General features: G+C 73.9%; 433 protein-coding genes, 9 tRNA genes and 6 pseudogenes (2 of these 448 running past the window's edge). 240 read left to right on the top strand and 208 right to left on the bottom strand.

Annotated elements, in window-relative coordinates:
• Both ACWIX6_RS18290 and ACWIX6_RS18285 read right to left on the bottom strand, forming a co-directional pair.
• Positions 1 to 265: the 5' portion of a formimidoylglutamate deiminase gene (locus tag ACWIX6_RS18290; protein WP_448613859.1), read on the bottom strand. Its footprint begins 1,073 nt before the window's first position; only the first 265 of its 1,338 coding nucleotides appear in the window; the start codon lies at positions 263 to 265; its stop codon lies beyond the left edge, outside the window.
• Positions 256 to 1,497 carry an allantoate amidohydrolase gene (locus tag ACWIX6_RS18285; protein ID WP_448613858.1) on the bottom strand — a complete coding sequence of 414 codons (1,242 nt, stop codon included), beginning with the start codon at positions 1,495 to 1,497 and terminating at the stop codon, positions 256 to 258. Before ACWIX6_RS18285 ends, ACWIX6_RS18290 begins: the two co-directional genes overlap by 10 nt.
• A gap of 109 nt (positions 1,498 to 1,606) precedes the next feature.
• Here ACWIX6_RS18285 and ACWIX6_RS18280 point away from each other — a divergent pair, with 109 nt between their 5' ends.
• Complete coding sequence (locus tag ACWIX6_RS18280) at positions 1,607 to 2,608, top strand: aldo/keto reductase family protein (protein ID WP_448613857.1); 1,002 nt, start codon at positions 1,607 to 1,609, stop codon at positions 2,606 to 2,608.
• Between the two features lie 72 nt (positions 2,609 to 2,680).
• Here ACWIX6_RS18280 and ACWIX6_RS18275 read toward each other — a convergent pair whose 3' ends face one another.
• Both ACWIX6_RS18275 and ACWIX6_RS18270 read right to left on the bottom strand, forming a co-directional pair.
• Positions 2,681 to 3,685 carry a potassium channel family protein gene (locus ACWIX6_RS18275; RefSeq protein WP_448613856.1) on the bottom strand — a complete coding sequence of 335 codons (1,005 nt, stop codon included), beginning with the start codon at positions 3,683 to 3,685 and terminating at the stop codon, positions 2,681 to 2,683.
• A 144-nt stretch (positions 3,686 to 3,829) separates the two neighbouring features.
• Positions 3,830 to 4,363 carry a MarR family winged helix-turn-helix transcriptional regulator gene (locus tag ACWIX6_RS18270; RefSeq protein ID WP_448613855.1) on the bottom strand — a complete coding sequence of 178 codons (534 nt, stop codon included), beginning with the start codon at positions 4,361 to 4,363 and terminating at the stop codon, positions 3,830 to 3,832.
• 86 nt (positions 4,364 to 4,449) lie between these two features.
• On the opposite strand from ACWIX6_RS18270, the gene ACWIX6_RS18265 reads away from it, so the two are divergent.
• The 5 genes from ACWIX6_RS18265 (at position 4,450) to ACWIX6_RS18245 (ending at position 9,667) form a co-directional block, all read left to right on the top strand.
• A complete protein-coding gene (locus tag ACWIX6_RS18265) occupies positions 4,450 to 5,013 on the top strand; it encodes a YceI family protein (RefSeq protein ID WP_448613854.1) in 564 nt (187 codons plus the stop codon).
• A gap of 165 nt (positions 5,014 to 5,178) precedes the next feature.
• Positions 5,179 to 5,517 (top strand): hypothetical protein, encoded by a 339-nt coding sequence (locus ACWIX6_RS18260; RefSeq protein WP_448613853.1) that lies wholly within the window; start codon positions 5,179 to 5,181, stop codon positions 5,515 to 5,517.
• A 202-nt stretch (positions 5,518 to 5,719) separates the two neighbouring features.
• The gene (gene typA / locus ACWIX6_RS18255; RefSeq protein WP_448613852.1) at positions 5,720 to 7,612 is read left to right on the top strand and encodes a translational GTPase TypA; all 1,893 of its coding nucleotides are present in this window, start codon (positions 5,720 to 5,722) and stop codon (positions 7,610 to 7,612) included.
• A gap of 471 nt (positions 7,613 to 8,083) precedes the next feature.
• On the top strand, positions 8,084 to 8,569 hold the full coding sequence (locus tag ACWIX6_RS18250; protein ID WP_448613851.1) for a DUF5994 family protein: 486 nt from the start codon (positions 8,084 to 8,086) through the stop codon (positions 8,567 to 8,569).
• A 123-nt stretch (positions 8,570 to 8,692) separates the two neighbouring features.
• The gene (locus ACWIX6_RS18245; protein ID WP_448613850.1) at positions 8,693 to 9,667 is read left to right on the top strand and encodes an NAD-dependent epimerase/dehydratase family protein; all 975 of its coding nucleotides are present in this window, start codon (positions 8,693 to 8,695) and stop codon (positions 9,665 to 9,667) included.
• Positions 9,668 to 9,810: 143 nt separating this feature from the next.
• Here ACWIX6_RS18245 and ACWIX6_RS18240 read toward each other — a convergent pair whose 3' ends face one another.
• The 3 genes from ACWIX6_RS18240 to ACWIX6_RS18230 form a co-directional block, all read right to left on the bottom strand.
• A complete protein-coding gene (locus tag ACWIX6_RS18240; protein ID WP_448613849.1) occupies positions 9,811 to 10,830 on the bottom strand; it encodes a sulfite exporter TauE/SafE family protein in 1,020 nt (339 codons plus the stop codon).
• 277 nt (positions 10,831 to 11,107) lie between these two features.
• Positions 11,108 to 12,109 carry an anion permease gene (locus tag ACWIX6_RS18235; protein ID WP_448613848.1) on the bottom strand — a complete coding sequence of 334 codons (1,002 nt, stop codon included), beginning with the start codon at positions 12,107 to 12,109 and terminating at the stop codon, positions 11,108 to 11,110.
• A gap of 7 nt (positions 12,110 to 12,116) precedes the next feature.
• Entirely contained in the window at positions 12,117 to 12,734 is a 618-nt protein-coding gene (locus ACWIX6_RS18230) for a DUF47 domain-containing protein (protein ID WP_448613847.1), read from the bottom strand.
• Positions 12,735 to 12,929: 195 nt separating this feature from the next.
• Between ACWIX6_RS18230 and ACWIX6_RS18225 the strand changes: the two genes are divergently transcribed.
• The 6 genes from ACWIX6_RS18225 to ACWIX6_RS18200 all read left to right on the top strand — a co-directional run bounded on the left by ACWIX6_RS18225 (position 12,930) and on the right by ACWIX6_RS18200 (position 18,157).
• Positions 12,930 to 14,798 (top strand): copper resistance CopC/CopD family protein, encoded by a 1,869-nt coding sequence (locus ACWIX6_RS18225; RefSeq protein WP_448613846.1) that lies wholly within the window; start codon positions 12,930 to 12,932, stop codon positions 14,796 to 14,798.
• Positions 14,799 to 14,826: 28 nt separating this feature from the next.
• Positions 14,827 to 15,576, top strand: a complete 750-nt coding sequence (locus tag ACWIX6_RS18220) for a YcnI family copper-binding membrane protein (protein WP_448613845.1) — start codon at positions 14,827 to 14,829, stop codon at positions 15,574 to 15,576.
• Positions 15,573 to 16,247 (top strand): SCO family protein, encoded by a 675-nt coding sequence (locus ACWIX6_RS18215; protein ID WP_448613844.1) that lies wholly within the window; start codon positions 15,573 to 15,575, stop codon positions 16,245 to 16,247. Before ACWIX6_RS18220 ends, ACWIX6_RS18215 begins: the two co-directional genes overlap by 4 nt.
• Before the next feature lie 239 nt (positions 16,248 to 16,486).
• Positions 16,487 to 17,248, top strand: a complete 762-nt coding sequence (locus ACWIX6_RS18210; RefSeq protein WP_448613843.1) for a M23 family metallopeptidase — start codon at positions 16,487 to 16,489, stop codon at positions 17,246 to 17,248.
• 41 nt (positions 17,249 to 17,289) lie between these two features.
• The gene (locus ACWIX6_RS18205; RefSeq protein WP_448613842.1) at positions 17,290 to 17,724 is read left to right on the top strand and encodes a helix-turn-helix domain-containing protein; all 435 of its coding nucleotides are present in this window, start codon (positions 17,290 to 17,292) and stop codon (positions 17,722 to 17,724) included.
• A gap of 10 nt (positions 17,725 to 17,734) precedes the next feature.
• A complete protein-coding gene (locus ACWIX6_RS18200; RefSeq protein ID WP_448613841.1) occupies positions 17,735 to 18,157 on the top strand; it encodes a VOC family protein in 423 nt (140 codons plus the stop codon).
• An 11-nt stretch (positions 18,158 to 18,168) separates the two neighbouring features.
• Here the strand turns inward: ACWIX6_RS18200 and ACWIX6_RS18195 are convergent, their stop codons facing one another.
• Complete coding sequence (locus tag ACWIX6_RS18195; protein WP_448613840.1) at positions 18,169 to 19,242, bottom strand: glycerophosphodiester phosphodiesterase family protein; 1,074 nt, start codon at positions 19,240 to 19,242, stop codon at positions 18,169 to 18,171.
• Between the two features lie 111 nt (positions 19,243 to 19,353).
• Between ACWIX6_RS18195 and ACWIX6_RS18190 the strand changes: the two genes are divergently transcribed.
• Positions 19,354 to 19,426 (top strand) — tRNA-Ala (locus tag ACWIX6_RS18190).
• Between the two features lie 560 nt (positions 19,427 to 19,986).
• Complete coding sequence (locus tag ACWIX6_RS18185; RefSeq protein ID WP_448613839.1) at positions 19,987 to 20,412, top strand: SRPBCC family protein; 426 nt, start codon at positions 19,987 to 19,989, stop codon at positions 20,410 to 20,412.
• A 212-nt stretch (positions 20,413 to 20,624) separates the two neighbouring features.
• On the opposite strand, the gene ACWIX6_RS18180 is transcribed toward ACWIX6_RS18185, so the two are convergent.
• Entirely contained in the window at positions 20,625 to 21,428 is an 804-nt protein-coding gene (locus ACWIX6_RS18180) for an alpha/beta fold hydrolase (RefSeq protein WP_448613838.1), read from the bottom strand.
• Positions 21,429 to 21,875: 447 nt separating this feature from the next.
• Here ACWIX6_RS18180 and ACWIX6_RS18175 point away from each other — a divergent pair, with 447 nt between their 5' ends.
• The 3 genes from ACWIX6_RS18175 to ACWIX6_RS18165 are packed head-to-tail and all read left to right on the top strand — an operon-like array spanning position 21,876 to position 23,346.
• The gene (locus tag ACWIX6_RS18175) at positions 21,876 to 22,223 is read left to right on the top strand and encodes an ArsR/SmtB family transcription factor (protein WP_448613837.1); all 348 of its coding nucleotides are present in this window, start codon (positions 21,876 to 21,878) and stop codon (positions 22,221 to 22,223) included.
• Positions 22,220 to 22,726 carry an SRPBCC family protein gene (locus tag ACWIX6_RS18170; protein WP_448613836.1) on the top strand — a complete coding sequence of 169 codons (507 nt, stop codon included), beginning with the start codon at positions 22,220 to 22,222 and terminating at the stop codon, positions 22,724 to 22,726. The genes ACWIX6_RS18175 and ACWIX6_RS18170 overlap by 4 nt, the downstream gene beginning before the upstream one ends.
• Positions 22,726 to 23,346: a dihydrofolate reductase family protein gene (locus ACWIX6_RS18165; RefSeq protein WP_448613835.1), complete on the top strand. Its 621-nt coding sequence runs from the start codon at positions 22,726 to 22,728 to the stop codon at positions 23,344 to 23,346. Before ACWIX6_RS18170 ends, ACWIX6_RS18165 begins: the two co-directional genes overlap by 1 nt.
• A gap of 12 nt (positions 23,347 to 23,358) precedes the next feature.
• On the opposite strand, the gene add is transcribed toward ACWIX6_RS18165, so the two are convergent.
• From add to ACWIX6_RS18140, 5 genes are read right to left on the bottom strand one after another with little or no spacing between them, the layout of a single operon-like run.
• Positions 23,359 to 24,339, bottom strand: a complete 981-nt coding sequence (add, locus tag ACWIX6_RS18160) for an adenosine deaminase (RefSeq protein ID WP_448613834.1) — start codon at positions 24,337 to 24,339, stop codon at positions 23,359 to 23,361.
• Positions 24,336 to 25,121 carry a nucleoside phosphorylase gene (locus ACWIX6_RS18155; protein ID WP_448613833.1) on the bottom strand — a complete coding sequence of 262 codons (786 nt, stop codon included), beginning with the start codon at positions 25,119 to 25,121 and terminating at the stop codon, positions 24,336 to 24,338. Before ACWIX6_RS18155 ends, add begins: the two co-directional genes overlap by 4 nt.
• A complete protein-coding gene (locus tag ACWIX6_RS18150) occupies positions 25,118 to 25,777 on the bottom strand; it encodes a phosphorylase family protein (RefSeq protein ID WP_448613832.1) in 660 nt (219 codons plus the stop codon). Before ACWIX6_RS18150 ends, ACWIX6_RS18155 begins: the two co-directional genes overlap by 4 nt.
• Complete coding sequence (locus tag ACWIX6_RS18145; protein ID WP_448613831.1) at positions 25,770 to 26,474, bottom strand: nucleoside phosphorylase; 705 nt, start codon at positions 26,472 to 26,474, stop codon at positions 25,770 to 25,772. The genes ACWIX6_RS18150 and ACWIX6_RS18145 overlap by 8 nt, the downstream gene beginning before the upstream one ends.
• A 3-nt stretch (positions 26,475 to 26,477) precedes the next feature.
• Positions 26,478 to 27,293 (bottom strand): creatininase family protein, encoded by an 816-nt coding sequence (locus tag ACWIX6_RS18140; protein ID WP_448613830.1) that lies wholly within the window; start codon positions 27,291 to 27,293, stop codon positions 26,478 to 26,480.
• Positions 27,294 to 27,460: 167 nt separating this feature from the next.
• On the opposite strand from ACWIX6_RS18140, the gene ACWIX6_RS18135 reads away from it, so the two are divergent.
• The 13 genes and pseudogenes from ACWIX6_RS18135 to ACWIX6_RS18075 all read left to right on the top strand — a co-directional run.
• The gene (locus ACWIX6_RS18135; protein WP_448613829.1) at positions 27,461 to 28,603 is read left to right on the top strand and encodes a BMP family lipoprotein; all 1,143 of its coding nucleotides are present in this window, start codon (positions 27,461 to 27,463) and stop codon (positions 28,601 to 28,603) included.
• An 80-nt stretch (positions 28,604 to 28,683) separates the two neighbouring features.
• Positions 28,684 to 30,243, top strand: coding sequence for an ABC transporter ATP-binding protein (locus ACWIX6_RS18130; RefSeq protein ID WP_448613828.1), 1,560 nt, complete (start codon positions 28,684 to 28,686; stop codon positions 30,241 to 30,243).
• Positions 30,240 to 31,382 (top strand): ABC transporter permease, encoded by a 1,143-nt coding sequence (locus tag ACWIX6_RS18125; RefSeq protein ID WP_448613827.1) that lies wholly within the window; start codon positions 30,240 to 30,242, stop codon positions 31,380 to 31,382. Before ACWIX6_RS18130 ends, ACWIX6_RS18125 begins: the two co-directional genes overlap by 4 nt.
• The gene (locus ACWIX6_RS18120) at positions 31,383 to 32,717 is read left to right on the top strand and encodes an ABC transporter permease (protein WP_448613826.1); all 1,335 of its coding nucleotides are present in this window, start codon (positions 31,383 to 31,385) and stop codon (positions 32,715 to 32,717) included.
• 11 nt (positions 32,718 to 32,728) lie between these two features.
• Entirely contained in the window at positions 32,729 to 32,920 is a 192-nt protein-coding gene (locus ACWIX6_RS18115) for a hypothetical protein (protein WP_448613825.1), read from the top strand.
• Complete coding sequence (locus ACWIX6_RS18110) at positions 32,917 to 34,314, top strand: AtzE family amidohydrolase (protein ID WP_448613824.1); 1,398 nt, start codon at positions 32,917 to 32,919, stop codon at positions 34,312 to 34,314. Before ACWIX6_RS18115 ends, ACWIX6_RS18110 begins: the two co-directional genes overlap by 4 nt.
• Positions 34,311 to 34,715 carry an oxalurate catabolism protein HpxZ gene (hpxZ, locus tag ACWIX6_RS18105; protein WP_448613823.1) on the top strand — a complete coding sequence of 135 codons (405 nt, stop codon included), beginning with the start codon at positions 34,311 to 34,313 and terminating at the stop codon, positions 34,713 to 34,715. The genes ACWIX6_RS18110 and hpxZ overlap by 4 nt, the downstream gene beginning before the upstream one ends.
• 36 nt (positions 34,716 to 34,751) lie before the next feature.
• The gene (locus tag ACWIX6_RS18100; RefSeq protein WP_448613822.1) at positions 34,752 to 35,501 is read left to right on the top strand and encodes a GntR family transcriptional regulator; all 750 of its coding nucleotides are present in this window, start codon (positions 34,752 to 34,754) and stop codon (positions 35,499 to 35,501) included.
• Positions 35,498 to 36,424, top strand: a complete 927-nt coding sequence (locus tag ACWIX6_RS18095; protein WP_448613821.1) for a carbohydrate kinase family protein — start codon at positions 35,498 to 35,500, stop codon at positions 36,422 to 36,424. Before ACWIX6_RS18100 ends, ACWIX6_RS18095 begins: the two co-directional genes overlap by 4 nt.
• On the top strand, positions 36,421 to 37,278 hold the full coding sequence (locus tag ACWIX6_RS18090; protein WP_448613820.1) for a BtpA/SgcQ family protein: 858 nt from the start codon (positions 36,421 to 36,423) through the stop codon (positions 37,276 to 37,278). Before ACWIX6_RS18095 ends, ACWIX6_RS18090 begins: the two co-directional genes overlap by 4 nt.
• A gap of 2 nt (positions 37,279 to 37,280) precedes the next feature.
• Entirely contained in the window at positions 37,281 to 38,246 is a 966-nt protein-coding gene (locus ACWIX6_RS18085; RefSeq protein WP_448613819.1) for a nucleoside hydrolase, read from the top strand.
• Between the two features lie 310 nt (positions 38,247 to 38,556).
• Positions 38,557 to 38,826 carry a hypothetical protein gene (locus ACWIX6_RS18080; protein ID WP_448613818.1) on the top strand — a complete coding sequence of 90 codons (270 nt, stop codon included), beginning with the start codon at positions 38,557 to 38,559 and terminating at the stop codon, positions 38,824 to 38,826.
• Positions 38,826 to 38,903, top strand: a pseudogene (locus ACWIX6_RS18075) (amino acid permease C-terminal domain-containing protein); the annotation flags it as partial. The gene ACWIX6_RS18080 and the pseudogene ACWIX6_RS18075, both read left to right, overlap by 1 nt.
• Before the next feature lie 106 nt (positions 38,904 to 39,009).
• Here ACWIX6_RS18075 and ACWIX6_RS18070 read toward each other — a convergent pair.
• From ACWIX6_RS18070 to ACWIX6_RS18060, 3 genes are all read right to left on the bottom strand, one after another.
• Positions 39,010 to 39,261, bottom strand: coding sequence for a hypothetical protein (locus tag ACWIX6_RS18070; RefSeq protein ID WP_448617026.1), 252 nt, complete (start codon positions 39,259 to 39,261; stop codon positions 39,010 to 39,012).
• A gap of 494 nt (positions 39,262 to 39,755) precedes the next feature.
• Positions 39,756 to 40,361: a hypothetical protein gene (locus ACWIX6_RS18065; protein WP_448613817.1), complete on the bottom strand. Its 606-nt coding sequence runs from the start codon at positions 40,359 to 40,361 to the stop codon at positions 39,756 to 39,758.
• A 135-nt stretch (positions 40,362 to 40,496) separates the two neighbouring features.
• Complete coding sequence (locus tag ACWIX6_RS18060) at positions 40,497 to 41,495, bottom strand: acrylyl-CoA reductase family protein (RefSeq protein WP_448613816.1); 999 nt, start codon at positions 41,493 to 41,495, stop codon at positions 40,497 to 40,499.
• Positions 41,496 to 41,661: 166 nt separating this feature from the next.
• Here ACWIX6_RS18060 and ACWIX6_RS18055 point away from each other — a divergent pair, with 166 nt between their 5' ends.
• From ACWIX6_RS18055 to ACWIX6_RS18045, 3 genes are read left to right on the top strand one after another with little or no spacing between them, the layout of a single operon-like run.
• On the top strand, positions 41,662 to 42,816 hold the full coding sequence (locus tag ACWIX6_RS18055; protein ID WP_448613815.1) for an acetyl-CoA C-acetyltransferase: 1,155 nt from the start codon (positions 41,662 to 41,664) through the stop codon (positions 42,814 to 42,816).
• A 5-nt stretch (positions 42,817 to 42,821) separates the two neighbouring features.
• Positions 42,822 to 43,976 (top strand): acyl-CoA dehydrogenase family protein, encoded by a 1,155-nt coding sequence (locus ACWIX6_RS18050; RefSeq protein ID WP_448613814.1) that lies wholly within the window; start codon positions 42,822 to 42,824, stop codon positions 43,974 to 43,976.
• Positions 43,973 to 45,070, top strand: a complete 1,098-nt coding sequence (locus ACWIX6_RS18045) for an enoyl-CoA hydratase/isomerase family protein (protein ID WP_448613813.1) — start codon at positions 43,973 to 43,975, stop codon at positions 45,068 to 45,070. The genes ACWIX6_RS18050 and ACWIX6_RS18045 overlap by 4 nt, the downstream gene beginning before the upstream one ends.
• Before the next feature lie 36 nt (positions 45,071 to 45,106).
• Here the strand turns inward: ACWIX6_RS18045 and ACWIX6_RS18040 are convergent, their stop codons facing one another.
• Positions 45,107 to 46,312 (bottom strand): PP2C family protein-serine/threonine phosphatase, encoded by a 1,206-nt coding sequence (locus tag ACWIX6_RS18040; protein WP_448613812.1) that lies wholly within the window; start codon positions 46,310 to 46,312, stop codon positions 45,107 to 45,109.
• A 46-nt stretch (positions 46,313 to 46,358) separates the two neighbouring features.
• Positions 46,359 to 48,443: a SpoIIE family protein phosphatase gene (locus ACWIX6_RS18035; RefSeq protein ID WP_448613811.1), complete on the bottom strand. Its 2,085-nt coding sequence runs from the start codon at positions 48,441 to 48,443 to the stop codon at positions 46,359 to 46,361.
• A gap of 231 nt (positions 48,444 to 48,674) precedes the next feature.
• On the opposite strand from ACWIX6_RS18035, the gene ACWIX6_RS18030 reads away from it, so the two are divergent.
• Positions 48,675 to 50,228 carry an APC family permease gene (locus ACWIX6_RS18030; protein WP_448613810.1) on the top strand — a complete coding sequence of 518 codons (1,554 nt, stop codon included), beginning with the start codon at positions 48,675 to 48,677 and terminating at the stop codon, positions 50,226 to 50,228.
• A gap of 144 nt (positions 50,229 to 50,372) precedes the next feature.
• A complete protein-coding gene (locus ACWIX6_RS18025) occupies positions 50,373 to 50,552 on the top strand; it encodes a hypothetical protein (protein ID WP_448613809.1) in 180 nt (59 codons plus the stop codon).
• Between the two features lie 28 nt (positions 50,553 to 50,580).
• Here the strand turns inward: ACWIX6_RS18025 and ACWIX6_RS18020 are convergent, their stop codons facing one another.
• Positions 50,581 to 51,951: a DUF2786 domain-containing protein gene (locus tag ACWIX6_RS18020; protein WP_448613808.1), complete on the bottom strand. Its 1,371-nt coding sequence runs from the start codon at positions 51,949 to 51,951 to the stop codon at positions 50,581 to 50,583.
• Between the two features lie 104 nt (positions 51,952 to 52,055).
• Here ACWIX6_RS18020 and ACWIX6_RS18015 point away from each other — a divergent pair, with 104 nt between their 5' ends.
• From ACWIX6_RS18015 to ACWIX6_RS18000, 4 genes are all read left to right on the top strand, one after another.
• A complete protein-coding gene (locus ACWIX6_RS18015) occupies positions 52,056 to 52,832 on the top strand; it encodes an isocitrate lyase/PEP mutase family protein (RefSeq protein WP_448613807.1) in 777 nt (258 codons plus the stop codon).
• 11 nt (positions 52,833 to 52,843) lie between these two features.
• Positions 52,844 to 53,368 (top strand): SAM-dependent methyltransferase, encoded by a 525-nt coding sequence (locus ACWIX6_RS18010; RefSeq protein WP_448613806.1) that lies wholly within the window; start codon positions 52,844 to 52,846, stop codon positions 53,366 to 53,368.
• Between the two features lie 137 nt (positions 53,369 to 53,505).
• Positions 53,506 to 54,687, top strand: coding sequence for an acyl-CoA dehydrogenase family protein (locus tag ACWIX6_RS18005; protein WP_448613805.1), 1,182 nt, complete (start codon positions 53,506 to 53,508; stop codon positions 54,685 to 54,687).
• 166 nt (positions 54,688 to 54,853) lie between these two features.
• Complete coding sequence (locus tag ACWIX6_RS18000) at positions 54,854 to 55,558, top strand: response regulator transcription factor (protein ID WP_448613804.1); 705 nt, start codon at positions 54,854 to 54,856, stop codon at positions 55,556 to 55,558.
• Between the two features lie 132 nt (positions 55,559 to 55,690).
• Here the strand turns inward: ACWIX6_RS18000 and ACWIX6_RS17995 are convergent, their stop codons facing one another.
• The 11 genes from ACWIX6_RS17995 to ACWIX6_RS17945 all read right to left on the bottom strand — a co-directional run bounded on the left by ACWIX6_RS17995 (position 55,691) and on the right by ACWIX6_RS17945 (position 65,930).
• The gene (locus tag ACWIX6_RS17995) at positions 55,691 to 56,113 is read right to left on the bottom strand and encodes a hypothetical protein (RefSeq protein WP_448613803.1); all 423 of its coding nucleotides are present in this window, start codon (positions 56,111 to 56,113) and stop codon (positions 55,691 to 55,693) included.
• A gap of 250 nt (positions 56,114 to 56,363) precedes the next feature.
• The gene (locus ACWIX6_RS17990) at positions 56,364 to 57,167 is read right to left on the bottom strand and encodes a response regulator (protein WP_448613802.1); all 804 of its coding nucleotides are present in this window, start codon (positions 57,165 to 57,167) and stop codon (positions 56,364 to 56,366) included.
• Positions 57,168 to 57,204: 37 nt separating this feature from the next.
• Complete coding sequence (locus ACWIX6_RS17985) at positions 57,205 to 57,834, bottom strand: signal peptidase I (protein ID WP_448613801.1); 630 nt, start codon at positions 57,832 to 57,834, stop codon at positions 57,205 to 57,207.
• Between the two features lie 44 nt (positions 57,835 to 57,878).
• Positions 57,879 to 58,502, bottom strand: a complete 624-nt coding sequence (locus tag ACWIX6_RS17980) for a TasA family protein (RefSeq protein WP_448613800.1) — start codon at positions 58,500 to 58,502, stop codon at positions 57,879 to 57,881.
• Positions 58,503 to 58,734: 232 nt separating this feature from the next.
• Complete coding sequence (locus tag ACWIX6_RS17975) at positions 58,735 to 60,201, bottom strand: sensor histidine kinase (protein ID WP_448613799.1); 1,467 nt, start codon at positions 60,199 to 60,201, stop codon at positions 58,735 to 58,737.
• Positions 60,198 to 60,584: a response regulator transcription factor gene (locus ACWIX6_RS17970; RefSeq protein ID WP_448613798.1), complete on the bottom strand. Its 387-nt coding sequence runs from the start codon at positions 60,582 to 60,584 to the stop codon at positions 60,198 to 60,200. Before ACWIX6_RS17970 ends, ACWIX6_RS17975 begins: the two co-directional genes overlap by 4 nt.
• Before the next feature lie 230 nt (positions 60,585 to 60,814).
• Positions 60,815 to 61,513 carry a DUF3618 domain-containing protein gene (locus tag ACWIX6_RS17965; RefSeq protein ID WP_448613797.1) on the bottom strand — a complete coding sequence of 233 codons (699 nt, stop codon included), beginning with the start codon at positions 61,511 to 61,513 and terminating at the stop codon, positions 60,815 to 60,817.
• A 17-nt stretch (positions 61,514 to 61,530) separates the two neighbouring features.
• Positions 61,531 to 62,127: a phage holin family protein gene (locus ACWIX6_RS17960; RefSeq protein ID WP_448613796.1), complete on the bottom strand. Its 597-nt coding sequence runs from the start codon at positions 62,125 to 62,127 to the stop codon at positions 61,531 to 61,533.
• Positions 62,124 to 62,933, bottom strand: coding sequence for a hypothetical protein (locus ACWIX6_RS17955; RefSeq protein WP_448613795.1), 810 nt, complete (start codon positions 62,931 to 62,933; stop codon positions 62,124 to 62,126). The genes ACWIX6_RS17960 and ACWIX6_RS17955 overlap by 4 nt, the downstream gene beginning before the upstream one ends.
• Before the next feature lie 402 nt (positions 62,934 to 63,335).
• Positions 63,336 to 64,262, bottom strand: a complete 927-nt coding sequence (gene ypfJ, locus ACWIX6_RS17950; protein ID WP_448613794.1) for a KPN_02809 family neutral zinc metallopeptidase — start codon at positions 64,260 to 64,262, stop codon at positions 63,336 to 63,338.
• Positions 64,263 to 64,289: 27 nt separating this feature from the next.
• Positions 64,290 to 65,930 carry a helicase HerA-like domain-containing protein gene (locus ACWIX6_RS17945; RefSeq protein WP_448613793.1) on the bottom strand — a complete coding sequence of 547 codons (1,641 nt, stop codon included), beginning with the start codon at positions 65,928 to 65,930 and terminating at the stop codon, positions 64,290 to 64,292.
• Between the two features lie 120 nt (positions 65,931 to 66,050).
• On the opposite strand from ACWIX6_RS17945, the gene ACWIX6_RS17940 reads away from it, so the two are divergent.
• Genes ACWIX6_RS17940 through ACWIX6_RS17930 form a run of 3 tightly spaced genes read left to right on the top strand, consistent with a single transcriptional unit; the run spans position 66,051 to position 68,334 of the window.
• The gene (locus tag ACWIX6_RS17940; RefSeq protein WP_448613792.1) at positions 66,051 to 67,016 is read left to right on the top strand and encodes a D-2-hydroxyacid dehydrogenase family protein; all 966 of its coding nucleotides are present in this window, start codon (positions 66,051 to 66,053) and stop codon (positions 67,014 to 67,016) included.
• A 53-nt stretch (positions 67,017 to 67,069) separates the two neighbouring features.
• A complete protein-coding gene (locus ACWIX6_RS17935; RefSeq protein WP_448613791.1) occupies positions 67,070 to 67,513 on the top strand; it encodes a nitroreductase family deazaflavin-dependent oxidoreductase in 444 nt (147 codons plus the stop codon).
• Positions 67,510 to 68,334, top strand: coding sequence for an SDR family NAD(P)-dependent oxidoreductase (locus ACWIX6_RS17930; RefSeq protein WP_448613790.1), 825 nt, complete (start codon positions 67,510 to 67,512; stop codon positions 68,332 to 68,334). Before ACWIX6_RS17935 ends, ACWIX6_RS17930 begins: the two co-directional genes overlap by 4 nt.
• Before the next feature lie 23 nt (positions 68,335 to 68,357).
• Here ACWIX6_RS17930 and ACWIX6_RS17925 read toward each other — a convergent pair whose 3' ends face one another.
• Entirely contained in the window at positions 68,358 to 69,422 is a 1,065-nt protein-coding gene (locus ACWIX6_RS17925; RefSeq protein WP_448613789.1) for a winged helix DNA-binding domain-containing protein, read from the bottom strand.
• A 220-nt stretch (positions 69,423 to 69,642) separates the two neighbouring features.
• Here ACWIX6_RS17925 and ACWIX6_RS17920 point away from each other — a divergent pair, with 220 nt between their 5' ends.
• Entirely contained in the window at positions 69,643 to 70,083 is a 441-nt protein-coding gene (locus ACWIX6_RS17920) for a DUF1801 domain-containing protein (RefSeq protein WP_448613788.1), read from the top strand.
• On the opposite strand, the gene ACWIX6_RS17915 is transcribed toward ACWIX6_RS17920, so the two are convergent.
• Complete coding sequence (locus ACWIX6_RS17915; RefSeq protein ID WP_448613787.1) at positions 70,071 to 70,709, bottom strand: phosphoribosyltransferase; 639 nt, start codon at positions 70,707 to 70,709, stop codon at positions 70,071 to 70,073. The two genes, ACWIX6_RS17920 and ACWIX6_RS17915, sit on opposite strands and share 13 nt — an antisense overlap.
• Positions 70,710 to 70,877: 168 nt before the next feature.
• Here ACWIX6_RS17915 and ACWIX6_RS17910 point away from each other — a divergent pair, with 168 nt between their 5' ends.
• A complete protein-coding gene (locus ACWIX6_RS17910) occupies positions 70,878 to 71,096 on the top strand; it encodes a three-helix bundle dimerization domain-containing protein (RefSeq protein ID WP_448613786.1) in 219 nt (72 codons plus the stop codon).
• A 60-nt stretch (positions 71,097 to 71,156) separates the two neighbouring features.
• Positions 71,157 to 72,776, top strand: coding sequence for an ABC-F family ATP-binding cassette domain-containing protein (locus tag ACWIX6_RS17905; protein ID WP_448613785.1), 1,620 nt, complete (start codon positions 71,157 to 71,159; stop codon positions 72,774 to 72,776).
• A 93-nt stretch (positions 72,777 to 72,869) separates the two neighbouring features.
• On the opposite strand, the gene ACWIX6_RS17900 is transcribed toward ACWIX6_RS17905, so the two are convergent.
• Entirely contained in the window at positions 72,870 to 74,078 is a 1,209-nt protein-coding gene (locus ACWIX6_RS17900; protein ID WP_448613784.1) for an MFS transporter, read from the bottom strand.
• A 204-nt stretch (positions 74,079 to 74,282) separates the two neighbouring features.
• A complete protein-coding gene (locus tag ACWIX6_RS17895; protein WP_448613783.1) occupies positions 74,283 to 75,464 on the bottom strand; it encodes a zinc-dependent alcohol dehydrogenase in 1,182 nt (393 codons plus the stop codon).
• A 305-nt stretch (positions 75,465 to 75,769) separates the two neighbouring features.
• Here ACWIX6_RS17895 and ACWIX6_RS17890 point away from each other — a divergent pair, with 305 nt between their 5' ends.
• Complete coding sequence (locus tag ACWIX6_RS17890) at positions 75,770 to 76,807, top strand: peptidoglycan DD-metalloendopeptidase family protein (protein ID WP_448613782.1); 1,038 nt, start codon at positions 75,770 to 75,772, stop codon at positions 76,805 to 76,807.
• 339 nt (positions 76,808 to 77,146) lie between these two features.
• Complete coding sequence (locus ACWIX6_RS17885) at positions 77,147 to 78,070, top strand: cation diffusion facilitator family transporter (RefSeq protein WP_448613781.1); 924 nt, start codon at positions 77,147 to 77,149, stop codon at positions 78,068 to 78,070.
• Between the two features lie 78 nt (positions 78,071 to 78,148).
• Here ACWIX6_RS17885 and ACWIX6_RS17880 read toward each other — a convergent pair whose 3' ends face one another.
• Positions 78,149 to 79,693, bottom strand: coding sequence for an MFS transporter (locus ACWIX6_RS17880; protein ID WP_448613780.1), 1,545 nt, complete (start codon positions 79,691 to 79,693; stop codon positions 78,149 to 78,151).
• A 156-nt stretch (positions 79,694 to 79,849) separates the two neighbouring features.
• Here ACWIX6_RS17880 and ACWIX6_RS17875 point away from each other — a divergent pair, with 156 nt between their 5' ends.
• Positions 79,850 to 80,422, top strand: coding sequence for a metallophosphoesterase family protein (locus ACWIX6_RS17875; protein WP_448613779.1), 573 nt, complete (start codon positions 79,850 to 79,852; stop codon positions 80,420 to 80,422).
• Positions 80,419 to 81,270, top strand: coding sequence for a putative RNA methyltransferase (locus ACWIX6_RS17870; protein ID WP_448613778.1), 852 nt, complete (start codon positions 80,419 to 80,421; stop codon positions 81,268 to 81,270). The genes ACWIX6_RS17875 and ACWIX6_RS17870 overlap by 4 nt, the downstream gene beginning before the upstream one ends.
• A 129-nt stretch (positions 81,271 to 81,399) precedes the next feature.
• Here the strand turns inward: ACWIX6_RS17870 and ACWIX6_RS17865 are convergent, their stop codons facing one another.
• A complete protein-coding gene (locus ACWIX6_RS17865; RefSeq protein WP_448613777.1) occupies positions 81,400 to 81,675 on the bottom strand; it encodes a GlsB/YeaQ/YmgE family stress response membrane protein in 276 nt (91 codons plus the stop codon).
• A gap of 199 nt (positions 81,676 to 81,874) precedes the next feature.
• Between ACWIX6_RS17865 and ctaD the strand changes: the two genes are divergently transcribed.
• Together ctaD and serB are read left to right on the top strand one after the other, a co-directional pair.
• Entirely contained in the window at positions 81,875 to 83,626 is a 1,752-nt protein-coding gene (gene ctaD, locus ACWIX6_RS17860) for an aa3-type cytochrome oxidase subunit I (RefSeq protein WP_448613776.1), read from the top strand.
• 164 nt (positions 83,627 to 83,790) lie between these two features.
• Positions 83,791 to 85,059 (top strand): phosphoserine phosphatase SerB, encoded by a 1,269-nt coding sequence (serB, locus tag ACWIX6_RS17855; protein WP_448613775.1) that lies wholly within the window; start codon positions 83,791 to 83,793, stop codon positions 85,057 to 85,059.
• Positions 85,060 to 85,174: 115 nt separating this feature from the next.
• On the opposite strand, the gene ACWIX6_RS17850 is transcribed toward serB, so the two are convergent.
• The gene (locus tag ACWIX6_RS17850; RefSeq protein ID WP_448613774.1) at positions 85,175 to 85,744 is read right to left on the bottom strand and encodes an isochorismatase family protein; all 570 of its coding nucleotides are present in this window, start codon (positions 85,742 to 85,744) and stop codon (positions 85,175 to 85,177) included.
• A gap of 62 nt (positions 85,745 to 85,806) precedes the next feature.
• On the bottom strand, positions 85,807 to 87,111 hold the full coding sequence (locus tag ACWIX6_RS17845; protein WP_448613773.1) for a nicotinate phosphoribosyltransferase: 1,305 nt from the start codon (positions 87,109 to 87,111) through the stop codon (positions 85,807 to 85,809).
• A gap of 61 nt (positions 87,112 to 87,172) precedes the next feature.
• On the opposite strand from ACWIX6_RS17845, the gene clpS reads away from it, so the two are divergent.
• Both clpS and ACWIX6_RS17835 read left to right on the top strand, forming a co-directional pair.
• Positions 87,173 to 87,469 (top strand): ATP-dependent Clp protease adapter ClpS, encoded by a 297-nt coding sequence (clpS, locus tag ACWIX6_RS17840; protein WP_448613772.1) that lies wholly within the window; start codon positions 87,173 to 87,175, stop codon positions 87,467 to 87,469.
• A 61-nt stretch (positions 87,470 to 87,530) separates the two neighbouring features.
• Complete coding sequence (locus tag ACWIX6_RS17835) at positions 87,531 to 88,025, top strand: DUF2017 family protein (protein ID WP_448613771.1); 495 nt, start codon at positions 87,531 to 87,533, stop codon at positions 88,023 to 88,025.
• Here ACWIX6_RS17835 and ACWIX6_RS17830 read toward each other — a convergent pair.
• A complete protein-coding gene (locus ACWIX6_RS17830) occupies positions 87,964 to 88,320 on the bottom strand; it encodes a hypothetical protein (RefSeq protein ID WP_448613770.1) in 357 nt (118 codons plus the stop codon). The genes ACWIX6_RS17835 and ACWIX6_RS17830 overlap by 62 nt on opposite strands.
• A 164-nt stretch (positions 88,321 to 88,484) precedes the next feature.
• Here ACWIX6_RS17830 and ACWIX6_RS17825 point away from each other — a divergent pair, with 164 nt between their 5' ends.
• From ACWIX6_RS17825 to ACWIX6_RS17790, 8 genes are all read left to right on the top strand, one after another.
• Positions 88,485 to 89,294: an isocitrate lyase/PEP mutase family protein gene (locus ACWIX6_RS17825; RefSeq protein WP_448613769.1), complete on the top strand. Its 810-nt coding sequence runs from the start codon at positions 88,485 to 88,487 to the stop codon at positions 89,292 to 89,294.
• A gap of 9 nt (positions 89,295 to 89,303) precedes the next feature.
• The gene (locus ACWIX6_RS17820) at positions 89,304 to 89,777 is read left to right on the top strand and encodes a Mov34/MPN/PAD-1 family protein (protein ID WP_448613768.1); all 474 of its coding nucleotides are present in this window, start codon (positions 89,304 to 89,306) and stop codon (positions 89,775 to 89,777) included.
• Positions 89,778 to 89,957: 180 nt separating this feature from the next.
• A complete protein-coding gene (locus tag ACWIX6_RS17815; protein ID WP_448613767.1) occupies positions 89,958 to 90,233 on the top strand; it encodes a MoaD/ThiS family protein in 276 nt (91 codons plus the stop codon).
• Between the two features lie 43 nt (positions 90,234 to 90,276).
• The gene (locus ACWIX6_RS17810; RefSeq protein ID WP_448613766.1) at positions 90,277 to 91,227 is read left to right on the top strand and encodes a PLP-dependent cysteine synthase family protein; all 951 of its coding nucleotides are present in this window, start codon (positions 90,277 to 90,279) and stop codon (positions 91,225 to 91,227) included.
• Positions 91,224 to 91,892, top strand: coding sequence for an HAD-IA family hydrolase (locus ACWIX6_RS17805; RefSeq protein WP_448613765.1), 669 nt, complete (start codon positions 91,224 to 91,226; stop codon positions 91,890 to 91,892). The genes ACWIX6_RS17810 and ACWIX6_RS17805 overlap by 4 nt, the downstream gene beginning before the upstream one ends.
• Before the next feature lie 52 nt (positions 91,893 to 91,944).
• On the top strand, positions 91,945 to 92,781 hold the full coding sequence (murI, locus tag ACWIX6_RS17800) for a glutamate racemase (RefSeq protein ID WP_448613764.1): 837 nt from the start codon (positions 91,945 to 91,947) through the stop codon (positions 92,779 to 92,781).
• The gene (locus tag ACWIX6_RS17795) at positions 92,778 to 93,518 is read left to right on the top strand and encodes an MBL fold metallo-hydrolase (protein ID WP_448613763.1); all 741 of its coding nucleotides are present in this window, start codon (positions 92,778 to 92,780) and stop codon (positions 93,516 to 93,518) included. Before murI ends, ACWIX6_RS17795 begins: the two co-directional genes overlap by 4 nt.
• Positions 93,519 to 93,626: 108 nt before the next feature.
• Complete coding sequence (locus ACWIX6_RS17790; protein WP_448613762.1) at positions 93,627 to 94,580, top strand: DNA polymerase domain-containing protein; 954 nt, start codon at positions 93,627 to 93,629, stop codon at positions 94,578 to 94,580.
• A 6-nt stretch (positions 94,581 to 94,586) separates the two neighbouring features.
• On the opposite strand, the gene ACWIX6_RS17785 is transcribed toward ACWIX6_RS17790, so the two are convergent.
• The 4 genes from ACWIX6_RS17785 to ACWIX6_RS17770 form a co-directional block, all read right to left on the bottom strand.
• Positions 94,587 to 95,600 (bottom strand): signal peptidase I, encoded by a 1,014-nt coding sequence (locus ACWIX6_RS17785; protein ID WP_448613761.1) that lies wholly within the window; start codon positions 95,598 to 95,600, stop codon positions 94,587 to 94,589.
• On the bottom strand, positions 95,597 to 96,220 hold the full coding sequence (locus ACWIX6_RS17780) for a TasA family protein (RefSeq protein ID WP_448613760.1): 624 nt from the start codon (positions 96,218 to 96,220) through the stop codon (positions 95,597 to 95,599). Before ACWIX6_RS17780 ends, ACWIX6_RS17785 begins: the two co-directional genes overlap by 4 nt.
• 142 nt (positions 96,221 to 96,362) lie before the next feature.
• Positions 96,363 to 96,854 (bottom strand): thioredoxin-dependent thiol peroxidase, encoded by a 492-nt coding sequence (gene bcp, locus ACWIX6_RS17775; RefSeq protein WP_448613759.1) that lies wholly within the window; start codon positions 96,852 to 96,854, stop codon positions 96,363 to 96,365.
• A gap of 80 nt (positions 96,855 to 96,934) precedes the next feature.
• A complete protein-coding gene (locus ACWIX6_RS17770; protein WP_448613758.1) occupies positions 96,935 to 97,339 on the bottom strand; it encodes a YjbQ family protein in 405 nt (134 codons plus the stop codon).
• 165 nt (positions 97,340 to 97,504) lie between these two features.
• On the opposite strand from ACWIX6_RS17770, the gene rph reads away from it, so the two are divergent.
• On the top strand, positions 97,505 to 98,227 hold the full coding sequence (rph, locus tag ACWIX6_RS17765; protein ID WP_448613757.1) for a ribonuclease PH: 723 nt from the start codon (positions 97,505 to 97,507) through the stop codon (positions 98,225 to 98,227).
• The gene (gene rdgB, locus ACWIX6_RS17760) at positions 98,224 to 98,832 is read left to right on the top strand and encodes an RdgB/HAM1 family non-canonical purine NTP pyrophosphatase (RefSeq protein WP_448613756.1); all 609 of its coding nucleotides are present in this window, start codon (positions 98,224 to 98,226) and stop codon (positions 98,830 to 98,832) included. Before rph ends, rdgB begins: the two co-directional genes overlap by 4 nt.
• Positions 98,833 to 98,850: 18 nt before the next feature.
• Here rdgB and ACWIX6_RS17755 read toward each other — a convergent pair whose 3' ends face one another.
• The gene (locus tag ACWIX6_RS17755; RefSeq protein ID WP_448613755.1) at positions 98,851 to 99,480 is read right to left on the bottom strand and encodes a hypothetical protein; all 630 of its coding nucleotides are present in this window, start codon (positions 99,478 to 99,480) and stop codon (positions 98,851 to 98,853) included.
• Positions 99,477 to 101,477: a glycosyltransferase gene (locus ACWIX6_RS17750; protein WP_448613754.1), complete on the bottom strand. Its 2,001-nt coding sequence runs from the start codon at positions 101,475 to 101,477 to the stop codon at positions 99,477 to 99,479. The genes ACWIX6_RS17755 and ACWIX6_RS17750 overlap by 4 nt, the downstream gene beginning before the upstream one ends.
• A 254-nt stretch (positions 101,478 to 101,731) precedes the next feature.
• Between ACWIX6_RS17750 and ACWIX6_RS17745 the strand changes: the two genes are divergently transcribed.
• Complete coding sequence (locus ACWIX6_RS17745; RefSeq protein ID WP_448613753.1) at positions 101,732 to 102,274, top strand: hypothetical protein; 543 nt, start codon at positions 101,732 to 101,734, stop codon at positions 102,272 to 102,274.
• A 16-nt stretch (positions 102,275 to 102,290) separates the two neighbouring features.
• On the opposite strand, the gene ACWIX6_RS17740 is transcribed toward ACWIX6_RS17745, so the two are convergent.
• Entirely contained in the window at positions 102,291 to 102,926 is a 636-nt protein-coding gene (locus ACWIX6_RS17740) for a class I SAM-dependent methyltransferase (RefSeq protein ID WP_448613752.1), read from the bottom strand.
• Positions 102,927 to 103,055: 129 nt separating this feature from the next.
• Between ACWIX6_RS17740 and ACWIX6_RS17735 the strand changes: the two genes are divergently transcribed.
• The 5 genes from ACWIX6_RS17735 (at position 103,056) to ACWIX6_RS17715 (ending at position 107,016) form a co-directional block, all read left to right on the top strand.
• Entirely contained in the window at positions 103,056 to 103,565 is a 510-nt protein-coding gene (locus ACWIX6_RS17735; RefSeq protein ID WP_448613751.1) for a cupredoxin domain-containing protein, read from the top strand.
• Complete coding sequence (locus ACWIX6_RS17730; RefSeq protein ID WP_448613750.1) at positions 103,565 to 103,966, top strand: hypothetical protein; 402 nt, start codon at positions 103,565 to 103,567, stop codon at positions 103,964 to 103,966. The genes ACWIX6_RS17735 and ACWIX6_RS17730 overlap by 1 nt, the downstream gene beginning before the upstream one ends.
• A 49-nt stretch (positions 103,967 to 104,015) precedes the next feature.
• A complete protein-coding gene (locus tag ACWIX6_RS17725) occupies positions 104,016 to 104,936 on the top strand; it encodes a DUF6910 family protein (RefSeq protein ID WP_448613749.1) in 921 nt (306 codons plus the stop codon).
• A 26-nt stretch (positions 104,937 to 104,962) separates the two neighbouring features.
• The gene (locus ACWIX6_RS17720; RefSeq protein ID WP_448613748.1) at positions 104,963 to 105,787 is read left to right on the top strand and encodes a TSUP family transporter; all 825 of its coding nucleotides are present in this window, start codon (positions 104,963 to 104,965) and stop codon (positions 105,785 to 105,787) included.
• A gap of 104 nt (positions 105,788 to 105,891) precedes the next feature.
• Positions 105,892 to 107,016 (top strand): diguanylate cyclase domain-containing protein, encoded by a 1,125-nt coding sequence (locus tag ACWIX6_RS17715; protein ID WP_448613747.1) that lies wholly within the window; start codon positions 105,892 to 105,894, stop codon positions 107,014 to 107,016.
• 144 nt (positions 107,017 to 107,160) lie between these two features.
• Here ACWIX6_RS17715 and ACWIX6_RS17710 read toward each other — a convergent pair.
• Positions 107,161 to 107,241 (bottom strand) — tRNA-Leu (locus ACWIX6_RS17710).
• 64 nt (positions 107,242 to 107,305) lie between these two features.
• Here ACWIX6_RS17710 and ACWIX6_RS17705 point away from each other — a divergent pair.
• The 6 genes from ACWIX6_RS17705 to ACWIX6_RS17680 all read left to right on the top strand — a co-directional run bounded on the left by ACWIX6_RS17705 (position 107,306) and on the right by ACWIX6_RS17680 (position 111,656).
• On the top strand, positions 107,306 to 107,530 hold the full coding sequence (locus tag ACWIX6_RS17705; RefSeq protein WP_448613746.1) for a DUF3618 domain-containing protein: 225 nt from the start codon (positions 107,306 to 107,308) through the stop codon (positions 107,528 to 107,530).
• 58 nt (positions 107,531 to 107,588) lie between these two features.
• Complete coding sequence (locus tag ACWIX6_RS17700) at positions 107,589 to 108,086, top strand: DUF427 domain-containing protein (RefSeq protein ID WP_448613745.1); 498 nt, start codon at positions 107,589 to 107,591, stop codon at positions 108,084 to 108,086.
• Between the two features lie 31 nt (positions 108,087 to 108,117).
• Entirely contained in the window at positions 108,118 to 108,411 is a 294-nt protein-coding gene (locus tag ACWIX6_RS17695) for a metal-sensitive transcriptional regulator (RefSeq protein ID WP_448613744.1), read from the top strand.
• Positions 108,412 to 108,435: 24 nt separating this feature from the next.
• Entirely contained in the window at positions 108,436 to 108,642 is a 207-nt protein-coding gene (locus ACWIX6_RS17690; RefSeq protein WP_448613743.1) for a heavy-metal-associated domain-containing protein, read from the top strand.
• Positions 108,639 to 110,930 (top strand): heavy metal translocating P-type ATPase, encoded by a 2,292-nt coding sequence (locus ACWIX6_RS17685; protein ID WP_448613742.1) that lies wholly within the window; start codon positions 108,639 to 108,641, stop codon positions 110,928 to 110,930. The genes ACWIX6_RS17690 and ACWIX6_RS17685 overlap by 4 nt, the downstream gene beginning before the upstream one ends.
• A 129-nt stretch (positions 110,931 to 111,059) precedes the next feature.
• On the top strand, positions 111,060 to 111,656 hold the full coding sequence (locus ACWIX6_RS17680; RefSeq protein WP_448613741.1) for a dihydrofolate reductase family protein: 597 nt from the start codon (positions 111,060 to 111,062) through the stop codon (positions 111,654 to 111,656).
• A 36-nt stretch (positions 111,657 to 111,692) separates the two neighbouring features.
• On the opposite strand, the gene ACWIX6_RS17675 is transcribed toward ACWIX6_RS17680, so the two are convergent.
• Positions 111,693 to 112,364: a TetR/AcrR family transcriptional regulator gene (locus ACWIX6_RS17675; protein WP_448613740.1), complete on the bottom strand. Its 672-nt coding sequence runs from the start codon at positions 112,362 to 112,364 to the stop codon at positions 111,693 to 111,695.
• A 114-nt stretch (positions 112,365 to 112,478) separates the two neighbouring features.
• On the opposite strand from ACWIX6_RS17675, the gene ACWIX6_RS17670 reads away from it, so the two are divergent.
• Together ACWIX6_RS17670 and ACWIX6_RS17665 are read left to right on the top strand one after the other, a co-directional pair.
• A complete protein-coding gene (locus tag ACWIX6_RS17670) occupies positions 112,479 to 113,561 on the top strand; it encodes an EAL domain-containing protein (RefSeq protein ID WP_448613739.1) in 1,083 nt (360 codons plus the stop codon).
• An 84-nt stretch (positions 113,562 to 113,645) separates the two neighbouring features.
• Positions 113,646 to 114,290, top strand: coding sequence for a dihydrofolate reductase family protein (locus ACWIX6_RS17665; protein ID WP_448613738.1), 645 nt, complete (start codon positions 113,646 to 113,648; stop codon positions 114,288 to 114,290).
• A gap of 71 nt (positions 114,291 to 114,361) precedes the next feature.
• On the opposite strand, the gene ACWIX6_RS17660 is transcribed toward ACWIX6_RS17665, so the two are convergent.
• On the bottom strand, positions 114,362 to 114,955 hold the full coding sequence (locus ACWIX6_RS17660) for a histidine phosphatase family protein (RefSeq protein ID WP_448613737.1): 594 nt from the start codon (positions 114,953 to 114,955) through the stop codon (positions 114,362 to 114,364).
• Entirely contained in the window at positions 114,948 to 116,261 is a 1,314-nt protein-coding gene (locus ACWIX6_RS17655; RefSeq protein ID WP_448613736.1) for an MFS transporter, read from the bottom strand. Before ACWIX6_RS17655 ends, ACWIX6_RS17660 begins: the two co-directional genes overlap by 8 nt.
• Positions 116,262 to 116,431: 170 nt before the next feature.
• On the opposite strand from ACWIX6_RS17655, the gene ACWIX6_RS17650 reads away from it, so the two are divergent.
• Both ACWIX6_RS17650 and ACWIX6_RS17645 read left to right on the top strand, forming a co-directional pair.
• Positions 116,432 to 117,286 carry an aldo/keto reductase gene (locus tag ACWIX6_RS17650; RefSeq protein WP_448613735.1) on the top strand — a complete coding sequence of 285 codons (855 nt, stop codon included), beginning with the start codon at positions 116,432 to 116,434 and terminating at the stop codon, positions 117,284 to 117,286.
• A gap of 119 nt (positions 117,287 to 117,405) precedes the next feature.
• Positions 117,406 to 118,560, top strand: coding sequence for an acyl-CoA dehydrogenase family protein (locus ACWIX6_RS17645; protein WP_448613734.1), 1,155 nt, complete (start codon positions 117,406 to 117,408; stop codon positions 118,558 to 118,560).
• Positions 118,561 to 118,639: 79 nt separating this feature from the next.
• On the opposite strand, the gene ACWIX6_RS17640 is transcribed toward ACWIX6_RS17645, so the two are convergent.
• The 8 genes from ACWIX6_RS17640 to ACWIX6_RS17605 form a co-directional block, all read right to left on the bottom strand.
• On the bottom strand, positions 118,640 to 119,719 hold the full coding sequence (locus ACWIX6_RS17640) for an NAD-dependent epimerase/dehydratase family protein (protein ID WP_448613733.1): 1,080 nt from the start codon (positions 119,717 to 119,719) through the stop codon (positions 118,640 to 118,642).
• A gap of 49 nt (positions 119,720 to 119,768) precedes the next feature.
• Positions 119,769 to 121,157, bottom strand: a complete 1,389-nt coding sequence (locus ACWIX6_RS17635) for an MFS transporter (protein ID WP_448613732.1) — start codon at positions 121,155 to 121,157, stop codon at positions 119,769 to 119,771.
• 48 nt (positions 121,158 to 121,205) lie between these two features.
• Positions 121,206 to 122,318: a winged helix DNA-binding domain-containing protein gene (locus ACWIX6_RS17630; protein WP_448613731.1), complete on the bottom strand. Its 1,113-nt coding sequence runs from the start codon at positions 122,316 to 122,318 to the stop codon at positions 121,206 to 121,208.
• Between the two features lie 35 nt (positions 122,319 to 122,353).
• Positions 122,354 to 123,664, bottom strand: a complete 1,311-nt coding sequence (locus tag ACWIX6_RS17625; protein ID WP_448613730.1) for a PP2C family protein-serine/threonine phosphatase — start codon at positions 123,662 to 123,664, stop codon at positions 122,354 to 122,356.
• A 52-nt stretch (positions 123,665 to 123,716) separates the two neighbouring features.
• Positions 123,717 to 124,550 (bottom strand): alpha/beta fold hydrolase, encoded by an 834-nt coding sequence (locus ACWIX6_RS17620; RefSeq protein WP_448613729.1) that lies wholly within the window; start codon positions 124,548 to 124,550, stop codon positions 123,717 to 123,719.
• 29 nt (positions 124,551 to 124,579) lie between these two features.
• A complete protein-coding gene (locus tag ACWIX6_RS17615; protein WP_448613728.1) occupies positions 124,580 to 127,180 on the bottom strand; it encodes an EAL domain-containing protein in 2,601 nt (866 codons plus the stop codon).
• Between the two features lie 149 nt (positions 127,181 to 127,329).
• Positions 127,330 to 129,936 carry a putative bifunctional diguanylate cyclase/phosphodiesterase gene (locus ACWIX6_RS17610; RefSeq protein WP_448613727.1) on the bottom strand — a complete coding sequence of 869 codons (2,607 nt, stop codon included), beginning with the start codon at positions 129,934 to 129,936 and terminating at the stop codon, positions 127,330 to 127,332.
• Positions 129,937 to 129,940: 4 nt separating this feature from the next.
• Positions 129,941 to 131,617, bottom strand: coding sequence for a S8 family serine peptidase (locus ACWIX6_RS17605; RefSeq protein ID WP_448613726.1), 1,677 nt, complete (start codon positions 131,615 to 131,617; stop codon positions 129,941 to 129,943).
• A gap of 282 nt (positions 131,618 to 131,899) precedes the next feature.
• Here ACWIX6_RS17605 and idi point away from each other — a divergent pair, with 282 nt between their 5' ends.
• Positions 131,900 to 132,445, top strand: a complete 546-nt coding sequence (idi, locus tag ACWIX6_RS17600) for an isopentenyl-diphosphate Delta-isomerase (RefSeq protein WP_448613725.1) — start codon at positions 131,900 to 131,902, stop codon at positions 132,443 to 132,445.
• On the opposite strand, the gene ACWIX6_RS17595 is transcribed toward idi, so the two are convergent.
• Entirely contained in the window at positions 132,442 to 133,431 is a 990-nt protein-coding gene (locus ACWIX6_RS17595) for an ATP-binding protein (protein WP_448613724.1), read from the bottom strand. The two genes, idi and ACWIX6_RS17595, sit on opposite strands and share 4 nt — an antisense overlap.
• A 140-nt stretch (positions 133,432 to 133,571) precedes the next feature.
• Here ACWIX6_RS17595 and ACWIX6_RS17590 point away from each other — a divergent pair, with 140 nt between their 5' ends.
• Together ACWIX6_RS17590 and ACWIX6_RS17585 are read left to right on the top strand one after the other, a co-directional pair.
• Positions 133,572 to 134,630 (top strand): NAD(P)-binding domain-containing protein, encoded by a 1,059-nt coding sequence (locus ACWIX6_RS17590; protein ID WP_448613723.1) that lies wholly within the window; start codon positions 133,572 to 133,574, stop codon positions 134,628 to 134,630.
• Positions 134,631 to 134,672: 42 nt separating this feature from the next.
• Positions 134,673 to 134,954 (top strand): hypothetical protein, encoded by a 282-nt coding sequence (locus ACWIX6_RS17585; RefSeq protein ID WP_448613722.1) that lies wholly within the window; start codon positions 134,673 to 134,675, stop codon positions 134,952 to 134,954.
• Between the two features lie 109 nt (positions 134,955 to 135,063).
• On the opposite strand, the gene ACWIX6_RS17580 is transcribed toward ACWIX6_RS17585, so the two are convergent.
• From ACWIX6_RS17580 to ACWIX6_RS17570, 3 genes are read right to left on the bottom strand one after another with little or no spacing between them, the layout of a single operon-like run.
• A complete protein-coding gene (locus ACWIX6_RS17580; protein WP_448613721.1) occupies positions 135,064 to 137,418 on the bottom strand; it encodes a SpoIIE family protein phosphatase in 2,355 nt (784 codons plus the stop codon).
• Complete coding sequence (locus tag ACWIX6_RS17575; protein ID WP_448613720.1) at positions 137,415 to 138,077, bottom strand: biliverdin-producing heme oxygenase; 663 nt, start codon at positions 138,075 to 138,077, stop codon at positions 137,415 to 137,417. Before ACWIX6_RS17575 ends, ACWIX6_RS17580 begins: the two co-directional genes overlap by 4 nt.
• Positions 138,078 to 138,135: 58 nt before the next feature.
• A complete protein-coding gene (locus ACWIX6_RS17570; RefSeq protein ID WP_448613719.1) occupies positions 138,136 to 139,317 on the bottom strand; it encodes a PucR family transcriptional regulator in 1,182 nt (393 codons plus the stop codon).
• Between the two features lie 128 nt (positions 139,318 to 139,445).
• Between ACWIX6_RS17570 and ACWIX6_RS17565 the strand changes: the two genes are divergently transcribed.
• Together ACWIX6_RS17565 and pruA are read left to right on the top strand one after the other, a co-directional pair.
• Positions 139,446 to 140,378: a proline dehydrogenase family protein gene (locus ACWIX6_RS17565; protein ID WP_448613718.1), complete on the top strand. Its 933-nt coding sequence runs from the start codon at positions 139,446 to 139,448 to the stop codon at positions 140,376 to 140,378.
• Positions 140,379 to 140,466: 88 nt separating this feature from the next.
• On the top strand, positions 140,467 to 142,095 hold the full coding sequence (pruA, locus tag ACWIX6_RS17560) for an L-glutamate gamma-semialdehyde dehydrogenase (protein ID WP_448613717.1): 1,629 nt from the start codon (positions 140,467 to 140,469) through the stop codon (positions 142,093 to 142,095).
• 137 nt (positions 142,096 to 142,232) lie between these two features.
• Here the strand turns inward: pruA and ACWIX6_RS17555 are convergent, their stop codons facing one another.
• Positions 142,233 to 142,778, bottom strand: coding sequence for a gluconokinase (locus ACWIX6_RS17555; protein WP_448613716.1), 546 nt, complete (start codon positions 142,776 to 142,778; stop codon positions 142,233 to 142,235).
• Between the two features lie 56 nt (positions 142,779 to 142,834).
• Here ACWIX6_RS17555 and ACWIX6_RS17550 point away from each other — a divergent pair, with 56 nt between their 5' ends.
• Positions 142,835 to 144,019, top strand: coding sequence for an MFS transporter (locus ACWIX6_RS17550; protein ID WP_448613715.1), 1,185 nt, complete (start codon positions 142,835 to 142,837; stop codon positions 144,017 to 144,019).
• A 12-nt stretch (positions 144,020 to 144,031) separates the two neighbouring features.
• On the opposite strand, the gene ACWIX6_RS17545 is transcribed toward ACWIX6_RS17550, so the two are convergent.
• The 7 genes from ACWIX6_RS17545 to ACWIX6_RS17515 form a co-directional block, all read right to left on the bottom strand.
• Positions 144,032 to 144,412, bottom strand: coding sequence for a hypothetical protein (locus tag ACWIX6_RS17545; RefSeq protein ID WP_448613714.1), 381 nt, complete (start codon positions 144,410 to 144,412; stop codon positions 144,032 to 144,034).
• Positions 144,413 to 144,447: 35 nt separating this feature from the next.
• Complete coding sequence (locus tag ACWIX6_RS17540; RefSeq protein WP_448613713.1) at positions 144,448 to 145,239, bottom strand: enoyl-CoA hydratase/isomerase family protein; 792 nt, start codon at positions 145,237 to 145,239, stop codon at positions 144,448 to 144,450.
• An 83-nt stretch (positions 145,240 to 145,322) separates the two neighbouring features.
• Positions 145,323 to 146,060 (bottom strand): GAF and ANTAR domain-containing protein, encoded by a 738-nt coding sequence (locus ACWIX6_RS17535; protein ID WP_448613712.1) that lies wholly within the window; start codon positions 146,058 to 146,060, stop codon positions 145,323 to 145,325.
• 201 nt (positions 146,061 to 146,261) lie between these two features.
• A complete protein-coding gene (locus tag ACWIX6_RS17530; protein WP_448613711.1) occupies positions 146,262 to 146,993 on the bottom strand; it encodes a GAF and ANTAR domain-containing protein in 732 nt (243 codons plus the stop codon).
• Positions 146,994 to 147,119: 126 nt separating this feature from the next.
• The gene (locus ACWIX6_RS17525; protein ID WP_448613710.1) at positions 147,120 to 147,785 is read right to left on the bottom strand and encodes a DUF305 domain-containing protein; all 666 of its coding nucleotides are present in this window, start codon (positions 147,783 to 147,785) and stop codon (positions 147,120 to 147,122) included.
• Between the two features lie 77 nt (positions 147,786 to 147,862).
• Complete coding sequence (locus ACWIX6_RS17520) at positions 147,863 to 148,357, bottom strand: hypothetical protein (RefSeq protein WP_448613709.1); 495 nt, start codon at positions 148,355 to 148,357, stop codon at positions 147,863 to 147,865.
• Between the two features lie 95 nt (positions 148,358 to 148,452).
• A tRNA-Lys gene (locus ACWIX6_RS17515) sits at positions 148,453 to 148,528 on the bottom strand.
• 191 nt (positions 148,529 to 148,719) lie between these two features.
• On the opposite strand from ACWIX6_RS17515, the gene ACWIX6_RS17510 reads away from it, so the two are divergent.
• Positions 148,720 to 149,940 carry a L,D-transpeptidase gene (locus ACWIX6_RS17510; RefSeq protein ID WP_448613708.1) on the top strand — a complete coding sequence of 407 codons (1,221 nt, stop codon included), beginning with the start codon at positions 148,720 to 148,722 and terminating at the stop codon, positions 149,938 to 149,940.
• A 203-nt stretch (positions 149,941 to 150,143) separates the two neighbouring features.
• On the top strand, positions 150,144 to 150,878 hold the full coding sequence (locus ACWIX6_RS17505) for an ANTAR domain-containing protein (RefSeq protein WP_448613707.1): 735 nt from the start codon (positions 150,144 to 150,146) through the stop codon (positions 150,876 to 150,878).
• A gap of 22 nt (positions 150,879 to 150,900) precedes the next feature.
• Here ACWIX6_RS17505 and ACWIX6_RS17500 read toward each other — a convergent pair whose 3' ends face one another.
• From ACWIX6_RS17500 to orn, 3 genes are all read right to left on the bottom strand, one after another.
• Positions 150,901 to 151,287, bottom strand: coding sequence for a VOC family protein (locus tag ACWIX6_RS17500; protein ID WP_448617008.1), 387 nt, complete (start codon positions 151,285 to 151,287; stop codon positions 150,901 to 150,903).
• A 99-nt stretch (positions 151,288 to 151,386) separates the two neighbouring features.
• A tRNA-His gene (locus ACWIX6_RS17495) sits at positions 151,387 to 151,459 on the bottom strand.
• A gap of 107 nt (positions 151,460 to 151,566) precedes the next feature.
• Positions 151,567 to 152,259 (bottom strand): oligoribonuclease, encoded by a 693-nt coding sequence (gene orn, locus ACWIX6_RS17490; protein WP_448613706.1) that lies wholly within the window; start codon positions 152,257 to 152,259, stop codon positions 151,567 to 151,569.
• A gap of 217 nt (positions 152,260 to 152,476) precedes the next feature.
• On the opposite strand from orn, the gene ACWIX6_RS17485 reads away from it, so the two are divergent.
• Positions 152,477 to 154,375 carry a hypothetical protein gene (locus tag ACWIX6_RS17485; protein ID WP_448613705.1) on the top strand — a complete coding sequence of 633 codons (1,899 nt, stop codon included), beginning with the start codon at positions 152,477 to 152,479 and terminating at the stop codon, positions 154,373 to 154,375.
• On the top strand, positions 154,368 to 155,306 hold the full coding sequence (locus tag ACWIX6_RS17480; RefSeq protein ID WP_448613704.1) for a pentapeptide repeat-containing protein: 939 nt from the start codon (positions 154,368 to 154,370) through the stop codon (positions 155,304 to 155,306). The genes ACWIX6_RS17485 and ACWIX6_RS17480 overlap by 8 nt, the downstream gene beginning before the upstream one ends.
• A gap of 10 nt (positions 155,307 to 155,316) precedes the next feature.
• Here the strand turns inward: ACWIX6_RS17480 and ACWIX6_RS17475 are convergent, their stop codons facing one another.
• Entirely contained in the window at positions 155,317 to 156,297 is a 981-nt protein-coding gene (locus tag ACWIX6_RS17475; protein WP_448613703.1) for an NAD(P)H-dependent flavin oxidoreductase, read from the bottom strand.
• Positions 156,298 to 156,400: 103 nt separating this feature from the next.
• Between ACWIX6_RS17475 and ACWIX6_RS17470 the strand changes: the two genes are divergently transcribed.
• A complete protein-coding gene (locus ACWIX6_RS17470) occupies positions 156,401 to 157,267 on the top strand; it encodes a LysR family transcriptional regulator (protein WP_448613702.1) in 867 nt (288 codons plus the stop codon).
• Here the strand turns inward: ACWIX6_RS17470 and ACWIX6_RS17465 are convergent.
• Entirely contained in the window at positions 157,264 to 157,908 is a 645-nt protein-coding gene (locus tag ACWIX6_RS17465; RefSeq protein ID WP_448613701.1) for an SACE_7040 family transcriptional regulator, read from the bottom strand. The genes ACWIX6_RS17470 and ACWIX6_RS17465 overlap by 4 nt on opposite strands.
• A 56-nt stretch (positions 157,909 to 157,964) precedes the next feature.
• On the opposite strand from ACWIX6_RS17465, the gene ACWIX6_RS17460 reads away from it, so the two are divergent.
• Positions 157,965 to 159,578 (top strand): carboxyl transferase domain-containing protein, encoded by a 1,614-nt coding sequence (locus ACWIX6_RS17460; protein ID WP_448613700.1) that lies wholly within the window; start codon positions 157,965 to 157,967, stop codon positions 159,576 to 159,578.
• Positions 159,579 to 159,627: 49 nt separating this feature from the next.
• Here the strand turns inward: ACWIX6_RS17460 and ACWIX6_RS17455 are convergent, their stop codons facing one another.
• A complete protein-coding gene (locus ACWIX6_RS17455; RefSeq protein ID WP_448613699.1) occupies positions 159,628 to 160,152 on the bottom strand; it encodes a ferritin in 525 nt (174 codons plus the stop codon).
• Between the two features lie 113 nt (positions 160,153 to 160,265).
• Between ACWIX6_RS17455 and ACWIX6_RS17450 the strand changes: the two genes are divergently transcribed.
• Genes ACWIX6_RS17450 through ACWIX6_RS17440 form a run of 3 tightly spaced genes read left to right on the top strand, consistent with a single transcriptional unit; the run spans position 160,266 to position 163,637 of the window.
• Positions 160,266 to 160,445, top strand: a complete 180-nt coding sequence (locus ACWIX6_RS17450) for a hypothetical protein (RefSeq protein ID WP_448613698.1) — start codon at positions 160,266 to 160,268, stop codon at positions 160,443 to 160,445.
• Positions 160,446 to 160,484: 39 nt separating this feature from the next.
• Entirely contained in the window at positions 160,485 to 162,479 is a 1,995-nt protein-coding gene (locus ACWIX6_RS17445) for an ATP-binding protein (protein WP_448613697.1), read from the top strand.
• Positions 162,480 to 162,482: 3 nt separating this feature from the next.
• Positions 162,483 to 163,637: an acyl-CoA dehydrogenase family protein gene (locus ACWIX6_RS17440; RefSeq protein ID WP_448613696.1), complete on the top strand. Its 1,155-nt coding sequence runs from the start codon at positions 162,483 to 162,485 to the stop codon at positions 163,635 to 163,637.
• Between the two features lie 67 nt (positions 163,638 to 163,704).
• On the opposite strand, the gene ACWIX6_RS17435 is transcribed toward ACWIX6_RS17440, so the two are convergent.
• The 8 genes from ACWIX6_RS17435 to ACWIX6_RS17400 all read right to left on the bottom strand — a co-directional run bounded on the left by ACWIX6_RS17435 (position 163,705) and on the right by ACWIX6_RS17400 (position 172,196).
• Complete coding sequence (locus tag ACWIX6_RS17435) at positions 163,705 to 164,718, bottom strand: NADPH:quinone reductase (protein WP_448613695.1); 1,014 nt, start codon at positions 164,716 to 164,718, stop codon at positions 163,705 to 163,707.
• A 109-nt stretch (positions 164,719 to 164,827) separates the two neighbouring features.
• A complete protein-coding gene (locus ACWIX6_RS17430) occupies positions 164,828 to 165,106 on the bottom strand; it encodes a WhiB family transcriptional regulator (protein WP_448617007.1) in 279 nt (92 codons plus the stop codon).
• Between the two features lie 351 nt (positions 165,107 to 165,457).
• Positions 165,458 to 167,146: a DUF885 domain-containing protein gene (locus ACWIX6_RS17425; RefSeq protein WP_448613694.1), complete on the bottom strand. Its 1,689-nt coding sequence runs from the start codon at positions 167,144 to 167,146 to the stop codon at positions 165,458 to 165,460.
• Positions 167,147 to 167,200: 54 nt separating this feature from the next.
• A complete protein-coding gene (locus ACWIX6_RS17420) occupies positions 167,201 to 167,575 on the bottom strand; it encodes a hypothetical protein (protein ID WP_448613693.1) in 375 nt (124 codons plus the stop codon).
• Between the two features lie 102 nt (positions 167,576 to 167,677).
• Positions 167,678 to 168,358: a phosphatase PAP2 family protein gene (locus ACWIX6_RS17415; RefSeq protein ID WP_448613692.1), complete on the bottom strand. Its 681-nt coding sequence runs from the start codon at positions 168,356 to 168,358 to the stop codon at positions 167,678 to 167,680.
• Between the two features lie 60 nt (positions 168,359 to 168,418).
• On the bottom strand, positions 168,419 to 168,874 hold the full coding sequence (locus ACWIX6_RS17410) for a cupin domain-containing protein (protein ID WP_448613691.1): 456 nt from the start codon (positions 168,872 to 168,874) through the stop codon (positions 168,419 to 168,421).
• A 15-nt stretch (positions 168,875 to 168,889) separates the two neighbouring features.
• The gene (locus ACWIX6_RS17405) at positions 168,890 to 170,881 is read right to left on the bottom strand and encodes an alpha-amylase family protein (RefSeq protein ID WP_448613690.1); all 1,992 of its coding nucleotides are present in this window, start codon (positions 170,879 to 170,881) and stop codon (positions 168,890 to 168,892) included.
• 76 nt (positions 170,882 to 170,957) lie between these two features.
• The gene (locus ACWIX6_RS17400) at positions 170,958 to 172,196 is read right to left on the bottom strand and encodes a polyhydroxyalkanoate depolymerase (protein WP_448613689.1); all 1,239 of its coding nucleotides are present in this window, start codon (positions 172,194 to 172,196) and stop codon (positions 170,958 to 170,960) included.
• Between the two features lie 193 nt (positions 172,197 to 172,389).
• Here ACWIX6_RS17400 and ACWIX6_RS17395 point away from each other — a divergent pair, with 193 nt between their 5' ends.
• The 3 genes from ACWIX6_RS17395 to ACWIX6_RS17385 all read left to right on the top strand — a co-directional run bounded on the left by ACWIX6_RS17395 (position 172,390) and on the right by ACWIX6_RS17385 (position 174,750).
• Positions 172,390 to 173,241 (top strand): mycofactocin-coupled SDR family oxidoreductase, encoded by an 852-nt coding sequence (locus tag ACWIX6_RS17395; RefSeq protein ID WP_448613688.1) that lies wholly within the window; start codon positions 172,390 to 172,392, stop codon positions 173,239 to 173,241.
• A gap of 91 nt (positions 173,242 to 173,332) precedes the next feature.
• Positions 173,333 to 174,190, top strand: coding sequence for an SRPBCC family protein (locus tag ACWIX6_RS17390; RefSeq protein WP_448613687.1), 858 nt, complete (start codon positions 173,333 to 173,335; stop codon positions 174,188 to 174,190).
• A 146-nt stretch (positions 174,191 to 174,336) separates the two neighbouring features.
• On the top strand, positions 174,337 to 174,750 hold the full coding sequence (locus tag ACWIX6_RS17385; protein WP_448613686.1) for a nuclear transport factor 2 family protein: 414 nt from the start codon (positions 174,337 to 174,339) through the stop codon (positions 174,748 to 174,750).
• Between the two features lie 9 nt (positions 174,751 to 174,759).
• Here the strand turns inward: ACWIX6_RS17385 and ACWIX6_RS17380 are convergent, their stop codons facing one another.
• The 7 genes from ACWIX6_RS17380 to ACWIX6_RS17350 all read right to left on the bottom strand — a co-directional run bounded on the left by ACWIX6_RS17380 (position 174,760) and on the right by ACWIX6_RS17350 (position 182,444).
• The gene (locus ACWIX6_RS17380) at positions 174,760 to 177,372 is read right to left on the bottom strand and encodes a bifunctional FO biosynthesis protein CofGH (protein ID WP_448613685.1); all 2,613 of its coding nucleotides are present in this window, start codon (positions 177,370 to 177,372) and stop codon (positions 174,760 to 174,762) included.
• A 163-nt stretch (positions 177,373 to 177,535) separates the two neighbouring features.
• Positions 177,536 to 178,096 carry a hypothetical protein gene (locus tag ACWIX6_RS17375; protein ID WP_448613684.1) on the bottom strand — a complete coding sequence of 187 codons (561 nt, stop codon included), beginning with the start codon at positions 178,094 to 178,096 and terminating at the stop codon, positions 177,536 to 177,538.
• A 186-nt stretch (positions 178,097 to 178,282) separates the two neighbouring features.
• The gene (locus ACWIX6_RS17370; protein WP_448613683.1) at positions 178,283 to 179,131 is read right to left on the bottom strand and encodes an ABC transporter permease subunit; all 849 of its coding nucleotides are present in this window, start codon (positions 179,129 to 179,131) and stop codon (positions 178,283 to 178,285) included.
• On the bottom strand, positions 179,128 to 180,144 hold the full coding sequence (locus tag ACWIX6_RS17365) for an ABC transporter ATP-binding protein (RefSeq protein WP_448613682.1): 1,017 nt from the start codon (positions 180,142 to 180,144) through the stop codon (positions 179,128 to 179,130). The genes ACWIX6_RS17370 and ACWIX6_RS17365 overlap by 4 nt, the downstream gene beginning before the upstream one ends.
• A complete protein-coding gene (locus ACWIX6_RS17360) occupies positions 180,131 to 181,216 on the bottom strand; it encodes a hypothetical protein (RefSeq protein ID WP_448613681.1) in 1,086 nt (361 codons plus the stop codon). Before ACWIX6_RS17360 ends, ACWIX6_RS17365 begins: the two co-directional genes overlap by 14 nt.
• The gene (locus tag ACWIX6_RS17355; RefSeq protein WP_448613680.1) at positions 181,200 to 181,715 is read right to left on the bottom strand and encodes a sigma-70 family RNA polymerase sigma factor; all 516 of its coding nucleotides are present in this window, start codon (positions 181,713 to 181,715) and stop codon (positions 181,200 to 181,202) included. Before ACWIX6_RS17355 ends, ACWIX6_RS17360 begins: the two co-directional genes overlap by 17 nt.
• Positions 181,716 to 181,925: 210 nt before the next feature.
• A complete protein-coding gene (locus ACWIX6_RS17350) occupies positions 181,926 to 182,444 on the bottom strand; it encodes a flavin reductase family protein (RefSeq protein ID WP_448613679.1) in 519 nt (172 codons plus the stop codon).
• Positions 182,445 to 182,479: 35 nt separating this feature from the next.
• Here ACWIX6_RS17350 and ACWIX6_RS17345 point away from each other — a divergent pair, with 35 nt between their 5' ends.
• The 4 genes from ACWIX6_RS17345 to ACWIX6_RS17330 all read left to right on the top strand — a co-directional run bounded on the left by ACWIX6_RS17345 (position 182,480) and on the right by ACWIX6_RS17330 (position 186,481).
• A complete protein-coding gene (locus ACWIX6_RS17345; RefSeq protein ID WP_448613678.1) occupies positions 182,480 to 183,907 on the top strand; it encodes a dihydrolipoyl dehydrogenase family protein in 1,428 nt (475 codons plus the stop codon).
• A gap of 141 nt (positions 183,908 to 184,048) precedes the next feature.
• A complete protein-coding gene (locus ACWIX6_RS17340) occupies positions 184,049 to 184,846 on the top strand; it encodes an NAD(+)/NADH kinase (RefSeq protein WP_448613677.1) in 798 nt (265 codons plus the stop codon).
• An 82-nt stretch (positions 184,847 to 184,928) separates the two neighbouring features.
• Positions 184,929 to 185,276, top strand: coding sequence for a YciI family protein (locus tag ACWIX6_RS17335; protein WP_448613676.1), 348 nt, complete (start codon positions 184,929 to 184,931; stop codon positions 185,274 to 185,276).
• On the top strand, positions 185,273 to 186,481 hold the full coding sequence (locus ACWIX6_RS17330; RefSeq protein WP_448613675.1) for an RNA polymerase sigma factor: 1,209 nt from the start codon (positions 185,273 to 185,275) through the stop codon (positions 186,479 to 186,481). The genes ACWIX6_RS17335 and ACWIX6_RS17330 overlap by 4 nt, the downstream gene beginning before the upstream one ends.
• Before the next feature lie 7 nt (positions 186,482 to 186,488).
• Here ACWIX6_RS17330 and ACWIX6_RS17325 read toward each other — a convergent pair whose 3' ends face one another.
• On the bottom strand, positions 186,489 to 187,274 hold the full coding sequence (locus ACWIX6_RS17325) for a transglutaminase-like domain-containing protein (protein ID WP_448613674.1): 786 nt from the start codon (positions 187,272 to 187,274) through the stop codon (positions 186,489 to 186,491).
• A gap of 114 nt (positions 187,275 to 187,388) precedes the next feature.
• Between ACWIX6_RS17325 and ACWIX6_RS17320 the strand changes: the two genes are divergently transcribed.
• A complete protein-coding gene (locus ACWIX6_RS17320; protein WP_448613673.1) occupies positions 187,389 to 188,213 on the top strand; it encodes an SGNH/GDSL hydrolase family protein in 825 nt (274 codons plus the stop codon).
• Between the two features lie 86 nt (positions 188,214 to 188,299).
• Here the strand turns inward: ACWIX6_RS17320 and ACWIX6_RS17315 are convergent, their stop codons facing one another.
• Together ACWIX6_RS17315 and ACWIX6_RS17310 are read right to left on the bottom strand one after the other, a co-directional pair.
• Positions 188,300 to 190,294, bottom strand: coding sequence for a putative bifunctional diguanylate cyclase/phosphodiesterase (locus ACWIX6_RS17315; RefSeq protein ID WP_448613672.1), 1,995 nt, complete (start codon positions 190,292 to 190,294; stop codon positions 188,300 to 188,302).
• Between the two features lie 188 nt (positions 190,295 to 190,482).
• Positions 190,483 to 190,785 carry a DUF427 domain-containing protein gene (locus ACWIX6_RS17310; protein WP_448613671.1) on the bottom strand — a complete coding sequence of 101 codons (303 nt, stop codon included), beginning with the start codon at positions 190,783 to 190,785 and terminating at the stop codon, positions 190,483 to 190,485.
• Between the two features lie 111 nt (positions 190,786 to 190,896).
• Between ACWIX6_RS17310 and ACWIX6_RS17305 the strand changes: the two genes are divergently transcribed.
• A complete protein-coding gene (locus tag ACWIX6_RS17305) occupies positions 190,897 to 191,946 on the top strand; it encodes an LLM class flavin-dependent oxidoreductase (RefSeq protein WP_448613670.1) in 1,050 nt (349 codons plus the stop codon).
• 103 nt (positions 191,947 to 192,049) lie between these two features.
• On the top strand, positions 192,050 to 192,886 hold the full coding sequence (locus ACWIX6_RS17300) for an HpcH/HpaI aldolase/citrate lyase family protein (RefSeq protein ID WP_448613669.1): 837 nt from the start codon (positions 192,050 to 192,052) through the stop codon (positions 192,884 to 192,886).
• A 57-nt stretch (positions 192,887 to 192,943) separates the two neighbouring features.
• Here ACWIX6_RS17300 and ACWIX6_RS17295 read toward each other — a convergent pair whose 3' ends face one another.
• Positions 192,944 to 193,150, bottom strand: coding sequence for a hypothetical protein (locus ACWIX6_RS17295; RefSeq protein WP_448613668.1), 207 nt, complete (start codon positions 193,148 to 193,150; stop codon positions 192,944 to 192,946).
• A 180-nt stretch (positions 193,151 to 193,330) separates the two neighbouring features.
• On the opposite strand from ACWIX6_RS17295, the gene ACWIX6_RS17290 reads away from it, so the two are divergent.
• Positions 193,331 to 193,567, top strand: a complete 237-nt coding sequence (locus ACWIX6_RS17290; protein ID WP_448613667.1) for a hypothetical protein — start codon at positions 193,331 to 193,333, stop codon at positions 193,565 to 193,567.
• A 10-nt stretch (positions 193,568 to 193,577) separates the two neighbouring features.
• Here the strand turns inward: ACWIX6_RS17290 and ACWIX6_RS17285 are convergent, their stop codons facing one another.
• From ACWIX6_RS17285 to ACWIX6_RS17270, 4 genes and pseudogenes are all read right to left on the bottom strand, one after another.
• Positions 193,578 to 194,318, bottom strand: coding sequence for a ComF family protein (locus ACWIX6_RS17285; protein ID WP_448613666.1), 741 nt, complete (start codon positions 194,316 to 194,318; stop codon positions 193,578 to 193,580).
• A 76-nt stretch (positions 194,319 to 194,394) separates the two neighbouring features.
• Positions 194,395 to 194,682 carry a YchJ family protein gene (locus ACWIX6_RS17280; RefSeq protein ID WP_448617006.1) on the bottom strand — a complete coding sequence of 96 codons (288 nt, stop codon included), beginning with the start codon at positions 194,680 to 194,682 and terminating at the stop codon, positions 194,395 to 194,397.
• 39 nt (positions 194,683 to 194,721) lie between these two features.
• Positions 194,722 to 194,766 (bottom strand): annotated as a pseudogene (locus tag ACWIX6_RS17275) (SEC-C metal-binding domain-containing protein); the annotation flags it as partial.
• An 18-nt stretch (positions 194,767 to 194,784) separates the two neighbouring features.
• Positions 194,785 to 195,720 carry an LLM class flavin-dependent oxidoreductase gene (locus ACWIX6_RS17270; RefSeq protein ID WP_448613665.1) on the bottom strand — a complete coding sequence of 312 codons (936 nt, stop codon included), beginning with the start codon at positions 195,718 to 195,720 and terminating at the stop codon, positions 194,785 to 194,787.
• A 132-nt stretch (positions 195,721 to 195,852) separates the two neighbouring features.
• On the opposite strand from ACWIX6_RS17270, the gene ACWIX6_RS17265 reads away from it, so the two are divergent.
• The gene (locus tag ACWIX6_RS17265; protein ID WP_448613664.1) at positions 195,853 to 196,722 is read left to right on the top strand and encodes an amidohydrolase family protein; all 870 of its coding nucleotides are present in this window, start codon (positions 195,853 to 195,855) and stop codon (positions 196,720 to 196,722) included.
• Positions 196,723 to 196,741: 19 nt separating this feature from the next.
• On the opposite strand, the gene fdxA is transcribed toward ACWIX6_RS17265, so the two are convergent.
• The 5 genes from fdxA to boxC all read right to left on the bottom strand — a co-directional run bounded on the left by fdxA (position 196,742) and on the right by boxC (position 203,143).
• On the bottom strand, positions 196,742 to 197,074 hold the full coding sequence (gene fdxA, locus ACWIX6_RS17260; protein WP_448613663.1) for a ferredoxin: 333 nt from the start codon (positions 197,072 to 197,074) through the stop codon (positions 196,742 to 196,744).
• Positions 197,075 to 197,099: 25 nt separating this feature from the next.
• A complete protein-coding gene (locus tag ACWIX6_RS17255) occupies positions 197,100 to 198,167 on the bottom strand; it encodes an NAD(P)/FAD-dependent oxidoreductase (RefSeq protein WP_448613662.1) in 1,068 nt (355 codons plus the stop codon).
• A complete protein-coding gene (locus ACWIX6_RS17250) occupies positions 198,164 to 199,861 on the bottom strand; it encodes a benzoate-CoA ligase family protein (protein ID WP_448613661.1) in 1,698 nt (565 codons plus the stop codon). Before ACWIX6_RS17250 ends, ACWIX6_RS17255 begins: the two co-directional genes overlap by 4 nt.
• 70 nt (positions 199,862 to 199,931) lie before the next feature.
• Positions 199,932 to 201,413 (bottom strand): benzoyl-CoA 2,3-epoxidase subunit BoxB, encoded by a 1,482-nt coding sequence (gene boxB / locus ACWIX6_RS17245; protein ID WP_448613660.1) that lies wholly within the window; start codon positions 201,411 to 201,413, stop codon positions 199,932 to 199,934.
• Between the two features lie 2 nt (positions 201,414 to 201,415).
• Positions 201,416 to 203,143 (bottom strand): 2,3-epoxybenzoyl-CoA dihydrolase, encoded by a 1,728-nt coding sequence (gene boxC, locus ACWIX6_RS17240; RefSeq protein WP_448613659.1) that lies wholly within the window; start codon positions 203,141 to 203,143, stop codon positions 201,416 to 201,418.
• A 170-nt stretch (positions 203,144 to 203,313) separates the two neighbouring features.
• On the opposite strand from boxC, the gene ACWIX6_RS17235 reads away from it, so the two are divergent.
• Positions 203,314 to 203,982, top strand: coding sequence for a GNAT family N-acetyltransferase (locus ACWIX6_RS17235; RefSeq protein ID WP_448613658.1), 669 nt, complete (start codon positions 203,314 to 203,316; stop codon positions 203,980 to 203,982).
• Positions 203,983 to 204,096: 114 nt separating this feature from the next.
• Here the strand turns inward: ACWIX6_RS17235 and ACWIX6_RS17230 are convergent, their stop codons facing one another.
• The 5 genes from ACWIX6_RS17230 to ACWIX6_RS17210 form a co-directional block, all read right to left on the bottom strand.
• Complete coding sequence (locus ACWIX6_RS17230; protein ID WP_448613657.1) at positions 204,097 to 204,798, bottom strand: ABC transporter ATP-binding protein; 702 nt, start codon at positions 204,796 to 204,798, stop codon at positions 204,097 to 204,099.
• Positions 204,799 to 205,590, bottom strand: a complete 792-nt coding sequence (locus ACWIX6_RS17225; RefSeq protein ID WP_448613656.1) for an ABC transporter ATP-binding protein — start codon at positions 205,588 to 205,590, stop codon at positions 204,799 to 204,801.
• Positions 205,587 to 206,624, bottom strand: coding sequence for a branched-chain amino acid ABC transporter permease (locus tag ACWIX6_RS17220; RefSeq protein ID WP_448613655.1), 1,038 nt, complete (start codon positions 206,622 to 206,624; stop codon positions 205,587 to 205,589). The genes ACWIX6_RS17225 and ACWIX6_RS17220 overlap by 4 nt, the downstream gene beginning before the upstream one ends.
• Complete coding sequence (locus tag ACWIX6_RS17215) at positions 206,621 to 207,508, bottom strand: branched-chain amino acid ABC transporter permease (protein ID WP_448613654.1); 888 nt, start codon at positions 207,506 to 207,508, stop codon at positions 206,621 to 206,623. Before ACWIX6_RS17215 ends, ACWIX6_RS17220 begins: the two co-directional genes overlap by 4 nt.
• Before the next feature lie 88 nt (positions 207,509 to 207,596).
• On the bottom strand, positions 207,597 to 208,826 hold the full coding sequence (locus tag ACWIX6_RS17210) for an ABC transporter substrate-binding protein (RefSeq protein WP_448613653.1): 1,230 nt from the start codon (positions 208,824 to 208,826) through the stop codon (positions 207,597 to 207,599).
• Positions 208,827 to 209,022: 196 nt separating this feature from the next.
• On the opposite strand from ACWIX6_RS17210, the gene ACWIX6_RS17205 reads away from it, so the two are divergent.
• Complete coding sequence (locus ACWIX6_RS17205; protein WP_448613652.1) at positions 209,023 to 209,868, top strand: PaaX family transcriptional regulator; 846 nt, start codon at positions 209,023 to 209,025, stop codon at positions 209,866 to 209,868.
• An 80-nt stretch (positions 209,869 to 209,948) separates the two neighbouring features.
• Here ACWIX6_RS17205 and ACWIX6_RS17200 read toward each other — a convergent pair whose 3' ends face one another.
• The 4 genes from ACWIX6_RS17200 to ACWIX6_RS17185 all read right to left on the bottom strand — a co-directional run bounded on the left by ACWIX6_RS17200 (position 209,949) and on the right by ACWIX6_RS17185 (position 212,018).
• Positions 209,949 to 210,503, bottom strand: coding sequence for a DUF6158 family protein (locus ACWIX6_RS17200; RefSeq protein WP_448613651.1), 555 nt, complete (start codon positions 210,501 to 210,503; stop codon positions 209,949 to 209,951).
• A 72-nt stretch (positions 210,504 to 210,575) separates the two neighbouring features.
• Positions 210,576 to 211,049, bottom strand: a complete 474-nt coding sequence (locus ACWIX6_RS17195) for a MaoC family dehydratase (RefSeq protein WP_448613650.1) — start codon at positions 211,047 to 211,049, stop codon at positions 210,576 to 210,578.
• A gap of 76 nt (positions 211,050 to 211,125) precedes the next feature.
• Entirely contained in the window at positions 211,126 to 211,860 is a 735-nt protein-coding gene (locus ACWIX6_RS17190) for an alpha/beta fold hydrolase (protein ID WP_448613649.1), read from the bottom strand.
• A gap of 82 nt (positions 211,861 to 211,942) precedes the next feature.
• Positions 211,943 to 212,018, bottom strand: a tRNA-Arg gene (locus tag ACWIX6_RS17185).
• A gap of 231 nt (positions 212,019 to 212,249) precedes the next feature.
• On the opposite strand from ACWIX6_RS17185, the gene ACWIX6_RS17180 reads away from it, so the two are divergent.
• Positions 212,250 to 212,780 (top strand): single-stranded DNA-binding protein, encoded by a 531-nt coding sequence (locus ACWIX6_RS17180; protein WP_448613648.1) that lies wholly within the window; start codon positions 212,250 to 212,252, stop codon positions 212,778 to 212,780.
• 113 nt (positions 212,781 to 212,893) lie between these two features.
• On the top strand, positions 212,894 to 214,564 hold the full coding sequence (ettA, locus tag ACWIX6_RS17175) for an energy-dependent translational throttle protein EttA (protein ID WP_448613647.1): 1,671 nt from the start codon (positions 212,894 to 212,896) through the stop codon (positions 214,562 to 214,564).
• Between the two features lie 163 nt (positions 214,565 to 214,727).
• Here ettA and ACWIX6_RS17170 read toward each other — a convergent pair whose 3' ends face one another.
• On the bottom strand, positions 214,728 to 215,156 hold the full coding sequence (locus tag ACWIX6_RS17170) for a protein-tyrosine phosphatase family protein (protein WP_448613646.1): 429 nt from the start codon (positions 215,154 to 215,156) through the stop codon (positions 214,728 to 214,730).
• Positions 215,157 to 215,221: 65 nt separating this feature from the next.
• Here ACWIX6_RS17170 and ACWIX6_RS17165 point away from each other — a divergent pair, with 65 nt between their 5' ends.
• The gene (locus ACWIX6_RS17165; protein WP_448613645.1) at positions 215,222 to 215,638 is read left to right on the top strand and encodes an acyl-CoA thioesterase; all 417 of its coding nucleotides are present in this window, start codon (positions 215,222 to 215,224) and stop codon (positions 215,636 to 215,638) included.
• A gap of 155 nt (positions 215,639 to 215,793) precedes the next feature.
• On the opposite strand, the gene ACWIX6_RS17160 is transcribed toward ACWIX6_RS17165, so the two are convergent.
• Genes ACWIX6_RS17160 through ACWIX6_RS17145 form a run of 4 tightly spaced genes read right to left on the bottom strand, consistent with a single transcriptional unit; the run spans position 215,794 to position 218,280 of the window.
• Complete coding sequence (locus ACWIX6_RS17160; protein WP_448613644.1) at positions 215,794 to 216,333, bottom strand: MOSC domain-containing protein; 540 nt, start codon at positions 216,331 to 216,333, stop codon at positions 215,794 to 215,796.
• The gene (locus ACWIX6_RS17155) at positions 216,330 to 216,983 is read right to left on the bottom strand and encodes an energy-coupling factor transporter transmembrane component T family protein (RefSeq protein WP_448613643.1); all 654 of its coding nucleotides are present in this window, start codon (positions 216,981 to 216,983) and stop codon (positions 216,330 to 216,332) included. The genes ACWIX6_RS17160 and ACWIX6_RS17155 overlap by 4 nt, the downstream gene beginning before the upstream one ends.
• Complete coding sequence (locus ACWIX6_RS17150; protein ID WP_448613642.1) at positions 216,980 to 217,723, bottom strand: energy-coupling factor ABC transporter ATP-binding protein; 744 nt, start codon at positions 217,721 to 217,723, stop codon at positions 216,980 to 216,982. Before ACWIX6_RS17150 ends, ACWIX6_RS17155 begins: the two co-directional genes overlap by 4 nt.
• Positions 217,720 to 218,280, bottom strand: coding sequence for a biotin transporter BioY (locus ACWIX6_RS17145; protein ID WP_448613641.1), 561 nt, complete (start codon positions 218,278 to 218,280; stop codon positions 217,720 to 217,722). The genes ACWIX6_RS17150 and ACWIX6_RS17145 overlap by 4 nt, the downstream gene beginning before the upstream one ends.
• Positions 218,281 to 218,835: 555 nt before the next feature.
• On the opposite strand from ACWIX6_RS17145, the gene ACWIX6_RS17140 reads away from it, so the two are divergent.
• A complete protein-coding gene (locus ACWIX6_RS17140) occupies positions 218,836 to 219,204 on the top strand; it encodes a hypothetical protein (protein WP_448613640.1) in 369 nt (122 codons plus the stop codon).
• A gap of 105 nt (positions 219,205 to 219,309) precedes the next feature.
• Here ACWIX6_RS17140 and ACWIX6_RS17135 read toward each other — a convergent pair whose 3' ends face one another.
• The 5 genes from ACWIX6_RS17135 to ACWIX6_RS17115 form a co-directional block, all read right to left on the bottom strand.
• A complete protein-coding gene (locus ACWIX6_RS17135; RefSeq protein WP_448613639.1) occupies positions 219,310 to 220,845 on the bottom strand; it encodes an ATP-binding cassette domain-containing protein in 1,536 nt (511 codons plus the stop codon).
• Positions 220,846 to 221,111: 266 nt separating this feature from the next.
• Positions 221,112 to 221,510: a globin gene (locus ACWIX6_RS17130; protein WP_448613638.1), complete on the bottom strand. Its 399-nt coding sequence runs from the start codon at positions 221,508 to 221,510 to the stop codon at positions 221,112 to 221,114.
• Entirely contained in the window at positions 221,507 to 222,844 is a 1,338-nt protein-coding gene (locus ACWIX6_RS17125; RefSeq protein WP_448613637.1) for an MFS transporter, read from the bottom strand. Before ACWIX6_RS17125 ends, ACWIX6_RS17130 begins: the two co-directional genes overlap by 4 nt.
• Before the next feature lie 68 nt (positions 222,845 to 222,912).
• Positions 222,913 to 223,935, bottom strand: coding sequence for a mechanosensitive ion channel family protein (locus ACWIX6_RS17120; protein ID WP_448613636.1), 1,023 nt, complete (start codon positions 223,933 to 223,935; stop codon positions 222,913 to 222,915).
• A 73-nt stretch (positions 223,936 to 224,008) separates the two neighbouring features.
• Positions 224,009 to 226,111, bottom strand: a complete 2,103-nt coding sequence (locus tag ACWIX6_RS17115) for a prolyl oligopeptidase family serine peptidase (RefSeq protein WP_448613635.1) — start codon at positions 226,109 to 226,111, stop codon at positions 224,009 to 224,011.
• A 121-nt stretch (positions 226,112 to 226,232) separates the two neighbouring features.
• Between ACWIX6_RS17115 and ACWIX6_RS17110 the strand changes: the two genes are divergently transcribed.
• From ACWIX6_RS17110 to ACWIX6_RS17100, 3 genes are all read left to right on the top strand, one after another.
• Entirely contained in the window at positions 226,233 to 226,841 is a 609-nt protein-coding gene (locus tag ACWIX6_RS17110) for an HNH endonuclease (RefSeq protein ID WP_448613634.1), read from the top strand.
• A 268-nt stretch (positions 226,842 to 227,109) separates the two neighbouring features.
• Entirely contained in the window at positions 227,110 to 227,757 is a 648-nt protein-coding gene (locus ACWIX6_RS17105) for a sortase domain-containing protein (RefSeq protein WP_448613633.1), read from the top strand.
• A 132-nt stretch (positions 227,758 to 227,889) separates the two neighbouring features.
• Positions 227,890 to 229,512: a hypothetical protein gene (locus ACWIX6_RS17100; RefSeq protein ID WP_448613632.1), complete on the top strand. Its 1,623-nt coding sequence runs from the start codon at positions 227,890 to 227,892 to the stop codon at positions 229,510 to 229,512.
• Here the strand turns inward: ACWIX6_RS17100 and kynU are convergent.
• Entirely contained in the window at positions 229,505 to 230,770 is a 1,266-nt protein-coding gene (kynU, locus tag ACWIX6_RS17095) for a kynureninase (RefSeq protein ID WP_448613631.1), read from the bottom strand. The genes ACWIX6_RS17100 and kynU overlap by 8 nt on opposite strands.
• A gap of 68 nt (positions 230,771 to 230,838) precedes the next feature.
• On the opposite strand from kynU, the gene ACWIX6_RS17090 reads away from it, so the two are divergent.
• The 3 genes from ACWIX6_RS17090 to ACWIX6_RS17080 are packed head-to-tail and all read left to right on the top strand — an operon-like array spanning position 230,839 to position 233,233.
• Positions 230,839 to 232,275: an amidase gene (locus ACWIX6_RS17090; RefSeq protein ID WP_448613630.1), complete on the top strand. Its 1,437-nt coding sequence runs from the start codon at positions 230,839 to 230,841 to the stop codon at positions 232,273 to 232,275.
• Positions 232,276 to 232,320: 45 nt separating this feature from the next.
• A complete protein-coding gene (ctaJ, locus tag ACWIX6_RS17085; protein ID WP_448613629.1) occupies positions 232,321 to 232,647 on the top strand; it encodes an aa3-type cytochrome oxidase subunit CtaJ in 327 nt (108 codons plus the stop codon).
• A gap of 7 nt (positions 232,648 to 232,654) precedes the next feature.
• Positions 232,655 to 233,233 carry a DUF5130 family protein gene (locus ACWIX6_RS17080; protein ID WP_448613628.1) on the top strand — a complete coding sequence of 193 codons (579 nt, stop codon included), beginning with the start codon at positions 232,655 to 232,657 and terminating at the stop codon, positions 233,231 to 233,233.
• Between the two features lie 202 nt (positions 233,234 to 233,435).
• Here ACWIX6_RS17080 and pepN read toward each other — a convergent pair whose 3' ends face one another.
• Positions 233,436 to 235,985, bottom strand: a complete 2,550-nt coding sequence (pepN, locus tag ACWIX6_RS17075) for an aminopeptidase N (protein WP_448613627.1) — start codon at positions 235,983 to 235,985, stop codon at positions 233,436 to 233,438.
• A 155-nt stretch (positions 235,986 to 236,140) separates the two neighbouring features.
• On the opposite strand from pepN, the gene ACWIX6_RS17070 reads away from it, so the two are divergent.
• Both ACWIX6_RS17070 and ACWIX6_RS17065 read left to right on the top strand, forming a co-directional pair.
• Positions 236,141 to 236,806 carry a mycothiol-dependent nitroreductase Rv2466c family protein gene (locus tag ACWIX6_RS17070; protein WP_448613626.1) on the top strand — a complete coding sequence of 222 codons (666 nt, stop codon included), beginning with the start codon at positions 236,141 to 236,143 and terminating at the stop codon, positions 236,804 to 236,806.
• Between the two features lie 80 nt (positions 236,807 to 236,886).
• A complete protein-coding gene (locus ACWIX6_RS17065) occupies positions 236,887 to 237,654 on the top strand; it encodes an SDR family oxidoreductase (protein ID WP_448613625.1) in 768 nt (255 codons plus the stop codon).
• 9 nt (positions 237,655 to 237,663) lie between these two features.
• On the opposite strand, the gene ACWIX6_RS17060 is transcribed toward ACWIX6_RS17065, so the two are convergent.
• Positions 237,664 to 238,341, bottom strand: coding sequence for a DUF429 domain-containing protein (locus ACWIX6_RS17060; protein WP_448613624.1), 678 nt, complete (start codon positions 238,339 to 238,341; stop codon positions 237,664 to 237,666).
• Positions 238,342 to 238,367: 26 nt separating this feature from the next.
• Here ACWIX6_RS17060 and ACWIX6_RS17055 point away from each other — a divergent pair, with 26 nt between their 5' ends.
• Positions 238,368 to 238,865, top strand: coding sequence for a ribose-5-phosphate isomerase (locus ACWIX6_RS17055; protein WP_448613623.1), 498 nt, complete (start codon positions 238,368 to 238,370; stop codon positions 238,863 to 238,865).
• Between the two features lie 41 nt (positions 238,866 to 238,906).
• Here ACWIX6_RS17055 and ACWIX6_RS17050 read toward each other — a convergent pair whose 3' ends face one another.
• Complete coding sequence (locus ACWIX6_RS17050; protein WP_448613622.1) at positions 238,907 to 240,148, bottom strand: GNAT family N-acetyltransferase; 1,242 nt, start codon at positions 240,146 to 240,148, stop codon at positions 238,907 to 238,909.
• 92 nt (positions 240,149 to 240,240) lie between these two features.
• On the opposite strand from ACWIX6_RS17050, the gene ACWIX6_RS17045 reads away from it, so the two are divergent.
• From ACWIX6_RS17045 to ACWIX6_RS17030, 4 genes are all read left to right on the top strand, one after another.
• Positions 240,241 to 240,684, top strand: coding sequence for a MarR family winged helix-turn-helix transcriptional regulator (locus ACWIX6_RS17045; RefSeq protein ID WP_448613621.1), 444 nt, complete (start codon positions 240,241 to 240,243; stop codon positions 240,682 to 240,684).
• A gap of 2 nt (positions 240,685 to 240,686) precedes the next feature.
• Positions 240,687 to 241,139: an MmcQ/YjbR family DNA-binding protein gene (locus ACWIX6_RS17040; RefSeq protein ID WP_448613620.1), complete on the top strand. Its 453-nt coding sequence runs from the start codon at positions 240,687 to 240,689 to the stop codon at positions 241,137 to 241,139.
• Complete coding sequence (locus tag ACWIX6_RS17035; RefSeq protein ID WP_448613619.1) at positions 241,136 to 242,140, top strand: sigma-70 family RNA polymerase sigma factor; 1,005 nt, start codon at positions 241,136 to 241,138, stop codon at positions 242,138 to 242,140. Before ACWIX6_RS17040 ends, ACWIX6_RS17035 begins: the two co-directional genes overlap by 4 nt.
• Positions 242,141 to 242,281: 141 nt before the next feature.
• A complete protein-coding gene (locus ACWIX6_RS17030; protein WP_448613618.1) occupies positions 242,282 to 243,391 on the top strand; it encodes a hypothetical protein in 1,110 nt (369 codons plus the stop codon).
• 9 nt (positions 243,392 to 243,400) lie between these two features.
• Here ACWIX6_RS17030 and ACWIX6_RS17025 read toward each other — a convergent pair whose 3' ends face one another.
• From ACWIX6_RS17025 to ACWIX6_RS17010, 4 genes are all read right to left on the bottom strand, one after another.
• Positions 243,401 to 244,240, bottom strand: coding sequence for a hypothetical protein (locus tag ACWIX6_RS17025; protein WP_448613617.1), 840 nt, complete (start codon positions 244,238 to 244,240; stop codon positions 243,401 to 243,403).
• A complete protein-coding gene (locus ACWIX6_RS17020) occupies positions 244,237 to 244,977 on the bottom strand; it encodes a MerR family transcriptional regulator (protein ID WP_448613616.1) in 741 nt (246 codons plus the stop codon). The genes ACWIX6_RS17025 and ACWIX6_RS17020 overlap by 4 nt, the downstream gene beginning before the upstream one ends.
• 68 nt (positions 244,978 to 245,045) lie before the next feature.
• A complete protein-coding gene (locus ACWIX6_RS17015; protein WP_448613615.1) occupies positions 245,046 to 246,704 on the bottom strand; it encodes a putative bifunctional diguanylate cyclase/phosphodiesterase in 1,659 nt (552 codons plus the stop codon).
• 162 nt (positions 246,705 to 246,866) lie between these two features.
• The gene (locus ACWIX6_RS17010) at positions 246,867 to 247,544 is read right to left on the bottom strand and encodes a response regulator (protein WP_448613614.1); all 678 of its coding nucleotides are present in this window, start codon (positions 247,542 to 247,544) and stop codon (positions 246,867 to 246,869) included.
• 128 nt (positions 247,545 to 247,672) lie between these two features.
• Here ACWIX6_RS17010 and ACWIX6_RS17005 point away from each other — a divergent pair, with 128 nt between their 5' ends.
• Positions 247,673 to 248,113 carry a response regulator gene (locus ACWIX6_RS17005; RefSeq protein WP_448613613.1) on the top strand — a complete coding sequence of 147 codons (441 nt, stop codon included), beginning with the start codon at positions 247,673 to 247,675 and terminating at the stop codon, positions 248,111 to 248,113.
• A 57-nt stretch (positions 248,114 to 248,170) separates the two neighbouring features.
• On the opposite strand, the pseudogene ACWIX6_RS17000 reads toward ACWIX6_RS17005, so the two are convergent.
• A pseudogene (locus tag ACWIX6_RS17000) lies at positions 248,171 to 248,854 on the bottom strand (sensor histidine kinase); the annotation flags it as partial.
• Positions 248,855 to 250,244: 1,390 nt separating this feature from the next.
• Here ACWIX6_RS17000 and ACWIX6_RS16995 point away from each other — a divergent pair.
• Positions 250,245 to 251,015: an alkaline phosphatase family protein gene (locus tag ACWIX6_RS16995; protein WP_448613612.1), complete on the top strand. Its 771-nt coding sequence runs from the start codon at positions 250,245 to 250,247 to the stop codon at positions 251,013 to 251,015.
• A 91-nt stretch (positions 251,016 to 251,106) separates the two neighbouring features.
• On the opposite strand, the gene ACWIX6_RS16990 is transcribed toward ACWIX6_RS16995, so the two are convergent.
• Positions 251,107 to 251,766, bottom strand: coding sequence for a response regulator (locus ACWIX6_RS16990; RefSeq protein WP_448613611.1), 660 nt, complete (start codon positions 251,764 to 251,766; stop codon positions 251,107 to 251,109).
• A complete protein-coding gene (locus tag ACWIX6_RS16985; protein WP_448613610.1) occupies positions 251,763 to 253,160 on the bottom strand; it encodes a sensor histidine kinase in 1,398 nt (465 codons plus the stop codon). Before ACWIX6_RS16985 ends, ACWIX6_RS16990 begins: the two co-directional genes overlap by 4 nt.
• Before the next feature lie 258 nt (positions 253,161 to 253,418).
• Here ACWIX6_RS16985 and ACWIX6_RS16980 point away from each other — a divergent pair, with 258 nt between their 5' ends.
• From ACWIX6_RS16980 to ACWIX6_RS16960, 5 genes are all read left to right on the top strand, one after another.
• Positions 253,419 to 254,474 (top strand): hypothetical protein, encoded by a 1,056-nt coding sequence (locus ACWIX6_RS16980; protein ID WP_448613609.1) that lies wholly within the window; start codon positions 253,419 to 253,421, stop codon positions 254,472 to 254,474.
• 170 nt (positions 254,475 to 254,644) lie between these two features.
• Positions 254,645 to 255,064: a TIGR03668 family PPOX class F420-dependent oxidoreductase gene (locus ACWIX6_RS16975; RefSeq protein WP_448613608.1), complete on the top strand. Its 420-nt coding sequence runs from the start codon at positions 254,645 to 254,647 to the stop codon at positions 255,062 to 255,064.
• Positions 255,065 to 255,073: 9 nt separating this feature from the next.
• Entirely contained in the window at positions 255,074 to 255,934 is an 861-nt protein-coding gene (locus ACWIX6_RS16970; RefSeq protein WP_448613607.1) for an LLM class flavin-dependent oxidoreductase, read from the top strand.
• A gap of 246 nt (positions 255,935 to 256,180) precedes the next feature.
• Positions 256,181 to 257,476, top strand: a complete 1,296-nt coding sequence (locus tag ACWIX6_RS16965; RefSeq protein WP_448613606.1) for a pentapeptide repeat-containing protein — start codon at positions 256,181 to 256,183, stop codon at positions 257,474 to 257,476.
• Between the two features lie 354 nt (positions 257,477 to 257,830).
• Positions 257,831 to 258,283 (top strand): trypsin-like peptidase domain-containing protein, encoded by a 453-nt coding sequence (locus tag ACWIX6_RS16960; RefSeq protein WP_448613605.1) that lies wholly within the window; start codon positions 257,831 to 257,833, stop codon positions 258,281 to 258,283.
• Positions 258,284 to 258,484: 201 nt separating this feature from the next.
• Here ACWIX6_RS16960 and ACWIX6_RS16955 read toward each other — a convergent pair whose 3' ends face one another.
• Positions 258,485 to 260,104: an exonuclease domain-containing protein gene (locus ACWIX6_RS16955; RefSeq protein ID WP_448613604.1), complete on the bottom strand. Its 1,620-nt coding sequence runs from the start codon at positions 260,102 to 260,104 to the stop codon at positions 258,485 to 258,487.
• A gap of 825 nt (positions 260,105 to 260,929) precedes the next feature.
• On the opposite strand from ACWIX6_RS16955, the gene ACWIX6_RS16950 reads away from it, so the two are divergent.
• Positions 260,930 to 261,400 carry a hypothetical protein gene (locus ACWIX6_RS16950; protein WP_448613603.1) on the top strand — a complete coding sequence of 157 codons (471 nt, stop codon included), beginning with the start codon at positions 260,930 to 260,932 and terminating at the stop codon, positions 261,398 to 261,400.
• Positions 261,401 to 261,525: 125 nt separating this feature from the next.
• On the opposite strand, the gene ACWIX6_RS16945 is transcribed toward ACWIX6_RS16950, so the two are convergent.
• On the bottom strand, positions 261,526 to 261,801 hold the full coding sequence (locus tag ACWIX6_RS16945; protein ID WP_448613602.1) for a hypothetical protein: 276 nt from the start codon (positions 261,799 to 261,801) through the stop codon (positions 261,526 to 261,528).
• 813 nt (positions 261,802 to 262,614) lie between these two features.
• On the opposite strand from ACWIX6_RS16945, the gene ACWIX6_RS16940 reads away from it, so the two are divergent.
• The gene (locus ACWIX6_RS16940) at positions 262,615 to 263,508 is read left to right on the top strand and encodes a hypothetical protein (RefSeq protein WP_448613601.1); all 894 of its coding nucleotides are present in this window, start codon (positions 262,615 to 262,617) and stop codon (positions 263,506 to 263,508) included.
• A 629-nt stretch (positions 263,509 to 264,137) separates the two neighbouring features.
• Here the strand turns inward: ACWIX6_RS16940 and ACWIX6_RS16935 are convergent.
• Both ACWIX6_RS16935 and ACWIX6_RS16930 read right to left on the bottom strand, forming a co-directional pair.
• Complete coding sequence (locus ACWIX6_RS16935; protein WP_448613600.1) at positions 264,138 to 264,536, bottom strand: DUF6221 family protein; 399 nt, start codon at positions 264,534 to 264,536, stop codon at positions 264,138 to 264,140.
• Between the two features lie 188 nt (positions 264,537 to 264,724).
• Positions 264,725 to 265,114 carry a hypothetical protein gene (locus tag ACWIX6_RS16930; protein WP_448613599.1) on the bottom strand — a complete coding sequence of 130 codons (390 nt, stop codon included), beginning with the start codon at positions 265,112 to 265,114 and terminating at the stop codon, positions 264,725 to 264,727.
• 1,660 nt (positions 265,115 to 266,774) lie between these two features.
• On the opposite strand from ACWIX6_RS16930, the gene ACWIX6_RS16925 reads away from it, so the two are divergent.
• Positions 266,775 to 267,119 (top strand): hypothetical protein, encoded by a 345-nt coding sequence (locus tag ACWIX6_RS16925; RefSeq protein WP_448613598.1) that lies wholly within the window; start codon positions 266,775 to 266,777, stop codon positions 267,117 to 267,119.
• Positions 267,120 to 267,609: 490 nt separating this feature from the next.
• On the opposite strand, the gene ACWIX6_RS16920 is transcribed toward ACWIX6_RS16925, so the two are convergent.
• The 3 genes from ACWIX6_RS16920 to ACWIX6_RS16910 all read right to left on the bottom strand — a co-directional run bounded on the left by ACWIX6_RS16920 (position 267,610) and on the right by ACWIX6_RS16910 (position 269,461).
• The gene (locus ACWIX6_RS16920) at positions 267,610 to 267,885 is read right to left on the bottom strand and encodes an Ada metal-binding domain-containing protein (RefSeq protein WP_448613597.1); all 276 of its coding nucleotides are present in this window, start codon (positions 267,883 to 267,885) and stop codon (positions 267,610 to 267,612) included.
• 185 nt (positions 267,886 to 268,070) lie between these two features.
• Complete coding sequence (locus ACWIX6_RS16915; RefSeq protein ID WP_448613596.1) at positions 268,071 to 269,201, bottom strand: tyrosine-type recombinase/integrase; 1,131 nt, start codon at positions 269,199 to 269,201, stop codon at positions 268,071 to 268,073.
• Positions 269,202 to 269,242: 41 nt separating this feature from the next.
• Positions 269,243 to 269,461: an excisionase family DNA-binding protein gene (locus ACWIX6_RS16910; protein ID WP_448613595.1), complete on the bottom strand. Its 219-nt coding sequence runs from the start codon at positions 269,459 to 269,461 to the stop codon at positions 269,243 to 269,245.
• 281 nt (positions 269,462 to 269,742) lie between these two features.
• Between ACWIX6_RS16910 and ACWIX6_RS16905 the strand changes: the two genes are divergently transcribed.
• The 18 genes and pseudogenes from ACWIX6_RS16905 to ACWIX6_RS16820 all read left to right on the top strand — a co-directional run bounded on the left by ACWIX6_RS16905 (position 269,743) and on the right by ACWIX6_RS16820 (position 292,259).
• Complete coding sequence (locus ACWIX6_RS16905) at positions 269,743 to 270,264, top strand: hemerythrin domain-containing protein (RefSeq protein ID WP_448613594.1); 522 nt, start codon at positions 269,743 to 269,745, stop codon at positions 270,262 to 270,264.
• 497 nt (positions 270,265 to 270,761) lie between these two features.
• Complete coding sequence (locus ACWIX6_RS16900; RefSeq protein WP_448613593.1) at positions 270,762 to 271,472, top strand: transposase; 711 nt, start codon at positions 270,762 to 270,764, stop codon at positions 271,470 to 271,472.
• A gap of 260 nt (positions 271,473 to 271,732) precedes the next feature.
• A complete protein-coding gene (locus tag ACWIX6_RS16895) occupies positions 271,733 to 272,776 on the top strand; it encodes an IS110 family transposase (protein WP_448613592.1) in 1,044 nt (347 codons plus the stop codon).
• Positions 272,777 to 273,698: 922 nt separating this feature from the next.
• A complete protein-coding gene (locus ACWIX6_RS16890) occupies positions 273,699 to 275,267 on the top strand; it encodes an AAA family ATPase (RefSeq protein WP_448613591.1) in 1,569 nt (522 codons plus the stop codon).
• Positions 275,268 to 275,431: 164 nt separating this feature from the next.
• Complete coding sequence (locus ACWIX6_RS16885) at positions 275,432 to 276,103, top strand: HNH endonuclease (protein ID WP_448613590.1); 672 nt, start codon at positions 275,432 to 275,434, stop codon at positions 276,101 to 276,103.
• A 647-nt stretch (positions 276,104 to 276,750) separates the two neighbouring features.
• Positions 276,751 to 277,911, top strand: a complete 1,161-nt coding sequence (locus ACWIX6_RS16880; protein WP_448613589.1) for a hypothetical protein — start codon at positions 276,751 to 276,753, stop codon at positions 277,909 to 277,911.
• 372 nt (positions 277,912 to 278,283) lie between these two features.
• Positions 278,284 to 278,709 (top strand): hypothetical protein, encoded by a 426-nt coding sequence (locus ACWIX6_RS16875; protein ID WP_448613588.1) that lies wholly within the window; start codon positions 278,284 to 278,286, stop codon positions 278,707 to 278,709.
• Between the two features lie 239 nt (positions 278,710 to 278,948).
• The gene (locus tag ACWIX6_RS16870; protein WP_448613587.1) at positions 278,949 to 279,212 is read left to right on the top strand and encodes a hypothetical protein; all 264 of its coding nucleotides are present in this window, start codon (positions 278,949 to 278,951) and stop codon (positions 279,210 to 279,212) included.
• A 76-nt stretch (positions 279,213 to 279,288) separates the two neighbouring features.
• Positions 279,289 to 279,435 (top strand): annotated as a pseudogene (locus ACWIX6_RS16865) (IS30 family transposase); the annotation flags it as partial.
• Between the two features lie 158 nt (positions 279,436 to 279,593).
• Complete coding sequence (locus tag ACWIX6_RS16860; protein WP_448613586.1) at positions 279,594 to 281,693, top strand: P-loop ATPase, Sll1717 family; 2,100 nt, start codon at positions 279,594 to 279,596, stop codon at positions 281,691 to 281,693.
• 1,624 nt (positions 281,694 to 283,317) lie between these two features.
• Positions 283,318 to 283,947, top strand: coding sequence for a gamma-glutamyl-gamma-aminobutyrate hydrolase family protein (locus ACWIX6_RS16855; RefSeq protein WP_448613585.1), 630 nt, complete (start codon positions 283,318 to 283,320; stop codon positions 283,945 to 283,947).
• The gene (locus ACWIX6_RS16850) at positions 283,872 to 284,723 is read left to right on the top strand and encodes a phosphocholine cytidylyltransferase family protein (protein WP_448613584.1); all 852 of its coding nucleotides are present in this window, start codon (positions 283,872 to 283,874) and stop codon (positions 284,721 to 284,723) included. The genes ACWIX6_RS16855 and ACWIX6_RS16850 overlap by 76 nt, the downstream gene beginning before the upstream one ends.
• Positions 284,720 to 287,044 (top strand): PEP/pyruvate-binding domain-containing protein, encoded by a 2,325-nt coding sequence (locus ACWIX6_RS16845; protein WP_448613583.1) that lies wholly within the window; start codon positions 284,720 to 284,722, stop codon positions 287,042 to 287,044. Before ACWIX6_RS16850 ends, ACWIX6_RS16845 begins: the two co-directional genes overlap by 4 nt.
• Before the next feature lie 78 nt (positions 287,045 to 287,122).
• A complete protein-coding gene (locus ACWIX6_RS16840) occupies positions 287,123 to 287,851 on the top strand; it encodes an MBL fold metallo-hydrolase (RefSeq protein ID WP_448617005.1) in 729 nt (242 codons plus the stop codon).
• Positions 287,838 to 289,154 (top strand): hypothetical protein, encoded by a 1,317-nt coding sequence (locus ACWIX6_RS16835; protein ID WP_448613582.1) that lies wholly within the window; start codon positions 287,838 to 287,840, stop codon positions 289,152 to 289,154. Before ACWIX6_RS16840 ends, ACWIX6_RS16835 begins: the two co-directional genes overlap by 14 nt.
• A gap of 22 nt (positions 289,155 to 289,176) precedes the next feature.
• Positions 289,177 to 289,881 (top strand): hypothetical protein, encoded by a 705-nt coding sequence (locus ACWIX6_RS16830; RefSeq protein WP_448613581.1) that lies wholly within the window; start codon positions 289,177 to 289,179, stop codon positions 289,879 to 289,881.
• Between the two features lie 1,883 nt (positions 289,882 to 291,764).
• Positions 291,765 to 292,064, top strand: coding sequence for a hypothetical protein (locus ACWIX6_RS16825; protein WP_448613580.1), 300 nt, complete (start codon positions 291,765 to 291,767; stop codon positions 292,062 to 292,064).
• Positions 292,065 to 292,076: 12 nt separating this feature from the next.
• Positions 292,077 to 292,259, top strand: a complete 183-nt coding sequence (locus ACWIX6_RS16820) for a hypothetical protein (RefSeq protein WP_448613579.1) — start codon at positions 292,077 to 292,079, stop codon at positions 292,257 to 292,259.
• A gap of 194 nt (positions 292,260 to 292,453) precedes the next feature.
• Here the strand turns inward: ACWIX6_RS16820 and ACWIX6_RS16815 are convergent.
• Positions 292,454 to 292,527 (bottom strand) — tRNA-Gly (locus ACWIX6_RS16815).
• Between the two features lie 86 nt (positions 292,528 to 292,613).
• On the opposite strand from ACWIX6_RS16815, the gene ACWIX6_RS16810 reads away from it, so the two are divergent.
• From ACWIX6_RS16810 to ACWIX6_RS16780, 7 genes are all read left to right on the top strand, one after another.
• Positions 292,614 to 292,687: transfer RNA gene (locus tag ACWIX6_RS16810), tRNA-Pro, on the top strand.
• Positions 292,688 to 292,791: 104 nt separating this feature from the next.
• Positions 292,792 to 294,300: a trigger factor gene (gene tig / locus ACWIX6_RS16805; RefSeq protein WP_448613578.1), complete on the top strand. Its 1,509-nt coding sequence runs from the start codon at positions 292,792 to 292,794 to the stop codon at positions 294,298 to 294,300.
• Between the two features lie 281 nt (positions 294,301 to 294,581).
• A complete protein-coding gene (locus tag ACWIX6_RS16800) occupies positions 294,582 to 295,232 on the top strand; it encodes an ATP-dependent Clp protease proteolytic subunit (RefSeq protein ID WP_448613577.1) in 651 nt (216 codons plus the stop codon).
• Between the two features lie 2 nt (positions 295,233 to 295,234).
• On the top strand, positions 295,235 to 295,867 hold the full coding sequence (locus ACWIX6_RS16795) for an ATP-dependent Clp protease proteolytic subunit (protein ID WP_448613576.1): 633 nt from the start codon (positions 295,235 to 295,237) through the stop codon (positions 295,865 to 295,867).
• 357 nt (positions 295,868 to 296,224) lie between these two features.
• The gene (clpX, locus tag ACWIX6_RS16790) at positions 296,225 to 297,499 is read left to right on the top strand and encodes an ATP-dependent Clp protease ATP-binding subunit ClpX (protein ID WP_448613575.1); all 1,275 of its coding nucleotides are present in this window, start codon (positions 296,225 to 296,227) and stop codon (positions 297,497 to 297,499) included.
• A 188-nt stretch (positions 297,500 to 297,687) separates the two neighbouring features.
• Positions 297,688 to 298,104 (top strand): hypothetical protein, encoded by a 417-nt coding sequence (locus ACWIX6_RS16785; RefSeq protein ID WP_448613574.1) that lies wholly within the window; start codon positions 297,688 to 297,690, stop codon positions 298,102 to 298,104.
• Positions 298,105 to 298,119: 15 nt separating this feature from the next.
• A complete protein-coding gene (locus ACWIX6_RS16780) occupies positions 298,120 to 298,605 on the top strand; it encodes an endonuclease domain-containing protein (RefSeq protein WP_448613573.1) in 486 nt (161 codons plus the stop codon).
• A gap of 57 nt (positions 298,606 to 298,662) precedes the next feature.
• On the opposite strand, the gene valS is transcribed toward ACWIX6_RS16780, so the two are convergent.
• Positions 298,663 to 301,260, bottom strand: coding sequence for a valine--tRNA ligase (gene valS / locus ACWIX6_RS16775; protein WP_448613572.1), 2,598 nt, complete (start codon positions 301,258 to 301,260; stop codon positions 298,663 to 298,665).
• Positions 301,261 to 301,279: 19 nt separating this feature from the next.
• Between valS and ACWIX6_RS16770 the strand changes: the two genes are divergently transcribed.
• Positions 301,280 to 302,698 (top strand): bifunctional folylpolyglutamate synthase/dihydrofolate synthase, encoded by a 1,419-nt coding sequence (locus ACWIX6_RS16770; protein ID WP_448613571.1) that lies wholly within the window; start codon positions 301,280 to 301,282, stop codon positions 302,696 to 302,698.
• Complete coding sequence (locus ACWIX6_RS16765) at positions 302,695 to 303,093, top strand: DUF4233 domain-containing protein (RefSeq protein ID WP_448613570.1); 399 nt, start codon at positions 302,695 to 302,697, stop codon at positions 303,091 to 303,093. The genes ACWIX6_RS16770 and ACWIX6_RS16765 overlap by 4 nt, the downstream gene beginning before the upstream one ends.
• A 2-nt stretch (positions 303,094 to 303,095) precedes the next feature.
• On the opposite strand, the gene ACWIX6_RS16760 is transcribed toward ACWIX6_RS16765, so the two are convergent.
• Together ACWIX6_RS16760 and ACWIX6_RS16755 are read right to left on the bottom strand one after the other, a co-directional pair.
• Positions 303,096 to 303,620: a Clp protease N-terminal domain-containing protein gene (locus tag ACWIX6_RS16760; protein WP_448613569.1), complete on the bottom strand. Its 525-nt coding sequence runs from the start codon at positions 303,618 to 303,620 to the stop codon at positions 303,096 to 303,098.
• Position 303,621: 1 nt separating this feature from the next.
• Positions 303,622 to 303,846 carry a helix-turn-helix domain-containing protein gene (locus ACWIX6_RS16755; protein WP_448613568.1) on the bottom strand — a complete coding sequence of 75 codons (225 nt, stop codon included), beginning with the start codon at positions 303,844 to 303,846 and terminating at the stop codon, positions 303,622 to 303,624.
• Between the two features lie 75 nt (positions 303,847 to 303,921).
• Here ACWIX6_RS16755 and ndk point away from each other — a divergent pair, with 75 nt between their 5' ends.
• The 12 genes from ndk to def all read left to right on the top strand — a co-directional run bounded on the left by ndk (position 303,922) and on the right by def (position 317,606).
• Positions 303,922 to 304,341 (top strand): nucleoside-diphosphate kinase, encoded by a 420-nt coding sequence (ndk, locus tag ACWIX6_RS16750; protein WP_448613567.1) that lies wholly within the window; start codon positions 303,922 to 303,924, stop codon positions 304,339 to 304,341.
• Positions 304,342 to 304,432: 91 nt separating this feature from the next.
• Positions 304,433 to 305,392: an ABC transporter ATP-binding protein gene (locus ACWIX6_RS16745; protein ID WP_448613566.1), complete on the top strand. Its 960-nt coding sequence runs from the start codon at positions 304,433 to 304,435 to the stop codon at positions 305,390 to 305,392.
• A gap of 1 nt (position 305,393) precedes the next feature.
• Positions 305,394 to 306,176: an ABC transporter permease gene (locus ACWIX6_RS16740; protein ID WP_448613565.1), complete on the top strand. Its 783-nt coding sequence runs from the start codon at positions 305,394 to 305,396 to the stop codon at positions 306,174 to 306,176.
• Complete coding sequence (locus tag ACWIX6_RS16735; RefSeq protein ID WP_448613564.1) at positions 306,173 to 307,015, top strand: ABC transporter permease; 843 nt, start codon at positions 306,173 to 306,175, stop codon at positions 307,013 to 307,015. Before ACWIX6_RS16740 ends, ACWIX6_RS16735 begins: the two co-directional genes overlap by 4 nt.
• Positions 307,016 to 307,097: 82 nt before the next feature.
• Positions 307,098 to 309,035, top strand: coding sequence for a TIGR03960 family B12-binding radical SAM protein (locus ACWIX6_RS16730; protein WP_448613563.1), 1,938 nt, complete (start codon positions 307,098 to 307,100; stop codon positions 309,033 to 309,035).
• Positions 309,035 to 309,802 carry a TIGR03936 family radical SAM-associated protein gene (locus ACWIX6_RS16725; RefSeq protein ID WP_448613562.1) on the top strand — a complete coding sequence of 256 codons (768 nt, stop codon included), beginning with the start codon at positions 309,035 to 309,037 and terminating at the stop codon, positions 309,800 to 309,802. Before ACWIX6_RS16730 ends, ACWIX6_RS16725 begins: the two co-directional genes overlap by 1 nt.
• 298 nt (positions 309,803 to 310,100) lie before the next feature.
• Positions 310,101 to 313,562, top strand: a complete 3,462-nt coding sequence (locus ACWIX6_RS16720) for an Rne/Rng family ribonuclease (RefSeq protein ID WP_448613561.1) — start codon at positions 310,101 to 310,103, stop codon at positions 313,560 to 313,562.
• 174 nt (positions 313,563 to 313,736) lie between these two features.
• Entirely contained in the window at positions 313,737 to 314,048 is a 312-nt protein-coding gene (gene rplU, locus ACWIX6_RS16715) for a 50S ribosomal protein L21 (protein ID WP_448613560.1), read from the top strand.
• A 7-nt stretch (positions 314,049 to 314,055) separates the two neighbouring features.
• Positions 314,056 to 314,331, top strand: a complete 276-nt coding sequence (rpmA, locus tag ACWIX6_RS16710) for a 50S ribosomal protein L27 (protein WP_448613559.1) — start codon at positions 314,056 to 314,058, stop codon at positions 314,329 to 314,331.
• Positions 314,332 to 314,514: 183 nt separating this feature from the next.
• Positions 314,515 to 315,996 (top strand): GTPase ObgE, encoded by a 1,482-nt coding sequence (gene obgE / locus ACWIX6_RS16705; RefSeq protein ID WP_448613558.1) that lies wholly within the window; start codon positions 314,515 to 314,517, stop codon positions 315,994 to 315,996.
• A complete protein-coding gene (gene proB, locus ACWIX6_RS16700; protein WP_448613557.1) occupies positions 315,993 to 317,114 on the top strand; it encodes a glutamate 5-kinase in 1,122 nt (373 codons plus the stop codon). Before obgE ends, proB begins: the two co-directional genes overlap by 4 nt.
• 12 nt (positions 317,115 to 317,126) lie before the next feature.
• Positions 317,127 to 317,606, top strand: coding sequence for a peptide deformylase (def, locus tag ACWIX6_RS16695; RefSeq protein WP_448613556.1), 480 nt, complete (start codon positions 317,127 to 317,129; stop codon positions 317,604 to 317,606).
• Positions 317,607 to 317,634: 28 nt separating this feature from the next.
• On the opposite strand, the gene ACWIX6_RS16690 is transcribed toward def, so the two are convergent.
• Genes ACWIX6_RS16690 through ACWIX6_RS16675 form a run of 4 tightly spaced genes read right to left on the bottom strand, consistent with a single transcriptional unit; the run spans position 317,635 to position 320,862 of the window.
• Positions 317,635 to 318,051 carry a Fur family transcriptional regulator gene (locus tag ACWIX6_RS16690; RefSeq protein WP_448613555.1) on the bottom strand — a complete coding sequence of 139 codons (417 nt, stop codon included), beginning with the start codon at positions 318,049 to 318,051 and terminating at the stop codon, positions 317,635 to 317,637.
• Complete coding sequence (locus ACWIX6_RS16685; RefSeq protein WP_448613554.1) at positions 318,048 to 319,085, bottom strand: metal ABC transporter permease; 1,038 nt, start codon at positions 319,083 to 319,085, stop codon at positions 318,048 to 318,050. The genes ACWIX6_RS16690 and ACWIX6_RS16685 overlap by 4 nt, the downstream gene beginning before the upstream one ends.
• A complete protein-coding gene (locus ACWIX6_RS16680; protein WP_448613553.1) occupies positions 319,085 to 319,906 on the bottom strand; it encodes a metal ABC transporter ATP-binding protein in 822 nt (273 codons plus the stop codon). Before ACWIX6_RS16680 ends, ACWIX6_RS16685 begins: the two co-directional genes overlap by 1 nt.
• On the bottom strand, positions 319,903 to 320,862 hold the full coding sequence (locus tag ACWIX6_RS16675) for a metal ABC transporter substrate-binding protein (RefSeq protein WP_448613552.1): 960 nt from the start codon (positions 320,860 to 320,862) through the stop codon (positions 319,903 to 319,905). Before ACWIX6_RS16675 ends, ACWIX6_RS16680 begins: the two co-directional genes overlap by 4 nt.
• A gap of 108 nt (positions 320,863 to 320,970) precedes the next feature.
• On the opposite strand from ACWIX6_RS16675, the gene ACWIX6_RS16670 reads away from it, so the two are divergent.
• From ACWIX6_RS16670 to holA, 10 genes and pseudogenes are all read left to right on the top strand, one after another.
• The gene (locus ACWIX6_RS16670; protein WP_448613551.1) at positions 320,971 to 322,221 is read left to right on the top strand and encodes a glutamate-5-semialdehyde dehydrogenase; all 1,251 of its coding nucleotides are present in this window, start codon (positions 320,971 to 320,973) and stop codon (positions 322,219 to 322,221) included.
• Between the two features lie 56 nt (positions 322,222 to 322,277).
• Entirely contained in the window at positions 322,278 to 323,171 is an 894-nt protein-coding gene (locus ACWIX6_RS16665; RefSeq protein WP_448613550.1) for an AAA family ATPase, read from the top strand.
• Complete coding sequence (locus ACWIX6_RS16660) at positions 323,171 to 324,607, top strand: vWA domain-containing protein (RefSeq protein WP_448613549.1); 1,437 nt, start codon at positions 323,171 to 323,173, stop codon at positions 324,605 to 324,607. Before ACWIX6_RS16665 ends, ACWIX6_RS16660 begins: the two co-directional genes overlap by 1 nt.
• A 110-nt stretch (positions 324,608 to 324,717) precedes the next feature.
• A complete protein-coding gene (nadD, locus tag ACWIX6_RS16655; protein ID WP_448613548.1) occupies positions 324,718 to 325,509 on the top strand; it encodes a nicotinate-nucleotide adenylyltransferase in 792 nt (263 codons plus the stop codon).
• Positions 325,506 to 325,994, top strand: a complete 489-nt coding sequence (gene rsfS, locus ACWIX6_RS16650) for a ribosome silencing factor (RefSeq protein ID WP_448613547.1) — start codon at positions 325,506 to 325,508, stop codon at positions 325,992 to 325,994. The genes nadD and rsfS overlap by 4 nt, the downstream gene beginning before the upstream one ends.
• Complete coding sequence (locus ACWIX6_RS16645) at positions 325,991 to 326,755, top strand: histidine phosphatase family protein (RefSeq protein ID WP_448613546.1); 765 nt, start codon at positions 325,991 to 325,993, stop codon at positions 326,753 to 326,755. The genes rsfS and ACWIX6_RS16645 overlap by 4 nt, the downstream gene beginning before the upstream one ends.
• Positions 326,756 to 326,759: 4 nt before the next feature.
• Positions 326,760 to 327,710 (top strand): DegV family protein, encoded by a 951-nt coding sequence (locus ACWIX6_RS16640; RefSeq protein WP_448613545.1) that lies wholly within the window; start codon positions 326,760 to 326,762, stop codon positions 327,708 to 327,710.
• 134 nt (positions 327,711 to 327,844) lie between these two features.
• Positions 327,845 to 328,753: a ComEA family DNA-binding protein gene (locus ACWIX6_RS16635; protein ID WP_448613544.1), complete on the top strand. Its 909-nt coding sequence runs from the start codon at positions 327,845 to 327,847 to the stop codon at positions 328,751 to 328,753.
• A 115-nt stretch (positions 328,754 to 328,868) separates the two neighbouring features.
• Positions 328,869 to 330,971, top strand: a pseudogene (locus tag ACWIX6_RS16630) (ComEC/Rec2 family competence protein); the annotation flags it as partial.
• A gap of 401 nt (positions 330,972 to 331,372) precedes the next feature.
• Positions 331,373 to 332,383, top strand: coding sequence for a DNA polymerase III subunit delta (gene holA / locus ACWIX6_RS16625; RefSeq protein ID WP_448613543.1), 1,011 nt, complete (start codon positions 331,373 to 331,375; stop codon positions 332,381 to 332,383).
• A 25-nt stretch (positions 332,384 to 332,408) separates the two neighbouring features.
• Here the strand turns inward: holA and ACWIX6_RS16620 are convergent, their stop codons facing one another.
• Both ACWIX6_RS16620 and ACWIX6_RS16615 read right to left on the bottom strand, forming a co-directional pair.
• Entirely contained in the window at positions 332,409 to 333,056 is a 648-nt protein-coding gene (locus ACWIX6_RS16620) for a response regulator transcription factor (protein WP_448613542.1), read from the bottom strand.
• Positions 333,047 to 334,765, bottom strand: a complete 1,719-nt coding sequence (locus ACWIX6_RS16615; RefSeq protein WP_448613541.1) for a sensor histidine kinase — start codon at positions 334,763 to 334,765, stop codon at positions 333,047 to 333,049. Before ACWIX6_RS16615 ends, ACWIX6_RS16620 begins: the two co-directional genes overlap by 10 nt.
• A gap of 236 nt (positions 334,766 to 335,001) precedes the next feature.
• On the opposite strand from ACWIX6_RS16615, the gene ACWIX6_RS16610 reads away from it, so the two are divergent.
• Entirely contained in the window at positions 335,002 to 335,967 is a 966-nt protein-coding gene (locus tag ACWIX6_RS16610; protein WP_448613540.1) for a TolB family protein, read from the top strand.
• 183 nt (positions 335,968 to 336,150) lie between these two features.
• Here the strand turns inward: ACWIX6_RS16610 and rpsT are convergent, their stop codons facing one another.
• Complete coding sequence (gene rpsT, locus ACWIX6_RS16605; RefSeq protein WP_448613539.1) at positions 336,151 to 336,411, bottom strand: 30S ribosomal protein S20; 261 nt, start codon at positions 336,409 to 336,411, stop codon at positions 336,151 to 336,153.
• A gap of 144 nt (positions 336,412 to 336,555) precedes the next feature.
• Positions 336,556 to 337,518 (bottom strand): hypothetical protein, encoded by a 963-nt coding sequence (locus tag ACWIX6_RS16600; protein WP_448613538.1) that lies wholly within the window; start codon positions 337,516 to 337,518, stop codon positions 336,556 to 336,558.
• A gap of 77 nt (positions 337,519 to 337,595) precedes the next feature.
• Here ACWIX6_RS16600 and lepA point away from each other — a divergent pair, with 77 nt between their 5' ends.
• The 5 genes from lepA to ACWIX6_RS16575 all read left to right on the top strand — a co-directional run bounded on the left by lepA (position 337,596) and on the right by ACWIX6_RS16575 (position 346,699).
• The gene (gene lepA, locus ACWIX6_RS16595; RefSeq protein WP_448613537.1) at positions 337,596 to 339,440 is read left to right on the top strand and encodes a translation elongation factor 4; all 1,845 of its coding nucleotides are present in this window, start codon (positions 337,596 to 337,598) and stop codon (positions 339,438 to 339,440) included.
• Positions 339,437 to 340,093, top strand: a complete 657-nt coding sequence (locus ACWIX6_RS16590; RefSeq protein ID WP_448613536.1) for an MOSC domain-containing protein — start codon at positions 339,437 to 339,439, stop codon at positions 340,091 to 340,093. Before lepA ends, ACWIX6_RS16590 begins: the two co-directional genes overlap by 4 nt.
• Positions 340,094 to 340,171: 78 nt before the next feature.
• The gene (locus ACWIX6_RS16585) at positions 340,172 to 343,795 is read left to right on the top strand and encodes a BTAD domain-containing putative transcriptional regulator (protein WP_448613535.1); all 3,624 of its coding nucleotides are present in this window, start codon (positions 340,172 to 340,174) and stop codon (positions 343,793 to 343,795) included.
• Entirely contained in the window at positions 343,792 to 345,195 is a 1,404-nt protein-coding gene (locus tag ACWIX6_RS16580; RefSeq protein WP_448613534.1) for an FAD-binding oxidoreductase, read from the top strand. The genes ACWIX6_RS16585 and ACWIX6_RS16580 overlap by 4 nt, the downstream gene beginning before the upstream one ends.
• Positions 345,196 to 345,292: 97 nt before the next feature.
• On the top strand, positions 345,293 to 346,699 hold the full coding sequence (locus ACWIX6_RS16575; RefSeq protein ID WP_448613533.1) for an FAD-binding oxidoreductase: 1,407 nt from the start codon (positions 345,293 to 345,295) through the stop codon (positions 346,697 to 346,699).
• An 81-nt stretch (positions 346,700 to 346,780) separates the two neighbouring features.
• On the opposite strand, the gene ACWIX6_RS16570 is transcribed toward ACWIX6_RS16575, so the two are convergent.
• The 5 genes from ACWIX6_RS16570 to selD form a co-directional block, all read right to left on the bottom strand.
• The gene (locus ACWIX6_RS16570; RefSeq protein ID WP_448613532.1) at positions 346,781 to 347,890 is read right to left on the bottom strand and encodes an ABC transporter ATP-binding protein; all 1,110 of its coding nucleotides are present in this window, start codon (positions 347,888 to 347,890) and stop codon (positions 346,781 to 346,783) included.
• A gap of 31 nt (positions 347,891 to 347,921) precedes the next feature.
• Positions 347,922 to 349,220, bottom strand: coding sequence for an ABC transporter substrate-binding protein (locus ACWIX6_RS16565; protein WP_448613531.1), 1,299 nt, complete (start codon positions 349,218 to 349,220; stop codon positions 347,922 to 347,924).
• 109 nt (positions 349,221 to 349,329) lie between these two features.
• Entirely contained in the window at positions 349,330 to 350,238 is a 909-nt protein-coding gene (locus ACWIX6_RS16560; RefSeq protein WP_448613530.1) for a carbohydrate ABC transporter permease, read from the bottom strand.
• Complete coding sequence (locus ACWIX6_RS16555; RefSeq protein WP_448613529.1) at positions 350,235 to 351,221, bottom strand: carbohydrate ABC transporter permease; 987 nt, start codon at positions 351,219 to 351,221, stop codon at positions 350,235 to 350,237. Before ACWIX6_RS16555 ends, ACWIX6_RS16560 begins: the two co-directional genes overlap by 4 nt.
• 222 nt (positions 351,222 to 351,443) lie before the next feature.
• Positions 351,444 to 352,457, bottom strand: a complete 1,014-nt coding sequence (gene selD, locus ACWIX6_RS16550) for a selenide, water dikinase SelD (protein WP_448613528.1) — start codon at positions 352,455 to 352,457, stop codon at positions 351,444 to 351,446.
• Between the two features lie 60 nt (positions 352,458 to 352,517).
• On the opposite strand from selD, the gene ACWIX6_RS16545 reads away from it, so the two are divergent.
• From ACWIX6_RS16545 to selB, 3 genes are all read left to right on the top strand, one after another.
• Positions 352,518 to 352,613 (top strand) — tRNA-OTHER (locus ACWIX6_RS16545).
• 189 nt (positions 352,614 to 352,802) lie between these two features.
• Positions 352,803 to 354,110: an L-seryl-tRNA(Sec) selenium transferase gene (selA, locus tag ACWIX6_RS16540; protein WP_448613527.1), complete on the top strand. Its 1,308-nt coding sequence runs from the start codon at positions 352,803 to 352,805 to the stop codon at positions 354,108 to 354,110.
• Positions 354,110 to 355,855, top strand: a complete 1,746-nt coding sequence (gene selB, locus ACWIX6_RS16535; RefSeq protein ID WP_448613526.1) for a selenocysteine-specific translation elongation factor — start codon at positions 354,110 to 354,112, stop codon at positions 355,853 to 355,855. Before selA ends, selB begins: the two co-directional genes overlap by 1 nt.
• Positions 355,856 to 355,995: 140 nt before the next feature.
• Here selB and ACWIX6_RS16530 read toward each other — a convergent pair whose 3' ends face one another.
• A complete protein-coding gene (locus ACWIX6_RS16530; RefSeq protein ID WP_448613525.1) occupies positions 355,996 to 356,769 on the bottom strand; it encodes an enoyl-CoA hydratase-related protein in 774 nt (257 codons plus the stop codon).
• A gap of 45 nt (positions 356,770 to 356,814) precedes the next feature.
• Here ACWIX6_RS16530 and hemW point away from each other — a divergent pair, with 45 nt between their 5' ends.
• The 6 genes from hemW (at position 356,815) to ACWIX6_RS16500 (ending at position 362,337) form a co-directional block, all read left to right on the top strand.
• Positions 356,815 to 358,047, top strand: a complete 1,233-nt coding sequence (gene hemW, locus ACWIX6_RS16525) for a radical SAM family heme chaperone HemW (RefSeq protein ID WP_448613524.1) — start codon at positions 356,815 to 356,817, stop codon at positions 358,045 to 358,047.
• Positions 358,048 to 358,143: 96 nt separating this feature from the next.
• Complete coding sequence (locus ACWIX6_RS16520) at positions 358,144 to 358,866, top strand: alpha/beta fold hydrolase (protein WP_448613523.1); 723 nt, start codon at positions 358,144 to 358,146, stop codon at positions 358,864 to 358,866.
• A gap of 90 nt (positions 358,867 to 358,956) precedes the next feature.
• The gene (locus ACWIX6_RS16515; RefSeq protein ID WP_448613522.1) at positions 358,957 to 359,856 is read left to right on the top strand and encodes an ATP-binding cassette domain-containing protein; all 900 of its coding nucleotides are present in this window, start codon (positions 358,957 to 358,959) and stop codon (positions 359,854 to 359,856) included.
• Positions 359,853 to 360,599, top strand: a complete 747-nt coding sequence (locus ACWIX6_RS16510; RefSeq protein WP_448613521.1) for an ABC transporter permease — start codon at positions 359,853 to 359,855, stop codon at positions 360,597 to 360,599. Before ACWIX6_RS16515 ends, ACWIX6_RS16510 begins: the two co-directional genes overlap by 4 nt.
• Positions 360,600 to 360,616: 17 nt before the next feature.
• Positions 360,617 to 361,732 carry a sensor histidine kinase gene (locus tag ACWIX6_RS16505; protein ID WP_448613520.1) on the top strand — a complete coding sequence of 372 codons (1,116 nt, stop codon included), beginning with the start codon at positions 360,617 to 360,619 and terminating at the stop codon, positions 361,730 to 361,732.
• The gene (locus ACWIX6_RS16500) at positions 361,729 to 362,337 is read left to right on the top strand and encodes a response regulator transcription factor (protein ID WP_448613519.1); all 609 of its coding nucleotides are present in this window, start codon (positions 361,729 to 361,731) and stop codon (positions 362,335 to 362,337) included. Before ACWIX6_RS16505 ends, ACWIX6_RS16500 begins: the two co-directional genes overlap by 4 nt.
• Here the strand turns inward: ACWIX6_RS16500 and ACWIX6_RS16495 are convergent.
• The 3 genes from ACWIX6_RS16495 to ACWIX6_RS16485 form a co-directional block, all read right to left on the bottom strand.
• Positions 362,334 to 362,552 carry a hypothetical protein gene (locus ACWIX6_RS16495; RefSeq protein ID WP_448613518.1) on the bottom strand — a complete coding sequence of 73 codons (219 nt, stop codon included), beginning with the start codon at positions 362,550 to 362,552 and terminating at the stop codon, positions 362,334 to 362,336. The two genes, ACWIX6_RS16500 and ACWIX6_RS16495, sit on opposite strands and share 4 nt — an antisense overlap.
• A 205-nt stretch (positions 362,553 to 362,757) precedes the next feature.
• Positions 362,758 to 363,252, bottom strand: a complete 495-nt coding sequence (locus tag ACWIX6_RS16490) for an AAA family ATPase (RefSeq protein ID WP_448613517.1) — start codon at positions 363,250 to 363,252, stop codon at positions 362,758 to 362,760.
• Between the two features lie 20 nt (positions 363,253 to 363,272).
• A complete protein-coding gene (locus ACWIX6_RS16485) occupies positions 363,273 to 363,860 on the bottom strand; it encodes a type II toxin-antitoxin system VapB family antitoxin (protein WP_448613516.1) in 588 nt (195 codons plus the stop codon).
• Positions 363,861 to 363,944: 84 nt separating this feature from the next.
• Here ACWIX6_RS16485 and hrcA point away from each other — a divergent pair, with 84 nt between their 5' ends.
• From hrcA to ACWIX6_RS16470, 3 genes are read left to right on the top strand one after another with little or no spacing between them, the layout of a single operon-like run.
• The gene (hrcA, locus tag ACWIX6_RS16480) at positions 363,945 to 364,967 is read left to right on the top strand and encodes a heat-inducible transcriptional repressor HrcA (RefSeq protein WP_448613515.1); all 1,023 of its coding nucleotides are present in this window, start codon (positions 363,945 to 363,947) and stop codon (positions 364,965 to 364,967) included.
• Between the two features lie 17 nt (positions 364,968 to 364,984).
• Positions 364,985 to 366,112, top strand: coding sequence for a molecular chaperone DnaJ (dnaJ, locus tag ACWIX6_RS16475; protein ID WP_448613514.1), 1,128 nt, complete (start codon positions 364,985 to 364,987; stop codon positions 366,110 to 366,112).
• Positions 366,109 to 366,876 carry a 16S rRNA (uracil(1498)-N(3))-methyltransferase gene (locus ACWIX6_RS16470; RefSeq protein ID WP_448613513.1) on the top strand — a complete coding sequence of 256 codons (768 nt, stop codon included), beginning with the start codon at positions 366,109 to 366,111 and terminating at the stop codon, positions 366,874 to 366,876. The genes dnaJ and ACWIX6_RS16470 overlap by 4 nt, the downstream gene beginning before the upstream one ends.
• A gap of 145 nt (positions 366,877 to 367,021) precedes the next feature.
• On the opposite strand, the gene ACWIX6_RS16465 is transcribed toward ACWIX6_RS16470, so the two are convergent.
• From ACWIX6_RS16465 to ACWIX6_RS16455, 3 genes are read right to left on the bottom strand one after another with little or no spacing between them, the layout of a single operon-like run.
• Positions 367,022 to 368,644: a PhnE/PtxC family ABC transporter permease gene (locus ACWIX6_RS16465; RefSeq protein WP_448613512.1), complete on the bottom strand. Its 1,623-nt coding sequence runs from the start codon at positions 368,642 to 368,644 to the stop codon at positions 367,022 to 367,024.
• Entirely contained in the window at positions 368,641 to 369,357 is a 717-nt protein-coding gene (locus ACWIX6_RS16460; protein WP_448613511.1) for a phosphonate ABC transporter ATP-binding protein, read from the bottom strand. The genes ACWIX6_RS16465 and ACWIX6_RS16460 overlap by 4 nt, the downstream gene beginning before the upstream one ends.
• Before the next feature lie 23 nt (positions 369,358 to 369,380).
• A complete protein-coding gene (locus tag ACWIX6_RS16455) occupies positions 369,381 to 370,328 on the bottom strand; it encodes a putative selenate ABC transporter substrate-binding protein (protein WP_448613510.1) in 948 nt (315 codons plus the stop codon).
• A 105-nt stretch (positions 370,329 to 370,433) separates the two neighbouring features.
• Between ACWIX6_RS16455 and ACWIX6_RS16450 the strand changes: the two genes are divergently transcribed.
• The 6 genes from ACWIX6_RS16450 (at position 370,434) to ACWIX6_RS16425 (ending at position 375,280) form a co-directional block, all read left to right on the top strand.
• Positions 370,434 to 370,805 carry a histidine triad nucleotide-binding protein gene (locus ACWIX6_RS16450; RefSeq protein ID WP_448613509.1) on the top strand — a complete coding sequence of 124 codons (372 nt, stop codon included), beginning with the start codon at positions 370,434 to 370,436 and terminating at the stop codon, positions 370,803 to 370,805.
• A gap of 36 nt (positions 370,806 to 370,841) precedes the next feature.
• Complete coding sequence (locus tag ACWIX6_RS16445) at positions 370,842 to 371,663, top strand: enoyl-CoA hydratase/isomerase family protein (protein ID WP_448613508.1); 822 nt, start codon at positions 370,842 to 370,844, stop codon at positions 371,661 to 371,663.
• Positions 371,664 to 371,761: 98 nt separating this feature from the next.
• The gene (locus ACWIX6_RS16440; RefSeq protein WP_448613507.1) at positions 371,762 to 372,907 is read left to right on the top strand and encodes a PhoH family protein; all 1,146 of its coding nucleotides are present in this window, start codon (positions 371,762 to 371,764) and stop codon (positions 372,905 to 372,907) included.
• Positions 372,908 to 372,909: 2 nt separating this feature from the next.
• Positions 372,910 to 373,428, top strand: a complete 519-nt coding sequence (ybeY, locus tag ACWIX6_RS16435) for an rRNA maturation RNase YbeY (RefSeq protein WP_448613506.1) — start codon at positions 372,910 to 372,912, stop codon at positions 373,426 to 373,428.
• A complete protein-coding gene (locus ACWIX6_RS16430; RefSeq protein WP_448613505.1) occupies positions 373,425 to 374,855 on the top strand; it encodes a hemolysin family protein in 1,431 nt (476 codons plus the stop codon). The genes ybeY and ACWIX6_RS16430 overlap by 4 nt, the downstream gene beginning before the upstream one ends.
• 86 nt (positions 374,856 to 374,941) lie before the next feature.
• Positions 374,942 to 375,280, top strand: a complete 339-nt coding sequence (locus ACWIX6_RS16425; RefSeq protein ID WP_448613504.1) for a cytidine deaminase — start codon at positions 374,942 to 374,944, stop codon at positions 375,278 to 375,280.
• Between the two features lie 53 nt (positions 375,281 to 375,333).
• On the opposite strand, the gene ACWIX6_RS16420 is transcribed toward ACWIX6_RS16425, so the two are convergent.
• The gene (locus ACWIX6_RS16420; RefSeq protein ID WP_448613503.1) at positions 375,334 to 375,930 is read right to left on the bottom strand and encodes a hypothetical protein; all 597 of its coding nucleotides are present in this window, start codon (positions 375,928 to 375,930) and stop codon (positions 375,334 to 375,336) included.
• Between the two features lie 71 nt (positions 375,931 to 376,001).
• On the opposite strand from ACWIX6_RS16420, the gene era reads away from it, so the two are divergent.
• From era to ACWIX6_RS16405, 3 genes are read left to right on the top strand one after another with little or no spacing between them, the layout of a single operon-like run.
• On the top strand, positions 376,002 to 376,919 hold the full coding sequence (era, locus tag ACWIX6_RS16415) for a GTPase Era (protein ID WP_448613502.1): 918 nt from the start codon (positions 376,002 to 376,004) through the stop codon (positions 376,917 to 376,919).
• Positions 376,920 to 377,666, top strand: coding sequence for a DNA repair protein RecO (recO, locus tag ACWIX6_RS16410; RefSeq protein ID WP_448613501.1), 747 nt, complete (start codon positions 376,920 to 376,922; stop codon positions 377,664 to 377,666).
• Entirely contained in the window at positions 377,663 to 378,439 is a 777-nt protein-coding gene (locus tag ACWIX6_RS16405) for an isoprenyl transferase (protein ID WP_448613500.1), read from the top strand. Before recO ends, ACWIX6_RS16405 begins: the two co-directional genes overlap by 4 nt.
• Here the strand turns inward: ACWIX6_RS16405 and ACWIX6_RS16400 are convergent.
• Positions 378,436 to 378,810 carry an ArsR/SmtB family transcription factor gene (locus tag ACWIX6_RS16400; protein WP_448613499.1) on the bottom strand — a complete coding sequence of 125 codons (375 nt, stop codon included), beginning with the start codon at positions 378,808 to 378,810 and terminating at the stop codon, positions 378,436 to 378,438. The genes ACWIX6_RS16405 and ACWIX6_RS16400 overlap by 4 nt on opposite strands.
• Positions 378,811 to 378,875: 65 nt before the next feature.
• Here ACWIX6_RS16400 and ACWIX6_RS16395 point away from each other — a divergent pair, with 65 nt between their 5' ends.
• Positions 378,876 to 379,151, top strand: coding sequence for an antibiotic biosynthesis monooxygenase family protein (locus tag ACWIX6_RS16395; protein WP_448613498.1), 276 nt, complete (start codon positions 378,876 to 378,878; stop codon positions 379,149 to 379,151).
• 7 nt (positions 379,152 to 379,158) lie between these two features.
• Here the strand turns inward: ACWIX6_RS16395 and ACWIX6_RS16390 are convergent, their stop codons facing one another.
• A complete protein-coding gene (locus ACWIX6_RS16390; protein ID WP_448613497.1) occupies positions 379,159 to 379,992 on the bottom strand; it encodes an alpha/beta fold hydrolase in 834 nt (277 codons plus the stop codon).
• A gap of 133 nt (positions 379,993 to 380,125) precedes the next feature.
• Here ACWIX6_RS16390 and ACWIX6_RS16385 point away from each other — a divergent pair, with 133 nt between their 5' ends.
• Entirely contained in the window at positions 380,126 to 380,947 is an 822-nt protein-coding gene (locus tag ACWIX6_RS16385; protein WP_448613496.1) for an SRPBCC family protein, read from the top strand.
• A 154-nt stretch (positions 380,948 to 381,101) separates the two neighbouring features.
• On the top strand, positions 381,102 to 382,514 hold the full coding sequence (locus ACWIX6_RS16380; protein WP_448613495.1) for a glycine--tRNA ligase: 1,413 nt from the start codon (positions 381,102 to 381,104) through the stop codon (positions 382,512 to 382,514).
• Positions 382,515 to 382,529: 15 nt separating this feature from the next.
• On the opposite strand, the gene ACWIX6_RS16375 is transcribed toward ACWIX6_RS16380, so the two are convergent.
• A complete protein-coding gene (locus ACWIX6_RS16375) occupies positions 382,530 to 383,114 on the bottom strand; it encodes a DinB family protein (protein WP_448613494.1) in 585 nt (194 codons plus the stop codon).
• An 80-nt stretch (positions 383,115 to 383,194) separates the two neighbouring features.
• On the opposite strand from ACWIX6_RS16375, the gene dusB reads away from it, so the two are divergent.
• The 6 genes from dusB (at position 383,195) to ACWIX6_RS16345 (ending at position 388,457) form a co-directional block, all read left to right on the top strand.
• The gene (gene dusB, locus ACWIX6_RS16370) at positions 383,195 to 384,352 is read left to right on the top strand and encodes a tRNA dihydrouridine synthase DusB (RefSeq protein WP_448613493.1); all 1,158 of its coding nucleotides are present in this window, start codon (positions 383,195 to 383,197) and stop codon (positions 384,350 to 384,352) included.
• Positions 384,349 to 384,810, top strand: coding sequence for an Rv0361 family membrane protein (locus ACWIX6_RS16365; RefSeq protein WP_448613492.1), 462 nt, complete (start codon positions 384,349 to 384,351; stop codon positions 384,808 to 384,810). The genes dusB and ACWIX6_RS16365 overlap by 4 nt, the downstream gene beginning before the upstream one ends.
• Positions 384,811 to 384,892: 82 nt before the next feature.
• Positions 384,893 to 385,513: a YdcF family protein gene (locus ACWIX6_RS16360; protein ID WP_448617004.1), complete on the top strand. Its 621-nt coding sequence runs from the start codon at positions 384,893 to 384,895 to the stop codon at positions 385,511 to 385,513.
• 9 nt (positions 385,514 to 385,522) lie between these two features.
• A complete protein-coding gene (locus ACWIX6_RS16355) occupies positions 385,523 to 385,996 on the top strand; it encodes a hypothetical protein (protein ID WP_448613491.1) in 474 nt (157 codons plus the stop codon).
• A complete protein-coding gene (gene dnaG / locus ACWIX6_RS16350) occupies positions 385,996 to 387,882 on the top strand; it encodes a DNA primase (RefSeq protein ID WP_448613490.1) in 1,887 nt (628 codons plus the stop codon). The genes ACWIX6_RS16355 and dnaG overlap by 1 nt, the downstream gene beginning before the upstream one ends.
• Complete coding sequence (locus ACWIX6_RS16345; protein ID WP_448613489.1) at positions 387,879 to 388,457, top strand: hypothetical protein; 579 nt, start codon at positions 387,879 to 387,881, stop codon at positions 388,455 to 388,457. The genes dnaG and ACWIX6_RS16345 overlap by 4 nt, the downstream gene beginning before the upstream one ends.
• Positions 388,458 to 388,479: 22 nt before the next feature.
• Here ACWIX6_RS16345 and ACWIX6_RS16340 read toward each other — a convergent pair whose 3' ends face one another.
• A complete protein-coding gene (locus ACWIX6_RS16340; RefSeq protein WP_448613488.1) occupies positions 388,480 to 388,716 on the bottom strand; it encodes a hypothetical protein in 237 nt (78 codons plus the stop codon).
• 135 nt (positions 388,717 to 388,851) lie between these two features.
• Here ACWIX6_RS16340 and ACWIX6_RS16335 point away from each other — a divergent pair.
• Together ACWIX6_RS16335 and ACWIX6_RS16330 are read left to right on the top strand one after the other, a co-directional pair.
• Positions 388,852 to 388,924, top strand: a tRNA-Asn gene (locus ACWIX6_RS16335).
• A 303-nt stretch (positions 388,925 to 389,227) separates the two neighbouring features.
• Positions 389,228 to 389,989: a dihydrodipicolinate synthase family protein gene (locus ACWIX6_RS16330; RefSeq protein ID WP_448613487.1), complete on the top strand. Its 762-nt coding sequence runs from the start codon at positions 389,228 to 389,230 to the stop codon at positions 389,987 to 389,989.
• Positions 389,990 to 390,056: 67 nt separating this feature from the next.
• Here ACWIX6_RS16330 and ACWIX6_RS16325 read toward each other — a convergent pair whose 3' ends face one another.
• Entirely contained in the window at positions 390,057 to 391,775 is a 1,719-nt protein-coding gene (locus tag ACWIX6_RS16325; protein WP_448613486.1) for an IlvD/Edd family dehydratase, read from the bottom strand.
• A gap of 9 nt (positions 391,776 to 391,784) precedes the next feature.
• Here ACWIX6_RS16325 and ACWIX6_RS16320 point away from each other — a divergent pair, with 9 nt between their 5' ends.
• From ACWIX6_RS16320 to ACWIX6_RS16310, 3 genes are all read left to right on the top strand, one after another.
• Positions 391,785 to 392,825: a zinc-dependent alcohol dehydrogenase gene (locus tag ACWIX6_RS16320; protein ID WP_448613485.1), complete on the top strand. Its 1,041-nt coding sequence runs from the start codon at positions 391,785 to 391,787 to the stop codon at positions 392,823 to 392,825.
• Positions 392,826 to 392,847: 22 nt separating this feature from the next.
• The gene (locus ACWIX6_RS16315) at positions 392,848 to 393,150 is read left to right on the top strand and encodes a hypothetical protein (protein WP_448613484.1); all 303 of its coding nucleotides are present in this window, start codon (positions 392,848 to 392,850) and stop codon (positions 393,148 to 393,150) included.
• 129 nt (positions 393,151 to 393,279) lie between these two features.
• Complete coding sequence (locus ACWIX6_RS16310; protein WP_448613483.1) at positions 393,280 to 394,161, top strand: amidohydrolase family protein; 882 nt, start codon at positions 393,280 to 393,282, stop codon at positions 394,159 to 394,161.
• A gap of 49 nt (positions 394,162 to 394,210) precedes the next feature.
• On the opposite strand, the gene ACWIX6_RS16305 is transcribed toward ACWIX6_RS16310, so the two are convergent.
• The 3 genes from ACWIX6_RS16305 to ACWIX6_RS16295 form a co-directional block, all read right to left on the bottom strand.
• Positions 394,211 to 394,876: an N-acyl homoserine lactonase family protein gene (locus tag ACWIX6_RS16305; protein WP_448613482.1), complete on the bottom strand. Its 666-nt coding sequence runs from the start codon at positions 394,874 to 394,876 to the stop codon at positions 394,211 to 394,213.
• 221 nt (positions 394,877 to 395,097) lie between these two features.
• Positions 395,098 to 395,334: a response regulator transcription factor gene (locus ACWIX6_RS16300; protein WP_448613481.1), complete on the bottom strand. Its 237-nt coding sequence runs from the start codon at positions 395,332 to 395,334 to the stop codon at positions 395,098 to 395,100.
• 340 nt (positions 395,335 to 395,674) lie between these two features.
• Positions 395,675 to 396,748 carry an AAA family ATPase gene (locus tag ACWIX6_RS16295; RefSeq protein ID WP_448613480.1) on the bottom strand — a complete coding sequence of 358 codons (1,074 nt, stop codon included), beginning with the start codon at positions 396,746 to 396,748 and terminating at the stop codon, positions 395,675 to 395,677.
• Positions 396,749 to 396,878: 130 nt separating this feature from the next.
• Here ACWIX6_RS16295 and ACWIX6_RS16290 point away from each other — a divergent pair, with 130 nt between their 5' ends.
• Positions 396,879 to 397,628 carry an IclR family transcriptional regulator gene (locus ACWIX6_RS16290; protein ID WP_448613479.1) on the top strand — a complete coding sequence of 250 codons (750 nt, stop codon included), beginning with the start codon at positions 396,879 to 396,881 and terminating at the stop codon, positions 397,626 to 397,628.
• Between the two features lie 57 nt (positions 397,629 to 397,685).
• Here ACWIX6_RS16290 and ACWIX6_RS16285 read toward each other — a convergent pair whose 3' ends face one another.
• From ACWIX6_RS16285 to ACWIX6_RS16265, 5 genes are all read right to left on the bottom strand, one after another.
• On the bottom strand, positions 397,686 to 398,864 hold the full coding sequence (locus tag ACWIX6_RS16285; protein ID WP_448613478.1) for an FAD-binding oxidoreductase: 1,179 nt from the start codon (positions 398,862 to 398,864) through the stop codon (positions 397,686 to 397,688).
• Positions 398,865 to 398,866: 2 nt separating this feature from the next.
• Positions 398,867 to 399,745: an IclR family transcriptional regulator gene (locus tag ACWIX6_RS16280; RefSeq protein WP_448613477.1), complete on the bottom strand. Its 879-nt coding sequence runs from the start codon at positions 399,743 to 399,745 to the stop codon at positions 398,867 to 398,869.
• 42 nt (positions 399,746 to 399,787) lie between these two features.
• A complete protein-coding gene (locus ACWIX6_RS16275; protein ID WP_448613476.1) occupies positions 399,788 to 401,050 on the bottom strand; it encodes an aromatic ring-hydroxylating oxygenase subunit alpha in 1,263 nt (420 codons plus the stop codon).
• A gap of 427 nt (positions 401,051 to 401,477) precedes the next feature.
• The gene (locus ACWIX6_RS16270; protein WP_448613475.1) at positions 401,478 to 403,334 is read right to left on the bottom strand and encodes a BCCT family transporter; all 1,857 of its coding nucleotides are present in this window, start codon (positions 403,332 to 403,334) and stop codon (positions 401,478 to 401,480) included.
• 66 nt (positions 403,335 to 403,400) lie between these two features.
• Complete coding sequence (locus ACWIX6_RS16265) at positions 403,401 to 404,984, bottom strand: FCD domain-containing protein (protein WP_448613474.1); 1,584 nt, start codon at positions 404,982 to 404,984, stop codon at positions 403,401 to 403,403.
• Between the two features lie 165 nt (positions 404,985 to 405,149).
• On the opposite strand from ACWIX6_RS16265, the gene ACWIX6_RS16260 reads away from it, so the two are divergent.
• Complete coding sequence (locus ACWIX6_RS16260; protein WP_448613473.1) at positions 405,150 to 407,183, top strand: oxidoreductase; 2,034 nt, start codon at positions 405,150 to 405,152, stop codon at positions 407,181 to 407,183.
• 9 nt (positions 407,184 to 407,192) lie between these two features.
• Here the strand turns inward: ACWIX6_RS16260 and ACWIX6_RS16255 are convergent, their stop codons facing one another.
• The 3 genes from ACWIX6_RS16255 to ACWIX6_RS16245 all read right to left on the bottom strand — a co-directional run bounded on the left by ACWIX6_RS16255 (position 407,193) and on the right by ACWIX6_RS16245 (position 409,139).
• Complete coding sequence (locus tag ACWIX6_RS16255; protein WP_448613472.1) at positions 407,193 to 407,798, bottom strand: hypothetical protein; 606 nt, start codon at positions 407,796 to 407,798, stop codon at positions 407,193 to 407,195.
• Positions 407,799 to 408,027: 229 nt separating this feature from the next.
• Positions 408,028 to 408,606 carry an AMIN-like domain-containing (lipo)protein gene (locus tag ACWIX6_RS16250; RefSeq protein ID WP_448613471.1) on the bottom strand — a complete coding sequence of 193 codons (579 nt, stop codon included), beginning with the start codon at positions 408,604 to 408,606 and terminating at the stop codon, positions 408,028 to 408,030.
• Between the two features lie 176 nt (positions 408,607 to 408,782).
• A complete protein-coding gene (locus ACWIX6_RS16245; protein WP_448613470.1) occupies positions 408,783 to 409,139 on the bottom strand; it encodes a MarR family winged helix-turn-helix transcriptional regulator in 357 nt (118 codons plus the stop codon).
• Here ACWIX6_RS16245 and ACWIX6_RS16240 point away from each other — a divergent pair.
• The 4 genes and pseudogenes from ACWIX6_RS16240 (at position 409,114) to ACWIX6_RS16225 (ending at position 412,403) form a co-directional block, all read left to right on the top strand.
• Positions 409,114 to 409,656 carry an NADPH-dependent F420 reductase gene (locus ACWIX6_RS16240; protein WP_448613469.1) on the top strand — a complete coding sequence of 181 codons (543 nt, stop codon included), beginning with the start codon at positions 409,114 to 409,116 and terminating at the stop codon, positions 409,654 to 409,656. The genes ACWIX6_RS16245 and ACWIX6_RS16240 overlap by 26 nt on opposite strands.
• A 90-nt stretch (positions 409,657 to 409,746) precedes the next feature.
• Positions 409,747 to 409,989: pseudogene (locus ACWIX6_RS16235) on the top strand (DUF2218 domain-containing protein); the annotation flags it as partial.
• Between the two features lie 136 nt (positions 409,990 to 410,125).
• Entirely contained in the window at positions 410,126 to 411,031 is a 906-nt protein-coding gene (locus ACWIX6_RS16230; protein ID WP_448613468.1) for a dioxygenase family protein, read from the top strand.
• A 106-nt stretch (positions 411,032 to 411,137) separates the two neighbouring features.
• Positions 411,138 to 412,403: an acyl-CoA dehydrogenase family protein gene (locus tag ACWIX6_RS16225; RefSeq protein WP_448613467.1), complete on the top strand. Its 1,266-nt coding sequence runs from the start codon at positions 411,138 to 411,140 to the stop codon at positions 412,401 to 412,403.
• Between the two features lie 33 nt (positions 412,404 to 412,436).
• On the opposite strand, the gene ACWIX6_RS16220 is transcribed toward ACWIX6_RS16225, so the two are convergent.
• A complete protein-coding gene (locus ACWIX6_RS16220; protein ID WP_448613466.1) occupies positions 412,437 to 412,952 on the bottom strand; it encodes an Lrp/AsnC family transcriptional regulator in 516 nt (171 codons plus the stop codon).
• 139 nt (positions 412,953 to 413,091) lie between these two features.
• Here ACWIX6_RS16220 and hppD point away from each other — a divergent pair, with 139 nt between their 5' ends.
• On the top strand, positions 413,092 to 414,297 hold the full coding sequence (hppD, locus tag ACWIX6_RS16215) for a 4-hydroxyphenylpyruvate dioxygenase (RefSeq protein ID WP_448613465.1): 1,206 nt from the start codon (positions 413,092 to 413,094) through the stop codon (positions 414,295 to 414,297).
• Between the two features lie 246 nt (positions 414,298 to 414,543).
• On the opposite strand, the gene ACWIX6_RS16210 is transcribed toward hppD, so the two are convergent.
• The 13 genes from ACWIX6_RS16210 to ACWIX6_RS16150 all read right to left on the bottom strand — a co-directional run bounded on the left by ACWIX6_RS16210 (position 414,544) and on the right by ACWIX6_RS16150 (position 430,289).
• Positions 414,544 to 416,784, bottom strand: a complete 2,241-nt coding sequence (locus tag ACWIX6_RS16210; protein WP_448613464.1) for a malate synthase G — start codon at positions 416,782 to 416,784, stop codon at positions 414,544 to 414,546.
• A 193-nt stretch (positions 416,785 to 416,977) separates the two neighbouring features.
• On the bottom strand, positions 416,978 to 417,670 hold the full coding sequence (locus tag ACWIX6_RS16205) for an IclR family transcriptional regulator (protein WP_448613463.1): 693 nt from the start codon (positions 417,668 to 417,670) through the stop codon (positions 416,978 to 416,980).
• 125 nt (positions 417,671 to 417,795) lie between these two features.
• Positions 417,796 to 419,244 carry an aldehyde dehydrogenase family protein gene (locus tag ACWIX6_RS16200; protein WP_448613462.1) on the bottom strand — a complete coding sequence of 483 codons (1,449 nt, stop codon included), beginning with the start codon at positions 419,242 to 419,244 and terminating at the stop codon, positions 417,796 to 417,798.
• A gap of 67 nt (positions 419,245 to 419,311) precedes the next feature.
• Positions 419,312 to 420,517 (bottom strand): fumarylacetoacetase, encoded by a 1,206-nt coding sequence (gene fahA / locus ACWIX6_RS16195; protein ID WP_448613461.1) that lies wholly within the window; start codon positions 420,515 to 420,517, stop codon positions 419,312 to 419,314.
• Entirely contained in the window at positions 420,514 to 421,719 is a 1,206-nt protein-coding gene (locus ACWIX6_RS16190) for a cupin domain-containing protein (RefSeq protein ID WP_448613460.1), read from the bottom strand. The genes fahA and ACWIX6_RS16190 overlap by 4 nt, the downstream gene beginning before the upstream one ends.
• A gap of 59 nt (positions 421,720 to 421,778) precedes the next feature.
• Complete coding sequence (locus ACWIX6_RS16185) at positions 421,779 to 423,383, bottom strand: FAD-dependent monooxygenase (RefSeq protein WP_448613459.1); 1,605 nt, start codon at positions 423,381 to 423,383, stop codon at positions 421,779 to 421,781.
• A gap of 7 nt (positions 423,384 to 423,390) precedes the next feature.
• Positions 423,391 to 424,353 (bottom strand): MBL fold metallo-hydrolase, encoded by a 963-nt coding sequence (locus tag ACWIX6_RS16180; RefSeq protein ID WP_448613458.1) that lies wholly within the window; start codon positions 424,351 to 424,353, stop codon positions 423,391 to 423,393.
• A 115-nt stretch (positions 424,354 to 424,468) separates the two neighbouring features.
• Complete coding sequence (locus ACWIX6_RS16175) at positions 424,469 to 425,305, bottom strand: MoaF C-terminal domain-containing protein (protein WP_448613457.1); 837 nt, start codon at positions 425,303 to 425,305, stop codon at positions 424,469 to 424,471.
• Positions 425,302 to 426,072, bottom strand: a complete 771-nt coding sequence (locus ACWIX6_RS16170; protein ID WP_448613456.1) for an SDR family NAD(P)-dependent oxidoreductase — start codon at positions 426,070 to 426,072, stop codon at positions 425,302 to 425,304. The genes ACWIX6_RS16175 and ACWIX6_RS16170 overlap by 4 nt, the downstream gene beginning before the upstream one ends.
• A 17-nt stretch (positions 426,073 to 426,089) precedes the next feature.
• A complete protein-coding gene (locus ACWIX6_RS16165) occupies positions 426,090 to 426,980 on the bottom strand; it encodes an SDR family NAD(P)-dependent oxidoreductase (protein ID WP_448613455.1) in 891 nt (296 codons plus the stop codon).
• Positions 426,977 to 428,482: an APC family permease gene (locus tag ACWIX6_RS16160; RefSeq protein ID WP_448613454.1), complete on the bottom strand. Its 1,506-nt coding sequence runs from the start codon at positions 428,480 to 428,482 to the stop codon at positions 426,977 to 426,979. The genes ACWIX6_RS16165 and ACWIX6_RS16160 overlap by 4 nt, the downstream gene beginning before the upstream one ends.
• Before the next feature lie 127 nt (positions 428,483 to 428,609).
• Positions 428,610 to 428,906 carry a hypothetical protein gene (locus tag ACWIX6_RS16155; protein WP_448613453.1) on the bottom strand — a complete coding sequence of 99 codons (297 nt, stop codon included), beginning with the start codon at positions 428,904 to 428,906 and terminating at the stop codon, positions 428,610 to 428,612.
• Positions 428,907 to 428,939: 33 nt separating this feature from the next.
• On the bottom strand, positions 428,940 to 430,289 hold the full coding sequence (locus ACWIX6_RS16150) for a flavin monoamine oxidase family protein (RefSeq protein WP_448613452.1): 1,350 nt from the start codon (positions 430,287 to 430,289) through the stop codon (positions 428,940 to 428,942).
• Positions 430,290 to 430,489: 200 nt separating this feature from the next.
• Between ACWIX6_RS16150 and ACWIX6_RS16145 the strand changes: the two genes are divergently transcribed.
• On the top strand, positions 430,490 to 431,086 hold the full coding sequence (locus ACWIX6_RS16145; RefSeq protein WP_448613451.1) for a TetR/AcrR family transcriptional regulator: 597 nt from the start codon (positions 430,490 to 430,492) through the stop codon (positions 431,084 to 431,086).
• A 17-nt stretch (positions 431,087 to 431,103) separates the two neighbouring features.
• Here the strand turns inward: ACWIX6_RS16145 and ACWIX6_RS16140 are convergent, their stop codons facing one another.
• Entirely contained in the window at positions 431,104 to 431,427 is a 324-nt protein-coding gene (locus ACWIX6_RS16140) for a DMT family transporter (protein ID WP_448613450.1), read from the bottom strand.
• Positions 431,428 to 431,604: 177 nt separating this feature from the next.
• Here ACWIX6_RS16140 and ACWIX6_RS16135 point away from each other — a divergent pair, with 177 nt between their 5' ends.
• The 4 genes from ACWIX6_RS16135 (at position 431,605) to ACWIX6_RS16120 (ending at position 436,445) form a co-directional block, all read left to right on the top strand.
• The gene (locus tag ACWIX6_RS16135; RefSeq protein WP_448613449.1) at positions 431,605 to 432,801 is read left to right on the top strand and encodes an ABC transporter substrate-binding protein; all 1,197 of its coding nucleotides are present in this window, start codon (positions 431,605 to 431,607) and stop codon (positions 432,799 to 432,801) included.
• Between the two features lie 84 nt (positions 432,802 to 432,885).
• The gene (locus ACWIX6_RS16130) at positions 432,886 to 433,755 is read left to right on the top strand and encodes a branched-chain amino acid ABC transporter permease (protein ID WP_448613448.1); all 870 of its coding nucleotides are present in this window, start codon (positions 432,886 to 432,888) and stop codon (positions 433,753 to 433,755) included.
• Between the two features lie 3 nt (positions 433,756 to 433,758).
• Complete coding sequence (locus ACWIX6_RS16125) at positions 433,759 to 435,669, top strand: branched-chain amino acid ABC transporter ATP-binding protein/permease (RefSeq protein ID WP_448613447.1); 1,911 nt, start codon at positions 433,759 to 433,761, stop codon at positions 435,667 to 435,669.
• On the top strand, positions 435,666 to 436,445 hold the full coding sequence (locus ACWIX6_RS16120; protein ID WP_448613446.1) for an ABC transporter ATP-binding protein: 780 nt from the start codon (positions 435,666 to 435,668) through the stop codon (positions 436,443 to 436,445). Before ACWIX6_RS16125 ends, ACWIX6_RS16120 begins: the two co-directional genes overlap by 4 nt.
• Positions 436,446 to 436,455: 10 nt before the next feature.
• On the opposite strand, the gene ACWIX6_RS16115 is transcribed toward ACWIX6_RS16120, so the two are convergent.
• From ACWIX6_RS16115 to paaA, 6 genes are all read right to left on the bottom strand, one after another.
• Complete coding sequence (locus ACWIX6_RS16115) at positions 436,456 to 436,845, bottom strand: thioesterase family protein (protein WP_448613445.1); 390 nt, start codon at positions 436,843 to 436,845, stop codon at positions 436,456 to 436,458.
• Positions 436,846 to 436,900: 55 nt separating this feature from the next.
• Positions 436,901 to 437,977 (bottom strand): 1,2-phenylacetyl-CoA epoxidase subunit PaaE, encoded by a 1,077-nt coding sequence (gene paaE, locus ACWIX6_RS16110; protein WP_448613444.1) that lies wholly within the window; start codon positions 437,975 to 437,977, stop codon positions 436,901 to 436,903.
• Between the two features lie 4 nt (positions 437,978 to 437,981).
• Positions 437,982 to 438,551, bottom strand: coding sequence for a 1,2-phenylacetyl-CoA epoxidase subunit PaaD (paaD, locus tag ACWIX6_RS16105; RefSeq protein ID WP_448613443.1), 570 nt, complete (start codon positions 438,549 to 438,551; stop codon positions 437,982 to 437,984).
• Positions 438,548 to 439,456, bottom strand: coding sequence for a 1,2-phenylacetyl-CoA epoxidase subunit PaaC (gene paaC / locus ACWIX6_RS16100; RefSeq protein ID WP_448613442.1), 909 nt, complete (start codon positions 439,454 to 439,456; stop codon positions 438,548 to 438,550). Before paaC ends, paaD begins: the two co-directional genes overlap by 4 nt.
• 179 nt (positions 439,457 to 439,635) lie before the next feature.
• A complete protein-coding gene (gene paaB / locus ACWIX6_RS16095) occupies positions 439,636 to 440,004 on the bottom strand; it encodes a 1,2-phenylacetyl-CoA epoxidase subunit PaaB (RefSeq protein ID WP_448613441.1) in 369 nt (122 codons plus the stop codon).
• Positions 440,001 to 440,972 (bottom strand): 1,2-phenylacetyl-CoA epoxidase subunit PaaA, encoded by a 972-nt coding sequence (gene paaA, locus ACWIX6_RS16090; RefSeq protein WP_448613440.1) that lies wholly within the window; start codon positions 440,970 to 440,972, stop codon positions 440,001 to 440,003. The genes paaB and paaA overlap by 4 nt, the downstream gene beginning before the upstream one ends.
• 211 nt (positions 440,973 to 441,183) lie before the next feature.
• Here paaA and paaK point away from each other — a divergent pair, with 211 nt between their 5' ends.
• From paaK to paaZ, 3 genes are read left to right on the top strand one after another with little or no spacing between them, the layout of a single operon-like run.
• On the top strand, positions 441,184 to 442,521 hold the full coding sequence (gene paaK / locus ACWIX6_RS16085; protein ID WP_448613439.1) for a phenylacetate--CoA ligase PaaK: 1,338 nt from the start codon (positions 441,184 to 441,186) through the stop codon (positions 442,519 to 442,521).
• Positions 442,518 to 443,183, top strand: coding sequence for a TetR/AcrR family transcriptional regulator (locus tag ACWIX6_RS16080; RefSeq protein ID WP_448613438.1), 666 nt, complete (start codon positions 442,518 to 442,520; stop codon positions 443,181 to 443,183). The genes paaK and ACWIX6_RS16080 overlap by 4 nt, the downstream gene beginning before the upstream one ends.
• Complete coding sequence (gene paaZ, locus ACWIX6_RS16075) at positions 443,180 to 445,234, top strand: phenylacetic acid degradation bifunctional protein PaaZ (protein ID WP_448613437.1); 2,055 nt, start codon at positions 443,180 to 443,182, stop codon at positions 445,232 to 445,234. Before ACWIX6_RS16080 ends, paaZ begins: the two co-directional genes overlap by 4 nt.
• Before the next feature lie 9 nt (positions 445,235 to 445,243).
• On the opposite strand, the gene ACWIX6_RS16070 is transcribed toward paaZ, so the two are convergent.
• The 4 genes from ACWIX6_RS16070 to ACWIX6_RS16055 form a co-directional block, all read right to left on the bottom strand.
• A complete protein-coding gene (locus tag ACWIX6_RS16070; RefSeq protein ID WP_448613436.1) occupies positions 445,244 to 446,587 on the bottom strand; it encodes a cytochrome P450 in 1,344 nt (447 codons plus the stop codon).
• Entirely contained in the window at positions 446,584 to 447,342 is a 759-nt protein-coding gene (locus ACWIX6_RS16065; RefSeq protein WP_448613435.1) for an alpha/beta fold hydrolase, read from the bottom strand. The genes ACWIX6_RS16070 and ACWIX6_RS16065 overlap by 4 nt, the downstream gene beginning before the upstream one ends.
• A 62-nt stretch (positions 447,343 to 447,404) precedes the next feature.
• Positions 447,405 to 448,796, bottom strand: coding sequence for an FGGY-family carbohydrate kinase (locus tag ACWIX6_RS16060; RefSeq protein ID WP_448613434.1), 1,392 nt, complete (start codon positions 448,794 to 448,796; stop codon positions 447,405 to 447,407).
• A protein-coding gene (locus ACWIX6_RS16055) for a 1-phosphofructokinase family hexose kinase (protein ID WP_448613433.1) crosses the window boundary here: on the bottom strand, positions 448,793 to 449,370 show its 3' portion. 394 nt of this gene lie beyond the right edge of the window; only the last 578 of its 972 coding nucleotides appear in the window; the start codon falls outside the window, past its right edge; it ends in the stop codon at positions 448,793 to 448,795. The genes ACWIX6_RS16060 and ACWIX6_RS16055 overlap by 4 nt, the downstream gene beginning before the upstream one ends.

Raw genomic sequence — 449,370 nt, 5'->3', positions numbered from 1 at the left:
CGACGGCGTACATGTCCTCCCGCCAGGTCCAGAAGGTGCCCCCGCCGCGGTGGGTGCGGCCGCGCAGCGCGCGGTGGAACGCGTGGCTGTGGGCGTCGACCAGCCCGGGCAGGGTCACGCCGGCCAGGTGCACCGCGTCGGCGGGGCGGTCGGTGCCCGGGCGCAGTGCGGTGATCCGCTCCCCGGTGACCTCGATCAGCACGTCGTCCTCGACCCGGTCCCCGCCGAGCCACGCGGAGTCGGCGAAGAACCTCGTCACCGGCATGCCAGGTCCTCCAGCACCGTCGCGAGCGCCCGGACGCCGGCGACGCAGTCCTCGGCGGTCGCGTGCTCGGCCGGGCTGTGGCTGATCCCGGTCGGGTTGCGCACGAACAGCATGGCGGTGGGCACCCGGGCGGCCAGGACCCCCGCGTCGTGGCCGGCGCCGGTGGGCAGCTCGGGGACCCCGCCGAGCAGCGTGCCGATCCGGTCGCGCAGCCGCGGGTCGAAGTCCACGACGGGGGACCAGGACTCCCGGGTCACCTCGACCGTCGTGCCGTGCGCACGGGCGGCGTCCTCGGCGGCTGCGGTGATGCCGGCGACGAGCCGCTCGACCGTGGCGCCGTCCGGCGCGCGGCCGTCCAGCCACGCCTCGACGCGGGAGGCGATGGCGTTGGTGCCGTTGGGGGAGATCTGCACCTTGCCGAAGGTGGCCACCGCGCCGGTCTGCTCGGCGAGCGTCCGGGCGGCCAGCACGGCGACGGCGTACGGCAGCATCGGGTCCCGCCGGTCTGCCAGCCGGGTGGTGCCGGCGTGGTTGGCCTCCCCGTCGAACCGGCAGCGCCAGCGGCCGTGCGGCCAGATGCCGGTGGCCACCCCGACCGGCCGGCCGGCGTGCACCAGCCCCTGGCCCTGCTCGACGTGCAGCTCCACGAACGCACCGATCCGGGCGAGGGCCTCGTCGTCCCGCCCCAGCGCCCGCGGGTCGGCGCCGGCGCGCTGCATCGCCTCGGCCAGCGGAACGCCGTCCCGGTCGCGCAGGGCTCGGGCCCGGTCCGGGTCGAGCGTGCCGGTGAGCAGCCGGCTGCCGACGCAGGCCACGCCGAAGCGCGCCCCCTCCTCGTCGCTGAAGGCCGTCACCGCGACGGGCCGGTCGGGTGCTGCACCGCGGGACCGCAGCTCGTCCACGGCCAGGAAGCCGGAGACCACCCCGAGAGGGCCGTCGTAGCCGCCGCCGTCGGGAACGCTGTCCAGGTGGCTGCCGGTCACCACGGCCCCGGGCCCCGGCTCGCCCCACCAGGCCCAGAGGTTGCCGTTGCGGTCCTGCTCGGAGGACATCCCCCGCCGGCCGGCCTGGTCGGTGAACCACTCCCGCAGCTCCCGGTCCGCCGCGGTCCAGGCGAACCGCCGGTAGCCGCCCGTCGTCCGGTCGCGGCCGACGTCGGCCAGGTCGGTCCAGGTGGCGGCGAAGCGCCGGTCCAGCGACTCCGCCGGACCGGCGGCGTGGAGTGCGTCCATGCGCCCATCGCACACCGTCGGGACGGCGCGTCCCAGCCCTGCGCGGCCACGCCTGTCCGGCATCCCAGACGGAACGGACGGCGGGGGGAGGCGCGGGTACCGGCGGGGCATGGAGTCCCGACACCTGGGCCGCAGCGGCCTGAAGATCAGCGAGCTCACCTACGGCAACTGGATCACCCACGGCGGGCAGGTGGAGGCCGACGCGGCGACCGCCTGCGTCCGGGCGGCGCTGGACGCCGGCATCACCACCTTCGACACCGCCGACGTCTACGCCGAGGGGCGGGCCGAGGAGGTGCTGGGCAAGGCGCTCGCCGGCGAGCGGCGCAGCCGCATAGAGATCTTCAGCAAGGTCTACTTCCCGGCCGGGGACGGCGTCAACGAGCGCGGCCTGTCCCGCAAGCACGTCCGCGACTCGATCGAGGGGACGCTGCGCCGGCTGGGCACCGACTACCTGGACCTCTACCAGGCCCACCGCTACGACCACGAGACCCCGCTCGAGGAGACGATGGAGGCCTTCGCCGCCGTCGTGCACGCGGGCAAGGCGCTCTACATCGGCGTCTCCGAGTGGCGTGCCGAGGAGATCCGGGCCGCCAAGGTGCTGGCCGACGAGCTCCGCGTGCCGCTGGTCTCCAACCAGCCGCAGTACTCCGCGCTCTACCGGGTGCCCGAGGGCGAGGTGATACCGGCCTGCCGCGAGCTGGGCATCAGCCAGGTCGTCTACTCCCCGCTCGCGCAGGGCGTGCTCACCGGCAAGTACCGGCCCGGCGAGCCGGTGCCGGAGGGGTCGCGGGCCACCGACGAGAAGGGTGGCGGCGCCCGGTTCATCCAGCGCTGGATGAAGGACGACGTCCTCGAGCGGGTGCAGGAGCTCGAGCCGGTGGCCGCGGACCTCGGGCTGTCGATGGGCGCGCTGGCGCTCGCCTGGGTGCTCCAGGAGGAGAACGTCGCCGCCGCGATCATCGGCGCCAGCCGCCCCGAGCAGGTGACCGACAACGTCAAGGCCTCCGGCGTGCGGCTCGACCCCGAGGTGAAGCGGCGGATCGACGACGTCCTGGCCCCGGTGGCGGTGACCGACCCGGCGATCACCCGGAGCCCCGACCCGCGGCCCTGACCGGGTGCCGGCCCGGGCCTGCCCGGTCCCGTGCGGTGCCCGGGCGCACGATCGTGCGCCCGGGCACGGCGCTCAGCGGCGGGACTTGACGACGACCAGGACGTCCTCGGACTGCAGGGTGCCGATGAGCGGGTCGTCGAAGCGGAGCGTCCGGCCACCGCGGGTGACGGACAGGACGACGTCGCGCAGGGACCGGGCGTCCAGGCCCACCTCCGACTGCGCCGCCGGCCGCTGCACCAGGTCCAGCCCACGCCCGGCGGTGAGCAGGTCCTCCACAACCGCCACCACCCGGGGGCTGTCCGTGGACAGGCCGAGCAGCCGCCCGGCCGCCGCGGACGACGTGATCACCGAGTCGGCGCCGGACTGCCGCAGCAGGCTGGCGTTCTCCTCCTCGCGCACGCTGGCCGTGATCGGCACCGTGGGGTTGAGCTGGCGGACGGTGAGGGTGATCAGCACGGCCGCGTCGTCCCGGCTGGCTGCGACGATGACCGCCCGGGCCTTCTCCACCGCCGTGCGCCGGAGCACCTCGGCGCGGCCGGCGTCCCCGACCACGGCGGTGAACCCGGCCGAGCTGGCCTCCTCGACCGCCGCCGGGTTGGAGTCGACGACCAGGATCTGCCCGGCCTCGGTGCCGTTGCCGAGCAGGGCGCGGATGGCGCTGCGGCCCTTGGTGCCGTAGCCGCACACGATGACGTGCTGGCGCACGCGGGACCTCCAGCGTCGGATCCGGAACTCCTCCCGGGAGCTCGCGGTGAGCGCCTCGAGGGTCGTGCCGATGAGGATGAGCAGGAACATGATCCGCAGCGGCGTGATCACGAGGATGTTGACCAGTCGCGCGCCGGGCTCGACCGGCGTGATGTCGCCGTACCCGGTGGTGGAGAGGGTCACCGTGGCGTAGTAGGTGGCGTCCAGGACGCTGATCTCGCCGCCGCCGTTGTCCCGGTAGCCGTCCCGGTCGAGGTAGACGATCAGCACGGTCAGCGCCAGCACGATGGCGGCGATGACCACCCGGCGACCCACCTGCCGGGTGGGGGACTGCTCGACGTGCGGGAGGTGTACGCCGCTGTGGTCGGTCACCACGGCAGCGCGATCCGGCGGGCCGGACGGACGCAGGTCACCGGCGCAGAGTAGTGACCCCGCGAGCGCCGCGCGGCCGGGCGCGGACCGGGACACCCCCTCCGGGTGGGCCGCACCGGGCGGGTGCCGACCGGCGGCGCAGGGTCAGCGGTCCTGCAGGTGCCGCAGCAGCGTCCCCCCGATGTCCTGCAGCGCGGCGACCTGTGCCGGGCTCAGCTGGTCGAACAGGTGGGTGCGGACGCTCTCCACGTGCACCGGCGCAGCGGCCTCCAGAGCCGCGAAGCCCTCGTCGGTGAGGACGGCGAGCTGGCCGCGGCCGTCCTCGGGACAGACCTGGCGGCGGATCCAGCCCCGCTCCTCCAGCCGGGTGACCGCGTGCGACAGCCGGCTGCGCGAGGACAGGCTGAGGTCGGCGAGCTGGCTCATCCGCATCCGGCGCTCGGGCGCCTCGGAGAGCTGCACCAGGATCTCGTAGTAGGCGTGCGAGATGCCGGTCCCCCGGGTGAGCTCGCGGTCGAGCCGCTCCTGCAGCAGCTGGGTGCTGTAGAGCCAGGCGCGCCAGGCGCGCTGCTCCTCGGCGTCCAGCCAGCGGGTCGGTCCCGCGGTGCCGGCGGGGGTCGGCCCGGTCAGCGGTGGGTCTTCCTCGGACGGGCAGCTCGACGACGGCGACGCGCTCATGTTCCTCAGGGTACTGGCGGAATAATCAAGTTCTCAACTACGCTCACCGCAGCAGTCAGTCAAACGCTCAACCAGATGGAGACACCATGACCAGCAGCACCACCGTCCAGATCCCCGGCTACGTCGTCGGCACCTGGGACATCGACGCCAGCCACTCGACCGTCGGCTTCTCGGTCCGGCACATGATGGTCAGCAAGGTCCGCGGCTACTTCCGCGAGTTCTCCGGCGAGATCGTCACCGCCGCGAACCCGGCCGACTCGACCGTCACGGCCACCGTGGACATGGACTCGATCGACACCCGGCAGGAGCAGCGGGACGCCCACATCAAGTCCGCGGACTTCTTCGACACCGGCAACCACACGGTCATGACCTTCCGCTCCACCGCGGTGCGCAACCACGGCGAGGACTGGACCGTCGAGGGCGACCTCACCATCAAGGGCATCACCAAGCCGGTCACCCTGGCTCTGGAGCTCAACGGCTTCGGTCCCGACGCCTACGGCGGCACGCGGGCCGGCTTCAGCGGCAAGACCGAGATCTCCCGCAAGGAGTTCGGCGTGGACATCGACATGCCGATGGACGGCGGCGGCGTCGTCGTCGGCGACAAGGTCTCCATCGAGCTCGAGATCGAGGCCGTGCTCCGCTCTGCGTGAGCAAGGACCCCTCTGCCCCCCACGCCTCGCAGGCTCGGCGCGGGACCCTGCAGAGGGGCCGCCCGCGCGCAGGTGTCGGGATGCAGGGCCCCGGGTGACCGTTCCCCGGGGCCCTCGCCGCGTTCTGGCCGCGGCGTCGTCATGTCGAGGAGGACACTGGGCGACATGTCGACACCGTCGCTGACGCGGGCGCAGACCCGTTTTCCCTCCGCCGTCCCCGTCGCGCTGGGCCTGGCCGCCGGCTTCGGAGTTGCCCAGGCGACCGGCGTCCGGGCGCTGGGCGGGGCGCTGTTCGTCGGGGGCGGGCTGGCCGCCGCGTGGCTCTGGCACCGCCGCCGCGGAGCCGCCGTGGCACTCGGCCTCGGTGTCGCCTACGTCGCCGCGTTCGTGCTGGCGCACGTGCTCGCCCTCGGCGTCGGGTGGCCGTCCTGGTTGGCCGTCGGTGTCGTCACCGCCGTCGCGGCCGGGCTCGCCTGGGTGGTCGCGGACCGGCCGGCGCCCTGAGGCCTCGGTCCAGAGGCTCGTCCCGAGCCTGCGAGGGATGAGGGGGACCGAGGTCCTTCCTGAGTGCCTGACCGGTCACAGCCGGCCGGAAGGCGCCGTTCGGTCGCCTAGAATGGGAAGGTCGCCGGCTCGGCGGCCGTTGTACCCGTGTCCGGCGCCACCGCGCGGACGCCCCCACGCGACCCCCGAGGTGCCTCTCCGCATGCCCACCCGCAACGACCTGCGCAACGTGGCGATCATCGCCCACGTCGACCACGGCAAGACGACCCTGGTCGACGCCCTGCTCCGGCAGTCCGGAGCGCTGCACCGGGCCAAGGGCGAGGGGACCGACAACGACTCGACGCAGGACCGGGTCATGGACTCCATGGACCTGGAGCGCGAGCGCGGGATCACCATCCTCGCCAAGAACACCGCCATCCGGCTGGCCGACGCCGACGGCAACCCGGTGATCGTCAACATCGTCGACACCCCCGGCCACGCCGACTTCGGCGGCGAGGTGGAGCGCGGCCTGTCCATGGTGGACGGCGTCGTCCTGCTCGTCGACGCCTCCGAGGGCCCGCTCCCGCAGACCCGCTTCGTGCTCCGCAAGGCGCTGGGCAAGGGGATGCCGGTCATCCTGGCCGTGAACAAGACCGACCGGTCCGACGCCCGCATCGCCGAGGTCGTCGACGAGTGCTACGAGCTCTTCCTGGAGCTGCTGGAGGACGCCGGCCTGCCCGCCGAGGCGCTGGAGTTCCCGATCGTCTACGTCCAGGGCAAGACCGGCCAGGCGTCGCTCAACCGTCCGGCCGACGGCACGAGCCCGGACAGCCCGGACCTGCAGCCTCTGGTGCAGACCCTGCTGGAGACCATCCCGGCGCCGACCTACGACGCCGAGGAGCCGCTGCGCGCGCAGGTCACCAACCTCGACGCCTCGCCCTACCTCGGCCGGCTCGCGCTGCTGCGCATCCACTCCGGTGAGATGAAGAACGGCCAGCAGGTCGCCTGGTGCAAGGTCGACGGGACCGTCCAGCGGGTCAAGATCACCGAGCTGCTGATGACCGAGGGCCTGGACCGCACCAGCGCCGACAGCGCCGGCCCCGGCGACCTGGTCGCCATCGCCGGCATCGAGGACATCATGATCGGCGACACCCTCGCCGACCCGAACGACCCCCGCCCGCTGCCGCCGCTGACCGTGGACGAGCCGTCGATCTCCATCACCATCGGGATCAACACCTCGCCGATCTCCGGCAGGTCGGGCAAGAAGCTCACCGCCCGGCTGATCAAGAACCGTCTCGACCAGGAGCTGGTCGGCAACGTGTCGGTGCGGATGCTGCCCACCGACCGTCCCGACACCTGGGAGATGCAGGGCCGCGGCGAGCTGGCGCTGGCGATCCTGGTCGAGCAGCTGCGCCGCGAGGAATTCGAGCTCACCGTCGGCCGGCCCACCGTGGTGACCAAGGAGATCGACGGCAAGCTGCACGAGCCGGTCGAGCGGGTCACCATCGACACCCCGGGGGAGTACGTCGGCACGCTCACCCAGGCGCTCGCCGTCCGGCGCGGTCGGCTGGAGAACCTGGTGCACCACGACACCGGGTGGGCGCGGATGGAGTACATCGTCCCCTCGCGCGGCCTGATCGGTTTCCGCACCGAGTTCCTCACCGAGACCCGGGGCACCGGCGTCCTCAACCACAACCTCGAGGGCTACGAGCCGTGGCTCGGCGACATGCGCGCCCGGCCGACCGGGTCGCTGGTCGCCGACCGGACGGGTGTGGCGACCACGTACTCGATGTTCTCGCTGCAAGAGCGCGGCCAGCTCATGGTGCAGCCGGGCACCGAGGTCTACGAGGGCATGATCGTCGGTGAGAACTCCCGTCCGGACGACATGGACGTGAACATCACCAAGGAGAAGAAGCTCACCAACATGCGCAAGTCCACCTCCGAGGAGCTGGAGCGGCTCATCCCCCCGCGGCTGCTCAACCTGGAGCAGGCGCTGGAGTTCTGCGCCGAGGACGAGTGCGTCGAGGTCACCCCGGCGACGGTGCGGGTCCGCAAGGTCGTGCTGGACCAGACCGAGCGGGGCAAGGCCAAGAACCGCAAGCCCAAGCCCGCCTGAGGAAGGACCCCCTCCTTCCCACCCCTCGCAAGCTCGGGGCGGTGCCCGGGAGGGGGCCTGACCGCTGCCCCCACCGATCGCACGCTCGCGGCGGGACCCTGCAGCGGGGCCTGACCCTCCTTCCCACCCCTCGCAAGCTCGGGGCGGTGCCCGGGAGGGGGCCTGACCGCTGCCCCCCACCGCTCGCCAGCTCGCGGCGGGACCCTGCAGCGGGGCCGTAGCGCCCCCGTCGCCCCCGTGGTGGCGGGGGCGTCGTCGTCCGGGCAGGGAGTGCCGGGACGGACGGGACAGCTGTGGCGACTGTCGTCGGCGAGTCACGCTGCGTGCAGACCTGCCGTAGGCCGCAGACACGTCCCGCCGGCTCCCCGGTGGCGCGCCGGGGTGTCGGCGCCGGGGTCGTAGCTTCCGCACTGGAGGGGTGTCCGCGGCCTGCCGCGCGCCCGGGGGAACAGGACGAGAGGTGGTCGACCCATGACCAGCGGGCGCGCAGCGGGGTTCCGGAACGGCATCGACGTGCGGCTGCGGCTCCGAGTCGAGGGGACCACCGCCGAGACGGCGTTCGACGGGGCCTGGTGGCCGCGCAGCCGCGACCTCGCCGGAGAGCTGCCCGAACTGGTCGCCGCCCTGGAGCTGCTCGGCGTGCGGATCGAGCGGTTCACCCACCCCGTGCAGCCGTGGGAGACCGTGCCGCCGCGCAAGGTGGCCGTCAACGGCCGCGTCGTCCGTACCGGGGCCTTCGCCACCATGCACCCGCAGCTGGTGTCGATGACCGCCGAGGGCGGCCGCCGGATCGACCTCCTCGTGGTGCCGCCGGAGGCCGACGCGCTCACCGGCGTGCGTGCCCTGCGGATGAGCGGGCAGCGCGACGAGCGCAGCACGCCGCAGTACGTCCTGGCCGCGGCCGGCTCCCGCCCGGTCCCCGAGGTCGCGCACCTGTCCGGTCGCCGGGCGGTCTGAACAAGGACCCTTCGCCCCTCCTCGCCACTCGCAGGCTCGCGGCGGGCCCCCGCAGGGTGGTTTGAGCTACGCCGCGAGTGAACCGGCTGGACGGCGACCGGCGGCCTGCACTGGGGTGGGGCCATGCGACTCCTCGTGCTCGGCGGCACCCACTTCCTCGGCCGGCACGTCGCCTCCGCGGCGCTCGAGCGCGGACACGAGGTGGCCACCTTCACCCGCGGCGTCTCCGGGGAGCCGCCGGCCGGTGCCCGGGCCCTGCACGGCGACCGGGACGACCCGGCGGCCCTGCCCGCCGCGCTGGACGGCTGGGCGCCGGAGCTCGTCGTCGACACCTCCGGCCAGACCCGGGCCGCGGCGGACAACGCGGCGGCCGCCCTGGCCGGCGTCGATGCCTACGCGTTCGTCAGCAGCCTCAACGCCTACCGCACCTGGCCGCCCGGCCCCGTCCCCGACGAGGACCAGCCGACCTGGGACACCCCCGACGACGACTACGGACCGAACAAGGCGTACAGCGAGCGGGTGCTCGGGGCGGCCCTGGGGGAGCGGTTCCTCACCGCCCGCGCCGGGCTGATCGTCGGCCCGCACGACCCGCTGTACCGGCTCGGCTGGTGGCTGGACCGCATCGCCGCGGGCGGGCGCGTGGTCGTGCCGGAGACGCTGGACCAGCCCATCGCGCTGGTGGACGCCCGGGACCTGGCCGGCTGGCTCGTCGAGGCCGTTGAGCGCGGGCTCTCCGGAGCGGTGAACGCCACCGGCCCCGCCGGCATGACCACGCTCGGCGGGCTGCTGGAGACCTGCCGCCAGGTCACCGGCAGCCAGGTCAGCTGGGAGCCCGTCCCCGAGGCCGACCTGCTGGCGGCCGGCGTCCAGCCGTGGGTGCACCTCCCGCTGTGGCTGCCTGCGGACGTCGCCGGCACGGCCTGGGACGTGGGCACCCGCCGGGCCCGGGAGCTCGGCCTGCCCTCCCGCCCGGTGCGCGACTCGGTGGCCGACACCTGGGCGTGGATGCGGACCGGCCGGCGTCCGGAGCCCCCGGCGGGCCGGGAGCTGCCCGGCCTCCCCGCCGACCTGGAGGCCGCCCTGCTCGCCACCCACTGAGCCGCCGAGAGGCCGACCCCGGCGACGGTGCACGCTCGCGGAGGGTTCCCGGCGGGGATCCCGCCGTCCGCGTGCACCGTGGAGCGGCCCCCTCCAGGGCACCGCCCCGAGCCTGCGAGGGGCGGGGAGGAGGGGGTCCTTCCTCAGTCCCGGGGGTCCTGCGGGCGACCGCCGGGGACCGGGTCGAGCTCCGCGGCCCGCGGCGCGACCCGGTTGGCCACCGGCTCGGCGTCCTCGACCACGTGGCCGGCGACGATCCGGCCCGCCTCGGCGGCGCGGGCGTCGGCCGCCTCCTGCACCCGGTCCTTGCGGTGCTCGCGGAAGGAGTGCGCGACCGCGGCGGCCCAGACGGCGTACAGGACGGCGTAGGCGGCGTACCGGACCGGGTCCGCGGCGTCGATCCAGTCGCTGCGCAGCAGGGTGCGGGTGTTGGTCAGGATGATCGCGCCGCCGACCAGCGACCCCAGCATCCGCGGGGGCACGTGGCGCACCAGCCACGCGGCGACGGGGGCGGCGACCATGCCGCCGACCAGCAGCCCGGCGACCCAGACGAAGTCGATGCCCTGCGAGCCCAGGGCCAGCAGGAAGCCCACGCTGGCGGCCAGGGCGACGAGGAACTCCGAGGTGTCGATCGAGCCGATCACCTTGCGCGGCTCCATCCGGCCGCTGGCCAGGATGGCGGGCGTGCCGACCGGGCCCCAGCCGCCGCCGCCGGTCGCGTCGACGAAGCCGGCGACCAGGCCGAGCGGGCCGAGGAAGCGCTTGCGCATCGGCTTGCCGATGTTGCGCCGGTCGACCCCGCGGAGGGTGAACCGGACGAGCAGGTAGACGCCCAGGGTGAGCAGGATCAGCGACATGACCGGAGCGGCCACCTCGGTGGAGAGGCTGGACAGCACGGTGGCCCCGACGAAGGCGCCCACGGCTCCGGGGAGGCCGATCCTGGCGACGACCTTCCAGTCGACGTTGCCGAACTTCCAGTGGGCGACGCCGGACATCAGCGTGGTGCCGATCTCGGCGAGGTGCACCGAGGCCGACGCGGCGGCGGGGTTGGTGCCCAGCGCGAGCAGGAGGGTGGTCGACGTGACGCCGTAGGCCATGCCCAGGCTGCCGTCGACCAGTTGGGCGCCCAGGCCGACGAGGGCAAGCAGGACGAGGGTCTTCACAGAGGTGCTCCGGGGGAGAAGTGCAGGCGCGCGCGAACGGCGCTGCCGTGCAGTGCTGACAGGGAGGCGCGCCTAGCGGCGCGAGAGGGTCAGCAACCCGGACAACGGGCGGTGCAGACGCGGAGGAGGTCGATGTGCAGGCGGCCCACGAGGAGCTCGCCGGGCATCGCCGTCGTCCGCATGGCGATATGTCTACCATGTTGGTGGACTTGAGCCGAACGTGGTCGGCGAGTCGCACGTCCGCACCTCGGCGTCGGCCGGCCGACGCCGAGGTGGGTCAGCCGATGACGGCGTTGGTGATGAAGAACGCCACGGCGGCGACGGCGGCAGCGGCCGGCAGGGTCACGATCCAGGCGATGACGATGTTGCCCGCCACCCCCCAGCGCACCGCGGACAGCCGCCGGGTGGCCCCGACGCCCATGATCGACGTGGTCGTGATGTGCGTGGTCGAGACCGGCACGGCGAAGACGGTGGCCGTGGTGACCATGACCCCGGAGGCCACGGTCTGGGCGGCGAAGCCGCCGGTGGGCGTGAGCTGGATGATCCGCCGGCCCATCGTCCGGATGATCCGGAAGCCGCCGGCGTAGGTGCCGGCAGCGATCGCCAGGGCGGCGGCCAGGATCACCCAGAACGGGACGTCGAAGGTGTCGATCTCCCCGGCGGTGACCAGCGCCAGCGTGATGATGCCCATCGTCTTCTGCGCGTCCTGCATCCCGTGGCCCAGGGCCATGGTCGCGGAGCTGACGATCTGGGCGTAGCGGAAGCCGCGCTCGGCCTTGTGCGCGTTGGCCCTCCGGAAGGACCACAGCAGCGCGAGCATGACCAGGTAGCCCAGGCCGAAGCCGACCAGCGGCGACAGGATCATCGGGATGACGACCTTGTCCAGGATGCCCATCCACTGCACCGAGTGGGCGGCGGCCAGCGCGGCGCCGACGAGGCCGCCGATCAGCGCGTGCGACGACGAGGACGGCAGCCCGTAGTACCAGGTGATCATGTTCCAGGTGATGGCCCCGATCAACGCGGCGAACACCAGCTGCAGACCCTCGCTGCCGGTGGGTGCGTCGATGATGCCGGCGCCGACCGTCTTGGCCACGCTGGTCGAGATGAGCGCCCCGACCAGGTTCATCACCGCGGCCAGCGCCAGCGCGGTCCGCGGGGTGAGCGCCTTGGTGGAGACGGCGACGGCGATCGAGTTGGCGGCGTCGTGGAAGCCGTTGGTGTAGTCGAACACCAGGGCGACGACCACGATCACGACGAGGGCGACGAAGAGCCCGTCCATGGTGGGCTCAGGACTCCTTGACGGCGATGGTCTCGACCACGTTGGCCACGTGCTCGAAGGCGTCGGCGGCCTCCTCGAGCTGGTCGGCCACCTCCTTGAGCTTGAGGATCTCCAGCGCGTCGAACTCCCCGGAGTAGAGCCGGGACAGCAGCCGGCGGTAGAGCTTGTCCGCCTCGTTCTCCAGCCGGTTGACCTCGATCCAGTAGTCGGAGAGGTCCTTCATCGACCGCAGCCGGGGCATCGCCTCGGCGGTGACCTGGGCACAGCGCTGCAGCAACGCCACCTGCTGCCCCATCTCGGCCGGCAGCGTGCCCAGCTTGGTGAGGACGACGAGGTCGGCGGCGGCCTCGACGCAGTCCATGACGTCGTCGAGGTCGCTGGCCAGCTTGTAGATGTCCTCGCGGTCGAACGGCGTGACGAAGCTGGAGTTCACCTGCCGGAAGATGGCGTGCGTCGCCTGGTCCCCGGTGTGCTCGAGGTCGCGCAGTCGCCGGCCGAGCTCCTCCCGGCGGGTGTGCTCGTGCACGAACTCGCCGAGGACGTCCATCGCCGTCACCAGGTTGGCCGCCGAGACGGTGAACATGTCGTAGAAGCTCGAGTCCTTGGGCGTGATCCTGAATCGCACGCTGTGCTCCGGTGGGTGAGAGGCGGAGGTCCACCGCGCCTGGCGGCGGGGTGGCCGTCGGGGAGCATAGGTCGCCCTGTGGCCACCTGCCGTCCACCGCGGGGACACCTCCCCCCATCGGGACGTCACGTACGTCACGGGAACCACCGGGGGCGGACCGGCGACTACTCCACCGTGCGCAGGCGATGGCGATCCGTGGCCGGGCGATCCGGAGCCGCGGCGGCCCGGCGACTGCTGTCCGCCGGAGTCGTGCTGGTCGCCGTGCTCGGCGGGGCGCTGCTGTTCGACGTGCTGACCGCGCGGCCGGCGCTGGCACACGCCACCGTCGTCTCCACCACGCCCGCCCAGGGGGACCGGCTGACCGCCGTCCCGGCCGAGGTGGTCGTCGAGTTCGACGAGGACGTCTCGCTGGGCGCCGGCTACGCCCGGGTGCTGGACGGCGAGGGCCGGCGGGTGGACACCGGGACGCCGACGGTCCGGGACGGCGTCGTCACCGTGCCGCTGCGGAGCGGCCTGCCCGACGCGGGCTACGTGGCCACCTACCGGGTGGTGTCGGCGGACTCGCACCCGATCGCCGGCGCCTGGTCCTTCGTGGTGGGCGACGGCGAGCTCCCCGCCGCCCCCGCCGCGGGGGAAGGCGCCTCGGCCGACCCGGTGGTCGCCGCCGTGCTGCCGGTCACCCGGTGGCTGGGGTACCTGGGGCTGTCCCTGGGGCTGGGCGTGCCGGTGCTGCTGGTCACCTGCTGGGCGCGTCCTCGCGGTGTCGGGGGTGACCGCGCCGTCGACCGCGGGGACACCCCCTCCACCGCGGGGGGCGGCTGGGGCGTGCCGCTGCTGCGCCGGCTGACCGCCGCGGGGCTCGGGGCGGTGGCGGTCGCGGCGCTGCTCGGTCTGGCGCTGCAGGGGCCCTACGCCGCGGGCGCCGGACTGGGCGCGCTGACCGATCCCGCCCTGCTCGCGGCGACCACCGGGTCGGCGTACGGCGTCACGCTGCTGCTGCGGGCCGGCCTGGCCGTCGGGCTGGCAGCCGTCCTGCTCGCCGGCTGGCGGAGGGGCCGCCCGCCCGGCACGCCGCTGCTCGGGCTCGCCGGGGTGCTGGCCCTCGGCCTGGTCGTCACCGTGGCCGCGGTCGGCCACCCGGTCGCCGGCCCGCTCCCCGGCCTGGCCGTGGCCGTCACCTCCGTGCACGTCGCGGCGATGGCCTGCTGGCTGGGCGGGCTGGCCGCCCTGGCCGCGGCGGCCCTGGTCCCGGGCGTCCCGGGCGCGGAACTGCGGTCGGTGCTGCCGGCCTGGTCCCGGCTGGCCGCCGGTCTGGTGACCGCCCTGGTGCTCAGCGGGGTGCTGCAGTCGGTCCGGGAGGTCGGCACGCCCGCCGCGCTGGTCAGCACCGGCTACGGCTGGCTGCTGGTGGCCAAGCTGATCGCGGTGCTCGCCGTCCTCGCGGTGGCCGCGGTCAGCCGGGACTGGGTGCAGCAGCGGATGGGCGGGCGGCCGGGAGGACCGCTGTCGCGCCGGCGGGTGGTGGCGCAGGCGTTCGCCGCTCCGCCTGGCGGTGCGGCGTCCCCGGCGGACGGCCTCCCCGAACCGGGACCGGACCCCGGTTCCGCGGAGGTGCGCTCGCTGCGCCGGTCGGTGCTGCTGGAGGTCGCCGGGGCGCTGGTCGTGCTGGCGCTCTCCGCCGTCCTGGTCGGCACGCCGCCGGCCCGCGCGGCCGTCGCCGCGCCGGTGGAGGTCACCCTGCCGCTGCAGGCCGCCGGCGGGGGCGCGGGGAACGGCTCGGTGATGGTCTCGCTCACCCCGGCCAGTCCCGGGCCGACCACCCTGCACCTCTACCTGTACGACGAGGCGGGGCAGCTGACCCAGCCGCGCGAGGTGCGGGTCAGCCTCGCCGAGCGGCAGCAGCAGATCGGCCCGCTGGACGTCGAGCTGGCCGCCGCCGGGCCCGGCCACTACGCCGGCGAGGGGACGACGCTGCCCACCGCCGGCACCTGGACGCTCACCGTCACCGTCCGGCTCGACGAGTTCACCGCCACCACCGCCAGCACCGTCTTCCCGGTCCGCTGACCGGTTCCCACCCCGACCAAGGAGATCTGTGTCCCCGCACCCGTCCCGGCCGCGCGCCCTCGCCGTCGCCCTGCTCACCGCCGTCCTGGTGGTCCTCGGCGGCGGGGTCGCCTCGGCGCACGTCACCGTCTCCTCCGCCGACGCGGCGCCGGGTGGCTACGGCAAGGTCACCTTCCGGGTGCCCAACGAGAGCGACGCCGCCAGCACCGTGGCCCTGCGGATCCAGCTGCCGACCGACGCGCCGCTGACGTCGGTGCGCGCGCAGCCGGTGCCCGGCTGGACGGTCACCCTGACCTCCACCCGGCTCGACCCGCCGGTCGAGGCGGGCGGCGAGCAGGTCACCGAGGCCGTGTCGGTGGTGGAGTTCCGCGCCGATGCCGGCGGCGGGATCGCGCCGGGGCAGTTCCAGGAGTTCGCGCTGTCCGGCGGTCCGTTCCCCGAGGTCGAGTCGCTGACCTTCAACGCCGTCCAGGTCTACAGCGACGGCTCGGAGGCCGCGTGGATCGAGCCGACCGTCGCGGGCCAGCCGGAGCCGCAGCGCCCGGCGCCGGTGCTGTCCCTGACCGGGGGTGCCGGCGCCGCGGACGGGCACGGCGCCCCGGCCGACCCGGTGGCGGCCGCTCCGACCGACCCGGCGGCCGGCACCGCCGCTGCCGCCGAGGACGGTGGGAACGGGCTCGCGGTGGCCGCGCTGGTGCTCGGGGCCCTCGGCCTGCTGGCCGGGCTGACCGGCCTCGCCCTCGGCCTGGCGGCCCGCCGACGTACCGTGGCGGGGTGACTCCGCTCCACCGCGCGCCCGGCCGGACGATCCGTCGCGGGCCTGCCGCGCTCGCCCTCACCGGCGCGCTCCTGCTGGCCGGCTGCGGCGGCGACGCCGGTGCCGAGGGTCACGACCACGGCGGCGGCGAGCCGCCGGCCACGGTGTCGGCCGCTGCCAGCCCGTACCAGGGGCTCTACCTGCACGACCCCTACCAGAAGCCGTCGTTCACCCTCACCGACTCGACCGGGGCGCCCTACGACTTCGCGGCGCGCACCGCCCAGGGACCGACGCTGCTGTTCTTCGGCTACACCAACTGCCCGGACATCTGCCCGAGCACGATGGCCGACGTCGCCCTCGCCCTGCGCGACGTCGACCCGGCGGTCGCCGGCAGCACCACCGTGGTGTTCGTCACCACCGACCCGGCCCGTGACACCCCCGAGGTGCTCGAGGAGTACCTCGACCGGTTCGACGCCGACCTGCCGACCGCTTTCGTCGGGCTGACCGGCGACCAGGAGCAGATCGACCAGGCGCAGCTGGCGGCCGGGGTGCCGCTGGCCGAGGACGGCGGCGAGGCGCACTCGGCGCTGCTTCTCCTCTACGGCACGGACGGCGAGGCGGACGTCGCGTTCGACGCAGGCAACTCCGGCCGGGACATCGCCGCCGACCTGGCGCTCGTCGCCGCGGAGTGAGCCCGGGGGCGCCAGGACTCCGGGCGCCCGGGCCACGCCGGCAGCCCCTGGGCGCCTCCCGGAGGGAGGGTGCCGTTTCCCTGGCGGCGCGGGTCGCAACCCTGCGTCGCGAAGAAATTACAGGCGTGTCATTCCGAACACGCCGAGCAGGGGGTCACAGGGCGGTCACACCGTGTTTGGGTGGGGGCAACCGATCCGGTTCCGCAGGTGGTGACCGGGTCCTCCCGAGAGGCAGGTCCATGGGGTCGAGGCACGCCGGGTCGACGCGCGAGCACCGGGTCGTCGTCCCTTCGCCGCCTCGCCGCACCTCCCTTCGCGGGCGACCGGCCGCGCTGCTCGCCGCGCTCGTCGTCGGCGGCGTCGCCGCCGGCCTGATGGGCGTCCAGGGTGCGCCCGTGGCGACGGCGGACGAGTCGGCGTCGGTCGCCGACCTGATCGGCTCGGACGCCGGGGAGGTCATCGACCCCGAGCTCGCCCCGATGGTCGCCATCACCGAGGTCGAGGCCAAGGCCCGGCTGGCCGAGGTGGCCGCCACCCGCGCGGCCCGGGCCGAGGCGGCGGCTGCCGCGGAGGCCGCCGCCATCGCCGCCGCGGAGGCCGCCCGGCCGGATGCGGTGATGCCCGTGAACGGCGCCCGGCTGACCTCTCCGTTCGGTCAGCGCTGGGGGAGCATGCACTGGGGCATCGACCTGGCCGCCCCGATGATGACCGAGGAGTACGCGGCCGCCGACGGCGTGGTGCTGCGGGCCGGCTCGGCCAGCGGCTACGGCCAGGCCGTCTACATCCTGCACGAGAGCGGTGACGTCACCGTCTACGGCCACATGGAGAAGATCCTGGTCGACGCGGGTGACGTGGTCAGCGCCGGCGACACCATCGCGCTGCTGGGCAACCGGGGGCAGTCCACCGGCCCGCACCTGCACTTCGAGGTCCACTCCGGCGGCCTGGACGGCAAGCGGGTCAACCCGGTCGCCTGGCTGGAGGACCTCGGCGTCGACGTCTGAGCTCCTTGACGATCCCCCGGTCCGGCCACTGGGATCGCGCGGTGAGCCGGAGCAGCGAGGACTCCAACCGGCGGATGCTGCGCGCCCGTGCCGTGATGGACCGCGACTACGCCCAACCGCTCGACGTCGCGGCGCTGGCCCGGGTGGCGCACGTGTCCGAGGCGCACTTCATCCGCACGTTCCGCGACACCTTCGGCGAGACGCCCAACCGCTACCTGCAGCGGCGCCGGGTGGAGCGGGCGATGGTCCTGCTGCGGAACACCGACCGGACCGTCACCGACGTCTGCATGGCCGTGGGCTTCTCCAGCCTGGGCACCTTCAGCCGGGTGTTCGCCGAGATCGTGGGCGAGCCGCCGTCCGTGCACCGCCGCCGTGGGCCGCTCGCGCCGGTGCCCAGCTGCTTCGCGATGGCCTGGCTGCGGCCGGCGACCAACGGAGCAGTTCCGGAGAAGCACCGGGACGGGCGTGGTCCCTAGCGTTGCCAGCATGTTGAACGCACTCACCATCTCCACCGTGTACGTCCTCGACCAGGACCAGGCCCTCGACTTCTACGTCGGCAAGCTCGGCTTCCAGGTGCAGAGCGACATGCAGTTCGGACCGATGCGCTGGCTCACCGTCGTCCTGCCCGGTGACCCGAACCGCGCCGTGCTCCTCGAGAAGCCGGGGCCTCCGTCGATGAGCGAGGAGACCGCCGCCCAGGTGCGGGAGCTGGTCACCAAGGGTGCCGTGGCCGGCAGCCTGTTCTTCCAGACCGACGACGCGCACAAGACGCACGCCGAGCTCAAGGAGCGCGGCGTGGACCTGCCGGAGGAGCCGACCGTGCAGCCCTACGGCATCGACTTCGGGTTCCGTGACCCGTTCGGCACCTCGATCCGGGTGGCGCAGATGGCCCCGCCGCCGTCCGCCTGAACTGCGTCCCGTCAGCCGGCCGGGTGGGCGGCCGGGAGCGGGAACCCGTTGTCGGCGAGCACGTCCCGCAGCAGGTCGGGGCGGTTGGTGATCAGGCCGTCCACGCCCAGGTCGATCAGCGCCTGCATGGTCCCGGCGTCGTCCACCGTCCAGGGGACGACCTCCATGCCCACGGCGTGCGCGGACCGGACGAGCTCGGCCGTGGTGAAGGGCTCGTAGCCGGGGTCGGTCACCGCGCCGTCGGGCGGGAAGCCGTGCACCGGGGAGAGGACGTCGGCGCCGAAGGAGTCGGCGGCAGCCACCGGATCGCCGTCGAAGTCGTCGACGTCGATGCCGCCGAGCCACGGGGAGGCCCCGGGGAGCCCGGGCTGCAGGTAGGTCGGCCCGTTGGTGAGGGCGACGACCGGGAGTTCGGGCGCCACCTCCTGGACCTGCATGAGGGCGCCCCAGTCGAAGGACTGGACGGTGACCCGGTCGAGCAGGCCGGCGTCCCGGACGTCGCGGGTCACGACGTCGACGAACAGGTCGCGCGGTGCGGTCTGCTCGGGGGAGTCGGCCTGCACCTTGAGCTCGACGTTCAGGCCGACGTCGTCGGCGCCCCGCTGGACGACGAGGTCGAGGACCTCGCTCAGCAGCGGCAGCTGGGCGCCGGGGCTGGTCTGCTGGTCGGGGGAGTCCGGTGACGCCGTGCTGCCGCAGTCGAGGGTGCGCAGCTGGGCGAGGGTGAGGTCGACGACGTACCGGGTGCTCGGGACGTAGGGCCACTCGGGGTCGCCGGGGGTGGCCGGGGCAGTGTCGGTGCAGGTGCGCGGGCTGAGGTCGCGGTCGTGGGCCACGACGGCGTGGCCGTCCTCGGTGATCTGGACGTCGAGCTCCAGGGTGCTGACGCCGAGGTCGAGCGCGCGTCCGAAGGCGGCGATGGTGTTCTCCACGGTCAGCGCGGCACCGCCGCGGTGGGCCTGCAGGTCGAAGGGCCAGGGCGCGGTCCGGCCGGGCTCGGCAGCGGGGGGCGGCTCGGCCCCGGGTGACGTGCAGGAGGCGCTCAGCGCCGACGCGACGAGAGTGGCGCAGAGGACTCGGCGCATGGTGTTCGGCTCCCGGGGTGGACGACTCGCTGAGCGGGAGCCCCCCGCAGGGGGCGGTGCTCCGCCATGTATCGTTCCTGACGGCTCGGACACACCAGACCGGGCCGGCAAGGGGCTGTGGCGCAGCTGGTAGCGCACCACACTGGCAGTGTGGGGGTCAGGGGTTCGAGTCCCCTCAGCTCCACCCCGTTAATCAGGCCGTTCTCCCGCTGGGAGGACGGCCTGAGTCGTCTCTGGTTGCAGTCTGCCCACCCTCAGCTGGGAGCGGCAGGGCGTCCATCCGGTCGGCGGCCTCCCGCGCCAGGGTCGGTATCACGTGGCTGGCTGTGAGTGAGCAGCTCCATGACGACCCTCGAGTGCACGTTCTCGAAGAGCAGCAGGGTGGCCGCGGTGTGCCGGCCGTCGTGCAGGTGCACGTATCGAACGCCCGCCCTCTGCAGCGGCCTGGTCCAGTCGTGGTACTCGGTCTCCTCGTAGATCAGCCCGCCGCCGCAGACGCGGTGGATGCTCCGCCGCACCGTTGGCGGGAGGTTTCCCGCGCTGCACGGGACGGTGAGCGCGCAGGACAGATCCGGTGCTGGCGCGGCACAGTGGCGGGGAGTAGCCGTTGTCGAAGCAGGCCGATAGCGCTGGTCGAGGTGCTCGGGGCCGCTGCCGGTCGAGACGATGCCGGCCGACGCGCGGGATGAGGGTGTCTCCCTGTCGTGAGGCTTCGTCGACGGCGATGAGGAGCAGGATGGCGCGGTGGAGCAGAGCGCCAAGGTCGACGTCGATGCCCCGGTCGAGCAGGTCTGGGACGTGCTTCGCGAGGTCGAGCGGTGGCCGGAGTGGGCGTCGACGGTGATCTCGGTGCGACGCCTCGACGACGGGCCGCTCGCCGTCGGGTCCCGGGTCCGGGTGGAGCAACCCCGGATCCCGGCGACCGTGTATGCGGTGACCGAGCTCGAGCCGGGCCGCTCGTTCACCTGGGTGGCCACCGGTCCGGGCGTCCGCACCACGGCTCGGCACGTACTGGAGAGACTCAGCGCCGGCGGCACACGCGTGACGTTGGCGGTGGAGCAGGCCGGGCCCGTGGGCGTGGTGATGGGACGGTTCTACCGCCGTCTCACCGATCGCTACCTGACCGCCGAGGCCCAGGGGATCAAGGCCAGGAGCGAGGGGCGGGTGTGACGGCCGGCCGGTGCGGAGTCGCGCCCGATCAACCGCCCCTGACGACCGGCTCCGCCTGAGCAGCTCCAGGACCACGCGCGAGGATCGATCGGCATCCACTCGCGCAGCCGAGCCGCCTCCTGCCGGCGACTCGGCGGCCCGCGGGTGGAGTCGAGACCTTTGCGACCACGAGGCAGCGGCTCTTGCTGCTGACGCGCCGGCGGTCGAGCTCGTCAACCGGTGAGGAGGAAGTCCGTGACGTCGGAGGGGAAACGACGGCTGGTCATGGTGCCGCCGTGTCCGGTACCGGGGTAGACCAGCAGTCGTCCGTCGCGGACGCCCTCGGCGGTCCGCCGGAAGATCTCGGGTGTGTAGACGGTGTCGCGCTCGCCGGCGATGACCAGTGTCGGAGCGGTGATGTCGCCGAGCCGTCCGGTGATGTCGAAGGCGTCCTCGGCTCGGGCGAAGATGACCATGTCCGTGGGGTCGCCGGGTCGGGTCAGTGGATCCAGGACCCACATCACGGGAGTGAGCAGCAGGGCTCCGAGGGGGGAGGCCACCTTCAGCGGGGCGAGGTGGTGGGCGCCACGCCGGCCGGCTGCGACTGCGTCGACGTACTGCAGCTGGGCTCGACGAGCCGCTGGGCCGAGTCGACAGCCGGCGCTGACCAGGACCAGCCGACGGACTGCACTCGGGTGGTCGGCGGCGAGCTGCAACGCCACAGATCCTCCCGAGGAGACGCCGAGCACGTCGACCGGACGGCCGAACTCGGCGTCGAGTGCGTGTGCGTGCTGGCCGGCGATGTCCTGCATCGTCGTGCCGGGGAGGAGACGAGGGGCGCGTCCGACCGCGTGCACGCGGAAGTGCCGCGCCAGGGGCGCGAGCAGCCGCGTCTCGGCCAGGCGCTGCAGGCCCGTCGGATTGGCGTGCACGGTCATGAAGCCGCGCAGGACCACCAGGGGCGGGCCGGAGCCCCAGCTGAGGCAGGGGAGGCCGTCAGCGAGCGTTCCCTCGTGGAGGTCCACCGGACCGACCATGGTCGTCCTCCTCGAGCGGGGGCTGTTCCCTTGATGCAGGGACCAGGATCCGACGCGCGCGGGTGGGGCCGTGACGAGCCGCCTGATGCCCGGCCGGCGCAGCTCCGCGCGGGGTCGAGCAGTCGTCCGAGCAGGGCGAGTTCTCCGGCCCGTCCACCAGCACGTCGTCACGCTAGCGACGCGCCTCGTCCCGGTGAACCGGTCCAGCGCTGGGGCGATGACGGCGGTGCAGGGCCCCGGTCCACCAGCGCATGCGGGCTGGAGCGGCCAGTGCCGATCCCGAGGCCGGACCACGTCCGACCGGTCGGGCGTCCCGACGGCCTGAGCCGTCTCCCTTCCCGGTCGGCCCACACGTTCCCGTGGCACTGGCGTGGACGTGCGTCCTCCCCGACCGCGAGGAGAGCAGGCGGGCTTGTTCGCATGCCGTTATGGGAATACGATGGCGACATGGCACGGGCAGCGACGACGTCGGACGTCTTCAACGCGATCGCCGAGCCGCAGCGCCGGGACATCCTCGCGCTGCTGCGAGCGGGGGAGCGGCCGGTGACCGACCTGGCCCTCCAGCTGGGGATGAGCCAGCCGGGGGCGTCCAAGCACCTGCGGGTGCTCCGGGAGGTCGGGCTGGTGCGGGACCGCAAGGCGGGCAAGCAGCGCCTCTACGGCCTGGACGCCCGCGGGTTGCGACCCGTCCACGAGTGGACCGGTGGGTTCGAGCGGTTCTGGAACGAGAGCTTCGACCGGCTCGACGCGTACGTGCAGGACCTCGAGCAGGCACGGCAGGAGGAGCAGACATGAGCGAGACGGGACGAGCAGCGCCGGCGCAGTCCGCCGCAGCTGACCGCGAGATCGTGATCTCCCGGGTCATCGACGCCCCACCGGAGCTGGTGTTCGAGGCGTTCACCGAGGTCCGGCACCTGTCGCGGTGGTGGGGGCCGGAGGGGTTCACCACCACCACGCGGTCCTTCGAGTTCCGCGTCGGCGGGGTGTGGGACTTCCTCATGCACGGACCCGACGGGACCGACTACCCGGAGTGGATCACCTGGACCGAGATCGTCCCGCCGGAGCGGATCGCGCTGCTGCACGGTGAGTTCCGCGGCGACCCGAACGCCTTCGAGTCGACCATCACGTTCACGCCCGACGGGGCGGCCACCCGGATCGAGATGCGCACGGTCTTCCCCACCGAGGAGCTGCGCGACGAGGCGGTCGAGAGGTACCACGCGATCGAGGGCGGTCAGCAGACGCTGGGCAACCTGGCCGCCTACGTCACCGGGTCGCTCCAGAAGGGAGCTGAGGGCTGATGGCCGGGAAGGTGTTCTTCAGCGTGTCGATGTCGCTGGACGGGTTCATCGCGCCCGGGTCCCTCGGGGAGTTGATGGGGCGGCAGTGGATGGAACTGCAGCAGTGGGTCTTCCGGCAGCGGTTCTTCCGCGAGAACCTGGGGCTCGGCCGGGGTGGGGAGGAAGGGCGCGACAACGACATCGTGCGGGAGACGTTCGAGCGCACCGGCGCGAGCGTGATGGGCAAGCGCATGTTCGACGCCGGCGAGCAGATGTGGCCGGAGGACGCACCGTTCCACACGCCGGTCTTCGTCGTGACGCACGAGCAGCGCGACCCCTGGGAGCGGCCGGGCGGGACCACGTTCCACTTCGTCAACGACGGCATCCGGCCCGCGCTGGACCGGGCCCGCGAGGCCGCCGGCGACCGTGACGTCCGCATCGCGGGCGGCGGCGCGACGATCCTCGAGCACCTTAACGCCGGCCTGGTCGACGAGTTCTCGATCGCGGTCTCACCCGTGCTCTTCGGCTCCGGCATCCGGCTGTTCGAGGGCGTCGACGCGGGCCGCGTGGCCCTGGAGCCGGTCCGCTCGGAGGCGTCGTCGCGGGTGACGCACCTGACCTACGCCGTGCACCCGCGGTAGCCGCATCCTCCGTCAGGCGGCGTCGGCGTCCCGTAGTGAGCGGCGGACGTCGTCGCTGCAGAAGGCGACGTCCAGCGCCGCGGCGCTCATGGCCATCAACTGGCTCCGGTCCAGTCCCATGTCCTCGCTGACCAGCCGGCGCTCGTGCGACAGCGGCGCGCCGGTCGTCACCGGGTCGTCGTCGCCCAGCACCACCCGGGCACCCGCAGCCAGCATCGGCTTCAGCGGGTGGGCGTCCAACCCGGTCACCGCACCGGTGAGCACGTTGGACGTCGGACAGACCTCGAAGCAGACGTCGTTGGCGACCGCCCAGGCCAGCTCGTCCCGGTCCAGCACCACCCGGCTGCCGTGGCCGATCCGCTGCACCCCGAGGAGCTCGTGCGCCTGCCGGGCCGCCGAGGCGTCCGCCGCCTCGGCGGCGTGCGCCGTCACCCCCAGGCCGGCCGACCGTGCCCGGGCGAACGCTGCCCGGAACGGCGTCAGGTCCGGGTACCGCGCCTCGTCCCCGGCGAGGTCCACGGCCACCACCCCGGCGTCCTGGTGCCGGACCGCCGACTCGACCACCTCCAGCGCCGCCTCCTCGTCGAACTCCCGCAGCACCGCCAGCACCAGCACGGCCGGCATGCCCGTCGTCCGCACCCCCTCCGCCAGCCCGCTGCACATCGCGCCGACCACCGCGTCCAGCGGCAGCCCGGGTCGCACGTGCGTCGTCGGGCCCGCGCGCAGCTCGAGGAACGCGGTGCCGTCCGCGGCAGCGTCCTCGACCGCCTCGCGGGTCACCCGGGCCAGGGCGTCGGCGGCGCCGAGCACGGGATAGCCGGCGGCGACGTGCGCCAGGTAGTCGGTCAGGCTGCCCGCCGCCGGCATCGTCAGCGCCGCCTCCCAGCCCTGCAGCGGCGCGGGGACCCCCTGCGCCTCGGCGAGCTCCCGCGCCGTCGCCGGCCGCACCCACCCCTCCAGGTGGGTGTGCAGGTTCATCCGGAGGCCGATCACCCCGGGGTCCCGGGTGTCAGCCGCAGCGCCGCCTCCAGCGCGATGTCGATGCTCTGCTCCCACCCGCGCGCCAGCCGGGCGTTGTGCTCCCCGCCGTAGGGCGCGTCACCGGTCACCAGGTTGCCCGAGACCCCGCAGACCATCCCCGCCCGCAGCCCCCGCAGCCGGGCGACGGTGAAGATCGCCGAGCTCTCCATTTCCACGTTGAGCAGGCCGAGCGAGGTCATCCGCTGCATCCACTCCGGTCCCTCCGCGTAGAAGGCGTCGTCGGACACGTTGACCCCGACGTGCACCGACGCCCCGGTCGCGGCGGCGTGCTCCCGGGCGACGGTCATCAGCGACATGGTCAGCTCGGTGTCGGGCACCGCGGGATAGCCGAGCGGCGCGTAGGCCAGCGACGTCCCGTCGTTGCGGTACGTGCCGGTGTTGACCACCAGGTCGCCGACGGCGACGTGCGCCTGCAGCGCCGCCGTGCTGCCCACCCGGATGAAGGTGTGCACCCCGCACCGGGCCAGCTCCTCCACGGCGATCGCGGCCGAGGGGCAGCCGATGCCGGTCGACGTGGCGGTGACCGCCATGCCCTTGTAGCGGCCGACGACCGTCCGGTACTCACGGGCGTGCGCGACCTCCGTGGCGTCCTCGAGCCGGTCGGCGATCAGCTGCACCCGGAACGGGTCCCCGGGCATCAGGGCCACGCTGCCGACCTCGCCGGGCGCGACCTTCAGGTGGTACTGCCGGCCGGTCGAGCCCTTCACGTCCGGAGCTGCGGCGGGGTCGGTCATGTGCGTGTTCCCCGATCGTCGGAGGAGCGGTCGTCGGTGAGGGTCTCGAGGGCGGCGTCGGTGACCGCGGCGCTGGTCCCCGGGTCGACGCCGGCGTCGACGAGCGCCGCGGCGGCCCGCACCTGCCGGGCCGCGGCCACGACGAAGAGGGCCGCGCAGAGCAGGTCGGTGGCGAGCACGAGCGGGTGCTCCCCGGCGGGGTCCGGCACGTCCACCGACCGGACCAGGCCGGCCACCACCCGGTTCCCCAGCCGACCGGCGAGACCCGCCCGCAGCAGGGTGTCCGGGACGGCGGGGTAGGCCCGCGGTGCGTACTGGCCGGTGGTGCCGTCCTCCCGGACGGCACCGGTCGGCACGAGCACCGCGCCGGGGGAGGGGAGGCCGTCCGCCGTCCCCACCAGGACGGCCTCGCGGGCGCCGGCCCGGGCGAGCTCCTCCACGGCGATGGCCAGCGGCGGGGCGCCCACCCCGACCTGCACGACGAGGACCCGGTGCCCGGACCGGTCGACCAGGGAGGAGGTGTACTCGCGGCGGCCGGCGGCCGGGACGGCGCCCCACCGGGCCAGGGAGCCGTCCAGGACGACGTCGGGGCCGACCAGGAGCACCCGGGGCGGGACCGCCGCGACGTCCACCCCGAGGTGGTAGAGCTCAGCCACGGTCGCTGCCGATCAGCCGGGCCAGGCCGTCCACCGCGACCCGGCAGAGGTCCCCGTCGTCCCGCCAGGCCTCGCCGGCGTGGTTCCCGATGGCGTTCACCTTGAGGACGGCGCCGGCCCGGAGTCCCTGCTGGGCGGCGAGGCAGAACAGCACCGAGGCCTCCATCTCGCTCGCCAGCACGCCGAGCCGCTGCCAGGCCAGCCACGCCGCGCGCAGCTCGCCCTCCACCGGGCTGCTGCCGGGGTCCACCTCGCCGAAGAACGAGTCCTTCGTGTGCACCACCCCGCACAGCGTCGAGGGCCGCCGCTCCAGGGCAGCCGCGAGCAGCGCCTCGGTCACCCCGGGGTCCGCCACCGCGGGGAAGGAGGGCGGGAGGAACGACCGGGAGGCGCCCTCGTGCCGGACGGCGGCCGACGCGACGACGAGGTCCCCGGCGACCACGCCGTCGCGGACGGGACCGGCGCCACCGACCCGGATGAAGGTGTCGACGCCGCGGTCCGCCAGGTGCCGGACGGACTGCACCACGCTCGGCCCGCCCATGCCGGTGGCCAGGACGACGACCGGCTCGCCGGCGACCGTGCCGGTGCCCTCGGTCAGGGACGACGGCCGGTCGACGACCCGGGCGTCGTCCAGGTGCTCGAGCAGCCGGTGCACCCGCGACGGGTCGCCGGGGACCAGCGCGTAACGGGCCTCCATCGGTCAGTGCTCCCCGTCGGCGGTGAAGCGGCGCGCGGCGGCCGCCCGCCACGCGGCGACGTCGGGACCCGGCGCCGGCGGCGGGGCCTCGGCGAGCATGCGCTGCACGAGCGCGCCGACTGCCTCGACCGCCCGCTCGAAGAGCTGCCGGCCGAGCTCGGGGGTGGCCTCGGTGATCGACCGGCCGATGGCGCCGGACGGGGACTTGCGGCTCATGTCGTAGGCGAAGGCCCACCGGGACTCCGGCTGGTCGACGGCCCGGTCCATCCGGACGAGGTCGGGCCGGAGGTGCAGCACGAGGGCGGTCTCGGCCCGGTTGGCGTGGAACTCGCCCCGGCTGTCCGGAACGTCGTCGGTGACCAGGGTCCACAGATCGGGCTCGACGTCCCACCAGCTGTACCCGGCGACGCTCACGTCCGGGCCGAGGGCGGCGATCAGGTCGTCGACGGCGTTCCAGAGCACGCCGGTGTTGCCGAGGTGCCCGTTGAGCAGCAGCAGCCGGGTGAACCCGGCACTGGCCAGCCACCGGCCGATCTCGTGCAGCGCGCGCTCGGTGGTGCGCGGCGAGAGCGCCAGCGTCCCGGGGAAGAGGCTGCTGTGGCCCTGCGAGGAGGAGTAGGTCAGCGTCGGGGCCACGGCCACGCCCGTGCGCGCGGACACCTCGGTGGCGATGGCCTCCACGACGATGCTGTCGACGAGGAGGGGCAGGTGCGGCCCGTGCTGCTCGACCGCGCCGATGGGCAGCACGGCCAGGGGCATCGTGTCGGCGGTCCGCTGGACGTCGACCCAGCTGAGCTCGCCCAGGATCCTCGACCGCACCGCGCCTCCGGGTCTTGTCAGGTCGACAGGTTGTCATGTTAACTGCGCCGGGTCAATCGCGGGTTGCACCTCCGCTCGGGCGGGGGCCGAAGGGCGTCCTGCGACCTGCCGGAGAGAGGACCCTCGTCGTGAGATCGACTGGTACCCGGATCCCGTCCCGTTGGGGCGTGGCGGTTGGGCTGAGCCTGGCCATGCTGGCCGCCGCGTGCGGCAACGACGCGGCGGAGCCGGCCGCCGAGCCGGCGGAGTCCGGCGCGGGGAGCAGCAGCTCCGCGGCGCCGGCGCCCTCCGGGGACGGCGGGCAGACCGCCGCCGTCACCCTCGAGGAGCTCTGCGAGAGCGACTTCTCCGACGTCGAGGCACCCGAGGGCTTCACCGCCGGGCTGGTGACCGACGTCGGGACGGTCAACGACGGCAGCTTCAACCAGTTCGCCTACGAGGGGCTGAAGGCCGCGGAGGAGTGCTTCGGCATCCAGACCGACTTCATCGAGACGGCGAACCAGGCCGACTACAACAACAACCTCACGACGATCCTCAGCAGCGAGCCCGACGTGGTCGTCACCACCGGTTTCCTCCTGGCCGACGCGACCCTGACGTTCGCGCAGGACCACCCGGAGACCAAGTGGGTCGGGATCGACCAGTTCCAGGAGTCCTACCCGGACAACTACGTGGGGATCCTGTTCCGCGAGGACCAGGGCGGGTACCTCGCCGGCGCGCTGGCCGGCCTGCTGACCGAGTCCAACGTCATCGGCGTGGTCGCCGGCCGTGAGGACGTCCCGCCGGTGGTCCGCTACGTGAACGGCTACGAGGCGGGCGCCAAGTCGGTCAACCCCGACGTCGAGGTGCTGCGGGTCTACAACTCGTCCTTCGACGACCCGGCGAAGGGCGCGTCGGACGCCCAGCAGATGCTCGGCGAGGGCGCCGACGTGGTCTTCGGCGCCGGTGGCATCACCGGCTCGGGAGGGGTGCGCGCCGCGGCCGAGGCCGGGGCGTGGGCGATCGGCGTGGACCAGGACCAGTACGCCACCATCTTCGGCGGGGGCTCCGCCCAGGGGGCCGACCGGATCGCCTCGTCGGCGGTCAAGCGGGTCGACCTGGGCGTCTTCACCCAGATCGCCGAGGCGATCCGCGGCGAGTTCGCGGGCGGTCCCTTCCAGCTGACCGCGGAGAACGACGGGATCACCTACGCCCCGTCCCATGACGCGGACGTCCCGGAGGAGGTCCTCCAGCAGCTCGAGGAGGTCCGGCAGGGGCTGGCCGACGGCAGCATCGACACCGGCGTCGACCCCATCACGGGTCAGCCCAAGTAGCCCGCCGGCGCACGGGGGCGCGGGTCGTCGTGTCCCGCGCCCCCGTGCCCCGCCCGCACCTCCCGAGGAACGGTCACCGCTTGATCACCGACACGAACGAGACGGGCCGGCCGGACGACGTGCTGCGACGCAGCGCCGTGCTGCGCCTGGAGGGGATCACCAAGCGGTTCCCCGGGGTCACCGCCAACGCCGACGTCGACCTCACGCTGCACGAGGGGGAGATCCTCTGCCTGCTCGGTGAGAACGGCGCCGGCAAGAGCACGCTGATGAACGTCGTCTACGGGCTCTACCAGCCCGACGAGGGCCGGCTGACCGTGCGCGGCGAGCAGGTGTCCTTCCGCTCGTCGGCCGACGCCATCCGCCACGGCATCGGCATGGTGCACCAGCACTTCCAGCTCGTCCCGGTGATGACGGTCGCGGAGAACGTCGTCCTGGGGAAGGAGGGACGTCGGGGGCCGTTCCTGGACATGGACGGCGCGCGGCGCGAGGTGCGGCGGCTGTCGGAGCGCTACGGGCTCGACGTGGACCCCGACGCGGTGGTGGGCGAGCTGTCCGTCGGCGCCCAGCAGCGCGTCGAGTTGGTGAAGGCCCTCTACCGGGACGCCGAGATCCTGATCCTCGACGAGCCGACCGCCGTGCTCACCCCGCAGGAGGTCGTCGACTTCTTCGACGTCGTCCGCAGCCTCGTCGACTCGGGCAAGTCGGTCGTCTTCATCACGCACAAACTGCGCGAGGTGCTGGCCGTCGCCGACACCGTGGTGATCATGCGGGCCGGGCGGGTGGTGTCGACCTCCGCCGCGGCCGGGGCCACCGAGCAGGGGCTCGCCCGCGAGATGGTCGGCCGGGACGTCGGGTTCGAGGTGCACAAGGACCCCGCCCGACCCGGCGGACCCGTGCTGGAGGTGGCCGGCCTGCAGGTGGCCGACGACCGGGGGCACCTGACGGTCCAGGGGCTGGACCTCGTGGTGCGCGCGGGGGAGGTCCTGGGCATCGCCGGGGTCGAGGGCAACGGCCAGCGGGAGCTCGTGGAGGCACTGGCGGGCATGCGCGCCGTCGAGGCGGGGACGGTCCGGATCTGCGGCACCGAGACCACCGGCCGACCGCCGCGCGACGTGGAGAACCTGGGTGTCGGGCACGTACCCGAGGACCGCGGCAAGCACGGCCTGGTCGGCACCTACTCGATCACCGACAACCTGGTGCTCAACCGCTACCACCGCCGCCAGTTCTCCCGGCGCTGGGTGCTCAGCAGGAACGTCATGCGGCAGCACGCCCAGCGGCTGGTCCGGGAGTTCGACATCCGCACCCCCTCGGCCGACGTCCCCGCCGGCACGCTCTCCGGCGGCAACCAGCAGAAGATCGTCATGGCCCGGGAGCTGTCCGGGGACATCCGGCTGCTGCTCGTCGCCCAGCCCACCCGGGGTCTGGACGTCGGCTCCATCGAGTTCATCCACCGCCAGATCGTCGACCGGCGGGACGCGGGAGTCGCCGTCCTGCTGGTCTCGGCCGAGCTCGACGAGGTGCTCGCGCTGTCCGACCGGGTGGGCGTGCTCTACCGCGGACGGCTCGCCGCGGTGATGGACCGCGCCGACGCCGACCGCGAGACGGTCGGCCTGCTCATGGCGGGAGGGACCCCCTCGTGACCCGGTCGGACCAGCCGCTGGGCCGCCGGCTGCTGGAGGGCTACTTCCGGCTCGCCCCGGTGACCGTGCCGCTCTACGCCGTCCTCGTCGCCAGCCTCGTCGGGACGCTGTTCATCCTCGGCGCCGGGGCGGACCCCCTGACCGCCTACGGCGCGCTCCTCGAGGGGGCGGTCGGCAGCCCCGACCGGATCGCGGCGACGATCGGGCGGGCCACCCCGTTCATGATCGGGGCGCTGGCGGTCGCGCTGGGGTTCAAGGCCGGGCTGTTCAACATCGGCGCCGAGGGGCAGCTCCTCCTCGGCGCGCTGACCGCCGCCTGGGTGGGCACGTGGAGCTGGCTGGCCGGACTGCCGGGAGTGCTGGCCGTCCCGTTCGTCCTGCTGGCCGGCCTGCTCGGCGGACTGGTGTGGGGTGCGATCCCCGGCGTGCTCAAGGCCAAGACCGGTGCGCACGAGGTGATCACCACGATCATGCTCAACTCCATCGCGGCGGCGCTCGCGCAGTACCTGATCACCTCGCGCGAGCCGGTCCTGCTCATCGACGAGGCGGCGTCCACGCCGCACACCCGCCAGATCGCCGACTCCGCGCGGCTCCCGGCGCTGGTGGAGGGCACCGGGCTGCACCTCGGCATCCTGCTGGCACTGGCGCTGTGCGTCGCCACGTACCTGGTCCTGCAGCGGACGACGCCCGGCTTCGAGATCCGCACCGTGGGTGCCAGCAAGGAGGCCGCGCTCTACGCCGGCATGCCGGTCCAGCGCACGATCATCGTGGTCATGGCGGCGTCCGGCGCGCTCGCCGGGATCGCCGGGGCCGCCGAGGTCAGCGGCGGCAGCTCGGGCTACCTGACGCCCGGGGCCTTCACCAACATCGGCTTCGACTCGATCGCCATCGCGCTGCTGGCCCGCGGCAACCCGCTGGCCGTCGTCCCGGCGGCGCTGCTGTGGGGCGCCCTGCTCTCCGGCGCGCCGCTCATGCAGGTCGAGGCGGACCTGTCGGTGAACCTGGTCCGCATCGTCCAGGCACTGATCATCCTGTTCGTCGCCGCGGACGCGATCGTGCGCAGCCTGTTCCGGATCCGCGCGCCCCGCGGTGTCGACGCGGGGCAGCCGGCCACCTTCACCCGCGGCTGGGGAGGCTAGATGACCACGGTGGACGCCCGGCGACCGCAGCAGCAGCCGCCGGAGGAGCCGGCTCCCGCCCCGGTCGTGCCGACGCGGTCCTCGGTGCGGCTGCAGAGCCTGGGCCTGTTCTTCCTCCTGCTCGGCGGCTCCCTCGTATGGATCTCGGGCAACGTGCCCGCCGAGGACGTCACGCTGGTGTTCGGGCTCGGTGACCTCGCGCCGCGGCTCCCGCTCGACCCGCCGAACGCCGTCCTGGCCATCGCGCTGCTCTACCTCGTCGTCGGCGCGGTGGCACTGGCCCACCGGTGGACGGGGCGCTACGCCACCGTCGCGCTGATCGGTGCCGCCGTCCTCGCCGTGCCGCTGGTGCTCATCCTGAGCGTGGCGCTGGGCAACGCCGGCCAGACCAACCTGCTGCCGCTGCTCACCGAGGCGCTCCGGCTGTCCACGCCGATCGCCCTCGGTGCGCTCGCCGGCCTGTGGTGCGAGCGGGCCGGGGTGGTCAACATCGGCATCGAGGGCATGATGCTGGCCTCCGCCGGCATCGGGTTCACCTTCTACGCGCTGGCCGCCGGGGCCGGCGGCGGGCCCTGGCTGTACGTGTCGGTCCTGGTGTCGGTCGCCGTCGGCGGGCTGCTGGGGCTGCTGCACGCGGTGCTCTGCGTGACCTACCGGACCGACCAGATCATCAGCGGGGTCGCGATCAACCTCCTGGCGATCGGCATCACCAGCTTCCTGCGCCGCCAGGTGCTGCTCCCGCTGGGCGTCGGCACGGGCGTCACGCTGTCAGCGGTCGAGATCCCGGTGCTCTCCTCCATCCCGGTGGTCGGCCAGACCCTCTTCGTCGGCAAGCCGATCTTCATCACCATGTTCGTCGTCGTCGTGGTCACCAAGGTCGTCCTGTTCTCCACCCCCTGGGGGCTCCGGGTGCGCGCGGTGGGGGAGAAGCCGCACGCCGCGGAGACGCTCGGCGTGAGCGTCGTGCGGACCCGCTACCAGTCGGTGGTCCTGGGCGGACTCATCGCCGGCCTGGCCGGCGCGTGGTTCACCCTGGAGACCGTGGGGTCCTTCGAGGACCTGATGACCAACGGGACCGGCTTCATCGCCCTCGCCGCCCTGATCTTCGGCAAGTGGCGCCCGTGGCCGGCCTTCGGCGGCGCGCTGCTGTTCGGCTTCTCCTCCGCGCTCGGCAGCCGCATCCAGCTGCTCGGGGTCGAGGTCAGCGGGTTCCCCGTGCCCAGCCAGTTCCTGCAGGCGCTGCCCTACGTCGTGACCATCGTGGTGCTCGCCGGCGCCATCGGGCGGGCCGTCCCGCCGGCCGCGGACGGCGTCCCCTACCAGCCGTCCCGATGAGAGGTGCCCCCGTGGACTCCCCGTCCCCCCAGACCGCCGGGCAGGAGGCGCGGTCCGCGGTCCGCGCCGCGGCCGCGTCCCTCGGACTGACCGTCGCCGAGGAGGACCTCGACGCCGTCGCCGCTCACCTCGGGGTCCTGCGGGCGTTCGCGGCCGGCCTCGGCGACCCCGGGCCCGAGCCGGCGGCGGTGTTCGTCCCGTGACGGCGCTCTGGGCGGGGCCGGCACGGTCGGCGGTGGACACCGCCGAGGCCGTCCGCTCCGGCGAGCTGCGGGCCGCGGACGTCGTCCGGCGGACCGTGCAGCTGATCGAGGAGCACGACCCGGTGCTGACGGCCGTGACCGACGTGCACCAGGACCGGGCGCTGGAGGACGCCGAGCGCGTCGACGCCCTGGTCCGGGACGGGCGGGACCCCGGTCCGCTGGCGGGGGTCCCCTTCGCGGTCAAGAACCTGTTCGACGTCCGCGGCCACCGCACCCGTGCCGGGTCGGTCATCGAGCCCGACCGCGGCCCGGCACCGGCCGACGCGACGGCGGTGCGCCGGCTGCGCGACCGGGGTGCGGTGGTGGTCGCCGCCACCAACATGGACGAGTACGCGCACGGATTCACCACCGAGAACGCCCACTCGGGCACCACGCGCAACCCCCGGGACACCGACCGGCTGGCGGGGGGCTCGTCGGGCGGCTCCGCGGCGGTGGTGGCCGCCGGCCTCGTGCCGCTCGCGCTGGGCTCGGACACCAACGGCTCGATCCGGGTCCCCGCCTCGCTGTGCGGGGTGTTCGGGCTCAAGCCGACGTTCGGAAAGGTCTCGCGCGCCGGCACCACGCTGTTCGTGACCAGCCTCGACCACGTCGGGCCGATGGCGGCGACGTCGCGTGACCTGGCGGCGGCCTACGACGCGCTGGCCGGCCCGGACGACGCCGACCCGGTGTCCTCGGCCGTGCCTGCCGAGGCGTGCCTGCCACAGCTCGACACCGGCGTGGACGGGCTGCGGCTGGCGCTGGCCGGCGGCCACTTCCTCGAGGTCGCCGGAGGAGACGTGCTGGCCGCCGTGGAGGCGGCCGTGCGCCCGCTGGACGTGCACCGGGTGGTCGACGTCCCCGGGTCCGGCCAGGCCTGCGCGGCGTCGTCCGTGCTGACCTCCGCCGAGGCGGGGCAGCGCCACCTCCCCGGGCTGCGGACCCGGGCCCGCGACTACGACCCGGGGGTGCGTCCCGCGCTGATCGCCGGTGCGCTGGTCCCGGCCGCGGACTACCTGGCCGCCCAGCGCTTTCGCCGGCACTACCGGGACATGGTCCGCGAGGTCTTCGCCGGCGTCGACGTGCTCGTCACGGCCACCACGCCGTGCACCGCCCCGCGGATCGGTGAGCGGCTCATGCGCGTGCGGGACGAGCAGCTGTCGATCGGCATGAGCCTCGGCCTGCTGACCCAGCCGTGGGCGTTCCTCGGGATGCCGGCACTGACCGTCCCGGTCCCCGGGCCCGGCCACCTGCCGGTGGGCGTGCAGCTGGTCGCCCGGCCGCACGAGGAGGCGGCGCTGTTCCGGGTCGCCCGGGCGCTGGAGGCCGCCGGCTCGACCCTGGCCGGGCCGGCGTGAACGCCGGCGAGGTGGACCGTCCCGACGTCGTCCGGGAGGTCACCGAGGCCTTCGAGGCCTACGAGCGGGCGCTGATGGCCAACGACGTCGAGACGCTGAACGCGCTGTTCTGGGCGGACCCCGCCACCGTCCGGTTCGGCGTCCTGGAGGAGCTGTACGGCTGGGAGGCGATCGCCGAGTACCGGCGCAACCGGCCGCCCGCCGCGGCCCGTGAGCTCCTCCGCACGCGGATCACCACCTTCGGTCCGGACACCGGGGTCGCGGTCACGGAGTACGCCGAGGCGGGGGCCGCGCAGGTGGGTCGCCAGACGCAGGTGTGGGTTCGGCTGGACGGCGCCTGGCGGATCGTCAGCGCGCACGTCTCCCTGCCCCCGCTCCCGGGCACGACCGAGCAGATCTGATCAGCTGTGCCGACGAGAACAGAGTCCCGGGGGGAGATGACTGCCGTGGTGGACCGGGCCTCTCCGCTGCCCCTCTACGTCCAGCTCGAGGACGCGCTGCTCGAGCGCATCCGCGACGAGGGGCTGAAGCCGGGCGACCGGCTGCCCAGCGAGGCCGAGATCGAGGAGCAGTACCTGGTCTCCCGCGCGACGATCCGGACGGCGCTGAACCGCCTGGTCGCCGCCGGCCGGATCGAGCGGGTGCAGGGCCTCGGGTCCTTCGTGGCCCGGCCGCGGCCCACCCACCAGACGCTGCTGAACAGCTTCACAGAGAACATGCGCGCGCAGGGGTTCCGGCCGCACCGCCGGCTGCTCCGCAGCAGCGTCGTGACCCCGGACGAGGAGGTCCGGTCCGCGCTGCGGCTGCCCAAGGGGGACTGCCAGGGCATCGAGCGGCTCCTGCTCGCCGACGAGCGGCCGATCGCCATCGCGCGGACCTGGCTGCCGGTCGACCTGCTGACGGGCCGGCTGCACCTCTTCTCCGCCGAGGCACTCACCAGCTCCTCCCTGTACGAGGTGCTGCAGGGCGAGGAGATCGGGCTCCGCCTGGAGAACGGCGTGGAGACGATCCGGGCGGCACTGGCCAGCAGGTCGGAGGCCCGGCTCCTCGAGTGCCGCACCGGGAGCCCGACGCTGGAGGTCCGCCGCACCGCCTTCGGCCCCGACCGGCGGCCGGTCGAGTACTCGGTCATGACCTTCGCCGGGGACAGGTACGAGTACCACGTCGAACTCGCGGCGCCGCGGTGACCGGCCTGGACGTCGCCACCGTCGGGGAGCTGACCGTGGACGACGTGGTGATCGAGGACGTCGGCACCGACTGGAAGCAGCCGGGCGGCGGCGCGCTGTACAGCGCCGCCGGAGCGCTGCTCTGGTCCACCGAGGTGGGCGTCGCCGCGGCGGTGGGGGCGGACTACCCCGCGTCGTCGCTCGAGCGGATCGCCGCCGCGGGCGTGGACGTCGCGGCGGTGAGCCGGACCGACGGGCTCAGGAGCATCAGCCTGTGGCTGCTGCACGAGACGACCGGCCGGCGCCGGCAACTGGAGAAGGACTGCGGAGGGACGATGCGGGAACTCGATGCGGCCCGGCCGCCGCTGCCCGACCGCGTCCGCCGCGCCCGGGGCGTGCACCTCGCCCCCCAGTCGAGCGCCGGCCACCAGCGAGCACTCCGGGAGCTGCGCGGCAGCGACGCGGTGACGACCCTCGACCTCTTCGTCGAGCCGTTCGTGGACACCGGCCCCTACACCGACGGCTCGGCCCTGGACGGGGTCGACGTCTTCCTGCCCAGCGAGCAGGAGGTGGCGGACCTGTGGGGGCACGACGACCCCCGGCGCCTGGGCGCGGAACTGCGCAGCCTCGGTCCCGACCCCCTGGTCGTGGTCAAGCGGGGGGCGGACGGTGTCGACGTGCTGGACTCGGGCTCCGTCGTCCGCGTCCCGGCGGTGCCGATCGACCTGGTCGACCCCACCGGCGCCGGGGACGCGTTCTGCGGCGGCTTCCTGGCCACCTTCGTGCGCACCGGCGACCCCGTCGAGGCCGCTGTCACCGGGTCGGTGTCGGCCTCGTTCGTCTGCGAGACCCGGGGAGCGCTGGCGGCGATCGGGCGACTGGACGCCGACCTCGCCCTGTCCCGCCGTGCCGCGCTCAGGCGCCGACTGAGGAGCGTGGCATGAGCCGGCCGGCGCCGGTGACACCGCAGCGGGCCGACGCACTGCGGGACCTCTTCCCGCGGCCGAAGCCGCTGATCGGGACCGTGCACCTGGAACCCCTCCCCGGCGCGCCGCAGTACGAGGGGCAGAGCATGCGCGCGATCGTCGAGCGTGCGGTCAGCGACGCCCGGCGCTACGTCGAGGGCGGGATCGACGGGCTGATCGTCGAGAACGAGGGGGACATCCCGTTCCTCAAGCCCGAGCTGGTGGGCCCCGAGACGGTGGCGGCCATGTCCGTCGTCACCCGGGAGGTGGTCGAGGCCGTGTCCGTGCCGGTCGGGGTGCTGTGCCTGGCGAACGCCACGGTGCAGAGCCTGGCGATCGCCAAGGCCGCCGGTGCGCGCTTCGTCCGGGCGAACCAGTGGGCCAACGCGTACATCGCCAACGAGGGCTTCGTCGAGGGCAGCGCGGCGACCGCGCTGCGGTTCCGGGCCCGGATCCACGCCCGCGACGTCGCCGTCTTCGCCGACGTGCACGTCAAGCACGGCAGCCACGCGATCGTCGCCGACCGGGACGTCGCGCAGCAGACGCACGACGTCGAGGCCTTCGGCGCGGACGTCCTCATCGCCACCGGCCGGCGGACCGGCGACCCGACCCGGGAGGCAGAGGTCCAGGAGATCTCCGGCGCCGCCAGCCGGCCGGTCGTCGTCGGCAGCGGCCTGGACCGGACCAACGCCGATGCGCTCATGCGCGTCGCGGACGGGGCCATCGTCGGCAGCGCGATGAAGGAGGACGGCGTGTGGTGGGCGCCGGTCTCGGTGGAGCGCACCAGGGCGATCGTCGACGTGGTCGAGCGCCTGCGGCGAGAGGCGGGCTGACGATGGCATCCCCGACTCCGGCAGCCGTCCCGGTGGTCCTGGACTGCGACCCCGGCCACGACGACGCCATCGCGATCCTGCTGGCGTTGGGCTCACCGTCGATCGACCTGCTGGGGGTCACCACCACCTTCGGCAACTGCTCGCTCGACGACGCCACCCGGAACGCGCAGCAAGTCCTGACCCTGGCCGGGGCCACGCAGATCCCGGTCGCGAGAGGGGCCAGTGGCCCGATGACCGGGACGGCGGAGCTGGGCTACTACGTGCACGGCGCCAGCGGTCTGGACGGCCCGGAACTGCCCGCTCCCGGCTTCGACGTCGACGAGCGGGGAGCGGTGCAGCTCATGGCCGACCTGGTGTCCGGAGCCGCCGAGCCCGTCGTCCTCGTCGCCACCGGACCGATCACCAACGTGGCGCGCCTGGTCCAGGACAGACCCGACGTCCTCGCGGGCGTCCGGGAGATCGTCTTCATGGGCGGCTCCACGGAGCGCGGGAACCACACGCCCTACGCCGAGTTCAACACCTACAGCGACCCGGAGGCGCTCGACGTCGTCCTCGGCTCGGGTCTGCCGCTCACCATGGTGGGCCTCAACCTGACGCATCAGGCGCTGGCCACGCCCGAGGTGGTGGAGGCCATGCGTGCGCTGCCTCACGAGGTCGGGCGCATCGCAGCGGACTGGATGGGCTTCTTCGGCGGCTCGTACACCCGGGTGTGGGACTTCGCGGCACCTCCGGTCCACGACCCGTGCACCGTGTTCCGGCTCGTCCAGCCCGAGGCGGTCCGCTGTGTCGACGCCTTCGTCGCGGTGGAGACGACCGGGCAGTGGACCAGGGGCGCGACGGCCGTGGACCTGTTCCACCGCTGGGGGCGGGACGCCAACACGAGGGTCGCCGTCGACCTCGACGTCGACGCCTACTGGAGAGCGGTGCTGGACGCGCTCGACGTCGTCGGGAGGGCGCAGCACCGGTAGGCGTCGGCGACGTCGTCCCCGCGGTCGCGTCCGCCCGGGTCGCCGGGTTGCCCAGGAGGGGACGGCACGCCCAGGTTCGAGCCGTCCGGGTGACCCGGATCCCACCCCGTCCCAGCGGCTCGCCCCGCGGTCCGCTCCGGCGGCGGCACGAACGGGGGAGTCGACGTGCGGACCCATCAGTCACGGTCGATCCGGCGGCGTCTCCCGGTCGACCGGATCGAGGAGATCGAGGCCGAGAGCGGCGCCGACACGCCGACCGAGAGCCTCGGGCTGTGGCAGCTCACCGCCATCGGCGTCGGCGTCATCATCGGTGTCGGGGTCTTCTCCTTCGCCGGGCTGGTGGCCAACGGCGACGCGGACAAGCCCGTGGTTCGCGGAGGTCGACCGGCACGTCACCCCGCAGCGGGTCACCTGGATCGCCGGCATCGGCTCCGCGCCGCTGGCCGGTGTCTTCCCGATCCGCGAAGTCGCCGACCTGACCGACACCGGCATCCTGTCGGCGTTCATCGTGGTGTGCGTGGCGGTCAACCTGTTCCGCTACACCCGCCCCCAGGAGCCCCGGACTCCCGGCTCCCGCTGATGCCGGTGGTGCCGGCGATCGGCGTCCTCTCCTCGCTGTTCCTCATCGCGCAGCTGCCGTGGCAGACCTGGGCCCGGTTCGTGGTGTGGCTGGCCATCGGGCTGGTCATCTACTCCGCCCACGGGCGCCGGCACTCGCTGTGCGCCCCGCTCCTGAGCGCCGCCGGACGACGGCCTGCGCGGCTCAGCCGGACCAGCGTCCGGCCCACGCCCCGCCGGCCTCGATCTGGCTCGGGGTGGCCGGGACGGCGTCCAGGGTCACCTCGTCGGTGGCGAGGTCGTCCAGCCTGGGCGGGCGCAGGTCGGTGGCCAGTCGCTCCCAGACCTCCCGGCGGCGCTCGATCGGCAGCGCACCGACTCGTTCCCCGGGCCTGCCGGCTGTACCAGCCGTGGTGGGCGACGCCGAGGTCGTAGCCGTGCACCACCACCCGGTCACCGGCGCCCAGCCCGCAGGCAGAGCAGCACACGGTCGGGACGCAGTCAGCACTGCACCCGGCGTGCTGGACGCGGATGGGCGGGCGCCCCCAGCAGTCGCCCCCGAGCTCGCTCGGCAGCGGGGCGCCCCGCGCGCTCGTCAGCGGGCCCCCCGCGCCGGCTTGCTCGCTGTCACCGCCGCACCGCTCGACGCCATGACCCGACCCGCACGGGCGACCGACGCATCGTCCTGCTCGCCACGCCGCGCGCCTGACGCGTCCGGCGTCCGACGCGGCGCAACGTCGCACAGCCGCCCGCCTGGCCTCTCCGACGTGGATGTCGGGATGGCCGCTGCTTGCCGGTCGTGTGCAGGGTGGTGCGCGCGTCGAGGCCGACCGGCACCTCGCCGTCGTCAGTACCGCGGAACCCGGCCGCACAGATCTGGCGAGGGGGGAGACGGAGGAGCACCGACCCCGCGATCACTGGTCCTCGGAACCAGTGATCGCGGGGCGGAGGTCACTTGCAGCGCTCGGTGACGGTGTTCTGGCCGGTGCTGGCGAACCCGGACTCCTCGAAGGTGACGCCGTCGATGGTGATCGTCCCGGGGACCGGGGCGGACCGCTCCGTGTAGGAGTACCGGAAGGTGCAGGTCCCGTCGGTGAAGCTGCCCCGACCGCTGCTGGTCTGGACGGGGCCGACCGGAGAGTCCTCGGCCGAGACCGTGACCGTCCGGGTCGTGCCCCGCCCGCTCTCGCTGGTGAGCACCACCGTGGTGGGAGCGAGCGTCGCGACGAACGTGTCGGTCACGGTCAAGGAGGATGCGGCCACGTCGGTGCAGCCGTACTCGGCGCTGCGCAGGCTGAACCGCTCACGGCTGAGGACGTACGTGGCGGTGTCGACGCAGACGGAGACGGTGCCGTCCTCGATCGCGTAGGCGTTCAGGCCGATGTTGGTGCAGGTGCTGCGGCTCGTGCCCTGTTGCCGGCAGTCCTCGGTGTAGCTGAACAACGAGGTGTAGGTGCCCGAGTTCTTCATGCGCTCCGGAGGAGCGGCGGAGGCGGGGCCGGCAGCCCCCACGATCATCCCGCCGATGGCAAGTGTGGTCAGGACTGCTCGTCGCATGACGGCCCCGTCTCTGTGGTAGGGGCTACGGCGCCCCGGCCGCGGAAGTCTGGCGCAGCCGAATCCGGCACACAACGACCTGAGCACCGCGAGTCGTGACGCTCCGAATGCCCCTCGGACCCGGCCGTACCAGGGTCAGCTCAGGCGGACGAGCGTCCGGCCGCGCGCCCCGCCGGCCCCGATCTGGGTCAGGGCGGCCGGGACGGCGTCCAGGGTCACCTCGTCGGTGGCGAGGTCGTCCAGCGTGGGCGGGCGCAGGTCGGTGGCCAGCCGCCCCCACACCTCGCGGCGGCGCTCGATCGGCAGGCGCACCGAGTCGATCCCCAGCAGGGACACCCCGCGCAGGATGAACGGGAACACCGACGTGGGCAGCGACGTGCCGCCGGTGTTGCCCGAGGCCGCCACCGCGGCGCCGTACCGCAGCGAGGCCAGCACGTGGCCGAGGGTGTCGCCGCCCACGCAGTCCACCGCGCCGGCCCAGGTCTCCTTCTCCATCGGCCGGGACGTGCCGCCCACCACCTCGCGGCCGACCACCTGCGCGGCGCCGAGGGAGGTCAGCCAGTCGGCCGCCTCGGCCTTGCCGGTGGTGGCGGTGACCTCGTGGCCGCGCGCGGCGAGGATCGACACCGCCACGCTCCCCACGCCGCCGGTCGCGCCGGTGACCAGCACCGGCCCGGCGCCGGGCCGCAGCCCGTGCTCCTCCAGCGCGAGCACGCTCAGTGCGGCCGTGAAGCCCGCCGTCCCCAGGGCCATCGCCTGCCGCTCGGTGAGCTCCCCGGGCAGCGGCACCACCCACTCGGCCGGCACCCGGGCGTAGCGGCTGTACCCGCCGTGGTGGGCGACGCCGAGGTCGTAGCCGTGCACCACGACCCGGTCCCCCGCGGCGAGGCCGGAGGACCCGCGCTCGACGACGACGCCGGCCAGGTCGATGCCGAGGACCAGCGGCGAGATCCGGGCGACCTTGCCCGACTTCCGGGAGGCCAGCGCGTCCTTGTAGTTCACGCTCGACCACGACACCTCGACCAGGACGTCGCCGGGGCCCAGGTCGTCCAGGGGCACCGACCGGACCTCGAGGACCTCGTCCTCCCCGGTCGTGTCGGCGACGAGGGCATCGGTGGCGGCAGGCAGGCTCATGCCGCGATTGTGGCCTGCCGCACGCTCCGGTCGCCCGGTGGGCGGAGGGCGCCGGTGCCGGCCGGACGGCGCCGCGAGCCGTGTCACACTCGGCAGGACCGACCACCGCAGTCCGGACGCCCGGCTCACCGACCGGCAGGGCGTCGTCCGTCCCCCGGAGGAACCCGTGCCCGAGGCATACATCGTCGACGCCGTCCGCACCCCCGTCGGCCGCCGCCGGGGAGGTCTGGCCGCAGAGCACCCGGTCGACCTGGGCGCGCACGTCCTGCGGTCCCTGGTGGACCGGACCGGCATCGACCCCGCCGCCATCGACGACGTCGTCTACGGCTGCCTGGACAACATCGGCGCGCAGGCCGGGGACATCGCCCGGCTCAGCGCCCTGGCCGCCGGCCTGCCGGAGACCGTGCCGGGCGTGACCCTGGACCGGCAGTGCGGGTCCTCCCAGCAGGCCGTGCACTTCGCGGCGCAGGGCGTGCTCAGCGGGACGCAGGACGTCGTGGTGGCCGGCGGCGTGCAGAGCATGAGCACCTACCCCCTGCTGTCGGCCTTCACCGCCGGCGAGCCCTACGGGCACACCGACCCCTACCGCGGCTCGAAGGGCTGGACCGCCCGGTACGGCGACGAGGAGATCTCCCAGTTCCGCGGCGCGGAGCTGATCGCCGACAAGTGGGGGCTGACCCGCGAGGCGATGGAGGAGTACGCGCTGCGCAGCCACCAGCGGGCGGTCGCCGCCCAGCAGGCCGGCCACTTCGACCGGGAGATCGTCCCCGTCGCCGGGGTCACCGCCGACGAGGGCCCGCGGGCGGACACCACGCTGGAGAAGATGGCCTCGCTCAGGACGCTGGCCCCCGGCGGCCGGCTGACCGCGGCGGTGTCCAGCCAGATCTCCGACGCGTCCGCGGCCCTGCTGATCGCCTCCGAGCAGGCCGTCCGGGACCACGGCCTGACCCCGCGCGCCCGCATCCACCACCTGACGGTGCTCGGGGACGACCCGGTGCTGATGCTCACCGCGCCCATCCCGGCCACCGCCCGCGCGCTCCAGCGGACCGGTCTGTCGATCGACGACATGGACGTCGTGGAGATCAACGAGGCCTTCGCCAGCGTGGTCCTGGCCTGGCTCGCCGAGACCGGCGCGGACCCGGCCCGGGTCAACCCCAACGGCGGGGCGATCGCGCTCGGCCACCCGATCGGCGCGACCGGCGCCCGGCTGATGACCTCGATGCTGCACGAGCTGGAGCGCACCGGGGGCCGCTACGGGCTGCAGACCATGTGCGAGGGCGGCGGCCAGGCCAACGTCACCGTCATCGAGCGCCTCGGCTGAGCGCCGTGTTCACCCTCACCGGCGATCAGCGCGATCTGGTTGCGATGGTCACCGAGTTCACCGCGGACAACATCGCCCCCTTCGCCCGGGAGTGGGACCGGGCGCACCACTTCCCTGCCGACGTGCTGCGCAAGGCCGCGGAGCTGGGGATGGGCGGGATCTACGTCCCGGAGTCCTCGGGTGGGTCGGGGCTGTCCCGGCTGGACGCCGTGCTGGTCATCGAGGCGCTGGCCGCGGGCTGCCCGTCGACGGCCAGCTACCTGTCGATCCACAACATGGTCGCCTGGATGGTCGACACCTTCGGGAACGACGACCAGCGGGCGCGGGTGCTGGCGCCGCTGCTGACCATGGAGCACTTCGGCAGCTACTGCCTCACCGAACCCGACGCCGGCTCCGACGCCGCCGCGCTGGCCACCCGGGCGACCCGGACCGACGCCGGGGCGGGCGCGGACTACCTGCTCAACGGGGTCAAGCAGTTCATCTCCGGAGCCGGCACGTCGCAGACCTACGTGGTGATGGCCCGCACGGCCGACACCGGGTCGCGCGGCATCTCGGCGTTCCTGGTCGACAAGGACAGCCCCGGGCTGTCCTTCGGCCCGGACGAGGTGAAGATGGGCTGGAACACCCAGCCCACCCGCCAGGTCGTGTTCGAGGACGTCCGGGTGCCGGCCGCTGACCGGCTGGGCGAGGAGGGCGAGGGGTTCCGGATCGCCATGTCCGGCCTCAACGGGGGCCGGCTGAACATCGCGGCCAGCTCGCTGGGCGGCGCCTCGGCGGCGCTGGCCGCGGCGATCGGGCACCTGGGGGAGCGGCACGCCTTCGGCGGCCCGATCGGCCGGTTCCAGGCGCTGCAGTTCCAGGTGGCGGACATGGCCACCGACCTGGAGGCGGCGCGGACCTTCCTGTGGCGGGCCGCGGCCGCGCTGGACGAGGGCGCCCCGGACAGGGTTCGGCTGTGCGCGATGGCCAAGAAGTTCGTCACCGACGTCGGGTTCCGGGTCGCCAACGACGCGCTGCAGCTGCACGGCGGGTACGGGTACCTGGCCGAGTACGGCATCGAGAAGATCGTCCGCGACCTCCGGGTGCACCAGATCCTGGAGGGCACCAACGAGATCATGCGGCTGATCATCAGCCGCGACCTGCTCGGCCGGGCCGCGTGACCGGCGGACAGGACGGCGGCACGGGAAGCGCCGCGGAGGAGGCGTCGGTCCTGGTGCGGGTGCACGACGGCATCGGCCACCTGACGCTGAACCGGCCGAAGGCGATCAACGCGCTGTCGCACGAGATGGTCGGGCTGATGCAGTCCGCGCTGGACGGCTGGGCCGCCGACGACGCCGTCGGGCTGGTGCTGGTCGACGGCGCGGGGGAGCGCGGGCTGTGCGCCGGCGGGGACATCGTGGCCATCTACGAGGACGCGAAGGCCGGGGGCACCGCGTCGGTCGACTACTGGACCGACGAGTACCGGCTGGACGCCACCATCGCCGGCTACGCCAAGCCGGTGGTGGTCCTGATGGACGGCATCGTGATGGGCGGCGGGGTCGGCATCGCCACCCACGCCTCGCACCGGATCGTGGAGGAGCGCTCCACGGTGGCCATGCCCGAGGTGGGCATCGGGTTCGTGCCCGACGTCGGCGGGCCGTTCCGGCTGGCCCGCGCGCCCGGCCGGCTGGGGCTGCACGCCGCGCTCACCGGGACCCGGCTGACCGCGGCCGACGCCGTCCACCTGGGGCTGGCCGACGTCCTGGTGCCCCGCGACCGGCGCGAGCAGCTGCTCGCCGGGCTCGCGGGCGGCGACGTGGACGCGGCGATCGCCGCGGTCGCGGTGCCCGTGCCGGACAGCCCGCTGGCCGCCGAGCGCGGCTGGATCGACGACGCCTACGCCCACGACACGGTCGAGGACGTGCTGACCGCGCTGGAGTCCTGCCCCGGCGACGCCGCGGCCGACGCCCTCGCCGTCCTCCGCCGGTCCTCGCCCACCTCGCTGAAGGTCACCCTGCGCTCGGTCCGGGAGGCCGCCGACGACCCCGACCTGGGCGCCGCGTTGACCCGCGACCTGCGGATCGCCGCCCGGTGCCTGGCCGGGCACGACTTCCCCGAGGGCATCCGCGCCCAGGTCGTCGACAAGGACCGCAACCCGGTGTGGCAACCGGCCACGCTGGCGGAGGTGAGCGACGCCGACGTCGACGCCTACTTCGCCCCCCTCGGCGACCGCGACCTCCGCCTCGACCTCCGCCTCGACCGCCCGTCCCGGTGAGCCCGGGCCGCTGACCGTCCGCGGGGCCGTCGGGCCTCAGGGGACCAGGGACTGCGGCGTGCCGGTCCGCCACTCCAGGACGACGATGCTGGCGTCGTCCTGGAGCTGACCGGCCTGGTGCTCGAGCACGTGCCGCATCAGCCGGCGCAGCGTCTCCGGCGACCGGTCGCCCTCGGAGTCGGCCTGGATGACGAAGTCGGCCAGCCGCTCCTCCCCGAAGAACTCGCCGTCGGGGGAGCGTGCCTCGACGATGCCGTCGCTGTGGAAGAGCACCCGGTCGCCGGCGTGCAGGGTGGTCTCGCAGACCGCCGGCCTGCCCTGCTGCAGGCCCAGCGGCGGGCTCGGGCGGCACGGCGGCAGCCGGACCAGCGCCCCGTCGCGCACGACCAGCGGCTCGGGGTGGCCGGCGTTGACCCACTGGAGCCGACCGGTGTCCAGGTCCAGCCGGGCGATGGCGGCGGTGGCGAACTGGCTGCCGGTGAACTGCCCGGCGATGACCTCGTCGATCTCCGCGGCGATGTCGGGCAGGTCGAGGAGGCTGCGGCGGGCGTGCCGGTAGGCGCCGATCGCGGCCGACGCCAGCAGCGCCGCCGGCAGGCCGTGCCCCACCGCGTCGAGGACCAGCAGCTCGGCCACCGGGCCGTTGACGGCGTAGTCGAAGCTGTCCCCGCCGATCTCGTACGCGGGCTCCAGCGCGCCTGAGACGACCACCCGGTCGGTGGCGAAGGTCGTCGGTGGCAGCAGTTCCCACTGGATCTCCGCCGCCAGGCTCAGCGGCCGGCGCCGGCGCACCCGGGCGAACAGGTCGGTGTACCCGTCGGTCACCGCGACGAGCTCGGCGACCAGCGACACGTAGGCCTTCGCCAGCTCCTCCCGCTCGTCGGTCGACCCGCCGTCCACGAACTCGACGACCCCGAGGCGTTCCACGCCGTCCAGCAGCGGGAGCCACAGGCGCTGGTCCGCGCCGGCCGACCCGCTGCGGATCGGCTCCACCCGCCGGAAGCACCGTCCCGCGACCGACCCGTCCACGCTGAGCTCCGAGCGTGGCAGGACGCCCTCCCCGCCCAGTGGGAGCAGCAACTGCGACTCGTAGTCGGCGAGGTAGAGCACCATGTCGCCCAGCCCCAGCTGCCGGGCGTGCTCGGCGACCCGTCCGGCCAGCCGCTCGGGCGCCATCAGGTGCATCTCCCGCAGCAGCGAGCCCACCGCGTCCATGCTGGTGGGAGCCTCGGCCGGGGTCACAAGATCACTGTGGCACGGACCGGCGACCGGCCGCGACCCGGCGGGGTCAGGCGTCGGCGGGGACGCTCGCGGGGACGATGTTCGGTCCGGCCTCCGCCGGGCGGGGACGGTCCTGGGGGTGCAGCCGGACCGCCACCAGGGCCACGTCGTCGTCCGGCCGGCCGTCGACCAGCCGCTCGAGCAGCTCGTCGCACAGCTCCTGCAGCGGCCGCTCGGCGAGCTCGGCGAGGTGGGTCCGCAGCCGGTCCAGCCCGGCGTCGAGGTCGGCGTCCCGGCGCTCGATCAGACCGTCGGTGTAGAGCACGACCGTCGTCCCCCGCTCCAGGGTCACCGTCGACTCCGCGCGGTCGAAGGTCGGGTCGACGCCCAGCAGCAGGTCGGCCTTCCAGTCGCCGAGGACGACGACGCCGCCGTCGGGCTCGACCGCCAGTGGGGGGAGGTGGCCGGCGTTGGACCAGACCATCCGGGTGACGCCGCGGGCGCGCTCGGCGTCGTCCTGCTCGAACCGGGCGATGGTGGCCGTGGCCAGGGTGCGCAGCTGGAGCACTTCCATGGCGGCGTCCAGTCCGCGCAGCACCTCGCCGGGACCGGCGTTGCTGTAGGTGGCGATCCCGCGCAGCACGCTGCGCAGCTGGCCCATCGCGGCGGCCGCGGCCGTGTCGTGGCCGGCGACGTCACCGATCACCAGCATCGTCGCGCCGCCGGGCTGGAGGAAGGCGTCGTACCAGTCGCCGCCCACCCGCGCGGCCTCGACGGCCGGCACGTACCGGACGACGATCTCGGCGTGGTCGGGCTCGGGCGGCTCGGTGAGCATGCTGCGCTGCAGCCCCTCGGCCAGCTGCTGCTGCTGGTCGTAGAGGCGGGCGTTGTCCAGCGCCAGCCCGGCCCGGTCGGCGACGTCCTGCGCGGTGGCGACGTCCTCCTCGGAGGGGGCGCGCCCGCCCTCGAAGGCCAGGGTCAGCAGCCCCAGGGTGCGGCCCCGGCCGCGCATCGGGAGGGCCAGCACGGAGTCCGGCGCCAACCGCGCCAGCAGGTCGCGCGCCTCACCGGGCTCCAGTGGGGCCAGGACGTCCCGGCCGGAGACGTGCACGCGGTCGGTCGCGGACATCGCCCAGCCGCCGGGCAGCGCATCGCGCCGGAGCCGGGCGTACCGCTCCACGAGCACGTGCGTCTCGGGGTCGGCGTGCCAGGACCCCACCTCGGCGGGGCGGCCGGTCCGGTCGAACACGGTCACCAGACACCAGTCGGCGAGCGCGGGGACCAGCAGCCGGGCCACCCGGGTGCTGGCCGCGCCGGCGTCCATGCTGCCGGCGAGCTCGGCGCTGACCGAGGCCAGCACCGCCAGCCGCCGCGCCGACCGTTCGGCCTGCTCCTGCGCCCGGCGGCGGTCGGTGACCTCCAGGAAGTACACCGACAGGCCCTCGTGCGTCGGCCAGGCCCGCAGCTCGTACCAGCCGTCCAGCGGCGCCGGGTAGTAGGCGTCGAAGGACACCGGGGACCCGGTCGCCACGGCCTTGCGGTAGCTCTCCTCGAAGGCGCTGTTCACCGCGGCCGGGAAGGCGTCCCAGATCACCGAGCCCAGCAGCTCGTCCCGGCTGTGCCCCAGCAGCCGCTCGGCGGTGGCGTTGACGTGGGTGAACCGCCACTCCCGGTCCAGTGAGTAGAAGCCGGCCGGCATGGCCTCCAGCACCCGGGTGACCCGTGCCTCGCTCCCGCGCTCGACGGTGACGTCGTAGGCCACGCCGATCACCCGGTCGGCGGCACCGTCGGGACCGGCCAGCGCGCGGCCGCGCGCGACGATCCAGCGGACGTCGCCGCCGGGGAGCGTGACCCGGTACTCGGCCTCGTACTCCGCGCAGCGGTCGACGGCCCCCTGCAGCGCCTCGGTGACCCGGGGCAGGTCGTCGGGGTGCACGCGGGCGTTGAAGCTCTCGATGGTGTTGTCGAAGCTGTCGGCGTCGTAGCCGAACATCTCGATCAGCCGCTGGTCCCAGCGCAGGGGGCCGCCGAGCTCCCAGTCGAAGGCCCCGATGCCGGCCGCGTCGATGGCGAGCTGCGCCCGGACGAGCGTCGCGTCGGTCGTGCTCGCCTCGGCCGAGGTCGTCCCGGCCGGGGCGGGGATGTGTTGCACGGTCCACCTGTCCAGATCCCTGCGGGGACCGGTCGTCGTCGACCGCTCGCGGTTGAACGTGACCTCCGAGTTATGTCACGCACGATCCTCCGGTGCAAGGCCCACGACGCAGATCACGTCCGGCGTGTCGCATCCGTGTGCGGTCGACGCCGGTCCGTCCGGGCCGCCCGGGCGGCGGCGTGGGTCCGGACTGTGCGATAACCCTTGGGTGATCCCGAGGACGACGGCCGCATGAGCACCCATCCCCCGGCGGCGGGGACGACGCAGCCGCCCGCGGGCGACGGGGTGGCGCTGGACAAGGGGCTCCGGCGCGGCGCCCTCGGGCTCGGCGCCTCGATCGTCCTGGGCGTCGCCTCCACCGCGCCGGCCTACGCGCTGGCCGCGACCCTGGGGTTCGTCGTCATCGCGGTGGGGGTGAAGGCGCCCGCGGTCATGCTGCTGGCGTTCGTCCCGATGTGGCTCATCGCGGTGGCCTACGCCGAGCTGAACCGGCGGGAGCCCGACTGCGGCACGACGTTCACCTGGGCGGCCCGGGCCTTCGGTCCCCGGACCGGCTGGATGGGCGGCTGGGGCATCATCGCCGCCGACGTCATCGTGATGGCCAACCTCGCCCAGGTCGCCGGCTCCTACGGCTTCCTGCTGCTGGGGCTGGACGGGTTGGCCGGGGACACGGTCTGGACGACGGCCGCGGGGGTCGGCTGGATCGCAGTGATGACCTGGGTCTGCTACCGGGGCATCCAGGTGTCCGCGCGGCTGCAGGTGGTGCTGCTGGCGGTGGAGTCCGTGGTGCTGGTGGCCTTCGCCGGCTACGCGCTCGCCGCGGTCTGGTCGGGGACGGCGCCCGACGGTGCGCTGACGCCGTCCCTGTCCTGGCTGTGGCCCTCCGGGACGGACCTGGCCTCGCTCACCGAGGCGATGCTGCTGGCGATCTTCATCTACTGGGGCTGGGACTCGGCGATGGCGGTCAACGAGGAGACCCGGGACCCGGCGTCGGTTCCCGGCCGCTCGGTGGTGACCTCGACGGTGCTGCTGGTCGCCGTCTACACCGTCGTCACGGTGGCGACCGTGGCCTTCGCCGGGGTGGGGGAGGAGGGCACCGGGCTGGGCAACGAGGACAACGCCGAGGACGTGTTCGCCGCGCTGGGGTCGGCGGTGTTCGGGGAGGACGCGGTCGGCCGGGTGCTCCAGACGCTGCTGATCGCCTCCGTGCTGACCTCGGCGGCCGCCTCGACGCTGACCACCATCCTGCCGACCGCGCGGGGGACGCTGTCGATGGCGGCCTACCGCGCGCTGCCGGCGTCCTTCGGCCGGATCAGCCCGCGGTACCTGACCCCGACGGTGTCCACCGTGTGGATGGGCGTCGTGTCGATCGCCTTCTACGTCGGGTTGACGCTGGTCAGCGAGAACGTCCTGGCCGACTCCATCGCGGCCACCGGGTTGCTGATCGCCTTCTACTACGGCCTCACCGGGTTCGCCTGCGCCTGGCAGTTCCGGCGGAGCCTGCACTCGGCGCGGGACGTGCTGATGCGGTTGGTGCTGCCGCTGGCCGGGGGGCTGTCCATGCTGCTGGTCCTGGTGCTGGCCGGCATCGAGTACGCCGACCCGGAGTACGGGGAGACCGTCTTCCTCGGGGTGGGCGGGGTGTTCGCCGTCGGGGCCGGCTCGCTGCTGCTCGGCGTCCTGCTGATGGTCGTCTGGAACGCCGTCGCTCCCGCGTTCTTCCGCGGCGAGACGATGCCGCCGGCGTCCGCGGAACGTGCGCCGGGGCCGGGTGTCCCGGGCTGAGCCGGCGTCCGCGGGTCGCGCGGAACGGGGACGGTCGCGGGGACCGATTGTTTCCGCCTCATCAATTCGTGTTCCCTTTTGCAGAACTACGGTCCAGTTCTCCCTTTTCTCTGCCGAAGTGGACAGGGACGAGAGGAGCCGGTCATGGAGACCTTGGCGTGCAGGGCAGTGGCACAGGCGGGGCTCGTGGCGGTGACGGCGTCCCTGGACGACCACTCGCCCGAGCGACTGCTGTTCGTGGCCGGGTGGCTGACCACCGCGGCCGACCAGATGCTGCAGGCGGTGGCGATGGGGGCCGTCCCGGCCCTCGACGTCCTGCTCTGACGAAGGACCCCCTGCGGGGGGCCGCGCCTCACGGGCCGGTGGGCAGGGCCCGCCGGGCCGCGCCCAGCTCGGCGTCGTCGGCCGCGCGACGGCCGGCGTGCCATCCGGCCGGGTCGACGACCCTGCTCCCGCGCCGCCGCAGGTGCGGGAACAGCTCGCCGACCGCGGTGTCCACGGCACGGGCCCGCTCGGCCAGCGCGGGGGCCAGCGACGAGCCGTAGGCGGCCGTCGCCTCCGCGGTGGCCTGCGCCCGGGCGGCCTCCAGCCGCTCGCCGATCCGCTGGGCGAACGCGTACAGGAACCCCCGGCGGAAGGCGGTGGACCGGGCGCGCGCCCCTCCCGTGCCGGCCGCCACCGACATCGCCCGGCCGGCCTGCACCAGCAGCGACGTGGCCAGCAGCTCGACCAGGTCCAGGTCCTCGGCGGCCCCGACCAGGGTGACCAGGCCCAGCGCGGGGTGCAGCACCACGCGCACCCCGTTCGCCGACCCGACCGCCTGCACGACGGCGGCCTTGGCCTCCACGTGCGGGTCGTCCAGGTGGACCCGCCGGGCGAGCACCGACGTGCCCGCCGGACCGGACCGCTGCCCGAGCACCGCGGCGTCGATGCTGTGCCGGGCCATCAGCGACTGGGCCTTCGCCGACAGCGCCTCGGCCTCCTCGGGGAAGTCGGTCGACTCCGCCTTGGCCAGCAGCGCCCGGATGCGGGCCAGCGTCCGCGCGTCCGCCCCCTCGCCGTCGGCCGGGACGGTCCGGAAGCCCGCCGACCAGGACGACGGCGGCGGCAGCAGCACCTCCAGCGGCGGCAGCTCCCGCACCACCCCGAGGACGCGGAGCACGTCGCGCCAGCCGTCCACCGCGTCGCCCCGCTCGCTGCGCCACCAGCGTCCGACCGGGTCGTCGGCCGGTGCCGCGCCGGTCCCGTCGGCCAGCTGGGTGGCCAGCTGGGCGGCCCAGGCGGCGGGGGCGCGCTCGGTGGCGCCGCTCGCCGCGGCGTCGGCCCGCACCACCGCGGCGACCAGCCGGGCCCCACGGCGGCTGGTCCGGCGGCGGACCACGTGCACCACGTCGGCGGGCTGCCACCCCGACTCCCACAACGGGGGCAGCGCACCGGCCAGTGCCCGTCCGGCGTGGCCTGCGGTGTCCACCCCCGGGTCCAGCCGCACGAGCCGGTGCACCAGCGGGTCGAGCTCGGCGGCGAGGACCCCGGGCTGGGCGGCCAGCCGGGAGCCGGCGACGAGCAGCAGCGGGAGCGGGTCGTCGGCGATCGGGTCCTCCTGGGGACGGGGTGCGGCAGGTCCGGGCGTCGGACAGCATGCCGGGCGCGCGCCGCTCCGCCGGGCGGCCACCCCGCTGCGGTGGACCGCCTCCCCGACCGTGGACGGCGGTCGGCGCGTCACCGCCGGGCGGCGTACCGTCCCGGCGCCCTCGCGGGGCCGCCGTCCGGTCGTGGACGTCGACACGGGGACGTGTCGCGACGTCGACATGTCGCTAGGTTGACCCGGTGCCCGACCTCGCCGCCCGTGCCCGCACCCTGCTCGACCTGCACACCGCGCCGGAGGTGCTCGTCCTGGCCAACGTCTGGGACGTGGTGTCCGCCCGCGTCGTCGCCGGCACTCCCGGCGTGCGGGCACTGGCCACCGCCAGCCACTCGATCGCGGCCACCTTCGGGTACGAGGACGGCGAGCAGATCCCGCTGGCCCTGCACCTGGACATGGTGGAGCTGATCGTCGACGCCGTGGACCTGCCGGTGACGATGGACATGGAGGCCGGCTACGGCGACCCGGGGGAGACGGCGCGGCGGGCCATCGCGGCCGGCGCGGTCGGCGGGAACCTCGAGGACCAGGGGCAGCCGCTGGACGAGGCGGTGGCCGCGGTCGAGGCGGTGGTCCGGGCCGGCCGCGACGCCGCGATCGACTTCGTGCTCAACGCCCGCACCGACGTCCTGCTGACTCCCGGCACCGACCGCGCGGCCGCGCTGGACGACGCGGTCCGCCGTGGCCGGGCCTACCTGGAGGCCGGCGCCCCGGTGGTCTTCGTCCCCGGCGTGACGGCGCGCGAGGAGATCGAGGCGCTGGTCGAGGCGCTGGGCCGCAACCGGGTCTCGCTGATCCTCCGCCCCGGTGCGTCGCTGCCGGTCCGCGAACTGGCCGGCCTCGGCGTCGCCCGGGTGTCCACCGGGCCGTTCACCCAGCGGGTGGCGCTGACCGCCCTGCAGGACGCCACGGCTGCCCTCGTCGCCGGCGGCACCCTGCCGGAGGACACCCGCCCGCTCAACTAGCGGACGGACACATGGCCTCGGCGTCGGCGCGGCTGCGGTGGGCGGCCGAGGTCGCCGCGCCTCGGCCCGGGGACCGGGTGCTCGAGGTGGGCTGCGGTCACGGCGTCCTGCTCGGGCTGCTGGCCGACCGGGTGACCGAGGGGCTGGTGGTCGGGCTCGACCGGTCGCCGACCATGACCGCCGCGGCATCCGCCCGCAACCGCGAGGCGGTCGCGGCCGGGCGGGTGCGGCTGCGGACCGCCGCGCTGCTGGACCTCGACCTCGACGCGGGCGCGTTCGACCTGGTGGTCGCCGTCCACGTCGGCGCCTTCTGGCGCCCGCTGGCGCACGAGTACGCCACCGTGCGGCGGGTCCTGGCCCCGGCCGGGCGGCTGCTCCTGGTCACCCAGCCGCTGCAGCCCCGCGACGCCGCGGAGGCCGCCGACCGGGTCGGGGCGCTGGCCGCGCCGTTCGGACTCGGGGTGCGGTCCGTGCAGGGCGCGGACACCCCGCCGCGGCCGTCGATCGCCGTCGAACTGGTGCACGGCGACGGATGACGCGGAAAGGGCGGCTGTGACCTGGACCATCGGGGCCGCGGTGGCTGACCCGGTGGATGAGGCGGAGCATCGGCGTCGATGCCGGTCCGCGGACGTGCGCGGGCCGGCGAGTCGACGACGAGAGAGGCAACGCCGCCATGACCTCCGACCTGATGCTCCCCGCCGACTTCTTCGGGTACCAGTCCCTCCTGCCGGAGGACGAGCAGAAGGACCTGCTGGCCCTGCGGGAGTTCCTGGCCAGCGAGGTCAAGCCCCGGGTCAACGCCGCCTGGGCGGCGGCCGAGTTCCCGATGGACCTGATCCCGCGCTTCGCCGAGGCCGACATCGTCGGCCGCCCCTACGACTGGGACGGCCGCCCCCGGGCCTCCCGGCTGTTCACCGGCTTCCAGGCCATGGAGCTGGCCCGGGTCGACCCGTCGATGTCCACGTTCGTCGGCGTGCACAGCGGGCTGGCGATGGGCTCCATCTACGTGCTCGGGTCGGAGGAGCAGCGGCAGCGGTGGCTGCCGTCGATGTTCCGGCTGGAGACGATCGGCGCGTTCGGGCTCACCGAGCCCGAGGGCGGGTCGGACGTCGCCCGGGGCATGCGCACCACCGCCCGCCGGGACGGCGACGGGTGGGTGCTCAACGGCGCCAAGCGGTGGATCGGCAACGGGACGTTCGCCGACGTCATCGTGGTCTTCGCCCGCGACGTCGAGGACGACCAGGTCAAGACCTTCCTCGTGGAGAAGGACACCCCCGGCTTCACCGCCACCAAGATCGAGGACAAGTTCGCGCTGCGGACGGTGCAGAACGCCGACCTGACCTTCACCGACTGCCGGATCCCGGCGGAGAACAAGCTCGAGGGCGGCAACTCCTTCAAGGACGTCAACAAGGTGCTCAAGGTGACCCGCGGCGGCGTCGCCTGGGGTGGGGTCGGCTGCCAGCTCGGCGCCTACGAGGTCGCGCTCGCCTACGCCAAGGAGCGGCAGCAGTTCGGCAAGCCGATCGGTGGCTTCCAGCTGGTCCAGGAGCTGCTCGCCCAGATGCTGGGCAACGTCACCGCCAGCATGGGCATGACCGTCCGGTTGTCCCAGCTGCAGGAGGAGGACGCGCTGCGGGACGACCAGGCGTCGCTGACCAAGAGCTACGTGACCACCCGCGGCCGGGAGACCGTGGCCTGGGCCCGCGAGCTGTTCGGCGGCAACGGGATCGTGCTCGAGAACGACGCCGTCCGCTTCTTCAACGACGCTGAGGCGCTGTACTCCTACGAGGGGACCCGGCAGATGAACACCCTCATCGTCGGCCGGTCGATCACCGGCCTGAGCGCCTTCGTCTGAGGAAGGACCCCCTTTTCCCCCACGCCTCGCAGGCCCGGCGCGGGCCCCTGCAGCGGGGCCACCCGAACGGGTGCCCCGCTGCCGACCGCGGTGGAGTTCAGCCTCCCGGGTGACGACAACCCCTCCAGGCGCCATCAGGCGCCGGACGTCGTCCGGAGGAGGGGTCGTGTCGGGTCAGTCCGTGCTCGTGGTCGAGGACACCGACGAGATCCGCGAGCTGGTCGTCACGGTGCTGCGCCGCGCCGGGATGGAGGTCCGGGCGGTCGCCTCCGGGGCCGACTGCCTGGCGGAGGTCCGCCGGGAGGCCCCGGACGTCGTCGTCCTCGACCTCGGCCTGCCCGACGCCGACGGCACCGAGGTGTGCCGCCAGCTGCGCGCCGAGACCGACTGCTACGTGCTGATGCTCACCGCCCGGGCCGAGGAGGTCGACCTGCTCATCGGGCTGGCCGTCGGCGCGGACGGCTACATGGCCAAGCCCTTCTCGCCGCGGGAGCTCGTGGCCCGGGTCCAGACCATGCTGCGCCGCCCGCGGACCCCCGCGGCACCCGCCGTCCCGGCGTCGGCGGAGGAGTCGGCGCGCCGGCTCGCCGAGCTCGAGGTCGACCCGGACACCCGCGAGGTACGGGTCGACGGCGCGTCGGTGGACCTGACCCGGACCGAGTTCGACCTGCTCTCCGCCCTGTTCTCCCGGCCCGGGCGGGTGCTGCAGCGGGAGACGCTGCTCCGCGAGGTCTGGCAGACCGACTGGGAGGGCAACCTCCGGCTGGTCGAGGCGCACATGTCCAACCTGCGCCGCAAGCTCACCGCAGCGGGCCTCTCGTCGCCGGAGATCCGCACCGTCCGCGGGGTCGGCTACCGACTGGTCGCCTGACCCTCCATCGCACCCAACGCCCAGTGCCCGCTCCGGATCCGGAGCGGGCACTGGGCGTTGCAGGCCCCGCTGCAGGGGCTTCCCGCGAAGAGCGGGAGCGGGCGGCGGTGCGCTCGTCGGCGGCGAGGGCGGTCAGCACGGGAGGGCCTGCATCCGGGGGGACTCCTTGGTCCACCCGTAGTCGGTGAGCGTCGCGACGGCGTAGACCAGCGTGCCGCCGAGCTTGTCGTAGGTGACCGTGGCGGTCGTGGTGGTCGCGACGAAGGTGCTGCTGGCGGCCACCATGCCGTTGGCGCGGTAGGCGATGACGCGGTAGGCGGCGACCCGGGTGGAGGTGCTGGGCGTCCAGGACATCCGGACGGTCTGGCTGCGGGAGTTGTCGCAGCCCACGGTCTGGGCGGTCACCGAGCCGGGGGCGACCACGGTGGCGGTGGAGATGGTCGCCGGCGGGGTGGTGATGCTGTCGCTGAACGCGGCCTGGGCGGCGGCCGGGGCACCGAGGGACACGGCCACGGTGAGGGCGGCCAGGAGCAGGGTGCGTCGGATGCCGGTCATGCCTGCGGTCCTCCGTCGAGGTCGTCAGTGCGGGTGGGGGCCCAGGGAAAGAGGGCGGCCACGAGCATGTCCGTCTCCGGGGTGTCGTCCTCGTCGGCGGGTGCTCCCGGCGACAACGACGACTCTGCAGGCCCAACCGCAGGCTCCCCACCAGCGATCCGCAAGAAAGACGCAATGAACGAGAGGCATCGTCCTGGCCCGCTCCAGGGGCCCGGCCCGAGCTTGCGAGGGTCGGGGAGGAGCGGGTCCTTCAGTGGTCGGCCGGCAGGACCAGGCGCAGGCCGGACGGGTGTGCTCCGGCGGGGAGCGGCGCAGAGGGGGACGCCCCGGCCAGCGCCAGGGTGGCGAGGTCGGCGACCAGGTGATGGGCGAGGACCCCGCGCCGTGCGTCGGCGGCGATGGCCCGGCAGATGCCGGCCACCTCGGGGTGCCCCAGCTGACCGCTGGTGCCGGCCAGCGTCTGCGCCGCGGCGGCGACCGCCCGCGGGTCCCCCCGCCGGGCGCTGCCGGTGATGGCGGAGAGCCGGCCGGGCAGCGCGTCGGCGTACAGCTCCTGGAGCCGGTCGAGCAGCTCGCCGTCGAGATCGTCGTCGAGGTCGCCCCCGAGGTCGCCCCCGAGGTCCTCGTCGTGCGGGTGGGCACCCAGGTCGGCGTCCAGGTGGTCGCCGTCCGCCGGCGGCACCGGTCCGTCGGGGCGGAGCGCCGTCCGCCGCTCGAGCAGGTCCAGCAGCAGGCCGGCGTCGACCGGGGCGGTCAGGCAGGCGAGGGCGCCGGCTGCGGTGCAGCGGGCGCGCAGCTGGTCGGTGGGCCCGGCGGCGACCACCAGGAGGTGGGCGGTGCTGCCGGCCCGGCGCAGCCGGGACAGCAGCCGCGGGGCGCCGGCGTCGGGCAGGACGGCGTCGGTGACGACCAGGTCGGGGGTGACCGAGGCGTCCAGGGCGAGGGCCTGCGCGGCGGAGGTGGCCTCGTCCACGTGCCAGCCGGCGAGCTCCAGCAGGCCGGCCAGCTGTGCGCGGGTGGTGCCGTCGGCGGCGACGACGAGAGCGGTCAGCACGGGATCACCTCCAGGGACGGGGCGCGGACGGGCGCGGTCATGCCTGCTGTCCTCCGTCGAGGTCGTCGGTGCCGGTGGGGGCCCAGAGGGAGAGGAGGAGCCAGCCGGCGAGGAGGGCGGGGGCTCCGTAGACGAGGGTGTGGCTGAGGGCGGGGGTGCGGAGGAACTCGATGGCGTGGCCGAGTTCGGGGATGACGGCGGAGACCTGCCAGGCGGTGGAGCCCTGGAGGGTGGCGCGCCAGGGGTCGGGTGCGTCGTTGGCGTCGCCCTTGGTCTGGACGGTGACGGCGCCGTCGGGGCTGGTCTCGACGGCCAGCACGCGGTGGGTGACCAGGCGGTGGTCGTCGATGGGGATGTGGTAGCTGATCACCATCCCGGCCTGGACCTGGGAGATGGGCAGCGGGGTGACGACGATGACGTCACCGGGGTCGATGTCGGGGGACATGCTGCCGGTGAGCATGGTCATGGTGCGGTAGCCCAGCACGTGGGGTCCGACGGCCAGGCCGGCGAAGGCGAGGACGGCCACGAGCATCACCAGGCGGACCGTCCAGCGCAGGAGCTGGGCGGGGAGCCCGGCCGCGGGAGCCGGGGGAGCGGCCTGGTCGGGCCGGGGGAGGGCGGTGCCCTCGGTCCCGGGGGCGGTGGGTGCCAGCGCGGTGGTGGTCATGGCGGGTCCTCGGTTCGTCGGCGGGTGGGCGGGGACCGCGGGGGTCAGCGGGCGGTGCCGTTGGCCTGGGTGCCGCTGAAGGTCAGCGCGACGGCGCTGGACAGGCCCTGGAACTCGTTGCCGGCGTTGGCGGGGAGGGCGAGGGTGACCACGAGGTGGTCGATGGTGTTGGCGGTGAGGCTGGCCGGGCCGGGCAGGGTGCTGCTGCCGACGGCGGGGGCGTTGCTGACCAGGGCCTTGGTGGTGCCCGAGCAGGCGTACTGGGCGGCGCCGTTGGCGGCGGTGGTCTTGGTCCAGGGGACCGAGCAGGAGGAGACGCTGAGCTTGAGGCCGTTGGTCGGGTCGGTGGTCAGCAGGTTCGCCGGGCCGGTGGAGGCGCCGGTGAGGGACAGCGAGCTGAACGCGGCGGTGCCGTCGTTGACCAGGTTGACCGAGCGGCTGATGGAGTCGCCGGGGATGAAGCCGGCGGCGGTCAGCGCCAGGGAGCCGGTGTCGTTGGCCGGGGTCAGGTTGATCGACAGGGTGCCGGTGGCGACCGAGGCGTTGAGCGGGGCGGTGCTGTCGGTGAACGTGCCGAAGGTGCCCAGGCCGGCGACGGCGGCAGCGGCGCCGATGATGCCCAGGGAGCCGATGACCTTGCGGGCGGTGCGGTTGCGGGTGGCGTTCATGTCCGTCTCCAGGGTGTCGTCCTCGTCGGCGGGTGCTCCCGGCGACAACGACGACTCTGCGGACCCAACCGCAGGCTCCCCACCAGCGATCCGCAAGAAAGACGCAATGAACAGGACCGCGTTACCTCCAGGCGGTCATGGCCCCGCTGCAGGGCCCCGCTGCGAGCTGGCGAGCAGCGGGGGGCAGCGGGGTCCTTCAACTGCACGGGGGCCGCAGGGGCAGCAGGGTCCTTCAGCAGGCTGCCGGCAGGACCAGGGTGAACGTCGTCCCGGCGCCCTCGGCGCTCGTGACGTCGATGGTGCCGCCGTGCGCGGTGGTGATCGCCTTGGTGATGGTCAGGCCCAACCCGACGCCGGGGACGGCGTTGCGCCGCGCCGTGGACGCCCGGAAGAAGCTGGTGAACAGCCGCCCCTGCTCGCCGGCGGGGATGCCCACGCCGGTGTCGGACACCGACAGCGCTGCCACCGGACGGCTGCCGGGCCGCTCGGCCGGTGTCACCCGGCCGTCGTCGTCCTGCCAGCCGCTGGTCAGCCGCAGGGTGACCGAGCCGCCGGCGGGGGTGAACTTCACCGCGTTGGAGACCAGGTTGTCGCAGGCCTGGCCCAGCCGCACGGCGTCGCCCCGGACGACCAGCCCGCCGTCGGGCACGTCGACGGAGACGGCCACCCCGCGGGCGGCCGCGGTCACCCGCGCGGTCTCCTCGGCGCCCCGGACGATCCCGGCCAGGTCGACGTCCTCAGGTTGCAGGGTGAACCGGCCGGCGTCCACCTGGGCGGTGAAGAGCAGGTCGCCCACCAGCCGGAGCAGCCGCTGGGCGTTGCGCTCCACGGTGGACAGGTACTGCCGCTGCTCGTCGGTGAGGGGCTGGTCCGCGTCGTCCAGCACGAGCTCCAGGTAGCCGAGGATGGAGCTCAGTGGGGTGCGCAACTCGTGCGAGATCAGGCTGACGAACTGGTCGCGGAGCCGCTCGGTGGCCCGGGCCTCGGTCATGTCCGTGCCGACGAAGTTCCAGCCGGCCTGCTCGCCGTCGTCGTCGGTGCGTGGCGTGATCGCCACGGCGACGGTCAGCCGGCGTCCGTCGGCGGTCAGGTACGTCCAGTCGCGGACGTCGCTGCCCTGCTCCCGGGCGACCTGCACCAGGGCGGCGAACCGGGCCGCGGCGCGCTCGGCCGGGTCGGCCGCCGGCGGGGCGTCGCCGTCGAGCTCGGCGGGGGCGTGGAAGTCGGTGATCGACCGGTGCCGGACGACGTCGGCGCGCGGGAGGCCGAGCATCCGCTCGGCGCCCGGGTTCCACACCCGGATCAGCCCGTCCGGGTCGGTGCCGATGATCGACTGCTCGGTGACCGCGTCGATGACGCTGGTCATCGTCCGGGCCCGGGCCCGCATCATCCGGGTCGCGACCTCGAGCTCGTCGGCGGTGCTGCGGCCGAGGGTGAGCAGGTCCCGGCGCTCGGCCTCGAGAGCGGAGGCCCGCACGACCTGGTCCCGGAGCCGGGTGGCGAGGACCAGGACCGCCAGCACGACGGCGGCCACCGCGGCCAGCTGCAGGAGGAGAGCGGCCGGCCGGGCGGCGAGCAGCACCACGCCGGCGCCGGCCAGCGCGCACGGCGCGAGGAGGGGGACGGCCGCCCGGGCCGGCGGTGCGGGCGGGCGGTCCGCGTCGGACCCGGCGACCGGGTCGTCGACGACGGCGCTCACGCCGGCACCGTCCCGGTGAGCTCGCGGACCCGGGCCACCAGGCCGGACACGGTGAACGGCTTGGGCAGGTACCCGTCGGCGCCGGCGGCCAGGCCCCGGGCGACGTCGTCGGGGGAGGCGCCGGCGGACAGCAGCAGCACCCGGCACCCGGCGGTGGCGGGCGTCGCCCGGAGGGCGGCGCACACCTCCAGTCCGGTCGCTCCCGGCATGGACACGTCGAGCACCACCAGGTCCGGTGGGTCGGCCAGTGCGGCGGCCAGCGCGGCCGTCCCGTCGGCGACCGCGGCCACCACCTGGCAGCCGGCCTTCGCGACGGCGAGGGTCACCAGCACGCGGATGTCCGGCTCGTCGTCGGCGACCAGCACGCGGGCGGGCACGTCCACGGGCTGCCCTCCGTCCTCCTCGCTGCCCCCGCCCGGGGAGTCCGGGCAGGTGACCTCAGGGAGGACGTCGGCCGGTCGGGACCGGCTCTGCAGTCGAGTGGCCCGACCCGTCACCCGTGGAGAGGACGGCGGCGGGGGCGTCGGTGGCAGCCCGGCCGGCGATCCGGCCCCGGACGCGACGCGGCCCCCGCCGCGGGGTGCGACGGGGGCCGGTCGGTGGTGCGGGTCGGTCAGGAGGAGGCGTGTCCCTGGACCGTCTGCTTGGCGTCCTGGGCCTGGCCCTGGACGTCCTGGGCAGCGGACTGCCCCTCGCTCTTGACGGTCTGCACACCCTCCTGCGCGGTGGCCTTGACCGACTCGACGGCCTCCTGGGCGGCCGGCTTCAGGTTGTCGCCGATGTCCTGCGCGACGCTCTTGGCCTGGTCGACCAGCGGCTGCGAGTGCTCCTTGACGGCGGCCTCGGCCTGCGCGGCGAGCTGCTTCTCCTTCTCGCTCGTGGGCAGCAGCGAGGAGACGAGCCAGCCCACCCCGAAGGCGATCAGCCCGGCGGCGAGGGGGTTGCCCTGGGCCTGGCGCTGCAGCGTCTGCGGGGCGGCCTGGAGCGTGTCGACGGCGCTGGAGGCGGCCTGCTGGACGCTGCCGGCGGCCGAGGACGCGGCGCCCTGGACGTTGCCGGCCACGTTGGACGCGGTGCCCTGCACGTTGCCGGCGATGTTCGACGTGGTGCCGCTGACGTGCGAGCGGGACTCCTGCGCCGAGCCGAACACCCGCTCCTTGAGCCCGCTGACGGAGCTCTTGGCGCGGCCCACCCGGCGGTCGACGACCCGGGTGGGGTTGACCTTCTCGTTGAGCGCGTCGACGTCGTAGCTGAGGTTGTTCCGGGTCTCTTCGATCTGGCGCCGGATCACTTCCGGGTCACTGCTGGTCATGTCTGTCTCCTGTCCGGTCAGTTGGGCTTGAGCGCGCCGGGCACCTGCTGGAGGGTCTCCATGGTGCGCTCGGGCTTGGGGTTGACCTGCTTGAGCCGCGTGAAGTCGATCTGCTTGAGCTGCTTGCGGCCCATCGAGTAGAGGACGGCGGCGACGATGCCCCAGAGCACGGCCACGATGAGCGCCGACCAGCTGTGGCCCACGAGGTGCGACAGCGCCCACCAGAGAGCGATGGACAGGAACAGCGCGACCATGTGCCCGGCGTAGCCGGCACCGGCGAGCATCCCGGCGCCCTTGCCGGCCTTGGCCCCCTGGGCCTTGACCTCCTCGGTCGCCTTGTTCGCCTCGGCCCGCACCTCGGCCTTGGCCAGCTCCAGCTCCTGCCGCATCAGCGTCGACAGGTCGCGGGTGACCTCACCGATCAGCGTGCCGACCGAGGTGCCCTCGACGTCGGGGTGCCCGTCCTGGGTGAGCGGCTGGTCCGGGTCGCCGTAGGCGTACTGCGGTCCGGCGGGCTCGGGGGTGTAACTGGTCGCCCCACCCTGTCCCAGACCCGGCTCGCCGTACGGCGGCGGCGGCGCACCCGCGGCGCCGCCGGAGTAGGGAGCGGTCACGGCCGGCCCACCTCACCGGTGCGCAGCGGGTCGTCGAAGCCGCCGGTCGTGCCGGCCGGGGGCACGGTGCCGTACGGCGGCGGGGGGACCGAGCCGGTCGTGCCGGTGGTGCCGGCCGCTCCGGTCGTGTACCCGCCGGTCGTGCTGGTGGTGTAGCCCGCGGTGGTGGTGTCCGTGGCGTAGTTCGTCCCGGCGTAGCCCTCCTGGGCGTAGGTCGGGGTGGCCGGCACGGCCGGCTGCGCGTAGCCGGTGGTGCCGGTGGACGAGGGGCCGCTGTCCTTGTGCGCGGCCACCACACCGGTGGTCAGCCGGCCGGCGACGACGCCGGCGAGGGCCGCACCGAGCATGAACACACCAGGCTTGCGGCGGGCGAAGTTGCGCAGCTCGACGACCAGGTCGCCGGGCTCGCGCTGGGAGACCCAGCTGGCCAGCTCCTCGAGCTTGTCGCCGGCCTGGGCCACCAGGTCGGCGGCCGGGCCGGACGGGGTGCCGCCGCCCTGCGCCATGGTGCGCAGCTGCTGGGCGATGTCGGTGATGCCCTGACCGGCCTTCTGCTGGCCGGTGCGGGCCTGCTCGCGCAGCTGCTGGCGGCCCTGCTGCACGAGGTCCTGGGCCTGGCGCTTGGTCTCCTGGGTGACCTGCTTGGCCTGGTCGGCGGCGGTCGAGGCGACCTGGCTGCCGGCCTGGGCGGCGGTCGACGCGACGTTGCCGGCCTGGTCCTTGGCGACGTCAGTGGTCGACGGGGTGGTCGACACGCTGGTCGCTCCGCTCTGCGGCGGTGTGGGGGTGTCGATGGAGTGGGTCATCGTTCCTCCTCGTCGTGCGTAGGGGCTGGTGTGTCGTCGACCCGGGACGACCCCCCGCCCACACTGGGCTGCTCGGTGAGCGGCCCAGGGACGGTCGGGGTGGAGCCGTCCGGAACGGCGCTCCTGGGACCACGAGGGCCCCGGGTCGGCGACGGTCAGGTCGTCCCACCGGGTCTGAGTGGGGACGCCGTCCGGTGGTGCTCAGGTACCCCCCGGCGCGGGGCGGGCAAACGAGCCGGGGTCAGAAATGATCTCGGCAACCCGGTGGGGTGCGCCACGTGTACTCCCTGACGCGGAACGCGGCCATGCCGTTACTCACCGCTGTCAAAGTCGAGTGGAGATGCGGGGAGATGCGGGTGTCCACGTGCCGGCGGTCACACTGCGTGCCCGCCGCCGCACCTCTCAGCCCAGGTCGTCGGTGGCGAACGTGTCGCACTGGTTCGGGTCACCGGTCCGGTACCCGGTGGTGAACCAGCGCTGGCGCTGCTCCGAGGAGCCGTGCGTGAACGCCCCCTCGTCGACCTGACCGTCGCCCAGCTCCCGCTGGATGAAGTCGTCCCCGATCCGGCCGGCGGCGTCCAGCGCCCGGGCGATGTCGTCGTCGGTGATGTCGGCGATCAGCGGCTGCCCGGACTCGTCCGGCACGGTCTCGGCGTGGTTGGCCCAGGTGCCGGCATAGCAGTCGGCCTGCAGCTCCAGCCGCACGCTGCCGCTGGTCGGGCCGCTCTCGCCGTGGTCGACCTGGCCGCTGGTGCCCAGCAGGTCCTGCACGTGGTGCCCGTACTCGTGTGCCAGCACGTACCCGTCGACGAACACCCCGCCGGCCGCGCCGAAGCGCTGCTCCAGGTCGTCGAAGAAGGACAGGTCGATGTAGACCAGCTGGTCGGCCGGGCAGTAGAAGGGCCCGGTCCCGCTGGTGGCCCCGCCGCAGCCGGTCTGCACCGAGCCGGAGAAGAAGACGGTGTCGGTGCGCTGGTAGCCGGAGTACGCGGTGGTCCAGTAGTCCTGGATCGAGTCGATCTGGGCGACGACGGCGCACTCGACCGACCGGTTGGCGTCCGCCCCGGTCCGGCACTCCTGGGCCAGGTCGCCGTTGTCCGCGGTCTGTCCCTCGCCGATGGCGCCGAACCCGCCGGCGGCCCCGGTGGACGTGCCGGTGCCCCCGCCGCCGCCGAGCAGCTGGAAGAGGACCACCACGACCAGCCCGACGACGCCGAGCCCGCCGCCGCCCACGGCCAGCCCGCGTCCGCCGCCGAACCCGCCGCCTCCGCTGCCCCGGGCGTCGGTGACGTCGGAGGTGTCGAGTCGGGCGCGTTCGTTGAACCTCATGTGCCGGTGTCCCTCCTGCCGGTGCGCTCAGCGCCGGCGACGGGTGCCGAAGATGCCCCGGGTGATCTCCCGGCCCAGCGCGGAGGCGGCCGACCGCGTGAAGGCGCGGAACGCCGACGACCCCAGCACGGTGCTCAGCACGCCGTCCTCGGCCGGCTCGGGAGCCGGCCTCCGGCGCGGGGCCCGGCGGGGCCCCGACGTCCGGGTGCCTGTGCCCAGGTCCGGCTCCTGCCACACCCCGGGGTCCGCCTCCCGTTCCCGGGCCTCGGGTGCGGGCGGCTGGGCCGCGGCGAGCCGGGCGCCGATCCGCTCGTAGGCCGAGTCCCGGTCGACCGCCGTCCCGTAGCGGGCCTGCAGCGGCGACGCGGCGACGGCGCGCTGCTGCTGGGCGGGGTCGACGACGCCCATCAGCGACCGCGGCGCCCGCAGCAGCGTCGCGGCCACCGGGGTGGGGGTGCCGCGTTCGCCGAGCACGGTGACGATCGCCTCGCCGGTGCCGAGCGAGGTCAGCGTCCCGGCGATGTCGTAGTCGCTGCTGGTCGGGTAGGTCCGCACCGTCTTCCGCAGCGCGTCGGCGTCGTCGGGGGTGAACGCCCGCAGCGCGTGCTGCACCCGGTTGCCCAGCTGGCCGAGCACCGCGGACGGCACGTCGGTGGGCTGCTGGGTGACGAAGAAGACGCCGACGCCCTTGGAGCGGATCAGCCGGACGGTCCGGGTCACCGACTCCAGGAACGCCTTGCTGGCCCCGGTGAACAGCAGGTGGGCCTCGTCGAAGAAGAAGACCAGCTTCGGCTTCTCCACGTCCCCGACCTCGGGCAGCTCCTCGAACAGGTCGGCGAGCAGCCACATGAGGAAGGTGGAGAACAGCGCCGGCCGGTCCTGCAGCTCGGTCAGCTCGACGGCGCTGATCACCCCGCGGCCGTCGGGGGCCGTGCGCAGCAGGTCGGCGGTCTCCCACTCGGGCTCGCCGAAGAAGACGTCCCCGCCGAGGTCCTCCAGGGCGGTCAGCTCCCGCAGCAGCACCCCCGCGGTCGACCGGGACAGCCCGCCGAGCGCCGCCAGCTCGGGCTTCCCCGCGTCGCTGGTCAGCCAGCTGATCAGCGCCCGCAGGTCCTTGAGGTCCAGCAGCGGCAGGCCGGTCGCGTCGGCGTGGTGGAAGACCAGCCCCAGCGAGCTCTCCTGGGTGGCGTTGAGGTCGAGGACCTTGGACAGCAGCAGCGGCCCGAACGACGTCAGGGTGGCCCGGACCGGCACGCCGGTGCCCAGCCCGCCCAGGGCGAGGAACTCCACCGGGGAGGCGGTCGGCGTCCAGTCGTCGCCGGTGTCGGCCGCGCGCCGGGTGGTCCGGTCGCCCGGCTCACCCGGCCGGGACAGGCCGGTGAGGTCGCCCTTCACGTCCGCCAGCACGACCGGCACCCCGGCGGCCGAGAGCTGCTCGGCCATCAGCTGCAGGGTCTTCGTCTTGCCGGTGCCCGTCGCCCCGGCGATCAGGCCGTGCCGGTTCGCCATCGCCAGGGGCAGCCGGACCCTGGCCCCGGGATGCGGCCGGCCGCCGTGCAGCACCGACCCGAGCTCCAGGGCCGGGCCGTCGAACGCGTACCCGGCCGCGATCGCGGCCGCCGTCGGGTCGACCGGGGTCGCCGGGTCCTGTGCGTGGGGTGCCGTCACGTCGTCCGCTCCGTCCGGGGTCAGGGGAGCGCTCAGCCTGCCCGCGCCAGGGGGAGTCGACAACTCGCGGTCGCCGTCCCCGCCCGCTGCCGCGGCCGCAGGTGCGGGAGCATCCCCGTCGTGGCCGAACCCGTGTCCGTCGTCGTCCTCGACGACTTCCAGGACGTCGCCCTGTCCATCGCCGACTGGTCGCCGCTCGACGGCCGGGCGCACGTCACCCGGCACACCGACCACGTCGGGGACGCCGACGTGCTGGTGGACCGGCTGGCCGGCGCCGACGTCGTCGTGGTGATGCGGGAGCGGACGCCGTTCCCCGCCGACCTGCTCGCCCGGCTGCCGCGTCTCCGGCTGCTGGTGACCACCGGCATGGCCAACGCCTCGATCGACCTGGCTGCCGCCCGGTCGCAGGGCGTGGTGGTGTGCGGGACGGCCGGCGGGTCGGCGGCGGCCGCCGAGCTGACCTGGGCGCTGGTGCTCGCCGTCGCGCGGGACGTGGCCGGCGGCGACCGTGCCGTCCGGGCCGGCCGGTGGCAGGAGCACCTGGGGGTCGAGCTGGCCGGGTCGACCCTGGGGCTGCTCGGGCTGGGCCGGATCGGCGCGGTCGTGGCCCGCTACGCGCGTGCCTTCGACATGCGGCTGCTGGCCTGGAGCCAGAACCTCACCGCGGAGCGGGCCGCCGAGCACGGTGCCCGGCTGGTCGACAAGGCCGAGCTGTTCGCCGGCAGCGACGTCGTCTCGGTGCACCTCAGGCTGTCCGACCGCACCCGTGGCCTGGTCGGCGCGGAGGAGCTGCGGCTGCTCGGTCCCGACGGCCGGCTGGTCAACACCTCCCGCGGGCCGATCGTGGACGAGGCGGCGCTGCTCGCGGCCCTGCACGCCGGGACCATCGCCGGTGCCGCGCTGGACGTCTTCGACACCGAGCCGCTGCCCGCCGACTCCCCGCTGCGCAGCGCGCCGCGCACCGTGCTCACCCCGCACGTGGGCTACGTGTCCCGGCAGGCGTACGCGGCCATGTACGGCCAGGCCGTCGAGGACGTCGTGGCCTGGCTGGACGGCGCCCCGGTGCGGGTGCTGCCCGCCGGGTGACCGCGGGCCCGGCTCCCGGGCGGGCCGGCCGGGCGGGGTCCTAGGGTCGGGCCATGCCTCTCGACGGTGAGTACGAGCCCAGTCCGGAGAAGTGGGTGCGCGACCAGGTGGAGCTCTACGAGCGCACCGACGGGCGGGAGGGCAACACCCTGCCGAACCGCACGGAGCCGGTCGTCGTCTTCACCACCCGCGGCGCCAGGAGCGGCAAGGTGCGCAAGAACCCGCTCATGAAGGTTGAGCACGACGGCGTCTACGCCATGGTCGCCTCGCAGGGCGGCGCCCCCAAGCACCCGACCTGGTACTTCAACCTGAAGGCGCACCCCGACCAGGTGACGGTGCAGGACGGCGCCGAGGTGTGGGACGGCGTGGCCCGCGAGGTCACCGGCGAGGAGAAGGCGGTGTGGTGGGAGCGCGCCGTGGCCGCCTTCCCGGACTACGCCGACTACCAGCGCAGGACCGACCGGGAGATCCCGGTCGTCGTCGTCGAGCGGCGGTGAGCCCGCCGGTCGTCGTGGTCACCGGTGCCAGCGACGGCATCGGCGCGGCGGCGGCCCGGCGGCTGCACCGCGATGGGGCGAGCGTGGTGGTCGTGGGCCGGTCGCCGGAGAAGACGGCGGCGGTGGCCGCCGAGCTGCCCGGCGCGCGCGGGCTGACCGCGGACTTCGCCCGGCTGGACGACGTGCGCACGCTGGCCGCGGAACTGTCCCGGCTGCCGCGGATCGACGTGCTGGTGAACAACGCCGGTGCCTCGTTCGGCCGGCACGCGCTCACCGTGGACGGTCACGAGCGGACCTTCCAGGTCGACCACCTGGCGCCCTACCTGCTCACCCGGCTGCTGGAGTCACCGCTGCGTGCGGCGGGCGGCCGGGTGGTCAGCACCGCCTCGTTCATGCACTGGCTCGGCTGGGCCCGCCGGGGGACGACGGTGGCCGACCGGTCGCCGCGGCGCCACGTCGGCACCCGCGCGTACGCCCGGGCCAAGCTCGCCAACGTGCTGTTCACCGCCGAGCTGGCCCGGCGCTGGGCGCCGGAGGTGACCGCCACCTGCGCCGACCCGGGCGCGGTGGCCAGCAACTTCGGCGCGACCGCCGGCGGGGTCACCGGCCTGGCGTTCCGCACGCCGCTGACGGCGTTCATGCGGACGCCGGCGCAGGGGGCCGACACCCTGGTGTGGCTGGCGACCGCCCCGGAGGGCTGGCGCAACGGGCGGCTGCACGCCGACCGGTCGCCGGCCTGGACGCTGCCCGCCGCCCGGGACGAGGTGCGGGCTGCGGAGCTGTGGTCGTCGTCCGCGCGGCTGCTCGGGCTGCCGGACTGACCTCGCCCCCTGCCGCACACGGGTCAGGGCAGCGCGCGCCAGGCGGCCTCCGCGGCGGTCACCACCTCCGGGGTGAGCTCGGTGAACGGGTCGACCTGGAGCGTCCGGGCCGCGCCGCGGCCGGCAGCCCGCCAGGTGGCGACCGCCCGGCCGCCGACCAGCACCGTCGGACGGAACACCCCGTTGCCGCCGGGAACCAGCCGCTCGGCGAACTGCGGCGGCACGGTGCAGCTGCGGTCGGCGTAGCCCAGCACGACCTCGTCGAAGCCGGGCAGCAGCAGCACCCGCCCGGCCTCGGCGCGGCAGGCCGCCAGCCGGTCGGGGGTCTCGGGGTCCATCCAGTGCCCGACGCCGTCCACGTCGAGCGCGGCCAGCCGGTCCCCGGCCACGGCCAGACCCGCCTTGACGTCGCGGACCAGCACGCCGGCCCAGCGCACCAGGTCCTTGACGGTGGCCGGGCCGTGCCCGCGGAAGAAGCGCAGGGCCAGCTCGCCCAGCGCCTCCTCGCGGTCCAGCCGGCGCGGGGCCGGCACCCACTCGTCCAGCAGCGTGAACAGCTGGTCGCCGGCGCCGTCGGTGGGCCCGAGCACCAGGGTGCCGGTCTGCGCGAGGTACCAGAGCAGGTGGTAGCCGCGCTGACCGGTGGTGGCCACCCCGCCCTCGGAGATCCGGGTGAGCAGCTCGGCGCGGGACAGCCGGCCTCCGCCGGCCAGCGCGGCGACGACCAGCTCGCGGGCCCGCTCGCAGTCGGCCTCGGTCAGCCCCAGCGAGGCGCGCCGGCCGGCCACCCCGGCCAGGGCCCGCTCGCCCAGCAGGTCGAGCATCCAGGGCAGGTCGTCGGCGGCGGTGAGGTGCAGGGTGCCGCGCATCGGCCAGGAGCGGACCACCTCCCCGGCGTCCAGGGCAGCCTCGACCGCCGCGCGGCTGCCCCCGACGGTGCGCAGGGCCACCGAGGTCAGGGCGCCGGGCAGCTCCTGGCCCTGCACGGCGGTGAGCCGGCGGACCGCCTCGAGCGGACCGGGCTCGCGGGGCCCGGCCAGCCGCTGGGCGACCAGCCGCAGCAGGGCGACCTCCTCCGACGACGTCATGCCCGGCACCCTGCCACCGCGGTCCGACGATCCGGTCGGCGGTCCACGCCGGCCGGCACCGCCACGGGCACGGGACCGGGGTCGGGAGGCGCTACCGTTCGACCATGATGGGCATGGGGAACCTCGGCCCGGACGGACGACGCCGGCAGCGGCTGGTGGCCGGCCTGATCGTCGCCGCCATGCTGCTGGCCGCCGGCGCGGTGCTGCTGGGGTCGGTGCTGTGACCGGGGCGCCGGACGACGACGCCGGCCTGGCGGACTGGTTCGCCGCGGCCGGTCCCCGCGAGGGCGAGCTGCGCAGCGTCGACGCGCTGGTGATGGCCGCCGCTCCCGGGATCGACCGGCAGCTGGTGCCGGTGGGCAGCGGGCAGATGCTGGGCTACGGGCTGATGCCCTACCGGCCGAGGTCGGCCACGGAGACCGTCCAGTGGCCGCTGATCGCGCTGGCGGCGCAGAAGCGGCACCTGTCCCTCTACGTCTGCGCGGTCGTCGACGGGGCCTACCTGGCCGAGTCCCGGGCCGGGCAGCTGGGCCGGGTGTCCTGCGGCAAGAGCTGCATCCGCTTCACGTCGCTGGACCGGGTGGACACGGTGGCGCTGGACCAGCTGGTCCGTGACGCCGTCGCCAGCACCGCCGAGGGGCGCAACGCCTACAGCGGCTGAACCCACCGCAGCAGGTCGGCCACCTCGTCGTCGGTGGTCTGGCGGAAGTCCGCGTAGTGCCGCCCCACCGAGCCGAACCGCTGCGGGGCGAGCACGTACGCCACCTCGTCGACCTCCGTCGCCAGCGCCGCGGCGGCGTCCGGCGCCACGACGGGGGAGGCCAGCACCACCCGCACGGCACCGAGCGCCCGGACGACGGCGCAGGCGGCCCGGGCGGTCGAGCCGGTGGCCACGCCGTCGTCGACCACCACGGCCGCCCGCCCGGTGAGCGGCTCCCGCGGGCGGAGGGCGCGCAGGTGCGCCAGCCGCCGTCGCAGCACCGCGACCTCCCGGCGCTCGACGGCGGCGAACTCCTCGGGCGACACCCCGGCCCGGCGCACCACCTCCTCGGCCCGGACGACGACGCCGCCCTCGCCGACCGCCCCCATGGCCAGCTCCGGGCGGTGCGGCACGCCCAGCTTGCGCACGCCCACCACGTCCAGCGGTGCCCCGAGCGCGGTGGCCACCGCGGCGGCCACCGGCACGCCGCCGCGGGGGAGACCCAGGACGACGACGTCCGTGCCGCGGAGGGCGCCGAGCCGGGCGGCCAGCTGCTCCCCGGCGTCGGTCCGGTCCCGGAAGGACATCTCCCACCTCCCCGGGCCGCCATCCTCCTGCCCCCGGCGCACCCTGGGCGAGCGTTGGCGGGACCTTGGACCCTGGCCGCCCGGCGAGGTGGCGGGCATGGTGTTCCCGGCACGGCAGCCCGCTGGAAAGCACCGGCGGACGGCCGCCACTCACCCGGAGGAATGCTCGTGACGACGGTTTGCGCCCCTCGCGTCCCGGCCGACGAGTCGGTCGAGCAGGCTGTGGCCCGACTGCTGGCCGAGGAGTACGGCACGCTGGCCGGGCCGCAGGTCGTCATGGGCGTGGTGCAGACCGCCCGACGGGAGCTCGCGGGCTCTCCGGTGGGCGCCCTCCCCGAGCTGGTCGAGCGGCTGGCCCGCTACCGGCTGAACGCCTCCGTCAGCTGACCCCGGGCCGCCCGGCGGTCCCCGGCGGAGGCGGTGCCGACCGCCGGGGAGACTGACCGCATGGGATACGTCGACGTCGCCGGGGTGCGGTTCACCCTCCCCGACGGCCGGGTCCTGCTCGACGACGTCTCCTTCCGGGTCGGTGACGGCGCCTGCGCCGCGCTGGTTGGCGAGAACGGCGCCGGGAAGACCACCCTGCTGCGGGTCATCAGCGGCGACCTGACCCCGGACGGCGGGTCGGTGGCCCGCACCGGCGGGCTGGGGGTGATGCGCCAGTTCATCGGGTCGGTCCGCGACGACACGACCGTGCAGCGCTTCCTGGTCGACCTGGCGCCGCCGGCCGTCCGGGCGGCGTGGGACGCCGTCGAGGCTGCCGAGCTGGCCATGATGGAGGACGACGACGAGCCCACCCAGATGGCCTACGCGCACGCCCTCACCACCTGGGGCGACGTCGGGGGCTACGAGGTCGAGGTCACCTGGGACACCGTCACCGTGGCCGCGCTCGGCGTGCCCTACGACACCTGCAAGTACCGGGAGCTGAGCAGCCTCTCCGGTGGTGAGCAGAAGCGGCTGGCGCTGGAGTGCCTGCTCCGCGGCCCGGACGAGGTGCTGCTGCTGGACGAGCCGGACAACTACCTCGACGTCCCCGGCAAGCGGTGGCTCGAGGAGCGGCTGATCGAGACCCGCAAGACCGTGCTGTTCGTCAGCCACGACCGGGAGCTGCTCTCCCGGGTCGCCGACCGGGTGGTCACCGTCGAGGGCGGCGGCGCGTGGGTGCACGGCGGCGACTTCGCCGGCTACCCGGCGGCCCGCACCGCCCGGCACGAGCGGATGGCCGAGCTGCGCAAGCGGTGGGACGAGGAGCACGAGCGGCTGGTCGACCTGGTCCGGACGATGCAGCAGCAGGCGAAGAACTCACCGGACATGGCGGCGCGCTACCACGCGATGCAGACCCGGCTGGCCAAGTACGAGGCCGCCGGGCCGCCGCCGGACCGGCCACCGGACCAGCACGTGGCGATGCGGCTGCGGGGCGGGCGCACCGGGGTTCGGGTGCTGGTGGCCGAGGAACTGGAGCTCACCGGCCTGATGCGGCCGTTCGACCTGGAGCTCGACTACGGCGACCGGCTTGCGGTGCTGGGCTCCAACGGCGCGGGCAAGTCGCACTTCCTGCGGCTGCTGGCCGGCCAGGACGTCGCGCACACCGGCAGCTGGCGGCTGGGAGCGCGCGTCGTCCCCGGCTTCTTCGCCCAGACCCATGCCCACCCGGAGTGGGCCGACCGCACCCTGGTCGACCTGCTCTGGCACGGCGAGCCGGGCCGGCCGGGCGTGGACCGCGGCCGGGCGATGGCCACACTGCGCCGCTACGGCCTGGCGGCCCAGGGCGACCAGCTGTTCCGGTCGCTGTCCGGCGGGCAGCAGGCCCGCTTCCAGGTGCTGCTGCTCGAGCTGTCCGGCGCCACCCTGCTGCTGCTCGACGAGCCGACCGACAACCTGGACGTGCTGTCGGCGGAGTCCCTCGAGGAGGCCCTGGACGCCTTCGACGGGACCGTGGTGGCGGTGACCCACGACCGCTGGTTCGCCCGCACCTTCGACCGGTTCCTGGTGTTCGGTGCCGGCGGGCAGGTGTACGAGGCGCCCGAGCCGGTGTTCGACGAGGCGAGGGTCCAGCGCACCCGGTAAGGACCCCCTCCACCCCACCCCTCGCGAGCTCGGGGCGGGACCCGGGAGGGGGCCGAGGAGCAGTCGGGGCTGGGCCTCAGTCCTCAGCGCGCACTAGGGGGCGCCGACCGGGGCCATGGCCCGCTGCCACACCGCGGTGTCGGCCGCGGCGGCCGCCTGCTCCCGGCGCTCCACCAGCACGGCCAGGACGGCGACGCCCGCGCCACCCAGCGCCAGCACCGCGCCCACCCAGATGGGCGCGGTGTAGCCGAGGCCGGCCGAGAGCACCGCCGCGCCCAGGGCGGCACCCAGGGCGTTGGCCACGTTGAACGCCGCCTGGTTCGCCGCGGCGACCAGGCTGCCGCCGTCGATCCGGGCGGCGTCGATGACCCGGCTCTGCACCACCGGGCCCATCGCGAAGCCGACCGTGCCGAACAGCACCAGCAGGACGACGGCGGCCACGGGCGTGCGGGCCAGCAGCGCGAACGCCACCAGGACGGCCGCCTGCAGGCCCATGCCCACGGTGACGAAGGAGAAGCCGAACCGGTCGCCCAGCCGCCCGCCGACCAGCGTGCCGACCGTCGTCCCAATGCCGAAGAGCGCGAGCACCGGGGTCACCCAGCCCTCGGGGATGCCGCCCAGCTCGGTGAGGATCGGGCTGACGTAGCTGTAGACGGCGAACATCGCCGAGAACCCGACGGCGGTCAGCCCCAGCACCAGCCAGACCTGGGGCCGCCGGAAGGCGCCGAGCTCGCGGCGCAGGCCGGTCGGTTCCCCGGTCACCGGCGGCATCCAGGCCACCAGGCCGGCGATGGTGACCAGCCCGATGACCGCCACCGCGGCGAACACCAGCCGCCAGCTGACCTGCTGGGCCACGAACGTGCCCAGCGGCACCCCGACGACGTTGGCCAGCGTCAGGCCGGTGATCATCAGAGAGATGGCCTGGGCGCCCTTCTCGCGCGGCACCAGCGTGCGGGCGGCCACCGCCCCGACACCGAAGAACGAGCCGTGCGCCAGTGCGGTGAGCACCCGGGCGACGAGCAGGGTGGTGTAGCCCGGGGCCAGCGCGGACAGCGCGTTGCCGACGACGAAGACCGCCATCAGACCGATCAGCGTCTGCCGGGGGGTGAAGCGCACGCCCAGGGCGGTCAGCGTCGGTGCTCCCACCACCACGCCGATCGCGTAGGCCGAGATGAGCAGCCCGACCGCGGAGACGGACACACCCAGCCCCTCGGCGACCTCGGGCAGCATGCCGAGGACGACGAACTCGGTGGTGCCGATGCCGAAGGCACCGATGGCGAGGGCGAGCAGGGCGCGGGGCACGGGGCGGTGGACTCTCCGACTCGGGGGACGAGGGACGCGGACGTCGTCGTCCTCTCCCAGCCAAGGGCACCGGCGCCGCGATCCTGCCCAGGCCCGGCCATGAGCCTGGTCACGTCGGGCCGGCCGGGACGCCGGACGGGCTCCGGGCCGCGGCTCGGAGCGGCTCGGAGGGGTCCGGCGTCCGCGGCCCGGGACCTCGACCGGTCAGGGCCGGAGCAGCACCTTCACCGCGCCGTCCTGCTTCTGCCGGAACGTCTCGTAGGCCTGCGGGGCCTGCTCCAGCGGCACGTGGTGGGTGGCGAAGCCGTCCACGCCGAGCGGGTCGGCGTCGGTGAGCAGCGGCAGGATGTCGGGCACCCAGCGCCACACGTTGGCCTGGCCCATGCGCAGCTGGATCTGCTTGTCGAACATCCGCATCAGCGGCATCGGGTCGGTGGCGCCGCCGTAGACACCGGACAGCGAGATGGTGCCGCCCCGGCGGACGGCCTCGATCGCGGTGTTCAGCGCCGCCATCCGGTCGACCCCGACGACCTGCATGACCTTCTCCATGACCGCGTCGGGCAGCAGCGCGGTCGCCTTCTGGGCCAGCGAGGCGCCCGGCGAGCCGTGGGCCTCCATGCCGACCGCGTCGATGACGGCGTCCGGCCCGCGGCCGTCGGTCCTGTCCCGGACCCACGCCACGACGTCGGCCTGGGCGGTGGAGTCCAGGACGTCGATGCCGTTGGCCCGGGCCCGCGCCAGCCGCTCCGGGACGACGTCGGACGCCAGCACCTGGCCGGCGCCCAGGTGCTTCGCGATCCGGGTCGCCATGTCACCGATCGGGCCCAGGCCCAGCACCAGCACCGAGCCGCCCGGGGGGACGGCCGCGTACTGCACGGCCTGCCATGCGGTGGGCAGCACGTCGGAGAGGTAGACGAACCGGTCGTCGGCCGGGCCGTCGGGGACCTTGATGGGCAGGGTGTTGCCGAACGGCACCCGCAGGTACTCCGCCTGGCCGCCGGGCACCTGGCCGTAGAGCTTCGTGTAGCCGAACAGCGAGGCGCCGAAGCCCTGCTCGCGGTTCTGGGTGGTCTCGCACTGGGACTGCAGCCCCTGCGAGCACATCCAGCAGGTACCGCAGGAGATGTTGAACGGGACGACCACCCGGTCGCCGGGCTTGACGGCGGTGACCTCGGGGCCGACCTCGCGGACGACGCCCATCGGCTCGTGGCCCATGATGTCGCCGACCGTCATGAACGGGGCCATGACCTCGATCAGGTGCAGGTCCGACCCGCAGATCCCGGTCGAGGTCACCTCGACCACGACGTCCGTCGGGTCCTGGATCGTCGGGTCCGGGACGGTGTCGACCCGGACGTCGTCCCGGCCGTGCCACGTCACTGCGCGCATGCGGAGCTCCTGTCGTGTCGGGGGCGCCCGGTCCTGGCGCCGACGGGGCCGGCTGCTCGGGACGCAGGGCGCGTGCTCCTCCGCCCTACCCGGGTCGGCGCGTTCGACTCATCAGCCCCGCGCACACGTGACGTCACAGACGGTCCCCGATTGGCAGGTGCTGTTGTGACCCTCGGCACTTGACTCGGTGTGCATACCCCCCAGGTCACATCACGAACCGGTCACGTCGTGTTTACATGGGCCCCGCCTCAGACCGGACGGCGCGCCATCCCGCGACGTCCCCCCACCCGACGGAAGACAGGTGTATGGACCCGCGACGCCTCGCCCGGCTGCTCGACAGCCCATCGGTGCGCTCCGCCGACGGTGCCCCGGCCGGCGGACCCGCCGTCTGGCCGTCGGACGAGCCCAGGACGACGCTGGTGCCGCGCGGCATCCTGATCACCGGGACCGGCCCGGTCCGGGTCGCCCCCCGGCTGGCCGCCCTCGACCTCGCCGGCATCGAGCTCCCGGTCGCCCCGCGGGTCACCGTGATCCCGGCCCAGGACGCTCCCGCCGCTGCTGAGGACACGCTGCCCGCGGGGCAGGTCGCCGACGGGGCTGCCCCGGGCGACCGGGCCGGCGCTGCTCCGCGCCGCCGTCCGGTGACCGTCCTCGCCGCGGCCCTGCTCGGCGCGGTGAGCCTCGGCGGGCTGCTGACCTCCGGCGAGCTCCCCGCCTCGGCCGCCTCCCCGGCGCCGGTGGAGGCGACCAGCGTCGCCGAGGAGCTGGGCCTCCTGCGCGCCCAGCAGTCCGCGCTGACCGGGGACGAGGCGGCGCTGCGGCTGGAGGAGATGGTCGCCAGCCGCGCCCTGCGCGAGGACGCCGCCACCGCCGCCGCCGAGGCGCAGGCCGCCGCCGACCAGGCCGCGCGGGACGCCGCGGCCGCCGCCGCAGCCGAGGCCGCCCGCCCCGACGTGGTCCTCCCGGTCAGCGGTGCCCGGATCACCAGCGGCTTCGGCTCGCGCTGGGGGACGCTGCACGCGGGCATCGATCTCGCCGCCCCGATGCGCACCCCGGAGTTCGCCGTGATGGACGGCGTCGTCCTCAAGGCCGGCGCGGCCAGCGGCTACGGGCTGGCCGTGTACCTCCAGCACGCGGACGGGACCGTCACCGTGTACGGGCACATGGACTCGATCCTGGTCGAGGAGGGGCAGTCGGTCCGGGCCGGCGACACCATCGCGCTGCTGGGCAACCGGGGCCAGTCCACCGGCCCGCACCTGCACTTCGAGGTGCACCTCGGGGGCATGGACCAGGAGAAGGTCGACCCGGTGAGCTGGCTGCGGGAGCACGGCGTCGACGTCTGACTAAGGTCGAAGGACCCTGCTGCCCCCCACGCTTCGCAGGCTCAGCGCGGGGCCCTGCAGCCGGGCCTGACCCCACCGCTCGCACGCTCGCGGCGGGCCCCTGCGAGGGGGCCGGACCGCGGTCCTGCCGCGGGGCCCTGCAGCCGGGCCTGACCCCACCGCTCGCACGCTCCCGGCGGGGCTCTGCGAGGGGGCCTCACCGGCGGCGGTCGGCGTCGTGGTCCCTTGCTCGCACGCTCGCGGCGGGACCCTCCGAGTGAGCCGGGCCGCCGGTTCCTGGCGTCGCGGTGAGACATGCGGCATCGTGCATGTGGGACCGCGCCGAGCCGGGAGGACGTCATGGGGCACGACCACGGCTCCGGGCAGGCGCACGGCACCGCCTCCGCCGTGCACCGGCGCCGGCTGACCCTCGTCCTGGCGCTGACCGTCGCCGTCCTCGTGCTGGAGCTCGTCGGGGCGTTCCTGTCCGGCTCCCTGGCCCTGCTCGCCGACGCCGGGCACATGGCGACCGACGCGCTCGGCATCGGCCTGGCGCTCGGCGCGGTCACCCTCGCCCAGCGCCCCGCCGCCGGCCGGCGGACCTTCGGCTGGCAGCGCATCGAGGTTCTCGCCGCGGGCCTCAACGGCGTCCTGCTGCTCGCGGTCGGCACCTACGTCGTCGTGGAGGCGGTCCGGCGCATCGGTGACCCGCCGGACATCCACGCCGGCTGGATGCTGTCCATCGCCGCGGTCGGCCTGGTCGCCAACCTGGTCTCCCTGGCCGTGCTGCACGCCGGTCAGCGTCACTCGATGAACACCCGCGGCGCGTACCTGGAGGTCATGGGCGACGCGCTCGGCTCGGTCGCGGTGATCGTCGCCGGTGTGCTGATCGCCACCACCGGCTGGACGGCCGCGGACGTCGTGGCGTCACTGGCCATCGGCGCCCTGGTGCTGCCCCGGGCGTGGGCGCTGCTGCGGGAGGCCCTCGACGTCCTGCTGGAGGCCGCGCCGCGGGGAGTGGACCTGGCCCGGGTGCGCGCCCACGTCCTGTCGGTGGACGGCGTCCTGGAGGTGCACGACCTGCACGCGTGGACCATCACCTCGGGGTCGCCGGTGCTGTCCGCGCACGTCGTCGTGGCCGACGAGGTGCTCGCCGACGGCCACGGCGGCCGGGTGCTCGACGCCCTGGGCGTGTGCCTGGGCGACCACTTCGACCTCGCGCACTGCACCTTCCAGCTCGAGTCGCCCGGCCACCGGGGCCACGAGGCCGCCGTCCACGATTGAGGAAGGACCCCGCTGCCCCCCACGCCTCGCAAGCTCGGCGCGGGCCCCTGCAGCGGGGCCGAACAGCGGGGTCCTTCGTCAGCCGGCGTGCACCATGGTGCCCTCGGCCGGCAGGTCCTCCTTGGTCGCCTTGATCAGCAACGCGGAGACCAGCGCGCCGATCACCAGCAGGACCGCGGCCCAGGTGAAGGCGGTCGTGTAGCCCTCCACCTGCGCGGCGAGCCCGACCGCGGGGTCACGGGGGTCGGCACCGGCGGCGAGCCGGTCGGCCACGGCCGAGGTGATCGCCCCCACCGAGATCGTCGCCAGCAGCGCCGTCCCGATCGAGGCGCCGACCTGCTGGGTGGCGTTCAGCATCGCGCTGGCCGCACCGGCGTCGTGCTCGCCGGCGCCGATCAGGGCCAGGTTGGACAGCGGCACGAAGGTGAAGCCGAGCCCCAGGCCCAGGAGCAGCTGGCCGGGGAAGGGCAGCGCCCAGAAGGAGCTGTCGACCGTGAGGAACGACATCAGGAACAGGCCGGCCGCGGCGAGCAGGCCACCGGTGACCATCAGCGGCTTCGGGCCGATCCGCACCACGAGCACGCTGGCCGCCCCGGCGGCGATGAGCACACCGAGCGTGACCGGGAGCGAGGCGAACCCGGCGGCGACCGGGGTGTACCCCAGCACCTGCTGGAAGTAGAGGCTGAGGAAGAAGAACGCCCCGATCAGCCCCGCACCGACCAGCGTGGACGTCAGGTAGGCCCCGCCGCGGTTCCGGTCCAGCACCAACCGCATCGGCAGCAGCGGGTTGCGCACCCGGAGCTCCACGACCACGAAGGCGGCGACCAGCAGCACCCCGATGGCGATGAAGGACAGCGCGGGCCGGTCGGTCCAGGCGCTGGTGGTCACCCCGCTGGCGGCGTTCTCCTGCGAGGTCTCCGCCACCAGCGTGAAGCCGTAGACGAACGACGCCAGGCCCAGGGTCACCAGCACCGCGCCGGGGATGTCGTAGCGGGTCTCGCCCGGCGCCCGGCTCTCCGGCACGACCGGGATGGCGGCGGCCACGGCCACGACCGCGACCGGCACGTTGACCCAGAAGCACCAGCGCCAGTCGGCGTACTCGGTGAGCACCCCGCCCAGCAGCAGCCCGACGGCGGACCCGCCGCCGGCGATGGCGCCGTAGACGGCGAAGGCCTTGGCCCGCTCCTGTGTGTCGGTGAACAGCACCGTGAGCAGCGCCAGCGAGGCGGGCGCCAGCAGCGCACCGAAGGCGCCCTGCAGGCCGCGCGCGGCGAAGAGCAGCTCCTCGTTGGTGGCCAGACCGCCCAGCGCGGAGGCGACGGCGAAGCCGACCGCCCCGACCAGATAGGTGCGCTTGCGGCCCCAGAAGTCGGCGATGCGCCCGCCGAGCAGCAGGAAGCCACCGAAGGTCAGGGTGTAGGCGGTGACGATCCACTGCTGCGTGGCGGGGGAGATGTCCAGGTCCGCCGAGACCGCCGGCAGCGCGATGTTCACGATCGTCGCGTCGAGGATGACCATCAGGACCGTGACGGCGATGACCGCCAGGGCCAGCCACCGCCTCGGGTAGGGCTCGGTGTCGGGGCTCGTCCCCGGTGTGGTGGTCGTCGGGGAGCTGTCGGTCACGCGTCTTCCTCGCTGGCGCTCGTCGCCGTCGTGACCGACGGTGCTGCGTCGTTGAGTGCCCTCGCGAGCTCGGTCACTTGTCGTCCTCAATCGTCGTCCCTGGCCGCCGCTGCGGTCGGCCAGGGACCGACGGTAACCGGCTGCGACGATGGGGTCGTGTCCGTTTCCGTGGTGTTCATCTCCGACACCCACGTCCCGAAGCGGGCCCGCGACCTGCCCGTCCCGCTGTGGGCCGCGATCGAGGCGGCGGACGTCGTGGTGCACGCCGGTGACTGGGTCGACGTCGCCCTGCTCGACGAGCTCGAGCGCCGCGCCCGCCGTCTCGTCGGCGTCTACGGCAACAACGACCACGGCGTCCTGCGGGAGCGGTTGCCGGAGGTCGCCCGGGTCGACCTGGAGGGGGTGCGCTTCGCCGTCGTGCACGAGACCGGCGACGCCGCGGGGCGCGAACGCCGGTGCGCCGAGCGGTTCCCGGACGTCGACGTCCTGGTGTTCGGGCACAGCCACATCCCCTGGGACACCGTCGCACCCTCCGGGCTCCGGTTGCTCAACCCCGGCTCGCCGACCGACCGCCGCCGGCAGCCGCACGGCACCTACCTGACCGCGGTGGTGGACGCCGGCCGGCTGACCGGGGTCACCCTGCACCCGCTGCCGGTCCGCACCACCGGCGCCCGGCCCCCGGCCGGGGGAGCCGGACGTCGGGACGGCGCGCCGCCCGCCGGCGCGTGAGCCGGCCGGAGCTGCTGCCCGCAGCGGTCGCGCTGCTCGCCTGCCCGGTCTGCGGGGAGCCGCTGCACCCGACCACCGCCGGCGTGGCCTGCCCGGCCGGACACGCGTTCGACCGGTCCCGGCAGGGCCATCTGACCCTGCTGCCCGCGAGCGGCAGCGCGCACCCGGGTGACTCGGCCGGGATGGTCGCCGACCGGGCCGGCTTCCTCGCCGCCGGCCACTACGCCGGGGTCACCGCGGCCCTGGCCGACGCCGTGCTGGCGCCGGGCACCCCGCGCACCGTGCTGGACGCCGGCGGCGGCACCGGCGCGCACCTGGCCGGGGTGCTCGACCGGGCGCCGGAGGCGGTCGGCGTCGTCCTCGACGTGTCCCGCTACGCCGCCCGCCGCGCCGCGCGGGCGCACCCGCGGGCGATCGCGGTCGTCGCCGACAGCTGGGCGCGCTGGCCGGTGCGCACCGGCACCCTGGACCGGGTGCTGGTCGTGTTCGCGCCCCGCAACGGCGCCGAGACCGCCCGGGTGCTGCGACCCGACGGCAGCCTGGTGGTGGTCACCCCGGCCGCCGACCACCTGGGCGAGCTGGTCGGTCCCCTCGGGTTGCTGACCGTCGACCCCGCCAAGGCCGACCGGCTGGCCGCCTCGCTCGGTCCGCACCTGCGTCCGGTCGCCGCCGTCGCGCACCGGGGGGAGCTCCGCCTCGACCGGGCGGCGGTGCGCACGCTGGTCGGCATGGGCCCGCACGCGCGCCACCGGACGCCGGCCGAGCTGGCCGCGGCGGTCGACCGGCTGACCGAGCCGGTGCGGGTGACGGTGTCGGTCGACGTCACCACGTGGACGCCGGCTCCGTGACGGCTCCGTCCCGAGGCTCACCCCGAGCCTGCGAGGAGTGAGGAGGACGGGGTCCTTCCGGCGCGAGGGCCCGGCCGTCCGGCCGGGCCCTCGTCGGGTGTTGCGCGGCCCGCCTACGCGGGCGCCGGGTCAGCGGACGGCGCGCCGGCTCCGGCCGGTGGCGGCCACGTAGACGAACAGCACGACGATGGCGCCGATGATCGACGCCCACCAACCGCCGAGGTGGAACTGCAGGCCGTCGCCCTTGAGGAGGCTGAACAGCAGGTTGCCCACCACGGAGCCGATCAGGCCCAGGACGATGGTGGGGACGATGCCCAGGTCCTGCTTGCCGGGGACGACTGCGCGCGCGATGAGACCGGCGATCAGGCCGATCAGGATCGCGAGGAGGATGCCTCCGATGGTCATGGGTGCCTCCTGGGACATGACGGGCGGAGCCGTCGGTGCGCTGGACCGTCCAACGCAAGATCATCGATGCCCGGCACGCCGGTCCTCAAACGCCCCCGGGGCCCGGTCCTGCACCCCCCGCGCCGCGCGTCGGGGCGGCGCGCCGGAACGGGTCCTCGCCCGGCGCACGGGCGGCGGCCGCACCGTCTAAGCTCCGGGCGTGACGATCGCACCTGCCCCGATCGTGAGCCGGCCGAGCCCGGCACACGAGGCCGAGAAGGGCTCGCGGCTCCTGGGCCTGCTGCGCACCACCGACCACAAGACCATCGGCCTGATGTACCTGACGGTGTCGTTCGTCTGGTTCTTCGCCGGTGGCCTGATGGCGCTGCTGATGCGCGGTGAGCTCGGCCGTCCGGGCCTCCAGTTCCTCTCGCCCGAGCAGTACAACCAGCTGGTCACCATGCACGGCACGATCATGCTGCTGTTCTTCGCGACGCCGCTGTTCTTCGCGTTCGCGAACCTGATCATGCCGCTGCAGCTCGGTGCGCCCGACGTGGCCTTCCCCCGGCTGAACGCCTTCTCCTTCTGGCTGTTCTTCTTCGGCTCGTCGCTGGCGGTGTCGGGCTTCCTCACCCCCGGTGGTGCCGCCGACTTCGGCTGGTACGCCTACACCCCGCTGTCCACCGGCGCGCACACCCCGGGTGCCGGCGGTGACCTGTGGATTGCCGGCCTGGCGGTCAGCGGGCTGGGCACCATCCTCGGTGCAGTCAACTTCATCGCCACGATCGTCTGCCTGCGCGCCCCGGGCATGACCATGTTCCGGATGTCGATCTTCACGTGGGGCGCGCTGACGACCAGCATCCTCATCCTGCTGGCGTTCCCGATCCTCACCGCGGCGCTGATGGCGCTGCTGGCCGACCGGCACCTCGGCGCCCAGGTCTTCGCCCCCGAGAACGGCGGGCCGATGCTGTGGCAGCACCTCTTCTGGTTCTTCGGGCACCCCGAGGTCTACATCATCGCGCTCCCGTTCTTCTCGATCATCAGCGAGGTCATCCCTGTCTTCAGCCGCAAGCCGCTGTTCGGGTACAAGGGCATGGTCTTCGCGCTGATCGGCATCACCGCCCTGTCACTGGCGGTCTGGGCGCACCACATGTTCGCCACCGGCGCGGTGCTGCTGCCGTTCTTCAGCTTCATGACCTACCTGATCGCCGTGCCCACCGGGATCAAGTTCTTCAACTGGATCGGCACCATGTGGCGGGGCCAGATCACCTTCGAGGCGCCGATGCTCTTCAGCATCGGCTTCCTGATCACCTTCCTGCTCGGCGGGCTGACCGGTGTGCTGCTGGCCTCCCCGCCGCTGGACTGGCACCTCAACGACAGCTACTTCGTCGTGGCCCACTTCCACTACGTCGTCTTCGGCACCGTGGTGTTCGCCGCCTACGCCGGCATCTACTTCTGGTTCCCGAAGATGTGCGGCCGGATGATGGACGAGCGGCTGGGGAAGCTGCACTTCTGGCTGACCTTCATCGGGTTCCACGCCACGTTCCTGATCCAGCACTGGCTGGGCAACGAGGGCATGCCGCGCCGGTACGCCGACTACCTGACGACCGACCAGTTCACCTTCATGCACACGGTGTCCACGATCGGGTCGTTCATCCTCGGCGCCTCGACGATCCCGTTCGCCTACAACGTGATCAAGTCCTGGAAGCACGGCCGGCTCGCCCTGCGTGATGACCCCTGGGGCCACGGCAACTCGCTGGAGTGGGCGACATCCTCCCCGCCGCCGCGGCACAACTTCCTGGAGATCCCGCGGATCCGCTCGGAGCGTCCCGCCTTCGAGCTGCACTACCCGCACCTGCAGGAACGCCTGCAGATGGAGGCGCACGCCGGCAAGGGCCACGAGCCCTACGCCAGCGAGGTCCTCGAGGGCACCGGGAAGCGGCAGGGTCCGAACGACAAGGACTTCACCTAAAGGGCCCCGCTGCCCCCCCACCACTCGCGAGCTCGTGGTGGGACCCTGCACCGGGGCCACTGCCCCAGTGGCCGTTCCGGACGCCCCGCCAGCCAGTCGGCTGGCGGGGCGTCCGTCGTCCGGGCGGGTGCGGCGGGCCCGGGCAGGTCCGGCACCATGGCGGGGTGACCGACCGCGCTCCCGCCGTGCTCGCGCCGTCCGGTCCGCCGGCTGCCGGTCGGCCCACGTTCCTGCTGACCGTCACCGGGGCCGACCACCCCGGGGTCACCGCCGCGCTGTTCACCGCGCTGCCGAGCACCGGTGCGCACGCCGTCGAGGTCGTCGACGTGGAGCAGGTCGTGGTGCACGGGCAGCTGGCCCTGGGCGTCGTCGTCCGGGCGACCGCGCAGGAGCCCGGGGACACCGCCGGGCTGCTGGAGCGGCTCGGCGTGCTGGCCGGGGAGGTGTCCACCGAGACCGGCATGCAGGTGACCGTCGAGGCGTCGCACGCCCGGCCCGCGGACGGCGTCGACGCCGGGCGACCGCACCACGTCATCGTGCTGGGCCGGCCGGTGCCGCCCACCGCCGTCGCGGGCGCGGCGCGGGCGATCGCCGCCGTCGGCGGCAACATCGACGCGATCCGGCGGCTGTCGGACTACCCGGTCACCAGCTTCGAGCTGACCGTCTCCGGCGCCGGGGCCACCGAGCTGCGCACCGCCCTGGGCACCGTCGCCGCCGAGACCGGCACCGACGTGGCGGTCGAGCAGGTCGGCCTGGCCCGGCGCAGCAAGCGGCTCATCGTGCTCGACGTCGACTCCACGCTCGTCCGCGGCGAGGTCATCGACGAGCTGGCCGCCCGGGCCGGCCGGGCCGCCGAGGTCGCCCGGATCACCGCCGCCGCCATGAACGGCGAGCTGGACTTCGAGGAGTCGCTGCGCGCCCGGGTGGCCGCGCTGGCCGGGCTGCCGGTGGGCGTGCTGGACGAGGTCCGGGAGCACCTGGTGCTCACCCCCGGCGCCCGCACGCTGATCCGCACCCTGCAGCGGCTCGGCTTCCGCTGCGGCATCGTCAGTGGCGGCTTCAGCCAGATCACCGACCCGCTGGCCGCCGCCCTCGGCCTCGACTTCGCCGCCGCCAACACCCTCGAGGTGGCCGACGGGCAGCTCACCGGCGGCCTGGTCGGCGAGGTCGTCGACCGGGCGGGCAAGGCCCGGGCGCTGGCCCGCTTCGCCGCGCAGTACGGGATCCCGCTGGAGCAGACCGTCGCCGTCGGGGACGGCGCCAACGACCTGGACATGCTCAACGCCGCGGGGCTGGGCATCGCCTTCAACGCCAAGCCGGTGGTCCGCGAGCAGGCCGACGCCGCGCTCAACCAGCCCTACCTGGACGCCGTCCTGCAGGTGCTCGGCTTCACCCGGGACGACGTCCTCGACGCCACACCGACGTCATCCTGACGGATGACACCGCGGCCAGTTGCCGTCCCCGGCTCCAGCGGAGCCGCTGAGCTGCCTCCTCGGGGAGGCCTCCGGCCTCCCGTCGTCGGCAGTCACCAGCGCTGCGTTCGGCAGCTCAACTCGCCCGCTGCACCTCGCCGCGCACCTCCACGCCGGCGGCGCGGAGCTCGTCGAGGGCGGCAGCGGTGGACGCCTCGGCCACCCCGGCGGTGAGGTCGAGCAGCACCCGGGTCGCGAAGCCCGCACCGACCGCGTCCAGCGCGGTGGCCCGCACGCAGTGGTCGGTGGCGATGCCGACGACGTCGACGGCGTCCACGCCGTGCTGACGCAGCCAGTCGGCCAGCCCCACGCCGTCGCTGCTGCCCTCGAAGCCCGAGTACGCCGCGGCGTACTCGCCCTTGTCGAACACCGCCTCGATCGGACCGCGGTCCAGGTCCGGGTGCAGGTCCTCCCCGCCGGTGCCCACCACGCAGTGCGCCGGCCAGGTGGTGGCGTAGTCCGGCTGGCCGGAGAAGTGGCCGCCCGGGTCGACGTGGTGGTCGCGGGTGGCCACCACGTGCGCGTACCCGCCGCCGGCCGCGTGCGCGGTGATCGCCCGGGCCACCGCGCCGCCCCCGGCCACGGCGAGGCTGCCGCCCTCGCAGAAGTCGTTCTGCACGTCCACCACGACCAGCGCCCGGCTCATGCGCCCATCCTCCCTCGCCGCGCTTTCGGTACCGAAAGCGCGGGGAGGGCGGGGGTCCTTTGTCAGGCGGTGTAGGTCTCCAGGACCGGCTCGCCGCGGGACAGCGACCAGGCCTCGGCCGGCATGGTCGCCCGCACCCGCTCGTGCAGCTCCCGGGCCACCCGCAGCGCCTCGGGCGGCGGCCGGTGGCCGACCAGCTCGCCGCCGCGCACCAGCGGCACGAGCAGCTCGCGGTCGCCGTCCCGGCGCTCCACCGGACCGCTGGTGACGACCTCGCAGGTCGCCGTCCCGTCGGCGTCGTGCCGGCGGACGGCGTTCTTGCGGCCGCCCACCGAGCGCTTGCCCTCGGAGTTCTTGGCGACGGGCACGCCGTCCCGCTCGACCAGCTTGTAGACCATCCCCACGGTCGGGGCCCCGGAGCCGGTGACGAGCGAGGTCCCCACGCCGTAGCCGTCGACGGGTGCGGCGGCGAGCCCGGCGATGGCGTACTCGTCCAGGTCGCTGGTGACGATCACCCGGGTCTTGGTGGCGCCGAGGGAGTCCAGCAGCTCCCGGGCGCGGGTGGCCTGCGCGGTGAGGTCCCCGGAGTCCAGCCGCACCGCGCCCAGCTCCGGGCCGGCCACCTCGATCGCGGTCCGGATGCCCTGCTCGGTGTCGTAGGTGTCCACCAGCAGGGTGGTGTCCACGCCCAGGGTGGCCAGCTGCGAGCGGAAGGCAGCCGCCTCGTCGTCGTGCAGCAGGGTGAAGGCGTGCGCGCTGGTCCCGGTCGTCGGGATGCCGTAGCGGGCGCCGGCGGCCAGGTTCGAGGTGGCGGTGAAACCGACCAGCGCCGCCGCGCGGGCGGCCGCGACCGCGGCCTCCTCGTGGGTGCGCCGGGACCCCATCTCGATGCACGGCCGGCCGCACGCCGCCCCGACCATCCGCGCGCCGGCCGAGGCGATGGCGCTGTCGTGGTTGAGCACCGACAGCGCCAGGGTCTCCAGCAGCACGGCCTCGCCGAACGGGGCACGCACGGTCAGCACCGGGGAGCCGGGGAAGTAGAGGTCGCCCTCGGCGTAGCCGTCGACGTCGCCGGTGAAGCGGAAGCCGGCGAGGTGGTCGAGGAGCCGCTCGTCGTCCATGCCCTGCGCGCGGACGGCCTCGAGCTCGGCGTCGCCGAACCGGAAGTCGGTCAGGGCGTCGAGGAACCGCCCGGTGCCGGCGACCACCCCGTAGCGGCGGCCGTGTGGGAGGCGCCGGGCGAAGACCTCGAACACCGAGTCGCGTCCCGCCGTGCCGTCGGCGAGCGCCGCGGCCAGCATCGTCAGCTCGTAACGGTCGGTGAACATCGCCGGGCTCAGGTCGGGCGACGGCGGGCTCTGCGGCATGGGCCAGCACGATAGTGGCCACTGCCTGGAGCGGCCGGGGGAGTCGTCCTAGAGTGGACCGGTGGCCGGACCCCTCGCGCCCGAGCGCACCCCCGACGTGACGACGGGCGAGGAGTCGGAGATCGACCGGCCCTGGGTGACCGTCGTCTGGGACGACCCCGTCAACCTGATGACCTACGTGACCTTCGTGCTGCAGGAGCTGTTCGGCTACGACGAGCCGACGGCGACCACGCTGATGCTGCAGGTCCACAACGAGGGGAAGGCCATCGTGAGCTCCGGTCCTCGGGAGCGGATGGAGCACGACACGAACCGGCTGCACGCCTACGGCCTGTGGGCCACCTTCCAGCGGGACACGTGACCGAGCGCGCGAGCACCGCAGGTCGGGCCGCACAGCCGGCGGGCGCGAGCGGGGAGACCCGGTGAAGCCCTTCCGCCGCAAGGGCGACGCCGTCGTCGCCCGGTTCGTCGATGCCGAGGCGAGCATCGTCGGTCTGCTGCTGGACCAGCTGGAGCAGCTGCTCACCGCCGACCCCGACGACGCCGGGGGCGACCCGGTGGTCGAGCGGCTGCTGCCCCCCGGGCACAGCGACCCCGACCTGGCCGCGGAGTACCGCGACCTGACCGCGTCGGCGCTGCGCGAGGGCAAGGCCGACGACCTGGCGATGGTCCGGGCCACCCTTCCCGGCCGGGGCGGGGAGGTCCGGCTGGACGACGAGCAGGCCCGCGCGTGGCTGCGCACCACCAACGACCTCCGGCTGGCGCTGGGCACCCGGCTGGGCATCACCGCCGAGACCGAGCCCCCCGACGACCCGGCCGGCGACGAGGCCTCCCAGCTGACCGTCTACTACTGGCTCACCGCCGTGCAGGGCTCGCTGGTCGACGCGATCGCCGCGGGTCGCGGCGCCCGAAGGTGAGCAGCACCAGCACCGCGATGAGCAGGTCGGCGAGGAAGAACACGTAGACCAGGCTGGGCACGGGCATGCCCTTGACCAGCCCGCCGACGCAGGACAGCAGGGTCACCCCGGACAGCGCGGTCAGCAGCAGCAGGGCCAGTGCCCGGCCGGTGACCAGCAGCGCCAGCTCGATCCGGTCGGTCCGCTGGTCGGTGCTGGCGCGGCCGTTGCGCTGCCGCAGCCCGGCGACCCCGAGGGCGAGGGCGGGCAGCGGCACCAGCAGCACGCCGACGGCCATCAGCACCTCGAGTACCACGGGTCCCGACGCTATCGGCTCGGGGTCCGCTGGAGGACGATCAGCTCGTCCGCCGGACCCGTGCGCGGCTACGTTGCGCCCATGCCCTCGAGCACCGAGAGGTCCCGGCCCGTCGTGCGGGTGCCCGCGACCGGCCTGGCCGGGCAGTCGTGACGAGCACGTCGGTGTTCGCTGCGCTGCACCGCGGCCCCGGCCCGTTCCTGCTGCCCAACGCCTGGGACGTCGCGTCCGCGCTGCTGCTCGCCGACGCCGGCTTCCCCGCGATCGGCACCACCAGCCTCGGCATCACCGCCGCCGCCGGGCTGCCCGACGGAGCCGGGCTCGGCCGCGAGCTCACGGTCCACCTGGCCGCCGCGCTGGTGCCGCGGCTGCCCGTGCCCCTCACCGTCGACCTGGAAGGCGGCTACAGCGACGACCCCGCGGAGGTCGCGGCCCTCGCCGCGCAGCTGCACGCCCTCGGCGTCGCCGGGATCAACCTCGAGGACGGCCGCCCGGACGGTCAGCTCCGGCCGGTGACCGAGCACGCCGCCGTCGTCCGCGCCGTCACGGCCGCGGCACCGGGGCTGTTCGTCAACGCCCGCACCGACACCTACTGGCTCGGCGTCGGGCCCGACCAGGACCGGCTCCGCGAGACCGTCCGCCGCCTGCAGGCCTACGGCGACGCCGGCGCCTCCGGTGTCTTCACCCCGGGGCTGACCGACCTCCAGGCGATCGGGACCGTGACCGGCGCCGTCCCGCTGCCCCTGAACGTGCTCTGGCAGCCGCGCGCCGACCTCGCCGACCTGCGCTCCGCCGGGGTCGCCCGGATCAGCACCGGCTCGGCGCTCTACCGGCACTCCCTGGCCGCAGCCCTCGGCGCCGCCGAGGCGGCGCGCGCCGGGAGCCCCCCGGCCGGCGTCCCGCTCCCGTACGACGACGTCCAGCAGCTGCTCAGCCGGTACCGAGGCGCGGACCCCGGGGGACAGGTCATCTAGACTCGGGCCGTGCTGCGCATCGACCGCGCGACCTACGACGCCATCGTGGCCCACGCCCGGCAGGACCACCCGGACGAGGCCTGTGGTGTCGTGGCCGGCCCCGAGGGCAGCGACCGCCCCGAGCGCTTCATCCCGATGCTGAACGCGGCCCGGTCGCCCACGTTCTACGAGTTCGACAGCGCCGACCTGCTGAAGCTCTACCGCGACATGGACGCCCGGGACGAGGTGCCGGTGGTCGTCTACCACTCGCACACCGCCACCGAAGCCCGTCCCTCACGCACCGACATCAGCTACGCCTCCGAGCCCGAGGCGCACTACGTGCTGGTCTCCACCCGCGAGCACGGGACGCAGACCGGCCTGGTCGGCGACGACGTCGAGTTCCGCAGCTTCCGCATCGTCGACGGCGAGGTGCGCGAGGAGGACGTCGACGTGGTCGAGTCCTACCTGTTCGGCCACTCGCCGACGACGGTCGTCTACGACTGACGAAGGACCCCGCTGCCCCCCACGCCTCGTACCTCGGCGCGGGCCCCTGCAGCGGGGCCGAAGGGCCTGACGGAATCGTCGTCCGGTCCGCTGCGTTGCCCTGACCAGTCGCACCTCCCGCTGCGTGCACCTCCGGCAGCGGATCGCCGTATCCACGCACCCACCCTGAGGAGCACACCCATGGCCATCGAGGTCCGGATCCCGACCATCCTGCGCACCCACACCGGCGGCAACAAGACCGTCGCGGGCAGCGGCGCCACGCTCGGCGCCCTGGTCGACGACATCGACTCCCAGCACCCGGGCATCAAGAACCGCCTGGTGACCGAGGAGGGCAAGCTGCACCGCTTCGTCAACGTGTACGTCAACGACGAGGACGTGCGCTTCACCGGTGCGCTGGACACCGCCGTCAAGGACGGCGACTCCGTGACGATCCTGCCGGCCGTCGCCGGCGGCTGACGGGCACCGTCCGTCGCCACCGCCGCCCCGTAGGAGATCCCCCATGGCCCGCTTCGCCTCCCTCGTCGACTCCCTCGGCAACACCCCGCTCGTGGGGTTGCCGTCGCTGTCGCCCACGCCCGACGTCCGGCTGTGGGCGAAGCTGGAGGACCACAACCCGACCGGTTCGATCAAGGACCGCGCCGCCATCGCGATGATCGAGGCGGCGGAGAAGGAGGGGAAGCTGCGGCCCGGGGCGACGATCCTCGAGCCGACCAGCGGCAACACCGGCATCTCGCTGGCCATGGTCGCCCGGCAGCGCGGCTACCGGCTGATCTGCGTCATGCCGGAGAACACCTCGATCGAGCGCCGCCAGCTGCTGGAGATGTACGGCGCGCAGATCATCAGCTCCCCGGCGGCCGGCGGCAGCAACCAGGCGGTCGCCGTCGCCAAGGGCCTGGCCGCCGAGCACGACGACTGGGTGATGCTCTACCAGTACGGCAACCCGGCCAACGCCGAGGCGCACTACACCGGCACCGGCCCGGAGATCCTCGCCGACATGCCGTCGATCACCCACTTCGTCGCCGGGCTCGGCACCACCGGGACCCTGATGGGCGTCTCCCGGTACCTGCGCGAGCACAAGCCCGGTGTCCAGGTGGTCGCCGCCGAGCCGCGCTACGGCGAGCTGGTCTACGGCCTGCGCAACATCGACGAGGGGTTCATCCCCGAGCTGTACGACGCCGAGCTGCTGGACTCCCGGTTCTCCGTCGGCCCCGACGACGCCATCCACCGGACCCGCCAGCTGGTGGAGCGCGAGGGGATCTTCGCCGGCATCTCGACCGGCGCGATCCTGCACGCCGCCCTCGGGATCGCGGACAAGGAGGTCGCTGCCGGCCGCAGGGCCGACATCGTCTTCATCGTGTGCGACGGCGGCTGGAAGTACCTGTCCACCGGCGCCTACGCCGGCACCCTGGAGGAGGCCAGCTCGGCCCTCGAGGGCCAGCTCTGGGCATGAGCGACCTCACCCTGCCGGCGCGGGGGCTGCTGTTCGACAACGACGGCGTGCTGGTCGACTCCGAGACCGGGGTGGAGTCCTCGTGGCGCCGGTGGGCGCGCGAGCACGGGCTGGACGCCGACGAGGTCATGGCCGCGGTCCCCGGTCGCCGGGCGGCCGACACGGTCGCCGTCTTCGTCGAGCCCGGGCGGGTCGAGGGGTCGGTCGCGCTGATCACCCGTTACGAGCTCGAGGACGTCGACGGCACCACCGCCGTCCCCGGCGTCCTGCAGCTGGTCCCGCAGCTGGACGGCGTCCCGTGGGCGGTCGTCACGTCCGGGGTCCGTGAGCTGGCGACGGCACGGCTGCGGGCGGCGGGCGTGGTCCCGCCGGCCGTGGTGGTCACCGCCGAGGACGTGACCGCCGGCAAGCCCGACCCGGAGGGGTACGCGTCCGCGGCGGCCCGGCTGGGGCTGGCGCCCGCCGACGTGCTGGTGCTCGAGGACAGCGGGAGCGGCATCGCGGCCGGCCGGGCGGCCGGCTGCCGGGTGGTCGGCATCGGCGAGGGCGCCCTGGCCAGCCCGGCCGACGTCGTCGTCCGCGACCTGACCGGCTCCCGCTGGACCGGGGACGGCCTGCTGCTGCCCGCGGCCGCGCTGCTGCGCCGCCCGGCCCGCGCCGCCTGAGCCCGCCGCCCCGCCCGTCCTGTCGGTACCGGTGGCTAGCCTGGCGCGTGACATGGGGACGACGACCGCAGCCGACGCACCGATCGGCATCTTCGACTCCGGCGTGGGCGGGCTGACCGTCGCCCGGGCGGTGCTCGACCAGCTGCCGCACGAGGCGGTCCGCTACCTCGGCGACACCGCGCACGGCCCCTACGGCCCGCTGCCCATCGCCGAGGTCCGCCGGCACTCCCTCGCCGTCATGGACGAGCTGGTCGACGCCGGGGTCAAGATGCTGGTGGTCGCCTGCAACACCGCCAGCGCCGCGTGCCTGGCCGACGCCCGCGAGCGCTACGACGTCCCGGTGGTCGAGGTGGTGCTGCCCGCCGTCCGCCGCGCCACCGCCGCCACCCGAAACGGCCGGGTCGGCGTGATCGGCACCCAGGCCACCGTCACCAGCGGTGCCTACGAGGACGCCTTCGCCGCCGCACCGCAGATCACCGTCACCAGCGCCGCCTGCCCGAGCTTCGTGGACTTCGTCGAGCGCGGGGTGACCAGCGGCCGGCAGCTGCTGGGGCTGGCCCAGTCCTACCTCGACCCGCTGCTGGGCGCCGGCGTGGACACCGTCGTCCTGGGCTGCACCCACTACCCGCTGCTCACCGGCGTCCTCTCCCTCGTGCTCGGCGACGAGGTGACCCTGGTGTCCAGCGCCGAGGAGACCGCCAAGGACGTCTACCGGGTGCTCACCCGCGCCGACCTGCTCCGCGACCCGGAGGCGCCGCCGCCGGTGCACCGGTTCCTGGCCACCGGGGACCCGGAGCCCTTCGCCCGGCTGGGTCGCCGCTTCCTCGGCCCGGAGGTCGACATGGTCACCCGCACCGCGGTCGGTGCCGGCCCGGCGGTGTCGACGTGAGGCTGACCGTGGTCGGCTGCTCGGGCAGCGCCCCGGGCCCGACCTCGCCCGCCTCCTGCTACCTGGTCGAGCACGACGGCTTCGGCCTGCTGCTGGACCTCGGCAACGGGGCGTTCGGGTCACTGGTCGCGCTGGCCGGCCCGGCCGCCGTCGACGCGGTGTACCTGTCGCACCTGCACGCCGACCACTGCCTGGACGTCGCGCCGTTCATCGTCTGGCACCGCTACTCCGGCCAGGCCGCCCGCACCCCTCTCCCGCTGTACGCGCCGGTGGGCGCCGACCGGCGGCTCGCGCTCGCCTACGACGGTGGCGGCGCCGCGATCGACGACGTCTTCGACGTGGTCCCCATCGGGCCGGGGGAGTGGACGCTGGGCCCCTTTCGGGTCCGCACGGCGCGGACCGCGCACCCGGTCGAGTGCCACGCGGTGCGGCTGACCGCCGGCGGCCGGTCGCTGGTCTACACCGGCGACACCGGTCCCTCGGCCGCCGTCGAGGACCTCGCCCGCGGCGCCGACGTGCTGCTGTCCGAGGCCTCCCACCCCGACGTGCCGGGGCTGCCGCCGTCGCTGCACCTGACCGGGCGTGAGGCCGGGGAGCTGGCCGCGTCCGCCGGGGTCGGGCGGCTGCTGGTCACCCACGTGCCCGCGTGGGTCGACCCCGAGGCCCAGCTCGCCGATGCCCGGACGGCGTTCCCGCCCGCCGAGCTCGCCCGGCACGCCGCCTCCTACGAGATGTAGGACCCCCTTGCCCCCCACCACTCGCAAGCTCGGCGCGGGCCCCTGCAGAGGGGCCGTGGGCCGGCGGGACGGGTTGCCCGGCCGGTGTCGGGCGGGCACGGTGACCGGATGGCAGACGAGGAACGGGACGGCGTCCGGCTGACCAGCCTGGACTCCCCGCTGGGCGACGGGCTCGAGGTGGCCAAGCGCGACCTGGTCGACCACCTCGACGCGTTCGCCGACCGGCTGGTGCCGCTGTTGGCCGGGCGGCCGCTGACCGTCAAGCGGATCCGGCCCGGGGCGGCGCCCTTCATCCAGCGCGACGTGCCCAAGGGCGCTCCGGACTGGGTGCGCACGGTGGCCACCTGGTCCGACCGGGCCCGGCGCGAGGTCCACCAGGTGCTCTGCGACGACCGGCGGACCCTGCTGTGGCTGGCCAACCAGCGGGCGGTGGAGTTCCACGTCCCGTTCAGCCGGGTGGACGACGAGCAGCCGACCGGACTGGTGCTCGACCTCGACCCGCCCGACGGCGCCCCCTTCGACGTCGTCGTCCGCACCGCGCTGCTGTGCCGGGAGGCGCTCGCCCAGTGCGAGCTGTCGGCGGCGGTGAAGACCAGCGGGTCCAGCGGGCTGCACGTCGTCGTCCCGGTGCACGGCTCCGCTGCCGAGGACGTCGCGGCGGCCACCCGTGCCCTCGCGGCGCGCGCCGAGCGGCTGGACCCGGAGCTCGCGACCACCGCCTACGTGGTCGCCGAACGAGGGGACCGGGTCTTCGTGGACTCCACCCGCTCGGGCCGGGGCACCATCGTGGCCGCCTACAGCCCCCGCGTCCGCCCGGGCCTGCCGGTCTCCGCGCCGGTCGGCTGGGCGGACCTGGACGCCGTCCGCCCGGGCGACGTCACGGTGCGCACCGCGGGCGAGCGCTTCGGCGACTCCGACCCGTGGACCGCCGCGCTGCCCGCGCCGCAGCGGCTGCCCGCCGACCTCGTCGCCGAGGGGCACACCATCCCGGTCGCCCGGGTGCAGGCCATGCACGAGGGGAAGCGCCGGGCCCGCGCCAAGGCGGCCGGCGAGAGCGGCTGAAGATGGTCAGCGGCTGCAGGTGCCGGTGAGGACCAGGAACGGGGACACGGCCGGGGTCGACGACCAGCTGCCGCGCACCGCGCTGACGCGGTAGGTGTACTGGATGAGCGTCACGACGGTGGAGTCCCGGTAGGTGCGGTCGCCGGCCGGGACGGTCGTCAGCGGAGTCCACGTCGGCGCCGGGTCGGTGCGGCGCTCGATCCGGTACCCGGTCGCGGTGGTCCCGGTGGCCGTCCACGAGACGTCGACCGCCGAGCCGGTGATGGGGCAGGCGTCCTGCAGGGTCACCGCGGACGGCGGGGTCAGCGACACCGTGCTGACCGCGTGACCGCCGGAGACCCGGGCGGTGAAGGCGGCGTCGGCCGGGGCGGGCCCACCGGTGCCGGCCGCGAGCCCACCGACCACGGCGAGCAGGGCGGCGGAGCGGCGTCCTGCCCGGCGGCGTCGGGGGTCGCGCGCGGGGGTGTCCGGGCGACGCCAGATCGACCGCAGGGCCGAGACCGCGAAGACCCCGGGGAGCACGACGGCGACCGTGGTCAGGCCGAGCGGCGAGCGGACGGCGTCGACCAGCCGGCCGCCCCACGGCGCGGCGGCCACGACCACCCACACCCGGTCGCCGAGCAGCTGTGCCTCCCAGGGGTCCGGGCCGGGGTTGGCGTCCCCGCGGGTGCGGACCACGGTCCGCCCGCCGGAGTGGTCGACGGCGACGACCCGGTGGGTGAGCAGCGGAGGGGCAGGTGTGGGGGCGTGGAAGGTGATGACCGCTCCGGTCCGCAGCCCGGCGAGCGGTTCGTGCCGTTCCACCAGGACCGCGCCCGCCGGCAGGGCGGGGGCCATGCTGCCGCTGTCGACGGTGACCAGCCGGATCCCGGACCGGCCGGCCAGCAGCGTGCCGGCCAGCACCGACAGGCACAGCACCAGCAGCACGGTGGCGCCGTGCCGCCGCAGCAGCGCGGCGCGGCGGCGGCGGGGCCGCGGCGGACCGGCCCCGTCGGCGCCGCCCGGCGCCGGGGCGCTCACGCCGCGTCGACGACGTAGGTGACCGAGGCCGCCCTGCCCTGGAACGTGTTGTCCGCGGTCGTGGGCAGCAGCTCGGTCAGCAGCAGGTGGTCCGTGCCGCCCGGCTGGCCGGCCAGCATCCCCGACAGGGCCTGCGCGGTCATCGCCACCGGCCGGTAGGCCAGGACCGTCGTCCGGCTGCCGGTGCAGCCGTAGGTGTAGCCGGGCGCCGAGCCCGACTCCGTCCACGCCACCGTGCACCGCTCCACGCGGACCTGCAGCCCGTGCACGGCGTCGGTGTAGAGCGGGGACGCGGCCGTGCCGGTCGTGGTCAGCGTGAACGTGGCCAGGTCCGTGGTGCCGGAGTTGCGCAGGTCGAAGGCCCGCTGGACGGTGTCGCCGGGGGAGAGGTCGACGGCGTCCACGGCCAGCCGGTTGGCGGCCGACCCGGCCGTGCCCAGCACCAGCTGCGCCGTCCCGGTGGCCACCGAGTGCCCGTCGGTGACGCTGGCGCTGAACGCCGCGTAGCTGCCGGTCGCCGCGACGGCCAGCGAGGCGCCCAGTGCGGCGGCGCTGAGCAGGAGCTTCCGGCCGATGCCGACCTCACGGTCGGGCTCGCCGACCACGTCGGTGCCAGCCATCCGGTCTCCTCGCAGGACGTCCACCTCGCGTCCACCAGGAGGGGCCGCCGGTGCGCTCACCGGCACCATCGGCACCGGGCGCGGCGATGTTGACGTCAACCGGATGGCGCCCGTCCGGGACGGTCGCCTGCCGGCGGGGAGGTCAGCCCTCCAGGCCCAGGTCGCGCAGCAGCTTGGACACGTGGCCGGTGGCCTTGACGTTGTAGGCGGCCTTCTCGATCCGGCCCTCGGCGTCCACGATGAACGTCGAGCGGATCACCCCGACGACCTCCTTGCCGTACAGCTTCTTCGGGCCGAAGGCGCCGTACGCGCGCAGCGTCTCCTTGTCCGGGTCGGAGACCAGGGTGATGCCCAGCTCCTCCTTCTCCCGGAAGCGCAGCAGCTTGTCGGGGGCGTCGGGGGAGATGCCGATGATGTCCAGCCCGGCCTCGGCGAGGTCGCCGGCGGCCGCGGTGAAGTCGACGGCCTGGGTGGTGCAGCCCGGGGTCAGCGCCGCCGGGTAGCAGTAGACGATGACCCGCCGGCCGCGGTAGGAGGCCAGCGAGACGGGGGTGCCGTCGGCGTCGGGCAGGGTGAAGTCCGGCGCCACGTCACCGGGGGTGAGGCGGACGGGGGCGACGTCGGTCTCGGTCATGCCCGGCATCGTGCCGCACCCGCCCGACAGGACCCAACCGCCGTCCCGCCGCCGTGGTCACCCAGGAGCCGCCCGGCCGCTCACCCGGCCAGGAAGCTCAGCCGCACGTGCCGGCTGGGGTTGTCGACGTTGGTGTCGACGAAGCAGATCCGCTGCCAGGTGCCCAGCGCCAGCCGGCCCTCCAGCACCGGCACGGTGGCGTGCGGCGGGACGAACGCCGGCAGCACGTGGTCCCGGCCGTGGCCGCGCGCCCCGTGCCGGTGCCGCCACCGGTCGTCGCGGGGGAGCAGCTCGTCCAGCTGGGCCAGCAGGTCGTCGTCGCTGCCCGCCCCCGTCTCGATGACCGCCACGCCGGCCGTCGCGTGCGGCACGAACACCTGCAGCAGGCCGTCGCCCTCCGCGCGGACGAACTCCGCGCACTCGTCGGTCAGGTCGACCACCGAGGGGACCCCGCCCGTCCGCACCGCCCGCAGCTCCGATCGCATGAAGCGAGGGTGTCACGCGGTCCGGAGGACCGCTGTGGAGCGCCGGCGCGGGGGTCGGAGACCTCCCGCCGGTGGTCCACGCAGCGGCTCACCGCAGCCGGGGACGGCACCTGGCCGCGGTGTCGCCCTGAGGGTGACGATGTGCGCAGCACTAGCCTCCGTGGGGTGACCCGCCCCGACGGCCGCGCGGCCGACCAGCTCCGCCCGGTGACCATCACCCGCTCCTGGCTCGACCACGCCGAGGGCTCGGTGCTCGTCGAGTTCGGCCGCACCCGGGTGCTGTGCGCGGCCAGCGTCACCGAGGGCGTCCCCCGCTGGCGCCGCGGCTCGGGCCTGGGCTGGGTGACCGCCGAGTACTCGATGCTCCCGCGCGCCACCCACACCCGCAGCGACCGGGAGTCGGTGAAGGGCCGGATCGGCGGCCGGACCCACGAGATCAGCCGGCTGATCGGCCGCTCGCTGCGCGCCAGCATCGACCTGGCCGCGCTGGGCGAGAACAGCATCGCGCTGGACTGCGACGTCCTGCAGGCCGACGGCGGCACCCGGACGGCGGCCATCACCGGCGCCTACGTCGCGCTGGCCGACGCCGTCTCCTGGCTCGGCGAGCGCAAGAAGCTGGCCCGGCCCACCGCCATCAGCCAGTCGGTCGCCGCGGTCAGCGTCGGGGTGGTCGACGGGGAGCCCCGGCTGGACCTGGCCTACGAGGAGGACGTCAAGGCCGGCACCGACATGAACGTCGTGTGCACCGGGGACGGCAGCTTCGTCGAGGTGCAGGGCACCGCCGAGGGGGCGGTGTTCGACCGGCCCACCCTGGACGCGCTGCTCGACCTGGCCGTCACCGGGTGCGCGGAGCTGACCCAGCTGCAGCAGAAGGCGCTGGCCCGGTGAGCACCCGGCTGCTGCTGGCCACCCGGAACCCCGGCAAGCTCGCCGAGCTGCAGCGGCTGCTGTCCAGCGCGGTGCCGGGGGTGGAGGTGGTCGGCCTGCGCGACGTCCCCGAGTACCCCGAGGCTCCCGAGACCGGCGCGACGTTCGAGGACAACGCCCTGCTCAAGGCCCGGGAGGCGGTCCGGTACACCGGACTGCCGGCGGTGGCCGACGACTCCGGCCTGGCCGTGGACGCGCTCAACGGGATGCCCGGGGTCCTGTCGGCCCGCTGGTGCGGCCGGCACGGGGACGACGCCGCGAACACCGCGCTGCTGCTGGGCCAGCTCGCCGACGTCCCGGACGAGCGGCGCGGCGGGGCGTTCGTCTGCGCGGCGGCGCTGGTCACCCCCGAGGGCACCGACTACGTGCTGGAGCGGCAGTGGCGGGGGAGCGTCGCCCGGGAGCCGCGCGGGAGCAACGGCTTCGGCTACGACCCGGTGTTCGTGCCCGAGGGGCTGTCGGTCACCGCCGCCGAGCTGAACCCGGCCGAGAAGGACGCCCGCAGCCACCGGGGGCAGGCCTTCGCCGCGCTGGTCCCGGTGCTCGCCGAGGTCCTCGGCAGCTGAGGTCCCCGGACGCGGACGTCAGCGGCCCGCCAGGGCCTCGACGGACCACAGCGCGAACGCGGTGACGCCGGGCGGGAAGGCCAGCACCAGGAAGGCGGCCAGCACCCGGTCGGTGCGCCAGTAGGTGCGCAGCCGGACGCCGGGCACCCAGCGGCGCGGGCCCGACCCGCTCACCGGCCGCTGCGCGGCGGCGGCCTCCTCCTCCGAGGTCAGCGGACGGGTGCGGGCCGCCTGCCAGGCCTCGACCCGGGCCCAGCCGGGGGCCACCCCGCAGCCCAGGGCGAGCACCGCGGCGCCGGCCAGCATCGGCGGCAGGGAGCCGACCTCCAGGACGAGCAGCGCCGCGGCGGCCGCGCCGGCGGCGAAGCCGGCGACGGTGACCGCGCCCAGGCAGAACACCAGCCCGAAGGTCACCATCAGGATCGCGTAGCCGGGCAGCAGCGCCTCCTGCAGCGACCGGCCGGTGGCCAGCATGACCAGCACCTCGGCGGCCAGGACGGCGCCGCTGACGGTCATCACCCGGCGCATCGGCACCCGGGGGAGCGTCGCCGGGGCGGTGGCCCGCCGGAAGCGGGCCTCCGACCACTGCTCCGCCTCGGCCGGGGTGGCGTCGACGCGCAGGACGGCGAGCGGGTCGGCCGGGCTCACGCCGGGTCCTCGACGGTGAACCCGAGCCGGGTGAGGACGTCGTCCTCCGGCTCGTCGGGGGCCGCGTCGACCGGCAGGGCGTCCGACCGCACGTGGCTGGACAACCCGTGGTCGGTCTTCTCCCAGTAGAACGGCCTGGTCAGCAGCTGCCAGGCGCCCTTGTAGGCCGCGACCGAGTGCAGCAGCCAGTACAGCGGGGAGAGCAGCGCGAACGGCACCAGCTCGTAGGTCCGGCGCTTGAAGCCGGCCAGCAGCGACAGGTAGACGATCACCCCGTTGCCGAGCAGCAGGTTGCCCAGGCTGACGGTGACCAGCCACGGGGGCAGGGCCGGCAGCAGGATGCCGGGCCGGACCAGCTCGGCCACGAACAGGGCGTAGAGCCAGGGGGTGGCCAGGAACATCAGCGGCGTCCCGCCGACCAGCAGGGCGAAGCCGGCGGTCTGCCGGACCCCCACGCTGCGCAGCAGCCGCCACGGGTGGCGGGTGTGCACGAGCACCGTCTGCATGTAGCCCTTGATCCAGCGGCTGCGCTGCCGGATCCAGTTCCCGACGGCCATGTTGGCCTCTTCGTACGTCGTGGAGTTGACCACGGCGACGCGGTGTCCCCGGGCGGAGGCGCGGATGCCCAGGTCGGCGTCCTCAGTGACGTTGTAGGGGTCCCAGCCGCCGAGGTCGCGCAGCATGTCGGTGCGGAAGTGGTTGCTGGTGCCGCCCAGCGGGATGGGCAGCCGCAGCCGGTCCAGGCCGGCCAGCGTGTAGTCGAACCAGGACGAGTACTCGAGGGTGAACATCCGGGTCAACAGGTTCTCCCGGGCGTTGAAGTAGTTCAGCGCCGCCTGCACGCACACCAGGTCGTCCCCGCCCTTGGCGAAGGCGACGAGCGACTTCTTGAGCTGGTCGGCGTCCGGGCGGTCCTCGGCGTCGTAGATGACGACGTACTCGCCGCGGGCGAAGGCCAGGCCCACGTTGCAGGCCCGCGGCTTGGTCTTGGGCAGCGAGTGCGGGACGACGACGATGCGGACGATGTCCGGCGGCGCGGCGGCCAGCGCGGCGCTCAGCGTCTCCGGGTCGTCCTCCTCCAGCAGGAGCAGGATCTCCAGCTTCTCCCGCGGGTAGTCCAGGTCGGCGAGATTGCGCATCAGCAGCCCGACGATGCCGGCCTCCCGGTAGACCGGGACGAGGATCGTGTAGACGGGGAGGTCGGCGTCGTCCAGGGCGGCGACCTCGTCGCCGGTGACCTGCTCGACGGTCTCCCAGGCGGTGCCGATGGTGCTGATCACGGCCTTGGCGCCGACGGCGAGGGCGACCGCGACGTTGAGCGCGGCGACCAGCACCAGCACGGTGGTTGAGGGCCACAGGACGGCGCTCACCAGCGTCCCGGCGAGGACGGCGGCGGCCAGCGCCACCTGCTGCCAGACGAACACCGTGGACGCCGACTCGTCCGGCCGGCGCTCGGCCAGCGCGCTCACCGCGTCGTGCACCAGGTCGTCGCGCCACACCGTGCGCAGCGCCCGCTGCACGTCCCAGTCGGTGGTCACCACCTGGCGGACCCGGCCGATGCCGGTGCGCTGCACCACCTCCTCGGCGACGTGCGCCGACGGGCGGCCGGCGGTGGCCACCACGACCTGCAGCTCACCGTCGCCGTCGCGCTCCACGCGCAGCGGCAACCAGGTCTCCCGGGCCAGCACCGCGGCCGGGAAGAGCCGGGCGAGGTCCTCGTCGACCTCCACCGGGTCCACGAAGGCCATGTCCGCGCCCCACACCTCGGCCAGGGCGACGTAGAGCTCGCGGCGGGTGACCCAGCCCCGGGCCAGCAGCACCGCGCCCAGCGGCGCGCCGACCCGCACGTGCTGGTCCAGGGCCTCGGCCAGCCGCTGCTCGGTGAGCACACCGTGCTCGACCAGCACCTCGCCGAGCCGGCCGGGCGCGGCGTGCCGGCCGCGGCCCGGGCGCGGCAGGGGCGCGGGGCCGGCGGGTGTGGGCACGAAGACGGTCACCGAGGGGGAGTCGGCGGGCCGGACCGCGAACTGTCCCCGGGGGAACCGGTGCTCACCCGGTCGGGTGAACCGCGTTCATGCGGGTTCCTTGCGGTCGCCTGGCGGCCGGCCTGCGGTTGGTGCCGCACGGTCGGGGTCGTCGGCGGACCTCCCGCCGGTCAGCCTCCCCGAGGAGCACCAGACGTGACCGTCCCCTCTCCCGCCCGGACCGGGCGCCGCTCCACCGCGGCCCGGGTCCTCGGCTCGCTCGCGTCGTGGCCACCGCGGCCGCCGTCGCCGGCCTCGGCGTCTTCGGTTCCTTCACCGACAGCACCACCCCGGCGCTCGCCTCGGTCGGCACCGGGGTCGTCTCGATCGACCTGGCCGCGCCCGGCGGCGGCGCCGCGCTGCCGCTGAGCTTCGCCAGCATGGTGCCCGGCAGCGTGCGGACCCAGGCGGTCGACCTGGTCAACGACGGGGACACCGCCCTGTCGTCGGTGACCATGGCGACGGTGGCCACCACGTCCAGCCTGCTGGACGCCGACCGGGTCAACGGCCTGCAGACGACCGTCCGGTCCTGCTCGGTCGCGTGGACCGCCGGGTGGGCCTGCACCGGTGTGGAGCGGACCGTGCTGGCCTCGGGTCCGATGGTGCGCACCACGGCGCTGACCGACCCGCTCAGCCTCACCGCCGGCGACACGGACCACCTCGCCGTCAGCGTCACCTTCCCGGCCGCCGGGGGGAACGAGTTCAAGCAGCAGTCCAGCCAGCTGCAGGTGCGCTTCACCGCCGTCCAGCGCGACAGCGCCCCCCGCTGAGCCCGCCGGGCGGGGGTCAGCCCCCGCCCGGGGCCGCGACCGGGGCCGTCGCCCGGCCCTCGTACAGCGAGCCCGCCGGTCGCGGCGTCCCCTCCTCGTAGTGGTGGGTCAGCTCGGCGACGGCCAGCGGGGAGGCCGCCAGCAGCGCCGGGACGTCGGCGTCCAGGACGCAGCCGGAGACCGCCCGGTTGAACCGGTTCCCGCGTCGCTGCCAGCGCAGGACGTCGGCGTCCGGGGCCAGGCCGTGCTCGACCAGGTGCAGGGCGGCGCCGGGCTTCAGGACCCGGGCCACCTCGCTCAGCGCGGCGGCCGGGTCGGGGAGGCTGCACAGCACCCAGGTGCACAGCGCGGCGTCGAACCGGTCGTCGGGCAGCGGCAGGCGCTGGGCGTCGTCGCCGGCCACCACCACCGGCACCGGTGACGCGGCCCGGCGGGGCGCGGCCAGCCGCAGCGCCGTGCGGGACGGCTCCACCGCCCACACGCCGGTGACCGCCGGCGGCAGGTGGCGCTGGTTGAGCCCGGACCCGAACCCGATCTCCAGGACGTCGCCGGTGAGACCGGCGCAGACCCGCCGGCGGATCGGACCGGTCACCCGCTCGCCCAGGGTGGCGTCGTGCAGCCGGGGTCGCACCTGCCGCGCGAACACGCCCACCGGGGGAGCGTCCTCCGCCGGGTCCCCGCGTCGCAAGGCCGGAGCCGGTACCTCACGGCCGGGCCGGGAAAGGCCTACGCTCGCTGGTCCGTGCCGGTCCGGCCCGCGTGCTCGACCCGAGGAGGACCCGTGTCCGCGTCCCCGCGCAGCTGCCGCCCCACCGTCACCGGCCGCCGGCGACGGCCCGGCCGAGCGGCCCTGGCGCTGGCGACCGCGCTGGCGCTGGCCGGGCTCAGCGGCTGCTCCTCCGGGGACGACACCGGGACGGAGGGAACCGCCACGGCGACCAGCGCGACCCCGACCACCGGCGCGAGCCCGACCACCGGCGCGAGCCCGACGACCGGCGGCGGGACGGCGGCGGCGACCACCGTCACGGCCACCGAGACCGACTTCGCCATCGCGCTCGACCAGGACCAGCTGACCGCCGGCGAGTACACGGTCGAGGTGGTCAACGACGGCGACGGCAGCCACGACCTGGTCGTCGAGCAGGACGGGGAGGACGTCGCCGCCAGCGAGGTGATCGGCCCGGGGGAGACCACCTCGGTCACGGTGACGCTCGAGCCGGGCGAGTACGTCTTCTACTGCTCGGTGGGCAACCACCGGGAGATGGGCATGGAGCTCACGGTCCAGGTGAGCTGATGCCGGTCGTCACCAGGTCCCGGGCGGTGTGGGCACTGCGGGCGGTCGGCGCCGCCCTGCTCCTGGCGGTCGCCGGGGTGCACGGGTACCTCTGGCAGCAGGGCTACCGCGACATCGACGTCATCGGCCCGGCTTTCCTGCTGCAGACGGTGCTCGCCGTCGGGGGCGCGCTGCTGGTCCTCGCCGCGCCCCGGCGGCTGCTGCCCTGGGCGGCGGCCGCGGGGGCCGCGTTCGCCGCCGGGAGCCTGGGCGCGCTGGTGCTGTCGACCACCGTCGGGCTGTTCGGGTTCGTCGAGACCACGCAGGCGCAGCTGTGGTGGGAGTCGTTCTGGGTCGAGCTGGCGGCGGTCGTCGTCCTCACCCTGCTCGCGGTGCGCACCGCCGGCCGGACCGCCGGCTGACCGCCCCGCCCGCCGCGCGGGCTGTGGGGGCGGCGGGCACAGTGGGCCGGTGCGGGTCTTCGTGGACGAGGTCAGGGCGTTGCGCTTCGACGACGGGACGCCGGTGACCGCGGCGTCGGGCATCGCGCCGCTGGGCGACGGCTGGCTGATCGCCCAGGACGACGCCACGTCCGCCGCCTGGCGCCGCGCCGGCTCGGTCACCGCGGTGCGGGTGCTGCCGGCGGTGGAGGGGCACGACACGTTCAGCGAGGCCCGCGGCACCAAGCGGTTCAAGCCGGACCTGGAGGTGGCCTGCCCGGCGGAGGTGGACGGCGAGCCGGCCGTGCTGCTGCTCGGGTCGGGGTCCACGTCGCGGCGGATGCGCGGCGTGGTCGTGCGGCTCGAGGACGGCCGGCCGGTGGTGCAGGCGGGTGACCTCGCGCCGCTGTACGAGCGGGTGGCCGCCCGGCTGGGCGTGCCGCTGGACCAGCTCAACCTGGAGGGGGCGAGCCGGCACGGGGACACGGTGCGCTGGTTCCAGCGCGGCAACCTGGCCGCGGGCGTGGACTCGGCGAGCGTGGACCTGCCCCTGGAGGGGCTGGTCCGCGTCGTCCTGGGCCGGGCCGGCGCCGACTCGGTGCCGGTCGACCGGCCGCTGGTCTACGACCTCGGCGAGGTCGAGGGGGTCGGGCTGGCGGTGACCGACGCGATCGCGCTGCCCGACGGGCGGGAGCTGCTCAGTGCCGCCGCGGAGGACAGCCCCAACGCCGTCGACGACGGCCCGGTGGTGGCGACGGCGCTGGTGCTGGTGGACGGCGGCAGCGTCGTCGCCGTCGCACCGATCCCGGAGGTCGGCGGTCACGTGCACAAGGTCGAGGGGCTGGCCCTGCGGGAGGTCCGGGACGGCGAGGTCCGGCTGCGGGCCGTGGTGGACGACGACGACCCGGACACCCCGTCGGCCGAGCTGGAGCTCCGCGCCACGCTGACCTGACGCCGGGGCGCCCCTACGGTGTGCCGGTGACCGCCGGGGACGTCAGCGAGCCGCTCGCCGCTCCGGCCCCGATGCGGTCCCTGCCGCTGGCGTTCGCCGGGGGCGCGGCCATCGGCGTCCTCGGCGGGATGATCGGGCTGGGCGGGGCGGAGTTCCGGCTGCCGCTGCTGATCGGGGTCTTCGGTCTGGTCGCCCTCCAGGCGGTCGTGCTGAACAAGGCGATGAGCCTGGTCGTCGTGCTGACCGCGCTGCCGGCCCGGCTGCTGGCCGTCCCCTTCGCCACGGTCGCCCCGTACTGGCCGGTCGTGGTGAACCTGCTGGCCGGCAGCCTGGTCGGCGCGTGGCTCGGGGCCACCTGGGCGGTGCGGATGCGCTCGGCGACCCTCCACCGGGTGCTCGCCGGGCTGCTGGTGCTGATCGCGGCGGCGCTGGCCGCCGACCACCTCGCCGTCCTGCCGGCGCTCGACCTGTCCGGCGGGACGCGGATCGGGGTGGGCGTGCTCGCCGGCCTGCTGATCGGGATCGTGGCGGCGCTGATGGGGGTCGCGGGAGGAGAGCTGCTCATCCCCACGATCGTGCTGGTGTTCGGCGCGCCCGTGGTGGTGGCGGGGAGCCTGTCGCTGGCGGTCTCCCTCCCGACGATGGTCGTGGCGTTCGCCCGGTACAGCCGGGACCAGGCCTTCGGCGTGCTGCGCGCGAACGGGCGCTTCACGGTGGCCATGACCGCGGGGTCGATCGCCGGCACGGTGGCCGGCGGGCTGCTGCTCGGCGTCGTCCCTGCCGCCGTCCTGGTGCCGGTCCTGGTCGTGCTCCTGGTGTTCTCGGCGGTCAAGGTGTGGGGCCACCGCTGACCCCGCGGCCGGGTGCGCCGGACCGTCTCACCTGCGGGGGTGAGACGGACGTCAAGCGCCGCGGTGAGAACGCCGATTGCTGCCACATGACCGAACGAGGTGCCGTGGACCGTCGCGCTGCCGGTGCGTCGTCGGGTGCGTACCCCCGGCCGGGGGTCCTCCGGCGGGCGCTCCGCGCACTGCGCGACGGGCTGTACCGGCCGCTGGCGGGGGACGACGACCGCGTCGCCTACTGGCTCCGGCACGTGCGCATCGGCGTGCTGGTCAGCGAGGTGGCGTCGTGGTGCGCCATCGGCTACGTGTTCCTCACCGACAGCCCCGGCCGGCACTCCGCCGGCATCCTGATCGCCCTGGCCCTGGTCGTCGTCGGCTGCCCGTGCGTGCTGCTGCTCCCGCTGCGCGAGATGATGCGCGACTCCCGCGGGCCGACGCTGTTCTACGTCTGGAGCCTCGCCGAGACCGCCGTCGTCGTCTACATCACCCGGCTGGACGGCGGTTCCTCGAGCCCGCTGGACGCGCTGCTGTTCCTGGCGCTGACCTACGCCGCGGTCGCCTACTCGCCGTACGGCGTCGTGGCGATGGGTGGGATCATGACCCTCAGCCACCTCGTCGTCGTCGAGCTCCCCGACGTCTCCACCAGCGGCCTGTTCTTCATGGTGGTCATGGGCTCGTTCACGCTGATCTGCGCCATGGCCTCGGCCAATTCCTGGGCGGTGCACGACCGGCAGGTGATGCTGATCCGCACCCAGGAGGCGCTCGCCTCGACCGACCCGCTGACCGGCATCCCCAACCGGCGGGCGTTCATGGAGCGGGTCACGGGCGCGGTGGACGCCGCCGACGGCCGCCGGACGGTCGTCTGCCTCGTCGACCTCGACGGCTTCAAGGCCGTCAACGACACCCGCGGCCATGCCGCGGGGGACGGCGTGCTCAAGGCCGTGGGGTCGGCACTGTCCGCCGTCGTGCGGGAGACCGACACCGTGGCCCGGCTGGGCGGGGACGAGTTCGCCGTCCTCGCCGAGGTCTCGGTGACCTTCTCCGGTGAGGTGCTGGCCGAGCGGCTGCGGGCCGCCGTGGCCCTGGTCGGAGCCGACTGCGGCGTGACGGCCAGCGTGGGCGTCGCCGAGATCGAGCTCGGGGACGACGTCGGCGACCTGATGCACCGCGCCGACGCCGCCATGTACCGCTCCAAGACCGCCGGCGGCGACCGGGTCAGCACGCTGACGCACTGACCCCTCGGCTCCCCGGCCCGCCCGTGCGGCGCCGATGGTCGAGGACAGCGGGTGCGCCTCGTCGCCAGCGACGCAGACGACCCGCGTCCGGTCCGCAGCCTCGCACCGCCGGGCGTTCGGCGGCTGCCCACCGGGGCCGGCTCGTGCGGGAGGGGGGAGTCGAACCCCCACGCCCGAAGGCACCAGATCCTAAGTCTGGCGTGGCTGCCGTTACACCACTCCCGCGCCCGGGTGAGTGTAGGAGGCGGCCGGTCGGCCGGGTGTGCACCGATCTGGCAGGCTGTCGCCCGTGCCGCGCAGCCCCCAGCAGATCCAGTTCGAGATCGACGCCGCCCGTGAGTCCCTCGCGTCCACCCTGGACGAGCTGGCCTACCGGGGGAACCCGTCACGGCTCACCGCCCAGGGCAAGGCGGCCGCGCTGGCCTTCCTGCAGAGCCCACCAGGGATGGCGATCGCCGGCGCGCTCGGCCTGACCCTCACCGTCGTCCTGGCCCTGCGGATCCGGAACCGCTGAGCTCCGGCGCACGGCGCCACGGCGGGGCACCTCCCGGCTGAGGCGCACACTCGGGGGCATGCGACCACCCCGCCCCGATCCGGTCGGCCCCGGCCAGGAGTCCGTCTGGGACTACCCGCGCCCGCCGTCGGCCGAGGTCACCCCCCGCCGCGTGCAGCTGGTCCTCGGCGGCCAGGTCATCGCCACCACCGACCGCGCGGTCCGGGTCTGCGAGACCAGCCACCCGCCGGTCTACTACGTGCCGGCCGAGGACGTCGTCCCCGGCGTGCTGGAGCGCGCCGAGGGCGGGTCGTGGTGCGAGTGGAAGGGCATGGCCACCTACTGGGACGCCGTCGTCGGCGGCGTCCGGCACCCCGCGGTCGCCTGGTCCTACGAGCGGCCGACCGCCGGGTACGAGCACCTGCGCGGAGCGCTGGCGTTCTACCCGAGCAGGCTCGACCTGGCCACGGTGGACGGCGAGCCGGTGCGCGCCCAGGCCGGTGACTTCTACGGCGGCTGGATCACCTCCGACGTCGTCGGCCCCTTCAAGGGTGAGCCCGGCACCCGCGGTTGGTGAACCCCTACCCCCCAGGGGTACAGTCGGGAGCATGACGGGTTACGCAGGGGACAAGGACCAGTTGCTCGCGCGGCTGCGCCGGGTGGAGGGCCAGGTCCGCGGCATCGCGCGGATGGTCGAGGAGGACACGTACTGCATCGACGTCCTCACCCAGGTGTCCGCCGCGACCAAGGCGTTGCAGGCGGTCGCCCTCGGCCTGCTGGACGACCACCTCGGCCACTGCGTGCGCGACGCCGTCGCCAGCAGCGCGGCCGACGACGGGACGTCGGCCGACGCCAAGATCGCCGAGGCGTCCGCGGCCATCGCCCGGCTCGTCCGCTCCTGACCCGCAGACTTCTGAGGAGTACCCGTGCAGACCCTGGACTTCACCGTCAGCGGCATGACCTGCCAGCACTGCGTCGCGTCCGTGACCGAGGAGGTCACCGAGCTCGCCGGCGTGCAGGAGGTCGACGTCGACCTGGCCACCGGCCGGCTGCACGTCGTCGGCGACGTCTCCCCCGAGCAGGTGCAGGCCGCGGTGGCCGAAGCGGGGGACTACTCCGCCGACCGGGCGTGACGGCCGGCCCGGACGCCGCCCCGGCCGGTCCGCCGGCGGGGGACGCCCCCGCGCTGGACGAGGTCCGCCTGGACATCACCGGGATGACCTGCTCCAGCTGCGCGAACCGGATCGAGCGCAAGCTCAACAAGCTCGACGGCGTCCAGGCCAGCGTCAACTACGCAACCGAGGCGGCCACCGTCCGCTTCGACCCCGACCGGGTCGCTCCCGACCAGCTGCTGGCGACCGTCTCCGCGGCCGGGTACTCCGCCACGCTCCCCCCGCCGCCGGTCGCCGCGCCGTCGGCCGGCGGGCCCCTCGACGGCGGGACGGAGGACGCCGCTGACCCCGACGCGGCCCTGCGTCAGCGGCTGCTGGTCAGCGCCGTCCTGACCCTGCCGGTGCTGCTGCTGTCGATGGTCCCGCCGCTGCAGTTCACCAACTGGCAGTGGCTGGCCCTCACCCTGGCCAGCCCGGTCGCGGTCTGGGGCGCCTGGCCGTTCCACCGCGCCGCCGTGGTCAACGCCCGGCACGGCGCCAGCACCATGGACACGCTGGTCTCGATCGGCATCTCCGCGGCCTACCTGTGGTCGGTGTGGGCGCTGTTCCTCGGCGACGCCGGCATGCCCGGGATGCGGATGACCTTCTCCCTGCTCCCCGAGCAGGGCGCCGGGCACGACGCGCTCTACCTCGAGGTCGCCTCCGCGGTGACCGTCTTCCTGCTGGCCGGCCGCTACGCCGAGGCCCGCGCCAAGCGCCGGTCCGGCGCCGCCCTGCACGCGTTGCTCACCCTGGGCGCCAAGGACGCCACCGTGCTGCGCGACGGCCGCGAGGTGGCGGTGCCGGCCGACCAGCTGGTCGTCGGCGACCACTTCGTCGTCCGGCCGGGGGAGAAGATCGCCACCGACGGCGTGGTGGTCAGCGGGCGGTCCGCGGTGGACGTGTCGATGCTCACCGGCGAGAGCGTGCCGGTCGAGGTCGCCGCCGGTGACCGGGTCACCGGCGCCACCGTCAATGCCGGTGGTCGGCTGGTCGTCCGGGCCGACCGGGTGGGCGCGGAGACGACGCTGGCCCAGCTGGGCCGGCTGGTCACCGCCGCGCAGAACGGCAAGGCCCCGGTGCAGCGGCTGGCCGACCGGGTCTCCGCGGTGTTCGTGCCGGTCGTCCTGCTCGTCGCGCTCGGCACGCTGGTCGGCTGGCTGCTGGTCACCGGCGACGTCACCGCCGCGTTCACCGCCGCGGTCGCCGTCCTGGTCATCGCCTGCCCGTGCGCGCTGGGCCTGGCCACCCCGACCGCGCTGCTCGTGGGCACCGGCCGGGGCGCCCAGCTCGGCGTGCTGATCAAGGGCCCCGAGGTGCTGGAGGACACCCGCCGCGTCGACACCGTCCTGCTGGACAAGACCGGCACCGTGACCACCGGGCAGATGTCGGTGGTCGAGGTCGCCGGCTCCCCGGACACGCTGCGGCTCGCCGCCGCCGTGGAAGCCGGCTCCGAGCACCCGATCGCCCGGGCCGTCGTCGCCGCCGCGCCGGCGCCGCTGCCCGAGGTCACCGACTTCGAGAGCCGGCAGGGCCTCGGGGTCACCGGCCGGGTCGAGGGCCGGACGGTGGTCGTCGGACGGGCGTCGGCGATGCCGGCCGAGGTGCCGGCGGAGCTGGCCGCGGTCGCCGAGCACGCCGAGGCCGCCGGCCGCACCGCCGTCCTGGTCGCCGTCGACGGCACCGTCGTGGGGGCCTGCGTCGTCGCCGACACCGTCAAGCCGTCCAGCGCCGCGGCCATCACCCGGCTGCGCGCGCTGGGGCTGTCACCGGTGCTGGTCACCGGCGACAACGCAGGGGTGGCCGCCGCGGTGGCCCGCTCGGTGGGCCTGGACCCCGACCGCGGCGAGGTGGTGGCCGGCGTGCTGCCCGCGGGCAAGGTGGACGTCGTCCGTGACCTGCAGGCCCGTGGCCGGGTGGTCGCCATGGTCGGGGACGGCGTCAACGACGCCGCGGCCCTCGCGCAGGCCGACCTGGGCCTGGCCATGGGCACCGGCACCGACGTGGCGATCGAGGCCAGCGACCTCACGCTGGTCCGCGCCGACCTGGACGCCGCGGTGGACGCCGTCCGGCTGTCCCGCCGGACCCTCGCGGTGATCAAGAGCAACCTGTTCTGGGCCTTCGCCTACAACGTGGCGCTCGTCCCACTGGCCGCCGTGGGCTTCCTGGACCCGCTGCTGGCCGGGCTGGCGATGGCGGCGTCCTCGGTGCTGGTGGTGACCAACAGCCTCCGGCTGCGCCGCTTCCGCTCCAGCGCGGCCACCGGCTGACCCGTCCGGGCGGCCACCGAGCGGAGAGCGTCGGGAACCTCCGATCGGCGGGGTCGATGTCGAGAAGGGCGCACCGGCTACGTCTCAGGGGTGCAGGACCCACCGGAGGTCCGACCAGAGGAGGACGTCATGCGCACCGTGGTCGTCAGCAACATCGTCTCGCTCGACGGGTTCTACGAGGGGCCCGGCGGCGACGTCATGGCGCTCAACATGGACGCCGCCTTCGACGCCTACAACCTCGAACGGATCCGCGCTGCCGGCACCGTGCTCCTCGGCCGCCGCTCGTTCGAGATGTTCAGCTCGTACTGGCCGAACGTCGCCACCGCACCGCACGACCCCGCCAACCGAGCCCTGAGCGACGACAACCGTGAACTGAGCCGGCTCTACGACCCGCTGCCGAAGGTCGTCGTCAGCGACGAGCTCGCCGTGCCGGCCGACAACCCCTGGCACGCCGTGACGTCCGTCGTGCCGCGCGCCGCCGCGGCTGCCCGGGTCACTGCCGAGAAACAGCGCGGGTCCGGCGACATCCTGGTGTTCGCCAGCCGGACGACGTGGAACGCGCTGCTCGTCCAGGGCCTCGTCGACGAGGTCCATCTCATGGTCGGGCCCCGCGCCCTCGCCGGCGGCACCCCCGTCTTCGACGGACCCGCGGATCTGCGCCTGCTCGACGTCCGCCGCCCCGAGGGATCGGACAACGTCCTGCTGCGCTACGCCGTCCGCCGGTGAGCCGGACGCTCGACGTGGCCCGCCGGAGTCGCGCGGCTACGACGTGGACGGACCTCGCCCCGAGGCCGCCGAGGTCTCCGTCTCCACCGTGTCGCCGGCGTCGGTGGTGACCAGCGGCAGGACGACGTCGGCGAGGACCTGGTCGGCGAAGTCCTCGTCGACCGGACCGGCCCCGAACAGCCAGCGCTGCAGGACCAGCGCCGACGCCGTGGCGGCGACCGTGGTCCCGGTGATGCCGGGGCGGACCTCCCCGCGCCGCTCGGCCCGCGACCACACCTCGCCGAAGGCGGCGAGCCAGCGCCCGATCGGACCGGCGGCGAGCGCCTCCCGCAGCCGCGGCTCGTGGGACATCGCCGACAGCAGCGCGCGGGTCGTGGTGCCGGCGGGGCCGTTGACCTCGACCACCAGGCAGCGCAGCAGCGCACGGAGGTCGGCCTCCAGCGAGCCGCCGTCGGGCAGCACGGTCACGGTCTCGCCGAGCGAGGCGACCGCGGCCGCGACCAGGTCGCCCTTGGTCCGCCAGCGCCGGTAGATCGTCGCCTTGCCCACCCCGGCCTCGGCGGCGACCGCGTCCATGGTCAGCGCCGCGTATCCCGACCGGGCGAGGACCCGGAGGATGGCGGCGCGGATGGCCAGGTCACGGGAGGGGTCGCGGGGGCGTCCACCGCGGTGGAGGCGGCCGTCGGCGGGCTCGGCGGGGTCGGGCACACGCGCACTGTAGGGGTCTTGATCAACCTCGTGCGGACCGGTCCGCGTGGGCTCTGCCCGGCCGGCGGGCGCGTCCTGCCGTCGGGGACCGGTCCCGGCGGTCATCCTGCAGGAGTGAGCGGAACCGCCGACGTCCTCCGGCCCTCCTGGGACACCCCGGAGCGAGCGACCCGGCTGCTGCTGGCCAGCAGCCTCAGCCACGTCCTGCCCAGCCTCGCCCGGACCGCCGGCGCGGTGGGCCTGGACGTGTACGCCGACCCCGGGCTGCTGGAGGTCGTCGACCCCGGCGGCGACGGGCGGCGCACCCAGCGCTTCCTGCAGCGGCTGGCCCGGGAGCTCACCGCCGCGGAGACCGAGGCCGTGCGGGTGGCGGCCGACCCGCCGGAGGACGAGGTGGCACTGGCCACCCGGCTGCTCAGCGCCCCCACCCTGGCGGTGGAGCTGGCCCGCCGCGGGGTGACCGTGGAGATCGGCGTGCTCACCGACGCCGAGCTGTGGCCGGTCTACCAGCCGATCGTGTCCCTCGCCGACGGCGCCGTCGTCGCGCACGAGGCGCTGCTGCGCGGCCGGGTCGACGGCCGGGAGGTCGGCGGGGGCGACCTGTTCTTCCTCGCCGAGTCCGCCGGCTGGCTGGACCGGCTAGACCGGGTCGCCCGTGAGGCGGCGATCCGCGGCGCGGCCGGCTGGCTGGGCGGCGCCGACCTGTACGTGAACAGCAACCCCGCCGCGGTGTACCGGCCGCAGGTGTGCCTGGCCGGCACCGAGCGGGCGGTGCACGACGGCGGGCTCTCGCCCCGGCAGCTGGTCTTCGAGGTGGTCGAGTCCCATGCCATCACCGACCGGGGGCACCTGCTGGCCGTGCTGGAGCACCACCGGTCGCTGGGCTGGCGGGTGGCGCTGGACGACGTCGGCGCCGGCTGGTCGAGCCTCGCGCTGATCTCCGCCGTCCGGCCCGACGTGGTCAAGCTGGACCGCGAGCTGGTCTCCCGGCTCAGCGACGCCGGTCCCCGGGCGGTGGCCTCCTCGGTGATCAGCCTGGCCCACGGGCTGGGTGCCACGGTGGTCGCCGAGGGGGTGGAGTCCGAGCGGGTCGCCGACGAGGTGCGGGCGCTGGGGGCCGACCTCGGGCAGGGGTGGTGGTTCGGCCGCCCGGTGCGTCCAGAGCCCGAGGTCGAGCCCGAGTACGCCTACGCCTAGACCGGTTCCCGGCGCAGCGACGAGTTCTCCGGCGTCCCCAGGTCCAACTCCCGACCGGGACGACCGACTTCTCAGGAGCAGGACATGGGCCTCATCCACATCGAGCTCTTCGCCACCCTCGACCTCGTCGGGCCGGCGCCCGGCGGCCCCGACGAGGACCCGGAGGGGTTCCCGTTCGGCGGCTGGCAGGCGCCCCTGATGGACGAGGTCTCCGGGGCGCAGATCGGTGCCGCGTACGAGGGCACCGACGCCCTGCTGCTGGGCCGGCGCACGTACGACATCTTCGCCGCCTACTGGCCGCACCAGCAGGGCGGCCAGGACGGCGGGATCGCCGCGCTGTTCAACGGCGTCCCGAAGTACGTGGCCTCCCGCGGGAGGCCGGACCTCTCCTGGGCCGGGTCCACCCAGCTCGGACCGGACCTGCCCGCCGCGGTCCGCGAGGTCCGGGACCGGCACGAGCACGTGAAGGTCGTGGGGAGCCTGGACCTGGTGCAGACGCTCCTGCGCGAGAAGCTCTACGACCGCCTGGACCTCTGGGTGCACCCGGTGGTGCTCGGCGTCGGGAAGAAGGTGTTCGACGGGGGCGCGGTGCCCACCAACGTCACGCTGCTCGAACCGCCGGTGGCCGGTCCGCAGGGCACCGTGTACCTCCGCTACGGGCTCGCCGAGGGCATCCCCGGCACGGGCGACATGAGCGCACCCGATCGCGGCGTGGGACACGACACCTGACGCCCGTGGCCCCCGTGCAGGGTCCCGTCGCGAGCTCGCGAGCTCGCGAGCGGCGGGGGGCACGGGGGTCCTCACACGGTGTTCCAGCCGGTCAGCGCCGGCCAGTCGTGCTCGGTGCCCAGCACCCCGTAGCGGCCGGTGGCCAGCGGGAACAGCGCGCCGCACTCCGGGTCCAGCCCCAGCCAGCGCGCGGTGAGGATGCGGAGCACGTGACCGTGGGCGACCAGCGCCACGTCGCCGTCGGCCAGCAGCGGTCGCGCCCGGTCGAGCACCCGGTCGACCCGCTCCGCCACCTGCGCGAGCGTCTCGCCGGGGGTCCGGCCGGGCACCGTCCCGTCCGCCCACAGCGACCACGGGTGGCCGAGCTCGGCGCGGATCTCCGGCGTCGTCCGCCCCTCGTGGCCGCCGTAGTCGACCTCGACCAGGTCCGGCTCGACCACCGTCTCCACGCCGCCGTCGAACAGGCCGGCCAGCTCGGCGGTGCGGCGGGCCCGGGTCAGCGGGCTGACGAAGGCGTGCGTGATCTGCCGTCGGGCCAGCACCGGCCGCAGGCGGCGGGCGTCGTCCTCGCCGTCGGGCAGCAGCGGCAGGTCGGTCAGGCCGGTGTGCTGCCCGTTCCTGCTCCACTCGGTCTGCCCGTGCCGGACGACCACCAGCTCACCCACGGGTGCCCCTCTCCGCCGGGACCACCTCGGGCACCGGGACGTCGTCGGCGGGCAGGTCCGCCCGGCCGTCGGTGGCGGTCCCCGCGCGGCCGCCCGCTGCCGGGGCGCCGGCGACGGCCATCACGGCCACCGCACCGAGGATGACCAGCAGCGGGACGGTCCAACCGCCGGTGGCGTCGTGCACCGCCCCGACGATCAGCGGGCCGGTGGCCGCCACGGTGTAGCCGCCGGTCTGCACCATCGCCGACATCTGCCGGTTCTCCGCCTGCCCGCGGGACCGGGTGACCACGGCGAGGAACACGATGGTGATGCCGCTGCCCTGCGCGGCGCCGGCCAGGCAGCACCACAGCGGCCACCACGACGGCGCGAGCAGCAGTCCTCCCGGCAGCACCGCCCAGGCGGCGGCCGTCGCCAGCAGCACCCAGGACGGCCGTCCCCACCACGCCATCAGCGCCGGGACGGCGAACGCGCCGGCGATGCCCGTCAGCTGGAACAGCGACGAGCTGACGCCGGCCGCCGCACGGGACAGCCCCTGCTCGTCGGCCAGCAGGCTGGGCAGCCAGGCGGTCAGCCCGTAGTAGCTGAACGCGTGCGCGGAGAAGGCGAGCAGCAGCCCCCAGGCCACCGGTCGCCGCCACGCCGCCCGGCCGGGGCCGTCGTCGACCTCCGCCGGGGGAGCGGTGCCCGGGACCGGTGCCGTCCGCGCGACGTGCCGGCGCAACGCCGCGGTCCACACCGCGGCGGCCCCGACGACCAGCAGTCCCCAGGACGCGAGCGCCGCCTGCCAGCCGACCAGGTCGGCGAGCGGCGCGGTCAGCGAGGCGGTCAGCGTCGAGCCGAGGTTCAGGGCAGCGGTGTAGGCGGCCATCACGACGTTGGTGGCCATGGGGAAGTCCCGGCCGATGACCACCGGGACGACGACGTTGCCCACGGTGATGGCCAGCCCGATGACGACGGTGCCCGCGATCGCGGTGGCCGGGCTGCCGGTCGACCGCAGCAGGCTGCCTCCCAGCACCCCGGCCAGCGAGACGAGGACGGCCCGGTGCACGCCGGTCCGGGTGATGAGCAGCGAGGCGAGCGGCGCCGCCAGGCCGAAGCACAGCACCGGGATGGAGGTCAGCAGGCCCACCGTCCCGGCCCCGACGGCGAGGTCCCGCCGCAGGTCGCCGGTCACCGGCGCGACGGCCACCAGCGGACCCCGGAGGTTGAGTGCGACCAGCAGCAGCCCGACCAGCAGCAGCACCGGGACGGCGGTCCCGCCGGGCGGGCGACCCCGGGCGGGTCGGCCTCGTCCGGGTCGTTGCACCTGACCACCATCCCGCACGGTCCCGGCCGCGACGGCACCCGGGAGCCGGTCCGTGGGGAGGCTCACATCCGGCCGGACGGGGAAGAGGCAGGCGGGTCCGCGGGCTGTGCGGAGGGAGAGCCGGGCGGCCGCGCCGCCCGACCGGATGTCCCGAATCCCCAGGAGGACGCATGACCACCGCCACGAGCACGCTCACCTTCGACCTCGGTGGGGACCTGACCGTGCACCGCCTCGGCTACGGCGCCATGCAGCTCCCCGGCCCCGGCGTGTGGGGCGAGCCGGCCGACCGGGCCGCCGCCGTCCGCGTCGTCCGCGCCGCCGTCGAGCAGGGCGTCGACTTCATCGACACCGCCGACTCCTACGGCCCGCTGGTCAGCGAGCAGATCATCGCCGAGGCGCTGCACCCCTACCCCGAGACGCTGGTCATCGGCACCAAGGCCGGGCTGACCCGCACCGGGCCCGGCGAGTGGGTCCCGGTCGGCCGCCCCGCGTACCTCAAGCAGCAGGTCGAGCTCTCCCTGCGGCACCTCCGCGTCGAGCGGATCGACCTCATCCAGCTGCACCGCATCGACCCCGACGTCCCGCTGGCCGACCAGCTGGGCGCCTTCGCCGAGCTCAGGGAGCAGGGCAAGGTCCGGCACATCGGCGTCTCCGAGGTGTCGGTGCAGGAGCTGCAGGAGGCCCGCTCGGTCACCGAGATCGCCAGCGTGCAGAACCTGTACAACCTGACCGACCGGAAGTCCGCCGACGTGCTGGAGTACGCCACTGCCGAGGGCATCGCGTTCATCCCGTGGTTCCCGATCGCCACCGGCGACCTGGCCCGGCCCGACAGCCCGGTCGCCGCGATCGCCGCCGAGCTGGACGCCACGCCGTCCCAGGTGGCGCTGGCCTGGCTGCTGCAGAAGTCGCCGGTGGTCCTGCCGATCCCGGGCACCAAGTCCGTCGAGCACCTGACCGAGAACATGCGCGCGGCGCAGTTGACGCTGTCCGACGACGACATGGACCGGCTGGACGCTCTCGCCTAAGTGAAGGACCCCCGTGCCCCCCGCCACTCGCGAGCTCGCGGCGGGCCCCTGCACGGAGGCCGAGAGAGCCCGGGGCCCCCGGTCGCACCCCGTGCGACCGGGGGTCCAGCATGTCCGGCATGGACGCCGAGGACTTCGTTCAGATCCGGGGGGCCGTTCGACAGCTGGTGCGGGAGGTCGTCGTCCCGCGCGAGGAGGAGATCGACCGCACCGACCGCATCCCCGACGAGCTGCGGGCCGCCGCCGCCGACATGGGGCTGTTCGGCTACGCGCTGCCCGAGGAGTTCGGCGGCCTGGGCGTCACCATGACCGAGGACGTCCAGCTGGCCTTCGAGTTCGGCTACACCACGCCGGCCTTCCGCTCGCTGTTCGGCACCAACAACGGCATCGCCGGTCAGGTCATCGCCCGGTTCGGCTCGGCCGAGCAGCGCAAGGCGTACCTGCCGGGGCTGGCCGAGGGGTCGCTGATCGGCTCCTTCGCGCTCACCGAGGCCGAGGCCGGCTCCGACCCGGCCGGGCTGCGCACCACCGCCCGCCGGGACGGCGACGGCTGGGTGATCGCCGGCGGCAAGCGGTACATCACCAACGCGCCGATCGCCGACCTGTTCGTCGTCTTCGCCCGCACCGACCCGGCCGAGCGGGGCGGTCGCGGCATCTCCAGCTTCGTCGTCGAGGCGGGCACGCCCGGGCTCACCGTCGGCCCGCACGACGCGAAGATGGGGCAGTCCGGCGCCTGGACCGCGGAGGTGTTCTTCGACGACGTCCGGGTGCCGGCCGACGCCCTGGTCGGCGAGGAGGGGCGCGGCTACGCGAAGGCGCTCACCGTGCTCTCCCGCGGCCGGCTGCACATCGCCGCGCTCTGCGTCGGGATGGCCCAGCGGGTGCTCGACGAGTCCGTCGCCTACGCCGCCACCGCCCGGCAGGGCGGCGCCCCGATCGGCCGGTTCCAGCTCGTGCAGGCGATGCTCGCCGAGTCCCACGCCGAGCTGCTGGCCGCCCGCAGCATGGTGCTCGACGTGGCCACCCGCTACGACTCCGGCGAGGACACCTCGGTGGGCCCGTCGGCCGCCAAGCTGTTCTGCAGCGAGATGGTCGGCCGGGCCACCGACCGCGCCGTCCAGGTGCACGGCGGGCTGGGCTACCTGCGGACGACGCCGGTCGAGCGCTTCTACCGCGACGCCCGGCTGTACCGGCTGTACGAGGGCACCAGCGAGGTGCAGAAGGTGATCATCGGCGGCGCGCTGCTCCGCGCCGCCGGCATGCCACGCAGCTGAAAAAGGACCCCCTTGCCCCCCACCACTCGCAAGCTCGCGGCAGGCCCCTGCGAGGGGGCCGGGGCAAGGGGGTCCTTCCTCAGGCCGGGGGACGGGTGGGGCCGCCGGCCGGCTGCAGCAGCGGGCTGGTGCTGCCCTCACCGCGGCCGAGGGCGGCGACGAACTCGCGGAGCACGTCGGGCCCGCGGCGGCGGGGCGTCCAGCCCAGCTGGGTCCGGGCCTTCGCCCACTCCAGCAGCGGCTCGCCGAGCCCGATGTCCAGCCAGCCGGGCTCGGTCGGCACCAGGTGCGCCCGGTGGGCGGCGTCCAGCGCGGTCCGCACGAGGAACGCGGGGACCGGCAGCCGGTAGGTGCCCAGCGCCTTCGCCAGGCCGTCGGCGTCCAGCGCGGGGTCGGCGGCCAGGTTGAACGGGCCGGGCGCGCGGCGGTCGATGATCCGCACGATGGCGTCGGCGACGTCGTCGGCGTGCACGAACTGCACGTGCAGCTCGCCGGGCACCGGCAGCGGCAGCACCTTCGCGACCGGCCCGGGCAGCAGCCGGGCGGCGGTGAGCAGCAGGTCACCGAGGAAGTAGCGGCCGATCTCGCTGGCCGCCTCCGGCTGGAGCACCAGCGTCGGCCGGGTGATGGACACCGTCACGTCGGGGTAGGCGGTCGTGAAGTCGCGGACCAGGTGCTCGGCGGCGACCTTGTCCCGGCTGTACTGGGCGCTGGGGATGCCCTCGGTCGGCCAGTCCTCGCTGACCCGGCGGGCGGGCGGGCCGGCGGAGTACACGCCCAGCGACGACATGTGCAGCACGTGCTGCACGCCGGCGGCCCCGGCGGCCTCCAGCACCCGCCGCGTGCCGTCGACGTTGACCCGGCGCAGCCGCTCCGGCTCCCGGCCGGGCTGCAGCGCCCAGGCCAGGTGGACGACGACGTCCGCGCCCTCCAGGAACTCGGCCAGCACCTCCTCGCTGTCCCGCTCGCCGAGGTCGGTCAGGTACCACTGCACGCCGGCGTAGGGGGCGCTGTCCGGCGGCTGGCGGCGGGCGAGCCCCCGCACCTCGGTCGCTCCGGCGTCGGCCAGCGCCCGCAGCAGCGCCGTCCCGACGTTGCCGGTGGCGCCGGTGATGGCGACCGTGCGGCCGGTCAGGTGTCCAGGGGTGAGTTCCGGCATGGACGGCGGCTACCCAGCCGGGCGGCCCGGTACCCGCTGCGGCCGCCGGTCAGCTCCCGGAGGGGCGGACCGGGTCGGGGGTCCGCTCGGCGGGAGCCGGGTCGAGGTCGTCCAGCGCCCGGCCGCGCCGCTCGGGCAGTCCCCAGGTGGCCAGCGCGCCCAGCACGAAGAAGGCAGCGAACACGCCGAACACCAGCCCGCTGCCGCCGCGCTCGAGCAGCGGCGGGACCGACAGCGGTGCGAGGATCGAGGCGATCCGGCCGAAGCCCGCCGCCGCGCCGGCGCCGGTCGCCCGCAGCGCCGTCGGGTACACCTCCGGCGTCACCGCGTACAGCGCTCCCCAGGCCCCCAGGTTGAAGAAGGACAGCACCATCCCGGTGACCAGGACGGCGGTCTCGCCCTCGGCGCCGGCGAACAGCCCCGCCCCGACCGCGGAGCCGACCAGGAAGACCGCCAGCGTCGGGCGGCGTCCCCAGCGCTCGATCAGGTAGGCCGCCGCCGCGTAGCCGGGGAGCTGCGCCAGCGTGATGAGCAGCGTGAACCCGAAGGACCGCACCAGGGAGAAGCCGGCGGCCACCAGCAGCGTGGGCAGCCAGATGAAGGCGCCGTAGTAGGCGAAGTTGATGCTGAACCACACCGTCCACAGCGCCGCGGTCCGGCTCCGGGTGCCGCGGGCCCACAGCGCACCGGGGCCGGGCGCCGGCGTCGGCGACGGGACGGGGGAGGGGACGGGCGCGACCCCGGCGGCGTCCTCGAAGCGGCGCACCGCGGCCTCGGCCTCGGGCACGCGGCCGCGCAGCTCCAGGAAGCGGACCGACTCGGGCAGCCGGCGCCGGACGACGACCGCGTACAGCGCCGGCAGCGCCCCCAGCGCGAGCGCCCAGCGCCAGCCGGCGTCGCTGCGCGGCACCACGAAGTAGCCGATCAGCGCGGCCAGCAGCCAGCCCACCGCCCAGAACGCCTCCAGCGCCACGACCACCCGCCCGCGCACCGCCGCCGGGGCGAACTCGCTGACCAGGGTGGAGGCCACCGGCAGCTCGGCGCCGAGCCCCAGGCCGATGAGGAAGCGGAAGACCAGCAGGGCGCCGACCGACCAGGACAGCGCCGCCGCACCGGTGGCCACGCCGAACACCAGCAGGGTCACCGCGAAGACCTGCCGGCGGCCGATCCGGTCGGCGAGCAGCCCGCCCAGGGTGGCGCCCAGCGCCATGCCGACGAAGCCGATCGAGCCGATCCAGGACAGCTCGGTCGGCGACAGCGACCACTGCACGGCCAGCGCGGCCATGACGAAGGAGATGAGCCCGACGTCCATCGCGTCCAGCGCCCAGCCGAGCCCGGAGCCGACGACGAGCTTCCGGTGCTCGCGGGTGAACGGCAGCCGGTCCAGCCGCTCCGAACGCGTCCGGGACGGCGGTGCGGCGGGCACGTCGGTCGTCATGGGCGGGCCCTTACCCCGCGGCCGGCGCGGCTCACCCGCCGGGCCGGGTCAGCCGGTGAGCTCGACGGCGGTCAGCTGCACCTGCCGCGCGGCCGCCAGTCGTTCGGCCTGCTCGTCGACGGCTGCCCGCAGTTCGGGCGTGACGGGACCCCATGGGTCCACCAGGACCGTCAGCTTCCGGCCGGCCTGGCGCGGGCGCCACGTACCGGCCAGCTCGCCGTCGGCCAGCACCGCGCCGGGCCGGCCCAGCGCGCGCCACAGCTCCTTGGCCCGGGCCGGGTCCGCCACGAGCAGCGACCGGTCGCGCAGCTGCAGGTAGGGGTCGAAGGGGCCGAGCAGCCGGGTGGTGCGCGCCTGCCCGGCCGCGAGCCGGTCGGCGTCCTCGGCCAGCAGCCACCGGCGCTCGCCGTCCACCGGCACCTCGACCACGTCGCCCGGCCAGCGCGCCGTCACGTCGCGGACCGGCGCGTCCAGGTAAGCGGCGACGTGCTTGGGGGTCGCCGGGCCGAACAGCCGCAGGTACCCCCGGACCACGTCGAGCCGGTCCGGGACGGTGCCGGCCACGCTGAACCCGGGTATCGGCTGCAGCACCGGCGGGGAGGTGCCGGCCCGCAGCTCCAGGCCGGCGCGCAGCGCGGCCAGCCGGAACGGCATCTCGTGCACGTGGGTGGCCCCGCACGGCACGCAGTACCGCAGGTGCGGCTGGTCCAGCTGCTCGGTCAGCCGGCGGGACATCTCGCCCTTGACCGTGGGCTCGGTGACGATCGAGCGCATCGCGGCGGCGACCGTGTCCAGGGCGGTCAGGACCGGGATGCCGGCGGCCCTCAGCGGCCCGGCCGCGTCGAAGACCCGCTTGCCGGCGTCGGCCTCGGAGAACGGCGCCGTCGCCGCCGCGACGCCGGGGAGGTCGCCGCGGCGGTAGAGGTGCGGCGCCCCGCGCAGCGTCCAGACCGTGGCCAGCTCGTCAACGCCGAGCGCCGCGACGTCCACCCCGCGGACGGCGAGCGCCCAGCGGCCGCCGTCCGGGCCGGTGTCCTGCACGCCGAGGTCGAGGACCGTGGTGTCGGCCGGCGTCCCGGCGGTCCGGTCCAGCTGGTGGGCGCGCACGCGGAAGCCGAGCACGTCCTCGCGGGTCGCCGAGCGGGTCGGGGAGGTCGCCACCCGGTCACCGTAGGGCGGGGGTACGACGACCGGGATCAGTCGATGCCCGCCGGCAGCACGTTGGGGCCGGCCTCGGGCGGGCGTGGCCGGTCCTCCGGGTACGCCCGGACGGCGAGCAGGGCCACGTCGTCGTCCCCGCGGCCGGGCACCAAGCGCTCGAGCAGCGTGTCGCACAGCTCGTCCAGCGGCCGGGTGCCGAGGTCGGCCAGGGCGGCGCGGAGCCGGGCGATGCCCTCGTCCAGGTGGCCGCCACGGCGTTCCACCAGGCCGTCGGTGAACAGCAGCAGCGTGGAGTCGTCGGGGAGCACCGTCTCGTGACTGGCCCGGCGGGTGTCCGGGTCGATGCCGAGCATCAGGTCCACCGGCGCCTCCAGCACGGTGGTGGTCCCGTCCGGGCCCAGCAGGACCGGCGGCGGGTGACCGGCGTTGCTCCAGCGCAGCAGCCGGGTGCCGGTCACCGGGACGTCCGGGAGCCGCTCGACCCGGGCCAGGACTGCGGTGGCCAGCGTCTCCACGGCCAGGCCCCGGGCCGCCCGCTCGACGCGGGTCAGCGTCGCCTCGGGCGTCTCGTCGTTGTCGTAGGCCAGCGCCCGGAGCAGCCCGCGCAGCTGTCCCATCGCGGCGGCGGCCCGGCTGTCGTGCCCGACGACGTCCCCGATGACCAGCATCGTCGCGCCGTCGGGCTGCAGGAACGCGTCGTACCAGTCCCCGCCCACCTGGGCCCGGTCGGAGGCCGGCTGGTAGCGGACGACGACGTGCAGGTGGTCCGGCTCCGGCGGCGGGGTGAGCAGCGCCTGCTGCAGCTGGTCCGACAGCGCCCGCTGCTCGGCGCCGGCCTGCTCCAGCCGGCGCAGCTCCGCCGTCTGGGCCTCGGCGGCGCGCCGGGCGGTCAGGTCGCGGAAGGAGACGACCACCCCGGTGACCACGCCGTCCTCGACCGTCGGGACGGCGACCAGCTCGACCGGCACCGGCCGGCCGTCGCGGTGCCAGAAGACCTCGTCGTCCGCGACGACGGTCCGGGCGGTGTGCAGCGCCTGCCACACCGGGCAGTCCTCGACCGGGTAGGCCGAGCCGTCCGGCCGGCGCCCGTGGATGAGGTGGTGCTGGTTGCTGCCCAGCTGGCCCTCGCGCGGGTGCCCGGTGATCGCGACGGCGGCGGGGTTGACGAACTCCACGCGGCCGGCGGCGTCCAGGCCGTAGATGCCGTCGGCGGTGTTGTCCAGGATCTTCGCCGACAACTCCAGCGCGCGGGACAGCTCCGCCTGGAGCGTGGCCGGGTCGGCGTCCGGGTGGGCGACGTCCCCCACCGTGTGCTCCGCGGCCCTCCAACGGGCGTGCTGCGGCATCGCCGACGACCTCCTGTCGTGCTCCTCGTGGACGACCGGGCAGCTGCCCGGCTCACCCGGCCGTGCGGACGTGGGCGGTGACCAGCTCGCCCACCCGGTCGGCGGCCACCTCCGGCAGCCAGTGCCCGATCCCCTCCAGCACCTCCAGCCGGTAGGGGGCGGCGACGAACTGTGCACTGGCCTCGATCCCCGTCCGGCCGAGGGCGCCGTCCTGGTCGCCCCACACGTGCAGCGTCGGCACCCGCACCACGCCCACCGGGTCCCGGCCACCGTAAGGGATCGCCCGGTACCAGTTCAGCGCCGCGGTGAGCGCGCCCGGCTCCCGCATCCGCGCGACGTACCGCTCGGCCAGCTCGTCGGGCAGGCCGGTCTGCCGCAGCATCCGCCGCAGCCCCCGGCCCCCGCCGGCCAGCAGGAAGGTCTCGGGCACCCCTGGCAGCTGGAAGAAGCCCATGTAGGACGACCGCAACGCCTGGTCGCTGCGCACCATCGCCTGGGTCATCGCGGCCGGGTGGGGGACCGACAGGACGGTCAGCGTGCGCACGCGCCACGGGTGCCAGGCCGCCAGCGCCCAGCCCACCGCGCCGCCCCAGTCGTGGCCGACCAGGTGGGCGCTCTCCAGCCCGGCTGCCTCCAGCAGCGCCAGGACGTCGTCCACCACCGCGCGCACCCGGTAGTCCGACCGCCCGGGCGGCCGGGCACCGGGGGAGTAGCCGCGCTGGTCGGGGGCCAGGGTGCGCAGGCCGGCCGAGTGCAGCGCGGGGGCCAGCCGGTCGAACGCGCCGGCGTCCTGCGGGAAGCCGTGCAGCAGGACGACGGGCGTCCCGTCGGCCGGACCGGAGTCGTGGACGTCGAACACGAGGTCGCCGCGGCGGAAGGTCTCCATGCCCCCTTCCTGCCCGGTCCGGGCGGCGCTCAGTGATGGGACGGCGAAGCCGTGTGCCGGGGCGCGCGCGCCGGGGGAGCGGGGGCCACCCGCGGCAGCACGTGCGCGAACACGTGGGCCGGCTCGCCGTCCTCGCCGTGCACCACGGACGCGTGCACGACCACCGGCACGTCGGTGCCGTCGGGACGGCGGTACCGCTTGGGGACGTCCTGCACCTGCGCCCGGCCCTCGGCCAGGTCGGCGATGTTGGCCGCGTCGGTGGCCAGGTCGTCGGGGTGCGTGATGTCCTGCACCCGGAGCTCGTGCAGCGCCTCCGTGGTCGTGCGCACCAGGGCGGCGAAGGCCTTGTTCACCCGGAGGAACGCGCCGTCCAGGCTGGTCAGCGCCATGCCGATGGGTGCGTCGTCGAAGGCGTGCCGGAACATCGCCTCGCTGTCGGCCAGTGCCCGCTGCGCCTCCACGGTGGAGGTCACGTCCCGGGACACCGACAGCACCTCCCGGACCCGGCCGTGCTCGTCGACCAGCCGCCGGGTGGTGCTCTCCAGCCAGCGGACCGCGCCGCGGCGGTGCAGCACCCGGTGCACCGTGGTGCCGTCGGTGTAGAGCGTGGCCAGGCGCCGGCCGGCCGTGGCGCGGGCCCGCTCGTCGGGGTGCAGGTGGTCGAGCACCGAGGTGCCCACCAGCTCCTGCGGCAGCCAGCCCAGGATGGCGCCGCTGCTCGCCGAGGCGTAGGTGATCACCCGCTCGGGCGTGGTGGCCAGGACCAGCTCGTCGTTGCCGCCCAGCGGCAGCACGGGCACGTCCCCGCCGGCCGCGACCGGGACGCTCGCGGACCGCTCGCCCAGCACGCGGGCCAGCTGGGGGGACGCCGGCTGCGGGCGGCCGAACAGCCAGCCCTGCGCGGCGTCGCAGCCCATGGCGACCAGCTGCCGGGCCTGCTCGACGGTCTCCACGCCCTCGGCGCACACCCGGCGGCCGAGGCTGTGCGCGGCCTCGACGACCAGCCGGACCAGGACGGCGTCGGCCGTGTCGCGGGTGACCTGCTCGATGAAGGAGCGGTCGATCTTCACCAGGTGCACCGGCAGGCTGCGGAGCAGGGTCAGGGACGAGTGCCCGGCGCCGAAGTCGTCCAGGGCCAGGCGCACGCCCAGCGCGCGCAGCTCGCCCAGCCGGACGGCGGTCGCCGCCAGGTCGGTGATCGCCGCGGTCTCGGTGATCTCCAGGCACAGCCGCTCGGGCGCGAGCCGGCTGCGGCGCAGGGCACCGGTCACGTCGTCGGTGAAGCCGCGTTGCGCCAGCTGCACCGGTGACACGTTGACCGCCACGGTCGGCGCGAGGCCGGAGTGCCCGGTCGGCCACCGGGCCGCCTCCTGGCAGGCCGCGTCCAGGACCCAGCGGCCGAGGTCGACGATCAGCCCGGTCTGCTCGGCGACGGGGATGAACTCGTCCGGGGGGACGCAGCCCAGCTCGGCGTCGTCCCAGCGGGCCAGCGCCTCCACGCCGGTGACCTGCCCGGAGGGCAGGGCCACCACGGGCTGGAAGTGCACGCTCAGACCGCCGTGCTCGATGGCGTCGCGCAGCCGCCGCTCCATGTGGCGGCGCGCGCGGGCGGCGTCGATCGTCTGCTCGTCGGCCAGCATCTCGTCGATGAAGTGCGCGACCCGGCCCCGGCCCAGCGACTTCGCCCGGTAGACGGCGAGGTCCGCCCGGTGCAGCAGGGCGTCCAGCGAGTCCCGCCGGCCCTCCGTCGTCGTGCCCGCGGCGCTGGCGACCCCGACGCTGGCGCTGAGGCTCACCAGCTGCCCGCCGGCGGTGCCGCGGCCCTGCACGGCGTACGGGGCGGCCGCGGCCAGCACGATCCGCTCGGCGAACGCGGTGCTCTGGGCGGGTGTCAGCGGGGTACCGGTCAGGACGGCGAACTCGTCGCCGCCGAGCCGGACCACCAGGTCCTCGGCGCGGGCCACCGAGCGCAGCCGCTGGGCGAACTCGACCAGCACGTCGTCGCCCGCCCCGTGCCCGAGGTCGTCGTTGACGTCCTTGAAGCGGTCCAGGTCGACGTGGCAGAGCACGCCGGCCGCCCCGTCGCCGGCCGTCCGGGACAGTCGCTGCAGCAGGAAGAGCCGGTTGGGCAGGCCGGTGAGCGGGTCGTGCAGCGCGGAGTGCGCGTACTGGGCGGCGACCTGCTCGACGAGCACGGAGAGAGGGACGACTCCGAGCCGGTCGTCGGGCCAGGTGACCACGAGCGCGTCCGGGCCGTCGTCGCCCGCCCGCTGCGGGAGCACCTCGGCGGCGGCCAGCGCCACCGGGACGTCGGCGGGGAGGACCGGTCCGGAGGGGACGACCAGGTCGGCCAGCGGGCGCCGTCGCCGCTGCCGCCGCCGGCGGCCCGGCCGCCCGGTCATCGCGGTCTCGACCCGGGACCGGTCGACCGGGACCGGTGTGCCCGGCCGGTTCAGGACCACCCAGCGCAGGGTCTCGTCCTGGCGGAACAGCGCGTCGGCCGCGGCCACGGTGCAGTCCGCGGAGACCAGGAGCGCCGGGGCGGCGAGGGCGCCCAGGCAGCCGTCCGGGCCGGGCGCCGCCTCGGCGCGCGCGGTCGCCGGCCGGCCCGCCGTCCTGGGCGTGTCCACGTCGGTCGTCCCCCCGCTGTCGTCGTGCACCTGTCCTGGTCGTCTTCGGACGCCGGGAGGCGCCGCTGCACCCGAGCCGCCCGGGCCCTCACCCTCCCCGAGCAGGCCGCCCGGGTCCAGCCCCCGGCGACGGGTGCCGGCCGCTCGGCTCAGCCGGCCGTGGCCAGCTCCCCGGCCCGGTGCACCGGCTGCCCGGACGCCCCGCCGACGACGTCGAGCACCATGGCGTGCAGGTCCTCCGCGGCGACGGGGCGGGCGAACAGGTAGCCCTGCGCCAGGTCGCAGCCCAGGGCCGCGACGTGCTCCTGCTGGTTGGTGGACTCCACGCCCTCGGCCACGGTGAGCAGGCCGAGGGTGTCGGCCAGGTCGACGATGGCCCGGGTGATCACGTCGTCGTTGGCGTCCCGCCCCAGGCCGTCGACGAACTCGCGGGCGACCTTGAGCATGTCGATCGGAAACCGGCGCAGGTAGGCCAGCGAGGAGTAGCCGGTCCCGAAGTCGTCGATCGCGATGCGCACGCCCAGCCGCTTGAGGCCCCACAGCGCGGTGGCGGCGGCGTCGCGGTCGTGCATGAGCACGGTCTCGGTGATCTCCAGGACCAGCCGCTCGGGGGCCAGCCCGGCGGACTGCAGCGCCGTCCGCACGTGCCCGACCACCTCGGGGTGCATGAGCTGGCGGGCGGAGAGGTTCACCGTGACCATCAGGCCGGTGAGGTCGGGCCGGGCGGCCACCCACCGGGCGGCCTCCGCGCAGGCCTGCAGCAGCACCTGGGCGCCGAGCGGCACGATCAGGCCGGTCTCCTCGGCCAGCGGGATGAACGAGTCGGGCATCCGGACGCCGTCCACGGGGTGCTGCCAGCGCACCAGCGCCTCCGCCCCGGTGAGCTGCCCGCTGGCCAGGTCGATCAGCGGCTGGTAGACGACGCGCAGCTCGCCGTCCCGGACCGCCTGCTCGAGCTCGGCGGCCGGGGTCACCGACTCCGGCGTCTCCAGGTGCGGCCCGTGCAGGCAGACGGCGTTGCCGCCGCCGCGCTTGGCGGTGTACATGGCCACGTCGGCCCGCCGGATCAGCTCGTCGGCGTCCCGGGCGGTCGCGTCGCAGACGGCGACACCGATGCTGGCGCCGACCGTGGTGACCCGGGCGCCGCCGAGGTCCACCGGCACGCCGAGCCGCTCCTGCAGGCGGTCCACGACCCCGGCGACACCGGCGTCGTCGACCGGCCCCTCCAGCAGGACGGCGAACTCGTCGCCGCCCAGCCGGGCCGCGGTGTCCCCGGCGCGCAGGGACTGCCGCAGCCGGGTGGCGACGGTGCGCAGCAGCAGGTCGCCGGCCTCGTGCCCGTAGGTGTCGTTCACCGGCTTGAAGCCGTCCAGGTCGACGTAGAGCACGGCCGGCCAGGCCTGCGTGCGCGCAGCCGCGGCGACGGCCTGCTGCACCCGGTCGATGAACAGGGTGCGGTTGGGCAGGTCGGTCAGCGGGTCGTGCAGGGCCTGGTGGCGCAGCTGCTCCTTGAGGTCGGTGACCTGGCGCAGCGTCTCCTCGAGGCGGCCGCGCTCCAGGGACGTGCCGACGTGCCGGGAGAACGTCTCCAGGAGGGCGAGGTCGGTCTCGGTGAACGTGGACACGTCACCGTGCCGTCCACCGATCACCATCAGACCGTGCACCCGGTCCTCGGTGCGCAGCACGGCGGCCATGGCGTCCTTGACGTCGCGGGCGGACGCGTAGGCGTCCAGCGGCCCGCCCCGCTCCGCGCCGGTGCGCAGGGCCCCGCCGGCCATGGCCAGCCGCATCAGGCGCTCGGCGTCCTCGGGGTCGCCGAGCTCCGCTCCGAGGGACACCCCACCGCCCTCCCGGCTGACGTTCAGCGTGGGCGCGCCGGAGTCCGCGGTGTCCAGGAGGACCAGCTCGGCCAGGTCGGCGCGGAAGGCGGACCGGACCGAGGTGAGGAAGTCACCCAGCGCGGCGCGGCTGTCGCCGTGGTGCAGCAGGGCGGTCACCTCGTGCAGCACCCGCAGGTTGTCCTGCTGCTCGTTGGCGCGGGTGACGGCCCGGTAGGCGACGATCACCAGGATCGTCGGCAACGCCAGCAGCGCCAGGGCACCGGGGTCGTGGACGACGTTGCGGGCCACGACGAGACCGACGGCGGCTGCGGCGACAGCGGCCGGCACGGTCGTCGAACACATGGAGACGAGCGTGCCGAGGTCGAAGCGCCCCTGCGAGAGGCTGATGGCGGCGAAGACGCACGCGTTCGCGACGACGGTGGAGATCCCGGCGGCCGCCAGCGCCGCCAGCCAGTCCCACGAGTCGCCGGCCGGAGCGGCGAGGACGGCGAAGAGCGTGGTGGCCAGCGTGCCGCCCACCGCGTACTGGGCGACGTTGAAGGCCAGCTTGAGCCCCCGCTGACGGCGGTGCAGCAGCAGGGTCGTGCCCGTGCCCACCACGAGGGCCGGCACCAGCTGGCCCGGGACCGCCAGGACCAGCCCGGCAGCCAGCACCAGGTCGGTGAGCGAGAACGTGTGGGAGTCCTTCTTCCACTGCACGTGCACCGGGAAGGCCTCGCTCACGCCGAAGGCCACCGCCCACAGCACCCACGGCACGGTCGCGGCCGTGGATGCTGCGGGCAGCGACTGGACGACGACGACGAACAGCGTCGCCGCGGCCGCGGCCAGGGTCGCCGTCAGCACCATGATCCGCTGGGACGCACCCAGACGGTTCCTGCTCCTGCCGGCGGACCCGCCGCCGTTCGTCGTCGTCATCGACTCAGGCCCAGGTCACGCCGGACCAGGTGACCCCGGACCAGGTGACCCCGGACCAGGTGACCCCGGACCAGGTCACGCCGGACCAGGTCACGCCGGACCAGGTCACGCCGGACCAGGTCACGCCGGACCAGGTCACGCCGGACCAGGTCACGCCGGACCAGGTCACGCCGGACCAGGTCACGCCGGACGTGTCGACCGTCCCGGTGCGGACCTGGTCGGCGTGCTTGCGGGAGTCGAACGTCCTCCCGCGGACGTCGACCTCACCGCGGACCTCCTTGCCGCCGACCTTCACGTGGACCGAGCCGCGGGCAGCCTCCAGGGACCCGCGTCCGGTGGACTGCGCGTGGTTCTGCCGGACGTTGGGGGTCTTGACGGACTTCGCTGCCGCGAGGTCGATGACCCCGCGGCCCTGCGCCGTGGCAGGTGCGCCCGGGATGGGCCGCGCCGTCCCGGTGAGGAGCGCCTTCACCGCGTCCGGGCGGATGTTGGGACGCTGCGAGATGATCAGCGCCGCCGCCCCGGAGACCACGGCGGCCGCCTGCGAGGTGCCGCTGCCGCGGTACAGCCGCTCGCCGATCCGGGCGGCCGGGTGCTCCTGGTCCAGGTAGGACCCGGGGCTCCGCAGGCTGACCACCCGCTCGCCGGGGGCGACCACGTCGGGGTTGCGGGTGCCGTCGCCGTCGTTGGAGAAGGCGGAGACGGCGTCGTCGGCCGTGGTCGCGGTGCCGTGGGTCGCGGCACTGCCGACGGCGATGAGGTACGGGTCGTAGGCCGGGTTGGCGACCTTCCCCGTGCCCAGGCCCCCGTTGCCGACGGCGACCACGACGACGATGCCCTTGTGCCAGGCCTGCTCGGCGGCGAAGGCCAGCGGGTCGAGCAGGTAGTCCTGGACACCGTCGGTGCCGAACGACATGTTCAGCACCCGGATGTTCATGCCGTTCTTCGTCCGGTTCTGCGCCGCCCAGTCGATCGCGGCGATCGCCTGGGAGACGTCGGTGCGGCCGTGCGAGTCGGCGATCTTGATGCTGACGATCCGGGCGTCCGGCGCCATGCCGATGAAGTCGTCGCTGTCGCCGGCGGGCGCGCCGGCAGCCGCATCGTCCCGGCCGGCGATGATGCCGGCCATGTGGGTGCCGTGACCGTAGCTGTCCAGGTTCTCCGCCGGCGTGCCGGCCTCGAAGGAGAAGTCCGGCCCGTGGACCAGCTTGCCCGGAGTGGTGAACCCGTCGACCGGGACGGTGCCCGAGTCGATGACGGCGACGTCGACGCCCTTGCCGGTGTACCCGGCCTGCCACATCGCCGCAGCCCCGGTCACCTGGTTGGCGATCGTGTACAGCGAGCCCGGCTGGGACGCCTGGTCGGCGACGTCGGTGCTCTGCAGCGTCAGTCCGGCGTCCTCGGTCACCTCGTCGACGCCACGGACCGCCCGCAGCGCCTCGAGCCGGTCCGCCGGTACTCGGGCGCTGAAGCCGTTGATGATGTCGAGCTGCCGGACGACGGTGCCACCGAACGCGGCGACGGCCCGCTCCGGAGCGGCGCCGGTGCCCGTTGCCTCCCGGACCACGACGGGGACCTGTGCCCCCGACCCCTCCGTGGCGGCCGACGCCGTCGCCGGTGCGGACATGCCCGCGACGACCGCGGCTGCCGCGGCGACCGTGATGACGCGCTGGGGCCTCATCGGGTGCCTTCCCAGATGACGCCGCGGAGGGCCGGGCCCCCGCGGGGCCGACCGCTCCTGCTGGTGTTGCTCACTGATACCTCCTGGTCGTGGCGTGCACGTCCGTGTGCACGTGGTGGTGGTGCTCCACGGGGTGTCGACGGCCAGGGGTGGGAGGCTGAGCGTCCCGGCGGTGGTCTCACCCGCCGGGAGGGGGGTTCGAGCCCGGTCGGGTGAGCGGTGGGGCGACCGGCGACGGGCGTGCCGGTCCCGGGTCCGCGACGATGGGCCACGATGGACGACGTGGCAGGAACCCGGACCGAAGAGCTCATCGTGCTGGTCGACGAGGCCGGCGCCGCGATCGGCGCCATGCCGAAGGCGCTGGTGCACACCGGCGAGACGCCGCTGCACCGGGCCTTCTCGGCCTACCTGTTCGACGACGACGGCCGGCTGCTGGTCACCCGCCGCGCGCTGGACAAGTCGACGTTCCCGGGGATGTGGACCAACACCGTGTGCGGCCACCCGGGCCCCGGTGAGGACGACGCCGCGGCCATCGCCCGCCGGGCCGGCTTCGAGCTGGGACTCGGGGTCTCCGACGTCCGCCCGGCCCTGCCCGGCTACCGGTACCGAGCGGAGTTCCGGGGTGTCGTGGAGAACGAGATCTGCCCGGTGTACCTCGGTCGCTTCACCGGGTCGACGGCGCCCGACCCGACCGAGGTGGCCGAGTGGGAGCTGCTGGACTGGGCGACGTTCCGCCGGCGGCAGGAGACCGAGGGCGACGCCTGGTCGCCGTGGTGCCGGGAGCAGGCCCGGCTGATCGAGGCCGAGGGGCTGGTGCCGGGTCCCTAGGCAGGGACCGCGCTGCGGCCGGACCGGGCGGAGAGGACCAGCCGGACGGTGCAGCCCTCGCCGGTCGGCGCGGTCGGAGCGGCCACCAGGTCGTCCACGGACTGCCGCGCCAGCCACAGCCCCATGCCGCCCACGGACATGTCACCGTGCGCCGGGCCGTAACCGGCGAGCGGGTCGTCGAAGCAGGCGCCGTGGTCGCTGATGGAGCACAGCAGCCGGTCGTGGCCGCACCACAGCCGGACGTCGACCGGGGGGACACCGTGCTCGGCGGCGTTGGCGACGATCTCGTCGATGGCCAGCACGAAGTCCTGCGCCGCGTCGGGGTCCAGGTCGCTGTCGGCCAGCACCCGGGTGACCGCGCGGCGCAGCGACCGCATGTCGTCGAGGTCCAGCAGCGCCAGCGCCGGCTCGGTGTCCTCGATCGGGTCCGGGACGCGGGACCGCTGCAGCTCGGTGACCACCTCGGCCGGCTCCCGGTAACCGGGGTTGGCGGCGAGCCCCACGCCGGTCAGCAGCCACGGGTGCGTCGCACCGACCACCTCGTCCGGCTCCGGGCCCGCGGGGTGTCCGGTGACCGGGCCGATCAGGCACAGGTGGTCGACCGCACGGTCGGCCAGCACGTGGTTGAGCAGCGCCTCGGTCTGCATGCAGCCGGTCCACCCGCCGGCCGGGCCCGACGTGCTGGTGACCAGTTGCAGCCGGTGGCCGTCGGCGGGCTGCTCCTGCTCGACCAGGCGCAGCATCTCCGCCACGCCGCTGGCCGGACGGCCGTCCACCCGCCCCGGGGTCACCACGGCCACGTCGCTCCCGGCGAACGCGCCGGTCAGCGCACCCGCCACCGGCTCGTGGCAGGCGATGACCACCCGGTCGCCGTCCGCCCTGACCTGCTGCACGAACCCGGCGACGGTCGACGCCAGGTCCTCGTGCGGCGCCGGCACGTGGCCCACGTGCCGGTACCCGTCCGGTCTGCGCTCGTCGTGCGCCATGCCGATCCCCCGTCGTGTCGTCTTCTCCGACCTCCCCTGTGTGCCCGGGGAGGTCGTTCCGACACATACCCGGCCGCGTGCGGCGGATGCGGTGCCTCACCCCTCGGCATGCCCGCCGTCGCCGCCGCGTTGCAGGCGGGGTGCACAACGAGGTCGTGGTGATCGGTGGCGGCCAGGCCGGCCTGTCCGCGGCGTCCGCGCTGTCCCGGGCCGGCGCGGACTTCGTGCTGCTCGACGGCGACGCCGGTCCGGGTGGGGCCTGGCAGCACCGCTGGCCCTCGCTGCGCCTGGACCGTGCCCACCGGATCGCGCCGCTGCCCGGCATGGACCTGCCCCACGCCGACCCGGCCACCCCGGCCGCCGAGGTGGTCGCCGGGTACTTCGCCGCCTACGAGCGGCGCTTCGACCTCCCGGTCCACCGGCCGGTGGTCGTCCGCGCGGTGCGCCGCACCGAGGCGGGCTTCGCGCTGGAGACCAGCGCCGGGCCGTGGACGGCGTCCGGGCTGGTCAACGCCACCGGCACCTGGACCCGGCCCTTCTGGCCGGCCTACCCCGGTCGGGAGCTGTTCGGTGGCCGGCAGCTGCACGCCGCCGACTACCGGGACGCCGAGGAGTTCTGCGGGCAGCACGTGGTCGTGGTGGGCGGCGGCACCTCCGCCGTGCAGCAGCTCATCGAGATCAGCGAGGTGGCGACCACCACCTGGGTGACCCGCCGGGAGCCGGTCTGGCGCCGGACCGACTTCGACGCCGACGCCGGGCGGGCCGCCGTCGCGCTGGTCGACCGGCGGGTGCGGGCCGGGCTGCCGCCGGGCAGCGTCGTCGGGGTCACCGGCCTGGTGGAGACCGACGCGGTGCGCGCCGCCCGCGACCGGGGCGTGCTGACCCGGCTGCCGGTGTTCGACCGGCTCACGCCCGACGGCGTCGCCTGGGACGCGGCCGGCGACCGGCCGGCCCGCACCCTCCGGGCCGACGTCGTGCTGTGGGCGACCGGCTTCCGGCCGGCGCTGGAGCACCTGGCGCCGCTGCACCTGCGGGCACCCGGCGGCGGCATCGTCATGGACGGCACCCGGGTGGTCGCCGAGCCCCGGCTGCACCTGGTCGGCTACGGCCCGTCGGCCAGCACCATCGGGGCCAACCGGGCCGGCCCCCGGGCCGCCCGGGAGCTGCTGGCCACCCTCGCCGGGGACGCGGCGGCCTGACCTCGACGGTTGACGGCCGCCCGGGGCAGGTAGTGCAGGACGATGAGCCCAGACGACACCACCCCGGACACCGCGATGGCCACCGGCAGCGACGACGGTGAGCCGGGCGAGCGGCCCGACGGCGGCCCGCTGACCGCCGACGAGCGGCGGCTGCTGGAGACACTGGAGGCACCGGACGACACCCCGGCGACGCCGGCCGTGGAGGACTCCCCGGAGGCCGCGGCGGCCGCCGCCGCCGACGCGCCGCTGCCCGCGGCCGGCGCGGGCGACGACCAGGGCGAGGACCAGGGCGACGGCCTGACCCCCGAGTTCACCGACCGCTGACCCCGACCCCCGCGCTCTCGGTACCGAGAGCGCGGAGGGCCGCTGACCCCAGGCCCCGTCCAGAGGCTCGTGCCGAGCGTGCGAGGCATGAGGAGGACGGGGTCCTTCTTCAGGCGGGGCGGTCGTGGGGGTGCAGCCGGACGGTGATCAGCGCGACGTCGTCCTGGGCGCGGTCGGGCAGCACCCGGGCCAGCAGCCGGTCGGCGAGCTCGGCCACCGGCACGTCCCGCAGCGCGCTCAGCTCGGTGCGCAGGTTCTCGATGCCGTCGTCGAAGGGCTGGTCCCGGCGCTCCACCAGGCCGTCGGTGTAGAGCAGCACCGTCGAGCCGCGGGGCAGGCTCACCACGTGGTCGGTGCGCCGGGCGTCGACGTGCACCCCGACGAGCAGCTCCGCCGCGGGCCGGTCCAGCACCTCGGTGGTCCCGTCCGGCAGCAGGACGACGGGGGGCGGGTGGCCGGCGTTGGACCAGCGCAGCCGGGTCACCCCGGACTCGACCTCCTCGGGGCTCTGCTCCAGCCGGGCGACGACCGCGGTGGCCAGGGTCTGCAGGCGCAGCCCGTCCATCGCCCGGTCCAGCCGGCGCAGCACCCCGGCCGGGCTGTCGGCGCTGTCGAAGCTGATCCCGCGCAGCAGACCGCGCAGCTGGCCCATGCAGGCGGCCGCCTCGGTGTCGTGGCCGACGACGTCGCCGATGACCAGGGCGGTGGCGCCGTCCGGCTGCGAGAAGACGTCGTACCAGTCGCCGCCCACCTGGGCGTCCTGGGCTGCGGGCACGTAGCGCACGGTGACCTGGAGGTGCTCCGGCGCCGGCGGCTCGGACAGCATGCTGCGCTGCAGGGTCAGCGCGGCCTGGGCGACCCGGCGGGAGCGGGCGTACAGCGACTCGAGCAGGTTGGTGCGCAGGTCGCCGGCCTCGGTGCACTGCGCGGGGGTCCAGGGCTCGGACCGGTTGCGGACGGTCTCCCGCCACCGGTCGAAGGACTTGCGGGGCGACAGCCGGACCGAGTCGCCCTCACGCTCGGCGATCGCCTTGTTGTGCGGGTCGCCGCCCCAGTCGACCGAGTGCACCCGCTCGGCGCGCGCCCAGATGACGTACTGGCCCTCGGGGAGGACCAGCGCGAGCGCCCCGCTGGCCTGGTCGGCGGGCACGCCCAGCTGCGGGGCCACCAGGGGGAGCCGGTCGGTGGACACCACGTCACCGGACTGGTCGGCGACCCACGCGGCGAGGGCGCGGGCCGTCTCCGGCGACAGGGGCACGCCGGCGGCACCGGTGTGCCCCTGCAGGCTCACCAGCACGGAGTCGGCCGGGACGACGTCGAGCAGGCCGGGGGAGCCCAGCATGGTCTCGGCCAGCGGGCGGTCCTCGTCCAGCGCGGCGGCCGTCAGCCAGGCCAGCGTGGAGCGGACCCGCAGCGCGCGCCGGTGCTCCTCGTCGGCGGCGCGGTCCACCAGTCGCAGCGACAGCGTGGAGCCGAGGAACTCGGCGGCGGCCCGGGTGGCGTAGGGCGGGGCGTGCGGCCCGGAGTAGTGGTGGCAGGCGATGAGCCCCCACAGCCGGTCGCCGTCCAGCAGTGAGATGGACATCGACGCCTGCACGCCCATGTTCGTCAGGTACTCGCAGTGGATCGGGGACACGCTGCGCAGCGTCGAGTAGGTGAGGTCCAGCGGCCGGCCGGTGGCGGGCAGGTCGACCGGCTCCAGCGGCGCCGGGGTGTAGCCGACGTCGGAGATGAGCCGGATCCAGTTCTTCTCGTACAGCGCGCGGGCCTGTGCCGGGATGTCCGAGGCGGGGTAGTGCAGCCCGAGGAAGGAGTTCAGCTGCGGTGCCTTGGCCTCGGCGACGACCTCGCCGTTGTAGTCGGCGTCGTAGCGGTAGACCATCACCCGGTCGAAGCCGGTCAGGGTGCGCACCGCCGTGGCGGTGATGTCGTACAGCTGCTGCAGGTCCGAGGTGCGGTTCAGCTCGCTGATCGTCCCGCGCACCGCCTGGTAGGTGTTCGGGAAGCTGAACGGACGGGGTCCGTAGGCCGGTTCCAGCTCCACCACGAGGGTGCTCGTCGCGGGCCGGGTGTCCGGCGCCCCGGGCAGGTCCAGGGCGTGGACGGCGCGGTGCAGGATCGCGTCGACCGGGACGGGGCTGCCCTCCCGGTCCAGCACCAGCTCGACCGGGTTGCGCTCGCGCAGGTCGCCGAAGGCCCGCGCGGAGCGGGCGACGGCCTGCGCCGGCACCGTGCCCAGCACCTCGGCGAGCGGCCGGCCCAGCGCGTCGTCCCACGCGGTGCCGACGACGTCGGCCAGGTTCCGGGAGACCTGCCGGACGACCATGTCCGGCTCGCTGACCGCCAGCAGGACCCCGCGCGGCTGGATGCTGCCCGGCACGTGGATCGGCTCGCGCTCGCAGTTGCTGAGGTCCACCGGGGTGCCCGGCGCCAGCCAGCTCCCCAACCGCATCTGGTCGGTCATCGGACGGGGACCTCGTTCCGTCGGCCGGCGCGGGCGTGCGGGCCGGTGGGGGTCGGGCCGGGCTCCTCCGGCAGGGGCGCGCCGCACCAGGCGGCGAGGTCGGCGAAGGTCTGCCGGGCCGCGGCGACCAGGCGGTCGGGGTCCCCGCCGGCGGCCACGTGGGCGCGGGTGGCCGTGCGGAAGCCGTGCCACATGGCGCCGGTCCGCTCGCCGTAGGGGGAGAACGCGCGCAGCGGTGCCGCGCCGCCCAGCTGGGGGAGCGTGGCCAGGTGCCGGTCGATGAACACCCCACCCAGCGTCGACCCCTCCAGCACGTACAGCCGGCCCAGAGCCGCGTCGGTGTCCGGGACGGCGGCGAGCCGGGGGCGGGCCGCAACCCGGGGGGCGGGGGCGCCGAGGGCGGCGAGGTCGGCGGCGAACAGGTGCGCCCGGCGCCGGTCGCTCCACCGCACGGCGGCCGCGGCGGCCGGGTCGGCAGCGGCCCAGTCGTCCAGCCCGGCCTCCGCGGCGAGCCAGAAGCCGTGCATCCGGGAGAGCACCGCGGTGAGCCGGAGGGCGGTCAGCCCGTCGTCGAGCAGGTCCAGGGCCGACTCGACGGCCTCGTGCTCGCGGGCGGTGCCGGTGCGCAGACGGCGCAGGACGTCCCCGTCGTCGGTCACCCGGTCCCCGTCCCCGGAGGTCCGTCCCTGCCGTCGCGCAGCGGCTGTCCTCCGATCATCAGCCCCCTGAGCTTAGGTCACGATCCGGCCCGCCCGCTGGCCGCACCGGGGACGCGGTGGCCAGCCGCGCGGCCCGGACGCCCAGGTGCAGGAGCAGCCGGTCCGCGCCGTCGGCCAGGTCCAGGCCGGTCAGCTCGGCGATCCGGCCGAGCCGGTAGTACAGCGTCTGCCGGTGGATGCACAGCGCCGCGGCGGCGCGCTGCGGGCTGCCGGCCCGGTCCAGCCACACGGCGGCGGTCTCGGTGAGCAGCGGGTCGGCCAGCAGCGGCGCGAGGACCGGGTCGGGTCCGGTCAGCTGGGCGACCTGCCGCCACGCGCCGAGCTCGGCCCAGGACGCGACCGGCGCGAGGTCCGGGGCCACGGCCGCGACCCGCGCGGCGGTCCTGGCCTCGTGCCACTGGGCGGTCAGCTCAGCGCAGCCGGTGCGGGCGGCGGACACCCCGGCGGTGCTCCCGGGCGGCAGGCCGGTCAGCGCGGCCGCGGTCAGCGCGCCGGCCGGCCGCGGGTCGCCGGCCCGCGGGAGGGGCAGCAGGACGGCGACCTCGCCGCCGTCGAGCACCGCCGGGACGGCGCCGGCCGCCGGCGGGACCCAGTCCGCGGGCAGCCCGTCGGCCGCGGGGTGCAGCGCGACGAGCACCACCGGCGTCCGCTCGCCGAGCGCGGCGGTCAGTGCCGGGGTGGCCCGCTGCGGGGCGATGCCGAGCAGCACCGAGCGCAGGGCCGCGGCCAGGTCCGCCGTCCCCGGGCCGTCCTCGGCGGCCAGCAGCCGACCGGCCTCCGCCGCCAGGGCGACCGCCGCGGCGAGCCCGGGCGCGGCCGGGTCGGCGGGGTCGGTCCGGCCCTCGTCGAGCAGCCACAGCCAGCCGTGCAGCCGCCCGGCCGACCGGACCGGGATGCACAGCCGGGTGAGGATCCCGGCCGCCGGGTCGGCGGGGGTGCGCAGCGGCGCGGTGGCGGTGGCGATGCCGAACTCCTCGAACCAGCGCCGGGTCGGCTCGGGCGACCCCCGGGTGAGGATCGACCGGGTGCGGACGGCGTCCAGCGTGGTGCCCGCCCCGTCGCCCTCGTCGTCGGGGTGCGCGCAGAAGGCGAGCAGGGTGAAGTCACGGTCCTCCAGCGTCGCCGGGGCGCCGAGCGCCGCCGCCACCGCGTCCACCACGTCCTGCAGGTCGTCGCGCATGCGGCCCCTTCCCTCGGTCAGACGATCGTACGAAGCTGGTGCGGCGAGTCCGGACATCTGTCGCTGGCGCACCGGGCCGCGCGGCTCCTAGCGTCTGTGTCACAGACCACCCGTCCCCGGAGGTGCCCGTGCTCACCCAGAAGGCCCTGCTGGCCGCGGCCCGCCGTCCCGGCCTGCGGAAGGTGGTGACCGGCACGCCGGTCACCCGGCGGGTGGTCGACCGGTTCGTCGCCGGCGAGACGCTGCCCGAGGCGCTCACCGCGGTGCGCGCGCTCACCGCGGAGGGCATCGCGGTGACCCTGGACCACCTCGGCGAGGACGTCACCGACCGCCGCGAGGCCGAGCGCACGCGGGACGCCTACCTGGCGCTGCTGGACGGGCTGGCCCCGCTGCGGCTGGGCCGGCGGGCCGAGGTGTCGGTGAAGCTGTCCGCCTTCGGCCAGGCGCTGCCGGCCGGCGGCGAGGACGTCGCGCTGGCGCTGGTGCGCCCGGTCGTGGAGGCCGCCACCGCGATGGGCACCACCGTGACCCTGGACATGGAGGACTCCCGGACGGTCGACTCGACCCTCGGGGTCCTCGCCGAGCTGCGCCGGGAGCACCCGGGCACCGGCGCCGTCCTGCAGGCCATGCTGCACCGCACCGAGGACGACGCCCGCGCGCTCGCCGTCCCCGGCTCCCGGGTGCGGCTGGTCAAGGGCGCCTACGACGAGCCGCCGTCCGTGGCCCACCAGGACAAGGCCGAGGTCGACGCCGCCTACGCGCGCTGCCTGGAGGTGCTGGTCCGCGGCGGCGGGTACCCGATGGCCGGCACCCACGACCCGGCGATGATCGCGCGGCTGCTCGAGCTGGTCGCCGAGACCGGGCGGACGCCGGACAGCTACGAGTTCCAGCTGCTGTACGGCATCCGCCCCGACGAGCAGCGTCGGCTGGCCGCCGCCGGGCACACCGTGCGGGCCTACGTCCCCTACGGCGCCGACTGGTACGGCTACTTCATGCGCCGGCTGGCCGAGCGCCCAGCCAACCTGCAGTTCTTCCTCCGCTCGCTCGCCACCAAGTCCTGAAAAAGGACCACCCTTCCCCGACGCCTCGCAGGCTCGCCGCGGGACCCTGAAGGGTGGCCGACACCGACCGATCGAAGGAGTCACCTCAATGATCGACGCCGTCACCCAGGTCCCCGCGCCGGGCAACGAGACCGTCAAGGACTACGCCCCCGGCTCCCCGGAGCGGGCCGCGCTGCAGGAACGGCTCGGTGAGCTGGCCGCCGCACCCGCCGAGCTGACCGCCACCGTCGGCGGCACCTCGCGCATGCCCCGCGGCGACCGGTTCGACGTGGTCGCCCCGCACCGGCACGCGCAGGTGCTCGGCACCTCCGCGCACTCGACGGCCGCCGACGCGCAGGAGGCCGCCCGCGCCGCGAAGCAGGCGGCCCCCGGCTGGTCGGAGCTGACCTTCGACGACCGGGCCGCGGTGTTCCTCAAGGCCGCCGACCTGCTCGCCGGACCATGGCGGCAGACGCTCAACGCCGCCACCATGCTCGGCCAGAGCAAGACCGCCTACCAGGCCGAGATCGACAGCGCCTGCGAGCTGATCGACTTCTGGCGCTGGAACGTGCACTTCGCCCGGCAGGTGCTGGCCGAGCAGCCGGTGTCCTCACCCGGCGTGTGGAACCGGGTCGACCATCGCCCGCTGGAGGGCTTCGTCTACGCGGTCACCCCGTTCAACTTCACCGCGATCGCGGGCAACCTGCCCACCGCCCCGGCGCTGATGGGCAACACCGTCGTCTGGAAGCCCGCGCCGACCCAGCAGTTCGCGGCGCACTTCCTCATGCGGCTGCTCGAGGCCGCCGGCCTGCCGCCCGGCGTGATCAACATGCTGCCCGGCGACGGCATCGCGGTGTCCGAGGTCCTGCTCGCCGACCCCGACCTGGCCGGCATCCACTTCACCGGGTCGACCGCGGTGTTCCAGCACCTGTGGCGCTCGGTCGGGGACAACATCTCCTCCTACCGCGGCTACCCCCGCATCGTCGGCGAGACCGGCGGCAAGGACTTCATCGTCGCCCACCCGTCGGCCGACCCCGACGTGCTACGGACGGCGATGATCCGCGGCGCCTTCGAGTACCAGGGCCAGAAGTGCTCGGCGGCGTCCCGGGCGTACGTGCCGCGCAGCGTGTGGGGCAAGGTGCGCGACGACCTGGTCGCCACCACCGAGGCGCTGCCGATGGGCGACGTCACCGACTTCTCCAACTTCATGGGCGCGGTCATCGACAGCCGGTCGTTCACCAAGCTGTCCAAGGTCCTGGAGGCGGCGCAGGACGACGACTCGCTGACCGTCATCGCCGGCGGCACCGCCGACGACAGCGAGGGCTTCTTCGTCCGGCCGACCGTCATCGAGGGCACCGACCCCGGCCACGAGGTGTTCACCACCGAGTACTTCGGCCCGGTGCTGGCCGTGCACGTCTACGACGACGGCGAGTACGACACCGTGCTGAAGCAGATGGAGTCGGCGGCCCCGTACGCGCTGACCGGATCGGTCATCGCCCAGGACCGGGTCGCGATCGCGCACGCGCAGCGCTTCCTGCGCCAGGCGGCGGGCAACTTCTACGTCAACGACAAGCCCACCGGCGCGGTCGTCGGGCAGCAGCCCTTCGGCGGCGGGCGGGCGTCGGGCACCAACGACAAGGCCGGTGCCGCGCAGAACCTGCTGCGCTGGACGTCGAGCCGGTCGATCAAGGAGACGTTCGTGCCCGCGACCGACCACCGCTACCCGCACATGGGCTGATCGCGACCCTCCGGGCCGCACCGCGGCCAGGTGCCGTGCCCGGCCGCCGTTGAGCCGTTGCCCGGGCATCCGTCGGGAGGCCTCCGGCCCCCGCGACGGACTCCCGGAGGCCGCTGCGCAGCCGGGTCGTGGTCGGGTCAGCCGTCCAGGCTCCCGCGGTCGGCCTCGAGGGCGGCGAGGAGGTCGGCGACGGCCTCCTCCGCGGGCCCGTCCCCGGTGGTCACCCGGCCGGGCTCGTCGGCACCCAGCGGCTCCAGGACGGCCAGCTGGCTGTCCAGCAGGGAGCTGGGCATGTAGTGGCCGGTCCGCTTTGCCAGCCGTTCCCGGAGCAGCTCCTCCGGCGGGTGCACGTGGGCGAACCACACCGAGGGGTGCCCCTCGCGCAGGACGTCGCGGTAGCTGCGCTTGAGCGCCGAGCAGGTCAGCAGGAACGACGTCCCGGCCCGCTCGTGCTCCCCGATCACCTCGGCGACCCGGCGCAGCCACGGCCGGCGGTCGTCGTCGTCCAGCGGGGTGCCGGCGGCCATCTTCGCGACGTTGGCCGCCGGGTGCAGCTCGTCGCCCTCCACGAACGGCCAGCCCAGCCGCGCGGCCAGGCCCTCGGCGACGGTCGTCTTGCCCGACCCGGAGACCCCCATGACGACGATCGTGGTCGTGGCCGGGATGCTGGGGGCTGGTTCCATGCGCCGACCGTAGGCAACGGCGGTCGCCGGCGGTGCGACGAGGGAGACGGGGCGCGGTGCAGGGGACGACGGGAGCGGTGACCGGCTCGCTGTGGGGGCTGCCGGTGGTGCGGTCGCTGTTCGCCATCGTCGTGCTCGGCATCGGCAGCTACGCCGTGCTGCTGTCGGCGCTGCCGGCGTACGCGGCGGCCCGGGGTGCGGGGCTCACCACCGCCGGCTCGGTCACCACGGTCTTCCTGGTGGTGACCGTGCTCGTGCAGGGCGCCGTCCCGGCGCTGGAGCGGCGCTTCGGGCTCGGTCCGGTGCTGGCCGGCGGCCTGGTCGCCCTCGGTGCCCCGGCGCCGCTCTACCTGGTGTCCGACGACGTGTGGTGGCTGGCGGCGGTCTCCGCCGTCCGCGGTACGGGCTTCGCCGTGGTGACGGTGCTCGGCTCCACCATCGCCGCGCAGGCCGTGCCGGTGGAGCGGCGGGGCGAGTCGATCGGCATCTTCGGCCTCGCGGCCGCGCTCGCGTCGCTGGCCGCGGTGCCGGGCGGGACGGCGCTGACGCTGGCCGGGTACTTCCCCTGGGTGGTGGCGCTGGCGACGGTCTGCGCGTTCGGGGTGGTGTTCGTGCCCCGGCTGGTCCGTGCGGTCCGGCCGGCGGCCGGGCACCGGGAGGACGGCGGCTCCCGGGCGGCGGTCTGGGCGGCGGCGGCCCCCTCGCTGGTGCTGCTGGCCGTCACCCTCGCCGGGGGCGGGCTGATGACCTTCCTGCCCATCGAGCGTCCCGACGGGTCACTGGCCGCGGGAGCGCTGCTGGCGTTCGGTCTCAGCAGTGCCGTCTGCCGCTGGCGGGTCGGGGTGCTGGTCGACCGGATGGGGGCACGCCTGCTGTTCCCGGCCGGCCTGGCGTGCGGCGCGGTGGGGATGGCCCTGGTGGCGCTCGGGCTGTCCACCGCGGGCGCCGGCGGGACGGCCGCCGTCCTGGCCGGCTCGCTGGGCATGGGCGTCGCCTACGGCGCGGTGCAGAACCTGACCCTGGTGATCGCCCTGGCCCGGGCGAGCGAGAGCCAGACGTCGACGGTCAGCGCGGTCTGGAACGCCTGCTACGACACCGGCACCGCGATCGGCGCCGTGCTGGTGGGCGCCGTCGCGGCCGAGGTCGGGCTGCCGGCGAGCTACGTGCTCGTGGCGGTGGCCATGGCGTTGGTCCTGCCGCTGACGGTCACCCTGCCCCGGGCACTCCGCGCGGCCTCCTGACCACGGCGGGGGTCATCCGGCGACGGCCAGGTCGAACAGCCGCCGCCGGGCGGCGGGGTCGGGCTCGGCCAGGCCGGCCACCAGCTGGACCTCCTCGGCGGCTGCCCGCAGCCAGGTGCGCAGGCCGTCGGCGTCGCCGCGGGCGGCGTTGCGGAGCTGGGCCAGCCGGACCTGCCGCGAGCTGGCCTGGGCGCGCATGGCCGTGGGCAGGGGACGGCCGATCCGGCGGGCGAGCACGGTGAGGCCGGCGCCCAGGAAGGCCAGCTCCCGGGTGTCGGTCAGGCTCTGCAGCAGCGCCTCGGCCTCGTCGTCGCGGCCGGCCTCGACCAGGTCCAGGTACCGCCGGGCGTGGCGGGCACCGACGTCGGCGGGGGTCTCGGGGGATTCGTGCACCCCTCCACTGTGCCCGGTGACCGGCGCTCCTGCCGTCAGCGGCCGGTCCACCGGGGCGGGCGCTTCTCCAGGCGCGCGGCGATGCCCTCCTGGCGGTCCTCGCTCAGGTAGGGGTTGGGTCCCACGTCCAGCCGGAGGGCGGCGGCCAGGGGCAGGTCCAGCCCCTTGACCGCGGTCTCCTTCATCCGCCGGACCGAGATCGGGGCGTTGGCGGCGATCTTCTCGGCCAGGGCGAGGGCAGCGGGCAGGACGTCGTCCGCCGGCACGACCCGGTTCACGAGTCCCCAGCGCTCGGCGTCCTCGCTGGTGATCGGCTCCCCGGTGAACAGCATCTCCAGGGCGATCCCCGTCGGCAGCCGGCGGGGGAGGACCACCGACCCGAAGTTGGCGCCCATGCCGATCCGGGCCTCGGGCAGGCCGAGCTGGATCCCGGGAGCGGCGATCCGCAGGTCGCAGGCGAGCGCGAGCTCGAAGCCGCCGGCGACGGCGTGCCCGGTGAGCGCGGCGACAACCGGCACGTAGGTCTCGGTGAGCACCTCGAACACGTTGCGGCCGGGGCGGTCCATCGGCGGGCGGAAGCGCTCACCCCGCTGGTCGGCCTCGCGGATCTCCTTGAGGTCGAAGCCAGCGCAGAAGGCCGGGCCGTTGCCGCTGAGCACGACGGCGCGCACGTCCCGGTCCTCGGAGCAGGCCAGCAGCTCCTCGACCAGGTCGGCCTGCAGGCCGGTGGACAGGGCGTTGCGGCGCTCGGGCCGGTCGAGGGTGAGCAGCCGGACGTGGCCGCGGGTCTCGGTGAGCAGGCCGGACCCGGATCGTTGCGCCGTCATGGCGTCGATCCTGCCGCAGGCGGCTCAGCGGCCGTGGTCTCGACCGCCGAGCCTCGGCCCGAGGGCTGCCGGCGTGCGCGGGCTCAGCCGACGTGGAACTCCCCGGTGCGGACCACCTGTTCGGCCACGTCGCGCAGCTTGGTGTTGGTGGTCATGGAGGAGCGCGCCAGCGCCTCGAACGCCTGCTCGGGGGAGAACTTCAGCCGCTCCATGAGGATGCCCTTGGCCTGCTCGATGGCCGCGCGCGAGGTCATCGCGGTCTCCAGGTGGTCGACCCGGGCCACGGCGCTCTCCAGCAGGTACCGGTTCATCACCGGGACGGCGGCCTGCTCCAGGAAACGGGCGGCCCGCCGCCGGGCCTGCTCGTCCCACTCCTGGGCCGAGCGGACGTAGAGGTTCACCCCGCCGGTCACCCTCGGCGCTCCGGTCGTCGGCGGGAACGGGGCGGACACCATGGCCCGGCAGCCGCGGCCCGCGGCCTGGACGGCGAACTCGGCCCAGCGGTCCTCGCTGGACAGTTCCGGGACCTGGACCAGCTCACCGGTGACGGCGGCCTGCAGGCACGGTCCGGCGCCGAGGCGGTACTGCACCTGGTCGAGGTCCAGAGCCAGGTCGTCGGTGGCGACCAGGGTGGTGGGTCGCCCCTTGGACACCACGGTCACCGAGGCGGCGACGTCCCCGGGCAGCAGGCGCACGGTCAGCCCGGCGACCCGGTGCAGCAGGGAGTCCAGGGAGTGGTCGGGGAACGGCAGGGCGCCGAGCTCGGCCAGCGCCAGGGGCACCGAGGCCCCGTCGAGGTGCTGGTCCTCAGGGGAGGTCACGCGTCGTACTCCGGGATCGGCCGGCACCGGACACCCAGGATCCGGCGCGAGTGGAGGCGATGAGTCCACGGTCGTCCGGGACTCGACCGACGGCGGGGCAGGACCCCCGCGGCGCGCCGGCTGTGTGGTGCGCGATCCACCCGAGCATACCGTCCGGCCCGTCCGGCGGACCGGAGCGCCGGAGGGCCGTCGGCCGCGCGCTCAGCGGTGCGGCCGGACCTCCTCCGGCAGGGAGCCGGTGCCGGTCATCTCGACGGCGATGTCCAGCAGCCGGCGGTTCATCTCCTGGGAGACGCGGGCCAGGACGCCGAAGGCCTGGTCCGCGGTGATCTTGTGCCGCTCCATCAGGATGCCCTTGGCCTGGCCGATGACGTCCCGGTGGCTCATCCCGGTCCGCAGCTGCTCCTCGTGCTCGGCACCGGCCAGCGCAACGGCGGCGTGACTGGCGAACAGCTGGCCGATCTCCTCGGCCTCCTCGTCGAAGGCGTGCGGCTCGCGGGAGTAGAGGTTCAGCGCTCCGAGCCGGTCCTGCTCGACGAAGAGCCGGAAGCAGAGCATGCTCCGCACGCCGAGCTCCGGGGCCTCCTTCGCGAACCGCGGCCAGCGCTCGTCGGCGGCCACGTCGTCGACCCGGACGACCGGCTGCTCCCAGACGGCGTCCAGGCACGGACCCTGACCGATGCGTCCCTGCAGGTCGTCGACGGCCCTCGGCAGCTCGCTGGTGGACGCCCGGGGCTGGACCTTCCGCCGGCCGATGACGTAGCTGATGCCGCACTCCTCGGCGTTGGGGACCGTCCGGACGGCGGAGGCGGTGATCGCCTTGAGCGTCTCCTCGACGTTGCCGTGTTCCTCCTGCAGTTGCCGAGCCACCCGGCCCATCGCGTCGCCGAGGCCCGACACGCCGTTGGTGCCTTCGTCCTCGTGGTCACCCATGGCACCAACGTAACGGCCGGGCCAAGCCGCGTGGGGCATGTCCGTCCGGGGAGGACGGGCGGCCCCGTCCGGGGATGACGGGGCCGCCCGGTCGCCCGCCGGTCCGGTCGCCGACCCGGCGGGCGGTCAGCGGCCCTGCAGCAGTTCTCGCATCTCGGCGATCTCGGCGGTCTGGTCGCTGACGACCTGCTCGGCCAGGGCGAGGGCGTCGGGGTCGGACCCCTCGGCCTGCTCGGTCTCGGCCATCTCGACCGCCCCCTCGTGGTGGGCCACCATCAGGGTGAGGAACTCGCGGTCGAACTCGGCCCCGGACAGGCCGCCGAGCCGCTGCACGTCCTCGTCGGACATGTTCCCGGGCATCCCGCCCATGTCGTTGCCGTCGTTGCCGTCGTTGCCGTCGTTGCCGTCGTTGCCGTCGTGGCCGTCGTGGCCGCCGTGGCCGCCGTCCGACGGCTCGGCCTGCCACTCCTCCAGCCACCCGGCCATGGTGTCGATCTCCGGCGCCTGGGCGACGGCGATCCGGTCGGCGAGGTCCCGGACCTCGTCGCTGCCGGCGCGGGTGGCGGCCATCTCCGCCATCTCGAGAGCCTGCTGGTGGTGGACGATCATGGACCGGGCGAAGGTGACGTCCGCGTCGTCACGGGCGGCGGACGACGCGGCGGACGACGTGGACGGCGAGTTGCTGCCCGCGCCGGCCGACGGGGCGGTGGTGCTGTCGGCGCTGCCGCAGGCGGTCAGGACGAGGGTGGTGGCGAGGCCGGTCAGGGCCGCGGTGAGACGGTGCGTGGACATCGGGATCTCCTCTGGGCGGGTGCGGACGGGGTCGATCGCGGGTGCCCCCGGGCGTGCCGGGAGGCGGGGCGGTCGGCCTAGGTCCGCAGGACGCAGAGGACGCAGAGGACGCTGAGGTCGGACGGTCGGAGCGCCGGCAGCGGCGGGACGCGGGTGCGCAGGGCGGACCGGTGCAGGGCCGGCCGGGCGAGTGGGAGCGCGCGGACCACGCCGGGCAGGAGGAGGGCGAGCAGCGCCGCACCGGCCAGGACGGCCACGCAGGTCTGGGCCGTGTCCGTCGGGTGGCCGTCGGCCGGTCCGTGGTGGGACGACGGGGCGGCGTGCCCGAGCACCGCGACCTGTGCGTCAGCTGCCGGGGCCGCGTGACGTGCCGGAGCGGGGTGTCCGGCCGGGCTCACCGGTCCGGCGAGGACCTCCCCGTGCGCGCCGGGAGCTGCGACGGAGTGGTCGGCGCCGAGGCCGTGCATGCCGAACAGGCCGACCAGCAGGGCCAGCACGACGAGCACGCGGACCGGCGTCCCGGCGCGGGAGGCCGACGTGGACGGGTGCCCGGGCCCCTCCCTGGTTGTCACGTCGTCCGACGGTACCCCCATGGGGTACTGGGCGGTGGCCGGGCCCGGGACGACGAAGCGGCCCCGCCCGGGAGGGAGGGACCGCTGGTCGGTTCTGGTGCGCCATCAGGGACTCGAACCCCGAACCCGCTGATTAAGAGTCAGCTGCTCTGCCAATTGAGCTAATGGCGCGTGTCGCGGGCGACGGTGGTCGACTCTACACGGCACCCGCCGCCCGGCCGGCGCAGGCCGGGGTGGCCTTCGTCATGCCGCGCGGCGCCTCGTACCGGCCGGTTCGTCGGTGCCGGCGTGCACACTGGTCGGCGGGTGCACGGGGCCACGTCGGGTGGGTCGCGTGCCAGGACGAGGGGTGGGCTCCGGTGGTGTCGCAGTGGACGCAGGCGCGGCGGGTCGCCGCCGTGCTCGTCGCGGGCCTGCTGGTCCTGCTCGCCGGGTGCAGCGGGTCCTCCGAGTCCGGGCGGTCGGCCGAGCAGGATGACGCCCCCGCGGGCACGACCGCCCCGGCGGCTCCGGTCGAGCTGTCGCTCGCCCCGGCCGACGGCAGCACCGACCTGTCGCCGGTGACCCCGGTCGAGCTCACCGTCCAGGACGGCGAGCTGTCCGAGGTGACCGTGGCCGACCAGGCGGGGGCCGAGGTGCCCGGCAGCGTCGCCGCCTCACCCGAGGACCCCGACGTCCAGCTGTGGACGCCGGACGCCCCGCTCGGGTACGGGGCCAGCTACACCGTCACCGCGACGGCGGTGGGCGGCGACGACGAGGAGGTCACCGGGACGAGCACCTTCGGCACCGTCACACCCGCCAGGCAGTCCACCCCCTCGGTGGGCCCGCTGGACGGGACGACGGTGGGCGTGGGCATGCCGATCCGGGTGTTCTTCGACGACCCGGTCGCCGACAAGGCCGCCGTGGAGCGGCGGCTGACGGTGACCAGCTCCACGCCCACCGACGGCGTGTGGAACTGGATCAGCGACAGCGAGGTGCACTTCCGGCCCTCCCAGTACTGGCCCGCGCAGACCGACGTCACGCTCGAGGCCGACCTGTACGGCGTCGACCTCGGCGGGGGCACCTGGGGGGAGAAGGACCGGACGGTCTCCTTCCGCGTGGGCGACCGGCACGTCTCCGTCGCCGACGCGGGGGCCCACACGCTGACCGTCCGGGACGGCGACCAGGTCGTGCAGACCTTCCCGATGAGCGCGGGGAGCTCGGAGAACCCGACCCGGAACGGCCCGCACGTCGTCCTGGAGTCCCACCGCGACATCACCATGGACTCCAGCACCTTCGGCCTGGCCGTGGACGCTCCCGGCGGGTACCGCACCGACGTCGAGTACGCGGTGCGGATCTCCAACAACGGGGAGTTCGTGCACGCGGCCCCGTGGTCGGTGGGGGCCCAGGGCAACGACAACGTCTCGCACGGCTGCATCAACCTCTCCACCGACCGGGCGGCGTGGTTCTTCGGGTTCGCCCAGCCAGGGGACGTGGTCGAGGTGGTGAACTCGATCGGCCCGACGCTGTCGTCGGTGGACGGGGACATCTACGACTGGGCCGTCCCGTGGGACGAGTGGACGGCGGGCAGCGCGCTGTCCTGACCTCGCCGGGGTGAGGCCGGACACCGGGGGCGTGGCGCTCTTCCCGGCCCGGTGTGCGAGTAGGTTGGACGTGCGCCCTCGCGGGCGTCGACCCTCACGTCAGGACGCGGCGTGCACGGTCGGGGGTCCCGTCACCGCGGGACCTCCTCGACCATGCAGACGCCGGGGCATTGCCTGCTCGGTCACGCAGACCGGAGTACGAGATGTCCGCCCCCGATGCGCCCGTCCCCATGGACGTCCCCGGTGCGTTCGAGCAACTGGGCCGCATCGCGCTGGCCGAGCACACGATGGAGTCGGTGCTCCAACTGGTCTGCCAGCTGGCCACCGAGGTGCTGCCGGGCGCCAGCTCGGCCTCGGTCAGCGTGCTCTCCGGCGACCGCCCGGAGACGCCGGTCTTCGCCGGCCGGCTGGCTCTGGACCTCGACGAGCGGCAGTACCAGCAGGGCGACGGGCCCTGTCTCGACGCGGCGAGGACCGGTCGGCTGGTGGAGGTCTCCGACACCCGCACCGACGGCCGCTGGCCCGGTTACCTGTCCGTCGCGGTGGACAAGGGGTGCCTCAGCTCCCTGTCGGTGCCGCTGCCGATGGACGAGGACCTGCGCGGCGCGCTCAACGTGTACGCGCGGCGGGCCGGGGCGTTCGACGGCGACGCCCGGGACCGGAGCCAGCGGTTCGCGGGGTACGCCGCCGTCGCGGTGGCGAACATGCACGCCTACCAGGACGCGGTCCGGCACGGTGAGCACCTGCAGACCGCGCTGCAGTCACGGGCGGTCATCGACCAGGCCAAGGGCATCCTGATGGAGCGCTACAAGCTCTCGGCCGACCAGGCGTTCCAGACGATGGCCACGCTCTCGATGGAGACCAACGTCAAGGTGCGCGAGATCGCCGAGCGCGTGGTCCGCACCGGGGAGGTCGACGCCCGGCCCTCGGTGCCCTGACGCCCGCCCGGTCAGGGCACCGCTAGAACCGGTCCCCGGTGCGCCAGGACATCTCCTGCAGCGTCAGTGTGTTGCCGTCCGGGTCGCTGAGCGAGGCGTACCGGACCCCGCCGCCGACGTCCTCCAGCGGTCCGACCTCGACGCCGCGGCCCACCAGCTCCGCGCGCGCCCGCTCGATGTCGGGCACCACCAGGTGCAGGGCCCGGATCATGCCCGGCGTCGCGTCGTACGCCGGCAGGCCGGTGCCGATCCCGATGGAGCACGCCGAGCCCGGCGGGGTCAGCTGGACCACCCGGACCCCGGGCGCGGGCCGGACGTCGACGTCGGCGACGAAGCCGAGCTGCTCGGTGTAGAAGGCCTTCGCCCGGTCGACGTCGGCCACCGGGACGGGCACCAGCTCGAGCTTCATGTCCACGCGCTCATCCTGCCGCGCGCGGGCGCTGTGCCGCACGTCCGTGCGGGAGACGACGGAGGCCCTGGCCGGCGGACCGGCCAGGGCCTCGAGCGGGGTGAGTGACGGGACTTGAACCCGCGACATCCAGGATCACAACCTGGCGCTCTACCAGCTGAGCTACACCCACCGTGAGCGCCGGGCGGCTGGCGAGAGCCGCCCGGCGACGGCACAACGATACCGGAGGGCCCGGACGTGCCGGGGAGGCCGGGGTCGGGGGCCGGGGTCGGGGGCCGGTCAGTGCCCCGCCGAGGCCGCGGCCGGTCCGGGTGCGGCGGGCGGGTCGGCGTCGGCGGCACCGGCGGCCAGCAGGGGGGCGAAGGCGGTCACCACGTCGCCGGACGCCGCCTGGGCCTGGTCGCTGCTGGGTCCAGGCTCGGGCACGAACAGTGTCTGCCGGTAGTACGCGAGCTCGCGGATCGACTCCAGGATGTCGGCCAGCGCCCGGTGCGCCAGGCCCTTGGACGGCTGGGCGAAGTACACCCGCGGGAACCAGCGGCGGGCCAGCTCCTTGATCGACGAGACGTCGATCATGCGGTAGTGCAGGTGGTCGTCGAGGACCGGCATGTCCCGCGCCAGGAAGCCGCGGTCGGTGCCGATGGAGTTGCCGCACAGCGGGGCCGTGCGCCGCTCGGGCACGAACCGCTTCACGTAGTCCAGGACGAGGTCCTCGGCCTGCGCCAGGGTGACGGTGGACGCGCGCACCGCCTCGGTGAGGCCGGAGGTGGCGTGCATCTCGGTGACGACGTCGCCCATCGCGGCGAGGTCCTCGTCGTCGGCGTGGATGATGACGTCCAGCCCCGGGTCGAGGACGTTGAGCTGTGAGTCGGTGACCACCACGGCCACCTCGATCAGCTTGTCGCGCGTGATGTCCAGCCCGGTCATCTCGCAGTCGATCCAGACCAGGTTGTTCGCTGCGCTGTCGGCCACGGTCTGCGACCCTACGCACCGTCCGGCCCGGCCGTGGGGCGACACCCGGCCGGCCGGCGGCTCGCCGCGTCGTGAGCCGGGGCGCGCGCCCCGATGACGTAACGTCGGGGCGACCGCCACCGGCCGTGCCACGCTCTCCGGAGCCGGGCTCCGGTGGCCGCCCCTGTCGACGTCGCCAGCCCGTGCCCCCGCCGCGAACCCGTCCCCTGGAGTCCCCGTGCTGATCCTCACGCCGACGCCGCTGGAGACGGACGCCGAACGCGCGTTCTTCGCCGAGCTGGCCGGCTGGGACACCGGCGGGGCGGTCCGCGGGGCGGTGGTCGCCTCGCTCCCGGTCGTCGACGGGCCCGTGCAGCGCCGGCAGGCCGACGCCGTCCTCTTCGTGCCCGAGGGCATCGCCGTGGTCCGGGTGGTCGAGGTGGTGCGGCAGTCGGGCGTGGTCACCGCGCTGCCGGACGGCGCCTGGACGATCGGCCCGGGCGCCGGGCCCGGGGACGTGCTGCAGCTCGCCGGCGGCGGGTCCACCCCGCTCGAGGGGCTGATGCGGGCCGGGATGGACGCCGCCGTCCGGCTGCGCAAGGCCGGGCTGGAACCCGGCCGGATCGCCCGGCTGACCGTGCTCACCGGGGACGTCACCGGGCTCCTCCCCGCCGACGGCGACCTCGGGGACGGCGACCAGGTGGCCCTGCTGGAGCCCCGGTCGCTGCTGCTGGGGGTCGCCCGGGCCAGCCGGTACGCGGGCACGGACAACCCCCGGCTGTGGACGACGGCCGACGTGCGCTCGGGCATCGAGGCGCTCGGCGTCGCCGGCCGCACCCCGTCGGTCGAGGAGCTCAACGGCGAGGGGTTCCCGTACTCGCCGTACGTCCTGCGCCGCCGGGAGCTGCTCGTGCCGATGTCGCTGCCGTCGGCCCGGGGTGCGGCCATGTCGTGGTCCTCCGACGGGCCGGCCGGCCCGACCGCCACCCCGGCCACCGCGACCTCGACCTCGCCGGTGGCGCGCCGCGCCGGGGCCGACGGGCCGTTGGTGGACCCGGCGGCCGCCGGCCGGGTGGCCGCCGCCGCAGTGCAGGCGCAGGAGGCCGCCGGGTCCCCGGCGCCTGCGGCCGAGCGGCCCGACGGCGGACCCGGGCGGGCCCCGGTGGCCGGGGCGGGTCCGGCCACGGCATCTGCCACCTCCACCGTCACCGTGACCGCCCCGGCACCGGCGCCCCCCGCCGCCGGCGGCGGCTCCACCGCCTTCCTGCCCGCGGGGTCCCCGCCCGGCAACGCGACGGCCTCCCTGCCGGCCGCTCCGGCCCGGGACACCGTCACGCTGTCGGCCGGCCCCGGCGCTGCGGAGGCGCCGGCCGCGGTCGCCGGCCCGCGGACGGCGCCGGACGGGAGCGGCGGCCTGGGCGACCTGTTCGGCGACACCGGCAGCGGGCACCTCCCGCCCTCCGGCGACGCCGCCGGGCCCGTCGCCGCCCCTGGCCGCCGCCCACGGGCGCTGCTGGTCGCCGCGGCGCTGTTGGTCGTCGTCCTGGCCGGCATCGGCGGCTTCCTGCTGCTCCGGGACCCGGACCCGGGGAGCGGCAGCACCCCGACCGCGGCGGCGACCGGCAGCCCGGCCGCCCCGAGCCGGTCCGACGACCCGACCCCCGGCGACACCGAGGTGGTGGACGGCGTGACGTTCACGCTGCGGACCGGCCAGGTGGACGGGACCTGCCGCGGCCACGCCTACGGCAGCGTGGCGGGCTACTTCGACCGTGCCGACTGCGTGGGGCTGTCCCGCGCGCTGTGGTCGGCCCAGGTCGAGGGCGGCTGGACGGTGGTCTCGCTGGCCCGCGTGGTGATGCCGGACGAGGCGAGCGCCCGGGCGCTGCAGCAGCTGGCCGACACCGACGGCAGCGGCAACGTCAGCGACCTGCTGCGCGAGGGGGTGCGGGTCGACGGCGCCCCCGAGCGGCTCTCCGGCGCCCAGTACGACAGCGCGCTGGACGGGGTCACGGTCACCATCGTCGAGACGGCGTGGGCCGACGGCGCCGCACGGGGCAACGCCGCCGTCCTGGACGGGCTGGCCGGCACCGCGCTGGCGCTGCCGTCGGCGACGGTGCCCACCCGCCCCGTTGACTGACCTGCCCTGGCCCGCCGGCTCCCCGCCGACCGGCGGCCGGGCCCACCTCCGGGCCGACTGCTCGCGGTGCGTGGGGCTGTGCTGCGTCGCGCCGGCCTTCGCGGCCTCGGCGGACTTCGCCGTCGACAAGCCGGCCGGGCAGCCGTGCCGCCACCTGCAGGGCGACGACCGGTGCGGCATCCACGCCGACCTGCGCGACCGCGGGTTCCCCGGCTGCACCGTCTTCGACTGCTTCGGCGCGGGCCAGCAGGTCACCCAGGGCACCTTCGGCGGTGCCCGCAGCTGGCGCGACGACCCCGCGACGGCCGAGGCGATGTCCGCCGCGTTCGGCGTGATGCGCCAGCTGCACGAGCTGTTGTGGCACCTCACCGCGGCGTCCGCCGCCGACCTGCCGGCCGAGCTGGCCGGCGGGCTGCGGGAGGCCATGGCAGGCACCCGCCGGATGGCGGACGGCGCCCCCGGTGAGCTGGCTGCCCTCGACGTCCCCACGCACCGGCAGGTCGTCGGCGGTCTGCTGCAGCGGGTCAGCGAGCACCTGCGCGCCGGCCTGCCCCAGGCCCGGGTCGACCACCGGGGGGCCGACCTGGTCGGTGCGGCGCTCCGCGGCGCGGACCTGCGTGGCGCGAGCCTGCGCGGCGCCTACCTGATCGGCGCGGACCTCCGGGGAGCCGACCTGCACCGGACCGACCTCCTCGGGGCCGACCTCCGGGCGGCGGACGTGCGCGGCGCCGACCTCGGCGGGAGCCTCTTCCTCACCCAGCCGCAGCTGGAGGCGGCGGGGGGCGACGGCACGACCGTCGTCCCGGCGGAGCTCGCCCGGCCCGCGCACTGGCCGGCCGGGGCGCCGGCTCCGTCCCGCCCGGCCCGCCGGCGGCGCCAGGACCGCACCAGGAGGGGCCGGGCCACCGGATCGGACCAGGGCCCGTCCTGAGCCCCGGCGGTCAGGCGGTGTGGTGTCGCTGCCGCCCGGCGCCGGCCAGGACGTCCTCCGCCTGCGCCGCCATGGTCCGCACGACGTCGCCGGCGTCCTCGATCGCGTGCACCTGTCCGACCGCCTCGCCGACGATCATGTTGGCGGAGTCGAGGTCGCCGGCCTCGACGGCGCGCGTGAACTCCCCGCGGGCGGCGTCGAGGTCCTGGACCAGGTCGGTCTCGTGGCCGTGCCAGCGGGCCACGAAGTCGTTGGCCAGGACACGACCGGTGTAGACGGGAGGCCAGTCCTTGCCGCGGACGACGTCGTAGACGGAGGTGCGTCGGGTGGCGTCGCCGGAGGTGGTGAGGGCCCGCTCGTGGGCGGCCCGGGAGACGGCTGCCTGACGCGTCGCCCAGAAGCGGGTGCCGGCCAGGACCGCGTCCGCGCCGAGTGCCAGCGCCGCCGCGACACCGCGGCCGTCCGCGACGCCGCCGGCGGCCAGCAGCAGCACCTCGGGCCGCTGTCCGGCGATCAGGTCGGCGGCCTCGGGCACGAGCGTGAAGGTCGACCGGGTGCCCTTCCCGTGGCCGCCGGCCTCGCCACCCTGCACGCAGATCGCGTCCGCGCCGGCCCGCAGCGCCTCCTGCACGCCGGCCAGGTCGTGCACCTGGCAGATCAGCGGGACGCCGGCCCGGTGGATGCGCTCGACGTAGGGGCTCACGTCCCCGAAGGACAGGAAGACCGCCGCAGGCTGGTACGACAGCGCCAGGTCGACGATGCCGGCGTCGATGTTCCAGGTGATGAAGCCGCATCCGACCCTGGTGCCGGCGGCTGCCGTGAGTTCGCGCTCCAGCCAGTCCCGGTCGCCGTAGCCGCCGCCGATGAGCCCCAGGCCCCCGGCCCGGCTGACGGCGGTGGCCAGCTCGGCGGTGGAGACGACGTCCATCGGTGCGGAGACGATGGGGTGCTCGACCCCGAAGCGCTCGGTGAAACGGGTGTGCAGGGTCATCGCGTCTCCTCGGTCGGGGGCCCCGCGGCGGGCCGACCACGACGCTAGGCAGGGAGCGCGGCGACCGGAAATGCCGGTGCCCGCGGAACTATGCTCCCCGGGCATGGACGTGGAGGTGCGCCATCTGCGTGCCTTCGCCGCGGTCGCGACACACCGCTCCTTCACCGCCGCCGGCCGGGAGCTGCTGATCGGCCAGCCGGCCCTCACCCGCACCGTCCAGCAGTTGGAGACCGCACTGGGGGTCCGGCTGCTGGAACGGACGTCCCGATCGGTCCAGCTCACCGACGTGGGCGAGGAGTTCCTCGACCGCGCCCGGGCCGTCCTCGCCGACCTCGACCGGGCGGTCCTGGCTGCTCGCGGTCGGCAGGACCTCCGGCTCGGGTTCCAATGGGTGCTGCCCGACCCCTGGGCCACCGAGACGGTCTCCGCGTTCGAGCGGGCCACCGGGGCGACGGTCACCCTGCTGCGCCGCGACGACCTCGCCGCCGCCCTGCAGGCCGGCGACCTGGACTGTGCCATCACCCGGACCGGGCTCGCCGCGCCCGGGACGGTGCAGACGCCGTTGTTCGACGAGGACCGCGTCGCGGCGGTCAGCACCCGCTCCCCGCTGGCGGAGCGGGACGTCGTCGACTGGCTGGAGCTGACCGAGGAGCCGGTGGTGGTCAACACCGTCAACGGCACCACGCGACCGGACTCCTGGCCGGCAGGTCACCGCCCTGCCCGGGTGGTGACCTGCGGCAACTACGACGAGTGGCTGCAGCTGGTCGCCGCCGGCCGCGGCGTCGGTGCCGTGCCCCGCTCCGCCGCTCGCGCCGGCACCCACCCCGGCGTCGTGTTCGTGCCGCTGACCGGCGCTCCACCCGTCGCCGTCCGCCTCGCCCACCGGCCACGCACGAGCGGTGCGCTGGTGCGCCGGTTCGTCGACTTCGCTGCGAGCGCAGCCCGCGCGCAGCCCCTGGACCCGCCCTAGTCGACCGGGACGGCGGCGGCCACGGGGACGGCGTCGACGACCGGGGCGGCACGGGCCGCGCCCTCGGCCATCCCGGCGAGCAGCGCGGCCATCGCCGGGCGGGCCAGCCGACCGGCGCTGTGCGGCGTGGAGTTGATCAGCCCGAAGACCGCGTGCGCCCGCGCCCGGCAACTCGCCGTCGACGCGGCCGGGTCCAACCGGGACAGCACCGCGACCCACTCCTCGACGTAGCGCCGCTGCAGCTGCCGCACCCGCCGGGCGTCGGCGTCGCTCAGCGCCCCGAGGTCGCGGTCCTGGACGGTGATCAGCGCCGGGTTGTCCAGCGCGAAGTCGACCTGGAAGGCGATCAGGGCGCGCAGCTGGTCGGCCGGGTCGGTGCCGGCCGCGGCGACCTGGGCGGTGCCGCCGGCCAGCAGCCGCTCGCTGATCCGCACCAGCATCTCGGCCAGCATCGCGTCCTTGCTGGCGAAGTGCCGGTAGATCGCCGGGCCGGTGACCCCCACCGCGGCGCCCACGTCGTCGACCCCCACGGCGCGGGAGCCCCGCTCGGCGAACAGCTGCGCGGCCGCGCGGAGGATCTGCTCGCGGCGGGACGGGCGCTCCACGTCGGTGTGCAGCGCACTGTCCGGCGGGGTCGTCACGACCCGGAGGTTAACCGGTGTTCACATCGGCCGGAAGACGTGGTTGACTCCGCCGCGTGGATGCACCGGTGCTCCCCAGCGTCCCGCCCGCGGACCCCGCGACGGCGGCCAAGCACGCCGCCGCCCATGCCGAGTTGGTCGCCGACCTCGCCGAGCAGCTGCGGGTGGTCGCCGCCGGCGGTGGCGAGCGCGCCCGCGAGCGGCACGTGGCCCGCGGCAAGCTGCTGCCCCGCGAGCGGGTCGACGCCCTGCTCGACCCGGGCAGCCCCTTCCTGGAGCTGTCCCCGCTGGCCGCGCACGGCCTCTACGACGGGGACGCGCCGGCGGCCGGGATCATCACCGGGATCGGCCGGGTCGCCGGCCGGGAGGTCGTGGTCGTCGCCAACGACGCCACGGTCAAGGGCGGCACCTACTACCCGATGACGGTGAAGAAGCACCTGCGGGCGCAGGAGGTGGCGCTGCACAACCGGCTGCCCTGCGTCTACCTCGTCGACTCCGGCGGCGCCTACCTGCCGCTGCAGGACGAGGTCTTCCCCGACCGCGACCACTTCGGCCGGATCTTCTACAACCAGGCCAACCTGTCCAAGGCCGGCATCGCCCAGATCGCCGCCGTCCTCGGGTCGTGCACCGCCGGCGGCGCCTACGTGCCGGCGATGAGCGACGAGGCGGTGATCGTCCGCGAGCAGGGCACGATCTTCCTGGGCGGCCCGCCGCTGGTGAAGGCGGCCACGGGGGAGGAGGTCAGCGCCGAGGACCTCGGCGGCGGCGACCTGCACTCGCGGGTCAGCGGCGTCACCGACCACCTCGCCGACGACGACGCCCACGCGCTGCAGATCGTCCGGCAGATCGTCGGCACCCTGGGCCCGCGCACCCCGCGGCCGTGGGACGTCGACCCGGTCGAGGAGCCCCGCTACGACCCGGCCTCGGTGTACGAGGTGGTGCCGCCGGAGTCGCGCACCCCCTACGACGTCCGCGAGGTGATCGCCCGGCTCGTCGACGGCAGCCGGTTCGCCGAGTTCAAGGCGCTCTACGGCCCCACGCTGGTCACCGGCTTCGCCAAGCTGCACGGCCACCCGGTCGGGATCATCGCCAACAACGGCGTGCTGTTCGCCGAGTCCGCGCTCAAGGGCGCGCACTTCATCGAGCTCTGCGACCGCCGGGGCATCCCGCTGGTGTTCCTGCAGAACATCTCCGGGTTCATGGTCGGCCGGGACTACGAGGCCGGCGGCATCGCCAAGCACGGGGCCAAGATGGTCACCGCCGTCGCCTGCGCCCGGGTCCCCAAGCTGACCGTCGTCATCGGCGGGTCCTTCGGCGCCGGCAACTACTCGATGTGCGGCCGGGCCTACTCGCCCCGCTTCCTGTGGACCTGGCCCAACGCGCGCATCTCGGTGATGGGCGGCGAGCAGGCCGCCAGCGTGCTGGCGCAGGTGCGCCGGGACGGCCTGGAGGCCCGCGGCCAGGAGTGGCCGGCCGAGGAGGAGGAGGCGTTCAAGGCGCCGATCCGGGCCCAGTACGAGGACCAGGGCCACCCGTACCACGCCACCGCCCGGCTCTGGGACGACGGCGTCATCGATCCCGCGCAGACCCGCACCGTGCTCGGCCTGGCCCTGTCCGCCTGCGCCAACGCGCCCCTCGAGGAGGTCGGCTATGGCGTCTTCCGCATGTGACCCGACCCCGGACCCCCGCCGGAGCTCCCGCTCCGGCGGGGGTGCCGGGTCAGACGCCGGCGATGCGGGGGGCCGTCGGGTCCGCGCCCTCGGGCGTGGTCTCCCGCTGGACGTAGTCCTCGATCTGCTCGACGTCGTGGGCGGAGCGCCGGGCGACGGCCAGCAGGTCGCTCATCTTGCTGACCTCCTCGATCTGCTCCTTGATGAACCACTGCATGAACTGGTCGGAGGCGAAGTCGTTCTCCCGGCGGGCGGTCCCGATCAGCGCGTTGATCTGCTCGGTCACCCGCTTCTCCTGCTGGAGGGCCAGCACGACCGGGGCGACGACGTCCTCGAAGTCCGTGACCGGCGCGACGATGCCGGGGATCTGCACCCGCGCGTCGGCGTCCAGCAGGTAGCGGACCATCATCATCGCGTGGTTGCGCTCCTCGACCGCCTGGTCGAAGAACAGCTGCGCGGTCTGCTGCATCGTCTGCTCGTCGTAGTAGATCGCGATGGCGATGTACTGCTGGTGGGCGGCGAACTCGTGGCCGATCTGCAGGTTGAGCTGGTCGATGAAGGCCTCGGCGGCCATGGGGTCTCCTCGTACGTCGGTGCGGCGGGCAGCGGGACGGCGTCTGCGAGAACGGTAACCGGCGACACGCCCACCCCCTCGACGGGTCGGGAAGGTTTGGCTAACCTCACCGTGTGGGGAAGAAGCTGCCGAAGAAGAAGTGCTGCGAGGACAAGCCGCGCTGCGGCCGCTGCCCGCTGCGCGCGCTCGCCGAGGGCAAGCTCCCGCCCGGGTACACGGTCAAGAAGCGCCGGCTGGTCAAGCTGGACAAGGCCGACGCCGTCCTCGCGAAGAGCACCCGCAAGGCGGCCTGACCCCACCGCTCCCCTCCGCGTCGGCGGGGGGTGGTGACCGTGTTCGACACCGTCCTGGTGGCCAACCGCGGCGAGATCGCCGTCCGGGTGGTCCGCACGCTGCGCGCGATGGGCATCCGCTCGGTCGCCGTCTTCAGCGAGCCGGACGCCGGCGCGCTGCACACCCGGGTGGCCGACGTCGCCGTCGGCATCGGCCCGGCGTCCGCCGCGCAGAGCTACCTGTCGATCGAGCGGGTGCTGGACGCCGCCGTCCGCACCGGGGCGCAGGCCGTGCACCCCGGCTACGGCTTCCTGTCCGAGAACGTCGAGTTCGCCCGCGCCTGCGAGGCGGCCGGCATCGTCTTCATCGGCCCGCCGGTCGCGGCCATCGAGGCGATGGGCGACAAGATCCGGGCCAAGCGCACCGTGGCCGCCGCCGGCGTGCCGGTCGTGCCCGGGCGCACGGAGCCGGGCATGGACGACGCCGCGGTGGCCGCCGCCGCGGTCGAGGCCGGCTTCCCGGTGCTGCTCAAGCCCAGCGCCGGCGGAGGCGGCAAGGGCATGCGGGTGGTGCGGTCCGAGGCCGAGCTGGCCGACCAGATCGCCGGCGCCCGCCGCGAGGCGCGCAGTTCCTTCGGCGACGACACGCTGCTGGTGGAGCGCTACGTCGGCAACTCCCGGCACATCGAGGTGCAGGTCCTCGGCGACACGCACGGCACGGTCGTGCACCTGGGTGAGCGCGAGTGCAGCCTGCAGCGCCGGCACCAGAAGGTCATCGAGGAGGCGCCGTCCCCGTTGCTGGACGCCGCCGGCCGGGCCCGGATGGGCAGCGCCGCGGTGGAGGCGGCCCGGGCTGTCGGCTACACCGGCGCCGGGACGGTCGAGTTCATCGTGGACGCCGACCGGCCGTCGGACTTCTTCTTCCTGGAGATGAACACCCGGCTGCAGGTCGAGCACCCGGTCACCGAGTGCGTCACCGGCCTGGACCTGGTCGAGCTGCAGGTCCGGGTGGCCGCCGGCGAGCCGCTGCCGCTGCGCCAGGAGGACGTCGTCCTGACCGGGCACGCCATCGAGGCCCGGGTGTACGCCGAGGACCCGGCTCGTGGGTTCCTGCCGCAGGCCGGCACCGTGCTGGCGCTCACCGAGCCCGTCGGACCGGGGCTGCGGGTCGACTCCTCGCTGGCCGTGGGCAGCGTGGTGGGCAGCGACTACGACCCGATGCTGGCCAAGGTGGTGGCCGCCGGTCCGGACCGCGAGACCGCCCGGGCCCGGCTGGTCGCCGCCCTCGCCGGGACCGCGGTGCTCGGGGTCACCACCAACACCGGCTTCCTGCAGGCGTTGCTCGGCGACCCCGACGTCGTCGCCGGCCGGCTGGACACCGGGCTGATCGAGCGGCGCGGCGACGCGCTGACCGCCCTCGAGCCGCCACCGCCGGCGGTGTACGCCGCGGCCGCGCTGGCCGAGCTGCTGGAGTCCGAACCGACCGGCGACCGGGTCGACCGGTGGGACGTCCCCGACGGATGGAGGCTCGGGGAGCCCGCCTGGACGGTGCGCCGGCTGCAGGTCCCCGGCGGGGAGCCGGTCACGGTCCGGATCCGCGGCCGGGCGGCCGACGCCGTCGTCCGGGTCGAGGACGGCGACCCGCAGCCGGCCCGCGCCGAGCGGGACGGCGACGCGGTGGCGGTGACCATGGACGGCGTGCGGACCCGCTACGCCGTCGTGCACACCGCCGACCGGATCTGGCTCGCCGCCGGCGGCCGGGTGACGGCGTTCCGCGAGCAGGAGCGGCTGGCGAGCTCCGGCGGGGCCGCCGCCAGCGACGGGGCGGTGACCGCGCCGATGCCCGGCACGGTGACCGTGGTGCAGGCCTCCGTCGGCGACCAGGTCGAGGTGGGGACCCCCCTGCTGGTCGTCGAGGCGATGAAGATGGAGCACGTGCTGACCGCACCCCTCGCCGGGACGGTCACCGAGCTGGGTGTGACAGCCGGCCAACCGGTCCGGCTGGACGAGCGGGTGGCCGTGGTGACCCCACCAGCCCCCGAGCGAGGGGAGTGACCAGTGCTGGACTACCGGCTCGACGAGGAGACGGAAGCGCTGCGGAAGGTGGTCCGCGAGTTCGCGCTCGACGTGGTGGCCCCGCAGATCGGGGAGTTCTACGAGCGGGACGAGTTCCCGACCGCGATCGTGCGGCAGATGGGCGAGCTCGGGCTGTTCGGGCTGCCCTTCCCGGAGGAGTACGGCGGCTCGGGCGGGGACTACTTCACCCTCTGCGTCGCGCTGGAGGAGCTGGCCCGGGTCGACTCGTCGGTGGCGATCACCCTGGAGGCCGGGGTCTCGCTGGGGGCCATGCCGATCTTCCGCTTCGGCACCGAGGAGCAGAAGCAGCAGTGGCTGCCCCGGCTGTGCGCCGGTGAGGCCCTGGGTGCCTTCGGGCTGACCGAGCCCGGCGGCGGGTCGGACGCCGGTGCCACCCGCACCACCGCCCGGCTCGAGGACGGCGAGTGGGTCATCAACGGCTCGAAGGCGTTCATCACCAACGCCGGCACCGACATCACCGACCTGGTCACCGTCACCGCGGTCACCGGCACGAAGCCGGACGGCAAGAAGGAGATCTCGGCGATCGTCGTCCCCTCGGGGACGCCGGGCTTCGTCGTCGGCCAGCGGTACTCGAAGGTCGGCTGGAACGCCTCGGACACCCGCGAGCTGTCCTTCACCGACGTGCGGGTGCCCGCGGAGAACCTGGTGGGGGAGCGGGGCCGGGGCTACGCCCAGTTCCTGTCGATCCTCGACGAGGGCCGGATCGCCATCTCCGCGCTGGCGGTCGGCCTGGCCCAGGGGTGCGTGGACGAGAGCGTGAAGTACGCCGCCCAGCGGGAGGCGTTCGGGCAGCCGATCGGCCGCAACCAGGCGGTGCAGTTCATGATCGCCGACATGGAGGTGCGGGCCTCCACCGCGCGGCTGGCCTACTACCGGGCGGCGGAGAAGATGCTGCGCGGCGAGCCGTTCAAGCGCGAGGCCTCGATCGCCAAGCTCTACAGCTCGGAGATGGCGATGGAGAACGCCCGCTACGCCACCCAGGTGCACGGCGGCTACGGCTTCATGAACGAGTTCCCGGTCGGCCGGTTCTACCGCGACGCCAAGATCCTGGAGATCGGCGAGGGGACCAGCGAGGTGCAGCGGATGCTCATCGCCCGCTCCCTCGGCGTGGGGTGAAGGACCCCTCTCCCCCCACCGCTCGCAGGCTCGCGGCGGGCCCCTGCAGAGGGGCCGTTCCATCACGTCACCGGGTGACGTCGATCAGGACCTTGCCGATGGCGCCGGCCTCGACGGCGCGGTGGGCGTCGGCGGTCTCGGCCAGCGGGAAGACGTGCAGCGGCAGGCCCGCCTCCCGGCCGACCCGGACGGCGCCGTCCAGGACGGCGGCGTTGACGTCCTCGACCGCGAGCTCCTTGGCGCGGGTCGGCTCGGTGTAGACGAACACGAACTGCCATCGGGCGTTGGGGACCATCTGCGGCCGGACGGGGATGGTCACCTCGTTGCCGCCGTTGACCGCGTAGACGGCGACCGACGCGTGCGGCGCGGTCACCGCCACGTCGATGGCGGCGTTCTGCGCGGGGCTGACCTCCACGATGGCGTCCACGCCGCGCGGGGTGATCTTCCCGATCTCGGCCACGACGTCCTGCCGCCGGTAGTCGATGACGTGGTCCGCGCCGGCCGCGGCGGCCAGCTGCGCCTTCTCCGGGCTGCTGACCGTGGTGATGACCGTGGCGTCGGCCCAGCGGCCCAGCTGGATGGCGGCGTTGCCGACGGCGCCCGCGCCGCCGTGGACGAGCACCGTGCGCCCGTCGAGGGTGCCGGGACCGACGCGGTCGGGGAGCGTCTCGCCGACGGTGAGGCAGCGGTGGGCGGTGAGGAAGGGGATGCCCAGCGCGGCGCCGAGCTCGAAGGGCTTGTCGGCGCCGAGGAGCACGGTCTGCCGGGCCGGCACGACGGTGTGCTCGGCGGCGGTGCCCAGTGGCCGCTGCCAGGCGGCCTCCCAGACCCACACCCGCTCGCCGACGAGGACGGGGTCGACGCCCTGCCCGACGGCCTCGATGGTGCCGGCGCCGTCCTGGCCGGGGACCTGGCCCTCGGGGCCGGGCTCGGTGGTGGTGCGGGACCGCCAGTCGGTGGGGTTCACCCCGGAGAACGCGAGGCGCACGCGCACCTCGCCGGGCCCGGGCTCTGGAACGGGGCGGTCGACCAGTCGCAGGACGTCAGGACCGCCGGTCTGGCTGTAGGAGATCGCACGCACGCGCTCTTCCTACCCTGCCTCACCGGAAGTGGTCATCCGTTCGGGACCAGCCGTGGCCCTGTCCAGAGGCTCGCCCCGAGCTTGCGAGGGGTGAGGAGGACAGGGTCCTTCAACTGGCCTGGCGACGGAGGCGGCGACGCTCGCGCTCGGACAGGCCGCCCCAGATGCCGAAGCGCTCGTCGTTGGCCAGGGCGAACTCCAGGCACTCCGCCCGGACCTCGCAGCCGGTGCAGATCTTCTTGGCCTCGCGGGTGGAGCCGCCCTTCTCGGGGAAGAACGCCTCGGGGTCGGTCTCGGCGCACAGGGCGCTCTCGTGCCAGCTCTGCTCCTCGGGGACCAGGCCCCCGAGGCCGGAGCCCGCGAAGCCGGCGTCGAAGACCCCGGTCATGCTCAGCGCGTCCTGGCCGTACGTGGCCGGGGTGGCGGCTGCGGCGTCCCGGTACTCGCTCAGCCATGCGACTTCAGCCATCACGATGCGTCCCCCTGCGTCTCGTCGTGGCATCCGTCTACCTGCGGTTGCCGCGAAGTCACGGTGTGTGACAACGAGGGGAATTACACGCGTGTGGTCCGCCGAGGTCAAATGTCCGCCGTGTTACGCGGAACACCAGTGGTCCCAGCCGCACCGGACGTCACTGCACTGCACTCCCGTTCGCGGACACGCCCGGTCCTTCGACAGCTCCTGCCCAGTCCGGGACGGTGCTTCGGCTAGATCAAGTTCGGCCGTGACGGCTCCGGGAGCTCACATCCGGGCCAGCTCGGCGGCGAGCGGGCCGAGGCCCAGGGGTCCCAGGTCGAGGACGGCGCGGTGCCAGGCCTTCAGGTCGAAGTCCGCGCCGGCCCGCAGCCGGGCCTGGTCCCGGCAGGTCAGGAACACCCGCTCGCCGACCTTGTAGGACGGCGCCTGGCCGGGCCAGCCCAGGTAGCGGTGCAGCTCGTCGGTGCGCATCGCGTCGTCCATCGCGGAGTGCCGGCGGAGGAACTCGGCCGCTCCCTCGTAGTTCCACCGCGCGCCGAGCCCCTGGTCGGCCGGGACCGGCAGGTCCAGGTGCACGCCGATGTCCAGCACCACCCGGGCGGCGCGCAGCTCCTGGGCGTCCAGCATGCCCAGCCGGTCGCCCGGGTCGGCGAGGAAGCCCAGCTCGTCCATCAGCCGCTCGGAGTACAGCGCCCAGCCCTCCCCGTGCCCGGAGCACCAGCACAGCAGCCGCTGCCACCGGTTGAGCAGTGCGGCGTTGTAGACGGTCTGGCCGATCTGCAGGTGGTGGCCCGGGACGCCCTCGTGGAACACCGTGGTCAGTTCCCGCCAGGTGGTCATGTCGGTGACGCCCTCGGGCAGCGACCACCACATCCGGCCCGGCCGGCTGAAGTCCTCGGTCGGGCCGGTGTAGTACACGCCCTCGCCGGACGTCGGGGTCAGCCGTCCCTCGATGCGCCTCACCGGTCCGGGGACGTCGAAGTGGACGCCGTCCAGCGCGGCCACCGCCCGGTCGGCGGTCTCCTGCAGCCAGGCCTGCAGCGCCTCGCGGCCGCGCACCATCCGCTCCGGGTCGGCGTCCAGGGCGGCCATCGCGCCGGCCACGCCCTGCCCGGGGGCGATGGCCTCGGCGACCGCCTCCTTCTCGGCCACGACCCGGGCCAGCTCCTGCCAGCCCCACGCGTAGGTCTCCTCCAGGTCCAGCTCGACCCCGGTGAAGAACCGCGACTCCAGCGCGTAGCGCTCGCGGCCCACCCCGTCACGCTCCGGCGCGTGCGGCAGCAGCTCGGTCTCCAGGTGCTCGGCGAAGGCGAGCAGGGCGGTGGACACGTCGGTCACGGCGGCGGACAGGTCCCGTGCCAGCGGGCTGTCGCCGTCCGACCCGGGCGCGCCGGCCACGAACTCGGCGAAGAAGCCCGGCTGCGCGGACGTGCCGGCCCAGCGGCGGGCGATGCCGGCACACAGCCGCACCTGCCGGGCCGCGGACGCCCGGCCCGCCGCCGCGGCGTCGTCCAGCCCGGCCGTGTACCGCGCGAGCGCCTCCGGGACGGCGGCGAGCCGGCGGGCGATCGTGGCCCAGTCCTCCTCGGTGCCGGTGGGCATCAGGTCGAAGGTGGCCCGGAACTCCTGCAGCGGGCTGTCGATCGTGTTCAGGTCCGCCTGTGCCCAGCCGGAGTCGAAGCGGGCCAGCTCCGCGCCGACCCGCTCCAGCAGCGCGCTGCGGGCGACCTCGTCGCGCCGGTCGACCGGCGGAGTCGCCTCCGCCGCGGCCAGGGTGCGGCGGAGCAGGTCGGCGTGAGCCCGCCGGCCGTCGGTGCTGTGGTCGGCCCAGCGCTCGTCGTGGCCGGGGACACCGATGTAGGTGGCGACGGCGGGCTGCGAGGCGGCGTAGTCCTCGACGAAGCGGTCGGCGAGCTGGTCGAGTGCGGACGGCGGGCGGGCGGGGTCGGTCACCGCCTCACGCTAGGCCTCCCGGCGCCGGGCCCGCCTCCGCATTCCCCCGACCCCTCAGGGCGTCCCGACGCCCGCCGGGTCGGCCTGCCCCCGGGCCGGCAGCTCCGACTGCACCCGCCGCCAGTGGTAGACGTACAGGGGTCCGGCGATGAGCAGCGTGGCGCCAGCGCCCACGACGTCCAGCACGGACGAGCGGCGCTGGGAGTCCCGGGCCAGCTCCTCCTGGCGCTGCCGCTCCTCCTCGCTCAGGCCGCCGGCCGGGTCCTCGACCGGCGCGTAGTGGCCGTACCAGCCGCCCGGGTCGGGGTAGAGCAGCCCGACGCTGCTGCGCACCAGCTGCACGGCGGCGAACAGCGAGACCACCAGGGTCACCAGGCAGACCAGGTACAGGTACAGGTTCCGGACGGTCACGCGGTCGGAGAGGGCCATCGGAGCTCCTGTCTGCGGTCGACGGGGGGCCGTCGGGATGGCGGCATGGTGCCGCAGCCCGGGCCGGGAGAGGACCCGTTCCGCAGCGCCGTTGCGCGAGCGTCACCCGCCCGGCCCGTCGTCCGGCCCCGGGGGGAGCACCCGGAGGACGACGAGCAGCCACGGCACCGCGAACAGCACGCTGCCGAGCACGTCGGTGGGGAAGTGCGCGCCGCGGTAGAGGCGGGCGACCGCCACCACCCCGACCACCACGACGGCGGCGAGCACCACCAGCCAGCGCCACCAGGCCCGGGTGGCGGCCAGCACGAGGGCGGCGATCCCGCCGTAGAGACAGATCGAGGCGGCGGTGTGGCCCGAGGGGAAGCTCGAGGTGGGCGGCAGCTCGGCGTCCAGGTGCACCACCGGTGGCCGGGGCCGGTCGATCAGCGCCGTGGTGGTCAGGAAGATCGCCAGCTCGCCGGCGAGGGCGGCGGCCAGGACCAGGGCCGGCCGCCAGCGGCGCCCGACCGCCGCGGCCACCCCGGCGGCGGCCAGGCCGACGCCGACGACCACCCAGGTGTTGCCCAGCTCGTCGGCGGTGTCCGAGGCGGCGTCCAGGGCCGGCGTGCGGCGCTCGGCGAACCACTCGTCAGCGCCCGCGTCCACCTGCTCGACGGCGGTGCCGGTCGCGGCCCGGGTCACCAGCAGGCCGGCGCCCACGGTGACGCCGAGGAGCAGGACGGCGGCCAGCAGCAGCCGGAGGACGGGTCCGGCCACGGCGCGGGCGGGATCCCGGGTGCGCATCGGCGCAGGATGCCGCATCCGGTGGCGACGTGGTGCCCGAGGCCGTGCGGAGCGATCCGGTCAGCCGGGAGGACCCTCCGGGTCACCGGCGTCCAGCAGGCCCGGGAGGTTCACCACGATCGCCTCCTGGCTGCTGCGGGCGATCACCACCACCGCTTCCTCGTCGGTCGGGTTCTCCTCGCGGTGCGGGACGAACGGGGGCACGAAGACGTAGTCACCCGGCGCGGTGGCCAGCCGGACCTCCTGCCCGTCCTCGGCGAAGACGAACACCGGGTGCCCGGAGACGACGTGGATGGCGGTCTCCGAGTCGCCGTGGTGGTGGTCGCCGGACGACGTCCGCGGCGCCACGGAGGTCTGCCCCATCCACACCCGCTGCGAGCCGACCGTGCGGGCCGAGATGGCCTCCCGGCGGGTCATCCCGCCGGTCTGGCCGGTGTCGCCGGACAGCTCGCCGGCGCGGACGTGCCGCAGCGGCCGGTGCCAGCCGTCCGGCCGGTCGGTGGGGTGGGTGCTCACGGGTTCCTCCTCGGGTCAGGGTTCGGCGTACCAGGCGAAGCCCAGCCCGGGGACGACGAGCCCCCGCTGCTGCACGGTCAGCGGCCCGTCGCTGCCCAGCGCCAGCTCGTAGCTGCCGAAGCCGGTGACGGTGTCGGCGTCGACGACCGCGGGCATCGAGGAGAAGTTGGCCAGCCCGACGAACGTGCCGCTGCGCGGGTGCCGCCGCCGCCAGACCAGCACCCGGTCGCTGCCGGCGTCCACGACCGTGGGCTCCGCCCCGCCGCGCAGGGCGGGCAGCGACCGGCGGACCTCGCCCATCCGGCGCAGCCGGCCGAACACCCGGCCCTCCAGCGTGTCCGGGTCGTGCCGGCGTCCGGCCGCCGCCCAGTCCATCGGCGGCCGGTGCATCCAGCGGTTGTCCGGGGCGCGCTCGGGGTCGGCCAGGTAGGCGGTGTCGTTGCGCAGCGCCAGCTCGTCGCCCATGTAGAGCAGCGGGATGCCGCCGTAGGCGTAGGCGACCGAGTACATCAGCAGCAGCCGCCGGACCCCACGCTCCAGCGCCGCCTCGTCGCCGCGCTCCAGCGCGGACTCGATGCCGCACAGCGACGCCGCCGTCCCGGAGATCCGGGCGTCCCCGGTGAGCGGGTTCTCCTGGAACAGGGCGCCCCGGGCGGGGGAGTGCGGGAAGCGGCCGGAGAAGAAGTCGTTGAGGAAGTGCCGGTGGCCGTCGCCGTCCGCGCCGACCGCCGCCGCGTCGGTGTCGCTGACCGCCCAGCCGATGTCGTCGTGCCCCCGCACGTACGTCACCCAGGTGGCGAACGACGGGATCGGCCGCATCCGGCGCAGCGCCGCAGTGGCCAGCCGGGCGTCCTGCGCGGCGACGCTGCTCCACAGCAGCACCATCAGCTGGTTGTGGTAGGCCAGCTCGCACTCCGGCCGCTCCCGCTCGTGCGCGCCGAGGTAGGGCACCAGGTCGTCGGGGGAGACGATCGCCTCGGCCTTGAACAGCACCGCCGGCGCGGCGATCCGGGTCAGCCCGTGCAGCAGCTGGACGAGGTCGTGCACCTCGGGCTGGTTCTGGCAGCTGGTGCCCATCCGCTTCCACATGAACGGGATGGCGTCCATCCGGAACACCTCGACGCCGCGGTTGGCCAGCCAGGTGATCTCGCCGAGCATCGCCAGGGTGACCTCGGGGTTGGTGTAGTCCAGGTCCCACTGGTAGCTCCAGAACGTCGTCCACACCCACCCGCCGGCGCCGTCGCGGGCCGCGGGCACCCAGGTGAACGAGCCCGGGGCCCGGTCGGGGAAGACCTCGGGGATGGTCGCCTCGTAGGCGTCGGGCACCGTCCGGTCGGGGAAGGCGGTGTAGAAGCCGGCGTAGGCCGGGTCGCCGGCCAGCCAGCCCTGCGCCCAGGGGTGCTCGGCGGCGGTGTGGTTGAGCACCAGGTCGATGCAGAGGCTCATGTCGTGCCGGCGCAGCGCCGCGGCGACCGCCTCGAGTTCGGCCATCGTGCCCAGCCGCGGGTCCACCTGCCGGTAGTCGGCCACCGCGTACCCGCCGTCGTTCTCGCCCTCCCGCGGCCGCAGCAGGGGCATCAGGTGCAGGTAGGTGGTGCCGAGCTCCGCGAGGTGGTCCAGCTTGCCGGGCAGTTGGTCGAGGGTGCCGCAGAACCGGTCCACGTAGCAGACGTAGCCCTGCATCCGTTCCCGCTGGAACCAGTGCGGGTCGATCTCCCGGCGCCGGTCCAGCGCGCGCAGCTCGGCGGGCCGGTCGGCGGCGGCGGCCAGCACGGTGCGCAGCGCCCGGTCGAGCAGCTCCTCGACGTCGGCCCGCTCGCCGTAGAGGACGACGAGGGGCGCGTGCAGGTCGACGAGGGCGACCTCCACCCGCGCCAGGAACGCGTCGGCCTCGGCGGGCCCGAGTGCGGCGACCGCGTCGGCGGCCAGCGCGGGACGCAGCCGCCGCCACACGTCCTCCGCCGCCCGGGCCGACGACCGGCGTCCGCTGGGGTCGAGGGCGGTCACCGACGGGCTCCGGGGGGCACCCGGGCATTCTGCACCCCGGCGGGTCCCGTCCCGGGGCCCGGCCGGGCCCCCGTGATCAGGCCGAGGCCTGTGAGGTGCCGCCCCGGGCGCCGGCGATGAAGGCGCGCAGCACCGGGTACACCTCGGCGTCCCAGCGGGAGCCGCTGAAGACGCCGTAGTGGCCCACGCCGGCCTGCAGGTGGTGGTGCTTGCGCTCCTCCGGGAGCCCCGTGCACAGCGCGTGCGCCGCCACGGTCTGCCCCGGCGAGCAGATGTCGTCCCGGCCGCCCTCGACGGTGAGCAGGTCGGTGTCGGTGATGACGCCGGGGTCGACCGGGGTGCCGCGCCAGGTGAACTGCCCGGTCGCCATGTGGTTCTCCTGGAAGATGCGGTGCACCGTCTCCAGGTAGAACTCCGCCGGGACGTCCATGACGGCGCCGTACTCGTCGTAGAAGGCGCGGGTGGTCGCCGCCTTCTCGGTCTCGCCGGCCACCAGGTCCCGGTACATCTGCACGTGGGCGCTGACGTGCCGCTTGGGGTTCATCGACATGAACGCGGTCAGCTGGACGACGCCCGGGTAGACCCGCCGGCCGGCGCCGGGGTAGCGCGAGGGCACGGTGTCGATCAGCCGGCGCTCGAAGCTGGACAGCGGCTTGGCCGCGGCCATCTCGTTGATCCGGTTCGGGTTCACCCGGGTGTCGACCGGTCCGGCCATCAGGGTGACGCTGCTGGGCTGGGCCGGGTCGCCCGCAGCGGCCAGCAGCGACACCGCGGCCAGCACCGGGACGGCGGGCTGGCAGACGGCGACGACGTGGGTGTCCGGTCCGAGGTGCCGCAGCGCCTGCACCACGTGCTCGATGTACTCGTCCAGCCCGAAGCGTCCCTCGTCGGCCGGGACGTCGCGGGCGTTGTGCCAGTCCAGGACGTGCACGTCGTGGTCGGAGAGCATCGTCCGGATGGTCGGCCGGATCAGCGTGGTGAAGTGCCCGGACATCGGCCCGACGACGAGCACGCGGGGCTGGCCGGTGACCGACGGCTTCGCGAAGTGCAGCAGGGTGGCGAACGGGGTGCGCAGCGTGGCCCGCTCGGTGACCGGGACCGTCTCGTCGTCGACCACCACGGCGTCGATGCCGAAGGCGGGCCGCTCGTGGGTCGGGCGGGCCTTGGAGACGATGTCGCAGGCGGCCCGCACGTGCCGGACGCCGGGTGGCACGAGGGGCGCCGGCAGGGCGTGCAGGGCGCGCGCGGTCCGCTCGGACACGGCCACCATGGGGGTGGTCATGCGGCGCTGGAGTTCGTACACGGTGTAGAGCATGCGGACCTGCCCGGGCGTTCGAGGGGACGTGAGGTGTCCTACCTCACAGAGCGCACTGTAGCCATCGCCCGGCGCACGGGCGGCACAGGGCGCGCGGAGGCAGCCGTCCCCGCCCTTGACCGGGGGTGTGATCCGGGCCACGGTGCGGGCACCGGGTGCCGCTCCGGTGCCCGGCCGGGACGAGGGGACGGCCATGGCACGGATGGCGGGCAAGGTCGCGTTCATCACCGGCGCCGCACGCGGGCAGGGGCGCGCGCACGCGCTGCGGCTGGCCGAGGAGGGCGCCGACGTCATCGCCGTGGACGTCTGCTCGGACGTCGCCACGGTGCCCTACCCCGGCGCGACGGAGGACGACCTGGCCGAGACGGTCCGGCAGGTCGAGGCGCTGGACCGGCGGATCGTCGCCCGGCAGGCCGACGTCCGGGACCTGTCCGCGCTGCAGGGCGCCGTCGACGAGGGCCTGTCCCAGTTCGGGCACATCGACGTCGTCTGCGCCAACGCCGGCATCGCCAGCTTCGGACCTGCCCTCGAGCTCACCGAGGAGGTCTGGCAGGACGTCGTCGACATCAACCTCACCGGCGTCTGGAAGACGGTGAAGGCGACCGCCCCGGCCATGGTGGAGCGCGGGCAGGGCGGCTCGATCGTGCTCACCAGCTCCATCGCCGGGCTGATCGCTTTCCCGAACCTGGCGCACTACACCGCGGCCAAGCACGGCGTCACCGGGCTGATGCGCACCCTCGCCGTCGAGCTCGCCCCGCACCGCATCCGGGTGAACTCCGTGCACCCGACCACGGTGGACACCCCCATGGTCGCCAACGAGCCGGTGTGGGGGCTGTTCCTGGGCGGGGTCGCCGGGGCCACCCGGGAGCAGGCCGCCGAGGGCATGAAGGCGCTCAACGCGATGCCCGTCCCGTGGGTCGAGGCCGTCGACATCAGCAACGCCGTCCTCTACCTCGCCTCCGACGAGTCCCGGTACGTCACCGGGACGACGACCGTCATCGACGCCGGCGCGATGGCGCCCTTCAAGGTCCCGCACGGCGGCTGAGCCGCCCTGTGCCGTGCATCACCTGCGCGGACCCGGGGTAGCGCCCCGTGCAGGCTCGCGACGAGCGTCCTGCGACGGAGGAGGAACAGCGATGACCACCAGGGTGGAGAAGTCGATCCAGGTCGACGTACCGGTGCGGACGGCGTACGACCAGTGGACCCAGTTCGAGGACTTCCCGCACTTCATGGGCGGGGTCAGCGAGGTGCACCAGCACGACGACCAGCGGCTGCACTGGACCGCGGAGATCGCCGGGGTCCGCCGGGAGTGGGAGGCGGCGATCCTCGAGCAGGTGCCCGACCAGAAGATCGCCTGGGCCGCCACCGAGGGCGCGACCAACGCCGGCGCCGTCCGCTTCGAGTCGCTGGGCCCGATGTCGACGATGGTGTACCTGACGCTGGAGTACGAGCCCGAGGGCGTCGTGGAGCAGGTCGGCGACAAGCTCGGCATCGTGGAGCGCCAGGTGAACTCGGACCTGCAGCGCTTCAAGGCGCTCGTCGAGGACGAGGGCTACGCCACCGGCGCATGGCGCGGCTCGATCAACGAGGGCGTCGGCGTCGGCACCCCCGGTGTCGAGGCCGCCGCCATGACCCGCGGGGACAGCGGCAAGGCCGGGATGTCGACGACGGGCATCGTCGCCGGCGCGGCCGCGGCCGTGGCCGGTGTGGCGGCGGCCGGCGCCGCGGTGGCCGCGTCGAAGAGCGGCCAGCAGACCGAGCAGCCGCAGCAGGCGGCACCGCCGGCGCAGGAGACCGCCCGGCCCGACGGGGTCGTGCAGTCGCCGGAGGTCACCATCGTGGACCAGCCGCCGGCCGACGCCGTCCGCGACGACGTGCTGGTCGACGAGTCCGCGCCGGCCGGGTACTCCGCCGACTCCTCGACCGAGGGCGTCGAGCGAGGCGTCAGGGGCGACGGCGACGACCCCATGGTCGGCGGCGGCAGCCAGCGCTGATCTGCGCGGGCCGGTGGGGGAGGCGTCTCCTCCACCGGCCCGGCCGGCGCCTGCCCGGGGGGCGCCCCGGACAGGGTCCGCGGACCCTGGAGGAGCCCTGCCCGCGGCCCTACCCTCGGCACCCCAGCAGCGGGCCAGGAGTCGCCATGACACGCACGGTCACCGACAACGCCACGATCGTCCGGGACGCGTACGAGGCCTTCGCGCGCGGCGACGTCCCCGCGGTGCTCGCCGTCTTCGACGAGCAGATCGAGTGGAACGAGGCCGAGGGCAACCCCTGGCACCCGGGCCACCCCTTCATCGGCCCCCAGCAGGTGGTCGACGGGGTGTTCGCCCGGATCGCGCAGTCCTACGAGGGCTTCACCATCCAGGTCGACCGGCTGCTGACCGACGGCGACACGGTGGTCGTGCTGGGCCGGTACCGCGCGACCCGGAGCCGGTCCACCGGCCGGCCGCTGGACGCCCAGGTGGCGCACGTCTGGGACCTGCGCGACGGCAAGGTCGTGCGGTTCCAGCAGTACGTCGACACCCGGCAGCTGGCGCGGGTGCTGGGGATCTGACCCGCCCGCTCAGGCGGGGGTGATCGACAGGGTCAGGGCGCGGCGGCCCTCCTCCGACCGCGCCGTGGCCATCCGCTCGGCCGACGGCGTCCCGTACTCGGTGGTGCGCTGCCGGGCCGGCCGGCCGATGCCGGCGGCCATCGCCTCCAGCTCGGCGATGGTCTTCAGCGAGCCGTTGCCCGACCCGGCCATCCGGCTGATCGTCTCCTCCATCAGCGTGCCGCCCAGGTCGTTGGCCCCGCCGTCGAGCATCGTCCGGGTGCCGGCGTCACCGAGCTTGACCCAGCTCGTCTGGACGTTGTCGATCCGGCCGTGCAGCAGCAGCCGGGCGACGGCGTGCACGGCCCGGTTCTCCCGGTTGGTCGGCCCCGGTCGGGCGACCCCGGCCAGGTAGATCGGCGCGTTGTGGTGCACGAACGGCAGCAGCACGAACTCCCGGAACCCGCCGGTCTCGTCCTGCAGGCGGGCCAGGGTGCGCAGGTGGGCGACCCAGTGCGCCGGGGTGTCGACGTGCCCGTACATCATCGTCGAGGTCGTCGGCAGCCCCACCGAGTGCGCGGTGCGGACCACCTCCAGCCAGGTGGCCGTCGGCAGCTTGCCCTTGGTGAGCACCCACCGGACGTCGTCGTCCAGGATCTCCGCCGCCGTCCCCGGCAGGCTGTCCACGCCCGCCTCCTTGACCGCGACGAGGAAGTCGCGGAAGGACAGCCCGGTGCGGGCCGCCCCGTTGACCACCTCCATCGGCGAGTAGCTGTGCAGGTGGATGTCGGGACGGCGGGACTTCACCTCCCGGGCCAGGTCGAGGTACGCGGTGCCGGGCAGGTCGGGGTGGATGCCGCCCTGCATGCAGATCTCGGTCGCCCCGCCGGCCCAGGCCTCGTCGACCCGGTCGCCCACCTGCTGCATCGACAGCGTGTAGGCGTCGGCGTCGGTGCGCCGCTGGGCGAAGGCGCAGAACCGGCAGCCGGTGTAGCAGACGTTGGTGAAGTTGATGTTCCGGTTCACCACGTAGGTGACGTCGTCGCCGTTGACCTGCCGGCGGACGTCGTCGGCGAGCGCGGCCAGCGCGTCGAGGTCGCCGCCGTCGGCGCCCAGCAGCGCCAGGTACTCGGCGTCGGACAGCCCGGCCGGGTCGGACTCGGCGTGCCTGAGGGCGGCGCGCACAGCCGGGTCGCCGACCGAGATGGCGGTCGAGCGCCCGTCCCGGGCGGCGACGGTGGCCTCGCGCAGTTCCGCCCAGTCGCCGTAGACGGCGTCGAAGTCGCTCCGCCGGTCGCCGGTGCGCCCGACGGTGTCCACCTCGACGTGCAGCTCGGTGCGGCCGGTGGCCGTCGCGCCCCACGCCTCGTCCGGCTCCTGCCAGGGCAGCCCGACGGGGACCCGGCCCTCGACGGCGAGCCCGTCCGGTCCGGCCAGCGCGGACACGTGCGGCCGCACCCGGGGGTCCAGCCACGGCTCCGGCTGGGTCACGTAGCCCGGCTGGGCGGCCAGCCGCTCGCGCAGGGTGAACCCGGCCTCGGCGGTCAGCGCGGCCAGCGTGTCGATGTGCGGCCACGGGCGCTCGGGATTCACGTGGTCGGGGGTCAGCGGCGACACCCCGCCCCAGTCGTCGACCCCGGCACGCAGCAGCAGCCCGAGCTCGGCGGCGTCGGACAGGTTGGGCGGCGCCTGCACCCGGGCGGCGGGCCCGAGCAGCAGCCGGGTGACGGCGACGGCGGCCACGTACTCCTGCAGCCCGAGGTCCTCGTGCGCGGCCATCGCCGTCCGCGGCTTGGCCCGGAAGTTCTGCACGATGACCTCTTGCACGTGCTGGTGGCGGCGGGCCGAGGCGCGGATCGCCGCGATGGCCTCGACCCGCTCGGCGTAGGTCTCCCCGATGCCCAGCAGCACCCCGGTGGTGAACGGGACGGCGGAACGGCCGGCGTCCTCCAGCACCCGGAGGCGGACGGCGGGCTCCTTGTCCGGGGAGCCGTGGTGCGGGCCGCCGGGCTCGGACCACAGCCGGGTGGCCGTCGTCTCCAGCATCATCCCCATCGACGCCGACACCGGCTTGAGCCGCTGGACCTCCTCCCAGCTGAGCACCCCGGGGTTGAGGTGGGGGAGCAGCCCGGTCTCCTCCAGCACCCGGATCGCCATCGCCCGCAGGTAGCCCAGCGTGGAGTCGAAGCCGTGCGCCTCCAGCCACTCCCGGGCGACCGGCCAGCGGTCCTCGGGCCGGTCGCCGAGGGTGAACAGCGCCTCCTTGCAGCCGAGCGCGGCGCCGGCCCGGGCGATCTCCAGGACCTCGTCGGGGGAGAGGAACGGGGCCTCGCCGTCCTTGCGGAGCCGGCCGGGGGTGGTGACGAACGTGCAGTAGTGGCAGCGGTCGCGGCACAACCGGGTCAGCGGGATGAACACCTTGCGGCTGTAGGTGACCACCCCGGGCCGCCCGGCCGAGGCCAGCCCGGCGTCGCGCACCCGGGAGGCCGCGGTCAGCAGCCGGTCCAGCGGGTCCCCCTCGCCCAGGCCGCGGGCGTGCAGCAGCGTCTCGGCCTCGGTGGCGTCCAGGGACACGCCGCGTTCCGCCCGCACGAGCGCGCGGCGGAGAGCGGACGACGACGGGGACAGCGGCGACTGGCTCATCGCCCCCGACGCTATGCCCGGGACGGGCTGCTCCGGTACTCCGGCCCCCCGGCCTCGTGCGGTGCCCGCGAGATCTGCGGTCTGGTGGCCCTCGGGCGCCTGCGGGCCACCAGACCGCAGATCTCGCGAAGCGACGGGCCCGTTGGCGGCGTAGTACGCCTTCTCAGCCGATGAACTCGACGACGGCTGCGCCCGCCGGCGCCAGCAGTGCCGCGAGCACCATCCCTCCCAGCGTGCTCCAGCGGACACGCGATTCCGGGCCCTCCACCGCCGGTGCACAAGTGCCCGTCTGCTCGAGGAGCCAGGCTCGGATGCGTGCCGCCTCACGCGCGGTTCGGTGACGGGTGAGCCAGGCCCCGATCTGCTTGGACTCACCGGTCAGAGCCAGCGACCGCCCGTCCGAGGTCATGACAGCGACACCGCGTTTCTCCTGCGCTTGGTGGACCTGACTGGCGTCCAAGGAGATGACGCGGAAGAAGGTCCGGCCGATCAGCGTCCGACCGCGGGTCGCCCAGCGTGCGGTGGCGCCGGACGACGCAGCGGCGAAGAAGGTGCCCGCCACTGCCGGTCCGCCGATCCGGGATCCCGTGTCCGCCCACGGAGCGAGGACTGCGGCGGCACGTGCGAACGACGAGACAGCCGCGAAGGCGCGCCACACGGGTTCGGAACGGACCAGGATGCGCTCGGCGCCGGGGATGCTCTCAGGGGACACAGCCATGATCACTTCCCAGTCGGCACCACGTCTGGCGCACGTGTCTGCCCGAGGATCGGCACGGACGGCCCGATGTGCAGTTGAGCCCCTTCGGCCGAGTCCCCACGACCCCTGGATGTTCCGAGGGGGCCGCCCGAGGGAACTGGGTGCAGGCGTCCCGACGTTCCCCCGGGAACGTCGCCGCGTCTCGTCCTGGTCCTACACGTCGCGGCGCTGGAAGGACAGCGCGGTCAGCCCCCAGATCACCGCCACCCACACCGCGGCCCAGACGAGGTAGACCGGCGTCAGCGGGGCGTCGGCGAGGAAGGGGAACCCGGCCTCGCCGGCGCCCATCTGGGGCAGCGCGATCGGGTCCTGGAAGGCGTTCATCGCCCCACGCCACAACCCGTCGGTGGGCAGCAGGACCCGGGAGACGGCGCCCACGCGCTCGACGCCCTCGTTGCCCAGCGCCCCGCCGAGCCCGCCGACCACACCGGCGATCCAGGTCGCCCCGAAGAGCCCGACCGCGATGATGCCCGACGCCATCGGGGAGACCACGCTGGACAGCAGGAGCGCCAACGTCAGCAGCACCACCGTCTCGGCCGCGAGCAGCGCCAGCCCGGTGGCGGGAGCCGGGGGCCAGTAGCCGACCGTCCCCCGGACGACCAGCATCTGCGCCAGGCCGGCCAGCACCACGTACCCGCAGCCGAAGGCGGCCAGCCCCAGCCACTTGCCGAACAGCACCGCCGAGCGGCGGACCGGGCGGGCCAGGACCGCCAGCGCCTGCCCGGACTCCACCTCGCCGGCGACCGTCGGCCCGGCGAGGAACGCCGTCCCGATCGCCGCGATGAGGCTCATCCCGAACATGATCAGGTTGAGCAGCACCGAGGCCACCAGGCGGGCCTCCCCGCTGGTCATCGTGCCGAGCTCGGTGTCCAGGCCGATCAGCTTCGAGAAGCCCCACCCGCTGAGCGCGAGCAGCACCACGGTCAGCGCCAGCAGCGCCCAGACGACCCGGCGCCGGGCTGCCTCGCGCAGGGTGAGTCCGGCGATCGTGAGCGCGGTCATCGCGCGACCTCCTCGGAGTGGGGCTCCTCGTGGCGCAGGATGCCCAGCAGGCGCTCCTCGAGGCTGATCCGCACCGGCTCGACGGCGTGCACCCGGACGCCCAGGGCGACCAGGTCGCGCACCAGGTCGGGCACGGTGACGCCGTCGTCGTCGGCTCCGAGGGCGACGGTGAACCAGTCGCCCTCGCGGGTCAGCGGGCCGGCCGCCCGCAGCCGGTCCTCCGCGCGCCGGTCCGCGGTGCCCAGCCGCAGCCGGACCTCACGCTTCCCGAGCAGCTCGGCCAGCGTCCCGGACGCGGCCACCCGGCCCTTGTCGAGGATCACCACCCGGTCGCAGACCCGCTCGACCTCGCCGATCAGGTGCGAGTTGAGCAGCACCGCGACGCCCCGCGACTTCAGCGCGAGCACCAGGTCGCGGACGTCGACCCGGCCGATCGGGTCCAGTGCGCTGGTCGGCTCGTCGAGGACGACGAGCTCCGGGCGGGCGACCAGCGCGACGGCGAGCCCGAGCCGCTGCTGCATGCCCTTGGAGAAGCCGCCCAGCCGGTCGTCGGCCCGGTCGGCGAGGCCGACGAGCGCCAGGCACTCACGCTGCTCGGCGCGGTCGACCCGGGCGCGGGCGAGCCGGACGTGCAGGTCCAGCACCTCGGCCGGGGTCAGCCACGGCTGGTAGCGGAACAGCTCGGGCAGGTACCCGACCGCACTGCGGGACCGCGGGTCGGACGACCGCCTCCCCAGCAGCAGCACCTCGCCGGCATCGGGCCGGACCAGGCCCAGCAGCATCTTGATGACGCTGGTCTTCCCGGCGCCGTTGGGGCCGAGCAGGCCGAGCACCTCGCCGCGGGCGACGGTGAACGAGACGTCCTCCACGGCAGTCTGGCGTCCGTACCGCTTGCGCAGCCCGGAGCACCAGACCGCCGGGGACGGCGGCAGCCCGGTGGACCCGTCGTCCTCGGGCCCGGCAGCGGTGGTGCCGCCGGGCACCCGCCGGACGGTGGCGTCAGCCGAGGCCACGGGCGACCGCCAGGAGCTCGTCGGCGCTCAGCGACCCGGCGACGCCGGTCATCACACCGTCCTCGACCCAGACCACACCGGCGAACAACCCGTCGCGGGAGGTGAGCACCGTCGCGGAGGAGCCGTCGACGTCGGCGGTGTCGGTGGTCACCATCTCCGCCGGGACGGGCAGGGGCAGCGTCGAGCCGTCCGCGGACAGGTCGCGCAGCTGATCCGCCAGCCCGTCCGGGAGGCCCGGGAGGGACAGCAGGTAGTCGCGCACCGTCTCGAACGGCACGCCGGAGGAGTAGACCTGCGGCGCGACGACGTGCGCCACCACCATGGTGGGGACGCCGGTGGGCTGCGCCCAGACCGCCGCGACACCCGGTCCGGCCTCCAGCCGCAGCGAGCTGCCGTCCAGCCCGGCCGGCGGGGGCGGCAGGACTTCGCCCTCGGCGGCGGCCGCCTGCGCGGCCTTCTCCGCCGAGAAGGTGAAGGTCGCGCCGACGACGCCGGCCACCTGGTAGACCGGGTCACCGGTCACGCCCTCGGGCAGCCCGTCGACCTCGGGGACCTCCAGACCGGTGCGCTCGCGCGCGGTCGCGGCGTCGGCCACCTGCTCGGTCTGCGGCTCCTGGGTGAGCTGGAGGTCACCGTAGGCGGACAGGTCGGGCAGCTGGACGAGCTCGGTCGAGGTGATCTCGACGGGGTCGACGCTCTCGGTGCTGAAGATCGGCAGCCAGTCGTTGGCCGCCGCGACCCCGGCCCCGGTGACCAGCAGCACCGCGCTGAGGGCGGCGACCGCGGGCTTGCGCACCGCGGTCCGCCAGCCGGCGGGCCGCGCGACGACCGCCGTCCGGCCGGCCGGGCGGGTGGCCGGACGGACGGCCGTGGACAGGCGCGCCCAGCCGGCGTCGACGTCCACGTCCCCGGGCACGTCCAGGGCGGCGGCGGCGAGCCGGGCGTCGGAGCGCATCCGGTCCAGGTCCCCCCGGCAGGTGTCGCAGCCGGCGATGTGTGCGCGGTCGGTGTCGGGGACGCCGGCCGGCTCGTCGATCAGCCGGCGCAGCGTGCCGTCAGTCGGATGACGCATGTGCGTTCAACTCCTTGCGCAGGGCGGATTCGGCGCGGCGGACGGTGGTGCCGACGCTGCCGGGGGAGAGGTCGAGGGCTGCCGCCACGTCGGCGTAGCTCAGCCCGCTGTGCCGCAGGACGAGGGCGGCGGCCTGCTTGTGCGGCAGCCTGGCCAGCGCCGCCCGCACCCGGCCGCGCTCGTCCAGGACGACCACGGCGTCGGCGACGTCGGGGGCGACCGGGTCGTCGCCGGCCACCTGCTCGCGGGCCGCGCGCCGGCGGCCGGAGCGCAGCACGTTCAGGGCGGTGTGCACGGCGGCCACGGACAGCCACCGCGGTGCCTCGGCGGCCGGCACGGCGGAGCGGCTGAAGGACAGGAAGACCTCCTGCGCCACGTCCTCGGCCTCGTCCCGGGAGCCGAGCACCCGGGCGGCCACCGCGACGACCCGGGCGTAGTCGGCCCGGAAGACCGTCTCGAGGTCCTCGCGCACCGCTGCGCGGGTCGGCGGACTCGACACGGCTCCGTCCTCCCGCTCGATCCGTCCCGGGGCGGCGGCCCACCCGGCGGTCAGTGCCACGGCGGGCGACAGGGCTGCGGCCGGCGCGCGCCGTCTCGTGAGGTCCACATCCATACAGCACCGCGGCCGGTCCGGATGTGACAAGAAGGACCACGTCCCCCTCACCCTTCGCAAGCTCAGGGCGAGCGCCTCTGGACGTGGCCAGGGCCGTCAGCCCCCTGGAGGACGGCGGGGCGCCTGGCCGGACCCGTCGGTCCACCGGCCGCGCAGCCGGAGCAGCGGGTCGCCGTCGCCCAGCACCGGGACGGCCTCCACGGTGAGCAGGGCCAGCACGTGGCTGCCGGCCGGGACCAGCGAGTCCAGCCGGCAGTCCAGCGCGGTCAGCGCCCCGTCCAGCACGATGCCGCCGCTGTGCTCGGCCCGGTGCCACGGCACCGTCTCCAGCAGGTGCCGGGCGCTGGGCCGGCCGGCGGAGGAGAACCGGCTGGCCAGGATCCCGTGCCCGGCGGCGAGCACGTTGAGCGCGCAGGAGCCGACGGCCTCCAGCACCTCGGCCGGATAGCCCTCGGCGGCCAGGCCGACGGCGACCAGCGGCGGTTCGGCCGACACGCTCATCACCGAGGTGACCGTCGTCCCGACGTCGTCGATGTCGTCGCGCACCGTCATCAGCGCGACCCCCGCGGCGTACTGGCGCAGGGCGGCGGCGTACTCCGCGGCGTCGACCGGCATGGCGGTCAGTGGAGCACAACGGACAGGATGGCCGGGTGACCGAGGTAGACCAGACCCACGACGTCATCGTGCTCGGCGCCGGCTCGACCGGTGAGAACGTCGCCGACGTCGTCGTGCGCGGCGGCCTCAGCGCTGTCCTCGTCGAGTCCGAGCTGGTCGGCGGCGAGTGCTCCTACTGGGCGTGCATGCCCAGCAAGGCGCTGCTGCGCGGCAGCGAGGCGATCGCCGCGGCCCGCGCGGTGCAGGGCGCCGCCGCGGCGGTCACCGGCGAGCAGGACGTCGCCGCCACGCTGGCCCGGCGGGACACCTTCACCCACGACCGGGACGACTCGAGCCAGGTCGAGTGGGTGCAGGGCGCCGGGATCGACCTGGTCCGGGGCCGGGGACGGCTGGCCGGACCCTGCCGCGTGGTGGTGACCCGGGACGACGGCACCGAGGTGACGCTGGTCGCCCGGCATGCGGTCGCCGTCTGCACCGGGTCGCGAGCCGCCGTGCCGCCCGTCGACGGGCTGGCCGACGTCCGGCCCTGGACCCCGCGGGAGGCCACCAGCGCGGAGGAGGCGCCCGGCCGGCTGGTGGTGGTCGGCGGCGGCTACGTCGGCTGCGAGATGGCCACCGCCTGGCAGCAGCTGGGCTCGTCGGTGACCCTCCTCCAGCGCGGCGACCGGCTGCTGCCCGACCTGGAACCGGCAGCCGGCGAGGCGGTGCTGACCGCCCTGCGGGAGCTGGGCGTCGACGTCCGGCTGGGTGCCGACGTGCGGGCCGCCCGCCGGGACGACGACGGGGTCGTGGTCACCACCGCCGACGGGGACGTCCGCGGCGACGAGATGCTGGTGGCCACCGGGCGGGCCGCCAACACCGCGGAGCTCGGCCTGGAGACCGTGGGTCTGGAGGGCGGCGGGTACCTCGACGTGGAAGAGTCGCTGCAGGTCCCCGGCGTCCCCGGTGGCTGGCTCTACGCCGTCGGCGACGTCAACGGCCGCAAGCAGCTCACCCACATGGGCAAGTACCAGGCCCGGCAGGCCGGTGCCGCGATCGTCGCCCGCGCCCGCGGCGAGCAGGTCGACCTGGCCGACTGGTCGCCGTTCGTGGCCACCGCCGACCGGCGGGCCACCCCGAGCGTGGTCTTCACCGACCCGCAGGTGGCCGCGGTCGGGCTGACCGCCGCGCAGGCCGCCGACGCCGGCCTGCCGCACCGGGTCGTCGAGTACGACATGGGGGGCGTCGCCGGGGCCGCTCTGTTCGCCGACGGGTACACCGGGACGGCGATCGCCGTGGTGGACACCGAGCGCGAGGTGCTGCTTGGGGTCACCTTCGTCGGCGTCGGCGTGGCCGAGCTGCTGCACTCGGCGACCGTCGCGGTCGTCGGCGAGGTGCCGATCGGCCGGTTGTGGCACGCCGTCCCGTCCTACCCGACGATCAGCGAGGTGTGGCTGCGCCTGCTCGAGACCTTCCGGGGCTGAGCCGGTGCACGACGGGACCAGGATCGGCCTGGTGCTGCACCCGCGCCGCGACTGCTCGCGAGCGGTGGAGCAGCAGAAGGACCCCGTCCCCGAGCCCTTCGCAAGCTCAGGGCACGCCAGGACGGGGCCGGGCTGGCGGGGGTGCGGCCGGTCGACGTCGCCGAGCTCGCCCGCGACTGCGACGGGATCATCGCCCTGGGCGGCGACGGCACCCTGCTGGGCGCCATGCGGCTGGTGCACGCCGCGCCCGTGCCGGTCCTCGGGGTCAACTTCGGGCGGCTGGGCTTCCTGGCCGAGGTGGAGGCCCGGGAGCTGGAGGCCGCGCTCGTCGCGATGGCCGAGGGGCGGTCCACGATCGAGTCGCGCAGCTGCCTGCGACAGGACCCCCTCGCCCCCCGCCACTCGCACGCTCGTGGCGGGACCCTGCGAGGGGGCCGTGGGACGAGGGCGTCCTGGGGCGAGGGCGTCGTGGAGGCGACCCTCTCGGTGTCCGGCCGCCGCTACGGGCGCTACCGCTGCGACAGCCTGATCATGTCGACCCCGATGGGGTCGACCGCCTACAACTACGCCGCCGGTGGGCCGGTGATGAGCCCGGGCGCCGAGGGCATCCTGGTCACCCCGTCGGCGCCGCTGAACGGGATCAGCCGGACCGTGCTGGTCGGGGCGGACGAGCCGCTGCAGTTGGAGCTGACCGGCGGCCGCCCGGCCCTGGAGCTGGACGGCGTGCCCAGCGGCGAGTGCAGCGCCGGCGACGAGCTGCGGGTGACCGTCCGCCGGGACGCCGGCCTGCTGGTTCGCATCGACGACTCGCCGGCCGCCGCGCGCAGCCGGGTGAAGCTGTCCCTGCTGGACCTGCCGGTGCTGCCCGAGGAGCTCGTCGAGCTGGTGCCCGAGGACCTCCGCAGGCAGCAGCCCGGTGGCGCGTCGGCACGTTCCTGAGCGCGGTGTCGATCTGCCCGGTCCCCGTTCGTACAGGGGGTGGGAGCCGGCAGCGGGCCGGTCCCGCGGAGAGGAGCACCCCATGACCCAGTACCTGCTCAGCGTCGTCACGCCGGCCGAGGGCGCGAAGCCGCCCACCCCCGACCAGCTCACCGAGATCATGGCCCGGGTCGAGGCGGTGCAGACCCGCGTCCGGGAGGCCGGCGCCTGGGTCTTCGCCGGCGGGCTGGCCGCGCCGTCGTCGGCCACCGTGCTGCGGCCGAAGGGGGACGAGGTGCTGACCGTCGACGGCCCGTTCGCCGAGGGGAAGGAGTACGTCGGCGGGTTCTCCGTCATCGAGGTCGCCGACCTGGACGAGGCCCTGCGCTGGGGACGGGAGTACGTCGCCGCCATCGGGCTGCCGATCGAGGTCCGGCCGTTCGTGTGGTGACCCGGACCCCCGTCGAGCAGGTCTTCCGTGAGCAGCACGGCCGGGCGGTCGCCGTCCTGGTCCGCCTCCTCGGCGACATCGACCTCGCCGAGGAGGCGGTCGCGGACGCGTTCACCGCGGCGGTCGCCACGTGGCCCGAGCGCGGCGTGCCGCCGAGCCCCGCGGGCTGGATCATCACCACGGCCCGCAACCGGGCCATCGACCGGCTGCGCCGGGAGTCCGTGGGGGCCGCCAAGCTGGCCGAGGCGGCCCTGCTGCACGGGCCGGACGAGCCGGCGGAGGACGGCCCGGTGCGCGACGACCGGCTGAGGCTGCTGTTCACCTGCTGCCACCCGGCGCTGTCCCCGGCCGCCCAGGTGGCGCTCACCCTGCGGCTGCTCGGCGGGCTCAGCACCGCGGAGATCGCCCGGGCCTTCCTGGTGCCCGAGGCCACGATGGCCCAGCGGCTCGTGCGCGCCAAGGGCAAGATCCGCACTGCCCGCATCCCGTACCGGGTGCCGTCCGCGGAGGACCTGCCCGCGCGGCTGCGGTCGGTGCTGGCCGTCGTCTACCTGGTCTTCACCGAGGGCCACTCCGCCAGCGCCGGGGAGCGGCTGGTCCGGGAGGAGCTGTGCACCGAGGCGATCCGGCTGGGTCGCCAGCTCACCGAGCTGTTCCCCGACGAGCCGGAGGTGACCGGGCTGCTGGCCCTCATGCTGCTCACCGACGCCCGCCGTGCGGCGCGCACCACCCCGGCCGGCGACCTGGTGCTGCTCGCCGACCAGGACCGCGGCCGGTGGGACCGCGCGATGATCGCCGAGGGGCAGGCGCTGGTCCGCCGGTGCCTGGACCGCGGCGAGCCCGGTCCGTACCAGGTGCAGGCGGCGATCGCCGCGGTGCACGCCGACGCCCCGACGGCGGCGGACACCGACTGGGCCCAGGTGGTGCAGCTCTACGACCTGCTGCTGACGCTGACGCCCACGCCGGTGGTGGCGCTGCACCGCGCGGTCGCGGTCGCCGAGGTCGACGGCCCCGCCGCGGCGCTGGCCCTCGTCCAGGACCTGGACCTCGGGGAGCACCACCTGCTGCACGCCGTCCGGGCCGACCTGCTGCGCCGGCTCGGCCGGCGGGCGGAGGCGGCGACGGCCTACCGGGCCGCGCTCGCCCGCGCCGGCACCGAGGCCGAGCGGGCCTTCCTCCAGCGCCGGCTCGACTCGCTGGCCTGACCCGGTCCTAGGGAAGGGGGAACGGTTCGTCGCTGGGGGCGGGCAGCTCGCCGTCCACCGTCGCGGTGACCTCCACCGTGCCCATCGTCGCCCGGCCGCCGAAGAGGGAGAGGAACGCGGTGTCGGCCGCGTCCCGGCCGGAGCAGATCCGCACCAGCGCGGACGTCGGGGCCAGCCGGGTGGCGTCGACGGTCTGCCAGGTCCCGCCGACGTCCGCCTCGACCACGGCGTGGAAGTCCATCGGCGACAGCCCCGGCGCGTAGACCGCGACCAGCCGGGCCGGCACCTCGAGTGCGCGCAGCACCGTGATGGTGAGGTGCGCGTAGTCCCGGCACACGCCCTGCCCGAACAGGAGCGTGTCGACCGCGGTGTCCACCGGCCGGGAGGAGCCGGAGGTGTAGACCAGCCGGTCGTGCACCCAGGCCGCGACCCCGGCGACCAGCTCCGCCCGCGGCACCGACCGGTCGAACTCGCGCAGCGCGTACCCGGTGAGCTGGTCGGCGGGGCAGTAGCGGCTGGGCCGGACGTACTCGGCCCACTCGGCCGGGGTCACCGGGCGCGGGCTCCCGGCCGACTCGACCTGCGCGCTGTAGGTGATCACCGTGTCGCCGGCCGGCAGCTCGAGCCGGTGCACCCGGGCGCCGTCCACCCGCACCTCGGCGGCGTCCACCGGCCGGCCGTCGGTGAGCACGGTGAGCCGCTCCAGCCCGGGCGCCGCCACGGCGACCTGCAGCAGCGCCGTCGCCGGGACGGTGGAGGAGACGGTCAGCGAGCAGGCGACGTCGGTGCGCATGACCGCACATGCTCACCGCCCCGTGTTCCCGGCAGGTGACGGGAGGGTGTGCGATCGGCCACGGTGGCCTCCCCCCGGTCCCGTCCCGGCGGCCGGGCATGGTGCAGTGGGGACGTGCAACCGGGCAGTGACCGCCGTACCTGGCAGCGCTACGTCGCGCTGGGCGACTCCTTCACCGAGGGCCTGAGCGACCCCGATCCGGGCACCGCCGACGGGTACCTCGGCTGGGCCGACCGGCTCGCCGGGCACCTCGCGGCGGCCGCGCCCACCGGGTCGGTCGAGTACGCGAACCTCGCCGTCCGCGGCCGGCTGCTGGCCCAGGTGCTGGCCGAACAGGTGCCGGTGGCCCTCGCCGCCGGACCGGACCTGGTGAGCCTGGTCGCCGGCGGCAACGACCTGCTGCGCCCCGGCGCCGACCCCGACCGGCTCGCCGCCGACCTGGAGGCCGCGGTGGTGTCCTTCCGGGCGGCCGGCGCAGACGTGCTGCTGGCCACCGGCGTCGACCCCCGGAAGACGCCGATCATCCGGCGCACCCGGGGGCGGGTCGCGGTGTTCAACGCCCACCTCTGGTCGATCGCGGCCCGGCAGGGCGCCGTGGTGCTGGACCAGTGGGGCGCCGCCTGGCTCCAGGACGCCCGACTGTGGGACGCCGGCGACCGCATCCACCTGACCGCCGAGGGACACCGCCGGACGGCGCTCGCCGCCGCCGCGGCCCTCGGGGTGCCGGTCGCCGGGGACGGCACCGACTGGCGCCGGCCGCTGGAGCCCGCTCCGCCGCTGCCGCCCCGCGAGGTGCTCGCCCAGGAGCTCGCCTGGGTCCGCGGCTTCGTGCTGCCGTGGATCGGCCGGCGGCTGCGCGGCCGGTCCTCGGGGGACGGGCGGGCCGCCAAGCGGCCGGCGCCGGTGACGGTGCGCGCGACGGTCACGCCCGTCGGCTGACCACGCGGTGTGGGGGTGCCCACCCGGTCGACCGCGAGGACACCCCCGACACCGCGGGACGGCGCGGTCAGCGCGGGGCGGCGCCGTCAGCGCGGGGCGGCGCCCTCGGGGTCGTCGGGTCCGGAGCCCCGGTCGGCGTCGTCGGCCGGGGCGGCGTCCCCGACGGCGCGCAGCAGCCGCTCGACGTCCAGCCGGTCGACGGCGTGCGCGCCCGGGGCGGCCGGGTCCGCGGGGTCGACCGGCGCGGGGGCGGGCTCCGCTGGAGCCGGTCCGGCGGCCCGGGCCAGCTGGGCCGCGTCGCCCAGCGGGGTCAGGTCGGCAGGTGCGGACACCACGCCGAGGTCCCGGGCCGGCAGCGGCGCCGGGCGGCCGAAGGCGTAGCCCTGGGCCATGGCGCAGCCGTGCTCGAGCAGCCAGCGGGCCTGCTCGCCGTCCTCGATGCCCTCGGCGATGACCTGCAGGCCCATGCCGGCCCCGAGCTGCAGCAGGCCCTGGACGAGCGCCGCGGTGGCCGGCTCGTCGACCACGTCGGCGACGAAGGACCGGTCGATCTTGAGGGTGTGGATGGGCAGCCGGTGCAGCGCGCTGATCGCGGAGTAACCGGTGCCGAAGTCGTCGAGCGCCAGCGTCACGCCGCTCTCGGTGACCTCCGAGACCGACCGCAGGGTGGCCTCGGCGGCGAAGAGCGCGGTCGACTCGGTGATCTCCAGCTCCAGGCGGTGCGGCTCGAGGCCGGACCCGGCCAGCGCGTCGGAGACCAGCTCGCTGAAGCCGGGCTCGGCGAGGTGCCGCGCGGAGATGTTCACGTGCACCCGCAGGTCGCCGTCCCAGCCGGCGGCGTCCTTGCAGGCCCGGTGGAGCACCCACTCGCCGAGCCGGGAGGTGAGCCGGTTGTCCTCGGCCGCGGACAGGAAGGCGCCCGGGGGCAGCAGCCCACGGGTGGGGTGCTGCCAGCGGATGAGCGCCTCGTAGCCCAGCAGCCGCTCGTCGGAGAGCGCCACGATCGGCTGGTAGAACAGCCGCAGCTCGTCGGCCTCCACCGCCCGGCGCAGGTCGGTCTCCAGCTGCAGCTGGTCGATGTCGCCGTCGGTGAGCGCCCCGTCGTGGAACTCGATGCGGCCGCGGCCACCGCTGGCCTTGGCCCGGGCGAGCGCGCTGTGCGCCTGGCGGAGGAGGGCCTCGGGGGCCAGGTCACAGCCGAGCGTGACCCCGACGCCGGCCGAGAGCGTGACCTCGCGCCCGTGCACCACGAACGGCTCGTCCAGCACGCTGAGCAGCCGGTCGGCCAGGGCGCGCAGCGACTCGACGTCCTCGACCTCCTCGGCCAGCACGAGGAACTCGTCGGCGCCGAACCGCACGGCCATGTCCTCCACCCGGGTGCTCCAGCGCAGCCGGTCGGCGACCTGGCACAGCAGCTGGTCGCCGCCCTCGTGGCCCAGGGCGTCGTTGACCGCGGTGAAACGGTCGAGGTCGAGGTGCACCACGCCGACGGTGGTCCCGCGCCGGCGGCTGACGGCGAGCGCGTGCTGCAGGCGCTCGGTCAGCGCCCGGCGGTTGGGCAGCCCGGTCAGCGGGTCGGTGAAGGCGCGCAGCACCAGGTCGTCCTCGGCCTGGCGGCGGTCGGTGACGTCCAGCAGGGACAGCAGCACGAACTGCGGCTCGCCGGTCGTCCGGTACACGACCTCGCGGCTCTGGTGTACCCACAGCGTCTCGCCGTCGGCGCGCTGCAGGCGGCGTTCGCCGACGATCTCCAGCTGCGGGTCGAGCAGCGGGCGGCCCGGCGCGGGCTCCAGCGCCTGGTCCTCCAGCGGGACGTCGTCGGGGTGGCTGAGCAGGTCCAGGTGCCGGCCGACCAGGTCCTCGGCGGTGCGGCCGGTGAGCGCGCACAGCGCCGCGTTGACCACCAGCATCCGGCCGTCGGTGCCCATCACGGCCTTGCCGATGGGTGCGGACAGGAACAGGGCGCGGACCAGCTGACCCCGGTCGGCCAGCAGCATGTCGGCCGCGCGCAGCCGCTGCCCGGCGACCGCGCGGAGCGGCTCCGAGGCGCCCGGTGGGGTCGGGGGTGCGGAGAGCGTCACGGGGACAGGGTGACCCATCGCCGGTCGGCAGCACCGGAACCGCGGAGGCGAGGCGTGTTCGTGCCGTCACGGTGAGTTATAGACCGGTGTCCCGCCAGACCGGTGGGACAGAGTGGGACGGTGCGTTACGAGATCGTGACGATCCCGGGACGCGTCCGCACGTCGGAGGACGCGTCCCGGCGGACCGGTCAGTCCCCGACGGTGACGCCGGGGGAGAAGGCGACGTAGCCGGCGAAGTCCCGGCCGACCCGCTCCACCGCGGACGGCAGGAGCTCCGGGTAGCTCCAGGCGCCGTCCTTGCGGGTGCCCGCGGGGGTCACCACGTCGAAGTACTGGGCCGGGCCCTTCCACGGGCAGGTGTAGGCCGTCGGGCTCTCGGTGAGCGCGCCCTCGGTGACCGCCGCGGGCGGGAAGTACCAGTTGCCCTCGATCCGCACGAGGTCGCTCTCCGGTGCCTCGGCGATGACCGTGCCGTCGATGGTCGCGCGCATGGTGGGTGCTCCTCTCGTCGTCCGGACGTGTCGGGGAGCACAACCGCGCCGCCGGCCCGGATCGTCCCGGTGAGGGGGAATCCGCGGCCGCGCTCCGGCGCTGGGGAGGGCATGAGCGAGATCGGCGCCCACGTGCGGAAGCGGATCGGTTTCCTGTCCTTCGGGCACTGGCAACCGCTGGCCGGGTCCCAGGTCCGCACGGCGCGCGACGCGCTGCAGCAGACCGTCGAGCTGGCCGTGGCCGCCGAGGAGCTGGGGGTCGACGGCGCGTTCGTGCGCGTGCACCACTTCGCCCGGCAGCTGGCCGCGCCGTTCCCGCTGCTGGCCGCGATGGCCGCCCGGACCTCCCGGATCGAGCTGGGCACCGGCGTGATCGACATGCGCTACGAGAACCCGCTGTACATGGCGGAGGAGGCCGCGGCCACCGACCTGCTCGCCGACGGCCGGCTGCAGCTGGGCATCAGCCGCGGGTCACCGGAGACGGCGCTGCGCGGCGCGGAGAGCTTCGGGTACGTGCCGGCCGTGGGCAGCGACGACGGCGACATGGCGCGCCAGCACGCCGCGCTGTTCCTGTCCGCGATCAGCGGCGCCGCCGTCGCCCGGACCGACCCGCGGACCTCGGGCGGGGTCGGCGGCCGGCTGGCCGTGCAGCCGCAGGCGCCGGGGCTGCGCGACCGCATCTGGTGGGGCTCGGGCACCCGGGCGACGGCGGTGTGGACCGCCGAGCAGGGGATGAACCTGATGAGCTCCACGCTGCTCACCGAGGACACCGGCGTGCCCTTCGACGAGCTGCAGGCCGAGCAGATCGCCCGGTTCCGCGCCGCGTGGGCCGACGCCGGCTGGGAGCGTGAGCCGCGGGTGTCGGTCAGCCGCAGCGTGATGCCGGTGACCACCGACCTGGACCGGCAGTACTTCGGCAGCGAGACCGGCGAGGACCAGGTCGGCGTGCTCGACGGGGCGCGGTCGCGGTTCGGGAAGAGCTACGTCGGCGAGCCCGACCGGCTCGCCGAGGAGCTGGCCAAGGACGCCGCCGTCCGCGAGGCCGACACGCTGCTGCTCACCGTGCCCAACATGCTGGGCGTCGAGTACAACGCCCGGCTCCTGCAGACGATCGTCGCGCACGTGGCGCCGGCCATCGGCTGGGAGCGCGCCCGGCCGTGACGGCGTGACCCGGCGCATCCCGGGACGGTGCTCCTGGTCACCTCCGCGCGGTCGGGGGGCCACCCGCCGGTGCGCGGGCGCGCGCGGCGGCCAGAATGTCCCGGTGCACAGAGGCAGGAACGTAGATCCCGGAATCGCCCGCTCGTGGCTGCTGGTCAACGGCGCCCGCAGGGAGCTCTTCGACGAGGCGCACGACTCGCGCGCCGACCAGGTCATCCTCGACATCGAGGACGCGGTGGACCCGGCCCGCAAGCCCGCCGCCCGCGCCGACGTCGTGGAGTACCTGACGTCCGGCGACAAGCGCGCGTGGGTGCGGATCAACGACCGGTCCACCGAGTTCTGGACCGGCGACGTCGACGCCCTCGCCGGGCTGCCCGGCCTGGCCGGCGTGATGCTGGCCAAGACCGAGGCCGCCGAGCACGTCACCGAGACCTACGACCGGCTCGGCGGGTCCACGCCGGTGCTGGCCCTGGTCGAGTCGGCGCTGGGCATCGAGGAGGCCGTCCGGATCGCCTCGGCCCGCGGCGCCTTCCGGCTGGCCTTCGGCAGCGGCGACTACCGCCGGGACACCGGCACCAGCGCCGACGACCTGGCGATGGCCTACCCCCGCTCCCGGCTGGTCATCGCCAGCCGGGTCGGTGGGCTGCCCGGCCCGATCGACGGGCCGACGGTCAGCACCAGCCACCCGGTGCTGCGCGAGCAGTCGGCGCTCACCGTCTCCCTCGGCCTGACCGGCAAGCTCTGCCTCCAGATGGACCAGCTGCCGGTGATCAACGAGGTGATCAGCCCGGCTCCCTCCGACGTCGCGTGGGCCCGGGACTTCCTCGCCGACTTCGACGCCCGCGGCCAGGTCATCCGGGACGGCAGCGACCTGCCCCGGCTCGGCCGGGCCCGCAAGATCGAGAAGCTCGCCTCGGCCTTCGGCGTCGAGCCGGCCTGATCCCGCCACTCCTCCCGTCCCCGGCCCCGTCGACCACCGGTCGGCGGGGCCGGCTGCTCACTGGCCCATGGACACCTGGGACGCGCCGCTCTGCTGCGGTGGCCAGACCGGAGCGCTGACGTGCGGCAGGAGCAGGGCGTGCATCTCGGTGCCGGGGTCGGCGACGCAGCAGCGCTCGTGCTCCCCGTCGGTGACCGTGTAGTGGATCCGGCCCTCTTCGTAGGCGTACTGCCAGGCGGTGGTGATGGTGGCGACGGGGATCACGCGCTGTCCTCTCCGTTGAGGAACGGGAGCCGGAGCTCCCCGGTGGTGCCTGCACCGGAGCTACCCGGTGGGCCCTCGATCCTCACATCGCCTGCCCGGCTCGTGTGCGTCGCCTCACGTCGGGTGGACGACGCCCTGGACGTCACCTCCCGGACATCTGGGACGGCGATGCTCCCTGCCATGACGGCGAGCCTGTACGTGACCGGTACCCACGTGGCATCGGTGGCGCACGACCCGCTGCGCGACGGCCGGGACCTGGACCGGGCGGTGCAGCTGGCGCACGCGGTCGCCCGGCCCGTGGTCGACGGCCTGGCCGAGTCCGCGTGCGGGGTGCTCGTCACCACGATCGCCGACCTCGACTGGCAGGCGCTCTGGTCCGTCCCGCGCTGCCCGGAGTGCGCCCGGCTCGTCGGCTGAACCGGTTCGCTCAGCCGCCCTTGCGGCGGGCGAGCACCAGGCCGGCCACCTCGACCGCGCCCGCCTCGCGCAGCACCCGGGCCATCTCGCGCAGCGAGTAGCCCTCGGAGTAGATGTCGTCGAACACCAGGACGCGCCGTCCGGCCACCCGCTCGGGCTCGGGCACCGACAGGGCGGCCCGCAGCTCGCCCTCCGCGATCTCGCGCCGTTCCTGCGGACTGATCCCGAGGAACCGCCCGGTCGGCCGGGACTTCGCGATCAGGCCCGGCGCGAACGGCCACTCGGGGCCCTGGCGCGCGGCGGCCTCGACGATCAGCTGCAGGTAGTCCCACAGGCGGGGGGCCTGAGGTCCGATGTGGATGGCGCCGGTGGTGATGACGTCGAAGCGCCGCATCTCCTCGCCGTGGGCGCCGAGGAAGCCCACGAGGACCCGCCCGAGGACGTCGGCCCAGCCGCGTTGGTCCGCGTACTTGTAGTCCATGACCGCGTCCCACATCTCCTCCGTGCGCGGTGACACGGTGTGGATCCGGGAGAAGTACCGGTCCTCGAGGGTGCAGACGGCGTTGGGGCACCCGGCTCCGCCCTCGAGGGCCTGACCGCAGACGCCGCACGTGGCCGCGGCGGCCACCTCGACGCCGGTGGAGGAGCACGGGTAGCAGATCGCCGGCGAGCCCGTCGTCCAGTAGACGCAGGCGCGGCAGGCGTTGAAGCCGGCCGGTGGGGGGTGGAACTCCTGCAGGTCGATCGGCATGTCCGTCCCTCCGGGAGCCGTGGCTGGGCCGGAGCGGGACGCTACTGGAGCAGCCGTGCTCGGGCGCGGTGGAGCCTCAGGCCAGCGAGACACCGTCCAGGTACCGCCACCGGCCGTCCTCGCGGACGAACCGGCTGCGCTCGTGCTGGACGCCGGCGGACCCGCCGAGCAGGTGGTGCGCCCGGAACTCGACGGTCCCCTCGGCGGCCAGCAGCGTCCCTCCGCTGGTGGCCAGCACGTCCAGCCCGGTCCACCGGACGTCGGGGTCCAGGTCCAGCGTCCGGGGACGGGTCGAGGTGTGCCAGGTGGCCAGCAGGTACGCCGGGTCGCCGACGGCGAAGGCGCTGTACCGGGAGCGCATCAGCTGCTCGGCCGTCCCCGCGGTCGCCGTCCCGTCGTGCAGCGGGCCGCAACACTCGGCGTAGGTCCGGCCGGTGCCGCACGGGCAGCGTCGGGCCGCACCGGATCAGCCCGCTCCGCGAGGGGTGCCGGCGTCCTGCAGCCGCGGCAGGACGGCGGCGGTGAACAGGTCGACGGCGTCCTGCCGCCGGGCGCCCTCCCCGGACGGGGAGAAGACCAGCGTCTCCGCTCCGGCGTCGGCGTACTCCAGCGCCCGGGCCACCACCCGGTCGGGGTCGCCGTGCAGCAGGTAGCGGTCGGCGAGCGGGGTGAAGTCCTGGGAGTAGACGGCGCTCACCGTCTCGATCGCCTCCTCGCGCGCCCTGGCGGCGTCCTCGTGCACCGCGCCCCAGGAGAACACCGCGCCGCGCACCGCCGACGGGTCGCGCCCGGCCTGCTCGGCCGCCTCCCGCACCTCGCCCAGGCTGCGGGCCAGCTGCTCGGGCGTGTACATGTACGGCATCCAGACATCGGCGGACCGGCCGGCCCGGCGCACGGCCGCGGGACGACGCCCGCCCAGCCAGATCGGCGGCCCGCCCGGCTGCACCGGACCGGGGTCCAGCGCCAGGCCGGGCACGGTGCTGAACCGGCCGGCGAAGTCCACAGGCCCGCCGGCCCACAGGGCGCGCAGCAGCTCCAGCGCCTCGTCGGCCCGCGCACCGCGGTCGGCGACGTCCGTCCCGGCGGCCACGAACTCCGGCGGGTGCTCCCCGCCCACGCCCACCCCGAGGTCGAAGCGCCCGCCGGACACCTGGTCCAGCGTGGTGGCCAGCTTCGCCGCCAGGGCGGCCGGGTAGAGCGGCAGCACGGTCAGCGAGCTGAGCAGCCGGATGCGCGTGGTGGCCCCGGCCGCCGCGGCCAGCGTGACGAACCCGTTGGTGACCGGACCGTGGAAGAACAGGTGCTCGCCGGTGGCCACGCCGTCGTAGCCGGCGTCCTCCGCGGCCCGGGCCTCGGCCGCGGTGGCGGTCTGGTCGCTGCTGAGGGTGAGCACGACGCGCATGCGGGCCTCCGGCGGGGGTCGGGGGACGGGCCACCGGAGAACCTACGGGGTCCCGGCACCGGATGATGTACTACACGACACCTGACGGGAGGCGGTCGGCTGTAGCCCGGCGTCCGCCGCGGAGGAAACGGGGTGCCAGCCGTGCTGGACGGTCACCTGCTCGTCGACGCGCACGTGCACGTGCCCCGGCTGCCCACGCTGGCGCCCGCCTGGGTGGACTGGGCCCGGCAGTTCGGCCGGCCGGGGCTGCTCGAGGAGGTCTGGGACGCCGACGGGACGCCGGACCCCGCCGCACTGGACCGGCTCTTCGCCGACGAGGGCGTGGACGTCGCCCTGCTGTTCTGCGAGTACAGCCCGAAGGCGACCGGCTACCAGCACTTCGACGACCTGCTGCCGCTGGTGGAGCACAACCCCCGGCGGTTCCGGCCGGTGGCCAACGTCAACCCGCACCTGCACTTCCCGATCGCCCGGGAACTGGAGCGGCAACTGGACCTGGGGGCGGCGGCGCTGAAGCTGCACCCGGTGCACGGCGGGTTCCGCACCGACGACCCGGCGCTGTACCCGGCCTACGCGGTGCTGGTGGAGCGCGGGGTGCCGCTGGTCGTGCACTGCGGCACCAGCAGCTTCCCCGGGTCGACCAACGCCTACGCCGACCCGGTGCTGCTCGACGCCGTGCTGCGGGACTTCCCGGCGCTGCAGGTCGTGCTGGCCCACGGCGGCCGCGGCTGGTGGTACGACGCGGCGGCGTTCCTGGCGCTGTCCCGGGACAACGTGTGGATCGAGCTGTCCGGCCTGCCGCCCAAGCGGCTCCCGGACTACTACAGCCGCTTCGACCTGAGCCGGCTGGCGCGCAGGTGGATCTACGGCACGGACTGGCCCGGCGTCCCCGGCCAGGCCGCCAACGCCCGCGCCGTCGCGTCCCTGGGGCTCCCCGACGACGTCGTCCCCCTGGTGCTGGGCGGCAACGCGCTGCGGGTCTACGCCGGCCTGGACCCGGCCTGACCGCTCCCTGGGCGGAGGGTCAGCCCTCCTCGGCCACCAGCTCGGTGTCCACGCCGATCCGGCCCACCTTGGAGGCGCCGCCGGGGCTGCCCAGCGGAGCGTCCCGGCCGGGCAGCGGCTCGACGAAGAAGCGCCGGTTGTCGGCGATGTGCGGCTCGTTCTCCTCGCTCACCCGGCGGTCCTGGGAGATCGCCTCGACCGGGCAGACCGGCTCGCAGGCCCCGCAGTCGATGCACTCCTTGGGGTTGATGTAGAGCTTCCGGTCACCCTCGTAGATGCAGTCGACCGGGCACTCCTCGACGCAGGACATGTCGGTGGTGTCGATGCACTCGGCGCCGATGACGTAGGGCACGGGGTCTCCTCGGGTGCGGGCGGGCTCAGGCGGGGGTGGCCGCGCCGATGCCGGCGGGGTCGTCGCTGCTGTGCCCGGGGAACAGCGGCTGGTCGGGGTCGAGGTAGGTGGCGGCGTTGTTGACCGCGGTCGCCGCCTCGCCGAAACCTACCGAGATCAACCGCACCTTGCCCGGGTACTCGGTGATGTCCCCGGCGGAGTAGACACCCGACAGCGACGTGCGCATCGCGGTGTCCACCAGGATCTTCCGGTCCACGATGTCGATGCCCCAGGCCTCCAGCGGGCCGATGTCCGCGGTGAAGCCCAGGGCGGCGATCACCGCCTGCGCCGGGTGGGGGGTGACCGTGCCGTCCTTGTGCCGCACGTGCACGGTCTGCACCCGGTCGGTGCCCTCGATGGCGGTCACCTGCGCATCGGTGACGACGAGGGTCGGCCCGGCCTCCATGTCGGCGACGCTGGCGGCGTGCGCGCGGAAGTTCTTGCGGCGGTGCACGAGGGTGACCGAGGAGGCGATGTCGGCCAGCGCGAGGGCCCAGTCGACGGCGCTGTCCCCGCCGCCGACGATCACCACGTCCTGGTCGGCGTGCGCCGCCAGCTCCTTGACCACGTAGGTGAGTCCCCGGCCCTCCCAGTCCGACCCGCCGGGCAGCGGCCGCGGGGTGAAGGTGCCGATGCCGCCGGTGACGACGACGGCGCCGCAGTGGATGCGGGTGCCGCGGTCGGTGGTCACCAGCAGCCGGTCACCGGGCCGGGGACGCTTGCCGTCGTCGTTGGTGAGGGTCTCGGCGCGCTCGCCCAGCACGTACACCGGGGAGAAGCGGGCGGCCTGCTCCACCAGGCCGGCCACCAGGTCGCGGCCCTTGATCCCGGGGAAGCCGGCGACGTCGTAGACCATCTTCTCCGGGTACAGCGCCATGACCTGGCCGCCCGGCTCGGGGAGGCTGTCCACGATCGCCGTCCGCAGACCGCGGAAGCCGGCGTAGTAGGCGGCGTACAGCCCGGCCGGGCCGGCTCCGACGACCAGCAGGTCGACCTCCACCGGGGCTCCGGCGGCCGTGCTGCCGGTCGGGGCCAGGGTGTCGGTGGCGGTCATGCGGGTCCTCCGGGGACGGGCGTGGTGGGGGGATCGGTCGGGGTGAGGTCGGGCCGGGCGGCGCCGCCGAGCCGGTCGAGGGCCAGCTCGCGGACGCGGAAGCGCTGCAGCTTGCCGGTGGCGGTCGTCGGCAGCTCGTCGAACACCAGGACGTGCCGGGGTCGCTTGAACGCGGCCAGGCCCTCGCGGCAGAAGGCGACCAGGTCCTCGGCGGAGGTGCCGGACCCCGGCACCAGGACGACGCAGGCGACCGGCTTGTCCAGTCCGGTCTCGTCGGGCACCGACACGACGACGACCTGGTTGACGTCCTCGTGCGCGCGCAGCCGCTCCTCCACCTCGGTGGGGGACACCCAGATGCCGCCGGCCTTGATGATGTCGTCGGTGCGGCCCAGCGAGGTGTAGTAGCCGTCGGCGCTGCGCACGTAGGTGTCGCCGGTGCGCACCCACTCGCCCTGGAACACCTTGCGGGTGGTGTCGGTGCGGCACCAGTACCCGGTGGCCGCCGAGTCGCCCCGCACGTACAGGTTGCCCGGCGTCCCGTCGGGGACCGGCTGCCCGTCGTCGTCGACGATCTTGGCCTGGTAGCCGGCCACTATCTCGCCGGTCGAGCCGGCCCGGGTCCGCCCGGGACGGCCGGAGATGAAGATGTGCAGCATCTCGGTGGAGCCGATCCCGTCCAGCATCTCCACGCCGAAGGTGCTGGTGAACCGTTCGAACAGCGGCGCGGGGAAGGCCTCGCCGGCGGAGACGCAGGCCCGCACGCCGGAGAAGGCGTCCCGGGGCAGGCCCGCCGCCAGCAGCGCGGCGTAGTACGTGGGACCGCCGAAGAAGAGCGTGGGTCGCTGCTCCTGGAGCACCCGCAGGGTGCCGGCGGGGCTCGGCCGGGACCGGTCCAGGACGGTGCTGGCCCCCACCGAGAAGGGGAACGTCAGGGTGTTGCCCAGGCCGTACGCGAAGAAGAACTTGGCGACGGAGAAGGTGACGTCGTCCGGGCCGATCGCAAGCACGTCGCGGGCGTAGGTCTCCGCGGTGTCCCGCAGCGACCCGTGCCGGTGCATCGCCCCCTTCGGCATCCCGGTGGTGCCGGAGGTGTACAGCCAGAAGGCGGGGGAGTCGGCCACCGTCGGGTACGGCGTCGCGGCGCGGTCCAGCTCGCCGGCGCCGGCGGCCACGAAGGAGTCCCAGTCCCGCACCTGCGGCCCGATGACCTCCGGCAGCGCGTCGTCGGTCAGCACCACGACGTCGGCCAGGTCGGGCAGCCCGCCGACCGCTGGGGCCAGCGCGGCGAACTCCGAGCTGACGACCAGCATCCGCGCCCGGCTGTCCCGGGCGAGGACGGCGATGTCCTTGGGCTTGAGCATGGTGCTGACCGGCACCGGGACCGCCCCGATCCGCATGCCCGCCAGGAAGGCCACGACCAGCTCGGGGCTGTCGCCCAGGCACAGCAGCAGCCGTTCCTCGGGGCGGACACCGGCCGCGAGCAGCGCCGCGGCGAACCGCTGCACCTCGCCGGCCAGCTCGCCGTAGCTGACCGTGCGGACGCTGCCGTCCAGGTCGATCGCGGTGATCGCCCGCCGGTCAGGGCTGGCCGCGGCGTGCCGCCCGACCAGCCACTCGGCGGCGTTGAACAGCTCCGGCCCCGGCGGGAGATGAGCCGGGGGCTGCGCGGGCGGTGCGGTGTCGAGGATGGCCACGGTGCCGGTCCCTCTCGCTCGTGCGGAGTCGCCGGGTGACGGCACGCGTCACCCGGCGACACCCAACGGATTAGAAGCGGACGTAGTCGTACTCGACCGGCAGGGAGTTGATCCCCACCGAGGGCGCAGAGATCCAGCTGGCGAACTCACCGGCCTCGTAGTGCGGGACCATCAGCTCGGCCACCCGGGCCCGGTCCTCGGGGGTGGGCAGGTGGTCCTTCGAGATCCGCTCCCAGGTGGCGTCGTCCACGATCTCGCCGGTCGGCGTCACGTGGTGGCCGGCGAAGACGCCGACCTTCCGGTTGAAGCCCTGGTGGGGCAGGGTGAGCCGCTCCTCCAGCCCGGCGTCCTCCAGCTCCTGGTTCCAGCGCCGCACGCCGTTCTCACAGTCGGCGGCGTACTCGTTGCGCAGGTCCAGGTTCAGCGCGGTGAGCATCGGCACCGTGCGGGTGCTCATCCGGCCGTCCTCGATCATCGGCACGTCCATGGTCAGGTCGTGCAGCTGGTGGTCGTCCTTGCGCCGGGTCTCCATCCAGCGGCCCTTGAGCCCGGAGGTGTAGTAGGAGGCGACGTTGGACGACGTCTCGGAGCCGAAGAGGTCCATCGACACCGAGTACTGGAAGTTCAGGTACTTCTGGATCACCGACAGCGGGATGCCGCCGTACTGCCAGATGTCGTCGGTCCCGTGCTGCTTCATCAGCTCCGCGGTCCGCTGGACGGTGCGCTGCACGCCGGTGGTGCCGACGAACATGTGGTGCGCCTCCTCCTTCAGCATGAACTCGCAGGTGCGGGCCAGCGGGTCGAAGGCGCTCTCCTTCAGCGTGCCGAGCTGGTACTTGCCGTCCCGGTCGGTGAAGTAGGTGAACATGAAGAACTGCAGCCAGTCGGTGGTCTCCTCGTTGAAGGCGCCGAGGATCCGCGGGCTGTCGAAGTCGCCGGAGTTGCGCTTGAGCAGCTGCTCGGCCTCCTCGCGGCCGTCCTTCCCGAAGTAGGCCTGCAGCAGGTAGACCATCGCCCACAGGTGCCGGCCCTCCTCCACGTTGACCTGGAAGAGGTTGCGCATGTCGTACAGCGACGGCGCGGTCATCCCGAGGTGCCGCTGCTGCTCGACCGAGGCGGGCTCGGTGTCGCCCTGGACGGTGATCAGCCGGCGCAGGTCCGAGCGGTACTCACCGGGGACCGTCTGCCAGGCCGGCTCGCCCTTGTGCTGGCCGAAGTTGACCTTGCGGTCGGGGTCGCGCTCGGCGAGGAAGATGCCCCAGCGGTAGTCCTCCATCGGCACCCGGTCGAAGTGCGCCCAGCCGTCCCGGCCGACCGCGACGGCGGTGCGCAGGTAGACGTCGTGCGTGGGGATGGAGGGCCCGAGGTTCTTCCACCAGTCCAGGAACTTCGGCTGCCAGCTCTCCAGGGCCCGCTGCAGCTTGCGGTCGCTGGCCAGGTCGACGTTGTTGGGGATCTTCTCGCTGTAGTCGATCTTCGACAGCGGGCCGGTGGGCTTGGGGGCCTCACCGGTGACCGTGCCGGTCTGCGGCGTGCTCTCGGTCGTGGTCATGATCAGACCCGCTTCCTGTCGTAGTCAGCCCGCTGCCCGGTCCCGTACCGGCGCAGCGCTCCTTCGGGGCCAGCGGCGTTGGGCCGCTGGAAGATCCAGTTCTGCCAGGCGGTGAGCCGGCCGAACACCTTGGTCTCCGGGGTCTCCTTGCCGGCGAAGCGGAGGTTGGCCTCCATGCCGGTGAGCGCGTCGGGGGAGAAGCTGGCCCGCTCCTCCAGCAGCAGCCGGACCTCGTCCTCCCAGTCGATGTCGTCCGGCGTGCTGGTGACCAGGCCGAGCTCCAGGGCGTCGGCGGCGAGCAGGTCGCGCCCGGTGGCGGCCTCGGCGGCGGCGAGGTCCTCGGCACTGCCCAGGAAGCGGACCTGCAGCCGGGTCATGTCGTTGCCCATGGGCAGCAGCCCGGTGTTGAACTCGTCGAGCCGGATGACCGCCGGGGGCGCGGGCTCCTCGTCGTCCTCGAACTGGCCCTCGAGCATGAAGGAGCGGTCGGCGGCGAAGGCGATCTCGGCCAGCGCGCCGACGAAGCAGCTCCCCGGCTCGATCAGCGCGAACAGGCTGCGCGAGGTGGTGTCCAGCCGCTTGACGGTCCGCTTGTAGAAGGCGATGAGCTCGTTGACCAGCCAGTCGTCCCGGTGGGCCAGCAGGAACTTGTCCATCGCCGCGGCCGTGGCGACGTCGCCCTCGGTGCGCAGCAGCCAGGTGCCCAGCGTCAGCTCGTTGGTGCGCAGCCGCAGGATCGCGTCGTCCAGCTCGCGGGTGGCCGCCAGCAGCCAGCCCTGGTCGCCCTGCGCGTGCAGCTCCTCGACCGACGCCGGGACGGCGGTCGGCCCCAGCACGGTGATCGTCGCGGTGCCCGAGGCCCGGTCCAGCACGACCCGCACGTGCTCGTAGCGGATGGTGTCGCCGTCCACCTCGCGGCGCAGCGGGGTGAGCGGCACGCCCTGGGAGCCCGCACCGGGCCGGGACGACGTCGCGGCGGCCGCGGCCGCCCGGCGCTCGATCTCGGCGGGGAACTCGCTGGCCTTGGCGACGGCGTCGACCAGCCGCCACTGCACGGCGCGCTCGCCGCGGATGCCCTCGGCGGTGGTGGAGAAGACGTCGGCGAGGTCGCGGCGGACGCCGCGCTTGTCGACCACCCGGGTCAGACCGCCGGTGCCGGGCAGCACGCCGAGCAGCGGCACCTCGGGCAGCGAGACGGCGGAGGAGTTGTCGTCGACCAGCACGATCTGGTCGCAGGCCAGCGCGAGCTCGTAGCCGCCGCCGGCCGCGGTGCCGTTGACCGCGGCGATGAACGGCAGCCCCGAGGTGGCCGTGGCGTCCTCGATGCCGTTGCGGGTCTCGTTGGTGAACTTGCAGAAGTTCACCTTCCAGCTGTGCGGGGAGGCGGCCAGCATCTTGATGTTGGCCCCGGCGCAGAACATCCGGTCCTTGGCGCTGGTGACCACGACGGCCTTGACCTCGGGGTGCTCGAAGCGGAGCCGCTGCACCGCGTCGTGCAGCTCGATGTCCACGCCCAGGTCGTAGCTGTTCATCTTGAGCTCGTAGCCCGGCACGATGCCGCCGTCCTCGGCCACGTCCAGCCGCAGCGTGGCGATCTCGCCGTCGACGCTCAGCGTCCAGTGCTTGTAGGTCTCCGGCGAGGTGTCGAAGGAGACCTCGACCTGCCCGGCGGAGGGGGTCGGGGCCTCGGCCTCGGCGCCGGTGGTCTGTCGTTCGTCGACGGTGGTCACGTCGCCTCCAGGGGTCGCGGTCGCGGGAGCTCCCGCGGGGTGCTGTCCCCATCCTGACGTGCTACACCTGGATACGCAAGAGGTAGCAAAAGTGTAGATCCGCTCCCGGGTCGGGGCATCGGCGCGATGATGCGTCCACCGCAGACCGAGCGGGACGACGAGGAGGACGCATGAGCACCCCAGGGACAGCCACCGGCACCGGGACGCAGCGCCTGCAGTGGGTCCACGAGCCCGACCCGCGCTGGGACGCCGACCGGGACCGGGTCTTCGCCACCGTCCCCGAGGGCGTCTTCCGCGCGGTCGCGCGGCCACCGGGCGAGCGGCTCCCCGGTGACTGGTGGCGCGTCGTGGACGGCGACCGGGTCATCGGCTACGGCTGGCTGGACGACGTCTGGGGTGACGCGGAGATCCTGCTGGCCGTCGAGGAGAGCGCCCGCGGCACCGGCGCCGGCCGGTTCCTGCTCGACCGGCTGGAGGAGGAGGCGGCCGCCCGCGGCCTGAACTACGTGATGAACGTGGTCCACGACACGCACCCCGACCGGGCCGCGGTGACCGCCTGGTTCCTCGCCCACGGCTTCTCCGACTCCGAGGACGGACAGCTGCGCAAGCAGGTGGGCGACCGCAGCCGGGACATCGGTCAGCACCAGCCCGGGAGGCCCGGCACCGAGCACACCGGGGAGCCGCCGGCCGACCCGCGCCGGGCCCGCTACGAGGCCGAGCGGGACCGTGCCGTCGCCCGCCGGGGGGCCGCGGTGGAGGAGCGGACGGAGAGCGAGCCGATGGGCCCGGGGCACGAGGAGGCCGGCGGGTACGTCGACCCGGAGGAGCACCGCTACTGAGCTCCCGGCGCGGACGGGCTCTTGCGGCGTTCCCGCGGATCGTGCGGTGCTGCCCGACCGCGGAAGCGGCAGGAACACCGCAGGAGTGAGGCTCGGCGCTGCCCGGCCGGAACCTCAGGCGACCCCGAGCAGTGCGTGTGCGACCGAGCTGTCGCGGCGGAACTCCAGCGTGGGGGACCGGTGCACGATCCGGCCCTTGTCCATGACGGCGATCTCGTCGGCGACGGCGAACGCCAGGTGCAGGTCCTGCTCGACCACCACCAGCGTGACGCCCTCGGCCTTCATCCCGCCGATGGCCTCGCCGATCAGGTCGACGACGGCGGGGGCCAGCCCGTCGGAGGGCTCGTCCATCAGCACCAGCCGGGGGTTGGTCAGCAGTGCCCGGCCGATGGCCAGCATCTGCTGCTCACCGCCGGAGAGCTGGCCGGCCTCGTGGCCGCGGCGCTCGCCGAGGCGGGGCAGCAGCTCCTCGACCCGGCGGACGTCCCACGGTCCCTTGCCGCGGCCGCGGCGGGCGGCCAGGTCCAGGTGCTCGGTGACCGTCAGCGGCCCCCACACCCGGCGGCCCTGCGGCACCAGGGCCACGCCGGCCCGGGCGATCACGTCCGGGCGCTTGCCGGTCAGGTCGGTGCCGTCCAGCGTCACCCGGCCGGCCGAGGCGTGCACCAGGCCCATCAGGGTGTTGATCAGGGTCGACTTGCCGACGCCGTTGCGGCCGAGCAGACCGAGGACGCCGCCGTGCTCGAGGTCGAGGTCGACCCCCTGCAGGACCGTGCTGCGCTTGTAGCCGGACTCCAGGCCGCGTACCTCGAGCACTCAGCCCACCTCCCCGTGTGCGGGACCGGCGGAGTCGAGGAACAGCGACTCCCGTCCGGTGCCCAGATAGGCCTGCTGGACCGCGGAGCTGGCCCGCACCTCGTCCGGCGTCCCGGTGAGCAGCAGGGCGCCCAGGTGCAGCACGGTCACCGACGAGGCGAGCGCGAAGACCACGTCCAGGTCGTGCTCGACGATCACCAGGGTCACCGACTCGGGCAGGCTCCGCAGCAGTCCCACCAGCCGGGTGCTCTCCGCGGGGGACATGCCGGCCGCCGGCTCGTCCAGCAGCAGCAGCTGCGGCTCGCAGGCCAGGGCCACCGCGACCTCGACCTGGCGCCGCTCGCCGTGCGAGAGCGCCGAGACGAGCACGTCGGCGCGGTGCGCGAGGCCCACGTCGGAGAGCAGCTCGCGGGCCCGGTCCCGTGCGGCGGTCTGCCGGCGGGGGAGCAGCGAGTGCCGGCTGCCGTGCCTGCGCTGCGCGGCCATCAGCACGTTCCGCTCGACCGTCTGGGTGAGGAACAGGCTGGAGTGCTGCAGGGTCTGGCTGATCCCCCGCCGCGCCCGCTGCGGTTCGGACAGCCCGGTGATGTCCGAGCCCTGGAAGGAGATCTGGCCGGAGGTCACCGGCATGGCCCCGGTGACCAGCTTGAACAGGGTGCTCTTGCCGGCTCCGTTGGGGCCGATGAGCGCGTGCCGGGCGCCGGCGGGGACGTCGAGGGAGACGTCGTCCACGGCCTTGAGGGCGCCGAAGTGCCGGCTCACCCCGGACAGCGAGAGCAGCGGCGTGGTCATGTGGTGCCTGCTCCCGGGCGGCTGCGACGGCGGATGCCGGCCAGGCCGGCGAACCCGCGGGGCAGCACGTAGACGGCGACGACGAAGACGATGCCCAGCACCAGCGGGCCGTGGCCGGAGAGGCTGGGGCCGAGGGCGTCGCGGACCAGCACCACGATCGCCGCGCCCAGCACCGGACCCCACAGCGAGCCGGCTCCCCCGAGGATGACCGCGAGCAGGGCCAGCGCGCCGAGGGCGAACCCGGCGTCGGCCGGCGTGACCAGCCGCGTCTGCGCGGCGAGCAGGCCACCGGCCAGCCCGGCGAAGCCACCGGCGAGCACGAAGACCGCGTACTTGTAGCGGAAGGGGGTGTAGCCCAGCGACCGCATGCGGTCCTCGTTGTCGCGGATGCCGCGCAGCGCCAGGCCGAACGGCGACCGGGAGACCAGCCACATCGCGCCGAAGCCGACCAGGAAGACGGCCAGCACGTACCAGTAGACGAGGCCCTGCAGGACCAGCGGCTCGCCGCCGACCCGCACGGCGGGGATGCCGAACAGGCCGTTGGAACCGCCGGTCACCGAGTCCCACCGCTGGGCGACCTGGTGCACGATCTCGGCGATCGCCAGGGTCAGCATGAGGAAGAAGACCCCGCTGTTGCGGACCGCCACCCAGCCGGTGAGCGCGGCGGCCACGGCCCCGGCGAGCGCTCCGGCCAGCACGGGGAGCGGCGCCGTACTGGTCCAGTGGATGGACACCAGGCCGGCGGTGTACGCGCCGACGCCGAAGTAGGCGGCGTGGCCCAGGGAGGGCAGCCCGGTGATCCCGACGAGCAGGTCGAGGCTCACGGCGAACAGCGCGAAGACCAGGATCCGGCCGATGATCGTCGTCCCGAACGGGTCGACGAACAGCGGCACCAGGGCCAGCAGGACCAGCACCACCGCCGCCGGGACCGCCGCCAGCCGTCGGCCTGGCCGCGGCGGCGGTGCCGGGTCCGCGGCGACGCCGCCGGAGGCGGGTGGGCCCGCATCCGTCGACGGGTGCGCGGGAGCGCTCACGAGGCCACCTTCCTGGGGCCGAACAGACCCTGCGGGCGCAGGACGAGCACCAGCGCCAGCGTGCCGAACAGGATGAAGGAGGCCAGCTCCGGCAGCACGGCCCGGCCGAGCGAGTCCACCTGGCCGATGACCATCGCCCCGATGAAGGCGCCGGTCACCGAGCCGAGGCCGCCGATGACGACCACGACGAGCGCGAGGATGAGGATGGTCTCGTCCAGCCCCGGCCGGACGCCGTAGACCGGCCCACCGAGCACCCCGGCCACCGTCGCCAGCATCGAGCCGATGCCCAGCACCGCGACCTTGACCTTGCGGTTGTCGATGCCCATCGCGGAGACCATCTCGCGGTCGGCGACGCTGGCCCGCACCAGCGCGCCGACCGACGTCTTCTCCACCACCAGCCAGGTGGCGGCGGCCAGCACCAGCCCGATGCCGATGAGCACCAGCCGGTAGGTCGGGTAGGTGTTGCCGGCGACCGACACGCTGCCGTCCAGGCCGGGCGGCGCGCCGATCCGGTACACGTCGTTGCCGTAGACGATGGAGAGGACCTCGGCGACCACCAGCGACACGCCCAGGGTCAGCAGCGCCTGGTCCAGGATGGGCCGGCGCGCCAGGGGCTCGGTCATCAGCGACAGGGTGCCGCCGGCCAGCAGCCCGACCACGGCGGCGATGCCCAGCGCGCCCAGGAAGGCCCCCCAGGTGGAGCGGTCGCCGAGCAGGCTGAACGCCACGTAGGCGCCGACCAGGTACAGCGCGCCGTGGGCGAGGTTCAGCACGTCCATCATCCCGAAGACGATGGACAGGCCCACGGCCAGGATGAACAGCAGCGAGCCGATGGCGAAGCCGTTGAGGATGCTGACCAGGTTCGCGTCGAACCAGCCGGCCATGGCGCGGACCTTTCGCTACGCCGTCCGGGGCCGGGCGCGGCCCGGCCCCGGACGGGGGTGGAGCGGTCCCCGGTCCCGGGGACCGCGGTCAGACCTGCCCGTAGACGCCGAGCTCCTGGACGACGGTGTTGATCAGCGTGCCGCCCTCGTCGGCCACCTCGCGCAGGTAGATGGTCTGGCGGGGGCTCTGGTCCTCGAACGTCCAGGGCCCGCGGGGGCTGTCGTCGATCTCGCCCAGCCCCTCCAGGGCGCCGGAGACGGCGTCCCCGCTCAGGTCGGCCGCCTCGGCCAGCGCCCGGTTCAGCACGTTGGCCACGTCGAACATCGACATCGCGAAGACCGTGGGGAGGACGTCGTGGGCCTCCTGGTAGGCCTGCACGAAGGCGGTGTTCGCCTCGTTGTCGATCTCGGTGGAGTACTGCAGCGTCGTCCGGACGCCGATCGCCGCCGGGCCCTGGCCCTTGAGCACGCTGCCCTCGGTGAGGAAGCCCGAGCCGTAGAGCGGGATGGTGTCCTTGAGGCCGAAGTTCTGGTACTGGGTCACGAAGGTGACCGCCTCGCCGCCGGAGTAGAAGCAGAACACCGCCTGGGCACCGGAGGCCTGGACGCCGGAGAGGAACGGCTGGAAGTCCTGCGTGGTCCCGAACGGGGTGAGCGCCTGGCCGGCGATCGTCCCGCCGGCACCCTCGTAGGCGGCGGTGAAGGAGGCGACCGTCTCCTGCCCGGCCGCGTAGTCCGGCGCCAGGACGTAGACCGGGCCGATGCCCTCGGCGGCCAGGTACTCGCCCATCGCGGCGGGGTTCTGCGCATTGGTGAACGACGCCCGCCACACGTAGGGGGTGCGGGCCTCGCCGGTGATGGCCACCGCGCCGGCGTTGCCGATCAGCAGCACCTTCTGCGCCTCGGTGAACTGGTCGGCCACCCCCAGCGCGGTGGCGGAGTTGACGATGCCCACGACGACGTCGACGTTCTCGTTCTGCAGCAGGCCCTGGATGGCGGGCACGCCGGTGTCGGGCCCCTCGCCCTCGTCGGCGACGATCGTCTCGACGGTGTAGTCGCCGAACTTGTTGTCGTTCTGGTCCAGCCAGAGCTGCCAGCCGTTCTGCATGTCCACCCCGAGCGGGGTGTAGACGCCGGCCTGGGGGATGACCAGCCCGACCCGGACGGTGCCGCCACCCTCGCCGCCACCCCCGCCGCCGCCGCCCGAGCCGCTGTTGCCGCCGAGGCTGCCGCCGCCACAGGCGGTCAGCACCAGCCCGCCGACCCCGACGCCGACGGCGCTGAGGAAGGACCGGCGGGACAGATCAGGGTGGTCCATGAGGGTCTCCGTCAGCTCCGGACGTGCTACAGGCGCACGTCGATCGATGGGAAGCGTGTAGATCGCCGGACAGTGTGTCAAGTGTCACGGTGCGCTGGCCAGAACCGTTACCGAGAGGTGTCCTGCGCGCGGCGACGGGGGGGCCGGGCCGGCCGGGTCGGTGCACGGGGACGGCACCGGGTGTCACCATGCGGGGGTGGAGGTCGTCGAGGGGCCGTTCGTCACGCGCCGCCAGGAGCTCGGCGCGGCCAGCGCCCGCAGCCTGCTGCTCACCGTGCTCGGCGAGTTCGTGCTGCCCAGCGGCCGCCCGGTGTGGACGGCGACCCTGATCGAGCTGCTCGGCGAGCTCGACGTCGCCGAGAAGGCCGCCCGCCAGGCGATCATGCGCACCGCCGACAGCGGCTGGATCGAGGGCAGCCGGGTCGGCCGGGAGACCCGCTGGTGGCTGACCGCCGAGGGGACCCGGCTGCTGCGCGAGGGCACCGACCGGATCTACGGCTTCGCGGCCGACCACCGGGTGTGGGACGGCCGCTGGCTGGTGCTGACCGTGAACGTGCCGGAGAACGAGCGGGCGCTGCGCCAGCGGCTGCGCACCCGGCTGGGCTGGGCCGGGCTGGGCTCGGTGAACGCCAGCACCTGGGTCACGCCCCGCACCGAGCGGGAGACCGAGGCGCGGCGCGTGCTCGACGACCTCGGCCTGCTCTCCGGGAGCTGGTCGTTCGTCGCGGCGGCCGGCCAGATCGGCGACGAGCGGTCGCTGGCCCGCAGCGCCTGGGACCTGGACGCCATCGAGGTCCGCTACGAGCAGTTCCTGGACCTGGTCGGCCGTCCCCGGCCGCGCACCGACCGGCAGGCGCTGGTCGCGCAGGTGCGGTTGATCCAGGAGTGGCGGCGCTTCCCGCTGCTGGACCCCGGCCTGCCGCGCGACCTGCTGCCGCCCCGGTGGAGCGGGAACCGGGCCGCGGAGGTCTTCCGGGAGCGGCACGCCAGCTGGGCGCCCCGGGCCCAGCAGGCGTGGGAGGCCATGGCCCGCCAGGACTGAGCCCCGCCGGGACCTCCGCCCAGGACCTCCGACCAGGACCTCCGCCCAGGACCTCCGACCAGGACCCGGTCAGGACCGGTTCAGGCGGGCACCCGGTGCTGCGCCAGCCACTCGCGGCCGGCGTCGGTGATCACGCGCATGTCCCGCTCGGCCTGCAGCAGCGAGGGCTGCTGCCGGTAGAGCCGGGCCACCAGGTGGCTGTCGGAGGTGAGCTCCCGGGCCAGGTGGTGGGCCTCCAGCTTGTGCAGCCGCCCGCCCGGGGCCTCGGCGAAGCGCTGCAGGAGGGCGGCCTGCGCGGCCTCGGCGTCCGGCCGGGGGGCGGCGGCGCCCGGCGTGCCGGCGGGCTCCTCGTCCAGCAGCGAGGTGATCGCCCGGGAGAAGGTCTGCACCAGGTCGCGGATCCGCTCGTCCCGCGAGGTCGCGGCAGCCGCCCCGCCCGATCCCTGCCAGGTCCGCTGCGGGTGCCGGCGCAGGTACTCCTGCTCCAGCTCCAGCATCCGCTCGGTGTGCGTGCGGAACTGCTCGGCCGTGCCGTGCAGGAAGACCCAGTGCCGCATGGCGTGCGCGTGCACGCCCTGGCGCTCCAGCTCCTCGTCGGACAGCTCGCGGGCCGGGACGCCCGGTCGGTCGGTCATGGCCGCTCCCTCGCTCGGTGGACCGGCCCCTGGTGACCGGCGTCTCATCGTGCTGGGTCGGCCGACCCGCTGTCACCCGGGAGGGCCGGCCGCCGGGTCCGCGGGCCGCGCCAGCACGAGGTTCAGCGCCGTCATCCGCAGCACGACCTCCCCGGCCCGGTCGACCATCTCGATCCCGGTGGTGACGATGCCGCGGTCGGGCCGGGTCCGGGACAGCCGCGCGGCCTGGACGGTGGTGCGCAGGGTGAGCTCGTCACCGGGGCGCACCGGGCGGACCCACCGCAGCTCGTCCACGCCCGGGGACCCGAGGCTGGACGCGGGGGAGAGGTGCTCCTGGGCGAACAGCCGCATCATCAGCGCGCAGGTGTGCCACCCGCTGGCGATGATCCCGCCGAACGGGCCGTCGGCGGCGGCCGCGGCGTCCACGTGGAAGGGCTGCGGGTCGAAGCGCTCGGCGAACTCGACGACCTCCGCCTCGGTCACGGAGATCGGGCCGTGCTCGGTGGTGGTGCCGGGTACGTAGTCCTCGAACCAGCGATCGCTCACCGGGGGACGCTAGCGCGGCCCGGCCGCTGCGGCCGACCGTGCGGCGGGCGGACGGACCCGGCCTCCCGCCGCACGCTCAGGACGACGTGGCGATCCGGGCGAGCTCGTCGGCGAGCTCCGCGGGCCGGGTGAAGACCGACTCGTGGCTGCCCGGCACCGTGCTGGCCGGCACGCCGAGCCGGTCGGGGAACCGGGGTGCCCAGGCGTGCTCGCCGGGCGGCAGCGCGACGTCCTCGCTGGAGAGCACGTACCGCAGCGGGACGCCGAGGTCGCGGTAGTCGTTGCCGGACACCGGGGCGTCGGTGAACGTCGCGTAGGGCTGCGGCCGCAGCAGCGAGTGCACCAGCGCGGACGTGGCCGGGTCGGCGTCGGCCATGAACCCCTGCTGGAACACCTCCAGCGGCAGGCTCACGGTGTTGTCCGACGAGCTGCCCGCCAGGGAGGCGAACAGACCCTGGAAGTCGGCCGGCACCTCGTCGTAGAGGCTCCGCCCGGCCTCCGGGACGAACGCCGACCAGAACACCAGCTGCTTCAGCCGCGGCGCCAGCCGCGGAGCGGCGCCGGCGATGACGTAGCCGCCCCAGCTGTGCCCGACCAGGGTGACGCCGGTCCGGTCGGTGGACTCGACGGAGGCGACCAGGGCGTCCACGCAGTCGGCCAGCGTCACGCCGCGGGGGTCGTCGTCGATGCCCAGCCCCGGGCTGGTCACCGCGCTCACCCGGTGGCCGGCGGCGCGCAGCCGGGCGGCCACCGGCTGCCAGCTCCAGCCGCCGTGCCATGCCCCGTGCTGCAGGACGAAGTCCTCTGCCATCGCGGTCCTCCTCCTCGAGTTCCTGTCCAGCCGTGCCGAGCGGCCCGTCGACCGGTCGCCCACGGCGTCCGGGACATCCCACTGGCGCGCCCGGCAGGGATCGAACCTGCGACCAAGTGCTTAGAAGGCACCTGCTCTATCCGCTGAGCTACGGGCGCTCGCCGGCTGATCATCCCATCGGGCGCGCCGTCCGGCCCGCGACTCCGTCGGGACCAGCCCTCGTGAGGGGGGCGCAGGGTGCCCGGCCGGCGGGCAGCCTGCACGCCGTCGTCCCCATGCCGGTCCGCCGTCCACAGCCGGCCGGACGGGCCCGCCGGCGGCCTCCGCCGGGCGCAGGGTGGTCGGCACCGGCGCCGCCCCGGCGCCCCGTCCCGCACCCGAGGAGCACCGTGAACGAGACCACGATCCACGTCGTCGGCAACGTCGCCGACGTCCCCCGCCGCAACCGCACCGCCAACGGGCCGGTGACCAACTTCCGGATGGCGTCCACCAGCCGCCGCTGGGACGAGGAGACCAAGGGCTTCGTCGACGGCGCCACCCTCTGGATGGACGTCGCGTGCTGGGGCGAGCTCGGCGGCAACGTCGCCCGCAGCGTCAGCAAGGGCGACCCGGTGCTCGTGGTCGGCAACCTGGCGACCGAGTCCTGGGACAGCGAGGCGGGCCGGCGCAGCGCCAACCGGATGAAGGCCACGGCCGTGGGGCTGAACCTCGCCCGCGGGTGGTCGGAGTTCAAGCGCCCGGCGCGCGCCGACCAGCCGGCCGGCGTCCCGGCGCCGGTCGAGGAGCCGTCCGCGGGGGAGGACCCGCCCGCGGACCCGTTCACCGACCGGTCCACGGACTACACCGAGGGGGCCCCGACGTTGCACGAGGTGGACTCCGACGTCCCCGGCGACCGCGAGGCGGTACCGGCGCTGACGTGAGCCTCCCGGACTGGGAGGATCGGAGCTGAGAACGCAGGGGGCGGGGCCGGTGCCGCGATCCGGCGGCCCCGCCCCGCCCCCGATCGCGACCTGACGGAAGGCACGGACCCCCAGTGGCCCAGTACATCTACTCCATGGTGCGTGCGCGCAAGGCGCACGGCGACAAGGTGATCCTCGACGACGTCACGCTGGCGTTCCTCCCCGGCGCCAAGATCGGCGTCGTCGGGCCCAACGGCGCCGGCAAGTCGACCGTCCTCAAGATCATGGCCGGCATGGAGACCGCGTCCAACGGCGAGACGATGCTCGCCCCGGACGCCACCGTCGGCATGCTCCAGCAGGAGCCGCCGCTGAACGAGGACCTCGACGTGCGCGGCAACGTCGAGGAGGCGGTCAAGGACCTGCGCGCGGCGCTCACCCGCTTCGAGGAGGTCAGCGCCGCGATGGGCGAGCCCGACGCCGACTTCGACGCGCTGCTGACCGAGCAGGGCAACCTGATGGAGGTCATCGAGAACGGCGACGGCTGGGAGCTCGACAACCGCATCGAGCAGGCCATGGACGCGCTGCGCTGCCCGCCCGGCGACGCCGACGTCCGGGTGCTCTCCGGTGGTGAGCGCCGCCGCGTCGCGCTGTGCAAGCTGCTGCTCGAGGCCCCCGACCTGCTGCTGCTCGACGAGCCCACCAACCACCTGGACGCCGAGAGCGTCGCCTGGCTGGAGGCGCACCTGGAGAAGTACGCCGGCACCGTCGTCGCGGTCACCCACGACCGGTACTTCCTGGACAACGTGGCCCAGTGGATCCTCGAGCTCGACCGGGGCCGCGCGTACCCCTACGAGGGCAACTACTCCACCTACCTGGAGACCAAGGCGTCCCGGCTCAAGGTCGAGGGGGCCAAGGACGCCAAGCGCGCCAAGCGCCTCAAGGACGAGCTGGAGTGGGTCCGGTCCGGCGCCAAGGCGCGGCAGGCCAAGAGCAAGGCCCGCCTGGCCCGCTACGAGGAGATGGCCGCGGAGGCCGACAAGTTCCGCAAGCTCGACTTCGAGGAGATCCAGATCCCGCCGGGCCCGCGGCTGGGCAACGTCGTCATCGAGACCGAGGACCTCACCAAGGGCTTCGGTGACCGGGTCCTGATCGACGACCTGTCCTTCACCCTGCCCCGCAACGGCATCGTCGGCGTGGTCGGGCCCAACGGCGTCGGCAAGACCACGCTGTTCAAGATGCTGGTCGGCGAGGACAAGCCCGACGACGGCGAGATCAAGGTCGGCGAGACGGTCAAGGTCGCCTACGTGGCGCAGGACCGCAGCGGCATCGACCCGAACAAGTCGCTGTGGGAGGTCGTCTCCGACGGGCTGGACCACATCAAGGTCGGCAACGTCGAGATGCCCTCCCGGGCCTACGTGTCCGCGTTCGGCTTCAAGGGCCCGGACCAGCAGAAGAAGGCCGGCGTGCTCTCCGGGGGTGAGCGGAACCGGCTGAACCTGGCGCTGACCCTCAAGCAGGGCGGCAACCTGCTGCTGCTCGACGAGCCGACCAACGACCTGGACACCGAGACCCTCACCAGCCTGGAGGGTGCGCTGCTGGAGTTCCCCGGCTGCGCCGTGGTCGTCAGCCACGACCGGTGGTTCCTCGACCGGGTGGCGACGCACATCCTCGCCTACGAGGGCGAGTCCAAGTGGTTCTGGTTCGAGGGCAACTTCGAGGACTACGAGAAGAACAAGGTCGAGCGGCTGGGTGCGGACGCCGCCCGTCCGCACCGCGCCACCTACCGCAAGCTGACCCGCGACTGACGAAGGACCCCCTTCCTCCCCACCCTTCGCAAGCTCAGGGCGGGCCCCTGGAAGGGGGCCTGGGCGGGACCCTGCGGATGGGCCGTTCCAGTGGTGGGCCGTTCCCCGCACCTCGCCTACGGCCGGGCTGAGGGGTCCTTCTGCGGGTCGGCCGTCGGTGTCCTCAGGGGCTGAAGCGTTCGACGAAGGCCCGCTGGGCGCGGGTCTCCACCGCGCGGGGGCGGTAGTGGCTGCGCACGTAGGCCACCGCCTCTCCCGCGGGGACCCCGTCCAGGACGGCGAGGCAGGCCAGCGCCGTCCCGGTCCGGCCGGTGCCACCTCCGCAGGCCACCTCGACGCGCTCGTCCGCGGACCGCGAGAGCACCTCGCCGAGCGCGTCCCGCAGGTCGTCGGGGTCCGCGGGCAACCGGAAGTCCGGCCACCGCGCCCACCGGCTCTCCCACGGCACCGACGGCGGGCGGCCCAGCAGGTACAGCCCGAAGCCGGGCGTCGGCCCGGCCGGCAGCGGGCGGCGCAACCCCCGCCCGCGGACGACCCGGCCGGACGGCAGCACCAGCAGTCCCGGCGTCCCCGGATCCCAGCTTCCGCCCACGTCAGCACGGTAGGGCGGGCGGCCCCGGCAGCAGGACGCGGTGCCCGGTACGGCAGGGTGGCCGCGTGAGGCACACCGTCGCGGTCCCGATGCGCTGGTCGGACATGGACGCCTACCAGCACATCAACAACGTGGCCTTCCTCGGCTACTTCGAGATGGCCCGGGTGGACCTGTTCTTCGACCACCCCACCCACGACGAGAAGACCGGCCTGCGCCGCGGCATCGTCGTCGCCTCCCACGAGATCTCCTACAAGCGGTCGGTCGAGTACGACGCCGAGCCGCTGGAGGTGCAGATCTGGGTGTCCGGCATCCGGGCGGCGGCCTTCACGTGCCACTACGAGCTGTTCGACCACGGCGTCCTCGCCGTCACCGGGAGCACCCTGCTGGTGCCGGTGGACTTCGCGCTCAACCGCCCCCGCCGGCTCACCCCGGAGGAGAAGGTCTTCCTCGACCGCTACCTGGACGACGCCCCCACCCCCTGATCCCGACACCGCGGCACCGCGGCACCGCGGCCCCGCGGACCGCGGCCCCGCGGACCGCGGCCCCGCGGACCCCGGCCCCGCGCTTTCGGTACCGAAAGCGCGCGGGCTCGAGCCCGAAAAGGCACGCGGGCTCGAGCCCCAAGGATCGCGCGGGGTCAGTCCGGGAGGGCGACGATCCGGGGCACCGGGCGGTCGGCGCCCACCGGCGCGCCGCGGCGGGCGGCCTCCTCCTCCGACACCGGCAGCACCGCGTCTCCCTCGGCGATCGTGCCGCCGACGAACACCGCGGCGTTGATGCCGCCGCGGGTGGCCAGCGCCTTCACCAGCTTGTGCCCGGTCAGCCGCTCCAGGTGCGTGCACGGCGGGCAGCGCTTGGACCCGAACAGCAGCACGTCGCCCACGGTGAACCACCGGCCGACCAGCGCGGGCAGGTCGATACCGGTCGTGACGACGTTGCGCCGGGTGTCCCCGGGCGCCAGCTCCACCCCGGCTCCGCGGGCGGCCTCGGCCACCGCGGCGGCGTCGACGAGCGTCACCTGCTTCTCCAGCTGCGGGTACTGCGCCCAGGTGCCGCCGCCCAGCGCGTAGCGGTCCCCGTCCAGTCCCACCCCCGGGAGCGCCGCCACCGCGGGCCGCCGCACCATCGGCGCGGCCGCCTCGGGCGCGGTCCAGATCTCCAGCACCCGACCGCTCATCGCCGTCCTCTCCCCGGTCGCCGCGCCGTCGGCGCGTCGTCGTCCGCGCCGCGGGCGTCCAGCGCCTCCGCGACGGTGTGCGCCATCTGCAGCACCTGCACCAGCAGCGGCACCGCGGTCGTCGTCCACGCCCGGATGCCGCGCACCGTGCCCCCGCGGGCCGCCTGCGCCTCCCGGATCCGCTCGGCCCGCTCGGCCACCAGCGGGATGAACCGCAGGGTCATGGCGATCAGCAGGCCGATCCGGGCCGGCCGCACGCCGAACACCCGCAGCGGGGAGCACAGCCACTCCACGACGGCGACCAGCTCGGTCACCCGGGTGGTGGCGGTGACCACGGCGGCGGCCAGCACCAGCGCGAGCAGCCGCAGCACCACCAGTGCCGCGGCGGCCGCGCCGCTGACCAGCCCGGTGACCACGGCCAGCCCCAGCAGCCACCACAGGACGGCGCGCACCTGCCGGCCGAGCAGCGCGGCCGGCAGCCGGGCCACGCCCAGCCCGATCAGCACGACGGCGGCGAGCACCGAGCCGACCACGGCCAGCGTCGGGACGGCGAACACGACCACGCTGACCGCCACCAACGCCAGCAGCTTCGCTCCCGCCCGCAGCCGGTGCACCGGGCTCGCGACCGGCACGTACAGCGAGAGGGTCACGACCGGCCGGCCATCAGCGACCGGTACGCCGCGATCGCGGCGCGAGGGGAGTCGTCGGCGACCAACCGCCCGGCGTCGAAGACCAGCACCCGGTCGAAGTCCTCGATCAGCGGCAGGTCGTGGGTCACCACCACCACCGACTGCTCGAGCTCGGCCACCAGCCGGGCCACCCGCCGGGCGTTGAGCAGGTCCAGCAGCGTGGTCGGCTCGTCCAGCACGATCCGGGCCGGGCGCATGACCAGCACCCCGGCGATCGCCAGCAGCTGTTTCTGGCCTCCGGACAGCAGGTGCGCGGGGTGGTCGGCGTGCCCGGCCAGGCCGTAGCGGTGCAGCACCTCGGCCACCCGCTCGGCGCGCTCGGCGGCCGGCACGCCCATGTTCTCCAGCCCGAAGGCGACGTCCTCGGCGACGGTGGGGTGCACGATCTGCGCGTCGGGGTCCTGGAACACGAAGCCCACCCGGCGGCGCACCGCCCGGGTCGCGGTCCGGGTGTCCAGGCCGTCGACGGCGACCGTCCCCTCGGTGGGCAGGACGAGTCCGTTGAGCAGCCGGGCGAAGGTGGACTTCCCGGACCCGTTGGCCCCCACGACGCCGACCCGCCGCTCGGTCAGCCGCACGGTGACCCCGGCCAGCACCGTCCTGGTGCCGAACACGTGGCCCACGCCGGTCAGCTCGATGCCCCGGCCCGGGTCGGCGGCCGCCTCCGGCGCGCGACCGGCGGCGGACCGCCTCCTGCTCACCGGGCGGCGGCCGCCCGGCGAGGCCGCTCGATCACCGGGTACGCCCGCCGCACCTGGACGGCGACCAGCGAGGCGATGACCGCCTTGACGGCGTCCCCGGGCAGGAACACGAACGAGCCGGTGAACGCGGCGGCCAGCGGGATGTCGCCGTAGAGGCTCAGGAAGGGGATGCCAATGGCGTAGACCACCAGGATCCCGCCGACCACGTTCGCCAGCAGCGCCCAGCCGAGGTTGTACCGCGACCAGGTCAGCTCGGTGATCAGGCCGACGACGAAGGCACCGATCGGCCAGCTGTAGAGGTACCCCGCCGAGGGACCGGCGAAGACGGCCAGCCCACCCGACCCGCTGGCCAGCAGCGGCAGGCCGACGGCGACCAGCACCAGGAAGAGCAGCAGCGCCAGGAAGCCCCGCCGGGCGCCCAGCACCGACCCGGCCAGCATCACGCCCAGGGTCTGCGCCGTGATCGGCACCGGCCCGACCTGGATCGCCGGCACCAGCCCCAGCACGGCCGTGATGGCGGCGAAGAGCGCCACGTAGGCGAGGTCACGGGTCTTCACGACGTCTCCTCCAACGGCGGCCGGCGGGCGCTCAGGCTCCCGCGGAAGGTACCCGAGGCCCGCTCGCCGTCCATCGGTCGGCGGGGACGCGATGCGCTCTGGGCCGGCCGCAGCACCTCCCGAGGGCCGTCCGAGCGGTCGGCGAACCGATCGCCGTGTGTGCCTGCGCGCTCACCTGCAGATATGCCAGCCGGTTTGCCGCCGTCCTCGGCGCCGTGTTGTCTGGGGGTCCTGAGCCCCTCGGCGAAGGCGGAACAAGGCATGGCAACCGGGTGGTGGGCGTCGCTGTGGTCCCGGCGACCGCCGGCGCCACCGGACCCCACCCCGCAGCACCGGGTGGAGTCGGCCCGGTCGCCCGACGCCCGGCCCGCCGTCGGGGAACCGGCTCCGCACCGCGATCCGGCCGGTGCGACGCACGCCGGGGTGGCACTGCCGCCGCCCCGGGACCCCGTGCAGACCCGGACGTCCGGTCCTTCCGGTCGACCCGGGTCACCCCCCGACCCGGTGCGCAGCGCCCCGCTGCGTCCCCCACCGAGAACGACAGGAGCCCCATCCGTGGCACAGCTCGACAACGTCATCGCCGACCTCCTCGCGATCGAGGGCGCGAACGGCGCCGCGATCGTGGACATCGACAGCGGCATGGCCCTGGCCACCGGCGGCACGCCCGGGTTCGACCTCAACGTCGCGGCCGCCGGGAACTCGAACGTGGTGCGCGCGAAGTTGCGCACCATCCAGGACCTGGAGCTGAAGGACGAGATCGAGGACGTCCTCATCACGCTGCAGGGTCAGTACCACCTGATCAACGTGCTCAAGGGCCAGGGCAACAGCGGGCTGTTCATCTACCTCGTGCTCAACCGGATGACCGCGAACCTGGCGCTGGCCCGGCACAAGCTGCGGGCCGTAGCCGGCAGCGTGAGCGTCTGAAGGACCCCGCTGCCCCCCACCACTCGCACGCTCGTGGTGGGCCCCTGCAGCGGGGCCGACGGCGTGCGCCGGCGCCCTTCTCCGGGAGGGCGCCGGCGCACCGGCTCAGGCGGCGGTGGCGGCCTCGACTATCCGGTCGCGGACGGCGTCGACGGCGAGGTCGCCGGTGTCGATCCAGCGCGCGACCCGGCCGTTGGACACGATGCCGATGCGGTCACAGCACTCGGCCAGCTCGTCGGGGTCGACCGACACCACGACGACCGACGTGCCGTGCGCGGTCACGTCGTCCAGCAGCCGGCGCACCTGCTGGCGGGCGCGTACGTCGAGACCACGGGTCGGCTCGTGCAGGACGACGACGTCGTGCGCCGAGGCCGACATCCACCGGGCGAGCGCGAGCTTGTGCTGGTCGCCGCCGGACAGCGCGCCGAAGACCGTGCGGATGCTGAGCGTCTTCACGTCCATCTCGTGGACGGTCCGGATGACGCCGCGGAGCATGGCGATCTCCTGGCGCAGGTCCGTGAGCGCGCCCCACGGCTCCTGGGTCAGTGTCCGGGCGATCGTCTCGCCGGGGTCGACGCCGTAGGCGTCCTCGTCGGGTCGGTAGGCGGGCAGGCGCAGCGCACCGTCGTCCGCCGGCGAGCCCAGCGAGCGCGGCTGGCCGTGCAGCAGCAGCTCGTCGGTGATCGCCGGGAGCTCCCCCGACAGCGCCCCGGCGATCTCCCGGACGCCCGAGGACCGGTGCCCGGTCAGCCCGATCACCTCGCCGCGGTGCAGCGACAGGTCGACGCCCTCCACCACGCCGGGCACCCGCAGATTGCGGACCCGCAGTGCGACCTCGCCGTCCGGGGACGGCCCTGGCCCGAAGGACGCCGCGCCGTCGTCCGCCCGTGCCGGCTGCGGCATCGACGCAACCCGGGGCGCGGGCAGCGCGACCGGCTCACCCACGGTCTCCGCGGCCAGCTGGACCGGGTCCAGGCCGGCCGCCGACCGGTCCAGGGCGATCCGGCCGTCACGCAGCACCAGCACCCGGTCGACGACCTCGAGCATCTCGGGCAGCCGGTGGCTGATGTAGAGCACGCCCCGTCCCTGGCGGGCGAGCCGGCCGGCCACCGCGTGCAGGCCGGTGACCTCCATGGGCAGCAACGCGGCCGACACCTCGTCCAGCACCACCAGCGAGGTGTCCTCGGCGAGCACGCGGGCGATCTCCACCAGGCTGTGCACGAAGTGCGGCAGGTCGCCCACGAGGCTGTCCGGGTCGACGTCGAGGGTGACCTCGGAGAGCAGCACCTGGGCGTGCCGGCGCAGGTCCGCCTGCGACTGGCCGGCCTGAGGTGTGCCGCGGAAGACCGCCTGGGCGACGGTGAGCCCGGGGTCGATCCGGACCAGCTGCTCGACGACCCCGACACCGAGCTGGCGGGCGTCGGCCGCCGACAGCGGGGCGTAGGGGGAGCCCTTCAGGGTCATGGCACCGGAGTCGGCCGCGATGGTCCCGGCGAGGATGTCGCCGAGCGTCGACTTGCCGGCACCGTTGGTGCCCACCAGCCCGACGATCTCGCCCTCCCCGACGCCGAAGGAGACGTCCCGCAGGACGCGACGGGCCCCGAACGACTTCGTCAGGCCCTCCACCTGCAGCACCGTCATGGGTGGGCGGGCCTCCGTGGGGAAGGTCCGTCGACACGGGTCGGCGGACGGTGGCTCCAGCGTCTCCCGCGACGCTGTGTCATCGGTCGGATGCTACGTGGCCCCCGGCCGGCCCGTGTCCCGCGACGGCGGGTCCCCGGGGGACGCGCCGGAGGCGCTCCGGCCCCGCACCCGTCGGTACAGCGACAGCATCGAGCCGTTGTCCCCTGGTCGGGACGGCGACGGCGGGCGGTGCTCCGCGCGAGGCGTGCGGAGAACCGGGTCGCTCAGCGGTTCTGCATGCTGTACGCGGCCATCTCCAGGTAGCGCCACAGGGTGGCGTCCTGCTCGGGCGGCAGCTCCAGCGAGTCGACCGCCGCCCGCATGTGGGTGAGCCAGGCGTCGCGCTCGGCCGGGCCGATGGCGAAGGGGGCGTGCCGCATCCGCAGCCGCGGGTGGCCGCGGTTCTCCGAGTAGGTGGTCGGCCCGCCCCAGTACTGCTCGAGGAACAGCCGCAGCCGCGTCTCGGCGCCCTCCCAGTCGTCGGCCGGGTACAGCGGCCGCAGCACCGGGTCCTCGCGGACCGCCGCGTAGAAGTGCGCCACCAGCGCCCGGAAGGTGGGGGCGCCGCCGATCTCGGCGTAGAAGCTGCGCGCCGTGGGCAGTGACCGGCTCGTCTCGCTCATGCTCCCGATCGTCCCTCAGTGCCGCCGGCGGGGGGCACGCGGGCACCCCGGTCTCCCGGGCCGCCACCGGCCGCGCCCTCCGGGTCGGCGTCCGCGCCGTCCGTCGTGGGCTCGTCGCCGACCGCGTGCCCGCGGGTGCGGCGGAAGGCCACCAGCGGTCCGGCGACCGCCACCAGGCCGATCGCGCCGCACAGTGCCACCACGGTGCTGGGCGGCAGCACCTCGGCGCTCAGCCCGGCCAGCAGGACGCCGAGGCCCTGCACCCCGGACAGGCCGGCCACCGCCACCCCGAACGCCCGGCCGCGGAAGGCGCTGGGGACCGCCTGCACGAACGCCACGTTCAACGGGATCGAGAACGCGCCACCGACGCCGGCCAGGAAGAAGCAGGCCAGCACCAGCACGAACGACGTGGGAGAGGCACCCAGCCAGAAGGGCACCAGGCCGGCGAGCAGCACCCCGGCCAGCGACAGCACGGCCAGCGGGGCCAGCAGCCGCGCGCGCAGGTGCGGCGGGCACAGCCGGCCCACCAGCAGGCCGCCGACGACGGTGCCCGCGGGGTTGGCCGCCAGCAGCAGCCCGGTGACCGACGTGGTGTCGCGCAGCTGCACCCCGAGCGGGGTGGCGATGCCCTCGGGTGCGTTGACGAACAGCGCCGCGACCCAGAGCACGCCGACGATGGCCAGCAGGCGGCGGTGACCGAGGATGAAGCGCAGCCCGGTGCCGGTGTCGTTCCAGATGGTGCGCGGCACGCCACCGCCGTCCCCGGGTGCTGCGGGAGCGGGCCGGCGGGTCAGGCCGCGGGCCAGCCAGACCGCCGAGAGCGCGAAGGTGGCCGCGTCGATCAGCAGCGCGCCCGACGGCGACAGCGTCACCAGCAGCGCGCCGCCCAGCAGGAACCCGATCAGCTGCGAGAGCTGCAGGGTGATGCCGGTCAGCGAGGTGGCGACGGCGTACCGGTCGTCCTGCAGGACGTCGGCCATCAGCGCGGACCGCGCCGCCTCGAACGGCGGGGCGCACACCGAGACCAGCAGCAGCAACCCGAGCAGCACGGGCAGCGGCATGCCGGGCACCGCCATGACGGCCACCAGCACGGCGCGCACGACGTCGCTGGCGATGAGCACCCGGTGCCGGGGGAGCCGGTCGGCCAGCGCGGCCAGCACCGGCCCGCCCAGCACCCACGGCAGGTAGCTGATCGCGAAGGTGACCGCCGCGAGCAGCGCCGAGTCCGTCCGCTGGTAGACCAGCACGGTCAGCGCGACCCGGGCGAGCTCGTCGCCGATCGTGGACAGCAGGTAGGAACCGAACAGGGGGCGGAACTCCCGCACCGCGAACACCTGCCGGAAGGTGGCAGGGCGGTCCTGTCCGGCCGGGCCCGGTGCGCCCCGGCGGGGGCGGCGGCGGATCAGCGGAGACCCACGGCCGCGCCGGCGCCCGCCCCCAGTAGGGGCAGCGGCGTCTTGATGCCCTCGGCGACCAGCCGCTCCTTGAGGCGCATGCGCAGCTCCCGGCCCACCCGCCACTGGTCGGCGTTGGTGGTCCGCACCTGCACCCGCAAGAGCACGCCCTCCGCGGTGATCTGCTCCACCCCCAGCGACTCGGGCTCGCCCAGCAGGACCGGCTCCCACTCCTCGTCGGCCGCCATCGCGTCGGCGACCTCCTGCATCAGCCGGCGGCAGAGGTCCAGGTCGGTGTCGTGGGCGACCGGCATGTCGATGACCACCTGGGCGTACCCCTGGCTGCGGTTGCCGACGCGCAGGACCTCGCCGTTGCGGACGTACCAGACCACTCCGTTGACGTCCCGCAGCCGGGTGATGCGCAGGCCGACGGCCTCCACGGTGCCGCTGGCCTCGCCCAGGTCGACGACGTCGCCGACGCCGTACTGGTCCTCGAGGATGATCCCGACCCCGGCGATGAAGTCCTTGACCAGGTTCTGCGCGCCGAAGCCGAGCGCGACCCCGATCACCCCGGCGCTGGCCAGGATCGGCGCCAGGTTGATGCCCAGCTCGCCGAGGACGAGCACGACCGCGATCCCGAGCACCACCATCGAGGCGAGGCTGCGCAGCACCGAGCCGATCGCCTCGGCCCGCTGGGAGCGCCGGGCGACGATCAGCTCCAGACCGTCCCGGTCGGCCTGCCGGGCGCGGTTGCGCCAGGGCCGCAGCACCGTGGGCACGGCGCCGGTGGCCGTCCGGTCGATGAGGCGGCGGATGCCCCGGTGCAGCATCAGCCGGACGACCGCGGCCAGCACGACGATCAGCAGGATGGTGGCCGGCTTCTCGATCAGCGCGTCGGCGTTGGCCGCGAGCCAGTCCATCCCGAACGCCTCGTAGACCCGGGCGCACAGCGACGTGCTGTCCGAGGTGACGCAGCTCGGAACGGTCGGGACGTCGGCCTCGGCCGCCCTCACCACCAGCGCGTTCGCCATGCGGGTCAGTCTCCCAGGTCGGCCGGCCGCGATCGACGACCGCCACGGGTCGGCGGCGTCCCGTCGGCCGGCATCACGTCGGGACCGGCGCGTCAGCGGCCTCTCCGGGCGGGCCGAGACCCGTGTGCGCGGCGAGGAACGCCAGCTGGTCGGCGGCCAGCCCGACGGTCCGGCTCACCGCCCGCGCCCCGTGCCCGACCGACAGCTCCCGGCGGAGCACCACCGGCCGGTCCGAGGACGTCGCGTGCTGCAGCGCGGCGGTGAGCTTGCGGGCGTGCAGCGGGTCGACCCGGGTGTCGGACTCGAAGGTGGTGAACAGGACCGCGGGGTAGGCGGTGCCGTCAGCCACCCGGTGGTAGGGGGAGTAGCCCAGCAGCCAGCGCAGCTCCTCCGGGTCGGCGGCGGTGCCGTACTCGTCGTTCCAGGTCCGGCCCAGCCCGAACAGCTCGTAGCGGACCATGTCCAGCAGCGGGGCGCTGCAGACGACGGCGGACACCAGCTCGGGCCGCTGGGTCAGCAGCGCGCCCACGAGCAGCCCGCCGTTGGAGCCGCCCATCACCGCCAGCTGCGCCGGTGTCGTCCAGCCCTGCGCCACCAGGTGCTCGGCCGCGGCGGCGAAGTCGTCGAAGACGTTCTGCTTGCGCTCCCGCATCCCGGCCCGGTGCCACTCCTCGCCGTGCTCGGAGCCGCCGCGCAGGTTCGCCACCACCCACACCCCGCCGGCGGCCACCCAGGCCAGCGTCTGCGCGGTGTACGCGGGGGTGAGCGAGACGTTGAAGCCGCCGTAGCCGTAGAGCACGGTCGGCCGCGGTGCCCCGGGCGTCCCGGTCCCGGACAGCACGAACAGGTGCACCGGTGTCCCGTCCGCCGAGGTCGCGTGCGTCTCGACCACCCGCACGTCCGGCACGTCCCCGGCGACGGGCGCCCGCTCCCAGTCGGCGAGCGCGGTGGGGGAGCCGGCGTCCCAGCGGAGCACCGAGGGCGGCGTCGCGTAGTCGGTGTAGCCGACCCAGGCCGTGCTGCCGCCCTCCGGCGGTGCACTGACGCCGGAGACGCTGCCCGGGCGCAGGTCCGTCACCTGCGCCGTCCGCCCGCTGCCGTCCGCGGCCCACACCGAGAGCCGGTCGGTCGCGTCGACGGCGTGCACGGCCAGCACCTGCAGCCCGCCGTCGGGTCCGTCGACCAGCGCGACGTCGGAGAGGACGCCGTCGGGCTGCTGCGGCACGACCTCCCGCCAGCTGTCCGGTGCCCAGCTGCCCGGGTCGGCCGGGTCGGCGACGGCGAGCCGGCCGCGGGGGGCGTCGCGGTCGCTGTGCAGCCACAGCCGCCCGTCGCGGGCCACCCAGGCCGAGGTCTGCGCGTCCACGCCGACCTGCAGCTCCCGCAGCTCGCCGTCCCCGGCCAGGTCGGCCAGCCAGACGTCGTCCCGCGGTGCGGTGCCCACCGAGGCCGAGACGACCAGCCAGCGGCCGTCGGCGCTGGTGCGCGCGCCGAAGTAGGTCGCCGGGTCACTGCCCTCGCCGTGGACCAGCACGTCGGTGCCGGGGTCGCTGCCGACCCGGTGGCGCCACACCCGGCGGTGGAACTGCTCCTCGCCCGCCGGGACCAGGTCCGGGGCCAGCCGGCGGACGTAGAACAGCTCCTCGCCGCCGGGCAGCCAGCCGACGGGGGAGTACCGGCACCGGTCGACCGGGCCGTCCAGCAGCTCGCCGGTGGCCACGTCCAGCACGTACAGCCGGGACTCCTCGTCCCCGCCGGTGGACAGCTGGTACGCCAGCCGGTCGCCCTCCCAGGACGGCGACCAGGCGTCCAGCGTCGTCGTCCCGGCCGGGTCCAGCGCCATCGGGTCGACCAGGACCCGCTGGGTGCCGTCGGGCTCGCGGACCCGCAGCACCGCGTGCTCCTGGCCGGGGTCGCGGCGGGTGGAGAACGCGCGCCCGGCCCGCCACACGGGCACCCCGACGGCGCCGGCGTGCACCAGCTGGGTGAGCCGGTCGGCGAAGGACCCCCGGGCGGGCAGCGCGGCGAGCAGCTCCGCGGCCAGGGCGTCCTGCGCCGCGGCCCACTCTGCGGTGCGCGGGTCGGCGGCGTCCTCCAGCCAGCGGTAGGGATCGGCCACGGGGACGCCGTGCAGGTCCTCGACCAGGTCCAGACGGGGGGTGGGGGGAGAGGGCACGCACCGACCGTAACCGGGGCGGCCGACGATTCGCCGTGCCAGACGACAGGGCCGCAGGGCACTATGGGCGTGCCCGCGGGTACCTGGAGCCACCGGCGGCCCGGGGCATCGGAGGTGTCCCGTGTCGATCACCAGACTCGGGTCGTCGTCCGCGGGCCATCCGGGCTCGAGGCGCGACCCGCACGCCGGTCCGCACGCGCCTGCCCCGGCAGCCGCGACCGCCAGCGCCACGCTGCTCCTGAACGCCACCTACGAGCCGTTGTGCGTGGTCTCCAGCCGCCGCGCGATCGTGCTCGTGCTCGCCGCCAAGGCCGAGGCCGTCGACGTCACCGAGGACGAGGTGCACGCCGAGCGGCTGACCCTCGCGGTGCCGATCGTGGTCCGGCTGACCCGGTACGTGCGGGTGCCCTACCCGGTCCAGGTGCCGCTGTCCCGGCGCGCGGTGTTCACCCGCGACGGGCAGACCTGCGTCTACTGCGGCGGCTCGGCCACCAGCATCGACCACGTGGTGCCGCGCAGCCGCGGGGGCACGCACACCTGGGACAACGTCGTCGCGGCCTGCCGGCGCTGCAACCACGCCAAGGCCGACCGCTTCCTGGCCGAGATCGGCTGGTCGCTGCCGCGGCAGCCCGGCGCACCCAGCGGAGCGGCCTGGCGGCTGCTCGGGCACCGCACCGTGGACCCCCGCTGGCACGCCTGGCTCGGCATGACGGAGTCCGTCAGCGCCTAGAGCAAGGACCCCCTCTTCCCCAGGGCCCGCTCCAGGGGCCCGGCCCGAGCTCGCGAGGGTCGGGAGGAGCGGGTCCTCCTACTCGGGGCGGTGCCCTGGAGGGGGTCACCCGTGTTCAGCATGTCGGCGCGGGGTCCGGGCGGTCCACGCTCCTAGGGTGCGGACGGCCTCCCGGAACCGCCGCCAGCAGAGAGGGCCCGCCCATGTCGACCGTTCGCCGTCCCCGGTGCCGCTGCGCGCGGCGTGCCGGGACGTCGACGTGCGACCGATGAGGCGGCCCGGCCGGCGGACCGCGGCCCTGTCCGGGCTGGCCGCGCTGGGGCTCACCGGGGCCGTCGTCCTCGGCGCGGGGTTGTCCACGGACCCGGCGCCGGGGGCGGGCGGGCAGGCGCCGGCCGAGCTGACGGCCGCCCCTCTCCCGGGTGCGCCGCCGACGTCCACGCCGAGCGCGCACACCACGCCGTCGTCCGCCGTCCACGTCCGGGTCCCGGCCGTCGACCTGGACCTGCCGGTGCTCCCGCTCACCACCCAGCGCGGTGTGATCGACCCCCCGCTGCTCACCGCGGCCTACTGGATCGAGCCGTACGGGGAGCCGGTCGGATCGGCCGGCCAGGCGGAGAACACGCTCTACCTGGCCGCCCACTCCGCTGGACGGGGCAGCGACGGGTTCGACCCGCTGCTCGGCCCCGGCGAGGGCGGGAGCGCGCTCGGTGCCGGGGACCAGGTGGAGGTCAGCACGCCCGGGGGCACGGTCTCCTACACCGTCGAGCGCACCGCGCGGTACGACAAGGACGACCTGGCCGGCGCCGCGGAGGTCTGGGAGGCCTCGCCCGGACGGCTGGTGCTCATCACCTGCCTGCAGCGCGAGGCCGGGCGTACCTCGACGGAGAACCTCGTCGTCTTCGCGGAGTCCTGACGACACGGCCCCACAGTGGGCGGCCGGCTTTGGCAGTTCCTGCTGCGCGCCACCGGCTCGTGTGGATCCCCTCCGGTCCTAGCTTCGGCAGGGCCGGCGCGCCGCAGCGCCACCAGATGAGAGGCGCTGCCGATGTCCGCCCGTGCCGCGTCCCGGTCCGCTGTCCGGGGGCTGTCCCGCGCGGCCGTCGTCCCGGTGGCCCTCCTCGCCGCGCTGGCCGTCGGTGTCGCTCCGGCCGTCGCCGCACCCGGCCTCACCGTCCCGCTGGACCCGACCCAGGTCGACGTCCTGCTCTTCCCGGTGGAGAACTACGCCGACGTCCCGGTGCCCGAGGACGGAGCCGCCGACAGCGAGTGGTACACCCCGGTGGAGGTGGAGTGGGGCGGCGCGGTCGTCGTCCAGGTGCCCAGCGTGCTGGACGCCGCGGACGCCTCGGTCACGCTGCTCACCGGCGCGTCGATGGACGACGAACCGACGCGCACGCTGTCGACGGACGCCGACGGCCCCGAGCACCTCGACGTCACCGACCTCGGGGACGGCGCGCTCCGGGTCGGACTCCCGGACGACCCGACCGGCGGACCGGTCGGGATCCTCACCGTCGACGGCCTGACCGCGAGCGATCCCGCGGTCGTGGTGACCACGCTGCCCTATCTGCTCGGGTTCACCGGCCTCGGCACCTCCGCGGTGACGGTCGAACCGCAGCTGGGCGCGTTCTCCGCGCTGCCCTGCCCTGTCGACGCGGTGGACCCCGCGGCCTGCACCCCCTACCCGGCCACCGCCGGCGGCACGGTGACGCTCACCGTGCCGGACGGCTCGCCGCTCCGTTCCCTCGGGCTGGGCCGGCTCGACGACGTCGAGGTGGCACTGGTCCCCTCCGCCCCCGCGGACGAGTACGACTCCGAGTACGACCGGGGCTACTCCGACGGGTACGAGGCCGGTTACACGGAGGCGCACGGCGAGGGCTACGGCGAGGGCTACGGCGCCGGCCACGGACAGGGGTACTCCGAGACGGACGAGGGCTACGACGCCGGCTACGCCGACGGTCAGGCGGACGGTCGCTCGGACGGCTCGGCCGACCAGGGCACCAGCAGCACCGAGGACCCGGCCCCGGTCGTGGCGTCGCTGGCCGACGTCCTGACCAGCACCGCCGGCCCGGCCGGTGACGGCTCGCCGGCCTCGGCCATGGCAGCGGTCACCGAGGTCGTCACCGCCGTCGGCGACGTGGCCGACCTGGGCACCCCCGCGGCCGCGCCGGCGCCCGGTGCGCCACCGGCCGGCGGCCCGGACACGGCGGCCGCGTCGGTCGCGGCGGCGGAGACCGACGCCGCGGCCGGCGGCGTGGACAGCACGGACACCACCGAGACCCTGCTGACCGAGCCCACGCTGCTGCCGGTCTCCGGCACGGCGTCGGACGCCACCGTCACCCTGCCGGCCGACACCGCGCCCGGGGCGTACGAGCTGGTGCTGATCGAGGGCGACGACCCGCTGGCGCCCTCGTCCGTCGTCGTCCTCGCCCTGGACGTCGCGGCAGCGCCGGTCGTGGCCGCCGTGGCGCCCGCCTCCGCCGCACCGGCCGCGCCGGTCGTCAACGTCGGGCTGCGCTCGGAGACCGGCTGGGAGGAGGAGCGCCCGGCCTCGCCGCTGGTCGCCGTCGGCGCGGCGGCTCTGGTCGTCGCCGCGCTCGGGACCGTCGCGGTCCTGCGGCCCCGCCGGCGGGACGGGCTCGACACGGCCGGCGGGAGCCCGCTCAGGTGACCCGGGCGCGCTCGGTCGGGTAGGCCAGGTGGGCGTCCTCGGCGAGGACGTCCCGCAGCCGGGCCATCGCGTCCCAGACGTCGACGAACCGGGTGTACAGCGGCGCCGCGCCGAAGCGCACCCGGTCGGGGGTGCGGAAGTCCGGGACGACGCCGCGGTCGACCAGCGCCTGGGTCAGCTGCCATGCCTGCGGGTGGGCGAGGCTGACGTGCGAGCCGCGGCGGGCGGCGTCCCGGGGGCTGGCCACGGCGACGCCGTACCCGGTCAGCCACTCGTCGGCCAGCCCGACCAGCAGGTCGGTCAGCGCCGAGCCCTTCGCGGCCAGCCGCTCGATCCCGGCCTCGGCCACCAGCCGGGCGCCGACCTCGACGGCGGCCATCGCCAGCACCGGCGGCGTGCCGACGGCGAACCGGTCGACGCCGTCCGCCGGGTCGTAGGCGGCGCCCATGGCGAACTGGTCGCGCTGGCCGAACCATCCCCAGATCGGCTGCCGGAGCTGGTCCTGCAGCTCCTGCCGGACGTAGAGGAAGGCGGGGGCGCCGGGGCCGCCGTTCAGGTACTTGTAGGTGCAGCCGACGGCGAGGTCCGCGCCGGCGGCGTGCAGGTCGGCCGGCACCGCGCCGGCGGCGTGGCTGAGGTCCCACAGCACCAGCGCGCCGGCGTCCCGGGCCAGCCGCGTCACCGCGGCGAGGTCGACCAGCGCGCCGGAGCGGTAGGCGACCTGGGACAGCACGACGACGGCGACCCGCTCGTCCAGCGCCGCGGCCAGCACGTCGAGGTCCAGGCCGGTGTCGATGTGCGCCTCCACCTCGCGCACCGTCATGCTGCGGGCGGCCGCGACCCCGGCCACGACGTACCGGTCGGTGGGGAAGTCGTCCGCGCAGCAGACCAGCACGTCCCGGCCCGGCCGGGCGTCGGCCCCGGCGACCAGCAGCTTGTAGAGGTCGACCGACGTGGAGTCGCCGACCAGCACCTCCCCCGGGCGGGCGCCCAGCACGCCCGCGGCCAGCACGTCGCCGATCCGCCGCGACCGGTCGACCCAGTCCCGCCAGGAGCCGACCAGGCCCCGTCCCCACTCCTGCTCCACAACCCGGGCCACCGCGGCCGGGGTCTCGACCGGCAGCCGGCCCAGGGAGTTGCCGTCGAGGTAGAGCAGCCGGTCGGGGCCGTCGTCGTCGGCCCCGGTGAACCGGGCGCGGAAGCCGGCCAGCGGATCGGCGTCGTCGCAGGCGGCGGCCGCGGCGCGGGTGAGGTCCATGCCGCCCATCATCTCCCGATCCCCCTGGGGCTTTCGGTACCGAAAGCCCCAGGGCTAGCGTCCGGCCGGTGACCCCGCCCAACGGCACGCAGCTGCACGACCTCACCGCGCTGGAGCAGGCCGCCGCCGTGCGGGCGAAGGAGGTGAGCCCCACCGAGTTGGTGGAGCACGCCCTGGCTCGGATCGAGGCGCTGGACCCGGGCCTCGGCGCGTTCATCACCGTGACCGCCGACCGCGCCCGGACCGCGGCCGCGGCGGCCGACCGTGCGGTGCTCGACGGCGGCAACCTCCCGCCGCTGCACGGCGTCCCGACGGCGATCAAGGACCTCAACAACACCGCCGGCGTCCGGACGACGTTCGGCTCGGCGGTGCTGTCGGAGTTCCGGCCGGACGTGGACGACGCCGTGGTCACCGCTCTGGCCGCCGCGGGGACGATCAGTGTCGGCAAGACCAACACGCCCGAGTTCGGGTTCCCCTGCTACACCGACAACGACGTCGTGGGTCCGGCCCGGAACCCGTGGGACACCCGCCTGTCGGCAGGAGGGTCCAGCGGCGGGGCAGCGGCCGCGGTCGCCGCCGGGCTGGTGCCCTTCGCCCAGGGGTCCGACGGCGGTGGCTCCATCCGCATCCCGGCCGGCGTCACCGGGCTGTTCGGCATCAAGCCCAGCCGCGGCCGGGTCAGCAACGCGCCCTACAACTCCGAGGTCACCGGACTGGGCGTGCAGGGGCCGCTGGCCCGCACCGTCCGGGACGCCGCCGCGATGCTCGACGCGATGGCCGGGCCGGTGACCGGTGACCCGTTCTGGGCGCCGCCGCTGCCGCCGGGGCAGACGTTCCTCGGCGCGGCCGACCGCCCGCCGGGCCGGTTGCGGGTCGGCCGCTACCTCGACTCGGGCATGCCCGGCGCGCAGCTGGACCCGGAGGTGCGCGCCGCCGTCGAGGACACCTCCGCCCTGCTGGGCGGCCTCGGGCACGAGGTCGAGGACCTCCCCGGGCCGCCGCTGACCCCCGGGGTGTTCGAGGCCTTCGAGGTGGTGTGGGCGCTGTCGGCGACGACGCTGCCGGTGCCCGAGGCGGCGGTGCCGCAGCTGCGTCCCCTGACCCGGTGGATGCGGGACCGCGGCCTGGCGCTGAGCGCCAAGGACGCCATGGAGGCGATGTTCACCCTGCGGCTGTTCGCCCGGCGCTTCATCCAGTCGACCAGCGGCTACGACGTGCTGCTGGCCCCGGTGTGCACGATGACCCCGCGCCCGCTGGGCTGGTTCGACGCCGACGGGGACGCGGCCGCGGACTTCGAGCTGCAGAAGCGCTACGCCGCGTTCTCCGCCGTCTACAACGTCACCGGCCAGCCGGCGGTCAGCGTGCCGCTGGGCTGGACCGCCGACGGGCTCCCCGTCGGGTCGATGCTGGTGGGGCGGCCGGCGGACGAGGTGACCCTCGTGGCCCTCTCCGCCCAGCTCGAGGAGGCCCGGCCCTGGGCGCACCGACACCCGCCGGGCTGGTGACCGCCTGCGCGGGCCGGTGATCGTCGGCCCCGCTAGATTGTCGGCATGTCCGTGATCGAGACCGTGCTCGTCTACGGCGTCATCCCGCTGGCGGTCTTCCTCGCCCTCGCGGTCGCGACGCTCATCCCCGGCCGGGGCAGGGACAAGACCCGCTACCGCCCCGGGCAGGAGTGGGAGCACGAGCCCGTCTGGTACGAGCCGCACCCCGAGGCCGCCGGTGTGCACGGCGGTGGGCACGACGACCACGCCGGCAACGGCGCCGGCCGGCCGGGCCTGGGCGCGACCGCCGCGGCCCTGACCATCGGCGAGCACCCGCACGAGCCGGCCGCCCCCCGGCGGACCGCCGCCGGCGGCGCCCGTGGGACCTGGTGACCCGGCGATGAGCACCGCAGCCTCCTCCGCCGGCTCCACCCCCTCCGGGCCGCAGCAGCGCGCCGCCGTCCACGACCCCTCGTCGCGCGACCGCACGCTCCAGGACAGCACGCCCGGCGGCGGGGGCACCGCCCTCATGTCCCAGCACAACGCGGACGGCGACAGCGCCACCCGGGAGAGCCTCGGCTCGGTCACCGACGAGACGCACTCCGGGCCGTTCTCCTTCCGCGACCTGGCGCGCATCGACGAGGCGCTGACCATGTCCTCGCGCGAGACCGGGCTGTTCATCACCCTCTACGTGGGCGACCTGGGCACCGACACCCGGGCGACCGCCGAGGACCTGCACGGCCGCTCGGGGACCGATCCCAGCACCAGCGTGCTGGTGGCCCTCTCGCCGGCGCAGCGGGTGCTGGAGATCGTCACCGGGACCGCCGCCGCCCGCCGGCTGCCCGACCGGGCCTGCGCGCTCGCCGTGCTGTCGATGACCGGCCGGCTGGGCTCCGGTGACCTGGTCGGCGCCATCGTCAACGGCCTGCGGCAGCTCTCCGACGCAGCCGGCCACCCGTCCAACCGGCACCACCACTGAAAGGACCCCCTGCCCCCCACCGCTCGCAAGCTCGCGGCGGGACCCTGCAGGGGGCCTGACCCCACCGTCGCGAGCTCGCGGCGGGACCCGGGACGGGGCCACGGCCCTTGCACGCTCTCCTGCTGCGTTGCACGTGTCGTAGCGCGTGCGGCGCAGCAGAAGAGCGAGCAAGGCGACCCCGGACGGCGCCGGCTGTCGGCCGTCAGCCCGCGGCGGCGTCCTTCTCGCGGGCGCGCAGGGCGCGGGCCACGCCGTCCCGGCCCTCGGACACCAGCCGGCGCAGCGGCGCGGGGGCGGAGTCGTCGGCCAGCCAGGCGTCGGCCGCCTCGAGCGTGCGCGGCTCGACGATCTTGGGGAACAGGTACTCCACGGCGTTCTTCGCGATCTCGCCGGGACGGCGCTCCCACATGGCCGCGATGTCGGCGAAGTACCGCTCCACGTAGGGGGCGGTGAGCTCGGTCTGTGCCGGGTGCCAGAAGCCGGCCACCATCGCCTCGTGCACGGCGTTGGCGATGGTTTCGTCGGTGAACGCCCGCTCCCAGGTCTCCGCCTTGGACTCCGCCGTGGGCCGCAGCGCCCGGGCGGTGGCGGCCCGGCGGACGCCGGTCGCCGTGGCGTCCCGCGCGGCCTCGGCGTCGATCTCGGCGTCCCCGGCCGCGCCGATGGCGACCAGGCCGTTGAGGAAGGCCCAGCGGGCGTCGGCGTCCACGGCGAGCCCCTCGACCGTGAGCGACCCGTCGAGCAGGCCGCGCAGCGCGGCCACGTGCTCGTCGCTGCGCGCCGCGGCGGCCAGCGTCCGGGACCACTGCAGCTGGGCGTCGCTGCCCGGCTCGGCGGCGTGCAGCGCGGCCAGTGACTTGTCGGCCAGCAGGGTCCAGCCGGTCGGCGCCCACCGCGGGTCCGCGTAGGAGGCCAGCGCGGCCTGCACCCGGGCCAGCAGCGACTGGACGACGCTGATCTCGCTCTCCGCGTCGACGCCGGCCAGCACCAGCTGCACCCAGTCGCGGGCCGCCAGCTCGCCGTCGCGGGTCATGTCCCAGGCGGCCGACCAGCACAGGGCGCGGGGCAGGGAGTCCGGCAGCGCGCCGATGCCGGACCGCAGCGTGGCCAGGGACCGGTCGTCGAGCCGCAGCTTGGCGTAGGTGAGGTCGTCGTCGTTGACCAGCACCAGGTCCGCGGCCGGGTGCCCGATCAGCTCGGACACCTCGGTCTGCGGGCCGGCGACGTCCAGCTCCACCCGGTGCGTCCGGGTCAGGCCGTCGGGACCGGCGGTGTAGAGGCCGACGGCCAGCCGGTGGTCGCGCAGCACCGGGTGCTCGGGGACGGCGGTCTGCAGGATCGCGAAGTCGTTGTACCGGCCCTCGCCGTCCAGGGTGTACACCGGGCGCAGGGTGTTGACCTGGCTGGTCTGCAGCCACTGCTGCGACCACTCCGACAGGTCCCGGCCGGTGGCGTCCGACAGCGGGCCGAGCAGGTCGGCGAGGGTGGTGTTGCCGTACTCGTGCTTGCGGAAGTAGCGGCGGATCCCGGCCAGGAACTCGTCGCGGCCGACGTAGGCCACCAGCTGCTTGAGCACCGAGGCGCCCTTGGCGTAGGTGATCCCGTCGAAGTTCACCTCGACCGCCGCCACGTCGACCATGTCCGCCGCGATCGGGTGCGTGGAGGGCAGCTGGTCCTGGGCGTAAGCCCAGCTCTTCTCGGTGTTGGCGAACGTCGTCCAGGCGGTCGTGTACTCGGTCGCCTCGGCCTGGCAGAGCGTGGAGATGTAGGTGGCGAAGGACTCGTTGAGCCACAGGTCGTCCCACCAGCGCATGGTGACCAGGTCGCCGAACCACATGTGCGCCAGCTCGTGCAGGATCGTCTCCGCCCGCCGCTCGTAGCGCGCCCGGCTGGTCTTGGACCGGAAGACGTAGTCCTCCAGGAACGTCACCGCGCCGGCGTTCTCCATGGCGCCGGCGTTGAACTCGGGCACGAAGAGCTGGTCGTACTTGTCGAACGGGTACGGGTAGTCGAAGACCCGGTGGTAGAAGTCGAAGCCGGCCTTGGTCACGGCGAAGATCTCGTCCGGGTCCAGGTGCTGGGCCAGCGACGCGCGGCAGTAGATGCCCAGCGGGATCCCGTCGTGCAGGTCGGTGACCTTGGCGTAGGGCCCGGCGACCAGGGCCACCAGGTAGGTGGACAGCCGCTTGGTGGGCGGGAAGTGCACCAGCTGCGCACCGGCGTCCCCGGCCTCCAGCGTGCGGTCCCCGGTGTTGCTGATGACCTGCCAGTCGAACGGCGCCGCGACGTGCACGGTGAAGGTCGCCTTGAGGTCGGGCTGGTCGAAGCAGGTGAACATCCGCTTGGCCTCGGCCGGCTCGAAGTGCGAGTAGAGGTAGACCTGACCGTCCTCCGGGTCGACGAAGCGGTGCAGCCCCTCGCCGGTGCGCGAGTAGCAGAAGTCGGCGTCGACGACGAGCTCGTTGTGCTCGGCGAGGTCGGGGAGGACCAGGCCGTGCTCCTCGGTGTACCCGCTGACGTCGAGCTCGGTCCCGTTGAGCGTCGCCGACCGCACCCGCTGGGCGACCAGGTCCACGAACGTCTCCGCGCCGGGGGTGCGGGCGTCGAACCGGATGGTGGTGACCGTGCGGAAGGTCTCCTCGCCGGGATGCCCGTGCCCGTCGGTCACGTCCAGGAAGAGGTCGTAGCTCTGGACGGCCAGCAGTGCGGCGCGGGCTGCGGCGTCATCACGGGTCAGGTTGGGTACGGACACGGCGCAAGGTTCCCACGGGCCGACGACGGTCTCGCCCGGTGTCCCCGCCCGCGCCTGCGGGAATGCCCCGCCGGGGGTGGGCCTTGCTCGCAGTCAGCGGGGCCCGCGCCGGTCGGTGCGGGCCCGCCCATGGACGAGGACGAGGAGTTCCACCGATGACCGAGGCAGTGAAGGCCGGCCCCGTGAAGGCACGCGTCGACTTCTGGTTCGACCCGCTGTGCCCGTGGGCGTGGCTGACCAGCCGCTGGGTGCTCGAGGCCGCGAAGGTCCGCGACATCGACCTGCACTGGCACGTCATGTCCCTCGCGGTGCTGAACCGGGGGCGGGACCTGCCGCCGGACTACCAGGAGATGATGACCCAGGCCATCGGCCCGGTGCGGGTGGCGATCGCGGCCGCCCAGCAGCACGGCGAGGAGGTCCTCGGCGACCTGTACACCGCGCTGGGCACGGCCCGGCACCACGACGGCCTGGAGCTCGACCAGATCGTCGCCCCGGCGCTGGAGAAGGTCGGCCTGCCCGCCGAGCTGGCCGAGGCCGCGCACTCGACCGAGTACGACGAGGCGCTGGAGAAGAGCCACCACGAGGGCATGGACCCGGTCGGTGACGACGTCGGCACCCCGGTCATGCACATCGACGGCGTGGCCTTCTTCGGCCCGGTGATCAGCAAGGTGCCCACCGGCGAGGACGCCGGGAAGGCCTTCGACGGCGCCGTCCTGCTGGCCAACCTGCCCGACTTCTGGGAGCTGAAGCGGACCCGGACCTCCGGCCCGGACATCGACTCCGTCCCCGCCGACACCCTGCAGCTCACCGGCACCTCGTGACCCGCGGGCTCCTCCGGGCTCGAGCACGCGTGCTCGAGCCCGGAGGAGCACGGGTCCCGGCGGCGCGGCACCATGGCGGGGTGCCGCGCCCCGTCCGTCAGCGCATCTTCGTCACCGGCGCCAGTGCCGGCCTCGGCCGGGGCATGGCGCAGGCGTTCGCCGCGCGCGGCCGGGACCTCGTCCTGGTCGCCCGGCGGTTGGACCGGCTCGAGGAGCTGCGGGCCGAGCTCCTCGCCGCGTCCCCGGGGATCCGGGTGGTCGTCGGCCGGCTGGACGTCGACGACCCCGACGACGTGGCCCGGGTCGTCCCCCAGCTCGCCGCGGAGCTGGGCGGCATCGACCGGTTCGTCGCCAACGCCGGGATCGGGAAGGGCGTGCCGGTCGGCGCCGGGGGAGCCCGGACCAACCGCCAGGTGCTGGTCACCAACGTGCTGGGCACGCACGCCTGCTGCGAGGCCGCTGTCGCGCTCTTCCGCGCCCAGGGCGCCGGGCACCTCGTGGTGGTCTCGTCGGTGGCGGGCGTGCGGGGGATGGGCGGCACGAGGACGGCGTACGCCGCCTCCAAGGCCGCCGACGCCGTGCTCGCCGAGGGCATCCGCGCCGAACTGCTGGGCTCGCGGTCCACCCGCCGCATCCGGGTGACGACCGTGCACCCCGGGTTCATCGCCACCGACATCAACGTCGGACGGCGCGGCCCGCTCACCGTCGACCTGGACACCGGGGTGGCCGCCCTGACCGCGGCCGTCGAGCGCGAGCCGGTGCGCGCCTACGTGCCGGAGTGGCCGTGGCGCCCGGTCGCCGGCCTGCTCCGCGTCCTGCCGCTCCCACTGGTGCGCCGGCTGGGCTAGGGCCTCGGCTCACCAGCAGATCCGCATCGGGCGGCCGCGGGTGTCCGTCGTCCCGTCGCCCACGCACTCGGCGGTGCCGTCGGCCAGCCGCTGCGCCGACCACGCCGCCGCGCAGGCGTCCAGCGCGTCGACCAGCGGCACCCGGGGCGGCGCGCCGGCCAGCGCGGCCTCCACGTCCATGACCGCGCGCAGCGCGCCGAGCCGCTGCACCGAGCCGCGGGCGGCGCCCTTGGCGTCCCGGACGGCGGCGTCCAGCGCCCGGAAGGCCAGTTCCGGGTGGACCTCGACGACCCGGTCGTCGGGCGGGTCGCCGAGGGCGTCGTCGAGCTGCCGGATCGCCGCGACCAGCTGGTAGGTCTGCGCGGACGGCGCGCGCGCCCCGTCGGTCGCCGTCCGGCTGAGCTCCCGCGCGTGCGCGTAGTCGCGGGCCGCCAGCACGGCCCGGACGGGCGAGGGGAAGACCGACCCGGCGGCGCCGGCGCCCCTCAGCCGGTGGCGGGCCGCCTCGTCGCAGGCCCGGACGCCGTCCTCGGACAGGCCGATCGGCATGTCGATCGCCACGACGGCGACATCCGGGACGGCGAGCACCGCGACGGCGTCGGGGAGGGCCAGCAGCCGCACCGAACGGCCCTCCAGCAGGGCCCCCACCCAGGCGCCGCGCCAGCCGTCGACCCCGAGCACCGCCACCGGGGGAGCCTGACAGACTCGGCCGCATGCGCGTCTTCCTCGGCACGGACCACGCCGGCCTGGACCTGAAGTCCCACCTGCTGCAGGCGCTGGCCGACGCCGGCCACGAGCCGGTCGACTGCGGGGCGTTCGAGTACGACGCCCAGGACGACTACCCGCCGTTCTGCTTCGAGGTCGGTGAGCGGGTCGTCACCGAGCCGGGCAGCCTGGGCGTGGTCATCGGCGGCTCGGGCAACGGCGAGCAGATGGCCGCCAACAAGGTCCCCGGCGTCCGGGCGGCGCTGGTCTGGAACCGGGAGACCGCGGAGCTGGCCCGGCAGCACAACGACGCCAACGTGGTCTCCGTCGGCGGGCGTCAGCACAGCGTCGAGGAGGCCACCGAGCTGGTGCTGACCTTCCTGGCGACGCCGTTCAGCGGCGACGAGCGGCACGTCCGGCGCATCGGGCTGATCGGCGACTACGAGCGCGACCGGCACCGTCCGGCCGGCGGCCTGCCCACCCGGGACCCCGACCTGCCCCGCTGACCCGGGACGGCCCGTGCCGGCGGGCGGACGGGTCCTCGGGCTCAGAACTCGTCCGGGCACCACGGGGTCACCGGCCAGGAGAAGGCGGTCGAGGCGAGGGTGACCGCCCCGGGGCTCACCTCGGTCACCCGGCCGGCGGCCTGCAGCGTGCCCAGCGAGACCCCGCCCAGGTAGGCCGCCGACAGCTCCTCGATGCCCAGCACGATGTCCGGGTCGCGGTCGGTGCGGTCGCAGAACGCGCCCGCCGGGTGCCCCCAGAGGTGCCAGCGCCCGTCGTTCCAGTCACAGAAACGATCGCGCACCTCGAACACCAGGTCGATCCGGGCCGGGTAGCGCCGGGCCGACAGCGCCCGGCCGACGTCGACCAGCCGGACCCACAGCGCGTCCACCGGGGCGGAGTGCAGCGCCCGGGGGTCGGCGAGCAGGTGCCGCAGCGGGTCGTCGGCCGAGGCCATCGGCGCGCGGACGGTGCGCATCAGGTCGACCGACAGCAGCAGCCGCCACAGCGCCGCGTAGGCCGCCGGTGTCAGCGCGCGCACCTCCTCGACGGTGAGCGTGCCGTCGGGCTCGCTGGTGTCGGTCCAGGACGACTTCACCCGGTAGCGCGCGTAGCCGGTCACGGTGCCGTCGGCCTCGGTGTGCAGCAGGAGCTGACGGGGCGGACCGCCGTCCCGCTGCTCGGGGTCGTCCCGCATCAGCCGGTCCCACCACCGCCCGTCCCGGGCGAGGTTGCCGGGCACCGACCGGCGGACCGCCTCGTACAGGCCGACGGCGCACTCCCGGAACTCCTCGGCGTCGACCAGCCGGACCGTGCCGCCGCCCGGAGCGACGTCGGGGCGCAGCCGGAGCCGGTCGGTGGCGCCCTGCCAGCCGCCGCGCCAGCTCGCCGGCGCGTAGCCGAACCGGCCGTAGATGGCGGACTCCGCGGCCCACAGCGCGGCCACCGGCTCCCGCTCCTGCTGGTGGATCTCGTCCAGCTGCCGTCGCATGATCGCCGTCAGCACGCCCTGCCGGCGGTGCGTCGGGGAGACGGTCACCCAGGTGATGCCGGCGGTCGGCACCACCGCACCGGGGACGGTCATCTCCAGGCTGTAGATCCCCGCGGTCGCCGCCACCAGGTCCCCCTCGAACAGCCCCAGCGAGCGGTCCAGCTCGGCCACCGGAGGAGGCTCGTCGAGGTAGGGACCGGTGGCCGCCTGGGCGAAGACGGCGGTCATCGCCCGGACGAAGCGCGGCCACTCCGGGGCGGTGACGGGGCGCAGCTGCGCGGTGGGATCGGGCACGGGAGCTGTCTACCGGGTGGGCACGACGGTCCGCCAACGAGTTGCCCGTCGCGCCGGGCCGTTCTGTCGGTGGTCGCTGCCACCATCGCCGCATGACGGACGGGCGTCCCATCGGGTGGTGGGTGAAGCGGCTGGACGAGCTCCTCGAGCAGGCGGTCGACACCGCCCTCGCCGGCGACGGGCTCACCCGCCGGCACTGGCAGGTGCTGCACGCGCTCGGTCCCGGCGGCGCATCCGAGGCGGACCTCCAGGCCGCGCTGGCGCCGTTCGGCGGGCCCGTCGACGTGCGCGCCGTCCTGGCCGAGCTGGCCGAGCGGGGCTGGGTCACCCGCACCCCGGCCGGCCGGCTGGCGCACACGGCGGCCGGCCGAGCCGCCGACGGCCGGCTCCTCGACCGGATCGGGCACCTGCGCCGCCAGGTCACCGACGGGCTCACCGCCGAGGAGTACCAGCGGACGGTGGCGGCGCTGACCCGGATGGTCCGCAACGTCGAGCGGGCCCTCCCCGGCCGACCGGCCCCGCAGCCGGTGCGCTGACCGTGGCCGCCACCCCGGACGACGTCCGCGCCATCGCGCTGGCCCTGCCCGAGGCCACCGAGCGCCCCGCCTGGGACATGGCCTGCCTGCGGGTGCGCGACAAGGTCTTCGCGTCCATGCCGCCACGAGAGGACTGGGTGGCCGTCCGGCTGGCGCCGGGGGAGAACACCGGGCTGGCCGCGGAGCGCCCGGACGTCTTCTCGGTGCCGCACCACTACCGCAACTCGACCATGGTCGTCGTCCGGCTGGCCGCCGTGGACCGCGCCGAGCTCGCCGAGCTGCTCACCGAGGCCTGGCGGCTCCGGGCGCCGGTGCGGCTGCGCGCCGCCTTCGACACCGCGGCGCCCGGCGTGTCCCGCCGGTCGGGTGGACCCGGGGCCGCGACCCCTTCTGGACTGTCGGTGCCCTCCGGCAGGATCGACCACGACGGCGGATCTGGGGAGGACGCGCGATGACCGGAGTGATCGAGCAGCAGGTGGGGGCCGGCCCGGCCGCCGAGCTGGAGCCGCGGCTGGCCGAGCACCGGCGGGAGCTGACCGGCTACTGCTACCGGATGCTGGGCTCCTCCTTCGACGCCGAGGACGCCGTCCAGGAGACGATGATCCGCGCCTGGCGCTCGCTGGACCGGCTGGAGGGCAGGGGCGCGCTGCGCTCCTGGCTGTACCGGATCGCCACCAACGTCTGCCTCGACGCCCTCGACGGCCGCAAGCGGCGGGCGCTGCCGGTCGACATGTCGGCCGAGCCGTCCGCGCCGGTGGAGTCCTCGCTGTCCGGCGTGCTGCCCGACGGCGCCTGGGTCGAGCCCGCCCTGGACCGCCAGGTCCTGCCCGTCGGCGGCGACCCGGCCGACGTCGCCGTGCAGCGCGACTCGGTCCGGCTGGCCTTCGTCGCGGCGCTCCAGCACCTGCCGCCCCGGCAGCGGGCGGTGCTGATCCTCCGCGACGTGCTGCGCTGGCGGGCCGACGAGGTCGCCGGCCTGCTGGGGACGACGACGGCCGCGGCCAACAGCGCGCTGCAGCGGGCCCGGGCCACGCTGGCCACCCATCAGGCCGCGGAGTCCCGGCCCGCGCCGGAGCTGGCCGACGAGAACGCCGACCTGCTGGCCCGCTACCTGGACGCGTTCGAGCGCTACGACGTCGACGCCTTCGTGGCGCTGCTGGCCGAGGACGCGGTCCAGGACATGCCGCCGTTCTCCATGTGGCTGCGCAGCGCCGCCGACATCGGCCGCTGGATGCTCGGGCCGGGCCGGGAGTGCGAGGGCTCCCGGCTGCTGCCGGTGTCGCTCAACGGCAACCCCGGGTTCGCGCAGTGGCGGCGCAGCCCGGACGGCGGCTTCCAGCCCTGGTCGCTGCAGGCGCTGGAGATCTTCGGCGGCCGGGTCGTCCGGATCACCTCCTTCCTGGACACCCGCCTGTTCGCCCTGTTCGGCATCCCGGAGGTGCCGCCGGAGCGATGACTGCGCGGGCGCCGTGGGGGCGGTGACCGTGCGTCACCAATCGCCCGAACGGGGGACTACGGCCGGGTTACCTGGCACCGCACCGGCGTGGGAACCTCGTCTCCCGCGCCGCCGGCGCCCGCCAGAGAGGCCAGCTTCCCCATGGTCCCGCTACGCCTGGTGCACCGTGCCTGGCTGCTCCTCGGCCTGGTCGCGGCTCTCGTCCTGGGGGTCCTGCCCCACTCCCCGGCGCACGCAGCGGTGGAGTGGTCCGGCCCGGTCCGGCCGGTCTACGCGCCGGCCGGGGAGGGCACGTACGCCTACGCCGCCTCGACGGTGTCCGAGGGCGGCCGCAGGCACGTCTTCTCCTGCCACAGCAGCGCGGCGGGGGAGATCCGGGACAGCATCTGGCTGACCGAGGTCGCCGGCGACGCCGTGCAGTCCAGCCGGATGGTGCTCGCCCCGTCGGCGAGCGGCTGGGACAGCCGGCACACCTGCGACCCCAGCGTGGTGGCCGGCCGCTTCTCCTACGCCGGGGTCACCTACGGCTTCGCGATGTTCTACCTGGGCACGGACCGGGACAACGTCAACAACCAGATCGGCGTCGCCTTCGCCGCGAGCCTGGACGGGCCGTGGGTGCGGTACCCGGACCCGGTCGTGTCCCTCCCGGCCGGCGCCGAGGCGACCTGGGGTGTCGGCCAGCCCTCGGCGGTCACGCTGGACCCCGGGGCGGGGGAGGTCCTGCTCTTCTACACCGACGGCACCGGAGACACGGGCGGGTACCGGTCCCTGCTGGTGCTCGGCGACATGGCCGAGCCCCAGGTGCACCGGGCGCGGCCGGTGACCACCGCCGGCCTGGGCGGGGACGTGCTGCGCAACTTCGACGTCGCCTACGACCGGCGGGACGACCGCTTCTACATGGTCCGCGAGGCCGGGCCCCGGCCGGCCGAGTCGCCGACGAACATCAGCGTCGGGGTGGAGGTGGACAGCATCGCGGGTGCCGACCTGCGCAGCGGCTCCGGGGAGTGGCGACGGGAGAACGCGATCACCCCGGAGACCAGCGGCTTCCCGCGGAACCACAACCCCGGCCTGGTGCGCACGGTCCACGGCAGCGTGCCCGCCGGTGGGGGCCTCGACGTCGTCTTCAGCCGCTCCGCCCTCGGGCCGTTCCCCGAGACCCTGCACAGCTACGACCTCTGGTCGCTGCACGGGACGATCACCGACGAGTCCGAGCGCCCGGCGCGGAGCGGTTCCCGCCGGTCGGCGCTCTGACCCAGTCGCTCAGCCGCCGACCGCGGGCTCGGAGTCGTCGTCCCGGACGGCACGCAGCAGCGCGGCCGCGCCGTCCGCGTCGTCGAGGTACAGGCTGATCCGCCGTACTGCGGTCTCGCGGGCGCGTCCCCGGAGGCCGGGCGCCGTCACCGGACGGGCCAGCTCCAGGTCCAGCGTCGTCCCGTCCAGCGACGGCAGGTGCAGCGCCCCGTCAGCGACGCTCGGCCAGAGCCCGACCACGCCGATCCGGCGCCGGACGACGACCTGGGCGACGTCCCGCAGGTCGAGCGCGACCACCTCCTGCACCCCGCAGCGCAGGTGCAGCCGGCCCCGCGCGACGTGGTGCGGGTAGGCGGTGCGCGAGAGCACCAGACCGAGGACGGCGACCAGGCCGTAGAGGCTGAGCACGAGCAGCAGGTCCCGCAGCCAGTCGACCGGGACGAGCAGGTGCAGCACCACGGTCTCGACCGCGGTGACCACCACGAAGGCCACGACCGTGCCCGCGAGCCCCCGGCCGTAGGTCAGCAACACGCCGCCGGGCGGGTCGGTCCGCCGGCGGGCGGTCAGCCAGAGCGCGCGCAGGGTGCGGGCCTCGCCCGCCGCGAGCCGGACGGGCGTCGTCCCGACCAGTCGCTCCCAGGCGGCCCGGCGACCCAGCCCCTCCGCCCGCGACCGCCGGACGGCGACCGCCGTCGCGACCGCGACGGCTCCCGAGCACGGCACCTCGACGCAGAGCGTGAGCAGCAGGACCTGGCGGCCGGACAGCACGCCGGTCGCGTAGAGCACCACGTCGAGCAGCACGACGGGGACGGTGACCGCCAGCGCGGCCCGGTGCACGACCGGGCTCACGGGTTCGACCGCTCGACGATCTCCAGGCACCGGCGCTGTGCCGGCGGGAGGGTGTCGAGATAGGCCCGGTACAGCGCCTGGTTGGCCGACCCCGGGTCGATGGACTCGCCGCCCGGGGCGGTGGCCGCCAGGGCCGCCATCCGGGCGGCGACCTGCTCGACGGCCGGGTCGTCGGGCCGGCGGTCGGCCAGCGCCTCGAAGAGCGCGGCGAGCTCCGCCATCTCCGCCGAGGTCCCCGGGTCGCTGAACACCGCCTCCATCGACTCGGCCACCGACTCGGCCCGGTCGGCCGGCAGGGCCGCGGCGATCGCCTCCCAGGCCAGCCGCTCGGCGTCCGCGCGGGACGGGTCGGCCTCCAGTGCCCGGGCGATGCTCGGTGGCATCGCCACCAGGTGCGCCAGCCGCAGGTCGTCGCCCCGGGCGAGCATCTCCTCGATGCCGCGCCGCCGGGCGTCCAGCCGGGCCTGCTGCTCCGCGATGTCACGGAGGAGCTCCTCGAGCACCGTCCGCAGCTCCGCTCCGGTGCTGTCCCGCAGCGCGTCCGCCACCTCGGGCAGCGACAGGCCGGTCTCGGCCAGCCGGACCGCGCGGATCAGCAGCAGGACGTCGGGCAGCTCGTACTCCCGGTAGCCGCTCGGGCTCCGGGCGGGCCCCGGCACGACGCCCACCTGGTGGTAGTGCCGGATGGTCCGGGTGGAGACGCCGGCCAGTCGGGCCACCTCGCCGATCAGCATCATGCGGTCATCGTCGACGTTGACGCTGCGTCAAGGTCAAGTCCTCCGGCGACGTGTCGCCGGAGCCTCCGCTACCGGGCGCCGAAGCGCCGGTCACCGGAGCAGGCGTCCGGCGGGACCGCGCCGCCGCGGCGGATCTGGTGGGCGATGACCCGGGCCACGCTCGTCCGCTGCCACCGCAGGCCGGCGGGAGTGCGCGCGCCCTCGGCGTTGAGCGCGGCGGCGATGGCGGCGGCGGACGCCCCGCGGGCGTGCAGTTCGAGCAGCCGCTTGAGGCCGTGCACCACGCCGGAGTCGCGCGGGGGCCGCGTCGTCCGGGCGTCCCCGCTCGCGTCGCTGCCGGTCCCCAGCGGGTCGGTCCACCCACGTCCACCGAGCAGCGCGGACACCGGGACGGCGGGACCCCACAACCAGCCCTGCGCGGTGACGCAGCCCAGCTGGCGGAGGACGGCCGCCTGCTCCTCGGTCTCCACCCCCTCGGCGACGACCGCGACCTGCAGGGCCCGGGCCAGGTCGACGATCCAGGCCACGATGGCCGCGGCGTCCCGCTGCTCGGTGATGTCGGTGACGAAGCCGCGGTCCACCTTGAGCGCGGAGATCGGCAGGTCCCGCAGGTGGGCCAGCGAGCTGTAGCCCGTGCCGAAGTCGTCCATCGCCACCCGGAACCCCTGGTCACGCAGCCGGCTCAGCAGCTGGGCCGCGACCACGGCGTTCTCCATGATCGTCGTCTCGGTGATCTCCAGGACCAGCTGCCGAGCCGGCACCCCGGTCGCCCGGGTCCAGGTCAGCAGGTCGTCGAAGACGACGGTGTCGGTGAGGTTGGCGGCCGACAGGTTCACGGCCATGTAGGCCTCCGGGGGCACCACGCCGGCCGCGCGGAGCTGGGCCATGTCGGTCAGCGCCTGCCTGATGACCCAGCGGTCCAGCTTGGGGGCGAGGCCGGTCAGCTCGGCGACACCGACGAAGGTGCTGGGCGGGACGGGGCCGCGCACAAGGTGCGTCCAGCGCGCGAGCGCCTCCGCGCCGACGACGGCTCCCGACCGCAGGTCGACGATGGGCTGGTACTCCAGGTGCAGGCTGTCGTCGCCGAGCGCTGTCCGCAGGTCCGCCGCCAGCGCGTACCGCTCCGCCACGTCCTCGCCCAGCGCCGGCTCGAACACGTGCACCCGTCCGCGGCCGGCGCCCTTGCCGGCGTGCACGGCGGTGTCGGCCTGCCGCAGCAGGTCCGTCGCCGCGACCGCCTGCTCGGCCGGCGCGACGGCGACGCCGATGGACGCCGTCACGTGCACCGGGGCGCCGTCGATCTGGAAGGGCTCGGTCAGGGTGTTGAGCAGGTAGCGGGCCAGGGCGTGCGCCTGGTGCTCGTCGGTGTCCGCGCAGACGACGACGAACTCGTCGTCCCCGAAGCGGGCGACGGTCTCCTGGCCGGACACGGCCGCGCGCAGCCGCGCGGCCACACCGGCGAGCAGCTGGTCACCGACGCCGTGCCCCCGGGAGGCGTTGACCATCCGGAAGTGGTCCAGGTCGACCAGCAGGACGGCGGTCGACCGCTCCGCCCCGGCCAGGACGTGCGTCAGCCGGTCGACGAGCAGCGCGCGGTCGGGGAGCCGGCTGAGACCGTCGTGCGCCCCGGCCGGTCGGGCCTCGTCGGCGGCCGGACCCGCCGCGCCGTCCACTGCGCCGGGGTCGTGCCCGGCAGCCCCGTCGGACCTCTGCTGTGCCCTGGCCACGTGCTGCTCCTGCGCTCTCGCGGACCCGGCGCGCGACTGCACACCGGTCGTCCCTCCATGCTCGGCAGCCGGGCGGGGCGTCACCAGGTGCGCCTGTGCCAACCTCCTGGTGCGGATGCACTAGGCGGGTGGGCGGCGCGGGGTGGGGAGCGGGGGTGCGCCTCAGGCGCCGTCGACGAGGCCGTCCCGGACGGCGATCGCCAGGACCTCGAGCTTCGAGTGCGCCCCGAGCTTGGCGGACAGGTTGGCGACGTGGTTCCGGACGGTGTGCACGCTGATCGTCAGCCGGGCGGCGATGTCGGCGTTGGACAGCCCCCGCGCGAGCAGGTCGAGGATCTCCCGCTCCCGCTCGGTCAGCTCGGTCGCCCGGCCGCCGCCGGCCTGCCGGTGCAGCCGCGGCAGCAGGCGGGTGAGCAGCGTGGCGCTGACCACCGACTCGCCCTGCGCGGCTGCCCGCACGCCGGCGAGCACGTCGTCCAGGCGCTGCGTCTTGGCGATGAACCCGGCCGCACCGGCCTCCATGGCGGCGACCAGGACCCGGTCGGAGGCGGTGGCGGTCAGCACGACGATCCGCGCGGAGGGCCGGATGCCGTGCAGTCCGGCGATCGCGGACACCCCGTCGCCGTCGGGCAGCCGGTGGTCGAGCAGGACGACGTCCGGGGTGGCCGTGGCCATCAGCTGCTGCGCCTCGGTGACCGTCGTGGCCTGTCCGACGACGAGCAGGTCGGGCTCGGACTGCAGCGCCTGGGCCAGGCTCGCGGCGAACATCTGGTGGTCGTCCACGACCAGGACCCGGACCGGACCGGGTGAGGGCCCGGTCGTCGGGTCGGACCTGATCACGTCCCGAGTCTGGCACGTGCCCATGGCGACCGACGGCGAGGAGCCTGGCGCGCCTGGTGCATCGGCACCAGGCCGGGCGGTGCCCGGGCATCAGGACATCCACTGTCCGGTGCGGCAGCCTCGACCCTGTGCCGACGCCAGGTCCCGGTGAGATCGCCGTCGTCGTGGCCGACGACGACCCCGAGGTGGGCGACGCCCTGGCCGGGCTGCTGGAGCAGGAGCCGGACTTCTGCGTGGTCGAGCAGGCGGCCACCGGCGACGACGCGGTGGCGGCCGCGCGCGAGCACCGCGCCGCGCTCGTCCTGGCCGACGTGCGCATGCCGGGCGGGGGCCCGGAGCTGGTCCGGCGACTCGTCGCGCTGCCGCACCGGCCGGTCGTCGCGAGCTTCTCAGCGCAGGCGGACCCGACGACGTGGACGCGGGTGCTCGCCGCCGGCGCGTCGGCCTACCTGCTCAAGGGGGCCGTCGCCTGTGACCTCCCGGTGCTGCTCCGCCGGTGCATGCAGGGCCACCTGGTCGTCGGGGTGCCGGGCGCGGCCGACGTCCTCCGCCGCCTGCTCCCTCGCTGACCGGACGCCCGCGGGCGGGGTGCCGGTCGCTCCTGCTGCGGACGGCACGGGGAGGAAGAAGGACACGGCCGTGCCGACGCCGTCCGGGCCCGGTCCGGAGCGCCACCAGCCGCCGGAGGCCAGCGCGCGGTCGCGCATCGCCACCACACCGGAGTGGCGGCGGGTCGAGCGGGCCGCCGGCGGCAGCCCGGCCCCGCGGCCGTCGTCCACGACGTGCACCTCCACGCCGTCCTCGGTGGCGTCGACGGTCACCGTGACCGTGTCGGCCTGGGCGTGCTTGCGGGCGTTCACCAGGGCCTCGCGGGCGATCCGGTACGCGGACACCCGCACCTGTTGGGGGAGCTCGGCCTGCCGCCGGTCCTCGACCGACCACGTGACGCCGGAGTCCTCGAAGACGTGGGCGGCGGCGTCGCGCAAGCCGTCGGCCAGCGAGGCGTCGAGGACCGGGGTCTCCAGCTCGAACAGCAGGTGTCGCAGCCGGACGCTGGCTCCGTGGACGGCGTCCATCACCGTCTCGACGCGGGCGGCCTCGTCCGGCGCCCGCTGGCGCAACCGGTTCCGCAGGGCGCCCAGGCGCAGGTCGACGGCGGCGAGCGCCTGGATGGAGTCGTCGTGCACGTCGGCGGCGATGCGCGCCCGCTCGTCGTCCTGGGCCTCGACGAGTCGCTCGCTGAGCGCGCGCTGGCGGGACTCGGTGAGCACCCGCAGCTCCTGGAAGGTCAGCGCGGTGCGCCCGACCATGAGGACGCCGGCGGTCAGCGCCAGCACCGCGGCGAGCCGGTCGACCCCGCCCTGTGTGCCGTGGAAGAGCAACCCGAGGACGGCGAGGCCGCACAGGCCGGGCAGGGCGAGGACGCTGACCCCCTCGAGGTCCACGGGATGGGACTCGGTACGGCGCAGGGAGGCCAGCGCCGCGCCGGCCAGCAGCAGGCGGGCGATCAGCCAGCCCAGGTCGACCGGCTCACCGCCGACGTAGGCGTCCCGGGCCACCAGTTGCGCGTAGAACGCGTCGGTCACGAAGAAGGTCACGAACGACGCACAGAGCAGCCACCAGGACGGTCCGGCGTTGCGGCCGAGGACGGCGAGGGCGGCCGCCGCCAGCGCCAGGAGGAGCAGGTCGGCGAGCGGGTAGGCGGTGGTCAACGTGGCGAGGCCGGCCTCGCCGAGCGGCACGGTCGCGCCGGCGACGTAGTTCTCGGCCAGGGCGGCGGCGGTCAGGCCGGCGATGAGCCCGTCCAGCGAGAGGCTGGCGGGCATGCTGCGGGCCCGGCGGCGCAGCCGCAGGACCAGCCCGACGGCCAGCAGGGTGTAGAAGAGCAGCCATCCGACGTGCGCCCAGGTGGTGGGCGGCATGGGGTCCAGGAGCCGGTAGTAGGCGAAGTAGGTGAGGCTGCCGGCGAAGGCGGCGATCAGCCCGGCGGTCATGAACAGCCAGGCCGCCCGGTCGCTGCGGTCGACGAGGACGCGGAGGACGAGGACCAGGATGACCAGGGCGTCGACGGTCATGTTGAGCCACCAGTCGATGGCGGCGGAGTAGCCCGGCGTCGGCCGGATGCCGGGGACCAGGGTGACCGCGTAGACCGCTCCGAGGACCAGCATCAGCCAGGTGGTCGTGCGCAGCAGCGAGGTCGTCGAACGCGGCACGTCGCCTCCGCATCTGCCGCTGGGCGGGCGGCTCTCCGGACCGGGGACGTCGTCCGCACCACTGCCGGGGGGCTGTCCGCCAGGCTCTCACACGCCGCCCGGCCGGCCGCCGAGGACCGACGACGAGGATGGACTCCTCCTCCGTCACGGTCCTAGCCTCATCACCGTCCGGGCGGTCGAGCCGTTTCGTGGCATCTGACGCGACGATCCGACACACAGGGAGCGCGTCGTGACAGCAACCCCCGATCACCGGTCCGGGAGCGGTCTGGCGGTGTCCCACCGACGCGTGTCCTCGCTGACGAGCCGCGCCGGCCGGGAAGGAGTGGCGGCGAGGTGGGTCGGGGCCGTCGTCCTGGCCGTCGTCCTGCTGCTGGCCGGCTGTACGTCGTCACCGCCGACCACCTTCTCGGGAGGGCCATCGTCCACGGCGGCCACGAGCCCGGCGGGGCCACCGACGCCCGGGACGGGAACGCCCACGCCGGACCACGTGGTGGTCGTCGTGTTCGAGAACGAGGACGCGGGGGACGTCGTGGGTGCCGGCGATGCCCCGTACCTGACCTCGCTCGCCGGGACCGGGGCCACGTTCACCGACGCGCACGGGCTCACCCACCCCAGCCAGCCCAACTACCTCGCACTCTTCTCCGGCTCGACCCACGGCGTGCAGGACGACAGCTGCCCCGTGGACCTCACCGGACCGAACCTGGCAAGCCAACTGGCCGACGCCGGCCTCACGTTCGTCGGCTTCTCCGAGGGACTCCCCAGGCCCGGCTTCACCGGCTGCAGGGCCGGCGACTACGCGCGCAAGCACAACCCCTGGGTGGACTTCACCGACCTGCCGGCCTCGGTCAACCAGCCACTGAGCGCGCTCCCCGATGACTACGCACAGCTGCCCACCGTCGCCTTCGTCGTCCCGGATCTGTGCAACGACATGCACGACTGCGGCGTCGCCGCCGGTGACGCCTGGGCTCGGGAGCACCTGCGCGGCTACGTCGACTGGGCACAGACGCACAACAGCCTGCTCGTCGTCACCTTCGACGAGGACAGCGGGACCGACGCGAACCGCATCGCCACGTTCCTCGTCGGGCCGATGGTCGCCGCCGGCCCGAGCGACGAGCACATCGATCACTACGGCGTGCTCCGCACCCTGGAGGACATGTACCAGCTGCTGCCCCTCGGTGAGGCTGCGAGGGCCGAGCCGATCACCGGCGTCTGGACCGACCCGGGCACACCACCTCCGCCCGCGACCACGCACCGCTGACCCGGTGGCCGGCCGAGGCCCTCGGCCCGGGCGGTGCCGTACGCGTCGGTGAACCTGTGTCAGCTCACGACACCGTCGACGACGCTCGTGGTCACCAGACCTGGGAGGCGCCGGTCGTCACGTCCGCCGTGGTCTGCGCCAGGTGCGTCCGTGCCCACAGGGCGGCCGAGGTGCGGTCGCGGACGCCGATCCGCTGGAAGACGTTCGTGAGGTGCGCCTTGACGGTGCCCTCCCGAATGCCGAGAACCCGGGCGATCTGCTTGTTCGCCATGCCGCGCCCCACCAGGGTCAGCACCTCCTGCTCGCGTCCGCTCAGGGTCGGGCCCGCCGCAGGGCGGGACCGCGCGTGCAGCATGGTCCGGGCCACCCGGGGGTCGATGGGGGAGTGACCCCGCGCCGCCGTCCGGATGGCGTCGAGGAGGCCGCCGGGATCGGTGTCCTTGAGGACGTAGCCGATCGCGCCGGCGTTGAGGGCCTCGGTGACCCGTTGCTGGTCGGAGAACGAGGTCAGCACCAGCACCTCGACGCCCGGGTGCTCGGCGGTGATGCGGCGGGTGGCCGCCACGCCGTCCAGGACCGGCATCGACAGGTCCATCAGGACCACCTGTGCCGACGTGTCCGCCAGCGCCCGGAGTGCCTGCGCGCCGTCGGCGGCGGCGCCGACGACCCGCATGTCCTCCGACGCCGAGATGATGCCGACCAGACCCGTCCGCAGCAGCGCGTGGTCGTCCACGACGAGGACGTCGATCACCGCCGCGGCACCTCCAGCCTCAGCCGCGTGCCCGCTCCCGGCGCGGTCTGCACCCAGAGGCAGGCACCCGCGGCCTCGGCGAGGTCGGTGAGCACGTCCAGACCAAGGTGTCCCCGGTGCGGCCTGCGCAGCGTGGCCGGCAGGTCGAAGCCGGACCCGTCGTCACTGATCTCCAGGACCAGCCGGTCCGGCCGCTCGGTCACGGTGACGTCGACGACACGTGCGGCGGCGTGCTTGGCGACGTTGAGCAGCGCCTCCTGAGCGGTGCGGAAGACCAGCGTCGCGGTGACCAGCGGGATGTCCGCCTGTTCCGGGACGTCGATCCGGACCTCGATGCCGCGGGGCCGCAACCGGTTCGCCAGGTCGGCCAGTGCCGGGAACAGCCCGGCCCGCTCGAGGTGCGGCGGGTAGATCTCCACCAGCAGTGACCGCAGGGAACCGACCGAGTCCCGAAGCGCCGTCGCCGCCTGGTCAAGGACCTCACCGACGTCCTGGGCCGGGCGCCGGCCCGACGTGTCCCGGAGCTGGTCCGCCGCACCGGCGACCAGGAGGGACGAGGCGGAGACGTCCTGCACGATGCCGTCGTGCAGGCTGCCGGCGATGCGCCGTCGCTCCTCGGTGGAGGCGTCCATGGCCCGCGCCTGCAGCACCTCCCGCTCCCGCTCGGCGATCCGCAGCTGGCTGACCATCCGGCTGGCCAACGGCAGCTGCATGGCGAGCAGGACCAGCAGCACGGTCGCCGAGATGGGCGCGATCCGGAGCCAGATGTCCATCTGCCGGGCCGTCGCCTCCCGGTACGGGGAGTACGTCTCCAGCAGCACCAGGTCGCCTGCGGGCGTCCGGATCTGGCGGTAGACCTCCAGGAGCTTGCCGGCCGCTGGCTCGAACTGGTTCTCCGGGCGGCTGAGGTCGCTGAGCTCGGCGCGGGTCTCGCCGTCCCGCAGCGTCAGGACGTCGTCCTCGCTCAGCGGGAAGCGCGCGCCGATCAGGCGGGGTTCGTCCGAGTAGACGATCCGCCCGTCCGGCGTCCAGATCTTGACCCGGATGACGGACGCGGCGGCCAGCCGGTCGCGGAGCACCACGTCGAGGTGGTCGACGGCGGACGTGCTCCCGGTGAGCAGGCCCTCCCGGAGGTTGGGCTCGACGACCAACGTGGCGAGCAGGTCCGTCGCATGACGGGCGTCGGCGATCGCCTCGTCGCGGGCCGCCTGCTGGCTCGCCCAGATGCTGGCCGCCAGCAGCAGTGCGACGGCGAGCAGGTTGGCCAGCACGAAACGACCGACGACACGTCCGGCCGAGGGCAGCGGTGGCCGGGGACGCCGCGGCACGGAGCCGTCGACGAGGCTGGTCCACGCGGACCCGCTGTCAGCCACCCGGGGCTGGGACATCGTCATCCAGCGCGCCGTTCCGCCACCACGGCGTACCCCTGTCTCCCGGATCCGGCCCGGCCCGGGGGCGGTACGGCGTACTCGACCAGGCCGTTGTGCCACCCGCGTGAGCGCTCCGCAAGGAGCAGCGGTCGGACGGCGTGGAAAGCAACCCGTGCGGGGGAGTGCGGGCTCCGCGGGGGAGTCGTACGACGAACGGCCAGTGGCTGCTGCCACCGGCTCCGTCCCAGGGTGTGGGTCGCCCGTCCACACCGAGGAGGACCCATGACAGACCCGGACCCCGGTCGCCGCCGACCGCGCGTGGCCCACCGCTGGCGCAGTGCGCTGGTCGCCCTCGCCCTGCTCGTCCCGGCGGTGGCCCTCGCCTCGCCGGCGCAGGCCGCGTCGTCCAAGGCCTGCGAGAACGGCGGGTACCAGCTCGTCAACGCCGCCACGGGGGCGGTCGTGGCCAGCGGCCGCACGAGGGACCGGGTGCAGATGACGATCCCCGCCGCCGGTCTCGGCGACCGGTTCATCGTCCGCGGGGTCCACCAGCAGTTCGTGGTGCGGGCCAGCGACTTCGCGGTCTTCGACCACCTGTTCACCGGCGCGCCCAACCGGGAGCGGATGGTGACGGCTCCGACCGTCGTCTGGGAGAGCAAGGTCCCCGACCACCGTGGCCTGACGCTCGGCAGCGCGATCAGCGTCCAGTTCGACCGGGAGGCGATCCGGCTGGGCCGCACCGGGACCGGCCTGTCGATGAAACTCCAGAGCAAGGACTGCGCTCAGGGCGGCATCTTCCAGATGGAGCCCGAGCGCGGGGACGGCACCCGCACCCGGATCGTGCACACGCTCGGCGGGCAGTCCTTCTACTTCGACAACCCGAACTTCCGTGCCCGGATCGGCCAGTTCCTCGGCTCGACGTGCACCGACGTGCGGACCGGCCCGCCAGGCGACTTCTGCGTCCAGGTGACCGCCCGGGTCAAGATCGCCAACGACAGCCCGGCGGCCCGGAACCTGGTGGCGCGGGACAGCGCCCAGGTGGCCACCCGTATCGATCAGCCGGAGTGCCACGCGGTCGACCCGGCCCTCCCGCCGATCCCGCGCTGCGGCAAGCAGTCGATCTGGGACGTCGCCAGCGGCGGCCGGATGGGCTTCGTGACCCGGGAGGACGCCGTGGAGGTGGCCAACCCGTCGACCACCTGCGTCCAGGACTGCCAGGCGCAGAACCAGGTGCGCGGCCGCCTGGCGGTGCTGGGGTTCCCCTCGCCGGTCCCGCAGGGCAGCCGGCTCACCCCGCCGACCGCTCCGCTGGGCGACGTGCCGCTGACCGCTCCCTGACCGACCCTCTGGACGAAGGGCTCCTCCCGCCGGCCGGCGGGAGGAGCCCTGTTCCATGTCGCCGCGTCGATCGGCTCCGCTCCTTCGCCGGCTCGCCCAGCACTTGGCCGACTTCTGGTCGAGGTCGCGGGGGATCGTCCTGCGTCTCTGGCTCTGGTAGTAGTGGCGGCGTGCAGACGGCCGAACTGCGCAGTCGCTTCGCCTCGAGCGCCGTCGCCCGGCTCGCCACCGTGCGGCCGGACGGCGCGCCGCACGTGGTGCCCGTCGTCTTCGCCCTGGTGGACGGGACGGTCTACTCGGCAGTCGACGCCAAGCCGAAGCGGACCCATCGTTTGCAACGGCTGGCGAACGTCCGCGCCGATCCGCGGTGCGCGCTGCTCGTCGACCACTACGAGATCGACTGGTCGCGCCTGTGGTGGGTGCGCGCTGACGGGACTGGCACCGTCATCGACGACCCCTCGGCGACCCACCCGGGCATCGAGGCGCTCGCGGCGAGGCACCCGCAGTACCGCGAAGAGCGGCCTGCCGGGCCCCTGCTCGTCGTCACCGTCGAGCGTTGGAGCGGTTGGTCCAGTGATTCCCAACTCTGAGGAGGACAAGTGGAGATCGGCATCGGCATCCCGAACAGCGTCCGGGGCACCAGCGGCACCGAGCTGCTCGAGTGGGCGAGGCGGGCTGAGGCAGCGGGCTTCTCGAGCCTGGCCTCGATCGGCGCGGTCTCCTATCCGAGTTATGAGGAGCTGACGGTCTTCGCGGCCGCCGGGGCGGTGACCGAGCGCATCCGGTTTCTCACCAACGTCCTAATCGCCCCGGCGCGCAGCACGGCGGAGCTGGCCAAGCAGGCCATGACCGTCCAGGAGCTCACCGGCGGGCGGCTGACGCTCGGGCTCGGTGCGGGCTGGCGCGACATCGACTTCCGGCTCACCGGGCGGGACTTCGCGGAGCGGGGGCGACTGTTCGACGAGCAGTTGGCCGGCCTGCAGCGGGCGTGGGACGGTCAGCCGATCCTCGAGGGAACTCGGCCGGTGGCGCCGGAGACCGGGCACGCCGGCGTGCCACTGCTCATCGGGGGGCACTCGGAGGCGGCGATCCGTCGCACGGTCGAGTTCGGCATCGGCTGGACCGCCGGGGGCGTCCCGCCGGAGATGGCCGCGCCGTTCGTCGAGCGGGTCCGGACCGCGTGGCAGGAGGCAGGCCGGGAGGGCTCGCCGCGGTTCGTGGCGCTCAACTACTTCTCACTCGGGGACACCGAGGAGGCGTCCCGGCGGTACCTCCTCGACTACTACGAGCCGATGGGTCGTGAGACCGCGGAGATGATCGCTGGGAGCGCGCACCGGTCACCAGAGGCGATACGGGAGGCCATCGCCGGGTTCGCCGAGATCGGCATGGACGAGCTGGTCCTCGACCCCACCGTCTCCGACCCGGCCCAGGTGGACCTGCTCGCCGAGGTCGCGCTGTAGACCTCGGCCGCCCGACTCGAGGGTCAGCAGGGGTCGAGAACGGCCGAATAAGGGCTGCTCCAGTCCTCCTCCGGAGGACCGTGCAGGCCGCTCCAGTTGAAGTTTTCGTGTGAAGCGGGTGACCGGAATCAAACCGGCATGGCCAGCCTGGAAGGCGGGATTCTCGGACGGTGTCTGCGCTGGTCAACGGCCTGCCGAAGCCTCCGGATCAGCGCTCGTGACCCACACATGACCCAGGGTCTCGGCGTGACCCACGCTGACCCACCGCGGCAGCTGGTCACTAGCGCCATGCCCGGCAGCGCCGCCCTGAAGGCGGCCTCAGGGACATCGGCGTCGGCACACCGCCTTCTAGGTCCCCACGCCCGGCACACTCTTGGTGCCGTCGCAGCCGGGCTCATCGAGCATCAGCTAGGAGCGCCGCTACCCTTCGTCGAGCAGTGGGACGAAAGGACGCAGATGCCACCCGCAAAGGGGGAAGGGCCAGGAAGGGCCCTTCCGTTTGCCGCCACTCTCTTAGTCCTGCTGGCAGTCAGGAGGCGCCGACACCCACGGGCGATCAAGGCCGTCGCTCCGTCCGAAGGTTCGGCTGCCAGCTGCGCACAGCCAGAAGTGATCGAGAAGCCGGCAGGGTCTGGGGCGAAGGAGAGCCGCCGGTCGCGCGTTGTTGACGCCGTTGCGGTCGGACTGCTCACTGGTCTAATAGCTGTCGCCTGTACTGCCATTCTCGACGACCGCAGGTCGTCCCGCGAAACCGCTCAATCGGAAAGGCTCGGGTGGCGAGTCACTATTGCCACAAGCGAATCTTTTCAAGAGGTCGATTTCAGTGAGACAGACCTGTCGAGGATTCAGCTTTCGGGGCGCGACTTCTCTCGAGCATCGTTTCGCTCAACGAATCTTCGCGCGGCAACCTTCAGAGATGCTGACCTCGTTGGCGCGGACCTGCGCGAGGCTGACCTGAGTAACGTCGCGTTCGCCAATGCCAGTCTGAAGGAAGCGAACGTGGAGTCAGCGACCCTTGATGGCGCCGACTTCCGTGGGGCCGACGTCTCAGGGGTAGACTTCGCCTCTGCGGCGTCCAGTGACAACCTCGATCTCCGGAACGTTTGCTTTGACGCCGCGACGGTCTGGTCCCAACCACGTCCCCGCCTCGACTGGCGTTCCTGCTGGCAAGGTTACGAGGATGACGCGCCAACCCCCTCTGAGCTTCGCGAACGTCCAGAACTGAACCTGGAGGGCTGCGGCTATTTTTCCGACTTCCTGTACTTTTTTTTCGATGATACTTACCCCTCTGAGGAGGAGGCATGCAGCTACCTGGCATACGTCTCCGCGAAGGGATACTCCGGCTCGCGGAAAGATGATGCATTTATCGGCGACGAAGCATGCGCAGCTCTGGGCAAGGCCGACCTGAACCAAGCCAGAGTACTTGCGAATCTAGATCGCGATCTTGACGCGACCGAAGTCGATACCGTGTTGCTGGCGGCAGTGACTTACCTGTGCCCCGAGCAAGCAGAGGTGTTTGAGGACGCCCGAGCCGCAGACTGAGTACCGCGTCGTTGTCCGGAATCTGCGTCTTATTGCCTCCGCTGTGCAGGCCAGGTATCCCATAGCGGGCCGCTCGGGGACACCATCGCCGTCTCGCCCGGAGGGCGGCCTTAGGGGCGCCGGCTTGCTCACCAGCAGCCGTTCTGGGCTGGAGGACGGGGCGGCATGAGCGACCCCAAAGTCACCAATCCGCTTCTCCAGCGGTGGCGGCTCTCGTCGTTTCCTAATCAGACCTCGATGCAGCCACCCGGATAGGACGGGTGGCCGGTCGGTCAGCTACGGCCCGCTCGACGACGTCGCGTTCCTGTCTATTGAGCTCATGTCCGCTGTGTCGGCGGCTGGGCCTTTCGGACGTTGCCGCTGGCGACTAAGACTCCCACGGTAGGCGATGACATCACGGTCGTGGGCTTCCGCGTCGCCGAGGGCCCAGCGGAAGAGGCTGCTGCGACGCCGCCACAATTTGTGATCCGCGAGCTGCTGGCGGCAGCTGGGAAGGTGCTCGCCGTGCACCGGCCCTACCGCGACGCAGTGATGGTGCCGTACCCCGCGATCGAGATCGACTGTGGCGCCTTTGGCGGCATGAGCGGTGGCGTCGTGCTGAGCCAGCATGGAGTAGTGCTCGGAGTGATCTCGACGTCGTTCGGAACCGACGACGATGCCGGTCCCACCTTTGCCGCCACAGTCGAGGCCTGGCACCTTGACCATGAGCTCGAGATTCCTTGGCCGCCGGGGGCCTACAGGCAGCCCACGACCCTGCGAAGTCTGCGCGACGGTCTTCTCCGCAGTCTTCATGGGGAGCGCAACTGAGACCGACTTAGACGTCATACATGAGCGACTATTGGACCTCCTCTATCCCGAGCCGCTCAGGCGATGACGTTGCAGAACGGACCACTCGATGGGGTGTCTCCAAGTGGGCCGCTGTGGGAGAACCGGCTCCCGGATGAGCCCCCGGCTCCGCGCTTTCGACCGCTGGCCATGGCGGTTAGGCCGCGATGTCGCGGGCCGTGATCAAGCAGGAACCAGCTCACGAACCCCGGCGGTTCGCGTCTCGGCGAGAAGGTCCACGAGGTCGGCCTCGGTAAGGACCTCGATGCGGTGGCCCTTCGTCCGCCACTGCACCGCCTTCGCCGCCTTGCCGGTGCTGAAGTCGGCCGGGTCGTGCCCGGTGAAGCCGTCCCCGACGACCAGCATCGTCGTTCGCTTCGTCACGCCCTTCTCTACAACAGCGCCACACCGAGCGGCGGCGTCCCAGGCTTCCTGCCGCCGGATACTGAGCGCGCCGGTGAAGACGAGGACCTGGCCGAACAGCGGGTGCCCGGGGTTGGCGTCGACCACTGCCTCCGGCGACATGAGCCCGGTGCCGAGCGTGCCGTGGCAGCCACGCCAGGCGGCGGCGTCTAGGCGACCGGGCAGCACCTTCAGGTCGGTGAGCAGGTCGGCGAGAGTGCCGACGTTCCGGCGCTGCGCGAGCGACAGGACAACCTGGGCGCAGGCGAGCGCGTCCGAGCCCGCCTCGTGATGGCGTCCGAGCTTGACGTCGCACTCGGCGGCGACCATCGGCAGGCGGTAGGAGATTAGGTCCAGCGCGCGGCGGGCCATGATCAGCGAGCAGGCGTAGTCGGTGGTCGGCCACTCTTTGTCGGCGACGATGCAGGCCTCGCGCAGCGCGCCGATGTCGAAGGCCGCGTTGTGCGCTACCAACGGCAGCCCGTCGGCGAGCTCCACCAGTTGGTCCAACCGCTCGGCGAAGGCCGGCTGGTCGGCGACCATGTCCGCGGTAATGCCGTGCAGGCGGACGTTGACCCGATCGAAGGTGTCCAGGTCCGCCGGGGGCCGCACCAGCCACGAGTGCGTTGAGACCATGACGCCGCCGCGGACGACGGCCGCGCCGATGGCGCAAATCGAGCCGCGGTGGCCGTTGGCCGTCTCTACGTCGATTGCGACGAAGTCAACCCCGTCCAGCGCCACTGGCGCGACGACGTCCTCGACCGGCTTGCGGGGGACCGGCAGCAGGTTGGTGATGGCGCGATTAACGGTCAGCGGGGCTGGGTCGCGGTGGACCGCCGGCGGCCACGTGTCGCGGTAGACGACCGGTAGCCCCCGAGTGGCAGGGCCGCCGACCGAGCGCATGTAGGGCCGAGCAAGCCGCTGCTCCTCGATGGTGTCCCAGGCAGCGCACAGCGCGTTCAGCCCGCGGGCGATGCCCAGCGCGCGAGAGGTGCGGGGATCGCCGCCCGGCATCGACGCCGACCCGGGGTCCAGCGGCGGCGGCAGGATCGGCCAACGCGGCGGCGTCAGGGTGGTCCGGCGGACCGCTTCAGCTTCCTTGTAGACGGCCTGCAGCTCGTTCCGAGTCGCGACGATGGCCGTGAGGGTCGCCTCGTCGTCGAGGATCCGGTCGGGAACGACCTGCTGCTCGTCGAGCAGCGACTGTCCGGTGGCGGTGGCGATGATGACGCGGGAGGCGGTCAGCGACCGCAGAGTCCGATCACGATCGTCCCCGTCAAGGACCCAGGCACCGCACAGCCGGGACATGCCGGCGATCCGGGGGCCGATGTCGACCCACCAGACGACCGGCACGTCGTCGACCTGGTCGACGACCGCCAGCACTGAACTGCCCTCGTTCATGTGACCTCCCCCGGGAATCGGCAGCGCACGGTATCCCCGGGTTAACGGACAGACGGGGAGGTCGCGAAACGCGCGGGGCCTGATTGGCAAAAGGGTCAGCTGTGTCGAATCCCGAGTTGCAGCGGCCCAACTGGAAGAGGAGTGAACCGATCTCCGGTTATGCGCCAGCCGACGACCGGTTGGTTGTGCCGTTGATCGCGCGCGTGAGGACGCGCAAGCCATCCTCAGCGGGTTCTCCCACACAGCATCACGAGGATTGAGGGCGGGGTCGCGGCCGCAGGGCAGCCTTCCCGCGGTTCAGGCCGTGTGCGACGACCTCGGAGCCTGACCGCGCGCGGAGGCCCACATGTGCCGTCCGCCCGTCACAGCTGGGGTGGCGGACCCACCGCCCCCGCTGGCGCTCGGGCGGTGTCTCTGACGGGCCGCTCAGGGACACGGCGCCGGGCTCGCGGCCCGGCTGGTGACACCCGTCTACCCATGACTGGAGGTCTGCGGCGTGTACCGCCAGCCCCTGAAGCGCGACTGCCGATTGGCGGGCGGCCAGACGAGACCGGCTGGCGCCTGACCATGGCGGTGGCGGTGGCGGTGGCGGTGATGGTTCTTTTCGGATGTGGCGGGCTCTTCGCCGGACTGCTCCTACTCATTGGCTTGTCCCCTTCGGACTCGCGGGCACCGGAGGGGCGAGCCGGTTCTCCGACATCCCGGTGTTGTCGCGTCTTCAGTCGCAGCCTCGTGTCACGCTCCTCGTCACGCCGTCCATCGGGCATCGAGGCGGCGCACGTCGGGGGGTCCCATCTGATGCGTTCGCGCCTGTCCGTTCTACCCGTGTTCGCCGTGGGGCTGCTAGCCGCCTGCAGCAGCGAACCCGCGGCGGCCCCGTCGGCGTCGGCGTCGGCGTCGGCGACGGCAGCGTTCGTTAGTCCGTCGGGGTTGGAGGTCGAGTCCGAGGAGGCCGCCCGCGCCGCCCTCACGGCCCAGCGCGTTGAGGCCGAGCGCGTTGCCGCGGAGGCCATAGCGCTAGCCGCCGCTCAGACCGCTGCCGCCGAGGCCGCAGCACGGCAGGCGGCCGACGAAGCGGCCGCGGCGCAGGCGGTCATCAACGCGGAAGGCGGCTGTCCTCCCGGGTGGTCCTTCGACGACGTCCAGGGTTGCGTGAACCCCGACACTGCCGAGGGCGACGGCTACGAGTTCTCGGATCTGGAGGTCCGCTGCTCCGACGGCACCGCCACCGTCGAAGAGTGCTTCGGGCCGGGCTCAGACCTCAACGACAACGGCATCGCCGACGTCAACGAGTGACGTGCCGGGGCGGCTGACGAACTACGCCTCCGTCGGATCCGTTCTGCCACCGGGCACCGGCGGAGCGCTGCAGGCCCGGCCGGTCACAGCCCGGGACCACCTCGCCCCGTCGCCGGACGACTGAGTCAACGTTCGGAGCGAGTCCGGACCCACTGTTCATGGGCCTTGGTCCACCCCGCACCTCGCTGACCGGGGTGCACCAGCGGAAGGATTTCGACGGCCGTGCCACGGGCCCGGGCGGCGTGCTGCTGGCCGTAGCTGCCATCGGGGGTTAGTCGGTCGGGTAGGTCGCCGTCGAGGAGTTGGGCGGCGACGGCCAGCGCTTCGTTGCCGAGCGTGATCACCAGCGGTGCCTGGGAGTCGAAGAGCTCGTCGAGGAAGCGGGCTCCTTCCTCCCGCACGGCCCGCCGGATCAGCTGGTCGGCCGAGGGCCAATCAGGCAGCTCGTGCGGCGGCAGCCCGTTGGCTCGGGCGAACGGGTGTACCGGGTGGTCATGGCGTGGCCCTGACTGCCAGCAGCACGGTGGACGTGGAAGAACGGCAGGGCGTCGGTCGTCCACACCCGGGCCGGCTCAAGCCCAAGCGGGTGCAGTACCCGGTATTGAGCGGCTCGCCCGGAGGAACCGTTAAGCCGGTTGACCGGCGTGGCGGTACCCCACTCCGGTCGCCACCTCACCAACTGCCGCCAGGCCTCCACCCGGCGGGCCTCTTCCTCCCCGGCCCAAGGCCACGGTTCCTGTGCGACGGCCAACGCGGCAATCTTTTGCTCCGCGTGCGTCCATATGATGTGCAGGGCGGAGGGATACACCCCGAGTACGAACGCGTGAGCCTGGTCGACTCGACGAGGCTGGCACCGGTCGGACGGCTGGCCGAAGGGGAAGACTCCTGTCAGCGGTTGCACGCCTGAGGTCTACCGCATCGACTGGATCGTTGGCACTGTTAGAGGCTGGCCCGGAGGGCGGCTTTGAGGCGCCATTGGGCGATGCGCGGCGAGGCTGCGTTGCGATGGCGAGGACTGGGAGCCGTGGCGTTGCGCGACGGCGCGGCCTCGGGGCGTGGGCGCAGGCCCAATCTGTGGGGCGCGGCCGAGCTGGAGCACTCTCGCCCAACGATTCCCAGGCTTCTCGTCCATAGCAACTCAGCTTGCCGAAGTTGTGGGATGAGAGGCTAAGACTGACACGGTCACCGCGCAAGTTGTCTGGAGGAGACTCGGCATGATCGGTGGGGATGATGTTCGACATCTTCAAGCATCCAGCGAACATGCCCTGATCGCGAAACGCGTCTTGAGTCATGTGGAACCGCTAACCCAACTTTCGCCGATCTCCTGGCGCGATTTTCAGCGCCATCTGCCCGAGCTGACCGCTCGCGCCGTCGTAATGCGGCAAGTCGAAGGCCTCAAGGCGACGCTCGAATTGTGTCGAGGTGGGCTGGGTCATCTCGGAATCGGCTTCATTCGACAAGCTCTCGAAGAGGTGATCTGGTTGGAATACGTCAAGCAGCTAGAGCATGGGATTGCCAATCAGTTGCTTGGTGCATTAGCGGCATCGGATGGCGCCCGAGGCGTAGCCGCGGCTCGAAGCTATCTCAGCGATGAGCGCATGATCACGATAGGGTTCCCCCAAGGTTTCCTGGACTACAATGAGGAGCAGAGACTGGAGTCCATGAAGCTTTTGAAGGCGATCGGGGTGCGGTTGGGCTGGCCAAAAGGGCAAGCGCCGCCGAATATGCGGTGGCTCGCCGGCAAGGTCGACCGCCTTGCCGTCTACGAGTACCTTCATTCGGCATCCAGTCGCTTCGTACATTTCTCCAGTGGCGAGGTCTTCAGGCGCGGATGGGCCGATGAAGCTAGTATGCTGATACGGTTTGACAACGAGAATCACAGGCTCTATCTCAGCAGGTTGGCTCTGTCTGAGTTGATCCCATTACTCCTAGACGCGGCTGCCGTAGCTCTCGATTTAGCCGACGACGACGATTTGCCGGAGTTGGTAGATCCGGGATCTTTTCGAACCGACATTGAGCGATTCGTCGATCTTGGGATGATTCCCATGGTCTTGCCTGGTGAGTTCAATCTAGACCGAAATCAGCAGTCGGGTCGGAATAGCAGCTAACACCCATGACTTATGCGCGTAGGCTGACCGCCGCACCTTCGTATATGTACGCGGCCGATCCAGCGCGGACCAGGATCCTGACTCTTGACTGCCTTGCACCGTCAACCATGATTTGCTCGAGCATCAGATCATCGTGACAGCGTCGTCAGCGTCGACCTCACTGGAGTTGTCGACGTCCGTAACCTTCCCCAATAGGGCCGCTCTGGTCACCCGACCCGCTGGCCGCGGAGTCATCTCCAGGCGGTGGGGATTGCTCCATCTGACGGTCCGGTCGCCAGTCGGTCGGACGTTCCTTCGGAGAGAACTCAGCGGCACCCACGTTAAGCCATTTCGCCCGGTAGAGCCGGAGGGTAGGGACGTCGAGATCCTCTACGCCGCCTTTGCGCCGCAGCGGGGAGCCAAGGATGCACTGCGCTCCGTCTTGCCCAGAAAGGCACATCCGTCTTGATGATGTCCCTAAGGGGGCCGCTCCGGGCGACCCGCCGGCGACTCGCCTTGAGGGCGGCTTTAGTGCTACTTCCCTCAACGGCTCCACTACCCGAGATGACGGGGACGAAGACCACGACGGCTTCTATGAAGTCGCGAGAGGAGGACGGGCCGACCGAGTCGAAGGCCACCGAGGCGTACTCCTAGAGGCGCCACTCTCGCCGGTAGTCCGGGTGATCCCCGTAGGGCAGCGCCATGGTTCGGAGGATCTGCTCGGCGAGGATCGTGACATCCTGCCCCCACGAGTCGTCCCCGCCGAGCCACCCCATGGCTTGCTGCACGACGGAGCGCTTCGCTGCGAGTTCCAGCAGCACCCGGGTCCCGTCCCAGCGGCCGATGTGGTCGCGGTTCCATTCCGCGAGCTGCAGTTCGAAGGGGGAGGGCCGTACGGCCTTCAACACCAGCCGATTTCCATCGCGGGGATACACCGCCATGGACCTCAGCTCTTGACCGTCCCACGTCCAAGGCCCCCCAGTCGCCTTCATCGCGACCTCGTGATCTTCAGCGATGCGCGCAAGCAGGAACTCGCCCAGGTCATTCACGTCAGCATCGTCGCAGGGGAGGCCGGGGCGTGCCCCGCCTTCCTCTGTCAAGCGCCGATGCGGGTGTCCCAAAGTGGGCCGCTAAGGCGCCCCCTCCGCGCAGTCGTCGCTCCCGGCTGACGCGACCGGCATCAAGGCCGCCGCATCGGGCTGCGCAGCCACTAACGCCCTCGTCGGGCGTCGATGCCCTAGCGCTTGCATGCGGCGACCTGCCGCTCCCAGAAGCCGTAAGCGGCGATCACGCGTTCCGGCGGTGTGCGGTCGTGGAAGGCGTCGTCGTGCCCGTTGACCTTGAAGTAGCCGCCGCCGGGCTTGCCCTCACGCGGACCCGCAACATGCACGACAAGGGCGTCGAGTGGGGGCAAGCCCCGCTCGATGCAACGGTCGTGGAAGGCCTTCATGAACTCGGTAACCAGATGAGACTCAGCGCCATGGTGCAACATCTGAGGCGCCGGCAAACCACCGGCCTCGAAGACGCGGGTGTAGCTGACGGTCTGTCCTCGGTCCTTGGCTGCCTCGATGACCAGGTCGACGGCGGCATCGACCTGATTAGTCGTGAAAGAGCGCCCGCTGGCCATAGCTCTTCCTACACCGGTCCAGCGCTCGCTCGGCGGACGCCCCGTTGTGGGCCGTTCAGGCGCACCGGCCGCGTTGGGCAGCGATTCCCAGCAGCGTGTGCTGGCCATCGGCCTGCCCCCTCGCTCGGACGGCGTCTGGAAGTCCTGGCCACGCGATCGGCAGCGGGCGGCCAGCGCCAGCCAAAGTGGTGCTCGGCCACCTGCCGACATCGGGCATGGGAGCAGACCGCGGCCGCAGAGTCTGGCCAATCCGCCGTGGAGGTCGTCGAGCGACGCGTCAAGGTTCCTGCCAGCCCGACGGGTCGCGGAACTGAGGCCCTAGCGCAGGCCCTTGCCGTGCTTGAGCCCCTACTCGTACTGCAGGGAGTGGCTGACCGCTGCCCGGCACTCAGCGTCGTGCCAGCGCACCCACGCGTCTCTGGCACCGGCCACCGGGACCTACGTCCCATAGTGGGCCGCTCTCGGACAGAGCGCGGCTTCGGAGACACCGACGTCAGGTCCTGTACAGCCAGGCGCGTACGCGGGCGCGCAGGGTGGTGGGACGGCGGTGCCACCCGTGATGGTCTGGGTCGCCGCACGAGCCGGACCACCAGCCACGCCGAAGGTCGGCCAGGGACGCCAGCGACGGGACCATTACTACGAGGTGGACTAAGTGCACCAGGCGCGTCTTCTACGGCGAGCGTGGTGCCGCACAGGATCTGCCAGTCGCCGTCCTGGTCGTGGTGACTGTCCCGGACCGTAGCGCCGGCGAGCACCGACTGGGTGGTGAAGACGAGGGTGTCCGGAGGCTCGGCGAACGGCTATGGCACAATGCTGATCCTTCCAGCGAGGCCGAAGCCCTCACACGCAAGGAGCCAACCGAACCCTGGGCAAACCCCCACTCGTCTCCGCGCGTCAAGGCGTGACTGGGGCCACGGTTTCCGGCGGCTCGACGGTCTGACTCGACGGTGGCGTCGTCGTGGGGGCGTCGGGGGTTGTGGGCGCGTCGGGGGTCGTGGGGGCCAAGGGCTGAGGCGCGGTACGTCCGTCAGGGAAGGACGATGCCGCGCCGAGTAGGAGTAAGAGGCCAGCTATGACTATCCCGCCCATGACGAGTCGTCGTCTTCCCCACCCGCCTCCCAGGACCTTTATGGCGATGCCCGCCATGGCAACCCCGACGATCAGCCACACGTACGATAAGAGGTTCTGCTTTGATAGCGGCAGTATTTCATCGGCCCCATAGAGAGTCAAAAGTAGGGCCGGGAGGCCGATCAGGACGCTGCCCGCTGCAGCTCCGCGGTTGAAAGCCTCCTGAGCCCGAGCGGTCCCGAGTGACTGCGATGGTCGAAGCCGAACTGAAAAGTTGTTGAAGCACCGCAACCTCCTCCCCTAACTGGCGCTCCATTTCAACGCAATGGCGGACGCCGCTAGAAAGTGTCTTGATCCACGACCGGCGCCCCCTCCAGTCAACGAGGCGGAAGAAGTTGGGGTCGGCTAACCGGCGCTGCGCGTTGTATGCGCCTGGGTCCGTGCGCCATGTCCATAGGCCCTCACGGGCAGCTTCTCGTGCTTCACTGCGAGCGTGGCTCGCCGCGCTTGACAGCTCAAGGAGATCGGCTAGGACGTCCTCGAGCCCTTTCGTGCCACCACGGATTTTTCGCGCGAAGAGACGCTCAAGGCCGTGGCGGATGACGCGCAGGTGGCCAACATTTTCCCGGAAGTGTTCGGCGAGCCTTTTGGCGATCCTGGTCGCCCGTTCTTCGGGGCCGCAGGCCCCTCCTGCCGTGTGCTCGGTGACGGCACGCTCGATGATCGCATCAAGTCGTTCATGGTTGGCCACATTGACCCACTGTCGAGGCGGCTCCGGGTGCACGTTGCCACCGACGACGCTTTGCGCGTGGGTCGCCCGCCACAGTGCGCGCACAAGCACACGTACATGTGGCTCCTTTTCCGCAGAGACCGCAATTTCGATCGCGCCGACGGCAACAATGTGCTCTTCCCCTGCGCGTACAACCTCGAGAAGTAGTGCAGCGCGAAAGGCCGTTCGGGCAGGAATTGACGCCTTTGAAGTAGCAGAGGACGATTCACTCTGACTTGGCGGCACTGTTTCCAACAGTACAGACCTGGATGACTTCGCGGATTCACCGTCGTCAGGGCTCGCTGCGGCATTGCCACCGCCGGGTCTAGAGGTCGTCACGGCGGGGACCTTACGGTCGACGTCGCTCCCCTCGAGACGCGGGAGTCGCAGCGGATCGTTGGGATGTTTGGCCTCGTGCCACTCGGCCCCACTCGTGCCACTGCCGCCAAGAGACGGACGCTCGCCGCCCGACGGTCGAGGCCGTGGACAAGGGGGGTTTACGGCAGTGTGCCGGCCACCCCGCGCATACACCGCTCGCCCGCGCCCGCGCCCACCCACGGTGGCGGCCATGACGTGTCCCTCAGTGGGCCGCTCAGGGACCGGAAAGTCCCGGGGATGCGGACGTCGATCGTGCGACGCCGCGCGTGAAGGAGGCGCGCTATGACGGTGTCAGCGCGCTATGGCCTGCTGGCTGGCCGCTCTTCCACTGGCGGTACTTGTCCCTCATGCAGTGGCCACACGGCCGGTAGCCAGCCGCGATAGCCGTCTCCTCGTCGGCGAAGAAGACCCGGATCCGCTCGTAGCCGCGGCCGACCCACCTCAGCGCACTCCAGCAGTTCAGCTCCCCGTAGATCTTGTCCTTCGAGTTTCCGCCGAACAGGCCGGCTGTCTCGCTCGGGTAGAGACGGCCATTGGCGTCGAGGAGCGTGTACACGAGTCGATCCTGCGGCATGCGTCGGCCAGCGGAGCGCAAGCCGGGGCCGGGCGAGCCGCACGCAGGAGCGCAGCGTCCTTACGCGAGGGGGATCGGAGCAGCCAGCCTGCGAGTAAGTGGGCCGCTCCGGGAACCCCTAGACCTCTGCACGCCCATCGGCAGGGCGCACATTAGCGGCCGGGGTGCTAGGCGTCCTCCTCCGAATCGTCGTCCGCTGACCAGTTGGCTGCGCCCAGCATGGCGTCGAGGGCACGGGCGATCGCGGCATCGCGGTCGTCGGCAGCGTGCTGGTAGAGCAGGGCGGCGGCGGCGGAGGAGTGGCCGAGCCGGCGCATCAGCTCCTTGGTGGTCGCACCGGTGGCCGCGGCCAAGGTCGCGCCGGTGTGGCGGAGCTCGTGCGGCCGAACGGCAGGCAGCCCGATGGCGTTCACGGCCCGACGGAAGGTGGAGTTCCAGTTGCTGCGGGCGAGGTAGCCGCCCGAACTGGTGGAGAACAGGAGGGCGTCTGTAGCACCGGCGACGTGCTTCTCCAGGTGTTCCTCCAGTACGGCCGTGACTGCAGCGGGCAGGGTCACGGTCCGATGCCCGGCGTCGGTCTTGGGGTCGCCGACCACCCACTCGCTGCCGACGCGTCGCACCGAGCGCTCGATGCGGAGCCGACCGCCGGGCAGGACGTCGGACCGGCGTAGGGCCGTGGCTTCACCGAACCGGAGCCCGCCGAAGGCGAGGACCAGGACCAGCGCGACGTAGCGCGCAGTCCTCTGGTCCCGGCCCAGTTGCTCGGCCAGCTGCAGGGCTTCGGTTGCGGTGAGGGCGCGGGAGGGACGGGACGCCTTGGGCGTGCCCGCGCCGCGCAGTCGGCACGGGTTGGATGCGATGACCTCGTCGGCCACCGCGACGTTGAGGATGGCGCGCAGGAGCCGGTACGACTGGGCCAGGGCAGTCGGGCCCGTCGTCCGGCCGGCCTTGACGTGCCAGGAGTGGACGGCGGCTGGGGTCACCTCGTCGACGAGCACATCGCCCCATGCCTCGGCGAGGTGGTGACGCCACAGTCCCGCGTAGAGGACGCGCGTGCTTGCGCGGAGGTCGTTGCGGCTGAGGTAGTCCTCGGCGTAGTCGCCGACCGTCCTGCGGCTGGCGGTCGGAGCCCGCCACGTCTTGCGCAGGAGGTCTGTCTGCTGGGTGGCGAGCCAGGCCCAGGCGTCGGCTCTGGTGCTGAAGACTTTGGCATGGCGCCGACCGTCGGGGGCGCGGTACCGAGCGCGGAAGCGACCGCTTGGAAGCTCGTCGACGGTGCCGAACGTCCGCTTTGCCACGTCGCGACCCTGGCGGGCAAATCAGCGGGCGTCTTAGCCGATCACCGCTGGCTGTGGACGCGGCCGGCGTCCACAAAGGCATCTAGCGTCGAGCGCTCCAGGCGCACATACTTGCCGACTTTGACGTAGCTGATCCGGCGCTCGGTGATCAGCCGGCGGATGAATCGTTCGCCGGTGCCCAGGTACTCCCCGGCTTCAGCAACGCTCAGCAGCGGAACGCCGGGGGAGTGCCGCTCGTGGATCATCCGATGCGCCGCCATGAGTGAAGCCTCGTCAAACGTCTCCAGCAGTCCTCTTGTAGTCCTCTGCCCCGCGGCCCTGGGCTTCACCCGTGGACCGGCCCACGGCAGGGGAACGTCTCACTTTGAGGCGGCTGGCCGTCCGGACGAGTCATGCCACGGCGCCTCGGCCGTGGATTGCGACAAGATCGCTTCAATCACCTGTCGGTGGGCACGCCAGCACCCACTCCGCCGACCGGATGTCGGCCTCAGCGGCCCACCCGTCCCGTATGGCGGCAGTTCGGGCGGGTAGGAGGTCGGGCATGTCCGACTTCGAGATCACCGCCCTGGTCCTGGCCGAGCACGAGGTCTTCCGGCGGGAGTTCGCGGCGCTCGATGACCTGCCCGTCGAGGAGCTCGCCGCCGCCTGGGAGACGCTGCACGCCAAGCTCGAGGTGCACGCCGTAGCCGAAGAGCAGCTGTTCTACCCGCTGCTTGCTCAGGAGGCGGACGGCGAGCAGGAGACGGCGGAGGGCGTGCACGACCACAACGAGATCCGGCACGCCGCGGCCGCCGTAGGGGAGCAGCGGGTTGGCAGCGAGGGTTGGTGGGAGGCGGTGCGAAACGCGCGACAGATCAACGCCGACCACATGGCCGAGGAGGAGACGGACTTCTTCCCTCCTTTCAAGGAGGCAGTCGACGACGAGCAGCGCGAGGCCCTCGGGATGCACTGGCTGGCCTTCCACGACGAGCACGAGGATGCCGACGGGCTGTCCGGCGACGACGCGGAGGTGTCCGAGGTGGTCTCGACCGAGGTGCCGGAGGATGACCCGTCCCTGTCGTAACCACATGTGCTGCGGCCCATAACGGCTGCTTTTCCCGAGCCCAACCGCCGGCGGGGCGCGACCTCGCCGATGTCCTCCTGCTTGGCGCCGTCATCGGCATGTCTTCTGCGCCCAGCGGGCCTGACGGAACTCGTCACAACGGGTCTGGGACGCCACAGTTCATGAAGTGTGTCGGCTCGTGATCTTGAGATCTGGCTGGCGTCCGAGAGCTCATCGTGGGGCCGCGCGGAGGGGGCGTCCGAGGATGAATCCGCAGCGCGGCGACGTCAAAAGGGGGCGAATCGTCCGCAGTTGGTCGGCGCCGATGGTCCGCTTCGTCAGCACGGGAACGGCCGTGAGGTCCTATGCGGGTCGCGTGCGCCAGGGTGAGCGGGTCGCCACTGAAGGAGCTGCAAGATCAAGAGGGACACACCTCATGCACTGTCGGCCTGAAGGAGTTCGGTCAGCAGCAACCGACCCTGGCTGGCCGTCCCTTGCGGCGGGCAGCCGTGGCCGAGATGACGCTCCTCTTGTGTCAAGCGCGGGTCACCCGCCGCTCGGCGATCAAGCAGCGCACTCAGGCCCTGCTGCAGCTGCAGGCCCTGGCCGACACCGCCCCCGACGAACTGCACGACGTCCTGCGCGGGCTGAGCTACGCCGCGCTCATCGACACCGCCGCCCGCTTCCAGCCCGGCGACATCACCACCCCGACCGCGGCGGCCAAGTACGCCATGAGCCTGCTGGCCCGCCGCATCCAGCACCTCGACACCGAGATCGCCGGACTCGACGCCCACCTCAAGACCATCCTCACCGCCGCCCATCCCCAGCTGCTCGCCGCGCACGGGGTCGGCCCCGACACCGCCGGCGCGCTCCTGGTCGCCGCAGGTGACAACCCCGAGCGACTCGCCACCGAGCAGTCCTTCGCCGCGCTCTGCGGCGCCTCACCGGTGCAGGCCTCCTCCGGCAACACCCGCAGGCACCGGGTCAACCGCGGCGGCGACCGGCAAGCCAACAGCGCCCTCTGGCGCATCGTCCTGGTCCGGATGAAGACCCATCCACCCACCCGGACCTACGTCACCCGGCGCACCGCCGAAGGCATGAGCAAACGCGACATCATGCGCTGCCTCAAGCGCTACGTCGCCCGCGAGATCTACCACCACATCAACCCAGCGCCGCCTCGAACCGGGCGTCTGCGATTGGTCCCACCGCCGGCGCTCAGCACCGCTTGACACAAGAGGAGCGTCATCTGCGGTACGAAGAGGCGCCCCGTTGCCGAGGCGGGGTGCTCGCGGGCGTCACCGGCGAGGCTCAACCTTTTGCTGCCCGCCGTGTTCCGTGGCCTTCGCAATGATTGCCCGCCTGTGACGTCCGCCGGCGTCCTGGGCGGTTGACGCTTGATAGGAGCATGGGGCCACGGCGGCCCGCAGATGCATGCGCTGCGCCCGGACACCGGTCTTCCGCGAGCTCGCTGCAGCGCGGAAGGAGTCGCGTGCTCGCCGGAATCGACACCCACAAGGACACCCTCGCGGTGGCCGTCATCGGCCAGGCCGGGCGCCCGGTCGTGGTCACGGAGATCGCCAATACCGAGGCCGGCTTCTCCGACCTCGAGCAGCTGTTGGTCGAGCACGCGGTGACCCGGGTCGGCATCGAGGGCTCGGGCAACTACGGCCGCGGCGCGGCCGTGCACCTGGTGCTCACCGGCCCGGCCGAGGCGGTGGAGGTGCCCCCCAGCCTCACCTCCCGAGAACGCTCCGGGCGGCCCGGACAGGGCGAGACCGACCCGGTCGACGCGGTCGCGATCGCCCGGATCACCGCCCGCGAGCCGTCCCTGCCCGCGGTGCGCCTGGCCGTCGGTCAGGCCGCTGACCTGCGGGCGCTGGCCGACTACCGCGCCCAGCTGGTCGCCGAGCGGACCGCGCTGGCTAACCGCACGCACACCGAGCCGCACGGCCTGCTGCCCGGCTACCAGGCCCAGATCCCCCGGCTGACCGCGCCGACGTTCCTCACGGCGGCCAAGGACCTGGTCGCCGACCAGACCGGCGTGCGGGCGCAGCTGACCCGCCGCCGGCTCACCCGGCTGGCGGAGCTGACTGCAGAAATCAAGGAGGTCGCCGCGCTCATCACCGCCGCCGTGGCCGAGGTCGACACCGGCGTGACCGACCTCTACGGCCTCGGCCCGGTCGGGGCGGCCACCATCCTGGGCGAGGTTGCCGACGTCCGCCGTTACCGCTCGCGGCACGCCTTTGCCGCGGCCAACGGCACCGCTCCGCTGCCCGCCTCCTCCGGCCGCACCACGAGGCATCGGCTCAACCGCTCGGGCAACCGCACGCTGAACCGGGTGCTCTACACGATGGCGTTCACCCAGGTCCGCGCCGATACCGAGGGCTGCGCTTACTACCTGGGCAAACGCGCCGAGGGCAAGACCGGACGCGAAGCGCTGCGCTGCCTGAAGCGACGGCTCTCCGACGTGGTCTACAAGACCCTGCACGAAGACCTCGCCACCGGGCGGGCACCCACCGCGATAGGACGGTGAGTGCGGCAGCGGCATACGGGACGCGTCTCTACGGCCGAAGCCAGCTGCGCGACAGGTTCACAGTCCCACACCTGATCTTCGCTGCGGCCAGTCCACCGCACCCACCGCCGACCAAACGCTACCGCCGAGCGCTTGCACATAGGAGCTCAATCTTGGGTTCTCCAACTCGTTGTGACGACTTTCGCCTTTCGCGGCCCCGGCCGGAGCGGCGATCGTCTACGGCGTCACGGACCTAGAGGCAAGAGGTGTGCCCGATCGCGATCTTGATCGCTGCACTTGCTGATGAGGCCTGCCTGGGTCCGGCGACGCCGTCGTTATATTGGTGCGGGCGAGCCCGTAGAGGTGTGTTGGCGCGGGGTCCTCGGGTGCCGCTTGATTATTGCCGCGAGCGCGTGGGTCTGTATCCCTTGGCAGAGGACCCTCCGGACGCCCATCGGATCGAGGACCGGAAGGAGGAGCCAACTTTCACAGGTTGATCGATGGACCGCCGGCTCGGCCTTCCGGCCGGCGGCGCTGTCTCCTTCGCCTGTTGTCGCTCTTTCGGACCCTCCGCCTTCGTGCCGCCCTCCACTTACGCCCTGACCTGCTTGAAGGACCCGGCTGCGCCCGGAGCGCTGCCGCGCGCCTGCAACTCACCGATTCACGGGTCTGTGTCGGCGCTGGCCTGCTTGTTGCGTAGGGCGAGTTGGGCAGATCCCGCTCGACGGCGAGCTCACTGTGCCGGCTCCGGCCCTGACCGGCCGCGGTAAGCCCCGACCATGGGATGAGGTCTTTCCGTCACGGTGATAGCCCAAGCGCTACATCCTCGCCGTGCCCACCGACCGTCGTGGCATGCTCGCGAACGACTGACGTTGGAGCGGCTCTCGCTTGCTGGGACCGCACGAGGCAACGCGGCTCAACCACGAGAACGTTCAGAGGTGGGATGACGATGCACTTCGAGGTAGCCCAGTCCCGCAGTGCGACTTGGCGCGGTCCCAACTGTTATCTGATCCCCGGTGACTGGGACGACTGGTTTCGCTACGAAACGACATTTTACTTGGTGTACGTGGACGACAAGCAGAACCAGCGGGACATTGGCACCGTCAAAATTGGTCAGTTTGGAATGGGTCAAGGTTTCAGTGCGGGCAGGAAAGACTCGCCCCCGCCGAATCAGCTCCGCTCACCTCAATTGCCGGATCACTTCGAAGATCTGTCGCACGAAGTCTTCTTTTCGCTGGGTCAAGACGTCTCCTACTACGAGGCGCTGAATGACCTCGGGCCAATCGTCCGGGACCAGGTTCTTCTCGCGCTCAACGATCTGGCCCTGACCGATGGTCTGTTCCAGCTTGCGCTGAGGGAGCCAGTGACATTGACGTCACTTCTGCGGTTCGTTCCAAGAAACACCGTTGAGGGGCAATTCCGCCGCATTGCTAGAGGCGGGGCACCGCTGTCGCGATACACGTTCGCCTTTACCGCACATCAGCCCGCACGGTCCAAGCGACCCTCAGCCGTCTTCGACGTAGACGTCATTCCAGAATCCCACCCCCCGACGAACATTCAAGTCCTGATTGGTCGCAACGGCGTGGGCAAGACGCGGTTGCTAAATGGCATGGCTCGGGACCTTCTCGGCTTCGAGACGGACGTTGGGAGCTTCGAATTCGGCGGCGGAGATGCATTGGACCCCGGTGGATTCAGTAATGTCGTGTCGGTTTCGTTCAGCGCCTTCGACTCGATTGAGCCGCTACGGGCCAAGCGCTCCTCGCATATGAAATCACATTATGTAGGCCTTAAACGCCCTACCGACCCCGATGGGAAAGTTTACGTTCCGAAGTCCCCGGCCGCCCTCGCGCGTGAGTTTAGTTTCAGCGTCTTGGCCTGCCTGCAAGATGAACGCCGCGGGCGGTGGCAGCAAGCCCTCCACTTGCTGGAGTCGGATCCCGTTTTCGCCGGAGCAGGGGTCGCGGAGCTCGCAGATACGGCCACCGACGAGGGGGAGCTCAGAGCCCGGGCCATGGCCCTATATCGAGATAACCTCAGTTCAGGACACAAAATTGTCCTGCTCACCGTGACCAAGCTGGTCGAAACCGTGGCTGAGCGCTCGCTAGTGCTGCTCGACGAGCCTGAAGCTCACCTCCACCCACCGCTGCTGTCGGCATTTATCCGCGCCCTCTCGGACCTGCTGGTACACCGAAACGCTGTTGCTATCGTTGCGACGCACTCTCCGGTCGTGCTGCAGGAGGTTCCGAAATCTTGCGTATGGGTCATGCAACGCGTGAATCGGCTGTTGGCAATCAACCGTCCTACGCTTGAGACCTTCGGTGAGGGAGTGGGGGTCCTTACGCACGAAGTATTTGGCCTCGAAGTAACAAAGGCTGGATTTCACAGGATGCTCGATGACGCCGTTGATGACGCAGTCGACTTCGACGAGCTCATTACACGGTTCGATGGCCAGCTTGGCGGAGAAGCTCGTGGTATCGCACGCGGCCTGCTCGCTCTTCGAGACGGTGACTGATGGAACGCTTGTCCCCAGTACGTGTCAGCGATGATGAAGCATTCAGTGAGTGTGTGATCAGATCGAGGGGCAGTCGCAAGAACACTTTTGCGGTGGTTTCGACTGAGGCATCCGCGGCTGTGAGCAATTACCGGGCTAGTGCTGCTGCTGGTACCTTGCACAGCGTGCGGGAGCGTGACTTCGAGTCGAAACACGTTTCCAGTAAGGACTTGCAGAACCTGTACGACAATCAAATGGTCGCTAAAGAGGGCCCCGCGAGATGGATCTACGACGAGATCTGGATGCTGACGCCACTGTGTCCGCTATGCAAGCACCAGGTCGTCGGAAACATAGACCACTTCTTACCTAAGTCCAAGTTTCCCCTTTTGTCTGTGGCGACATCAAACCTCGTGCCAGTCTGCAGGGATTGCAATTTTGCTAAGTTGGACGATGTTGGAAAGAGCCCGGACACCGTGGCACTGCACCCATACTTCGATGACTTGGGCTCGGAGAAATGGCTGTTTGCTGAGGTGGTGGAAAGGCGGCCGGGCAGTGCGACTTACCACGTGATCCCTCCCAGCGCCTGGTCATCCAGCTTAGGCGCTAGGGTCTCGCATCAATTCGACCAGTTGCGGTTGGCGAGACTGTATTCGTCGCAAGCTAGTCGTGAGCTGAATGACATCCGAGCTGCAGTGGCACGCGCGCACTCTCGTGATGGTGCGCGTGGCGTTCGCCAGCAGTTGGAGGATCAAGCGTTCAGTCGTGGACTCGTTGACAAAAACTCTTGGGCCGCGGCCCTCTACGTCGCGCTAGTCGCGTCGTCCTGGTATTGCGATGGCGGTTTCGTGCTGGCCTAGGCCTTAGTGCCGGATCGGCTGCAAGCTTTCGAAGAGCCTCATCGATGACTTTCGGGGCGACCCAAGCAGTACTCCGGCTCGCGATGGAACTCTGGATCGAGAACCGACCACCGCAGTCGAAGACAAGAGGCCCTGGCCGCGTGACCCCTCGAATTCGGCCGGGGTCTAGGCCGTTCGCGCGGTCTGATCGCCCCTACCGCGCTGAGTCACCCCTGTCCGGTTCGACCGGGGGTACGTCTCGCCTTCCCTCCGCCGCGGCGGCGTGCGACGGTGACGTGCCTGGCGGGGGGAGTCGGCCGGCAAGCGCCGCCCGATCGCGGTCCGCCACGGCGACAGATGGTCTACCGCCGGGCTGGTCGAGGCCGCCGGCTGGGTCGGGCGGGCGAGTGGCGCCAAACCTTCTGATGATGGCCGTGAGTTTCCTGGGGTAGACGGCGACCTGGGTTCGCGCCGGTCAGAGGATTCGCAGCCTTTGCTGCCACAGCGATGCCCGTCGTCGCCGCTGTGATTCCGATGGTGGACTCCGCACCTGCCGGAACTGGCCGGCAGGGGGTTATGCGACGCATGGGTGCCGCGGCGCAGGACGCGATAACGGGTCTGGGGGAGTAAGTGCCGCGCGCACCGAGGTTGAATGGGACGGGACCGTAGTGCGGCTGCCGTACTTCGCCGAGGGCGAGGTGACCATCCCGAGTTGGGGCAAGGCGGAGTCCAAGCTGAACTTCTTTGCGAAGGAGGTCCGCCGGCGCGGTGAGAGGGTCGCGACGGTCGCGCTGATCCCGCGGCTGGACAACGCGCATAACCGGTTCGCCATCTCCATCGCCCGTCCCGCGGAAGCCGGCGCCACCGCGGTCGAACGTCATCTCGGATATCTCTATGACCACTTCCTGCGCGGCGTGGGCATGACGAAGTTGACTGTGCTGGCCCAGTACGCGACCTCCGGTGAGATCGAGTGCTCCGTCCGTGTATGGCAGGGGGGACACGTCGTACTAGCCCTCCCAGGCAAGAAGGACCCCGGACGGGTGCTCGACGAGTTCCTCGCCAAGCACCCGTCCGTCCTGGCAATCAGCGGGCAGCGGGTGGGCCGGCTGGGGGAGGTGGACGAGGCCACAGCGCGCTGCCTGCACCTCCTCGCGCTTCGGCGAGGTACCCACATCGCCCCTACCGTCCCCGACGACCTCCGCCTATTGGGATACGGGGCATACGGCCGTCGAGGGTTGTCGATCTCCGACGCGAGCACCGGGAAGTCTGTCGGCATGCTCGAGGAGCGGGTCCTCACACTCGAAGACGAGCGTGCTCGCCCGGCGGTGGTTGATCACCTCATCGGTCTGGGCATCGACTTGGCGGCGCCGACCGGGGACTCCGCCCGAGCGGACGGTGACGGGATTCCGCGTCTGGCCCTCATCCGAGAGGCGACGCACATCCAGCTCTCGCCGCTCGACGAGGATGGCCGTCCTGACCGGAACCTCAGGGTCGCCTATTGCGTCCCGCTGGTCGAGACCCTGTGGGTCGCCGCCCGACGCCTCGTCGACCCAGTGCGGCTTTTTGTCGAGCGTCACGCGCTGGCGGTCCAACACCTGCACATGCCTTTCATCGACTGGGCGCTAGAGGCGGAGTTGAACTACCACGACCTCCACGGGCATACCGCGCAACGGAAACTTGTGGGGCCGTGGGACCCCTCGCGGGGCTCCGAACAGTACCGGCTGCCGCACCTGCGGGACCTCCTGCCGCGGGAGCTCCAGAGCGGCAAGCGCTGTCGTGGGGCGCGTGCCCCGATGACGGCCTGCCACAACCCAAGGACCAGTTCCTGATCTTCGAGCGGTACTTCACCGACCGGGCGGCACTTTTTGGCGCCATCGAACTCGGCGACGCCATCGTTGCCTGCCGCCTGTGCGGTCGCCGAACCCTTCAATTCACCGCGGCCTGCGCTGGAGAGCCCCTCGCCTACGGCGACACGTGCTGCACCACCGCACGCCAGGGACGGCTCGGAGATGCCGAGGACGCGCCGATCGCGCTTCGTGCACTGGCAACCGTCGATTTCGCCAGAGAATCGGTGCTCCGTCAGCAGCTCGAGCAACTCAACCAGGCCTGCGACGGGGCCCTGCTTACGGCGGCCGAGGTGGACCGACGCCTGATGCTTCGCTCCCTTCGTTCCCCAGAAGAAGTCGCTGGCCTGCACAAAGGTGCTAATCGCCGCGGGACTTGCCAACAAGGGCATCCGCATGTCCCGTGGCACGGCAATCCCCGCCGTCGACGGACACCCGTGCGGATCGATGCTGGAGAAGACCGTCGACGATTTTCTTCATCGCCATGGCATCCAGCACATCCGCGAACCCTCCTACCCGCGGGATCCCGAACTCAACGCCAACGGGTTTAGCGCAGACTGGGAGCTTGCCGACGGGACCCTGGTGGAGATGTGGGGAATGCCCGACGAGCCCGCGTACGCCGAGAAGATGGTCACCAAGCGCACACTCGCCAAGGCCTATGCCATCCCTCTACTTGAGATCTTCCCGCCGGACGTCAACCGCCTCCGAGCGATCTTCGCCGATTTCCTGTCACGTGTTGACTACGCCGGACAAGCGTCGACGAGTCACCCGCGTGTCACGTAAATGGCCGACGTCCGCCCATGCTGCGAAAAGTTCGGCTACGTCCACCCCCGCAAGCCAACCCCTACGGGGGCCGAGCGGGCCCGACTGGGGGTAACGCTTGCCCTTTGCGTCCCCTGCCCAAGGGACGGGTCCTAGCGTTGTGCGACCGGCTTCGCGCCGCTCCCGGGAGCGCGGGCGGCCTCGGCCGGCGGGCGCGCAGTGACAGTCGGGAGACGTGCTGGAAGAGAATGACTGCTGCTGTGACGATGGACGACGAGCATGCGACGAACAATTCCGTCGCGGCGACACTCACCGCGCTCCTCGCGCCGCTGGGATTAGACGACGCCCTGGCCGCCGACCATCTGGTGGCGGTGGTACGCGACGTGTCGAACGTGGCGGGCCACCTTGACCCGGCCGCGGAGCGGACGGACGTGGAGCGCGTGCTCACCAATGTCGCGGCGCGAGCCGAGTTGCACCGCCAGCTGCGCAAAGTGTTTGGCGCCGTTCGTTTCGGCGTGGGGTAAGAACGCCGACGGCTGCGAGCGGCTCCTGCTGCCCGGAGTCTCCGCGCCGCGCCTCGCCGCGCTTGCGCAGGTCCCGGACGCCCGCGCACTGGGCCGGGCACCATCAACGGTCAGCGGGAAGATCGCCCGCAATCGCGGCCGGCGGAAGTACCGCGCCATCGACGCCGACGATCGGGCATGGAGGCGGGCCCGCTGGCCGAAGGCGTGCCCGCTGGCGCGAGACCCGTGCTGCGGGCCTACGTCGCTGCCAGACTGTGAACCGTAACCGAGCGTGCCCCCGATCTGTCCCTGTCTGGTGTAGGAACGACGTACGCCTGACGGTCCGGTCTGGACGCGGGGACCACGTCCGGTCGTGACATCAGCGAACACCGGGGGAAGATCTTGCCGAAGAAGCGACCACAAGGCCGGCCGTCACCTCAGCCCAGTGGACCGGCCGCGGCTCAGCAGCCGCCCTTGCCCAAGGGAGGTGTTGCGCGGCTCAACCTAGGTCAGTCCTTCGCTGAATACGACCCAGCACTCAACGACCCCTGGACATATGTTCATACGCCAGCATTTGCCGCCGCTACGGATGTCAGTAGCGGGAAGTACTTCTTCGTCGGAAGGCGAGGAACGGGCAAGACAGCACTTCGCAGGTACTGCTCTGAGAGTGGGCAGCGAACGAGGGTAATCGTTCCCGAGATATTCTCGCCCGACTCAACTATCCTGAACCTAGACCTGCTACGTAACTCCACAAAGCGACCCTTCCGGAGCCTCGTCTCCGCCTTCCGGCGATCCATCCAAGTCGAAATCCTAAACATGTGGTCCGCGGATCATCCGGGTCACGTGGGAATGGACTCGCTCACCGCTTCTGAGCTGGCCGACTTTGGAGAGCTCGATTTCGACTCTCGATCGCTTCAACTTATCGCAAGAATCAGCAGGCCACTGGTGCGAGGTGACGAGGAGGCCTGGCTACAGGAAAACAAGATTGCGAAGCGCTTAGCGGAGTCGATGTGTCGTCTCCAAAGCGACCGGAGCGGCTCGACTTACACCCTCATTGTTGACAGTATCGACGACTATTGGGAGGGTACCGATCAATCCTTGGTTTATCTGACTGCATTCATGCACGCATGCCTGGAGACAAGCTCGCAAATACCCTGGGCCCGGTGCTTGCTCTTTGTGCGCGAGAACATATTCGAGCGTGTTCGCGCGGGCGACTCGGAATCGAGTCGACTCGAAACGTCAGTCGTCGGCATGGAATGGACGAATGCGCAACTACAAGAGCTGATCGAGCGACGTCTTAATCGACCCTTCAATACAAAATTGGCATTGGATGGATCGACGTGGAACGCGTGGTTCGAGCGCCCCGACGAAGCGCGGTCGACACTGTTCCTATATTGCCAGCGGCGCCCTAGGGATGTGCTGATCTACACCAGCCATGCTATCGAGTCGGCCCAAGCCTCCAAGCATAACAAGATTCTCATCCAAGATGTCCAGGGCGCACGCAGGCGGTTCAGCGATAACCGCCTGAAGGACCTGGGCGATGAGTATGCTGAGAACTATCCGCAAATTGCCCTGGTCCTGAACCGGTTCTACGGGCTGGGGACGAAGTTCACCGTCTCCGGAATTGAATCCTTCCTTCACAGTATTCGCACGGACGCGACGATCACGCGAGCTTGTGGGGATTGGATTTTCGAGTACGGGGATTCCGTGGAGGCGTTCGTACGACTGCTCTATAACATCGGCTTCGTGGGAATTGGCAGGGCCGGCGACCCGCCGAAGTTCCGTGCGATCGGCCCTCAGGACACCTCACCGCCTCCGGTTACAGATAGTTCAGACATGGTCATACACCGCTGTTACTGGGACGCATTAGACCTGCAAGACGTGCTGGTCAGGAATCTGCCTGAGAATCATGTCTTCGGCCGAAAGGGACTCATCAGCGACCTGCCAGGGGGGATCGACCCGGTCACCTATCTGGAGAGGTTGGAAGAACTTGCGGACCAGTTGAGAGACCTGCCCCACGGACTAGAGAATGCGGAGTCCTTCGAGAGAATCGTAGGCGAGGTCATTCGCCTGTGCTTCTTCCGGGCTCTCGAAAACGTTGAGCACCGGGTCCGCGACGTTGATGGCAGGGTCATTCGCGACTGGGTTGCCTCCAACCGGGCGCAGGGTGGGTTCTGGGAACTCATACGGATGCGCTACGACGCTGTTCAGGTCATCTGGGAATGTAAAAACTATGCGGAGTTGAGGGCGGACGACTTCCACCAGGCAAGTTACTACCTTAACGAGGCTGGCGGCCGATTCGTTATCGTAGCTTATCGAGGGAGAGAGTTGACCGGCGCGCACTATCAGCACATCCGGCGAATCTTATCCGACCGTCGAGGTCTCGTTCTACCTTTAAGTGATCGGGATCTGCTCACATTCATCCGCCAGGCGAAAAATGGGAAGCTAAAAGAAGACCACATCCGGGACCGCTACGACTCGGTTGTCCGAAAGGTGGGCTGAGCGGACGCCCACCCAGGCCGGGTCCCCCCGCCGGCGCTGGGGCGATCGGCGGCGAATCCACCTTGGCTACTCGCTGTGGCCAGTGGTGGGCACGGGTAGCACACAGGCGAGGCGATGCAGCGCCGTTCAGGCGAGCTCTGTGGGCAACGTTGTCGGTGGCATCCGACGAACCGGCTCCCGCCTATGCATCCGCTGCTCGACTGTCCCTAAGGCCGCCTTCAGAACACCCTGCCCTATCAATACGCACATCGTCCGCTCAGATCGCGCCGACCGTTGACTCGCAGTGGCCAGGGTCAAGGTGAACCGGAGCACTGCAGGAGGACGGCGGCGAGGCTCGCGGGTATGACTTCTCAATCGGCGCATCATTGCGACCTCGACGGCAGTGCGCGCGATCAACCGATGACGGTCCGGCAGGCTTGGGAGCACGACGGCGCGACCGCTCCGAGATCGCGGACGAGACCCCCTCGCACATAGGGGTCGGTCGAATGACAAGACTCGGCGCCGGCGCGGCGACGAACCGGCCGACCACGCGATCGCCGGTTCCGTTCTGGGCTGACCACCCAAACACACGCGCTCGTCGTCGGCCACGGCCTCCCACTGGTTACGCCGTGACATCCGGTCAGGCAGGCGACTCACCGACTCTGCCGCTCCTGCTGGTTGAGCTACGTGTTTCTCTCATCGGCCACGGCCGGCCACGCACCACAGGCGCTGTGTGGGGCAACCACCGGTGACCGAGGAGGTGGCTAGCAGGTGAAGGACGCGGGCCCGCGTGCGATCGCCGGTGGGCGACCCGGCCGGGTGATCACGCAGTGTGGGTCCGCATCTAAGTAGATTGCGGCGCGGGCTTGGACCACCTCGAGACCGTCCTCCCCGCCGGCTTCGACGAAATCCCGGGCGAGATCACGGGCGGCACGTGGTAGGTGCTTTTCCCGGTGTCGAGCATGTGGCCTGGAGCCGCTGCCGCCATCGGGGCGTGGACGTCGTCCCCTGCCGCGGACCGGGGAGCACCACAACCTGAGCGCGGCGATGGAGGACGTCTTGGTCGATGTGCTCCTGCTTTGTCACCGCGACATCGTCGCCCGTAGGCCTCGTCCGGAACTGCCATTCAGAGGACGCCGGGCGAGCGAAGGTGGCGTCGGGCACGTCGAAGTCTTCCAGATGAGCAGCGTAAGAACTCCCATCCTCGGGAGACCTCGGCCCCAACCCGGTACCGCCACACCGCGGCCCGCTACACCCTCGACTGCGATGAGCCAGTTGTCAGCCCGTGTTGTCATTGCGTCCCCGACTTCGCCAAGGACGGAATCGACGGCGGCCCTCGACCTGTCAGCCGATTGGGGCCGAGGTGGCTGCAGGTCTCGAGCGTCTCGGTGGCGCTGGCGTGGCCCAGCCGGGCCTGCCCGTCTTCAACCACTCGCCCTGACGAATGAGCAGGCTTGCGTCGAGGTGCAGGAGGGCGTGGAACATCACCGCGTTGAGACCGTTCGGGCGCCTGGCTAGGTCCGGCGCCGCGGGCGGCGAAGATTAGACGCTCCCTGCCCATGTCCTCTAGCGGCCGTTGTCGGGACCTGCCATCCTGTGGCGAGGGCCAGCACACGAGGCGGCTCCACCCTCCTGCTGGCCGGAGATGCGGATGCTCGTCGGATTGACTCAACGCATAACAGTAGACGCCCGCCGGAATGAGGTCCGCGATGCGTTGGACCACCGATGGGGCCTTGTTGCCAAGGCGCTGGCATGGCATCCGATCCCACTTTTTAGCCCCGTATCCGACCCTAAGGTTTACCTAGACACCCTCAATCTCGACATGTTGATACTTACGGGCGGCGAGACGCCCACTTCACCCGCCGGCCCGGGAGCATCCCTTCGGGCCTACGACGTTAGGGACCACTTCGAAAGACGCGCGATTTACTGGGCCATCCAGCGGGCCGTGCCGATAGTGGGGATCTGTCGAGGACTTCAAGTCCTTGCACTGCACTTCGGTGGATCCCTGAGGGTGATTGAGGGCCACGTCGCAAAAAATCATGATGTGCAGTGGGACGGAGTGTCGAGAGTCCATAACGTAACGTGTTTTCATGAATGGGGCATCGCGACGCTACCCGACCGTCTCACGCCGACAGCAATTGCGTGCGACGGTAGCGTTGAGGCGTTCAGGCATCGGCATCTGCCCATACAGGCCGTCATGTGGCACCCCGAGCGCCGGGAACACCTGAGTCCAGCGGACCTGAATTGGTTGCGCGAGGTCGGACGTTTACGGTGAGGGCTCTCATCCTGTCAGCGGGCCGAGGTTCGAGACTCGGTCACGAGCTGCCGAAGGCGCTAATCGAGTTGGGAGGCCGGTCATTACTTGACTGGCAGATATCAGCTTTAAACGGGAGGGCCACTGAAGTCGGCGTCGTAGTCGGATACAAAGCCAGCCTGTTTCGACGCTACGCTCGTGATCATGAGCTTTTCCTCGACGATGGGTACGAAGACACAGGAATAGTGGGTAGTCTCATGAAGGCGGCCGCCTGGATGGCAGGCGAGCAAGACTTGTTGATCTGTTATGGTGACATCCTGTACGGCCATATCGTGATAGACCGGCTACTCGGCGCAGAACGCACCAACATCACGATGCCCGCTAATGTGGACTACCGCGCCCTCTGGTCGGCTCGTTTTGCCGACCCGCTATCCGATCTAGAAACATTGAAAGTGAACGACCACGGGCGCATCACGGAGATCGGACGCAAGCCCCGAAGCTACGGTGAAATCCAGGGTCAGTTTATGGGCATCCTTCTAGTCCCTGCCCCACTGCAGACCCACATTCTTGACGAATGGCGCCTTATCACGGGCTCTCCACACCTATCTACTACCGAATTCCTTGATCACCTGATTAATCGAGGATGGGCGATAGTTGCGGTTCCAACTCCAGGGGAATGGCTTGAGATCGATACGGCCGATGACTATCATTTGTACGAACGATGGCTCCGACGGAGATCTACGCCCGAACTGGAGTCCTTACTGACACTAGCGCGGACGGGGGGCGTCAGCGGATGAAGGCGACGGTGTCTCCCAGACCAAAGGGCGGCAACTTATCACTATTGGCCCGGCGATCCACCGATTACGTCATCCCCACCTTCATTGCAATTGAGTGGCGCGAGTGGCGTCGGTTACGCGATTCAATACTAGAAACAGTGCTCAGTCGTCTCGAGCCGTCCACTGTGGTTGCAGTCCGGTCGAACTCGGACGACGAGGATGCCAGTACGTCAACGAACGCTGGGCGGTACAAGACGATCCTGAATGTCTTACTGGCACGTGATCCTGTCGCACAAGCGATTGACGAGGTTATGGCCGACATACGCCTCAAGACAGGCCGCGAAAGCGCGGCCGGCGTGATAGTCCAAGCCATGGTCACAAATGGAACGATGAGCGGTGTCGTCTCTACGGTGGACACTCGCACGGGAGCTCCGTATCTCGTGTTTGATTACATAAGGTCCGCCGATACTGCCGCTGTCACCTCAGGCATAGTGGCGACCTCTCGTCTGTATGTCCGACGAGCCATCAAGTCGAGCTTCATCCCCAGTGACGTGCGAAACATATGTCGGGCGGTCGAGCGAATCGGGAAGGACCTCGGCGGTGAGCCCGTGCAAGTCGAGTTTACCCTCGACGCTAAAGGGACGCTGTATGTGTTGCAGGGTCGTCACCTTTCCGCGCACAACGCCGCTTCTCCATCCGAAAACCGTACATCCCTCGCTACAGCAGTTAGGACTGTCCGCCGACTTCTCCGGTCGGGAACTCTGCTAAGCGACACAGCGGACTGGAACCCCGCTGAAATGATCGGAGAGGAACCGCACGAACTAGCGTACTCACTATATCGCACCTTCTTGACAAGGAATACCTGGCGTCGAGCCAGATCGGAACTCGGCTATTACACCCCTCCGATAGCCGACCTAATGTACCGCATCGGCGCCCGCCCCATGATCGACATTCGATCCAGCCTGGAGTCCCTGACGCCGGCAGGAGCGACTGAGTCGCTCCGCAACGCGATCGTCCTCCGCGGACTCGAGCTAGTGCGAGAGGATGTAACTCGCCACAAATGGGTCGAGTTTGAGGCGTCCACGCCCTCGGCCAGCCTAGACACACCTAATCACGTCGCCAGACTGTACTCCGACGCCATCTCGTCCGACGGGCGCAGGGAGCTCGTCGAACGCCTTCGGACGCTGACGAAAGCGCTGATTGAGGACCACTCGTCCCCATCGTCGACGCAGTCACTGCATTCAAGCCTCGATCAGCACTTAGCGCGTCTGAACGAACTCCCGTCAGCACGTCGTGTGACTACCAGCGTGCGGGCGGGTCGCCCCCTGGCCCTAGCCTTCGCGCTCGCGGCTCGGCACGCCTTCGTCGCTGAGCAGTTTATCCGCGATCTACTCATGTTTGACATACTGACCCAGGAGCGCGTGGCACTGCTGCGACAATCAATCACCACGGTTGCTACTGAGATGACAATCGACGCCTCTAGGGTCAGAGGCGGTCAGCTTGACGAGTCGGACTTCTTATCTACTTGGGGGCATCTGCGTCCAGGCACCTACGATATTCGGAGCCTCACTTATCGCGATCGGGATCTGACATCATTATTCGACGCGTCACACCCGGCCGAGCCGAACGCCTTTCAGTTCACCGGAACGGAGCGGGAGTCGATCAACCGTGCGTTGCGCCGCGAAGGTCTAACTGTCGAGGTCGAGGCGCTTCACGCCTACATATGTTCGGCGATAAGACTCCGGGAGTACGGGAAACACGTCTACTCAAAGTTCTTGTCCGGGCTAATGGAGGACATCGCAGTGTGGGGCGCGCGACTCAACTTATCTAGAGACGACATGGGCCATTTGTCGCTTGGTCAACTCTCTGCGTTCCAGGGTAAGGAGCGATTGACCGACATCGTGGTCGCCGAAGCGGTACAGCGAGGACGTCGCGGCGATCGCATTCGGCGGCTCACGCGTACCCCTTCAGTCCTGTCCGGGGCTTTAGAATTGTACGTTGTCGCGCCGACTGACGAGCGCCCACATTTTGTTGGTTCTGGCGTCGCAAGGGGACCCGTGCGTTTCATCGGAGAGGGGATAGAGATTGGCAGCGTGGCGGGCGCAGTGATATGCACGGAGCGTGCGGATCCGGGATACGACTGGCTCCTGACCCTGGGAATCGCTGGCATAATCACCCGATTCGGGGGTAGTAATTCACACCTAGCCGTACGCTGCGCGGAGCTCGACATCCCGGCCGCCATCGGTGTGTCCGAGACAACCTTCGAGTCCATGCGGTGTACGTACGAGGTGGAAATAGACTGTAGTGGAGGGGCAATACGTCGCGGTACGCCGATCCGGTGATTCATCTACGGGATGGAGGAGGATTAAGCTGAGGTGGCATCAACACCTAGCATCCTAGCTCTGGGCACGGCGGGATGGATGCCGACAAGTACGTGTGAAACATCGTGCTATCTCGTACGCTCCGGAAATCGCGCAATGATCATCGACGCGGGTACGGGTGTCCGTCGCCTCCTGCAAGAACCGGGGTATCTTGAGGGCGTCGATCTTCTCGAAGTGTATCTGTCGCACTTTCATATCGACCATACAGTCGGACTCTGCTACCTGCCAGGATTGCCCAAAGCCATAAGCGTCCGTATCTGGGGGCCGGGCAAGCTCTGCTATCAGGCCAGTACGGGCGATATTCTCCGCAGCATAGTGGGCCCCCCATTCCTTTCGGTAGATCTTGGAGATACCGGATGGGAAATCAGGGAGCTTCCCGGTGGACCTGCTGATCTGTGCGGCCTCGGCTGTGAGATGCGTGTGCAGACGTTGCATCCCCAGCCGTCCGTAGCGCTGAGGATCGGGGATCTCTTCGCTTACTGTACGGATACGGGCAAGGACGTCGGAAACGCCTCGTTCGCGCGTCACGTTCGCTTGTTGGCACACGAGGGTTGGGCACTGCAGGATGGTGATCCGTATCATTCGTCCGTGAGCGAAGCTGCCGAGATCGCTGCGGTGGCGCAGGTAGGGGAACTCGCCTTGGTGCACCTGCAAGCAGGCGTAAACCGCGAGTCCGCACGGCTTGAGGCAGCGAGACGCTTCGCCGCAACGTCGGTGCCGGTTGATCTAGATCAGCTATTGAGCGGGGGTCGAAGTGGTGATGGATGAATTAGGGTATCTAGAGATCGCTAATCCAGCGTACTGCTACTTCGGCGTGGGGGACCAGCAAAACCTGCGCCCTGAGGTTACGGCCGCACCCTTAACGTCGTCAGACCTCCGCGGTGCGCTGAACTTTCACTTACTCTTCAGCGAACGGCTTTTCCTCGTCGCAGAGGACATGCTGCTGAACGAGCGTTTAATGGCCCTCCTGTTGAATGAGTACCGCGATTGCTTCGAGCTTGGCTTGTTTGTGCCACTTCTGCGCGAAGGTTATGACGACATACGCGACTGCGTTTCGTACCTGTCGGCCGGCGACTTGTACAATCGTGGGGGCAGGGTCCTCTGGGAGCAATCGCTGAACCAGGTCGCCAAGCTCAAGCTGGTACGTGCGACTTTCGACCCAGACAGCGCCTACGATCACTACACGTCGGTCCTGAGAAAGTACATTGGTGTGCCAGGGCTCTTGAGAGGCTTCGGCGTCTCACTAGAGCCGGCGGCTGTGGAGAATGGTATTCAGGCTGTGGCAGCAGATGCCGGCCGTAAGAACTGGCGTCGCTCCGCGGTGTTCAACTTCAGTCGGACGTTGGAGGCTCGAGGACTCACGGCTGATGCCCACCGCCTCCGCGCTCTGTCGTCGGTTCTTTATATGGGTCATTTTGGGGGGCTGCTGAATCAGCCCGTCGCCTTTCCGGACTGGTACACCTCCTACGTGGAGCGATTGTCGTCGACGGATGCCACCGATATTAACTATCTCTTGGGTGCTGAGTCATTGTCTGGGACGGTGGCAACCCTTGATCGCTTACTGCCCCACACTCGGCGCGAAGACATTGCGCAGTTGGGCTTCAGAGACGTTCTCGCCTTACGTCAGACGTCCGAGTTTCACGACTACATTCGGTCTCTCCACTCGGGCGGGCGTGGACTAGTGGCAGCGACGAATGTTCTTTCTTTGCTCGACGGATACCTTCATAGAATTGACGAGTTCTTCGCAGAACGCGTAAGCGGATCCGCCTGGACTCAGCGACCTCGTGCAAGCCGATTGGCCCTCGTCAGAGGCTCTGCGGCGGGGGCTACCGTCCTTGGCTTAGCCGATGTGTTGACAGGGGGAGCCTATACGCCGGGCTCCCTGCCGGACATGACTCTGGCAGGCTCCGCACTGGTCTTGCTCATCCTCGAGAGGGTGCTCGACGGGGCGTACAACGAGAGCGCGAGGGTGTGTCGGCAGTACTGGTCGGAATACTGTTCGGCCGACGGTACTTTCTCTTCACAGGTCACGCGGTTGCGGCAGGCGCAGCTTCCTCCAGAGACTATCTGACCGGATCGCGCTACCATCAGGTATGTCGACAGGCACCGGTGACTCGATCGCTGCCAGGGCACGCGCGAGGTTTGATGGGTTGCGCACAGATGCGCTGCGGTCGTCCTTGGAACCAATGGGCGCCGGCGATGCGCTCGACCCACCCGCAGGCTGGTGTGTGTCGGCCGTATCTCGTCTATCGGTCACAGCGCCGGGCTTAGTAGAACAAGTCATGGGTTTACAGCGTCGGGTCTCGTCCGCGATCGACACGCTGACCTACCCGCCGGAGTCACTGCATATCTCCCTCCTGGGCTGCACTCAGCGTGAGATGACGAAGCAAAACCCCCTGTCCGCGCGGGTCCAACGAATCGCTGACGTTGCCGAACGGGTAGTCAGGGCCGGTGAACCGCAGCATGCAGTGTTGGGTGGCCTGAACCTTATCGGGACTCAGTTCTTCGTCGAGGTTGTGCCGCTTGACGAGGGGTGGGCGCACATGCGTGAGGCGCTCGAATTGGCGATGCGTGCCATAGGAGAGGAGCCGATCTCATTTCCGAACCGAGAGCCGGTGCACCTAAATATTGGTAGACTTATGGGCGTGACGAACGTTAGAGCCATCGCGGATCTGATCCGTGATCCAGAGAATAAGCTTGATTGCCCCGTAGTATTTGGTGTTGTGGAGGTCGTCGTTACCGACTTTCTTCTTACACCGGACGCGCTGTTGCTTGTTCGCAAGATCCGCCTGGATTAAGCCGACCGTGGCGCACGGTAGCTTAGTCGCCGCGATGTCGGCGTTGTACGGCGACTCCATCGTCGAAACGTTGAAGGGCGTCGTTCCTGCGGCCGCGTTTCACGAAGTTCCCAGGCGAGGTGTGCCGCCGCACACAGTAGTATTGTCGCTGTACCCCAATCAGTGCATCGGGGACGCTGATGACGGAAAGTCGGCCCTATCAGCAGCCGTGTCCAGTGTGGCCCATTGGCTGGGCCAGGGGGTAATCACTCATATTTTGCCACCGTACGTCTCTGAGCCGGACGACCACTTCGCGGTCATTGACGATCGACGCATTGACCCATCATTGGGTGGATGGGCGGATCTTCGCCCTAGGGCTCTCCGAATGCTCGACTTGGTTTTGGGTCAGCTGTCTGAGCGCTCCGTGGAGTACCAGCGGTATCTGGCGGACCATCCAAGGTATAAGAAGTTCTTCTACGAGGTGAACAGCGCCTATGACCTTGATGCTGCGCGGAGCTCGAGAGGCATAGCGGATGTTCGGCGTGTCTTCCGAGGCGGCGAAGAACGGCTGGTCTTGCGATCGCACGGCGGCACCCAGGTCGACTTGAATTATGAAGACCAAGCGGTCCTGAGGGATACTCTGCGTCGGTTGCAGGCCCTTTCGCGCCATGCGGACTGGATTCGACTGGATGGCGTTGCGCTTTTGTGGAAGCGCAGCGGGACGAGTTCTATCAATCTCCCGGAAAGTCAGCTGTTGTGTCGGCTATTATCATCTGCTACCCGGGCAGTTCGGCCGGACACCGTCTCGGTTGCGGAGGTCGACGTATGGCCGGGTGTCGGCTCATATGTTACCAGGACGACCGGTCCAGACCTCGTATACAACTACGCGATTCCCCCAGCCATGTGTTCTGCACTCGCACTCGGTAGCGCTCGAGCCCTCGCCGCGGAGATAGATGGTCAAGCTAGGGGTTCGGAACCGTTCAGCCTGTTGCCGGTGGCGACGCACGACGGCATCACGGTTCGGCCATGGCTCCCTGTGCTTACGGCCGTCGAAACCTCACGCTTGGTGATGCGCCTCACGGACAGAGGATTGTCCTTCAGGCAGCGTGACGACGGGATGCTCTATGAAATTCATGCCCTCGTGGGCGACCTTGCATTGTCCGACGACCCTGCTGCAATAAGAGCCGCCAGCCGGCTGGCCAACGGAGTAGTCCTCGCTCTGCGAGGGGTTCCGCTCCTATATGCACCCTCTGTGCTCGGCCTTCGAGCGTCGTATATCGGCTCAGGCATACCCGGAGGTCGGCAGCTTGTTCGTATGCATACCCGGCCTTCGCTCGACTCTAGCTGGGCGAGGGCGGAATCCCTGTATCTTCGCAAGCTGATTCGGACTCGTGCTTCGGTCAGCGCTCTGGGGGCTGACAGTCCAATCCGGCTGCGGTCTTGGGACAAGGGCCTATTGACGTTCACCAGGGGCAACGACGACGTTACCGTGCTCTGTAACTTTTCATCGGAAGATCACGAGTTCACCCTTGACAGGAGGGGGAGGGACTTGCTCACCGGTGAGCCACAGCTAGACGGGCGTCTTCCTGTAGCAGCTCGAGGATTCCGGTGGATCGGTCATTGAGGACGGTCCAATGTCGGACGCGGAGACGTCACGTGTTGTTTAAGCGAGCTGGGGCCCCGGTGTAGGCCGCGCGCCGCAGCGGCGCGGGGCGCGGTGGTGACGGAGTCAGCCCTCCGGCAGGGCGGGTCAAGTCTAGACGTGTGCTGACGTCACATTGACCTGTCGTTGGCGGCGCCTGGCCGTACTAGCTTTTGCTGCCCCGCCCGGGCTCGGTTTCGGCGAGATGAGCAGCCCTATTCGGGATGGCAGTGGGGGAGGGCCTTCGGGTGACGATGTTGCGGTGACGGAGCGAGAGGGCCTTGACGGGGACGTCCTGCATTGCCGCGCTCAAGTTGCGGTGTTGTCCGGCTTGGCTCGGGGCGACGACGTCTCCGACCTCATCGCGGCCGCGGCTCCCAGCTCTGTGCCCGGCTCGTTAACGCCGGACGCCGCCCTGCTCGAGCTCGCCGTCTCGCGGCTGGAGCTCGCCTGCCCGGCCGGCGCCGAGCCATTGAAGTACGAGGGGCTGCGGGAACGCTACCTACCGGAGGTGACGTCCCGCGGCCGCGTCGAGCACCGCAACAGCCAATATGCCCTGTAGGCCGTCGCCTGCATGCGTGGCGGGCTGCAGCCGGATTTGCTCGGCGACGCCGGCTGGTGGCAGACCCCGCTGTGGCAGTACGCCGTCTACGCCGTCGTCATCTACAGCCATGCCGCGGCCGAGCGCCTCATGGTGCCGGCGAATGAGATTGCTCGGCGGATCGCGGCTCGGCACAACCTCGAGCTCACCGCGTGACCAATCTGTGGTCGCGGCACTCGTCGGAGGGACGAACGACGGCTATCACCTGGGCGTATCGAGCCGCCCGGCGTGACCCACTCATGACCCACGCAGTGGAAAATAGGGGTCACAAGGGGGTCAGATCGGGGCTTCAGAGGGTCCTCCAGGACTCCTCCAGTATGCCTGACAGCGGTCTGACCTGCGGAAATGTCTGGAGCGGGTGACCGGGATCGAACCGGCATGGCCAGCTTGGAAGGCTGGGGCTCTACCATTGAGCTACACCCGCGGGGTGCGGGCACATCGTAACCGGTGCCCCCACGCTGCACGCGCCGCCAGCTGGGGGAGCGCAGCCCCTAGACTCGGACCGGGCCACGGGGTGTAGCGCAGCTTGGTAGCGCACCCGCTTTGGGAGCGGGGGGCCGTGGGTTCGAATCCCGCCACCCCGACCGTGCACGACATCCGTCTCCGGTGCCTCCGGGGACGTCTCTAGACTCGTGGGCACCTGACGCCATGGCGTCGTGTCCCAGTACCCCAAGAGGAGCGCTGCGCTGTGAAGAGCACCATCGAGAACCTGGGCCCGACCCGGGTCCGGCTCGCGATCGAGGTGCCGTGGGGCGACCTGGACCACGCCTTCGGTGAGGTCTACAAGGAACTCGGCAAGCAGGTGCGCGTCCCCGGCTTCCGTCCCGGCAAGGTCCCCAATCGGATCCTCGACCAGCGGATCGGCCGGCCCGTCGTCCTCGAGCAGGTCGTCCAGCACGCCGTCCCCGAGGTCTACTCCGAGGCCGTCCGCGAGAACCAGGTCAAGGTGCTGAGCCAGCCCGACGTCGAGGTCACCCGCCTCGACGACGGCGAGGCCCTCGCCTTCACCGCCGAGGTCGACGTCGCCCCCCAGCTCGAGCTGCCGCCGCTGGACGGCCTCTCGGTCACCGTCGAGGACGTCGAGGTCACCGACGAGGAGATCGACCAGCAGGTCGACACCATGCGCGAGCGCTTCGCCATGCTCACCGGCGTCGACCGCCCCGCCGCCGACGGCGACTACGTCTCCATCGACCTCGAGGCCACCCTGGACGGCGAGGTGCTGGAGGACGGCACCACCACCGGCATGTCCTACGAGGTCGGCTCGGGCCAGCTCATGGAGGGCCTCGACGAGGCCGTGCGCGGGCTGTCCGCCGACGAGAGCACCACCTTCTCCACCGCCCTCCTCAACGGCGAGCACGCCGGCGCGATGGCCGACGTCAAGGTCACCGTCCGCTCGGTCAAGGCCAAGGAGCTCCCCGAGCTCGACGACGAGTTCGCCTCCACCGCGAGCGAGTTCGACACCCTCGAGGAGCTGCGCGCCGACGTCCGCACCCGGCTGTCCCGGGTGAAGACGCTGCAGCAAGGCGCGCAGGCCCGCGACAAGCTGGTCGAGCACCTGCTCGAGGTCGTCGAGGTGCCGGTGCCGGAGAAGCTCGTCGAGCGCGAGCTCGAGTGGCGCACCAACTCCATGGAGAACGAGCTCAAGCAGGCCGGCATGGACTGGGACGCGTACTTCACCGCCGCGGGCATCGAGAGCAAGGACGCCTACGAGGCCGAGATGCGCGAGAACGTCGAGAACGCGATCCGCACCCAGTTCGTGCTCGACTCCATCGCCGACGCCCGCGAGGTCACCGTCGACAACGAGGACCTCTCCGCGCAGATCATGGCCCAGGCCCAGCGCAGCCGGATGGCCCCCGAGCAGTACGCACAGCAGCTGCAGCAGCAGGGCAACATCGCCGACTTCGTCGCCGACGTCCGCCGCACCAAGGCGCTGGCCCAGCTGCTGGAGGAGACGACGATCACCGACGCCTCCGGCAACGTCGTCGACCTCGACGCGCTGCGCGGCCAGGGCCCGCAGACGGTCCGCGCCGCCAGCGACCCGGCGGCCCCCGAGGCCGACGCCGAGGTCCCCGAGACCGAGGCCGAGGTGGCCGAGGTCGAGGTCGCGCAGGCCCAGGCCGCCGACGCGCCGGAGGCCACCGCCGACAGCGCCGACGACACCGCCGACGACACCCCGCAGGCCGCCGACAAGGCCTGATCCCCGCGGCACCCGACGCCGTCCGCACCCTGCTGGGTGCGGGCGGCGTCGTCGTTCCGGGACGGCGGGCTGCGCCCACGGCGAACACCGGCCCGGACGGGGAGGAACCGCCCAGGGGTGCGCGTTAGGGTCGACGTGACACCAGGACGACCACCGACGGCACCACCGGCGGGCCGGGCACAGACCGTCCCGCCACAGGCACCGCCGACCGCCCTCGGACCACCGACCCACCCGTTCCACGAGACCGACTGCCCGGCAGTCCTACGGAGGTCACCACACCCGTGAGCACCCCACACCTGATCACGCCGAGCGCGCCGCTGATGCGCGCCGGCGGGTCGATGATGAACCTCGGCGACTCCGTCTACGAGCGCCTGCTGCGCGAGCGGATCATCTTCCTCGGCAGCCAGGTCGACGACCCGATCGCCAACCAGCTCGCGGCGCAGATGCTGCTGCTGTCGGCCGAGGACCCCAAGCGCGACATCCACCTGTACATCAACTCGCCCGGCGGCTCGGTCAGCGCCGGCATGGCGATCTACGACACGATGCAGTTCATCGACTGCGACGTCGCCACCTACGGGATGGGCCTGGCCGCCTCGATGGGCCAGTTCCTGCTCACCGCGGGCACCAAGGGCAAGCGCTACGCCCTGCCGCACGCGCGGATCATGATGCACCAGCCCTCCGCCGGCGTCGGCGGCACCGCGGCCGACATCGCCATCCAGGCCGACCTGTTCCGCCGCACGAAGAAGGAGCTCAACGAGCTCCAGTCGATGCACACCGGTCAGCCGATCGAGCGGATCAACGAGGACTCCGACCGCGACCGCTGGTTCACCGCGCAGGAGGCCCTCGAGTACGGCTTCGTCGACCACGTGGTGACGCGCGCGCAGACCATGACCGAGACCGACAACCCGGTCACCGACGGACCGGAGAAGTGACGATGAGCAACTTCCAGATGCCCTCCAGCCGGTACATCCTGCCCTCCTTCGTGGAGCGCACGAGCTACGGCATGAAGGAGAGCAACCCGTACAACAAGCTCTTCGAGGAGCGGATCATCTTCCTCGGGGTGCAGGTCGACGACGCGTCGGCCAACGACGTCATGGCCCAGCTGATCACGCTGGAGTCCAACGACCCCGACCGCGACATCACGATGTACATCAACAGCCCCGGTGGCTCGTTCACCGCGCTGACGGCCATCTACGACACGATGATGTTCGTCCGTCCCGACATCCAGACCGTCTGCATGGGCCAGGCCGCCTCCGCGGCCGCCGTCCTGCTCGCGGCCGGGACGCCGGGCAAGCGGCTGGCGCTGCCCTACTCCCGGGTGCTGATCCACCAGCCCTCCGGCGAGGCCGGCGGCCAGGTCACCGACCTGGAGATCCACGCCGCGGAGATCGAGCGCGTGCGCACCCTGATGGAGATGATCCTGGCCCGGCACACCGGCCAGACCCAGGAGCAGGTCCGCAAGGACATCGACCGCGACAAGATCCTCACCGCCGAGCAGGCCAAGGAGTACGGGATCGTCGACCAGGTGATCCCGAGCCGGAAGCTCAACGCACTGCCCGCACTCTGAGGAAGGACCCCGTCCTCATCACCCCTCGCAAGCTCGGGGTGAGCCTCTGGACGGGGCCATGGACGTACCGACATCGTGGTACGGGCCGAGGCCGCGCGTGTCGCGCTCTCGGCCCGTACCGTCGGGGAACTCCCAGCTCCCTGGGGCACCTGGGAACGGGGGGACAGCAGCCGCTGACCCGGGTGCGTCACTGCCCGGGAAGGTCGTTGGTGGCCGGTACGGTCGGCAAGCGCCCGATTCCCCCGGTCAGTACCGGCAGGGACGACGGACACCCCCGGCAGGGGTGTCGACAACAGGGCCTGAGGAACACAATCGGGACCGCGACTGCGGTGCCCTTCCGAGGTGGAGGTCAGCCAGGTGGCACGTATCGGTGAGAGCGGCGACCTGCTCAAGTGCTCGTTCTGCGGGAAGAGCCAGAAGCAGGTCAAGAAGCTCATCGCTGGCCCCGGGGTCTACATCTGCGACGAGTGCATCGACCTCTGCAACGAGATCATCGAGGAAGAGCTCTCCGAGTCCTCGGACCTGAAGTTCGACGAGCTCCCGAAGCCCAAGGAGATCCACGACTTCCTCGAGCAGTACGTCATCGGCCAGGAGAAGGCCAAGCGCACGCTCTCGGTCGCGGTCTACAACCACTACAAGCGCATCCAGGCCGGCGGTGAGCGCGGCGGCCGCGACGACAGCGTCGAGCTGGCCAAGTCCAACATCCTGCTGATGGGGCCGACCGGCTGCGGCAAGACGCACCTGGCGCAGACCCTCGCCCGGATGCTGAACGTCCCCTTCGCGATCGCCGACGCCACGGCGCTGACCGAGGCCGGCTACGTCGGCGAGGACGTCGAGAACATCCTGCTCAAGCTGATCCAGGCCGCCGACTACGACGTCAAGCGAGCCGAGACCGGGATCATCTACATCGACGAGGTCGACAAGATCGCCCGCAAGAGCGAGAACCCGTCGATCACCCGCGACGTCTCCGGTGAGGGCGTCCAGCAGGCGCTGCTGAAGATCCTCGAGGGGACGACGGCGTCCGTGCCCCCGCAGGGCGGCCGCAAGCACCCGCACCAGGAGTTCATCCAGATCGACACCACCAACGTGCTGTTCATCGTGGGTGGGGCCTTCGCCGGGCTGGACCAGGTCATCGAGCAGCGGGTCGGCAAGCAGGGCATCGGCTTCGGCGCCGAGGTCCGCGGCAAGGCCGAGATCGAGGAGGCCAACGCCTTCGCCGAGGTCATGCCCGAGGACCTGCTGAAGTTCGGGATGATCCCCGAGTTCATCGGGCGCCTGCCGGTTATCACCAGCGTGCAGAAGCTGGACCGCGAGGCGCTGATCAACATCCTCACCGAGCCCAAGAACGCCCTGGTGCGCCAGTACCGGAAGCTGTTCGAGCTCGACGGCGTGGAGCTGGACTTCACCAGCGACGCGCTGGAGGCCATCGCCGACCAGGCCATCCTCCGGGGCACCGGCGCCCGCGGCCTGCGGGCGATCATGGAGGAGGTCCTCCAGTCGGTCATGTACGACGTCCCGAGCCGCGAGGACGTCGCGACCGTCGTCATCACCCAGGACGTCGTCCTGGAGCGCGTGAACCCGACGATCGTCCCTCGCAAGCCGGCCCGGGCCCCACGCGAGAAGTCCGCGTAAGTGCCACCGCAAAACGGCCCGCTCCCCCCGGGGGGCGGGCCGTTTCGCGTACCGGGGGACCGGCACGGCGTGCGCCGGTGCACAGTCCTCCTGCCCGCAACCGTGCACCAGCGCACGACGCCGTCCGGATGTCCACAGGCGGCAGCGACCCGTCCACGCGCGGGCGCCGCGACCGGCACCCTCGCCGGGTGGTCCGGGACGTCGACGCCGTGGTCGGACCCGACGGCTGGGCCACCACCGCGGAGCTGACCGGCCGGGTCAGCCGGGGAACGCTGCGGGCCTGGGTGGCGAGCGGGCGCCTGGTCCGGCTGCGACCGGGTGTCTACGCGACCCCCGCCTCCGCCGGGCGGTGGCTGCCGCGGGTCGCCGCGGCGCTGGCCGGACGGGACGCGGTCGCCAGCCATGTCACGGCACTGGCGCTCTGGGACCTGGCGCCCGCCGGCGGGCCGGTCCACGTCTGCGTCGAGGGGGAGCGCAGCGGCCGGGGGTCCCCGGGTGTCGTCCTGCACCGGGCGACGGACCTGGACGACGTCCGCCGGCGGCTCCACGGGTTGCCGGTGACCGCCGTGGAGCGGGCCGTCGTCGACACATGGGGGAGCCCGTGAGGCACCTCCCGCCCGATGGTGCGCGCCGCGGCCGTCACCGCCGTCCGGGAACGCCGGTGCCGGGCCAGCGACCTGGCGCACGAGCTGCGACGGCGCCCCTCGCTGGCCGGGCGCGCCGAGCTCCGCGAGCTGGTGCGGCTCCTGGACCAGGGGTGCGAGAGCGAACTGGAGATCTGGGGGTGCAGGCACGTGCTGGAGGCCCCGGGCATGCCGCCGTTCACCCACCAGCACCGGGTCACCGTCGGCGCCCGCCGGTTCGTCCTGGACGCGGCCTGCGAGGAGGTGCTGCTCGCCGTCGAGCTGGACGGCGCCGCGTTCCACGGGTCACGGCGTCAGCGGGAGGCCGACATCGAGCGGGATGCGCTGCTGGCGAGCGCCGGCTGGGTCACCCTGCGGTTCGGCCATGCCCGCCTGACGACGTCGCCCGGGGGCTGCCGGCGGGACATCCGGGCGACGTACCAGGCGCGCCGCGCGATGTTCGGGCTCGGCGTCGTGCGCTGATGCGCGGTTCCGGGCCGGGGAACCCTGCACCAGCGCACGACGCCGGGAGCACGCGGGTCAGTCGGTGGGCCCGGCGAGGACGACGTCCACCCGCAGCGGGCCGTCGCCGGCGACCACGCTGAGCTCGGCGATCCGCCCGGCGTGGGTCAGGTCGACGCGGGCGGCCTCCACCAGCGCGACGGAGGCCTCCGGTGCGGTGACCACCGCGGAGGCGACGTCGGCCCGCATCGACTGCTTCGCCTCGGACTTCGCCTTGCGCACCGCGGCCAGCGCCTCGGCGGCCACCGTCACGACCTCCGGGTCACCGCCGACCGGGAGCTCACCGGCCACCGGCCACGCGGAACGGTGCACGGAGCCGGCCTGCCACCAGGACCAGACCTCCTCGGTGACGAAGGGCAGCACCGGGGCGAACAGCCGCAGCTGCACCGACAGCGCCAGCGCCAGCGCGGCCTGGGCGGAGACCGCGGCGTCGTCCGAGCCGTAGGCGCGGGTCTTCACCAGCTCCACGTAGTCGTCGCAGAACGACCAGAAGAACGTCTCGGCGACCTCGAGGGCGCGGGTGTAGTTGTAGGCGTCCAGCGCCGCCGTCGCCTCGTCCACCACGGTCGCCAGTCGGGTCAGCAGCGCCCGGTCCAGCGGCTCGGTGACGTCCGCGCCGGTCAGCGCCGGGGAGGCGCCGAGGCCCAGCACGAACTTGCCGACGTTGAGGATCTTCATGGCCAGCCGGCGGCCGACCTTCATCTGCGCCTCGTCGAAGGGGCTGTCCGCACCCGGCCGGGCGCCGGCGGCGCGCCAGCGGACGGCGTCGGTCCCGTAGCGCTCCAGGACGTCGATCGGCGTGGTCGCGTTGCCCTTGGACTTCGACATCTTCTTGCGGTCGGGGTCGACCACGAACCCGGAGATCGTCGCGTGCGACCACGGCACCTGCCCGTGCTCGAAGTGCGAGCGGACCACTGTGGAGAACAACCAGGTCCGGATGATGTCGTGCGCCTGGGGACGCAGGTCCATCGGGAAGACGTGCGCGAACAGCTCGGGGTCGGTGTCCCAGCCCGACGCCACCTGCGGGGACAGCGACGACGTCGCCCAGGTGTCCATCACGTCCGGGTCGGCCATGAACCCGCCGGGCTTGCCGCGCTGGTCCTCGGTGTAGCCGTCGGGGACGTCGGAGGACGGGTCCACCGGCAGCGCCGACTCCGGCGCCAGCAGCGGCTGGTCGTGGACGGGCTGGCCCTCGTCGTCCAGGGTGTACCAGACCGGGAACGGGACGCCGAAGAACCGCTGGCGGCTGATCAGCCAGTCGCCGTTGAGGCCCTCGACCCAGTTCTCGTAGCGGTGCCGCATGTGCTCGGGCACCCACTGGATCTCCCGGCCGCGGGCCAGCAGGGCGTCGCGCAGCGAGGCGTCCCGGCCGCCGTTGCGGATGTACCACTGCCGGGTGGTGACGATCTCGAGCGGGCGGTCGCCCTTCTCGTAGAACTTCACCGGGTGGCTGATCTGCTTCGGCTCGCCCTCCAGGTCGCCGGACTCGCGCAGCAGCTCGACCATCCGCTGCTGGGCGCTGAACGACGTCTTCCCGGCCAGCTCGGCGTAGGGCCCGGCGGGGACGCCGGGCGGCGGGTCGGCGACGAACCGGCCGTCCCAGCCGATGACGGCGCGGGTCGGCAGCTGCAGCTCTCGCCACCAGGTGACGTCGTTGAGGTCGCCGAAGGTGCAGATCATCGCGATGCCCGAGCCCTTGTCCGGCTCGGCGAGGCGGTGCGCCACGACCGGCACCTCGACGCCGAACACCGGCGTGGTGACGGTCTTCCCGAACAGCGGCTGGTAGCGGGCGTCGTCCGGGTGCGCGACCAGCGCCACGCAGGCAGGCAGCAGCTCGGGACGGGTGGTCTCGATGTGCACCGGGCCCTCGGGGCCGGCGCCCTGCACCCTGTGGAACGCGATCCGGTGGTAGGCGCCGGGCCGCTCCCGGTCCTCCAGCTCGGCCTGGGCGACGGCGGTGCGGAAGGTGATGTCCCAGAGGGTCGGGGCCTCCTGCGCATAGGCCTCTCCGCGCGCCAGGTTGTGCAGGAACATCCGCTGGGCAGTGGCCCGGGAGGTCTCCGAGATCGTCCGGTAGACGTTGTCCCAGTCGACCGACAGCCCGACCCGGCGCCACAGCTCCTCGAAGGCGCGCTCGTCCTCCTCGGTCAGCCGCATGCACAGCTCGACGAAGTTGCGCCGGGAGACCGGCTGCTGGTCCTTGCCCGGCTTCTCCGGCGGCTCGAAGCCCTCGTCGTAGGGCAGCGAGGGGTCGCAGCGCACGCCGTAGAAGTTCTGCACCCGGCGCTCGGTCGGCAGGCCGTTGTCGTCCCAGCCCATCGGGTAGAAGACGTGCCGGCCGCGCATCCGCTGGAAGCGGGCGACGAAGTCGGTGTGGGTGTAGCTGAACACGTGGCCCACGTGCAGTGACCCGCTGGCCGTGGGCGGCGGGGTGTCGATCGAGTAGGTCTGCTCGCGGGGGGCCTGCAGCGCGGCGGCGCGGTCGAAGGCGTAGGTGTCGTCGGCGGCCCAGCGCGCGACCCACTTGTCCTCGAGACCGTCCAGCGAGGGCTTCTCGGGTACACCGCCGGCCGGTCCCGGGGCAGTGCTGTCCGGGGCAGAGGTGTCGGCGACCATGACTGGCATCCTAGGAGCGGTGAGCACCTCCCTCTCCCACGGGCAGACCGGCGGGGGCCCCGAGCTGGACCGGGTCGAGCGGGCGCTCCTCGCGCGGTGGCCCGAGAACCGCCTGGAACCGTCGCTGACCCGGATCGCCGCGCTGGTCGACCTGCTGGGCTCTCCGCAGCGTGCGTTCCCCGTCGTCCAAGTCACCGGCACCAACGGCAAGACGACGACCGCGCGGATGATCGACGAGCTGCTGCGCGGCTTCGGGCTGCGGGTCGGCCGGTTCACCAGCCCGCACCTGGTCACCATGCGCGAGCGGATCGTGCTGGACGGCGAGCCGATCAGCGCCGAGCGGTTCGTCGAGGTCTACGACGACATCGCCCCCTACGTGGCCATGGTGGACGCCGGCAGCGACGTCCCGATGTCCTTCTTCGAGGTGGTCGTGGCCATGGGCTACGCCGCGTTCGCCGACGCCCCGGTCGACGTCGCCGTGGTCGAGGTCGGCATGGGCGGCACCTGGGACGCCACCAACGTCGCCGACGCGCGCATCGCCGTCGTCACGCCGGTCGCCCTCGACCACGCCGAGTACCTCGGCCCTGACGTGGCGACCATCGCCACCGAGAAGGCCGGGATCATCAAGCCCAGCAGCGGGGACGACGTGCAGCCCGACGGCCGGCCGGACGGCGGGGTCGTGGCTGTGCTCGCCCACCAGCCCGCCGGCGCGCAGGAGGCCCTGGTCCGCCGGGCCGTGGAGGTGGACGCCACGGTCGCCCGGGAGGGCACCGAGTTCGGCGTCCTGGAGCGGCGGGGCGCGGTCGGCGGCCAGCAGGTGCGGCTGCAGGGCCTGGGCGGGGAGTACCCGGAGGTGTACCTGCCGCTGTTCGGCGCCCACCAGGCGCAGAACGCCGCCGTCGCGCTGGCCGCGGTGGAGGCCTTCCTGGGTGCCGGGGCCGGCAGCGGCCCGATCGACCCGGACGTCGTCCGGGCGGCGTTCGGCGCCGTCCGCTCACCGGGCCGGCTGGAGCGGGTGCGCAGCTCGCCGTCCGTGCTGGTCGACGCCGCCCACAACCCGGCCGGCATGGAGGTCACGGTGGCGGCGATCCGGGAGTCCTTCGACTTCACCCGGCTGGTGGGCGTCGTCGGCTGCGTCCGCGGCAAGGACGTCGGCGGGATGCTGACCGTGCTCGAGGGGCTGTGCGCGGAGCTGGTGGTCACCCAGAACAGCTCGGACCGGGCGATGTCGGCCGACGAGCTCGGTGCGCTGGCCGTCGACGTCTTCGGTGCCGACCGGGTCAGCGTGCACCCGAAGCTGACCGAGGCCCTGGAGTCGGCGATCGAGCTGGCCGAGGCCGGTCCGGACGACGCGCTGGGCGGGTCCGGTGTGCTGGTGACCGGCAGCGTGATCACCGCGGGGGAGGCCCGGGCCCTGCTGTCCGGCGGCGCGTCATGACGGCGCCGGACCCGGTGCGGGCCGGCCGGGCCCTTGGCGGTGCGGCCGCGGCGATCCTGCTGCTGGAGGGCATCGCCGTCCTGTTCGTGCCCCGGGCCATCGCGCAGTTCGGCCCCGGCCTCACCGGCGGCCGGCTGACCTTCCTGCTGGTCCTGGCCGTGCTGCTGATCCTGGCCAGCGGGCTGCAGCGCAAGCCGCGCGGCCTGCTCATCGGCACAGTGCTGCAGGTGCCGCTGCTGCTGACCGGGCTGCTCGGCTCGGCGATGTGGATCGTCGGCGGCGCGTTCGTGCTCATCTGGCTCTACCTGCTGCAGGTCCGCAAGGAGCTGCTCGGCTCGCCGTTCGGCACGCCGCCGGCGGCGCCGGGGACACCGCCGGCCGCGACCGCGGACTGACCTCAGGCCGCGTGCGCCGCCTGCTCCCGCAGCACCTCGGGGTCGGTGCCCAGCTGCTGCAGTACCCGGGTGACCACCGGGTCGCCCACGGCGAGCACCCCGACGAGGATGCAGCCGCTGTCGATGGTGCGTTCCCGGCGGCGGCTCCGCCGGGTCAGGACGTGCCGGAGCGCCTCCTCCAGCGACTTCTTGCTGCCGGCGGCGAAGCGCAGGCGACCGGAGGGCTCCCCCGGGGCCAGGGCGCCCGGACCGAACGCCTCCTCGGCCGCCGCCCGCACCTGTGCGAGGTCGACGCCGAAGGCCGCCAGCGCGTCGGCGTCCAGTCCGTCGTCCCCGCCGGCAGCCGCCGTCCGCAGCTGCTCGTGGTCGATGCCGGCAGACCGCAGGGCCTCCCCGCCGCGGCCGGCGCCCGCGGAGACCGCCAGCAGCAGGTGCACCGGGGCGACCTCCTCGGCCCGCAGCGCGCGGGCCTCTTCCTGGGCGGCCACGACGACCTCTCGTGCCTCCTGGGTGAACCGTTCGAACACCTCAGCCGTCCTTCCTGCCGCGGGCGTGCTTCTTGTGGGCGGCCTGCCGGGTGACGCCGAGCGCCTCGGCGATCTGCTGCCAGGACCAGCCGCGGGAGCGGGCGTTGGCCACCTGGAGCGCCTCCAGGCGGTCGGCCAGCTCGCGCAGCGCCCGGATGGCCCGCAGCCCGGTCGCCGGGTCGTCAGCCGCCGCCGCGGTGGTGACGTCGGGAGTGGTGGTGGGCATGCGTCAACCGTCATTGACAAGTGCCCTGCTGTCAACCCTGATTGACATGGCTCTGGCGTGTCGTACGCTCCGCCCGTGTCTGCACCCACCGCTGAACGCTCGCTCGTCCTCGTCAAGCCCGACGGCGTGGCCCGTGGCCTGGCCGGTCAGGTCGTCGCCCGGTTGGAGGCCAAGGGCCTGCGCCTGGTCGCCGCCGAGCTCCGCACGCTGACCACCGAGGTCGCCGAGGAGCACTACGCGGAGCACCGCGAGCGTCCGTTCTTCGGCTCGCTCGTCGAGTTCATCACCAGCGCCCCGCTGCTCGCCCTGGTCGTCGAGGGCCCCCGGGCGATCGAGGCGTTCCGCGCGCTGGCCGGCGCCACCGACCCGGTCAAGGCCGCCCCCGGCACCATCCGCGGCGACTTCGCGCTGGAGGTGCAGTCCAACATCGTGCACGGCTCGGACTCCCCGGAGTCCGCCGCCCGCGAGATCGCGCTCTTCTTCCCCCAGCTCTAAAAGGACCCCGTCCTCCCCACCCCTCGCCCGCTCGGGGCGGTGCCCTGGACGGGGCCATGACCGTGTCGGTGCCCGTCGTTACGGTGCACCGGTGGACATCGACGGGGCGCTGATCCGGGCGCGGGGGCTGGTGAAGCGCTTCGGCGGGTCCACCGCCGTCGACGGCATCGACGTCGACGTGGCGCCGGGGGAGGCGTTCGGCTTCCTCGGTCCCAACGGGGCGGGCAAGAGCTCGACCATGCGCATGATCGGCGCGGTGTCGCCGCCAACCGCCGGTGAGCTGCGGGTGCTCGGCCTTGACCCTGCCGTCGACGGGCCGCGGATCCGGGCCCGGCTGGGCGTCGTCCCGCAGACCGACAACCTCGACCTCGAGCTCACCGTCGCGGAGAACCTCTACGTCTACGGCCGCTACTTCGGGCTGCCCAAGGCGACGATCCGGGCGCGGGCCGCCGAGCTGCTGGACTTCGTGCAGCTGACCGACCGGGCCGGTGACCGGGTGGAGCCGCTGTCGGGGGGCATGAAGCGCCGGCTCACCATCGCCCGCGCACTGGTCAACGAGCCCGAGGTCGTGCTGCTCGACGAGCCCACCACCGGCCTGGACCCGCAGGCCCGGCACGTGCTCTGGGAGCGGCTGTACCGGCTCCGGCAGCGCGGCGTCACCCTCGTGCTGACCACGCACTACATGGACGAGGCCGAGCAGCTCTGCGACCGGCTCGTCGTCATGGACAAGGGGCGGATCGTCGCCGAGGGGTCCCCTGCGGCGCTGATCCGGCAGTACTCGACCCGCGAGGTCTGCGAGCTGCGCTTCCCCGTGCTCGACGGCCAGCCCGGGCCCGAGCGGTACGTCGCCGCCCTGGCGCCGGTGCTGGAGCGGGGCGCCGCCCAGCGGGTCGAGCCGCTGCCAGACCGGCTGCTGCTCTACACCGACGACGGCGACGCCGCGCTGGCCGCCGTCACCGCCGCCGGCCTGCACCCCGTGTCGAGCCTGGTGCGGCGCAGCTCGCTGGAGGACGTCTTCCTGCGGCTCACCGGCCGGACGCTGGTCGACTGACGTGTCCGCCGTCCTCAGCACCGGAGCCCGCGCCCACGCCGCCCAGCGGCTGACGGCCTACCGGCATTTCTGGCGCAGCAGCCTGGTCAGCAGCGTGGTCGAGCCGGCGCTGTTCCTCGCCGCCATGGGGCTCACCCTCGGGGTGCTGGTCGACCGCGGCCCCGGCCTGCCCGGCGGTCTGTCCTACCTGGACTTCCTCGCGCCGGGTCTGCTGGCCGCGGCCGCGATGCAGATCGGCAGCTTCGAGTCGACCTACCCCGTGCTCGGCTCCATCCGGTGGGACAAGACCTACGAGGCGGTGCTGGCCACGCCCGCCGGGGCGCGCGACCTCCTGGTCGGGCACCTGCTGTTCGTCGCATTCCGGGTCGGGACGTCGGCGGCGATGTTCCTCCTGGTGCTCGTCCTCTTCGGTGCCGCGGCCAGTCCGCTGGTCGTGCTGGCCTGGCCGGCCGCGCTGCTGACCGGGCTGGCCTTCGCCGCCCCGATCACCGCGTTCTCCGCCCGGCTGGAGAACGACAGCGGGTTCGCCGCCCTCCAGCGGTTCCTCATCCTGCCGATGTTCCTGTTCTCCGGGACGTTCTTCCCGGTCGACCAGCTGCCGGCGGTGCTCCAGGGGGTGGCGTACGCGACGCCGCTGTGGCACGGGGTGGCGCTGTCCCGCGGGCTGGCCCTCGGCTCGCTCGACGGGTGGTCGGCGCTGGGGCACGTCGGCTACCTGGCGGTGTGGCTGGTCGGCGGCGTCCTGCTGGCGCTGCGGTCCTTCCAGCGGCGGCTGGTCACGTGAGCACCGGCACGCTGGACCAGGCCCCGCCGCGACCGGCGTCGCTGCTGCTGCGGATCGTGCCGCTGCACTCGCTGTCCCCCCGCCGCGCGGGGCAGCTGGTGTACCGCAACCTGCTCGTCGCCAGGCGCACCTGGGTGCTGTTCGTGTCCGGCCTGTTCGAGCCGTTCTTCTACCTGCTGTCGATCGGCGTGGGCATCGGCGGGCTGGTCGGCGGCGTCGTCACCGACACCGGCGCGACGCTGTCCTACCAGCAGTTCGTCGCCCCCGGCCTGCTGGCCGCGGCGGCGATGAACGGTGCCATCTACGACGCGGTCTTCAACCTGTTCTTCAAGCTGCGCTACTCGAAGCTGTACGACGCGGTGCTGGCCACGCCGCTGTCGGCGGCCGACGCCGCGGTGGGGGAGACGGCGTGGTCGCTGATGCGCGGCGCGACCTACTCCGCCGCGTTCCTCGGGGTGATGGGCGTGCTGGGGCTGATCGGCTCGTGGTGGGCGGTCCTCGCGCTGCCGGCGGCGGTGCTCATCGGCTTCGCGTTCGCGGCGGTCGGCCTGGCGGCCACCACGTTCCTACGCGGCTGGCAGGACTTCGAGTTCGTCCAGCTGGCGCTGTTGCCGCTGTTCCTGTTCTCGACCACCTTCTACCCGCTGTCGACCTACCCGGGGCCACTGCAGGTCGTCGTCCAGTGCACCCCGCTCTACCACGGCATCGAGCTGGTCCGCGGCCTGGTGACCGGGGACGTGCACTGGTCCCTGCTCGGACACGTGGCCTACCTCGCCGTGATGGGGCTGCTCGGCCTGGCCGTCGGTGCCCGCCGGCTGTCGAAGCTGCTGCTGAAGTGACCGGTCGGACTCGTCCAGGGACCCGTCCCGGGCCTGCGAAGGGCCCGGGGGGACGGGGTCCGTCGACTACCCTGGACCGGTCATGACTGTGGACTCGCTCTACCCCCAGCTGGAGCCCCTGCTCGCGCAGGTGCAGAAGCCGATCCAGTACGTCGGCGGTGAGCTCAACGCCCAGACCAAGCCGTGGGACGACGTCGCCGTCCACTGGGCGCTGATGTACCCCGACGCCTACGAGGTCGGGCTGCCCAACCAGGGCCTGATGATCCTCTACGAGGTGCTCAACGAGCGCCCCGACGCCCTCGCCGAGCGCACCTACGCCGTCTGGCCCGACCTGGCCGCGCTGATGCGCGAGGCCGGCGTCGGCCAGTTCACCGTCGACAGCCACCGCCCGGTCGCCGCCTTCGACGTGCTCGGCGTCAGCTTCGCCACCGAGCTCGGGTACACCAACCTGCTCGAGGCGCTCGACCTCGCCGGCGTCCCGCTGCACGCGGTCGACCGCGACGAGAGCCACCCGGTCGTCGTCGCCGGCGGGCACGCCGCGTTCAACCCGGAGCCGGTCAGCGACTTCGTCGACTGCGCCGTCCTCGGGGACGGCGAGCAGGTCGTCGGCGACATCACCGACGTCGTCAAGGCGTGGAAGGAGCAGGGCCGCCCCGGCGGGCGGGTCGAGCTGCTGGCCCGGCTGGCCCGGGTCGACGGCGTCTACGTCCCGCGGTTCTTCGCCGTGTCCTACGCCGGCGACGGGACGATCGCCGCCGTCCAGCCGACCCGGGACGACGTGCCCGCGCGCGTCGGCAAACGCACCGTGATGGACCTCGACGAGTGGCCCTACCCCAAGCAGCCGCTGGTCCCGCTGGCCGAGAGCGTGCACGAGCGGATGAGCGTGGAGATCTTCCGTGGCTGCACCCGCGGCTGCCGGTTTTGCCAGGCCGGGATGATCACCCGCCCGGTCCGCGAGCGCACCATCACCGGCATCGGCTCGATGGTCGACGCCGGGCTCAAGGCCACCGGCTACGAGGAGGTCGGGCTGCTGTCGCTGTCCAGCGCCGACCACTCCGAGATCGGCCAGCTGGCCAAGGAGCTCGCCGACCGCTACGAGGGCACCAACACCGGCCTCTCGCTGCCGTCGACCCGGGTCGACGCGTTCAACGTGACGCTGGCCAACGAGCTGTCTCGCAACGGGCGCCGCTCCGGGCTGACCTTCGCCCCCGAGGGCGGCAGCGAGCGGATCCGCCGGGTGATCAACAAGACCGTGTCCAAGGAGGACCTGGTCCGCACGGTCACCACCGCCTACGCCAACGGCTGGACGCAGGTGAAGCTCTACTTCATGTGCGGCCTGCCCACCGAGACCGACGAGGACGTGCTCGAGATCGCCGACCTGGCCGTCGAGGTCATCCGGGCCGGCCGCGAGGCCAGTGGTCGCAAGGACATCCGCTGCACCGTCTCGATCGGTGGCTTCGTGCCCAAGCCGCACACCCCGTTCCAGTGGGCCGCGCAGGCCAGCGCCGAGACGATCGACCACCGGCTGCGGGTACTGCGCCAGAAGATCAACGAGGACCGGCGGATCGGCCGCTCCATCGGCCTGCGCTACCACGACGGCAAGCCCGGGGTGATCGAGGGACTGCTGTCCCGCGGCGACCGCCGGGTGGGCCGGGTCATCGAGCGGGTGTGGCGCGAGGGCGGCCGGTTCGACGGCTGGAGCGAGCACTTCTCCTACGACCGCTGGACGGCGGCGGCCGCCGAGGAGCTCGCCCCCTACGGCGTGGACCTGGACTGGTACACCACCCGCGAGCGCACCGAGCACGAGGTGCTGCCCTGGGACCACCTGGACTCCGGGCTGGACAAGGAGTGGCTCTGGGACGACTGGCGAGAGGCCTTGAGCGAGGAGGAGGTCGCCGACTGCCGGTGGACCCCCTGCTACGACTGCGGCGTCTGCCCGACCATGGGCACCGAGATCCAGATCGGCCCCACCGGCCGCAGCCTCATCCCGCTGACCCCGGTCACCACCGCCGCACGCTGATGGCCCGCCAGCCCACCGGGCCGCCCCCGCCGCCGACGGTGCAGAAGCTGCGGCTGCGCTACACCAAGCGCGGGCCGCTGCGCTTCGCCTCCCACCGGGACCTCGCCCGGGCGCTGGAGCGCGCGCTGCGCCGGGCGCAGGTGCCGATGGCGTTCTCCGCCGGGTTCAGCCCGCACCCCAAGATCTCCTACATGGGCGCCGCCCCCACCGGCACCGCGTCCGAGGCGGAGTACTTCGAGATCGGGCTGGCCGAGCGGCGGGACCCCGAGCAGGTGCGGGTCGCGCTGGACGCCTCGCTGCCCCCGGGCATCGACGTCGTGGAGTGCGTCGAGGCGGGGGAGGGGACCGGGTCGCTGGCCGACCGGCTCGACGCCACCCGCTGGCGGATCGACCTGCCCGGCGTGGACGCCGCCGAGCTCCGCGCGGCCGTCGCCGCGCTGCTCGAGGCCGAGGTCGTCACGGTGACCAAGCGGACCAAGGACGGCACCCGGGACGTCGATGCCCGGGCCGCCGTGGTCGGCGCGACGGTCGCCGAGGAGGCCGGGCATGCCATACTGCACGTGGTCGTACGTCAGCTCGCGCCGACGGTCCGACCGGACGACGTGATGGCCGCCCTGGCTGTCGTCGCCGACCTGCGCCCGCCGTTGCCCATCCGGGCCGTGCGTGAGGCGCAGGGCCGGCTCGACGACAGTGGTGACGTCGCTGATCCGCTCGAGCCCGATCGTGCGGTGCGCTCCTGCTGCCAGGAGGAGCGCGCGCCGGTCTGACCGGTGGGTCCGGGAGCCGGACGTCGCCCAGCGCACCACGTCTGCCAGCCGTGGACCACGTCGACTCAGCACCGCCGCACGACCGCGATCAGCACCACCGCGTTGAGCACCACCGTGATCAGCACGCCGCACCACCGGGCCCCAGCCGCACCGGCCGGGGCGCGACCCCAGACTTCGCGGGCCGGGCGCATCCACCGCACGCTGCGGTGGGCCCGGACCGCCCAACCCGCGTCCCTGCGCGGCCGCCAGTCGGACACCTCTGATCGGCGCCCGGGGACGCACAGGAGGCGAGCCCTTCGTGGCCGACCACATGGACGAGGACATCCCCGCGACCGAACAGGCGGCGGCCCCGGCCGAGCAGCCCGGACCGTCGCCCACCATCCCGCAGGACGACGGGCAGCCCGAGGTGCTGCCGGAGGAGCCCGGCGACGACCCTGCCGACGACGCCGCCGATGACGCGACCGCCGACCCAGCGGACGGGCTGATCGCCGAGCCGCCCGCCGACCGGCCCGCCGACGAGGCGCCGGAGGAGGAGGCGACCGCCGCGCCGGCGGTCGACCTCGTCCCGGACCCCGCCCCGACCGCCGAGCCCGCCGCCGCGACAGCCGAGCCCAGCGCCCCGGCCGCCCCCGAGCTCGCGCCGTCCCCCGAGCCCGAGCCGGTGGACGAGCCGGTCGGGGGCCTCTTCGGCGCCCAGTTCAGCAGCCCGGAGCCCACCACCGTCACCGCCCGGCCGCGCCGCCGGGCCACCCGCCCGGCGCTGTCCGCCGACCCCGACTCCGTCGAGCCGGCGCCGGCCCCGGCCGCGCCGGTCATCCCGGCCTTCGTCACCTTCGTGGCCCCCGAGCCCGAGGTCGCCGCACCGCGGCGGCGCAGCCGCCGCGCGCAGGCCGAGTCGCCGGTCGACGCCCCGGTGGAGACCCCCGCCGCGGCGCCCGCCGATGGCCCCTCCGACGCCGGGGACACACCCGAGGACGACGCGCCCGCCCCGCGCCGCGGCCGCAGCCGTCGCCGGGCACTCGCCGAGCCGTCCGCGGCCGACGACGGCGACACCGCCGAGCCGACCCCCCGGCGGGGCCGGCACGCCGAGCCGGTGGACGCCGAGACCGACACCGACACCGACGAGGCGGTCGAGGAGACCGACACCGAGGACGCCGAGGACCGCGACTCCGACGACACCGGCTCCGGCAGCCGCCGCCGTCGCCGCGGCCGCCGGGGTCGGGGCCGGGGCCGCAGCGGGGACGACGGCGCGGAGGGCGACGAGGACGCCATCGAGGCCTCCGCCGAGGACGTCGCCGACGAGGCCGACACCCCGGCCGACGCCTCCGCCGACGAGCCCGCCGGTTCGGACGACGCCGAGGACGAGGACGACACCGAGGACGGCGACGCCGCGACCGGGTCGACCACCCGCCGGCGCCGCCGTCGCCGCCGCCGCGGCGAGAGCAGCGCCACGTCCGAGGACGCCCCCGAGGACGCCGACGACCGCCCCGAGCGGGCCGGCCGCAACGGCCGGACGTCCAGTGACGACGACGTCCGCGGGGTCGCCGGCTCGACCCGCCTGGAGGCCAAGCGGCAGCGCCGCCGGGAGGGCCGCGACGGTGGCCGCCGCCGCGCGCCGATCCTGTCCGAGTCCGAGTTCCTGGCCCGCCGCGAGGCCGTGGACCGGGCGATGGTCATCCGCCAGCAGGGCGAGCGCACCCAGATCGCCGTCCTCGAGGACGACGTGCTGGTCGAGCACTACGTCACCCAGGCGCAGGCGACGTCCTTCGCGGGCAACGTCTACCTCGGCCGGGTGCAGAACGTGCTGCCCAGCATGGAGGCCGCGTTCGTCGACATCGGCAAGGGGCGCAACGCCGTCCTCTACGCCGGTGAGGTCAACTGGGACGCCGCCGGGCTCACCGGCAAGTCCCGCTCCATCGAGCAGGCCATGAAGTCCGGCGACAAGGTCCTGGTCCAGGTGACCAAGGACCCGATCGGCCACAAGGGCGCCCGGCTCACCCAGCAGATCAACCTGCCCGGCCGCTTCCTGGTCTACGTGCCCGGCGGCTCGATGACCGGGATCAGCCGCAAGCTGCCGGACAAGGAGCGCACCCGGCTCAAGGACGTCCTCAAGAAGATCGTCCCCGAGGACGCCGGCGTCATCATCCGGACCGCCGCGGAGGGCGCCTCGGAGGAGGAGCTCACCCGCGACGTCGCCAGGCTGCAGGCGCAGTGGGAGGTCATCCAGACCAAGGCGTCGTCGACCAGCAACGCGCCGACGCTGCTGTACGGCGAGCCCGACCTCGCCATCCGGGTCATCCGCGACGTCTTCAACGAGGACTTCAAGCGGCTCGTCGTCCAGGGCGACGACGCCTGGGACACCGTCGAGGCCTACGTCGCGCACGTGTCCCCGGAGCTGTCCGAGCGGCTGCAGCGCTACACCGGCACCGGCGACGTCTTCCGTGACCTGCGGATCGACGAGCAGCTGATGAAGGCGCTGGACCGCAAGGTCTGGCTGCCCTCGGGCGGCTCGCTGGTCATCGACCGCACCGAGGCGATGACCGTGGTCGACGTCAACACCGGCAAGTTCGTCGGCTCCGGTGGGAACCTCGAGCAGACGGTCACCCGGAACAACATCGAGGCGGCCGAGGAGATCGTCCGCCAGCTCCGGCTCCGCGACATCGGCGGCATGATCGTCATCGACTTCATCGACATGGTGCTGGAGAGCAACCGCGACCTGGTGCTGCGCCGGCTCACCGAGTGCCTCGGCCGGGACCGCACCAAGCACCAGGTCGCCGAGGTCACCTCGCTCGGCCTGGTCCAGATGACCCGCAAGCGCGTCGGCCAGGGGCTGCTCGAGGTCTTCTCCGAGCCGTGCGAGCACTGCCGCGGCCGCGGGGTCGTGGTCTCGGTCGAGCCGGTGGACGAGAAGCGGCGCAGCCGCGGCGACTCGCCCGGCAGCGGCGGCGGGAGCAACAGCGGCGGCAACGGCGGGGGCGGCAACGGCGGCGGCCGGCGGGACCGCGACCGCTCGGGTCGCGACCAGGCCGACCAGGGCCGGGCCGAGACCGTCGAGCAGCCGGCCGGCGAGGCCCCGGCGACCGACGACACCCCGGAGACGGCGGACACCCCGTCCGAGGGACGCAGCGGGCGGCGCAGCCGCGGCCGGCGCGGCCGCGGGCAGTCCGGTGAGGCGCGCGCCGCCGAGGACGCCGCCGTGCTGGCCGGCACCCGGGACGCCGACGGCCCGACGACCGGCGAGGTCGACGCGGGCACGCTGGCCGAGGCCGTGCACGAGTCGGTGGGGGAGGAGCTGGCCGCCACCGCGGTGGCCGCGCCCGACGACTCCGCCCTGCCCGAGCCGGACGAGGACGACGCGCCGACCGGCGACGTCCCCGAGGCCGGCGACCAGCCGATCGACCAGGTCGAGGACCAGCCGACGGAGCAGGCCGGCGTGCCGGTCCCGGAGAGCGCCGCACCGGAGTCGGCCGGGACGGGCGACACGCCCTCCCTCGCCGCCGAGCTCTCCCCGGCCGAGCTGCCCCCGGTGACCGGGGGCCTGACGCTCACCACGGTCACGGCGGACGACGAGCCGGCGCCCGGCCCGTCGCCCGACGGGGGACCGCAGGGGTCGTCCGCGACGCCGGAGGCGGCCGAGCCCGCGCCGCAGCCCGCGGCCGAGGAGTCTGTGGTCGAGCCGGTCGAGGACGAGCCCGTGGTCGCACCGGCGCGCCCGCGGCGTCGCCGGGCGGCCTCCCGCCCGGCCGGCCCGCCGGCGTAGCAGAGATGGACCGCGTTCGACCCGGGCAGCGGCGCTCGGGTACGCTGGACGGGTTGCATCGCCACGGGCCGCGCACCTCGCGTGCCGCCGCGTCGGCGTCCGCGGCCCGTCCAGCACCCGGCCCCGTACCGGTCGTGCGCGCAGGACACGAGAGAACCGATCGAGGAGTCAGTGGTGTACGCAGTCGTCAAGGCCGGTGGCAAGCAGCACAAGGTGGGGATCGGTGACACGTTCACCGTCAACCGCCTCGTCGGGGAGGCCGGTGACACCCTCACCCTCCCGGCCGTGCTCCTGGTCGACGGGGACACCGTCACCGCCGACGCCCAGGCCCTCGCCGGCGTCACCGTGACCGGTGAGATCGTCGGCCACGGCAAGGGCCCGAAGATCCACATCCACAAGTTCAAGAACAAGACCGGCTACCACAAGCGGCAGGGGCACCGTCAGCCCCTGACCGACGTCGTGGTCCGCGACATCACGAAGGGCTGACGACGACATGGCACACAAGAAGGGCGCCTCGTCCTCCCGCAACGGCCGCGACTCGAACGCGCAGCGCCTCGGCGTCAAGCGCTTCGGCGGCCAGGTCGTCAAGGCCGGCGAGATCATCGTCCGCCAGCGCGGCACCCACTTCCACCCGGGTCTGGGGGTCGGCCGCGGCAAGGACGACACCCTGTTCGCCCTGGTCCCCGGCGCGGTGACCTTCGGCTTCCGCCGCGGCCGCCGCGAGGTCACCATCTCCGCCGTCCCGGCCCGCGAGACCGTCCCGGCGTAAGCAGTTGACGGCCCCGTCCCGAGGCTCGGCCCGAGGAACGAGGGCTGAGGAGGACGGGGTCCTTTCTGGGGTGGCGGCGCCGATCGGGCGCCGCCACCCGTTTCCATTCGGCCCCGTTCAGAGGCTCGGCCCGAGGAACGAGGGCTGAGGGGAACGGGTCCTCCCTGAAGAGAGGCGGCGACCATGGCCGCTTTCATCGACCGCGTGACCGTGCACGTGGCAGCCGGCAAGGGCGCCAACGGGGTCAGCTCCGTCCACCGTGAGAAGTTCAAGCCCCTCGGTGGCCCCGACGGCGGCGACGGCGGTGACGGCGGCGACGTCGTCCTCGAGGTCGACGGCAGCGTGCACACGCTGCTGGACTTCCACCACCACCCCCACCAGCGCGCCGGCAACGGCAAGCAGGCAGCCGGCAACTACCGCAACGGCGGCCGGGGCGCTGACCTGGTGCTCCGCGTCCCCTCCGGCACCGTGGTCAGCGTCGACGGCCAGCAGGTCGCCGACCTGGTGGGCATCGGCGCCCGGTACGTGCTTGCCCGCGGCGGCAAGGGCGGGCTGGGCAACGCCTCGCTGGCCAACGCCCGCCGCAAGGCCCCCGGTTTCGCCCTCCTCGGGGAGCCCGGCGACGCCGTCGACGCGGTGCTGGAGCTCAAGAGCGTCGCCGACGTCGGGCTGGTCGGCTTCCCGTCGGCGGGCAAGTCCTCGCTGGTGTCGGCCATGTCCGCGGCCCGGCCCAAGATCGCCGACTACCCCTTCACCACCCTGGTGCCCCAGCTGGGCGTGATCCGCTCCGGCGACACCACCTACACGATGGCCGACGTCCCCGGCCTCATCCCCGGCGCGTCGCTGGGCAAGGGGCTGGGCCTGCAGTTCCTCCGGCACGTCGAGCGTTGCGCCGTCCTGGTGCACGTCGTCGACATGGCGACGATGGAGCCCGGCCGGGACCCCGAGACCGACATCGTCGCGCTCGAGCACGAGCTGCGGGAGTACGGCGGCGAGGAGCTGGACCTGGTCGGCCGGCTGCGCATCGCCGTCCTCAACAAGATCGACGTCCCGGACGCCCGCGACCTCGTCGACCTGGTCCGCGCGCCGCTGGAGGAGCGCGGCCTGCAGGTCTTCCCGGTGAGCGCCGCGACCGGCGAGGGCCTGCCCGAGCTCGGCTTCGCGCTGGCCCGGGCGGTCGAGGAGCACCGCGCCGCGCTGCCCGCGGCCCCGGTCGCGCCGATCACCGTCGTCCCCAAGGCGGTCGACGACGGCGGCTTCACCGTCGAGGCCGACCCGCGCACCGACGGCTGGCTGGTCCGCGGCGTCCGGCCGGAGCGCTGGGTCCGGCAGACCGACTTCACCAACGACGAGGCGGTCGGCTACCTCGCCGACCGGCTCAACCGGCTGGGCGTCGAGGACGAACTGGCCAAGGCCGGCGCCGTCCCCGGCGACGCGGTCACCGTCGGCGACGTCACCTTCGACTGGGAGCCGACCCTGCCGGCCGGCACCCTGACCACCGAGGAGACCGCGGGCCTCGGCGGCCGCGGCACCGACACCCGGCTGGAGAGCGACAGCCGGATCCGGGCCAAGGAGCGGCTGGCGGCCAAGAAGGCCCGCCGGGTGCCCTACGAGCTGACGCCGCTCGACGACCCCGACGACGCGCCCCTCGACGACGACCGGTGAGCGTCCGACCGGAGATCGCCGGCGCCCGGCGGGTCGTGGTCAAGGTCGGGTCCTCCTCGCTGACCACCCTGCCCGGCGGCCTGGACACCGAGCGGCTGCGCGCACTCGTCGACGTCCTCGGGACGCTGCGCGCCGCCGGCCGCGAGGTGGTGCTGGTGTCCTCGGGCGCCATCGCCGCCGGCCTGGCGCCGCTCGGGCTCACCGGCCGCCCGCGGGACCTCGCCACCGCCCAGGCGGCGGCCAGCGTCGGCCAGCTCCGGCTGGTGCAGACCTACGCCGACGCCTTCGCCGTCCACGGCGTCACGGTCGGGCAGGTGCTGCTGACCGCCGACGACCTCACCCGGCGCAGCCACTACCGCAACGCCCGGCAGACCGTGGAGCGGCTGCTGACGCTCGGCGCGCTGCCGATCGTCAACGAGAACGACACGGTGGCCACCGAGGAGATCCGGTTCGGCGACAACGACCGGCTCGCCGCACTGGTGGCGCACGTCGCCGTCGCCGATGCGCTGGTGCTGCTGTCGGACGTGGACGGCGTCTACGACGGCGACCCGCGCAGCGGCCCGGCCCAGCTGATCGACACGGTGCGCGGCCGCGCCGACCTGGCCGCGGTGGCCCTCGGCTCGGCCAGCCGCAACGGGGTGGGCACCGGCGGGATGGCGACGAAGGTGGAGGCCGCCTTCATCGCCTCGGCCGCCGGGGTGCCCGTCGTCGTCACCTCGACCCCGCAGGCCGCCGCCGCGCTGGCCGGTGAGCACGTCGGCACGCTGTTCGCCGCCTCCGGACGCCGGCCGTCGGGCCGGCAGTTCTGGCTGCGGTACGCCAGCCGCCCCCGCGGCCGGCTGCTGCTGGACGACGGCGCGGTGCGCGCCGTCCGCGAGCGGCACGCCTCCCTGCTGGCCGCCGGCATCACCGGCGTGACCGGGGAGTTCCTGGCCGACGACCCGGTGGAGCTGGTCGGCCCGGACGGCGTGGTCGTCGCCCGGGGGCTGGTCGCCTACGACGCCCGCGAGCTGCCGGACCTGCTGGGGCGCAAGAGCGGGGACCTGCCGCCCGAACACCGCCGGGAGGTCGTGCACCGGGACGAGATGGTGCTCCTCGGGCGCCGCACCAGGGGCTGAGAGACTGCCGCGGTGACGATCCGCCCCATCCGCGAGCTCGGTGACCCCGTGCTCCGCACGCCCGCCGACCCGGTGCGCCGCTTCGACCGTGACCTCGCCGCCCTGGTCCGCGACCTGGAGGACACCGTCGACCACCCCGGCCGGGCCGGTCTGGCGGCCCCGCAGATCGGCGTGGGGCTGCGGGTCTTCTCCTACAACGTCGAGGGCGTCATCGGCCACCTGGTCAACCCGGTGATCACCGAGCGGTCCGAGGAGACCCAGGACGACGACGAGGGGTGCCTGTCCATCCCCGGGCTGTACGCGCCCACCGTCCGGGCGATGCGCTGCGTGGCCGAGGGCGTCGACGTGCGCGGGGAGCCGCTGCGGCTGGCCGGCTCGGGACTGATGGCGCGGTGCCTGCAGCACGAGGTGGACCACCTGGACGGCAAGCTGTTCGTCGACCGGCTCACCGGCGAGGCCCGCAAGCGGGTGCTCCGCGCGCTGCGGAGCTAGCGGAAGGGCCCCGGCGGCGGTCGCGCGGTCAGCCGGCGGCGCTGCAGGTGGCGCAGGTCCCGAAGACCTCCACCTGGTGCTGGACGTCGGCGAACCCGTGCTCGGCGGCGACCCGGGCGGCCCAGCGCTCGACCGGCGGGTCGGCGACCTCCACCGTCCGGCCGCACGAGCGGCAGACGAGGTGGTGGTGGTGCACCGGCGAGCACCGCCGGTAGGCCGCCTCGCCGTCCGGGCTGCGCAGCACGTCCAGCTGCCCGTCGTCGACCAGGGCCTGCAGGGCGCGGTAGACCGTCGCCAGCCCCACCGCGTCCCCCCGCTCCCGGAGCAGCGCGTGCAGGTCCTGGGCGCTGCGGAACCCGTCGAGGTCCTCGAGCAGGGCGAGCACCGCGCTGCGCTGCCGGGTGGTCCGGCGAGGGGAGGGATCGGCCGGCTCGGGTCCGCTCACGCCTGTCCCGCCGTCCCCGGCGTCGTCACCGGGTGCCCGTCCGGGGTGGCGTGGCCGTGCTCGTCGTAGTGCACACCGGTCCCGGTCCGGTGCGGGGCGTGCCGGTGCCCGTCGTGGTCGTAGTCCACGTGGTCCTCGTGCAGCACCGCCGGGTGCCCGCACCCGTCGCCGTGCTCGTGCGGGTGCGCCGCGTGCACCTCGGCCCGGCGCCGGTGGCGCCGTCCCGACGTGGCCTCGCGCAGCGTCACCGCCGCGGTGACGAGCAGGAACACCGCGATCGCCAGCAGCACGATCGTGCCGCCGGACGGCGTCCCCGCGTAGTAGGAGGTGGCCGTGCCCGAGACGCTGACCACCAGCCCGGTGCCGCAGGCCAGGTACACCGTCTGCCGGAAGCTGCGGGCGACCAGCTGCGCGACGGCGCTGGGCACGATCATCAGGGCGCTGATCAGCAGCAGCCCGACCACCCGCATCGACAGCACCACCGTCGCCGCGACCAGGGCGGCCAGCACGATGTTCAGGCCGAGCACCGGGAGCCCGACAGCGCGGGCGTACTCCTCGTCGTCGCTCACCGCGTACAGCCGCTGGCCGAGCAGCCCCACGACGAGGAGGACGACCACGGTGATCACCGCGAACACCGCGAGGTCCCCGGCGCTCGTGGTGGTGATCGCGCCGAAGAGGTAGGCGTCGAGGTTGGTCGCCTGGCCGCGCGGCGCCTGGCTGAGCAGCACGACGCCGCCGGCGATGCCCCCGTAGAAGAGCACGGCGAGCGCGACGTCCCCGCTGGTGCGTCCCCGGGCGCGGACCAGCTCGATGAGCACCGCCCCGAGGACGGCGGCGACCAGCGCCGTCCCGACCGGCGCGGTGGCCGTCAGCACGCCGACGGCCACGCCGGTGAGGGCGACGTGGCCCAGGCCGTCGCCGAGCAGCGAGAGCCGGCGCTGCAGCAGGAAGACCCCGACGGCGGGCGCCACCAGCCCGACCATCAGGGAGGCCAGCAGCGCCCGCTGCATGAACCCGTAGTCCAGGAAGTCCATCACCGGTCCCCCCTCCGGCTCCGCGCTCCGGCCGGTGACCGCGGGTGCAGCAGGGAGCCGTCGGCGTCGGCCGGAGGGGCGCAGTGGTGCCCACCGGCGCCGGCGTCCAGCTCGGCGCCGGCGAGCGGCCCGTTGTAGCCGATCCGCCCGTGGTCCACGACGACGGCCCGGGTGAGGACGCCGGCCAGCGGGCCGGTCTCGTGGGTCACCACGACCAGGGTCGTGCCGGCCGCCGACAGCTCGCCGAGCACCGCGGCGAGCGTCTCCTGGCTGGAGGCGTCGACGCCGGCGGTCGGCTCGTCCATGATCAGCAGCTCCGGACCGGCGGCCAGGGCCCGGGCGACCAGCACCCGGCGCTGCTGCCCGCCGGACAGTGAGGCGACCGGGTCGCCCAGCCGGTCGCTGAGCCCGACGGCCGCGACGGCGTCGGCGACGGCGCGCCGGTCGACGGCGTTCAGCCGGCGGAACAGACCCGAGCGGGCCAGCCGGCCGACCGAGACGACCTCCCGGACGGTGGCCGGCACCGCGCCGCTGACGGTGTGCCGCTGCGGCACGTACCCGACCCGGCCGCGCTCGCTGAGTCGGCCGACCGGGGCGCCGAGCACCTCCACCTGACCGCCGAGGACGGCGGCCAGGCCCAGCAGACCCCGGGCCAGGGTCGTCTTGCCCGAGCCGTTGGAGCCCAGGACGGCGACGGCCTCGCCGCGCCGCACGGCCAGGTCCGCCTGCACGACGATCGGCACGTCGCCGTACCCGATGCTGGCGTGCCGGAGCCGGATGGCGTCGTCGCGGTCGGGGACGGCCGGGGTGGCGGGCGTCATGGACAGGACTGGCCCTCCTGCAGCGTCGCCAGGTTGGCCCGCATGACGGCCAGGTAGTCCTCGCCGGCCGACTCGTCGGTCAGCCCCTCCAGCGGGTCGAGGACGGCGGTCCGCACCCCGGCCTCGTCGGCCACCGTCTCGGCGACCGCCGGGTCGACGAGCGTCTCGGTGTAGACGGTGGTCACGCCGCGCTCGGTGACCAGGTCGGCGATCTCGGCCAGCTGCGCGGAGCTGGGCTCCTGCGAGGGGCTGAGCCCGCTGATGCCGACCACCTCGAGACCGTACCGGTCGGCGAGGTAGCCGAAGGCGTCGTGGCTGGTGACCAGGGTGTCCACGGCGCAGCCGGCCAGCGCGTCCTGCATCTCGGTGTCCAGCTGCTCCAGGTCGGCGCGCAGGGCGGCGGCGTTCTCCTCGTAGCCGGCGGCGCCGTCGGGGTCGACCTCGGCCAGCCGCTCGGAGAACGCGTCCGCCACGCCGGCCAGCCGGACCGGGTCCAGCCAGAAGTGCGGGTCGACGGCCTCGCCCTCCTCCTCGTGCCCTGCCTCGTGCTCCTCGCCCTCCTCGCCGTGCGCGGCCTCGTCATGCGCCGCGGCGGAGAGGGAGAGGTCGGCGGCCTGCCCGGCGTCCCAGGCCCGCTCGCCCGCCTCGGACGCCGCCGCCTCGTCCAGGGCGGGCTGGAACCCCTCGAGGTACACCAGCAGGTCGGCCTCGGAGACCGCGGCGACGTCCTGGGGGGACAGCTCCAGGTCGTGCGCCTCGGCTCCGGGCGGCGTCAGGGAGGACACCGAGACGCCGTCCCCGCCGACGCGCGAGGCCACCCACTCCAGCGGGTAAAAGCCGGCGACGACCTGGACGCCGTCCTCGCTCCCGGCCCCGCCGGCGTCCCCGCCGCACGCGGTGAGCAGCAGGGCGGCCGCGGCGGTCGCCGCCACGGCGGTGGAACGAGTCATCGACATGGCCATGAGAATCATTCTCGCATAGCGCTCGGGCGGACGGCGGGGGTCCCGGGCCCCGGGTCGGCGGCGCGGCGTCCTGGCGGGGACGGGCCGCGTAACCTCGTCCGCGTGTCCGCCGCCGAGTTCCCGCTGATCGGGGCCGCCGCGGAGCGTGCCCGGAAGGCCGCCCGCGTGCTGCGCACCCTGCCCACCGAGGCCAAGGACGCCGCCCTCACGGCGATGGCCGACGCGCTGCTGGAGCGCACGGACGAGGTGCTCGCCGCCAACGCCGCCGACGTGGAGGCAGCCGCGGCCGAGGGCACCCCGGCCTCGGTGCTCGACCGGCTGCGGCTGGACCCGGCCCGGGTGGCCGGCGTCGCCGACGCGCTGCGCCAGCTGGTCGCGCTGCCCGACCCGGTGGGCGACGTCGTCCGCGGCTCGACGCTGGCCAACGGGCTGCAGCTGCGGCAGGTGCGGGTGCCCCTGGGCGTGGTCGGCATCGTCTACGAGGCGCGCCCGAACGTGACCGTCGACGCCGCCGGGCTGTGCGTGAAGAGCGGCAACGCCGCCCTGCTGCGCGGCTCGGCCTCGGCGCACCGGACCAACACCGCCCTGGTCGCCGTGCTCACCGAGGCCGCCGAGAAGGCCGGGCTGCCCGCCGGCTCGATCGCCCTGCTGCCGGCCGACCGCGCCTCGGTCGGCGAGCTGCTCAACGCCCGCGGCCTGGTCGACGTGGTCATCCCGCGCGGCGGGGCGTCGCTGATCCAGCGGGTGGTGCAGGAGGCGCGGGTGCCGGTCATCGAGACCGGCGTCGGGAACTGCCACGTCTACGTCGACGCCTCCGCGGACCCGGCGACGGCCGAGGCGATCGTGCTGAACGCCAAGACCTCGCGGGTCAGCGTGTGCAACGCGGCGGAGACGCTGCTGGTGCACCGCGACGCCCCGGTGCTGCCCCGGCTGATCGAGGCGCTGGCCGGCGCGGGCGTCACGCTGCACGGCGACGAGCGGGCCCGCGCCGTCTCCGACGCGGTCCTCGCCGCGACCGACGAGGACTGGGCGGCCGAGTACCTGTCGATGGACATGGCGGTGCGGGTCGTGGACGACCTGCCGCAGGCGCTGGACCACATCGAGCGGTGGGGGAGCGGGCACAGCGAGGCCATCGTCGCGGACTCCGCGCGGGCGATCGCCGAGTTCACCGCCGGGGTGGACGCCGCCGCCGTCCTGGTCAACGCCTCCACCCGGTTCACCGACGGCGGCGAGTTCGGCTTCGGCGCCGAGATCGGCATCTCCACCCAGAAGCTGCACGCCCGCGGTCCGCTGGGCCTGCCCGAGCTGACCTCGACGACCTACGTCGTCACCGGTTCCGGGCACGTCCGCTGATCCCCACCCGGCTCCGCTGACCCGCGGCCGAGCCGGCCCGTCCGACGAGGAGCCGCATGCCCCGCCCGCCGACGCACGCCGCCCAGTTCGCCGACGTGGCGGACGTGGCCGCGCGGCTCACCGCCGCCGGCTACCTCCCCGACGCGCAGATCGCCACGACGGTGTTCCTCGCCGACCGGCTGGGCAAGCCACTGCTGGTCGAGGGCCCGGCCGGGGTGGGCAAGACCGAACTGGCCAAGGCGCTGGCCACGGCCACCGACGCCGAGCTCATCCGGCTGCAGTGCTACGAGGGCCTGGACGAGGCCCGCGCGCTGTACGAGTGGAACTACAAGAAGCAGCTGCTGCGGATCTCCGCGGCGGGCGCGGGCACCGAGGGCGGGGCGGACTGGGACGCCGTGCACGACGACGTCTTCGGTGAGGAGTTCCTGCTCGCCCGGCCGCTGCTGACCGCGATCCGGCGCACCGACCCGACCGTGCTGCTCATCGACGAGACCGACAAGGCCGACGTCGAGGTCGAGGGCCTGCTGCTGGAGGTGCTCAGCGACTTCCAGGTCACCATCCCCGAGCTCGGCACGATCACCGCCGTCCGCCGTCCGCTCGTGGTGCTCACGTCCAACGCGACCCGCGAGCTGTCCGAGGCGCTGAAGCGGCGCTGCCTGTACCTCGCGCTGGACTACCCCAGCGCCGAGCGCGAGCGGGAGATCGTCCTGTCCCGGGTGCCCGACCTGGCCCCGGCGCTGGCCGACCAGCTGGTGCGCACGGTGCGCGCGATGCGGGCGCTGGAGCTGAAGAAGGCGCCGTCGATCTCCGAGACGCTGGACTGGGCGCAGACCCTGCTGGCCCTCGGCCTGGACACCCTGGACCCGGCCACGGTCGGGGCCACGCTGGGCGTGGTCCTCAAGCACGCCAGCGACCAGGTCCGGGCCGCCGCCGAGCTCCGGCTGAACTGATGCCGCCCGCGCCGCTCGTCACGCCCGGTGGGCTGGCCGGGCACCTGGACGGCTTCGTGCGCGCCGTCCGGGAGGCCGGGATCCCGGTCGGCATCAGCCAGGCCGTGGACGCCGCCGAGGTGCTCACCGTGGTCGACCTGCTCGACCGGGAGCAGCTGCGGCACGGGCTGGGTGCGGTGCTGCTGCAGCGGGCGGCGCAGCGGCCGGCCTTCGACGTCCTGTTCGACCTGTGGTGGCCGCTGACCGACCGGCCGGTCGCCGGCTTCCAGGCAGCCGAGGAGGGCTCCGAGGACGGCGACCCCTCCGACGGCGACCTGCTGCCGCTGGCCGGTGGGGACCCCGGGGAGCTGGCCGAGCTGCTGCGGGCGCAGTTGCTGCGGCTGCTGCTGGCCGGGGACGACGACTCGCTGCGCCGGTTCGCCCGGCAGGCCGTCGACGTGTTCGGGCAGGGGCAGCCCTCGCCGGCGGGGCAGTCCTTCTTCAGCTACCGGGTGCTGCGCGCGCTGTCCCCGGACACGCTGATGGCCGCGCTGGTGCAGGGCCTGCTCGGCGGCGACGAGCGCGGCGGGCTGGCCGAGCAGGTCGCCCGGCACACCGGCCGCGAGCGCATCGCGGCCTTCCGCGCCGCGGTCGAGGCCGAGGTGCGGCGGCGGACGGCGGCGGAGAAGGGCCGGGACAAGGTCGCCCGGACCGCGGTGCGCCCGCTGGCCGACCAGGTGGACTTCCTGCGCGCCCAGCAGGCCGACCTGGCCGAGCTGCGCCGCACCGTGGCGCCGCTGGCCCGGCGGCTGGCCGCCCGGCTGTCCGCCCGCCGCCGGCTGGGCCGGGAGGGCCGGCTGGACTTCCGGCGGACCGTGCGGTCGTCGCTGGCCACCGGCGGGATGCCGCTGGTCACCCACCACCGGCCGCGGGCGGTGCACAAGCCCGAGCTGGTGGTGCTCTGCGACGTCAGCGGCTCGGTGGCCGGGTTCAGCCACTTCACCCTGATGCTCACCCAGGCGCTGCGGGAGCACTTCTCCGGCGTGCGGGCCTTCGCGTTCGTGGACTCGACCGACGAGGTGACCCGGTTCTTCCGCCCGGGCGCCGACGTGGTGGACGCCATCGCCCGGATCGGGCGGGAGGCCGACGTGGTGTCCTTCGACGGGCACAGCGACTACGGCAACGCCTTCGAGGTGTTCGCCGAGCGGTGGCCGGCGGCGGTCGGGCCGAAGACGTCGTTGCTCGTGCTCGGCGACGGGCGGACCAACTACCGCCAGCCCGGTCTGCCCACCCTCGCCGACCTGGTGCGCCGCTCCCGCTCGGCCTACTGGCTCAACCCCGAGCCGCGCCGGCTGTGGGGCAGCGGGGACTCCGCCGCGGACCGGTACCGCGACGTGCTGCCCATGGTGGAGGTGCGCACGGCCGCGCAGCTCGCCGACTTCGTCACGACGCTCTGATCAAGGACCCCGTCCCCCTCACCCCTCGCAAGCTCGGGGCGAGCCTCCGGACGGGGCCAGCCCTCGCAGGAGGGCCGCGGGGTCCGGCGGGGAGCGGTTACGCTCGGCCGATGGCAGCGGGACGACGACTCGGGGTGATGGGCGGCACGTTCGACCCCGTGCACCACGGTCACCTCGTCGCCGCGAGCGAGGTCGCCGACCTGTTCGGTCTCGACGAGGTGGTCTTCGTGCCCACCGGGCAGCCCTGGCAGAAGACCGACCGGGAGGTCAGCCCGGCCGAGGACCGCTACCTGATGACCGTCATCGCCACCGCCTCCAACCCGCGCTTCTCGGTGAGCCGGGTCGACATCGACCGCGGCGGCACGACGTACACCGTGGACACGCTCGGTGACCTGCGCGGCCAGCACCCCGACGCCGAGCTGTTCTTCATCACCGGCGCGGACGCCCTGGCCCAGATCATGAGCTGGCGCGACAACGCGCGGCTCTTCGACATGGCCCACTTCGTCGGCGTCACCCGGCCCGGGTACCAGCTGGCCGGCTCGCACCTGCCCGAGGGCGCGGTCAGCCTGGTCGAGGTCCCCGCCCTGGCGATCAGCTCCACCGGCTGCCGGGACCGGGTGCGGCGCGGCTCACCGGTCTGGTACCTGGTGCCCGACGGCGTCGTGCAGTACATCGAGAAGCGGGGCCTGTACCGGGACCCCGAGCCGGTGGCCGCCGACGGCGGCGCGCTCCCGGGCAGCCGGCTGCGGCTGACCCGGCCCGACCGCCCGCCGGCCCCGCCTGAGCACCCGTCGGTCCCACCCGAGCACCCGTCGGTCCCACCCGAGCACTCGTCGGCCCCGGCTGACGCCCCCGACCCCGGGGACCTCCCGTCCCCCGATCTGCAGGAGATCCCCCGATGACCGCCTCGGCCGAGGCCCGCGAGACCGCGCTGATCGCTGCGCAGGCTGCCGCCGACAAGCTCGCCACCGACGTGTCCATCGTCGACGTGAGCGACCGGCTGGCCATCACCGACGCCTTCGTCCTGGCGTCGGCGCCCAACGAGCGCCAGGTCCAGTCCATCGTCGACAGCGTGGAGGAACAGCTGCGCGCCCACGGGGTGAAGCCCGTGCGCCGCGAGGGCGTCGCCGAGGGGCGCTGGGTGCTGCTGGACTTCGTCGACATCGTCGTGCACGTCCAGCACGCCGAGGAGCGCGCCTACTACGCCCTCGAGCGGCTGTGGAAGGACTGCCCGGTCATCCCGTTCACCGACCGGGCGGCCCGCCCGGCCGGCGGCGCTGCCGGACCGGCCGGCACCCCGGCTGCCGGGCCGGCCACCGACCCCGCGGCCGGTGCCGACGGGGACAGCTCCACCGGCAGCGGCGAGCCGGGCCCGACCGGCCGGTGAGCGACGCCGCTGCACCCCCGCGGGTCGCCCGGCTGGTGCTCTGGCGGCACGGCCGCACCGAGTGGAACGCCGGTGGCCGGTTCCAGGGTCAGCTCGACCCGCCGCTGGACGCCGTGGGCCGGGCGCAGGCCGCCCGCACGGCGGCACACCTGGCGACCACGCTGGCCGGTGAGCCGACGGTGCTGGTCTCCAGCGACCTGGTCCGCGCCCGGGCCACCGCCGAGGCGCTGTCGCCGCTGCTCGGTGTCCCGGTGCGCCTGGACGAGCGGCTGCGCGAGCACGGGCTCGGCTCCTGGGAGGGACTGACCCGGGACGAGGTCGCCGAGCGGCACCCCGAGCAGTTCGCCGACTGGCTCGACGGGCGTCCGGTCCGCGGACGGGGCGGGGAACCGGCCGAGGCGGTCGCGGCGCGGGCCCTGGCGGCGGTCGCCGACCTGCCGCCGTCCGGCACCGCCGTGCTGGTGACCCACGGCGGCACCGCCGGCCGTCTCGTCGAGGCGCTGCTGGGGCTCGGTGTCGACCACCGGCGGCTGTTCGGTCCGCTGGGCAACTGCCACTGGAGCGAACTCTCCTACCAGTCGACCCGCTGGCGGCTGATGCGGCACAACAGCTCGGTGCCCGCGCCGCCCGACGGGACGCCTCCACCGGCTGCCGGCCCCGACCGGTCCGGCGAGGCGCCTCTCGGCGTGCTGGCCCCGGCCGGGGCGAACCCCGAGGAGGCCCCGGCGACCGGTGCCCAGGATGCCGACGCCACCTCTTGATCCGGTGCGTGCCCGGCCCGCCGCCGGGTCCGTCGCCGTGGTCACCGACTCCACCGCCTACCTGCCGCACCACCTGGTCGAGCGGTACGACGTCGAGGTCGTGCCGCTCTACGTGGTGCTGGCCGGCCGGTCGGGTCGCGAGGGCAGCGACGTCACGCCCGGGGAGGTGGCGCGCGCGCTCGGTGTCCGGGGTGGGCAGGTGACCACGTCCCGGCCCACGCCGGGGGACTTCGTGGCCGCCTACCGCCGCCGGCTGGCCGCCGGCGCGGACCGGATCGTCTCGGTCCACCTGTCCGGGGAGCTCTCCGGCACCTGGGACGCCGCCCGGCTGGCCGCGGCGCAGGTGGGTGAGCACCTGGTGACCGTGCTCGACTCGCGCTCGGCGGCCATGGGCAGCGGGTTCGCCGTGCTCGCCGCCGCTCGGGCCGCCGCCGCCGGAGCCGGTGCGGAGGAGGTCGCCGCCGCTGCCCGCGCGACCGCGGCGGCCACCCGCGTCTTCTTCGTCGTCGACACCCTGGAGCACCTGCGGCGGGGCGGGCGGATCGGCTCCGCGGCGGCGCTGTTCGGGACCGCCCTGGCCGTCAAGCCGCTGCTGCACGTCACCGACGGGCAGGTGGTCGGCCTGGAGAAGGTGCGCACGTCCAGCCGGGCGATCAGCCGGATCGTGCAGCGGGCCGTCGACGTCGCCGGCGAGGGACCGGTGGACGTCGCCGTGCACCACCTCGACGCACTCGAACGGGCCCAGCGCCTCACCGACCAGCTCACCGCTCGGCTCCCCCGCATCCGGGAGCTGCACCTGAGCGAGATCGGCGCCGCCATCGGCGCGCACGTCGGCCCAGGTGCGGTCGGCGTCGTCATCGACCCCTCGCCGCGTCCGGACGCTGCGTCGGCGGCGTCCCCCGACCAGGCCACGGACGACGGCCCGGACGACGACGGTGATCGACCGGCGGACTGAACGGAGCGGGGTCACGGCGCCACCCTGACCGGAGACGCCTGCCGGTGTGCTCGTCCGTCCACAGCCGGGTCCGCCGTCCACAGGGCCGGCCGGCGGAGGACCGGCGGCGGCCGGACGGCCTAGCGTCCGGCTGCGTGCGCCCCTCCGCCCGTCGCAGTGACGACGCCGACGTCATCCGGGCACGGTTGCGTGCGGTGCTCGCCGAGATGGGCCGGCAGCCGGGGTGGGTGCCGCCCGACGACCTGCTGGACGGCGACGGGGACCCCGCCGCCGACAGGCAGCCCGGCCGGCCTGGTCCGCTGCTGCGGGCTCCGGCGCACCACACGGACGACCTGGACCACGTGGACGGCGATCCGGACGCGGACGACCCTGACGACGGGCTGCCCGGCGGGCTGGGCCGGCACCGGGCACCCGGGTCGGCCGCCCGGCTGGACCCCGGACGTCCCGGCGCCCGGGCGCTGTGCGCCACTGCCCTGGCGGCCGCGGTGCTGGTCGGCGGCTGGACCTGGGCCGACCGCCCGGAGGTCGAGCCGGTGACCGCCGGGGTGGCCGCGACGTCGCCGGCCGCGTCCCCGGGCCCGTCCGCGGCGCCGACCGAGCCGAGCCCGGCGCCCCCGTCCAGCGCGGTGCTGGTCGTCTCGGTGGTCGGCCAGGTGGCGAGACCCGGCCTGGTCACGCTGCCGGTGGGGTCGCGGGTGGCCGACGCGCTCACCGCGGCCGGCGGGCTGCTGCCCGAGGCGGACCCCGCGGCGGTGAACGCCGCGGCGCTGCTCACCGACGGCCAGCAGGTCGCGGTGGGTGTGCCCGGTGCCCCCGCGGGAGCGCCGCCGGGGACCGGCGGCGCCGGCACCGGCCTGCTGGACCTGAACGCGGCGACGGTCGCCGACCTGGACGCCCTGCCGGGGATCGGGCCGGTGCTGGCCCAGCGCATCGTCGACCACCGGGCCACGCAGGGGCCGTTCACCAGCGTCGAGCAACTGGACGACGTCAGCGGCATCGGGCCGGCCATCTACGCCGAGCTGGCAGAGTTGGTCACCGTCTGACCCGCCGGAGCACAGGGGTCCGACGATCCGACGCACGGCGTCCACAACAGCGGCTGCCGTCCACAGACCGGCCGCGCGCCCGGTCCCGGAACCCTCGCGCTCCTAGCGTCGCGGTGTGGGGGTGCGGCGGCGGCAGACGGTGGACCGGTGGTCGTGGGTGGACCTCCGGCTCGTCCCGCCCGCGCTCACCGTGTGGGCCTGCACGCTGCTGGCGCCGTGGTCGAGCCCCCCGGTGCTCGGCGCGGTGGCGGCCGGGTGCGCCGGCGGAGCGGCGGTCCTGCTCCGCCGCGCCGGCCGGGACCTGCCGCGACGGGGACCGGGCCGGCCGGTCCGCAGCCGGAACGGCGTCTTTCTGGCCGTCGGCTGCCTGGCCGCGGCCGCCGCGGTGTCCGCGGTGGCCGCGGTGCGGGCCGCCGAGCGGTCAGCTTCGCCGTTGCCCGGGCTCGCCGCGGCGGAGGCCGTGGTCCCCGTCGTCGTGCAGCTGACCGACGACCCGCGCCCGCTGACCGGGGCCGGAGCACCTCGCGTGCTGGTGGCGGCCGACGTCCGGCAGGTCGCCGGGGCCGCGGTGCCCGACACCCCGGTGCTGGTCTTCGGGGCGGCGGAGGAGTGGACCGGGCTGCTGCCCGGGACCTCGGTGCGGCTCCGGGTAGCAGCCCGCCCGGCCGAGGACGGCGACACGGTGGTGGCGGTGCTCTCGGCGCGGTCCCCGCCGGAGCCGGTCGACGGTCCGGAGCGCCTGCAGGAGGGGGCCGGCGTCCTGCGGTCGGGGCTGGCCGACGCGGCACAGCGCGCACTCGAGCCGCGTCCGGCAGGGCTGCTGCCCGGCCTCGTGGTCGGTGACACCAGCGCTCTGGACCCGGTGCTGACCGCCGAGTTCCGCCGGGCGGGACTGGCGCACCTGACCGCGGTGTCCGGGGCCAACGTGGCCATCGCGATCGCCCTGGTCCTGTGGCCGCTGCGCCGCCGCGGGGTCGACCGCCGGGTGCAGGCGGCCGTGGGCCTGCTGGCGCTCGCCGGGTTCGTGGTGCTGGCCCGCCCCGGGGCGAGCGTGCTGCGGGCGGCGGCGATGGGCGCGGTGGTGCTGCTCGCGCTGGCGTCGGGCCGGGCTCGGGCCGCGGTGCCGGCGCTGGCGGCAGCGGTGTGCGTGCTCCTGCTCCTCGACCCGGCGCTGGCCCGCGACGCCGGGTTCGCGCTGTCAGTGGCGGCGACGGCGGCCATCGTGCTGCTCGCCGGCCCCTGGTCCCGCGCCCTGAGGCGGCGCGGCGTCCCGCGGCCGGTGGCGGACGCCCTGGCGGTCAGCGCGGCCGGCGGGCTGGCCACCGCACCTCTGGTGGCGGCGCTGTCGGGCGTGATCAGCCTGGTGTCGCTGCCGGCCAACCTGCTGGCCGCCCCGGCCGTGGCGCCCGCGACGGTGCTCGGCCTGCTGGCCGCCCTGATCTCGCCGGTCGCCCCGCCGCTGGCCACGGCGCTGTGCTGGCTGGCGGGCTGGCCGGTCCGCTGGCTGGTGCTGGTCGCCGAGCGCGCGGCCGCGCTGCCGGACGGGGCCACCGGCTGGCCGGCGGGAGCCGGTGGCGCGCTGCTGCTCACCGTCCTGCTGGTGGCCGTCGCCGCCGCGCTGCTGTGCCGGCCGCGGCTGCGCCCGCTGGCCCTCGCCGTCCTGCTCGGCGCGGTGCTGGTCGGCTGGCCGCTGCGGCAGGTGACCCGCGGCTGGCCGCCGTCGGACACCCTGCTGGTGGCCTGCGACGTCGGACAGGGTGACGCGCTGGTGCTGCCCACGGGGCGGAGCGAGGCGGTGCTGGTCGATGCCGGTCCCGATCCGGTGCTGGTCGACGGGTGCCTGACCCGGCTGGGCGTCCAGCGGCTGCCGCTGGTCCTGCTCAGCCACCTGGACGCCGACCACGTGGGCGGGCTGGCCGGTGCGCTGGCCGGGCGTGCGGTCGGCGAGGTGGCCACCGGCACGTTGGCGCCCACCGACGACCGGGCCGGGGCGCTGGCCGAGATGGTCGGGGAGGCCGGCACGCGGCACGTGGTGCTGGCGCCCGGGGAGCACCGCACGGTCGGCGGGCTGGCCCTGGAGGTGCTGGCGCCGGAACCGGCCGAGGCCACCGCCGGCGCGGAGCCCAACGACCTGTCGCTGGTCGTGCGCGCCACCCAGCGGGGCATCCGGGTGCTGCTGACCGGCGACCTCGGCGCCGAGGCCGAGCGCGGGATCCTCGCGTCGGGCGTCGACCTGTCCGCCGACGTGCTGAAGGTGCCGCACCACGGCAGCGCCGACGCCGACCCGGACTTCCTGGCCGCGAGCGGTGCCCGGGTGGCGCTGGTGTCCGTGGGCGCGGACAACACCTACGGCCACCCCACCGCCCGGTTGCTGGACCTGCTGGCCCGGGACGGCATGCGGGTGCACCGCACCGACTCCGGCGGCGACCTGGCGGTGGTGGGGAGGGCCGGGGACTGGGGAGTGGCCGCCCGCGGGGTCGACGACGTCGCCCGCGCCACGGCCGCCGGCGGGCCGTCGGACGCCGTCACCGCTCGGGTCCGTGGTGCGCAAGGGCGGCGGGGCGGGGGAGCGGGGCGAGCCGGCCGGGACGGTCGGTGCCCCGTGACACCATGGCGGACGTGGCAGCCGCACCCCCCGAGCCGACGTCCCACCTGCGGGTCGTGGTGGGGGAGGAGGAGCTGCTGCGCGCCCGGGCGGTCTCCGCCGTCCGCGCGGCGATCCGGGACCGCCACCCCGACGCCGAGGAGCACGAACTGGTCGCCGGTGGCCTCGCGGTCGGCGCGCTGGCCGACGTGCTGGCTCCGTCGCTGTTCGGCGGCCACCGGCTGGTCGTCGTGACCGGGGTGCACGAGGCGGCGACCGCGCTCGCCGACGCCCTGGTCGGCTACGCCAAGGCGCCGGACGCGGACCTGACGCTGGTGCTGGTGCACCCCGGCGGCAAGCGGAACGAGGCGCTGGTCAAGGCGTTCCGGTCCGCCGGCGCGGCGGTCGACGACTGCCCGAAGATCAGCTCGGCGGGCGAGCGGATCGCGTTCGTCCGCAACGAGGTCCGCCGGCTGGGCGGGCGGATCACCCCCGACGCGGTCACCGCCCTCCTGGAGGCCGTCGGGAACGACCTGCGCCAGCTGTCCTCGGCGGTCAGCCAGCTCGTCTCGGACTTCGGCGGCTCCATCGACGCCGAGGCGGTGGCCCGCTTCCACCGGGGCCAGGCGGAGGTCACCGGCTTCACCGTGGCCGAGCGGGTCCTGGTCGGGGACACCGCGGGCTCGGTGGAGATGCTCCGCTGGGCGCTGCAGCGCGGGGTCGCCCACGTGCTCATCGCCGACGCCCTGGCCGACGGGGTGCGCACCGCGGCCCGGGTGGCGTCGCTGAACAGCACCAACGTCGCGGACCTCGCCCGGACGCTGAAGCTCCCGCCGTGGAAGGTGAAGAAGGCGCAGAGCCAGGCCCGCGGGTGGAGCATCGACGCCCTGCAGCAGGCCATCGGGGTGGCGGCCGAGCTGAACGCCGACGTCAAGGGCGTCGCGGCCAGCGCCGACTACGCCCTGGAACGCGCGGTCCGCCGGATCGTGGCGATCCGCGCCGACTCCGCCCGCGGGCGCGACGCCCGGGTCCGCCCCGGCCGCTGAGCGCTCGCGCCGGCGAGGAGCCCGGTCAGCTGCCCCGGAGGAAGGTGAGGACGGCCAGCACCCGGCGGTTGTCGTCCGAGCTGGGTGGCAGGCCGAGCTTGGCGAACACCGCCGCGATGTGGGTCTCGACGGTCTTGGCGCTGAGGTAGAGCTCCCGGCCGATCCGCTGGTTGGACCGCCCCTCCGCCATCAGCCCGAGCACCTCACGCTCCCGCGCGGTCAGCAGGTCCACGGCGGCCGTCGTCCGCTGCCGGCCCAGCAGCCGCCGGACGATGTCGGGGTCCACCACCGACTCCCCGGCCACCACCCGGACCAGGGCGTCGTGCAGCGCGTCGCTGTCCTCCACCCGGTCCTTGAGCAGGTAGCCGACGTGGCGGGTGCCGGTCTCCAGCAACCGCGCGGCGTAGGCCACCTCCGCGTACGTCGAGAGGACCAGGATGCCCAGCGTCGGGTGCCGGGCGCGCAGGTGCTCGGCGGCGACCAGCCCCTCGTCGGTGAAGGTCGGAGGCATCCGGAGGTCCAGGACCACCGCGTCGGGCGGATCGGCCGCCACCGCCGGCAGCAGCTCCACCCCGGAGGGGACCTGCGCCGTCACCGTGACACCGGAGGCCTCCAGCAGCGTGGCCAGCCCGCGGCGGAACAGCGCCGAGTCGTCGGCGAGCGCTACCCGCACGGGATGCTCGCCGAGATCCGGGTGCCCGCCCCCGGCGGGCTCTCCACCACCAGCGTGCCGCCCAGCGCCGCCACCCGGTCGTACAGGCCGGTCAGCCCGCTGCCGCCCGAGGGCTCGGCTCCACCGACCCCGTCGTCGCTGACCTCGACGTGCAGCCGTTGCTCCGCCGCCTGCACCGTCACCCGCACCTCCTGCGCGTCGGCGTGCTTGGCCGCGTTGGTCATCGCCTCGCAGGCCAGGAAGTACACCGCGGTCTCCACCGTCGGCGGGAACCGGCCGGCGGGGACGTCGAGCCGCACCGGCACGGGGAGCCGCTCGGCGACCGACTCCAGCGCCGGCCCCAACCCGGCCTGGCTGAGCACCGCGGGGTGCAGCCCGCGGGCCAGGTCCCGCAGCTCGGCCACCGCGCACCGCAGGTCCGCCCGCGCGGTGTCCACCAGGGTCCTGGTGTGCTCGTCGGCCACCGCCGTCCGCACCACGCCGAGCTGCATGGTCAGGGCCAGCAGCCGCTGCTGCGCGCCGTCGTGCAGGTCCCGCTCGAGCCGGCGGCGCTCGGCCAACCCCGCCTCCACGATCCGCGCCCGGGACGCCCGCACCTGCTCCAGCTGCGCCCGGATGCCGGCCTGCAGCCGGGCGTTCTCCAGCGCCAGGCAGCCCGCGCTCACCGCCGCCTCCACCAGCCGGCCGTGCCGGGTCAGGCTCGGGTCGGCCAGCACCAGCGCCAGCCGGCCGCCGTCCCCGGTGCGGACCGGCACCACGAGGCGGTCGGGGGTGTCCTCGGCGGGCGGGTCCTCGACCGGCCGGCCGTCGGTGTCGACGTAGCCGTCCTCCTCGGGCACCCAGTAGAGGACCTCCAGCGCCGGGTCGCGCAGCGCCCGCCGCAGTCGGTCCCGGACCTCCTCGACCGTCGCCGCCCCGGACAGCCCGACGACGACGTCGGCCACCGCTCCCCGCTCCAGCCGGCGCCGCACCGCGGCCGCCGCGAAGGCGATCGGGACGGCCAGCAGCGCGACGGCGTGGACCAGCCGCAGGGTGGTCAGCGACTCCGCCGAGTCGGCCAGCACCTTGCCGATCCGGAAGCTGCCCAGCGCCACCCCGGCCGCGACGGCCCCGATGACCACGGGGACGAGCTCGCCGCGGTCCAGGCCGCGCGACCGCCGGACCTTGAGCACGAGCAGGACGACGAAGGTCGTCCCGAGGACCACGGCGCCGGCCCAGTCCACCGTGCGGATGACGGCCGCCGCCCCGGCGCCGAGGACCGGGTCCGGCCGGTAGGGCCGGTCGGCGAGGCTGCCCAGCGCGTCCATGCCCGGGGTCAGGGCCGACCCGAGGTAGACGACCTGCAGCCAGAGGAACAGCGTGAGGACGTAGACCCGCTGGAAGGAGCCGGGCAGCCGGGCCGCGGGGTAGCGCAGCAGCACCGTGGCCCCGGCCAGGACGTACAGCGGCGGACAGAACAGCGCGACGACCGACAGCGGCGGGCTGCCCCAGCCGTCGAGCCACACCCCGGACCAGGCGATGCCGGTCGCGGCCATCAGCAGGCCGTTGGCCCGCTGCTCGGCGTACTCGGCCAGCAGCGCCCCGGTCAGCAGGAACGCGATCGCCACGACCCCGTTGACCACCGCCAGCGCGGGACTCTCCTGCCACACCGGCCACTGGGTGACGACGGCCAGGACCGTGCCGCCGACCAGGGCCCCGACCCGTCCCACCGACACCGCCTCGCCGCCCCGTCGGGGACGGCCGGCCGCCGCCCCGCTCGTCGGCGGAAGTGTGGCGACCCGTCGCCGCGACGGCAAGGAACCGGGACGGCCCTGACCCCGATCGGGGGTTTTCCCCGATCCGCGGCGGGTCCGGGGTCGGCAGGCTCGTCCCTGCGCCGCCCGCTCCGGGCGCGCACCGAGCGCCCGGCCCGACGTCGGGACGGCCACCCGAGGGGACACCTGCCATGGCATCGCGTCGTTCCACCGCACTGCTCGTCTCGGCCCTCGGGGTCACCAGCCTGTCCACGCTGGCCTGCACGTCCGCCCAGGCCGCGACCGGCACCGTGCCGCCGTTCGTCTTCACCAGCGACCGCGACGGCGACCCGGAGATCTACGTGCGCGCGGCCGACGGCACCGTCACCCAGCTGACCGAGAACGAGGTGTCCGACTACGGCGCCGTGTGGTCCCCGGACGGCACGCAGCTGGCCTTCGTCCGCGGGCTGCCCGACGGCGCCGGGGACGACATCTGGGTCATGGACGCCGACGGAGGGGACCAGCGGCAGCTGACGGAGCCCCGGTTCACCGCCGACGGGGTGCCGGCACTGGACATGGCCCCGGCCTGGTCCCCGGACGGGGAGCGGATCGCCTTCGCGTCCACGCGGGACGGGGGCGAGACCGAGATCTACGTGATGGACGCCGACGGCAGCGACCAGACCCGGCTCACCGAGACCCCGCCCTACGTCACCGACCACACGCCGACCTTCTCGCCGGACGGGCGGTACATCGCGTTCACCTCGTCCCGGGTGCGCGACTCGAACCACGAGATCTTCCGGATGCGGGTCGACGGCACGGACGTGCGCCGCCTCACCCGGACCAAGGACATGGTCGACGACAACGCGCCGGAGTACTCGCCGGACGGGTCACGAATCCTGTTCAGCAGCACCCGGGGCGGCGGTGCGCACGACCTCTACACGATGAAGGCGAACGGCGGGGACGTGCGCCGGCTCGGCGGCGACCCGGGTCTCGTGGACGACGTCTTCGGCCGGTGGACGTCCGACGGCGGGCAGGTCCTGTACATGACCTTCGGCACGCAGGAGCCCTACCGGGACTCGGTGTGGGTCGTGGACGCCGACGGCAGCGACCGCCGGCGGGTCAGCGACGACTCCGCGAGCGACTCCCTGCCCGACCCCCGGCCGGCACCCCGCCGGTGACCGACGCCCGCGGCCCTGCCCCAGCCGCGGGAAGCCGGGCCGGTGCCCGTCGACCAGCAGGTCGGCGGGCACCGGCCCGCACCACGTCCGGCTCCTGACAAGACGGGCCCGGAACGCGACGAGCCCCCATCCCCGCACGGGGGAGGGGGCTCGTCGTCGGACGCCGGACGGCGTCCCGGCAGCTCAGAGGCCGGCGACCTTCTTGGCCAGCGCCGACTTGCGGTTGGCGGCCTGGTTCTTGTGGATGATGCCCTTGCTCGCGGCCTTGTCCAGCGCCTTGCCGGCGATCAGGAGGGCGGCGGTCGCGGCGTCCTTGTCCCCGGTGTCGGCAGCCGCGCGGAAGCGCCGCACCTGCGTCTTGAGGGCGGACTTGACCGCGACGTTGCGCTGACGCGCCTTCTCGTTGGTCTTGATCCGCTTCATCTGGGACTTGATGTTCGCCACGCGTGAGCCTCGGGTGTCTCGCAGGGAGGTGTACTTCTGACAGTGCTGCTGATGATCCAGCGTCCGCGACGGCAGGGCATCAGCGGACCGGTCTCACAAGATACCAGCCCCGCCCTGCCCGCCCGAACCCGGCGAACAGCCGGCTCAGCCGCCGGCCGCCACCCGGCGCTGCACCCACTCCAGCGCGGCGTCGTGGAACCGGCGCTGGAACGCCCGCAGGGTCGGCAGCCCCGGCGGCGAGGGCCGCCGCATGGTCACCGCCCACATGCCCGCCAGCCCGGCCAGCAGGTCGGTCGGGTCGCGCGGGTCCGCGGCGGCGACGGCGGGGAGGCCGGCCACCAGGGACTCCGGGTCGAGGTCCCCGTGGACGGCGACGTCCAGCGCCAGCAGCACCACGTCGATCCAGGCCGCGCCGCGGCAGGCCCAGGCCCAGTCGAGGAGCACCACGCCGCCGTCCGGGGTGAACAGCAGGTTGTCCGCCCGCAGGTCCAGGTGGACCAGCGTGTCCCCGGCCAGCCCGCCCCGCTGGGCCAGCCGGTCGGGCACCGCGGTCAGCCAGTCCAGGTGGTCGACCTCCCACGGGTGCAGGTCGGGGGGCGGCTCCGCGGCGAGCGCCCGCCAGCCGCTCAGTTCCGCAGACAGCAGCTCCGCCGACAGCCGCAGCCCGGGGAGGGGGCAGGGGGTGGCCAGCCGGGCGAACCGGTCGACGGCGGCCACCGCCCGGCCCGCCGATGTCGCCGTCCAGGGCAGCGGGGGAGGCGCGCCGTCCACCACCCCGAAGACCAGCGCCACCCACTCCTCGCCGTCGGCGGCCCACTCCACCTGCGCGCGGAGCCGCGGCACCGGCAGCGACGCCGGCAGCCCGGCGGCGACCGCCGCTTCGTTGCGCAGCAGGTCAGGGGTGTGCGGGTCCAGCGGCGTCCCGACCGCCTTGACGAACGCCGACGTGCCGTCGGCGCAGGTAGCGACGACGGCCGGACCGGGGGAGAAGCCGCCCCGGCGCGGTGACACCGCGACCACCGGGGACCCGATCGCCGCGTCGATCCGCGCACGCAGCCCGGCCGGCAGCTGGTCGTAGGGCAGCCGCGGACTGCCGGGGAGGGACATCGCCCCACGGTGCGGGACGGGCGTCGTCCCGGGCAATCGCTTTACCCCGGGACGGTCCGTGGGACGATGGGCGGACTGTGACTGCTCCCGCCTCCACCGACCCGGCCCTCATCCGGAACTTCTGCATCATCGCCCACATCGACCACGGCAAGTCGACGCTGGCCGACCGGATGCTCGAGGTCACCGGTCTCGTCGAGGGGCGCAACATGCGTGCCCAGTACCTCGACCGGATGGACATCGAGCGAGAGCGCGGGATCACCATCAAGGCGCAGAACGTCCGGCTGCCCTGGACCCCGCGGTCGGGCGAGGACACCGGCACGGAGTACGTGCTGGACATGATCGACACCCCCGGTCACGTCGACTTCACCTACGAGGTGTCCCGGTCGCTGGCCGCCTGCGAGGGCGCCGTGCTGCTGGTCGACGCGGCCCAGGGGATCGAGGCCCAGACGCTGGCCAACCTGTACCTGGCGCTGGAGAACGACCTGACGATCATCCCGGTGCTCAACAAGATCGACCTGCCGGCCGCCCAGCCGGAGAAGTACGCCGCGGAGATCGCGCACATCATCGGCTGCGACCCCGGCGACGTGCTGCGGGTCAGCGGCAAGACCGGTCAGGGCGTCCCCGAGCTGCTCGACCGGATCGTCCGGGAGATCCCCGCTCCCACCGGCGACGCGGGCGGCCCCGCCCGGGCGATGATCTTCGACTCGGTGTACGACATCTACCGCGGCGTCATCACCTACGTCCGGGTCGTCGACGGCAGGATCTCGGCGCGCGACAAGATCAAGATGATGTCCACCGGCGCCACCCACGAGCTGCTGGAGATCGGCGTGATCTCCCCGGAGCCCAAGCCGGTGGAGAGCCTCGGCATCGGCGAGGTCGGCTACTTCATCACCGGCGTGAAGGACGTCCGCCAGTCGCGCGTCGGTGACACCGTCACCCTGCAGCACAAGCCGGCCGCGGAGTCCCTCGGCGGCTACCGCGACCCCAAGCCGATGGTCTACTCGGGCCTGTACCCGATCGACGGCAGCGAGTACCCGCTGCTGCGCGAGGCGCTGGACAAGCTGCTGCTCAACGACGCCGCGCTGACCTACGAGCCGGAGACCTCGGCGGCGCTCGGCTTCGGCTTCCGGGTCGGCTTCCTCGGCCTGCTGCACCTGGAGATCGTCCGGGAGCGGCTCGAACGCGAGGCGGGCATCAGCCTCATCTCGACCGCGCCCAACGTGGTCTACCGGGTGGTCATGGAGGACGGCGCCGAGGTGACCGTGACCAACCCCAGTGACTGGCCGATGGGCAAGATCGGGACGATCTACGAGCCGATCGTGAACGCCACGATCATCGCGCCCAGCGACTACACCGGTGTGATCATGGAGCTCTGCCAGGGTCGCCGCGGTCAGCTGGGCGGGATGGACTACCTGTCCGAGTCGCGGGTCGAGCTGCGGTACACGCTGCCGCTCGGTGAGATCATCTTCGACTTCTTCGACTCGCTGAAGTCCCGCACCCGCGGGTACGCCTCGCTGGACTACGCCGAGGCCGGGGAGCAGGTGTCGGAGCTGGTGAAGGTGGACATCCTGCTGCAGGGCGAGGCCGTCGACGCGTTCAGCGCGATCGTGCACAAGGACAAGGCGTACAGCTACGGCGTGATGATGGCCGGCAAGCTGCGCGAGCTGATCCCGCGCCAGCAGTTCGAGGTGCCGATCCAGGCCGCCGTCGGCTCGCGGGTGATCGCCCGCGAGACGGTCCGGGCCATCCGCAAGGACGTGCTGGCCAAGTGCTACGGCGGTGACATCACCCGCAAGCGGAAGCTGCTGGAGAAGCAGAAGGAGGGCAAGAAGCGGATGAAGATGGTCGGTCGCGTCGAGGTCCCCCAGGAGGCCTTCGTGGCCGCGCTCTCCACCAACGAGTCGACCGCCTCCAAGAAGTGAGCGGCCGGGTCGAAGCGGTCTGCGTCTCCGGTGCGGAACTGCTGCCGCTGCCCGACCGGCGGCCCAACCGCACCGGCATCGACAAGCGGCCGGTCGGCGGCCGGGTCGCCGTCGGCCCGCTCGGTCTGGACGGCGACGTCCAGGTCAACCGCCGCCACCACGGCGGCGAGGGGCAGGCGGTCTACGCCTACGCCCAGGAGGACGCCGACTGGTGGGCCGCGGAGCTGGGCCGGGAGCTGCCGGCCGGCCGGTTCGGGGAGAACCTGCGGACGACGGGGCTGGACCTGACCGGCGCCGTCCTCGGTGAGCGCTGGCAGGTCGGGACGGCGCTGCTCGAGGTGTCCGCCTGCCGCATCCCGTGCGCCAACTTCGAGCGCTTCTGGGGCGTGCCGCAGCTGGTCAAGCGGTTCACCGCGCACGGCGCCAGCGGTGCCTACCTGCGGGTGCTGGAGCCCGGCGAGATCGGTGCCGGTGACGCGGTGCGGGTGGTGCACCGCCCCGACCACGGGGTCACCACCGGCCTGCTGTTCCGGGCCACCACCACGCAGAAGACGCGGCTGCCCGAGGTGGCGCCGGCGCTGCCCCACCTGCCGGTCAGGCAGCGGCCGAAGATTGCCGCGAGGATCGAGCGCCGGCTCGCCGCCACACGCTGACCGCCGCATGGAGGGACCCGCTCCGGGGCTCCCGGCGGCGGCGATCCTGGTCTACCTTTCCGCCCGGAGGGAGGCGCGGTGGACGGCACATCGCGGCTGCGGGTCGACCTGCTCGGTGAGCTCACCGCGTCCCGCGACGGACAGGCCCTGGACCTCGGCGGCCCCCGGCAGCGCGCCGTCCTCGCCCTGCTGGTGCTGGCCCGCGGCGAGGCGGTCCCGGTCGAGCGGCTGATCGACTCGGTGTGGGGCGACCGGCCGCCCGCGGACGCCGCCGGGGCGCTGCAGGCCTACGTGTCGCACCTGCGCCGCCGGCTGCAGCCGGGCAGCGCCGCCCGCACCCGGTCGCAGGTCATCGTGAGCGTGGGACGCGGGTACGCCGTCCGGCTGGACGCCGACGCCGTCGACGCCTGGTGCTTCGAGCGGCTGGTGGCCGACGCCGGCGCGACGCCCGACCCCGCGCGGGCCACCGCCGTCCTCGACCGGGCGCTGGCCCTGTGGCGGGGGCCGGCGCTGGCGCAGTACGCCGACGAGCCGTGGGCCGAGGCCGAGACCACCCGGCTGACCGAGCTGCGCGCGGTGGCCCGCGAGCGGCTGCTGGCCGCCCGGCTCGAGCTCGGCGAGGCGGCGCTGCTCGTCCCCGACCTGGAGGCGATGGTCGCCGAGGAGCCGCTGCGCGAGGAGCGCTGGCGGCTGCTCGCCCTGGCGCTGTACCGGGCGCACCGGCAGGCCGACGCGCTCGGTGCCCTCCGCCGGGCCCGCGAGCGGCTCGCCGACGAGCTGGGCGTCGACCCCGGGCCCGCCCTGCGCGAGCTCGAGCGGCTCGTGCTGGACCAGTCCCCGGCGCTGGCCGCCCCCCGGACCCCGGCCCGGGCGGAGCCGGCCGCGGCACCGCCGCCGGAGACGCCCGTGCCGCCGGCCGCGCCGCCGGCCGAGGACCTGTGGGACCGGGAGCGCGAGGTCGCCACGGTCGCCGCCGCGCTGGACGACCTCGCGGCGGGGCAGCCGCGGCTGCTGATCGTCGAGGGCCCTGCGGGCATCGGGAAGACCCGGCTGCTCGCCGAGGCCCGCCGGATGGCGGCGCAGCGGGGCCTGCGGGTGCTGTCGGCCCGCGGCAGCCAGCTCGAGCAGGCCTTCGGCTTCGGCGCCGTCCGGCAGCTGTTCGAGCCCGCGCTCACCTCCCCGGAGCAGGGCAGCGAGCTGCTGGGCGGCGCGGCGGCCAGCGCGCGGGGCGTCTTCGACCTCGCCGCGGGCGACCCCCCGGACGGCTCGTTCGCCGCCCTGCACGGTCTCTACTGGCTCGCGGTCAACCTGACCGCCACCGGGCCGGTCCTGCTCGCCGTCGACGACGTGCAGTGGTGCGACAGCGCCTCGCTGCGGTTCCTCGCCTACCTCGTCCGCCGGCTCGACGAGGTGCCGGTGCTGGTGGTGGCCACGCTGCGCACCGGGGAGGCGCACGAGGAGGAGCAGCTGCTCGCCGAGCTGGCGCTGGAGCCCACCGCGGTCGTCGTCCGGCCCCAGCCGCTGTCCCCCGAGGCGACCACCGACCTGGTCGCCGGCCGGCTCGGCCGGCCGGTGTCCCCGCTGTTCTCCCTGGCCTGCCAGCGCACCACCGCCGGCAACCCGCTGCTGCTGCGCCAGCTGCTCCGTGCGCTGGAGGGCGACCGGGTGCGCCCCGACGCCGCGCACGCCGACACCGTGGTCGCGGTCGGCTCCCGCGCGGTGTCCAGCATGGTGCTCATGCGGCTGCGCCGGCTGCCGCGGGACGCCCCGGCGGTGGCCCGCGCGGCGGCGGTCCTCGGGGACGGGGCACGGCTGCCCGCCGTCGCCGCGCTGGCCGGGCTGCCGGAGGACGCCACCGCGGCCGCCCTGGCGGTCCTCGCCCGCGCGGAGGTCGTCAAGGACGAGCAGCCCCTGGCCTTCGTGCACCCCCTGGTGCGGGAGGCGGTGTACCGGGACCTGCCCGCGGCGGAGCGGGCGCTGTGGCACGAGCAGGCCGCCCGGCTGCTGCGCGCCGGCGGGGCCAGCGACGAGCAGGTGGCCGCCCACCTGCTCCTCGCCCCGGTACGCGGCGACGGCGAGGGCACCGAGGTGCTGCGCCGCGCGGCCCGGACGGCGGCCGAGCGCGGTGCTCCCGACAGCGCCGTCACCTACCTGCGCCGGGCGCTGGAGGAGCTGCCGCCCGGCGCTCCGCGCTGCGACGTGCTGCGCGAGCTGGGCATGGTCGAGTCGCTGGTGGACGGCGCGGCGAGCACCGAGCACCTGCTCCAGGCCTACGAGGGGATGGCCGACCCGCGGGAGCGGGCCGACGTCGCCGTGGCGATCGCCCGGACGCAGGTGTTCGCCAGCCCGCCCGGCGCGGCCACCGCGTTCTCCCGGCAGGCCGCCGAGGCCCTGCCCGAGGAGCTCGCCGACCACCGGCAGGCGCTGCTGGCCATCGAGCTCGTCAGCGGCTACATGCACGCCCTCCCGCCGGAGCGCTGGCGCCGGCCTCTCCCCGAGCCGGACGGCGAGGGGCACGGCGCGCAGATGCTCGCCGCGGCGCTGGCCTACGACGTGACGATCGAGGGCGCCGACCGCGAGCGGGCGGTGCGGCTGGCCCGCTCCGCGCTGGACGGCGACCGGCTCTGGGCGGTGGACCACGGGCTCTTCTGGGTGATCGCCGCGATCATCCGGATGCTCGCCGACGACGACCTGGGGGACTTCTGGGCCCGGGCGCGGGCCGAGGCCCACGCCCGCGGCTCGTTGTTCGCGGTGCTCTCCACCAACCTCTGGCAGGGGTTCTGGCACTGGCGTCGCGGTGAGCTGGCCGAGGCCGACTCGTGCCTCACCAGCGCGCTGGAGGAGAGCCGGATGTGGGGCGGCTCGGGGGTGCCGCCGCCCTTCGCCCACGCCTTCCTGATCGGCTGCTCCCTGGACCGCGGCGACCTCGCGGCCGCCCGCGCCACGGCCGACGCGGCCGGCCCCGGCCCCGGCCTGGGGGACGGCGGCCGGCTGCTGCAGCACGCGGTCGCCCGGGTGCTGACCGCGGAGGGAGAGCACGAGCGCGCCCTCGCCGTGCTGGACGCCGTCCCGACGCCGATCCCGGTGCCCAACCCGGTGTGGAACCCCTGGCGGAGCACCGCCGCGCTGGCGCTCCACGGGCTCGGCCGCACCGGCGAGGCGATCGCCCTGGTCGAGGAGGAGGCCCGGCTGCTGCGCCGCTGGGGTGCCCCGAGCCCCCTGGGCGCGACGGTGCGGCTGCTCGGCGAGCTCCGCGGGCCGGAGGGACTGGCCGACCTGCGGGAGGCGGTCGCGCTGCTGGCGTCGACGTCGGCCGCGGTCGACCTGGCCCGCGCCCGCTGCACGCTGGGCGCGCGGCCCGAGGTGCCCGACGCCGAGGCGGTCCCGCTGCTGGTGTCCGCGGTGGAGGACGCGCACGCCCGCGGGGCGCTGGGGATCCGGGAGCGTGCCCGGGAGGCGCTGCGGGCGCGGGGCTGCCCGGACGCCGTCCGGCGGGAGGACGTCCGGTCTCCGACGGTGACCGAGCGCCGCATCGCCGAGCTCGCCGCGGGCGGGCGCAGCGTCCGGGAGATCGCCCAGCAGATGTTCCTCACCCCCGGGACGGTGCAGGCGGTGCTGGAGGCGGGGTCGGCCGACGGTCTCAAGTCCTCCTCAAGTCGGTCGGGGGACCCTCGGTCACTGGCAACCGGGAGGACCCTGTGACGCAGCAGCAGACCGGCACCGCCGCGCCGTCCCGGGCCGAGGGGCTGCGCGGGCTGTGCGGCGGCTCGGTGCAGCTGCCGGGTGACCCGGCCTACGACATGGCGCGCTCGCCGTGGAACCTGCAGATGCGCGACCACCCCGCCGCGGTGGCCTATCCAGCGTTCCCGGACGAGGTGGCCGAGGTGCTGCGGGCGGCGGCGGCGGCCGGGCTGCAGGTCGCCCCGCAGGGGACCGGCCACGGCGCCCCGCCGCTGGAGGGCCGGCTGGGCGACGCGGTGCTGCTGCGCACCTCGGCGATGACCGACCTGGAGGTCGACGCGGACCGCCGGACGGTCCGCGCCGGTGCCGGCGTCCTGTGGGGGGACCTGGCCGACGAGGCGGGCCGGCACGGCCTCGCCGCCCGGCACCCCTCCAGCCCGGACGTCGGCGTGGTCGGCTACACCCTCGGCGGGGGCATCGGCTGGTACGCCCGCGCCCTGGGCCTGCAGTGCAACGCGGTGACCGCCGTCGAGCTGGTGCTGGCCGACGGGACCTCCGTCCGGGCCACCGCCGACGCGGACGCGGAGCTGTTCTGGGCGCTGCGCGGCGGGGCCGCGCCGCTGGGCGTGGTGACCGCCCTGGAGTTCGAGGTGTTCCCGCTGGAGACGGTGGTGGCCGGGGCGCTGGCCTGGGACTGGAGGGCGGTGGAGCAGGTGCTGCCGGCGTGGGTCGCCTGGTGCGCTGACGCCCCGGAGGCGGCGACGACGGCGTTCCGGCTGCTGGACGTCCCGGCCGACGAGGCGGTCCCGGCGCAGCTGCGCGGCCGGCGGATCGCGATGGTCGACGGGGCGGTGCTGGGCGACGACGCCTCCGCCGCCGAGGTCCTCGCACCGCTGCGGGCCCTGCGCCCGGAGTTCGACACGGTCGCCCGGGTGCCCGCGGCGTCGCTGGTGCGGCTGCACCTGGACCCGGAGGGGCCCACGCCCGCCTACGCCAGCAGCACGCTGGTCTCCGGGCTGCCCGACGCCGCCATCGCCGGCATCGTCGACGCCGTGGGCCCGGGCTCGGGCACCCGGCTGGCCGCGGCGGAGCTGCGCCAGCTCGGCGGCGCGCTGGCCCGGCCCGACCCCGCCGGGGGCGCGCTGGCCGCACTCGACGGCCAGTTCCTGGCGCTCGGCCTGGGCCTCGGCGGCGGGGACGACGTCGCCTGGGCGCAACAGCGGGAGGACGCGGCCCGCTTCCTGTCCGCCGTCGAGCCGTGGGCGACGGGACGGCAGTACCTGCCGATGCTGGACGCGCGCACCGACACCCGGAAGGTCTTCCCGCCCGGGGTGCACGCCCGGCTGTCCGCCGTCCGGCAGGCCGCCGACCCCGGCAACCTGTTCGTCGCCGTCCACCACGCCGGGACCCCAGGGACCTGAGACCGGTTGAGACGGGGCCCTCAAGGTCCTCGCAGCTCCCCGGCAAGCAGCCGGGCGCACGGTTCCTCCGTCAGATCCACCCCACCTGGAGGACACCGTGACCCTCACCCTCGACGCCCCCGTCGCCGTCGACCCGACGATCGCGTTCGACACCCTGCGCGCCGAGCTGACCGGCACCCTGCACACCCCGGACGAGCCGGAGTACGACGCCCTGGTCTCGCCGTGGAACCTCGCCGTCCCGATGCGGCCGGCCGCCGTCGTCGCCGTCCGCACCGCCGAGGACGTCGCCGCCACGGTGCGCTTCGCCGGCGCCCACGGGTACACCGCCGGCGTGCAGGCCACCGGCCACGGCGCGGAGCAGTCCCTCGCCGGCCACCTGCTCGTGGTCACCCGCGGCCTCGACGAGTGCACCGTCCACCCGGAGGAGGCGTGGGCCCGCGTGGGCGCCGGGGTGAAGTGGGCCCGGCTGGTCGCCGCCGCGGCTCCGCACGGCCTGGCCGGGGTCAACGGCTCCACCACCGACGTCAGCATCGTCGGCTACACCACCGGCGGCGGCGTCGGCCCGATGGCCCGCACCTACGGCATCAACGCCGACCGGGTGCGCGCCTTCGAGGTCGTCACCGGCGACGGCGTCCTCCGGCGGGTGACCGCGGAGCAGCACCCCGACCTGTTCTTCGCGCTGCGCGGCGGCAAGGGGGCCGCGGGCATCGTGACCGCGATGGAGCTCGACCTGGTCTCCCTGCCGACCTTCTACGGCGGGGCGGTCTACTTCGACGCCGCCGACGCGGCCGCGGTCATCGACCGCTGGCGCGGCTGGGCCGACGAGCTGCCCGAGCTGGGGACGACGTCCTTCGTCATCTTCCAGCTGCCGCCGCTGCCCGGGATCCCGGCACCGCTGGCCGGCCGGATGACCCTCGGCGTGCGCTTCCTCTGGACCGGGGACCCGGACGAGGGCGCCCGGCTGCTGGACGAGATCCGCGACGTCGCGCCGGTGGTCCTGGACGACGCCTCGCTGCGGCCCTACACGCAGATCGACGCCGTGCACGCCGACCCGGTCGACCCCATGCCGGTCGTCGACCCGGCGGTCCTGCTCGACGGCTTCCCGGCCGAGGCGGCCGAGCGGCTGCTGGCGGTGGCCGGCTACGGCTCGGGCTCGCCACAGGTGCTGGTCGAGGTGCGGCACCTCGGCGGCGCGTACGCCCGCGAGGGCGCCCACCCCAGCGCGTTCGACCACCGGGCGGCCCGGTTCAGCGTGCTCACGGTCGGGATGGCCATGGACGAGGCCTCCGCCGCGGTCTCGCTGGCGCACGCCGCCGAGGTGTTCGCGGCGCTGGGCGACTGGGACACCGGCGGGGTCTGGCCGAACTTCGGCATCCCGCACGACGCCGTCTCCGCCCGGCGGAGCTACAGCGAGCAGACGCTCGCCCGGCTGCGCGAGGTCGTGGACACCTACGACCCGCAGGGCGTGCTGCAGGCCGGGGCGTACACCCGGGCGGTCGCCTGACCCTGCCACCGGTGCCCGGACGTGGACGTCCACGTCCGGGCACCGTGCTGTCCGGCCTGCACCTGGCAGGGCCGGGGCGTCCTACCGGACGGCGTTGCCGTCGGCGTCGAACACCAGCACCTCGGCAAGGTGCACCCGCAGCACCAGCTCGGACCCCTCCTGCAGGTCCTGCCGCTTGTCCAGCCGGAACACCATGTGGTCCCCGCGACCGGCCGCCCCGTCCACGAGCCCGACCGGATCGACGAAGGCGAAGATCTCCGACCCCAGCCGCTCCACGCGGGCCACCCGGACCGGCATCGCGTCGCTGCCACTGGCCCCGGCGGCGCCCGCGGCGTCGGCACCCTCCGGGCGGATGCCCACGGTGACCCGCTCGAGGGTGTGCGCGGCGCCCGAGGCCGGCAGCGGGACCTGCAGGGACTCGGTCAGCACCGCCCGCCCGTCGCGGACCGGCACCCCGTCGACCAGGTTGATCGACGGGGAGCCGATGAAGCCGGCGACGAAGGTGTTGTCCGGCCGCTCGTACAGCTCGGTCGGGCTGCCCACCTGCTGCAGCCGGCCGTCCCGGAGCACCACGACCCGGTCGCCCATGGTCATGGCCTCGGTCTGGTCGTGGGTGACGTAGACCGTCGTCGTCCCCAGGCGCCGCTGCAGGCTGGCGATCTCCGCCCGGGTGGACACCCGCAGCTTGGCGTCCAGGTTGGACAGCGGCTCGTCCATGCAGAAGACCTTCGGGTCGCGCACGATGGCCCGGCCCATCGCCACCCGCTGCCGTTGCCCGCCCGACATCTTGGCCGGCTTGCGGTCCAGCAGCTCCTCCAGCTGCAGGACGCGGGCCGCCTCGGCCACCCGGGTGCGGATCTCGTCCTTGCCGACGCCCAGGTTGCGCAGCGCGAACGCCATGTTCTCCCCGGCGGTCATGTTGGGGTACAGGGCGTAGCTCTGGAACACCATGGCGACGTCCCGGTCCCGTGCCCGGCGGCCGGTGACGTCGACGCCGTCGATCAGGACCCGCCCCGAGGTGACCGGCTCCAGGCCGGCGAGCATCCGCAGGCTGGTCGACTTGCCGCACCCCGAGGGGCCCACGACGACGACGAACTCGCCGTCGTGGACCTCCAGGTCCAGCCGGTCCACGGCCGGTCGCTCACCGGCGGTGAACGACCTGGTCACCGCCTCGAACGTCACTGATGCCATGCGCGGCACCTCTCCTCTGGGACGGGCACGGTCACAGGTTGGGCTCGATGTCCCGCTCGTACACCTGCTGGCTCTCGTCGGACAGGCCCTGGAAGACCGTCTCGACGTCCTCGCCACCGATGGTGATCCGGTCCAGGCCCGCGCCGATCCGGGCGCCGCCACCGGGCAGGAACACCCGGGCGTAGTCCTGGGACTGGGTGTTCGCCTCGAGCTGCTCCAGCGCGGTGCGGGCGTTGGGCCGCTCCTGCAGGAACGCCTCGGTCTCGGGCGCGGTGATGGCGTCCTTGCGCACCGGCATGTACCCGGTGGCCTGGGTGAAGGTGACCGTGTTCTGCGTGTTGGTCAGGAAGGCGAGCAGCTGCATCGCCTTCTCCTTGCGCTCGTCGGAGATCCGCTGCGGGATCGCCAGGCCGGCGCCACCGGTCGGGCAGCCGGGCGGGGGCCCGGGCAGGAACGCCGTGCCGAAGTCGAAGCCGGCGGTCTCGGTCAGTCCGCCGAGCGAACCGGTGGACTGCAGCAGGCACGCCGCCTGCCCGGCGCCGAACTGGCTGTTCGGGTCGTTGGAGATGGCGAGGTGGTTCTGCTTGAACTGGTCGGCCAGGAACCGGCCGGCCTCGAGGGACTCCGGCTTGGTGAAGGTCGGCTCCCACTCCTCGGAGTACGAGCCACCGAAGGTCCAGATCATGCCCTGGAAGTGCCAGTCGATGTAGTTGCTGCCGTCGGGCAGCGCCATCGGCGGGATGCCCGGGTTGGCGCTCGCCAGCCGGGGCGCCCACTCGGCGAACTCCGCCCAGGTCTCGGGCCCGCGGTCGGGCAGTCCGGCCGCGCTCCACATCTGCCGGTTGTAGTAGAAGAGCGGGGTCGACCGGGCGTAGGGGAGCGCGTAGTTCTGTCCCTCGAACTCGTAGTCGGAGACCAGCGAGTCCACGTAGCCGTCGACGTCCACGTCGTTGGCCGACCAGAGGTCGTTCATCGGGGTGATCGCCTCGTTGAGGGCGAAGTTGAACCAGGTGACGTCGGAGGCGACGACGAGGTCGGGCAGCTCACCGCCGGAGAGGGCGGCGTTGAACTTCTGCGCGACCTCCTCGTAGTTGGCGCCGGCGGTCACCAGGTTGACGGCGATGCCGGACTCCGCGGTGAAGGCGTCCAGCAGCTCGGTCTCGACCGGCTTGGACTCGCCCGGGTGGTTGGACCACATGGTGAGCGACTCGACCGGCCCGTCGCTGGCCTCCTCCTCGGTGCCACCGGTGCCGGCGCACGCGGACAGCCCGACGGCGCCGATGGTGAGCCCGCTGAGCTGGAGGAACCTGCGGCGGTCCAAGGGGTTCATGGTCGTGCTCCCGTCGTCGTTGACTGCATGGATGTCGGCTGCGTGCGTGGATCGGTGGAGGTGGAACTGCGGGCGGTGCGGGGAGAGCGCGGCGGGCCGGGAGCCCGGCTCAACCCTTGACCGCCCCGGCGGTGAGCCCCTTGATCATGTGCCGCTGGAGCAGCAGGAAGATGACCAGGATGGGCAGCATGGTGATGACCGTCCCGGCCATCACCGGTCCCCAGTTGGTGAGGCCGGCGGTGTCCTGGAGCTGGGCCAGCCCGACCGGTAGGGGGGCGGTGCGCGAGTCGTCGGCGATCAGCAGTGGCCAGAGGTACTGGTTCCACTCGTTGACGATCGTGATGAGGGTGAAGGCGATCAGCGTCGGCCAGGACATCGGCAAGACGACCCGCCACAGCATCTTCAGCGGCCCGGTCGCGTCCATCTCCGCCGCCTCGATGATCTCCTTGGGCAGCGACAGGAAGTGGTTGCGCATCAGGAAGGTGCCGAAGGCGACGCCGGCCAGCGGCACGATGATGCCGGTGAAGGTGTTCCGCCAGCCCAGCTGGGCGACCAGCGCGTAGTTGCTGATCACGGTGACCTGGTTGGGGACCATCAGGCTGGCGATCACCACGAACAGCAGCAGGGTCCGGCCCGGGAAGCGCAGGAAGGCCAGGGCGAACGCGGAGAGCACGCCCAGGGTGACCTCCACGACCGTCAGCACCGTGGTGATGATGATCGAGTTGCGCAGGTAGTCGGTGAACGCGACCCCCGTGCCGACCCGCTGGTAGTTGTCGCTGGTCAGCGGGTCCGGGATCCAGGTGACCGGCACGGTGTAGATGTCCGGCCGCTCCTTGAGCGACGTGACGAGGATCCAGTACAGCGGCAGCGCCACGACGAGGACGACGAGCAGCAGGCCCAGGTAACCGCCGATGCGGCTGAGCGGGCTGGTCCTCTCGTGCGGCGCCGCGCTCGTCCTGGCCGGCGCCGTGGTGGAGGTCGCGCCGCTGGTCCGCTGGTCCGGTGCCACGGCGGTCACGCCTCCCGCCCCCGCTCCATGACGCGGACCTGGATCAGGGTGATCACCAGCAGCGCGAGGAACATGATGGTGGCCACGGTGGCCCCGTAGCCGGCCCGCTGGTTCACGAAGGTCTCCTGGTAGATCTGGTAGACCATCGTGGTCGTCCCGTTGCCGAGCGGACCGCCGCGGGTCATGACGCTGATGACGTCGAAGACCTGGAAGCTGTTGAGCAGCACGGTGATCAGCAGGAAGAACGTCGCCGGCCGCAGCTGCGGCCAGGTGACGTGCCGGAACCTCGTCCAGGTCGACGCGGCGTCGATCTCGGCGGCCTCGTCGAGCTCGGCCCGCCGGCCCTGCAGGGCGGCGAGGTAGATGACGAACGTGTACCCGAGGTTCTTCCAGATGTAGGTGAACGTGACCATGAACAGCGCCCAGTCCGGGTCCTGGTAGAACTGTGGGGCGTCCACCCCGATCCGCGCGAGCAGGTCCTGGACCAGCCCGAACGTCGGGTCGAAGACGAACTGGAACGCCACCCCGACGGCCGCGCCGGCCAGCACGAAGGGCGCGAAGACCAGGGAGCGGACGGCGTTGCGGCCGAACAGCTTCTGGTCCAGCAGCAGGGCGAGCGCCAGGCCGATGACCATCGCCCCGATGACCGCCGACCCGGTGAAGACGACGGTGTTCCACAGCACCTGGCGGCTGTCGTCGCTGGTGAACCACTGGACGTAGTTGTCCACGCCGATGAACTGGGCGGTGGGCGAGGAGATGTTCCAGCTGGTGAAGGACAGCCGGATGTTGTCGATCAGCGGGCGGTAGGTGAACACCACCAGCAGGACGAGGTTCGGCAGCAGGAACGCCGCCGCGATGAGCATGTCGCGCCGCCGGTTGCCCGGCGGGTCGGCCGTGGCCTTCACCTTGCCCGCGCGTGGCACGGGTGCGCCGGACGTCGGGGCCGAGGCGGCCGCCGGGCCGGGCGCGGTGGTGATCGGCTCGGCGCTCACAGGCGACGACCCTGACCGGGCGGGCTGAACAGCAGGTGGCGCAGGCCGTCCGGGAGGCCCACCGTGAGGTGAACACGACGATCTCGACGGGGCAGCACGACCGACGGAGTGGTGTTCACGGCCAGAAGATAACTCCCCGGAGCCGCGCCGGGGACACGCGTTGGTAACGGAACGGATGCCGGTCCGGCGACGTCCGGGGCGGGTCGGGCGGCGCCGGGGGGCTCAGCGGACGACGACGACGGCGTCCTGCCGCTCGACGAACTCGCCGATCACCGGGGCTCCCGGCACCTCGCCGCCCAGCAGCAGCCCACCGGAGGTCTGGGCGTCGGCCAGCAGCAGCGCCTCGTCGCCGGACACCGCGGAGAGGTCGGCGTGCGGGCGGACCCAGTCCAGGTTGCGGCGGGTGCCGCCGGAGCAGTACCCGTCCGCCAGCGCCAGCCGCGCCCCGGCCAGGTAGGGGACGGCGGCGGCGTCGACCACCGCGGTGACCCCCGAGGCGCGGGCCATCTTGTAGAGGTGCCCGAGCAGGCCGAAGCCGGTCACGTCGGTGCCGGCCCGGATGCCGGCGGCGACGGCGGCGGCCCCGGCGTCCCGGTTGAGCGTCGTCATCGCCGCGACCGCCTCCTCGGAGACCTCGCCGGTGGCCTTCATCCGGCTGTTCAGCACCCCCACGCCCAGCGGCTTGGTCAGCGACACCGGCGTCCCGGGTGCGGCGGCGTCGTTGCGGATCAGCCGGGTGAGGTCGACGAGCCCGGTGACGGCCATCCCGTACTTGGGCTCCGGGTCGTCGATCGAGTGCCCGCCGGCGACGTGGCACCCGGCGGCGTGGGCGACGTCCAGCCCGCCGCGCAGCACCTCGGCGGCGAGCTCGGCAGGGAGCCGGTCGCGCGGCCAGCCCAGCAGGTTGACCGCCACCACCGGGGTGCCGCCCATGGCATACACGTCGGACAGCGCGTTGGCCGCGGCGATCCGGCCGAAGGTGTACGGGTCGTCGACCACCGGGGTGAAGAAGTCGGTGGTGAGGACCAGCCCCTGCCCGCCGGCGATCCGGACGACGGCGGCGTCGTCCCCGTCGTCGAGCCCGACGACCAGCTCGGCCGCGGGGTCGGCGGGCCCGGTGCCGACCAGGCCGGCGACGACGGCCTCGAGCTCGCCGGGCGGGATCTTGCACGCGCAGCCGCCGCCGGAGGCGTACTGGGTGAGCCGGACGGTCGGGGCGGCGGGCGCGGCGGTCACCAGGCGACGGTAACCCCGTCCACGCGCCGTCCGGACGGGGTCGGGGCCTACGCTGCCCGTGGAGGCGTCAGGGTGTCTGGTGGCCCCCGCGGCCTCTAAAGCCGACGTGGCCGAGCAGCTCGGCCAGGCGGGTTCGATTCCCGTCCGCCTCCGCCAGCCCGCACGGCCGGCCGGGACCTCCTCCCGGCCGGCCCTCTGCTCGCCGACACCCATGGCGCGCCACCCGGTGCGCGCTACCGTCCGCGCTGGGGGTGAGCCGGGGTCACACCGGCGCGGCCTCTGCGTCGAGCCGCCCGGGGGAGAGCGCTCCCCGGCCGGGCCCGGCCTGCTTACCCTCATGCGGCGATGACCGACGACCCCCGCCGCCAGGTGCCCCGGACCGACAGCCTGCTCGCCGAGCCACGGCTGGCCGCGGCCGCGACCCGGCTGGGGCGCGACCTGGTGAAGACCGCCGTCCAGCAGGTGCAGCAGCAGGTGCGCGCCGGCGAGCTGCCGCCCGACCGGGCCGCCGACGCGGTGCTCGACGCGCTCCCGGGCACCGCCGGCAGCCTCCGGCCGGTGCTCAACGCCACCGGCGTCCTGGTGCACACCAACCTGGGCCGGGCCCCGCTGTCGGCGGCCGCGGTGCAGGCGGTGGTCGCGGCCAGCGGCACCACCGACGTCGAGCTCGACCTGGGCACCGGGCGCCGCGGCCCGCGCGGGGAGGCCGCGCTGGCCGCCCTGCTCGCCGCGGTGCCTGCCGCCGAGGCCGCCATCGTGGTCAACAACTGCGCCGCCGCCCTCGCCCTGGTCGCCACCGCCCTCGGGCAGGGCCGCGAGCTCGTGGTGGCCCGCGGCGAGCTGGTGGAGATCGGCGACGGCTTCCGCATCCCCGAGCTGCTGGCCGCCACCGGCGCCCGGCTGCACGAGGTCGGGACGACGAACCGGGTCGCCCTGACCGACTACACCGGCGCGCTGGGCCCGGACACCGGCGCGGTGCTCAAGGTGCACCCCTCCAACTTCGTCGTCCGCGGCTTCACGCGGTCCGTGGAGGTGGCCGAGCTGGCGCCCGCGCTGGCCGGCACCGGCGTGCCGCTCGTCGCTGACGTCGGCTCCGGGCTGCTCCGCCCGCATCCGCTGCTCCCGGACGAGCCGGACCTGCAGACCACGCTGGCCGCCGGCGCGGACCTGGTGCTGGCCAGCGGCGACAAGCTGCTGGGCGGCCCGCAGGCCGGTCTGGTGCTGGGCCGCGCGGACCTGGTCCAGCGGCTGCGCCGGCACCCGCTGTACCGCGCGCTGCGGGTGGACAAGACGACTCTCGCCGCGCTCGAGGCGACGCTGCGCGGGCCGCAGCCGCCGGTGCAGCAGATGCTCGACGCGGACCCGGCCGGGCTGCGGGCGCGGGCCGACGCGCTGGCCGGACGGCTGCTGGCGGCCGGGCTGGACGCGGTCGCCGTCGACTCCACCGCCCGGATCGGCGGCGGGGGCGCACCCGAGTTCGAGCTGCCCAGCGCGGCCGTCTCGCTGCCGGCCGGCTACGCCGAGCCGCTGCGCCGGGCGCCGCGTCCGGTGGTCGGCCACCTGGACGGCGGCCGCACGCTGCTGGACCTGCGCAGCCTGCTGCCCGGGCAGGACGACGACCTGGCCGAGGCCGTGCTGGCGGTCGGGCCCTGATGGACGTCGTCGCCACCGCGGGGCACGTCGACCACGGCAAGTCCACGCTGGTCCGGGCGCTCACCGGGATGGAGCCCGACCGGTGGGAGGAGGAGCGCCGCCGCGGGCTCACCATCGACCTGGGCTTCGCCTGGACGACCTTGCCCTCCGGCCGGCGGCTGGCCGTCGTCGACGTGCCCGGGCACGAGCGGTTCATCGGCAACATGCTCGCCGGCGTCGGCTCGGTGCCGGCCGCGCTGGTCGTGGTGGCCGCGGACGACGGCTGGTCGGCGCAGACCGGGGAGCACGTCGCCGTCCTGGACGCGCTGGGCGTGCGGCACGGGCTGCTCGTGGTCACCAAGACCGACGCCGCCGACCCCGCGCCGGTGCTCGCCGACGCGGCGCAGCGGCTGGCGGACACGTCACTGGGCCGGCTGCCCGCGGTCGCGGTCAGCGCCCGGACCGGGGACGGCGTGCCCGCGGTCGCCGCGGCGCTCGAGGCGGTGCTCGCCGGGCTGCCCGCCCCGGACCCGGCCGCTCCGGTGCGGCTGTGGGTGGACCGGGCCTTCACCATCCGCGGCGCCGGGACCGTCGTCACCGGCACCCTCGCCGCCGGCTCCGTCGCGGTCGGGGACCGGCTGGAACTGGGCGGCCGGGCGGTGACCGTGCGCGGACTGCAGTCGCTGGGCGAGCCGGTGCCGGCGGCCGCGGCGACCGCCCGGGTGGCGCTCAACCTGCGCGGGGTGGCGGTGGAGGACGTGTCCCGCGGCGACGCGCTGCTCACCCCGGACGCCTTTCGGTCCACCGCCGACCTCGACGTCACGCTGCTCACCGCCGAGCCAGACCGTCTGCCCGCCGAGCTGGTCGCGCACATCGGGTCGGCCACGGTCGCCGCCCGGGTGCGGCCGCTGGACGGACCGGCGCTGCGACTGCGGCTGGCCGCCCCGCTGCCGCTCCGGGTGGGGGACCGGCTGCTGCTCCGCGACCCGGGCAGCCGCCGGGTGCTGGGCGCCGACGTGCGGGACGTCGACCCGCCTGAGCTCCGCCGTCGCGGCGCAGCCCGGCACCGGGCCGCCGAGCTCGCCGAGCAGCCCCCCGGCGCGGCCGGTGCGCTGGCCGACCTGGCCCGCCGCCGGGTGGTGCGCCGCGCGGACTTCGTGGCGATGGGCTGGCCGGTGCCGGCGGAGGCGCCGGCCGTGGGGCCGTGGCTGGTGGCGCCGGGCCTGCTCACCGAGCTGGCGCGGCGGGTGCCCGGGCTGGTCGCCGCGCACCGGCAGCAGCACCCCCTGGAACCCGGGCCCCCGGCCGAGGCGGTCCGCCGCGAGCTGGGTCTGCCGGACGCCGAGCTGCTGGCCGTCGTCGTCCGGCCGCCGCTGTCGCTGCGCGACGGCCGGGTGGTGGCCGGGGGTGCGGGCCTGCCGCCGGCGGTGCAGCGCGCGGTGGACGGCGTCCGGGCCCGGCTGGCCGCCGACCCTTTCGCCGCTCCCGAGGCCGGCGACCTGGTGGCCGCCGGGCTGGGTCCCCGCGAGCTGGGCGCCGCGGTGCGCGACGAGCAGCTGGTGCGGATCGCCGACGGCGTCTACCTGGCCCCCGGGGTCGAGGAGGCGGCGCGGGCCCGCCTGGCGACGCTGCCCCAGCCGTTCACGCTCAGCCAGGCCCGCCAGGCGTGGGGCACCAGCCGCCGGGTCGCCGTCCCGCTGGCCGAGTGGCTGGACGCCCGCGGGGTGACGGTCCGGCTGCCGGACAACACCCGCCGGCTGCGCTGAACAAGGACCTCGTCCCCCTCACCGCTCGCGGGCTCGCGGCGAGCCTCTGGACGAGGCCTGACGCCGCCCCACCGCTCGCAGGCTCGCGGCGGGTCCCTGCAGGGGGCCACGGTCGGTGCACACCGTCGGCGAAGCGGGGGTCAGTCCGGGGCCGGCACCCAGCGGGCGGGGCGCTTCTCCCGGAACGCGGCCATCCCCTCCTGGCCCTCCTCGCCGGCGAAGTAGCGGGCCGACAGTTCGAGCAGCCCGGGGAACTGCCCGGCCAGCTCGGTGCCCGACCGGAGCAGCCGCTTGGTCTCCGCCAGCGCGGCCGGGGCGCCCGCGGCCAGCGCCGTGACCTGCGCGGCCACGGTGCCGTCCACCTCGTCGTCGGCGACCGCGAGGTCGACCAGCCCGCCGGCGGCGGCCACCGCGGCGTCGAAGACCTCGCCGGTCAGCATCAGCCGGTGCACGACGTTGGGCAGCATCCGCGGCCGGCAGACCGCCGAGATCACCGCGGGGACGACGCCGATCCGCACCTCGCTGAACGCGAAGGTCGCCGAGGCGCCGGCGACCACGACGTCGCAAGCGGCGAGCAGCCCCACCCCACCGGCGCGCGCCGGTCCGCGGACGGCGGCCAGCACCGGCTTGGGCGCCGTCCAGAGCAGGTCCAGCAGCTCGGGGAACTCGTTGACCCCCTGGTCGGCGGCCGACCCGCCGGCGCCCTCGGTCAGGTCCATCCCGGAGCAGAACACCCGCCCGGTGTGGTCGAGGACGACGACCCGGACGGCGTCGTCGGCGAGGACGTCGGTCAGCGCCGCGCGCAGCTGGGCGCGCATCGCCCGGGACAGCGCGTTGCGGTTGGCGGGGGAGTCGAGGGTCAGTCGGGCCGTCCCGCGGGAGACCTCGACCTGCAGCACTGTTCCGTCGGTCACGGGGGCATCCTGCCGTCCGCCGTCCTGGCGCACACTGGAGGCCGGATGACGACGACCCTGCCGCTGCTCGGCCCGACCCCGGCACTGCCGGCCGGGCCGAAGATGCTCCCCGACACCGCCCGCGCCGGGCTGCCGACGACGCCCTTCGGGCTGTACGTCCACGTGCCCTTCTGCGCGACCCGCTGCGGCTACTGCGACTTCAACACCTACACCTCCGACGAGCTGGGCCCCGGCGCCAACCGCAGCGAGTACGCCGGGACGGCGATCACCGAGCTCCGGCTGGCCGCCGAGGTGCTCGGCCCGGACCGTCCCGAGGTGCAGACGGTGTTCGTCGGCGGCGGCACCCCGACGCTGCTGCCGGCCGAGGACCTGGTCGCGGTCATGGACGCCGTCCGCGAGCTCTTCCCGGTGGCGCCGGACGTCGAGGTCACCACCGAGGCCAACCCGGAGTCGGTGACCCCGGCGTCGCTGGCCGCCCTGCGGGCCGGCGGCTTCACCCGGGTCAGCCTGGGCATGCAGTCCGCCGCCGAGCACGTGCTGGCGGTGCTGGACCGCCGGCACACCCCGGGCCGGGCGGTCCAGGCCGCCCGGGAGGCCCGCGCCGCGGGCTTCGAGCACGTCAACCTGGACCTCATCTACGGCGCTCCCGGCGAGACCGACGCGGACTGGGCGGCGTCGCTGGACGCCGTCCTCGACGCCCCGGTCGACCACGTGAGCGCCTACGCGCTGATCGTCGAGCAGGGCACCCGGCTCGCCCGGCGGGTGGTCCGTGGCGAGCTCCCGATGCCCGACGACGACGTCCTCGCCGACCGGTACGAGCAGGCCGACCGGGTGCTCGCCGGGGCCGGCCTGGACTGGTACGAGGTGTCCAACTGGGCGCGGGACCGCGCCGCCCGCTGCCGGCACAACGAGCTGTACTGGGCCAACGCCAACTGGTGGGGGATCGGCCCGGGCGCGCACTCGCACGTCGGCGGGCTGCGCTGGTGGAACGTCAAGCACCCCGCCGCGTACGCCGACCGGCTGGCCGCGGAGCTGTCCCCGGCCGCGGACGCCGAGCACCTCACCGCCGAGGACCAGGCGCTGGAGCGGGTCATGCTCGGGCTGCGGCTCCGGGACGGCCTGTCGCTGTCCGCGCTGTCCGAGGCCGGGCGGGCCCGCGCCGCGGAGTCCGTCGTCCGGGGGCTGCTGGCGGCCGGGCCGCACGCCGCCGGCCGCGCCGTCCTCACCGACCGCGGCCGGCTACTGGCCGACGCGGTGATCCGCGACCTCACCGACTGAAGGACCCCACTGCCCCCCACCGCTCGCACGCTCGCGGCGGGCCCCTGCAGCGGGGCCGGCGCTACGGTGCCGCGCGTACGGACCTGCGGTGCCCTGGTGGCCGCGCTGATCGTCCTGACCGGCTGCTCGGGCGGCCCGGGACCGGTGCCCGGCGAGGAGACGGCGGAGGTCGCCGGGCAGCAGGTGGCGTGCGCCGGGGAGGGGGCAGCGGTGGTGCTCGTGCACGGCATCGGGGACGACGCCTCCTCCGCGCAGTGGCTGGACGTCGAGCGCGCCCTGGCGGGCGACGCCCGGGTCTGCCGCTACGACCGGCCCGGCACCGGCGGCAGCCCTGCCCCCGACGAGCCCGGCCGGGGCGCCGACGACCTGGACGCGGAGCTCGACGCCGTCGTCGCGCACGCGGCCGGGGACGGGCAGGCCGTGCTGGTGGCGCACTCCTTCGGCGGCTACCCCGCCCGGACCTACGCCGCCCGGCACCCCGAGCGGGTCGCCGGCCTGGTGCTGGTCGACGCGCTGGACCCCTCCGTCGGCGTCCTGCAGGGCACCGGGGCGTCGGACCTCGGCGACGTGGCCATGGCCGGCGAGGCGCTGGACCTCGCCGACGTCGAGGCGGCGGCCGCCGCGGTCACCGAGCTGCCCGCGGACCTCCCGGTGGCCGTGCTGAGCCGGGGCGAGGGCCGCTCCGCGTCCTGGACCGCCGGCCAGGAGCGGCTGGCCGCCCTGGGCAGCACCGAGGTCACCGTCGTCGACGCCGGGCACCAGATCCCGACCGAGGCGCCGGGCACCGTCGTCGACGCCGTCCGCCGGCTCCTCGGCTGACCCGCGGCCGCAGCCGCCTGACGGATGTCAGACGGAGCTGACGACGTCTCGCACTGCCGGCCGGGCCGGGTGCCCGGCCAGGCTCGTGCCATGGCTCCCACCCCTGCCCTCGACGTCGAGGGGTTGACCGTCCGGTACGGAGAGACGCTCGCCGTCGACGGGCTCGACCTGCGGATCGCCGCCGCTGAGACCGTCGCCCTGCTCGGTGCCAACGGCGCCGGCAAGTCCTCGATCGTGAACGCGGCGCTGGGCACGTTCCGGCCCGCGGCCGGCCGGGTCCGGCTGCTCGGCCAGGACCCCGCCACCGCGATCCGCCGGGGTGGGGTCGGCGCGATGCTCCAGCACGGTGGCCTGCCGGGCGAGTCGCGGGTGGGGGAGGTGCTGACCCTGGTGCGCCGCCAGTACGACGACCCGTGGCCGACGGCGGACCTGGTGACCACCACCGGCATCGACGGGCTGCTCGGCCGCCCGGTGGACGCGCTGTCCGGCGGGCAGCGGCAGCGGGTGCTGCTCGCGCTCGCGCTGGCGGGGGCGCCGCCGCTGCTGGTGCTCGACGAGCCCACCTCGGCCATGGACGTCGAGGGCCGGCAGGCCTTCTGGGCCACGATGCGCGGGCTGGCCGGCCGCGGGCACACCGTCGTCTTCGCCACCCACCACCTGGACGAGGCCGACGCGGTCGCCGACCGGGTCGTGGTGGTCGACGCCGGACGGATCGTGGCTGACGGGGCGGCCGCCGCGATCAAGTCCCGGGTCGCCGGCCGCACGGTGCGGTTCCGCTGCCCGGGCCCGCGGGACGGGCTCGCGCTGCTGCCCGGCGTTACCGCCGTCGGTGGCGCCGGGGACCGGGTGGAGCTGGCCACCACCGACGCCGAGGCGACCCTGCGGGCACTGCTCGGCGACGGCGACCGGCTGCCCGACCTGGAGGTCCGCGGCGCCACCCTCGAGCAGGCCTTCCTGGACCTCGTCGACCGGACCGGAGCCCCCCGATGACCGACCTGCTGCTCTTCCAGCTGCGCCGGATCGGACGCAACCGGCAGTACCTGTTCTTCACCGTGCTGCTGCCCGCGCTCTTCACCGTGCTGTTCACCAAGGTCTTCGGGGCGCAGGCCGCGGCGGCCGGCGCGCAGCAGGACCAGGCCCGGCTCTACCTGGTGTCGATGATGGCCTACGGCGCCCTCGGTGCGGCCCTCGGCGCCACCGTCCGGCTGGCCTTCGACCGCTCCTCGGGCTGGCTGCGGCAGCTGCGGGTGCTCCCGGTCCCGCCAGGCACCGCGGTCACCGTCGACGTGCTGGTCGGCGCGCTGCTGGTGCTGCCCAGCCTGGTGGTGGTGGCGCTGGTCGGCCGGTACGTCAACGGCGTGCAGCTGGGGCTGGGCACGTGGCTGGCGCTGGTCGGGGTGCTCTGGGCCGGCTCGGCGGTCTTCGTCGCGCTGGGCCTGGGTCTGGGCCTGACGCTGGAGTCCCAGGCGGCGGGTGCGGCGATCAGCATCCTCGGCACGGTGCTGGCCGCGCTCGGCGGGCTCTGGTGGCCGGTGGAGATCCTGCCCCCGGGTCTGGTCGACCTGGCTCACGCGACACCCTCCTACTGGTACGCCCAGCTGGGCCGGGACGTCGTCGCCGGAGGGACGCCGTCCGCGGGCGGGGTGCTGGTGCTGGCCGGCTTCACCGGGGTGTTCGCCGTCCTCACGGTCGTGGCGGCGCGGCGCCGTCCGCTGCACGCCGTCGCCGGCTGAGCCGGGAGACTGTCGCCATGGTGACGGAGCCGAGCCGGTGGCAGCGGATGGGCTTCGCCCTGCCCTGGCTGCTGTTCCAGGTCTTCCCGGTCCTGGACCTGGTCCGCACCGAGCGGTCGCCCGGCGTCCGGCTGCTCGCGGCGGCGGGGCTCGTCGTCTTCACCGTCGTCTACCTGCGGACCATGAGCGGACTCGCCGCCCGCCCCGGACCGCGGTGGGACTTCCTCGCGGTGGCCGTGCTGGGGGTGGGTCTGGCGGTGGCGATGGGCCCACCCTGGGCCGGCCTGCTGATCTACGTCTCCGCGGCCGCCGCCAGCGTGCTCCCCGAGCGCTGGGTGTGGCCGGCCGTGCTCGCCGCGGCGGCCGTGTCCGCTGCCGTGCTGGCCGCCGGCGGGGAGTGGGGACTGCTGCTCCTGCCGGTGTGCTGCCTGCTGACCGCGTTCGCGTTGCGGGGGATGCGCTACCTGATCACCGTCAACCGGGAGCTGCAGGAGGCCCGTGAGGAGCTGGCCCGGAACGCGGTGGCCGAGGAGCGGCTCCGCTTCGCCCGCGACCTGCACGACCTGCTCGGCCACTCGCTGTCGTTGATCGCGCTGAAGAGCGAGCTCGCGCGCCGGCTGGCCGAGGCCGACCCGCGGCGCGCCGCGCAGGAGATGGCCGACGTCGAGGAGGCCGCCCGGAAGGCACTGGCCGAGGTCCGGGAGGCGGTCAGCGGGTACCGGCAGGTCAGCTGCGCGCAGGCGCTGGCCGAGGCGCGGGCGGCGCTGTCCGGCGCGGGCATCGCGCTGCACCGGCCCGACCGGGTGCCCACGCTCCCCGGCGGGGTCGACGCCGCGCTGGGCTGGGTGGTGCGGGAGGCCACCACCAACGTGCTGCGGCACAGCCGGGCCCGGACGGTGACCGTCGACCTCGTCGAGGACGGTGTCCGGGTGGAGCTGACCGTCACCGACGACGGCGCCGGGACCGGCGCGGGGACCACGGGCAGGTCCGACGGGGCTGGGCTCACCGGCCTGCGGGAGCGGGTCGGCGCGCTGGGCGGGGAGCTGGACGCCGGCCCGATGGACGGCGGCGGGTACCGGGTGCACGCCACGGTGCCGCTGGTGCCCGAGTCGGCAGCGGTGCTGCCCGCATGACGATCCGGGTGCTGCTGGCCGAGGACCAGACGCTGGTGCGCGGGGCGCTGCGGGCGCTGCTGGACCTGGAGCCGGACATCGAGGTCGTGGCCGAGGTCGGCCGGGGGGACGAGGTGCTGACCGCGGCCCGCGCCGCCGCTCCCGACGTGGCCCTGCTGGACATCGAGATGCCCGGGCGTGACGGCATCGAGGCGGCCCGCGAGCTCGCCGCGGAGCTGCCCGCCGTCCGGGCCGTGGTGCTCACCACCTTCGGCCGGCCGGGCTTCCTGCGTCGGGCGATGGAGGTGGGGGCGGCCGGCTTCCTGGTGAAGGACTCCCCGGTCGCCGAGCTGGCCCGGGCCATCCGCGCGGTGGTCGACGGGGAGCGGGTCATCGACCGGGACCTGGCCGCGGCGGCGCTGGCGCTGGGGGCCACGCCGCTGTCAGCTCGGGAGGCCGACGTGCTCCGCGCCGCGGCGGGCGGGGCCACCGTCGCCGACATCGCCGGGCGGTTGTTCCTCTCCGAGGGGACGGTCCGCAACTACCTGTCCTCGGCGATCGGCAAGACCGGCGCCCGCACCCGGGTGGAGGCCGCGCGGGTGGCCGAGGAGAAGGGCTGGCTCTAGCCGGTTGCGGGTGGGGCCTTCGCGTCCCGCAGGAGCTGGATCAGGCGGGCCTCCGTCTCGGGGGTCAGCCGGGGCACGGTGAACGGCCCGTGGTGTCCGACACGGTCCTCCAGCCACCCGGCGAAGGTCATCAGCAGCTCGTCCCGCTCGACCTGCTGCCGGGCGACCCGCGCCTGCTCGTCCCGGTCGGCATCGGTGAACCACCGGATCGTCACGGCCCGGAGCCTGCACCCGCCGGCCCCGGCCGGACAACCTCGGCCCCGGCGGGGTCCGACATTCGCTCCCCGAGGCGTTCCCGCGGGGACGTCCGGCTCGCGAGATCTGCGGTCTCGCGCGGGCTTCGGGCGCCCGAAGCCACGAGACCGCAGATCCCGCGAGGAGCCATGGCGCGCCGCTCGCAGCCGACCGGACCGCGGCGTCCTAGCTGGTCCGCGCGTCGACGTGACGGAGGATGTCGTCGACGACGTCGGCGATCGGTGCGGCGGCGTCGATCGGGATGCCGTCCGGGACACCCCGCCCCGTCTCGTGCCATCGCACGATCCGCTCGCGTTCCACCGGCTCTCCGCCGGCCCACTCGTCGTCCGGTCGTCCGTCGAGCCGCCTGTTCAGTGTGTCCACGTCGACGACGAGGACGAACACGCCGTCGAACAGGTCGATGAACCTCGAGGAGTTCCGGGAGCCACCACAGAAGAACGTCGCAGGGTCGGTCCTGTCGGCGACCAGGGCTCTGACCTCGTCCACGTCCCAGACGTGGTGTTCGTGCGCGGGGACGTCCCGCGGTTCGCCCGTCTCCGGATCACCGACGTAGGCGAGTTCGCGGTCACCATGGACGGCGCGGTGGCCGCGGCGCTGCAGTTCGTCGCAGACCGAGGTCTTGCCGGTGCCGGAGAGGCCGTCGACCAGGTAGTTCCGCACGCCCATCGTGGTGGAGAGATCTAGGCGCCGCCGCGCGCGGCCGCGCCCCACGGCCCGGAGCCCCACGGGGCGGAGGTGTCGGCGAGCTCGCCGGGTGACGCCGGGCGCGTGGCACCGGCGGCGGGGCCGGCATGCGGACCGGCTTGCGGACCAGTGGCCGGGTCGGCGGCCGCGGTGGACTCCCCGGACGGGGACTGGATGAGGGTGTCCAGGTCCAGCACCCGCACGTGGATCACGGTGCGCTGCTGCAGCGCCGCGCGCAGCGCCCGGTGCAGTCCGTCCTCGAGGTACAGCTCACCCTGCCACTGCACGGCGTGCGGGAACAGGTCGCCGTAGAAGGTGGAGTCGTCGGCCAGCAGCGCGTCCAGCGCCAGCTCGCGCTTGGTCGTGATCAGCGCGTCGAGCCGGAGCTGCCGCGGGGGGATCTGCGCCCAGTCGCGGGTGGAGAAGTTGTGCTCGGGGTACGGCCGCCCGTCCCGAACCGCCTTGAAGATCAGGACAGACCCCCACTCCTCGGCCCCGCCGGCTCGGGTCCGTCGACCGGTCCCAGGGTAGTGAGCGCCCCCGCGAGTCGCTGCCCCCGGGGGACGACGGTCGTATGCTGGCACTCGGTCCGTGCGAGTGCCAGCCACCTGCCGGTGGTGCGGGGCGTCCGGCGCGCGGACCCGTCGACCCGTACGGAGGTGTCCGCCGTGGCGCACGACGACCGGCGCCTGCAGGTGCTGCGGGCCATCGTCCAGGACTACGTCTCCACCAACGACCCGGTGGGCAGCAAGGCCCTGGCCGCCCGGTACGACTTGGGCGTCAGCCCCGCCACGATCCGCAACGACATGGCGGTGCTCGAGGAGGAGGGGTACATCACCCAGCCGCACACCAGCGCCGGCCGGGTGCCCACCGACAAGGGCTACCGCTTCTTCGTCGACCGGCTGTCGGCGGTCAAGCCGCTGTCGGTGGCCGAGCGCAAGGCGATCGAGAAGTTCCTCGACGGTGCCGTCGACCTGCACGACGTGCTGGGCCGGACGGTGCGGCTGCTCGCGCAGCTGACCCGGCAGGTCGCCGTCGTCCAGTACCCGACGCTGTCGCGCAGCGCCGTCCGGCACCTGGAACTGGTCCCGCTGACGGTGCACCGGCTGCTCGTGGTGCTGATCACCGACACCGGCCGGGTGGAGCAGCGGGTGGTCGAGACGGCGACCGAGGCCGACACCGAGACCGTCGCCGAGCTGCGCACGCTGCTCAACGCCGCCTTCGCCGGCGCCAAGCTGGCCGAGGCCAGCGGCAAGGTCGCGGACCTGGTGGACAACGCGCCGCCGCACCTGCGCGGTCTGGTCGCGGCGGTCAGTGCCACGCTGCTCGAGACGCTGGTGGAGCCCACCGAGGACCGCCTGGTCATCGGCGGCACCGCCAACCTCACCCGCGGCAGCGCGCTGGACTTCCACGGCAGCGTGCGCCCGCTGCTGGAGGCCCTGGAAGAACAGGTCGTGGTCCTGCGGTTGATGGCCGAGGTGGGGCCGAGCACGGTGATGGTGAGCATCGGCGAGGAGAACGAGCACGAGGCGCTCACCGGCGCGTCGTTCGTCTCCGTGGGCTACGGCTCCGGTGACCAGGCCCTCGGCGGCCTGGGCGTCGTCGGACCGACCCGGATGGACTACGCAGGCAACATGGCCGCGGTACGAGCCGTGGCCCGCTACGTCGGCCAACTGCTGGCCGAGAGCTGAGGGGCGAGAACACTTCGATGGCGACCGACTACTACGGCGTGCTGGGCCTGGCCCCGGGCTCCAGCGACAACGACATCAAGCGCGCCTACCGGCGGCTGGCCCGGGACCTGCACCCCGACGTCAACCCCGAGCCCGAGGCCAAGGAGCGCTTCCAGGAGGTCAGCCGGGCCTACGAGGTGCTCACCGACCCGGAGAAGCGGCGGATCGTCGACCTGGGCGGCGACCCGTACGACACCGGCCGCGGCGGTGGCAGCCCGTTCGGCCAGGGCGCCGGCTTCGGCGGGCTCGGCGACATCATGGACGCCTTCTTCGGCGGCACCACGACCCGCGGACCGCGCAGCCGGACCCGCGCCGGCGGCGACGCGCTGATCCGGGTCGACCTCGACCTCGACGAGACCGTCTTCGGCACCACCACCGACATCACCGTCGACACCGCGGTGCTGTGCGACACCTGCACCGGCGCGGGCACCGCCCCGGGCACGCACCCCACCTCCTGCACGACCTGCGACGGCCGCGGCGAGGTGCAGAGCGTGCAGCGCTCCTTCCTCGGCCAGGTGGTGGCCACGCGGCCCTGCCCGACCTGCGGCGGCACCGGCCAGGTCATCCCCGAGCCGTGCCCCAAGTGCGCCGGGGACGGCCGGGTGCGGGCCCGCCGGACGATCCCGGTCAAGGTCCCGGCCGGCATCGAGGACGGCATGCGGATCCGGCTCGCCGGGCACGGCGAGGTGGGCCCCGGCGGCGGTCCGGCCGGCGACCTCTACGTCGAGGTGCACGAGCGGCCGCACGAGGTGTTCACCCGGGACGGCGAGGACCTGCACTGCCGGGTCACCCTGCCGATGACCGCGGCGGCGCTCGGCACCACCCTCAAGCTGCAGACCCTGGACGGCGTCGAGGACCTCGACATCAAGGCCGGCACCCAGTCCGGCAGCGTGCTGAACCTGCGGGCGCACGGGGCACCCCGGCTGCGCGGCACCGGCCGCGGCGACCTGATGGTGCACGTCGACGTGCAGACCCCCACCCGGATCGACGACCGGCAGCGCCAGCTGCTGCGGGAGCTGGCCACCCTGCGCGGGGAGGAGCTGCCCGACGGCAGCGGCGCCCCGCAGGGCGGTCTGTTCTCCCGGGTGCGCGACGCGTTCAAGTGACCGGATCCGGGCCCACGGACGCCGCCCCGGACCTCGACGGGACCCCGCTGTTCCTGCTCGACGAGGTCCCCGACACCGAGCAGCTGACCGTCGGCGGGCCGGAGGGCCGGCACGCCGTCGACGTGCTGCGGCTGCAGCCGGGCGAGCGGGTCCGGGTCAGCGACGGGCGCGGCCTGCTGGTCGAGGGCGCAGCGCTGTCCGCCGACGCCGGCACCCTGGTCGTGCAGGTCGTCGCCCGGCACGAGGTCCCCGCGCCGGAGCCGGAGTTCGTGCTGGTCCAGGCACTGCCCAAGGGCGATCGCGGGCCGCTGGCCGTCGACCTGGCCACCGAGCTCGGCGTCGACCGGATCGTGCCGTGGACGGCGTCCCGCTGCGTCACCAGGTGGCGCGAGGGCCGGGTGGACAAGGGGCTCGCGCGGTGGCGCGCCACGGCCCGGGCCGCCAGCAAGCAGGCCCGCCGCCCGCGGGTGCCCGAGGTGACCGAGCCGATGAGCACCCGTCAGGTCTGCGGGATGCTCGGGGAGCTCGACCTCGCCCTGGTGCTGCACGAGCAGGCCCGCCAGCCGCTGACCCGCGTCGAGGTGCCGCGCACCGGCTCGATCGCGGTCATCGTCGGCCCCGAGGGCGGGCTGACCGACGGCGAGGTGGTGGCGTTCCGCGCGGCCGGCGCGCGGTCGGTCCGGCTGGGCCAGGAGGTGCTGCGGACGTCGACCGCCGGCGCCGCCGCCCTCGCGGTGCTCAGCACCAGGACCCGCTGGGCGTAGTCCGCGGCCCGACCCACCTCTTCAGTAGTCGATCATGGGCTTCTTGCCAGTGACACGGCCTCACACGCCGGCACGGCGGGCAAGACGCCGATGATCAACTCGAGGAGGGAGCGGGCGGCGAGTGCGGAGACGGCGGCTGGGGCGGTCAGCGCAGGGCGGCGCGGGCGCGGGCGCTGACCAGGTCGACGGCCAGGGTCAGCAGCACCAGGACCACCAGGGTCGTGGCGACCGCGGCCCAGTCGAAGGTGGCCAGCCCGGTGGCGAGCAACGCGCCCAGGCCGCCGGCGCCGAGCACGCCGACCAGCACGCTGTCCCGGACCGCGACCTCCCACCGGTACAGCGCGAACGCCAGCACCGGTCCGGTCGCCCGCGGGAGGACGCCGTACAGCCAGCCCGCGGCCGGGTGCGCCCCCAGCGCGGTCAGCGCCGCCCGAGGCCGCGGGTCGAGCTCCTCGGTGGCCTCGGCGGCCAGCCGGCCGAGCACGCCCAGGGTGTAGACGCCCAGCGCCAGCGCGCCGGGCAGCACGCCGGGGAGCAGCACGAACAGCAGCACCAGCGCCCACACCGGGGCGGGCACCGCGCGCAGCAGCAGGAACCCGCCGCGGACGAGCGCCCCGGACAGCCGCCGTCCCGGCCCGGGGCGTCCCGGGGGGCGGGCGGCGACGCCCGCGAGCAGCACGGCTCCCAGCGTGGCCACCGCGACGGCGATCACCGACATCTGCACCGTGTCGACCGACGCCGACACCAGGGCGGCCAGCAGGTCGCCGGAGGTGTCCGGCGGCCAGGCGGCCGCGAGGACGTGGGCCAGCTGCTCGGCGGTCCGGTCGGCGACCAGCGTGGCGGGGGAGACGGCCAGGTACCACCACGCCCACCCGACTAGGGCGAGGGCGGCCAGCACCGCGGCGGTGAGCACCGCGTCCCGGACCAGCCGGTCGCCGGCGCCGCGCGGCTCGGCCAGCCGGCGGCGGACGGCCCGTCCGGCGCCGTCGGCGAGCAGGCACAGCGTCGCCAGTGCGTAGACGCAGGACCACACCTGCTCCCAGCGCAGCGAGGCGAACGACAGCGACAGCTGCTGTCCCAGCCCGCCGGCCCCGATCAGGCCGAGCACGACCGCGGAGCGCACCGCGCACTCCAGTCGGTAGAAGGAGTAGCCGAGCAGCCCGCCCGACGCCGGGGGGAGCAGCCCGTAGAGGACGGCGGTGGCCCGGCCGGCCCCGGCGGCCAGCAGCGCGTCGTGCGCGCCGCGGGGCACCTCGTCGAGCAGGTCGGCGAACACCTTGGCGGTGACCGCGCCGTAGGGCAGCCCGATGGCCAGCACGCCGACCCAGGGGTCCAGGCCCAGCACGTTGACCAGCAGCAGCCCCCACACCGCCTCGTGCAGCCCGCGGGGCACGGCCAGCGCACCGCGGACCAGGGCCCAGCCGGTGCGGCGCCGTCCCCACGTGGTGCGGGCGACGCCGACCGCCCCGACCGCGCCGAGCAGCACGGCCAGCGCCGCGCCCAGTGCCGCGTAGGCGACGGTGACCAGCACCGAGGAGGCGAGCACGTCCAGGAAGGGGCCGTCGAGCGCGGGGGACAGCGCGGCGGCGGCGAACCGGCCGAACTGGGCGGCCCCTGCGGGGTTGACCACGTCGCCGTCGAACAGGCCGGCGCCGGCCAGCGACCAGCCGAGGACGGCGACCGCGGCCAGGCCCCAGCCCCACCGGGCCCGGTCGCGGCGCAGCCGGGGCCGGACCGCCCGCGGGGGCGCGTCCAGGACGGCGGTCACCGCGGCGCCCCGTAGAAGTCGGCCAGATCGCCGGTGGACAGCGCCGCCGCGGGCGCGTCGAGGACCACCCGCCCGGCGACCAGGCCGACCACCCGGGTGCAGTGCCGCAGCGCCAGCGCCGGGTCGTGCAGGGCGGCCACCAGCGCGCCGCCGCGGTCAGCCGGCCCGGCCAGCAGCCCGAGCACCCGGTCGGCCAGGGACGGGTCGAGGGCGGACACCGGCTCGTCGGCGAGGACCAGCTCCGGGCGCTGGACCAGCAGCCGGGCGACGGCCACCCGTTGCCGCTGCCCGCCGGAGAGCCGGTCGGTGCGCTCGAAGACCCGGTCGGCCAGTTCGAGCTGCGCGAGCGCGTCGAGGACCTCGGGCAGCCCCTGCGGGCTGACCAGCGACCAGGCCGCCCGGGACGCCGGCCAGCTCCCCAGCCGGCCGGCGTTGACGTTGTGCACCACCCGCAGCCGGTCGACCAGCTCCAGGTGCTGGTGCACGGTGCCCACCCGCGCTCGCAGCCGGCGCAGCTCCCGGCCGCGGAGCGCGCCCGGGTCGGCGCCGAGCACCCGCACCTCCCCGGCCGTCGGCGGCACGGCGCCGTTGGCCAGGGCCAGCAGCGTCGACTTCCCGGCTCCGGACGGGCCGACCACGGCCACCCGCTCGCCGGCGGCCACGGTCAGGTCGACCCCGTCCAGCGCGGGCGTGCCGCCGTACCGGACCACCACCCCCGACAGCCGCAGGACGGCGGTCAGGTGATCAGCCCGAGCTGACGGCCGATCTGCTCGATCGCGTCGTAGTTGCCGGCCTCGGTGGGCACGAACGAGCCGGCGCCGAACAGGTCGAGGACCTCGGCGGCGTCCGCGTCGTCGGCGGACAGACCGGTGAACCAGACGGTCAGCCGGGCGGGCAGGTCCTCGCCCAGCCGCTGGACGGCCGACGGCCCGAGCAGCCAGTGGTAGTCGGAGAAGCCCGGCGTCCGCGAGTAGCGGACCACCGCCGGGTCGACCAGTCCCTCCTCGGTCCGCGCGGTCCACACCTGCTCGTTGAGCACGCCGGCCTGGTAGCTGCCGGTGGCGACCAGGGCGAGGGTGGCGTCGTGGGAGCCGGAGAACCCCGGGCCGCCGGGGAAGCCCTCCGGGTCGACGCCCTGCTGCTGGAGGAACCACGCCGGCATCAGCCGGCCGGACGTCGAGGTCTCGCTGCCGTAGGTGAAGCGGAGGTCGGCCAGCGGGGTGAGGTCGTCCGACGGCGCCAGCCCGGTGGCGGCGTTGACCACGAAGACGGAGTGGAAGTCGGCGTCGATGTCGCGCTGGACGAGCGGCAGGGCGCCAGGGGTCTGCAGCCGGGCCTGGACGCCGGTCAGCCCGCCGAACCAGACGAGGTCCAGGTCGCCGGTGCGGAACAGCGAGACCGCGGCGCCGTAGTCGGTGACCGACTGGTAGCTGACGTCGAGGTCGAGCCCGGCGGACAGGGCGTCGGCGACGGTGCGGTGCTGGCGCTGCAGCACCTCGGGGTCCTGGTCGGGGATCGCGCCGATGACCAGCCGGCGGTCGGTCTCCGAGGCGGCCGGGGGGTCGTCGCCGCAGGCGGCCAGCGGGGCGGTGAGGGCGGCGGCGGTGACGGCGAGGAAGCGCCGCCGGGAGAGCGGGTGTGGTGCTGCGGGACCATCCGACCGGACGGCGCGGGCGGCGCCCACTACGTCCTCGGGTGGGGGCGGGGAGCGGGCACGGCAGCCTCCTGGTCGACGGTGGGTCACATGGTCGCCCACACCCGGACCAGGCGCTGAACTAGGGTCGCGTCCGTGACCGGGAACACGGGGGACTGCCTCTTCTGCCGGATGGTGGCCGGGGAGATCCCGGCCGACGTCGTCCACGAGACCGACCGCACGCTGGCCTTCCGGGACATCAACCCGCAGGCGCCCACCCACGTGCTGGTCGTCCCCAAGGACCACCACGCCACCGCCGGGCTGCTGGTGGGCGCCGACCCGCAGCTGCTCGCCGAGGTCGTCGCCGCGGCGCACGCGGTGGCCGAGCAGGAGGGCCTGGTCACCGCGGACTCCGCGGAGCCGGGCTACCGGTTGGTGACCAACACCGGCCCGGCCGCCGGGCAGACGGTGCAGCACGTGCACCTGCACGTCCTGGGCGGCCGCCCGATGGGCTGGCCCCCGGGCTGACCGGCGTCCCCGCCGGGGATGGGCCAGGATCGGGACGTGACCGAGAGCACAGCGCCCGTCCGGGTCGAGCAGGACGGCGACGTCGCCGTCGTCGTCCTCGACAACCCGCCGCTGAACCTGTTCGACGCGGCGGTGTTCGACGCCTGGGAGCGGGTGACGACCGAGCTGGTGGCGCTGACCGAGCCCGGACGTCCGGACCGGGCCCGGGCGGTGCTGCTGGAGGCCCGCGGCCGGGTGGTGTCCGCGGGCGTGGACGTGCACCTCTTCGCCGAGATCGCCGAGGGGCCCGACGCCGTCGCGCGGGGCGGCGCGCTGTGGGCCCGGCTGCTGCGCACGGTGCAGACGCTCGAGGACCTGCCGGTGCCCACGGTCTTCGCCGCGCACGGCCTCACCCTCACCGCGGCGTTCGAGATCTCGCTGGGCTGCGACGTGCTGCTCGCCGCCGAGGGCGCCTCCTTCGGCCTGGTCGAGATCGTGGTGGGGCTGACCCCGTCGATGGGCGGGCCGCAGCGGCTGGCCGAGCGCGCGGGCCCGGCGCGGGCCCGGGAGCTGGTCTTCACCGGTGAGCGCTACCCGGCGGCGGTGCTGGAGCGGTGGAACGTGGTCAACCGGGTGCTGCCCGACGAGGGGTTCGCCGAGGCCGCCCGCGCGTACGCCCACCGGGTCGCCGCCGGCCCGACCGTGGCCCACGCCGCCACCAAGCGGCTGGTCGCCACCGCCGTCCGGGAGGGGGCGCGGGCCGCCGACGACGTCGTGCCCGCGGTGTCCGGCCTGCTCTTCGGCACCGAGGACCTCCGCGGCGCGGTCGCCTCCTTCCTCGCCGAGGGGCCGGGGAAGGCGGGCTACACCGGGCGCTGAGCCGACCAGGATCACCCCGGAACCGGGTTGGCGGGCTCCCCGCGCGGGTAGGCTGGACCGGTCACAGCCCCGTCGCAGGAAGGCAGGGTCGAGCGTTCTTGCCCGACACCGCACCAGACGCCGCCCCCACCGGTAGCAGCACGTCCCTGGAGAGCTCGGCGCGTGCCGCCGCTCTCGACGAGACCACGGCGGGCGGGTCCACCCCCGCGGGCGGGGCGCCGGCCGCCGTCCGCACCGCCATCACCGTCCCCGAGTCCGTCTCGATGGTCGCCCTCCTCGGTTCCGGCGACGAGCTGCTCCGGCTGGTCGAGGCCGAGCTGGCCGCCGACGTCCACGTCCGGGGCAACGAGATCACCGTCACCGGGCAGCCGGCGGACAACGCCTTCGCCGTGCGGGTGTTCGACGAGCTCATCGCCCTGCTGGCCACCGGCCAGGCGCTGCGGCCGGACTCGGTCCGCCGGGTCGTCGGCATGCTGCGCAGCGGCGGCTCCGAGCGCCCGGCGGAGGTGCTCAGCCTCGACATCCTCAGCCGCCGGGGCCGCACCATCCGGCCCAAGACGCTGAACCAGAAGCGCTACGTCGACGCCATCGACGCGCACACGGTCATCTTCGGCATCGGCCCGGCCGGCACCGGCAAGACGTACCTGGCCATGGCCAAGGCCGTGCAGGCGCTGCAGACCAAGCAGGTCAACCGGATCATCCTCACCCGCCCCGCGGTGGAGGCCGGTGAGCGGCTGGGCTTCCTGCCCGGGTCGCTCTCGGACAAGATCGACCCCTACCTGCGGCCGCTGTACGACGCGCTGCACGACATGGTCGACCCGGAGTCCATCCCGCGGCTGATGCAGGCCGGCACCATCGAGGTGGCCCCGCTGGCCTACATGCGCGGCCGGACCCTGAACGACGCGTTCGTGATCCTCGACGAGGCGCAGAACACCACCGCCGAGCAGATGAAGATGTTCCTCACCCGGCTCGGCTTCGGCTCGAAGATGGTCGTCACCGGCGACGTCACCCAGGTCGACCTGCCCGGGGGCGCGCAGAGCGGCCTGCGGATCGTCCGGGACATCCTCGACGGCATCGACGACGTGCACTTCGCCCAGTTGACCAGCACCGACGTCGTCCGGCACCGGCTGGTCGGCGACATCGTCGACGCCTACGAGCGCTGGGACGCCGCGCGGCAGCCCGAGCACCAGCACGCCGCCGCGCCGGCCCGGTCGACCCGGCCGCGCCGGCAGCAGGGGAGCTGAGCGTGGCCGTCGAGGTCGCGAACGAGTCCGACATCACCGTCGACGAGCAGGCCCTGGCCGGGGTCTGCCGGTACGTGCTCGGCGAGCTCGACGTCAGCCCGCTGGCCGAGCTGTCGGTGCTGTGCGTGGACGTCGAGTACATGGCCAGCCTGCACGAGCGGTGGATGGGCGAGAAGGGCCCCACCGACGTCCTGGCCTTCCCGATGGACGAGCTGGACACCGCCCGGCCCGACGACCCCGACCCCGGGCCGGCGCTGCTGGGTGACGTGGTGCTGTGTCCCGCCGTCGCCGTCCGGCAGGCCCGCGCGGCCGGCCACTCGATGGGCGACGAGCTGCTGCTGCTGGCCACCCACGGCGTGCTGCACCTGCTGGGCTACGACCACATGGAGCCCGAGGAGGAGAAGGAGATGTTCGGCCTGCAGCAGCGGCTGCTCGACGGCTGGCGCTCCACCCCGCGGGACCCGGTGACCGGCGAGCCCGCGGGTCCGGCTCCGGCCGCCGGGGAGCCAGGGCCCCGATGAGCCCCACCGCGGTGGTCCTGCTGGTGATCGCCGTCGTCCTGGTCCTGGTGGCCGGCGTCTTCGCCGCCCTGGACGCCGCCCTGCAGCGGCTGTCCAAGGCGCGGGTGGAGGAGATGCGCCGGGACGGCGTCAAGCGCGCCGCTGCCCTGGTCCGGGTCGTGGACGACCGCGCCCGGCACGTGTCCCTGCTGCTCCTGCTGCGGATCGCCTGCGAGATGACCGCGGCCGTGCTGGTGGCCGTGGTCTTCTTCGTGCTCTTCGACGGCATCGCCCTCGGGGTGGTCACCGCCGCGGCGGTGATGACCGTGGTCAGCTACGTGCTGGTCGGGGTCGGTCCGCGCACCCTGGGCCGGCAGCACGCCTACGGGATCGCGCTGGCCGGGGCGCCGCTGATCCGGCTGCTCGGCCGGGTCCTCGGCCCGCTGTCGACGCTGCTCATCCTGCTGGGCAACGCGATCACCCCGGGCCGCGGCTACCGCGACGGACCGTTCTCCAGCGAGGTCGAGCTGCGCGAGCTGGTCGACATGGCCGAGGAGCGCGGCGTCGTCGAGACCGGCGAGCGCAACATGATCCACTCGGTGTTCGAGCTCGGCGACACCATCGCCCGCGAGGTCATGGTGCCCCGCCCGGACGTGGTGTGGATCGAGAGCACCAAGTCGCTGCGGCAGGCCCTGGCGCTGGCGCTGCGCAGCGGGTTCAGCCGGATCCCGGTCATCGGCGAGAACGTGGACGACGTGCTGGGCATCGTCTACCTCAAGGACCTCGTCCGCCGCTCGCAGGGCAACGCCGACCCCCGCGGCGGGCCCCGGGTCGACGAGCTCATGCGCCCGGCGAGCTTCGTGCCGGAGTCCAAGCCGGTCGACGAGCTGCTCCGCGAGATGCAGGCCCGGCGCACCCACATGGCCGTCGTCGTCGACGAGTACGGCGGCTTCGCGGGCCTGGTCACCATCGAGGACATCCTCGAGGAGATCGTCGGCGAGATCGACGACGAGCACGACACCGTCCAGCGGCCGCCGGTCGAGGAGCTGGCCGACGGCTCGGTGCGGATCACCGCCCGGCTGCCGGTCGGCGACCTGGCCGACCTGTTCAAGGTCGAGCTGCCCGAGGACGACGACGTCGAGACCGTCGGCGGGCTGCTGGCCCGGGAGCTGGGCCGGGTGCCCATCGAGGGCTCGGCCGCCGAGGTCGGCGGCCTGCGGCTGGTCGCGGAGAGCACCGGCGGCCGGCGCAACCGGATCGACACCCTGCTGGTCTGCCGGCTGCCCGAGCCCGGAGCCGAGGACACCGGCGAGCGGCCCGACGCCGGCCGGCCCGACGGCGACCACGCGGACGGCGAGTCGGCTCCCGGTGAGCCGGCCGAGCACACCGGCGCCACGGCTTCGGGGAGCACGGCGGTCGGCCGTCATCCGGCGGCCGTGGAAGGCTGAGGAAGGACCCTCCCGCCCCCCACCGCTCGCAAGCTCGCGCCGGGCCCCTGCGGGAGGGCCGGATCCACCGGAAGGACACTCGTTCCGTGACCGAACTCGACCCCGACCCCGAGGACGCCAAGCTCGTCACCCTGGCCCGGTCCGCCCGCGGCCGCACCGGCGCCCCTGAGGGGGCCGCGGTCCGCGACACCGACGGCCGCACCTACCTGGCCGCCACCGTGGCGCTGCCCTCGCTGCGGCTGTCGGCGCTGCAGGCGGCGGTCGCCGCGGCGGTGTCCAGCGGGGTCACCGGGCTGGAGGCGGCCGCCGTCGTCACGGCTGCGGACGCCGTCGAGGAGGCCGGACTGGCCGCCGTCCGCGACCTGACGCCGTCCGCACCCGTGCACCTGGCCGGCCCCGACGGCACCCTCCGCGCCACCTCGTGAGCTGAGCCGGACCACCCGGGCGCGCTTTCGGTACCGAAAGCGCGCCCGGGACGTCAGAGAAGCGGCTGGTCCAGGGCGTCGGCGAAGGCGGCCGGGTCGCGGACCCACACGGTGAACGCCTGCTCGGTCAGCGCGTCCCCGCCCAGGTGCCGGACGCTCACCCGCTGCCGGCCGGGCCACCACCCGCCCCGCCGCTTGGGCCGGGGCCAGCCGGCCGGCGGCCGGCCGGCGCGGACCTCGGTGACCAGCACCCGCGGCACGACGCCGAAGGACGACGTCTGCCGCAGGCCGGCGATGTCGGTGGAAACCCCGTGGTCGGAGACGGTCAGCCGCCCGGTGGACCCCAGCAGCACCAGCGCGGCGAGGCCGACGGCCAGCGGCAGCTCGGTGGCCACCGCGGCCGCGCCGTCCCGCCAGGCCAGGAAGCCCAGCCAGGCGGCGAGGGCGGCGACGGTCAGCAGCACGACGGTCGGGCTGGCCGCGTCGTACTGCCAGTACCGCAGCGGCGTGGGGACGACGGTGACCGACCGCTTGGGCCCGCGGCGGGCGAAGAAGCCGTAGCTGGTCACCTGGCTGATGTGCCGCTCCCGGTCGCGGGCCGCCCGCACCACGAGCGGCTCACCCTGTTCGCGTCGGGACCGGGGAGGCATGCCGGTCATGATCCCAGGCGGCGCGGGCCGGTCCGGCGGGACCGTCGTACCCGGGTGGGAGACTGGGCGCCGTGGACACCCCCGAGCACCCGCCGTACCGCAGCGGCTTCGCCGCCCTGGTCGGCCGCCCCAACGCCGGGAAGACCACCCTCACCAACGCGCTGGTCGGTGAGAAGGTCGGCATCGTCAGCAACCGGCCGCAGACCACCCGGCACGCCATCCGTGGCGTCGTCCACCGGCCGGCCGGCCAGCTGGTGCTCGTCGACACCCCGGGCCTGCACAAGCCCAAGAGCCTGCTCGGTCAGCGGCTCAACGACGTCGTCCGCGACACCCTGTCCGACGTCGACGTCATCGTCTTCTGCATCCCGGCCGACCAGCCGGTCGGCGCCGGCGACGCCTACATCGCCCGGCAGCTGAAGGAGGTGTCCACCCCGGTCGTCCTGGTGGTCACCAAGACCGACGCCGCGAGCAAGAAGGCGATCACCGCCCAGCTGGTGGCCGCCAGCGGGCTGGTCGAGGCCCGCGAGGTGGTGCCGGTGAGCGCCGTGGCCGGCGACCAGGTGGAGCTGCTGTGCGACCTGCTGATCGGGATGCTGCCGGAGGGGCCGCCGCTCTACCCCGAGGAGCAGACCACCGACGAGGACGTCGAGCGGCAGATCGCCGAGCTGGTGCGGGAGGCGGCGCTGGAGAAGGTCCGCCAGGAGGTGCCGCACTCGCTCGCGGTCAGCGTCGAGGAGGTCATCCGCAGGCCCGACCCGCGGGACGCGGACGCCGTCTTCACCGAGGTGCACGCGCTGCTGCACGTCGAGCGGCCCAGCCAGAAGCCGATGCTGCTGGGCAAGGGCGGGCAGACCATCAAGGCGATCGGCAGCGAGGCCCGGGTCGGGCTGGAGACGCTGCTCGGCGGCCGGGTGCACCTGGACCTGCACGTCACGGTGCTGGGGGAGTGGCAGGACGACCCGAAGAAGCTCAACAGGCTCGGGTACTGAATGAGCTCGACTCCGCAGTCGCTGTACCGCGACGAGGGCATCGTGCTGCGCACCCAGAAGTTGGGGGAGGCCGACCGCATCGTCACGGTGCTCACCCGGCGCACCGGCAAGGTGCGCGCGGTGGCCAAGGGCGTGCGCCGCACGAAGAGCAAGTTCGGCGCCCGGCTGGAGCCGTTCAGCCACGTGGACCTGCAGCTCTACACCGGCCGGAACCTGGACATCGTCAGCCAGGCCGAGTCGATCCGGGCCTACGGTCCCGCCGTCGTCGGCGACTACCGGGCCTACACCGCCGGCACCGCGGTGCTGGAGACCGCCGACCGGCTGACCGCCGAGGAGAAGGAACCGCAGCTGCGGATGTTCCTGCTCGTCGTGGGCGCGCTCCGCACCCTCGCCGAGGGCGTGAAGCCGCCGGCGCTGGTGCTGGACGCGTTCCTGCTGCGGGCCATGTCGGTGGCCGGCTGGGAGCCGGCCCTCGGGGACTGCGCCCGCTGCGGCGAGGCCGGGCCGCACCGGCACTTCTCCGTCCCGGCCGGCGGCACGGTGTGCCCGGCGTGCCGGCCCACCGGCTCGGCGATGCCCAGCCCGGTGACCATCGAACTGCTGGAGGCGCTGTTGAGCGGGAACTGGGCCTACGCCGAGGCGAGCCTGGGCACCAACCGGCGGGAGGGCAGCGGCCTGGTCGCCGCCCTGCTGCAGTGGCACCTGGAGCGTGGGCTGCGTTCCCTGCCGCTGGTGGACCGGACGTGAGCCGCACGATGAGGCGGGAGGTCAAGGCCCCGAACCCGCACCCGTCGGGCGCCCGTCCCCCGCAGATACCCGCCGACCGGGTGCCCGGGCACGTGGCCATCGTGATGGACGGCAACGGCCGGTGGGCGAAGCAGCGGGGGCTGCCGCGGACCGCCGGGCACGAGGCGGGGGAGTCCTCCCTCTTCGACTGCGTCGAGGGCGCCATCGAGCTGGGCGTCACCGCCATCAGCGCCTACGCCTTCTCCACCGAGAACTGGCGGCGCAGCCCGGACGAGGTGCGCTTCCTGATGGGCTTCAACCGGGACGTGATCCGCCGCCGCCGGGACGAGATGCACGAGCTCGGCGTGCGGGTGCGCTGGGCGGGGCGCCGTCCGCGGCTGTGGCGCAGCGTCATCAAGGAGCTCGAGGTCGCCGAGGAGCTGACCCGCGACAACGACGTCCTGACGCTCACCATGTGCGTCAACTACGGCGGCCGGGCCGAGATCGCCGACGCCGCGGCGGCGATCGCCTGCGAGGTGGCCGCCGGCCGGCTGTCGCCGGACAAGGTCACCGAGGAGACCGTCGCCCGCTACCTGGACGAGCCGGACATGCCCGACGTCGACCTCTTCGTGCGCAGCTCGGGGGAGAACCGGACCAGCAACTTCCTGCTCTGGCAGTCGGCCTACGCCGAGCTGGTCTTCCTCGACACGCTGTGGCCGGACTTCGACCGCCGGCACCTGTGGGCCGCGTGCGAGGAGTACGCCTCCCGTCAGCGTCGCTTCGGCAGCGCCTAGGCCTGCTGCAGGGGGCCGCCGCGGCTCACGGACCAGCTCGTGCCGGGCGGCGGCCTGCCGTGCCCGGCGTGGGCGAGCGCCGCCCGGACGATGTGCGCCACGTGCCCGTCGACGAGCCGGTAGTCGACCTGCCGGGCGTGCCGGACGCCGGTGACCAGGCCGGCGGCCCGCAGCACCCGGAGGTGCTGGGACACCAGCGGCTGGGGCACGCCCAGGGCGTCGACGAGCTGATGCACGCAGCGGGTCCCGTGCTCGTCGAGCAGCGCCACGATGGACAGCCGGAGAGGGGCGGCCAGCGCGGTGAGCAGCTCGCTCGCGCCCTGCACCTCCGCCGGCACCGACCGGGTCGGAGCGGGCTGGGCCGGCGGCATGCCACCATCGTCGGAGCAGCTGAGAACCAGTATCAACTCTGGCCGGAGCCAGGGGAGGAGGCGCGGTGTTCGCCGTCACCCGGCTCCGGGCCGCGGAGTCCGACGTCCCCGGTCTGGCGACCGCCGCGGGGGCGCTGCTGGAGCTGCTCCGGCAGCGGCCGGGCTTCCGGGACGGCGCGCTGGGGTCCTCCGCCGACGAGCCGGGGCTGCTGGCGCTGTGGACGGCATGGGACGGCGTCGGCGCCTACCGGCGGGCGCTGTCGGCCGCCGAGGTGAAGATCGCCGGTGCGCCGGTGTGGGTGCACGCGGTCGATGAGCCCGGGGTCTACCTGACCGAGTGACCGCCCGCTACGCGGCGATGCGGTCGGCGGCCTCCGCCGGCTCCCGGACGACGCCGCCGGCGCGGGCGGCCGCCTGCTCCACCAGCCGGACGATCGTGCCGGGCCGGTCGGACTGCGGCGCGTGCCCGGCGGCGAGCAGCGGCCGGAACCGGGAACCGGGGATCAGCGCCAGGTAGCGGGGCGTCTGACCCGCCGCGACGAGGTCGGCCGTGCCCTGGACCAGCGTGACCGGGCACTCGATGTGGTCCATGCCGCGCGGGACGTCGAGCAGCAGCGCCCACAGAAGCGTCCGCCAGTAGTCACGGGCGTCGGAGAAGCCGTCGCGCGCTCCGAGGACCTCCTCCGCCGTGCTGGTGAGGGGGCGCGCCTTGAGGCCGGTCAGCAGCGCCGCGCGTCCCGCTCGGGAGCGCGACAGCGGCTCCAGGACGGGGGCGATGGAGCGGAACGCCACCCGGGCCAGCGCCAGGCCGGCTCCCTGGTAGGCCCGCTCGGCGGGGAGGTTCATCCCGGACGGCGCGATGGCGACGACCGACCGGGCGCGGCCGCGGCGGGCCAGCTCCAGCGCCACCCGGGCGCCGAGAGAGTTGCCCAGGACGTGCACGGTGCCCAGTCGCTCGGCGTCCAGGGTGCGCTCGACGGCATCGGTGATCGCCGCGACGGTGGGCCGCTCGTCCAGGTGCCGCGACCGTCCCGCGCCGGGCAGGTCCATCGCCAGCACCTCGAACCGCGCGGACAGGGCCGGGTGGACGGCGGCGAAGTCACGGCGGGAGCTGCCCATGCCGTGCAGCAGCAGCAGGGGCTCGCCCCGGCCGGACCGGGTGACGGAGAGCAGGTGGGTCATGAGTGGTCATTACCCGTCGGTAGCCGGACGGCACCGTGAGCTGCCGCACGCAGCAGCGCATCGGCTGCGGGGGACCGGGGTAGGCGGCTCGTGGGGGATGTCAGCAGTGCCCGATGACGGAGGAGCGTGAGCGATGACCACCAGGGTGGAGAAGTCGATCCAGGTCGACGTGCCGGTACGCACGGCGTACGACCAGTGGACGCAGTTCGAGGACTTCCCGCACTTCATGGGCGGGGTCAAGGAGGTCCGGCAGGAAGGTGACCAGCGGCTGCACTGGGTCGCCGAGATCGCCGGGGTCCGCCGGGAGTGGGACGCCGCCGTCCTGGAGCAGGTGCCCGACCAGAAGGTCGCCTGGGCGGCCACGAGCGGCGCGACGAACGCCGGCGCCGTGCGCTTCGAGCCGGCCGGCGCCGGGTCGACGATCGTGCACCTCACGCTGGAGTACGAGCCCGAGGGCGTCGTGGAGCAGGTCGGCGACAAGCTCGGCATCGTCGAGCGCCAGGTGACCTCGGACCTGGAGCGGTTCAAGGCGCTCATCGAGGACCAGGGGTACGCCAGCGGCGCCTGGCGCGGCTCGGTCAGCCCCGGCATGTCCGTCGGCACCCCGGGAGTGGAGGACGCCGCGCACTCGCGCGGCGACAGCGGCAAGGCCGGGGTCTCCGGCAAGGCCGTCGCCGCCGGGGTCGCCGCGGCTGCGGTCGGGGTGGCGGCGGCCGCCGCGGCCCGCTCCGGCAGCGGGCAGGACGAGGAGGTGGCCGCGGAGACGACCGTCGTCCCGCCGCCGACCACGGTCACCGAGACCGTCGTCGTCGAGCCGGCCGCCACCGGGGTGGTGGACCCGGCCATCCCGGGGACCGTGGACCCGGCCGTCCCGGGGACCGTGGACCCGGTCGTCACCACCCCGGGTGTCGACCCGGTCGACGACACGCCCGGCAACCAGCGGCCGCCGGTCTGACCGGCAGCACCGGCGGGGCAGCGGTCGAGCTGCCCCGCCGGTGCGCCCGGGGACCCGCGCCGCGCGGCGACTACCGTCTCTGAGGTCCTCCCTGCCCGCTCGTGTCGGGCCCGGCAGGGAGGCCGCCGCCGACCGCCAGCCGGATGGAGCCCCCGTGCCCAGCGAGACCCCCGCCCCCCGTACCGCCGACCCGGCCCGCCTGGACAAGGTGGTCAACCTCTGCAAGCGGCGGGGGTTCGTCTTCCCCTCCGGTGAGATCTACGGGGGCACCCGCTCGGCCTGGGACTACGGCCCGCTGGGCGTGGAGCTGAAGGAGAACATCAAGAAGCAGTGGTGGCGGACCGTGGTGCAGAGCCGGGACGACGTCGTCGGCCTGGACTCCTCGGTGATCCTGCCCCGCCAGACCTGGGTGGCCTCCGGTCACGTCGGCGTCTTCACCGACCCGCTGACCGAGTGCCAGAACTGCCACAAGCGGTTCCGCGCCGACCACCTGGAGGAGGAGTTCGAGGAGAAGAAGGGCCGGGCGCCGGAGAACGGCCTGGCCGACATCAGCTGCCCGAACTGCGGCGTGAAGGGCTCCTGGACCGAGCCCCGCGACTTCAACATGATGCTGAAGACCTACCTGGGCCCGGTCGAGGACGAGTCCGGGCTGCACTACCTGCGCCCGGAGACCGCCCAGGGCATCTTCGTGAACTTCGCCAACGTGATGGGCGCGGCCCGGCGCAAGCCGCCGTTCGGCATCGGCCAGATCGGCAAGTCCTTCCGCAACGAGATCACCCCGGGCAACTTCATCTTCCGCACCCGCGAGTTCGAGCAGATGGAGATGGAGTTCTTCGTCCAGCCCGGCAGCGACGAGGAGTGGCACCAGTACTGGATCGACGAGCGGACCCGCTGGTACACCGACCTCGGCATCTCGGCGGACAACCTGCGGCACTACGAGCACCCGAAGGAGAAGCTGTCCCACTACTCGACCCGCACCGTCGACATCGAGTACCGGTTCGGCTTCACCGGCTCGGAGTGGGGCGAGCTCGAGGGCATCGCGAACCGCACCGACTTTGACCTGAAGACGCACAGCGAGCACTCCGGCACCGACCTGTCCTACTTCGACCAGGCCTCCGGTGAGCGGTGGACGCCGTACGTCATCGAGCCGGCGGCCGGGCTGACCCGCTCGCTGATGGCGTTCCTGGTCGAGGCCTACACCGAGGACGAGGCGCCCAACGCCAAGGGCGGCGTCGACACCCGTACGGTGCTGCGGCTGGACCCGCGGCTGGCGCCGGTGAAGGCCGCCGTCCTGCCGCTGTCGCGGAACGCCGACCTGTCGCCCAAGGCCCGCGACCTGGCCGCCACCCTGCGGCGGAACTGGAACGTGGACTTCGACGACGCCGGCGCCATCGGCCGCCGCTACCGGCGGCAGGACGAGATCGGCACGCCGTTCTGCCTGACCGTCGACTTCGACACGCTCACCGACGACGCGGTGACGGTGCGGGAGCGGGACTCGATGAGCCAGGAGCGGATCGGGCTGGACGCCGTCCCCGGCTACCTCGCCGCCAAGCTCCCCGGCTGCTAGCGGCACGCCGCCGGCTCAGCCGGCGGCGTCGCGCCAGCGGTAGAGGTCACGCAGCAGCGCGATCTCCGCGCCGTGGTGCAGCACTTCCCGGTTGATGTGCAGCACCAGCTCGGCCATCGGACGGTCGGCGTAGGGCCCCTCGGCCGGGCCGACCGCCCGCCGCAGGTCCTCCTCGCCCAACCCACGGACGCCCGCGGCCCAGGCGGCGTAGGTGGCGTCGAGCTGGGCCAGGGCCGTGGCGGCGTCGCCGGGGTACTCGTGGGTCGCGTAGTCGAACGGCGGCCCGCCGAAGTGGCTGGCCGCCCGGGCGCCGAGCACGCCCACGACGAGGTGCCCGATCCGCCAGGCGATCGTCGTCACCGGCGGGGGATCGGGCTCGGGGAGGGCGAAGTCGATGGTGAAGTCGCCGCTCCCGACGGCCATGGGTGCGGCACTGGTGCCGCGGGGTCGCACGTTCCAGCAGCCGGCCACCGGCTCCCAGCGGTACTCCTCGTCGGTGAACCCGTCCAGGCGGGGGCGCAGCTGGGCGCGCCAGTGCAGGTCGAGCTGCTCGGCCAGCTGCGCGGTCCAGTCGATCGGTGGCGTGAGGGTCGTCTCCATGGGCGGACGGTAGGGGCCCCTGCCGACAGGATCGGCTCCGTGATCACGGGCACTCCGGTGGGCCACCTACCCTGGACGTCGTGACCAGCACCCTCGAGCGCGCGACGGCGCTGCCGCCGCTGCGGCTGGGGGCGTTGACCGTCGACCCGGCCGTCGTCCTGGCGCCGATGGCCGGGATCACCAATCCGGCGTTCCGGACGCTGTGCCGCGAGTTCGGGGCCGGGCTGTACGTCTGCGAGATGATCACCACCCGCGCGCTGGTGGAGCGGAACGAGAAGACCCTGCAGATGGTCCGCGCGACCACCGACGAGGCCGACGCGTTCTCCGTCCAGCTCTACGGCGTCGACCCGGCCACCGTCGCGCGGGCGGTGGAGATGCTCGTCGACGAGCAGGTCGCCGGCACCCGGCCGGCGCACGTCGACCTGAACTTCGGCTGCCCGGTGCCCAAGGTGACCCGCAAGGGCGGGGGCTCGGCGCTGCCGTGGCGGCGGGTGCTGTTCCGCGACATCGTGCGCGCCGCGGTCCGCGCCGCCGGCGACGTCCCGGTCACCGTCAAGACCCGGATCGGGATCGACGCCGAGCACGTCACCTACCTGGACGCCGGACGGATCGCGCAGGACGAGGGTGCCGCGGCGATCACGCTGCACGGCCGGACGGCCGACCAGCTGTACAGCGGCACCGCCGACTGGTCGCACATCGCCCGGCTGGTCGAGACCGTCGACATCCCGGTGCTGGGCAACGGCGACCTCTGGGAGGCCGACGACGCGCTGGCCATGGTCGCCGCGACCGGCTGCGCCGGGGTCGTCGTCGGGCGGGGCTGCCTGGGTCGACCGTGGCTGTTCGGCGACCTGGCCGCGGCCTTCGCCGGCTCACCGACCCGGGCGCTGCCGACCCTGCGCGAGGTGGCCGCGGTGATGCACCGGCACGCCGGCCTGCTCTCGGCGGACCAGGGGGAGCTGCACGGCTGCACCGACTTCCGCAAGCACGTCGCCTGGTACCTCAAGGGCTTCTCGGTCGGCTCCGACGTCCGCCGCGCGCTGGCCATGGTCAGCGGCCTGGACGAGCTGGCCGGGCTGCTGGACCGGATCCCCGACCAGCCCTATCCCGAGGCGGTGCTCGGCGCCCCGCGCGGGCGCACCACCCCGCCGCGGCCGGTCGCGCTGCCCGAGGGCTGGCTGGCCGACCGGGACGACCCCCGGCCCCCGGCCGGCGCGGAGCTGCTGGTGGGTGGCGGATGAGCACCACCGGTCCCTTCCTCTACGACGACGACCCGATGCCGCCGCTGCACACCGGCACGCCGCGGCGGCGCCGGGGGCTGCTGCTGGCGGTCTTCGGGGCCACCGCGCTGGTCGCCGTCCTGATGGTCGGCGGGATCCTGCTGGTCAAGGGCTCGGGCGAGGAGCAGGCGCAGCAGGTGGCCGGCGTCTTCACCGCAGCCCTGTCCCAGGGCGACGTCGAGACCGCCTACGACCTGCTGTGCGACGACGAGCGGGCCCGCGTGGCGCCCGAGGCGCTGGCCGACGCCTACCTGCAGGACGGGGAGCCGACGGTCACCGGGTCCCGTGCGGGCGAGTACGACGGCGACCCCGCCCAGCTGGTCGGCGTGCGCTGGGGCGAGGGTGCAGAGGCGACCACGACGCAGCTCGTCGTGGTGCCCGAGGGCGGCACGAAGGTGTGCGGCAGCCGCTCCGGCTGAGCCTGCTGGGGACGGCGACGCACCGTCCCCAGGGGTGGTCACCGGCGTCGGGGGTCCGTGGTACCCATGACCTGTGGCGGCGATGGCGGGACGACTGGTCGGCCGGCTCGCGGGTGCGGCGATCACCGCCGTGCTCCTGCTGGTCGGCTCGACCGGCCTGGCCATCTGGTGGACGGCGCGGCAGGACGCCCGTCCCTCGTCCGACGCGATCGTGGTCCTCGGGTCGGCCCAGTACAACGGCGTCCCGTCGTCGATCTTCGAGGCCCGGCTGGAGCACGCCCTGCGGCTGTACGAGGCCGGCGTGGCGCCGGTGGTGGTGACGGTGGGCGGCAAGGCCGCCGGTGACGAGTTCACCGAGGCCGAGTCCGGCCGCGATTACCTCGCGTCCGCCGGCGTCCCGGCCGACGGGCTGCTGGCGGTGCCCGAGGGCGTCGACACGCTGGAGAGCATGCGGGCGGTCGCCTCCGCGTTCGCCGAGCGGGGCTGGGGGAGCGCGGTGCTGGTGACCGACCCGTGGCACGCGATGCGGGCCGAGCGGATGGCCGAGGACGCCGGGATGACCGCCACCAGCTCACCGACCAGACAGGGCCCGGCCGTGCAGACCCGGGCCACGCAGTTCCGCTACATCGTGCGGGAGACCGCGGCGTACCTGCTCTACCGGGCGACCGGTGAGAGCGTCGCGGGCGCGCCGGGGATCGGCTGAGGAGGGACGGTGCTCGAGCTGGGCAGGTCGGGGTCGCACGGCGCGGAGAGGGGCACGCTGCCGGTGCTGGCCGACGGCGCCGTCGTCGCCACCCTGCGGGCGTCGAACTGGCGGGAGGCCGCGACGGCCGAGTTGGGGGCGCGGTCGTGGGCCTTCTCCAAGCGCGGCCGGGAACTCACCGGTCGCTGGTCGGCCGAGCCCGAGGACGCCGTCCGGCTGCGGGCCCGGCAGGAGTCGTTCTGGAAGGGCACCTGGTCGATGGACCTGGACGGCGTCCGGGTCGAGGTCGCGACCGCGTCGCACTGGAAGGGCACCCACCGGTTCTCCGCCGCCGGCCGGCAGCTCGCGGAGAGCGGTCGCACCCGCGGCTGGAGCCCGCAGCCGACGATCACCGCCGACCTGTCCCTGCCGCTGGAGTCTCAGGTGTTCCTGCTGTGGTGGGAGTTCGTCATGATGCGTCGCAGCGCCGCGGCGGCCGCCTGATGGCCGGCCGGGGACGCATCCGGGCCGCGGACATCGCGCTGGTCCGGGAGCGGTCGAAGATCGACGACATCGTCGGTGAGCACCTGCAGCTCAAGCGGGCCGGCGGCGGGAGCCTCAAGGGCCTGTGCCCGTTCCACGACGAGAAGTCACCGTCCTTCCAGGTCACCCCCTCGCGCGGGCTCTACCACTGTTTTGGTTGTGGGGAGGGCGGTGATGTCATCTCCTTCATCCAGAAGATCGACCACCTCTCCTTCGCCGAGTCCGTCGAGCTGCTGGCCGGCCGGGCCGGGGTCCAGCTCCAGTACGAGGACGACGGCGGGCGCCCCACCGGTGGCCCGGACCGCGCCGCGGTCGGCCAGCGGGCCCGCCTGGTGGCCGCGAACACCGCCGCCGCCGAGTTCTACGCCGCCCAGCTGATGACCCCCGAGGCTGCGCCCGCCCGGACGTTCCTGGCCGAGCGCGGCTTCGACAAGCAGGTCGCGGTCGACTTCGACTGCGGTTACGCCCCCGGCGGCTGGGACGCCCTCACCAAGCACCTGCGCGCCGCGGGCTTCAGCCAGACGGAGCTGGTCACCGCGGGGCTGGCGAAGGAGTCCTCCCGGGGCAGTCTCATCGACCGCTTCCACCGCCGGCTGCTCTGGCCGATCCGGGACATCACCGGTGACGTCATCGGCTTCGGCGCGCGCAAGCTGATGGAGGACGACCCGGGCCCCAAGTACCTCAACACCCCCGAGACGCCGCTGTACAAGAAGAGCACCGTCCTCTACGGCGTCGAGCGGGCCAAGCGCGACATCGCCCGCAAGCACCAGGCCGTCGTCGTCGAGGGCTACACCGACGTGATGGCCTGCCACATCGCCGGGGTCACCACCGCGGTCGCCTCCTGCGGCACGGCCTTCGGCGCCGAGCACATCAACGTGCTCCGCCGGCTGCTGATGGACCAGGACGAGTTCCGTGGAGAGGTCGTCTACACCTTCGACGGCGACGCGGCGGGGCAGGCCGCGGCGATGAAGACCTTCGCCGAGGACCAGCGCTTCGTCGCCCAGACCTTCGTCGCGGTGGAGCAGGACGGCCGCGACCCGTGCGAGCTGCGCCAGGCGCACGGGGACGCCGCCGTCCGGGACCTGGTCGCCCGGCGGACGCCGCTGATCGAGTTCGTGCTGCGGACGACGCTGGCCGGTTACGACCTGGACACCGTGGAGGGCCGGGTCGCCGCGCTGGACAAGACCGCGCCGCTGCTCGCCCAGGTCAAGGACCACGCGCTCCGCCCGGCCTACGCGCGGCGGCTGGCCGGCCTGCTCGGGCTGCCCGACGAGTCGGAGGTGGTGGAGCGGGTCCGCCGGCTGACCGGGGACCCGGGCGCGGAGCGGCCCCGGGCGCGGCAGCGGGCCGCGCAGCGCACGCCCGACGACGCGGCGATCGAGGTCGAGCGGGAGGCGGTGAAGGCCGCGCTGCAGTGCCCGGAGATCGCCGGCCCGTCCTTCGACGCCGTCGACGCCTCGGCCTACACCTCCGCCGACTACGCGGCGGTGGCCGCGGCGGTCGCTGCCGCCGGGGGAGCGGCCGGGGCGACCACGACCGGCGCGGCCTGGCTGGAGGAGGTCCGCGAGCACTGCGGGAGCGAGACCGCCCGCGGCATGCTCACCGCGCTCGCGGTCGAGCCCCTGCACTCGGTGGGGGAGAACGACGCCGGCTACGTCAACGCGCTGATGGCCCGGCTGCACGAGATGGCGACGGTCCGCGAGATCGCCGCGGTCAAGGGCAAGCTGCAGCGCACCAACCCGGTGGAGGCGCAGGACGAGTACATGCGGGCCTTCAAGAAGCTGATGGACCTGGAGCAGCTGGCCATCAGCCTGCGCAAGCGGGCGGCCGGAGGGCTGACGCCGTGACGTTCCTGGACCGGGTGCGGGCCCACTTCACCCCAGCGCCGGAGCCGGTGCGCGCCGTCGTCGCGGCCTCGCCGGACGCCGACGAGCGGGTGCTCGCCTGGGGCGTGCTGGTGGACGGCGGCTGGCTGGTGGCCACCTCGACGGGGCTGCGCAACGTGCCGGCCGACCAGGACCTCGCCGACGCCGGCGACGTCGCCGTCCTGCCCTGGCACGAGGTCGGGACGGCGCGGTGGTCGGCCGCCGGGGACGGCGGGACGGTCACCGTGACTCCGCTGGCGGAGGTCGAGCCGGGGGTGCAGGCGCGGCTGGCCGTGCGGCGGTACGTGCTGCGCGAGGCCGGTGAGCTGCCCGCGACGCTTCGATCGCGGGTCGACCGCACGGTGGTGACCAGTCAGCGCCATCCGCTGCCCGGCGGCGGGTCGGTGCTGCTGGTGGCCCGGCGGGTGCCCGGTCAGGCTGCGCGGGAGTGGACGGTCGTGTTCGACGACGACGCGGACCGGGACGACCCGGCCGCGCGGGAGTCCGCGCGGGAGCGGCTGGCGGCCGCGCTGGCCGCCGACGACCCCAGCCGCTGAGGGCCGGGGTCATCGGGCGACGTCAGTGCGCGCCCGGCTGCTGGCCCAGGCGCGGGGCGGGCTCCTGGCCCAGGGCGGACTTGGCCGAGTCGACGGCGGCGTCGGCGCGGGCCTGCACCATGCCCGCGACGCTCTGCAGGCGCGGGTCGTCCTTGGCGGAGTTCCAGGTGCGGCGGATCTGCTCGTAACGCTCCCGGCCGGCGCGGGCACCGAGCACGTAGCCGGCGCCGAACCCGGCGAGGAAGGACAACTTGGCCACGGGGACCTCCAGTGGTGACGGGCGGAGCGATCACGGTACCGGCGTGGCGCGGTCGCGACCCGCCAAGAGCCCCCGGCCGGGAACGGCCGCAGGGGTGGGGTAGCCTTGTCGTCGCGCGCGGGTCACCCCCGCCGTTCCCCCGTAGCTCAATTGGCAGAGCATGCGACTGTTAATCGCAGGGTTATAGGTTCAAGTCCTATCGGGGGAGCACACGAGCAGGTCGACGGCTCGACCGTCGCCGCCGGGCCTCGGCTTCCCATGACGACTCCCTGCACTCGCCAGCAGGGTCGACGGGTTGATGCCCGGTCGAGGGACCCCGCAGGTCCTCCAGGTCATCGAGCCGGGTGCCCGAAGCCGGCCGGTTCAATCAGGTACTGGCAGCTCATGGCTGCTCCCTGATCGGGCCGGTGTCGACGTGTCCCAGCTCCGGTGTCGGTGGTCGCCGGATCCCGGCCTGGTGCCATGGACGGATCCCGACCCCACCGCCTCGGATGGGAGCAGGATGCTCCGCATGGCCCTCTTCACCGGTGTCGGCGTCGCGCTGGTCACCCTCTTCGACGACCACGGGGCGCTGCAGGCCAAGGCGACCGGGGACCTCGCGGCGCGGTTGGTCGACCTCGGCCTGACCGCGGTCCTCGTGGCGGGGACGACGGGGGAGGCCTCGACGCTCACGCCGGAGGAACGCGACGAGCTGGTGGGCGCGGTACGGGCAGCGCTGCCGGCCGTCGTCCCGGTGATCGCCGGCACCGGGGCGCCGACGGGCCGGCAGGCCGCCGTCCTCACGGAGCGGGCGTTCGGTGCGGGTGCCGACGCCGTCCTGGCCCTGTCACCGCCCGGGGTCGCCGACCCGCGGCCGTACTACGAGCGGGTGGCCGCGTCGGCGGCCGGCCCGCTGCTGGCGTACCACTTCCCCGGGGCCGCGGCGCCCGGGATCCCGGTCGACGTGCTGGCGGACCTGCCGGTCGCCGGGCTCAAGGACTCCTCGGGCGACGCGGCCCGCCTGCTGCACGAGCGCGACGTCTTCGCCGGCGACCTGTGGACCGGCGCGACGTCGCTGGTCGGGCTGAGCGGCGCGATCGGCGCCGCCGGGGCGCTGGTGGCGATCGGCAACGTCGCCCCGGAGGACTGCGTCGCCGCGTTCGCCGGAGACGGTGCGGCCCAGGTGCGGCTCGCCGCGCTGGACCGCACCACGTCGCTGGACTTCCCGAGCGGCTACAAGCGCGCCACCGCCGACCGGTTCGGCACCTCCGCGTACACCCGCGTCGGCCGCTGACCGGGCCGTGGCCCCGTCCAGAGGCTCGTCCCGAGCTTGCGAGGGATGAGGAGGACGGGGGCCTTCGTCAGTGTGACTCGCGGCTGACCCGCGACCCGCTCGAGCCGACGAGGAAGTCCAGGTCGGCGCCGGTGTCGGCCTGGAGCACGTGGTCGACGTAGAGCCGCTCCCAGCCGCGGCGGGGGGCGGCGAAGCCGGCGACGGTGGCCGGGTCGGGCGTGCGGGCGGCCAGCTCGTCGTCCGGCACCTCCACGTCGATGCGCCGGGCCCCGACGTCGAGGCTGACCACGTCGCCGGTGCGGACCAGCGCGAGCGGCCCGCCGGCGGCGGCCTCCGGTGCCACGTGCAGGACGACGGTGCCGTAGGCGGTCCCGCTCATCCGCCCGTCGCAGACCCGCACCATGTCCCGCACGCCCTGCTCGAGCAGCTTCCTCGGCAGCGGCATGTTTGAGACCTCGGGCATGCCGGGGTAGCCGCGGGGCCCGCAGCCGCGCAGCACCAGCACCGACTCGGCGTCGACGTCGAGGTCGGGGTCGTCGATGCGGGCGTGGAAGTCCTCGATGGAGTCGAAGACCACCGCCCGGCCGCGGTGGCGCATCAGGTGCGGTGACGCGGCGGCCGGCTTGACGACCGCCCCGCTGGGAGCGAGGTTGCCCCGCAGGACGGCGATGCCGCCGTGCTCGACCAGGGGCACCCGGCGCAGCCGGATGACCTCCGGGTCCCAGATCGACGCGTCGTCCAGGTGCTCGACCAGCGGCTTGCCCGTGACGGTGCCCGCGGTCGGGTCGAGCAGGTCGCGGACCTCGGCCAGGACGGCGAGCAGCCCGCCGGCGCGGTGGAGGTCCTCCATCAGGAACCGGCCGGCCGGCAGCAGGTCGACCAGCACCGGCACCCCGGACCCGATCCGGTCGAAGTCGTCGAGGGTCAGGTCGATCCCGAGCCGCCCGGCGATCGCCAGCAGGTGGACGACGGCGTTGGTGGACCCGCCGACGGCGGCCAGCGCCACGATCGCGTTGGCGAAGGACCCCTTGGTCAGGAACGTCGAGGGCCGGCGGTCGGCGGCGACCATCTCCACCGCCAGCCGGCCGGTGCCGTGGGCGGCCTCCAGCAGCCGGCTGTCGGCCGCCGGGGTGCCCGCCACGCCGGGGACCACGGTGCCCAGCGCCTCGGCGACCAGCGCCATGGTGGAGGCGGTGCCCATCGTGTTGCAGTGCCCTCGGCTGCGGATCATCGCCGACTCCGACCGGGTGAACTCCGCCGCCGACAGCGTGCCCGCGCGGACCTCCTCCGACAGCCGGAACACGTCGGTGCCGCAGCCCAGCGGCACCCCGCGGAAGGTGCCGGTCAGCATCGGGCCGCCGGGGACGACGACGGCGGGCAGGTCGACCGACGCGGCGGCCATGAGCAGCGACGGGATCGTCTTGTCGCACCCGCCGAGCAGCACCAGCCCGTCGACCGGGTTGGCGCGGAACATCTCCTCCATCTCCATCGCGGCGAGGTTGCGCCAGAGCATCGCCGTCGGCCGGACCTGCGTCTCGCCGAGGCCCAGCACCGGCAGCTCCAGCGGTGTCCCGCCGGCGGCGAGGACGCCGTCGCGCACCGCGGCGGCCACCTCGGACAGGTGCCGGTTGCAGGGCACGAGGTCCGAGGCGGTGTTGGCGATGGCGATCTGCGGGCGACCGAACGCGTCGTCCGGGGCGCCGCGGCGCATCCAGGCCCGGTGGATGTAGGCGTTGCGGACGTCGCCGGAGTACCACTGCGCGCTGCGGAGGGCCACGGCGGCCATCCTCGACCCGTGCCGACACAGAGGTCCAGACCGACCATGCAGGCCTTCGTGCTGACCGGCCCGGGCGAGGGCTCGGTGCGGGAGGTGCCCGTGCCGGTGGCGGCGCCCGGTGAGGCCGTCGTGGAGGTCGAGCGCGTCGGCGTGTGCGGGACCGACGTCGAGCTGTTCACCGGGGAGCTGGCCTACCTGCACTCGGGCCACTCCTCCTACCCCCTGCGACCGGGTCACGAGTGGTGCGGCCGCGTCGTCCAGGTCGGCGACGCCGTCGACGCCGCCCTGGTGGGCCGGCGGGTCATGGGCGACACGATGCTCGGCGACCGGACCTGCCGCCGCTGCCGCCGGGGGCGGCAGCACGTGTGCGAGCACCGCCAGGAGGTCGGCATCCGGGGCGGCCGGCACGGGGCGCTGGCCGAGCGGCTCGCCGTCCCCGCCTGGTCCCTGCGCGAGCTCCCGGACGCCGTCGACGCGGTGCTCGGCGCGCTGGTCGAGCCGGGCGGCAACGCGTGGCGCGCGGCCTCCGCCGCGGAGGTCGGGGCCGGCGACCGTGCCCTCGTCATCGGCCCCGGGACGATCGGGCTGCTGACGGCGATGTTCCTCCGCGCAGCCGGAGCCGAGGTGCACCTGCTGGGCGTCACCGAGTCCTCGCTCGGCTACGCCGGGGAGCTCGGTTTCGCCGGTGCCTGGCGCAGGGAGACGCTGCCGGACCTGCCGTTCGACGCCGTCGTCGACGCCTCGACCGCAGCAGGGTCGCCGGCTCTGGCGCTGGAGCTGGTGGAGCCCGGCGGCCGGATGGTGTGCATCGGGATCGCGGGCACGCCGAGCGCCGTCGACACCCGGACGCTGCTGCTCAAGGACGTCACGGCCGTCGGGGTCCTCTCGGGGTCCCCGGGCCTGGACGCCGCCATCTCCGCCTACGCCGGCGGCGAGGTGGACCCCCGGCCGCTGGTCGCCGCGACCGTCGGGCTCGACCGGGTCGCCGCCGTCCTCGCGGGCGAGCGACCCGAGGGCGCCGGCCCCGGTCCCAAGGTGCACGTCGACCCGAGACCCTGACGGCCGCCGGGCAGGAACGACGGTGGGGGCCCGGCACCCGGTGGTGGTCGGCGTCCGGGTGCTGCACAGTGCAGCCGTGATCACCGTCCTGCTGCGCTACGAGCACCACATCGACCACACGTTCCTGCAGGCCACCCACTACCAGGACCAGGGCGGCGTGCTCACCGTCCACAACGGCGAGGAGGAGGTGGCCCGCTTCCCCGCCGGCTCCTGGGACGGGGTCTACCGGTACGCGCGCAACCGGGTACGGGAACAGGACGGCGGTGACCGCACTGCGAAGGGCCTCGAGGTCGAGCTGGCCGAGGATCCCCGCCCGACGCACTGACCGACGCCGCGACGAGCTCTTCCCGAGCCCCGCGCAGACGACCCCGCGGCGGCTACCGTCGCCGCGTCAGTTCCGAGCCTCGACTGCCCCGTGCGGGACACGAGGACCTGCGTTCCGAGGGGGCCTCCGATGAGCCTGGCGGCGACCGGTGTCGACAACCACTGCCACGTCTTCGTCGACGACGCCGTCCGTGCCACCCCGCTGGTGGGCGGCGCCGCCTACCGGCCACCCCAGGTCGACGTCGACGACCACGCGGCGCACCTGGCTGCCGTGGGCTGTGACCGGGGCGTGCTCGTGCAGCCCAGCGCCTACGGTCAGGACCACCGCTGCCTGCTGGCCGCACTCCGGCGTCGTCCCGACCGGTTGCGTGGTGTGGTCTGCGCGCCGGTCGGCACGCCCGCGGAGGAGCTCTCCGAGATGGACGCCCTCGGGGTGCGCGGCACCCGGCTCCAGGACGGGTTCCCCGGCGGCATCCCGGTGGAGGACCTCGTCGAGGTGGGCGAGATGGTGGCCCCTCTCGGTTGGCACCTCGAGGTCTGGAGCGACCTGCGCCGGCACGTCGGCTGGCTGGGCGAGGCGATCCGCCGCTGCCCGGTACCGGTCGTCCTCGACCACCTGGGTTACCTGCCCTCTGACGTGGGCCTGGACGACCCGGCCATGCGACTGGTGCTCGAACTGCTCGACGAGGACCAGGTGTGGGTGACGATGTCGGGGCTGGAACGGCTGCTGCCTCGCGGCGCCGACCCCGCCGCCCCCGACTTCGCCGACACCTGGCGGCGCCACGGAGAAGCCATCGACGAGCGGGCGCGTGCCCTCGTGCAGACGCGCCCGCAGAACCTGCTGTGGGGCAGCGACTGGCCGCACGTGGGTCTGACGCTGCCGGCTCCGGACGGCACCGAGGCGCGGTCGCGGCTCGATCGCTGGGTGGCCGATCCCGTCGTCCGGCAGCAGATCCTGGTCGACAACGGGGCGCGCCGGTACGGGTTCGCGGCAGGGGAAGCCGCCCCCTGACCGGACCGGTCCGCTCCACTCCGCGACCGGCCCGACTCGGTGCCTCCGATCAGGCTCGCCGGCTCACCGGCGGCCGCCACGGCTCGTGGGTGTGCGCGAGCCAGACCAGCTCCGGGTCGAGCGCGCGCACGAGCCGCTGGCCCTCGTCGCGTGGCTCGTCGAGCTCGGCGGAGAAGACCGCCATGTCGCCGCCGATGACGGCCGGACGCGCGCCCGTCTCGACGACGACCACCTGCGAGCCTGCCGTGTGGCCCGGCGCCGGGACGAGCCGGACCCCCGGCAGCAGCTCGACCTCGCCGTCGACGGGTACGTACCGCGCGCCGGGCGCGTCGACCCACTCGCGGATCGTGTAGTCCTCCAGGCTGCGCGCGTCGTCGAGCTCCCGGCGCTGGACGTGGATCGGCCTGCCGGGGAAGAGGTGGTTGCCGCCGCAGTGGTCGAAGTGCAGGTGCGTGTTGACCACGACGTCGATGCCGGCGAGGTCGAAGCCGGCCTGCTCGCTCAGTGGGACCAGGCGCGGGTCCATGTCGGCCACCGCCGGGTGCAGCTCGGTCATGCCGGTGTCGACGAGGACGCGCCCGTCGGGGTGCTCGATGACGTGCACGTAGACCGGCATCAACTCGCCTCCGGCGAGCAACTCGGCGACGAGGACCGGCGTGATGGTCGGCGACGGCAGCTCGCTCCCCGGTCCCTTGACGGGTCGTGGATCAGGCATCGTGGACAGCCCGTCCGGGTGCTGCGTCCCCGGCGTGGTCGCCGTCCGGGATGGTCACGGATGTCGGCATGCTCCCTCGTCCCCCTCGACGTCGGTGGGCCGCTGGACGCGGCTGCCAGCACTACGACTGCGGAGCTGCACCGAAGTCATCGGCGCACGCGCCGACCACGAGAGCACCTCGCTGACCGCCACGGCGTCCGTCGTCTCCGGCGGGCCCGGGCTCAGCTGCGGATGATCCGCCGTTCGATGGCCGTCGCGACGGCTCCGGGCCGGGTGCCGACGCCGAGCTTGACGTAGACGTGCGCGAGGTGGGACTTCACGGTCGCCTCGCTCACCAGCAGCCGACGCGCCATCTCCTTGTTGGACAGCCCGTCCGCCAGCAGGCCGAGCAGCTGCACCTCCCGTTCGGTGAGCGCGGGCTCGGAGGAGCTGACCCGGCGGACGAGGATCGCGGCCACCTCCGTGCCCAGCGCGGTCTCGCCCAGCCGGAGCGCCCCGCCCCTACGGGGATGCCGCGGTGGGTGGAGGTGGCCGGTGCCGTCGTCCTGGCGCTGGTGCTGGTGTTGGTCGTGCCGCGGGCGCTGACCACGGCGCCGATCGGCGTCCTGACCGCGCTCGGCACCCCGTGGGGCCTGGTGCGGGCACGGACCGTCGCCGACCCCCCGGGCTCGCTGCACCACTCCCTGGGTGGCCTCGTCGTGCTGCTGCTCGTCCTGGCCCTGTCGGTCTACGAGCCCAAGGGCGTGACCCGGTACGGATGGCGCAAGCAGCAGGAGCGACGCCGTCCGCCCCGTCCGGTCACGGCGGGGGCCCGATGTACGGCTCGGACGTCGGCGACCCGAGCCAGCGCTGCCATCGGGAGGGCTCGGGCTCGGGCTCGGGTGCACGCGCCGGCTCCTCGCCCAGCGTGCGGGCAGCCTCGGCGACGTCGTCCGCGGTGAGCGTGGTGACGTCGGCACGGTCCAGCGCGTCCACGCTCCGGTCCCCGTCGCGCGTCAGGCGCAGCGCCTGGCGGTTGAGCGCCTGCTCGAACAGCGTGCGGGCGAAGCGCGCGTTGCCGGACTCCTCACCACGGCGGAGCCCGTCCAGGATCTGGCGGAGCGTCGCGCCTGCGCCCGGCTCCAGCGCGTACTCGTGCTGGGCCAGGATGAGTCCGAAGATCGCTTCGAGCTCGTCCGTCGAGTAGTCGGGGAACCTGACCTCGCGGGCGAACCGGGAGCGGAGGCCGGGGTTGGAGAGCAGGAACGCCTCCATCAGCCGGGGGTAGCCGGCCACGATCACCACCAGGCGGTGGCGATGGTCCTCCATACGCTTGAGCAGGACCTCGATCGCCTCGGGCCCGAAGTCCAGCCGGCCGTCTCCCTCGGGGGCCAGCGAGTAGGCCTCGTCGATGAACAGGACGCCGTCCAGTGCCCGGCGGATCACGCGGTCGGTCTTGAGCGCCGTCGCACCGACGTACTGCCCGACCAGAGCGGCCCGGTCGACCTCCACCAGGTGGCCCTTCTGGAGCAGGCCGACCGCCCGGTACATCTCGGCCAGGAGCCGCGCCACGGTGGTCTTGCCCGTGCCCGGGTTCCCGAGGAACACCAGGTGCTGGGACGTCGCCACCTCGGGCAGGCCGTGCGTCTTGCGGCGCGCCTGCACCTGCAGGAAGGCCACCAGCGCCCGCACCTGCTCCTTCACCGTCTCGAGCCCGACGAGCGCGTCGAGCTCCGCCTGCACCGTCGCGAGCGGCCGAGCCGGCCCGGGGCGGCCGCCGAAGAGGTCGCCCACCAGGTCGTCCATGCCCCGCAGGCCGGGCCGCGGGAGCTGGTCGCCCAGGCGACCGACGGTCTCACGCAGCTCGTCGAGTGGCTTGCGGTGGGAAGCCATGCCGGGAGCCTAAGGGCCACCGGCCCGGTTCGGCTGGGTCACCGACCCGGTCGCGGATGACTGGGCCCGCTGCCCCGGTGGCCACTACTGTCCCGCCATGCGAGACGGTCGCGCGCCACGGGACGGCTCAGTGCGAGCCGTGGACCGGGCGATCTCCATCCTGCAGATCCTGGCGCGACAGGGCTCGGCCGGCGTCACGGAGATCGCCGGCGAACTCGGCCTGCACAAGTCGACGGCCTTCCGCCTGCTCGCGACCCTGGACGCGCGGGGCCTGGTCGAGCAGAACGCCGAGCGGGGCAGGTACCAGCTCGGGCACGGGGTGGTCCAGCTCGCCGCGGGGGCGTCGACGACGGGGGAGCCGTCCCTGCTCGGGCTGCCGACCTGCCGGGAGCTCGCCGAGAGAGTGGGCGAGACGGTCAACGTGGCCGTCCACGACGGCCGGCGGGTCGTCAGCGTCGACCAGGTGATCGGCTCCGCAGCGGTCACGTCGGTCGACTGGGTGGGGCGGCGCAGCCCGATGCACTCGACCTCGGCCGGCAAGGTCTTCCTGGCGCACATGCCGCCCGACCAGCTGGACGCGGTCCTCGCCGAGGGCCTGGAGCGGTTCACCCCGCACACCGTCGTGGACCCCCGCCTCCTCCGGCAGCAGCTCGGGCTCGTCCGGGAACAGCGCTTCGCCTGCATGCTCGAGGAGCACGAGATCGGGCTGGCGGGGATCGCCGCCCCGATCCGCTCGGCCCACGGTGGTGTGGTCGCCGCCGTCACCGTCTCCGGGCCCACCTTCCGCGTCAACCGGGACACCATCCCCCGTCTGGCGGCGCACGTCCTCGCGGCGGCCGACGAGATCTCGCATCGCAACGGCCACCCCAAGCGCGGCTGACCGGGGTCGGCGCGGGAGCCGTCCCGTGCCCGGCCGTGCGCCGGGGTGGACGGCGGGTCAGGCGTCGATCCGCAGGTCGCTCAGCGGCGTGGAGCAACAGATGAGCAGCTTGTCCTGGGCGATCTCGCGCGGCCGGATGCCGCCCTGGTGCCGCATGTCCACCGCACCGGACAGCAGGGTCGTCTTGCAGGTGCCGCACATGCCCTGACCGCACGACGAGGGCGGGGCCAACCCCGCCGCGTACGCGGCGTCCAGCACGTGCTCGTCCGCTCCGCAGGGGAACGTGCGTCCGCTCCGGACGAACTCCACCGAGAAGACGGCGGGCGGTGCAGCAGCGCCCGGCGGCCGGGATCCGTTCCCGCCGTCGGCGTCCGCCGGTGGGGGAGCCACCGGCGCGGTGAGTTCGTCGAACGCGAAGGACTCCTCGTGGTACCGCGTCATGTCGAAGCCGGCCTCCACGAGCAACCGGCGGACCGCGGCCATGTACGGGGCGGGTCCGCAGCAGAACACGGTGCGCTCGTGCAGGTCGGGCGCGAGCACCCGCAGCGCCTCGCCGCTCAGCAGGCCCCGCAGCCCGACCCACGGCTCCCGGGGGGAGTCCCGCTCGCAGACGTGGGCGACCCGGATGGTCGGGGCCGTGCTCGCCATGACGTCGAGCTCGCGCTGGAACAGGATGTCCGACGGCGTCCGCGCACTGTGCACGAAGAGCACGTCGGTGCCCGAGCCGAGGTCGTAGAGCGTGCGCGTCATGGACATCAGCGGGGTGATGCCGCTGCCCGCCGACAGGAAGAGGTACTTGCCCGCCGGATGCCGGGCGGCCGAGAAGAGCCCGAACGGACCGGCGGCCGAGATCCGCTGCCCCGGGCCCACGGTGTCGTGCAGCCAGTTGGAGACCAGCCCCCCGGGCTGCCGCTTGACCGTGATGCCGACCAGGTGGGGCCGCGTCGGCGGCGTGGAGATCGTGTAGCACCGGTCGACCGCGCGTCCGTCGATCCGCAGGCGCAGGGTGAGGAACTGGCCGGGGTCGAAGTGGAACTGCGCGGGCTCCTCGGACGCGAAGAGGAACGTCCTGACGTCGTGGGTGATGTCGAGGACCTGCCGGCACACCAGCGCGGACTCGTCCGTGTCCCCCCACACCGGGAGCGTCGCCGGGTGGGCGGTCAGCCCGACGTGGCCACCGGTGGCGGACGGCGGGCGTGGGCCGGCGCCCAGGACGGCTCCGGGACCAGCGGTCATGGTCAGGCCTCCCGACGTGCCCGGCGCAGGGCCTCGGTGGGTGCACGCCCTCCGGAGAGCGCCGACTCGATGCGCGCGGCCGCGCGCGCGAGGTGGTCGGCCGCCAGCCGGGCCCGGCTGCCGTCGAGTCGCTGGGTGGGTCCGCTGACGGTGAGCACGCCGACGAGCCGGCCCGCCGGTCCGGAGATGCCGGTCGCGACGCCGGACAGGCCCTCCTCCACCTCGTCGGCGGAGACCGCGTGCCCCCGCTCGCGGACGCGGACGAGCTCGGCGCGCAGCACGTCGGCCGACGTCGTCGTGGCGGGGGTGAGGCCCACGAGGGGCTCGCGGAGGAAACGCTCCAGCTGCTCGTCGTCGAACGTGGCGAGCAGCACCTTCCCGCTCGCGCTGGCGTGCAGCGGGAACCGCTGCCCGACCCAAGAGCCCGGCCGGAGGTGGTGCGGCGCGTCGACCTGGTGCACCAGGTCCAGGCCGCCGTCGGCGGCCACCACGCTCAGCGTCCCGGTCTCCCGGACCGCCGCCACCAGCTCACCGACGACCGGGCGGGCTGCTTCCAGCAGGAGCAGCCCCTCGTCGGTGTTCCGGGCCAGCCGCAGCAGCTCCGGCCCCAGGAGCACCCGCTCGTCACCGGCGACCCGGAGGAGGAAGCCCTCCTGTTCCAGCGTCTGGATCATCCGGAGGGCCGTGGCCCGCGGGAGCCCGGCAGCCCGGGCCAGCGACGAGACGTTCGCCCGGTCGTCGTCGGCGGTCGCGCGGAGCAGGGTGATCGCCTTCCTGACCGACTGGTTCAGCTTCGCGCCCTCGTCACCGGTCGTCGTGCGGCTCCGGGACCCCGGGCCCGGCAGCGCCGATGGCCTCGTCGGGCCGTCCGTCTCGTCCATGTCCCACCTCTGCGGTTCTGCGGCCTCGACCGGTCGACGTCCCTAGCGGGACAGGTGGGCGGCCAGCCGGGAGACGTACCAGGTGACGAAGGCGTCGACGTCCCCCTCCACCGTCGAGTACGGGCCCGGCCGGTAGGCGGGGTCCGCGACGCCCTTCTGGGCACGGGCGACCAGGGTCCCGTCCTGCCGGTTCGTCGCCTGCCAGACCCTGGTCAGGGTGGCCACGTCGTAGTCCACGCCCTCCACCGCGTCCGGGTGGACCAGCCAGGTGGTCCGCAGCAGGGTCCGGGCCGGGGCGAGCGGCAGCACGGAGAACACCACCGCGTGGTCGGCCAGCATGTGGAACCACGCGTTCGGCTGCACGTGCAGGGACAGGTCGCCGAAGCGGTCCGTGGTGATGGCCCCCATGAGCCTGCTGCAGACCGGCTCGCCGTTCGCGTTGAACGACTTGCCGGCCCCGTCGAGCGGGGCGTGGGAGAGCTGGAAGCCGGTGGCCCGGGTGTCGAGTTCCCGGGCGCCCTCGAGAGGGAAGCCCTGCCGAACGCACGCCGACCGGAGGGCGGCGGCGGCCTCGGTGTAGCGCTGGTGGACGGGCCGCAGGCGCGGCGGGACGTCCTCGGCGGAGTAGCCGAACAGCGGGAAGTAGGCGCTGACCAGCTCGGGGTGCCCGTCGCAGTGGTAGCACTCCCGGTTGTTCTCCATGACGAGCTTCCAGTTGCCGGTCTCGACGATGTCGTCGTGGTGGGCGACCTTCGTCGAACGCAGCCCGTAGGGGGCCAGGAACGGCTCGATGCGGGCGGCGACCTCGTCGACGTCGTCCGGTGGGTCGTCCGCGAGGCACAGGAACACCAGGCCGCCGATGCTGCGCACGTGCACCGGCCGGAGGCCGAAGCGGCTGCGGTCGAACGCGGCCGGCTGGTTGTCGGCGTGCATCAGGCGGCCGTCGACGCCGTAGGTCCAGCGGTGGTACGGGCAGACGAGGTTCCCCACGCTGCCCCGGTCCGCGTCGAGCAGCCGCGATCCCCGGTGCCGGCACACGTTGTGGAACGCGCGCACCTCCTCGTCGTCGTCCCGCAGGACGATCACCGACCAGCTGCCCACCTCGACGGTGACGAAGTCGCCCGGCTCCGGGAGCTCGGCCTCGGCGGCCACGAAGAGCCAGTGCTCGGCGAAGACCGCCCGCACGTCGAGGTCGAAGACCTCCGGGCTCGTGTAGAAGGGCGCCTCCAGGCTGTACCCGGGGACCCGGCGCGCCACCAGGTCGACCAGGTCGGGTCCGGTGGTGCGTTCGAGCTGCACGGTCATGATGCGTCCCCCGACTGGAGGGTGACCACCCAGTGGTTGGGCCTGTTCACCTGGTGAGTGGTATCACGCCGTCCTCAGGCCGGTCAAGGACGACGGGACGGGTCAGCGGCCGGACAGGTGCTCGTCCTGCGGGGCGTGGCTGAGCAACTCCACGCCGCCGTCCGTGACGAGGACCTGCTCCAGCTCGACTCCCTCGTCCCCCCATGACCTCGCTTCCGGTGAGCAGCGCCCATGCCTCGTCCCCGGTCATGCCCGGCCGGAGTTCCCGGTGCGGGTGGGTGATGGCCGGGTCACAGGCGCGCACCGACCGGGTGCGGTCCGGCGCGACCGACCGCGGCACGTCGTACCGGGGTCTGGTGGCCGGTGGGAGGACGTGCCGCGGTCGGTCACGAGCGGTGCTGCGCGGCGGGGCGTGGGGCCCCGGGCGTCAGCGCCGTGCCGGTGACGCCGTCGGTTCGCGGGTCTGGGCGGCCACCTCGTTGCCGGGGTCGGCCGGCGTCGGCTGTTGGGCCGCGTCCGGCCGGTGGTCCGGCGCGGCCGGTCGCATCTCCGCGATGACCGTGCGCACGCCGGGCGGGACCGTGGTGACCACCGGCTCGTCCCGCAGCTGCTTCACCAGGCTGTAGCAGACACCGAGCATGACCACCAGGAAGGGGACGCCGAACACGATGACCGTGGTCTGGATGGCGTCCAGGCCGCCGGCGAGCAGCAGCGCGATCGCGACCGCGCCGATCATCGACCCCCACGTGACCACCAGCCAGGTGCGGGGGTGGAGCGAGCCGCCCTGGGAGAGCATCCCCAGCACCAGAGAGGCCGCGTCGGCCCCGGCGACGTAGAACAACATGATCAGGACGACGACGAGCACCGCGGTGATGGTCGAGAACGGCATCGCGTCGAGCATCGCGAACAGGGTGTTCTCCACGCCGGTGCCCAGCGACGCGGCCATGTCCGTGACCCCGGTCAGCTGGAAGCGGATGGCGGTCCCGCCCATGACCACGAACCAGATGGTGCTGACGAGCGTCGGGACGATCAGCACGCAGATCACGAACTCCCGGATGGTCCGCCCCCGCGAGATCCGGGCCATGAACGTCCCCACGAACGGCGCCCACGACATCCACCACGCCCAGTAGAAGATCGTCCAGCCGGCCAGCCACTCGCGACCACCCGAGGCGCCGGTGCGGAACGACATGGGCACGAACTGGGCCAGGTAGCCGCCGAAGGACTCGACGAAGGTGTTCATCAGGAAGATCGTGGGTCCGAAGACGAACACGAAGACCAGCACCCCGACGGCCAGCCCGGCGTTGATGTTCGCCATCCACTTGACGCCCCGCTCGGTCCCGCTGACCGCGGAGATGACGAACAGGGCGGTCAGCACGACGATCACCACGATGGCGACGACGTTGCTCTTCGGGGCGTCGAAGACCCGCGTCAGCCCGCTGTTGATCTGCAGGGCACCCAGCCCCAGGGAGGTCGCTGCCCCGAAGGTGGTGATGAACAGGCCGAAGACGTCGACCGCCCGGCGGGCGGGGTGCGATGGGTCCTTGCGGGGGAAGACGATCGAGCTGAGCAGGTTGGGCAGGCCCTTGCGGAACGTCGCGTAGGCGAGGGCGAGCCCGACGACGCCGTACAGCGCCCACGGGTGCAGCCCCCAGTGGAAGATCGTGTACTCCATGCCGATCTGGCCGGCCTCCGCCGTCCCGTCCTCGGCCAGCCCCATCGGCGCGGTGAGCAGGTGCGACAGCGGCTCGGCCACGCCCCAGAAGATGAGCCCGATGCCCATCCCGGTGGCGAACATCATCGAGATCCAGGAGACGGTGCTGAACTCCGGCCGCTCGTCGTCCCGGCCCAACCGGATGCGCCCGTACCGGGAGAACGCGAGCAGCAGCATCAGCGCGACGAAGCCGGCCGTCACCAGCACGTAGACCCATCCGGTGGCGTCGATCATCTTGCTCAGGACCGTGGTGGCCACGGTGGCCAGCGAGGTCGGCGAGAGGACCCCCCACAGCACGAACGCCAGGGTCAGGCCGAGACCCGCGACGAAGACCGTCTTGTCGACCGGCTGGTCCACGTCGGCGGCCCGCGGGTGCGTCCGGTCGTCGTCGGGCGCGGCGTGGACGAAGCGTTCGGTGACGAGGACCTCCTCCACGTCGGCGGCCCGCGGGTGCGTCCGGTCGTCGTCGGGCGCGGCGTGGACGAAGCGTTCGGTGACGAGGACCTCCTCCACCGTCCGGTCACCGTCGGTGGCTCGGGGGCGCATCTGGTCCTGGCGGTCGTCGGAGCTCATGAGACACCTTCCGTTCCGCAGAGCGCTTCAGTCGCGCCATACGAAACAGTGTGACCCGGACCACTGTCAACGGTCGGTTCGGTCGTTCAGCATCCTCCCGGTCGGTCGTGACCTCGTGGCAGCCAGCTGTCCCAGCATGTACGCGGCCGCGTCGTCGATCTTGACCCGCCACCGCTCCGCCGCGACCTCGCCGTCCCCGGCGTCGACGGCCTCGAAGATGGCGCGGTCGTCACGCAGCATGGCTCCGATCGGGTAGGCGTAGTCCAGTCCCATCACCGCGATGAACATGCGCAGGTGGTCGGCCAGGACCTGCAGCATGGGCGCGATGCGCACCAGGCCCGAGGCCTCGGCGAGGGCGTTCTGGAACGCGATGTCCGCCTCGCCGGTCCGGTGCACGTCGCCGGTCGCGGCGCACCGCTCCAGTGCGTCCAGCGCGTCGGCGACCGACTGCCGCTCCTGCGGGGACCAGCGGACGGCGGCCCGGATCACGAGGGTCCCCAGCGCGCGCCGGGCGGCGTACGTCTCGACGACGTCGTTCGTCGTCAGGACGGGGACCACCGCCGCGTGCCCCGTCGTGATGGTGAGCAGGCCGTCCCGCTCCAGGAGCCGCATCGCCGTCCTGACCTGGGCCCGTGTCGTCCGAAGCCGGCCGGCGAGGTACCGCTCGGTGACGCGGTCACCGGCGGCGAGCCGGCCCTCCGCGACCCCCTGCCGGATGGTCACCACGACCTCGTCGGCGAGAGCGCGCTGGGGACCGAGGTGCCGCGCCGCGGACCGCGCCGCGGCTCCGCGGTCGCCTGCCGCCAGGGGTGTGGGCCGCACCCAGCGGAACGGACGGCGCGGGGTCCGGGCCCACGCGCGCAGCCCGGTCTCCAGCTGGAGCGCCGAGGCGGGGGAGATGAGCGGTCCCCGGTCGAGCAGCGGCGGGAGGAGGGACAGCCACTCCCCGGCGTCCCGGCACACCACCCGTACCGGCACCGCGGCCGGCACGGTCGTCGCACCGGACGTGACCGCCAGCAGGGTCGCGTCCGGGCCGGCGGCGTCCAGCACCTCGTCCCAGAACGACCCCACCTCGGCGGCGGGGGCCGGCGGCACCTCGGCGCGGACCAGCTCGGACGCTCCGATCGTGCGCAGTGCCCGCTGCACCGCCGGGCCGACGCGTGCGGGTGGTGCAGCGGCCTCCGGTCGGGGACCGGGCGTGAGCTCGAGGGCCAGGACGGCGCACTGCCCCGTCACCAGGAGGCCGAGGACCACCGGTCGCCGCCCGGCCGTCGCCGCGGTCAGGTCGTCGCGCGCCGCGGTGGCCGACCGGACGTCCTCCCAGGCGCGGGCCACGAAGGACTGGCTCACACCCAGGGCCTCGGCGATGGAGCGGCTGGACCACTTGGGCGTCGGCATCCACAGCGGCGCGGTCAGGACGGCGCGCCGGAGCTCGTGCGCGGTCCGCCGCCGGTCGGCGGGCCGGCTCAGCTCGGCGGTCCCGCCGGCCCGGTACCGCTGGGCCCACTTCGCGGCGGTCTGCCTGGTGACGCCGTGCACCCGGGCGGCACCCGTGGGCCCGATCGACAGGACGTCCTGCACCAGTCGGGCGCGTAGACGCACCGCCTCGTCGTCGTGTCGCGACAGGGCCTTCAGCTGCGGATCGCGCACGGGGCTCCTCGACGCGGAGTGCAGGGTCCGACTCATCGACTCGCCAACGGTACGAGTACGGGCGCAGGACTTCCGCACCCGGCGCACGCCGCTGCACGCTTCGTCCGTCGCGAGCGGGCTGCCGGCCCGGGACGACGTCAGCCGCCGCTGCTCCTGGAGGCACCCGTGCAGTCCGCAGACCCCCTGCTGAGCCCCTTCACCCTGAAGGACGTCACCCTGCGCAACCGGATCGTGAGCACCTCCCACGAGCCCGCGTACAGCGAGGACGGGCTGCCGGGGGACCGGTACCGGGCGTACCACGTCGAGAAGGCGAGGGGCGGGGTCGGGCTCACCATGATCGGCGGCAGCGCCATCGTCAGCCCGGAGAGCGCGCCGGCGTTCGGCAACCTGCAACTGTTCAAGGACGAGGCGGTGCCGCTGCTGCGTCGCCTCGCGGACGACGTCCACGAGCACGGCGCGGCCGTCATGACCCAGCTGACCCACCTCGGCCACCGGACGAGCAACTACACCGACGACTGGCTGCCGGCCCTGTCGGTCAGTGCACTGCGCGAGTCGGCGCACCGGGCGTTCACGCGGCCGGCGGAGCGATGGGACCTCGACCGCATCGTCCGCGACTTCGCCGACGCGGCGGTGCGCTGCCAGGAGGGGGGACTGGACGGCATCGAGCTCATGGCCTACGGGCACCTGCTCGACGCCTTCTGGACCCCCGCCCGGAACCGCCGCGAGGACGAGTACGGCGGGTCGTTCGAGAACCGCATGCGCTTCCCGCTCCAGGTCGTGGCCGCCATCCGCGCCGCCGTGGGCGAGGACTTCGTCGTCGGCGTCCGGATGACCTTCGACGAGGGCCGCAGCGACGGGCTGCACACCGACGAGGCGCTGCGGATCGCGCACGCACTGACCGACGCGGGCATCGACTTCTTCAGCGTGATCAAGGGGTTCATCGACACCGACGCCGAGCTGGCCCGGATGATCCCGCCGATGGGCACGCCCACGGCGCCGCACCTGGCGTTCACCGGCTGGGTGAGGGAGAACGTCGACGTCCCGGTCATGCACGCGGCCAAGATCGGGGACGTGGCGACGGCGCGGTACGCCGTCACCGAGGGGCTCGTCGACCTGGTCGGGATGACCCGGGCGCTGATCGCCGACCCCCACCTGCCGAACAAGGTCGCCGCCCGCCAGACCGACCGGATCCGGCCGTGCGTCGGCGCCAACATGTGCATCGACGGCATCTACAGCTCCGGGTCGGCCTACTGCGCCCACAACCCCTCGACCGGCCGGGAGCTGCGCCTCCCGCACACGGTCCGCCGCGCGGCCGAGCAGAAGCGGGCCGCCGTCGTCGGCGGCGGGCCCGCGGGACTGGAGGCCGCTCGGACACTCGCCGAGCGGGGACACGTGGTCGTCCTCTTCGAGGCCAACCCGAGCCTGGGGGGCCAGATCGCCCTCGCGGCGAAGTCCCCGCGACGACGGGACCTGGTCGGGATCGTCGACTGGCGGATCGAGGAGTGCAAGCGGCTCGAGGTGCACCTCGAGCTCAACCACCTCGCGGAACCGGGCGAGCTCGCCGGCGGGGACTTCGACGTCGTCGTGCTCGCGACCGGTGGCCTGCCCGACGTCGAGGTCGCCGAGGGCAGCTCCCTCGCCGTCGACTCGTGGGACGTCCTGTCCGGAGCGGTCCGGCCCACCGGGGACGTGCTGGTGTACGACGACCACGGAGGGCACCAGGCGCTCGACGCCATCGAGGTCGTGGCGCCGTCCGCGGCCTCGGTCGAACTGGTCACCCCGGAGCGGACCGTCTCACCCGACGTCGGTGGGCTCACGATGGCCGGCTACCTGCAGATGTTCGCCGAGCACGACGTGACGGTGACCCCTGCCCACCGCCTGGTCCGGGTCGAACGGTCCGACGGACGGCTCCGGGCGACCTTCGCCGTCGACGGTGCCCGGCGGTCGATCGAGCGGTGCGTCGACACCGTCGTGATCGAGCACGGGACGCTGCCGGTGACCGACCTGTACGACGCACTGGTGAACGCGTCGGTCAACGGCGGCGAGATCGACACCCGGGAGCTCCTGGCGCTGTCGCCCCAGTCGCCGGTCTACAACGAGGACGGCCGGTTCCGCCTCTACCGCGTGGGTGATGCGGTGAGCAGCCGCAACATCCACGCCGCGGTGCTCGACGCCTACCGCCTCTGCAGCGCGATCTGACCGCGTTCCTCAGTCGCCGCAGAAGGTGACCACCCGGACCGACGCGACCCAGGGGGAGTCCCAGCGCCGGCGGAACTCGGTGAGGTGCTCCTCGGTGGCGAAGTAGACGGCCACGGCATGGTCGGTCGAGTCGCGTCCCAGCGCTTCCGCCGCTCCCTCGTCGCAGCCCAGTTCGCCGATCATGGCGCCCGGCCACAGCTGCTGGACGTCGGACAGCACCCGCTGGAGCGCGGGGTCGCCCGGCTCGCCGACGGCCAGGTAGGCGGCCCAGTAGTCGGCGCCGTGCACCGGCACCGACTCGATCGGCCACCCGGGCAGCCCCTCGGTCCCGCCGTCCGGGATCTCGTCACCCGGTCCGCCGCCGCCGGGGGGCGGGCTGCCCGGGCCCTCGGGGACCGGGGACCCACTGTCCGAGCGGCCGTCGTCCGAGCCGCCGTCGTCGGCCGTGGCCTCGCCGGTCGTGCCGTCGTCGGCGCCGCCGGTGGTCGGGTCGGCCGCCGCCGGCGGCGTGGTCGAGGAGGCCTCGACCGAGCTGCTGGCGGGGCTGCCGGTGCTCACGACGGCGGTACCGGCCGCCTCGCCCGTGCAGCCGGCGAGCAGGACGGCGGCGAGCACCGACGACGCGAGAGTGGATCCCCGCGTGCCGATCGGCGAACGGCGGGTGGCAGGTCCCTGGGTCCTCCCAGGCTGCACGAGTGGGCGCGAGGTCGCGCGCATGGCACTTCTCCTCCATGTCCAGGCCGCTCGTGTCCCGAGCGGCCGAGTGATCTCTGTGTGCCGCGGCCGTCCTCCGGGGCGGCCGCGGCGCGGTGTCCCCGGCGGGCGCCGGGGACACCGCGGGGGACTACCAGCGGTGCGCGACGTCGACCACCAGGCGCTGCTGCCCGAACGCCGGCCCGGAGAGGACGGTGACCCGGAACGGCAGCCGGGCGCGGGTGCCCAGCCCGAGGGTGGTCTCGCCCTCGAAGGCGCCGGCCCAGGCCACCTGCCGGAAGGTCGAGAACCCGGAGACGTCGACCAGGTCCGACCGGTCCGCCGGCGCGTACTGGACCCGGCCGCGCGAGTCGTAGGGCATCGACGGGACGGTGACCTGCAGGTCGGCGCCCCCGCGGAGCGGCACGGTCCGGCCCGAGCCGTCCTCGGTCACCGAGGACACGTAACGGACGTCGTAGGCGTCGAAGCCCGTCGCCCAGCCGAGGTCGACGACCAGCCGGTCGAAGCAGGCGTGGCGACCGGCGCGGACGTCGTCGACCCACTCGTCGCTGGGACCCCAGCCGGGGCCGGAGCCGACCTTCGGCAGCGAACCCCAGCCGGTGCTGCAGGACGGACTGGCACCCGCCGGAGCGGCGGCGGTGACCCCCAGCGCGGCGATGACGGCGAGGAACAGGACGAGGACCCGGGCGCGGATCTGCTGGTGGTTCATGACTGACCTCCTTGTCGGTGGCGTCAGAATCCGCCGACACATCGGCCGTGACCATGGCCGCAAGAGCGCAGGAGAGCCGAGAAACCCAGCAGAAACATGTCAAGAAGTGCCGGGGGTCCGGCGTGGCGTCTTGACCTCGTCCGCGGCCGCTCACCGCTCGTAGCGGGAAACGGGGCTCACCCCTCGTGCGTCGGCCCCGCCGGCGCGGGCCCGGGCGCGGTGTCGTAGCGCGTGTACGTGGCCGCCATCGACCCGGTGGGGTCGAGTCGGGCGAGGACGGCCTGGCCGATGTCGGCGAGCTGGTCGACCTGCTCGTCGGTCAGTGCGTCGATCACGTGCCGGCGGACGGTGGCGACGTGGCCGGGTGTGGCGTCCTGCAGCTTCGCCCAGCCCGCCTCGCCGAGTCGGGCGTTGGTGGCCCGCCGGTCCTCCAGGCAGGGGAACCGGTCGACCAGGCCGCGGTCTCCCAGGCGGCTGACCACGTGGGAGAGCCGGGGGAGGGTGGCGTTGGTCTGCCGGGCCAGCTCGGTCATCCGCAGCGGGAACACCGTCGAGCTGTTCACCCAGGGCGACGCCGCCAAGCCGCTCACCGGTGAGGTCGTCGTCCTCGCCGTCCCCTACGCCGCGGTCGCCGGCATCGTCGCCCAGCGCGGTGAGCAGCTGGCCGGCAAGGTCGTCGTCGACATCACCAACCCGGTGGACTTCCAGACCTTCGACTCCCTGGTCGTCCCGGCCGACGGCTCGGCCGCCGCCGAGCTCGCCGCGGCGCTGCCGCAGGCCCGGGTGGTCAAGGCGTTCAACACCACCTTCGCCGCCACCCTGGCCTCGGGCACCGTCGGCGGGCAGCAGCCCACCACCGTGCTGATCGCCGGCGACGACGCCGACGCAAAGTCGCTGCTGGCGGGGATCGTCACCGCCGCCGGCCTGCGCGCCCTCGACGCCGGCTCGCTGCGCCGCGCCCGCGAGCTCGAGGCCCTCGGCTTCCTGCAGATCACCCTGGCCGCCGCCGAGAAGATCGCCTGGACCGCCGGCTTCACCGTCCCTGCCTGACCACCGCTCCGCCGCAGAGCGGAGGGGCGGGCATCCGCCGCCCCTCCGCCGCCCGCACCCCCCGCTCAGCCCTCCTCGACAGGACCCGCCATGACCGTCCCCGCTCCCGCCCGCGACCTCGCCGTCCCGCTTCGTTCCCGGGCCGACGTGGCCACCGACGCCCCGGCCCGCTACGCCAAGCAGCTTGTCTCGCACCTGGGCCGCAAGTCCGCCTTCACCGGTGACGGGGTCAGCGCCCCGGCGACCGCGGGCATCGGCACGGCCACCGCCCGGATCGCCGTCGGCGAGGGTCTGCTCGTCCTGCAGGCCGCCGGGGACGACGAGGAGTCGGTCGCGCGGGTCAGCAGGTGCTGGGCAGCCACCTGGAGCGGTTCGCCCAGCGCGAGAGGCTCACCGTGCGCTGGGTCCGCGACCCCGGTGCTCCGTCGGAGACCCGCCAGTCGTCCTCCACCACTCCCGAGGGGTCCGCATGACCACGCCCAGCACGACCGCCCTCGCCGGCGCCCGCATCCCGGCCACGCACCCCTTCGCCGCGCACCTGCGCTCCGTCGCCGCCCTCGAGGCCGCCGACCCGCACCGCGTCTGGACGCCGGAGAACGGCGCGCTGCCCAGCCTCTACCTGTCCCACGGCGGCGGCCCGATGCCCTTCGGCAGCCCGGAGTGGCTGGACCCGCTGCACTCCTGGGCCCGCGCGCTGCCCAGGCCCAAGGCGGTCCTCGTCGTCTCGGCGCACTGGGAGTCCGCGCCGCTGTCGGTCAGCGCCGCCCGCCCGGACGAGCTGGTGTACGACTTCGGCGGCTTCGACCCGCTCTACTCCACGTTCCGCTACGACACCCCGGACGCCGGCGACCTGACCCGGCAGGTGCTCGGGCTGATGCCGGACACCGAGCAGGTGCACCAGCACACCCGGCGCGGCCTGGACCACGGCGCCTGGGTGCCGCTGAAGATCATGTACCCGGCCGCCGACGTCCCGGTGCTGCAGCTGTCCCTGCCCACCGAGGACCCCGAGCAGCTGCTGGCGCTCGGCGAGCGGCTGCGGCCGTTGCGCGAGCAGGGCGTGCTGGTGGTCGGCTCGGGTCACATGACCCACGGCCTGCCGTTCCTGACCCGCGAGATGTGGCAGCGGAACGTGGTGCCCGGCTGGTCGGCGGACTTCGACGCATGGGCCGCCGATGCGCTGGCCCATGGCGACGTCGGCGAGCTGGCCCGGTTCCGCTCCGCCGCGCCGGGCATGCCCTACGCCCACCCGACCGTGGAGCACTTCACGCCGCTGTTCGTCACCCTCGGCGCGGCCACCGACCCCACCGCACCGGTGCGCACGACCCTGGACGGCTACGGGGTCGGCCTGTCCCGGCGGTCCTTCCAGGCCGCCTGACGACCCGCGCGGCGCCGGGCGCCGGGGTGGGCCACCATGCGGGTACGGACACCGCCCGGAGCTGGACGGCGGATGCTGGGTGCACACCGCACACGAGGAGAACAGCATGTCGACCGACACCCTCCCTCTCCAGCACGACGTCGCTGCCGGCTCCACCGCGGCGCCCGCCCCGGGACCGGGCCCGGAGCTCGGCCGCCATCGGGGCACCGACCACTTCTCCGTCGGCGACCTGCTCACCGCCGAGGAGCGCGCCATCGCCGACCGGGTGAGCGCCTTCGTGGACGAGCACGTGCTGCCGGTCGCCAACGACCACTGGGAACGCGCCGAGTTCCCGCAGGACCTGGTGTCCCGCTGGGCGGAGCTGGGGCTGTACGGCGGGACCATCTCCGGCCACGGCTGCCCCGGCCTCACCCCGCTGGCCGAGGGCCTGGCCACCATGCACCTGGCCCGCGGCGACGGCAGCCTCGCCCTGGTCCACGCCGTGCACAGCGGCCTGAACATGCACGCGATCGACATGCTGGGCTCGGAGGAGCAGAAGCAGCGCTGGCTGCCGGACATGGCCCGCGGCGCCACGCTCAGCGCGTTCGCCCTCACCGAGCCCGACCACGGCTCGGACGTCGTCCGGATGGCCACCACCGCCCGCCGCGACGGGGACTCCTGGGTCCTCGCCGGGGCGAAGCGCTGGATCGGCATGGGCACGCTCGCGGACCTGGTGCTGGTCTGGGCACGCGACGAGGACACCGGGGGAGTGGGCTGTTTCGTCGTCGACCGGCGGGACCCGGCGCAGGCGGCGGGCTACGAGGCGTCGGTCATGCACGGGAAGTCCGCCATGCGGGCGATGGTCAACGCCGACGTCCGGCTGGCCGGCGTGCGGGTGCCGGCAGGGAACCGGCTGGCGGGGTCGCGCACCTTCGAGGACACCACCCGGTGCCTGACCAAGAGCCGCCAGTCGATCGCCTGGGCGGCGCTGGGGCACGCGGTCGCCGCCTACGAGTGCGCGCTGACCTACGTCCAGCAGCGCAGCCAGTTCGGGCAGCCGCTGGCCCGCTTCCAGCTGATCCAGGACAAGCTCGCGCGGATGGTCGTCGACATCACCTCGATGCAGCTGATGTGCGTGCGGATGGCGCAGCTGGAGGCCGAGGGCCGGGTGGAGCTCGAGCACGCCGCCCTGGCCAAGCTCGCCACCGCCGAGGGCGCCCGCCGGGTCTGTGCCATGGCGCGGGACATGCTCGGGGGCAACGGCGTCCTGCTCGACCACCACGTCGCCCGTCACCTCGCGGACGTCGAGGCGGTCTACACCTTCGAGGGCACCGACACCGTGCAGGCCCTGATCGTCGGGCGCTCGATCACCGGGCTGTCCGCCTTCGTCTGAATCGCCGGGGCGGTGTGACGCCGGGGCCAGAGATCAGGGCCGGCCGGCCCGGGCCATGGCCGAGCGGCCGGCGCCGGGCGCGGCGCCGGCCTCGAGCAGGGGCAGCGTCCGCCACGGCACGATCTGGGACAGCATGACCACGCTGGTGGACCGGACCACCGCGGAGGACCGGTTGAGGTCGACCAGCGTCTGCTGCAGTGCCTCGTGCGAGTCCGCGGCCACCCGGCAGAGCACGTCCCCGACGCCGGTCGTCGCGTAGGCCTCGAGGACGCCGGGGATGGCCTCCAGGTCCCGGGTGACCGCCTCGATCGCGCCCTGGGAGATCTCCAGCGTGACGAACGCCTGCACGCCGTAGCCCGCCGCCGAGACGTCGACGTCCGGCCCGTGCCCGGTGACCACCCCGGCGGCGGTCATCCGCTCCAGTCGCGCGGTGACCGTCGCCCGGGCGACCCCGGTGATCCGCGACAGCTCCAGGTCCCCGGCCCGGGGGTGGTCGCGGAGCGCGGCCAGCAGGGCCACGTCGAGGGCGTCCAGTGCTCGTCTGTCCACATCGCGCAGACTAGGCGGCCAACTGCTGTCCCGGTTGGTCATCATGTCCAGCCCTGCCCTCACTGCTTGCGCAGTCCGCCGTCCCCGGTGTGCAGTGGACCGGCACCGCCGGACGGACCTGTGGTGGAGGGAGACGGACATGAGCCTCGAGCAGACCCTGAACGACGAGGAGCGCCTGGCCCACCTGGACGCCGATCAGCTCAAGCAGCTGGTCGGGCTGGTCGAGTACGACGCCTCCGGTGACCCCTTCCCGGTGTCCGGCTGGGACTCGCTCGTCTGGGTCGTGGGGAACGCGGTGCAGACCGCGCACTTCTTCCAGTCCGCCTTCGGGATGGAGCTGGTCGCCTACTCCGGGCCGGAGACGGGCAACCGCGACCACCACGCGTTCGTGCTGAAGTCCGGTGCCGCGCGCTTCGTCGTGACGGGCGCCTACGACCCGGCCAGCCCACTCGCCGACCACCACCGCGCGCACGGCGACGGCATCTCCGACATCGCCCTGTCCGTCCCGGACGTGGACCGCTGCATCGCCCACGCCACGGCCCAGGGCGCGACGGTCCTGGAGCAGCCGCACGACCTGACCGACGAGCACGGCACCGTCCGGGTGGCGGCCATCGCCGCCTACGGCGACACCCGGCACACCCTGGTCGACCGGTCCCGGTACACCGGCCCGTACCTGCCCGGCTACGTGGCCCGGACGTCGTCCTACGTCAAGCGGGACGGCGCTCCCAAGCGGCTGTTCCAGGCGGTCGACCACGTCGTCGGCAACGTCGAGCTGGGCGCGATGGACCAGTGGGTGGACTTCTACAACCGGATCATGGGCTTCACCAACATGGCCGAGTTCGTCGGCGCGGACATCGCCACCGACTACTCGGCCCTGATGAGCAAGGTGGTCGCCAACGGCAACCACCGGGTGAAGTTCCCGCTCAACGAGCCGGCCCTCGGGAAGAAGAAGTCCCAGATCGACGAGTACCTGGAGTTCTACGGCGGCCCGGGCGCCCAGCACGTCGCGCTGGCCACCAACGACATCCTCACCACCGTCGACGCGCTCCGCGCCGAGGGCATCGAGTTCCTCACCACCCCGGACTCCTACTACGAGGACCCGGAGCTGCGGGCCCGCATCGGCGAGGTGCGCGCGCCCATCGAGGAGCTGCAGGAGCGCGGGATCCTGGTCGACCGGGACGAGGACGGCTACCTGCTCCAGATCTTCACCAAGCCGATCGGCGACCGCCCGACGGTCTTCTTCGAGCTCATCGAGCGGCACGGGTCGCTGGGCTTCGGCATCGGCAACTTCAAGGCGCTGTTCGAGGCGATCGAGCGCGAGCAGGAGAAGCGCGGCAACTTCTGAAGAAGGACCCCCTTGCACCCCGCCACTCGCAGGCTCGCGGCGGGACCCTGCAAGGGGGCCTGACCTTGCCCCCCGGCTTTCGGTACCGAGAGCCCGCCTGGACCTTGGTCCGGCCGCGGGCCCTCCGCGTGACCGGCGGCCGGCTGGAGCTGCCGGCCGGCACCGGGTCCGCCCCGTCCCCGAGGGCACGGGGCACCGCGCTCAGCAGGGCCGAGGCGACGTCCCGGCCCTGCTGAGCGGCCCGGCTCAGGGAGCCGGGCTCGGTGCCTCGTCCTCGACGACGGCCTCGCGCGTCTGCGACTCGCCGTCGTCGGTCGCCTTGGCCTTCTGCCGCCACTGGGTCAGCGCCCGCTCGGTGTAGCCGTTGGGCTCCTGCCGCCCGGAGAAGACCAGGTCCAGCGCGGCCTGGAACGACGGGCTGCCGTCCAGGTCGGCGCACATCGGCTGGTACCCCGGTTCGTCGGCGTTCTGCTCGTCGACCACCGCGGCCATCCGGGCGAAGGTCTCGCGCACCTGGGTCTCCTCGACGATCCCGTGGTGCAGCCAGTTCGCGATCTGCTGGCTGGAGATCCGCAGCGTCGCCCGGTCCTCCATCAGGCCCACGCCCTCGAGCGTCGGCACGGTGGAGCAGCCGATGCCCAGCCCCACCCAGCGGACGACGTAGCCCAGGATGGACTGGGCGTTGGTCTCCAGCTCGTGCGTCTTCTCCTCCTCGGACAGGCCGGCGCCGCCGTCGGGGAGCACGGGCGGCACGAGCAGGCCGCGCCGGTCGGCGAGGGGACGCTGCTTGATCTCCTCCTGCACGGCGAGCACGTCGGTCTCGAGGTAGTGCAGCGCGTGCAGCGTGGCCGCGGTCGGCGAGGGCACCCAGGCGGTGTTCGCGCCGGCCCGCGGGTGGCCGCCCTTGGTGTCGAGCATCTCCCGCATGGCCGAGGGCTTGGCCCACATGCCCTTGCCGATCTGCGCCTGCCCGGCGAACCCGGCCCGCAAGGCCACGTCGACGTTGCGGTCCTCGTAGGTCTTCAGCCAGGTCGCCGACCGCTGGTCGTCCTTGCGGACCACCGGACCGGCCTCGAAGTCGGTGTGGATCTCGTCGCCGGTGCGGTCCAGGAAGCCGGTGTTGACGAAGATGACCCGGTCGGCCGCGCGGGCGATGCAGGTCTCGAGGTTGGTCGAGGTCCGCTTCTCCTCGTCCATGATGCCGATCTTGAGGGTCCGCGGCTCCATGCCGAGCGCCTCCTCCACCGCGGCGAGGAGCTCCACCGACAGCGACACCTCGTCCGGGCCGTGCATCTTCGGCTTGACGATGTAGACGCTGCCGGTCCGGGTGTTGGAGTACTTGGCGTTGCCGCGCAGCTCCTGCAGGGCGGCGGTCGCGGAGACCAGCGCGTCGAGGACCTCCTCGAGGATCGGCTCCCCGTCGTCGGTGCGGACGGCGTCCAGGCGCATGTGGTGCCCCACGTTGCGCACGAGCAGCAGCGAGCGGCCGGGCAGGGTCAGCTCGCTCCCATCGGCGCCGACGTAGCTGCGGTCGCCGTGCACGGAGCGCGTCACGGTGCGCCCGGCCTTGCCGAACGAGGCGGTCAGCTCGCCGGTCCGCAGCCCGAGCCAGGTCCGGTAGGCGCCGACCTTGTCCGGGCCGTCCACCGTGGCGACCGAGTCCTCGAGGTCCACGATGGTGCTCACCGCGGACTCCAGCAGCGCGTCGGACACCCCGGCGTGGTGCTGGGTGCCCACCTGCGTCGACGGGTCGATGGTCAGCTCCAGGTGCAGCCCGTTGCGGCGCAGCAGCACCGCGCCCGGCCGGTCACCGCCCTCGTCGCCGGGCCGGTGGCCGGCGAACTGCGACGGGTCGGCCAGGCCGGTGGTCCCGGACGCCGTCTCGACGGCCAGCTCCCCGGGCGAGGGCACCCGGTACGCGGTGGCGTCGGCGTGGCTGCCGTCGGCCAGCGGGAAGAACTGGTCCAGCAGGCGGTCGGCCTCGGCGATCACCTGGGCGCCCCGGCGCTCGTCGTAGCCCCGCTCCAGCTCGTGGTCCAGCGGCAGCGCGTCGGTGCCGTAGAGCGCGTCGTAGAGCGAGCCCCAGCGGGCGTTGGCCGCGTTCAGCGCGTAGCGGGGCACGGTGGCGGGGACGACCAGCTGCGGGCCGGGTACCTCGGCGATCTCCCGGTCCACGCGGTCGACCTGGACCCTCGGCTCCTCGACGGGCACGAGGTAGCCGATCTCGGTGAGGAACGCCTCCAGCTCCTCGACGTCGCCCGCCCCGTGCTCGCGGTGCCACCCGTCGATGCGCTCCTGCAGCTCGTCACGGCGGCGCAGCAGCTGTTCGACCCGCCCACCGAACCGCGCCTGCAGGTCGGCGACGATCGTCCAGAACTGCTCCGCCGTCAGGTCCAGGCCGGTGACAAGCTCGTCGGCCACGAAGTCGCGCAGCACGGGGTCGACCTGCAGTCCGCCGGTCGAGGATCCGTCGCTTCCAGTCTCCACGTTGGTCTCTCCATCTCCTCGGGACGACCGTCCCGTCCACACTGTCCGACCGGTGCACTCTTGCCCACCGCGAGGCGCCGGCGATCATCGGGTCCGCCCGCTGGGTCGAAGAGGGCCGCGGTCGGGACCCGGCGTGTCCCCGCGGCTGGAGCGGCCCTTGCCGGGAGGGGCGGGCCTAGGGCCCGGCCGCCGCTCAGCGGAGGGCGGCGGCCACCTGGTCGGCGGCCGCGGACACCGCTTCCCCGACGTGGGCGGTGTCCACGCCCTCGTCGACGAACACCACCGCGATCGCGGCCCGGGCGCCCCCGTCGGGCCCGCGTACCGGCGCGGCGATCGACCGGATCCCCGGGATCACCTCGCCATGGGAGCTGGCCCAGCCCTGCCGGCGCGCTGTCCGCAGCTCTTCCCGGTCTCCCGGCGACGGCGGCTCGGGCATGAGCAGCGCGAGGCCGGGAGCACCGCGGCCGACCGGATGGCGGTTGCCGGGACGGTAGGCGACGTGCGCGGGCAGGTCGCGGGGTTCCACGCTGGTCACCGTCACCGCCTCGTCGCCGGCCCGGACGACGAGGAAGGCGGTCATCCCCAGTTCAGCGACCAGGCCGTTGAGCCGGGGGAGCGCCGCCGCCTGGAGGTCGCCCCGCACCCCGCGCGCCAGCGCGGCCATGCCCAGGCCGAGCCGGTAGTGGCCGGCCGGGTCCCGGTCGACGAGCTGGTGGTCCTCCAGCGTGCGCACCAGCCGGTAGGCGATCGAGCGGTGCAGCCCCAGCGCCGCAGCGATCTCACCGATCGGCTGCGGCACCCCCACGCCGGCCAGGTGTTCCAGGATGCGGATGCCGCGGTCGAGCGTCTGCGACTGGGGTGCAGCCCCGTCGTCGCCTGCCACCATCGCCGTCCCTTCCCCCGTGCTCGGTCGCCGCCCAGCCTAGGGCGGCCCCGTCCAGGGGCTCGCCCTGAGGCCCCCTTCTCGGCACCCCGCCGAGCGAGCCGGACGTCTGAGGGAGAGGGCCTCCGTCATCCGTTGATGACCTGGGGCACGGCGACGGCCTTGAGGCCCTCGACGCCGAACTCGAGGCCGTAGCCGGACTTCTTGACCCCGCCGAACGGGATCATCGGGTGCACCCCGCCGTGGGAGTTGATCCAGACGGTGCCGGCCTCGAGCCGGGCGGCGACGGCGCGGGCGGCGTCCTTGTCGCTGCTCCAGACCGAGGCGCCCAGTCCGACGTCCAGTGCGTTGGCCATGGCCACGGCCTGGTCGACGTGGTCGTAGCGGATGACGGGCAGCGCTGGACCGAACTGCTCCTCGGCGACCAGCGGGTTGTCGTCGTCGAGGTCGGCGACGATGGTGGTCGGGTAGAAGTGCCCGGGGGCGTCCACGTCGGGGTCGCCGCCGAGCAGGACGTTCCCGCCGCCGTCGCGGGCGGCGTCGACCAGTCGGGTGACGATGTCGTACTGGGCGCGGTTCTGCAGCGGGCCGAGCACGTTCTGCTCGTCCAGTCCGCGGCCCATGGGCATGGCCTTCGCGACCTCGACCAGCGCGGCGCAGACCTCGTCGTAGACGTCGGTGTGCACGTACAGGCGCTTCAGCGCCGCGCAGGTCTGGCCGGTGTTGATGAACGCGCCCCAGAACAGGCCCTCGGCGATCGCCTTCGGGTCCACGTCGGCCAGCACGATGCCGGCGTCGTTGCCGCCCAGCTCGAGGGTCAGCCGCTTCACGGTGTCGGCCGAGCTCTTGATGATCGCCTGCCCGGTGGCGGTGGAGCCGGTGAACATCAGCTTGTCGATGTCGGGGTGGGCCGACATGCGGGCGCCGACCTGGCGTCCGCCGGCCACCGCGGTGAGCACGTCGGCCGGCAGCACCCGGTTGAGCACCTGCACCAGGGCCAGCACGCTGAGGGGGGTGTACTCGGAGGGCTTGACCACCACGGTGTTGCCCATCCGGAGCGCGGGGGCGACCTGCCAGACGGTGATCATCATCGGCCAGTTCCACGGGCCGATCGCACCGACCACGCCAACGGGGCGGTAGTGCAGCTCGGCGTGGGTGGTGTCGTCGTCGACCACGGTCTCCCCGGGCAGCGGGGTGGCGGCGGTGGCGCGGAGCCAGGCGGCGCAGGCGCCGACCTCGAAGCGGGCGTTGGGGCCGTTGAGCGGCTTGCCCTGCTCCCGGGAGAGCAGCTCGGCCAGCGGCTCGGCGGCGGCCTCGATCGCGTCGGCGGCGCGGTCGAGCAGGTCGACCCGCTCGGTGTCGGTGCGGGCGGCCCAGGCCGGCTGCGCGGCGCGGGCGGCGGCGACGGCGCTGTCGAGGTCGTCGGCCGAGCGGTCGGCGACCCGACCCACGACCTCGCCGGTCGCCGGGTCGAGGACCTCGCGGCCGTCCGGGTCGGTGACGCCCGCCAGCAGGCTCTCGTAGGTGGGCGTGTCCGAGGTGGTGTCCACGGGCGTGGTCACGGTGGGGGTGGTCATCGTCGGCCTCCAGGGTGACGGGGGTGGGTGTGGTCTCCGGCGGAGCCGGCGGACGGGCGGGCTGCGCTCAGCGCGCCGGTTCGATCCGGCCGGTGACCTCGCCGAGGGCGATGCGGGTGCCGCCGGGGCCGGGGCCGGGGGCGGTGGCGGTGAGGGTGACGACGTCGCCGTCCTCGAGGAACGTCCGCGTCGTCCCGTCGGGCAGGGGGAGGGGTTCCTTCCCGCCCCAGGACAACTCGATGAACGAGCCGCGCTGGTCCGCGCCCGGGCCGGAGACGGTGCCGGAGGCGTAGAGGTCCCCGGTGCGCAGGCTGGCGCCGTTGACGGTCATGTGCGCGAGCTGCTGGGCCGGGGTCCAGTAGATCTGCGCGAACGGCGGGCAGCTGACCAGGTGGCCGTTGAGCCGGACCTCGATGGCGACGTCCAGCCCCCACGGCTCGGCGCCGGTGTCGTCGAGGTAGGGCAGCAACGGCACGTCGCGGGCCGGGGGCCGCACGCGGGCGGCCTCGAGGGCGGCCAGCGGGACGACCCAGGGGGCGACCGAGGTGAGGAAGGACTTGCCCAGGAACGGCCCGAGTGGCACGTACTCCCAGGCCTGCAGGTCGCGCGCGGACCAGTCGTTGACCAGGCACACGCCGAACACGTGCCGGTCGAAGTCGGCCAGGGGGACCGGCGTGCCCAGCCCCGACCCGACGCCGACGACGAAGCCGACCTCGGCCTCGATGTCCAGCCGTTGCGAGGGCCCGAAGGTCGGCGCCTCGTCGGTGGGCGCCTTGCGCTGCCCGTTCGGACGGACCACCGGGGTGCCGGAGACGGCCACCGTGCCGGCGCGGCCGTGGTAGCCGATCGGCAGGTGCTTCCAGTTCGGGGTCAGCGGCGCGGAGTCCGGGCGGAACATCCGGCCGAGGTTCTCCGCGTGGTGCTGGGAGCTGTAGAAGTCGACGTAGTCGGCCACCTCCACCGGCAGGTGCATCGTCACCTGGTCGCGCGGCAGCAGGTGCGGCTGCACCGCGTCCCGGTGGGTCTCGTCGGTGAACCAGCCGGTCAGCAGGTCGCGCACCTGCCGCCATGCGGCCGGCCCGCGGGCCATGAACGCGTTGAGGCTGCCGGTGGCGTGCACGTCGTCGCCGGTGGCGGCGGCCAGGTCCAGCACGTGCGAGCCGATCGCCACGCCGGTGCGCGGCCCGGACCCGGGGGTGGAGAACACCCCGTACGGGAGGTTCTCCACCCCGAACCCGGTGCCGGTCGGCAACTCCAGCCAGCTGTCGGTCACGCGGAGGGTCCGCGGCCGGACCAGGTCCAGGCGTACTTCCCGTCGTCGGTGGCGATGGCTGCTTCGCCGAGGTCGAGGGGGCGGAAGGTGTCGACCATGACGGCGGTCTCGTCGAAGTACTCCACCCCGAGGGAGCGCTCCACCGCGCCGGGCTGGGGGCCGTGGGAGTGCCCGCCGGGGTGCACCGAGATGGAGCCCTTGCCGATGCCCGAGCCCTTGCGGGCCTCGTAGTCCCCGTCGACGTAGAACATGATCTCGTCGGAGTCCACGTTCGAGTGGTAGTACGGGACCGGCACCGCGAGGGGGTGGTAGTCGACCTTGCGGGGGACGAAGTTGCAGATGACGAAGTTGGTGCCCTCGAACACCTGGTGCACCGGCGGGGGCTGGTGCACCCGGCCGGTGATCGGCTCGAAGTCGGCGATGTTGAACGCGTACGGGTACAGGTGCCCGTCCCAGCCGACCACGTCGAAGGGGTGCTCGGGCACCACGTGCACGGTGCCGGCGAGGCCGCCGGGGCCGGTGCCGCGGTGCTTGACGTACACCTCCACATCGGTGCCCTCGCCCAGCAGGGGTTCGGCCGGGGCGCGCAGGTCCCGCTCGCAGTAGGGGGCGTGCTCCAGGAACTGCCCGTACTTCGACAGGTACCGCTTCGGGGGCGCGATGTGGGAGTTGGCCTCGATCGCGTAGGTGCGCAGCGGCTCGTCCCCGGTGGGGATCCAGCGGTGGGTGGTGGTCCGCGGCAGGACCACGTAGTCGCCCTGACCGACCTCCAGTGAACCGAACACGGTCTCCACGGTGGCGGTGCCGCGCTCGACGTACACGCACTCGTCGCCGGTGGCGTTGCGGTAGTACGGCGAGGCCAGCGAGGACACCGCGTAGGAGATCCGCACGTCGGCGTTGCCCAGCACCAGCCGCCGCCCGCACACCGGGTCGGTGGCCTTGTGCTCCTGGTCGGGGAACAGGTCGTGCAGCTTCAGGTGCCGCGGCACCAACGGCGCGTTCGGCGTCAACGTCTGGTCCGGCAACTCCCACACCCGGGCGTCCACGATCGCCGACGGGACACCGGAGTGGTAGAGCAGCGCGGAGTCCGAGGAGAAGCCCTCCTCCCCGACCAGCTCCTCGTAGTACAACCCACCGTCGGGACGACGGTGCTGGGTGTGCCGCTTGCGCGGGACACTGCCCAGCTGCCGGTAGAACGCCATCGTTGGTACCTCCTTCCGGGCTTTCGGTACCGAAAGCCCGCGAGACGTGGGGTCGGGATTCAGACCGGGACGGGGGACGGGACGGCGCGGCCGAGCAGCCGGGTGACCGCGGGGGCCACGTCGGCGGCGCGGGTGAGGACGGCGGCCACGTGGCCGTCCGGCCGCAGCACCCAGACCTCGTCGGGCCGGGCGCCGAGCGCCTCGCGCAGCAGGCCGCTGGCGTCCAGGTCACGCATGCGGTGGACCGACACCGGCAGGTCACCGGTGCCGGAGAGCGTGGGGATCGTGGCGTCGTCGCCGACCAGCACCGAGATCCCCTCGCGGGCCAGCTGCCGGAGCCGGACGACGTCCGGCCGGCCGGAGACCGTGACCGGGCAGTCGGGCACCAGGACGCCGGGCGCGGGGACCGGCACCTCGCCCCGGGGCGGACGGCCGGGGAACGGGCGCCGCTCGTCCGGGGTGGTGAGCGGCGAGTCGACGTACCAGAAGGGCTCGGCCAGCCGGCCCGAGTCCACCTCCGCCCGGGCGGCCGGGTCGGTGGCTGCGCGCTCCAGCACGTCCAGCCGGTGACGCGCCTCCTCCTCGCTGCCGGGCACCAGGAAGCGCATGGTCGCCCCGGTGACGTCGAGGTTCTCGACCGCGGCGGCGTGCCGCTCGGCGGAGTAGCTGTCCAGCAGCGACTCCGGCGCCCAGCCGTGGCGCACGAAGGCGATCTTCCAGGCGGCGTTCTCCGCATCGAGGACGCCGGAGTTCAGGCCCCGGGCCCCGAAGGGGGAGACCAGGTGAGCGGCGTCCCCGGCGACCAGCACCCGCCCGACGCGCATCCGGTCCACGACGCGGGAGTGGAAGCGGTACACCGACTTCCACACGATCTCGTAGGGCCGGTCGCCGATGACCTGGCGGATCCGCCGGTCCAGCCCGCCGTCGGCCTCCTCGGCGGCCAGGTCGAAGTCCGGCGGCACCTGCCAGTCGATCCGGAAGGTGTTCTCCGGGCAGGGGTGGATGAGCACCTGGCGGCCGGGGTTCCACTCCGGGTCGAAGTAGAAGCGCCGCTCGGTCTTCCAGCCGGGCAGATCGGTGCGGATGTCGCAGATCAGGAACTGGTCACCGAAGGTCTGGCCCTCGAAGGTCAGGCCCAGCGCGGAGCGGATGACGTCGGCGCGCGGGCCGGCGCAGGCCACGGCGTGGCTGCCGGTGACGGTCACCTCGCCCTCCCGCGTGTGGCAGGTGATGGTCACGCCGGTCTCGTCCTGGTCGATGCCCACCACCGAGTGGCCCCACCGGACGTCGATGAGCGGCTGGACGGCGATCGCCTCGTCCAGCAGCTGCTCGGTCACGCACTGGGAGACGTTCACGAACGGCGGGAAGGGCGACCGCCCGCGGTCGGCGAACCGGAAGCTGAAGAGCTCGGCGTCGCGGTGGAACGTGCGGGCCGTGGTCCAGGTGACCCCGCGGCGGGCCACCTCGGCGCCGACGCCCACGGAGTCCCAGACGTCGAGGACGTCGCGCTGCTGGCAGATCGCCTTGCTGCCGACCATGTCGCGCTCGGGCCGGCCGTCGACCACGACGACCGGCAGGCCCCAGCGGGCCAGCAGCAGCGCCGTCGTCTGGCCGACCGGGCCGCACCCGATGACGACGACCGGGGGAGAGGGGGAGGTGGTCATGGCCGGATCAGCCCTGCAGCTCGTCCCAGACCTGCCGGTCGCGCTCGGCGGTCCAGATCACCGGGCGCTCGATGCCGTCGAACTCGTCCCACAGCCGCTGCACGTCGAAGGGCAGGCAGTGCTCGAAGATCGGCCAGTGCCCGAACTTCGGGGCGAGCGCTGCGTGGGTGGCCTCGAAGGCCTCCTTCAGCGAGCCGCCGGCGCGGTGCACCGAGCCGACCGTGTCCTGCATCGTGGTCAGGAAGGCGCGGGTCTGCTCGATCGCGGCGTCGACCTCGTCGCGGCCGCGGGCGATGGCACCGCGGCCGCCGACGAGCTGCTCGGCGCCGAGCGCCTTGATCCGGTCGAGCGTCCCGCCCGCCCAGTCGAAGTGGAAGGCGTCGCCGGTGTAGAGCGCGGCCTGGGACTCGACCAGGTCGCCGGCGAAGAGCACCTTGGTCTTCGGCAGCCAGGCGACGATGTCGCCCTCCGTGTGCCCGCGGCCGAGGAACTCCAGGACCAGCTCGCCGCGGTCGCCGCCGAGCTCGATGGTCAGCTTGTCGCGGAAGGTCATCGTCGGCCAGGTCAGCCCGGGGATCGACTCCGGCTCCTCGAACAGCCGCGGCATGCGGCCGTACTCGCTCTCCCAGTCCTGCTGGCCGCGCTCCTCGATGAGGTACTTCGTCTGCTCGGAGCTGACGATCACGTCGGCGTCGAAGGCGCTGGCACCCAGCACCCGGACGGCGTGGTAGTGGCTGAGCACCAGGTAGCGGACCGGCTTGTCGGTGTGCTCGCGCAGCTTGGCCAGCCAGCGCCGGGCGGCGACCGGGGTGGCCAGCGCCTCGAAGCAGACCAGGAAGTCCTCGCCCTCGATGGCGCCGAGGTTGGGGTCGCCCTCGGCGGTGAGCGCGTACACCCCGTCGGCGAGCACCTCGAGGGTCTGTTCCTTGACGCCGAGGTCGGCGGACGACGCGAAGGGCTTGCTTGCCATGAGGATCTCCTGATCCGCGGGCGCTCTATAAACGAGCGCGGCGTTCTTTTACCGATTGGAGAATACGGCCCCGGTGGTGCGGGACACAAGAGGCCTGCAGTGGGTCCCGTGCCGGTCAGGACGGCCCCGGCCGGCCTTGCCCCACACCCGGCACGCGGCCGAGGTCCAGAGCGTGCGCGCCCATCGTGATGTCCACCAGGTCACCCGTCGCCTGGTCGAGGCCGAACTGGATGCCCACGGTCCGCAGTGCCGCCAGGTCGATCAGGACCATGCCCTCGACCCCGACGTTCTTCTCGAGCCACGAGAAGAGGTAGGTGTCGCCCCTGAGCTGCCAGTAGGTCGCGCGGTCGGTGTCGCCCACCCCCAGCTCGGCGCCGCCGAGGCAGACCCAGGTGAACAGGTGCTCGTTGAGGTAGACGTGGTCGTAGACGTCGTCGCTGCTGTAGGCGTACCGGATCCGGTGGCCGATCAGCTCGGTCGTGCGCTGGTGGGCGGCGTCGGTGGTGGCGCCGGTCCCGGCGAGCTGCCCCTGGAACCACCGCTGGCGGGCCAGGTGGGGGTCCGGCTGGAGCCCGAGCTCGCCGACGGCTCCGGTGGCCTGGCCGTTGGCGGTGTCGATGGCCATGGTGACCACGACGGGGTGGTCCTCGGCGCTGCGCCGGTAGTGCAGGAAGAAGAGGCCGGGCTGCATCTCGAACAGCTCGTAGGTCTCGGTCCCTTCGCGGGTCCCGGTGCCGTCCAGCAGCGTCCACCGCAGCATCCCGGCCTCGAACTCGTGCACCAGGGTGTGCTCGGAGCCGGTCTCCCCGGGCACGCGGCACCGCAGCTCCAGGCGCCGTCCTTCGAGAGCCGTGGAGAGCGGGGGGCGGTACTCGTCGAAGCCGTCGGCCATCTCGGTGAGCGACGTCCAGTCCTCCTTGGCCCAGCTGAACGTGCCGATGTCGGTGGTCATGTCGAGGTCCTCTCGTCGTGGGGCGCGGGTCGGTCGGTGGTGAAGTCGAGCGGGGGCAGTGCCGAGCGGGCGACGTAGCCGAAGTCGGAGACGATCGGCGTGCCGTTGATCGGTGCGCTGACGGGTGAGGCCAGGAACGCGGCGTGGCCGGCGATCTGCCCCGGCTGCATCACGGGGAGTCCGCTCCCGGTGAAGCCCTCCGGGCGTCCGAGGTCGCCCCGGGACATCGGCGTGTCCACCACCCCGGGACACAGGCAGTTGACGCGGATGCCCGGGTGGTCGACGGACAGCGACCGGGTGAGCATGAGCACCGCGCCCTTGGAGGTGCTGTACGGGGCCATCCCCTCGAAGGCGACGAGGGCGGCGTCCGAGGCGATGAACACGATGGTCGCGACGTCGCTGCCGGCCAACCGCGGGACGGCGTACTTGGCCAGGAGGAAGTTGCCCCGGACGTTGACGGCCATCACCCGGTCCCAGTCCTCCTCGGACACGTCGGCCGCGAGGGTCCCGACCGGGCCGGAGATGCCGGCGCAGCCGAGCACGGTGTCCAGGCGGCCGAAGGCCCCGACGACCCGGGCGACCGCGCGTTCCACGTCAGTCCCGACGGTGACGTCCGCCTGGACGAACTCGACGGCATGGCCCTGTCGCCGGAGCTCCTCGACGGCCCGTGCGCCCTCGGGGCTGCGGTCGAGGACCGCCACGCGGGCGCCCTCGGCGAGCAGGGCGTCGACGCAGGCGCGGCCGATCCCTGAGACGCCCCCGGTCACGAGGGCGACACGGTCTCTCAGGTGGAGGTCCACGAGCAGGTCCTTGTCTCGTGCGCCGGCTCAGCCGACCGGACGGAGACGCTGACGCGCGGGTCGAACGCGACGGTGCCGACGTCGACGACGGAGTGGCCGCCGTCGACCGGGATGACGGCCGCCGTGACGTAGGAGGCGGCGGGGGAGAGCAGGTGTGCGACCACCGCGGCCACCTCGTCGGCGAGGGCCGGCCGGCTGAGCGGCACCAGCGCGGTGGCGAGCCCGTAGGCGTCCTCGGCATCGAGGCCGCGCTCCTGGCCGAGGGTGGCCATCTCCTCGTCGGCCATCTCCGTGCGGGTCCAGCCGGGGCACACGACGTTGGCCCGGACACCCTGTGCGCCGTAGTCCACGGCGACCGACTGCAGCAGCATGGTGAGCCCGGCCTTCGTGGTGTTGTAGCCGGCGATGCCCCCGGAGGCCCGCAGCGCGCTGACCGAGGAGATCCCGACGACGGAGCCGCGGCTGTCGACGAGGTGCGGGAGTGCGGCGCGCAGCAGGCGGTAGGGGGCCGTCAGGTTCGTGGTGACCATCGACTCCCAGTCGGCGTCGGCCAGGTCACCTGCTGCCCCGGGACGCACGATGCCGGCGTTGAGCACGAGCCCGTCGAGCCGGCCGAACCGCTGGACGGTCTCGGCGACCAGGCGGTCCGCCTCACCCGGGCCGGTCACGTCCGCGGTGACCGGATGGGCTCCGGTCGCCTCGGCCACCCGGTGCAGAGCCGACGCCCGACGTCCGCAGACGACCACGGACCAGCCGGACCCGGCGAGTGCCTCCGCGGTGGCGGCCCCGATCCCGGTCCCCCCGCCGGTGACGAGGGCGACCTTCGTCTCCTGGATCGACGCGGTGGCGTGGACGGTGCCGGCTCTCGGGGTCATGAGCGCTGCTGGACCGTCGGGACGTCCCGGACGGTCGCGGCGGCGGGGGAGGTGGCGGCCGCGGCGACGGCCTCGTCGCTCGGGGCCTCCACGGACGTGTCCCGCCACTGGATCGGGCGCTTGTCCTGCACGACCTGGCGGTAGACGAAGAGCACCACCGACAAGGTCAGGATCCCGATGCCGATGAGGGACTCCCGCATGCCGCCGTAGCCGGCGGCGGAGGGGTGCGTGGCGCCCCAGAGGGTGACGAAGACGTTGAAGACGAAGATCACCATCGCGACGGGGACCCAGATGCGTCCGCGGCGGATCGGCCGCGGCCAGTCCGGGCGGTCCCGGCGGAGGAGGATGAAGGCGCCGACCCCGAGCGTGATGGCCGTCATGTACCCGAGGTTGCTGGCCAGCAGGATCGCCACCGGAGAGGAGAGCAGCAGGAGGTGGGCGCTGTTGATGACCGCGTCGATGGTCAGCGAGCGGCCCGGGACACCCCACCGGTTGAGCCAGTCGAGCTGCCGGACGGTCATGCCCTCCTGGGCCAGCCCGTAGAGCGCCCGGCCGCCGTCCGCCGTCGTCGAGACCATGGCCAGCCACAGGGAGAAGACGAGGATGAGCGTCCCGATCCAGCCCTGACCGCCGAACACCTGGTCGAAGGCCACGGTGATGTAGCCGACGGGGTTCTCGGTGAGCGTCGTCTCGCCGACCGTGCCGGTGACCCCGATCGGGATGGCGACGAACGCGATGAGCATGAAGGTGGACGTCGCCTTCAACGCCTTCTCGGTGTCGCGGACGGTGTCCTTGTACTCGGGCGCGAAGGACGCGGCGATCTCCACGCCGTAGGTCGTCCACGCCATGATGTAGAACCAGACGACCACGGCACTGAACGTCGCGCCCGGACCCCAGCTGAGGTTGCCGGCGTCCCACTGGCCCTGCAGGAGCGCGGCCAGTACGACGACCACCAGGGCGACGGCGACCATGACGCCGACGATCTTGTTGACCGTGGCCGCCAGCCGGATGCCGACGTAGTTGACCGCCCAGGCGGCCCAGACCGAGATGATCGCGAAGACGTGCCCGAGGCCGAGCTCGTTGCCCAGGAAGGACACGGTCGACGTCGAGCCGGCGAACCACTCCGCCTGGACGATGCCGCCCAGGGCGGACGCGGTCACCGCGATGGCCAGTGACCAGCCGATCCAGTACCCGAACGAGGCGATCGCGCCGAGCGGTGCGAAGTACCTCTTCCAGCCCTCGATTGCGTACCGCGCGACGCCGCCGGACTTCCCGGGGAACATCGCGGCCAGTTCGGCGAACAGGCGGTTCTGCAGGAGGCCGATGACGGTCCCGGTGATCCAGACGGCGATCGCGGTCCAGGCCCCGAGGACGCCCACGGCGAAACCGAGGGTGACGAACAGGCCGTTGACGCTGACGATGGACAGCGCGAGGCCGTCCTTCCAGGTCAGCGTCTTGTGGAGGTGTCGCGTGGCGTCCACCTCGTCGTGCGTGCGGGTCATGACGGTCCCTCGGGTCGGATGGGGCGTGGTCGGGTGAGGTCGCCGTGGCCCGGCGGTGGGGCACCGGCGTCGGCGTGGTGGGTGGTCGGCGGCCCCGTGGGCCGTGCGGTGCTGAGCCGGGTACCGGTCACCCGACCGGCATCCAGGCCATGTCGATCGACACGACTTCGCTGACGGCGGCCATCCGGAGGAAGTCCGGCATGTCACCGGCCCGGGCGTTGGCCGCCTCTGCCTGCTCGGTGCTGTCGTAGATCCAGACGTCGGTCCAGAGGCCGTCCTCCCCCTTGGCGATCACCGGCGCGGCGACGAAGCCGGGGATCGCCGCGGCGACCGCGGCCACGGCCCCCGGGCGACTGGCCAGGAACTCCTCCTCTTTGCCGTCCTGGACGCGGATGTGGACGAATTCGACGAGCTGCTGGGACACGGGGACTCCTCGGGGTCGGTGCAGGGCTGGGGGTCAGGACGGAACGGGGACGGGGAGCTGGTCGGTCAGCGGCTGGTCGGTGGCGGTGAGCAGTGCGTGTACCTGGCGTCCGGCGCGCATGCCGCTCTCGATCGCGCCGTCGATGAAGCCGGCCCAGCCGTTGGCGTAGTCGGCTCCGGCGAGCACCACGCGGCCCTCGGGGCGCTGGAGTTCGGCGAGCGACCCGGTCAGCTGACCGACCCGCTGCATCGGCCAGGTCTCGCCGGAGTACGGGTCGGCGACCCAGTCGTGGCAGGCGACCTCGAGCACCTCGACGCCCGGCAGCCAGCCCCGCAGCGCCTGCTGCACGGCGGCGCGGTCGGTGCCGTCGAGGCGCCGGCTGTCCGGGCCGAACGCCACGACGATCGTGGTGCCGTCCTCGACGTACTCGACCTGGCACAGGGTGAACGGAGCCGAGCCGGGGGCCAGGGCGACGAAGGGCTCGTGCTCCCCCCGGAGCCGGGCCCAGACCTTGGTGCCGGTGGACGTCTGGCCCTCCCGGGCGGCCGAGCGCTTGGTCTCGGACAGCGGCGGGTCGAAGGCGATCGACTCCAGCACGTTGAGCGGCAGGGTGACGACGACGGCGGCTGCGGTGAGGACCGTGCCGTCGACGAGGGTCACCGACGCGCTGTCGGCCGACCGGGCGACCGATGCCACGGCCGCCCGGGGGCGCACCTCGACGTCGGCGTCGGCGAGCATCGCCTCGAGCAGCCCGCGCGTGCCCCCGACGATCTTGTAGGTGGCGCACGCCTCGAACATCAGCTGCCAGCTGCCGCCGGCCAGCGCACACCACCGGAGTGCCTGGGTGTACGCGCCGGCACTGGTCGGGCCGTTGAAGTTCGTGGCCCACATGCCCTCGACGGCCTCGAGCTCGTCCGGCGCCAGCTCCGCCTCGTCGAGACGCTGACGGATGGAGACCTGGTCGACCTCCCGCAGCTGGTCGCCGAGGAGCAGGGGCTCGTACGGCCGCGGGAACCAGGTGAGCGCCTCGGCGGTGCTGGCGGTCATGCCGCCGTCGATGACACCGAGGAGGTCCTCGGCGCTGCCGGTGTGCAGCTCGCCACCGGTGATCCAGTAGCCGTGCACCGGAGCCGGCGAGGAGACCACGTCGCAGCCGTACCGGGACAGTTCGGCCCAGACGTGCGGCTGCACCCAGTGCACCCAGGTGCCGCCGAGCTCCAGCTCGCGGCCCAGCCGGTGGTCGGTCCACGTGCGGCCGCCGATCCGGTCGCGGGCCTCCAGGACCAGGACCCGATGACCCTGGCGGCGCAGTTCCCGGGCCGCGGTGATCCCGGCGAAGCCCGCACCGATGACGATGACGTCGGCGACCGGAGTGCTGTTCACGGGTTCTCCTCGGGGCGTGCAGGACGGGGACCGGTGGTGTGCCGGTGGGGGAGGCGCGCACTGTCCATCTGGACAGTTGTGACCGTTGGCACAGAGGATGGACGACGGATGGCAAACTGGTCAAGTGGTCAGTTCGAGATCTCTTTGGTGGATCGGCCGTCCCGACGACGGGAGCAGCGCTGCGTACGCTGCGACGAGCGATGAGTGAGGACATGACGACGGTCGAGGCAGCCACCCGGGTCGCGCCCCGGTACGGCGAGGGGCGCCGGGCCCTGCTGGCCGCGGCGGTGCGCGTGGTGGCCACCCGGGGTCTGCGGAACCTGACCTATCGCGCGGTGTCCCGGGAGGCCGGGGTGGCGCACGGGCTCGTGGCCCACCACTTCGGCTCGCGGGACGCGCTGCTCGAGGCCGCCCTGCAGTTCTCGCTGGACAACAGCGTGGCCTCGATCAGCCTCCGCCCCGGCACCGGGGACCTGGACGCCCTGTTCGGCGGCCTGGTGGCGATGGTCGAGGAGATCCCCGACGACCAGGCCTTCCAGTTCGAGCTGATCCTGGAGTCCCGGCGGCGGCCCGAGCTCCTCCCCCACGTGCAGGCCGTCTACGCCACGTACCGGGCGGCGCTGCGCGAGGAGCTCGAGTGCGCCGGCATCGTCTGCGACGAGGCGCTGGTGCACCTCGTCTTCGCAGCGGTCGACGGGCTGGTCTTCCAGCACATCTCCGACGTCCTGCCCGACCGCACGGCCGACGCCCTGGAGCACCTGCGCGGCATGCTCAGGTCACTGGCGGACCGGGGCTGAACTCCCCCGCCGCGGGGTCAGTGGGCGGCGCCGCCCAGGTTCAGCAGCACGACGCCGCCGACGACCATGACCACCCCCACCAGCTGCCAGCCGGTCAGGGTCTGGCCCAGGAACGTCGCCCCGATCGTGACCACGGCGAGGGTCCCGACGCTCGCCCAGATCGCGTAGGTGACGCCGACCGGCATCGTCTTGACGACGTGGGCCAGCAGGACGATCGACGTCGCGTAGCCGGCGAGCACGGCGAGGCTCGGCACCAGGGCCGTGAAGCCCGCCGTCCGGGGCAGCAGCGACGTGGCGGCCACCTCGGCCGCGATGGCGAAGGTCAGCAGCGCGTAGACCACGGAGGCTCCCTGTGTGCGGCTCGCACGCCGTCCGCCCGCTCGTCGAAGGGCCGGGTTCCGCGTATCGGGGACGTAACGGGGGATCGCAGGCCGACTGAGAGCTGTGCCACACTCCTGTCAGCTCCGACCCCGCTCCGAACGCGGTGTCCGTATTGCGAGCAAAGCAGAGGAGACCCCGTGACTCGACGGACCACCCCGGCACGCCTCGCCGCCCTGGCCGCAGCGCTCACCCTGGGCCTGAGCGCCTGCGCCGAGGAGGCGGACAGCGGGGGTGGGGCCACCGCCGCCGACGAGTCCGGCCCGATCACGATCGGCGCCGTCCTGGACATCACCGGCGCCGGGGCCTCGCTCGGCGTGCCCGAGCGCCAGACGCTGGAGCTGCTGGCGGAGCAGCTGCAGGAGGAGGGCGGCATCGAGGGCCGCGAGGTCGAGCTGATCATCGAGGACGACCAGTCCACCGAGGACGGTGCCGCCCAGGCGATGAACAAGCTGGTGAACCAGGAGGAGGTGGACATCGTGCTGGGCGCCAGCCGCACCGGACCCAGCCTGGCGATGCGCCCGATCGCCGAGTCCGCCGAGATCCCGATGATCTCGCTGGCCGCCAACGCGGCGATCGTCGACGGGTCGGAGTGGGTGTTCAAGAGCGCGCAGAACGACCGGGTGGTCATCGAGCGCATGATCGAGTACATGGCCTCCCAGGGCTGGACCACCATCGGCCTGGCCCGGGACGCCTCCGGCTTCGGCGAGGGCGTCCAGGAGATCTTCGACGAGGTCGGCGCCGCCGAGGGCATCTCGGTCAAGGCGGTCGAGCGCTTCGCGCCCGACGCCACCGACTTCACCGCGCAGATGGTGAACCTGCGCAACGCCGCCGCCGACGTCAACGTCATCTGGGGCATCCCGCCGGCCGCCGGCCTGGCGCAGCGTGCCTACGCCCAGCTGGGTATCACCACGCCGGTCATGCAGAGCCACGGCATCGGCAACCAGGTCTTCCTGGACACCGCCGCGGAGTCGGCGAACGGGCTGGTCGCCCCGCTGGGCCGGCTCGTCGTCGCCGACCAGCTGCCCGAGGACGACCCCCAGCGGGAGGTCATCTCCGCCTTCGTCGAGGACTACACCGCCGAGTACGGCGAGGGCCCGTCCACCTTCGCCGGGCACGCCTACGACGGCTGGCAGCTGGCCGTCGACGCGCTCCGCGAGGTGGGCACCGACCCGCAGGCGCTGCGTGACCACCTGGAGGGCGTCGAGGACTTCGTCGGGATCAGCGGCACCTTCACGATGACCCCGGAGGACCACTCCGGCCTGTCGAAGGACGCCCTGGTGCTGGTGACCGTGGAGAACGGCGAGTGGATGCTGCTGCCCGACCAGGGCGCCTGACGCCACCGTGATCGAGCTCGCGAGATCACGAGAGGACGCAGCGTCGCCGACCACGACGCCGACGAGCGCGGGCGAGGAGGTGCCGTGGTCGACCTCCTGCAGCTGGTCTTCGCGGGGCTGAGCCAGGGCGCGGTCTACGCACTGATCGCCATCGGCTTCGTCGCGGTCTTCACCGTCAGCGGCGTCATCAACCTGGCGCAGGGCGAGTTCGCCGCCCTGGCCGGGCTGGTGGCGATCTCCGGGGTGGGCAGCGGGCTGCCGCTGCCCGTGGCCGCGGTCCTCGCCGTGGCGACCGTCGCGCTGGTCGCGGTGCTGATGGAGCGGCTGGCCATCTCCCCGGTCAAGCGGATGACCACGCTGGTGTCGCTGATCCTGACGCTGGGTGTCTCCACCGCGCTGAAGGCGCTGATGCTGCTGGTCTTCGGCCCGGACGCCGAGGGACTGACGCCGATCACCCCGGGCGGGTTCACCGTGGCCGGGGTGAGCATCCGGTACCAGGAGCTGTGGATCCTCGCCGTCGCCGCGGTGGTCGCCCTGGCGGTGTACTGGTTCTACGACCGCACCGTGGCCGGCAAGGCGCTGCGGGCGTGCGCCGAGCAGCCGGTGGCCGCCCGGCTGGTCGGCATCTCGCTGAGCCGGGCGTCGCTCACGGCATTCCTCATCGCCGGGTGCGTCGGGGCGATCGCCGGCGTGCTGGCCAGCCCGATCTACTTCACGTCCTGGGAGTCCGGCCTCACGCTGGGCCTCAAGGGCTTCGTCGCCGCCACGCTCGGCGGCCTGGTGTCGGTGCGCGGCGCGGTGCTCGGCGGACTGCTGCTCGGCGTGCTGGAGAACCTGACCGCCGGCTACGTCAGCACCGGGCTGCGCGACGCGGTGGCGTTCCTGCTGCTCATCGTCGTCCTCGTCGCCCGGCCCTCCGGGATCTTCGGGCGGCACGCGGAAGCGAGGGTCTGACCCGTGGCGCGTCCCGCCCTGCGGCTGCCCGGGCCGCACCGCCGCCGGTCTCGGCGCGGCGACGTGATCGGGATGTCCGTGCTCGCCGTGCTGCTGGTGGCCTTCCCCTTCGTCGCGCCGGCCGGACTGGTCAACGTGGGCGTGTACGCGCTCATCTACTCCCTCGCCGCACTGGGTCTGTCCCTGCTGATGGGCCTCGCCGGCCAGGTCAGCCTGGGGCAGGCCGGCTTCTTCGCCATCGGCGCCTACACCCAGGCGGTGCTGGTCACCCGGTACGAGGTCGGCGCGCTGCTCGCCTCGGTCGCCGCGGTCGCGGTGACCATGGTGGTGGCGCTGCTCGTCGGCCTGCCGCTGCTGCGGCTGCGCGGGCACTACCTGGCGCTGGCCACGCTCGGCTTCGGGATCATCGTCACGGTGCTGGCCACCGAGTCGACCTTCCTCGGGGCGACGTCGGGCATCTTCGGCATCCCCAAGCCGGAGTTCAACGGCCGCACCTACAACTCGACCACCGAGTACTTCCTGTTGCTGGTCCCGGTCGTGCTGCTCGGCCTGCTGCTGGCCCGCAACGTGGTGGAGAGCCGGATCGGCCGGGCGCTGGGCGCCGTCAACGACTCCGAGGTGGCGGCCGAGTCGCTCGGCGTGGACACCTTCCGGCTCCGGGTGCAGGTCTTCGTGCTGTCCGCGGCCTTCGCCAGCGTCGCGGGGACCGCGTTCGCCCACTGGCTCGGGGTGGTCAACCCCAACTCGGCCAACTTCCCGCTGTCGGTGTCGTTCCTGCTGATGGCCGTGCTCGGCGGGGTGGGCACCGTCTACGGCGCCGTCGTCGGCGCCTTCGCCGTCGAGGGCCTGGACGACGGTCTCCGCCGGCTGATCCCCGAGCTGGTGCCCGGTGCGGTGGGGGAGGTGCAGCTGATCGGCTTCGGCATCCTGCTGACGGTCATCATGATCTTCCTCCCCGGCGGACTGCACCAGCTGTGGACGACGGCCCGCCGGCGGCTGTCCGGCTCGGACCTGGACGGCGGCGGCGCGGCCCCGGACGACGGCCCGGCACCCGCCCCGGACGAGGGCCCGCTGCTGGCCCGCGAGGACCGGCCCGCCGCCGGGACCCCGCTGCTGGAGGTGCGCGGGCTGACCAAGCGCTTCGGCGGGGTCACCGCGGTCGACGACCTGGACCTCACCGTGCACGCCGGCGAGATCGTGGCGCTGATCGGGCCCAACGGCGCCGGCAAGACCACCGCCTTCAACATGATCAGCGGGGCGGTGGTCCCGACCGCCGGCACCGTGACCATGGCCGGCACCCGGGTCGAGGGCCGCAAGCCGCACGTCTTCGCCCGCGCCGGCGCCACCCGGACCTTCCAGAACCTGCAGATCTTCAGCTCGGCCACCGTGCTGGGCAATGTGATGGTGGGCCGGCACCTGCGCAGCCGCACCGGGCTGCTCGGCGCCGCGCTGGTGCTGCCCGCGCGGCGCGAGGAGCGCGCGGTGGAGGCCTCGGCGCGCGAGCTGCTGGACCTGCTCGGCCTGGGCCCCGACGCCGACCGGCTCGCCGCCGACCTGCCCTTCGGCCGCCAGCGGCTGGTCGAGGTCGCCCGCGCCTTGGCGCTGGAACCGGACCTGCTGCTGCTCGACGAGCCGATGGCCGGCCTGTCCGGCGCCGAGCGGCGCGACCTGGCCCGGCTGCTGCGCCGGCTGCGCGCCGGCGGCATGGCCGTCGTCCTGGTGGAGCACGACGTCGAGGCGGTGCTCGCGCTGGCCGACCGGGTCGCGGTGCTCGAGGACGGCGTCCGGATCGCACTCGGGACGCCGGACGAGGTGCGGCACGACCCCGCGGTCGTGGCGGCCTACCTCGGCGTGGAGCCCGAGGACAGCACCGCGGTCGCGGTCGCCGAGACCGGACCGGGAGCCGTCACGTGAGCCTGGCGGTCCGCGGGCTGCGCGCCGGCTACGGCCGGCTGTCGGTGCTGCACGGCGTCGACCTCGACGCCGCCGCCGGGCAGCTGGTCGCCGTCATCGGCGCGAACGGTGCGGGCAAGACGACGCTGCTGCGGGCGCTGTCCGGGCTGATCCCGGCCGGCGGCGGGACGGTCACCCTGGCCGGCACCGACGTGACCGGGTACGGGCCCGAGAAGCTGGCCCGTGCCGGGCTGGCGCACGTCCCGGAGAACCGGCTGGTGTTCCCGTCGCTGACCGTCGAGGACAACCTGGTGCTGGGTGCGTACACCCGCCGGCGCGGCCCTGCGGCCGAGCGCCGGGAGGCGCGGGACCGGGCGCTGGAGCTGTTCCCCCGGCTGCAGCCCCGCCTGCAGCAGGCTGCCGGCACCATGTCCGGCGGGGAGCAGCAGATGCTCGCCATCGCCCGGGGGCTGATGGCCCGGCCGCGGGTGCTCGTCCTGGACGAGCCCAGCGTCGGGCTCGCCCCCCGCCTGGTCGGGGAGATCTTCGCCGCGCTGGGCCGGCTCCGCGACGAGGGGCTGACCCTGGTCGCGGTGGAGCAGAACGCCCGCGCCGCCTTCGCCGTCGCCGACCACGTCTACGTGATGGACCGCGGCCGGGTGGTGCTGGACGGCGCGGCCGCGTCGCTGTCCGCCGACCCACGGGTCACCTCGGCGTTCCTCGGCGGCGGCTTCAGCGCCGAGGCGGCGGCCGGGGACGGGACGGCGTCCCCCTCGGAGGACGTCGAGCGCCGCTGACCGGACGGCGTCAGGGACCGGACGGCTCCCGCTGGCCCCGACCCCGACGTGCGGCCTCGCCGATCCGCGCCTCGAGCGCGGCCTGGGGCAGGACCACCTGCACCGTGCTGCCGCGGCCCAGCTCCCGCCCGCCGGCGTCCGTCGCCACGCACGCGCAGGTCAGCCGGTTGCCGCGCACCTCGACGCACCGGGCGCTGACCCGCACGGTGTCGCCCACCCAGCTGGGGCCCAGGTGCTCCACCGACACGGACCGGCCGATCCCGGCCTCGCCGGGCTCCAGGTGGCGCAGCAGCAGCTTCCGGCCGGCCTCCTCGAAGTGCTTGGCCATGGTGTAGGTCGCGTACACCGGGTGCACCGGGCCGAGCTCGTCGAAGTCCACCGTCATCGCCGGGGTGACCACGACCTCGAGCGTCGCCGTAGCGCCGACCGGGACCTCGAGCACCGTGCGCGTCGGGTCAGGCGTCGAAGTCGACGGTGACGGCGTCGGACAGCGGCAGCGTCTGGCAGGTCAGCACGTAGCCGGCGGCCACCTCGCCCGGGTCGAGGGCGTAGTTGCGACGCATCTCCACCTCGCCGTCGGTCACCCGGGCTCGGCAGGTGCCGCACACCCCGCCCCTGCAGGCGAACGGCAGGTCGCTGCGCACCTTCTGCGCGGAGTCGAGCACCGCCTGCCCGCGCGGCAGCGCCAGCGTGGTGGAGCGGCCGTCGAGCACGATCGTGACCGAGCTGCTGGGCCCCTCGACGGTCTCCTCGTCGCCGCGCACCGGCTCCGGGGGGAGGTCGTCGACGTAGAACAGCTCCTGGTGCACCCGCTCGGCCGGCACGCCCAGCTCGTCGAGCAGCGCGCGGGCGTCGCTCACCATCCCGTGCGGCCCGCACAGCCACCAGTGGTCGACCGCGGCGGGGTCGGTGAACGCCCCGACCAGGGTGCGGAGCCGGTCGCCGTCCAGCCGCCCGGTGGTGAGCTCGGCGTCGCGCGGCTCGCGGGACAGCACGTGCACTAGCTGCAGCCGGGTGCCGTAGCGGTCCTTCAGGTCGGCGAGCTCGTCGGCGAACATCACCGTGTTGGTGCGCCGGTTGCCGTAGAAGACGGTGACCGTGGACTCGCCGTCCCGGAGCACCGTGCCGGCCAACGACAAGGCCGGGGTGATGCCGGACCCGGCGACGACGAACACGTGGTCGCCGGGGACGGACAGGTCGGCGGTGAACGAGCCCGACGGCGGCAGCACCTCGATCTCGTCGCCCGGGCGGACCTCGTGCACCAGCCAGGAGGAGAAGAAACCGCCGGGCACCTCCCGGACGCCGACCCGCGGCGGAGCGCCCATCGGCGCGCAGATCGAGTACGAGCGGCGCTCGTCGCGGTCGCCGTCCACCCGGCGCAGGGTGAGCGCCTGGCCGGGGGCGAAGGCATAGTCCTCGGCCAGCTCGGCCGGGACGTCGAAGGTCACCGCGACGGCGTCGTCGGTCAGCTGCTCCACGCGGGCGACGGTCAGCGGGTGGAACTGGGCGCGGCGGCGGGTGCTGGCGGTCACGGGGTCAGATCTCCTTGACGTGCTCGAAGGGCTCGCGGCACGTCCGGCAACGGCGCAGGGCCTTGCAGGCGGTGGCGCTGAACTCGCTGGTCTCCTCGGTGTCGGCCGACCCGCACTGCGGGCAGGTCGCCGTCCGGCGGGACGGGCCGAGCTGCAGCGGCACCGGTCCCGCGGTCCGTGCCGGCGCCCGCCCCGGCGGGGCGATGCCCCCGGCGGCGAGCTTGCGGCGGCCCTCCGCGCTGATCCAGTCGGTGCTCCAGGCCGGGGACAGCACGGTGCGGACGTCGACGTCGGCGAACCCGGCGCGGTGCAGGGCGTGCACCAGGTCGGCCCGCATGACGCCCATCGCCGGGCAGCCGGAGTAGGTCGGGGTGATGTCGACGACGACGGTGCCGTCCTCGACCCGCACGTCGCGCAGTACCCCGAGGTCGGCCAGGGTGAGCATCGGCAGCTCCGGGTCGGTGACCGTGGCGGCGACCGCCCGCGCGCCGGCGAGGTCGGGGTCCTGGCGCACCCGGGCGCCCACCAGATCGCTCACCAGGTCGCTCACCAGGTCGCTCACCAGGTCGCTCACCAGGTCGCCGCCGGGTGCTGGCGGGCCAGCCCCTGCAGGTCGGCCAGCAGGGCGGCCAGCTCCGGGCCGTGCTCGCCGAGCCGGCCGCGCGGGGGAGCGTCGGCCGGCCACTCGGGGACGGTCAGGGTGGCCCGCTCCAGCACCATGGTGAGCACGCCGTGCACCTCGTCGCGGAGGTCCGCGGGGTCGACGGCGACGCCGGCCGCGGTCAGCCGGGTCTCGACGTCCGTGGCGGTGAACAGCTCGGCCAGCAGCGGCCAGACGGCGTCCGCCCCGGCCTGGGCGCGCTGGTGGGACTCCGCCGTCCCGTCGCCGAGCCGCAGCACCCAGCGGGCGGCGTGGTCGCGGTGGTAGGTCAGCTCGGCCACGCCCTTGGCGGCGATGGCGGCGAGCACCGGGTCGCGGGAGTCGCGCAGCCGGGTCAGCAGCGCGAGCCGCCAGGTGGCAGCGGCCAGCAGCCGGACCATGGTGACGCCGAAGTCGCCGTTGGGTGCCTCGACGAGCGCGGTGTGGCGGAACTCGGCGGGGTCGCGGAAGTAGGCCAGCGCGTCCTCGTCCGGGATGCTCTCCGTGGCCAGCTCGCGGCTGCGGCCGAGGACGCCCACCGACCCGGCGCGGGCCAGCAGCAGCCGGGCCTGGCCGAGCAGGTCCAGCGCGCAGTTGGCCAGCGCGACCTCCTCCTCCAGCTCCGGGGCGTTGGTCACCCACTGGGTGAGGCGCTGGGCGAGCACGAGCGCGTCGTCGCCGAGCATCAGGCAGTAGGCGCCGAGGTCGGCCGGGTCGATGCCCTCGGGGACGGTGGTGTCCACCCCGGCCAGCGGCTCGTCGAACCCGGTCCCGAACGCCCACTGCCCCTCGCCCCCGTGCGCGTGGTCCAGCGCCTCGTAGACGGTCTCCTCGTGCATCGCTCGCCTCTCCGTGTGCATTTTCGGGCTCAAGCCCCGTGCTTTATCGGGCTCAAGCCCGCGTGCTTTATGGCGATAAAGCCCGCCCGTCGACGGCCCGCGCGGGGCCACTGGAAGCCGGCCCCCTCTCAGGGACCCGCCGCCCGAGGAACGAGGGTGGCGGGGGGAGAGGGGGTCCTTCACATGTGCGGGACGTCCTCGGGGATCTCGTAGAACGTCGGGTGCCGGTAGACCTTGTCGCCGCTGGGGGAGAACATCGGGTCCTTCTCGTCCGGGCTGGACGCGGTGATGTCGGCGGCCTTGACCACCCAGATGCTCACGCCCTCGTTGCGCCGGGTGTAGAGGTCGCGGGCGGCGTGCACCGCCATCTCGTCGTCCGGGGCGTGCAGCGAGCCGACGTGCACGTGGTTGAGCCCGCGCTTGCCGCGGACGAACACCTCGTACAGCGGCCAGTCCCGCCGGGCGACCGACGGCGACGGCGCGACGGGTATCTCGGACCCGGTGGGGACGGCGCCGTGCCCGCCCTCCGCGGTCAGGTCGGTGCTCACGATGCGTGCACCGGGGCGTGCTTGGCGGCGTACGCGGTCGCGGCCTCGGTCACCCAGGCGTTCCCGTCCCTGGCGGCGCGGCGGCGGGCGATCCGCTCGTCGTTGCACGGACCGTTGCCGGCGATGACGGCCTTGAGCTCGGACCAGTCGATCGGGCCGAACCGGTACCGGCCGGTCGCCTCGTCCAGCTCGAGGTCCGGGTCGGGCAGCGTCACGCCGAGGACGGCGGCCTGCGGCACGGTCATGTCGACGAAGCGCTGGCGCAGCTCGTCGTTGGTGTGCCGCTTGACGCCCCACTTCATCGACTGCGCGGTGTTCGGGCTGTCGTCGTCCGGCGGGCCGAACATCATCAGCGACGGCCACCACCAGCGGTCGACGGCGTCCTGCACCATCGCCCGCTGGGCGTCGGTGCCGCGCATCATCGTCATCAGCAGTTCGAAGCCCTGCCGCTGGTGGAAGGACTCCTCCTTGCAGACCCGGATCATCGCCCGGGCGTAGGGGCCGTAGCTCGACCGGCACAGCGGCACCTGGTTGCAGATCGCCGCGCCGTCCACCAGCCAGCCGATGACGCCGACGTCGGCGTAGGTCAGCGTCGGGTAGTTGAAGATCGAGCTGTACTTCTGCCGGCGCTCGATGAGCTTGTCGGTCAGGTCGGCCCGGTCGGCGCCGAGGGTCTCGGCAGCCGAGTACAGGTACATCCCGTGGCCGGCCTCGTCCTGCACCTTGGCCAGCAGGATCGCCTTGCGCCGCAGGCTGGGGGCGGCGAGCAGCCAGTCGCCCTCGGGCTGCATCCCGATGATCTCCGAGTGCGCGTGCTGGGCGATCTGCCGGATCAACCCGGACCGGTACTTCTCCGGCATCCAGTCGCGCGGCTCGATCCGCTTGTCGGCGGCGATGGTGGCGTCGAAGTGCGCCTGCAGGGCCGCCTCGTCGGGCGCGGTCGGGCGGTCCAGCGTGGGTGCGGACATCTCGTCCCCCTCGTCGGGCGATCATTTACTGACCGAGTGGTCGGTAATGAGTCTGCACCACGTCCGCGCTCCGCACAACCCACCCGACGCGGGCCCCTTGACAGCGGACCGCGCGGAGGTATTGGTTACTGACCATCCGGTCGGTAATGTGCTGCCGCATCCCGCCGTCCCGGTCCAGCGACGACGCTCGGCGAACCCGGAGGACGCACCCATGACCGCAGCGACCAGCGAGAACACCCGTCGGCTGGGTGCGGGCCCCGACCCGGCGCTGCTCGACCCGGCCGAGCGGATGGGCCTCGACGAGCTCCGCGCCCTGCAGCTCACCCGGCTGCAGGAGACGCTGCGCCACGCCTACGCGAACGTCCCGCACTACCGCCGCGCGTTCGACGACGCCGGCGTGCACCCCGACGACTGCCGCGAGCTCGCCGACCTGGCCCGGTTCCCGACCACGAGCAAGTCCGACCTGCGGGAGAACTACCCGTTCGGGATGTTCGCCGTCCCGCAGGATCAGGTGCGCCGGGTGCACGCCTCGTCCGGCACCACCGGCCGGCCGACGGTCGTCGGCTACACCGAGCGCGACATCGACACCTGGGCCACGGTCATGGCCCGGTCGATCCGGGCCGCCGGCGGGCGCGCCGGCGACAAGCTGCACAACGCCTACGGCTACGGGCTGTTCACCGGCGGGCTGGGGGCGCACTACGGCGCCGAGAAGCTCGGCTGCACGGTCGTCCCGGTGTCCGGTGGCATGACCCCGCGCCAGGTGCAGCTGATCACCGACTTCGAGCCGCGGGTGATCATGGTGACCCCCACCTACATGCTCACCGTCATCGACGAGTTCGAGAAGCAGGGCATCGACCCCCGGTCGACCTCCCTGCGGATCGGGATCTTCGGCGCCGAGCCGTGGACCGAGCAGATGCGCCGGGAGATGGAGGAGCGCCTGGACATCGAGGCGGTCGACATCTACGGCCTGTCCGAGGTCATGGGCCCCGGCGTCGCCCAGGAGTGCGTGGAGACCAAGGACGGCCTGCACGTCTGGGAGGACCACTTCTACCCGGAGGTGATCGACCCGATCACCGGCGAGGTGCTGCCCGAGGGGGAGCAGGGCGAGCTGGTGTTCACCTCGCTCACCAAGGAGGCCATGCCGGTCATCCGCTACCGGACCCGGGACCTCACCCGGCTGCTGCCGGGTACCGCGCGGCCCGGGATGCGGCGGATGGAGAAGGTCACCGGCCGCACCGACGACATGATCATCCTGCGCGGGGTCAACGTCTTCCCGACCCAGATCGAGGAGGTCGTGCTGCGTACCCCGGGGCTGTCCCCGCACTTCTCCCTGGAGCTGACCACCCGCGGCCGGATGGACCACCTCACCGTGCACGTGGAGGCCCGTCCCGACTGCCCGCCGGAGCGGCGCGGCCCGGCGGCCCAGGAGGTCGGCATCGCGGTCAAGGACACTGTCGGGGTGAGCGTGGACGTCGACGTGGTCGACCCCGAGACGCTGGCCCGCTCGGTCGGGAAGCTGCAGCGGCTCTTCGACCGGCGGGAACGGTGACCGCCGCAGAGCCCGCCGGCGTCGAGCCCGCCGGTCCCGTGCCGGCCCAGGTCCGCCGCGGCCGGCCGGGCCACTCGCTGGACTCGCTGCTCGACGTGGCCGTCGCCGTCTTCAACGAGCGCGGCTACGAGGCCACGAGCATGGAGGAGCTGGCGACCCGGCTCGGGGTCACCAAGTCCGCGATCTACCACCACGTGCCCAGCAAGGTGGAGCTGCTGCGGCTGGCCCTGGACCGGGCGCTGGACGCGCTGTTCGCGGTCACCCGGGAGCCCGGCGCCACCACCGGGCCGGCGATCGACCGGCTGGAGCACGTCGTCCGCGGCTCAGTCCGCGTGCTCACCGCGCAGCTGCCCTTCGTCACCCTGCTGCTCCGGGTCCGCGGCAACTCGCCGGTCGAGCGGGCCGCCCTGCAGCGCCGGCGCGAGTTCGACCGGGTCGTCACCGACCTGGTGCGGGCCGCTGAGGAGGAGGGCGACGTCCGCCCGGACGTCGACCCCGCCGTCACCAGCCGGCTGCTGTTCGGCACGGTCAACTCCCTCACCGAGTGGTACCGGCCCGGGCGCGGACTGGACGCCGACGCGCTGGCCGACGCCCTGGTCACCACCACCTTCAGCGGCCTGCGCACCGCTGCCCCGTCCCCCCTCCGAGGAGCGCTCCGATGACCGCACCCCTGCTCGAGAGCTACGTCGCCGGCCGCTGGTACGCCGCCCCCGACGAGGGTCTGCCCGTCGCCGACGCGGTCACCGGCGAGACCGTCGTCCGGGTGTCCAGCACCGGCCTGGACGTCGCCGGGATGCTCGACCACGCCCGGACCGTCGGCGGGCCGGCGCTGCGCGAGCTGACCTTCCACCAGCGGGCCGGGTTGCTCAAGCAGCTGGGCATGCGGCTGCTGGCCGAGAAGGACGACTTCTACGCGCTGTCCCGCCGCACCGGCGCCACCGACCGGGACAGCGCCGTGGACGTCGACGGCGGCTTCGGCACGCTGCTGTCCTACGCCAGCAAGGCCCGGCGGGAGCTGCCCGACGACACGGTCGTGCTCGACGGCCCGGTGGAGCCGCTGGGCAAGCGGGGCACCTTCCTCGGCCAGCACCTCTACACCCCGCTGCGCGGCGTCGCGATGCAGGTCAACGCCTTCAACTTCCCGGTCTGGGGCTTCCTGGAGAAGCTCGCGCCGGCCTTCCTCGCCGGCGTCCCCACCGTGGTCAAGCCCGCCAGCCAGACCGCCTACCTGACCGAGCGGGTGGTCCGCAGCATCGTGGACAGCGGGCTGCTGCCCGAGGGCTCGGTGCAGCTGCTCGCCGGCAGCGCCGCCGGCGTCCTGGACTCCCTCGGCGGGCAGGACCTGGTCTTCTTCACCGGGTCCGCCGCCACCGCCCGCAAGCTGCGCAGCAACCCCGCCGTCGTCGCCAACTCGGTGCGGTTCAACGCCGAGGCCGACTCGCTGAACTGCTCGGTGCTGGGCCCCGACGCCACCCCCGACACCCCGGAGTTCGGGCTCTTCGTCGACCAGCTGGTCACCGAGATGACGGTCAAGGCCGGCCAGAAGTGCACCGCCATCCGCCGGGCCCTGGTGCCGACCGAGCTGGTGGACGACGTGGTGGAGGCGACCCGGGCGAAGCTCGCGGAGGTCGTCGTCGGGGCACCCGGCGCCGACGGCGTCACCATGGGCGCGCTGGCCAGCCTGGACCAGCGCGAGGAGGTCCGCCGCGCGCTCAAGGCGCTGCGCAGCGTGGCCACCCTGGTGGCCGGGGACCCCGACGACTTCGAGGTGACCGGCGCCGACCGGGACCGCGGCGCGTTCCTGCCCCCGATGCTGCTGCGCTGCGACGACGTGGACGCTCCCGAGCCGCACGACGTCGAGGCGTTCGGCCCGGTCAGCACCGTGCTGCCCTACGACGGCGTGGACGCCGCCGTCGAGCTGGCCGCCCGCGGCCAGGGCAGCCTGGTCGGCTCGCTGGTCACCCACGACCCCGACGTCGCCCGGCGGTTCGTGCTCGGCGCCGCGCACGCCCACGGCCGGATCCTGGTGCTCGACCGGGACGACGCCCGGGAGAACACCGGCCACGGCTCCCCGCTGCCGGTGCTGGTGCACGGCGGTCCGGGGCGGGCCGGCGGCGGCGAGGAGCTCGGCGGCATCCGCGGCGTGCTGCACCACATGCAGCGCACCGCCGTCCAGGGCTCACCGGACGTGCTCACCGCGGTCGGCGGGCGCTGGGTGACCGGCGCGGCCCGCCGGGACGACGGCGTGCACCCGTTCCGCAAGTCGCTGGCCGAGCTGCGGATCGGCGACTCGGTCACCGCCGGCCCGCGGGTGGTGACGCTGGAGGACGTCGAGCACTTCGCCGAGTTCACCGGCGACACCTTCTACGCGCACATGGACGAGGAGGCCGCGGCGGCCAACCCGCTCTTCGGCGGCCGGGTCGCGCACGGCTACCTCATCGTGTCCTGGGCGGCCGGCCTGTTCGTCGACCCCGCCCCCGGGCCGGTGCTGGCCAACTACGGCGTCGACAACCTGCGGCTCCTCACCCCGGTCAAGCCCGGGACGGAGCTGACCGTGACGCTGACCGCCAAGCAGATCAGCCCGCGCGGGGGAGCGGAGCACGGCGAGGTGCGCTGGGACGCCGTCGTGGTGGACGGCGAGGGCCGGCCGGTGGCCACCTACGACGTCCTCACCATGGTCGCCAAGACCTGGCCCCCCGCCCCGGCGACCTGACCCACCCGGTCAGGAGGCGGGGGCGGCGGTCCAGTGCAGGGGGAGGCGCTTCACGCCGCGCTGGAAGCTGGAGCGCAGCAGCGCCGGCGGGCCGTCCAGCTCCAGGGTGCCGGTGCGCCGCAGCAGCTCGCCGAACAGCGCGCGCATCTGCACCCGGGCCAGCTGGGCGCCGAGGCAGAAGTGCGGCCCGTGGCCGAAGGACAGCTGCGGGTTGGGTGACCGGCGGACGTCGAACCGGTCCGGGTCGGCGAACACCCGGTCGTCCCGGTTGGCCGAGGTGAAGGACACCACGACCTTGTCCCCGGCCCGGACCGGCACGTCCCCGAGGACCGTGTCCGTGGTCGCGGTCCGCCGGAACACCATCACCGGGGTCCACCAGCGCAGCATCTCCTCCACCGCGCCCGGCAGCAGCGACGGGTCGGCCCGCAGCGCGGCCAGCTGGTCCGGGTGCTCCAGCAGGGCGATGAGCCCGCCGGGCAGGCCGTTGCGCAGCGTCTCGTTCCCGGCCACGGCGAACAGCCAGAACATGTTCTCGAACTCCGCGTCGCTGACCGTCCCGCCGTCCTCGTCGGCCTGCGCGAGCAGGATCGACATGACGTCCTTCCCCGGCGCGCGGCGCTTCTCCTCGGCGAGCAGCCGGGCGTAGGCGTAGAGGTCGGGCATGCCGGCCCGGGTGCGCGGGTCGGGCATCCGGCCGTCCGGGCCGGGCGCCGGGCGCAGCGCCACCGCCTCCCGCGCCATCGCCGTGCCGGTGCTGCCGTCGAACGCCGCGGAACTGGCGTAGTCCGGGTCCTGCCAGCCGATCACCCGGTTGGACCAGTCGAACATCAGCCACCGGTCCTCGGCCGGCACCCCGAGGACGTCGGCGAGGGTGATCAGCGGGAGGTCCGCGGCCACGTCCTTGGCGAAGTCGCACCGGCCCTCGGTGGCCCCGCCCACCATCCGGTCCACCAGGTCGGCCGCCGTCGCCTCGATCGCGGCGGTCAGCGCGGCCACCGCGCGCGGGGTGAACGACCGGGACAGCAGCCGGCGCAGCCGGGAGTGGTCCGGCGGGTCCATGTTGAGCATCATCCGGCGCACGAACGCCAGGTCCCCGGCGTCGCGGACCTGGGTGGCGCCCAGCCACGAGGAGAAGGTGCCCGGGTCGCGGAGGACGGTCTCCACCTCCGCGTGCCGCAGCACCAGCCAGAACCCGGGCCCGGCGGGGAGGCCGTGCAGCGCCGGCTCCTCCACCCACACGACCGGCGCGGCCGACCGGAGCCGCGCCAGCGCCGCCAGCGGTGGGCCGCTCTCGTAGGTGGCCGGGTCGACGACGGCGAGGGTGTCCGCCGACCGGACGCTCGCCGCTGTCACAGCTCGTCGAGGAAGCGCTCGACCGAGGTCAGCAGCGCGATCGGCGTCTCGAACATGGCGTAGTGCCCCGCGTTGGGCAGCACCTCGAGGGTGGCGTTGGGGTACTGCTGCAAGAAGGTCTGCTCCATCACCGGCGCGCCCAGCGCCGGGTCGTGCTCGCCGACGACCACCGACACCGGCAGCGGGTTGCCCTGCACCCGGTCGGCGAAGGCGGTCTTGGCCCAGGCCTCCAGGTACGCGCCGAAGGCCTCCGGGTCGGACCGGTCGAGCGAGGACTGCACCATCCGGTCCAGCCACGTCCGGCTCAGCCGCCCGCCGGTGGTCATGTCGATGATCGCGTAGCGGGCCTCCCGCTTCTCCGCGGCCCCGCTGAACAGCTGCCAGGACTGCTCGTCGAACGGGACGCCGGTGGACGGGACCGGGCTGATGCCGAACATCCCGGTGACCCGGTCCCCGGCGTCCAGCAGCACCCGCTGCATGGCGGTGCCGCCCATCGAGTGCCCGAGGACGGCGAAGGACGACCAGCCCAGCGAGTCGACCGCGGCGATCGCGTCGGCGGAGATCTCGGCCAGGCTGAACTCACCGGTCTCCCCGCGCCGGGCGCCGTAACCCCGGTAGTCGACGAACGCGTAGCTGTACCGGTCGCCGTCCACCAGGTCGCCGAACGGCCCCCATCCGGTGGCCGAACCGAACCAGCCGGGCAGTGCCAGCACCTTGCGGGGTCCGTCGCCGACGACGAGGGGGTGGGAGGCCATGCGGCAGTCTGGCCCGCGGGCACAGCGCGGACAAGCACCTCGCCGAGGAGCGGGCCGGGCGGCTATCCGAAGGCGTCGGCGTACCGGGCCTGCCGGTCCGCGGGCACATCCCCGTCCGCCGGCCGCTGCGGCAGCGGGGGCGGCAGGGTGCCGGTGACCCCGCGGACGGCGAGGTGGGCGGCGCCCAGCGCGGTGGCCTCCTGCGCGTCGACGAAGGCGGCGGCGCCCTCCCCGACGGCGGTCCGGATCTCCCGCCAGGCCCGCGAGCCGACCGGCGTCCCGGCCAGCACCCGGCGGGTGACCGGACGGGCCGCGGTGGCACTGAGCTCGCGGGTGAGGTCCCGGGACGCCACCGCGGTGGTCTCCATCAGCGCGCGGAGCAGGGCCGCCGGGGTGACGTCGAGGGGCACGCCGGAGAGCGAGAGCCGCCGGTCGGGCGAGATCCGCCCCCGGACCCCGCGGCTGCCGACCGGTTCGTCGCCGAGCAGGTCGTCCAGCGGAGCGGAGGGGTCCAGCCCCAGCAGCCTGGTCCAGGTGAGGTACAGCGCCCCGGACGGCAGCGCGGCGTGCAGGTAGAACAGCCCGTCGGTGACGAAGCAGCCGACCTCGCTGCCCGCGGTGGACGCCGGGTCCAGCGCGTCGGTCACCAGCAGGTGCGCCTCGGAGGTCCCGGCCGAGACGAACAGGTCCCCGGGGGACCGGGCGCCGGCGGCCAGCGCGCCGCAGAAGTGGTCGTGCCCGCCGGTGACCAGCGGGACGCCCGGCGCGACGCCGAGCTCGGCGGCCGGCCCGGCCCCCAGCTCGCCGACCACGGTCCCCGAGGGCACCAGCCGGGGCAGCGCCAGGTGGCCGGCGCCAACCACGTCCAGGCCCTCGGCGCGCCAGGACCTGCTGGGGGCGTCGAACAGGCCGGTCCGGGAGGCGTGCGAGTGGTCCATCACCAGGTCGCCGGGCCCCAGCGTGGACAGCAGCCAGCTGCCCAGGTCGGTGAGCGTGGCGGCGGACCGGGCCCGGTCGGGCCGGGCGCGGACCCACCAGGCGAGGGTGTGCACGGTGTACTCGGGGTGCCGGAGCCCGGTGACCGGCGCCCGCCGGTCCAACTCGGCGGCGTGCTCGCTGGCCGGGGCGTGCCCCACCCCGGAGAACCAGGTCGGCACGTCCCCGACCGGCCGGGCGTCGCCGTCGAGCAGCACCGCCTCCTCGCCCACAGAGGTGACGGCGATGCCGCCCAGCCCGTCGCGGGCCCCGGGTCCGGCCTCGGCCAGCGCCCTCCGGGCGGCGTCGACGGCGACCTGCCGGACGGCGCCGGGGGAGTGGACGGGGACGCCGGCGTCCTCGCCCTGCGGCGTCGGGGCCGCGGCCGCGGCGAGGACGGCGCCGTCCTCCCGCCGGAGCAGCACGGCCTTGGTGCGGGTCGTGCCCACGTCGATGCCCAGGAAGGTCTCGGCGCTCACCGCTCCACCCCCGGCACGGCGGCGGCGGTCGCCCGGGTCATCAGGTCGGCCACCTCGGCGGGTCCGCTGAGGTCGGGCTCCAGCCGGGCGGCGTTGGCGGCGCCGGCGGCCGCGCCGGTGCGCAGCGCCGTCGGCCGGTCCGCGCCCTGGGCCAGCGCGGTGACGAACCCGGCCAGCATCATGTCGCCGGAGCCGGTGGCGTTCACCAGGTCCACGGCCGGGCTCCGCACGTCCCAGCCCTCGTCCGCCGACCGGTAGGACAGCCCGTCGGCGCCGCGGGTGACGACGACCGCCCCGGTCCCGGCGTCCAGCACCCGGCGCATCAGGGTCGCGAGGTCCGCGGCGTCCTCGTCTGGGCCGGTGAGCCCGGCGTCGGCCCGGAGCTCCTCCTCGTTGACCTTCAGCACGTCCGGGCCGGCGCGCACCGCCAGGGCCAGGCCCGGCCCGGAGGTGTCGACGACGGTCAGCACGCCCTGACCGCGCAGCGCGGTGACGCAGCGCGCGTACAGGTCCGCCGGGGCGCCGCGCGGCAGGCTGCCGGTGCAGACCACCAGGTCGCCCGCGCGCACCGCCG

The organism is Modestobacter sp. URMC 112, assembly GCF_053502575.1.
This window is presented reverse-complemented; position numbering and strand designations above follow the sequence as displayed.

What these genes read in the sequence shown, in the direction of transcription:
- typA (WP_448613852.1), top strand. Translation starts at nt 5,720, where the DNA reads ATGCCCACCCGCAACGACCTGCGCAACGTGGCGATCATCGCCCACGTC.
- ACWIX6_RS16570 (WP_448613532.1), bottom strand. Translation starts at nt 347,890, where the DNA reads ATGGCATCAGTGACGTTCGAGGCGGTGACCAGGTCGTTCACCGCCGGT.
- ACWIX6_RS16385 (WP_448613496.1), top strand. Translation starts at nt 380,126, where the DNA reads ATGACCACCAGGGTGGAGAAGTCGATCCAGGTCGACGTGCCGGTACGC.
- nadD (WP_448613548.1), top strand. Translation starts at nt 324,718, where the DNA reads ATGGCAGCGGGACGACGACTCGGGGTGATGGGCGGCACGTTCGACCCC.
- ACWIX6_RS16725 (WP_448613562.1), top strand. Translation starts at nt 309,035, where the DNA reads ATGGCCCGCCAGCCCACCGGGCCGCCCCCGCCGCCGACGGTGCAGAAG.
- ACWIX6_RS16325 (WP_448613486.1), bottom strand. Translation starts at nt 391,775, where the DNA reads ATGGCCGCCGTGGCCCTCCGCAGCGCGCAGTGGTACTCCGGCGACGTC.
- ACWIX6_RS16845 (WP_448613583.1), top strand. Translation starts at nt 284,720, where the DNA reads ATGAAGGCGACGGTGTCTCCCAGACCAAAGGGCGGCAACTTATCACTA.
- ACWIX6_RS17415 (WP_448613692.1), bottom strand. Translation starts at nt 168,358, where the DNA reads ATGCGCACCCGGGATCCCGCCCGCGCCGTGGCCGGACCCGTCCTCCGG.
- ACWIX6_RS17845 (WP_448613773.1), bottom strand. Translation starts at nt 87,111, where the DNA reads ATGCCGCAGAGCCCGCCGTCGCCCGACCTGAGCCCGGCGATGTTCACC.
- ACWIX6_RS16765 (WP_448613570.1), top strand. Translation starts at nt 302,695, where the DNA reads ATGACGGCGCCGGACCCGGTGCGGGCCGGCCGGGCCCTTGGCGGTGCG.
- ACWIX6_RS17640 (WP_448613733.1), bottom strand. Translation starts at nt 119,719, where the DNA reads ATGCCGGAACTCACCCCTGGACACCTGACCGGCCGCACGGTCGCCATC.
- ACWIX6_RS16890 (WP_448613591.1), top strand. Translation starts at nt 273,699, where the DNA reads ATGACGATGCACTTCGAGGTAGCCCAGTCCCGCAGTGCGACTTGGCGC.
- ACWIX6_RS16420 (WP_448613503.1), bottom strand. Translation starts at nt 375,930, where the DNA reads ATGCCTCCCCGGTCCCGACGCGAACAGGGTGAGCCGCTCGTGGTGCGG.
- ACWIX6_RS17385 (WP_448613686.1), top strand. Translation starts at nt 174,337, where the DNA reads ATGACACGCACGGTCACCGACAACGCCACGATCGTCCGGGACGCGTAC.
- ACWIX6_RS16820 (WP_448613579.1), top strand. Translation starts at nt 292,077, where the DNA reads ATGCGTGGCGGGCTGCAGCCGGATTTGCTCGGCGACGCCGGCTGGTGG.
- ACWIX6_RS18065 (WP_448613817.1), bottom strand. Translation starts at nt 40,361, where the DNA reads ATGCGACGAGCAGTCCTGACCACACTTGCCATCGGCGGGATGATCGTG.
- ACWIX6_RS16365 (WP_448613492.1), top strand. Translation starts at nt 384,349, where the DNA reads ATGAGCACCACCGGTCCCTTCCTCTACGACGACGACCCGATGCCGCCG.
- ACWIX6_RS16285 (WP_448613478.1), bottom strand. Translation starts at nt 398,864, where the DNA reads ATGACCGCTGGTCCCGGAGCCGTCCTGGGCGCCGGCCCACGCCCGCCG.
- ACWIX6_RS17620 (WP_448613729.1), bottom strand. Translation starts at nt 124,550, where the DNA reads ATGGAGACCTTCCGCCGCGGCGACCTCGTGTTCGACGTCCACGACTCC.
- ACWIX6_RS17190 (WP_448613649.1), bottom strand. Translation starts at nt 211,860, where the DNA reads ATGGCAGAGGACTTCGTCCTGCAGCACGGGGCATGGCACGGCGGCTGG.
- ACWIX6_RS17810 (WP_448613766.1), top strand. Translation starts at nt 90,277, where the DNA reads ATGGCCCGCTTCGCCTCCCTCGTCGACTCCCTCGGCAACACCCCGCTC.
- ACWIX6_RS17035 (WP_448613619.1), top strand. Translation starts at nt 241,136, where the DNA reads ATGACCGGAGTGATCGAGCAGCAGGTGGGGGCCGGCCCGGCCGCCGAG.
- ACWIX6_RS17285 (WP_448613666.1), bottom strand. Translation starts at nt 194,318, where the DNA reads ATGCCGATCGACCTGCAGGAGTTCCACCCCCCACCGGCCGGCTTCAAC.
- ACWIX6_RS17305 (WP_448613670.1), top strand. Translation starts at nt 190,897, where the DNA reads ATGAGCGAGATCGGCGCCCACGTGCGGAAGCGGATCGGTTTCCTGTCC.
- paaK (WP_448613439.1), top strand. Translation starts at nt 441,184, where the DNA reads ATGACCGCAGCGACCAGCGAGAACACCCGTCGGCTGGGTGCGGGCCCC.
- ACWIX6_RS16245 (WP_448613470.1), bottom strand. Translation starts at nt 409,139, where the DNA reads ATGACCGAGCTGGCCCGGCAGACCAACGCCACCCTCCCCCGGCTCTCC.
- ACWIX6_RS18265 (WP_448613854.1), top strand. Translation starts at nt 4,450, where the DNA reads ATGACCAGCAGCACCACCGTCCAGATCCCCGGCTACGTCGTCGGCACC.
- ACWIX6_RS17955 (WP_448613795.1), bottom strand. Translation starts at nt 62,933, where the DNA reads ATGACCCACTCCATCGACACCCCCACACCGCCGCAGAGCGGAGCGACC.
- ACWIX6_RS16980 (WP_448613609.1), top strand. Translation starts at nt 253,419, where the DNA reads ATGACAGACCCGGACCCCGGTCGCCGCCGACCGCGCGTGGCCCACCGC.
- ACWIX6_RS16565 (WP_448613531.1), bottom strand. Translation starts at nt 349,220, where the DNA reads ATGAACCCCTTGGACCGCCGCAGGTTCCTCCAGCTCAGCGGGCTCACC.
- ACWIX6_RS17430 (WP_448617007.1), bottom strand. Translation starts at nt 165,106, where the DNA reads ATGACCGGGGTCTTCGACGCCGGCTTCGCGGGCTCCGGCCTCGGGGGC.
- ACWIX6_RS17935 (WP_448613791.1), top strand. Translation starts at nt 67,070, where the DNA reads ATGCCTCTCGACGGTGAGTACGAGCCCAGTCCGGAGAAGTGGGTGCGC.
- ACWIX6_RS16225 (WP_448613467.1), top strand. Translation starts at nt 411,138, where the DNA reads ATGTCGACCGACACCCTCCCTCTCCAGCACGACGTCGCTGCCGGCTCC.
- ACWIX6_RS17135 (WP_448613639.1), bottom strand. Translation starts at nt 220,845, where the DNA reads ATGACGGTGCTGCAGGTGGAGGGCCTGACGAAGTCGTTCGGGGCCCGT.
- kynU (WP_448613631.1), bottom strand. Translation starts at nt 230,770, where the DNA reads ATGGACCTCACCCGCGCCGCGGCCGCCGCCTGCGACGACGCCGATCCG.
- ACWIX6_RS18030 (WP_448613810.1), top strand. Translation starts at nt 48,675, where the DNA reads ATGAGCACCCATCCCCCGGCGGCGGGGACGACGCAGCCGCCCGCGGGC.
- dnaG (WP_448613490.1), top strand. Translation starts at nt 385,996, where the DNA reads ATGGCCGGCCGGGGACGCATCCGGGCCGCGGACATCGCGCTGGTCCGG.
- paaC (WP_448613442.1), bottom strand. Translation starts at nt 439,456, where the DNA reads ATGCACGAGGAGACCGTCTACGAGGCGCTGGACCACGCGCACGGGGGC.
- ACWIX6_RS17965 (WP_448613797.1), bottom strand. Translation starts at nt 61,513, where the DNA reads ATGACCAGCAGTGACCCGGAAGTGATCCGGCGCCAGATCGAAGAGACC.
- ACWIX6_RS17540 (WP_448613713.1), bottom strand. Translation starts at nt 145,239, where the DNA reads ATGACGGCGCAACGATCCGGGTCCGGCCTGCTCACCGAGACCCGCGGC.
- ACWIX6_RS16185 (WP_448613459.1), bottom strand. Translation starts at nt 423,383, where the DNA reads ATGACCACCTCCCCCTCTCCCCCGGTCGTCGTCATCGGGTGCGGCCCG.
- ACWIX6_RS17815 (WP_448613767.1), top strand. Translation starts at nt 89,958, where the DNA reads ATGGCCATCGAGGTCCGGATCCCGACCATCCTGCGCACCCACACCGGC.
- ACWIX6_RS16830 (WP_448613581.1), top strand. Translation starts at nt 289,177, where the DNA reads ATGTCGACAGGCACCGGTGACTCGATCGCTGCCAGGGCACGCGCGAGG.
- ACWIX6_RS17555 (WP_448613716.1), bottom strand. Translation starts at nt 142,778, where the DNA reads ATGGAACCAGCCCCCAGCATCCCGGCCACGACCACGATCGTCGTCATG.
- murI (WP_448613764.1), top strand. Translation starts at nt 91,945, where the DNA reads ATGGGGACGACGACCGCAGCCGACGCACCGATCGGCATCTTCGACTCC.
- ACWIX6_RS17730 (WP_448613750.1), top strand. Translation starts at nt 103,565, where the DNA reads ATGCCGGTCGTCACCAGGTCCCGGGCGGTGTGGGCACTGCGGGCGGTC.
- ACWIX6_RS17390 (WP_448613687.1), top strand. Translation starts at nt 173,333, where the DNA reads ATGACCACCAGGGTGGAGAAGTCGATCCAGGTCGACGTACCGGTGCGG.
- ACWIX6_RS16390 (WP_448613497.1), bottom strand. Translation starts at nt 379,992, where the DNA reads ATGACCCACCTGCTCTCCGTCACCCGGTCCGGCCGGGGCGAGCCCCTG.
- ACWIX6_RS17380 (WP_448613685.1), bottom strand. Translation starts at nt 177,372, where the DNA reads ATGAGCCAGTCGCCGCTGTCCCCGTCGTCGTCCGCTCTCCGCCGCGCG.
- ACWIX6_RS16955 (WP_448613604.1), bottom strand. Translation starts at nt 260,104, where the DNA reads ATGAACGAGGGCAGTTCAGTGCTGGCGGTCGTCGACCAGGTCGACGAC.
- ACWIX6_RS17585 (WP_448613722.1), top strand. Translation starts at nt 134,673, where the DNA reads ATGAGCCCAGACGACACCACCCCGGACACCGCGATGGCCACCGGCAGC.
- ypfJ (WP_448613794.1), bottom strand. Translation starts at nt 64,262, where the DNA reads ATGAGGTTCAACGAACGCGCCCGACTCGACACCTCCGACGTCACCGAC.
- ACWIX6_RS16400 (WP_448613499.1), bottom strand. Translation starts at nt 378,810, where the DNA reads ATGCCGCCGGCCCAGCCCGCTCCGACCCGGTCGGTGCCGGCGGAGGTG.
- ACWIX6_RS17080 (WP_448613628.1), top strand. Translation starts at nt 232,655, where the DNA reads ATGAGCACCGCAGCCTCCTCCGCCGGCTCCACCCCCTCCGGGCCGCAG.
- ACWIX6_RS16600 (WP_448613538.1), bottom strand. Translation starts at nt 337,518, where the DNA reads ATGTCCCTCCCCGGCAGTCCGCGGCTGCCCTACGACCAGCTGCCGGCC.
- ACWIX6_RS16330 (WP_448613487.1), top strand. Translation starts at nt 389,228, where the DNA reads ATGGCCCTCTTCACCGGTGTCGGCGTCGCGCTGGTCACCCTCTTCGAC.
- hemW (WP_448613524.1), top strand. Translation starts at nt 356,815, where the DNA reads ATGACGACGACCCTGCCGCTGCTCGGCCCGACCCCGGCACTGCCGGCC.
- ACWIX6_RS18120 (WP_448613826.1), top strand. Translation starts at nt 31,383, where the DNA reads ATGACCACGGTGGACGCCCGGCGACCGCAGCAGCAGCCGCCGGAGGAG.
- hppD (WP_448613465.1), top strand. Translation starts at nt 413,092, where the DNA reads ATGAGCCTCGAGCAGACCCTGAACGACGAGGAGCGCCTGGCCCACCTG.
- ACWIX6_RS16250 (WP_448613471.1), bottom strand. Translation starts at nt 408,606, where the DNA reads ATGAACCACCAGCAGATCCGCGCCCGGGTCCTCGTCCTGTTCCTCGCC.
- ACWIX6_RS18180 (WP_448613838.1), bottom strand. Translation starts at nt 21,428, where the DNA reads ATGGTCGGTCCGGTGGACCTCCACGAGGGAACGCTCGCTGACGGCCTC.
- ACWIX6_RS16840 (WP_448617005.1), top strand. Translation starts at nt 287,123, where the DNA reads ATGCCGACAAGTACGTGTGAAACATCGTGCTATCTCGTACGCTCCGGA.
- ACWIX6_RS16145 (WP_448613451.1), top strand. Translation starts at nt 430,490, where the DNA reads ATGAGTGAGGACATGACGACGGTCGAGGCAGCCACCCGGGTCGCGCCC.
- ACWIX6_RS17105 (WP_448613633.1), top strand. Translation starts at nt 227,110, where the DNA reads ATGAGGCGGCCCGGCCGGCGGACCGCGGCCCTGTCCGGGCTGGCCGCG.
- ACWIX6_RS17885 (WP_448613781.1), top strand. Translation starts at nt 77,147, where the DNA reads ATGGGGCACGACCACGGCTCCGGGCAGGCGCACGGCACCGCCTCCGCC.
- valS (WP_448613572.1), bottom strand. Translation starts at nt 301,260, where the DNA reads ATGGTCGCCGACACCTCTGCCCCGGACAGCACTGCCCCGGGACCGGCC.
- ACWIX6_RS17395 (WP_448613688.1), top strand. Translation starts at nt 172,390, where the DNA reads ATGGCACGGATGGCGGGCAAGGTCGCGTTCATCACCGGCGCCGCACGC.
- ACWIX6_RS17925 (WP_448613789.1), bottom strand. Translation starts at nt 69,422, where the DNA reads ATGACGTCGTCGGAGGAGGTCGCCCTGCTGCGGCTGGTCGCCCAGCGG.
- ACWIX6_RS16160 (WP_448613454.1), bottom strand. Translation starts at nt 428,482, where the DNA reads ATGACCCGCACGCACGACGAGGTGGACGCCACGCGACACCTCCACAAG.
- ACWIX6_RS17805 (WP_448613765.1), top strand. Translation starts at nt 91,224, where the DNA reads ATGAGCGACCTCACCCTGCCGGCGCGGGGGCTGCTGTTCGACAACGAC.
- ACWIX6_RS17360 (WP_448613681.1), bottom strand. Translation starts at nt 181,216, where the DNA reads ATGCGTCATCCGACTGACGGCACGCTGCGCCGGCTGATCGACGAGCCG.
- pruA (WP_448613717.1), top strand. Translation starts at nt 140,467, where the DNA reads ATGATCGACGCCGTCACCCAGGTCCCCGCGCCGGGCAACGAGACCGTC.
- ACWIX6_RS17455 (WP_448613699.1), bottom strand. Translation starts at nt 160,152, where the DNA reads ATGGCCGCCGAGGCCTTCATCGACCAGCTCAACCTGCAGATCGGCCAC.
- ACWIX6_RS16275 (WP_448613476.1), bottom strand. Translation starts at nt 401,050, where the DNA reads ATGACCGTGCAGCTCGAACGCACCACCGGACCCGACCTGGTCGACCTG.
- selA (WP_448613527.1), top strand. Translation starts at nt 352,803, where the DNA reads ATGACCGACGACCCCCGCCGCCAGGTGCCCCGGACCGACAGCCTGCTC.
- ACWIX6_RS18235 (WP_448613848.1), bottom strand. Translation starts at nt 12,109, where the DNA reads ATGGACGGGCTCTTCGTCGCCCTCGTCGTGATCGTGGTCGTCGCCCTG.
- ACWIX6_RS17325 (WP_448613674.1), bottom strand. Translation starts at nt 187,274, where the DNA reads ATGCGCACCGACGTCGCCTGCTCGCTGACCGTCTCCTCCACCGTCCCG.
- ACWIX6_RS17665 (WP_448613738.1), top strand. Translation starts at nt 113,646, where the DNA reads ATGGGCCTCATCCACATCGAGCTCTTCGCCACCCTCGACCTCGTCGGG.
- ACWIX6_RS16510 (WP_448613521.1), top strand. Translation starts at nt 359,853, where the DNA reads ATGACCGACCTGCTGCTCTTCCAGCTGCGCCGGATCGGACGCAACCGG.
- ACWIX6_RS16685 (WP_448613554.1), bottom strand. Translation starts at nt 319,085, where the DNA reads ATGGACTTCCTGGACTACGGGTTCATGCAGCGGGCGCTGCTGGCCTCC.
- ACWIX6_RS16900 (WP_448613593.1), top strand. Translation starts at nt 270,762, where the DNA reads ATGACGCTCCTCTTGTGTCAAGCGCGGGTCACCCGCCGCTCGGCGATC.
- paaA (WP_448613440.1), bottom strand. Translation starts at nt 440,972, where the DNA reads ATGTCCGCACCCACGCTGGACCGCCCGACCGCGCCCGACGAGGCGGCC.
- ACWIX6_RS16230 (WP_448613468.1), top strand. Translation starts at nt 410,126, where the DNA reads ATGACCACGCCCAGCACGACCGCCCTCGCCGGCGCCCGCATCCCGGCC.
- ACWIX6_RS18285 (WP_448613858.1), bottom strand. Translation starts at nt 1,497, where the DNA reads ATGGACGCACTCCACGCCGCCGGTCCGGCGGAGTCGCTGGACCGGCGC.
- ACWIX6_RS16190 (WP_448613460.1), bottom strand. Translation starts at nt 421,719, where the DNA reads ATGGCGTTCTACCGGCAGCTGGGCAGTGTCCCGCGCAAGCGGCACACC.
- ACWIX6_RS16930 (WP_448613599.1), bottom strand. Translation starts at nt 265,114, where the DNA reads ATGGCCAGCGGGCGCTCTTTCACGACTAATCAGGTCGATGCCGCCGTC.
- ACWIX6_RS17780 (WP_448613760.1), bottom strand. Translation starts at nt 96,220, where the DNA reads ATGGCTGGCACCGACGTGGTCGGCGAGCCCGACCGTGAGGTCGGCATC.
- ACWIX6_RS17650 (WP_448613735.1), top strand. Translation starts at nt 116,432, where the DNA reads ATGACCACCGCCACGAGCACGCTCACCTTCGACCTCGGTGGGGACCTG.
- ACWIX6_RS17475 (WP_448613703.1), bottom strand. Translation starts at nt 156,297, where the DNA reads ATGACCCTGCACACCCGTTTCACCGAGCGCTTCGGGGTCGAGCACCCC.
- ACWIX6_RS16905 (WP_448613594.1), top strand. Translation starts at nt 269,743, where the DNA reads ATGTCCGACTTCGAGATCACCGCCCTGGTCCTGGCCGAGCACGAGGTC.
- ACWIX6_RS16780 (WP_448613573.1), top strand. Translation starts at nt 298,120, where the DNA reads ATGGTGCGCGCCGCGGCCGTCACCGCCGTCCGGGAACGCCGGTGCCGG.
- ACWIX6_RS16730 (WP_448613563.1), top strand. Translation starts at nt 307,098, where the DNA reads ATGACTGTGGACTCGCTCTACCCCCAGCTGGAGCCCCTGCTCGCGCAG.
- ACWIX6_RS16165 (WP_448613455.1), bottom strand. Translation starts at nt 426,980, where the DNA reads ATGACCCCGAGAGCCGGCACCGTCCACGCCACCGCGTCGATCCAGGAG.
- ACWIX6_RS16430 (WP_448613505.1), top strand. Translation starts at nt 373,425, where the DNA reads ATGAGCCCCACCGCGGTGGTCCTGCTGGTGATCGCCGTCGTCCTGGTC.
- ACWIX6_RS17700 (WP_448613745.1), top strand. Translation starts at nt 107,589, where the DNA reads ATGCGACCACCCCGCCCCGATCCGGTCGGCCCCGGCCAGGAGTCCGTC.
- ACWIX6_RS17680 (WP_448613741.1), top strand. Translation starts at nt 111,060, where the DNA reads ATGCGCACCGTGGTCGTCAGCAACATCGTCTCGCTCGACGGGTTCTAC.
- ACWIX6_RS18090 (WP_448613820.1), top strand. Translation starts at nt 36,421, where the DNA reads ATGAGCCGGCCGGCGCCGGTGACACCGCAGCGGGCCGACGCACTGCGG.
- ACWIX6_RS17335 (WP_448613676.1), top strand. Translation starts at nt 184,929, where the DNA reads ATGACCCAGTACCTGCTCAGCGTCGTCACGCCGGCCGAGGGCGCGAAG.
- ACWIX6_RS18025 (WP_448613809.1), top strand. Translation starts at nt 50,373, where the DNA reads ATGGAGACCTTGGCGTGCAGGGCAGTGGCACAGGCGGGGCTCGTGGCG.
- ACWIX6_RS18245 (WP_448613850.1), top strand. Translation starts at nt 8,693, where the DNA reads ATGCGACTCCTCGTGCTCGGCGGCACCCACTTCCTCGGCCGGCACGTC.
- ACWIX6_RS17695 (WP_448613744.1), top strand. Translation starts at nt 108,118, where the DNA reads ATGACGGGTTACGCAGGGGACAAGGACCAGTTGCTCGCGCGGCTGCGC.
- ACWIX6_RS16200 (WP_448613462.1), bottom strand. Translation starts at nt 419,244, where the DNA reads ATGACCACCCCCACCGTGACCACGCCCGTGGACACCACCTCGGACACG.
- ACWIX6_RS18165 (WP_448613835.1), top strand. Translation starts at nt 22,726, where the DNA reads ATGGCCGGGAAGGTGTTCTTCAGCGTGTCGATGTCGCTGGACGGGTTC.
- ACWIX6_RS17350 (WP_448613679.1), bottom strand. Translation starts at nt 182,444, where the DNA reads ATGCCGGTCGACGCCGCGGAGTACGCCGCCGCCCTGCGCCAGTACGCC.
- bcp (WP_448613759.1), bottom strand. Translation starts at nt 96,854, where the DNA reads ATGACCGAGACCGACGTCGCCCCCGTCCGCCTCACCCCCGGTGACGTG.
- ACWIX6_RS17500 (WP_448617008.1), bottom strand. Translation starts at nt 151,287, where the DNA reads ATGAAGCTCGAGCTGGTGCCCGTCCCGGTGGCCGACGTCGACCGGGCG.
- ACWIX6_RS17645 (WP_448613734.1), top strand. Translation starts at nt 117,406, where the DNA reads ATGGACGCCGAGGACTTCGTTCAGATCCGGGGGGCCGTTCGACAGCTG.
- ACWIX6_RS18170 (WP_448613836.1), top strand. Translation starts at nt 22,220, where the DNA reads ATGAGCGAGACGGGACGAGCAGCGCCGGCGCAGTCCGCCGCAGCTGAC.
- ACWIX6_RS17225 (WP_448613656.1), bottom strand. Translation starts at nt 205,590, where the DNA reads ATGACCACGCCGCTGCTCTCGCTGTCCGGGGTGAGCCGGCACTTCGGC.
- ACWIX6_RS16680 (WP_448613553.1), bottom strand. Translation starts at nt 319,906, where the DNA reads ATGACGCCCGCCACCCCGGCCGTCCCCGACCGCGACGACGCCATCCGG.
- ACWIX6_RS16660 (WP_448613549.1), top strand. Translation starts at nt 323,171, where the DNA reads ATGCCGCCCGCGCCGCTCGTCACGCCCGGTGGGCTGGCCGGGCACCTG.
- ACWIX6_RS17255 (WP_448613662.1), bottom strand. Translation starts at nt 198,167, where the DNA reads ATGACCGCCACCGACACCCTGGCCCCGACCGGCAGCACGGCCGCCGGA.
- ACWIX6_RS18100 (WP_448613822.1), top strand. Translation starts at nt 34,752, where the DNA reads ATGACTGCCGTGGTGGACCGGGCCTCTCCGCTGCCCCTCTACGTCCAG.
- ACWIX6_RS17980 (WP_448613800.1), bottom strand. Translation starts at nt 58,502, where the DNA reads ATGAACGCCACCCGCAACCGCACCGCCCGCAAGGTCATCGGCTCCCTG.
- ctaJ (WP_448613629.1), top strand. Translation starts at nt 232,321, where the DNA reads ATGTCCGTGATCGAGACCGTGCTCGTCTACGGCGTCATCCCGCTGGCG.
- ACWIX6_RS17130 (WP_448613638.1), bottom strand. Translation starts at nt 221,510, where the DNA reads ATGAGCGAGACGAGCCGGTCACTGCCCACGGCGCGCAGCTTCTACGCC.
- ACWIX6_RS17985 (WP_448613801.1), bottom strand. Translation starts at nt 57,834, where the DNA reads ATGACCACCACCGCGCTGGCACCCACCGCCCCCGGGACCGAGGGCACC.
- ACWIX6_RS17505 (WP_448613707.1), top strand. Translation starts at nt 150,144, where the DNA reads ATGTCCGCCCCCGATGCGCCCGTCCCCATGGACGTCCCCGGTGCGTTC.
- ACWIX6_RS18010 (WP_448613806.1), top strand. Translation starts at nt 52,844, where the DNA reads ATGGCCTCGGCGTCGGCGCGGCTGCGGTGGGCGGCCGAGGTCGCCGCG.
- ACWIX6_RS17995 (WP_448613803.1), bottom strand. Translation starts at nt 56,113, where the DNA reads ATGACCGGCATCCGACGCACCCTGCTCCTGGCCGCCCTCACCGTGGCC.
- ACWIX6_RS16940 (WP_448613601.1), top strand. Translation starts at nt 262,615, where the DNA reads ATGATCGGTGGGGATGATGTTCGACATCTTCAAGCATCCAGCGAACAT.
- ACWIX6_RS18280 (WP_448613857.1), top strand. Translation starts at nt 1,607, where the DNA reads ATGGAGTCCCGACACCTGGGCCGCAGCGGCCTGAAGATCAGCGAGCTC.
- ACWIX6_RS17045 (WP_448613621.1), top strand. Translation starts at nt 240,241, where the DNA reads ATGACGGACGGGCGTCCCATCGGGTGGTGGGTGAAGCGGCTGGACGAG.
- obgE (WP_448613558.1), top strand. Translation starts at nt 314,515, where the DNA reads ATGGCCGCTTTCATCGACCGCGTGACCGTGCACGTGGCAGCCGGCAAG.
- ACWIX6_RS17595 (WP_448613724.1), bottom strand. Translation starts at nt 133,431, where the DNA reads ATGGCGCACGACGAGCGCAGACCGGACGGGTACCGGCACGTGGGCCAC.
- ACWIX6_RS16375 (WP_448613494.1), bottom strand. Translation starts at nt 383,114, where the DNA reads ATGGAGACGACCCTCACGCCACCGATCGACTGGACCGCGCAGCTGGCC.
- ACWIX6_RS16795 (WP_448613576.1), top strand. Translation starts at nt 295,235, where the DNA reads ATGAGCAACTTCCAGATGCCCTCCAGCCGGTACATCCTGCCCTCCTTC.
- ACWIX6_RS17235 (WP_448613658.1), top strand. Translation starts at nt 203,314, where the DNA reads ATGAGCACCCCAGGGACAGCCACCGGCACCGGGACGCAGCGCCTGCAG.
- ACWIX6_RS17100 (WP_448613632.1), top strand. Translation starts at nt 227,890, where the DNA reads ATGTCCGCCCGTGCCGCGTCCCGGTCCGCTGTCCGGGGGCTGTCCCGC.
- ACWIX6_RS17610 (WP_448613727.1), bottom strand. Translation starts at nt 129,936, where the DNA reads ATGACGACGACGAACGGCGGCGGGTCCGCCGGCAGGAGCAGGAACCGT.
- ACWIX6_RS17790 (WP_448613762.1), top strand. Translation starts at nt 93,627, where the DNA reads ATGGCAGACGAGGAACGGGACGGCGTCCGGCTGACCAGCCTGGACTCC.
- ACWIX6_RS18200 (WP_448613841.1), top strand. Translation starts at nt 17,735, where the DNA reads ATGTTGAACGCACTCACCATCTCCACCGTGTACGTCCTCGACCAGGAC.
- ACWIX6_RS17605 (WP_448613726.1), bottom strand. Translation starts at nt 131,617, where the DNA reads ATGAGGCCCCAGCGCGTCATCACGGTCGCCGCGGCAGCCGCGGTCGTC.
- ACWIX6_RS18250 (WP_448613851.1), top strand. Translation starts at nt 8,084, where the DNA reads ATGACCAGCGGGCGCGCAGCGGGGTTCCGGAACGGCATCGACGTGCGG.
- ACWIX6_RS16305 (WP_448613482.1), bottom strand. Translation starts at nt 394,876, where the DNA reads ATGCCTGATCCACGACCCGTCAAGGGACCGGGGAGCGAGCTGCCGTCG.
- ACWIX6_RS17865 (WP_448613777.1), bottom strand. Translation starts at nt 81,675, where the DNA reads ATGACCATCGGAGGCATCCTCCTCGCGATCCTGATCGGCCTGATCGCC.
- ACWIX6_RS17020 (WP_448613616.1), bottom strand. Translation starts at nt 244,977, where the DNA reads ATGATGCTGATCGGCGAGGTGGCCCGACTGGCCGGCGTCTCCACCCGG.
- paaZ (WP_448613437.1), top strand. Translation starts at nt 443,180, where the DNA reads ATGACCGCACCCCTGCTCGAGAGCTACGTCGCCGGCCGCTGGTACGCC.
- ACWIX6_RS17525 (WP_448613710.1), bottom strand. Translation starts at nt 147,785, where the DNA reads ATGTCCACGCACCGTCTCACCGCGGCCCTGACCGGCCTCGCCACCACC.
- ACWIX6_RS16665 (WP_448613550.1), top strand. Translation starts at nt 322,278, where the DNA reads ATGCCCCGCCCGCCGACGCACGCCGCCCAGTTCGCCGACGTGGCGGAC.
- recO (WP_448613501.1), top strand. Translation starts at nt 376,920, where the DNA reads ATGAGCTCGACTCCGCAGTCGCTGTACCGCGACGAGGGCATCGTGCTG.
- ACWIX6_RS18175 (WP_448613837.1), top strand. Translation starts at nt 21,876, where the DNA reads ATGGCACGGGCAGCGACGACGTCGGACGTCTTCAACGCGATCGCCGAG.
- ACWIX6_RS18210 (WP_448613843.1), top strand. Translation starts at nt 16,487, where the DNA reads ATGGGGTCGAGGCACGCCGGGTCGACGCGCGAGCACCGGGTCGTCGTC.
- ACWIX6_RS18005 (WP_448613805.1), top strand. Translation starts at nt 53,506, where the DNA reads ATGACCTCCGACCTGATGCTCCCCGCCGACTTCTTCGGGTACCAGTCC.
- ACWIX6_RS18270 (WP_448613855.1), bottom strand. Translation starts at nt 4,363, where the DNA reads ATGAGCGCGTCGCCGTCGTCGAGCTGCCCGTCCGAGGAAGACCCACCG.
- ACWIX6_RS16505 (WP_448613520.1), top strand. Translation starts at nt 360,617, where the DNA reads ATGGTGACGGAGCCGAGCCGGTGGCAGCGGATGGGCTTCGCCCTGCCC.
- ACWIX6_RS17770 (WP_448613758.1), bottom strand. Translation starts at nt 97,339, where the DNA reads ATGCGATCGGAGCTGCGGGCGGTGCGGACGGGCGGGGTCCCCTCGGTG.
- ACWIX6_RS16205 (WP_448613463.1), bottom strand. Translation starts at nt 417,670, where the DNA reads ATGGTGGCAGGCGACGACGGGGCTGCACCCCAGTCGCAGACGCTCGAC.
- ACWIX6_RS17160 (WP_448613644.1), bottom strand. Translation starts at nt 216,333, where the DNA reads ATGAGCGGTCGGGTGCTGGAGATCTGGACCGCGCCCGAGGCGGCCGCG.
- ACWIX6_RS17270 (WP_448613665.1), bottom strand. Translation starts at nt 195,720, where the DNA reads ATGCGCGTCGTGCTCACCCTCAGCAGCGACCAGACCGCCACCGCGGCC.
- selB (WP_448613526.1), top strand. Translation starts at nt 354,110, where the DNA reads ATGGACGTCGTCGCCACCGCGGGGCACGTCGACCACGGCAAGTCCACG.
- ACWIX6_RS18060 (WP_448613816.1), bottom strand. Translation starts at nt 41,495, where the DNA reads ATGAGCCTGCCTGCCGCCACCGATGCCCTCGTCGCCGACACGACCGGG.
- ACWIX6_RS17470 (WP_448613702.1), top strand. Translation starts at nt 156,401, where the DNA reads ATGGACGTGGAGGTGCGCCATCTGCGTGCCTTCGCCGCGGTCGCGACA.
- ACWIX6_RS17210 (WP_448613653.1), bottom strand. Translation starts at nt 208,826, where the DNA reads ATGGACCACCCTGATCTGTCCCGCCGGTCCTTCCTCAGCGCCGTCGGC.
- ACWIX6_RS17625 (WP_448613730.1), bottom strand. Translation starts at nt 123,664, where the DNA reads ATGCCGCAGCACGCCCGTTGGAGGGCCGCGGAGCACACGGTGGGGGAC.
- ACWIX6_RS17890 (WP_448613782.1), top strand. Translation starts at nt 75,770, where the DNA reads ATGGACCCGCGACGCCTCGCCCGGCTGCTCGACAGCCCATCGGTGCGC.
- boxB (WP_448613660.1), bottom strand. Translation starts at nt 201,413, where the DNA reads ATGACCACGACCGAGAGCACGCCGCAGACCGGCACGGTCACCGGTGAG.
- dnaJ (WP_448613514.1), top strand. Translation starts at nt 364,985, where the DNA reads ATGGCGACCGACTACTACGGCGTGCTGGGCCTGGCCCCGGGCTCCAGC.
- ACWIX6_RS16855 (WP_448613585.1), top strand. Translation starts at nt 283,318, where the DNA reads ATGCGGATGCTCGTCGGATTGACTCAACGCATAACAGTAGACGCCCGC.
- ACWIX6_RS16910 (WP_448613595.1), bottom strand. Translation starts at nt 269,461, where the DNA reads ATGGCGGCGCATCGGATGATCCACGAGCGGCACTCCCCCGGCGTTCCG.
- ACWIX6_RS16180 (WP_448613458.1), bottom strand. Translation starts at nt 424,353, where the DNA reads ATGGCAAGCAAGCCCTTCGCGTCGTCCGCCGACCTCGGCGTCAAGGAA.
- ACWIX6_RS16360 (WP_448617004.1), top strand. Translation starts at nt 384,893, where the DNA reads ATGGCGGGACGACTGGTCGGCCGGCTCGCGGGTGCGGCGATCACCGCC.
- ACWIX6_RS18145 (WP_448613831.1), bottom strand. Translation starts at nt 26,474, where the DNA reads ATGGAGGCCCGTTACGCGCTGGTCCCCGGCGACCCGTCGCGGGTGCAC.
- ACWIX6_RS17070 (WP_448613626.1), top strand. Translation starts at nt 236,141, where the DNA reads ATGACCGAGGCAGTGAAGGCCGGCCCCGTGAAGGCACGCGTCGACTTC.
- ACWIX6_RS16515 (WP_448613522.1), top strand. Translation starts at nt 358,957, where the DNA reads ATGGCTCCCACCCCTGCCCTCGACGTCGAGGGGTTGACCGTCCGGTAC.
- ACWIX6_RS17400 (WP_448613689.1), bottom strand. Translation starts at nt 172,196, where the DNA reads ATGCTCTACACCGTGTACGAACTCCAGCGCCGCATGACCACCCCCATG.
- ACWIX6_RS16675 (WP_448613552.1), bottom strand. Translation starts at nt 320,862, where the DNA reads ATGTCGATGACTCGTTCCACCGCCGTGGCGGCGACCGCCGCGGCCGCC.
- ACWIX6_RS17895 (WP_448613783.1), bottom strand. Translation starts at nt 75,464, where the DNA reads ATGCGCGCAGTGACGTGGCACGGCCGGGACGACGTCCGGGTCGACACC.
- ACWIX6_RS16985 (WP_448613610.1), bottom strand. Translation starts at nt 253,160, where the DNA reads ATGACGATGTCCCAGCCCCGGGTGGCTGACAGCGGGTCCGCGTGGACC.
- rsfS (WP_448613547.1), top strand. Translation starts at nt 325,506, where the DNA reads ATGACCGCCTCGGCCGAGGCCCGCGAGACCGCGCTGATCGCTGCGCAG.
- ACWIX6_RS17850 (WP_448613774.1), bottom strand. Translation starts at nt 85,744, where the DNA reads ATGAGCCGGGCGCTGGTCGTGGTGGACGTGCAGAACGACTTCTGCGAG.
- ACWIX6_RS17310 (WP_448613671.1), bottom strand. Translation starts at nt 190,785, where the DNA reads ATGCGCGCGACCATCGACGGCACGGTCATCGCCGAGGCACCGGAGAGC.
- ACWIX6_RS16755 (WP_448613568.1), bottom strand. Translation starts at nt 303,846, where the DNA reads ATGCCCACCACCACTCCCGACGTCACCACCGCGGCGGCGGCTGACGAC.
- ACWIX6_RS18260 (WP_448613853.1), top strand. Translation starts at nt 5,179, where the DNA reads ATGTCGACACCGTCGCTGACGCGGGCGCAGACCCGTTTTCCCTCCGCC.
- ACWIX6_RS18085 (WP_448613819.1), top strand. Translation starts at nt 37,281, where the DNA reads ATGGCATCCCCGACTCCGGCAGCCGTCCCGGTGGTCCTGGACTGCGAC.
- ACWIX6_RS16065 (WP_448613435.1), bottom strand. Translation starts at nt 447,342, where the DNA reads ATGGCCTCCCACCCCCTCGTCGTCGGCGACGGACCCCGCAAGGTGCTG.
- ACWIX6_RS16610 (WP_448613540.1), top strand. Translation starts at nt 335,002, where the DNA reads ATGGCATCGCGTCGTTCCACCGCACTGCTCGTCTCGGCCCTCGGGGTC.
- ACWIX6_RS17120 (WP_448613636.1), bottom strand. Translation starts at nt 223,935, where the DNA reads ATGGCGAACGCGCTGGTGGTGAGGGCGGCCGAGGCCGACGTCCCGACC.
- ACWIX6_RS16310 (WP_448613483.1), top strand. Translation starts at nt 393,280, where the DNA reads ATGAGCCTGGCGGCGACCGGTGTCGACAACCACTGCCACGTCTTCGTC.
- ACWIX6_RS17635 (WP_448613732.1), bottom strand. Translation starts at nt 121,157, where the DNA reads ATGACGACCGACGTGCCCGCCGCACCGCCGTCCCGGACGCGTTCGGAG.
- ACWIX6_RS16280 (WP_448613477.1), bottom strand. Translation starts at nt 399,745, where the DNA reads ATGGACGAGACGGACGGCCCGACGAGGCCATCGGCGCTGCCGGGCCCG.
- ACWIX6_RS17200 (WP_448613651.1), bottom strand. Translation starts at nt 210,503, where the DNA reads ATGACCGACCGACCGGGCGTCCCGGCCCGCGAGCTGTCCGACGAGGAG.
- ACWIX6_RS16500 (WP_448613519.1), top strand. Translation starts at nt 361,729, where the DNA reads ATGACGATCCGGGTGCTGCTGGCCGAGGACCAGACGCTGGTGCGCGGG.
- rpmA (WP_448613559.1), top strand. Translation starts at nt 314,056, where the DNA reads ATGGCACACAAGAAGGGCGCCTCGTCCTCCCGCAACGGCCGCGACTCG.
- ACWIX6_RS18195 (WP_448613840.1), bottom strand. Translation starts at nt 19,242, where the DNA reads ATGCGCCGAGTCCTCTGCGCCACTCTCGTCGCGTCGGCGCTGAGCGCC.
- ACWIX6_RS17215 (WP_448613654.1), bottom strand. Translation starts at nt 207,508, where the DNA reads ATGGCCGGCTGGTTCGACGCGAACCTGGTCAGCATCCTCAACGGCTTC.
- ACWIX6_RS17570 (WP_448613719.1), bottom strand. Translation starts at nt 139,317, where the DNA reads ATGCGCGACGACCTGCAGGACGTGGTGGACGCGGTGGCGGCGGCGCTC.
- ACWIX6_RS17530 (WP_448613711.1), bottom strand. Translation starts at nt 146,993, where the DNA reads ATGGGTGACCACGAGGACGAAGGCACCAACGGCGTGTCGGGCCTCGGC.
- ACWIX6_RS17580 (WP_448613721.1), bottom strand. Translation starts at nt 137,418, where the DNA reads ATGACCGACCAGATGCGGTTGGGGAGCTGGCTGGCGCCGGGCACCCCG.
- ACWIX6_RS17055 (WP_448613623.1), top strand. Translation starts at nt 238,368, where the DNA reads ATGCGCGTCTTCCTCGGCACGGACCACGCCGGCCTGGACCTGAAGTCC.
- ACWIX6_RS16295 (WP_448613480.1), bottom strand. Translation starts at nt 396,748, where the DNA reads ATGGCTTCCCACCGCAAGCCACTCGACGAGCTGCGTGAGACCGTCGGT.
- ACWIX6_RS17420 (WP_448613693.1), bottom strand. Translation starts at nt 167,575, where the DNA reads ATGGCCCTCTCCGACCGCGTGACCGTCCGGAACCTGTACCTGTACCTG.
- ACWIX6_RS17370 (WP_448613683.1), bottom strand. Translation starts at nt 179,131, where the DNA reads ATGACCGCGCTCACGATCGCCGGACTCACCCTGCGCGAGGCAGCCCGG.
- ACWIX6_RS16270 (WP_448613475.1), bottom strand. Translation starts at nt 403,334, where the DNA reads ATGAGCTCCGACGACCGCCAGGACCAGATGCGCCCCCGAGCCACCGAC.
- ACWIX6_RS16175 (WP_448613457.1), bottom strand. Translation starts at nt 425,305, where the DNA reads ATGACCACCGACATCGGCACGTTCAGCTGGGCCAAGGAGGACTGGACG.
- ACWIX6_RS17290 (WP_448613667.1), top strand. Translation starts at nt 193,331, where the DNA reads ATGACGGCGAGCCTGTACGTGACCGGTACCCACGTGGCATCGGTGGCG.
- ACWIX6_RS18155 (WP_448613833.1), bottom strand. Translation starts at nt 25,121, where the DNA reads ATGACCGACCCCGCCGCAGCTCCGGACGTGAAGGGCTCGACCGGCCGG.
- ACWIX6_RS17030 (WP_448613618.1), top strand. Translation starts at nt 242,282, where the DNA reads ATGGTCCCGCTACGCCTGGTGCACCGTGCCTGGCTGCTCCTCGGCCTG.
- ACWIX6_RS17915 (WP_448613787.1), bottom strand. Translation starts at nt 70,709, where the DNA reads ATGTCCTTCCGGGACCGGACCGACGCCGGGGAGCAGCTGGCCGCCCGG.
- ACWIX6_RS17905 (WP_448613785.1), top strand. Translation starts at nt 71,157, where the DNA reads ATGGGATACGTCGACGTCGCCGGGGTGCGGTTCACCCTCCCCGACGGC.